Source organism: Paenibacillus melissococcoides, from assembly GCA_944800085.1.
Classification (GTDB): Bacteria; Bacillota; Bacilli; order Paenibacillales; family Paenibacillaceae; genus Paenibacillus_B; species Paenibacillus_B melissococcoides.
Map to the genome: position 1 here is coordinate 875,687 of CALYLO010000001.1, position 461,373 is coordinate 1,337,059.

Annotated in this window: 407 protein-coding genes, 1 tRNA gene, 26 pseudogenes, 3 CRISPR repeat arrays, 7 riboswitches and 1 other annotated feature (1 of these 445 running past the window's edge); of the genes and pseudogenes, 369 read left to right on the forward strand and 65 right to left on the reverse strand. The window is 54.5% G+C overall.

Annotated elements, in window-relative coordinates; genetic code table 11:
* The 3 genes from OCY70_RS03965 to OCY70_RS03975 form a co-directional block, all read left to right on the forward strand.
* Positions 1-3,196, forward strand: the final stretch of a protein-coding gene (locus OCY70_RS03965; protein WP_261944651.1) for a non-ribosomal peptide synthetase. It extends 16,055 nt beyond the left edge of the window; 3,196 of the gene's 19,251 nt are visible here — the last part of the coding sequence; the start codon falls outside the window, past its left edge; it ends in the stop codon at positions 3,194-3,196.
* A 237-nt stretch (positions 3,197-3,433) separates the two neighbouring features.
* Positions 3,434-4,333 (forward strand): chitosanase, encoded by a 900-nt coding sequence (locus OCY70_RS03970; RefSeq protein ID WP_213428904.1) that lies wholly within the window; start codon positions 3,434-3,436, stop codon positions 4,331-4,333.
* Positions 4,334-4,765: 432 nt separating this feature from the next.
* Positions 4,766-5,893, forward strand: a complete 1,128-nt coding sequence (locus OCY70_RS03975) for a DUF6155 family protein (RefSeq protein ID WP_213428905.1) — start codon at positions 4,766-4,768, stop codon at positions 5,891-5,893.
* Positions 5,894-6,065: 172 nt separating this feature from the next.
* On the opposite strand, the gene OCY70_RS03980 is transcribed toward OCY70_RS03975, so the two are convergent.
* Positions 6,066-6,659 (reverse strand): TetR/AcrR family transcriptional regulator, encoded by a 594-nt coding sequence (locus OCY70_RS03980; RefSeq protein ID WP_213428925.1) that lies wholly within the window; start codon positions 6,657-6,659, stop codon positions 6,066-6,068.
* Positions 6,660-6,952: 293 nt separating this feature from the next.
* Between OCY70_RS03980 and OCY70_RS03985 the strand changes: the two genes are divergently transcribed.
* Together OCY70_RS03985 and OCY70_RS03990 are read left to right on the forward strand one after the other, a co-directional pair.
* Positions 6,953-7,324 (forward strand): helix-turn-helix domain-containing protein, encoded by a 372-nt coding sequence (locus OCY70_RS03985; protein ID WP_213428906.1) that lies wholly within the window; start codon positions 6,953-6,955, stop codon positions 7,322-7,324.
* Between the two features lie 184 nt (positions 7,325-7,508).
* Positions 7,509-7,706, forward strand: coding sequence for an aspartyl-phosphate phosphatase Spo0E family protein (locus OCY70_RS03990; RefSeq protein ID WP_261944588.1), 198 nt, complete (start codon positions 7,509-7,511; stop codon positions 7,704-7,706).
* Between the two features lie 667 nt (positions 7,707-8,373).
* Here OCY70_RS03990 and OCY70_RS03995 read toward each other — a convergent pair.
* Together OCY70_RS03995 and OCY70_RS04000 are read right to left on the reverse strand one after the other, a co-directional pair.
* On the reverse strand, positions 8,374-8,979 hold the full coding sequence (locus tag OCY70_RS03995) for a hypothetical protein (protein ID WP_213428907.1): 606 nt from the start codon (positions 8,977-8,979) through the stop codon (positions 8,374-8,376).
* Complete coding sequence (locus OCY70_RS04000) at positions 8,972-9,580, reverse strand: hypothetical protein (protein ID WP_213428908.1); 609 nt, start codon at positions 9,578-9,580, stop codon at positions 8,972-8,974. The genes OCY70_RS03995 and OCY70_RS04000 overlap by 8 nt, the downstream gene beginning before the upstream one ends.
* A 197-nt stretch (positions 9,581-9,777) precedes the next feature.
* Between OCY70_RS04000 and OCY70_RS04005 the strand changes: the two genes are divergently transcribed.
* From OCY70_RS04005 to OCY70_RS04105, 21 genes and pseudogenes are all read left to right on the forward strand, one after another.
* Positions 9,778-10,848 carry a Wadjet anti-phage system protein JetD domain-containing protein gene (locus tag OCY70_RS04005; protein WP_213428909.1) on the forward strand — a complete coding sequence of 357 codons (1,071 nt, stop codon included), beginning with the start codon at positions 9,778-9,780 and terminating at the stop codon, positions 10,846-10,848.
* Positions 10,809-12,350: a replicative DNA helicase gene (locus OCY70_RS04010; RefSeq protein ID WP_261944589.1), complete on the forward strand. Its 1,542-nt coding sequence runs from the start codon at positions 10,809-10,811 to the stop codon at positions 12,348-12,350. The genes OCY70_RS04005 and OCY70_RS04010 overlap by 40 nt, the downstream gene beginning before the upstream one ends.
* Complete coding sequence (locus OCY70_RS04015) at positions 12,334-13,113, forward strand: DUF6063 family protein (RefSeq protein ID WP_213428910.1); 780 nt, start codon at positions 12,334-12,336, stop codon at positions 13,111-13,113. Before OCY70_RS04010 ends, OCY70_RS04015 begins: the two co-directional genes overlap by 17 nt.
* Positions 13,091-15,469: a hypothetical protein gene (locus tag OCY70_RS04020; RefSeq protein WP_261944590.1), complete on the forward strand. Its 2,379-nt coding sequence runs from the start codon at positions 13,091-13,093 to the stop codon at positions 15,467-15,469. The genes OCY70_RS04015 and OCY70_RS04020 overlap by 23 nt, the downstream gene beginning before the upstream one ends.
* Positions 15,470-15,493: 24 nt before the next feature.
* A pseudogene (locus OCY70_RS04025) lies at positions 15,494-16,191 on the forward strand (IS5 family transposase); the annotation flags it as partial.
* 115 nt (positions 16,192-16,306) lie between these two features.
* Complete coding sequence (locus OCY70_RS04030) at positions 16,307-18,373, forward strand: hypothetical protein (RefSeq protein ID WP_261944591.1); 2,067 nt, start codon at positions 16,307-16,309, stop codon at positions 18,371-18,373.
* Positions 18,374-18,669: 296 nt separating this feature from the next.
* A complete protein-coding gene (gene pxpB / locus OCY70_RS04035) occupies positions 18,670-19,353 on the forward strand; it encodes a 5-oxoprolinase subunit PxpB (RefSeq protein WP_213428912.1) in 684 nt (227 codons plus the stop codon).
* Positions 19,350-20,327, forward strand: coding sequence for a 5-oxoprolinase subunit C family protein (locus OCY70_RS04040; protein ID WP_283776762.1), 978 nt, complete (start codon positions 19,350-19,352; stop codon positions 20,325-20,327). Before pxpB ends, OCY70_RS04040 begins: the two co-directional genes overlap by 4 nt.
* Before the next feature lie 10 nt (positions 20,328-20,337).
* On the forward strand, positions 20,338-21,093 hold the full coding sequence (locus tag OCY70_RS04045; RefSeq protein WP_261944592.1) for a LamB/YcsF family protein: 756 nt from the start codon (positions 20,338-20,340) through the stop codon (positions 21,091-21,093).
* 292 nt (positions 21,094-21,385) lie between these two features.
* Positions 21,386-21,682: direct repeats of the CRISPR family, unit length 32 nt; unit sequence GTCGCATCCTACGCGGATGCGTGGATTGAAAT.
* 208 nt (positions 21,683-21,890) lie between these two features.
* Entirely contained in the window at positions 21,891-22,397 is a 507-nt protein-coding gene (locus OCY70_RS04050; RefSeq protein WP_213428914.1) for a PH domain-containing protein, read from the forward strand.
* 210 nt (positions 22,398-22,607) lie between these two features.
* On the forward strand, positions 22,608-23,696 hold the full coding sequence (locus OCY70_RS04055) for a PH domain-containing protein (protein WP_213428916.1): 1,089 nt from the start codon (positions 22,608-22,610) through the stop codon (positions 23,694-23,696).
* A 99-nt stretch (positions 23,697-23,795) separates the two neighbouring features.
* On the forward strand, positions 23,796-24,752 hold the full coding sequence (locus tag OCY70_RS04060) for a helix-turn-helix transcriptional regulator (RefSeq protein WP_213428917.1): 957 nt from the start codon (positions 23,796-23,798) through the stop codon (positions 24,750-24,752).
* Between the two features lie 79 nt (positions 24,753-24,831).
* Positions 24,832-27,310, forward strand: a pseudogene (gene cas3, locus OCY70_RS04065) (CRISPR-associated helicase Cas3').
* A gap of 248 nt (positions 27,311-27,558) precedes the next feature.
* Positions 27,559-28,278, forward strand: a complete 720-nt coding sequence (gene cas5c / locus OCY70_RS04070; protein WP_213428928.1) for a type I-C CRISPR-associated protein Cas5c — start codon at positions 27,559-27,561, stop codon at positions 28,276-28,278.
* Positions 28,275-30,230 carry a type I-C CRISPR-associated protein Cas8c/Csd1 gene (cas8c, locus tag OCY70_RS04075; RefSeq protein ID WP_213428918.1) on the forward strand — a complete coding sequence of 652 codons (1,956 nt, stop codon included), beginning with the start codon at positions 28,275-28,277 and terminating at the stop codon, positions 30,228-30,230. The genes cas5c and cas8c overlap by 4 nt, the downstream gene beginning before the upstream one ends.
* On the forward strand, positions 30,227-31,090 hold the full coding sequence (gene cas7c / locus OCY70_RS04080; RefSeq protein ID WP_213428919.1) for a type I-C CRISPR-associated protein Cas7/Csd2: 864 nt from the start codon (positions 30,227-30,229) through the stop codon (positions 31,088-31,090). Before cas8c ends, cas7c begins: the two co-directional genes overlap by 4 nt.
* On the forward strand, positions 31,080-31,751 hold the full coding sequence (gene cas4, locus OCY70_RS04085) for a CRISPR-associated protein Cas4 (RefSeq protein WP_213428929.1): 672 nt from the start codon (positions 31,080-31,082) through the stop codon (positions 31,749-31,751). The genes cas7c and cas4 overlap by 11 nt, the downstream gene beginning before the upstream one ends.
* Entirely contained in the window at positions 31,735-32,766 is a 1,032-nt protein-coding gene (cas1c, locus tag OCY70_RS04090; protein ID WP_213428920.1) for a type I-C CRISPR-associated endonuclease Cas1c, read from the forward strand. Before cas4 ends, cas1c begins: the two co-directional genes overlap by 17 nt.
* A gap of 9 nt (positions 32,767-32,775) precedes the next feature.
* Complete coding sequence (gene cas2 / locus OCY70_RS04095; RefSeq protein WP_213428921.1) at positions 32,776-33,066, forward strand: CRISPR-associated endonuclease Cas2; 291 nt, start codon at positions 32,776-32,778, stop codon at positions 33,064-33,066.
* A gap of 188 nt (positions 33,067-33,254) precedes the next feature.
* Positions 33,255-33,683: a CRISPR direct-repeat array (repeat unit 32 nt; unit sequence GTCGCATCCTACGCGGATGCGTGGATTGAAAT).
* A 314-nt stretch (positions 33,684-33,997) separates the two neighbouring features.
* Positions 33,998-34,723, forward strand: coding sequence for a restriction endonuclease (locus tag OCY70_RS04100; RefSeq protein WP_213428922.1), 726 nt, complete (start codon positions 33,998-34,000; stop codon positions 34,721-34,723).
* 415 nt (positions 34,724-35,138) lie between these two features.
* Positions 35,139-35,384, forward strand: a complete 246-nt coding sequence (locus OCY70_RS04105; RefSeq protein ID WP_213428923.1) for a hypothetical protein — start codon at positions 35,139-35,141, stop codon at positions 35,382-35,384.
* 456 nt (positions 35,385-35,840) lie between these two features.
* Here the strand turns inward: OCY70_RS04105 and OCY70_RS04110 are convergent.
* Positions 35,841-37,458 (reverse strand): annotated as a pseudogene (locus tag OCY70_RS04110) (transposase).
* 168 nt (positions 37,459-37,626) lie between these two features.
* Here OCY70_RS04110 and OCY70_RS04115 point away from each other — a divergent pair.
* From OCY70_RS04115 to OCY70_RS04125, 3 pseudogenes are all read left to right on the forward strand, one after another.
* Positions 37,627-37,758: pseudogene (locus OCY70_RS04115) on the forward strand (subtype I-C CRISPR-associated endonuclease Cas1); the annotation flags it as partial.
* Positions 37,759-37,767: 9 nt separating this feature from the next.
* Positions 37,768-37,940: pseudogene (gene cas2, locus OCY70_RS04120) on the forward strand (CRISPR-associated endonuclease Cas2); the annotation flags it as partial.
* Between the two features lie 209 nt (positions 37,941-38,149).
* A CRISPR array of direct repeats spans positions 38,150-39,110; the repeat unit is 32 nt; unit sequence GTCGCATCCTACGCGGATGCGTGGATTGAAAT.
* 446 nt (positions 39,111-39,556) lie between these two features.
* Positions 39,557-39,988, forward strand: a pseudogene (locus tag OCY70_RS04125) (sigma-70 family RNA polymerase sigma factor); the annotation flags it as partial.
* 26 nt (positions 39,989-40,014) lie between these two features.
* Here OCY70_RS04125 and OCY70_RS04130 read toward each other — a convergent pair.
* Both OCY70_RS04130 and OCY70_RS04135 read right to left on the reverse strand, forming a co-directional pair.
* Positions 40,015-41,580, reverse strand: a complete 1,566-nt coding sequence (locus OCY70_RS04130; protein WP_249725237.1) for a recombinase family protein — start codon at positions 41,578-41,580, stop codon at positions 40,015-40,017.
* Between the two features lie 13 nt (positions 41,581-41,593).
* The gene (locus tag OCY70_RS04135) at positions 41,594-42,217 is read right to left on the reverse strand and encodes a LexA family protein (RefSeq protein WP_261944593.1); all 624 of its coding nucleotides are present in this window, start codon (positions 42,215-42,217) and stop codon (positions 41,594-41,596) included.
* A gap of 407 nt (positions 42,218-42,624) precedes the next feature.
* Here OCY70_RS04135 and OCY70_RS04140 point away from each other — a divergent pair, with 407 nt between their 5' ends.
* From OCY70_RS04140 to OCY70_RS04160, 5 genes are all read left to right on the forward strand, one after another.
* Positions 42,625-43,869 (forward strand): IS110 family transposase, encoded by a 1,245-nt coding sequence (locus OCY70_RS04140; protein ID WP_261944499.1) that lies wholly within the window; start codon positions 42,625-42,627, stop codon positions 43,867-43,869.
* Between the two features lie 310 nt (positions 43,870-44,179).
* Entirely contained in the window at positions 44,180-44,434 is a 255-nt protein-coding gene (locus OCY70_RS04145) for a helix-turn-helix domain-containing protein (protein ID WP_213431535.1), read from the forward strand.
* Between the two features lie 82 nt (positions 44,435-44,516).
* Entirely contained in the window at positions 44,517-44,705 is a 189-nt protein-coding gene (locus tag OCY70_RS04150; RefSeq protein ID WP_213431534.1) for a hypothetical protein, read from the forward strand.
* A gap of 49 nt (positions 44,706-44,754) precedes the next feature.
* Positions 44,755-45,132, forward strand: coding sequence for a hypothetical protein (locus tag OCY70_RS04155; RefSeq protein WP_261944594.1), 378 nt, complete (start codon positions 44,755-44,757; stop codon positions 45,130-45,132).
* Positions 45,133-45,134: 2 nt separating this feature from the next.
* Entirely contained in the window at positions 45,135-45,341 is a 207-nt protein-coding gene (locus OCY70_RS04160; protein ID WP_213431553.1) for a hypothetical protein, read from the forward strand.
* Here the strand turns inward: OCY70_RS04160 and OCY70_RS04165 are convergent.
* Complete coding sequence (locus tag OCY70_RS04165; RefSeq protein WP_213431555.1) at positions 45,338-45,577, reverse strand: DUF1883 domain-containing protein; 240 nt, start codon at positions 45,575-45,577, stop codon at positions 45,338-45,340. The genes OCY70_RS04160 and OCY70_RS04165 overlap by 4 nt on opposite strands.
* 357 nt (positions 45,578-45,934) lie before the next feature.
* On the opposite strand from OCY70_RS04165, the gene OCY70_RS04170 reads away from it, so the two are divergent.
* Positions 45,935-46,222: a hypothetical protein gene (locus OCY70_RS04170; RefSeq protein ID WP_213431585.1), complete on the forward strand. Its 288-nt coding sequence runs from the start codon at positions 45,935-45,937 to the stop codon at positions 46,220-46,222.
* A gap of 119 nt (positions 46,223-46,341) precedes the next feature.
* On the opposite strand, the gene OCY70_RS04175 is transcribed toward OCY70_RS04170, so the two are convergent.
* A complete protein-coding gene (locus tag OCY70_RS04175; protein WP_213431425.1) occupies positions 46,342-46,518 on the reverse strand; it encodes a hypothetical protein in 177 nt (58 codons plus the stop codon).
* 104 nt (positions 46,519-46,622) lie between these two features.
* Here OCY70_RS04175 and OCY70_RS04180 point away from each other — a divergent pair, with 104 nt between their 5' ends.
* The 32 genes from OCY70_RS04180 to OCY70_RS04335 all read left to right on the forward strand — a co-directional run bounded on the left by OCY70_RS04180 (position 46,623) and on the right by OCY70_RS04335 (position 70,133).
* Positions 46,623-46,814 (forward strand): hypothetical protein, encoded by a 192-nt coding sequence (locus tag OCY70_RS04180; RefSeq protein WP_213431587.1) that lies wholly within the window; start codon positions 46,623-46,625, stop codon positions 46,812-46,814.
* Positions 46,801-46,929, forward strand: coding sequence for a hypothetical protein (locus tag OCY70_RS04185; protein ID WP_261944595.1), 129 nt, complete (start codon positions 46,801-46,803; stop codon positions 46,927-46,929). Before OCY70_RS04180 ends, OCY70_RS04185 begins: the two co-directional genes overlap by 14 nt.
* A gap of 14 nt (positions 46,930-46,943) precedes the next feature.
* Positions 46,944-47,663, forward strand: a complete 720-nt coding sequence (locus OCY70_RS04190; RefSeq protein WP_261944596.1) for a hypothetical protein — start codon at positions 46,944-46,946, stop codon at positions 47,661-47,663.
* Positions 47,660-47,785, forward strand: a complete 126-nt coding sequence (locus OCY70_RS04195; protein WP_261944597.1) for a hypothetical protein — start codon at positions 47,660-47,662, stop codon at positions 47,783-47,785. Before OCY70_RS04190 ends, OCY70_RS04195 begins: the two co-directional genes overlap by 4 nt.
* 86 nt (positions 47,786-47,871) lie before the next feature.
* Positions 47,872-48,162, forward strand: coding sequence for an AbrB/MazE/SpoVT family DNA-binding domain-containing protein (locus tag OCY70_RS04200; protein ID WP_261944598.1), 291 nt, complete (start codon positions 47,872-47,874; stop codon positions 48,160-48,162).
* Positions 48,163-48,164: 2 nt separating this feature from the next.
* Positions 48,165-49,076, forward strand: a complete 912-nt coding sequence (locus tag OCY70_RS04205; RefSeq protein WP_261944599.1) for a PD-(D/E)XK nuclease family protein — start codon at positions 48,165-48,167, stop codon at positions 49,074-49,076.
* Positions 49,060-49,785 carry an ATP-binding protein gene (locus tag OCY70_RS04210; RefSeq protein WP_213431356.1) on the forward strand — a complete coding sequence of 242 codons (726 nt, stop codon included), beginning with the start codon at positions 49,060-49,062 and terminating at the stop codon, positions 49,783-49,785. The genes OCY70_RS04205 and OCY70_RS04210 overlap by 17 nt, the downstream gene beginning before the upstream one ends.
* Positions 49,775-50,338: a DUF669 domain-containing protein gene (locus OCY70_RS04215; RefSeq protein ID WP_213431357.1), complete on the forward strand. Its 564-nt coding sequence runs from the start codon at positions 49,775-49,777 to the stop codon at positions 50,336-50,338. Before OCY70_RS04210 ends, OCY70_RS04215 begins: the two co-directional genes overlap by 11 nt.
* Positions 50,339-50,354: 16 nt before the next feature.
* Complete coding sequence (locus tag OCY70_RS04220) at positions 50,355-52,262, forward strand: ATP-dependent helicase (RefSeq protein WP_261944600.1); 1,908 nt, start codon at positions 50,355-50,357, stop codon at positions 52,260-52,262.
* An 18-nt stretch (positions 52,263-52,280) separates the two neighbouring features.
* Positions 52,281-53,174: a DUF4373 domain-containing protein gene (locus tag OCY70_RS04225; RefSeq protein WP_261944601.1), complete on the forward strand. Its 894-nt coding sequence runs from the start codon at positions 52,281-52,283 to the stop codon at positions 53,172-53,174.
* Positions 53,174-54,592, forward strand: coding sequence for a replicative DNA helicase (gene dnaB / locus OCY70_RS04230; protein ID WP_261944602.1), 1,419 nt, complete (start codon positions 53,174-53,176; stop codon positions 54,590-54,592). Before OCY70_RS04225 ends, dnaB begins: the two co-directional genes overlap by 1 nt.
* 285 nt (positions 54,593-54,877) lie before the next feature.
* On the forward strand, positions 54,878-55,378 hold the full coding sequence (locus OCY70_RS04235; RefSeq protein ID WP_261948745.1) for a putative metallopeptidase: 501 nt from the start codon (positions 54,878-54,880) through the stop codon (positions 55,376-55,378).
* Positions 55,379-55,384: 6 nt separating this feature from the next.
* Positions 55,385-55,792, forward strand: coding sequence for a RusA family crossover junction endodeoxyribonuclease (locus tag OCY70_RS04240; protein WP_261944603.1), 408 nt, complete (start codon positions 55,385-55,387; stop codon positions 55,790-55,792).
* Between the two features lie 13 nt (positions 55,793-55,805).
* A complete protein-coding gene (locus OCY70_RS04245) occupies positions 55,806-56,846 on the forward strand; it encodes a sigma-70 family RNA polymerase sigma factor (RefSeq protein ID WP_261944604.1) in 1,041 nt (346 codons plus the stop codon).
* A gap of 173 nt (positions 56,847-57,019) precedes the next feature.
* Positions 57,020-57,898 (forward strand): DUF3310 domain-containing protein, encoded by an 879-nt coding sequence (locus tag OCY70_RS04250; protein ID WP_249725701.1) that lies wholly within the window; start codon positions 57,020-57,022, stop codon positions 57,896-57,898.
* A complete protein-coding gene (locus OCY70_RS04255) occupies positions 57,879-58,295 on the forward strand; it encodes a hypothetical protein (protein ID WP_261944605.1) in 417 nt (138 codons plus the stop codon). Before OCY70_RS04250 ends, OCY70_RS04255 begins: the two co-directional genes overlap by 20 nt.
* Positions 58,288-58,578 (forward strand): hypothetical protein, encoded by a 291-nt coding sequence (locus tag OCY70_RS04260; protein ID WP_261944606.1) that lies wholly within the window; start codon positions 58,288-58,290, stop codon positions 58,576-58,578. Before OCY70_RS04255 ends, OCY70_RS04260 begins: the two co-directional genes overlap by 8 nt.
* Positions 58,579-58,596: 18 nt before the next feature.
* Entirely contained in the window at positions 58,597-59,214 is a 618-nt protein-coding gene (locus OCY70_RS04265; RefSeq protein WP_261944607.1) for a helix-turn-helix domain-containing protein, read from the forward strand.
* 197 nt (positions 59,215-59,411) lie between these two features.
* A tRNA-Pro gene (locus OCY70_RS04270) sits at positions 59,412-59,485 on the forward strand.
* 134 nt (positions 59,486-59,619) lie between these two features.
* Entirely contained in the window at positions 59,620-59,841 is a 222-nt protein-coding gene (locus tag OCY70_RS04275) for a hypothetical protein (RefSeq protein ID WP_261948746.1), read from the forward strand.
* A 253-nt stretch (positions 59,842-60,094) separates the two neighbouring features.
* Positions 60,095-60,619 carry a hypothetical protein gene (locus OCY70_RS04280; RefSeq protein WP_261944608.1) on the forward strand — a complete coding sequence of 175 codons (525 nt, stop codon included), beginning with the start codon at positions 60,095-60,097 and terminating at the stop codon, positions 60,617-60,619.
* The gene (locus tag OCY70_RS04285; RefSeq protein WP_249725666.1) at positions 60,597-62,444 is read left to right on the forward strand and encodes a phage terminase large subunit family protein; all 1,848 of its coding nucleotides are present in this window, start codon (positions 60,597-60,599) and stop codon (positions 62,442-62,444) included. Before OCY70_RS04280 ends, OCY70_RS04285 begins: the two co-directional genes overlap by 23 nt.
* Before the next feature lie 6 nt (positions 62,445-62,450).
* Positions 62,451-62,672 (forward strand): hypothetical protein, encoded by a 222-nt coding sequence (locus OCY70_RS04290; protein ID WP_213431638.1) that lies wholly within the window; start codon positions 62,451-62,453, stop codon positions 62,670-62,672.
* An 8-nt stretch (positions 62,673-62,680) separates the two neighbouring features.
* A complete protein-coding gene (locus OCY70_RS04295; protein ID WP_261948747.1) occupies positions 62,681-64,141 on the forward strand; it encodes a phage portal protein in 1,461 nt (486 codons plus the stop codon).
* Positions 64,107-66,170 (forward strand): prohead protease/major capsid protein fusion protein, encoded by a 2,064-nt coding sequence (locus OCY70_RS04300; protein WP_261944735.1) that lies wholly within the window; start codon positions 64,107-64,109, stop codon positions 66,168-66,170. The genes OCY70_RS04295 and OCY70_RS04300 overlap by 35 nt, the downstream gene beginning before the upstream one ends.
* A 14-nt stretch (positions 66,171-66,184) precedes the next feature.
* Positions 66,185-66,478 (forward strand): hypothetical protein, encoded by a 294-nt coding sequence (locus tag OCY70_RS04305; protein WP_213431463.1) that lies wholly within the window; start codon positions 66,185-66,187, stop codon positions 66,476-66,478.
* On the forward strand, positions 66,475-66,822 hold the full coding sequence (locus OCY70_RS04310; RefSeq protein WP_213431576.1) for a hypothetical protein: 348 nt from the start codon (positions 66,475-66,477) through the stop codon (positions 66,820-66,822). The genes OCY70_RS04305 and OCY70_RS04310 overlap by 4 nt, the downstream gene beginning before the upstream one ends.
* Positions 66,809-67,372 (forward strand): phage tail protein, encoded by a 564-nt coding sequence (locus tag OCY70_RS04315; protein WP_261944734.1) that lies wholly within the window; start codon positions 66,809-66,811, stop codon positions 67,370-67,372. Before OCY70_RS04310 ends, OCY70_RS04315 begins: the two co-directional genes overlap by 14 nt.
* Positions 67,369-67,881, forward strand: coding sequence for a hypothetical protein (locus tag OCY70_RS04320; protein WP_261944733.1), 513 nt, complete (start codon positions 67,369-67,371; stop codon positions 67,879-67,881). The genes OCY70_RS04315 and OCY70_RS04320 overlap by 4 nt, the downstream gene beginning before the upstream one ends.
* Positions 67,874-69,280 (forward strand): phage tail sheath subtilisin-like domain-containing protein, encoded by a 1,407-nt coding sequence (locus OCY70_RS04325; protein WP_261944732.1) that lies wholly within the window; start codon positions 67,874-67,876, stop codon positions 69,278-69,280. The genes OCY70_RS04320 and OCY70_RS04325 overlap by 8 nt, the downstream gene beginning before the upstream one ends.
* A gap of 16 nt (positions 69,281-69,296) precedes the next feature.
* On the forward strand, positions 69,297-69,821 hold the full coding sequence (locus OCY70_RS04330; protein ID WP_213431420.1) for a phage major tail tube protein: 525 nt from the start codon (positions 69,297-69,299) through the stop codon (positions 69,819-69,821).
* A 15-nt stretch (positions 69,822-69,836) separates the two neighbouring features.
* Entirely contained in the window at positions 69,837-70,133 is a 297-nt protein-coding gene (locus tag OCY70_RS04335; RefSeq protein ID WP_213431421.1) for a phage tail assembly protein, read from the forward strand.
* A 14-nt stretch (positions 70,134-70,147) separates the two neighbouring features.
* On the opposite strand, the gene OCY70_RS04340 is transcribed toward OCY70_RS04335, so the two are convergent.
* Complete coding sequence (locus tag OCY70_RS04340) at positions 70,148-70,294, reverse strand: hypothetical protein (protein ID WP_213431422.1); 147 nt, start codon at positions 70,292-70,294, stop codon at positions 70,148-70,150.
* Here OCY70_RS04340 and OCY70_RS04345 point away from each other — a divergent pair.
* From OCY70_RS04345 to OCY70_RS04405, 13 genes are all read left to right on the forward strand, one after another.
* A complete protein-coding gene (locus OCY70_RS04345) occupies positions 70,285-72,810 on the forward strand; it encodes a phage tail tape measure protein (RefSeq protein ID WP_261944731.1) in 2,526 nt (841 codons plus the stop codon). The two genes, OCY70_RS04340 and OCY70_RS04345, sit on opposite strands and share 10 nt — an antisense overlap.
* A gap of 3 nt (positions 72,811-72,813) precedes the next feature.
* Positions 72,814-73,197 carry a hypothetical protein gene (locus OCY70_RS04350; protein WP_261944730.1) on the forward strand — a complete coding sequence of 128 codons (384 nt, stop codon included), beginning with the start codon at positions 72,814-72,816 and terminating at the stop codon, positions 73,195-73,197.
* On the forward strand, positions 73,190-73,402 hold the full coding sequence (locus OCY70_RS04355; RefSeq protein ID WP_213431552.1) for a tail protein X: 213 nt from the start codon (positions 73,190-73,192) through the stop codon (positions 73,400-73,402). The genes OCY70_RS04350 and OCY70_RS04355 overlap by 8 nt, the downstream gene beginning before the upstream one ends.
* On the forward strand, positions 73,399-74,412 hold the full coding sequence (locus OCY70_RS04360) for a phage late control D family protein (RefSeq protein ID WP_261944729.1): 1,014 nt from the start codon (positions 73,399-73,401) through the stop codon (positions 74,410-74,412). The genes OCY70_RS04355 and OCY70_RS04360 overlap by 4 nt, the downstream gene beginning before the upstream one ends.
* A gap of 1 nt (position 74,413) precedes the next feature.
* Positions 74,414-74,896 carry a hypothetical protein gene (locus OCY70_RS04365; RefSeq protein ID WP_261944728.1) on the forward strand — a complete coding sequence of 161 codons (483 nt, stop codon included), beginning with the start codon at positions 74,414-74,416 and terminating at the stop codon, positions 74,894-74,896.
* Positions 74,893-75,285, forward strand: coding sequence for a phage tail protein (locus OCY70_RS04370; RefSeq protein ID WP_133379726.1), 393 nt, complete (start codon positions 74,893-74,895; stop codon positions 75,283-75,285). Before OCY70_RS04365 ends, OCY70_RS04370 begins: the two co-directional genes overlap by 4 nt.
* Positions 75,282-75,587 carry a GPW/gp25 family protein gene (locus tag OCY70_RS04375; RefSeq protein ID WP_261944727.1) on the forward strand — a complete coding sequence of 102 codons (306 nt, stop codon included), beginning with the start codon at positions 75,282-75,284 and terminating at the stop codon, positions 75,585-75,587. The genes OCY70_RS04370 and OCY70_RS04375 overlap by 4 nt, the downstream gene beginning before the upstream one ends.
* Complete coding sequence (locus OCY70_RS04380; RefSeq protein WP_261944726.1) at positions 75,574-76,692, forward strand: baseplate assembly protein; 1,119 nt, start codon at positions 75,574-75,576, stop codon at positions 76,690-76,692. The genes OCY70_RS04375 and OCY70_RS04380 overlap by 14 nt, the downstream gene beginning before the upstream one ends.
* On the forward strand, positions 76,685-77,239 hold the full coding sequence (locus OCY70_RS04385; protein ID WP_213426659.1) for a phage tail protein I: 555 nt from the start codon (positions 76,685-76,687) through the stop codon (positions 77,237-77,239). The genes OCY70_RS04380 and OCY70_RS04385 overlap by 8 nt, the downstream gene beginning before the upstream one ends.
* 16 nt (positions 77,240-77,255) lie before the next feature.
* Entirely contained in the window at positions 77,256-78,800 is a 1,545-nt protein-coding gene (locus tag OCY70_RS04390; RefSeq protein WP_213426660.1) for a phage tail-collar fiber domain-containing protein, read from the forward strand.
* A 12-nt stretch (positions 78,801-78,812) separates the two neighbouring features.
* Positions 78,813-79,154: a hypothetical protein gene (locus OCY70_RS04395; protein ID WP_213426661.1), complete on the forward strand. Its 342-nt coding sequence runs from the start codon at positions 78,813-78,815 to the stop codon at positions 79,152-79,154.
* Positions 79,155-79,371: 217 nt separating this feature from the next.
* The gene (locus OCY70_RS04400; RefSeq protein ID WP_213426662.1) at positions 79,372-79,833 is read left to right on the forward strand and encodes a phage holin family protein; all 462 of its coding nucleotides are present in this window, start codon (positions 79,372-79,374) and stop codon (positions 79,831-79,833) included.
* Positions 79,817-80,584 carry an N-acetylmuramoyl-L-alanine amidase gene (locus OCY70_RS04405; RefSeq protein ID WP_213426663.1) on the forward strand — a complete coding sequence of 256 codons (768 nt, stop codon included), beginning with the start codon at positions 79,817-79,819 and terminating at the stop codon, positions 80,582-80,584. The genes OCY70_RS04400 and OCY70_RS04405 overlap by 17 nt, the downstream gene beginning before the upstream one ends.
* Positions 80,585-80,708: 124 nt before the next feature.
* Here the strand turns inward: OCY70_RS04405 and OCY70_RS04410 are convergent, their stop codons facing one another.
* The 4 genes from OCY70_RS04410 to OCY70_RS04425 are packed head-to-tail and all read right to left on the reverse strand — an operon-like array spanning position 80,709 to position 83,183.
* Positions 80,709-81,779 carry a hypothetical protein gene (locus OCY70_RS04410; RefSeq protein ID WP_213426664.1) on the reverse strand — a complete coding sequence of 357 codons (1,071 nt, stop codon included), beginning with the start codon at positions 81,777-81,779 and terminating at the stop codon, positions 80,709-80,711.
* A gap of 56 nt (positions 81,780-81,835) precedes the next feature.
* Positions 81,836-82,294 (reverse strand): helix-turn-helix domain-containing protein, encoded by a 459-nt coding sequence (locus OCY70_RS04415; RefSeq protein WP_213426665.1) that lies wholly within the window; start codon positions 82,292-82,294, stop codon positions 81,836-81,838.
* A gap of 1 nt (position 82,295) precedes the next feature.
* Positions 82,296-82,595, reverse strand: a complete 300-nt coding sequence (locus OCY70_RS04420; protein ID WP_213426666.1) for a hypothetical protein — start codon at positions 82,593-82,595, stop codon at positions 82,296-82,298.
* 21 nt (positions 82,596-82,616) lie between these two features.
* Positions 82,617-83,183 carry a hypothetical protein gene (locus OCY70_RS04425; RefSeq protein WP_213426667.1) on the reverse strand — a complete coding sequence of 189 codons (567 nt, stop codon included), beginning with the start codon at positions 83,181-83,183 and terminating at the stop codon, positions 82,617-82,619.
* Positions 83,184-83,349: 166 nt separating this feature from the next.
* On the opposite strand from OCY70_RS04425, the gene OCY70_RS04430 reads away from it, so the two are divergent.
* From OCY70_RS04430 to OCY70_RS04440, 3 genes are all read left to right on the forward strand, one after another.
* Positions 83,350-83,550 carry a hypothetical protein gene (locus OCY70_RS04430; RefSeq protein WP_213426668.1) on the forward strand — a complete coding sequence of 67 codons (201 nt, stop codon included), beginning with the start codon at positions 83,350-83,352 and terminating at the stop codon, positions 83,548-83,550.
* The gene (locus OCY70_RS04435; RefSeq protein WP_249724559.1) at positions 83,547-83,879 is read left to right on the forward strand and encodes a YolD-like family protein; all 333 of its coding nucleotides are present in this window, start codon (positions 83,547-83,549) and stop codon (positions 83,877-83,879) included. The genes OCY70_RS04430 and OCY70_RS04435 overlap by 4 nt, the downstream gene beginning before the upstream one ends.
* Before the next feature lie 373 nt (positions 83,880-84,252).
* On the forward strand, positions 84,253-84,447 hold the full coding sequence (locus tag OCY70_RS04440; RefSeq protein WP_213426669.1) for a hypothetical protein: 195 nt from the start codon (positions 84,253-84,255) through the stop codon (positions 84,445-84,447).
* A 36-nt stretch (positions 84,448-84,483) separates the two neighbouring features.
* Here OCY70_RS04440 and OCY70_RS04445 read toward each other — a convergent pair whose 3' ends face one another.
* A complete protein-coding gene (locus OCY70_RS04445; RefSeq protein WP_213426670.1) occupies positions 84,484-84,711 on the reverse strand; it encodes a hypothetical protein in 228 nt (75 codons plus the stop codon).
* Between the two features lie 201 nt (positions 84,712-84,912).
* Here OCY70_RS04445 and OCY70_RS04450 point away from each other — a divergent pair, with 201 nt between their 5' ends.
* From OCY70_RS04450 to OCY70_RS04570, 24 genes and pseudogenes are all read left to right on the forward strand, one after another.
* Complete coding sequence (locus OCY70_RS04450; RefSeq protein WP_249724562.1) at positions 84,913-85,302, forward strand: helix-turn-helix domain-containing protein; 390 nt, start codon at positions 84,913-84,915, stop codon at positions 85,300-85,302.
* Positions 85,303-85,395: 93 nt separating this feature from the next.
* A pseudogene (locus OCY70_RS04455) lies at positions 85,396-85,602 on the forward strand (manganese catalase family protein); the annotation flags it as partial.
* 769 nt (positions 85,603-86,371) lie between these two features.
* Positions 86,372-86,904, forward strand: a pseudogene (locus OCY70_RS36520) (RNA polymerase sigma factor).
* On the forward strand, positions 86,861-87,928 hold the full coding sequence (locus OCY70_RS04470; protein WP_213426705.1) for a hypothetical protein: 1,068 nt from the start codon (positions 86,861-86,863) through the stop codon (positions 87,926-87,928). Before OCY70_RS36520 ends, OCY70_RS04470 begins: the two are co-directional and overlap by 44 nt.
* Positions 87,929-87,965: 37 nt before the next feature.
* Entirely contained in the window at positions 87,966-88,178 is a 213-nt protein-coding gene (locus OCY70_RS04475) for a hypothetical protein (protein ID WP_213426671.1), read from the forward strand.
* Positions 88,179-88,705: 527 nt separating this feature from the next.
* Positions 88,706-89,731, forward strand: a complete 1,026-nt coding sequence (locus OCY70_RS04480) for a hypothetical protein (protein ID WP_213426672.1) — start codon at positions 88,706-88,708, stop codon at positions 89,729-89,731.
* A gap of 43 nt (positions 89,732-89,774) precedes the next feature.
* A complete protein-coding gene (locus OCY70_RS04485; protein ID WP_261948748.1) occupies positions 89,775-94,238 on the forward strand; it encodes an amino acid adenylation domain-containing protein in 4,464 nt (1,487 codons plus the stop codon).
* A gap of 17 nt (positions 94,239-94,255) precedes the next feature.
* Positions 94,256-95,785, forward strand: coding sequence for a serine hydrolase domain-containing protein (locus OCY70_RS04490; protein WP_213426701.1), 1,530 nt, complete (start codon positions 94,256-94,258; stop codon positions 95,783-95,785).
* Positions 95,786-96,523: a thioesterase II family protein gene (locus OCY70_RS04495; protein ID WP_213426674.1), complete on the forward strand. Its 738-nt coding sequence runs from the start codon at positions 95,786-95,788 to the stop codon at positions 96,521-96,523.
* Positions 96,520-97,374: a 3-hydroxyacyl-CoA dehydrogenase family protein gene (locus OCY70_RS04500; protein WP_213426675.1), complete on the forward strand. Its 855-nt coding sequence runs from the start codon at positions 96,520-96,522 to the stop codon at positions 97,372-97,374. The genes OCY70_RS04495 and OCY70_RS04500 overlap by 4 nt, the downstream gene beginning before the upstream one ends.
* A 13-nt stretch (positions 97,375-97,387) precedes the next feature.
* Positions 97,388-98,452 (forward strand): HAD-IIIC family phosphatase, encoded by a 1,065-nt coding sequence (locus tag OCY70_RS04505; RefSeq protein ID WP_213426676.1) that lies wholly within the window; start codon positions 97,388-97,390, stop codon positions 98,450-98,452.
* 5 nt (positions 98,453-98,457) lie between these two features.
* Positions 98,458-98,709, forward strand: coding sequence for an acyl carrier protein (locus tag OCY70_RS04510; protein WP_006675303.1), 252 nt, complete (start codon positions 98,458-98,460; stop codon positions 98,707-98,709).
* Positions 98,710-98,712: 3 nt separating this feature from the next.
* Positions 98,713-99,894, forward strand: coding sequence for an acyl-CoA dehydrogenase family protein (locus OCY70_RS04515; RefSeq protein WP_213426677.1), 1,182 nt, complete (start codon positions 98,713-98,715; stop codon positions 99,892-99,894).
* Positions 99,895-99,898: 4 nt separating this feature from the next.
* On the forward strand, positions 99,899-109,108 hold the full coding sequence (locus tag OCY70_RS04520) for a non-ribosomal peptide synthetase/type I polyketide synthase (RefSeq protein ID WP_213426678.1): 9,210 nt from the start codon (positions 99,899-99,901) through the stop codon (positions 109,106-109,108).
* A gap of 32 nt (positions 109,109-109,140) precedes the next feature.
* Positions 109,141-111,765 (forward strand): non-ribosomal peptide synthetase, encoded by a 2,625-nt coding sequence (locus OCY70_RS04525; protein WP_213426679.1) that lies wholly within the window; start codon positions 109,141-109,143, stop codon positions 111,763-111,765.
* Positions 111,758-116,446: a type I polyketide synthase gene (locus tag OCY70_RS04530; RefSeq protein WP_261944725.1), complete on the forward strand. Its 4,689-nt coding sequence runs from the start codon at positions 111,758-111,760 to the stop codon at positions 116,444-116,446. The genes OCY70_RS04525 and OCY70_RS04530 overlap by 8 nt, the downstream gene beginning before the upstream one ends.
* Before the next feature lie 13 nt (positions 116,447-116,459).
* Positions 116,460-124,292: a type I polyketide synthase gene (locus tag OCY70_RS04535; protein WP_249724572.1), complete on the forward strand. Its 7,833-nt coding sequence runs from the start codon at positions 116,460-116,462 to the stop codon at positions 124,290-124,292.
* The gene (locus tag OCY70_RS04540; RefSeq protein WP_213426681.1) at positions 124,289-130,765 is read left to right on the forward strand and encodes a type I polyketide synthase; all 6,477 of its coding nucleotides are present in this window, start codon (positions 124,289-124,291) and stop codon (positions 130,763-130,765) included. The genes OCY70_RS04535 and OCY70_RS04540 overlap by 4 nt, the downstream gene beginning before the upstream one ends.
* Positions 130,766-130,930: 165 nt before the next feature.
* Positions 130,931-132,100, forward strand: a complete 1,170-nt coding sequence (locus tag OCY70_RS04545; protein ID WP_213426682.1) for a bis-aminopropyl spermidine synthase family protein — start codon at positions 130,931-130,933, stop codon at positions 132,098-132,100.
* Between the two features lie 26 nt (positions 132,101-132,126).
* Entirely contained in the window at positions 132,127-132,585 is a 459-nt protein-coding gene (locus tag OCY70_RS04550) for a GNAT family N-acetyltransferase (RefSeq protein ID WP_213426683.1), read from the forward strand.
* Positions 132,578-133,603: an HAD-IIIC family phosphatase gene (locus OCY70_RS04555; RefSeq protein WP_249724584.1), complete on the forward strand. Its 1,026-nt coding sequence runs from the start codon at positions 132,578-132,580 to the stop codon at positions 133,601-133,603. Before OCY70_RS04550 ends, OCY70_RS04555 begins: the two co-directional genes overlap by 8 nt.
* A gap of 3 nt (positions 133,604-133,606) precedes the next feature.
* Positions 133,607-133,861 (forward strand): acyl carrier protein, encoded by a 255-nt coding sequence (locus OCY70_RS04560; RefSeq protein WP_213426685.1) that lies wholly within the window; start codon positions 133,607-133,609, stop codon positions 133,859-133,861.
* A 339-nt stretch (positions 133,862-134,200) separates the two neighbouring features.
* Positions 134,201-136,504 (forward strand): N,N-dimethylformamidase beta subunit family domain-containing protein, encoded by a 2,304-nt coding sequence (locus tag OCY70_RS04565; protein WP_213426686.1) that lies wholly within the window; start codon positions 134,201-134,203, stop codon positions 136,502-136,504.
* A gap of 174 nt (positions 136,505-136,678) precedes the next feature.
* Positions 136,679-137,865 (forward strand): annotated as a pseudogene (locus tag OCY70_RS04570) (alkaline phosphatase).
* Positions 137,866-138,295: 430 nt separating this feature from the next.
* Here OCY70_RS04570 and hmpA read toward each other — a convergent pair.
* Positions 138,296-139,516: an NO-inducible flavohemoprotein gene (hmpA, locus tag OCY70_RS04575; protein ID WP_213426687.1), complete on the reverse strand. Its 1,221-nt coding sequence runs from the start codon at positions 139,514-139,516 to the stop codon at positions 138,296-138,298.
* 540 nt (positions 139,517-140,056) lie between these two features.
* Here hmpA and OCY70_RS04580 point away from each other — a divergent pair.
* The 3 genes from OCY70_RS04580 to OCY70_RS04590 all read left to right on the forward strand — a co-directional run bounded on the left by OCY70_RS04580 (position 140,057) and on the right by OCY70_RS04590 (position 141,666).
* The gene (locus OCY70_RS04580) at positions 140,057-140,716 is read left to right on the forward strand and encodes a YitT family protein (RefSeq protein WP_249724574.1); all 660 of its coding nucleotides are present in this window, start codon (positions 140,057-140,059) and stop codon (positions 140,714-140,716) included.
* Positions 140,717-140,855: 139 nt separating this feature from the next.
* A complete protein-coding gene (locus OCY70_RS04585; protein ID WP_249724576.1) occupies positions 140,856-141,425 on the forward strand; it encodes a hypothetical protein in 570 nt (189 codons plus the stop codon).
* Positions 141,412-141,666: a hypothetical protein gene (locus OCY70_RS04590; protein ID WP_249724578.1), complete on the forward strand. Its 255-nt coding sequence runs from the start codon at positions 141,412-141,414 to the stop codon at positions 141,664-141,666. Before OCY70_RS04585 ends, OCY70_RS04590 begins: the two co-directional genes overlap by 14 nt.
* A 15-nt stretch (positions 141,667-141,681) precedes the next feature.
* Here OCY70_RS04590 and OCY70_RS04595 read toward each other — a convergent pair whose 3' ends face one another.
* Entirely contained in the window at positions 141,682-141,894 is a 213-nt protein-coding gene (locus OCY70_RS04595) for a DUF2905 domain-containing protein (protein ID WP_213426688.1), read from the reverse strand.
* A 212-nt stretch (positions 141,895-142,106) separates the two neighbouring features.
* Here OCY70_RS04595 and OCY70_RS04600 point away from each other — a divergent pair, with 212 nt between their 5' ends.
* Together OCY70_RS04600 and OCY70_RS04605 are read left to right on the forward strand one after the other, a co-directional pair.
* Positions 142,107-142,355, forward strand: coding sequence for a hydrogenase maturation factor (locus tag OCY70_RS04600; protein ID WP_197258751.1), 249 nt, complete (start codon positions 142,107-142,109; stop codon positions 142,353-142,355).
* 130 nt (positions 142,356-142,485) lie between these two features.
* On the forward strand, positions 142,486-142,602 hold the full coding sequence (locus tag OCY70_RS04605) for a sporulation protein YjcZ (protein ID WP_213426689.1): 117 nt from the start codon (positions 142,486-142,488) through the stop codon (positions 142,600-142,602).
* Positions 142,603-142,869: 267 nt separating this feature from the next.
* On the opposite strand, the gene OCY70_RS04610 is transcribed toward OCY70_RS04605, so the two are convergent.
* Together OCY70_RS04610 and sleB (OCY70_RS04615) are read right to left on the reverse strand one after the other, a co-directional pair.
* Positions 142,870-143,208, reverse strand: a complete 339-nt coding sequence (locus tag OCY70_RS04610; RefSeq protein WP_213426690.1) for a L,D-transpeptidase — start codon at positions 143,206-143,208, stop codon at positions 142,870-142,872.
* A 567-nt stretch (positions 143,209-143,775) separates the two neighbouring features.
* Positions 143,776-144,411, reverse strand: a complete 636-nt coding sequence (gene sleB / locus OCY70_RS04615) for a spore cortex-lytic enzyme (protein ID WP_213426691.1) — start codon at positions 144,409-144,411, stop codon at positions 143,776-143,778.
* Positions 144,412-144,692: 281 nt separating this feature from the next.
* Between sleB (OCY70_RS04615) and OCY70_RS04620 the strand changes: the two genes are divergently transcribed.
* From OCY70_RS04620 to OCY70_RS04660, 9 genes are all read left to right on the forward strand, one after another.
* Entirely contained in the window at positions 144,693-145,658 is a 966-nt protein-coding gene (locus OCY70_RS04620; protein WP_213426692.1) for an ArsR/SmtB family transcription factor, read from the forward strand.
* 14 nt (positions 145,659-145,672) lie between these two features.
* Complete coding sequence (locus tag OCY70_RS04625; RefSeq protein ID WP_213426693.1) at positions 145,673-146,944, forward strand: ABC transporter substrate-binding protein; 1,272 nt, start codon at positions 145,673-145,675, stop codon at positions 146,942-146,944.
* A gap of 112 nt (positions 146,945-147,056) precedes the next feature.
* Positions 147,057-147,947 (forward strand): carbohydrate ABC transporter permease, encoded by an 891-nt coding sequence (locus OCY70_RS04630; protein ID WP_213426694.1) that lies wholly within the window; start codon positions 147,057-147,059, stop codon positions 147,945-147,947.
* A 16-nt stretch (positions 147,948-147,963) separates the two neighbouring features.
* Positions 147,964-148,788 (forward strand): carbohydrate ABC transporter permease, encoded by an 825-nt coding sequence (locus tag OCY70_RS04635; protein ID WP_249724580.1) that lies wholly within the window; start codon positions 147,964-147,966, stop codon positions 148,786-148,788.
* Positions 148,789-148,810: 22 nt separating this feature from the next.
* Positions 148,811-150,610, forward strand: a complete 1,800-nt coding sequence (locus OCY70_RS04640; RefSeq protein WP_213426696.1) for a glycoside hydrolase family 2 protein — start codon at positions 148,811-148,813, stop codon at positions 150,608-150,610.
* 25 nt (positions 150,611-150,635) lie between these two features.
* Positions 150,636-151,577: a glycoside hydrolase family 43 protein gene (locus OCY70_RS04645; RefSeq protein WP_213426697.1), complete on the forward strand. Its 942-nt coding sequence runs from the start codon at positions 150,636-150,638 to the stop codon at positions 151,575-151,577.
* Positions 151,578-151,700: 123 nt separating this feature from the next.
* Entirely contained in the window at positions 151,701-151,802 is a 102-nt protein-coding gene (locus OCY70_RS04650; RefSeq protein WP_006675335.1) for a hypothetical protein, read from the forward strand.
* Positions 151,803-152,009: 207 nt separating this feature from the next.
* Complete coding sequence (locus OCY70_RS04655; protein WP_213426698.1) at positions 152,010-152,405, forward strand: hypothetical protein; 396 nt, start codon at positions 152,010-152,012, stop codon at positions 152,403-152,405.
* A 240-nt stretch (positions 152,406-152,645) separates the two neighbouring features.
* On the forward strand, positions 152,646-154,187 hold the full coding sequence (locus OCY70_RS04660) for a flavocytochrome c (RefSeq protein ID WP_213426704.1): 1,542 nt from the start codon (positions 152,646-152,648) through the stop codon (positions 154,185-154,187).
* A 442-nt stretch (positions 154,188-154,629) separates the two neighbouring features.
* Here OCY70_RS04660 and OCY70_RS04665 read toward each other — a convergent pair whose 3' ends face one another.
* Positions 154,630-155,820, reverse strand: coding sequence for an IS4 family transposase (locus OCY70_RS04665; protein ID WP_261944552.1), 1,191 nt, complete (start codon positions 155,818-155,820; stop codon positions 154,630-154,632).
* A 939-nt stretch (positions 155,821-156,759) separates the two neighbouring features.
* On the opposite strand from OCY70_RS04665, the gene rsmD reads away from it, so the two are divergent.
* On the forward strand, positions 156,760-157,329 hold the full coding sequence (rsmD, locus tag OCY70_RS04670; protein ID WP_213429786.1) for a 16S rRNA (guanine(966)-N(2))-methyltransferase RsmD: 570 nt from the start codon (positions 156,760-156,762) through the stop codon (positions 157,327-157,329).
* A 91-nt stretch (positions 157,330-157,420) separates the two neighbouring features.
* Entirely contained in the window at positions 157,421-157,930 is a 510-nt protein-coding gene (gene coaD, locus OCY70_RS04675) for a pantetheine-phosphate adenylyltransferase (RefSeq protein ID WP_213429785.1), read from the forward strand.
* A gap of 25 nt (positions 157,931-157,955) precedes the next feature.
* On the opposite strand, the gene OCY70_RS04680 is transcribed toward coaD, so the two are convergent.
* Positions 157,956-159,203: a nucleoside recognition domain-containing protein gene (locus tag OCY70_RS04680; RefSeq protein WP_261944724.1), complete on the reverse strand. Its 1,248-nt coding sequence runs from the start codon at positions 159,201-159,203 to the stop codon at positions 157,956-157,958.
* Positions 159,204-159,333: 130 nt separating this feature from the next.
* Here OCY70_RS04680 and OCY70_RS04685 point away from each other — a divergent pair, with 130 nt between their 5' ends.
* Positions 159,334-160,395: a YlbL family protein gene (locus tag OCY70_RS04685; RefSeq protein ID WP_213429783.1), complete on the forward strand. Its 1,062-nt coding sequence runs from the start codon at positions 159,334-159,336 to the stop codon at positions 160,393-160,395.
* A 79-nt stretch (positions 160,396-160,474) separates the two neighbouring features.
* Here OCY70_RS04685 and OCY70_RS04690 read toward each other — a convergent pair whose 3' ends face one another.
* Entirely contained in the window at positions 160,475-161,746 is a 1,272-nt protein-coding gene (locus OCY70_RS04690; RefSeq protein ID WP_213429782.1) for a nucleotidyltransferase, read from the reverse strand.
* Positions 161,747-162,007: 261 nt separating this feature from the next.
* On the opposite strand from OCY70_RS04690, the gene OCY70_RS04695 reads away from it, so the two are divergent.
* From OCY70_RS04695 to OCY70_RS04765, 15 genes and pseudogenes are all read left to right on the forward strand, one after another.
* Positions 162,008-162,523, forward strand: coding sequence for a YceD family protein (locus tag OCY70_RS04695; protein WP_197257617.1), 516 nt, complete (start codon positions 162,008-162,010; stop codon positions 162,521-162,523).
* Positions 162,524-162,620: 97 nt separating this feature from the next.
* On the forward strand, positions 162,621-162,794 hold the full coding sequence (rpmF, locus tag OCY70_RS04700) for a 50S ribosomal protein L32 (protein WP_005551879.1): 174 nt from the start codon (positions 162,621-162,623) through the stop codon (positions 162,792-162,794).
* A gap of 262 nt (positions 162,795-163,056) precedes the next feature.
* Positions 163,057-163,653: a transcription factor FapR gene (gene fapR, locus OCY70_RS04705; protein ID WP_197257615.1), complete on the forward strand. Its 597-nt coding sequence runs from the start codon at positions 163,057-163,059 to the stop codon at positions 163,651-163,653.
* Complete coding sequence (gene plsX / locus OCY70_RS04710) at positions 163,637-164,635, forward strand: phosphate acyltransferase PlsX (protein ID WP_213429781.1); 999 nt, start codon at positions 163,637-163,639, stop codon at positions 164,633-164,635. The genes fapR and plsX overlap by 17 nt, the downstream gene beginning before the upstream one ends.
* Before the next feature lie 11 nt (positions 164,636-164,646).
* A complete protein-coding gene (locus OCY70_RS04715) occupies positions 164,647-165,633 on the forward strand; it encodes a beta-ketoacyl-ACP synthase III (protein WP_213429780.1) in 987 nt (328 codons plus the stop codon).
* 90 nt (positions 165,634-165,723) lie between these two features.
* Positions 165,724-166,647, forward strand: a complete 924-nt coding sequence (gene fabD / locus OCY70_RS04720) for an ACP S-malonyltransferase (RefSeq protein ID WP_213429779.1) — start codon at positions 165,724-165,726, stop codon at positions 166,645-166,647.
* 129 nt (positions 166,648-166,776) lie between these two features.
* Positions 166,777-167,523: a 3-oxoacyl-[acyl-carrier-protein] reductase gene (gene fabG / locus OCY70_RS04725; RefSeq protein WP_213429778.1), complete on the forward strand. Its 747-nt coding sequence runs from the start codon at positions 166,777-166,779 to the stop codon at positions 167,521-167,523.
* Between the two features lie 108 nt (positions 167,524-167,631).
* A complete protein-coding gene (acpP, locus tag OCY70_RS04730) occupies positions 167,632-167,868 on the forward strand; it encodes an acyl carrier protein (protein WP_006676625.1) in 237 nt (78 codons plus the stop codon).
* Between the two features lie 126 nt (positions 167,869-167,994).
* On the forward strand, positions 167,995-169,230 hold the full coding sequence (gene fabF / locus OCY70_RS04735; protein ID WP_213429777.1) for a beta-ketoacyl-ACP synthase II: 1,236 nt from the start codon (positions 167,995-167,997) through the stop codon (positions 169,228-169,230).
* Positions 169,231-169,242: 12 nt separating this feature from the next.
* A complete protein-coding gene (gene rnc, locus OCY70_RS04740; RefSeq protein ID WP_168182731.1) occupies positions 169,243-169,941 on the forward strand; it encodes a ribonuclease III in 699 nt (232 codons plus the stop codon).
* 215 nt (positions 169,942-170,156) lie between these two features.
* Positions 170,157-173,726 (forward strand): chromosome segregation protein SMC, encoded by a 3,570-nt coding sequence (gene smc / locus OCY70_RS04745; protein ID WP_213429776.1) that lies wholly within the window; start codon positions 170,157-170,159, stop codon positions 173,724-173,726.
* Between the two features lie 14 nt (positions 173,727-173,740).
* Entirely contained in the window at positions 173,741-174,751 is a 1,011-nt protein-coding gene (gene ftsY / locus OCY70_RS04750; protein ID WP_213429775.1) for a signal recognition particle-docking protein FtsY, read from the forward strand.
* Between the two features lie 1,657 nt (positions 174,752-176,408).
* Positions 176,409-176,801 (forward strand): hypothetical protein, encoded by a 393-nt coding sequence (locus OCY70_RS04755; RefSeq protein ID WP_213429774.1) that lies wholly within the window; start codon positions 176,409-176,411, stop codon positions 176,799-176,801.
* Between the two features lie 61 nt (positions 176,802-176,862).
* Positions 176,863-177,927, forward strand: a complete 1,065-nt coding sequence (locus OCY70_RS04760; RefSeq protein WP_213429773.1) for a DNA translocase FtsK — start codon at positions 176,863-176,865, stop codon at positions 177,925-177,927.
* A gap of 181 nt (positions 177,928-178,108) precedes the next feature.
* A pseudogene (locus tag OCY70_RS04765) lies at positions 178,109-178,966 on the forward strand (bis-aminopropyl spermidine synthase family protein); the annotation flags it as partial.
* 70 nt (positions 178,967-179,036) lie between these two features.
* Here OCY70_RS04765 and OCY70_RS04770 read toward each other — a convergent pair.
* From OCY70_RS04770 to OCY70_RS04785, 4 genes are all read right to left on the reverse strand, one after another.
* Complete coding sequence (locus OCY70_RS04770; protein WP_213429772.1) at positions 179,037-180,803, reverse strand: SulP family inorganic anion transporter; 1,767 nt, start codon at positions 180,801-180,803, stop codon at positions 179,037-179,039.
* A gap of 155 nt (positions 180,804-180,958) precedes the next feature.
* Positions 180,959-181,294 carry an ArsR/SmtB family transcription factor gene (locus OCY70_RS04775; protein WP_213429771.1) on the reverse strand — a complete coding sequence of 112 codons (336 nt, stop codon included), beginning with the start codon at positions 181,292-181,294 and terminating at the stop codon, positions 180,959-180,961.
* A 102-nt stretch (positions 181,295-181,396) separates the two neighbouring features.
* The gene (locus OCY70_RS04780) at positions 181,397-182,629 is read right to left on the reverse strand and encodes an MFS transporter (RefSeq protein WP_213429770.1); all 1,233 of its coding nucleotides are present in this window, start codon (positions 182,627-182,629) and stop codon (positions 181,397-181,399) included.
* A gap of 274 nt (positions 182,630-182,903) precedes the next feature.
* Positions 182,904-183,667 (reverse strand): IS5 family transposase gene (locus OCY70_RS04785; RefSeq protein WP_390905211.1). Its coding sequence is split into 2 segments (ribosomal slippage): positions 182,904-183,331 and positions 183,331-183,667, totalling 765 coding nucleotides; the frame shifts between segments, so codons are not numbered across the junction.
* A gap of 118 nt (positions 183,668-183,785) precedes the next feature.
* Here OCY70_RS04785 and OCY70_RS04790 point away from each other — a divergent pair.
* The 5 genes from OCY70_RS04790 to trhA all read left to right on the forward strand — a co-directional run bounded on the left by OCY70_RS04790 (position 183,786) and on the right by trhA (position 189,734).
* Positions 183,786-185,201, forward strand: a complete 1,416-nt coding sequence (locus tag OCY70_RS04790; RefSeq protein WP_213430730.1) for an FAD-binding oxidoreductase — start codon at positions 183,786-183,788, stop codon at positions 185,199-185,201.
* Positions 185,202-185,272: 71 nt separating this feature from the next.
* On the forward strand, positions 185,273-186,664 hold the full coding sequence (locus tag OCY70_RS04795; RefSeq protein ID WP_261944723.1) for a (Fe-S)-binding protein: 1,392 nt from the start codon (positions 185,273-185,275) through the stop codon (positions 186,662-186,664).
* 28 nt (positions 186,665-186,692) lie between these two features.
* Positions 186,693-187,670 (forward strand): GNAT family N-acetyltransferase, encoded by a 978-nt coding sequence (locus OCY70_RS04800; protein WP_213430732.1) that lies wholly within the window; start codon positions 186,693-186,695, stop codon positions 187,668-187,670.
* A gap of 360 nt (positions 187,671-188,030) precedes the next feature.
* Complete coding sequence (locus OCY70_RS04805; RefSeq protein WP_213430733.1) at positions 188,031-188,900, forward strand: MurR/RpiR family transcriptional regulator; 870 nt, start codon at positions 188,031-188,033, stop codon at positions 188,898-188,900.
* A 237-nt stretch (positions 188,901-189,137) separates the two neighbouring features.
* Positions 189,138-189,734 (forward strand): PAQR family membrane homeostasis protein TrhA, encoded by a 597-nt coding sequence (gene trhA / locus OCY70_RS04810; protein WP_213430734.1) that lies wholly within the window; start codon positions 189,138-189,140, stop codon positions 189,732-189,734.
* A 62-nt stretch (positions 189,735-189,796) separates the two neighbouring features.
* On the opposite strand, the gene OCY70_RS04815 is transcribed toward trhA, so the two are convergent.
* A complete protein-coding gene (locus tag OCY70_RS04815) occupies positions 189,797-190,558 on the reverse strand; it encodes a MerR family transcriptional regulator (protein ID WP_213430735.1) in 762 nt (253 codons plus the stop codon).
* Between the two features lie 365 nt (positions 190,559-190,923).
* Here OCY70_RS04815 and OCY70_RS04820 point away from each other — a divergent pair, with 365 nt between their 5' ends.
* From OCY70_RS04820 to OCY70_RS35985, 11 genes and pseudogenes are all read left to right on the forward strand, one after another.
* Positions 190,924-191,283 carry a putative DNA-binding protein gene (locus tag OCY70_RS04820; protein ID WP_087443022.1) on the forward strand — a complete coding sequence of 120 codons (360 nt, stop codon included), beginning with the start codon at positions 190,924-190,926 and terminating at the stop codon, positions 191,281-191,283.
* A 19-nt stretch (positions 191,284-191,302) separates the two neighbouring features.
* Positions 191,303-192,674, forward strand: a pseudogene (ffh, locus tag OCY70_RS04825) (signal recognition particle protein).
* A 54-nt stretch (positions 192,675-192,728) separates the two neighbouring features.
* On the forward strand, positions 192,729-193,001 hold the full coding sequence (gene rpsP, locus OCY70_RS04830; protein ID WP_006676643.1) for a 30S ribosomal protein S16: 273 nt from the start codon (positions 192,729-192,731) through the stop codon (positions 192,999-193,001).
* Positions 193,002-193,024: 23 nt separating this feature from the next.
* Positions 193,025-193,255 (forward strand): KH domain-containing protein, encoded by a 231-nt coding sequence (locus tag OCY70_RS04835; RefSeq protein ID WP_168182982.1) that lies wholly within the window; start codon positions 193,025-193,027, stop codon positions 193,253-193,255.
* Between the two features lie 126 nt (positions 193,256-193,381).
* Entirely contained in the window at positions 193,382-193,900 is a 519-nt protein-coding gene (gene rimM, locus OCY70_RS04840; protein ID WP_213430737.1) for a ribosome maturation factor RimM, read from the forward strand.
* On the forward strand, positions 193,900-194,766 hold the full coding sequence (gene trmD / locus OCY70_RS04845; RefSeq protein ID WP_213430738.1) for a tRNA (guanosine(37)-N1)-methyltransferase TrmD: 867 nt from the start codon (positions 193,900-193,902) through the stop codon (positions 194,764-194,766). Before rimM ends, trmD begins: the two co-directional genes overlap by 1 nt.
* Positions 194,767-195,463: 697 nt before the next feature.
* Complete coding sequence (locus OCY70_RS04850; protein ID WP_261944722.1) at positions 195,464-195,595, forward strand: hypothetical protein; 132 nt, start codon at positions 195,464-195,466, stop codon at positions 195,593-195,595.
* A 28-nt stretch (positions 195,596-195,623) separates the two neighbouring features.
* On the forward strand, positions 195,624-195,971 hold the full coding sequence (locus OCY70_RS04855; RefSeq protein WP_249725563.1) for a DUF5412 domain-containing protein: 348 nt from the start codon (positions 195,624-195,626) through the stop codon (positions 195,969-195,971).
* 127 nt (positions 195,972-196,098) lie between these two features.
* A complete protein-coding gene (locus OCY70_RS35980) occupies positions 196,099-196,326 on the forward strand; it encodes a DUF5412 family protein (protein ID WP_373871527.1) in 228 nt (75 codons plus the stop codon).
* 253 nt (positions 196,327-196,579) lie between these two features.
* Positions 196,580-197,739: pseudogene (locus tag OCY70_RS04860) on the forward strand (IS110 family transposase).
* Positions 197,740-197,860: 121 nt separating this feature from the next.
* Complete coding sequence (locus tag OCY70_RS35985) at positions 197,861-198,040, forward strand: DUF5412 family protein (protein ID WP_373871524.1); 180 nt, start codon at positions 197,861-197,863, stop codon at positions 198,038-198,040.
* A 56-nt stretch (positions 198,041-198,096) separates the two neighbouring features.
* Here the strand turns inward: OCY70_RS35985 and OCY70_RS04865 are convergent, their stop codons facing one another.
* The gene (locus OCY70_RS04865; RefSeq protein WP_213430610.1) at positions 198,097-199,377 is read right to left on the reverse strand and encodes an alpha-L-fucosidase; all 1,281 of its coding nucleotides are present in this window, start codon (positions 199,375-199,377) and stop codon (positions 198,097-198,099) included.
* 119 nt (positions 199,378-199,496) lie between these two features.
* On the opposite strand from OCY70_RS04865, the gene OCY70_RS04870 reads away from it, so the two are divergent.
* From OCY70_RS04870 to OCY70_RS04920, 11 genes are all read left to right on the forward strand, one after another.
* Positions 199,497-200,333, forward strand: coding sequence for a helix-turn-helix domain-containing protein (locus OCY70_RS04870; protein ID WP_213430609.1), 837 nt, complete (start codon positions 199,497-199,499; stop codon positions 200,331-200,333).
* 4 nt (positions 200,334-200,337) lie between these two features.
* Positions 200,338-200,928 (forward strand): RNA 2',3'-cyclic phosphodiesterase, encoded by a 591-nt coding sequence (thpR, locus tag OCY70_RS04875; protein WP_213430608.1) that lies wholly within the window; start codon positions 200,338-200,340, stop codon positions 200,926-200,928.
* 288 nt (positions 200,929-201,216) lie between these two features.
* The gene (locus OCY70_RS04880; RefSeq protein WP_261944721.1) at positions 201,217-203,058 is read left to right on the forward strand and encodes a hypothetical protein; all 1,842 of its coding nucleotides are present in this window, start codon (positions 201,217-201,219) and stop codon (positions 203,056-203,058) included.
* Between the two features lie 325 nt (positions 203,059-203,383).
* Positions 203,384-203,536 carry a hypothetical protein gene (locus tag OCY70_RS04885; protein ID WP_213430606.1) on the forward strand — a complete coding sequence of 51 codons (153 nt, stop codon included), beginning with the start codon at positions 203,384-203,386 and terminating at the stop codon, positions 203,534-203,536.
* Between the two features lie 444 nt (positions 203,537-203,980).
* A complete protein-coding gene (gene rplS, locus OCY70_RS04890) occupies positions 203,981-204,322 on the forward strand; it encodes a 50S ribosomal protein L19 (RefSeq protein WP_006676652.1) in 342 nt (113 codons plus the stop codon).
* A gap of 137 nt (positions 204,323-204,459) precedes the next feature.
* Positions 204,460-205,083 (forward strand): signal peptidase I, encoded by a 624-nt coding sequence (lepB, locus tag OCY70_RS04895; RefSeq protein ID WP_213430605.1) that lies wholly within the window; start codon positions 204,460-204,462, stop codon positions 205,081-205,083.
* Between the two features lie 36 nt (positions 205,084-205,119).
* Positions 205,120-206,010 carry a ribosome biogenesis GTPase YlqF gene (ylqF, locus tag OCY70_RS04900; protein ID WP_213430604.1) on the forward strand — a complete coding sequence of 297 codons (891 nt, stop codon included), beginning with the start codon at positions 205,120-205,122 and terminating at the stop codon, positions 206,008-206,010.
* Positions 206,011-206,754: 744 nt separating this feature from the next.
* Positions 206,755-207,417, forward strand: coding sequence for a ribonuclease HII (locus OCY70_RS04905; protein WP_213430603.1), 663 nt, complete (start codon positions 206,755-206,757; stop codon positions 207,415-207,417).
* A gap of 97 nt (positions 207,418-207,514) precedes the next feature.
* Entirely contained in the window at positions 207,515-209,464 is a 1,950-nt protein-coding gene (locus tag OCY70_RS04910; protein ID WP_213430602.1) for a DNA ligase, read from the forward strand.
* The gene (locus OCY70_RS04915) at positions 209,461-209,781 is read left to right on the forward strand and encodes an EscU/YscU/HrcU family type III secretion system export apparatus switch protein (protein WP_213430601.1); all 321 of its coding nucleotides are present in this window, start codon (positions 209,461-209,463) and stop codon (positions 209,779-209,781) included. The genes OCY70_RS04910 and OCY70_RS04915 overlap by 4 nt, the downstream gene beginning before the upstream one ends.
* Positions 209,774-210,208 (forward strand): YraN family protein, encoded by a 435-nt coding sequence (locus OCY70_RS04920; RefSeq protein ID WP_213430600.1) that lies wholly within the window; start codon positions 209,774-209,776, stop codon positions 210,206-210,208. Before OCY70_RS04915 ends, OCY70_RS04920 begins: the two co-directional genes overlap by 8 nt.
* Positions 210,209-210,460: 252 nt before the next feature.
* Here OCY70_RS04920 and OCY70_RS36525 read toward each other — a convergent pair.
* Positions 210,461-211,062: pseudogene (locus OCY70_RS36525) on the reverse strand (ISNCY family transposase); the annotation flags it as partial.
* 984 nt (positions 211,063-212,046) lie between these two features.
* On the opposite strand from OCY70_RS36525, the gene OCY70_RS04930 reads away from it, so the two are divergent.
* The 3 genes from OCY70_RS04930 to OCY70_RS04940 all read left to right on the forward strand — a co-directional run bounded on the left by OCY70_RS04930 (position 212,047) and on the right by OCY70_RS04940 (position 214,484).
* Entirely contained in the window at positions 212,047-212,460 is a 414-nt protein-coding gene (locus OCY70_RS04930; protein WP_213430599.1) for a hypothetical protein, read from the forward strand.
* A 66-nt stretch (positions 212,461-212,526) separates the two neighbouring features.
* Positions 212,527-214,008 (forward strand): IS5 family transposase, encoded by a 1,482-nt coding sequence (locus OCY70_RS04935; protein ID WP_261944494.1) that lies wholly within the window; start codon positions 212,527-212,529, stop codon positions 214,006-214,008.
* A gap of 8 nt (positions 214,009-214,016) precedes the next feature.
* The gene (locus tag OCY70_RS04940) at positions 214,017-214,484 is read left to right on the forward strand and encodes a hypothetical protein (protein WP_261944720.1); all 468 of its coding nucleotides are present in this window, start codon (positions 214,017-214,019) and stop codon (positions 214,482-214,484) included.
* A 116-nt stretch (positions 214,485-214,600) separates the two neighbouring features.
* Here OCY70_RS04940 and OCY70_RS04945 read toward each other — a convergent pair whose 3' ends face one another.
* The gene (locus tag OCY70_RS04945) at positions 214,601-216,139 is read right to left on the reverse strand and encodes a YifB family Mg chelatase-like AAA ATPase (RefSeq protein WP_213431277.1); all 1,539 of its coding nucleotides are present in this window, start codon (positions 216,137-216,139) and stop codon (positions 214,601-214,603) included.
* 416 nt (positions 216,140-216,555) lie between these two features.
* Between OCY70_RS04945 and sucC the strand changes: the two genes are divergently transcribed.
* The 43 genes from sucC (at position 216,556) to OCY70_RS05160 (ending at position 259,820) form a co-directional block, all read left to right on the forward strand.
* On the forward strand, positions 216,556-217,716 hold the full coding sequence (gene sucC / locus OCY70_RS04950) for an ADP-forming succinate--CoA ligase subunit beta (protein ID WP_261944719.1): 1,161 nt from the start codon (positions 216,556-216,558) through the stop codon (positions 217,714-217,716).
* 27 nt (positions 217,717-217,743) lie between these two features.
* On the forward strand, positions 217,744-218,688 hold the full coding sequence (gene sucD, locus OCY70_RS04955; RefSeq protein ID WP_213431275.1) for a succinate--CoA ligase subunit alpha: 945 nt from the start codon (positions 217,744-217,746) through the stop codon (positions 218,686-218,688).
* Between the two features lie 435 nt (positions 218,689-219,123).
* Positions 219,124-220,314, forward strand: coding sequence for an IS4 family transposase (locus OCY70_RS04960; RefSeq protein ID WP_261944587.1), 1,191 nt, complete (start codon positions 219,124-219,126; stop codon positions 220,312-220,314).
* Between the two features lie 524 nt (positions 220,315-220,838).
* Positions 220,839-221,957 (forward strand): DNA-processing protein DprA, encoded by a 1,119-nt coding sequence (gene dprA, locus OCY70_RS04965; protein ID WP_213431184.1) that lies wholly within the window; start codon positions 220,839-220,841, stop codon positions 221,955-221,957.
* A gap of 28 nt (positions 221,958-221,985) precedes the next feature.
* A complete protein-coding gene (topA, locus tag OCY70_RS04970; RefSeq protein WP_213431183.1) occupies positions 221,986-224,076 on the forward strand; it encodes a type I DNA topoisomerase in 2,091 nt (696 codons plus the stop codon).
* Between the two features lie 42 nt (positions 224,077-224,118).
* Positions 224,119-225,474, forward strand: a complete 1,356-nt coding sequence (gene trmFO / locus OCY70_RS04975; RefSeq protein WP_261944718.1) for an FADH(2)-oxidizing methylenetetrahydrofolate--tRNA-(uracil(54)-C(5))-methyltransferase TrmFO — start codon at positions 224,119-224,121, stop codon at positions 225,472-225,474.
* A gap of 123 nt (positions 225,475-225,597) precedes the next feature.
* Positions 225,598-226,140 carry an ATP-dependent protease subunit HslV gene (hslV, locus tag OCY70_RS04980; RefSeq protein ID WP_006286690.1) on the forward strand — a complete coding sequence of 181 codons (543 nt, stop codon included), beginning with the start codon at positions 225,598-225,600 and terminating at the stop codon, positions 226,138-226,140.
* Between the two features lie 40 nt (positions 226,141-226,180).
* Positions 226,181-227,578, forward strand: coding sequence for an ATP-dependent protease ATPase subunit HslU (gene hslU / locus OCY70_RS04985; RefSeq protein WP_213431181.1), 1,398 nt, complete (start codon positions 226,181-226,183; stop codon positions 227,576-227,578).
* A gap of 173 nt (positions 227,579-227,751) precedes the next feature.
* Positions 227,752-228,942 carry an IS4 family transposase gene (locus tag OCY70_RS04990; protein WP_261944552.1) on the forward strand — a complete coding sequence of 397 codons (1,191 nt, stop codon included), beginning with the start codon at positions 227,752-227,754 and terminating at the stop codon, positions 228,940-228,942.
* Positions 228,943-229,455: 513 nt separating this feature from the next.
* Complete coding sequence (gene flgB / locus OCY70_RS04995; protein ID WP_213429466.1) at positions 229,456-229,860, forward strand: flagellar basal body rod protein FlgB; 405 nt, start codon at positions 229,456-229,458, stop codon at positions 229,858-229,860.
* A 3-nt stretch (positions 229,861-229,863) separates the two neighbouring features.
* A complete protein-coding gene (gene flgC, locus OCY70_RS05000) occupies positions 229,864-230,319 on the forward strand; it encodes a flagellar basal body rod protein FlgC (protein WP_261944717.1) in 456 nt (151 codons plus the stop codon).
* A 51-nt stretch (positions 230,320-230,370) separates the two neighbouring features.
* Positions 230,371-230,688, forward strand: coding sequence for a flagellar hook-basal body complex protein FliE (fliE, locus tag OCY70_RS05005; RefSeq protein WP_213429468.1), 318 nt, complete (start codon positions 230,371-230,373; stop codon positions 230,686-230,688).
* A gap of 40 nt (positions 230,689-230,728) precedes the next feature.
* On the forward strand, positions 230,729-232,315 hold the full coding sequence (fliF, locus tag OCY70_RS05010) for a flagellar basal-body MS-ring/collar protein FliF (RefSeq protein ID WP_213429469.1): 1,587 nt from the start codon (positions 230,729-230,731) through the stop codon (positions 232,313-232,315).
* A gap of 5 nt (positions 232,316-232,320) precedes the next feature.
* Positions 232,321-233,334: a flagellar motor switch protein FliG gene (fliG, locus tag OCY70_RS05015; RefSeq protein ID WP_213429470.1), complete on the forward strand. Its 1,014-nt coding sequence runs from the start codon at positions 232,321-232,323 to the stop codon at positions 233,332-233,334.
* Positions 233,327-234,172 (forward strand): FliH/SctL family protein, encoded by an 846-nt coding sequence (locus OCY70_RS05020; protein ID WP_213429471.1) that lies wholly within the window; start codon positions 233,327-233,329, stop codon positions 234,170-234,172. Before fliG ends, OCY70_RS05020 begins: the two co-directional genes overlap by 8 nt.
* A complete protein-coding gene (fliI, locus tag OCY70_RS05025; protein ID WP_249725383.1) occupies positions 234,162-235,490 on the forward strand; it encodes a flagellar protein export ATPase FliI in 1,329 nt (442 codons plus the stop codon). The genes OCY70_RS05020 and fliI overlap by 11 nt, the downstream gene beginning before the upstream one ends.
* A 7-nt stretch (positions 235,491-235,497) precedes the next feature.
* Positions 235,498-235,944, forward strand: coding sequence for a flagellar export protein FliJ (gene fliJ / locus OCY70_RS05030; protein WP_213429472.1), 447 nt, complete (start codon positions 235,498-235,500; stop codon positions 235,942-235,944).
* A 48-nt stretch (positions 235,945-235,992) separates the two neighbouring features.
* On the forward strand, positions 235,993-236,928 hold the full coding sequence (locus OCY70_RS05035) for a MotE family protein (RefSeq protein ID WP_249725386.1): 936 nt from the start codon (positions 235,993-235,995) through the stop codon (positions 236,926-236,928).
* Between the two features lie 43 nt (positions 236,929-236,971).
* Positions 236,972-238,408: a flagellar hook-length control protein FliK gene (locus OCY70_RS05040; protein ID WP_213429474.1), complete on the forward strand. Its 1,437-nt coding sequence runs from the start codon at positions 236,972-236,974 to the stop codon at positions 238,406-238,408.
* Positions 238,409-238,443: 35 nt separating this feature from the next.
* On the forward strand, positions 238,444-239,025 hold the full coding sequence (locus tag OCY70_RS05045; protein WP_213429475.1) for a flagellar hook capping FlgD N-terminal domain-containing protein: 582 nt from the start codon (positions 238,444-238,446) through the stop codon (positions 239,023-239,025).
* The gene (locus OCY70_RS05050) at positions 239,022-239,426 is read left to right on the forward strand and encodes a TIGR02530 family flagellar biosynthesis protein (protein WP_213429476.1); all 405 of its coding nucleotides are present in this window, start codon (positions 239,022-239,024) and stop codon (positions 239,424-239,426) included. The genes OCY70_RS05045 and OCY70_RS05050 overlap by 4 nt, the downstream gene beginning before the upstream one ends.
* 134 nt (positions 239,427-239,560) lie before the next feature.
* Complete coding sequence (flgG, locus tag OCY70_RS05055) at positions 239,561-240,379, forward strand: flagellar basal body rod protein FlgG (protein WP_213429477.1); 819 nt, start codon at positions 239,561-239,563, stop codon at positions 240,377-240,379.
* A gap of 87 nt (positions 240,380-240,466) precedes the next feature.
* Entirely contained in the window at positions 240,467-240,691 is a 225-nt protein-coding gene (locus OCY70_RS05060) for a flagellar FlbD family protein (RefSeq protein ID WP_111155421.1), read from the forward strand.
* The gene (locus tag OCY70_RS05065) at positions 240,688-241,143 is read left to right on the forward strand and encodes a flagellar basal body-associated FliL family protein (RefSeq protein WP_168177911.1); all 456 of its coding nucleotides are present in this window, start codon (positions 240,688-240,690) and stop codon (positions 241,141-241,143) included. The genes OCY70_RS05060 and OCY70_RS05065 overlap by 4 nt, the downstream gene beginning before the upstream one ends.
* Before the next feature lie 50 nt (positions 241,144-241,193).
* The gene (gene fliM / locus OCY70_RS05070) at positions 241,194-242,192 is read left to right on the forward strand and encodes a flagellar motor switch protein FliM (protein ID WP_213429478.1); all 999 of its coding nucleotides are present in this window, start codon (positions 241,194-241,196) and stop codon (positions 242,190-242,192) included.
* Positions 242,182-243,474 carry a flagellar motor switch phosphatase FliY gene (gene fliY, locus OCY70_RS05075; protein ID WP_213429479.1) on the forward strand — a complete coding sequence of 431 codons (1,293 nt, stop codon included), beginning with the start codon at positions 242,182-242,184 and terminating at the stop codon, positions 243,472-243,474. Before fliM ends, fliY begins: the two co-directional genes overlap by 11 nt.
* A 22-nt stretch (positions 243,475-243,496) precedes the next feature.
* Positions 243,497-243,859, forward strand: a complete 363-nt coding sequence (locus OCY70_RS05080; RefSeq protein ID WP_111155418.1) for a response regulator — start codon at positions 243,497-243,499, stop codon at positions 243,857-243,859.
* 3 nt (positions 243,860-243,862) lie between these two features.
* Entirely contained in the window at positions 243,863-244,402 is a 540-nt protein-coding gene (locus tag OCY70_RS05085; RefSeq protein ID WP_213429480.1) for a flagellar biosynthetic protein FliO, read from the forward strand.
* An 8-nt stretch (positions 244,403-244,410) separates the two neighbouring features.
* Positions 244,411-245,166: a flagellar type III secretion system pore protein FliP gene (gene fliP, locus OCY70_RS05090; protein WP_213429481.1), complete on the forward strand. Its 756-nt coding sequence runs from the start codon at positions 244,411-244,413 to the stop codon at positions 245,164-245,166.
* Between the two features lie 37 nt (positions 245,167-245,203).
* A complete protein-coding gene (gene fliQ, locus OCY70_RS05095) occupies positions 245,204-245,473 on the forward strand; it encodes a flagellar biosynthesis protein FliQ (RefSeq protein WP_213429482.1) in 270 nt (89 codons plus the stop codon).
* A gap of 11 nt (positions 245,474-245,484) precedes the next feature.
* Complete coding sequence (fliR, locus tag OCY70_RS05100) at positions 245,485-246,273, forward strand: flagellar biosynthetic protein FliR (RefSeq protein WP_213429483.1); 789 nt, start codon at positions 245,485-245,487, stop codon at positions 246,271-246,273.
* 2 nt (positions 246,274-246,275) lie between these two features.
* Complete coding sequence (flhB, locus tag OCY70_RS05105) at positions 246,276-247,412, forward strand: flagellar biosynthesis protein FlhB (protein WP_213429484.1); 1,137 nt, start codon at positions 246,276-246,278, stop codon at positions 247,410-247,412.
* A gap of 26 nt (positions 247,413-247,438) precedes the next feature.
* Positions 247,439-249,472, forward strand: coding sequence for a flagellar biosynthesis protein FlhA (gene flhA / locus OCY70_RS05110; protein WP_213429485.1), 2,034 nt, complete (start codon positions 247,439-247,441; stop codon positions 249,470-249,472).
* Positions 249,469-250,830: a flagellar biosynthesis protein FlhF gene (gene flhF / locus OCY70_RS05115; RefSeq protein WP_261944716.1), complete on the forward strand. Its 1,362-nt coding sequence runs from the start codon at positions 249,469-249,471 to the stop codon at positions 250,828-250,830. The genes flhA and flhF overlap by 4 nt, the downstream gene beginning before the upstream one ends.
* Before the next feature lie 4 nt (positions 250,831-250,834).
* A complete protein-coding gene (locus OCY70_RS05120) occupies positions 250,835-251,743 on the forward strand; it encodes a MinD/ParA family protein (protein WP_261944715.1) in 909 nt (302 codons plus the stop codon).
* 129 nt (positions 251,744-251,872) lie between these two features.
* On the forward strand, positions 251,873-253,207 hold the full coding sequence (locus tag OCY70_RS05125) for a protein-glutamate methylesterase/protein-glutamine glutaminase (protein ID WP_213429488.1): 1,335 nt from the start codon (positions 251,873-251,875) through the stop codon (positions 253,205-253,207).
* 199 nt (positions 253,208-253,406) lie between these two features.
* The gene (locus OCY70_RS05130; RefSeq protein WP_213429489.1) at positions 253,407-255,503 is read left to right on the forward strand and encodes a chemotaxis protein CheA; all 2,097 of its coding nucleotides are present in this window, start codon (positions 253,407-253,409) and stop codon (positions 255,501-255,503) included.
* A 33-nt stretch (positions 255,504-255,536) separates the two neighbouring features.
* The gene (locus OCY70_RS05135; protein WP_213429490.1) at positions 255,537-255,998 is read left to right on the forward strand and encodes a chemotaxis protein CheW; all 462 of its coding nucleotides are present in this window, start codon (positions 255,537-255,539) and stop codon (positions 255,996-255,998) included.
* A gap of 37 nt (positions 255,999-256,035) precedes the next feature.
* Complete coding sequence (locus tag OCY70_RS05140) at positions 256,036-256,626, forward strand: chemotaxis protein CheC (protein WP_213429495.1); 591 nt, start codon at positions 256,036-256,038, stop codon at positions 256,624-256,626.
* A complete protein-coding gene (locus OCY70_RS05145) occupies positions 256,619-257,113 on the forward strand; it encodes a chemotaxis protein CheD (RefSeq protein ID WP_213429491.1) in 495 nt (164 codons plus the stop codon). Before OCY70_RS05140 ends, OCY70_RS05145 begins: the two co-directional genes overlap by 8 nt.
* The gene (locus OCY70_RS05150; RefSeq protein ID WP_213429492.1) at positions 257,110-257,556 is read left to right on the forward strand and encodes a hypothetical protein; all 447 of its coding nucleotides are present in this window, start codon (positions 257,110-257,112) and stop codon (positions 257,554-257,556) included. The genes OCY70_RS05145 and OCY70_RS05150 overlap by 4 nt, the downstream gene beginning before the upstream one ends.
* 15 nt (positions 257,557-257,571) lie before the next feature.
* Positions 257,572-258,357, forward strand: coding sequence for a FliA/WhiG family RNA polymerase sigma factor (locus OCY70_RS05155; protein ID WP_168180990.1), 786 nt, complete (start codon positions 257,572-257,574; stop codon positions 258,355-258,357).
* 56 nt (positions 258,358-258,413) lie between these two features.
* Positions 258,414-259,820 (forward strand): DUF342 domain-containing protein, encoded by a 1,407-nt coding sequence (locus tag OCY70_RS05160; protein WP_213429493.1) that lies wholly within the window; start codon positions 258,414-258,416, stop codon positions 259,818-259,820.
* A 447-nt stretch (positions 259,821-260,267) separates the two neighbouring features.
* Here the strand turns inward: OCY70_RS05160 and OCY70_RS05165 are convergent, their stop codons facing one another.
* Positions 260,268-261,458, reverse strand: a complete 1,191-nt coding sequence (locus tag OCY70_RS05165; RefSeq protein WP_261944862.1) for an IS4 family transposase — start codon at positions 261,456-261,458, stop codon at positions 260,268-260,270.
* Between the two features lie 471 nt (positions 261,459-261,929).
* Between OCY70_RS05165 and OCY70_RS05170 the strand changes: the two genes are divergently transcribed.
* The 60 genes from OCY70_RS05170 to OCY70_RS05465 all read left to right on the forward strand — a co-directional run bounded on the left by OCY70_RS05170 (position 261,930) and on the right by OCY70_RS05465 (position 326,906).
* Positions 261,930-262,259: a hypothetical protein gene (locus OCY70_RS05170; protein ID WP_213426542.1), complete on the forward strand. Its 330-nt coding sequence runs from the start codon at positions 261,930-261,932 to the stop codon at positions 262,257-262,259.
* A 156-nt stretch (positions 262,260-262,415) separates the two neighbouring features.
* Positions 262,416-263,024, forward strand: a complete 609-nt coding sequence (locus tag OCY70_RS05175) for a hypothetical protein (protein ID WP_213426543.1) — start codon at positions 262,416-262,418, stop codon at positions 263,022-263,024.
* Positions 263,017-263,574, forward strand: coding sequence for an endolytic transglycosylase MltG (locus OCY70_RS05180; protein WP_213426544.1), 558 nt, complete (start codon positions 263,017-263,019; stop codon positions 263,572-263,574). Before OCY70_RS05175 ends, OCY70_RS05180 begins: the two co-directional genes overlap by 8 nt.
* A gap of 167 nt (positions 263,575-263,741) precedes the next feature.
* The gene (rpsB, locus tag OCY70_RS05185) at positions 263,742-264,440 is read left to right on the forward strand and encodes a 30S ribosomal protein S2 (protein ID WP_168180995.1); all 699 of its coding nucleotides are present in this window, start codon (positions 263,742-263,744) and stop codon (positions 264,438-264,440) included.
* A 143-nt stretch (positions 264,441-264,583) separates the two neighbouring features.
* Positions 264,584-265,237: a translation elongation factor Ts gene (tsf, locus tag OCY70_RS05190; RefSeq protein WP_213426545.1), complete on the forward strand. Its 654-nt coding sequence runs from the start codon at positions 264,584-264,586 to the stop codon at positions 265,235-265,237.
* Between the two features lie 118 nt (positions 265,238-265,355).
* Positions 265,356-266,084, forward strand: a complete 729-nt coding sequence (pyrH, locus tag OCY70_RS05195; protein ID WP_006286753.1) for a UMP kinase — start codon at positions 265,356-265,358, stop codon at positions 266,082-266,084.
* Positions 266,084-266,638, forward strand: a complete 555-nt coding sequence (gene frr, locus OCY70_RS05200; RefSeq protein WP_213426546.1) for a ribosome recycling factor — start codon at positions 266,084-266,086, stop codon at positions 266,636-266,638. Before pyrH ends, frr begins: the two co-directional genes overlap by 1 nt.
* 103 nt (positions 266,639-266,741) lie before the next feature.
* Positions 266,742-267,509, forward strand: a complete 768-nt coding sequence (locus OCY70_RS05205) for an isoprenyl transferase (RefSeq protein WP_213426547.1) — start codon at positions 266,742-266,744, stop codon at positions 267,507-267,509.
* Between the two features lie 18 nt (positions 267,510-267,527).
* A complete protein-coding gene (locus OCY70_RS05210) occupies positions 267,528-268,325 on the forward strand; it encodes a phosphatidate cytidylyltransferase (RefSeq protein ID WP_213426548.1) in 798 nt (265 codons plus the stop codon).
* A gap of 66 nt (positions 268,326-268,391) precedes the next feature.
* A complete protein-coding gene (locus OCY70_RS05215; protein WP_213426549.1) occupies positions 268,392-269,540 on the forward strand; it encodes a 1-deoxy-D-xylulose-5-phosphate reductoisomerase in 1,149 nt (382 codons plus the stop codon).
* Positions 269,541-269,703: 163 nt separating this feature from the next.
* A complete protein-coding gene (gene rseP, locus OCY70_RS05220) occupies positions 269,704-270,978 on the forward strand; it encodes an RIP metalloprotease RseP (protein WP_213426550.1) in 1,275 nt (424 codons plus the stop codon).
* A gap of 70 nt (positions 270,979-271,048) precedes the next feature.
* Entirely contained in the window at positions 271,049-272,497 is a 1,449-nt protein-coding gene (gene proS, locus OCY70_RS05225; RefSeq protein WP_261944714.1) for a proline--tRNA ligase, read from the forward strand.
* Between the two features lie 276 nt (positions 272,498-272,773).
* Entirely contained in the window at positions 272,774-277,084 is a 4,311-nt protein-coding gene (locus tag OCY70_RS05230; RefSeq protein ID WP_373871413.1) for a PolC-type DNA polymerase III, read from the forward strand.
* 211 nt (positions 277,085-277,295) lie between these two features.
* Entirely contained in the window at positions 277,296-277,757 is a 462-nt protein-coding gene (gene rimP, locus OCY70_RS05235; protein WP_213426552.1) for a ribosome maturation factor RimP, read from the forward strand.
* Between the two features lie 119 nt (positions 277,758-277,876).
* Positions 277,877-278,977 carry a transcription termination factor NusA gene (gene nusA, locus OCY70_RS05240; RefSeq protein ID WP_213426553.1) on the forward strand — a complete coding sequence of 367 codons (1,101 nt, stop codon included), beginning with the start codon at positions 277,877-277,879 and terminating at the stop codon, positions 278,975-278,977.
* An 81-nt stretch (positions 278,978-279,058) separates the two neighbouring features.
* The gene (gene rnpM, locus OCY70_RS05245) at positions 279,059-279,370 is read left to right on the forward strand and encodes an RNase P modulator RnpM (RefSeq protein ID WP_168181005.1); all 312 of its coding nucleotides are present in this window, start codon (positions 279,059-279,061) and stop codon (positions 279,368-279,370) included.
* A complete protein-coding gene (locus OCY70_RS05250) occupies positions 279,363-279,686 on the forward strand; it encodes a L7Ae/L30e/S12e/Gadd45 family ribosomal protein (protein WP_213426554.1) in 324 nt (107 codons plus the stop codon). The genes rnpM and OCY70_RS05250 overlap by 8 nt, the downstream gene beginning before the upstream one ends.
* Complete coding sequence (gene infB, locus OCY70_RS05255; protein ID WP_213426555.1) at positions 279,679-282,246, forward strand: translation initiation factor IF-2; 2,568 nt, start codon at positions 279,679-279,681, stop codon at positions 282,244-282,246. The genes OCY70_RS05250 and infB overlap by 8 nt, the downstream gene beginning before the upstream one ends.
* Before the next feature lie 60 nt (positions 282,247-282,306).
* Positions 282,307-282,663: a 30S ribosome-binding factor RbfA gene (gene rbfA, locus OCY70_RS05260; protein WP_213426556.1), complete on the forward strand. Its 357-nt coding sequence runs from the start codon at positions 282,307-282,309 to the stop codon at positions 282,661-282,663.
* A gap of 70 nt (positions 282,664-282,733) precedes the next feature.
* Positions 282,734-283,729, forward strand: a complete 996-nt coding sequence (locus OCY70_RS05265; RefSeq protein WP_213426557.1) for a DHH family phosphoesterase — start codon at positions 282,734-282,736, stop codon at positions 283,727-283,729.
* Positions 283,726-284,640 (forward strand): tRNA pseudouridine(55) synthase TruB, encoded by a 915-nt coding sequence (gene truB, locus OCY70_RS05270; RefSeq protein ID WP_261948749.1) that lies wholly within the window; start codon positions 283,726-283,728, stop codon positions 284,638-284,640. The genes OCY70_RS05265 and truB overlap by 4 nt, the downstream gene beginning before the upstream one ends.
* Before the next feature lie 172 nt (positions 284,641-284,812).
* Complete coding sequence (locus OCY70_RS05275; RefSeq protein WP_213426559.1) at positions 284,813-285,790, forward strand: bifunctional riboflavin kinase/FAD synthetase; 978 nt, start codon at positions 284,813-284,815, stop codon at positions 285,788-285,790.
* A gap of 172 nt (positions 285,791-285,962) precedes the next feature.
* Entirely contained in the window at positions 285,963-286,232 is a 270-nt protein-coding gene (gene rpsO / locus OCY70_RS05280; protein ID WP_213426560.1) for a 30S ribosomal protein S15, read from the forward strand.
* A 310-nt stretch (positions 286,233-286,542) separates the two neighbouring features.
* Positions 286,543-288,744, forward strand: a complete 2,202-nt coding sequence (gene pnp, locus OCY70_RS05285) for a polyribonucleotide nucleotidyltransferase (RefSeq protein ID WP_213426561.1) — start codon at positions 286,543-286,545, stop codon at positions 288,742-288,744.
* Positions 288,745-288,899: 155 nt separating this feature from the next.
* Positions 288,900-289,913: a polysaccharide deacetylase family protein gene (locus OCY70_RS05290; RefSeq protein WP_249724541.1), complete on the forward strand. Its 1,014-nt coding sequence runs from the start codon at positions 288,900-288,902 to the stop codon at positions 289,911-289,913.
* 59 nt (positions 289,914-289,972) lie between these two features.
* The gene (locus OCY70_RS05295) at positions 289,973-291,247 is read left to right on the forward strand and encodes a M16 family metallopeptidase (RefSeq protein ID WP_213426563.1); all 1,275 of its coding nucleotides are present in this window, start codon (positions 289,973-289,975) and stop codon (positions 291,245-291,247) included.
* Positions 291,216-291,674 carry a dUTP diphosphatase gene (dut, locus tag OCY70_RS05300; protein WP_213426564.1) on the forward strand — a complete coding sequence of 153 codons (459 nt, stop codon included), beginning with the start codon at positions 291,216-291,218 and terminating at the stop codon, positions 291,672-291,674. The genes OCY70_RS05295 and dut overlap by 32 nt, the downstream gene beginning before the upstream one ends.
* Before the next feature lie 185 nt (positions 291,675-291,859).
* Complete coding sequence (dpsA, locus tag OCY70_RS05305; RefSeq protein WP_213426565.1) at positions 291,860-292,762, forward strand: dipicolinate synthase subunit DpsA; 903 nt, start codon at positions 291,860-291,862, stop codon at positions 292,760-292,762.
* A complete protein-coding gene (locus OCY70_RS05310; RefSeq protein WP_213426566.1) occupies positions 292,759-293,349 on the forward strand; it encodes a dipicolinate synthase subunit B in 591 nt (196 codons plus the stop codon). The genes dpsA and OCY70_RS05310 overlap by 4 nt, the downstream gene beginning before the upstream one ends.
* 88 nt (positions 293,350-293,437) lie before the next feature.
* A complete protein-coding gene (locus OCY70_RS05315) occupies positions 293,438-294,478 on the forward strand; it encodes an aspartate-semialdehyde dehydrogenase (protein ID WP_213426567.1) in 1,041 nt (346 codons plus the stop codon).
* Between the two features lie 75 nt (positions 294,479-294,553).
* A complete protein-coding gene (gene dapG, locus OCY70_RS05320; protein ID WP_213426568.1) occupies positions 294,554-295,771 on the forward strand; it encodes an aspartate kinase in 1,218 nt (405 codons plus the stop codon).
* Positions 295,772-295,824: 53 nt separating this feature from the next.
* Positions 295,825-296,697 carry a 4-hydroxy-tetrahydrodipicolinate synthase gene (gene dapA, locus OCY70_RS05325; RefSeq protein ID WP_213426569.1) on the forward strand — a complete coding sequence of 291 codons (873 nt, stop codon included), beginning with the start codon at positions 295,825-295,827 and terminating at the stop codon, positions 296,695-296,697.
* Between the two features lie 221 nt (positions 296,698-296,918).
* Positions 296,919-298,595 carry a ribonuclease J gene (locus OCY70_RS05330; protein ID WP_168181021.1) on the forward strand — a complete coding sequence of 559 codons (1,677 nt, stop codon included), beginning with the start codon at positions 296,919-296,921 and terminating at the stop codon, positions 298,593-298,595.
* Between the two features lie 185 nt (positions 298,596-298,780).
* Positions 298,781-299,605: a ClpP family protease gene (locus OCY70_RS05335; protein WP_213426570.1), complete on the forward strand. Its 825-nt coding sequence runs from the start codon at positions 298,781-298,783 to the stop codon at positions 299,603-299,605.
* On the forward strand, positions 299,605-299,814 hold the full coding sequence (locus tag OCY70_RS05340) for a YlzJ-like family protein (protein WP_213426571.1): 210 nt from the start codon (positions 299,605-299,607) through the stop codon (positions 299,812-299,814). Before OCY70_RS05335 ends, OCY70_RS05340 begins: the two co-directional genes overlap by 1 nt.
* A 174-nt stretch (positions 299,815-299,988) precedes the next feature.
* Entirely contained in the window at positions 299,989-302,592 is a 2,604-nt protein-coding gene (locus OCY70_RS05345; RefSeq protein ID WP_213426572.1) for an FtsK/SpoIIIE family DNA translocase, read from the forward strand.
* Positions 302,593-302,780: 188 nt separating this feature from the next.
* Entirely contained in the window at positions 302,781-303,545 is a 765-nt protein-coding gene (sleB, locus tag OCY70_RS05350; protein WP_213426573.1) for a spore cortex-lytic enzyme, read from the forward strand.
* Positions 303,546-303,814: 269 nt separating this feature from the next.
* Entirely contained in the window at positions 303,815-305,098 is a 1,284-nt protein-coding gene (yfmF, locus tag OCY70_RS05355; protein WP_213426574.1) for an EF-P 5-aminopentanol modification-associated protein YfmF, read from the forward strand.
* 3 nt (positions 305,099-305,101) lie between these two features.
* Positions 305,102-306,385 carry an EF-P 5-aminopentanol modification-associated protein YfmH gene (gene yfmH / locus OCY70_RS05360; RefSeq protein WP_213426575.1) on the forward strand — a complete coding sequence of 428 codons (1,284 nt, stop codon included), beginning with the start codon at positions 305,102-305,104 and terminating at the stop codon, positions 306,383-306,385.
* Between the two features lie 116 nt (positions 306,386-306,501).
* A complete protein-coding gene (gene ymfI, locus OCY70_RS05365) occupies positions 306,502-307,248 on the forward strand; it encodes an elongation factor P 5-aminopentanone reductase (protein WP_213426576.1) in 747 nt (248 codons plus the stop codon).
* A 101-nt stretch (positions 307,249-307,349) separates the two neighbouring features.
* Positions 307,350-307,604 (forward strand): DUF3243 domain-containing protein, encoded by a 255-nt coding sequence (locus OCY70_RS05370; protein ID WP_197257081.1) that lies wholly within the window; start codon positions 307,350-307,352, stop codon positions 307,602-307,604.
* A 238-nt stretch (positions 307,605-307,842) separates the two neighbouring features.
* Positions 307,843-308,607 (forward strand): DUF3388 domain-containing protein, encoded by a 765-nt coding sequence (locus OCY70_RS05375; protein WP_213426577.1) that lies wholly within the window; start codon positions 307,843-307,845, stop codon positions 308,605-308,607.
* Positions 308,608-308,657: 50 nt separating this feature from the next.
* On the forward strand, positions 308,658-309,569 hold the full coding sequence (locus OCY70_RS05380; protein WP_213426578.1) for a helix-turn-helix domain-containing protein: 912 nt from the start codon (positions 308,658-308,660) through the stop codon (positions 309,567-309,569).
* Positions 309,570-309,719: 150 nt separating this feature from the next.
* Positions 309,720-309,884 carry a hypothetical protein gene (locus OCY70_RS05385; RefSeq protein WP_213426579.1) on the forward strand — a complete coding sequence of 55 codons (165 nt, stop codon included), beginning with the start codon at positions 309,720-309,722 and terminating at the stop codon, positions 309,882-309,884.
* A gap of 114 nt (positions 309,885-309,998) precedes the next feature.
* Positions 309,999-310,487: a YajQ family cyclic di-GMP-binding protein gene (locus OCY70_RS05390; protein WP_213426580.1), complete on the forward strand. Its 489-nt coding sequence runs from the start codon at positions 309,999-310,001 to the stop codon at positions 310,485-310,487.
* A 269-nt stretch (positions 310,488-310,756) separates the two neighbouring features.
* A complete protein-coding gene (gene rimO / locus OCY70_RS05395; RefSeq protein ID WP_213426581.1) occupies positions 310,757-312,085 on the forward strand; it encodes a 30S ribosomal protein S12 methylthiotransferase RimO in 1,329 nt (442 codons plus the stop codon).
* Positions 312,082-312,660, forward strand: a complete 579-nt coding sequence (gene pgsA, locus OCY70_RS05400; RefSeq protein ID WP_168181034.1) for a CDP-diacylglycerol--glycerol-3-phosphate 3-phosphatidyltransferase — start codon at positions 312,082-312,084, stop codon at positions 312,658-312,660. The genes rimO and pgsA overlap by 4 nt, the downstream gene beginning before the upstream one ends.
* 129 nt (positions 312,661-312,789) lie before the next feature.
* Entirely contained in the window at positions 312,790-314,046 is a 1,257-nt protein-coding gene (locus OCY70_RS05405) for a competence/damage-inducible protein A (RefSeq protein WP_213426582.1), read from the forward strand.
* Between the two features lie 2 nt (positions 314,047-314,048).
* Entirely contained in the window at positions 314,049-314,255 is a 207-nt protein-coding gene (locus tag OCY70_RS05410; protein WP_261944713.1) for a hypothetical protein, read from the forward strand.
* A 34-nt stretch (positions 314,256-314,289) separates the two neighbouring features.
* Positions 314,290-315,348 (forward strand): recombinase RecA, encoded by a 1,059-nt coding sequence (gene recA, locus OCY70_RS05415; RefSeq protein ID WP_197257068.1) that lies wholly within the window; start codon positions 314,290-314,292, stop codon positions 315,346-315,348.
* Positions 315,349-315,504: 156 nt separating this feature from the next.
* The gene (locus tag OCY70_RS05420) at positions 315,505-316,167 is read left to right on the forward strand and encodes a regulatory protein RecX (RefSeq protein ID WP_213426583.1); all 663 of its coding nucleotides are present in this window, start codon (positions 315,505-315,507) and stop codon (positions 316,165-316,167) included.
* A 326-nt stretch (positions 316,168-316,493) separates the two neighbouring features.
* The gene (gene rny / locus OCY70_RS05425; RefSeq protein WP_213426584.1) at positions 316,494-318,041 is read left to right on the forward strand and encodes a ribonuclease Y; all 1,548 of its coding nucleotides are present in this window, start codon (positions 316,494-316,496) and stop codon (positions 318,039-318,041) included.
* Positions 318,042-318,112: 71 nt separating this feature from the next.
* On the forward strand, positions 318,113-318,907 hold the full coding sequence (locus tag OCY70_RS05430) for a TIGR00282 family metallophosphoesterase (protein ID WP_213426585.1): 795 nt from the start codon (positions 318,113-318,115) through the stop codon (positions 318,905-318,907).
* Between the two features lie 285 nt (positions 318,908-319,192).
* Complete coding sequence (locus OCY70_RS05435; protein WP_006286829.1) at positions 319,193-319,453, forward strand: stage V sporulation protein S; 261 nt, start codon at positions 319,193-319,195, stop codon at positions 319,451-319,453.
* Positions 319,454-319,562: 109 nt separating this feature from the next.
* On the forward strand, positions 319,563-320,522 hold the full coding sequence (locus OCY70_RS05440; protein WP_213426586.1) for a dipeptidase: 960 nt from the start codon (positions 319,563-319,565) through the stop codon (positions 320,520-320,522).
* A gap of 209 nt (positions 320,523-320,731) precedes the next feature.
* Positions 320,732-322,465 carry a 2-oxoacid:acceptor oxidoreductase subunit alpha gene (locus tag OCY70_RS05445; protein WP_213426587.1) on the forward strand — a complete coding sequence of 578 codons (1,734 nt, stop codon included), beginning with the start codon at positions 320,732-320,734 and terminating at the stop codon, positions 322,463-322,465.
* 2 nt (positions 322,466-322,467) lie between these two features.
* Positions 322,468-323,334, forward strand: a complete 867-nt coding sequence (locus OCY70_RS05450) for a 2-oxoacid:ferredoxin oxidoreductase subunit beta (RefSeq protein WP_213426588.1) — start codon at positions 322,468-322,470, stop codon at positions 323,332-323,334.
* A 607-nt stretch (positions 323,335-323,941) separates the two neighbouring features.
* Positions 323,942-324,511, forward strand: coding sequence for a phosphate propanoyltransferase (locus OCY70_RS05455; protein WP_197257050.1), 570 nt, complete (start codon positions 323,942-323,944; stop codon positions 324,509-324,511).
* Positions 324,512-324,778: 267 nt separating this feature from the next.
* Entirely contained in the window at positions 324,779-326,332 is a 1,554-nt protein-coding gene (gene miaB / locus OCY70_RS05460) for a tRNA (N6-isopentenyl adenosine(37)-C2)-methylthiotransferase MiaB (protein WP_213426589.1), read from the forward strand.
* 157 nt (positions 326,333-326,489) lie between these two features.
* Positions 326,490-326,906 carry a RicAFT regulatory complex protein RicA family protein gene (locus OCY70_RS05465; protein WP_213426600.1) on the forward strand — a complete coding sequence of 139 codons (417 nt, stop codon included), beginning with the start codon at positions 326,490-326,492 and terminating at the stop codon, positions 326,904-326,906.
* 102 nt (positions 326,907-327,008) lie between these two features.
* On the opposite strand, the gene OCY70_RS05470 is transcribed toward OCY70_RS05465, so the two are convergent.
* Positions 327,009-328,007 carry an electron transfer flavoprotein subunit alpha/FixB family protein gene (locus OCY70_RS05470; protein WP_213426590.1) on the reverse strand — a complete coding sequence of 333 codons (999 nt, stop codon included), beginning with the start codon at positions 328,005-328,007 and terminating at the stop codon, positions 327,009-327,011.
* Between the two features lie 696 nt (positions 328,008-328,703).
* On the opposite strand from OCY70_RS05470, the gene OCY70_RS05475 reads away from it, so the two are divergent.
* The 5 genes from OCY70_RS05475 (at position 328,704) to OCY70_RS05495 (ending at position 334,447) form a co-directional block, all read left to right on the forward strand.
* Positions 328,704-330,425, forward strand: coding sequence for a long-chain-fatty-acid--CoA ligase (locus tag OCY70_RS05475; RefSeq protein WP_261948750.1), 1,722 nt, complete (start codon positions 328,704-328,706; stop codon positions 330,423-330,425).
* A gap of 146 nt (positions 330,426-330,571) precedes the next feature.
* Positions 330,572-330,991 carry a PaaI family thioesterase gene (locus tag OCY70_RS05480; RefSeq protein ID WP_213426592.1) on the forward strand — a complete coding sequence of 140 codons (420 nt, stop codon included), beginning with the start codon at positions 330,572-330,574 and terminating at the stop codon, positions 330,989-330,991.
* An 88-nt stretch (positions 330,992-331,079) separates the two neighbouring features.
* Positions 331,080-331,622: a cysteine hydrolase family protein gene (locus tag OCY70_RS05485; protein WP_213426593.1), complete on the forward strand. Its 543-nt coding sequence runs from the start codon at positions 331,080-331,082 to the stop codon at positions 331,620-331,622.
* 57 nt (positions 331,623-331,679) lie between these two features.
* Entirely contained in the window at positions 331,680-333,188 is a 1,509-nt protein-coding gene (locus tag OCY70_RS05490; protein ID WP_213426594.1) for a nicotinate phosphoribosyltransferase, read from the forward strand.
* A gap of 404 nt (positions 333,189-333,592) precedes the next feature.
* Positions 333,593-334,447: an SMP-30/gluconolactonase/LRE family protein gene (locus tag OCY70_RS05495; RefSeq protein WP_213426595.1), complete on the forward strand. Its 855-nt coding sequence runs from the start codon at positions 333,593-333,595 to the stop codon at positions 334,445-334,447.
* Between the two features lie 498 nt (positions 334,448-334,945).
* Here the strand turns inward: OCY70_RS05495 and OCY70_RS05500 are convergent.
* Positions 334,946-335,189 (reverse strand): annotated as a pseudogene (locus tag OCY70_RS05500) (carbon-nitrogen hydrolase family protein); the annotation flags it as partial.
* A 205-nt stretch (positions 335,190-335,394) separates the two neighbouring features.
* On the opposite strand from OCY70_RS05500, the pseudogene OCY70_RS05505 reads away from it, so the two are divergent.
* Positions 335,395-336,379 (forward strand): annotated as a pseudogene (locus OCY70_RS05505) (P1 family peptidase).
* Between the two features lie 41 nt (positions 336,380-336,420).
* Here OCY70_RS05505 and OCY70_RS05510 read toward each other — a convergent pair.
* On the reverse strand, positions 336,421-337,374 hold the full coding sequence (locus OCY70_RS05510) for an L-lactate dehydrogenase (RefSeq protein WP_213426596.1): 954 nt from the start codon (positions 337,372-337,374) through the stop codon (positions 336,421-336,423).
* Between the two features lie 258 nt (positions 337,375-337,632).
* On the opposite strand from OCY70_RS05510, the gene OCY70_RS05515 reads away from it, so the two are divergent.
* The 4 genes from OCY70_RS05515 to OCY70_RS05530 all read left to right on the forward strand — a co-directional run bounded on the left by OCY70_RS05515 (position 337,633) and on the right by OCY70_RS05530 (position 341,121).
* Positions 337,633-337,959, forward strand: a complete 327-nt coding sequence (locus OCY70_RS05515) for a metal-sensitive transcriptional regulator (protein ID WP_213426601.1) — start codon at positions 337,633-337,635, stop codon at positions 337,957-337,959.
* A gap of 66 nt (positions 337,960-338,025) precedes the next feature.
* Positions 338,026-338,229, forward strand: a complete 204-nt coding sequence (locus tag OCY70_RS05520; RefSeq protein ID WP_213426597.1) for a cation transporter — start codon at positions 338,026-338,028, stop codon at positions 338,227-338,229.
* A 121-nt stretch (positions 338,230-338,350) separates the two neighbouring features.
* Entirely contained in the window at positions 338,351-340,753 is a 2,403-nt protein-coding gene (locus OCY70_RS05525; RefSeq protein WP_213426598.1) for a heavy metal translocating P-type ATPase, read from the forward strand.
* A 77-nt stretch (positions 340,754-340,830) separates the two neighbouring features.
* Complete coding sequence (locus OCY70_RS05530) at positions 340,831-341,121, forward strand: HesB/YadR/YfhF family protein (RefSeq protein WP_168179659.1); 291 nt, start codon at positions 340,831-340,833, stop codon at positions 341,119-341,121.
* Positions 341,122-341,232: 111 nt separating this feature from the next.
* On the opposite strand, the gene OCY70_RS05535 is transcribed toward OCY70_RS05530, so the two are convergent.
* Positions 341,233-342,561, reverse strand: a complete 1,329-nt coding sequence (locus tag OCY70_RS05535) for an ISNCY family transposase (RefSeq protein WP_261944557.1) — start codon at positions 342,559-342,561, stop codon at positions 341,233-341,235.
* Between the two features lie 165 nt (positions 342,562-342,726).
* Positions 342,727-342,916, forward strand: a riboswitch (cobalamin riboswitch).
* Positions 342,917-343,241: 325 nt separating this feature from the next.
* On the opposite strand from OCY70_RS05535, the gene metE reads away from it, so the two are divergent.
* Complete coding sequence (gene metE / locus OCY70_RS05540; protein WP_213429285.1) at positions 343,242-345,560, forward strand: 5-methyltetrahydropteroyltriglutamate--homocysteine S-methyltransferase; 2,319 nt, start codon at positions 343,242-343,244, stop codon at positions 345,558-345,560.
* Positions 345,561-345,752: 192 nt separating this feature from the next.
* Here metE and OCY70_RS05545 read toward each other — a convergent pair.
* A pseudogene (locus tag OCY70_RS05545) lies at positions 345,753-346,100 on the reverse strand (SDR family oxidoreductase); the annotation flags it as partial.
* 158 nt (positions 346,101-346,258) lie between these two features.
* Between OCY70_RS05545 and OCY70_RS05550 the strand changes: the two are divergent.
* The 5 genes from OCY70_RS05550 to OCY70_RS05570 all read left to right on the forward strand — a co-directional run bounded on the left by OCY70_RS05550 (position 346,259) and on the right by OCY70_RS05570 (position 349,725).
* Positions 346,259-346,732, forward strand: a complete 474-nt coding sequence (locus OCY70_RS05550) for a DUF3939 domain-containing protein (RefSeq protein ID WP_373871485.1) — start codon at positions 346,259-346,261, stop codon at positions 346,730-346,732.
* Between the two features lie 2 nt (positions 346,733-346,734).
* On the forward strand, positions 346,735-347,754 hold the full coding sequence (locus OCY70_RS05555; RefSeq protein WP_249725345.1) for an alpha/beta fold hydrolase: 1,020 nt from the start codon (positions 346,735-346,737) through the stop codon (positions 347,752-347,754).
* A gap of 11 nt (positions 347,755-347,765) precedes the next feature.
* On the forward strand, positions 347,766-348,158 hold the full coding sequence (locus OCY70_RS05560) for a DnaJ family domain-containing protein (RefSeq protein ID WP_213429286.1): 393 nt from the start codon (positions 347,766-347,768) through the stop codon (positions 348,156-348,158).
* Between the two features lie 120 nt (positions 348,159-348,278).
* A complete protein-coding gene (gene glsA / locus OCY70_RS05565; protein WP_373871486.1) occupies positions 348,279-349,220 on the forward strand; it encodes a glutaminase A in 942 nt (313 codons plus the stop codon).
* 112 nt (positions 349,221-349,332) lie between these two features.
* Positions 349,333-349,725, forward strand: a complete 393-nt coding sequence (locus tag OCY70_RS05570) for a hypothetical protein (RefSeq protein WP_213429287.1) — start codon at positions 349,333-349,335, stop codon at positions 349,723-349,725.
* Positions 349,726-349,845: 120 nt separating this feature from the next.
* Here the strand turns inward: OCY70_RS05570 and OCY70_RS05575 are convergent, their stop codons facing one another.
* A complete protein-coding gene (locus OCY70_RS05575) occupies positions 349,846-350,493 on the reverse strand; it encodes a nitroreductase family protein (protein ID WP_213429288.1) in 648 nt (215 codons plus the stop codon).
* A gap of 310 nt (positions 350,494-350,803) precedes the next feature.
* Here OCY70_RS05575 and OCY70_RS05580 point away from each other — a divergent pair, with 310 nt between their 5' ends.
* The 4 genes and pseudogenes from OCY70_RS05580 (at position 350,804) to OCY70_RS05595 (ending at position 354,365) form a co-directional block, all read left to right on the forward strand.
* Positions 350,804-351,820, forward strand: coding sequence for an NAD-dependent epimerase/dehydratase family protein (locus OCY70_RS05580; protein ID WP_213429311.1), 1,017 nt, complete (start codon positions 350,804-350,806; stop codon positions 351,818-351,820).
* Between the two features lies 1 nt (position 351,821).
* Positions 351,822-352,878, forward strand: a pseudogene (locus OCY70_RS05585) (dihydrodipicolinate synthase family protein).
* Between the two features lie 74 nt (positions 352,879-352,952).
* The gene (locus OCY70_RS05590; protein ID WP_213429289.1) at positions 352,953-353,846 is read left to right on the forward strand and encodes a DUF72 domain-containing protein; all 894 of its coding nucleotides are present in this window, start codon (positions 352,953-352,955) and stop codon (positions 353,844-353,846) included.
* 186 nt (positions 353,847-354,032) lie between these two features.
* On the forward strand, positions 354,033-354,365 hold the full coding sequence (locus OCY70_RS05595; RefSeq protein WP_213429290.1) for a four-helix bundle copper-binding protein: 333 nt from the start codon (positions 354,033-354,035) through the stop codon (positions 354,363-354,365).
* 98 nt (positions 354,366-354,463) lie between these two features.
* On the opposite strand, the gene OCY70_RS05600 is transcribed toward OCY70_RS05595, so the two are convergent.
* A complete protein-coding gene (locus OCY70_RS05600) occupies positions 354,464-354,673 on the reverse strand; it encodes a hypothetical protein (protein WP_213429291.1) in 210 nt (69 codons plus the stop codon).
* A gap of 110 nt (positions 354,674-354,783) precedes the next feature.
* Here OCY70_RS05600 and OCY70_RS05605 point away from each other — a divergent pair, with 110 nt between their 5' ends.
* Positions 354,784-355,011 (forward strand): hypothetical protein, encoded by a 228-nt coding sequence (locus tag OCY70_RS05605; protein ID WP_261944711.1) that lies wholly within the window; start codon positions 354,784-354,786, stop codon positions 355,009-355,011.
* A 410-nt stretch (positions 355,012-355,421) separates the two neighbouring features.
* Here OCY70_RS05605 and OCY70_RS05610 read toward each other — a convergent pair whose 3' ends face one another.
* Complete coding sequence (locus OCY70_RS05610) at positions 355,422-356,063, reverse strand: NAD(P)-dependent oxidoreductase (RefSeq protein WP_213429293.1); 642 nt, start codon at positions 356,061-356,063, stop codon at positions 355,422-355,424.
* Positions 356,064-356,427: 364 nt separating this feature from the next.
* A riboswitch (purine riboswitch) is annotated at positions 356,428-356,528 on the forward strand.
* Between the two features lie 204 nt (positions 356,529-356,732).
* Between OCY70_RS05610 and OCY70_RS05615 the strand changes: the two genes are divergently transcribed.
* Positions 356,733-357,329 carry a xanthine phosphoribosyltransferase gene (locus tag OCY70_RS05615; RefSeq protein ID WP_213429294.1) on the forward strand — a complete coding sequence of 199 codons (597 nt, stop codon included), beginning with the start codon at positions 356,733-356,735 and terminating at the stop codon, positions 357,327-357,329.
* Positions 357,326-358,675, forward strand: a complete 1,350-nt coding sequence (locus tag OCY70_RS05620; protein ID WP_213429295.1) for a nucleobase:cation symporter-2 family protein — start codon at positions 357,326-357,328, stop codon at positions 358,673-358,675. The genes OCY70_RS05615 and OCY70_RS05620 overlap by 4 nt, the downstream gene beginning before the upstream one ends.
* Positions 358,676-358,738: 63 nt before the next feature.
* Here the strand turns inward: OCY70_RS05620 and OCY70_RS05625 are convergent, their stop codons facing one another.
* Positions 358,739-359,614 (reverse strand): DegV family protein, encoded by an 876-nt coding sequence (locus tag OCY70_RS05625; protein ID WP_261944710.1) that lies wholly within the window; start codon positions 359,612-359,614, stop codon positions 358,739-358,741.
* A gap of 182 nt (positions 359,615-359,796) precedes the next feature.
* Here OCY70_RS05625 and OCY70_RS05630 point away from each other — a divergent pair, with 182 nt between their 5' ends.
* A complete protein-coding gene (locus OCY70_RS05630) occupies positions 359,797-359,985 on the forward strand; it encodes a hypothetical protein (protein ID WP_213429297.1) in 189 nt (62 codons plus the stop codon).
* A gap of 231 nt (positions 359,986-360,216) precedes the next feature.
* Here the strand turns inward: OCY70_RS05630 and OCY70_RS05635 are convergent, their stop codons facing one another.
* The 3 genes and pseudogenes from OCY70_RS05635 to OCY70_RS05645 all read right to left on the reverse strand — a co-directional run bounded on the left by OCY70_RS05635 (position 360,217) and on the right by OCY70_RS05645 (position 362,973).
* Positions 360,217-360,474 (reverse strand): hypothetical protein, encoded by a 258-nt coding sequence (locus OCY70_RS05635; protein WP_261944709.1) that lies wholly within the window; start codon positions 360,472-360,474, stop codon positions 360,217-360,219.
* A gap of 76 nt (positions 360,475-360,550) precedes the next feature.
* Positions 360,551-361,189: an NAD(P)-dependent oxidoreductase gene (locus OCY70_RS05640; RefSeq protein WP_213429298.1), complete on the reverse strand. Its 639-nt coding sequence runs from the start codon at positions 361,187-361,189 to the stop codon at positions 360,551-360,553.
* Positions 361,190-361,644: 455 nt separating this feature from the next.
* Positions 361,645-362,973: pseudogene (locus OCY70_RS05645) on the reverse strand (ISNCY family transposase).
* 140 nt (positions 362,974-363,113) lie between these two features.
* Positions 363,114-363,369 (forward strand) — a binding site (T-box leader).
* A 50-nt stretch (positions 363,370-363,419) separates the two neighbouring features.
* Here OCY70_RS05645 and argS point away from each other — a divergent pair.
* Positions 363,420-365,132 (forward strand): annotated as a pseudogene (argS, locus tag OCY70_RS05650) (arginine--tRNA ligase).
* A 76-nt stretch (positions 365,133-365,208) separates the two neighbouring features.
* On the opposite strand, the gene OCY70_RS05660 reads toward argS, so the two are convergent.
* Positions 365,209-365,541 (reverse strand): hypothetical protein, encoded by a 333-nt coding sequence (locus tag OCY70_RS05660; RefSeq protein ID WP_213429300.1) that lies wholly within the window; start codon positions 365,539-365,541, stop codon positions 365,209-365,211.
* A gap of 202 nt (positions 365,542-365,743) precedes the next feature.
* Here OCY70_RS05660 and OCY70_RS05665 point away from each other — a divergent pair, with 202 nt between their 5' ends.
* The 10 genes from OCY70_RS05665 to OCY70_RS05710 all read left to right on the forward strand — a co-directional run bounded on the left by OCY70_RS05665 (position 365,744) and on the right by OCY70_RS05710 (position 374,721).
* Positions 365,744-366,742: a Gfo/Idh/MocA family protein gene (locus OCY70_RS05665; protein ID WP_373871487.1), complete on the forward strand. Its 999-nt coding sequence runs from the start codon at positions 365,744-365,746 to the stop codon at positions 366,740-366,742.
* A gap of 23 nt (positions 366,743-366,765) precedes the next feature.
* Complete coding sequence (locus OCY70_RS05670; protein WP_213429301.1) at positions 366,766-367,692, forward strand: aldo/keto reductase; 927 nt, start codon at positions 366,766-366,768, stop codon at positions 367,690-367,692.
* 328 nt (positions 367,693-368,020) lie between these two features.
* Positions 368,021-368,599, forward strand: a complete 579-nt coding sequence (locus OCY70_RS05675; RefSeq protein WP_213429302.1) for a TetR/AcrR family transcriptional regulator — start codon at positions 368,021-368,023, stop codon at positions 368,597-368,599.
* 60 nt (positions 368,600-368,659) lie between these two features.
* A complete protein-coding gene (locus tag OCY70_RS05680; protein ID WP_283776771.1) occupies positions 368,660-369,001 on the forward strand; it encodes a DMT family transporter in 342 nt (113 codons plus the stop codon).
* Positions 369,002-369,316 carry a DMT family transporter gene (locus OCY70_RS05685; protein WP_213429303.1) on the forward strand — a complete coding sequence of 105 codons (315 nt, stop codon included), beginning with the start codon at positions 369,002-369,004 and terminating at the stop codon, positions 369,314-369,316.
* A gap of 832 nt (positions 369,317-370,148) precedes the next feature.
* A complete protein-coding gene (locus tag OCY70_RS05690; protein ID WP_213429304.1) occupies positions 370,149-370,604 on the forward strand; it encodes a hypothetical protein in 456 nt (151 codons plus the stop codon).
* Between the two features lie 189 nt (positions 370,605-370,793).
* Entirely contained in the window at positions 370,794-371,804 is a 1,011-nt protein-coding gene (locus OCY70_RS05695) for a hypothetical protein (protein ID WP_213429305.1), read from the forward strand.
* Between the two features lie 113 nt (positions 371,805-371,917).
* Entirely contained in the window at positions 371,918-372,397 is a 480-nt protein-coding gene (locus OCY70_RS05700) for an RNA polymerase sigma factor (protein ID WP_249725349.1), read from the forward strand.
* A 236-nt stretch (positions 372,398-372,633) separates the two neighbouring features.
* A complete protein-coding gene (locus OCY70_RS05705; RefSeq protein WP_213429306.1) occupies positions 372,634-373,263 on the forward strand; it encodes a hypothetical protein in 630 nt (209 codons plus the stop codon).
* A gap of 411 nt (positions 373,264-373,674) precedes the next feature.
* Positions 373,675-374,721 (forward strand): permease, encoded by a 1,047-nt coding sequence (locus OCY70_RS05710; RefSeq protein ID WP_213429307.1) that lies wholly within the window; start codon positions 373,675-373,677, stop codon positions 374,719-374,721.
* A 215-nt stretch (positions 374,722-374,936) separates the two neighbouring features.
* Here OCY70_RS05710 and OCY70_RS05715 read toward each other — a convergent pair whose 3' ends face one another.
* Entirely contained in the window at positions 374,937-376,181 is a 1,245-nt protein-coding gene (locus OCY70_RS05715; protein WP_261944707.1) for an IS110 family transposase, read from the reverse strand.
* A 407-nt stretch (positions 376,182-376,588) separates the two neighbouring features.
* Between OCY70_RS05715 and OCY70_RS05720 the strand changes: the two genes are divergently transcribed.
* From OCY70_RS05720 to OCY70_RS05765, 10 genes and pseudogenes are all read left to right on the forward strand, one after another.
* The gene (locus OCY70_RS05720; RefSeq protein ID WP_261944706.1) at positions 376,589-377,647 is read left to right on the forward strand and encodes a TIGR03943 family putative permease subunit; all 1,059 of its coding nucleotides are present in this window, start codon (positions 376,589-376,591) and stop codon (positions 377,645-377,647) included.
* A 145-nt stretch (positions 377,648-377,792) separates the two neighbouring features.
* Positions 377,793-378,125 (forward strand): rhodanese-like domain-containing protein, encoded by a 333-nt coding sequence (locus OCY70_RS05725; RefSeq protein ID WP_213429069.1) that lies wholly within the window; start codon positions 377,793-377,795, stop codon positions 378,123-378,125.
* Between the two features lie 55 nt (positions 378,126-378,180).
* On the forward strand, positions 378,181-379,860 hold the full coding sequence (locus OCY70_RS05730; RefSeq protein ID WP_213429099.1) for a CoA-disulfide reductase: 1,680 nt from the start codon (positions 378,181-378,183) through the stop codon (positions 379,858-379,860).
* Between the two features lie 541 nt (positions 379,861-380,401).
* A complete protein-coding gene (locus OCY70_RS05735) occupies positions 380,402-381,331 on the forward strand; it encodes a dihydrodipicolinate synthase family protein (protein ID WP_213429071.1) in 930 nt (309 codons plus the stop codon).
* Between the two features lie 392 nt (positions 381,332-381,723).
* Positions 381,724-382,866, forward strand: coding sequence for a sensor histidine kinase (locus OCY70_RS05740; protein ID WP_213429072.1), 1,143 nt, complete (start codon positions 381,724-381,726; stop codon positions 382,864-382,866).
* 123 nt (positions 382,867-382,989) lie between these two features.
* Positions 382,990-384,051, forward strand: coding sequence for a mechanosensitive ion channel family protein (locus OCY70_RS05745; RefSeq protein WP_249725285.1), 1,062 nt, complete (start codon positions 382,990-382,992; stop codon positions 384,049-384,051).
* Positions 384,052-384,191: 140 nt separating this feature from the next.
* Positions 384,192-384,705: pseudogene (locus OCY70_RS05750) on the forward strand (GrpB family protein).
* Positions 384,706-385,178: 473 nt separating this feature from the next.
* The gene (locus tag OCY70_RS05755; protein ID WP_213429075.1) at positions 385,179-386,315 is read left to right on the forward strand and encodes a response regulator; all 1,137 of its coding nucleotides are present in this window, start codon (positions 385,179-385,181) and stop codon (positions 386,313-386,315) included.
* A gap of 187 nt (positions 386,316-386,502) precedes the next feature.
* Entirely contained in the window at positions 386,503-387,159 is a 657-nt protein-coding gene (locus tag OCY70_RS05760; protein ID WP_213429076.1) for a GGDEF domain-containing protein, read from the forward strand.
* Between the two features lie 13 nt (positions 387,160-387,172).
* Positions 387,173-390,286: a hybrid sensor histidine kinase/response regulator gene (locus OCY70_RS05765; RefSeq protein ID WP_213429077.1), complete on the forward strand. Its 3,114-nt coding sequence runs from the start codon at positions 387,173-387,175 to the stop codon at positions 390,284-390,286.
* Between the two features lie 56 nt (positions 390,287-390,342).
* Here the strand turns inward: OCY70_RS05765 and OCY70_RS05770 are convergent, their stop codons facing one another.
* The gene (locus OCY70_RS05770; protein WP_213429078.1) at positions 390,343-390,522 is read right to left on the reverse strand and encodes a hypothetical protein; all 180 of its coding nucleotides are present in this window, start codon (positions 390,520-390,522) and stop codon (positions 390,343-390,345) included.
* A 366-nt stretch (positions 390,523-390,888) separates the two neighbouring features.
* Here OCY70_RS05770 and OCY70_RS05775 point away from each other — a divergent pair, with 366 nt between their 5' ends.
* Complete coding sequence (locus OCY70_RS05775; protein WP_213429079.1) at positions 390,889-393,708, forward strand: endo-beta-N-acetylglucosaminidase; 2,820 nt, start codon at positions 390,889-390,891, stop codon at positions 393,706-393,708.
* Between the two features lie 272 nt (positions 393,709-393,980).
* On the opposite strand, the gene OCY70_RS05780 is transcribed toward OCY70_RS05775, so the two are convergent.
* A complete protein-coding gene (locus tag OCY70_RS05780) occupies positions 393,981-394,898 on the reverse strand; it encodes a transposase (protein WP_213429100.1) in 918 nt (305 codons plus the stop codon).
* A gap of 697 nt (positions 394,899-395,595) precedes the next feature.
* On the opposite strand from OCY70_RS05780, the pseudogene ureE reads away from it, so the two are divergent.
* The 11 genes and pseudogenes from ureE to OCY70_RS05835 all read left to right on the forward strand — a co-directional run.
* Positions 395,596-395,757: pseudogene (gene ureE / locus OCY70_RS05785) on the forward strand (urease accessory protein UreE); the annotation flags it as partial.
* A 47-nt stretch (positions 395,758-395,804) separates the two neighbouring features.
* On the forward strand, positions 395,805-396,407 hold the full coding sequence (gene ureG, locus OCY70_RS05790) for an urease accessory protein UreG (RefSeq protein ID WP_261944752.1): 603 nt from the start codon (positions 395,805-395,807) through the stop codon (positions 396,405-396,407).
* 185 nt (positions 396,408-396,592) lie between these two features.
* Positions 396,593-397,231: an urease accessory protein UreD gene (locus OCY70_RS05795; protein WP_249725289.1), complete on the forward strand. Its 639-nt coding sequence runs from the start codon at positions 396,593-396,595 to the stop codon at positions 397,229-397,231.
* 127 nt (positions 397,232-397,358) lie between these two features.
* Positions 397,359-397,622 (forward strand): hypothetical protein, encoded by a 264-nt coding sequence (locus OCY70_RS05800; protein ID WP_213429081.1) that lies wholly within the window; start codon positions 397,359-397,361, stop codon positions 397,620-397,622.
* Positions 397,623-398,098: 476 nt separating this feature from the next.
* Positions 398,099-398,395 carry an antibiotic biosynthesis monooxygenase family protein gene (locus OCY70_RS05805; protein ID WP_213429082.1) on the forward strand — a complete coding sequence of 99 codons (297 nt, stop codon included), beginning with the start codon at positions 398,099-398,101 and terminating at the stop codon, positions 398,393-398,395.
* A gap of 116 nt (positions 398,396-398,511) precedes the next feature.
* Positions 398,512-400,206, forward strand: a complete 1,695-nt coding sequence (locus OCY70_RS05810; protein ID WP_213429083.1) for a M3 family oligoendopeptidase — start codon at positions 398,512-398,514, stop codon at positions 400,204-400,206.
* A 187-nt stretch (positions 400,207-400,393) separates the two neighbouring features.
* Positions 400,394-400,843 carry a tRNA (N6-threonylcarbamoyladenosine(37)-N6)-methyltransferase TrmO gene (gene tsaA, locus OCY70_RS05815; protein ID WP_213429084.1) on the forward strand — a complete coding sequence of 150 codons (450 nt, stop codon included), beginning with the start codon at positions 400,394-400,396 and terminating at the stop codon, positions 400,841-400,843.
* Positions 400,844-400,936: 93 nt separating this feature from the next.
* Positions 400,937-401,688 (forward strand): annotated as a pseudogene (locus OCY70_RS05820) (lipid II flippase family protein).
* Positions 401,689-401,824: 136 nt separating this feature from the next.
* Positions 401,825-402,751, forward strand: a complete 927-nt coding sequence (locus OCY70_RS05825; protein ID WP_213429085.1) for a ChbG/HpnK family deacetylase — start codon at positions 401,825-401,827, stop codon at positions 402,749-402,751.
* A gap of 233 nt (positions 402,752-402,984) precedes the next feature.
* On the forward strand, positions 402,985-403,806 hold the full coding sequence (locus tag OCY70_RS05830; RefSeq protein WP_306433950.1) for an NAD-dependent dehydratase: 822 nt from the start codon (positions 402,985-402,987) through the stop codon (positions 403,804-403,806).
* Positions 403,807-403,831: 25 nt separating this feature from the next.
* On the forward strand, positions 403,832-404,260 hold the full coding sequence (locus tag OCY70_RS05835) for a GNAT family N-acetyltransferase (RefSeq protein WP_213429086.1): 429 nt from the start codon (positions 403,832-403,834) through the stop codon (positions 404,258-404,260).
* Between the two features lie 68 nt (positions 404,261-404,328).
* Here the strand turns inward: OCY70_RS05835 and OCY70_RS05840 are convergent, their stop codons facing one another.
* On the reverse strand, positions 404,329-404,556 hold the full coding sequence (locus OCY70_RS05840; RefSeq protein WP_213429087.1) for a DUF3951 domain-containing protein: 228 nt from the start codon (positions 404,554-404,556) through the stop codon (positions 404,329-404,331).
* 438 nt (positions 404,557-404,994) lie between these two features.
* Here OCY70_RS05840 and OCY70_RS05845 point away from each other — a divergent pair, with 438 nt between their 5' ends.
* Positions 404,995-405,309: a hypothetical protein gene (locus tag OCY70_RS05845; RefSeq protein WP_213429088.1), complete on the forward strand. Its 315-nt coding sequence runs from the start codon at positions 404,995-404,997 to the stop codon at positions 405,307-405,309.
* Between the two features lie 39 nt (positions 405,310-405,348).
* On the opposite strand, the gene OCY70_RS35990 is transcribed toward OCY70_RS05845, so the two are convergent.
* Positions 405,349-405,672 carry a stalk domain-containing protein gene (locus OCY70_RS35990; protein ID WP_213429089.1) on the reverse strand — a complete coding sequence of 108 codons (324 nt, stop codon included), beginning with the start codon at positions 405,670-405,672 and terminating at the stop codon, positions 405,349-405,351.
* Between OCY70_RS35990 and OCY70_RS05850 the strand changes: the two genes are divergently transcribed.
* The 6 genes and pseudogenes from OCY70_RS05850 (at position 405,652) to OCY70_RS05875 (ending at position 408,921) form a co-directional block, all read left to right on the forward strand.
* Complete coding sequence (locus OCY70_RS05850) at positions 405,652-405,804, forward strand: hypothetical protein (protein ID WP_213429090.1); 153 nt, start codon at positions 405,652-405,654, stop codon at positions 405,802-405,804. The genes OCY70_RS35990 and OCY70_RS05850 overlap by 21 nt on opposite strands.
* Positions 405,805-405,859: 55 nt before the next feature.
* Positions 405,860-406,629 (forward strand): annotated as a pseudogene (locus tag OCY70_RS05855) (class I SAM-dependent methyltransferase).
* Positions 406,630-406,653: 24 nt separating this feature from the next.
* Positions 406,654-407,181: a hypothetical protein gene (locus OCY70_RS05860; RefSeq protein ID WP_261944751.1), complete on the forward strand. Its 528-nt coding sequence runs from the start codon at positions 406,654-406,656 to the stop codon at positions 407,179-407,181.
* 9 nt (positions 407,182-407,190) lie between these two features.
* Positions 407,191-407,532, forward strand: a complete 342-nt coding sequence (locus OCY70_RS05865; RefSeq protein ID WP_213429092.1) for a VOC family protein — start codon at positions 407,191-407,193, stop codon at positions 407,530-407,532.
* 113 nt (positions 407,533-407,645) lie between these two features.
* Positions 407,646-408,236, forward strand: coding sequence for a hypothetical protein (locus tag OCY70_RS05870; RefSeq protein WP_213429093.1), 591 nt, complete (start codon positions 407,646-407,648; stop codon positions 408,234-408,236).
* Positions 408,237-408,282: 46 nt separating this feature from the next.
* Entirely contained in the window at positions 408,283-408,921 is a 639-nt protein-coding gene (locus OCY70_RS05875; protein ID WP_213429094.1) for a histidine phosphatase family protein, read from the forward strand.
* 22 nt (positions 408,922-408,943) lie between these two features.
* Here the strand turns inward: OCY70_RS05875 and OCY70_RS05880 are convergent, their stop codons facing one another.
* On the reverse strand, positions 408,944-409,219 hold the full coding sequence (locus tag OCY70_RS05880) for a hypothetical protein (RefSeq protein WP_213429095.1): 276 nt from the start codon (positions 409,217-409,219) through the stop codon (positions 408,944-408,946).
* A 294-nt stretch (positions 409,220-409,513) separates the two neighbouring features.
* Positions 409,514-409,645, forward strand: a riboswitch (cyclic di-AMP (ydaO/yuaA leader).
* A gap of 5 nt (positions 409,646-409,650) precedes the next feature.
* On the opposite strand from OCY70_RS05880, the gene OCY70_RS05885 reads away from it, so the two are divergent.
* From OCY70_RS05885 to OCY70_RS05955, 15 genes are all read left to right on the forward strand, one after another.
* Positions 409,651-410,409, forward strand: coding sequence for a CAP domain-containing protein (locus OCY70_RS05885; protein ID WP_213429096.1), 759 nt, complete (start codon positions 409,651-409,653; stop codon positions 410,407-410,409).
* A gap of 193 nt (positions 410,410-410,602) precedes the next feature.
* Entirely contained in the window at positions 410,603-411,484 is an 882-nt protein-coding gene (locus tag OCY70_RS05890) for a BsuPI-related putative proteinase inhibitor (RefSeq protein ID WP_213429097.1), read from the forward strand.
* Positions 411,485-411,687: 203 nt separating this feature from the next.
* Positions 411,688-412,731, forward strand: coding sequence for an FUSC family protein (locus tag OCY70_RS05895; protein ID WP_213429098.1), 1,044 nt, complete (start codon positions 411,688-411,690; stop codon positions 412,729-412,731).
* Between the two features lie 561 nt (positions 412,732-413,292).
* Entirely contained in the window at positions 413,293-414,651 is a 1,359-nt protein-coding gene (locus OCY70_RS05900; RefSeq protein WP_261944512.1) for an IS1182 family transposase, read from the forward strand.
* 416 nt (positions 414,652-415,067) lie between these two features.
* Positions 415,068-415,469 carry a TetR/AcrR family transcriptional regulator gene (locus OCY70_RS05905; protein ID WP_213431096.1) on the forward strand — a complete coding sequence of 134 codons (402 nt, stop codon included), beginning with the start codon at positions 415,068-415,070 and terminating at the stop codon, positions 415,467-415,469.
* A gap of 142 nt (positions 415,470-415,611) precedes the next feature.
* Positions 415,612-415,734 carry a hypothetical protein gene (locus tag OCY70_RS05910; RefSeq protein WP_261944704.1) on the forward strand — a complete coding sequence of 41 codons (123 nt, stop codon included), beginning with the start codon at positions 415,612-415,614 and terminating at the stop codon, positions 415,732-415,734.
* Positions 415,735-415,804: 70 nt separating this feature from the next.
* The gene (locus OCY70_RS05915; protein WP_213431097.1) at positions 415,805-416,668 is read left to right on the forward strand and encodes an alpha/beta fold hydrolase; all 864 of its coding nucleotides are present in this window, start codon (positions 415,805-415,807) and stop codon (positions 416,666-416,668) included.
* A gap of 176 nt (positions 416,669-416,844) precedes the next feature.
* Positions 416,845-417,060, forward strand: a complete 216-nt coding sequence (locus OCY70_RS05920; RefSeq protein WP_213431098.1) for a histidine phosphatase family protein — start codon at positions 416,845-416,847, stop codon at positions 417,058-417,060.
* Between the two features lie 114 nt (positions 417,061-417,174).
* Complete coding sequence (locus tag OCY70_RS05925) at positions 417,175-417,444, forward strand: hypothetical protein (protein WP_213431099.1); 270 nt, start codon at positions 417,175-417,177, stop codon at positions 417,442-417,444.
* 354 nt (positions 417,445-417,798) lie between these two features.
* The gene (locus tag OCY70_RS05930; RefSeq protein ID WP_213431100.1) at positions 417,799-419,574 is read left to right on the forward strand and encodes an ABC transporter substrate-binding protein; all 1,776 of its coding nucleotides are present in this window, start codon (positions 417,799-417,801) and stop codon (positions 419,572-419,574) included.
* A 729-nt stretch (positions 419,575-420,303) separates the two neighbouring features.
* Positions 420,304-420,504 carry a type II toxin-antitoxin system HicB family antitoxin gene (locus OCY70_RS05935; protein WP_213431101.1) on the forward strand — a complete coding sequence of 67 codons (201 nt, stop codon included), beginning with the start codon at positions 420,304-420,306 and terminating at the stop codon, positions 420,502-420,504.
* A gap of 455 nt (positions 420,505-420,959) precedes the next feature.
* Complete coding sequence (locus tag OCY70_RS05940; protein WP_249725626.1) at positions 420,960-421,133, forward strand: hypothetical protein; 174 nt, start codon at positions 420,960-420,962, stop codon at positions 421,131-421,133.
* 179 nt (positions 421,134-421,312) lie between these two features.
* Positions 421,313-421,729, forward strand: coding sequence for a hypothetical protein (locus OCY70_RS05945; protein ID WP_249725627.1), 417 nt, complete (start codon positions 421,313-421,315; stop codon positions 421,727-421,729).
* A gap of 82 nt (positions 421,730-421,811) precedes the next feature.
* Positions 421,812-422,051, forward strand: coding sequence for a hypothetical protein (locus OCY70_RS05950; protein ID WP_249725628.1), 240 nt, complete (start codon positions 421,812-421,814; stop codon positions 422,049-422,051).
* Between the two features lie 909 nt (positions 422,052-422,960).
* Complete coding sequence (locus OCY70_RS05955; protein ID WP_261944552.1) at positions 422,961-424,151, forward strand: IS4 family transposase; 1,191 nt, start codon at positions 422,961-422,963, stop codon at positions 424,149-424,151.
* A 311-nt stretch (positions 424,152-424,462) separates the two neighbouring features.
* Here the strand turns inward: OCY70_RS05955 and OCY70_RS05960 are convergent, their stop codons facing one another.
* Positions 424,463-426,046, reverse strand: coding sequence for an IS5 family transposase (locus OCY70_RS05960; protein ID WP_390905198.1), 1,584 nt, complete (start codon positions 426,044-426,046; stop codon positions 424,463-424,465).
* A gap of 633 nt (positions 426,047-426,679) precedes the next feature.
* On the opposite strand from OCY70_RS05960, the gene OCY70_RS05965 reads away from it, so the two are divergent.
* Positions 426,680-426,871 (forward strand): hypothetical protein, encoded by a 192-nt coding sequence (locus OCY70_RS05965; RefSeq protein WP_213429871.1) that lies wholly within the window; start codon positions 426,680-426,682, stop codon positions 426,869-426,871.
* Here the strand turns inward: OCY70_RS05965 and OCY70_RS05970 are convergent.
* Entirely contained in the window at positions 426,787-427,020 is a 234-nt protein-coding gene (locus tag OCY70_RS05970; protein ID WP_213429892.1) for an ImmA/IrrE family metallo-endopeptidase, read from the reverse strand. The two genes, OCY70_RS05965 and OCY70_RS05970, sit on opposite strands and share 85 nt — an antisense overlap.
* A 257-nt stretch (positions 427,021-427,277) precedes the next feature.
* Here OCY70_RS05970 and OCY70_RS05975 point away from each other — a divergent pair, with 257 nt between their 5' ends.
* Positions 427,278-427,736, forward strand: coding sequence for a hypothetical protein (locus tag OCY70_RS05975; RefSeq protein ID WP_213429872.1), 459 nt, complete (start codon positions 427,278-427,280; stop codon positions 427,734-427,736).
* Between the two features lie 404 nt (positions 427,737-428,140).
* Here the strand turns inward: OCY70_RS05975 and OCY70_RS05980 are convergent, their stop codons facing one another.
* Positions 428,141-428,590 (reverse strand): hypothetical protein, encoded by a 450-nt coding sequence (locus OCY70_RS05980; RefSeq protein ID WP_213429873.1) that lies wholly within the window; start codon positions 428,588-428,590, stop codon positions 428,141-428,143.
* Positions 428,591-428,832: 242 nt separating this feature from the next.
* Here OCY70_RS05980 and OCY70_RS05985 point away from each other — a divergent pair, with 242 nt between their 5' ends.
* The 4 genes and pseudogenes from OCY70_RS05985 to OCY70_RS05995 all read left to right on the forward strand — a co-directional run.
* Positions 428,833-429,033: a hypothetical protein gene (locus OCY70_RS05985; RefSeq protein ID WP_213429874.1), complete on the forward strand. Its 201-nt coding sequence runs from the start codon at positions 428,833-428,835 to the stop codon at positions 429,031-429,033.
* 307 nt (positions 429,034-429,340) lie between these two features.
* Positions 429,341-429,481, forward strand: coding sequence for a hypothetical protein (locus OCY70_RS05990; protein ID WP_213429875.1), 141 nt, complete (start codon positions 429,341-429,343; stop codon positions 429,479-429,481).
* Positions 429,482-429,891: 410 nt separating this feature from the next.
* On the forward strand, positions 429,892-430,080 hold the full coding sequence (locus OCY70_RS35995) for a hypothetical protein (RefSeq protein ID WP_373871499.1): 189 nt from the start codon (positions 429,892-429,894) through the stop codon (positions 430,078-430,080).
* Positions 430,065-430,445, forward strand: a pseudogene (locus OCY70_RS05995) (transposase); the annotation flags it as partial. The gene OCY70_RS35995 and the pseudogene OCY70_RS05995, both read left to right, overlap by 16 nt.
* 102 nt (positions 430,446-430,547) lie before the next feature.
* Here OCY70_RS05995 and OCY70_RS06000 read toward each other — a convergent pair.
* The 3 genes and pseudogenes from OCY70_RS06000 to OCY70_RS06010 form a co-directional block, all read right to left on the reverse strand.
* Entirely contained in the window at positions 430,548-431,387 is an 840-nt protein-coding gene (locus OCY70_RS06000; RefSeq protein WP_213429878.1) for an arylamine N-acetyltransferase family protein, read from the reverse strand.
* A gap of 69 nt (positions 431,388-431,456) precedes the next feature.
* Positions 431,457-431,618, reverse strand: a complete 162-nt coding sequence (locus tag OCY70_RS06005) for a hypothetical protein (protein ID WP_213429879.1) — start codon at positions 431,616-431,618, stop codon at positions 431,457-431,459.
* 445 nt (positions 431,619-432,063) lie between these two features.
* Positions 432,064-432,291 (reverse strand): annotated as a pseudogene (locus OCY70_RS06010) (bacterial surface protein); the annotation flags it as partial.
* A gap of 1,333 nt (positions 432,292-433,624) precedes the next feature.
* Here OCY70_RS06010 and OCY70_RS06015 point away from each other — a divergent pair.
* The 4 genes from OCY70_RS06015 to OCY70_RS06030 all read left to right on the forward strand — a co-directional run bounded on the left by OCY70_RS06015 (position 433,625) and on the right by OCY70_RS06030 (position 438,708).
* Positions 433,625-435,400 carry an ABC transporter substrate-binding protein gene (locus OCY70_RS06015; protein ID WP_213429880.1) on the forward strand — a complete coding sequence of 592 codons (1,776 nt, stop codon included), beginning with the start codon at positions 433,625-433,627 and terminating at the stop codon, positions 435,398-435,400.
* Positions 435,401-435,592: 192 nt separating this feature from the next.
* A complete protein-coding gene (gene arcC / locus OCY70_RS06020; RefSeq protein ID WP_261944750.1) occupies positions 435,593-436,549 on the forward strand; it encodes a carbamate kinase in 957 nt (318 codons plus the stop codon).
* 66 nt (positions 436,550-436,615) lie between these two features.
* Positions 436,616-436,777, forward strand: coding sequence for a hypothetical protein (locus OCY70_RS06025; protein ID WP_213429882.1), 162 nt, complete (start codon positions 436,616-436,618; stop codon positions 436,775-436,777).
* Positions 436,778-437,109: 332 nt separating this feature from the next.
* The gene (locus OCY70_RS06030) at positions 437,110-438,708 is read left to right on the forward strand and encodes a PASTA domain-containing protein (protein ID WP_213429883.1); all 1,599 of its coding nucleotides are present in this window, start codon (positions 437,110-437,112) and stop codon (positions 438,706-438,708) included.
* A gap of 123 nt (positions 438,709-438,831) precedes the next feature.
* Here the strand turns inward: OCY70_RS06030 and gcvPB are convergent, their stop codons facing one another.
* Genes gcvPB through gcvT form a run of 3 tightly spaced genes read right to left on the reverse strand, consistent with a single transcriptional unit; the run spans position 438,832 to position 442,765 of the window.
* Positions 438,832-440,289, reverse strand: a complete 1,458-nt coding sequence (gcvPB, locus tag OCY70_RS06035; protein WP_213429884.1) for an aminomethyl-transferring glycine dehydrogenase subunit GcvPB — start codon at positions 440,287-440,289, stop codon at positions 438,832-438,834.
* Entirely contained in the window at positions 440,286-441,644 is a 1,359-nt protein-coding gene (gene gcvPA, locus OCY70_RS06040) for an aminomethyl-transferring glycine dehydrogenase subunit GcvPA (protein WP_213429885.1), read from the reverse strand. The genes gcvPB and gcvPA overlap by 4 nt, the downstream gene beginning before the upstream one ends.
* Complete coding sequence (gcvT, locus tag OCY70_RS06045) at positions 441,641-442,765, reverse strand: glycine cleavage system aminomethyltransferase GcvT (protein ID WP_261944703.1); 1,125 nt, start codon at positions 442,763-442,765, stop codon at positions 441,641-441,643. The genes gcvPA and gcvT overlap by 4 nt, the downstream gene beginning before the upstream one ends.
* 89 nt (positions 442,766-442,854) lie before the next feature.
* Positions 442,855-442,965, reverse strand: a riboswitch (glycine riboswitch).
* A gap of 3 nt (positions 442,966-442,968) precedes the next feature.
* Positions 442,969-443,064: riboswitch (glycine riboswitch) on the reverse strand.
* A gap of 160 nt (positions 443,065-443,224) precedes the next feature.
* A riboswitch (glycine riboswitch) is annotated at positions 443,225-443,331 on the forward strand.
* A gap of 4 nt (positions 443,332-443,335) precedes the next feature.
* Positions 443,336-443,419: riboswitch (glycine riboswitch) on the forward strand.
* An 81-nt stretch (positions 443,420-443,500) separates the two neighbouring features.
* Here gcvT and gcvH point away from each other — a divergent pair.
* Both gcvH and OCY70_RS06055 read left to right on the forward strand, forming a co-directional pair.
* Positions 443,501-443,890, forward strand: a complete 390-nt coding sequence (gcvH, locus tag OCY70_RS06050) for a glycine cleavage system protein GcvH (RefSeq protein WP_213429887.1) — start codon at positions 443,501-443,503, stop codon at positions 443,888-443,890.
* Between the two features lie 138 nt (positions 443,891-444,028).
* Positions 444,029-444,199, forward strand: a complete 171-nt coding sequence (locus OCY70_RS06055) for a hypothetical protein (protein WP_213429888.1) — start codon at positions 444,029-444,031, stop codon at positions 444,197-444,199.
* A 51-nt stretch (positions 444,200-444,250) separates the two neighbouring features.
* Here the strand turns inward: OCY70_RS06055 and OCY70_RS06060 are convergent, their stop codons facing one another.
* Together OCY70_RS06060 and OCY70_RS35710 are read right to left on the reverse strand one after the other, a co-directional pair.
* On the reverse strand, positions 444,251-445,075 hold the full coding sequence (locus tag OCY70_RS06060; RefSeq protein ID WP_213429889.1) for a DUF2935 domain-containing protein: 825 nt from the start codon (positions 445,073-445,075) through the stop codon (positions 444,251-444,253).
* A 166-nt stretch (positions 445,076-445,241) separates the two neighbouring features.
* Complete coding sequence (locus tag OCY70_RS35710; protein ID WP_213429890.1) at positions 445,242-449,792, reverse strand: S8 family serine peptidase; 4,551 nt, start codon at positions 449,790-449,792, stop codon at positions 445,242-445,244.
* A 467-nt stretch (positions 449,793-450,259) separates the two neighbouring features.
* On the opposite strand from OCY70_RS35710, the pseudogene OCY70_RS06080 reads away from it, so the two are divergent.
* Positions 450,260-450,723 (forward strand): annotated as a pseudogene (locus OCY70_RS06080) (MBL fold metallo-hydrolase); the annotation flags it as partial.
* A 35-nt stretch (positions 450,724-450,758) separates the two neighbouring features.
* On the opposite strand, the gene OCY70_RS06085 reads toward OCY70_RS06080, so the two are convergent.
* A complete protein-coding gene (locus OCY70_RS06085; RefSeq protein ID WP_213429891.1) occupies positions 450,759-451,730 on the reverse strand; it encodes an aldo/keto reductase in 972 nt (323 codons plus the stop codon).
* Positions 451,731-452,100: 370 nt separating this feature from the next.
* Positions 452,101-453,345, reverse strand: a complete 1,245-nt coding sequence (locus OCY70_RS06090; protein ID WP_261944499.1) for an IS110 family transposase — start codon at positions 453,343-453,345, stop codon at positions 452,101-452,103.
* 408 nt (positions 453,346-453,753) lie between these two features.
* On the opposite strand from OCY70_RS06090, the gene OCY70_RS06095 reads away from it, so the two are divergent.
* The 3 genes from OCY70_RS06095 to OCY70_RS06105 all read left to right on the forward strand — a co-directional run bounded on the left by OCY70_RS06095 (position 453,754) and on the right by OCY70_RS06105 (position 455,822).
* A complete protein-coding gene (locus OCY70_RS06095; protein ID WP_213431150.1) occupies positions 453,754-454,632 on the forward strand; it encodes an SDR family oxidoreductase in 879 nt (292 codons plus the stop codon).
* Positions 454,584-454,844 carry a hypothetical protein gene (locus tag OCY70_RS06100; protein ID WP_213431149.1) on the forward strand — a complete coding sequence of 87 codons (261 nt, stop codon included), beginning with the start codon at positions 454,584-454,586 and terminating at the stop codon, positions 454,842-454,844. Before OCY70_RS06095 ends, OCY70_RS06100 begins: the two co-directional genes overlap by 49 nt.
* Before the next feature lie 264 nt (positions 454,845-455,108).
* Complete coding sequence (locus tag OCY70_RS06105) at positions 455,109-455,822, forward strand: DUF1232 domain-containing protein (protein ID WP_213431148.1); 714 nt, start codon at positions 455,109-455,111, stop codon at positions 455,820-455,822.
* 94 nt (positions 455,823-455,916) lie between these two features.
* Here OCY70_RS06105 and OCY70_RS06110 read toward each other — a convergent pair whose 3' ends face one another.
* From OCY70_RS06110 to OCY70_RS06120, 3 genes are read right to left on the reverse strand one after another with little or no spacing between them, the layout of a single operon-like run.
* Complete coding sequence (locus tag OCY70_RS06110; RefSeq protein WP_213431147.1) at positions 455,917-457,326, reverse strand: nucleoside recognition domain-containing protein; 1,410 nt, start codon at positions 457,324-457,326, stop codon at positions 455,917-455,919.
* Positions 457,304-458,035: a FeoB small GTPase domain-containing protein gene (locus OCY70_RS06115; protein ID WP_213431146.1), complete on the reverse strand. Its 732-nt coding sequence runs from the start codon at positions 458,033-458,035 to the stop codon at positions 457,304-457,306. Before OCY70_RS06115 ends, OCY70_RS06110 begins: the two co-directional genes overlap by 23 nt.
* A complete protein-coding gene (locus OCY70_RS06120) occupies positions 458,032-458,286 on the reverse strand; it encodes a FeoA family protein (protein WP_197254230.1) in 255 nt (84 codons plus the stop codon). Before OCY70_RS06120 ends, OCY70_RS06115 begins: the two co-directional genes overlap by 4 nt.
* Positions 458,287-458,933: 647 nt before the next feature.
* Between OCY70_RS06120 and OCY70_RS06125 the strand changes: the two genes are divergently transcribed.
* Positions 458,934-459,653: a DsbA family protein gene (locus OCY70_RS06125; protein ID WP_213431145.1), complete on the forward strand. Its 720-nt coding sequence runs from the start codon at positions 458,934-458,936 to the stop codon at positions 459,651-459,653.
* Between the two features lie 224 nt (positions 459,654-459,877).
* Complete coding sequence (locus OCY70_RS06130; RefSeq protein ID WP_213431144.1) at positions 459,878-461,011, forward strand: FtsW/RodA/SpoVE family cell cycle protein; 1,134 nt, start codon at positions 459,878-459,880, stop codon at positions 461,009-461,011.
* Positions 461,012-461,373 lie beyond the last annotated feature (362 nt).

Sequence of the window (461,373 nt, forward strand, 5' to 3'; positions counted from 1 at the left end):
GCCGGCAAGAAGTTTTGCCGGAGGCAGGGTGCACTTGGAATTGGACTCCAGTCTTACCCGAAAAATGGCCAAGCTGGCACAGCGGACAGGGACCACCTTGTATATGCTGCTGTTGGCGGCGTACAGCACGATGCTGTCGCGTCTCAGCGGTCAGGACGATATCATTATCGGCTCGCCGACTGCCGGCAGATCGCATGCAGATCTTGCCGATATGCTGGGCATGTTCGCCAATACGCTGGCGCTGCGCACAAACCCGGCCGGCGAAAAAGAATTTGCAAGCTATTTGCTGGAAGTCAAAGAGTGCGCGCTTGATGCGTTCGTCCATCAAGATTATCCATTCGAAGATCTGGTGGAGAAGGCCGTCAGCCGACGGGACATGAGCCGCAGTCCTCTCTTTGATGTCATGCTCGTCCTGCAAAATACAGAGCAGGGGCAAATGGAGCTGGAGCATGTCCGGTTGTCTGCTTATCCGTACGAAGAGCACGCGGCAAAGTTCGATCTCACCCTAACCGTCATCGAGCATGAACAAGGCATGAGCCTCACTTTCGGATACGCTGCGGATCTGTTTGCCCGCGCAACGATTGAACAATGGGCCGGCTATTTCAAAGTGCTGTTGGAGTCGGTAGTCTCGGATCCAAAGCAGCGGCTCGCGGATCTGCCTTTGTTGAACGAAGAGGAACGGCAGCGGATGCAAGCCTATTCGCAGGGCGCATTTCTGGATATTTGTGCCGGGCGGACGCGCACTTTGGATCGATGGTACGAGGAGCAGGCTGGCAGAACGCCTGATCGATACGCTGTCGTCTCCGGGGAGCGACGATTGACTTACAGGGAGTTGAATGAACAATCAGAACGTCTCGCCGAGTTGTTGCGAGACAGAGGCGTAGGCCCGGATCGGATCGTCGGACTCTTCCTGCCGCCATCTCCGGAAATGATTGTCGCGATGCTGGCGATATGGAAAGCCGGAGGCGCCTATCTTCCGATCGATCCCGACACGAATGCGGATCGGATGACTTACATGCTGGAGAATTCGGAAGCTGTGCTGCTGTTGACGATGAGCGAATGGGAATCCCGGCTGCATCTTCCGGTGGAGTGCCTGAGCCTGGATCGGCTTCCAGCAAGATCATCGGATGTCGGCACGGGTCGGATGGAAGCAAGCCGCAGCCTGGACAATTTGGCTTACGTGATTTATACATCGGGAAGCACCGGGAAGCCTAAGGGCGTCAAAGTCATGCATCGCAATGTGGCAGCCTATGCGGAATGGTTCATCGAAGAAGCTGCCATTGTGGAGGAAGATCGCACGGCCCTTGTTTCCTCCTTCGCCTTTGACCTGGGATATACGGCCGTCTTTTCGGCGTTATTGTCCGGTGCGGCGCTGTACTTGCCGGGCAAAGATACCTACATGGATCCGGAAAATATGCTGGAGTATCTTATCCGGGAAAGAATCACTTATGTCAAGATGACGCCGTCCCTGTTCGGCCTTCTTGTGAGAAGCCCGGGCTTTGCCGAGCATCCAGCCAACGGCTGTCTCCGGTTGGTCGTGCTCGGCGGGGAAGCAATCAATTGCGCGGATGTGGAGCTTTACTTTGCCAAGTATGAGCGTTCCCAAGTGATGCAGCATTATGGGCCGACGGAGACGACGATCGGATCCATTGCCATCAGGATGGATCTCGAACAGTTCCGATTCTTCCGGAACCGACCGGTATTAGGACGGCCGATAGCGGGAGAAGAGGTTTATATCGTCGACTCTGCAGCAAGACCGGTTCCGATGGGCGTTGTGGGAGAAATCGCGATTGGCGGACACGGCGTGAGCCGGGGCTATGTGAACCGGCCGAATGAGACGGAGGAGAGGTTCACGAGCCATCCGCTTGATTCCAACCGGAGGTTGTACTTGACAAGTGATCGGGGCCGCGTTCTTGCGGATGGAACGATAGAGTACTTGGGTCGCAACGATCATCAAGTGAAGATTCGGGGTTACCGGGTTGAACTGGGAGAGATCGAATCGCGGTTGAGGCAGATGAACAAGATCGTGGATGCTGCTGTATTGGCCATGCCGGACGCCGAGGGCGTACTGGATTTGCGCGCTTTTGTCGCAGTCGAGGGGCACATGGATATGGCAGGGTTGCGGGAACAATTGCGTTTGCAACTGCCAGCCTATATGATTCCATCCCGCTTCCATCAGCTTGAAAAGCTGCCGCTGACGGCCAACGGCAAGGTTGATCGCGCGACGCTGGCAAAGCAGCAGATAACGATGCCTGTTCAACAAGCTAGTTATGCGGCTCCTAGGAATGCGTTGGAGCAAGCGCTGGCCGACCTATGGCAGGAGGTGTTGGGCGTTGAGCGCGTTGGGATAGAGGATGATTTCTTCGAGATCGGCGGGCAGTCGTTGAAGTTGATTCAGGTGATCGGGAAGATTCGGCGAAAATTGAAGCTGGACATTTCCCTTCGCGATGCTTTTGCCTATACGACGGTATCGGAATTGGCGCAATTTTTTGAGGCCCGGGGAAGCAAGCGTGAAGACAATGAAGTATCCATGTGGAATCCGGACAACGGATTATCCTTGTTCTGCTTCCCGCCGATTGTAGGGTATGGGCAAGTGTTCATGAGAATGGCGGAGGAGCTGCAAGAGACTGCCGCGATTTACGCTTTCGACTTTATCGGAGCGGAAGACGTGATCCGGCATTATACGAACCGAATCCAGACTCTGCAGCCTGAAGGAGCGCTCCATCTGTTGGGTTACTCGGCAGGAGGAAATTTGGCGTTCGAAGTAGCGAAACAGCTTGAGAGCGAAGGGCGGGAAGTAGCTCATCTCATTCTGCTGGACTCTTATCCGAGAAAGACCGCGCTCCAAGCTGCGGATCAGGCAGCATATGCAGAGTCGCTGCAGGACGAAATCTCGCGCTTTATCGCTCATGTGCCCGAAGCGGATGTAGAGGAAGTGTTCCGGAATATTACCAGATATAAGTCATGGGTTGACGGTGTGGCGACAGATGGGCGAATTCAGGCCTGCATTCATTTGATTCAATCGGAAGATGCAGAAGAGCATCCGGAGCAATGTTACTGGAAGCCATGGACTGCCGGAGAGCAAATACTGTACCAAGGCAGCGGAAAGCACGAACAGATGCTGGAAGGCGAAGAGGCAAGAAAGAACGGGTCTGTTGTCAGAGCTATATTCCATGGAGAGGCGCAGTCAAAATGAACATGAAGCATACATTCCTGAATTCGGGTTCTTAGTTCATAACGCCGGGGAAGCCGGGAGATTATTTTCTCCCGGTATTTCACAAAATAAGAATTAATTCCATCGTAGTTTCATAATATTCAGGGTGGCATGCCAAAACGCTTAACTGCAGTTAAGATTCATATTGCATCATTTGACTGTCTAGGCGGTAAGAGATGAAGCTTCGCAATAACCCCATTTTTTAGGAGGTCTTCTGGTATGACAAATGCTAAACCAGCCAAAAAAATGAAAAAACTATTGGCAGTTCTGCTCTCATTTTCTTTTCTTGTTTCCTTGTCCGGAATAAGTGCTCTGCTTCCGTCGAAGGCTTATGCCGCAAACTCTCACGACGAAAATTTCTCACCGGAGACGCTCAAGTTCCTTCGTGCCAATACGGGGCTCGATGGCGAGCAGTGGGACAATATTATGAAGCTCATCAACAAACCCGAGCAGGACTCGCTCGATTGGACCAAGTACTATGGTTACTGCGAGGACATTGGCGATGACCGAGGGTATACGATCGGCATATTCGGAGCCACTACAGGGGGATCCAACGACAAGCATCCGGATGGTCCGACTCTGTTCAAGGAATTCGACGCTGCCAGCGGAGCGGCCAATCCTTCGGTCGAAGGCGGTCTGGCACGCATTGGCGTTAACGGGTCGATGAAAGGTTCGATTTTAAAGATAAAGGATAGCGAAAAAGTGTTTTGCGGCAAAATCAAAAAATTGCAAAACAATGACGCTTGGAGAGAGGCGATCTGGCAAACTTTCTACAAAGTATACATCAAATACAGCGTCGAGCAAGCGCGCAAACGCGGCTTCAACTCCGCTCTGACCATCGGCTCCTTTGTCGATACGGCATTGAATCAGGGCGCTACCGGTGATTCCGGAACGCTCGAGGGTATTCTGTCTCGCTCAGGAAAAAGTAGCGACGAGAAGACTTTTATGAAGAAATTTTATGCCGAGCGCACATTAGTCGTAGATACCAATGACTATAACCAACCGCCCAATGGCAAGAATCGCGTGAAGCAATGGAGCCAACTTTGGGATATGGGGAAGGCGGATCTGAAGAACGCCGACGACGCGATTATCAAAGTCACCAGTTGGAAAATGAAGTGAGTCATGGTTCCCGCGTCCAGCATTGCATCGGACGCGGGATTTTCTGTATCTGAAAGGGTCAAGTGAAGCAAATTCCTCGATTTAATGAGAATATGGAATATTATAAAATGCGATACACGGATGCAGGATCATTATAGAGAAGTATTTTATATTTTGTCGTCGCCAAGGCAAAAGTGAAGTCGATAATTACGGCGATATCCGTGCGAAGTGACGGTATGGTCGCCAATGACATAATCGATGGGGTCTTCCGGTTCCGGAGATAGGGCTGGAGATTGGGCACCACCGAACCGAACCGGAACAGAGCGCTGCCGCAGGATAACGATGCGTTCTGGGGAAAATGGACGTTCCTTCTGTTATAATGGAGCTACTTATTTTCATCTGCTACCACGATATCCCTACAATTTGCGACAAAATCCAAGGAGGAACGGTTCGATGCTGTACACATGCCAGATTGAACTAAATGATATCACCCCGAAAATATGGCGTCAGTTTCAGTTTCATGCAGATGTCACGTTTGACCAATTGCACAACATCATTCAAATCGTTATGGGCTGGGAAGATGAACATTTCTATGAGTTCCGTATCGGGCGAAAGGTCATCGGCCTGCCGGATCCGTTTTTTTTGGAGGAAAGGGAACAGTTGTATGCCCAAGAAGAGAAGGTTGGCAAGCACGTGAATCAGGAGAAGATGACTTTTTCTTATTTGTATGATTTTGGAGATAGCTGGGAACATACGATTACGGTCATGCGCATCCAAGCAGAAGAGGCGGACGGCTTGACTCCGGTCTGTCTGGGGGGAGAGCGCTGTTGTCCGCCTGAAGACGTGGGCGGCGTGCCGGGGTACTGCCTGATGGTGGAGGCGCTGTCCGATCCCCGTCATGAAGAGCATAACGCGTTCGATAACTGGTTAGGGCCCTGGGATATTGAACATTTTTCCTGTGATGAGGTGAATGCGGAACTGCGGAAGCAGGAGAGCGAACTGACTCCGCCCAAGCGCCGGAAGACGCCGAAAGGCACTAAGAAGGTCAAGTTAACGAAGGCCGGATTGAATAAGCATTTGAAGCAGTTGAGTCGGGAAGAACTGGTTGATCTGCTGAAGGACGGCTATAGCGCGAGCACAGATATGCAGCGGTTCCTTGCTGCCCGCTTGATCGGGGAAGAGGCGGTGGAGTCGCTTTTCCATGAGTACCGTCATAAGATCGAACAGGAATTTTTCCCTAAGCGCGGCCAGGCGAAGTTGAGGCTGCAGGAAGCCAAGGACGCGATCGCCGAGTTCGAAAAATTGACCGAAAGCGTCAAGTATACGCTGGAGTTGAACCTCGCCTATGTGGACTTGGCCGTCTCGTTCTCGAAAACGTATGGCGACATCGATGCGCGGTTTTATGACTATCTGATATCGATGTACGAAGATGTCATCGATATCTTGAATGAGGAGGAGACCAGCGAGCTGTTCGATGAATATAAGGATCAGATAGAGGCCGCGGCATGGAACGCAGCGGGCTTGGGCTGGGGCGTTCATGAAGTGATGATGGATCTGTATGACGACATAAGATGGAAATAATCGAATCAGGAAGCAAGACAGGGCCCGCCTCGCTCGTGAAGAGGGATGGCGGGCTTATTTGTCCGCTCGGATATCAGTCTGCATGGGACGGAATTGAGAAATAACCGGCAGATAGGGAGCCATCAATAACCCCGCTCTCTGGCAGCGCTTGAGAAAGCGGGATTGATGCGGTTCAAGGTGTGCATAGCCCTTGCAAATGCTGGTCGATAATCGCCTCGATCCGTTCCGCGGGCAGCCGTTCGGGACGCATCATGCGGTGCATGGCCAGGCCGTCGACGAGGGCGTACAGCTTCTCCGCTTCCATATCGGCGTCCAGTCCGGGCTTGGCCAGTTTCTTCTCCAGCAGCGTGCTGACAACGAATGCCGCTGCCGTGTATATGCCGTCATGCATTTTGTCGCTCAATGCCCGAAGCTCGGGATAAATCAACGCTTTGGCCCGAAATGAAAGCCATACCTCCATTTCCATCGTTCTCTCTTCGTCCACGGGCAAAAACTGAAGAAGCAGACGCTTCAAATTGATCAGCACCGGCCCCTCGCCATCCATCGCTTCAATCCGCTTCTCGACCCGTTCGATAAACAAATTCATGCAGAAGGCAAACAACTCCGCCTGAGTGGAGAAATAGTGACGCATCGAGCCGACAGACAGTCCGGCTTCCCCGGCGATATTGCGGACGGAGGCATGCTCCAATCCGGAGCGGCGGATGACTCTCAGGGCCGCCTCGGCAACAATATGTCTTTGTTTTTCATGATCCACGATTTTTGGCAAAATCATGAGTTGAGGCAGTATGCCGTTATCTTTCAAGTGACGGTGACCCTGTTCGTGCTGATTATATCGGTATTGCGACCTTGGAAAAAGAAAAGGGCGGGTCGTTCGAAAGCGGAAGATCCTTTAAGGGGATAAATCGCTTAGAGATTTATCATATATCAATGGTTCAAGTATGATAACAGGTGAAAAGAAGCCAAAAGACATCAATGGGAACATACATGTTCTCTTGATGTCTTTTTCTCTAAGGGATGGTAAAATATTGATGTATTGTTTCTTGAAAGGATGGTGCGAATATGAAGGATGTCCTGTACCACACGGTCGGAGAACTAGTTCACAAATATAGGAGAGACGCTGGTATGACCTTATCGAAATTATCGGAACTGAGCGGCATTCCTAAGGGAACGATATCAAGAATTGAAAATGGAAATGTGAAAAGGCCGGAATTCCAAACGGTTGGCCCGTTAGCTGCGACACTAGGAATTCCATTCGAAGACGTCGTTGATCGGTACATATATATTGAGAAGAGAGCGGATCCTCTGTTCATGATATTACAATCCGTGATTCCGAACGGTAACATGGAGCTTATTGAGAAAGTCGCTTTAAGGTTTCTCGAATCCCCAAATGGAGATAGTTGTGATCTGGTCGCAGAACATATAGTGACTTGAATTCCTGCTTCGATGCATCCGCTGCATGGCATGCTTTGATTGTGGTGATTTTTGTATAATTGAGTCGAAAGTTACATTACTAACAAAATAATGGATATAAGGAAACCTGGCATATAATGGGTACAACAATAATCGACAATCTTGTTGAGATGTCATCCATGGGCGAAAAGCGAGGTGATTCACGTTGTGCCTGTACTACAGCGCGTCTAATGCAAGATTATTCCAAAAAATTCAACAGCTTAGACAGCAACTCGTAACGATAGTGAATAGGAAGAAAAATTTCACGGACGATGAGGTAGTGAGTGTCAGTCAGGAGCTGGATTATTATCTCGTCGAATTTCTCAGAGGAAAATGCTTCATGAACAAGGGGACAGGTAATTAATCAGAGGAATGGAGTCGATTCCAGATCAGCATCGCGGCCATACTGGACATCGACTCTGTGTGTGGATTAACGTGAATCGAAATCGACAAGAACTACCTGTGTAATTACCATTCGTCAAGCCATGGATAATTCCCGTAGGCCTCGCGAATTCGATCAGTTCCCGTGCTTGCTGCAAGGATATTCGGACAACTCCAAATGCGGGGTATCGGCTCGCCATTCGGGATGATACGCATATAGTCTCGAATTCGGCTCCTGCAGGCTGACGAACCTGGTCGTGGACAGACAGGCGGAAAGCCAATTGTCATGGGGATAGCTTTTTCCATCCAATAGGCAGGAGAGCCTGGCATAGCTCCCTTACGATTGTGGCGCAATGCAGGCTTGTGGCAATGATATCGCCGCGCTTGAGCAGGTGCCGCATCCAATCGAGCGTAAGCTGGAGGTCCAGATACTTGTCCTTGATGGCGTCTATGGAATTTTGAAGATACGAAGCGGATAACCGGGCTATCATGTCTTGAAAGCGAGAGCCGCTGTCATGAACCGGAATGGCCTGCTTCAATAACTCTTTCGCTCATTCATGTCGTTCATCGATATACCTTCTCTCCGCTGGTAGTAGGTAAGCATGATTTGTTGATTGTGGCCCAAAAATAAAGCCCCTGAAACAGGAGCTTTATTTCGAGGAGATAACCTGGATAGCTAGTGTAGCTACAGCGACAACGGTAGCCAAAAGACCAAAAATGGTTGTTATAACAAGTATTTGCGTATTTTTTTTCATCGAGTCGATTTTATCAACCGCCCGGTAAATCTCCTGCCGCAAATGGCTGTTGGATTCCTTAAACTCCGAACGCAACTCCTTTATATCTTCTGAGATGCGGGAAAATAACTTTTCGTTCCGTTCTTCAATTGCTTTCATTTCTTCTCTGTATCGTTTATCTTGTTCGATCATTTGCTGGTGCAGCCTTGACTCTCGTTCAGCAGCGTCCTTAGAAAGACGTTGTTCACGCTCTCTGAGGTCGCTGTCCAGTCTGTCGACATATCTTCCCAAGTCGTTGCTCATGCCATCACCATCTTTCTGATCATGCTCGGTTGAAACGATTTGTGAATACCCGGCTACAATTTCATGAAACGGATGATCTCTAATGTTTCCAATTGCTTGCTGGTCAATTTGATCATACTTGAAATCTAACTTTTTTGGCAATGAGGGAATAACGGGAATAGTGCCGTTTTGATAAACTTTTAACTGTTTTCTTGCTGAGGCACGGCCAAAGCTATTCATGATCATCACCTGTGGCAAATGTTTTTAATTGATTAGCCAAGGTTTCTATTTGCTTTCGTTTCCTGTCATCAAAGTCTGATTTGTCAAAATAGGATTCAAGGTAGATACTAATATTCATCATTACAGAAATGATATTATTCTCATTTATTTCAACATCAAAATACTGTCCATCGGCTCTAGAGATTCTTACAATTTTAGAATTATTTGAAGCAGGGGCAAATTTGGTCAGTGAGAAAGGTGAACCGCCAAGAGATGCTGCATAGCAAGTAAAATCGAAATAAAAACTGTTCTTCAATGCTATAAAGTATTCGCGATTGTCAGTTAGATATTCATCATAATTTGAATTGCGATCAGCTAGTAAGCTAGCTATGGTTTGCCCGGTATGTTCCCCGAATATGTCTTCAATATATTCATTGATGTCTTTATCGGCTACTGTAGCTTTCCTTTGGAAAAACATTGCTAGTGACTTCCAAAGAACCTCTTTCAGATATGGATTCTGTTTAAACAAGTTGTTAAGCTTCTGGAAGCCTAATTTAATGTTTTCTTCATAAAGTTCGATATCTCGTTCCGCAACGATTTCAGTGTTTGCAGTTGTAGTCATGCGAATAACCTCCTACTTTTCATTGCGCCGGACCCTTATGCGTCTATTTTACCATAGTAAAATTAAGGAAGGTGTAGGATAAAGACGGAAAATGTCGAAACCTCAAAAAATATTTGCGCTTACGAGGACTTGGCGCACGTATTCGTCTTATAATGTATGCATACCACCAATCTACAAAACAGGAACAGGAGTCGACAATGATAGACATGAAGGAGATGCTTGTTGAATATATACGCAGCTTGAGAAGGGCAACCGTGTATGCGGAGCAATTGGAGCGCGTGACAGAAGGCGTCCCGCTCACTTACGAGGATTTTGCGGCAGCTATCCTGGATCTGGAACAGTCCGGGCTGCTGGAAGCGATCCGATCGGCCGGTAGAAACCCCAGGCCGCCGCATCTCGCCTACCGCTATCGAATTCATGCGGCCCGGTTGCGATCCGGCTTGCAGCAGCGGCTCCATCAGCTGCGGCTGGAGCTTCATCCTTCGATCTCGCTTGATCGTTATTTCATGCTGGGGGAATCTGTTCTCGATTCTGATCTGCCCTTTATTATGAAAATCGATGACTATTTGCAGACCTGCGGTCTGCCAGCGGACAGCGCCGCTGCGCCAGAGAGAAGCTTCGCGCTAGTCGGTGACGAGAAGTGGATTATTGAGAAGAACGGCAAAGCCTTGCTAGAACGGATTGGGCTGCTTGACAAGCTGAAGCTTGACTCATCCCCGGATCCGGTGATGTTCGCCGTGAATCCATCCCGAGGACTTCACCCGGGCCAGGAAGAGCCGCACATCCATCTTGTCGTGGAGAACAAGACGACCTTCCTGGCGCTGCTTCCTGCCCTGTCCGAGACGATCTTCCACACGCTTATTTATGGCTGCGGGAACAAAATCGTCGGCAATATCGACATGTTCGAGCAGCAGTATCCTGCTGCTTCGGGAGCGCACCGCTTTTACTATTTCGGCGATATCGATTATGCGGGTATCCTGATTTGGGGCAATCTGTCCCGGAAGATTCCGATGATTCCTGCTCTTCCTTTTTATAGAGCCTGTCTGGAGAAGCCGGCCGTGCCAGGGAAGACCAATCAACGGCCTGCCGAATCGGCCTTGCATCAATTCGGCATGTTCTTCGATCCAGCCGAGCGGGAACGAATGGCAAGGAGTCTGGCGAGCGGGCATTATTACCCGCAAGAGACATTATCCGCTCAACAACTGCAGCAGATCGGAAAGGAGTCCATATGGGAACCGTGGAAACCGTTGACGCAACTCAGATCGTAGCCGGCTTTCAGGAACGAATGGCGAAGCTGGCTTTGTTCGATCCGCTCTTCGAATTGCAGCGGCAGAGAAAATCCGATCGCACCGGGGAACCGATTGAGATGATGGAGATGGGGCTGCTGACGCTGCTGTTCTTCTTCGAACAGAAGCTGATGCGTAATCCGAAAGCAGGCGTGAAAGATTTGGCGAAGTTTTTGCAAATGACGGCAGCCGATACGGTCAAGCTGGATGATGCAGAATTCGAAGAATTGGCCAGAACGATCATTCAAGTGTTTCGGCCATCTTCAGGGAAGAGACGTTCTTTCACTTACTTTAATTGGGAAACGCGGCAACAGGATACGGCCTATACTTCCATCTTGAAGGCCAGTTCCTTCGACAGCAAGACAAGTACGCAATATTATGCGCTGGATGACGATGGGCTGGAGCTTGTATTTGCAACCAAAGAATTCTATATGGAGTTCCAGCTCTCCATTCATCAGCTTGTGCTGCGCAAGCAATTGGAGAAGGGGGAGTTCCAGGGGGCGCTGCGGCAGATCAATGAAATGCGCGTCGACGTGGAATCGCTCCAAGAACGCATGATCAAGCTGCGGCATGAGATTAAGCGAAGTATCGTATCGGAAGACACATTGAAAAAATACGGCGCTCTTCTCGAGGATATTTATTCTCGCCTGCAGCGTGAAAATGAAGAATTCGAAGAGCTTCGCAGCTTCGTCAAGGAGACGAAGGAACGAATCTATTCCGATACGCTGCATATGAGGGAGCATCATGCGTACGAATATATTTTGCGGATATCCGCGGAATTGGAGAAGGTTCATACGGAGCACACCTTATTGCTGCAGCAAAGCATTGAATTGAAGAATGGCGCGCTGCATGCCGCCAAAGAGTCTCTTTATTACACGGGAATGGATTCGTTCAATTTCGATCAGGATATCGTGAATCTCCTGCTGGGGACTCCATTGCCCTTGGAAGCGGCAAGAGGCGTGCTTTCGCCGTTTCTTGGTCTGGAGCAGCGCGCATGCTGGTCGCCTCTGACCGTATTTGCGGAGCAGAACATTACGGCGGACGGGGAAGAGGAGCATCGCGAGGAAGGATTTCTGGAGCTGGCCGAGGGTCAGGAAGCGGGAGCGTTCATTCACTGGCGCGGCCGCCTCTTCAAGTCCATTATGGAAGATCTGCTGGTCCGGCTGAAGGAAGGGCAGACGATTCGGCTGTCGGAAGTGATTGAAGCATGCCAGCAGCGGGAAGAGAGGGACGATTGGCTTTCTATGCGCGCATTTTATGATTTCTGGCTGATTCTGCATCAGCGGAGTCCGGTTCAAGCGGGACGGGAGGATCTGGATGAGTCCAGGCCGACCGGGATGGAGGAAGCGATCCGGCTGTTGGGCAAGCATACGCTTATCGTGAAGGAAGCGGGACAGGTTATACAGGTCAATGAGCGCTTCTCGATTCAGGAGATGGATCTGACGTTGACGTTAGGAGGAGGAGACGATGCAGTACGAGAATGAGGTTGTCATGCGGGCATTCCGGCTGTATGCCGAGTTGGCCCGGAGCGGCATGGTGGAGCGGGAAGGATTGCAGCAGTATTTGGCCGATGACGAGGTAAGGGGACTCGTTGATCAGTTCGCGAGAGAGGTCGACTGCTTGACCTTGACGGCAGGCGATCAGTTGTTCCTCATACCGCTCGTTCGCTTGTCTCCCTTCCATGTGTCCAATGACTATTTGAAGAGAACGTACCTGCGAGGTCAAGCCGTCAACGCGGATCTATACCTGATGTATGTGGCGATCATCGTGTTTGTCGGGGCGTTCTATAACAGCTATCTTAGCATGGAGCCGACAAGAGATTTTATCCGGGTGGAAGATTGGCTGTTGCTTGTTCAGGAGCGGATAGACGGGTTGAAGGAGCATAATCCGGAGCAATTGAGGGAGTACGAGAAGCAATTCTCCTATAATTGGACGGCCATTATCGAGAAATGGGATGCCATGGACGATATTAAGGAGACGGCCAAGCGCCAAAGCGGAAATACGATCAGCCGCTTCAGCTTCATGGATACGGTGAAGCGATTTCTGCTGGCGGAGAAGCTTGCCGAGGAAGTCGGGGAGAATGAACTGGCGATGACGGAGAAGACCCGAATTATCGTTCAGCGCTATTTCATGGAGCTGCAGTATAATCGGGGCATTTTGCAGTTTCTATATCGGTTTGAAGAAGAACGTCAGGCCCATATCGCTCGGGAGGAGGAGAGAACCGGTGCCATCCATAGCGAAGATTAGATTTACGCATGTCCTGTACGAAGGCGGGAATAAGCGATATAACGATGTTACGTTCCAGTTCCATGGCCATAACGGCGCGGTTGTATTGGAAAATGGCGGCGGAAAGACGGTATTTATCCAGACCGCGATCCAGGCGGTGCTTCCCCATGAGGATCTCGCCGGACGCAAGGTGAAGGATACGCTGCAGCTGGACAGCGGTCCCGCGCATATCGCGATCGAATGGATTTTGACGGACAAGCCGTACCGCAGATATTTGGTCACATGCGTCACCCTGTTCCAGTCCGGCAACGGCATTGATTCCTACCGCTATGTGTATGAATATGGCGAGCATGATGAACATCGGCTGGAGAACATCCCGTTCGCGAAGGTCCATATGGGGAAGTCCCGTCCGGCGGACAAGGGAGAGATCCACGACTATTACCAGACGATGACGCATCGGCACCCGCTTCATGCCAAGACGTTCCCTACGATCAAGGAGTATAAGGCATATCTGGAGCGGCAATATCAGATTATTACGGGCGAGTGGGAAGCCATCGCGAAGATTAACGATTCAGAGGGCGGCATCGAGCAGTTTTTCGATGAATGCAAGACGACGAAGCAATTATTTGATCGTTTGCTTATTCCGGCCGTGGAGCAGTCAATCGAAGGATATGAACAGGGGACATTTGCCCGCATATTCGAGAAGCACCGGGAAGGGTTCAAAAGATATAAGCAGTTAACCGAACAGATCGAAGAGAATCGGCGAATTCAGCAAGAATTGAACAACTACGTCACGCTGTTTGAACGTCTGGATCGGGAAGAGAGGCAGTATCAAGAAGCGCGGCAAGAGGCGAAGGCGTATTGGCAATCCACTGTCGAGCTGCGGGAGGCGGCCGACAAGGAACGCCTTCAGCTTCAACTTCAGGCCGAGGAGCTTGGGGAGCGAAGCAAGCTTCTGCGGCGCAAGCAGAAATCATACCTCATCGCGCGGGAGATTCAGGAGCAGGAAGCCATTGCGGCGAAGCTGGATCTGGTCGAGGAAGAAGCAGAGCAGATCAGGGAGCGATTGCATGATGCCGAGCATCAATATTATTCCCTGCAGTATGCCGAGAGCCGCGACAGATGCCTGGCTGCCGAGGCGAAGGTTGTTCAACTGTGCGCGCAGTTGGAACGGTTAACCCTTACCGAAGATGAACGCAAGCTGGAAGAGCATTGGGAACGCAACAGCGGCCAGCTCCGCTATTTGTACGACGAGAAGGAACAGTGGCTTGAGGAACAGCGCAGCTTGTTCGAGCGCCGTCACAGGCAGCTCATGGAACAGGCAGAGACGATCCGGGGGAGTCTGCGCCAGCTGGCTGAGGAGCGCTTGCAAGGGGAGAGATCCATCGCGGAGAAGACAGCCGGGATTCAAGCGAAGCGGGATCATCAGAAGGATATCGCGAACAGCTTGCTGTCGAATCCTCAACTGGAAAAGGTGGAACAGCTGCTTCCGCTGTGGATGGAGGAAGAGCGGCAGCTGGATCAGAGCCGGATGACTCAATTGCAGGAGATGAAGCGGCTGGAAGAGGAAGCGGCTTATAAGGAACGGAAGCGCAGAGAAGTGAGCGAGGATAGCCGCCGCTTGGGCGAAGAGTTGGCGAAGCTGACGGCGCAGCATGAACGCCACCAATCCGATCTGGAGGAGTTGAAGCAAGAGCTCTGCCGCCTCCGTCCCGCATGGGACAAATATTCATCCTTATATGAAAAGGAATCCTCCATTCGGGAGCAGCTGGCGGAAGGCATCGAGCGCTGCCGGCAGCAGAAGCAGCGGCTGCTGATGCAGGAGCGTCTGGCTTACCGCTTTGTCGATGATCATGGTGAGCAGCCGTTATTTTTTGCCGATGCCGTCGTGGCCAAATTATGCGAGCAATGGAGTCATCATTATTCGCTGCTGCAGTTAGGAACGGATTATATCCGCGGGCTGCCCGAAGAGAGTAAGGGAGAGCGGGCCAGCCGTGCGGATCAGCTGTGGTCCGTCACGCTGATCACGACAATGCATGAGAAGGAATCATTGCAGCAGCGCCTCCGGCAGGCGAGCGGGAGCTTCGCATTCCCGATCCGCGTGCTCGGCGCACAGGAGGCGGCGGACATGCTTCAAGGACATAGGGAGCCGCCAGCGCCTCCCTCATGCTGGATCGTGCCGCAGCATTGGTTGAGCAATGAGGAGGCGGACGTCTATGAAGCGTGGAAGGCCGAGCTTGCCCGGCAGGCGGAGGAAGCGAAGCGGGAACGGGAACGATCGGAGCATTCGTTGCATGAATGGCAGTCGGCGCAGACGCGGTTCCAGGCTTTCTTCGCGAAATATCCGCTAGGGCGTGTACGCAAACTATCGAAATAGCCAAATATCTGGTAAACTTATCCTATGAGAAGACGATATGAGATACGAGATGACCAATGGGAACGACTCAAAGACCTCTTGCCACCGGAACGGAAACCACAGGGTGGACGTCCGGCAATCGATAACCGAAAAATGTTCAATGCCATGCTTTGGGTGATTCGTTCTGGTGCGCCTTGGCGAGACTTGCCAGAGCATTATGGCTCCTGGAGCAGTGTCTACAGTCGTTTCCGCCGCTGGGAGAAAGCAGGCATCTTTGATCGAATGCTAGAGGTTCTGGCTGCCAATCCCGATGACGAAAGTGTTATGCTCGATGCTTCCATCGTTCGTGTTCACCAACACGGCGCGGGGGCAAAAGGGGGCAGCAATTCCAAGCCATCGGACGATCACGCGGAGGCTTAACCAGCAAGATTCATGCCGTTGTAGACGGCCTTGGCAATCCGCTACGCTTCGAAGTAACCGCAGGCAACATCAATGATTGTGTAACGGGTTATGAGATCCTGCAAACCCAAGACATACAAGGTAAACATGTTTTGGCGGATCGCGGATACGATACCGATAAAATCATTGCGCTTTTGGAAGAGAAACTGGCCCATTCCGTCATTCCCAGTAAGAAGAATCGCACGATCCAACGTACAACCGACTGGTGGTTGTATAAAGAGCGTCATCTGGTCGAATGCCTGTTCAACAAACTCAAACATAATCGTCGGCTGGCAACTCGGTACGATAAATTGGCCTGTACTTTTGTTGCCTTCTTAAAGCTGGCCTCTTCCATGATCTGGTTGGCTTAAGGTTTGCATACACGCCCTAGCGGCTCAGCAGGAAGCGGAACAGAGAAGATTGACGCTCCAGGAGCTGAAGCTGGAACGGGCGCGTGAGCTTGAGCGGCTCGAGCATGAACTGGAGGTCAATCGCCGAACTGCAGAGCAGCGGCGCCGAGCGCTCGAAGAACTAGGGAGCAGAATTCAGCAATTGCAGTACCAGCTCCAGCAGGGGCATCGGTATACGCTGCTTGGCAATGAAGCAAGCAAGCTGGAAGAGGAGCTTATTCCTGTCCGGAATCAGCTTGAATTATTGGGCAAGCAGCGGGAGCAGGAAGAGAGAGCGGAACGGCTGCTGCTAGAAGAGCTGCAGACGATTCAGGATCAACAGCGGGAGATGGGCCTCCGCCTTCAAGTGCTGAAGCAAGACGACGATTATCGGGAAGTGAGGGAGTATGCCGCGCTGTCCTGCGAAGCTGCGATCGAGGAACTGAAGGCGGAACGGAAGCGGCTGGAGCTGGAGCGTCACCGGATTATGCAGGAGCAGACGCAGCTCGAATCGGCGCTTGCCAGCGAGCGGGAGCGGGTGGCGGAATGTCATCGGCTGATGGAGCAGCTGCGTATTGAGCATCCGGGCATCGCCGTGGATATGCAGCTTCCGCTGGATGTCATTGAGCGTCAACGCCAGCTTTGGTCCCGAATTGAAGAGCTGCGTCATCAACTGCAGCGGATCGAGGGGGAATATGGCCGGACGCGCGGCGATCTGCAGGCGAAGCAGGGGGCATGCCTCAAGCTTCGGCAGCAGTTCGCAGAAGAGTTCCCGGATGCCGAGCCGGAACGGTTCACCGAACCGCTCCATTCGGTTCAGAATAAGTTGCGGGACGAGGAGCAGCGGTTGACGGATGAAGCGGAGCAGATCGCTCGTCATCAAGAGCTCAACCGCAAGCGTCTGGATGAGATGGAGCGGGTGCTGAATGTCTGGAACAAGCACCTGATGGTGTTCGCTCTGGAAGATGTGCGGCTGCCGCCCGCGATCATCGGGGAAGCGGATCGCACGGAGTTCCCGTATAAGCCGTCTCATTATGCCAATCTCTGCATCGAGAAGCTGAAGGACAGGCAGGCGCGCGTGGAGAAGGAACAATTGTCGGTCAAAAATGGCCGAACCCGGATGAAGGATTATTGCATTCACGCTGTCCAAGATACGAAGCTGCGCTATATGACGATTCAAGGCATTGAATCGAAGGAGCATTTCACGGAGCTCGTGGAATTCCAGCAGACGATGGAGAAGGGCATTCGGACGGCCATTCACATCATGGAACAGAATCTGCAGACGTATGATCAGGAACTGCAGCAGTTCATCGTGCATATTCATTCCCATCTGAAGCTTATCGTTCAGGAGCTGAAGGAGATTCCGAAGAAGACCCGGGTCAAATCGGCGGAGGGATGGAAGGAGATCTACAGCTTCACGTTGGCGGAATGGGACGAGCAGGACGGCAAGGAACGCATCCGCAAATATATGGATTGGATCATTACGAAGCTGGAGCGTTATGCTGAGGAGCAAGATCAGGCAGACTGGCAGGAGCAGCAAGCGCTGATTCGCAAAGACCTTGAGAAGTGGCTGGACTCGCGCCAGCTGCTTCAGATCGTCATGCAGGGCGAAGGGATGAAGGTGGCCTGCCGCAAAGTAACGAATGATCAGCAGATTACGCGTGCCGCCTTCTCATGGGAGCAGTCCAACCGCTGGTCGGGCGGCGAGAAATGGAGCAAGAACATGACTTTGTTCCTGGGGCTGCTCAATTATATCGCGGAACGCAAGCAGTACATTCAGGCGCAGATGAAGCGGCATCGCACGGTGATTCTGGACAATCCGTTCGGCAAGGCTTCCAGCGATCATGTATTAAGCCCGGTATTCTTCATCGCCGAGCAGCTTGGCTTCCAGATTATCGCCTTGACCGCTCATGTGGAAGGGAAGTTCCTGCAAGACTATTTCCCGATTGTCTATAGCTGCCGTCTGCGTCATGCGGCAGATTCCGGCAAGCAGATCATTGAGGCGGCGCAGACGATCCAGACGGCCTATTTCCGGGATAACGACCCGGGCGTGCTCGAACGGATTGATTCACACGTCACGCAGATGGAATTGTTCTGAGCGCGGGGGCCCTGCCCCGTAGAGACAGGGGAATGTTCCGTTAAGGAGACGATTCGATTCGGCGCATCGGCCCCTGCAGGCCGATAGCTGCAGGAATATGGATTTACTATCGAACATATCGTGTTGGAATTCGAGAAGCTGCTTGGGGAAAGCAAGAAAAATTGATCTGTTATAGAAATGACGAAGGTCTTACGCAAATTGCGCCTTCGTCTTTTTTTTGGTATGACATAGTTGAGAGGTGTGATCGGGGATTCCTGAGGGATCAAATATACACATTGTATGGAGGGAGCAGGGAGATGCATCTTTATCCGCTCGGAGATGCCGCGGTTGTGGTGGAATTCGATACGGTCATCGGACCGGCATCTCATGAGCAAGTCCGATTGTTGTCGCTATATCTCGATCATCATCCGATTCCCGGAATGATTGAATATGTCCCCGCTTTTACCACGGTGACGGTATTTTACGATCCACTGGTGCTTCAATATGATGAGGCGAAAGCCAAGCTGGAGATGGCAGTAGCACAGACGACGGATATGCGGCTGGACAAGATAGCGCGCACCGTCGAAATTCCGGTATGCTACGGCGGCGAATTCGGTCCCGATCTGGAGGAGGTCGCCGCGTATAACCGGCTGACGGCGGATGAGGTTGTGCGCATTCATAGCAGCGCCGAGTATCGGGTATACATGATCGGGTTTGCTCCCGGTTTTCCGTATCTCGGCGGTATGCCGGAGAGAATTGCGACACCGAGGCGTTCTTCCCCGCGCCTGGCGATTCCCGCGGGATCGGTCGGGATTGCCGGGATGCAGACGGGAGTCTATCCCATTGTCACGCCAGGCGGCTGGCAGTTGATCGGCCGGACGCCGGTTGCGCTATTTCGCCCGGAAATGACCCCTCCGACCTTGTTAAAAGCGGGGGATACGATACGCTTCGTCCCGATAACCAAGAAGGAATACGAGAGCTGGGAGGGGCATGCGACATGAGCATCCGGGTTGAGACGGCAGGTCTGCTTACGACGGTACAGGATAGCGGGCGCTTTGGATTTCAGAAATACGGCGTGCTGGCCAGCGGCGCCATGGATACGGTGGCGCTCAGACTGGCCAATCTTCTGGCAGGCAATCAGGAAGGGGCGGCGGCTCTGGAGATTACGCTATTAGGGCCCAAGCTTGTATTCGAGAAGTCGGCAGTGATTGCCCTGGCGGGCGGGAATTTGTCCCCAGCCGTGGACGGTGTGTCCCTTCCGCTATGGTGGCCTGTCTATATACCTGCCGGCAAGACGCTCACCTTCGGCAGGGCGGTGTCCGGCTGCCGCATCTATCTTGCGGTCGCAGGCGGGATTCATGTTCCCGAGGTGATGGGCAGCCGCAGCACGTATTTGCGGGCCGGCATGGGCGGGTTCCGCGGGCGGGCGCTTCAGGCTGGCGATGTGCTGGAGACGGGAGTGTCAAATGCATGGCGGGACATGGCTTCTGACGAACCCGTCGTGCTTCCGTGGGGGGCCAGTCATGAGCTTCGCCCGGCCTATCAGGACGATCCGGTGCTGCGCGTGGTGCGCGGACCGGAATATCATCGCTTCGATGAAGAGAGCAGACGGAAGCTATGGACGGAGAGATTCCGCGTCACGCCTCAATCTGACCGGATGGGATACCGGCTGGAAGGCGTGCCGTTGGCATTGGCCGAGCCGCTGGACATGGTCTCGTCAGCCGTTGGCGCGGGCACGATTCAGGTGCCGCCGGAAGGCAACCCGATCGTGCTGCTGGCCGACCGGCAGACGGCTGGCGGCTATCCGCGCATCGCGCACGTGACTAGCGTCGATCTTCCGCTGATTGCCCAGGTGAAGCCGGGCGGACAGATACGCTTCGAAGAGGTTTCACTGGAGGAAGCGCAGGAGTTATACGTAATGCGGGAGCACAGCATCGCTCAATTCAGGCAGGGACTGGTTCTGCAAGCGCGTTAGGAGGATTCATATGTACAAGATAGACATCAACTGCGACATGGGAGAAAGCTTCGGCGCTTACCGGATGGGGACGGATGAGGAAATTTTGCCGTTCGTCACCTCGGCGAATATCGCCTGCGGCTTTCATGCCGGCGATCCGTCGGTCATGAGGAATACGGTGGCCATGGCACTTGCGCACGGGGCCGCCATCGGGGCGCATCCGGGACTGCCTGATCTGGCGGGCTTCGGCCGCCGCAATCTCGACATCACTCCGGAGGAAGCCTACGACATTGTCGTGTATCAGGTTGGGGCTTTATACGGATTCGTCAAGGCGGCAGGCGGGAGCATGCGGCATGTCAAGCCGCACGGCGCCTTGTACAACATGGCCGCTGCCCGTCGGTCGTTAGCCGATGCGATCGCCCGCGCGGTCTATGACATTGACCCGGAGCTCATCCTGTTCGGCCTGTCGGGCAGCGAAATAGTCCGGGCGGGGGAAGCCATAGGGCTCCGAACCGCGCATGAAGTATTTGCCGACCGGACGTATCAGGCGGACGGGTCATTGACCTCCCGCCGGGAAGCCCATGCGCTGATTACGGACAGAGAGCACGCGGTGGAGCAGGTTGTTCGCATGGTGCGAGAAGGCGTTGTCCGCTCTGTGCAGGGCCATGACGTGGCGATTCAGACCGATACGGTCTGCATTCACGGCGACGGCGCTCATGCGTTGGCCTTTGCCCGCAGCCTCCGTGAGCGGTTGGAGCAGGCGGGTATTGCGGTAGAGCCTGTTTAGTAGAGAGGGAGCATAATTGGATAGGGGAGTTGACCTCATTCTATACTATGAACAGTAAAATGTGGTAACCTGTAGATGTGAATTTAAACATAGATAAGCCCATCTATGCTCTGGTGCGAATGTATAGTGCACATGAAATTCCCGGGGGATTCGCACCATTATTTTTCTAAAATATGGATTTTCTCGGTGTGCTATATTTGTAATGGATGTAAAATTGGATTTTATTAGTCACATAATTGACATTTTTAATCATTTCCAAGTTATGAATTGATTAAAAATGTCAATTTCCGCTGTCGCATCCTACGCGGATGCGTGGATTGAAATGCAAATGGCGCGAACGGCAAAGGAGGCGTTGCGTGTCGCATCCTACGCGGATGCGTGGATTGAAATATTTCGTGCTCATCATTACCGCTAATCTCTCGTAGTCGCATCCTACGCGGATGCGTGGATTGAAATCACTCATGAGCATGGCTGCAACGAAATCAGAACCGTCGCATCCTACGCGGATGCGTGGATTGAAATGGCAACGTCACATATCCCCGGCCTGTGAATCTACAGTCGCATCCTACGCGGATGCGTGGATTGAAATCTTGGATGTGGAGCTGATGCACGATAAAAATAGGCCGCATCCTCCATGGTACAAAAAAAAGCATCTCAGCCCGTATCAAAAATGACGCGGGGGGAGGATGCTTGTCTTTTTTTCTCGAACGTATGTTCCCTGACAGCCTGTTGTCACTCACTACAACCATAATAGAATCTAAAGTACGATACGAAGGAAGGTGAGGATGTACGTAACTATGAATACGACAGTCAGCGAGCAACAATTACATCCGAATGTGGTACCTTATTGGCGAATATATCGCCTCTTATGTGCACTGAAGCGGACAGCGCTGGCAAGCATCCCGATTATTGTTTATTTGATGTGGCTTCCCCAATGGAAGTGGATTATATATGTTTCCGCTGCCTATCTCTTTATTCATTGGAGCAAGGACTTATTTTATATCATATATGGAGTTCGCTTCAGTTATGTCCGAAGAAGTTACGTCCTAACAACGGATGAGATCGTTATTCGGTGGGGGAGCATATGGGCCGTCAATTCATCAGTTATTCCGCTTAGCCGTGTTCAGCATGTAGATATCGAACAGGATGTCATCCAGAAAAAGTTGGGCATATCTGAAGTCGTCATCGTAACGGCAGGAGATGCGAATGGCATCGTCGGTTTATTGGAAGATGATGCGAATAGACTGCGGCGGCAGGTCATTGAACTGGCGAAGATAGGTGAGAGTGATGCGTACAATCCATAGACAGCATCCGATCAAGATTGTCGTACATTTGTACCGAACGATCCGCTATATGCTTATCCCCTATACGCTTTTGTTATTCAAGGAGATCAAGGCCGGCACAGGTCAACAGCCTTATTGGGTGTATGGGGGACCTGGACCGATCGAGTAGTAGGTTCGGCTACGACAGAATTGCACACTTCAGATTCGAATGAAGAGGCGGATGCCAGGTTCGTGTTGACGCAAGGCAACGCAGACATGCTCCTTGCCAGAATTAATCGGCCGATGTCGCGTGTCTCGAATCAAGCGAAGCCGAATTGGGTCCTTCAACCCAAGGATATTTTGATGAGGGCGATTAGTTCCAATTCGTTCTTGTTGGGGGTTCCCCTATGTCTCACTATCGTAACGTATGTATGGGATTGGGTTGAACCAAGCACGGAAGAAGAAGTAAGCGTGGTCCGTTTTTTTCAAGATGAAAGATGGAAAGAATTATTGACGACGGAGCTTATACCCGTTCTGCTTGCGCTTCTTGGAATTATTGCCTTGTGCGTATTCACGTCCTGGTTGTTGTCTTTGGTCATGATGCAAATTCGCTATCATAAATGGTCCGTTATCCGAGACAGTGCCTATATTCATATCCAGTACGGATGGTATGAGAGGAAATCAACCTCCATCCATACTTCGAAGATTCAATCGATCCGGGTGAAGGAACAGCTGATCAGTCGTTTTTTTGGTTATGTGTCTATCTGGATGGATTGCGTAGGATATGCAGGGGAGAAGAAGGTGAGGCTGCTGTTGCCCGCGATCCGCAGGTCAGACATGCATGCTGCATTGGAACTGTTATTGCCCGAATTTACACTCGTGAAGCCGAAGCGTCATTTACCTGCGGGCAAGGCGATGTATTTTGTGTGGCTGCCAGTCATTGCCGTAGGCCTTGTCATCTTATTTGTCGCTATTTTTTCTCCGTGGGCATGGTTGATGATCCCGCTCGCGGCAGCGATATATTGGCGGGGGATCCGAATATACACGGGAACGCTATGGGAAGTTCATGGCAATCAATGTGTGCTAGCGAAGCCAGGTCTTACGCGAACCACAGTCTATGTGCAGCGGCAAGCGATCCAATCAATAACCTATCGTCAAACCTGGATTCAATGCATATTCGGCATTTTCCAGATTGAACTTGTAATAGATTCGCCATCGAAAGCGAAGGAATACGTATTTACCGGCGCATCCCAAGAGAATGTACAGCAGCTATTAAAATGGTATAAAAATACAGACAATTCCAAGTGCCCATATACTGTGAACAAGGAAGAGGTTATTTAGTCCGATTTTTTTGCAGGAGTAGGCAGGTAGACCTATAGATGGTGTCGAATATCCAATATTTATAGGATATTATGAGAGCATCTGGAGGAGAGTTCAACGATGTCAGATAAAATGATACGGCTGCTGAAAATGGTCATAGCCATACAGGCGAACCCTGGGATATCGGCGCAGGAGTTGGCCGACAAATGCGAGGCTTCCGAGCGAACCATATATCGGGATTTGCGAACGCTAGACCTTGCAGTGCCCATAACGAATGATGGATATGGAACAGGATATCGCTTTATAGGCAACTTCGCGATGTATCCGCTTAATTTTACAGAAGAAGAGGAGATGGTCTTCTCCGTCCTCCCTTCCATGTTAGATAAGAGCAAGCTGTCGCCCCTATTCGATTCGGCTTACGACAAAGTTATGGCAACACATATCAAGGAGAAGCAAAAACGCAGGGAGGCAATAGAGAACTTCACGAATCTAATTCAGATGGGGACACCTGCATACAAGTCAGATAGTGATGGTCCAAATTACTTGCTTCCCGTTATGGAAGCGATTATAGGGCAGAAGACACTCCTTGCAGTATATCATACACAAAGCCGCAATACCGTGACAGAACGAGAAATCGATCCGTATTGTCTTGTGCCTCGCGAGCAGCGCTTCTACCTAATCGGGTACTGTCATCGGAAGCAGGATGTCTTGATGTTCCGCATGAGCCGGTTTCATCACGTCGAAATGACGACTAAAAGCTTCGACAAAGGCGACTTTGACATCCATCAATATATGAAGCATACCTGGTCGGTACATCGGGGCGAATCGCTTATTACGTTCAAGGTCAAATTTCAGCCGGATGTGGCCAGATACATTAAGGAAGAGGAAATGTTCGTGCGTCCCAAAATGACGGACTTGCCCGATGGAAGCTTATTGTTCGAGGCGACAGTCAACCATGAGCAAGGCTTCCTGAATTGGCTCGCTCAGTATGGCCCGTCTGCCGAAATTCTGGAACCGCTATCGGTAAGGAAACAGTTCATCGAGCGATTACGGCGTTGGCTGGAGGTGTATAACTAATGCATCAATCGAAATACCGCAGTTGTGTCACGATGGGCGCGGTACAGTACATACGAGCGGTATAGAAAGGGGTACTGAAATGCAATCAATTGCTCATATTCGCATGAGCGATGAGAAGGTGCAGACCGTAGAACAGCATTTGCTGGAAGTGAAGACGCTGGCGGAGAAGTATGGCGCGAAGCTGAATATTCCCCATGTGGCAGGACTGGCCGGCATGCTGCATGATATGGGAAAATATACGGAGAAGTTCAGGACATACATATTGGCGGCTGTGAGCGGAGCCGAGGATCAGCTGCGCCGGGGAGATGTTGATCATTCTACGGCCGGAGGACGGTTGCTTTATAATCGTTTTCATGCGGACGCAAAAGCGCCTTATAAAGCGATTTTGGCTGAGGTTGTAGGCAATGCGATTATTTCGCATCATTCCTATTTGCATGATTTTCTGGACCCGGATTTGGAATCTCCTTACTTGAGACGGGTTGCTTGCAAAAAGTTGGAGGAGTTTGATCAGAGCGTTGAAGCCTTTTTTACATACGTCATGAGCGAGCAGGAATTCCAACAATATGTGGAGCTGGCAGCTGCGGAAATAGAGCAGTATCTAGCCAGAGCACCTGCAAAAAGCATGGAACTGAAGCTGATGTTCCTCACCAAATTCGTGTTCAGCGCATTAATTGATGCCGATCGAACGAACACGAGATGGTTTGAAATGAGTGAGCCTGACGAGCCGGTACGGAACACAAAGAAATTGTTTGCAAGCTATTATGAAAAGTTGATGGAAAAAATTCATTCCTTTAAGAAAAAGAAGCACGCCCATACGCCGATTGTACTGTTGCGAAGCGAAATGTCCGAGCTATGCGAACGTTTTGCCGCGAAGCCGTCTTCTATTTATACGTTGTCGATTCCAACCGGGGGCGGGAAGACGCTGGCCAGCTTGAGATATGCCTTGAAACATGCGTTAACCTTTGACAAAAAACGGATTATTTATGTCGTCCCTATTTACGACGATTATTGAGCAGAATGCAGCTGAGGTTCGAAAAATATTGCAAGATGAAGCGAATATCCTGGAGCATCATTCTAACGTAGCAGAAGTGGAAGATGACGATGATGAGCGGGATGGGCTGGCGGTGACCCCGCGGCAAAAGGCTAACCTGGCTAAGGACAACTGGGATGCGCCGATTATATTTACGACCATGGTACAATTTCTGAACGTGTTCTTCGCCCATGGAAGCCGAAATATACGGAGACTCCATAACTTGTGTGAAGCCGTGATCATATTTGACGAAGTGCAGAAGGTGCCTACGCATTGCATTTCTCTATTTAACCAGGCACTGAACTTCTTGAAGGAGTACGGAGGCTCCAGTATCGTGCTGTGCACGGCGACGCAACCGGCGCTGCAGTTCGTGGAGCAGAAGCTGGAAATTGCAAAGGATGCTGAGATGATAAGTAATATCGATCAGGTGATAGATGCGTTCAAGCGTGTTGATTTGATTGATAAAGCTACCGAGAGAGCCTGGAGTACGGAAGAATTGGCATGCTTTGTCCAGGACACCATTCAGGAAGCAGGCAATATTCTGGTCATCTTGAATACGAAGTCGGCCGTTAAGTCGTTGTATGAGCGGTTGCAGGCGATGCGGGAACAACATAAGCTCGGCGAGGACGAGGCAATCTTTTTGTATCATTTGAGTACGTCGATGTGTGCCGCTCACCGGTTTGCCATTTTAGAAAAAGTAAGAGCGCATCTTGAAGCAGAGGAAAAAGTGATTTGCGTCAGCACGCAGTTGATTGAAGCGGGCGTAGATGTCAGCTTCGACTGCGTCATACGGTCTCTGGCCGGCTTGGACTCGATCGCGCAAGCGGCGGGACGATGCAACCGGCACGGGAAGGATGCGGTCCGGAACGTCTACATTATCGATCATGCCGAAGAGAATCTGAAGCATTTGAAGGAGATTCAAATCGGCAAGGAACTGACACGCGCTATGCTTGTCGACATGAAGCGGGATGCGGCAGCGCATGGGGGTCAGTTATTGTCGCAGCAGGCGATGGAGTATTATTTCCAACGATTTTATATGAGGCTGGAAGCGGATTTGAATTATTTTGTCTCCAAGCTTCGCAAAGATATGACGGTCTTGTTGTATGCCGGCCGGATGGAAGCGGACAGCTATTTCCAGGCTTATCACCAGGACAGGAAAAAGAAAGGGGAGAAAGACACATGGTTGCCGCTGTTCCTCGCCAACAGCTACGGCACGGCTGCGCAACACTTTCACGTCATAGACGATCATACACGGTCTGTCATTGTTCCATATGGAGAGGGAGGCAAAGAAGTGATTGCCGACCTGAACGGGGGCGGTACCATTGATGATTTGACGCGCCTGCTGAAACGGGCGCAGCAGTTCACAGTCAATGTGTATGAACACGATCTCCGTCAGTTGGATCACAGCGGCGGGCTGGAGAGTTGTCTGGACGGAAAGGTGCTCGTATTGAAAGAGGGAGCCTACAGCGAGCATTTTGGAGTTGAGCTGAATAGCGACAGCGCCATGGGATTTTTGGGTTGCTTCTAGAGGAGTGAAGCCTATCTTTTACAGATAGGCTCCTAATAAAATACTATATTTTTCAATCCGCGCTATTCTAGCGACAACATAAGTTATTATAGCACAATTAAGGTATATGATGATCCGGACAGGTTTTATGTTCAGGTCTGAAACAAAAAGTTCATATAATATTTTATTAGAAAATAATTGAATTTGTCCGTAAGAGAGTATAGTATAAAAGGTGTCAGAAAAATATGGAAAGGAGGCGGGGGCATTTGATACGAAACAGCATCGAGTTCGAGGTGTTCGGGAATTATGCGCTGTTTACAGACCCGTTAACGAAGTTGGGCGGGGAAAAGATGTCTTATCCTGTCCCAACCTATCAAGCATTGAAGGGGATCGTAGAGTCGATCTACTGGAAACCTACTATTCTCTTCATTGTGGATGCCGTTCGCGTCATGAACCCGATTCGAATGGAGTCCAAAGGGGTTCGCCCGCTTGACTACGGTGGCGGCAATACGCTTGCATACTATTCCTACTTGAAGGATGTTCGTTACCAATGCCGGGCTCATTTCGTGTTCAACCCGAACCGGCCGGATCTGGAGTATGATCGCAACGAACATAAACATCACAATATATTGAAGCGCTCATTGAGGGCGGGAGGACGCCGGGATATTTTCCTGGGAGCAAGAGAATGCCAAGGTTATGTTGAACCATGCGAGTTTGGCGCAGGAAAGGGCTTCTATGACGATTATGGCGATCTCCACTTTGGCACGATGGTACACGGCATCAATTATCCCGATGAGACAGGAAAACAGCAGATGGAGACACGGCTATGGAATCCGGTTATGAAAAATGGTGTCATTGAATTTATCACACCGGAACAATGTACGCTCGTTCGTCCCGTGGCGCAGATGGAACCAAAGCGGTTCGCGGCCGGGGAGATCGAGTCTGTTGAGGAACTGGAGGTCCGGCTGGAAGCGGAGGGAAGCCGATGAGCTGGTTGCAGCAATTATATGAGACATATGAGTCGAACCTGGATCGGGTCGGGGTTGTCGAAAAGAAACATAACGGGCAGGAATTTACGCTGCTTCCGATTTCTCATACGACACAGACGGCGCATATTGAAGTTCGCGTCACGGAAGACGGAGATTTCCATTCAGCCATCGTCGTTGACAAGAGCGATGCCAGTACATTGATTCCATGCACGGAGGATTCCTCCAGCCGCTCAGGAACCGCCGTATTTCCTTATCCGCTGCATGATAAGTTAAGCTATGTGGCTGGAGACTACATTGGCTATGGCGGACAAGCCAAGAAAGCGGATCAGTTCAAAGCCTATATCGAACAGTTAGAAGAATGGGCCTTATCCCCATTTCGCCATCCTCATGTTGTCAGTATTTTTAAGTACCTCAATAAAAAGCGGCTCGTTCGCGATCTGGTTGAAAAAGAGAACCTGTTGTTTCTTGATGGGAACGGTTGTCTGCTTGGCAAATGGGATAAAAAATACGGTGACGAGAAACCGCCGTTGTTTGGCGTGCTGAATGGCGAACAAGAAAGCGCATTCATTCGTTTTACGGTCTACTCCCCGGCGCGGCCTCTCAAGGAAGTGTGGAAAGATCCGGAGGTCTATGATTCGTTCATCCGCTACTATAACAGCAAGCTGGGGAACAGCAAGCTGTGTTATGTGACGGGGAAATTGCTGCCCGGTACGGACAAGCATGCGAATAAAATACGAAATCCGGCAGACAAAGCGAAGTTGATCTCGGCCAGCGATACAAGCGGCTTTACGTTCCGCGGCCGGTTCAGCAGCAGTCATGAAGCGGCGGGCATTAGCTATGAGGTATCGCAAAAAGCCCATAATGCCCTCAAATGGCTAATTAACCGGCAAGGAAAAATAATTGATCAGCGCGTATTTCTCGTATGGTCGAACGATGCGGTAGACGTGCCGGCTCCCGGAGAGGATACCTTCGCTTTATTTCCAGAACAGAGCGCCGCTCACAAAAGGGAATCTTTTACGAACGAAGGGTTGGCTCGGGACATTGGGAGTTATCTGGCTGGGTATGGAACAGGAAAAGAGCTGTCGGTTACAAATCCCGCTGTAAACCTGTTGATTCTTGATTCTGCCACGACTGGACGCATGGCGGTGCTCTATTATCGTAATTTGGATAAGAAGCATTACTTTAAAAAGCTGGTGGAATGGCATTCCAGTTGCGTATGGCTGCACCGTTACCGAAAAGATGAAAATGGCGACTATGTCCTATTCTTCGGTGCGCCGGCAACTAAAGATATTGCATATGCTGCTTATGGATCTACGGCAAGCGATAAAGTCGTAAAAGGGCTGATGGAACGCATGCTGCCATGTATGGTAGACGGCGTCAAAATTCCCGCGGATATTGTTAGCAGCGTCGTTCGCCGCACATCTAACCCGGTAGCGATGGAAAAGTGGGAGTGGGAGAAGACGCTGAGCATTGCTTGCGCGTTAGTCAATAAAGTTTATGAGAAGGAGGGATTCCAGGTGGCCCTGGACAAGGAGAATACGGACCGAAGCTATTTGTTTGGGAGATTGCTGGCGGTGGCTGACGTATTAGAACGGAGGATTCTGGACGAAGAGGCGAGACGTTCAGGCAAATCTGGAACGGGGCATGCAAGAGTCAGCAATGCCATTCGTTACATGAATTCCTTTGCGCAACACCCTGCGAGAACTTGGAAAACGATTCAAGGCAGTTTGCAACCCTATCAAATGCGGTTAGGTTCTAAGGGATATTATTTATCGAGTTTAATTGATGAGATAGCCTCGAAGTTCAATTTTGAGGATATGAACAACAAGCCATTATCTGATAAATACTTGCTTGGCTTTTATAGTCAAAGGCACGAGCTTTATCAAAAAAAGGATAAAAATCATGAGTCAACCGAACCTAATCAATCAAACGAAGGAGTGAACGAACAATGACAATTCTCGATCATAAAATTGATTTTGCTGTCGTATTTTCGGTAACGAAAGCCAATCCGAACGGCGATCCGTTAAACGGCAACCGGCCGCGTCAAAACTATGACGGCCATGGTGAAGTGTCAGATGTGGCGCTGAAGCGGAAAATTAGAAACCGGCTGCAGGATATCGGCGAGCCTATTTTTGTCCAATCTAATGATAGAAGTGATGATCAGTTCAAAAGCTTGCGTGAGCGCGCGGAAGCAAACGAGGCATTGGCGAAAATAGTAAATCAAAAAGACAGTTCCGGCGAAGAATTTGCGAAAATCGCTTGCGAGCAGTGGATCGATGTCCGGAGCTTCGGCCAAGTGTTTGCCTTCAAGGGTAGCGGAGGTAAAGGGGTATCTGTAGGCGTACGCGGCCCGGTGTCGATACATACGGCAACGAGCGTCGATCCGATTGATATTACGAGCATGCAGATTACGAAGAGCGTCAATTCGGAGCCGGGCGAGAAAAGAGGCTCGGATACGATGGGCATGAAGCATCGGGTAGACTTCGGCGTATATGTATTCTATGGCAGCATCAATACGCAGTTGGCGGAAAAGACGGGATTCACCATGGAAGATGCTGAGAAAATCAAACAAGCGCTTGTGACGCTGTTCGAAAATGACGCGTCTTCCGCCAGACCGGAGGGAAGCATGGAAGTGCACAAGGTGTATTGGTGGGAGCATGGTTCCAAACTGGGTCAATACTCATCCGCCAAGGTGCACCGCTCCTTGCACGTCAGCAAAAACAAGGAAGAACCAAAATCCTTCGAAGAAGACTATGACGTTACACTGAACGAACTGGAAGGTCTGAAGGTTGAGATTATTGATGGCCTATAATGATGAAGACAACTACTTATTGCTGTCTGGCATCCAGCATTTTCAATTCTGCAAGCGGCAATGGGCGTTGATTCACATCGAACAGCAATGGGAAGAGAATGTGAAAACGATCGAAGGGCAGCATCTCCATCGCAATGCGGATCAACCGTTCACGAGGGAAAAGCGCGGCGACAAGCTTGTCGTCCGCGCTATGTCTGTCAAGTCGCATGAATTGAAGTTGACAGGCATTTGTGATGTGGTAGAGTTCGTGCAAGATAGCCGCGGAGTGCGGATTAACGGGTCTGAGGGCAAATATATGGCTTATCCGGTGGAGTATAAGCGGGGTAAGCCGAAAACCGATGAATCGGATATGCTGCAACTAGCGGCGCAGGCGATCTGTCTGGAAGAAATGCTGTTATGCGATGTGCAGACCGGATATATTTTCTATCAGGAATTGAAGCGCCGTATCGAAGTGCCGCTTACAGATGAGGTGAAGCGAAGGGTCAGAGCGGTGGCGGCGGAGATGCAAGACTATTTTAAGCGCAGCTTTACGCCGAAAGTAAAAACCGGACCCTATTGCAAAAGCTGTTCGCTGCAATCGATCTGTCTGCCGGCACTGATGAACAAACGGACGGTCAAAAGTTATATTGAGGGGAAGATCCGGGATGAAGCGTCTTCTTAACACCTTATACGTAAACCAAGCAGACGTGTATATGGCATTAGACGGGGACAATATCGTGCTGTTGAAGGGAGAAGAGAAGCTGGGCCGTCTTCCGCTGCACAATCTGGAGTCCATTGTCGCTTTTGGGTATACAGGCGCCAGCCCTGCGTTAATGGGGTATTGCGCGGAACGGAATATTGCGATTACATTTATGACGGTGACCGGGCGATATCTCGCCAGGGTCATTGGGCAGAGCAGAGGCAATGTAGTGCTGCGAAAAAAGCAATATCTTGTCTCTGATAATGAGGGCTTGTCTGCGCAAATTGCACGTAACTTTATTGTCGGTAAAATTTATAACCACAAATGGATGATTGAGCGGATGACACGAGACTACCCGCTGCGGATCGATATCGATCAGTTCAAGGAGATTTCCGTGCAGTTATCGTCTCTCATGCTGGAAGTCCGGGCTTGTGAAGATTTGGAGCGTCTAAGAGGATTAGAAGGACAAGCTGCGGTCAGTTACAATAAGGCTTTTGGTCAAATGATTCTGCAACAGACAGACGATTTTTACTTTCATTTCCGTTCACGCAGGCCGCCGTTGGACAATGTAAATGCGATGTTGTCGCTTGCTTATACGCTGCTGGCGAATGATATGGCATCCGCATTGGAGGCAGTCGGGCTGGATGCGTATGTAGGATTTTTGCATCGCGATCGTCCGGGGCGGGCTTCACTTGCCCTGGACGTTATGGAAGAGCTGCGGGGGATCTATGCGGACAGATTTGTTCTCACCTTGATTAATAAAAAGATTGTGAACAAGGATGATTTTTACAAGAAGGAAAACGGCGCTGTCTTGATGACAGATGAGGCGAGAAAAAGATTTTTGCAGGCATGGCAAGATAAGAAACAAGAAAAGATTGTGCATCCCTATCTGGGAGAGAAAATCAGTTGGGGACTTGTCCCGCATGCCCAGGCCCTGTTGCTAGCTCGTCATTTGCGTGATGATCTAGATGAATACCCTCCATTTCTCTGGAAGTAGGTGGTATAATTGTTGGTACTAATCACTTATGATGTCAGCACAACCAGCATTGCCGGGCAGCGCAGGTTACGTAAAGTCGCAAAGTTATGCCAAAATTATGGTCAGAGAGTGCAAAACTCTGTTTTTGAATGCAATGTAGACGCAGCTCAGTTCGCCAGCTTGAAGATTCAACTTATCGATATGATTGATGAAAAGGAAGACAGCCTGCGATTTTATCAATTAGGAAACAACTACAAAAACAAGGTGGAGCATATTGGCGTGAAGGCATCGATCGATATGGAAGGGACGCTAATCTTCTAGTGCGAATGTGTAGTGCACATGAAATCCCCGGGGGATTCGCACCATGATTTTTCTATATTATGGATAAAAACCATTTTATCGTTCGTTACAGGAGTGAGAAATGACCTAGTTTAGAATGATTCTAGAGCTAATTTGATTAATTGAATCATAGTAAGAACGAAAAATGATTGTAACAATCATTTTTCGCTGTCGCATCCTACGCGGATGCGTGGATTGAAATTCTACCTGCATCAAGGCTATAGAGGCCATCCCGGCGTCGCATCCTACGCGGATGCGTGGATTGAAATAGCCACCGTTTCGGCTCGATTGATATTGGCGTGTAGTCGCATCCTACGCGGATGCGTGGATTGAAATCCCCTTAAAGTATTTACCCACATTGGGCCTAACGGTCGCATCCTACGCGGATGCGTGGATTGAAATCCCCTTAAAGTATTTACTCACATTGGGCCTAACGGTCGCATCCTACGCGGATGTGTGGATTGAAATCAAGAGCTGCCCAAAACGTCTACGATCATATGAGTCGCATCCTACGCGGATGCGTGGATTGAAATGTCTTCTCGCTGGCCCGATCGTCCAACTGGCCAAGTCGCATCCTACGCGGATACGTGGATTGAAATCTCATACAAAGTCGTTCATAGTTAGTTCCCCTTGAAAAAATCAGGGGTTGCAAACAAAATAAAATGGAATTCAAACACTCAAAGCGGAAATTGTTATTGTCAAGATAACAATTAAGAGGAAAGGGGAGGGGGATCTTCCGGTTCTGATTCCCCTCGATTCTATTGGTAAATTATCCATTTATCAGTAGAATTAATGGATCTTGGGACCTACGCTGAACTCGATAATATAGGATTTCCAAATTTAGGTTGACGTAGATGGATTGATGAATACAATATAATATGTGCACATATTTAAAAGCGAGGAGGTTATATGGTTGTTGAAAAAAAAGTTTAACGTCACAGGCCTACTTGCATTTCTTTCACTAGCATTAGTTTTTTTAACTTCAGTTTCTGCTAGCGCGAATACTCGTTTTGTATCCTCAGAGGTGCCGACATACTTTGCATGCGAAGACATCAAAGGTGAAGTTAGTTATGAAAAAGATGAAAATGGTAAAATTGTAAAAAAAGTTATTAAAGTTAGTGATGTCGAAGGATACGCAAAGCAATTTGGAATCACTCTCCCTTCTCCAGATGCAGAAATATATCATATCAGTCCTGTCACCGAGATGATGAATATAACTAATGAACCGACACCAACAAGCACCTATCAGCCTCTTTGGGTAGGAGAACTTTATATCAAGAACATTGAAGGACCTAGAGAAGCATGTGGCAGTCAAGTAATTAGACTTTCCTACTTTGATTATCCAGGCGGCACAATGAGTGTTACGGAAAGCGTGCAGGCCTCATATGGAGGAAGTGTCTCTGTAAGTGCTGAACTCGTTTCTGCTGCAGTCAATTTCAATGTTACAAATACTTTTACAGTTTCAGATACACAAAATATACAGGTACCGTATGGAAAAAGAGCCAAGGTTACAGCATATCCAACAAGTCAAGTCTACCAGTATGATGTATACAAAAAAGGCATACTCTCTGATTCTTATGAAGGGTACGGATATGCAGAAAAACCAGTAGGAGTTTGTTTTAACGTTATTATTTATTAATAATAATTCTATAAAATGGGCTGTTCTAATGGCGGGGTGGACTCCGTCAAGTAGACAGTAAAAAGCCTTAGTTTGAACTTCCACTGAACTAAGGCTTTTTACTTTTACATGTAGGCGTTCGTAATTGTAAAAATAATTGAAATCTTCAATACCTGATGCATGACATTCTCTGTGTCACAGCGTAGGCTTCTAATCGTCTCTTAAAGCCCCACGAAGGATAATGAGCGGTATCATAGAATCGTTAGTAAATAAATCTTTTGAGTTGATGACTGGAGGGTGAGGAACATGATACTAAAATTAATTCGCGAATAAAATAAATTGATTGAGAATAGAATTTGAAAATGGTAAAGTAAAGTTAAATTTGTTGGTTTTAGAATATACCAGTTAAGGAGAAAATATTTAAGGAGGGAGCAAGTTGGATAATAATAAAGATATCATCTTTAGATTACTTTCTATAGTATGCGTGGTAATGGGTGCTTATTTTTTATTAAATAGCACAAATTTAGGCGATAATCAAGCAAGCAATTATGTAATGATGATGGGGGGAAGTGTAAATACTGAAGCCTTGATGGTTCATTTTAAAGCGTATTCAGAAACCTATCGTATATTTGGTGGTATATTGTTAGCTGTAGGATTAATTCGTCTCTTGAAAAAATACTGAAGGTGCTTGAAGGAACGAAAGCTGACACTTATGGCTGTCGGAGGATTTGGCGAACAAGTTCGCAACGGACGGATCGCCCCCGAAGGAGGGAGCGCGGTATCCAGTTGATGAGAGTTATGGCTGTCCCTATTCCAAGCGAACACCGCGTGAGTGCTGACTCGAAATGAAGGATTTTATTCATCGGAACAAAAAATCCAATTTATTATATGGATTGAAATAGCGATCTATATTTTCCCCTCTATCCTCATGCTTACCGATTACATCCCAACTCCCTCCAGACCAAAATACAACGACAGCGTTCCAGATCCAGAGGTTTCGCATGAGTAAGCTTCTTCCGGCAAAGAGGCAATTCAAACTTGCGCGAGAATGCATCGCTCTGAGCGAGATTTCTCGGTCGAGACAACTCTGACTGAAGGAAATGTCATTTTACTTACTTAGGGCTTGCTGAACGAGTCTTTATCTGAAATTCAGAGCTAGGCGCCAGCGAGACAGCAACGCGAAAATAAGGCAAAAAGAACGCGGAGCCTGCGCTCCAGGTTCATCACCAGAAGTTGCAGCGTACTCACCGATTCGCTTGTCTTTGCGAGGCGTGCACGAATACATCCCAGCCCGTACTTGCGCTTGCCTTCTCCAAACTTGCCTTCTATGGCGTTTCGTTCGCCGGTATCCTGTCTGACGATCTGCTATTCTTCACTTGTCGGTCCGTTTTTAGACTTGCGTCCCAGTGCCGGTCCGCTAAGCCGAATGCCATGGTGCTTGCAGAAACCCCGGTTCTCGCGCGTGCGGTAGATTTGATCCGCTTGAACGACAGCCGGGTAGCACCCTACGCGCTCGCGGTACTTCTCGATCACATCAATCAGCACCGTGCTCTCATTGAAGTTGTCCCAAGACAGACGCTCCAGGCATGCATAGCCGCTTACCATGCTCACCGCGATCTTGGCTCCGAACTCGACGCGCGCTCTGGCTTTCCCCCGCACAATTGGCCGGACATGCGGCTGATGAATGCTGACGATCCGGTCTTCCGTCTGGTGAGAATGCTCGCCCCACCTATGAAGCTGCTGACGGTACAGTTCCTGAATCACCAGCAGGTCGAGATAGGCTTTGCGGCTAAGCAGCGTCAGCTGTTGCGCCTTTGCTTGCCCGGCGATGATCGAGAGGTCCCGTCCCATGTAACCAAGATGCCGGATGATCGCTGTACGGATCACTTTGGGTCCCGGCCTGCGTTGCTTGGACACCGCAAGAAACTGCTTGCGCGCTTTTTTTCGGTAGGTACGCGGATTCGCCACTTTGCCGATCACCGGCTCATGCAGCGCATCGATGATCGCTCTCGAGCTTCTCGCGCGCTTCATTCAACAAATTCAGATCGGTCGGATACGCCACATCCGCTGGCGCGAAGGTGGCTTCCACCAGCATCGTCCCTTGATTGGGCAGCGTAGGTGTTTCCGATTCTGCGGTCGATACCGGGTGCCCTTCAGAAGCAGACGCGGTCGCTTCAAGAGGCTTTGGCATCGCAACCGTCTGCTCTACGGGAGATGTTGCTGCCGACGACTCGAATGATGATTCCGCGAACAGCGTTTGCTGCTCGGCTTCAGCAACAGGAGGGCGCTTCGGGACCGCTTCCCTTTGCCACCGCCGTTGCTTGCGTCGTTGTTATCGTCGTTGTCTTTCGTTTCCTTCGCTCCTGCGCTGGCGACGATCTCGTTCAGTTCAGCCAGCACATCCGTCAGACATTTCCGAAAATGCGTCATCATCGAGTGATGAAACGGTGGCTTCATCATGAATCCGGGCAGACTGATGAAGTATTGGATGTATGGATTTTCGCTGATCGATTCTAACGTTTCTCTGTCGGTCAACTGCATTCTCTCTTGAATGATGAGCGCGCCCAGTCCCATCCGCATGGCCGCGGAAGGTGTCTTTGAAAAAACGAACTGTATTTTTTCTCGGCCTCTGCCCACGGCACAAGCCGGGCCAACTGAACCCAACGATTTTCTTCGTCCAGCTTTCCATCGAAGGGCAGAAAGAAATCGCCAGGCAGGATCAATTGATTTTCAAGATGCCCGGTTGGTTTGAACACTTTCATCACTCCATCTGCAAGGATTTTGGTCCGTTCTCCATGCGTTCCTTTGCACATGATTTCGACATAAAGAGTCTAAAGTCCTTGGTATTATTCGGTTTTCTGCCTTTTTTCACTAGTAAGCCCTAATTAAGTATAGCTACCAACATACGTGCCCTGGATTTTCACATAAAAAAGATTGTGCATCTCTATCTGGGAGAGAAAATCAGTTTGGAGCTTGTCCCACATGCCCAGACCCTGCTGCTAGCTCGTCATTTGCGTGATGATCTCAGTGAATACCCTCCATTTCTGTGGAGGTAGGTGGTATAATTGTTGGTATGTATCACTTATGATGTCAGCAGGACCACCATTGCCGGGCAGCGCAGGTTACGTAAAGTCGCAAAGTTATTCCAAAATTATGGACAGAGAGTGCGAAACTCTGTTTTTACTGCAATGTAGACGCAGCACAATTTGCCAGCTTGAAGATCCAACTTATCGATATGGAAGGGACCCTAATCTTCTAGTGCGAATGTGTAGTGCACATGAAATCCCCGGGGGATTCGCACCATGATTTTTCTATATTCTGGATATAAACCATTTTATGGTTCGTTGCAGGAGTGAGAAATGACCTAGTGTAGATTGATTCTAGAGCTAATTTGATTAATTGAATCATAGTAAGAACGAAAAATGATTGTAACAATCATTTTTCGCTGTCGCATCCTACGCGGATGCGTGGATTGAAATAAACTGGATGAAAAGGAAACGTGGCGCCGCGTAGAGTCGCATCCTACGCGGATGCGTGGATTGAAATCTTCCCATCGCGGCTCTTTTTGTTACCTGCATTACGTCGCATCCTACGCGGATGCGTGGATTGAAATAGCACGGATACGTACGATGCAACAGGCGGCGAGGTCGCATCCTACGCGGATGCGTGGATTGAAATCTTTGTTGGAAATTGAAATTGTGGCGGTTTTCCGTGTCGCATCCTACGCGGATGCGTGGATTGAAATTCGTAGGTACGATGGTATCCGCGACCGGTCTGCTGTCGCATCCTACGCGGATGCGTGGATTGAAATCGAGGTTATCAGGGCTAAGGTATGGGACTGGTATGTCGCATCCTACGCGGATGCGTGGATTGAAATTCGCGAAAGTAAATCGGATTCGAGTCCATGTCGAGTCGCATCCTACGCGGATGCGTGGATTGAAATCCAAGTAATCATATATTCATTCTCCTGCTCGTCAAGTCGCATCCTACGCGGATGCGTGGATTGAAATCGATTGGAACGGATCCTGTCTTGGCAGCCGGCGGGGTCGCATCCTACGCGGATGCGTGGATTGAAATCGGTCACGGCTCCCTTCGTAACCGTTCCAATACCGTCGCATCCTACGCGGATGCGTGGATTGAAATTCCCTGCATGAAGCCATAAGAAGAACGTCCTCAAGTCGCATCCTACGCGGATGCGTGGATTGAAATAGCATCTGCATGACTCATGCCAAGTACCTCAGTTGTCGCATCCTACGCGGATGCGTGGATTGAAATGTTTTGACTGAATTGACGGCAAAAATGATGAAAAGTCGCATCCTACGCGGATGCGTGGATTGAAATCGTCTGTCATGCAAGTTGCTAATGTCATCGTAAACGTCGCATCCTACGCGGATGCATGGATTGAAATAGCAACCGCCCGAACATGGGCATATGCAGTGTTGCCTTCACACCCTCCATGAATTCGTGGATTGCAATATCACGTCGGCACGCACAACATGCGCATGACGTTTGTCGATTCTAATGCGGATCCAAGAAGAAAAACGTCCACGCTTGCAGAAAAATTGACTCCCAACGACAGCGGGCCGCAGGCCCATCATTGCCACATCAGAAACAGCCCCTCCTTCCTTCATAACTACGCACCTGCCGCAGACTTTCCCTCTATCCTCATGCTTACCGATTACATCCCAACTCCCTCCAGCCAAAAATACAACGACAGCTTTCCCCGTACATGCACTTCTGGGCCATCGCCTACATACAATGTATCACTGCGCCGGGATTCGGCTTGCTGCGAAGAGATACCGCTAGGCGCAAGTCGCAGAATAGAACGTTGTCAGACTCCTGGAGGTGGCTAGCATGACGGGTTTATTTGCTGCAATCGCCGTGTTCATCAAGCAATTGACGCTGCTTGTATCCTACGTCAAGAACAATGCGTTTCCGCAGCCGTTGGCGGAAGAGGATGAGATGAAGCATTTGCAGCGGATGGCGGAAGGCAATGCACAGTCGCGGAATACGCTCATTGAGCACAATCTCCGCCTGGTTGCGCACATTGTGAAGAAATTCGACAACACCGGAGAAGACTTGGAGGACTTGATTTCCATCGGCACGATCGGACTCATCAAAGCGATTGAGAGCTTCCAGCCGAACAAGGGAACGAAGCTGGCGACCTTCGCCGCCCGCTGCATCGAGAACGAGATCTTGATGCATCTGCGCTCCTTGAAAAAGACGCGCAAAGATGTCTCGCTTCATGATCCAATCGGAACGGACAAGGAAGGCAACGAGATGACATCAGGTGTTTATCCGTAAAGGCATAGCTAACCCAGTCGCGGGGATATATCGAGAGTGAACTCGTCATTTCTTTGGGTCCGTTCCTTGTTATATGTTGCGTACGCAATCACAGACTTTAGCAATGCGTTTTTTTCTGCGGCATTTGCCTTGGGGTATAACTGTATCACACGCTTTATCTTAGGAATGAAGTTCTTGTGAGCTTCGTTTTTTTTTGTTATACGTTCTAATTCTAATTGTGATTCTTCGATACAAACCTTTATTTCTTCAATCCTTTTTGAAACCTCCCTTGACCTCATTAAAAAAGTATCGTCATCGTACGTCCCCCGCTCAAGCAGATCAAACAACCTATTTTTTTGTGACTCGAGTTCGCGCAGTTCGTTCAATTGATTGTTTAAGGTGCTTTGAGTAAAACGTATGGCGTCATCTTCAATGTTGGTATCTGTACTGTATTGCTGCCACTCCGCCTCATACTCATCCAGCCAACTAGTCAAAGAGACGACAAGCGCACGCTCGACATATTCAAAACGACTGCTCTTATTAACACAACCTTTTTTATAACACTTTAAGTGAGCTGGCTGACTGGTATATGGTCGGTAGACCATCGATGAACCGCATTTTGCACATCTAATCAATCCAGCAAGTGGATTTGTTATTCCATTCACCAACTGATATGGGACATGATATTTGCTTTTTAGTATTTCTTGAGCAAGTAAATATGTCTCTTTACTAATTAGTGGCGTGTGTCTCCCCTCAACGTTGATCCATTCTTCCCTCGGACGAGAACTTGTTTTACGACGTTTTCCTGCTACTTTAGATTTTTCATGCTTTTTTTTGCCCCATTGTATTCTTCCTGTGTAGACCTCATTTTTAAGTATTGTTAATACTGACGAACTATCCCAAGGCTTGGTGCCTGTATATGTTGGAATGCCGCGATTATTTAATTCGTTAGCAATTTTATTGGAACCAAGTCGTTGTTCAGGGTCTTTGTGCGTATACCAATAAAAGATTTGTCGGACAACATCAGCTTGCTCGGGGTGCGGTATTAATGTTCGACCCAGCTTATCCTTATGAATCAAGTATCCATATGGTGGTCGGGTACCTAAATAGTTTCGGTCTTGCTGGACGGATCGAATTCTCCCTCCTTGAAGTCGTTTGGTCGTTTGTTTAAGTTCAATTCGAGCTAAGAAGGTGCGCATCTCAACGTTGAATTCACCATTCTCATCGTTCATATCAAACGTCCCGGACGGAGTTACGATTAGGGTCGAAGTTTCCTTGAAAGTACGCTCTATTATTCCCTGATCTATTTTATCGCCACGACCGAGACGATCGATATCCATTACGAGAACGCCAGCAGGTGGATTTTCTTCCATGTATTTTAAAATTTTAACCATTTCCGGTCTGTGCAATATACTTTCCCCTGATTCTACTTCGGGATAAATACGAGTAATTGTTAAATTATTTTCTTTGGCGAAACGCAATAGGGCTTTTCGATGTTTAGCAAGTGTTTCTCCTTCGCCTCGTGCTTCTGCTTCGATATCTGCTCTTGATTTTCGAAGATACATCCAATATTCACCGTCAGGAAATATAAACATATAGCATATCCTCCTAGAAGTTTACAATAAGTTTTTTTACTTTCCCAACAATTTTGATATCGCTGTATTTTTTTACCCTTGGGGGGAATGTAGGGTTTTCCGATTGTATAATAACTGTTTCCCCATCTTTATAGAGACGAGTTAAAATAATTTCGTCATCAATAAGGATTGCGACAATGTCGCCTTCGTTGATTCCTTCTTTTATAATTTGTATTAGGACTAAATCGCCTTCATGTATCCGGGCGTTACTCATCGCTTTATTTTGAACGCGGAAATAAAAGCATTCCTCCCCCTGTAGCCATTCCTCGGGCGTAGGTTCATACCCATTTATTTTTTCGAGAGTAAATACACCGTTCTCCCAAGACATTTTTTCTACAACGGGAAGATTTATTTGACGGCCATAAGAAACAATCTTTTCCGTACTATTCTCTTCGAATAACGTGCTTTTAGGTACATTAAAATACATCGCAATTTTTTCTATGCTTCCTGCATTAGGTAATTTCTTTGCTGATTCCCATTGTGATATAGTCGTTTTCCCTAACCCTAACTCTTCACCAAGTTGGAGTTGAGTCAAGCCCCTGCTGTTTCTTAACCTTAAAATATTCTTAGCAAAAATATTTTTAACATCGTTTTCCACGGTAGAACCTCCTCGTATAGTATTTCCTAAAGGCAGTTTTGAGTCTTTTTCCAGTCCTTTATAGGAACATAGAATGCCTTCAAAATTTCCAGCTTGCACATTGAAAATTAATATGGGGACTGGACTTTCCGGAATGTCTCTGGACAATGGAACTTAGGGTTCCATTCGGGGAAATTCGTCTCCCTCCTGTAGTCCAATCTACTTTTTAAGTCTGTTTCTCCGGTACTCGCTTGCACTTCTTACCCGCTGGCTGTTCCCTTCGGCAACTCATGCCCGACTGTAGCAGCGTCGGGGCAGCTCGTGAACCGAAGCGTGTTCTCATATGCGAGGGTGATTGATCGGCGAGTGCGCCGGAGACAGTCCGGAGAGTCCGTTCCCTGAATCCCTTATAGAAAGGAGGAATTCTCTTGAAGCTTTTTGTCGGTATTGACGTCAGTTCCGAAGAACTGGAAGCCTGTTTGATGAAATCGGATGGCGACACCCTGGAGACCTTCAAGACCACCAACAATCTGCACGGCGCCTCTTACTTGCGGGATCGCATCATTTCTGCTGCGGTCAAGACAGCCTGCTCTGAGGTTCATATCGGGCTTGAAGCCACATCCGTCTACAGCTGGCATCCAGCCATGTACTTGCATGAGGATGAGGCCCTTCAACAATTGAATGCCAAGGTGTTCACCATTAATCCGAAGCTGATTAACAAATTCAAAGACGCTTATGCCGACCTGGACAAAACCGATCGCATCGATGCCTGGATCATTGCAGACCGCCTGCGTTTTGGCAGACTCACGACGACTATCGTGATGCAGGAACAGTACATCGCCTTGCAGCGGCTCACTCGCATGCGATTCCATCTCGTACACAACCTTACCCGCGAGAAGCAATACTTTTTGCAAAATCTGTTCTACAAGTGCAATGCTTTTCGCGCGGAGGTGGACAGTTCCGTGTTCGGCCATGCCATCATGGAAATGCTCTCGGAAAAGTATAGTCTGGATGAGATGGCGAATATGGATGTCGCCCGTTTGGCTGACTATCTCAAGGACAAGGGGAGAAATCGTTTCCCCGATCCCGAACACGTCGCCCGCTGTATTCAAAAGGCGGCTCGGGCCTCGTACCGTCTCTCGAAGGTTGTCGAGGATTCCATTGATTTGGTGCTGGGCACCTCAATTCAGTCGATCCGGAGCATCCAGAGTCAGCTTAAAGAGCTCGACAAGGCGATTGAGCGCATTTTAGACGGCATTTCCAGCAGCCAGTGCCTCCGTTCCATTCCGGGCATTGATCGGGTCTATGCCGCAGGCATCCTGGCCGAGATCGGCGACATCGACCGCTTCACGGATCAAGCCGCCTTGGCCAAGTATGCGGGTCTGACGTGGCGCAAGCACCAATCCGGCTCCTTCGAGGCGGAAGATACAAAGCGCATTCGTTCCGGCAACCGATTCCTTCGCTACTACCTTGTTGAAGCTGCCAACTCGGTAAAAAACCGCGACCCGGAATTCGGGGAGTACTACCGGAAGAAATTCAATGAAGTCCCTAAGCATCAACACAAACGTGCCCTCGTCTTAACGGCAAGAAAACTTGTGCGTCTGGTCGATGTGCTGCTACGCAACGACCAACTCTATACGCCCAGAAGGAAGGTGAAGCCGACAGAGCAATAATGCCTTGGCTCATGAATTTTCTTCTCTAATTCCCAGTTAAATTATGGTATTTTACTTAATTTTCGACTGGGTCTAGTTTGGTGATGCCTTTTTTGGGATTGATCCTGCTGCACGCCAAGGAAATTTTCCAATTCTCATCAATCAGGGACTTGACATCATACCGCTGGACTTAGAATCACTTCATATATAGTATACCTAAAAGAGAACTTTAACAATACCTAACGGAAAAAAGTTTCCCAAAAGAAACACAAAATCATTGACAGTACACTAAAAGAGACTTAGAATAATGGTCAAGGAAGGAGGTGGGAGAATGAACGACATACCAGTGCAATTCAAAGAAACACTCCGTTCCTTACGGATAAAGTTAGGTTTTAACCAGAAAGAAGCTGCTACGATGATCGGCGTCACAACAAAGACTCTTCGTTCATGGGAAAAGGATTCTCAACACTTGCCTTATTCTGCGATAAAGAAAATTGAGAAAGCATACGGAGTTAGTCAAGACTATATTTTTTTTGGCAGCGAGGTCGCTTTTAGTGAACTTTTCAGAAAAAGACTTGTCTCTTAGTTCATTTGTGAATTGAGGTGAAAAAACAATGCCAGTCCCAAGTGTTCCAGCGCATACATTGCTTTTAAGGAGGGGGCGGCATATGGATGTCCACAAAATCCAACATGAAGGCAACATAGTGCAGACTAACAGAGTGGGTGGGGCGATCGTCAATATACGTGATGACTGCTTCGCCCAAAATGAACAAGAGAAAGAACACGTCCTGGCAGAATACCATGCCGTCGGGTGGGCGATCGCCAGGAGAATATTTGCTGAAGGAGGTACTATTTAGCGACTCAGCAGAGTCGCCTTATAGGACAAGCCCCTGAAAGGAGAATGACATGAACCAATTAGATGAACAACGTATTAGGGAGATCGTGCGGGAGGAATTGAAGAAAGAAGCCCCTGCTGGAACAGAGGCTGAAGAGTACACACAATGCTTTCCCGGTGGAACAAAAGCGAAGATTAATCTATCTATCGAATTCGCCGACTTAGCACCGGGAGATTACCAAGAAATCCTAAGTTTTATTTCCATGAGTGCTCGTCAGTTTTACTTGTCAGTTGGTAGCAAAATCAATAATAAGACTTCAGAGGCTGAAGAGTTTATCACTGTCGAGGGTAAACACAAGATTGATGCGAGCTTGCTAGAAAACGCTGAACCCGTTGATTTGAGAAAAACGCAGGGGCGCCTGAACCGATCGCAATGGAAGGAGATATGAAGATGGAAACTAAAAAAATTTTTACTGAAGGTGTAAAAAAGCAAGTTGTGAGTGCTGTTTTGAAACTTGCGGAAGAACATCAATTAACGATTTCCATGATGGAAGAACTCAATGAATGCGTGAAGAAGCACATGTTGGATAATGCGACTTTAGAGAAAGAGTCTAGCCCGAAGGGCGTTGCCCAAAAGAACCAGACTCTAACAAATTAGTAGAATCGGTATTTGTACTGTCCGCTTCCGCGAACAATAAGATACCATCTTCCAGCATCATTTACTGAAATGGTTACCGGTGTTCGAGTATAGTGCCCGCCATAGTATTTGAAGCTTTGACCGGATGTGTATTTTTGGTAGTTAGTGCGATCTACAAGAAATACATCTGCGGCGTGTTGTAATTCAACTTCAACAGTTAATGGCCCATTGGTATCAGCATATGGGATTCGTGCCATATAATCACCTCCTTTCTTCATAGAATGACAAGCTGGACACTTTCCATTCTAGCAGAAAGGGAAATTATTGAAAGGAGAATGACATGAACCAAGTTGAATTGCTGACCGGCCGCCTTGTCGTAGAGGATGGAAAAGTATCACTGCAACATGACGACGGCAGCATAACGGAATTAAGCAAAGATGATCGCATCGAGGTCCTGAATGCCGGTAAGTTCGAGCATGCCCCATTCAAGCGGATTTTAGATAAGACAGATATATACGGATGGTCCATATACGCCGGGCTGCATGCTTCAGTAGAGAGGCGAAGTAGGAGCGAACCTCCAACTCTCAGGCAAATTGCTCACAAGCATATTCAGCTTGGCGGAAAAGGGCAGGACGCCGGAAGAGCTTGCGACAATTGGTATGGATTTTGCGAACTTTGCCGCAAATATTTATGGAGGATGGGAAGATACATCCGGACTAGAAAAAGCAGCTCCTGAAGAAGAGCTGCACAAGATGAATAACTTTTTAGCTGCCCGCCAGCTCTATTACATGGTAGAAGATGGGCGGACGTGGGATGAACTAATTGAAATTGGTAGGCTGATTACAGAGTATGCGGAGAGCGAAACTCCTTCTTCAATCGAACCAATTAAGAAAGGGGAATGAACTAATGAAGCAACAGGGAAGCGAAGGGATACATTTGGAACCGGGTGCAATTGTTGTTATTGGTGAGAAGGAAAAGGCCGCCCAAGATGAGCGACCAGTGTTGCTAGGTAGTACTTACACTATTTGTCTTCAATAGCTGAAAGAAGCTTTGTTAATTTCTCAACGTTATCAGCCATTTCCTGAAGATCTGGCATTTTGATAGTGCCTTTGAAATTCGGGTTCGAAAATATCGTCGAAGACGATCTCATGAACTCGGAATAAAGTTCAACAGCTAGTTCTTTGTTTGTTTTAGACATAGTTTCACCTCCCTTCAATGGTGTCTGGACAACTCTATTGTAATAGGGAAGGTTGAGAGATTACAGCCAAAATAAGGAAATCTGGAAAGGGGAAATGAAGCCAGATGAGCACTAAAGAAGTCATCGACCACTGCCCGGTATGCGGGCGGGAAATCTATATCGGCCAGGTAGCTTGGAAAGTAGGATCTGACCTGTGTTGCTCGGTGGAGCACATGCTAAAGCAGGCCAAGGTAGTTATCGTGATTGCTGGCAAGGAGATTGATGTTGGGGGAGGCGAGCCTGATGCCGATTCCTGACGAGCTCCTGGACCATCTGGCCGAGCGCTACAAGCTGGAATACATCGACCCAAGCAAATGCCCGTTCCAGACCTGGGCGGCCATGCAAGCCGAGCAACTGGGCTATCAAATATGAGGGAGGAAACAAACGTGGAAAATAAATACGAGTTCACAGGCGAGACGTCAAACCGTATCGCCGCAAACCGTATCGCCGCGGGTGCCACGCTTCACCGTATTCGGGCCGTGCGGGACTTTGGGGACGTAAAGGCTGGGGACCTGGGCGGATGGGTTGAATCCGAGGACAATCTCAGCCATGAAGGGAAATGCTGGGTTTACGATGATTCGGCGGTATTCGGGCGTGGTCGAGTCTGGCACGATGCGAAGGTCATGAACAATTCGAGTGTATACGATAACGGCCAGGTTACCGATGACGCCATCATTGATAATTCCGATGTCTTCGGCAGTGCAAAAGTGGCATATCACGCCCGTATAGAGGATCAAAGTCGGGCATACCAACATGCTCGTATAGTGGGATCACATGTTTGCAGATCGGAGATCGGGGACTTCGCTTACATCTGGAACAGTATGGTAAAAGAAGCTGAAATCAGGGTGCCGTGTTACATCTCTTGCGGATACATAGAATCTAGTCGGGACTTGGTTACAGTCGGCCCAATTGGCTCCGAAGATGGGATTTTGACAGCATATCGAGGTCATGACGGAATTATGGTTACTCGCGGCTGTTTCTCTGGGACAATAAAAAATTTCTTAAGGGCCGTGGAGCGAACACATGGAAACAACGAATATGGCCGTTCCTATGCCGCCCTGATTGAGTTTCTGAAGCTACACTTCGGCGAGGAGGTGAAGCGATGACGAAGGAACAGCGCATCAATATATGCGACAACTTGCACGAGCTGCTGAAGACAACCGAATGCGGTCGCACCCAGATGATGTATTTCCGGCAATACTGCCAGGCAATATGTCGCCTGAAATGAAAAACAGCTCCTTGCGGGGTAGGAGCCGCGCGGAGCTAATCAATCCATATTCAAAGCCAGTTTAGCACTGGCGGAAGGAGAAATCAATGAAAGCAACTGGTATTGTACGTAATCTTGATAGCCTTGGCCGTGTCGTCATTCCGATGGAGCTGCGCCGAACAATGGGCATCGGTGAACAGGAGCCAATGGAAATCTATACGGATGGTGATCGGATTGTGCTTAAACGGTACTTTTCTGGCTGCAGCCTTTGCGGCTCGACGGAAAAGAGCCTAAAAAGGTACACGCGCGACAGAAGCATATGCGTCGGGTGTATCAAACTCATTGCCGATCGCCAGCAGCAACTGCTTGAGCAGCCGGACGCTAGAGAGAGGGAATGAGCATGGAAGTTTTGACACATACCCGGCTGCAAACTCGGAAGAACTGCCCGAAAATGGACTACTGGCGCAACATTCGCGGGCTTGTCCCCATCCGGAAAAAGCAATCGCTCAACATCGGCGGTGCCTTTCATATTGGAATGGAGACGCGATCGGTTGAAAAGGCGGTCATGTACATGAGGAACAGTTCCGTTCCGGCCAACCAGGAAGAAGCGGAGGAACTGGAGCTCGCGGTTGCCATTGTAGAAGGCATGATTACGGGTGCCCTCCAGCGCTGGCCTCGCCTGGGCATCGAGAATTATCCGGAACAAAAATTCGAGGTTCCGATTTTCAACCCCGCAACCGGTTCCGCGTCAAAGTCATTCCGCCTCGGCGGGAAGACCGATGAACTACTGCGCCTGGAGGATGGCACATGGTGGCTGATGGAGTACAAAACAGCATCCCAAATAGGCCAGGCGTACATTGAGCGGCTGGATCTGGATAGTCAAATTACGACGTATATTCACGGCCTGCAGCTCAAGTATCCGGAGATAGTCATAAGCGGTGTTTTCTACCGCATTGCGAAAAAGCCGTCTATCCGGCAGACGAAAAAGGAGACATTCGAAGAGTTCCGGCAGCGCGTGATACGCGATTACCAGGAGCGCCCGGACTTCTATTTTTTCGAACAACAGCTCTATCGGTCGCAGAAGGATCTGCAGGAGTTTCGCGAGGAGCTATGGGGATTCACGCAGGAATACCTCTTCGCCAAGCGGAGCGGCATCCACTATAAAAATACGAGCCGCTGCACAGAATACGGCCGCTGCCCTTATATCGACTTGTGTCGGGGCGTAGAGGGAGCAGAGCATATGTTCCGGACTGCCGTACAAAACGAGGAATTACTGGATGAAGGGGATGAACAAGATGGCACAGCAAGTTAAATCGGCAGCATCGTCATTCTTGCCGACAGCACCAACGCCGAAAAAGGTACGCCTTGAGGATCAAAACATCCTCCTCTATGGGCCGCCGAAAATCGGAAAGTCTTCTTTTGCCGCTCAACTTGATATGCCGATTTTTGCAGCAACGGAAGACGGATTGCATGGCCTTGAAGTGTATCAAAAGCCGATCGGGGACTGGCTCACTTTTCTCCAGTTCTGCGCGGAAATAACCAAGGGGGAACATCCCTTCAAAAATATCGTCATCGACACAGCTGACAACTTGTTTAAATACTGCTCGCAGCATATGCGGGCGAAGCTCGGCATTATGCACGAATCAGATATGGAATGGGGGAAAGGTTGGTCGATCGTCAAGGATGAGTTTATGCGCGTCATTACTAAACTTGCCTCTCTCCCATATGGCTTGTTTTTGATAAGCCATGCAGAAGTTAAAGAGATTAAGACCCGGACTGAAAAATATGACAAATGGATGCCGACCATGCCCAAGCAGGGGTGGGAAGTAATCTATCCGTTCCTAGATATTATTCTTTTTGCCAACGTAGAGGAGACGGATGAGGGAGAACAGCGAGTGGTCCGGACCCGGGCGGGCAAGTATTGGGAAGCTGGTTGCCGGTTTGCGGTTCCGGAAGTTATGCCACTAGATTTCATTCAATTCAAAACACAATTCGAGGAGGCCGTTCAACATGACAACTAACTGGGAATCTCTACTCGCAACATTTGACCAACAATGGCAGGAAATCGAAGTCGATCCATCCGGGAATGTCCGCCTGCCAGACGGCAATTATCAAGTTTCTTTAGATTCGACGCTGATCGAGAAGAGCAAGGATGGCAGTAAGGTATTGTGGAAAATCACGTTCAAGGTGCTGACTGGTTCACAAAATGCTGGCAAGTTGATTTTTTACACTAGCGTGCTCAACGATGCGGAGCGGCTCCAATACATCAAACAGGACTGCTACCGACTAGGCTTCCCGATTGCCAAACTTTCCGACCTGCCGAAACAATTCGAGCGGATGCTTGACATAAAGGTAGAAGTCCAACTCAAAACTAAGGGAGAATACCAAAACTGCTACATTCAGAAGCGTCTGGGCGACGTAGAGAGTGGAGCGCAGCACCAGCCGAATCATGGCACGCGCAGCCAGGGAGCCCGCAGCGGACGGCCGACGCCGCCGAACGTGTCCAGACAGGGAGATCCATTTGCTGACGATGGCAGACCTATCAATATATCCGAAGATGACATCCCGTTTTAAAAGGGGGGGCTGAACTGTGAACCTGGAAGGCATGAACCCGGCACAGATTGAGGCAACGACTCATGTTGATGGTCCGTGCTGTGTGATTGCGGGGGCAGGCTCGGGAAAAACCCGAGTCCTAACCCACCGCATAGGCTACCTGATTGAGCAGGGCATACCGTCGGAAAGCATTCTAGCCTGTACATTCACGAAAAAGGCAGCTGGCGAGATGGCAGAGCGCCTGGAACCGCTGGTAGGGCCTGAAGCTGATCTGCTTAACCTGGGGACTATCCATTCCATGTGTTACCGCATTCTTCGCGAAGAGTGGCGACACACAGGGGAATCATACGAGCTCCTCAACGATTACTGGCAGAAACGATTTATCAAGGACATCCTGGCCCCCGCCGGCCCGAAGAATCCAGACGGTATGAATTGGGGATACGATGTCAGCGCCGCCCTGAGCTTCATCGGCGGCCGGAAAAATGAGCTTGTGACTCCCGAGATGTTCCGGAAGTCCATCAATTACGAAGTCGAGGATGCGGCTCGCCTGGCTCGGCTCTATGAGCTCTACGAAGCCCGAAAGGAACGAGAAGGACGCATTGACTTCGATGATATGCTAACCCGCTGCTACTACCTTCTGGCCGAGAATCCGGCGATTCTGACCAAGTACCAGCAGCGTTACAAATATATCCTGGTTGACGAGTTTCAAGACACGAACCGAGCGCAATGGGAGATTATCCGAATGCTGGCCGCGCCAGAAAATAATCTGTTCGTCGTCGGCGATGACTGGCAATCGATATACGGCTTCCGTGGCGCGCGGCCGGAATATATCGTCCACTTTGAAAAGTGGTATCCGGATGCGAAGATCGTCGTCCTGGACACAAATTATCGCTGTAATGAGCAGATTATCAGCATTAGCAATGCAGTTATCCAGCACAACACCGACCAATACCCGAAGACGGTCCTGGCACATCGAGGAGCCGGCCAGCTCCCTACGATGTTCAATGCGTCAGATGAGGAGCACGAGGCTGATCTAGTCATCCGCGAGATGCAAGCGCTGATGGCTGCCGGTAAGAAGCCGGGGGAAATTGCGGTCCTGTACCGGACCAATGCGCAGAGCCGCGCCTATGAGGATAAGCTTGTTCGCGCGAATATCCCGTATACCATCATCGGGAGCGCGGGTTTCTACAGCCGCAAAGAGGTTAGAGACATGATCTCCTACCTGCAGGTTATAAACAATCCTGCAGCGTCTGATGAGGCAATCAAGCGCGTCCTGAACGTCCCTAGCCGCTTCCTGGGTCGCGCACTCATAAACGATGTCGAGACCTACTCCATTCAGCACGGGTTGAGCTTCTGGGAGGCACTACAGACGGCCCCAGGGCTCCGGCCGTACCAGCGGAAGGGTATCAGCGAGTTTGTGGACGTCATCCAGTATGCGGGCCGTTATGGCTCGTCGCCAGCGGAGCTTATCCAACTGATTCGGGAAGCCACGGAATACGACGACTGGATCCGGCGTGAGGACGGTGACGATGACGGTGAGAGTGCACGGATTGAGAACCTGAATGAGCTTCAATCCGCCGCTTCTCGGTATCGTGAGCTGGACGAGTTTTTGAACTTTGTTGAAATGATGTGCAGCCGCTCAGCAACGACGGACGACGATCCGGACCGTGTGCAGCTCATGACGATTCACAGGTCAAAGGGACTGGAGTTCCCGGCGGTCTTTCTGGTGGGCCTTAATAATGGCCTGCTGCCGCATAAAAAATCGATTGAATATGCGGATGGCCTTGTTATCCCGTCTTCTTGCGCGGAGGAACGCCGGCTATGCTACGTCGGCATGACTCGGGCGAAGGATCTACTTTACCTTAGCCACATGGAGAGCTACCAGGGGCGCAGTATGGACCCGTCAATCTTCCTAGAGGAAATGCACCAACGTAAAGCGATATAGGCGGGGAGGTTGGATTGATTGAAAGAAGCCTATTATTTTTCGCATGATTCCAATGCTCGCCAGGATCCTAAAATCCTAGCCATGCGAAGCGTCTACAGCTCGGAAGGATATGGTTGGTATTGGATCATTATCGAGATGTTACGAGAACAGGCTGATTACCGGATTGAGCTTACAAAGTACGTATGGAATGCGTTAGCAATGCAAATGCAATGCGATAGCACTACGGCGAAAAACTTTGTAGATGAATGCATAAATGAGTTTCATTTACTGCATTCGGACGGTCAATTTTTTTGGAGTGAGTCTCTAATTCGGCGGATGGGCGCGAAGGAAGAAAAATCGGAAAAAGCCAAGAAAGCAGCTCAAGCAAGATGGGCAAAAACCGCGTCAAATCAAGGCCCGATGCAATCGCAATGCGAACGCAATGCAGATGCAATGCAAGTATCCGAAGGCAGCAATGCCATAAAGGAAAGGAAAGAAGAAGAAAGGAAAGTAAAGAAAAAGAAAGGAGAGGAAAAGAAAGAGGAGCATGAGGCATCGCCGCCCTCTTCTCCTCCCTCCTCCCACTCTCTCTTTGAAGAGGAGCAACTTGTTTCGGACTACTATCGCGACATTATCGCCGAACTGCACAAAGTAAAAGGCTACCCAGCAGACTTGCAGAAAGATGTCGAGTTTATCCAGGCCTTGGAGGAAGGATACCCGACCGTTGAGTTGCTTGCGGAAGCGCGCAAGTGGAGAATATACAAGCTCGAAAAGCCGCTGGAGGCAAAGAGCAACGCGCGCTCGCAATTTAGGACCTGGGTAAGCAAAGCAGCGCAATGGCAGAAAGAACGCGATCAGAAGCGAGAGGAGCAAGAGGCGGACTATACCCCACCGTATTGGCAAAAGTGGCAGCCTGATGAGGAGGGGCAATGATGACCGAACGAATTCCGCATGACATGGATGCCGAGCAAAGTGTGATCGGGATCCTGATTTCTGAGATTGCCGAAGGCAAGACCGAGCTGGTTTACGACACGGCGGATCAACTTCAGCCGGAGGATTTTTATGTGCCGGCTCACAAAGTGATCTTTGAAAATCTCATAGAGCTTGTAGAATCCGGGCAGCCCGCCGACTTTGTTACGCTGGCGACTCGAGTCGGTGAGGACAAGGCATTTTCAGGAGAAAGGCCGATCGCATACCTGACCGACCTTTCCCGCTCCGTTGCGAGCGTCCGCACGCTGCCGCAACATATCCAGCGAGTCCGCGACGAGTCGGCCCGCCGGCGCATGATATCCCTGGGGAATTATTTGATTCGCAAGGCAACGGAACAAGGGGTTCCGCTTGCGGAAGTGCTTGATCAGGCCGAACGGAAGGTCATGACACTCTCCCAGGGGCTTGTCACGGAAAAGAAGTCGTTGGAGTCCATCGCGGATTCGGCGCAGGAGCGTTGGGACTACCTGTACAAGACCAAGGACGATCCGAACGTCCTGGGCGTTGAAACGGGATTCGTGGACTTGGATCGCATGCTCGGCGGAGTCATGCCGGAATATATCTTGTTGGCGGCGCGGCCGTCGATGGGAAAGACGGCCTTCAGCCTGCAAGTAGCGGAGAATGTCGCTCGGCTGGGCCGTGGAGCTGTTGGATACTGCAGCCTGGAGATGGCGACGGCATCGCTGGTGGACCGCTCCATATCGGCGCAGAGCCATATTGACCAGGTCCGGATCCGTCGGCGCGAGCTGTCCGAGGAAGAATGGGAGCGCGGCGCGCAGGCGGTTACGCATATCGCTGAGCTGCAGTTGTACATCGACGATGCGGTTACGACGACGAATGAAATCCGATCCTTCGCCCGCCGGCTGAAACGGGAATACGGGCTGGCGATGATCGTTATCGACTACCTGCAGCTTATCGCCGACAAGCCGGAGCGCGGCCAGAACAGTCAAAACGATATTGTTTCGGCAATAAGCCGCCGACTCAAGCAGCTGACAAAGGAATTAGGCTGCCCCTTCGTCGTCCTCTCCCAGTTGAACCGCTCAACGGAAAAGCGCGGCGACCATCGGCCTATGCTCTCTGACTTGCGGGACAGCGGATCCTTGGAACAGGACGCCGATCAGGTCTGGTTTATTCACAGGCCGGACTATTACAATCCCCGCGATAAGCCGGGCACAGCAGAATTGATTATCGCTAAAAACCGTAACGGCCCGGTAGGAACCGTTGAGCTGGCCTTCGTTCGTCAATATGCCAAGTTCGGCAACCTGGCACAACCGGAGGAAGGGGGATCGCGTGGTCAACAGCAGCAGCGGCCGCAGCAGTACCGCAAGCAGCAATCCAAGCGGCGACGCTGGGAGCAGGAATGAACTGCGCGGAACATGGTACCCGACTGATATCGTTTCCCGCGTCCGGATTCCCTTCCTGGCGACAGAAGCGAATTTTCAAAATCGGGGTCTGTATCCGGTCAGGATTGGCATCGGAAGTAAACAGCATTTATTCGGGGAAGCTGCCCCGCATTATCAAGAAATCGAGTTGCAGCCTGGCGAGGTTGTCCGGCAGTTCAAGCTGCAGCAGCCGGGCTGCGACTTTTGGATAAAAGCTTCAAAGCGTGTATCTCGAATTTATTTTTTACTCATAGGAGCGTGATTGAAATGGCAGCATCATTTCAAGATTCGCCAGACGTGGAACAGCTGGTGAAAAAGCTGATTGAGAAAAACAAAGAGTTCAAACACCTGCAGGGTGCCAAAATCATTGGCCGCTTTCGCTTCGGCACATGGAATTCGAAGGGCAAGATTACGCTGGGCCAGGCCAAAGTATTAACGCCATTTGAACGCTACGAAATCGACGCGGAGCTGGCCGTTATCGTCAACGGAGAGGTATGGGAGCACTTGGACAATAAACAGCGTGAAGCGCTCGTATATCACGAGCTATGCCACTTTGAAGAAATGACAGATGCCAATGGCTCGCCGAAGATGGACGACAACAAGCGGCCAATGTTCAAGATTGCTGGCCACGACCTGGAAGAGTTCTCTTCCGTTGTCCGCAAGTATGGGCTTTGGATGCCGGATACGCGTAAATTAGTCCAGGCGGCGAAAGGAAGGCGAGCAGCTGGAAATAGACTTCGAAAAGCCAACGCTTCATGCAGTGGGTGAATGACCATGATCCGGATTGTCGTTCCGGGCCGCCCGCTTTCAAAGTCAAATTTCCGGACACACAACCCGAAGACGGGCAAACGGTATGCCCCGGGAGCCTTTGAAAAGTATGATGCCTACGAGCAGGCCATAGCTTGGGCATGCGTTGCTGCTTACCGTGGCCCGCAGATCCAGGAGCTGACGATCACGGTGCTTCGTTTCTTCCTCCAGGATCGGCGGGCGCTTCCGGACATAAACAACCTCCCGAAGTCCATCTGTGACGGGATTGAGAAATCCGGAATCATCCAAAACGATAAGCTGCTTCGCCCTATGGTCCTGGATGGATATTACTTCGATAAGGCGAAGCCGAGGGTTGAGATAGAGCTATACCCGGCGAGCCGGTACGAATTAGTGTATTCGGTGAGAGAACGATAGGGGAGGTGATCCCTTGGAAGTCTATAACCCTCATCTTGGTTATGAAGCAGACGTGATTCAAAATAACATGGGCCTGGTCCACAGTGTTGCGAATAAATTCCGCGGAGTGCTTGGGAACGGACTGGACTATGAGGATCTCGTGTCCGTCGGAACCTTGGGGCTCATCATGGCCTTTCGGAACTTTGACGGTAGGGTAAACGCGTTTTCAACCTATGCAATCCCTATGATTAGGTGGGAGATTCAGAGATTTTTACGTGATAAGCGTTACTCTGTTCGGGTTCCAAGGAAAATTCAAGAGTGTCTATCCAGCATTCGTAAGCAAGGATGGGCCAATGATTCAATCGAGGATATCACTAGAAAGAGCGAATGGCATCCGGAAGAAATATCCGAAGCGTTGAAGCTTGTCAATGGTTGGTCTGTGGTGTCACTGAATCAAATGGTACCGACAACTGAAAATGAACTGACCCTGTTGGATATGTTGCCGACCATGGAAGACTTTTCGAGAATCGACGTGAATGAATTTTTGTCACAACTGACCGCCAGTGAAAGAACCGTAATTGAATTGCGGATGGAAGGTCACTCACAGCAACAGATTGCAGAGAAAATAAACAAATACCAAGTTGTAGTTTCACGGATATTAAAACGAATACGGGAAAAATTCGCGCAGTTTCAAGCTGGAACATTATCCAAGGAGGAAACGGCTATGAGAGAAACGTCTGCTGCCATTGAATGGTTTGTGGATGAAAAGGCAATGAGCAATCCGACGATCGGGCTGAACAAAACAGGGATTTATTTCAATCGCCGAGCAGCTCACATGCTGGGGTGCAAAATTGGTCAATGTGTACGCGTTGGGTTCGATGGATCGAAGAAACGGCTAATTATCCAGGTTGGAGACAACGGGCTCAAACTCCGAAAGGGGAATGATAGCGGCGGCCTTGCGATCGTCAATGAACGGCTTGTCAACTGGCTGGAACAGAAAAAAATAGCTCGGAAGCGTTACGTTCTTCATCGAGGCACAGACGCTTACTACATCGAGTTGGAACGCCATGCGTGACCCTATCTTTGACGACATCCCTTGGGACATCATCACGGATGAGGCTGGACGAGTGATAGGCACCGTTTATATATTGCTGCCGGATCCGCCACCGAGGCGGCGACAGAAGGAGCGGCGGGGACGCATCACGCCATCAAACCGAACGTATATTCGAGAAAATGGAGGTATGCAGTATGGGAACACCAATTCCAAACCGGGAAAATGAGGTTAAGTCAGCCGGACACGGGCCAGTTGTTCCGTACACGCTTCCGCCGGAGGAGCTGGAACGGTATCGGGCCATGCCAGCTCCGGACGGAAAGGATAAAATGTCGGTGGGGGCACGAATCGCTAAAGCCAACGAAGAGCGAAAGAATAAAGCAGTTCAGGAAACAAAAGAAGCGAAAGTGAGCAAGGAAGAATATTTAAAGCTACGGGCCCAGGGGAAGACGCATGATGAGATTGAGCGAACGCTGGGCCTGAGCAAAGGCACTTTGTCAGCCTACTGGCTGCGCAAGTGGGACTTGAAGGGGATTACTCCGGAGAAGGCCAGGCTACTGCTTGAGAAGGCGGAAGGCCGAACACCTACCCCCATCGTCGGTGGAGAGCCTCAAGCAGATCCGCTGGATGTGTTCCTAGAGGCGAACAATGACCTGCAGTCCTGGAAGCAACTGTGTGACAGCCAGGCTGAGTGCATTCTTGAGCAAAGTAATCGAATCATGGACTATGAAAGCGAGCTCGCACGCTGGGTGCAGGTAGACGCGGACAATCGGCAGCGCATCGCCGAGCTGGAAGAGCTGAATCAGCGGCTGAAGAAGAACGCGGCCCCTATGGCTCAAAATCCGGAGCATGACCCAGTGGTGCGGCCATCCCATTACACCGTCGGCGGTATCGAGACGATCGAGATTATCCGGGCCAAGCTAACGGCGGAGGAATTCCGCGGTTATTGCAAGGGTAACGTACTCAAATACGTTTGCCGGGAGCGCTGGAAGGGCGGCGACGAAGACTTGCGGAAAACCCAGAAATATATCGAGTTTGTGTTGGGAGAACGGGAGGATGAAGACGATGAAAATTGAAAACGGGATTGTCTGTGTGCGTGGGGACGAAATGGAAGAGTTTATGAAATGGGCAAAAGAACAGCTTGATTACGAGGCCATGAGTTTTAAGCAAGCGGTCGAAAAGTTTCTGGCGGAACAGGCGGAGCAAGAACAAACAATGAGCGACTTGCGGTTCTGTTACAGAATCAGCGAAGAGGCTAAAATGGCACATGATGAATACGGGAATCCCGCTGAATGCTTTTCACAAATAAAGCTTAGCGATTGCAAGAATCCTCCTGAAGACTATAATGCAGCACATAAGAAAATGGGTGTCTCATTGGCGAAGGAGATAGGCATAAGTCCCGAATGGGTTATTCCAATCAGTGAAGAAGAGTACGACGCTGAAATGGACGAGGAGGGCGAAGAGGATGAATGACCTCGGCGAGCGATTCGAGCGACTGGAAGAGGTCCTACGGCGTCCGCTGACAAAATTGGAGCGGAGTAAGCTGGAACAACTAGAGCGTCCTGCCCTACAGGACAGCGGAGTCGTGGATAACTTGCTAGGGGATATGCTGGCGGCGATTGAACGGATTCATTCCCAATTGGCGGATGTGACATTTATGGTTTTCGTCGCCCATGATTATTTGCAAGTTGGTCAAGCACGAGCAGCGGCAGCGCTTGCCGAGCTTCGGAGGGCAATGGATCGCGTACAGGAATAATCATGCTGGAGGTGTGCCATGAAACATGTAGAACAGCAAGTCATTGAGCAACTGACCGGGTACCGGGACATTGTGGGCCGCCTCCGCGTCCTGGAGACGTACAGCGTGGGGAACGGGATCACCGTGTCCCGGCTCAACGAAGATGACCACCTGCAGGAGCTGCACCGCAAGCTGAGAGGGTTACCTTCGTACATGTACCTCACAGCGCGAGAACAGCGCCTAGAATCAATTGCACATGCCTATCTGACAGATTACCCTGCCGGAACCAGAAAACAGCGTCAGGCGGTCTCTGAGTGCTTCTCAAGCGACGTGGAGGATCGGAGGCTCTTGAAAGAGTTGCAGAAGAAGATTCAAAAAGTCATCGAGGCGCGGACCGGAACGCCGGAGGGTTATGAGGCGATTCTGGCGCAACTGAGCGAGTATCAGGACTTGGTGGCGGAAAAGCGGAGGATCGATACGGTGCTGGATGCGATGAAGGGGCAGCAACCTCACTATGCCGAACTTCTCCGACTGAGATATATTAAGGGGCTGCCGGCAATAGAGGTTGCCGAGGAATTAGGGATCGTAAGGCGTACATTTGACCGATGGAGACAACGGGCCATTGATAAATACAGCAAGTTAAGCGGCATTTCCTAAACATGTCGCATTCGTGTCGCATTTATGTCGCATTTGTGTCGCATCAATGTCCCACATAGACCAAACTTGACATGCTAAAATGATATCGTCGGAAGAATTAGAGATGTGGTCGCGGCCCTACTTTCAGTCACATTAGGCGGCCGCATCTCTTTCCGGCAATATGCCGGTGTAGCTCAGTGGCAGCGCCGGTACAATGCACGGGTGTGGTGCAGTTTGGTAGCACGCTTGCCTTGGGAGCAAGAGGCCGCAGGTTCGAGTCCTGCCATTCGTATTAGCAGACAAGTCGCTGATTATTCAGCGGCTTTTTATTTTTCAAAGGAGAGTGGGAAAGCAGTGAATTGCAAGTGCAACAAATGCAAGTATGAATTTGATATAGACATTTAAAGCCGCGTCCTTTACGAAGACGTGGAAGAGATGTATTTCACTTGCCCTAGCTGTTCGGAGCATTACAGCATTACGGTTTCCGATACTAATATTCGCAAAAAGATAAAGCAGATCCAGAAGGCTACAGCCCGTGGTGATGTAAACCGTATGAAGAAGCTCAAGCGCCAAGTGGATAAGATGGTTGCGGATCTTAAAGAAGAGGTTCAGCGCTGGCGTGAAGAAAGGGAGGCGAAAGTAAGGTGATTCTACCGAAGCATGACGAGATGTTTATGGTTCCTGGCGCGTATCGGACATCTCACAACGCGGAGCTGAAGCGTCGGCGAGACATGGAACGCAGGATTCGGGCATCCTTCTTGGGAGGGTGAATTTGGTAGAAATTGGTAAACGGGTCCTTCCGGAGGGGGTGGGGGGTATGCGGGTACTCGCGACCCCGAAATCCGGCCGAGTATGAAATTTTTAAATCCTTGTGCATGTGCATGTTAGGAGGTGTATTGCGTTGGATGTTTCCAAGCTATTTAAAGTTATAGATGGAAAAGTATGTATTTCGTCGGCTGGCATTAAAACGGTTTTGGGGATTCACCGGAATACGCTTCAAAACTACGTAAAGCAAGGATTGGAGCGAGAACAAATTGGATGGTATCAACTCCTATCGGTGATTCAGTTCATGGCCGAAAAAAAAGGAGCTTCAGCAGGTGACGGTGAAGAGTCGCTTGCACAAATGAAGCTCAGGTACGAGGCACTGCTCAAAAAGGAACAGTCCGAGGCGGCTACATTGAAAAATGAGGTTGAACGAGGCGAGTACATCCGGCGGACTGATGCCGTAGGTGATATGCAACGCTTTTTTGTTACGTTGCGTCGAAGTTTGACCGGAGTCAGCCGGAAAATAGCGACGGAGGTTGCGCCATACGTAACACCGGAGCAAGCCCGGCAGATCGAACAAAATATAGCGGATGTCGTACATGGGGTATTGCTCCAGATGTCCGTCAGGGGGGTATACGATGCGAAAAAAGCAAGTAAATGAAGTAGTAGAAGACGTTGCGCGGTGGATAATCGAAGCCGCCGCTGTCCTTCGACCGCCCGAAAAGCTTACCGTGTCCGAGTGGGCAGATCGGCATCGTGTATTGGATAGCAAGACATCCGCCGAGCCCGGCCAGTGGAGTACAGACCGCACGCCGTACTTGCGCGGTATCATGGACGCGCTGAACGATTACCGCGTCGAGGAGATCGTTTTTGTCAAGCCAACGCAGGTAGGCGGAACGGAGACGTTAAACAATATGCTCGGCTACATCGTTGCGCAGGATCCGGATCCGGTACTGATCGTCTATCCTACTCTGGAGTTGGCCGAATACACGTCAAAAAACCGGCTGGTCCCAATGATCCAGCTTAGCCCGGCGACCGCCGAAAAGTACCGGGCGGACGACAGTAAGATCCTTGAGCTACAGTTGGACGGCATGTATGCAGTCTTAGCCGGCGCGAACAGCCCGGCTTCGCTCGCCTCCCGACCGATTCGGTATTTGCTCATGGATGAAGTGGACAAATTCCCGAAAAACGCCGGCAAAGAAGCGGATCCGCGCGCGTTGGCGCGGGAACGGACGCGGACGTTTAACTTCAACCGGAAAATCATCCAGACATCGACGCCGACGGTCCGATCCGGACCCATTTGGAGCGCTCATGAAGGATGCGCGGTCAAGCTGGAATATTACGTCCCTTGCCCTCATTGCGGCCATTACCAGACGTTCGTTTTCAAACGGCGGGAAACTGGCGGCGGGATTGTCTACGACAATTCAAAGACACCAGATGAGGTCCGGCTGACCGCCTATTACGAGTGTGAGGAGTGCCAGGGCATTATCCAGGATCGACACAAGCCGGCTATGCTACGGGCGGGCGAATGGCGGGACGAAAACGGCAAGTTTACGCTGGCCGGCAAGACATCGTTCCGGCTCAACGCCATTTACAGCCCGTGGCTGCGCTTCGGGGATATTGCCTATGAGTTCCTGACCAGTAAGAGCGAGCCGGAACTGCTGCAGAACTTTATTAACAGTTGGCTTGCGGAGCCTTGGGAACAAACGACAGTACGGATGAACAGCTCCGAGCTGACCAAGCGCTCCAGCGGTTATGACGATGGCATTGTACCGCCGGGCGCGCTGCTGCTGACTGGCGGCGTGGATGTGCAGAAAGACCGGTTTTACTACACTATCCGCGCCTGGGGCGAGCGCATGACGTCTTGGAATGTCCGGCACGGTTTCTGCGAGACCTGGGACGAGATCGAGGAGGTGATGAATCTCCCGTACTACACACCGGACGGAGTAGAGTTTTTTGTCGCCCTGTGCGGTATCGACTCAGGTTACAACGCGGATGACACTTATAGCTTCTGCGCGCTCAACAGCGAGTGGGCCGTGGCGGTCAAAGGGGCGTCTGGCGCTGTTAAAGGAAAATTCAGCTTGACCACACTTGATCGGATCGAACGTAATCTGTTCGGGATCCGGCTTTTTATGTTGGACACGGGCTACTACAAGGACTTTATTTCCAACCGCATCAACCGGCCAACGGAACAGCCGGGGGCCTGGCTTGTATATGAGGGGTGCGACGAGGCTTACACCGCCCAAGTGACGGCGGAACACAAGGTCAAGAAGAAGGCCGGGAACAAGACGATCGAAGTTTGGGAGAAAAAGACGACAAGCGCTGATAACCACTATCTGGACTGTGAGGTTTACGCGGCGTTCGCGGCCGATTACCTGGGAGTTCGGTACCTAAAGCGGATGCCTTCCCCGCCTTCCCCGCCTGAATTGGCAGTGCAGACTGCCCGGCCGCCGGTCCATAAAAGCAGTTGGATACGAGGAGGGTGACGACCAATGAATGACGAGAAAAAGCAGCTTCTCCGGGAGCGACTGAAACGGATCAACGAGGCGATCGACGCTATCATGTTCGGCGGCCAGGAATACACGATCGATAATCGCCGGCTGCGCCGGGCGGACTTGGGAACACTTCTCGTTGAGCGCGATCGCATCGAGCGCGAGCTGGCGATTGTCGAAAATGACGGCATCTTTACGGCCGCGGTCTTTTGGAGGAGGTGATAATGAACATGAATCGACTAGATAGGGCCATTGCCGCCGTGTCCCCGCGCTGGGCATACAAGCGCGCTGCCTGGCGGCGGGGAATGGCCGTATTTGATTCCGGGAGTGTCGATCGGCTCTCGCTCAACTGGAACCCGGCCACGGGCTGGGATGAGCAGCGCGTGAGGATGGAGCGCGAGCGGATCCGGGCCCGCGCGCAAGACATGGAGCGGAACAGCGACATCGGCAAGGCCATCCTTGCGGCTTTCCAGCGCGGAGTCATCGGCGAAGGCCTGGCGCTGCAATCAAAGGCGGAGGGCGGCGCGGCCGAAACGATTACGCGCCTGTGGAAAGAGTGGACGAAAGCTGAAAATTGTGATGTCACAGCCTCCCAGGACTTTACGGAGCAGTTGGAGACTATTCTTACCCGCCGGATTGTGGATGGCGGGATTTTTATTGTCAAGGTGTACACCGAGGATAAAAGATTTCCGTTTAAGCTGCAGCTACGCACCGTGGATGAGCTTGACACCACGAGCGGCACGTTCGGCATCGAATCGACGAATAAAAACGAGATCATTGACGGTGTTGAGATCGACTCATATGGCAAACATGTCGCCTACCACTTCAAAAAGTACAAGGGGACGTTACAGGTTCAAGGGGAGTCTGTCCGGATAAAGGCGGAAGACGTAATTTTCTGGCACCACAAGTCAGATCCGCGTCAGGTCCGGGAGATTTCCGAGCTGGCGACGGCCCTGAACCGGGTTAAGGACGTGAACGAATTTTTGGAGGCCGTGAATATAAAGGAGCGTGTACTTGCTTGTCTCGGTGTCTTCATCAAGAAGGCCCTTCCGGCGGGACCGGCTGGCCGTCTGAACAACATGATCAAGCCAGTCGAGGGGAGATATGACGGCATGTCGCTTGAGCCCGGCATGATTGGTGAGCTCAACCCGGGGGATGAGGTCCAGACGGTCATACCGTCCGGACAGTCCTCAAATACCGCGCAGCACGTCACGACCATGTTGCGCCTCATTGGGGCCAGTGTTGGGCTGAGCTATGAGGCAGTCAGCCGCGACCTGGGCAATGTGACATACTCCAGTGCACGTCAAGGTGTCGTAGAGGATCGCAAGACGTACAAGCGATATATCCGATCTTTGGTAAACCGGGTTCTGACACCGATTTTTCACGAATTTATTGCGTCGCAGATCCTTGTCGGTGCATTGCCGGCACCGCCGAAAGCGGATATTGAGTCGATCGCCAAGCATGTATGGATTCCGTCGGGCTCCGCATGGATAGATCCGATGCGGGAAGTCGCGGCGAACAAAATCGCGCTTGAGACCAGTCAAACCACCTTGGCGCGCATCTGCGCAGAAAACGGGGAGGACTGGCGGGAAGTCATCGAGCAGCGCGCTGCCGAGCGGCTGCTTGAACAGGAAATGATGAAAGGAGGAACTGAAGGTGTCAAAAAATCGAATTCCGGCGGTGCTGCATAGAAACGGGCTGAAAACAGGAGAACTGACACGCGCATGGAGCATCGACGGATCGACGATCAACGAAGAGGAACGCACCGTCGAACTGTCTTTCAGCTCTGAAGAGCCTTACCGGCGATGGTTCGGCAATGAGATTCTGAGCCATGACGCGGGCGCTGTAGATTTGTCCAGGCTCCAGGAGGTCGGCGTTCTTCTCTTTTCCCACGGCCGTGATGCCCGATATGGCCGAATGCCGATCGGGACCATAGAAAAGGCCTGGACAGACTCAAATACACGAAAAGCCCGCGCCCTTGTGCGCTTTGACGATGATGAGGATTCGGAAAAAGTCTTTCGGAAAGTCGTCAAAGGCGTCATTAAGGGCGTTTCTGTTGGTTACAACGTGACCAACTGGGAGGAAGTAAAGGCGGGCGCGACATCCGCGAACGGCCGCCACCAGGGACCGGCATACGTCGCCCTGAAGTGGCAGCCATTTGAAATCAGTATCGAGCCAACGCCCGCCGATCCTACGGTTGGTGTGGGTAGAAGCGCTGAGCCAACGCCAGCACCACAAATAAACGAAGGAGATGACATGAATATGCCAGGATTGAAACATGTTGCCCTTGCGGCACAAGGACTTGCACATGCACCAGATACAGGAGGAGCGCCAGGCACAACGTCAGGGCCTGCCCCAGCTACTGAGCCAGTAGCTCGTTCAACGGAGCCGGATGCGGCCGCACTTGCCCGCGCAGCGGAGGCAGAACGGGCCCGAACGACGGAGATCATGGACTTGTGCCGCACCTTTTCCGTCGAGCCGGACGAGTATATCCGGAGCGGTGCACAGGTATCCGCCGTAAAAGATGCGATTTTAGAGCAGCTACGCGCTGCCAGACAGCCGCAAACGCCTGCCTTGGGCACGATTCATGTGACAGCTGAGGAGACTGACAAAATCCGCGCAGCGGCTTCTGACGGTTTGCTGCTTCGCGCTGGCGTAGCTGTAGCGCAGCCGGCACCAGGTGCGAACGAATTCCGAGGCATGAGCCTTCGTGACATTGCGATCGACTGCGCTACCCGAGCTGGCGTGGTAAATGCGCACCGTATGGACGACAGGGAACTGCTCAAGACGGTGCTGCAGCGTGATGGAGATAAAATGTTCCCCGATAGCACGTTTCAGGGTATCATGTCCAACGCCGTAGATAAATCGCTGTCGAATGCGTATCAAGAGGTACCGACCACGTTCCAGGCATGGACGTCGAAAGGGTCGAACAGCGACTTCAAGGCCGCCGAGCACTACCGCATTTCGGAGGCTGGCGAGCTGGAGATCACAAAACAGAATGAATCGATCCCGTATGACGAAGCGATGAAAGATGAAAAGGTTACAAAGTCGGTGCTGACATATTCCAAGCGCTGGGGATTCACAAGGGAGGCCTTCATAAATGACGATTTGTCCATGCTCAACCGCGTACCGCGCGCCTATGTCACAGCGGCCAAACGCGGGCTGAATCGTCTTGTGTACAAGATGCTGGCAACCAATCCGGTCATTTTTGACGGCAAGCCGCTGTTTGACGCAGCGCATAAAAACCTGGGAACCATCCTGGACGTGCCGAACGAAAAGACGATGAGCGAGGCGCGCACCGCGATGCGCCTCCAAAAGGCCATTCGAGGCCTGGCTACGCTGAACTTGACGCCGAAGTACATGCTGGTACCTGCCGCGTTGGAAACGGAGGCGATGAAGTTCATCTATTCGCCAACTGACATGACGCAAGGCAACAGCGCAGTAATCAACGTGTTCCGCAATGCAACTACGTTGATAGTTGATGCAGAGCTGGATGCGTACAGCCCATCGGCTTGGTATCTGTCGGCTGATCCGAGCACAGTAGACACAATCGAGGTCACTTACTTACGGGGCCGTGAAGAGCCGACACTTGAGACGCACGTTGCCTTTGACCGCCTCGGTATGGAGTTCCGCATTTACTTTGATTATGGTGTGACCGTCCTGGATTCCCGTGGCTTGTACAAAAACCCAGGTAAGGCAACCAGCGGCGACGGCCAATAAGGAGGAACGATATCATGGCAAAAAAAATGATTGCAAAGACACCGATCGGCTACGCCGGTCATCTGCTTTCCCCTGGTGACAATGTTCGCGAGTATATCCACGATCAATCATTCATTTCCTTGCTTTTGGAAAAGGGCCACGCGGCGGAAGTGGACGAGGAGTCGGCCGCCCCTGCCCCAGCAGAGGCACAGGAGCAGCCGGAAGAAGAGGCCCCGTCAGCAGACAAGCAGCCGGAGGAAGCTCCTACAGCAGAAACTCCGGAGAGAAAGCCGGAAGCACCGGCAACGGGCCGGAAGCGTGGCAAATGAAGAGCTTCAACGACTATTTGGCCGATGACTTGAGCATCTTCATCAATCCGGACGAGATGGGAGAAATGGCCGTTGTCGACGGAATGGAGTTGCGCGTGACTATCACGCACAACTCCATTGATGAGCGCAAGCGCCTAATCTCCAGAGGCGGCTATGACGGTCAACCGCAAGGCCTGTATCACGTCACGTTGACGATGTACGTCCGCCTGTCTGACCTGGGCTATGTCCCGGTGCGGGGCGATCTGATGGTCATCAATGGGCGGGAATATACCGTCATTGGGGCGGGCGAGGAAAAGGGCCTTGTCACGGTCCGATTGGAGCGAAACGGAAATGATTACATCTGATTCAAAGAATTTTAAAGAGGCTGCGATTGCCGTAAAAAAGCTGGCTCAAAATGCGCCAAAGGCAATCAACCGCGCTTTCGCACGAACCGGGCAGAGGGTGCAGACGGTAGCCGTGCAGGAAGTCCGGAAAGAATACATCATTCGCGCTGGTGATGTAAAAAAATACGGAAACCTGAAACTGACACAGCGAAATGACGAGATTGAGTTCAGGTCACGCGGCCGGAATATCCGGCTCATCCAATTCAAGACAACTCCGTCGCGGGTTGTCCAGCGCCGGCCGAAAGTGTTAAGGGCTGCGGTCAAGCGCGATGGCGGCAAGAAGCAGATTTCCGGCGCATTTGTACAGCATATGCGAAACGGAAGCCTAGGCGTTTTCCGCCGGAGAGGCAAACAGCGGTTACCAATCGAGCAGCTTTACGGTCCCGGTGTGCCGATCATGCTCAACTCGGCCAAGATCCGGGACAAGTTGCAGGATGAAATGACGAAGAAGCTCGAACAGCGTCTTGAACACGAGATGAATAGAGCTATGAAGGGGGCGGGGTTTAAATGACAGTTTCGCTTTTGGTTCACGCCCTGGCTGAGCACCTGCGCAGCCTCCTGGCGACGTACCACACGGCCCAGGGAGCGAAGGCGGGCGATATAGACGGCGAGTATAAGCCGGTGAATGTGTATGAATGGTACGTTCCCCTGCCGGATCAAAAGCGGAGGCAGTCGGACTATCCGTTTATTGAGATCCGGCCATACCACGGCAAGCGTACCGGTATTGATCGTCATGCGCTTGTTGAGCTGACTTTCGGCGTGTTTTCCCGGGCCGAAGAGGAGCCAGACGGATCAAAGAATGTGGGTGCAGGTGCGTATGCTCTCATGAACCTGATGGAGTACGTCGAGATTGAGTTGTTCCGGCAGCCGATCATCGGTGGCCGGTACCGGATCCGTCCGGATTACGAATGGACCATTCCGGAGGAACAACCCTATCCGTATTTCCTCAGCACGGCAATTACGGCGTGGGATCTCCCAAACATCATTAACGAAAAAGGAGCGATACAAGCATATGGCTGAATTTTTCCACGGCTCGCGGGTACGCGAGAAAGCGACACCAGTAACAGGCACGACGGCAAATACGTCGTTGCCTGTTTTTTTTGGTACGGCACCGATCGGCTCTGTAAATGAACCGGTTCGTGTGTCGTCAAAGGCGGAAGCTGCTGCTATATTCGGCTATTCGACCGACTTTGAGAGCTATACATTACATGAGGCGATGGAGAGTCATTTTACGCTGTACAAGCAGCGTGAGGCCATCCTGGTTAACGTGATGGATGTTTCCGAGGCCAAAAAGAGCAACACGGCGACGATTGACTTGTCTAAGTCAGTCACGGAGACATCGATCCTCTACCCTATCCTGGAGTCAGTCACATTGAAAGGCGCGGCTGAGCTTGAGAAAGGAAAGGATTACGAAGTCGAGCTGGACAACGAAGGCTACCTCGTGATTACGATTCCGGAAGGCTCGGCGGTGAAGCTACCGGCAACCGGCCTGACGCTCACCTGCGACATGCCTGACGTGAGCAAGGTCAAGCCGGCGGACATCATCGGCGGTATCCAGGGCGACACCCGGACGGGCTTAGAGCTCCTCGATGCTATGATGCCGCTGCTGGGTGACATACCTAAGCTTGTCCTGGCACCGAAGTTTAGCGCCGATCCGACGGTGGCCGACGCGATGGCCGCCAAAGCTCAAGGCATCAATGGCATTTTCAAGGCTGTTACGCTTGTTGACATCGACACCACGGCGGCGAAGACGATCGCGGCAGCGATCGACGGGAAAAAGGCGAACGACCCGGGCGTATATGTGTGCTGGCCGAAGGTGGTCCGCAATGGCCTGCAGTACCACATGAGCACGCACGTCGCGGGCATCATTGGTCAAATGGACTCGGACAATGGCGGTATTCCTACGGCGTCGCCGTCGAATCGCCAGATGGTGGCGGACGGCTGCGTATTGGCAGATGGCACGCCAATGCTTTTGGGGTTCGAGCAGGCCAACAAGCTCAATGCCCAGGGCATCGCGACGGCGATGCGTTTTGTTAACGGCTTCGTGTTGTGGGGTAATCGGACATCGGCTTACCCGGACAACAAAGACATGAAGGATAACATGCTCGCATCGAAACGAACCATGTTTTGGATAAACAACTTCGTGATCACTGACACCTTCCAGGACATCGATCGCCAGGTCAACCGGAATTTTATCCAGATGATCATTGATAAAATCAGCCTGAAATTTAATGGGCTTGTTTCCGCTGGCGCCATCCTGGGTGGTCGAATTGAGTACGACCCGGGGGAAAACCCTGAAGAGGACTTAATGAACGGCATTGTCAGATTCAAGCTCTTTGTCGGTTTGACACCGATCGCGGAAGCTATCGAGTTCACGCTGCAATTCGATACCAATTACCTCAAGGCATTGGCGTCCTAAAAAGGAGGGAAACAACATGCGCAATCAAATTGACGAAAAGCTGATTGAGTATAGCGTATTTAAAGATTCGGATCTGTATTTGGGGAGTGCTACGGTACAGCTGCCGAATATGCAGGGGATCACGACGCAGATCAAAGGCGCGGGTATCGGCGGGGAATTTGAGAGCATCACGCCTGGCTATTTCAGCTCCATGACAATGAGTCTCAAATGGCGCACCGCGCCGGAACCGGCATCGGTCATCCTCATGGAGCCCGTAGCGCACCTGATCACTTTCCGGGGCGTGATTCAGAGATTCGATAAAGCGGCAATTAATTACTTTGATGTTGGCAAAAAAATTACGGTCAAAGCGTTCACAAAGAACTTTGACATGGGTCAGGCAGACAATCTGGCAACGATGGATGCAAGCACAGAGCTTGAAGTCCTCTATATCAAGTCTGAAGAGGACGGAAAAGTGCTGTTTGAGGTTGACAAGTTGAATAATATATACGTCGTCAACGGCAAGGACTGGAGCGAGAACCGCCGCCGGATGCTGGGGCTGTAAGGGAGGTAATGAACGATGGCACAAGTATACAAGCTGAAAAAGCCCGTCACGTTTGAGGGAAAAGAATATACCGAATTGAATCTCGATTTTGACTCTTTAACAGGTCGAGACCTGATCAACGCAGAGCGGCAATATGTTCGTTCGGCACAGGGAAACGAACTCGCAAACCTAAAAGAGATCATGAAAGAAATGCAGGTCTACATTGCGGCTTTCGCCGCAAAATGCCCGCCTGAGCTGATCCTTTCCTTGGGGCTCAAAGACGTTGCGGAAATCACGCGGTTGGTACAGGTTTTTATCTTGGGGGACGAGTAGGGGATCAAGTGAACTTAACGCGGCTGCTCCGGGAACGGGCGGCCATACTTTCGATCCGCTTCCGTACCCCAATACCCTACTGGCTCGAACTGCCGCTCGACGAGCTGCTGGAGTGGATAGACATAGGCGAGGAAATAGGCGGTGAAAACCGATGAAAACATATGAAATAGCGTACCGATTAGGAGGCCAACTACAGGCCTCCTTTTTACGTTCTATGAGCGGTGCCGGTGCCGAGCTGGAGAAGGTTTACAACCAGTCAACGAAGCTCGACAAACGACTACGTAATAATAGCGCCGCCTTTGATAATCTCAAATCCAAGATGGCTAAGACAGTGGCCGGACTCGGCGTTGGGGCCTTTGCGATGTCCAGTTTTAAAAAGGCGATAGACTTCGAGCAGCAAATTTCCAGCATCCAGGCTGTCAGCGGGATTGCCAAGGACGCGATGGGTGAAATTGAGCAGTTGGCTTTGGACATGGGGGCGAAAACGAAATATTCCGCCCTTGAAGCTGCCCAGGGTATCGAAGAGTTGGTCAAGGCCGGCCTTTCCACCGAAAAAATCAAAGGCGGCGGCATCGAGGCGGCATTGAACTTGGCAGCAGCCGGGGGCCTTGAGCTTGCAGACGCGGCCGAGATTATGTCCACGGCCATGAACGCATTCCGGGGCGATGCAATGGAAGCGTCGCATGCTGCTGACATGCTGGCCGGAACCGCCAACGCTTCAGCGACGAACGTGATGGAATTGAAGATGGCACTTTCCCAGGCTTCCGCTGTCGCTTCGGGGGTAGGCTTGTCATTTGACGATACGAATGCCGCGCTGGGGCTATTTGCAAACAATGGCCTGAAAGGTAGCGATGCTGGTACATCGTTAAAAACGATGCTGCTGAACCTTACGCCGGTTACTGCCGACGCAATCGGCGAGTTCGAACGGCTTGGCTTGATGACATTCGACGCAACCAAAGCCTTGCAGTTCTTGCAATCTCAAGGCGTCAAGCCGGCATCTACAGCAACGCGCGATGTCGTCGATGCGATGATGACCTACAGCGCCAAAATAGCAGGCGCGAAGGTCGGAAGCGATAAGGCTAATAAGGCATTCCGTGAGATGGCGTTCAACGCCGGCGCTATGAGCAGCGTATTCTACGACGCCAAGGGCAATATGCAGAACCTTGAAGTCATTTCAGGAGAGCTTAACAAAGCACTCAAAGACCTAACATCTCAGCAACGCCAGGTTGCGCTCAAGACGATGTTCGGGACGGACGCCGTTCGGGCCGCGAACATCTTGTACAAAGAAGGGGCAGAGGGCGTTCGGAACTTCTACGCGGAGGCAAGCCGGGTCACAGCCTTGGAGGTTGCGACCACGCGCCTGGACAATGCGAAGGGGTCGGTTGAACTGTTCAGGTCCGCAGTGGAAACATTGCAGATCACGGCCATGAAGACTCTTTCTCCGTCGCTCAAAAAGGTAGCCGACTTGGGTACTGAAATCGCGTCTAAACACGGGAAGGCCGTCATGGTCCTCGGCGGAATGGCTGCAGCAGCCTACCCGATCACAAAGGTTACACGCGGCGTGATAGGACTTACCCGGGCTATCGGCGGCGCGGGTGTGGCTCTGCGGCTGCTGAGTGGACCGGTAGGCTGGGCGATTACGGCAGCCGGGGCCGTGGCTGGTGGGATCTATATGATATCGACCCGGAGCCGGCGAGCCAAAGAAGACCTGATTCAGCTTGGAAAGAAAATGGAAACCGCGTTAGGGAACTACAAGGCGGCTGACGGCCAGTTGAAGAAAATGGACGAGCTTTTAACTGAATATGACCGCCTGAAACGGAAAATCGACGAGGCAAAGGCACCGGCGGAGGAATTAGCGAATGCCCGGGCAAAGTTACAAAAAGTTGAGCAGCAGTTAATCGACATGAACCCGAATATACTGAAGTCTGAGGGTGCCAAAACCGAAATATCTCGCGAGCAGGCTGAAATAGAACGTGATAAATTGAAGATGAAACAGCAGGCTGCAAAATTAGATTTACAAGCTGCGGTAATCGAAGCTGAATCGGAAATGCCTGAACAAAAGAAGCTGTATCAGGAAGCCGTAGAGGAACAAAAAAAGTGGGAAAACGAGTATCGCACAGGAATAGAAAGAGCACAAAAGTTAATTAAGTTTAGGGTGCGGGCCCAGAAAATACAATCAGATAGAGAGCATGGAATAATAAATTCTAAGAAAGAAGACGAGCTTTTGCGGCAACTCGCAAAGGAAGTAATCGAAGAAACCGGAATATCATCTGGCGGCGTTTCAACAACGACGGAAGCCCTACAAAAAAGTCTGGATGAAGTTATCGAAAAATATAATGAAGCCAATCAAAAAAAGGAAGAAGCTGAACAAAACGTCAAGGAACTTTCGGACGCAGCAGTGACGGCCTTCAACAATTTTAAAAAACTCGCTGAAATCGAAGCTGGTCTTGAGATTCCAATAGAAGAAGCTGCGAAAAAGTATAACGAGCTAACGACAGATCAGAAGGCAAACACCGAGGCAGTAATCAAAAAAATTCACGAGTTTGCTCGAAATCTTGCCGGGTTGCCAGATGAGAAGAAAATAGAAATAAAAACCCTATTTACCCAAGTTGGCTTAGGGCCGCCTTCCCTTGAAAAACTGGTTTCTGGTATCGAAGCTTTTGGGAAACCCAAATAGAAAGTGGAAGCCTATGAAGACGGTGGAATCGGAACCAAGCCACATATGGGGATCTTCGCTGAGAAAGGTCCGGAAGCCTATATCCCATTGGCAGCTAACAAGCGAAGCCGCGCATTGTCTCTGTATGACAAGGTTGGAAAGGCCTTGGGCGTCCGGGACTACAGTACAGGTGGGCTTAGAGCGAAATTGGAAAGCGGAAATTTATCAGCAGCTCCAGCAGCGAACGCCGGAAATATTACGTTCGGAGATATCAATATCACCATCCAGGGCAACGCCGACGATAAAGCGATCGGGGAGCTCCGCCGCGAGCTAGAGGGGTACAAACGGAACATTCTTTCGGCTGTACAGGAAGCTACCCGCCAGAAAGGACGTGTCAGCCTTGCGTAGATACATTACCACCCAGGGCGACACCTGGGACATCATAGCGCTGCAGCAGATGGGAAGCGAGATGCAAATGACCGTATTGATGGACGTCAATCCCGACTACATCGATACGGTCATTTTTGGTTCCGGCGTCGAGCTGCACATTCCAGAGCCGCAACAGGAGGCGGACGCCGACCTGCCGCCGTGGAGGGAGGATGACGAAGATTGAGAAAGACGACCGTACACGTCACATACAACGGCAAGAAGGTAACCAAAACCTTCACGGGAAAGATCGTTTCAGCTACCTACTCCGACGGCGCAAGCGGAGAACTGGACGATCTTTCTTTGGTTGTCGAGGACCGCGCCGGCCAGTGGATCAACTCCTGGTCCCCGCGCGAAGGGGACAAAATCCATCTTGCTATTGAGACGGCCGACCAGGTTAAGCCTGGCGTCGTCAAAAAGTTCAATCTGGGCACGTTTTTTGTTGATGAACTGGAAGTGACGGGACCGCCGTCGCTCGTTACCATCCGGGCGACTTCACATCCAGCCGCAGCGGAGATCAAGCAGACCAAGCGGACGAAGGTCTGGGAAAAGGTCACCCTAAAGCGTATTGCGGAAGACGTGGCAAAGCGCGGCGACCTGAAGCTGGTATACGACGTCAAGTTCAATCCGTCCTATGACCGCATCGACCAGACCGAGCAAACGGATACCGCCTTTTTGTTCGCGCAGGCAGCAAGGGAGGGCGTCGGGATCAAGGTTGCAAACGGGAAACTCGTCCTTTTTGATGAGTCGATCTACGAGCAAAAGGAGCCGAAGGTCACAATCGACTTGGCTGCCGGCCAGGTTGTCGAGTACACGTTCCGATGGGCGTCGAGCAACACCCGGTATGTCGCGTGCCGGTTGTCCTACACGACGCCCCAAAAAAAGAAGACCATTTCCGCGACGTACCGGGCCCCAGGAGCGCCGAAGAGCGGCCCTATTCTAAAGCTGAATCAGCAGGTTGATTCCGAGGCGGAAGGGCTGCGCGTAGCCCGGAACGCGCTCCGAGAAAAGAACAAGGAGGCAGGCCGCGCAAGGCTGACCGTAGTCGGCGATCCTCGGTTGATGACGGCCACCACAATCAAGATCTTGAATGTCGGCCGGTTTTCGGGGACGTACATCATTGATTCGGCGACGCATCAGATCGATTCTGGTGGATATACGACGAGGTTGGAAATACGGAGAACATTGGGGTGGTGAAATGACGAACCAGCGAACAATCAAAAATGGAACGGTTACATCGGTAATGCCGGAGATCGGCGCGGTGCGAGTGTCGTTTTTTGATGAAGACGACGCGGTTTCTGCCCAGCTCCCCGTCATCATGCCGACAGGCGTGACCATCATGCCGAAGGTAAAGGATACCGTTGTCTGTGTGTTTCTTTCGGCGGCCAGGAATCACGGCTTTTGCCTGGGCGGATGCTACTACATCCAGGGTGAGCAATTACCGGCTGCAGCCCCGGCCGCCGTCCATGTAGCCAAAGTGAGCGGTACGGCCGCCAGCGTCCCATATCCGGACGGTTGGAAGGCGGAGGATACATTCATTCTCGGCTTGAAAGGGACGGTCAAAGGGCAGCCGCAGCAGATCACCGGCTACAAGGCGGTATTCACCGGCAGCGGCATCGACATCGAGGCTCCGCCGGATAGTGCGCTTACGGCTGTGATGTTGGGGAGGGCTGTCACATGATTGGTAGCCTTGGACCTATAAACTTTCTGGTGACGTCGGCCAAGATACGGACATTCGACAACTTCACACGTTCGGGGGAGTATCGCTTTGCTGAAATTGAGGTGCTAAACAAAAGTCCCGTCCTCCAGGCGATCGGTCCAGGGCTCGATGAGGCGCGGTTGACAATACGACTTGACTACCTTTTCGGAATCAATGTCCGTTATGAAGTCAGCCAGTTGACAAAACTACATCGTGCCGGCAAGCCGCATGCTCTGACAATAGGAGGTTCGCCTGTCGGACGTTACCGCTGGGTGATTACCCACCTTGAGCAGGCTTGGGAGCGCATCGATGCAAAGGGCATGCTGCTCACGGCCGATATCGACATACAGCTTAAGGAGTACCTGAAATGAAAATAAACTTTCATCCGGCCACACGGGCCGAAGAGATCGATCAGAATGTCCGCTGCATTGTGGACACCGTGGCCGGCACCGTGCCACTTGACCGGGCTTTCGGTCTCGACGTCCCGCAGGACGTGCCGGCTCCATTTCTTGAGTCTCAACTTACGATGCGGGTAATTGAGGCGGTCCAGGAGTATGAACCGCGCGTGGAGGTTACCGGCGTCACGGTAGAGCCTGGGGAGGGTGGGAAAGTATACCCTCGTGTGGCTTACAACTTGATTGAGGAGGAGGCGGAGGACGTTGGCGCTGATTGATCTTCCTGACATACAGTTTGTAGACATTGACGTAAACAAGACCGTCCAAAATATGATTACGAGTTATGAGGCGTTATCTGGTCGCAAGCTGTATCCAGCGGACCCGGTTCGCCTCTTTTTATTGTCCATTGCTCAGCTCATCGTACAGCAGCGCGTGGTGATAAATCATACGGCCAAGCAAAACCTGCTCCGCTATGCAACTGGTGACTATCTGGACCACCTCGGCGCGATGGTCGAGACGGAGCGGCTGCAGGCGGAGCCCGCGAAGACAACGGTACGATTCCACCTGTCTGCACCGCGGCCGGAAGCGGTGCTCATCCCGGCGGGCATCCGGGTGAGTCCAGGCGGAGAGCTGTTCTTTGCGACCGTCACAGTCGGTGAGGTCAAGCCGGGCGCGTTGCATGTCGATGTGCCGTGCGAATGTCTGGCGCCGGGACTGACGGGCAACGGCTTTATCCCCGGCCAGATCAATACGCTGGTGGATCCGCTGCCGTGGGTTGACCGGGTGGAAAACCTGACGGAGAGCAGCGGCGGAACAGACCGGGAAGACGATGACCGATACCGAGAGCGGATCTATACGTCGCCGGAACGCTTTTCCGTCGCGGGGCCAACCGGCGCATACGAGTATTGGGCCCGCAGCGCCCACAAGGATATCATGGATGTCCTGGTATGGTCCCCGGCTCCCGTAGAAGTGGAAATCCGCGTGTTGATGCAGGGCGGGGAACTGCCAACCCAGGACGTGCTCAATGCCGTGCATGCGACCTGTAACAGCGACCGTATCCGGCCGCTGACGGACAAGGTGACGGTGATCGCACCGGATGCCGTTAGCTATGACATCGATTTTACGTACTGGATCGATTCGCGCAATGCGACGGACGCGGCCAATATTCAGGCGCGCGTGCATCAGGCAGTAGAATCATACATCCGCTGGCAAAAAGGACGGATTGGCCGGGACATCAATCCATCGGAGATGATCCGCTTGGTCATGAATGCAGGAGCCCGCCGTGTGGCCGTCAAGGAACCGGCGCACACCATCATTGATAAAACGCAAGTCGCCATCGCTGGCGTGCCGAAGGTGACGTATGGAGGGCTTGAGGATGATTGACATCGGACGGATCCGGTTGATTGACTTGATCCCCCCGAACCTCCGGGAGGATGAGAACGTTAAGGCCGCGGCCGAAGCGATCGACACCGAGCTGCGAGCAGTGACAGAGCTCATGCCCTCCGTTGCGATACTCCACCACATCGACACACTAGATGAGGAGTGGGTAGACGAGCTGGCATGGCAGGTTCACGTCGATTTTTACGATCCCTCGCTGCCGAACGAGCAGAAGCGGGAGCTAGTCAAAAACTCGCTTGCCTGGCACCGTCGAAAGGGTACGCCGTCGGCGGTTGCGGAGCTTATCACGACGATATTCGGGTCAGGACAGGTGAGCGAGTGGTATGAGTATGGCGGGCAACCAGGTTACTTCCGCGTGACCACATCGGACCCTTCTGCCACAAACGAGCGCGCTCAAGAGTTTTACCGGGCGGTCGAATCGGTCAAGCGCTTATCCGCGAAGCTTGAACAAGTCATACTTGAATCAACCGAGAAGATGCAGCTATATCACGGTTCGGCCGTTCTTGTAAGTGAAAATATCTTAATAACTTAATAAAGTAGGTGATTCAATGTCATCGTTCGGTGCCAGAGGATTGACGAATAAAGGGATATCCTTGCAGGCAAAGGCGCAAGCCGGGGCAGAATTGAAATACACAAAATTCGTCCTTGGTGATGGCTACCTTGGAGGGCAGTCGATTGCCGCGCTTACAAATGTAATAAGTCCCAAAAAGACCGCAGATATTGCCCGTCTGAAAATGACCCCTCCTAATCAGGCGAAAATTGGGTTCGTTTTATCCAATCAAGACATCTCGACCGGGTTTTACTTTCGGGAACTTGGACTTTATGCTATCGACCCGGACGAAGGGGAGATCTTGTATTGGTACGGGAATGCTGGTGAGACGGCAGATTATATTCCTCCCAAGGGCGGAAGCGATATTATCGCCAAGAATTTCGATGTACTTGTTTTGGTGGGCCAAGCCACCAATGTGACGGCAATCATCAACGAGTCGCTAGTATATGCAACTCACGATGATGTAGCAGAATCGGAAGCGAGGGCTAAGGCATACACCGATCAGAAAGTGGATGATATTGACCTATCTAATATCACGCCCGAATCTATCGGAGCCGCCAAGCAGGCAGACCTGGACGCACACGCGACTGACGCGGTGAAGCATATTACGGCGGCGGAGCGGACGTCATGGAATGCAAAGGAAACTACTGAAGGGGCCCAGGAAAAAGCAAACCAAGCCGAGGCAAACGCCAAAAATGCCAGCCTGCCGCGCTCAGGTGGCACGATCGCGGGCGGCCTAGCCGTAAACGGTGAGCTGACAGTCCAATCGCGCAATATCATAAAGGAGCTCGATTCGGTAAAGCAAGCTGGCGTTGAGAGGAAAGCGGAAATCGCGGGTGCCATCAACGCCAAGGGCGTACCGGCATCCGCGTCAGATGATTGGTCTACATTGGCCAATAAAATCGGACTCATCCAAACAGAGAAGGGCACGACCAATCTTGCACAGAATTTTTGGAGTTCGGTATATAGAAATACTGTATCTGGCAAGTTTTGCTTTATGGACGGAAAGATTATATCTGCTTACTCAAAACAAGTTGACACAACAACTCGGTTCGGACGGCGGGAAGTTGATTACAATGGAACAATCCTGAACGAACGGGAATTTGTGAATGAATCTTATAACCCAGGTGGTTTACTGCGTGGGGTAATAGCATCTCCTGGAATGGTAGCGAGATATGATTCTAAAAATAAACAAATAGAAGTCTATAACGATATAGGCACATTGCTATACCGTATACCTTATGATTCAGGAAGTGTGGTTTCAGATATCATCTTGGCGAGGGGAGGCCTGTTCTTTTATAATGCTAGAAATGGTAAATTGTATGATAGTGTAGGTAATATCTTAGTATCGCTGTTTGAGGAAACATTTTATGATGCAAACCAATATGCTGCCTATTTTGTGGATGTTAACACATTAGTTGTTGACACCGCCGGAATGAGCGCGACTATTAGATGGTATAACGGTGCATGGCGAGTAGATTCAACGTCAAACAACTCAAATTCTTATGCGGCAATGTATTTAGCTGCATTGGCAGCGAGATAAGGAGAGGTGGACATGCAAGGATTAAAACTTAAAAACGTGAAACCTGAACAAGGCGGAGACTGCGACTATAAAGGACTCGATTTAAAAAAGTTTGTGCCTGGCTCACAGGTGTATCCCACAGGAACGCGAGACTGTTATGTAATTACAAAAGAACAGGATATCCCGGAACACGAGGATATTTTGCTCATCACAACTGAAGAATATGAGGCAGTTTATGAAGCTGAACGGGTTAAGCAGAGTGAACCCGGACCCATTGAGAGATTGCAAACTGAAAACGAAGAATTACGCAAACAGATCGACGCAATGCAACTAGCCCTCATGGGTATGATGGAAGCAGGAGGTGGTACACAATGAGAAGCCCGTTCTATGCTTTTCTTGTTGACTGCTGGAAGAAAGGTTTCGCGGACGAGGCGAAGTTGCAGTCCTATGTGCCGAAGTACATTTCGGCTGAAGAGTGTCAAGAAATCATAAAAACCAAGGATACGAATCAATAAGCGCCTGCCCTATGGTATGGCGCTATATTTATGCCCTCGGGATACCCGGGGGCTATTTCATTTGAGGGGGAAATGACGTGGAAAAATTAATATTGGCGTTAAGTCAGATCGTAGGAGACTACGCGCCTAAGCAGCTGGCAGCCGGTGGAGCGGCCAGCTTATTTGGCGTTGTTATTGCGCACGCGTTCGGCGGCTGGCCGTCTTTACTTACGGTATTGCTGATTGTAGTGGCGATTGATTATGTCACGGGCGTAATGGCGGCTGGAGCCGAAGGCAAGCTGAAAAGTAGCATCGGCCTTATCGGCATCGCGCGAAAGGCGTTCATTTTTTTGGTGGTGGCCGTGGGGCACCAGGTGGACAGCGTGCTAGGGGATCAGCATTTGTTCCGCGACGCGACGATTTTTTTCTATTTGGCTAATGAAGTGTTATCCATCATTGAGAACGGCGGGCGATTAGGCATGCCGCTCCCGCCCGGTATTAAGCAGGCGGTCGAAGTGCTGAAGGGCAAAGGGGGAGTTAACGATGACCATCGAAATTAAGCAACGGCTGCTACCCGACGGCCGGCCGAATAAGCCGAGCCGGCAGATGAAGCCGCAGTATATTACAATCCATAACACGGATAACCTGACCGGCACCGCTGAATCACACTCGCGGTATATTTTAAACGGCAGCGGTGGCCGGGAGGCGAGCTGGCATTATACCGTTGACGATCGCGAGATCTACCAGCACCTGCGGGATAATGAGCAGGGCTGGCACGCGGGTGACGGTAGCGGGGCTGGAAATGCGTCCAGTATTGGGATCGAGGTCTGCATGTACCTTGGAATGAATACGGAGCAGTGTTGGGAGAATGCCGCTTGGCTTGTAGCGCGATTGCTGGACAAGCACAACCTTGACGTGTCCCGGGTAGTGCCGCATCAAAAATGGTCAGGCAAGAAATGCCCTTCTCAGTTGCTGCCGTACTGGGATCGATTTCTTACCATGGTCAAGCAGGAGCTCCGCAAATTGCAGCAACCGGCCGATAAAGCTGTAATCGAGATTAACGGCAAAAAGGTTGCCGAGGGTCCGAACATTAACGGTTCAGTATTTGCTCCGGTCCGGGCCGTAGGCGAAGCCCTTGGCTGCCTGGTAGGTTGGGAACAGAAGACAAAAACGGCAACAATCAATGGCATGCCCGTGCCTGGAGAGTTGATCGGCGGCAGCGCATATGCCCATGTTCGGGCAGTTGCGGAGGCGGCCGGTTGCAAGGTAAAATGGGACGCAAAAAATAGAAAGGTAAGTATTGACAAGTAATAGGGGAACTATTATGATTTAAATATGTCGCCCCAAATAGGGGCGTGGATTGAAAGATATAGTATTTTATTAGCAAGCAAAAAGAGCCGCAGGGATTCCTTCCCATAGCGGCTCTTTTTGTGTGTTATTGCCAAATGGGTGAACCCTCAGGCAGTTCCTTAAGTCTAGATAAAGCATTCTTCCCTACGAACCCATAGACAGATTCCTTGTCTTTGGTTCCTAGTAGGATGGTTCCATACGCCTCCCACGCGACGATGGAGTCATCGTACATAGTCGCCCCTTCCTGTATACGGTATAGTTCCTCATTGATGGCCTCAAGTAAATACTCATCAATGAAAGAGTCGTCAACTGGTCTCCAGTCACCGACTTTACACCGATAATAGATGCCAGATTGGTTTGAAAAGTGCGCTTCCGCGAGGAGCGCCACAGCACATCCCCACCCACAACCATTATTAATTGTTATGGACATTTCCAAATCCCCTGAAGGAGTACGATAAACTTCCATTTCATTGTCGCACCCTTTAGTAATCGTAACCCTATCGGTATCCGCGGTTACCGAAAATGATCTATAGCTACGTTTGTAAGATTCTTCTTCTTCCCGACGCCATTTCTCAAATGACTCCCGGTCTCCACCTTCAAGAAAGGCGTAAATTGTCTCAAATGAAGGGTTTCCTCCATGTATTGGCATAATCAAACTCGTGCGCTGGGCACACTCATAAAACCATTTATTAAACGGGAACTTAACTGTCTCAATAACACGGTCTCGTTTCCATGCGTCCTCTTCATCAACGAAGATATGCTCTTCTTCGAACTCCACGCTATTATCGTGGATGTCAATCGTTGCATGCCCTCTTGGAATTATGGTCTCTCCAGATGGAAGACCTAATTCAACAAACTCGGATTGGTCATTATCCAAAATCACTTCCACTCTATTAGCGTCCTTGTGCTCTTGTAAGCGGAACGCGATATAACAAGCGAGGCTGTCTTTGGAGTTGGCGACCGCCAACACTCTGAGACTGTCGTTGTTCGTGGCACTAATGGGCATGGTTATCCGAACACCATCATGTTGTCCTACACGCCAATTTGTACCGATGGTGTCATTTATGGATGTCATGATACCATTAATGGCCTCGGTTACCGGCAGCGCGGCCACATACTCACGAATTGATTCCTTAATGCTTGCAATAGTTTTCATTTCTTTTTCTCCTTTCGTGCCTCATCCGGTATCTCCGGCTTATTGGTCCCGTTGTTTCACTTCTGGCGCGGATTGGGTTGGTTCTTCTCTATCGCCCAATCCCGTCCTATTTTTCTTGCCAACACTTTACCACTGAGACAGTAGTTTTTGACCGTGCCGGGGGCTAATCCCCACAGCTCCGCGGCTTCTTCCACGCTCATGATACCGTCGAGAGCGTGTTGCTGAGCGTGAAACGGATGCAAATACCGTGCTGCTAGTGGATCGTTGTTATACTCAGATTCCTCCATCTCTCCCACGATTTCATCCAACATATCCATCAACATCAACTCATGCGCCCCGAATTTGTGGGCGTACTGCATAACATCGTTATGAGCCCGTACCAACGTGTCCATTGGTTTTTGTCCCAAGCGACTGAGAGATGTCCATGCTGGAAGTGGCTTTCCTTTTTCGAATACCCGCGACGCCATCACATTGAGGATGGCGAATGCTCGTCCAAATTTTTGTTCTCTTTCCATGTTAGTTAACCTCGCTTTCTTCTGCTGGCTGGAGGACAACTCCACCGTTGCGAGTGCTCCGCAACAACGGCAGACCATCACTCCGTTCAATGTGGCAGTGGAATCCTTCGGCGTCGTAGACGTGAAGACCCGCGCCCACCGATTCATGGACTTCGTACCCTTCCGGCAAGGCGTAGGCCCTGCCATTGTCGCAATCTACAAAGCCATATCTGCCGCAGTAGTCCAACGAAAAGCCTTCTTCTACGTCCCAGGACTCTACAGCCTGGAGATTGCGCCACTTGAAAAGCGTGATAGTATTCATATTTCATCATCCTTTCTTTTTTTAGGCCGTGCAGTCGCCGTAGCAGTAGCTACTGCAGCGAGGGCACATGCCGTTTTTGATTTCTTCTTTGCGCTTTTGTTCAGCGCGTTTGCGAGCCGATTCAATCTTAGCCGCCTTGGCTGCTTCGGCAGCATCGTAGGCGCCCCATACCGCTTGGTTGACATCGTGCGGTAGTGGCGCTGTTGCTTTGTACTTCCGGCCCTGATGTACTACTACATCGCCAGTATCCAGCATTGCTTCGCCGTTAACGAATACACGGCTCACTCGGTCTCCGAGATATGTTTTACCGTTGATGACGAGTTTGTGAATCATTACGAAATTAACTTCCTTCGTCATCTCCTGGCCCCAGTCTGTCACCCATGTTTGCTGGGTGATGTGCTCGGCATGAAGTTCAACAACAGAGCCTTTAGCGGTCGTCCACTTATGTACTTGCATTGTCTTCGCTCCTTTCTTTTCGGCCCACGCCATGCGGAGCGCTGCGGCGAAGTACTCCTTCGCGCTGCCGCCGAATCTTTTCGCTCCTGTCTTGGCAATCTCCCAGGCTCCCGTCATGACGTGTTTTTTCATGGTCAATTCCTCCTTTGTTCTTGATGCGCTAGCGCATCTCTTGTTTATAATATACCATGTGCGCTAGCGCATGTCAACCATATGATCCCATATTTATTTCGTTGAATTATGGGAACGTTAGTTCTATAATGGTTACAAACAAATGTTCTATATGGAGATGGTGACAATGAGGCTGGATCAATGTATCGGCCGGACAATCGAAGTCATATATGAGGACCGGAACGGAGCCATTACGCAGCGCAAAATTGTCGTCCGCAGCATCCGGGACGGCGTGCTACATGCTACATGCCTGACAGCGGGGGCGTGGCGCCCGTTTCGCCTGGAGCGTATCCTTTCATGGCAGCTGGTTAGGGGGCGAACAGCGTGAGCAAGAAACTTTCCGGCAACGGCCTTTGGGAATCCAGCCGTATGATGCTGCCGCAGCATAAGGAAGCACTGCTCCGGCACCAACACGAGCAGCATCGCCAGGAACGGCCGTGCCTGGACGATCAGGTGGTTGAAGAGTTTTCGCGGCGCCTTCAATGGTCTATGGAAAACAGTGAGCCCGTTACCTTGCAGCTCCATGACCCGTTCGAACGCCGTGAAGTGTCCGGCATCGTCGTGGACATTGACATGATTGGTCAGCGTGTCAGGCTGCGGGAAGGGGATGAAAGGCGTTGGATACGAGTAGAGGATATATTGGGGGTGATGAGTTGATGAGAGACTGGAGAGAGGAATTACAGCGGGCAGAGAAGCCGGCAGCAGCTAAGACGAAGGATGAATCATTGTGCCAGTGTATGGCCGCCATGAAAGGGAAATGGGTCGACGGCGTGTATACCTGCATCAGATGCGGTCGACCCGTGTATGACGTGTTTGGAAAAAGATAAGCCCCGGGATGTCCGGGGGCTCTTCGTTACATTTAATACCATTTTACTTTACATAACCGTATGTTTTGGGTGGATTACTTTACATCGAAAAATGTAAAGTAAACCCCTTGACAAATCCTTGTTGCAACCGTCTTACCCAAAACCGTGTTTTTTTGCAACCTCTTATGCAATAATGCATATATAACTATTTGTGGGGTGAGAAAATGATTGGCGAAAGCAGCAGATTAAAGAAATTATCTATTAATGATCAGATTAATATAAGGAATCACGTTATCGGCATGTTTGAAGGTTTTTTATTAGGGGCAAATGAATTGACTGATTTTAATAAAGAAATAATTGAGGAGATAAAAAAAGAAATAAGGAAATATCACCAAAATGAGAGAACGAAATTTAACTAACGAGAAAGCCTTGGAATCATTCCAAGGCTTTTAACTTTAATTAAGTTGAGACGGATCTACGCCTCTTAATTTTTCATATGCCCTATGATAGGCAAATAAGATTGTCCTCATCTGAGGCACAGCTTCTTTGGCGTCTGTGCCCAGTCTATCGACCGCAATCAGAGAGCCCTCAAGCAGCCCCAAAACATAACTCATAAGAGATTCTATATCACCTTCTGATTGCTTTAGCATTTTGTCGGTTAATTCTTGAATTGATAAGTTCATACGTCCTCCTTGAATCCGTGTGAAGTAGCTATATTATATCATTGAATCAATAATGAAGAAAATTTATAAATAAAAAGAATGTGAATAAATGAACATACATTCATTACCATATTTTACATTTTAAATTAATATTGATTGATGATCCATAATATAGTAACTTGGTCTTATAAGGGAATGTTATTAAGTAAAAGGGGGATGCTCATGGCGATGGAGAAGAAAGACGTTTGCCTTGAAAAAAGAAAGAAGTTGTTGGAAGAAAAGCGCGCTAAACAAAAAGAACTTGAGCTACTACATAATATATTCCATGACGAAATTAGATACGTGAACTCCGATATTGCGGATGCTCTATTGGAAATGGAAGAAAAAAAGAGAGAGTTCAACCTAATGTATTCAATAAATAAGTTAAATTTCAAAGATATCCGGGAAAACTGTCAATTGACTATTGATGAGGTTGCGGCAGCTACCGGTTTACATAGACGTACCATTGAAAAAGCTGAAGAAGACTGCGGCAATGTTCACGTCGGCGTCCTTATGCTTTTATGTGATCATTATGACATTTCTCCCAATCACATATCCTTGGGAAAGGGGTAAGACGATACAGGAAAAACTTTTTTCTCGCTACCCCAAGCCTTCTCAGTTACGATCAATAATAAGAGCGCTCAATTTGTTTCTTAAGGTACAATTGGCGATCCGATCGCCGATCTGTACGAGGATATCGCCGCCGAGGAGAAGGCGCGCGCGACGTATCAATGGCTGATCGATATGACGGATGACGTGGATTTGCAGGACGGTCTGAAATTTTTGCGGGAACGGGAAGTCGTCCACTCGCTCCGGTTCCGGGAAGCGGTGGAGATTTTGAAGGAGGGTCGGGAGAATAAGAAGTTTTTTTGAGGGAATGGAAGTCAAGAGGATAACAAGATTAATATCAAAAAGAGACGTCCAGCAACGAACGTCTCTTTTTGATACGCAGTTAGAACAAAAACTGTTCAGAATGTAAGGCATTAAATGAGCTGGTGAAGAAACGTTACTCATTCTCCACCTCCAGAAGCTTGATTTTGGCCTCAGCGCGTCTTAATTTCTCCTCGAGTGAAATCTCCTTACTAGAGGGTCTTCCAGAGCTGCCTTTGCCTCGCCGCTCCTCAAGAAGACCTGCTTCGCCATGAACGGCGTAAATAGCTCGCCAACGCTTCAAGAGTAAAAGATTAGATGTATCCCCTCAGATTTATCCCCCCCCTTTTTTTGGAAGAACGATTCATCCTCACTTTTAAAGCGCGGCGACTCGGAAAGTTCTTTGACGGGTCAATAGAATTGCTGGTAGTATGATTGTTCATAATCCATAATTCAACAGAATTATTGAAAGCGATGCCGGGGACTTAACGGCCGAGATCGCCGATGCCGGAGCGATCCCTGCGGGGAGCGACAAATGGTAAGGCAGTCCAGGCAGAAGTACCCCGGGCTGAATTTTCCGGTGGTAGACGCTTGCTGTTACCGGACAGATGCCCCCCTTAGGTAATCCGTTTCTAAGGGGGGCTTTTTTGCATTTGTAGATCCGGATGTCACAAAAAGAACTTTATCGGTGTTATAGAAGTGAAAATTGAGGAGGTGAACTTATTTGGACAGGCAGCACCCTGGATTCAAACTAGATCCAGAACAAATAGAAATGCTGGTCAGGAGAACAAAATGTGGGGATAAAGAGGCTTTTGCTGAAATTATTCAACGTTTTGAGAAACCGATTTATATCTACTGTTATCATATTCTCAAAAGCAGGGAAGAGGCAGAAGATGCTCTCCAAGAAATATTCATTAAAGCCTATGAACAGATCCATCGGTATCGTCCCACCGTTTCCTTTTCAGCCTGGGTGTATAAGATTGCTTATCATTACAGCCTGAATCAGGCCGAGGCAAAAAGCGATGGTATCGGTTTTTAGAGCGGTATAAGCATGATCGTCCCCCTTTTCAGAATAATGAGAATAAAGTCTTTCTGAAAGACCTGCTTAATTCGCTGACAACCGAAGAAAAACATATATTGCTGCTTCGGGCTATTCATCAGTACAACTTTAATGAAATTAGCGAAATCATGAGCCTGAAACCGGCAACCGTCCGCAAAAAGTACGAACGTCTTCGCAAAAAGTTATCGGAAGAGGATATGAATGAAGGAGGAACGGCCAATGCGGCACTTGCAAACTCTACCTAAAAAGCTGGATCTTAACCGGGTGGAACAAATGATTCGGGAAACAGAAACGCCGGAGTATAGCTTCAGCAAACTAATCATAAGTCGAATTGATGTACAGAGAAAGCGCTCGGGTAAACTCGGTATCATAAGAAGAACAGGGATTGCCGCAGCCTCTGCAGCGATACTGGCCGCAGGTCTTCTTGTTAGCGGTTATTTATCTCCGGTAATGGCTGAAACGATGAGGAAAATCCCGTTGATCAACCACATCATCATGTTCGCGAATGAACTGGGAAGTCAGACTGCGGGCAATGGCGCCGGGCCTGAGCACGTTATTTTGGACAACGATGGAAAAGTCGCTTTTCTTTCTCACGATCTGAGCTACAAGGAAATTGAGGATGAAGACTTCAGGAGTCAGTTGGCTGCGGCCTGGGATGAAGTTTTTCCAAACGATAGCGATAAACCGGAAAATGTTAATATATGGTATTTTGAACATTATAGTGTTCTCAGAGCGGGTAATGAAACGAAAACAATATACATTGTGAATGGCAAATTGGATTACGCGGTTCAGCGGATTAAAGAAAACGATGTTCCGGACTCCATTAAGAAAACAGCCGATCGGCTTTTTGGGAAAATAGGAAATTTCAAGAACAGCACCCGTACCGAAATGACCTTAAAGCCGAAGCAAAAGCCGGTATACAACTTTGTGTATAAAACGGATGATGGAGAGGTCTGGGTCGATGTCGAAAAAGATACCAATCGCATTACCCGAGTTTTTGCGGATCCGTTGTCGGATCAACTCTATAAGTTAACAAGTAAAGAAGAAGATCGTTCCATAGCCGAAAAAACGAAAGCACATGAGATGAAAAAGCTTCTAAAAACCGCTGTGGAACAAGCAAATGAATGGATGAACTTGGATTTATCGGGTTATAACGCCGTTAGACACAGCGTACGGGATGACACTCTTATTTTTACTAAAGAGGGTGCCCCGAGCGTTACCGGTATGTTCAATTCCAAAGGAACTTTCTATTACTTTATGATCCAGTAATTTCCTTTATCGAACCTAAAAAGAAGGAAGCGATGGAATGAAGACTATAACCAAAAAACTGGGCGTTGTACTATTAGCCGTCCTGATTACAGGCCTAAGCCCGACTGTCAGTTTGCAGGCTATGTCCACCAAAGCGGATGACATCCAAGAAGTTGATATTGCCGATGTAGACAAAAAGGCAGTCGATGCCGCTCAAGCCAAAATCAAAGAATATACCGGAAATACTTATCCCCTCGGCACCGCCCTTTAAGGCAATGACGGAACGGTTATGTTCACACTGAAAAAAAGCAAAGCCGATCAAATTATTGTAAACCCGAAAGGGACAGTCGATTCATTGTCTCTGCTTACGGTCGGCGAACAGGGATGATTGCTGCAATCGGCCGAGGGACCGGTACCCCGAACTGCCCGTTCATCGCCTTATCGAACAACAGACGGAAATAACGCCGACGGGAAGTCGTCCACTCGCTCCGGTTCCGGAAGCGATGGAGATTTTGAAGGAACAGCGGGATGCGCAGAAGATATTTTAACATGTCAAGGTGAAGCCGGTGCCGCCAAGGACGCCGGCTTTTTGTTTCTCGCAAATGGACACAATAACGTCAAGAGATGATGTGAAATAAATGTTAAAATATTCAGTCCATATTGACAAGAATAAACATCTATGGGAATATTGTTTCTGCGAATGACAAAAAGTAGAAAACAGACGATATTGAAGAAAATTATATTATGTTTCATGTTTTTACATAATATTCAATTTAACCAGAGAGGTGGCTTGCCGGTTTGGGTGTCAAGCAACTGGAGATCGTCATTCCGCCCATTATTGGGTATCAGTATGTGGCCTATCCCCTATGCACGGCGCTCGCCCGCGAAGAGGCGCTGCCGTGGTTCTACAGCAATTTCATTCACCTTTATTGCCATCACGATCTGGAAGGAGAACGCGCTTCCCGCTCCGTGCCGCTCACATTTTACGGCGAGGATTTCATGCGGTGTCCGTGGCTGATTACACAAAAACTGGAGCGGGAATTCGTGCTTGATTCACAGCCGGGAATTGTCGAATTTTTGGTAAATAGTATCAATTCGGGTTATACGATTTCTCTCTATGTCGACGAGTTCTATATCCCACGCAGACGCGTGTACCGCCAGATGCACTATGCCCACGATATTCTGGTGTACGGTTACGATGACGGCAAGAGGGTGTTCTTCGTGCTCGGCTATGACGAGGAGATGCAGTTCCGCAAGACGCTCGTGCCGTTTCATGAAATGGAGCAAGGCTTCCAGCATCTCGAATGGACGGACCGCTACGAAGAACAAATCTATTTGTACAAATTCAATAAAGCGGGAAGCTACAGCCTCGATCCCGCATTCATCCAAGAATCGCTGGACCAATATCTTTCCGGCTGCGATGTCTCCCGGCCCCGCCGGGGAACGGCCGATCCATTGGATCTGGCATTCGGCATCAACGTATATCCGGCATTAATCCGCAATATACCGGCGCTGGTGCGCAAACGCGATATCCGGCCCATCCACATTTTGTGGGAGCATAAAAAAACGATGGGGATGCGCATCGATTATTTATGCGGGCGCCAGCTTCTTTCGCCGGCATTTACGGGGTGCTTCCGGCCGATAGAGGAGCAAGCCTTTGCTCTGCGGCATGTGCTGATGAAGTACGCCTTGACCGGAGACGATGCCATTCTGGACCAAGGAATCGACGAGATGACTTCTCTTATGGACAGCGAAAAGCAGATCCTGGAGTCCGTCGCGGAAGCGCTGGGACACCGCATTGCTCCTCAACCATCCGTAACTTAACCGATTGGAGGTCATTTGTCTGGAAGCGTCCAAGCTGTACCCGTTGACACATCCGCAAAAGCGAATTTGGTATGTGGAAAACATATACCCGGGCACGAGCATTCACAACATCGGAGGACTCATCAAAATCTACGGCCCTGTTGATTTTCAGTTGCTCGAGGAATCCATCAATCTGTTCATCAAGCACAACGACGCTATCCGCATCCGGCTCATCGAACGGGACGAGGCGGTGCGGCAGACCGTGACAGCGTATCGAAGAAGAACGTTTCCGTTCATCGACTTTACGGCCCGTTCCTCGGATACCGATGTCGATGCCTGGGTCAGCGCGGAGTTTGCCACGCCGCTGCCGCTGGACGGGGAATTTCTGTATGAGTTTGCGCTCGTAAAAATTAGCGAGACGGAAAGCGCATATCTGACGAAAGTCCATCATATGATTTCCGACGGATGGTCTTTTCAATTGATGACCACGCATATCAACCAAATTTATACGCAGTTGATGCAGGGACAGACGGTTGAGCAGGAAGACCGGCCCAGCTATTTAGACTACATCGAACAAGAGCATGCCTATTTGTCGTCTTCCCGCTTCGAGAAAAATAAACACTACTGGCAAAACAAATTCGAGAACGTCCATGACGTTGCCTTGCAAGCGACGGCAAGCGGCACGGCAGGCAAACGTCAAAAATTTCGAATCAGCCCGCACACTTCAGAAGCCATTCGCTCCTTCGTACATACGCATCGAATTTCGCTGAACACCTTTTTTATCGCAACGATGCTCATTTACCTCCACAAAGCAACGCATCAAGACCGCATCATGATAGGCACGCCTGTATTGAATCGCACCGGAGTCAAGGAAAAAAACACATTCGGCATGTTTACCAGCACGATGCCGTTCCTGGCTGACATCGAGGGCGATACATCATTCTCCACGTTCCTACATAACATCAATCATGAACTCATTCAATGTTATTTCCATCAGAAATATCCTTACAACTTGCTCGTGCAGGACCTTCAGCTTCACAAACGGGGATTGGATCAATTATTTCAGGTATGCGTGAACTATTACAATACCGCATTCGATCAGAGCTTCGGCCCCGGATGGAAAATGCAGCAAATCGAAGCGCATAACGGCAACCAATTGTATCCCTTGCAGATCATCGTCACCGAATGGTCGCCGAATGAAGGGCTGGAGCTGTATTTCGATTATAAAACAGGCGATTATACAGATTCGCACATCGATGAGATGAACCGCCGCCTGCATTATATAGCGGATCAAGCCGTAAGCCGTCCGGAGGCCGCCATCCGCGATGTGCAGCTGCTGCTGCCGGGGGAGCGCGCGGAGCTGCTGTACGCCTGCAACCGGACGGAGCGTGAATATCCCGCGACCGCAACGATATTGCAGCTGTTCGAAGCACAGGTCGAACGGACGCCGGACCGCGTCGCCGTCGCCTGCGGCCGGCAAGCGCTCACGTATCGCGAACTGAACGATCGGGCGAACCGGCTGGCCCGCACGCTGCTGAAGAGCGGAATTGGCCCGCATACGCCCGCGGCCGTCATGGGGCGGCACTCGCTCTCGATCGTGGTCGGGATATGGGCGGTCATCAAGGCGGGAGCCGCGTATCTTCCGATTGACCCCGATTACCCGCAGGAACGGATCGAATATATATTGCGGGACAGCGGGGCTTCGCATCTGCTGACGCACGGCAGCGAATGGGAGCGCTTGTCGTATGACGGCGTCGTTATCGACCTCGATGACGAACGGATATACGAAGCCGACGGGAGCAATCTGCCGGCCAAGGGAGCGCCAGACGATTTGGTCTATATCATTTATACCTCGGGTTCCACGGGGAACCCGAAAGGGACGATGATCGAGCACCGCGGCTTGGTGAACTATATTTGGTGGGCCAGCAAGACGTATCTTCGCGCCCCCGACGAAGTTTTTGCCCTGTATTCTTCGATTGCATTCGATTTGACGGTGACTTCCATCTTCACGCCGTTAATTAGCGGCCATCGGATCGAGATCTATGAGGATGACGGGAACGAGTTCATTATTCATCGCATTTTACGCGACAACAAGGCAACGGTTATCAAGCTGACCCCGGCGCATCTGGCGCTGATCAAAGACATTGATTTGAGCGTTTCCGCCGTCCGGACATTTATCGTGGGCGGCGAGGATTTGAAGTGCGCGCTTGCCCGTCACATTCATGAGCGGGCCTGCGGCGGAATTGACATCTACAACGAGTACGGACCGACCGAGACGGTGGTCGGATGCATGATTTACCAGTTCGATCCGGAACGGGACAAGGGATCATCGGTGCCGATCGGGCAGCCGATTGACAATGTGCAAATTTATTTGCTCGATCAGAGGCTGGAGCCGGTCCCGAATGGAACGATTGGCGAACTCTATATTTCCGGGGACGGCGTCGCCCGCGGCTACTTGCATAGACCGGAACTGACGCGGGAGCGTTTTGTGGACAGCCCGTTCCTGCCCGGCAAGAGAATGTACCGGACCGGCGACTTGGCGATGCGCCATCATCATGGCGACATCGTGTATCTCGGGCGAATCGATCACCAGGTCAAAATCAAAGGGTACCGGATTGAAATGGGGGAAATCGAGCATCGACTGCTTGCGCTGGCCCCGATTGAAGAAGCGGTCGTGGTGGATTGGACCGGGGAGGACGGGCAGCAGCATCTCGCCGCTTATCTCGTGGCGGCGGGGCGGATCGCCGATCTCGAACTGCGGATGAAGCTGGCGGAGGTGCTGCCTTCCTACATGATTCCGGCCTATTTTGTCCGGCTCGATCAACTGCCGCTTACGCCGAACGGCAAAGTCGATCGCCGGCTTTTGCCCGCTCCGGAACAGGCCCCTGAACAGAACGATGCGGAGACATCCGGTCAGATTGCGGCCTTATTGACGAATATTTTCAAGGACGTGCTGCAGGCGGAGAACATCGGAGCGCGCGACAATTTTTATCACATGGGCGGCGATTCGATCAAAGCGATCCAGATTGCGTCGCGGGTGACCGCGGCCGGCTACAGGCTAAAGGTTCAACAGATTTTGAGCTACCCGGTTATCCATGAGCTGGCGGCGCTGATCGAAATGAATCATTTTGAACCGATTGCGCAAGGCCCGTGCACAGGGGCGGTCCAACCGCTGCCGATCACGTCCTGGTTTTTCCGCCAACCATGGAGCAATCCGCACTACTATGCCCAATCGGTTCTCGTGCGCTTCAAGCAGGCGGTCACGGCGGCGCAGCTGCAAGAAGCGTTATACAGGCTCATCCAGCATCATGACGCCTTGAGGCTGCAGGTTGACGAAGCGGCCGGAAGCCTGGAATACCGGCCTGTCGAGCGGGATGACGTGGAGATTGCCTGCTGCGATCTAACCTGCCATTCGGAGGAGGAACGGTCCGCGGAGTTGAAGAATCGCGCCGAGTCGTTCAAAGCGAGTATGCGGCTTGGACAAGGTTTGCTGTTTAAATCGCTTTTATTCGAGGAAGGCGGACAGGGACAGCGCCTTTTGCTGACGGCGCATCATTTGGTCATCGATGGGGTATCTTGGCGTATTTTGCTCGAAGACCTCGACCGGCTGCTGCAATCGATGCTGGGCGGCCCAAGCTTGCCATTGCCGGGCAAAACGCATTCCGTCCAGGCTTGGGCGGATGCGATCGAAGCGTACAGCCGCGATCGGGCGCTCGAACATTTGGCATACTGGCAGTCGGTCTCCGCCGAGGCGGAAGACAGCTTGCCAGCCGACTTCCCCGCAGCAGACGATCGGCATGCCGTATGCGGCACGCTGGTCAGGGAACTGTCCAAGGAAGAGACGCGCAGGCTCCTGCGGGAGGCGAATGCCCCGTTCCGCACGCAGACAAGCGATCTGCTGGTCGCTGCTCTGGCCATGGCGCTTGGCGGCTTCACCGGCAAGGAGAATATCACGATCGAGCTGGAGGGGCATGGACGCGAGGAGTTGTTCGACAACATGGACGTGTCCAGAACGGTCGGCTGGTTTACTTCGATGTATCCGGTCAACCTCCGCCTGCCTGGCACAGAGCCTGCCGGCGTCATCAAGAGCGTCAAGGAACAGCTTCGCTCTATTCCGAACAAGGGGATTGATTATGGCATCTTGTCATACATCTCCGGCCGCATCCCGGAGACGGGCAGGAGCTTGCTTCGCTTCAATTATATGGGGGAGATCGACAATCATCTGCAGAGCCCCGTGCTGGAAATTGCGGATGAGGACACGGGAAGCGACATCGGTCCGAGCAACCGGCTGTCTTGCTTGGCCGATGTCGTGGCCATCGTGATTGACAAGAAGCTCCAAATCCGGATGTCCTACAGTACGGCCAAGTTCAAGCGGAAGTCGATGGAGGCGTTCATGGATGCTTTGATGCAGCGGCTGATCGGAGTCATTAACCTGTGCGCGGAGACGGGGCAATCCGACTTTACGCCATCCGACTTCGAGACGGTGAAGCTCACCCAAGACGAACTGGACGTTCTCTTCAAATCATGAGGGGGAGAAGAAACGTGATGAAGAAGCTTGCCGTTTATCTGTTTACCGCGGCGCTGCTTATCAGTCCGACAGCGCTGGCCGCGGAAGAGGGAGCCCCTCCCCCGCAAGGACGGCCGGATGTAGACGCCGCCGCCATCGAACGGTTCGTGCAGGCCGAGCTGGACAAGGCGCAAAGTCCCGGCGCCGCGGTAGTCGTCGTGAGCGGAGATCGGGTGGTCTATGCCAAGGGCTTCGGGCTGGCCGATCGGGAGGCTGGAATTCCGGCAACAAGCTCCACCTTGTTTCAATTGGGCTCGACCTCCAAAGCGTTTACCGGCTTGGCCTTGCTGGAGCTGGAGCAGCAGGGAGCGCTTCGTCTCGACGACCCGGTCGCCCGCTACCTTCCGTGGCTTCAACTGAATTATGAAGGGCAGGCGGCCAAGGTGACGCTCGCCCATCTGCTGCACCATACGAGCGGGGTGCCGTTCGCCTCGATCGCGTCGATTCCGGAGGATTCGGGAGAGCAGGCGTTGGAACGCACGGTGCGGGCTCTGTCGGGAGCAGAGCTGGATACCGTTCCGGGAAGCAAGTATCAATATGCCACCATTAATTATGACGTGCTGGGCCTGGTTATCCAGGAAGTATCGGGCATGTCCTACGAGGCTTATATGTCCCGAATGCTGCAGCGCCTGGGACTGCATGACACCATGCCGATGGCGCAGCTGAACGAGCGGCAGCGGCTGGCCGCAGGCTACAAGATCGGGTTCGGTTCGCCGCGGCTGTATCAGGCTCCCGGTTACAGGGGGAACACGCCGGCCGGCTACTTGCTCTCCAATGCGGACGATATCGGGCGGTGGCTGCTGCTTCAGTTGGGAGCGGCCGGCATGTCCGCAAGCGACCGGGCGATAATCGAACGCTCGCACCAGCCCGATACGGCCGTGGGGCCGGACGAGAACGGCGCTTACTATGCCGCGGGGTGGTTTGTGTCAGCCGACGGGAAGGAAATATTGCACCAAGGCTCCAACCCCAATTTCTCGTCGTATATCATCGTCCGGCCGCAGGAGCGGCTTGGCGTAGGCGTGCTCGCCAATATCAATTCCGCGTACACGTTTCACATCGGCGCCGGCTTGATAAGCCTGCTGCGGGACCGGGAGCCGCCGCCTGCCCAGGCCGACTTCTACCCGCAGCTCGACCGGATGGCGATGGCGGGGCTGGCGATCATTGCCGTCAGCCTGATCGTGCCGGCGGCGGCCGCGATTCGCATCCCGCTCCAATTGCGCCGCAAGCGGCGCGCCTTCGTCCCGCCAAGGGGAAGGCGGCTTGTTGTCCTCGGCGCCGCTATTCTTATGGCGGGCGCATGCTTCTGGGGAATCGGGAAGCTGCTTGACAAGGTTTTGGCGGGCTTGCCGCTCGATGTGGCCGCGGTATGGTGTCCCGTCAGCGTCATCTGGTTCATCTATGCGTTCTGCTTTGCCGCAGGAATCGCCTTCCTGTTCTTTGTCGCGGTCTGGCTGTTCCCTAAGGTGAGGCGTCCGCCCCTGCCCATTCCCGCTGAGGAGGTAAAGTAAATGAAATGCAAGCTGTTTTGCCTGCCCCATGCCGGCGGCTCCGCTACCATCTACATGCGGTGGAAACGTTACCTGCGCGACGGCATTGAGTTGCATCCCCTGGAGCCGGCCGGCCGGGGCAAAAGGCTGGGTGAGCCCCATTACGAGAGCCTGGATGAAATGATCGACGATTTATGCGGATGCCTGGAGCGGCAGTTGGACGGTTCCGACTTCGCTTTGTTCGGCCACAGCATGGGAGCGCTTGCCGCTTACGAGCTGACGCATGCCATCAAGCGGAGAATGGGGCGGGAGCCGATTCATCTTTTCGTATCGGGAACCTATCCTCCCCATGCCAAGAAGATCAACATCCTCCATTCGCTGTCCGATGACAGGCTGCGCGAGGAAATCAAGCGGTTGGGAGGAACCGAGGGCGAGCTCCTTGAGCGGGAAGATCTGCTGCGGCTGTTTTTGCCGGTGCTGCGCAGAGATTTGCAGTTGGTCGAGACGCACCGCTTTGAGGAGAAGCCAGACCGGATTCACTGCGATTTGTCTGTCCTGAGCGGGAAAGAAGATAGGGCCACCGCCGGCTACGACCTGTCGGAGTGGTCCGGATATGGCAGCCGGGCTTGTCGTTTTTATGAATTCGAGGGAGGCCACTTTTTTATTAATGAACATGTCGTTCAGGTGGTGTCGCTCATCAATGAGGCATTAGGCAGTCCCCTATTTCAGATGTCCGCAAAAAGGAGCCGTGAACCATGATACAAACCGTTGGAGTCGTCGGAGCAGGCGTAATGGGAAGCGATGTCGCCTTGGATCTCGCTTGCTACGGATACGAAGTGGTGCTGAAAGATATCAGTGAAGACGCCGTGCGGCGGGCGAAGGAGAAGATTCGAACCGATTTTCGGCTGTTGAAAATGGTCAAGCCGCGGGCGAAGCAGCTTGCCTTGGAAGACGTGCTCGACCGGATTACGTTTACGACGAGCTATGACGATTTCGGGCGCGTCGAGTTCGTCATCGAGAACATCACGGAAGACTGGGAGCGGAAGAAGGCGGTGTACACGGAGCTGTCGGAGGTATGCGGCATCGATACGTATTACGCCGTCAATACGAGCTGCATCTCCATTACGAAGGTAGGCGCATTGATGCCCAGACCGGACAAGGTCATCGGCATGCATTTCATGAACCCGGTGCCGATGAAGGAGCTCGTGGAAGTCATCCGGGGAGAGCATACGTCGGATGAGACCGTGGCTTGCGGAGAACAGTTTTTGCGATCGTTCGATAAAGTCCCCGTCGTCGTCAACGATTTTCCCGGCTTCGTGACCAACCGCGTCCTTATGCTGACGATTAACGAATGTGTATGGGCCGTCCAGGACGGGGTAGCAGAACCGCAGGACGTGGATAAAATTTTCCGCCTTGGCTTCGGTCACAAAATGGGGCCGCTTGCCACCTGCGATCTGATTGGCCTGGATACGATCCTGAACTCGCTGCTCGTGCTGTATGACAGCTACAAGGATCCGAAGTTCCGGCCTTGCCCGCTGCTCGTGAAGATGGTGGATGCCGGATATTTGGGCAAAAAATCGGGAAAAGGCTTTTTCGATTACGACAAGTAGGGAGGAAAAGGCGATGGACAAGGCTGCGGAAAAGGTCAAGGAAGTGAAGTGCGTCGTATGGGATCTGGACCATACGATGTGGGACGGCATTTTGCTGGAGTCGGGCGAGGTCGCGCTGAAGCCGGGCATCCGGGAGATTCTGGCGGAACTGGACTCGCGGGGGATCCTGCATTCGATTGCGAGCAGGAACGATGGAGAGCACGCGATGAGCAAGCTGCGGGAATTCGGCATTGAATCGTATTTCCTCTATCCCGAAATCAACTGGAATGCCAAGTCGGCATCGATAGAGAAAATATGCGGCAACTTGAACATCGGCAAGGACACGATTCTGTTCATTGACGATCAGCCCTTCGAACGCGACGAGGTGCAAAGCGTCCATCCGGAGGTGGCCTGCATGGATGCGGCCGGCTACGGCACGCTGCTTGAGCATCCGCGTCTCAACCCCCGCTTTATCACGGAAGACTCGAAGCGCCGCCGCGCCATGTATATCGAGGACATGCAGCGCAAACAGGAGGAAGAGGCCTTTTCCGGGCCCCAGGAATCGTTCCTGAAATCGCTCGGGATGCGCTTCGTCATCAGCGAGGCCAGGGAGGAGGACTTGAAGCGGGCGGAGGAACTGACCGTCCGCACCAATCAGCTGAATGCGACGGGCTATACCTACAGCTACGAGGAGCTGGACCGGATCAGACAGTCTGAGGACTATATGCTGCTGGTGTGCGAGCTGACGGATAAATACGGATCCTACGGCAAAATCGGCCTCGCTCTCATCGAGTTGAAGGAGAACTGCTGGCATTTGAAGCTGCTGCTTATGTCCTGCCGGGTGATGTCGCGCGGCGTGGGCACCGTGATGCTGACCTATATTATGCAGCAGGCCAAAATGGAAGGGAAAACGCTGCTGGCTGACTTCAAACAGACGGATCGCAACAAGATGATGTACGTCACGTACCGGTTCGCCAATTTTGTCGAAATCTCCAACGACGGCCAGGGAAATATTTTGTTCAAAAATGAGTTGAATCAAATTCAACCGTTCCCGCCTTATATTGAGGTGAAGGTGACGGTGGCGGGGAGAAAGGGGTAAACGCGATGGAAATCAAGCAAAAAATTCGCGATTTCATTGAAAGCAATCTGGTTGTATTCGAGGATGAAGCCGTGTTCTCCGACGACGATCATATTTTTCAAATGGGCTTTGTCAATTCTTTATTCGCAATGAAGCTGCTTGGCTACATCGAGCAGGAGTTCGGGATTACGGTCGGGAACGAGGATTTGGATATCGCCAATTTCAGCACGCTCAACAATATCGTCCGGCTCATCGAAAAGCATATGCAGGAGGTATAAAGGATGAATGCTCACACATGCTCTTCTGCCGCTCAAATCGTGGAGGAGGCCAGACAGTTCGCTGCCCGGGAGATTCGGCCGCTGGCCGGAGAGATCGACGCCAACGGGGAGCTCCCCCGCAGCCTGATCGCCAAAATGGGCGAGCGCGGGTATTTGGCGGCCAGTTGGCCGGAGGAGTACGGCGGCTTGGGGCTGGATCCGGTGGCATATGGACTCCTTACCGAGCAGATCGGAAAAGCGTGCAGCAACACGAGGGCGCTGCTGACCGTGCAAACCTCGCTGCTGGGAGAGACGATGCTGAGGTTCGGGACCGAGGCGCAAAAACGGCTCTGGCTGCCGCAGATGGCGCGGGCGGAGAAGCTGGGGGCGTTTGCCCTGTCCGAGCCGCAAGTGGGCTCGGATGCCAAAAGCGTGCAGACGACTTACCGGAAAGAAGGCGCGCGGTACATATTGAACGGCAGCAAGAAATGGATATCGTTTGCGGCAATCGCCGATTTTTTTGTCGTCATCGCCGCAGATGCGGCCGGACACATCACGTCATTCCTCGTCGAGCGCGATCGCGAGGGGGTGCGCACCGTCCCGATGGGCGGCATGCTTGGCAACCGCGGGGTCCATATCGCCGAGCTTCACTTCGATGAGGTGGAGGTTCCGGCTGAAAACGTGCTCGGCAACGCAGGGGGAGGCTTTACCTATATCGTCTCCACAGCTCTTGATCATGGCCGTTACAGCATTGCATGGGCGGGGGCGGCTATCGCGGCGGAAGCGCTGGAGGCGATGGTGACGTATGCGCGGTCGCGGTCGCAATTCGGCGAGAAACTGCACCATTTCCAGTTGGTCAAAGGGATGATCGGGGATGCGGTCACCAAGGTTCATGCCGCACGCTCGCTCTGTCTCAGCGCAGGGGAACTGCGCCGTAGCGGGGCGGAGGACGCAATCACCCAAACGACGATCGCCAAGTATTTTACATCGAAAGTCGCGGTGGAAGTGACGAACGATACCGTGCAAATCCATGGCGGCAACGGCTGCCGCAGCGACTACCCGGCGGAGCGGTTGTTCCGGGAAGCCAAGGTGCTTGAGATTATCGAGGGCACGAGCCAGATTCAACAACAGGTCATTGCCCAATACGGCCTGCGGAAGTACGCGGTGAAGAAGCAGGGGGCAGTTCAAGCGGGAAGGGAGGCGTGACGGCGTGCAGGAGCCGCAAAAACTGGATAAAAGCAATGTTGAAGATATTATGGCCTTAACCCCGATGCAGTCAGGGATGCTGCTCCAATATTTGAAGGACCCGGATACGACGCAGTATGTAGAGCTGATTGAATTGGGCATCAGCGGCGATATCGACATCTCGCTGTTCGAACAATCGTGGGCATGCGTCGTTCAGGCGAACGAGGCGCTGCGTACCTTGTTCCGGTGGGAAGAGGTGAATCAGCCCGTACAAATTGTGCTGAAGCAGCACCGGCCCGTCATTCGTTACGAGAATGATTCCGAACTGGACGAGGAGGCCCGGGCGCGCCGGATCGCGGCGCGGGTTGCCGCCGACAAACAGGAGAAGTTCAGGCTGGATCAGGTGCCATTCCGGCTGACGCTGTGCAAGCAGACCGAACGAAACCATACGCTGCTTATCAGCTTCCACCATATTTTGTTGGACGGATGGAGCACCGGCATTCTGTTGAAGGAGTGGCTGAACGCCTATCGCATGCTGGCGCAAGGGAAGAAGCCGGAGCTGCGGCGCAAGCCGCCGTTCAAGCAGTTCGTCGCGTCGCTGCAGCAGCAGGACAAGAAGAAGCAAGAGAGCTACTGGAGCCGGTATTTGCATGAGCTGCAGACCAAGCCGATTCCGGTATCCCGAGGCGGGGCAAGCGGGGAAAAGGTGTCTATCGCCGTGCATACGGAAAAGCGCAGCGGGACCTTTGTGGCGGATCTGCACCGGTTTGTGCGGACAGCGCAAGTGACGCAAGCGGCCCTTTTCTATGCCGCCTGGGGCATTTTGCTCCAGCATTATACGAATAACGACGACGTATTGTTCGGGATTACCGTATCCGGGCGCAGCACAAGCATTCCCGGCATGGAGGACATGGTCGGCTTGTTCATCAACACGCTGCCGCTCCGCATGAAGGCGGGTCCCGAACATGGCCTGCCCGATCTCCTGGCCGATGTGAACCGTTCCATCCAAGCGCATGAGGAGCATGCGGGCAGTTCCTTGACGAACATTAAGGGATACGGCGGGATGCGGGCGGAAGGCGTTCCGTTCGATTCGCTGCTGGTGGTGGAGAACTATCCTTTGGATAAGGCGGTCACCAGCGCCGAGGGGCCGCTTGCGATTGCTTCCCACCATATCGAGGAAGAGACCGAGTTCGATCTGACGGTCCGCATTACGGCGGCCGATGAACTGGAGATGACCTTCGCTTATAACGAGCGGGCCCATCGTTCGGTGGCCAAGCTGGCTAGTCATTATCTCTACATCATCGAGCAAATCATTCAAACCTCTACTCAGGTTACGGCCTACCACGAAACGAGACTGCAGGATATCGGCATCCTTACCGCGGAGGAGCGGGAACAAATTCGGCATTTCAATCTGACAACCGCCAGCTATCCCCGTGAGAAGACCATTCACGAATTGTTCGAGGAACAGGTCCGGCTAGCGCCTGAAGGCACGGCCGTCACGGATGAACAGAGATCCTGCACCTACCGGGAGCTGAATGAACAAGCCAACCGGATTGCCCGCGCGCTGCGGGCGGATGGATTGGAACGCGGCCAGATTGTCGGATTGTTGGCGAATCGCTCCGCCGACATGATCGCCGGCATTTTCGGGATTCTCAAAGCGGGGGGCGTCTATTTGCCGCTTGACTCTGCTCATCCTGCCGAACGGATCGCCTATATGCTGAAAGACGGGAAGGTAGGCACAGTACTGGCTTCGGCCGGTCTTGAGCCGCTTGTGCCGGAACAGATGAAGGTATGGCTGTTGAATGAAGCGCTGCTTGACTGCGGCGAAGCAACCGACATGCCGTCGGTGAACGGGCCGGAGCATCCGGCCTACGTGATGTACACCTCGGGGTCGACCGGTACGCCCAAGGGCGTGGAGGTCGGCCACCGCAATGTCGTGCGGCTAGTCCGCAATACGAGCTATGTGCAGGTGGAAGCGGGAGATTGCATGCTTCAGGCAGGGGCCATCGGCTTCGACGCTCTCACGTTCGAGGTGTTCGGGGCGCTGCTGAATGGGGCAAGCCTGCACATTGCCGACAAGCACACACTGCTTGACGGCGCCAGACTGGATGCCTTTTTGCGGTCGCGGAACATCTCGGTCGCCCTGCTGACGCCGGCGCTCTTCAACCAGTTGGCGCAGCAGCGGCCGCAGATGTTTGCCGGCATGCGGCATCTTATTGTCGGCGGCGATGTCTTATCGCCGAAGCACATCGAGGCCGTCCGGCAGGCATGCCCGGGGCTCGCGATGTGGAACGCGTACGGTCCGACCGAGAATACGGTCATTTCGACCTGCTTCCGAATCGATCGAGAATATGCCGAGCATATTCCGATTGGTCCGCCGATCAGCAATTCCACGGCCTATATTGTGGACCGCCACGATAACCTGCTGCCGATAGGCGTTCCCGGCGAATTGGTCGTGGGCGGGGACGGAGTGGCGCTCGGCTACTTGAACCAGCCCGGGGTGACAGCGGAGAAATTCCTGCCGGATCCGTTCCGTCCCGGGGGCATGATGTACCGGACGGGGGATATGGCCTGTTGGCAGGAGGACGGAAGCCTTGAATATATGGGGCGGATCGATCAGCAGGTCAAGATTCGCGGCCACCGCATCGAGATCGGTGAAATCGAGACGATGCTTCTTCGGCATCCATTGATTCAGGAAGCGGCGGTAACGGCGCTGCGGCGGGGCGGTCACACGGAATTATGCGCGTATGTGGTTGCTTCCGGGCAGGCGCCGGTATCCGAGCTGCGGGACTATCTGGCCGCCAAATTGCCGGATTACATGATCCCGTCCCATTTCGTTCCGCTGGAGCATATTCCGCTGACGCCGAATGGCAAGCTTGACCGCAGGGCGCTGCCCGCTCCTGCGGAGCGCGCCCGCTCTGCCGGGGAGGCGGCGTTGCCGCGGACAGAGCTGGAGCGGCTCATTGCCGAAGCGTGGCAGGCCGTGCTTGAGCTGGAGAGCGTAAGCATCCACGATAAATACTTTGAAGTCGGAGGCAACTCCATCAATCTGATTCAGCTCCAGAGCAAGCTGCAAAGGCAGTTGAAGCGTGAAGTGCCTATCGTCACGCTGTTCCAATACCCGACCGTGCATGAGTTGGCGGCCCATTTGGCGGGGGAAGCGGACGGCGGGGCGAGGGGCCGGGCCAACGATCAGGCAGCGGCCAGCCGTGAGAGCGACCCGCAGCCCCAACGATCCCAGCCGATCGCCGGATCGGCAAGGCCAGGGAATGAAGGCAGCCGCGACATCGCGGTCATCGGAATGGCCGGCAGATTTCCCGGCGCGCGCAGCATCGCCGAATTCTGGAGCAACCTGGAGCAGGGACAGGAGTCAATCTCGTTCTTTACGGATGACGAGCTGGCCGAGTACGGCTTTGACCGCGATCTTTTGCAGCGGCCGGAATTCGTCAAGGCGAAAGGCGTGCTGGATGAGATGGATCGCTTCGATCCTGCCTTCTTCGGCTACACTCCCGATCAGGCCGCCATTATGGATCCGCAGGTCCGGCTGCTGCATGAATGCGCTTGGCATGCCCTGGAAGACGCGGGCTGCGATCCGGAACGCTTCGGCGGGTCGATCGGCCTGTTTGCCGGCGTGACGAACAACTTCCATTGGTTGTCGCAGCTGTCCGAGCGGCTGCACGGGAACTTGTCGGACATGTTCGAGGTGGATTCGCTCAACGATACCTATACGGTCAGCACTCGCATTTCCCACAAGCTGAATTTGAAAGGGCCCGCGATCAGCTTGCAAACGGCTTGCTCCACCTCGCTGGTGGCCGTTCATGTGGCATGCCAGTCCATCCTCAGCGGCGATTGCGATCTGGCCCTGGCCGGCGGCGCGTCCATCGTGCTTCCTCATAAATCGGGATACCTCTATCAGGAAGGCATGGTCAAGTCGCCGGATGGACACTGCCGCACCTTCGACGCCAAGGCGAAAGGCACAATAGGCGGAGACGGCGTCGGCTTCGTCGCGCTCAAGCCGCTGGAGGCCGCGAAGAAGGACGGAGACCGGATCTACGCGGTCATCAAAGGATCGGCCATCAACAATGACGGCAGCCGCAAGGTCGGTTATACGGCGCCGAGCGTGGAGGGCCAGATGGATGTCATTAAGAGAGCGCTGGCAGCGGCGCAAATTCCGGCGGACAGCATCACGTACGTGGAGGCGCACGGATCGGGAACGCCGCTGGGCGATCCGATCGAGATCGAAGCGCTGACGAAGGCGTTCCAGTCGGATAGAACCGGCTTTTGCCGCATCGGATCCGTCAAAACGAACATCGGCCATCTCGACGCCGCGGCGGGCGTGGCCGGCTTGATGAAGACGGCATTGGCGCTTCATCATAAGCGGATTCCGCCCAGCCTTCATTTTGAGACGCCGAATCCGAACATCGATTTCGCCAACAGCCCGTTCGTCGTGAATACGGCGCTCGCCGAATGGCGGAACGAGGCGGGGCCGCTGCGGGCCGGAGTGAGCTCCTTCGGCATCGGCGGGACGAATGCCCACGTCATTTTGGAGGAGGCTCCCGCGCGCGAAGCGTCAGGGGCGGGGCGGCCGAGCCAACTGCTGGCGCTGTCGGCCCATACGCCGGCTGCGCTGGATGCGATGACGGCCAATCTGGGCGCCTATCTTCAGGAGCATCGCGAGCTCAGCCTCGCGGATGTCGCGTACACGCTGCAGCGCGGCCGCCGGCATTTCAAATATCGGCGCATCCTGTCCTGCGGCACGATCGAGGAAGCGATTGAGGCGTTGACGCCGGCTGAAGGCAGAAACAGCTTCGATGAACGGAAAGTTATCACCTTCGCCGCGGAGGACGGGGGCAGCGCCGTCGTGTTCATGTTCTCCGGGCAAGGCTCGCAATACGTCAATATGGGAGCGGACTTGTACCGGAACGAGCCGGTGTTCCGCGCGGAGATGGATCGCTGCTTCCGTCTGTACCGCGACATTGCCGCCCGCGAGATGAAGGACATCTTGTACCCGTCCGGGGACGCGGAAGCGGCAGCCCTTCAATTGAATCAGACGAAGCATATTCAACCGGTCATGTTCATGTTTGAATATGCGCTGGCCCGGCTTGTCATGGCGTGGGGAGTGAAGCCGGAAGCGATGATCGGCTACAGCTTCGGCGAATTTACGGCCGCCTGCCTCGCGGATGTCCTGTCTCTCGAAGATGCGATGCGGCTCATCATCTTGCGCGGGGAGCTGATGCAGCAGGCGCCGGCGGGGGCGATGCTCAGCGTGCCGCTGCCCGAGCAGGCGTTGAGGCTGCATCTCAACGGCACCTTGTCGGTGGCCGTCGTGAACGGACCGTCATGCATTGTGTCGGGCTCGGAGGAAGATATCGCCGCGTTCGAGCATAGCATGAAGGCGGAGAAAATCATGTGCATGAGATTGCCGGTGGCGACGGCAGGGCATTCTTCGCTGCTGCACGAGGTGAAGGAACCGTTCGCCGCCGCCGTGCGCCAAGTGCGCTTGCATCCCCCTTCCATACCGTATGTCTCCACGACCACGGGCACCTGGATCACCGCGGAAGAAGCGGCTGACCCGGATTATTGGATTCGGCACATGACGGATACGGTCCGCTTTGCCGACGGCATGGCGCTGCTGGTTCAAGAACCGCGCAGCCTGTTCGTCGAGATCGGTCCCGGCCAGGATTTAACGCTGCTCGCGCGCCGCCACCTCGGCGGCGGCCGCGAACAACAGGCTCTCAACCTTGTTCGTCCGGCGCAGCGCGGCGGATCGGACAGCGCCTTGCTGGTCAACCGGATCGGCAGGCTGTGGCTGCACGGCCAATCCATCGATTGGCAAGCGTTCCACGGAGAAGCCCGCGCCATTGTCTCCTTGCCGTCCTATCCGTTCGCCCGGGAGCGCTATTGGCCTCAAGCTTCCGGGGGCGCGCTGGCGGCGCCGGGAACGGGCCAGGGCAAGGGCCGCCCATCAAGCGGAAAAATGGGCAAACAGGCCGACATGGCCGACTGGTTCTATGTGCCGACCTGGAAAAAGGCGCCTTCCGCCGCCGCAAGCTTGAAGGGAGACACTGCCGGCAACTGGCTTGTCTTCGCCGACGGCGCGGGATTGGCCGCGGATATCGCCAAGCATCTCTCCGAACGGGGAGCCTGTGTCGTCACGGTACGGGCAGGAGAGCGGTTTGAGCAAGAAGGAGCGATGGAATATACGATTCACCCCCGGAACGAGGGGCATTACGCGAAGCTGTTCTCGGAACTGCAAGCAGACGGGCGGCTGCCGAACCGGATACTGCATGCCTGGGGCGTATCTGGCCCATCCGGTTCGGACCTGACAACGATACGGGCTGCGCAGGATCTCGGGTTCTACAGCGTGCTGTATACGGCCAAAGCGTTGAAGCGGCAGCAGGTCCGGGAAGAAATGCGCATGTGGGTGTTCACCGACAGCGTGCATGCCATCGCGGGCGAGCCGGTCCTGCATCCGGAGAAGGCGACGGTGCTCGGCCCGTGCCGGGTCATTCCGCAGGAGCTTCCGCACATGCAGTGCCGCAGCATCGACATCGTCTTGCCGGAAGCGGGGAGCTGGCAGCGGGAAAGGCTGATCGGCCGCCTGCTGGAGGAATTCGGCGCTGCCGGAACCGAATTGGCGATAGCCTATCGCGACAATGCGCGGTGGGTGCTCGACTATGAGCCGTTCAAAATAAGCGAGCCCGAAGCACAGACGCCGGGGCTGCGTCCAGGCGGCGTCTATTTGATTACGGGCGGGCTAGGATACATCGGCCATACGCTTGGCGGTTATCTCGCCAGAAGCGTCCAGGCGAAGCTGGCGCTCACCAGCCGCTCCCCGTTCCCGCCCCGCGAGGAATGGGATGCTTGGGTGTCTGCCCATGGGAAGGAAGAGGCCGTCAGCGTCCAGATTGGCAAGCTGCGCCAGCTCGAAGCCCAGGGGGCGGAAGTGCTCGTGCTGTCCGCGGACGCCGCCGATCAAGGACAAATGGAAGCGGCCATCCGGCAAGCCGAGGCGGCGTTCGGCCCCTTGAACGGGGTGATTCACGCGGCCGGGATGACGGGAGATGCCGCCTTCCGGATGCTGGAGGAGACGGACGAGCCGTTATGCGAGCAGCATTTCCGGGCGAAAATGTATGGCCTGCTCGTCCTGGAGCGGGTCCTGGCAGGCAAAGATCTGGATTTCTGCCTGCTCGCGTCGTCATTATCTCCGATGCTCGGCGGCTTGGGCTTTTCCGCCTACGCGGCGGCGAACCATTTCATGGACGCCTTTGTGCATGATCGCAACCGCCGCCAGCCGGTGCCGTGGACGAGCGTCAACTGGGACGGCTGGCAGCTCGAGACGGATCAGACGATTCGCGGGCAAGCGGGCGCTTCGATTTCCGAGCTGCTCATTGCGCCCGCCGAGGGCGTCGAGCTGCTGCGGCGCTTGCTGCCGGTGCGGGACATGAGCCAGATCGTCATCTCGACCGGCGATCTGGGCGCGCGGATCGACAAGTGGGTAAGACGGGAGGGGCAGCAAGAGGAGCCGGAAGCATTCCGGCAAGGAGACGGCTCCTACTACTCCCGGCCGGCGCTCTCCGGCGAATATGCGGCTCCTGCCACGGAGACGGAGCGGAAGCTGTGCGCAATGTGGGAGCAGTTTTTCCGCATCGACCGGATCGGCGTGCAGGACGACTTTTTCGAGCTGGGCGGCGACTCGCTCAAAGCGATAACGGTCGTCTCCGCGATTCACAAAGAGCTGAGCGTCGAGATTGGCCTGCCCGTTTTTTTCAATATGCCGACGATTCAGCAGTTATCCGCTTATATCGACGGGGCGGAACGGAGCGCTTATCACGATATCGAACCGGCCGAAGCGAGGGACTATTACGAGCTGTCCTCGGCGCAGAAGCGTCTCTATTTGATTCAGCAGATGGAGCAGGGGCATACGGGGTACAACGAAATCGTCGCGGGCGTCTTGGAAGGGCGGCTCGACCGGACGCGGCTGGAAGCGGCGCTGCGGCAGCTGGTGGAGCGCCATGAAAGCTTGCGCACATCGTTCGAGATCGTGAACGGGAAGCCGATGCAGAAAATCAACGAAGCCGTCGCGATCGAGCTGGAATACGAGGACTACAGCGCCGCCGTCACGCCGATCGGCAGCCTTGACAGCGAGGAGAAGACGGATGACCGAATTCGTGCCGCAGTGACGACATTCGTGCGTTCCTTTGACTTGACCCGGGCGCCGCTGATGCGCGCCGGACTGATCAAGCTCGGGGAAGAGCGGCATGTGTTGATGGTGGATATGCACCATATCGTCTCCGACGGCTTGTCGCAGGACATTTTCGTCAACGACTTTCTGGCTCTGTATGCCGGGCGCGAATTGCCCGAGCTTCCGCTGCAATACAAAGATTTTTCCGAATGGCAAAACCGGATGATGGACACGGACGAGATGAAACGGCAGGGGGCGTTCTGGCTGGAGCGGCTGAAGGACGCTCCGCGGCTGTCCTTGCGCACGGACTATCCTCGTCCGGACACGAGAAGCTTCGCCGGCAGCCTCGTTCCGTTCGAGCTGGATGCAGAGCGGACCCAAGCCTTGAAGTCGCTCTGCCTGCAGGAAGACGTGACGTTGTTCATGGCCCTGCTCGCCATCTTCAACCTGCTGCTGGCCAAAGTGTGCGGACAGGACGACATCGTGGTCGGGACCCCGGTTGTCGGCCGCAAGCAGCAAGCGCTGCAGCTTATTATCGGAAAGTTCGTCAACATGCTTCCGCTGCGCAACCGGCTGCAGGAAGAGATGAGCTTCCGCGATCTGCTTCAAGCCGTGCGGTCGACGACATTGGACGCGTTCGCTCATCAGGATTTCCAATTCGAGGAAATGGTGCGGCAGGCGGGAAGGGAACGCGAACTGGGGCGCAATCCGATTTTCGATGTCGTGTTTGCCTTGCAGAACATGCAGAATCCGGAGACGAGCGTTCCCGGCTTGATGCTGAAGCCATTCCCGTTCATTCATGACGCCTCCCATTTCGACTTGTCGCTCATCGCGGAAGAGGACGGAGACCGGTTGGCGTTCAAGTTCGAATACAGCACCCGCTTGTTTCAGCGCGACACGATCGAGCGTTTTGCCGCATACCTGCAGGATATCGTGTCTGACGTGCTGGCCCATCCGGACAAGAAGGTCAGGGAGATAGAGATTGCGCATCATCTGGCCGAGCCGGAAGCGGTATTCCTCGCCGGCGCCCAGGGGGAATTCGGATTATGAACGGATTACGCGAAAATAAGGGAGGTATGGCGATGGGGTTGGCAAATCGATTGGACAGATTGGCGGTGGCCGCTTCCCAAAAAAGCAAGGAGCGGGAATATTGGCTGGCCGCCTTATCCGGAGAATACGACAAGAGCGGCTTTCCTTGCGACGATGCGCGCGGAACCGGAATGCAGGCGGAAGACGCCCCGTTGTGCCTGCCGCCGGAGCTGACGGCCCGCTTGCTGCAAGTAAGCAACGGTTCGGATTCGAAGCTGCATGTCGTGTTATCCGCCGCGCTCGCGGCCTTGCTGGCCAAATTGGCGAACCGGAGCGACGTCGTCATCGGGACTCCGATTTACAGGCAGCGGGAGGAAGCCGAATTCATCAATGCCGTGCTTCCGCTGCGGGCGAAGCTGGATGGCTCCTTCTCGTTCAGGCAATGTCTGCTTCAAATGCAGGAGACGATAGTGGGAGCCGTTGAGCATCAGAGCTATCCGATGGAGCTCGCAGCCTGGCAATTGGGCCTTCCGGCTGACGATCCGCTCGCCCATCCGCTGTTCGAGACGGCCTTGCTGCTGGACAATATTCACGATGAACGGTATTTCCGGGACGTGAAATGGAAGACATTGTTCCGCTTCCGCAGGACGGAGGACGGGATTGACGGCGCAATCCAATATAATGCGCGGCTATACCGCAGCGGCACCATGGCAAGCCTCGCTTCCCGTTACACGCTCCTGCTGCGGGAGGCGCTGGCGAATCCCGATCAGCCGCTGCGGAGCATCCCTGTTCTGCTGCCGGGGGAGGAGGAGCGGCTTCTCGGCCCATTGGCCGGAGGCTCGTCCGACTATCCGCGGGAACAGGCCGCGCACCGCTTGTTCGAGGAACAGGCGGCGCGCACGCCGGACGCTCCGGCCGTCGTCAGCCAGGAAGAACGGCTGACGTATGGCGAGCTGAACGCAAAGGCCAACCAATTGGCGCGGAGGCTGCGGGCGGCCGGAGTGGAGGCGGGCGAGATCGTCGGCCTGCTGCTCGCCCCTTCCGCCGACATGATGGTCGGCATGCTGGCCGCATTGAAGGCCGGAGGCGCTTTTTTGCCGATAGATCCGGATTACCCCGACGAGCGCATCGCCTTCATGCTGGAGGACAGCGGCGCGCGCGTGGTGCTGACGCAGCGGCCTTTGGCCGGAAGAACGGCCAGCCGCGAAGCGCTGTGCCTCGATGAGGCGGAGCTGTTCGCCGGGGAGACGGAGAACGGGACGGCGGCCGATCCCGAAGCGCTGGCTTACGTCATCTACACGTCAGGCTCAACCGGACAGCCGAAGGGCGTCATGATCGAGCATCGCTCGCTCGTCAATCTGGCGTGCTGGCATAATCGCGCCTTCGGGGTGACGCCATCCGACCGCAGCATCAAATACGCCGGATTCGGCTTCGACGCTTCGGTATGGGAGGTGTTCCCGTATCTGTTGGCGGGAGCGGCCATTCATATCGTGCCTGCGGACATCCGGCTGGATGCGCGCAAGCTGAACGGCTTTTTTGCGGAGCAGGGCATTACGATCGCCTTCCTGCCGACCATGATGTGCGAGCAGTTCATGGAACTGCCGGATCGGAGAGCGGAGACGCTGCGGATATTGTTAACGGGCGGAGACCGTTTGAAGCGATACGCGCCGGGGAGCTTCCGGCTCTTCAACAATTACGGGCCGACCGAGAATACGGTGGTGACCACATTCGCCGAAATCAAGACGGAAGAAGGCGGCATCCCGATCGGACGGCCGATCGACAATACGCGAGTGTATGTGCTCGATCGCGACCTTCAACTGCTCCCGCCGGGCGTGCCGGGCGAAATATGCGTCGCGGGCGCAGGCTTGGCCCGCGGCTATCTCGGCCGGCCGGAGCTGACGGCGGAGAGGTTCGTGCCCCATCCGTTCGTTCCCGGGGAGCGTCTGTACCGGACGGGCGATCTGGGGCGCTGGCTCCCCGGCGGCATGCTGGAGTACTGCGGCCGCCAGGATGATCAGGTGAAGGTGCGGGGGTACCGCATCGAGCCCGGGGAGATCGAAATGCTGCTTCGCGCGCACGAGGAGGTCCGCGAGGCGGCGATCCGGGTCCGGGAGGACGAGAACGGCCAAAACATGCTTTGCGCGTACTATACCGGCCCGGCCGGCTTGTCCGCGGCCGAGCTGCGGGACTATTTGGCCCCGCAGCTGCCGGCTTATATGATTCCGTCCTATTTTGTCCGCCTGGAGCGGCTCCCCGTGACGGCGAACGGGAAACTGGATGCCAAGGCTTTGCCCAACCCGAAGGAGCTCGTTCATACCGGCAAGGAATATGTCGCGCCGCGCGGCGACATCGAGAACATGCTGGTCCGAATCTGGGCCGAAGTATTGTCCATTCGCGAGGACAAGGCCGGGGTACAGGATACCTTTTTCGATCTGGGCGGGAACTCGTTCCAACTCGTGCAGGTGGTCAACAAGCTGACAGAAGCGTTCGGCCGGGAAATCCCCGTGCCCGTGATGTTCCAGTACACGACGATTGCGGCGCTCGGCGGTTATCTGCAGCGGTTGGACAGCGGCGAAGCGCAAAGGCCGGAAGATATGGCGGACAACGAGGAAATAGATGCGGGATTTGCAACGATGGAGCAGACGCTGCTCATTTTGGAGGGGGCGCACGATGACTAAGAGCCAACAGACCCAAGCGGCGACCGGACTCGAAATTGCCGTGATCGGCATGGCGGGGCGATTTCCCGGCGCGCGGAATATAGAGGAATATTGGGACAATCTGAAAAGCGGGAAAGAGTCGGTCCGCTTCTTTTCCGATGAAGAGCTTGAGGCGGCCGGTGTCGATTCCGAGCTGATCCGCCACCCGCGATATGTGAAAGCGAAGGCGGTTGTGCCTGATGCGGAATGGTTTGATTCCGACTTTTTCGATTATTCGCCGCGCGAGGCGGAGGTCATCGATCCGCAGCTTCGCATCTTCCATGAATGCGCTTGGGAGGCGCTGGAGCATGCAGGCTGCGATCCCGAGCAGACGAACGGCGCCATCGGGCTGTTCGCCGGCGCTTCGGCCAGCATTTACTGGCAGCTGGTGGCCATGCTGTCGCGCAGCGAGAGCACGGCCGAGCAATTCGCGGCGCTGGCTTTATCGGACAAAGATTTTTTGAGCACGCGAATTTCTCACAAGCTGAATTTGAAAGGCCCGAGCGTGAACGTCGATTCCGCCTGCTCCACTTCGCTGCTGGCGATCCATATGGCCTGCCGGGCGCTGCTGACGGGCGAGTGCAGAATGGCGTTGGCCGGCGGAGTGACCGTGACGGTTCCCCGCACGGAAGGCTATCTGTATGAAGAAGGGATGGTCAGTTCGCCGGACGGGCATTGCCGGGCGTTTGACGCCAAAGCGAAGGGGACTGTCGGCGGAGAAGGGGCGGGAATCGTCGTGCTCAAGCCGCTGAAGCAGGCCATCGCCGACGGCGACTGCATCTATGCGGTCATCAAGGGCTCGGCGTCCAACAATGACGGCACGCGCAAGGTGGGATTCTCCGCTCCCAGCATCGAGGGCCAGGCGGAGGTTATTCGGGCGGCGCAGCGCATGGGCCGGATCGCGCCGGAGAGCATCAGCTATGTGGAAGCTCACGGCACGGGCACCGCGCTCGGCGATCCGGTCGAGATCGAGGCGTTGAAGCTGGCTTTTCAGACGGAGAAAACAGGGTTTTGCCGCATCGGATCCGTCAAGACGAACATCGGCCATTTGAACAGCGCCGCCGGTGTCGCGGCGTTCATCAAGACCGTGCTGGCCCTGCATCACAAGCAGCTTCCGCCGAGCCTGCATTTCGAGACGCCCAATCCCAAAATCGATTTTGCGAACAGCCCGTTCATCGTCAATACGGAGCTGATTCCGTGGACGAACGAGCTCTATCCGCTGCGGGCCGGCGTCAGCTCATTCGGCATCGGCGGAACCAATATCCATGTCGTGCTTGAGGAAGCCCCGCCGCAGCCGGACGGAGACGAGGGGAGAGCGGCGCAGCTCGTGCTGTTGTCCGCCAAGACGGAATCCGGACTGGAGCAAGCCACGGCCCGCCTGTGCGCCCATTTGCGGGAGCATCCGGGCCTCCCGCTGTCCGATGTGGCCTACACGCTGCAGATCGGCCGGCGGGCGTTCCGGCATCGGCGCATGTTCGTCTGCTCCTCCGCGGAGGAAGCGAGGGAATTGCTGGAGACCTTGCCCCCGGAGCGGGTTCACAGCCGGAGCTGCGACAACGACCAGGCCCGGCTGGTGTTCATGTTTCCCGGTCAAGGCGCGCAGTACGTCAACATGGGGCTTGACCTCTATAAGCGGGAGCCGGACTTCCGCGAGGCGGTGGACCGGTGCTGCGATATCGTCCGTCCGCTGCTGGACGCGGATCTGAAGGAATTGCTGTATCCGGCCGGGAATGATGCGGCCGCCGGGTGCGCCGAGCGCATGAAGCAGACCGACGTGACCCAGCCGATCCTATTTATTTTCTCCTATGCGTTGGCGCAGCTCCTGATGAAATGGGGCTTGAAGCCGAGCGCCTTGATCGGCCATAGCGCCGGCGAATATGTGGCCGCGTGCCTGGCGGGAGTGATGACGCTGGAAGAAGCGCTGGAGCTGGTCGCGCTGCGGGGGAGACTGATGCACGGCATGCCGCCGGGAGCGATGCTCAGCGTGCCGTTGCCGGAGCAAGAGCTGAAGCCGCTTCTCGCTGACGGCGTCTCGATCGCGGCGGTGAACGGAGCGGCGCTGTGCGTCGCATCGGGACCGCATGACGAGATTGACCGGCTGGAACGGCAGCTTGCCGAAGCGGGGCATGCCTGCTCGAGGCTGCACACCTCCCATGCCTTTCATTCGGCGATGATGGAGCCGATCATGGAGCCGTTCCGCCGGAAGGTCAGGGAAATGACGCTCCGTGCGCCGGCCATTCCTTATATTTCAAATGTAAGCGGAACCTGGATCACGGCGGAGGAAGCCGTCGAGCCGGAGTATTGGGTCCGGCATTTGCGCGGCACCGTCCGTTTTGCGGACGGTCTCCGCGAGCTGCTCCGGGACGGCAAGGCCGTGTTCGTGGAAGCGGGTCCGGGCAACGCGCTAAGCGCATTCGTGCGCCGGCATCCCGACAAGCCCCCGCGCCACGCGGCCGTCAATCTCGTCCGGCATCCGAAGGAGCAAGCGCGCGACGACGAATATTTGCTGCAGCAGGTGGGACGGCTGTGGCTGGAAGGAGCCCGGCCGGATTGGAGAGCGTTCCATGCGGGAGAGCGGCGCAAGCGGACGGCTCTGCCGACCTATCCGTTCGAACGCCGCCGTTATTGGGTCGATCCGCCGTTCGAGATCGATGTTCTGAAGCAGGGGCTCACGCGCAAGCGGAACCCGGATTCGCGCCCGCAGGACAGCGCCGGGTTCGCCAAACGGAACACGGTCCGCGAGTGGCTGTACGCTCCGGTGTGGGAACGATCGTTTTTACAGGAAGAGACGGGCTCTGAGCGTTCAGGAAGCCTCTGGGTCGTCTTCTCGCCGGAGGACGGGATCATCCCGCGGTTGATTGACCGCATGCGGGAAGCCGGCCGCAATGTCGTCGCCGTGCACCCTTCGGATTCATTCTCGCCATTGAATGACTGGGCATACCGGATTGATCCCGGGGAACCGGAGCATTATGAGCGTCTGCTGCGGACGCTGACGGAAGCCGGGAGACCGCCTGGCCGAATCATTCACGCGTGGCTCGCGGCGGAGGCCGGGGAAGCGGATGCGCCGATTCCTTCCGATGAAGACCGGGCGTTGGATAGAGGTTATTACAGTCTCCTCGCGCTCGCGCGGGCCATTGGATCTTGCGGAATTCAAGAGGAGCTGCACCTTGCGGTCGTGACCTCCCATATGCAGGAAGTGACAGGCGACGAGCGGCTGCAGCCGGAACAAGCGGCGGCGATTGGCGCTTGCCTGGTCATTCCGCAAGAGTACGGCCATGTGTGCTGCCGCAGCATCGATATCGCGGATTCGCTCCGGCAGAGCGAGCCGGAGCGGCAGCAAGCCCTGGTCGAGCGCTTGCACGCGGAGATTGCCGCCCCTTCCGACGACCTGTTCGTCGCTTACCGCGGGGCGCACCGCTGGGTGCAAAAATACGCCCGGCTGCCGGCGCCCGCAGCCGATACCGGCCTGCGGAAGCACGGGGTGTACTTGATCACGGGAGGGCTTGGCGGCATTGGCTTGACGTTGGCGGAACATTTGGCCAAGACAGTGCAGGCGAAGCTGATTCTGGTGGGCCGTTCGGGACTGGACGGCGAAGGAGCGGCCAAGCGCGGCGCACTGGATGAACTCGAGAGGTACGGCTCCGAGGTGCTTGTCTGCAAGTCGGATGTGTGCGACGAGGCGCGGATGGAGCAGGTCGCAGCCGAGGCCGTAGCCCGCTTCGGCGCGATTCATGGCGTGATCCACGCGGCGGGAGTATCCGACGGAGCGCTGATTCAACGGCGGACGCGGGAGATGGATGAACGCGCCCTGGCAGCCAAGGTGAACGGCACGCGGGTGCTGGATCGGGTGCTCGAACGGGTGCTGGGGCTGGCCGGCATGCGGCTTGATTTCCTGGTGCTGTGCTCTTCTCTGACCGCCGCGCTGGGCGGCGTCGGGCAAGCCGGCTATTGCGCGGCCAATGCGTATCTCGACGCGTACGCATGCCGCAAGCGGGCGCAGGGCGGCACGCCTGTCGTCGCCATTGCTTGGGACGGCTGGCAGACCGTCGGCATGGCCGCGGCAGCCGAGCAAGAGATCGCGGCGATTACGGCGCAGGCGGGCGTGCGGGCTCAGGGTCCGGATAAGCTGACGCGGCTGATGCCGGAAGAAGGAGTGGAGGTCTTCCGGCAAGCGTTGGCATGCCGCCGGCCGCAAGTGCTGGTCTCGACGACGGATTTGCCGCTGCGGGTGCATACCGCGCGCGCATCGTCACTGCACTCGCTGATGGATAAGCAGCGGGACGGAACCGGCCCGCAAGCCGCCCGTCCCGAGGTCGGCACGGCATATGCTCCGCCGGAGGACGAGCTGGAACAGACGATGGCGGACCTGTGGCGGAATTATCTTGGCCTCGATCAGGTCGGCCTGCACGACAACTTTTTTGAGCTCGGCGCTACTTCCCTCGATATCATTCAAATGAATACGAAGCTGCAGCGCGCGCTGGGACGGGAAGTGGCGGTCGTTGACATGTTCAGCCATCCGACCATTTATTCATTGGCAGAATCGCTTCGGCGGGCGGCGCACAAGGAGACGGTGCCGCCGGAAGAGACGGCGGATCGTTCCGAGCGGATACATGACGGCAAAAATCGGTTGAAGCAGCGGCTTCAAAAGCGGGAGAGAACGTGAAAGGGGCGGTAAGATGAGTGCTGCGAACGGAATGTACGAAGGAACCGGCCTGGAAATCGCCGTGATCGGCATGGCAGGACGATTCCCCGGAGCCAAGAACCTGGCCGAATTTTGGGCCAACTTGCGCGACGGCGTGGAATCGGTCACTTTCTTTACGGATGAAGAGTTAAGGGAGGCGGGGATCGGGCCCGAGCTGCTCGAGCATCCTCAATACGTAAAGGCAAAGGCGATGCTGGAGGATGTGGAATCCTTCGATGCGCCGTTTTTTAACTATTCGCCGCGGGAGGCGGAGCTGGTCGACCCTCAGTTCCGGCTCTTCCATGAATGCTCGTGGGAGGCGCTGGAGGACGCGGGGTATACGCCCGACACTGACGGAAAATTAATCGGCGTGTATGCGGGGGCTTCGCCCAACACCTATTGGGTCGCCAACCAGATTATGAGCGCCGCCCATGCCAGCGATCATTTTCAAATCCTGCAATTGAACAATCCGTCGTTCACGACGCGGATTTCCTATAAGTTGAATTTGAAAGGCCCCAGCGTGAGCGTGCAAACGGCCTGCTCCACCTCGCTCGTGTCCATTCACCTCGCCTGTCAGGGCTTGCTGGGGGGCGAATGCGATCTTGCGCTGGCCGGAGGCGTCTCGATCAATTTGCCGCGCATCACCGGATACATGTATCAGGAAGGGATGATCCAGTCCCCGGACGGCCATTGCCGGCCCTTTGACGAAGGAGCCAACGGCACCTTGTTCGGAGACGGCATCGGGATCGTCGTGCTGAAGCGGCTGGCTGACGCCCTCGCGGACGGCGACACGATCCATGCCATCATCAAAGGGTCGGCGATCAACAATGACGGCAGCCGGAAGGTCGGCTATACGGCGCCAAGCACGAACGGCCAAGTCGAGGTCATTCGGGCCGCCCATCACATGGCCGAGGTGGATCCGGAGAGCATCGGCTATATCGAGGCGCACGGCACGGGGACGGCGCTCGGCGATCCGATCGAGGTGGAGGCGCTGCAGCTTGCCTTCAACACGGAGAGAGCCGGTTTTTGCAAAATCGGATCGCTCAAATCCAATATCGGCCATCTCGATGCCGCCGCCGGAGTCGCCGGCTTCATCAAAGCCGTGCTGGCGCTCAAGCATAAGCAGATCCCGCCGAGCCTTCACGTTCAGCGCCCGAACTCGAAAATCGATTTTGCCCGTTCCCCCTTCGCCGTCAACACGGAGCTGACCCGCTGGGACAGAGCGGGCGGTCCGCTGCGGGCCGGAGTGAGCTCCTTCGGCATCGGGGGGACGAACGCGCACGTCGTCCTGGAGGAAGCGCCGCCAACGCCTGCGGGCTCCTCGGGACGGGACATGAAGCTGCTCGTGCTCTCCGCCGAGACGGAGGACGGCTTGGAGCGCGCGGCCCGCAATCTGAGCGAGTTCCTGCGCGGCCGCCCCGAGACCGCATTGGCGGATGCGGCGTACACGCTGCAGACGGGGCGCAAGCGGTTCCGGTTCCGCCGCGCGCTCGTCTGCTCCGACGTGGGGGAAGCGATCGCATGTCTGGAAGAGCCTGCGAACGGCAAGGTACATACGGGCGAATCGGAGATCGATCGGGCCCGGGTCATCTTTCTCTTCCCGGGGCAAGGCTCGCAGTATGTGAACATGGGGCTGGATTTGTACCGGAAGGAGCCGCTGTTCCGCGCGGAAATGGACCGCTGCTGCGAGATCATCGCCGCGGCGGGCGGTCCCGATCCAAGGGAGCTGCTGTATCCGGAGGAAGACCGTGCGGCAAGCCCGTCCGCGGCGGATCGCATCAACCGGACGGAAGCGGCGCAGCCGGCCTTGTTCGCCTTCGAATATGCGCTGGCCAAGCTGCTGATGTCGTGGGGTATCCAGCCGCACGCAATGATTGGCCACAGCATCGGCGAATATACGGCGGCATGCCTGTCCGGGGTGCTCTCGCTTCAGGACGCGCTGGAGCTGGTCACGCTGCGCGGCAAGCTGATGCAGAGCCTGCCGCCCGGAGAGATGCTGAGCGTCTCGCTGTCCGAGGAGAGCTTGAGCGCGCTGCTTCCGCCGGAATTGGCGCTGGCGGCCGTCAACGGGCCGGAGCAGTGCGTCGTGTCGGGTCCGCCCGCGGCGATCGCTTCGTTCGCGGCGGCGCTGGCCGAACGGCAAGTGGCGCACCGGAAGCTTCATACTTCGCATGCGTTCCATTCGGCGATGATGGAGCCGATATTGGCGCCGTATGCGGACAAGGTGAAGCGGATCGCGCTGTCCGCGCCGGCCATCCCGTACATGTCCAATGTGACGGGAACCTGGATGACGGCGGAGGACGCCGCCGATCCGGCATACTGGACGCGGCACGCGCGGGGGGCGGTGCGGTTCGCCGACGGCGCGGCCAAGCTGCTCCAGGAGAAGCAGGCCGTATTTATCGAAGTCGGCCCCGGCAATGCGCTCAGCGGCTTCATCCGCAAGATGCAGGCGCAGGCCGAAGCGGGCGGCGGGCACGTGGCGTATCATCTCGTCCGCCATCCCCAGGAGCAAGCCGCGGATGATGCCTATCTGCTGGAGAAAATAGGAAAACTGTGGATTGCGGGCGTGCGGATCGATTGGAAGGGATATTATGGGTCGGAACGCCGCCGCCGGATTCCTTTGCCGACCTATCCGTTCGAGCGCCGCCGCTATTCCGTGGACGGGATTCGCCTGGCGGCTGCGGGCGCCTTGCGGCGGGCAGCCGCCGTGCGGGAAGGAGCGCTGCCGGAAGCGGGGAGCGGGCGCGAGGCCGCCGCGCGGGGCGGCGCAGCGGTCCGCCCGGTGTCGGCATCGTCCATCGAGCGCCTGATTGCGGATACGGTGCAGCGCCACTTCGGCTTTGCGGACCTCGGCATGAACGATAACTTTTTTGATATCGGAGCGAGCTCGCTGGATATTTCCCAGTTGGCCGACAAGCTGGCAAGGGCGTTCGGAAGGGACATTCCCGTGGTCGCGCTGTATTCGTATCCGACCGTCCGCACGCTGGCGTCGTTTCTGCGGGAAGACGGGCTGCACACGCCGGCGGAGGAGGCGGAGGTGCAGAATGAAGAGCGCCGACGCGCCATGGAAGAGGGACTGGCGCGGACGGAGCGGATGAGGTCAACGTCGCTTCAGGAACGAATGCCTGCGGAGCGTGGCGAACGCCGGGAAAGCGGATCCTCCGCCTCCGGGGAGAACGGGCTCGACATTGCCGTCATCGGCATGGCCGCCCGCTTCCCGGGCGCGGATAATCTCGACCAGTTCTGGCGCAATCTGCGGGACGGGGTCGAGTCGATTACGTTCTTCACCGACGAGGAGCTGCTGCAGGAGGGCGTTGATCCGGCGCTTGTCTCCCATCCGTCCTATGTGAAAGCCAAGGGCATCCTGAATGGAATCGACCAGTTCGATGCCGCCTTTTTCGGTTATTCGCCGCGGGAAGCCCAGCTTATGGACCCGCAGCTGCGGCTGTTCCATGAGTGCGCGTGGGAAGCGCTGGAAGCGGCCGGGTACAACCCGGATGCCTATCCCGGACTCATCGGCGTCTATGCGGGCGCGACCCCGAATTTGGAATGGGTTTCCCGCTTTGCCGGAGGCCTGGGCGGAACGGAGCGCTTCAGCGCCATGCTGCTCAACGATCGGGAATTTTTCAGCACGCAGCTATCCTATAAGCTCAATCTGCGCGGACCGAGCATTTCCATGCAGACCGCCTGCTCGACTTCGCTGGTCAACATCGCGCTCGCCGCCCAGGGGCTATTGGCGGGGGCATGCGATATCGCCTTGGCGGGCGGGGCCACCGTCAGCGTGCCCCACAAGCAAGGATATCTCTACGAAGACGGCATGATTCTGTCGCCGGACGGGCACTGCCGCGCCTTCGACGAGCAGGCGGCGGGAACCGTCTTCGGAGACGGCGTCGGCGTCGTCATCCTGAAGCGGCTGCGCGACGCCATCGCGGACGGAGACGTCATCCACGCCGTCATCAAAGGCTTCGGCCTGAACAATGACGGCATGCGCAAGGTCGGCTTCACCGCCCCGAGCACGAAGGGGCAGGCCGAGGTAATCCGTGCGGCTCATCTGATGGCCGGCGTGGAGCCGGAGAGCATCACTTATGTCGAGGCGCACGGAACGGGCACCAATATGGGGGACCCGATCGAGATCGAGGCGTTGAAGGAGGCGTTCCGCACCGGGGAGACGGGCTTTTGCCGCATCGGGTCGGTGAAGACCAACGTCGGGCATCTCAACAGCGCGGCCGGCGCGGCCGGCTTCATCAAGACGGTGCTGGCGATGAAGGCGCGGCAAATTCCGCCGAGCCTGCACTTTGAACGGGAAAATCCAAAGATTGATTTCGCCAACAGCCCGTTTGTCGTCAACACCGATCTGACGCCTTGGGAGAGCGGCCGCTATCCGCTGCGCTCCGGGGTCAGCTCGTTCGGCATCGGGGGCACCAATGCGCACGTCGTCCTGGAGGAAGCCCCTGTCCTGGAGCCATCGGGCGAAGGCCGAACCGATAAATTGCTGCTCTTGTCGGCGAGAACGGCGACGGCTCTGGCGGAGGCGAAAACGCGCTTGGCCAAGTTCCTGACGGGACGCCCGGACATCAATCTGGCGGATGCGGCGTATACGCTGCAAGCCGGCCGGAAGGCCTTCGAATGGAGAGCCGCGTTCGTCTGCAGGACAGCGGAGGAAGCGGCCGCCATGCTGGCATCGCCCGAGCCTGACCGGATCGCGGCGGCCGAGACGGGAACGCAAGCCCGTTCCGTCGTGCTCCTGTTCCCGGGGCAAGGCTCCCAATATGTCAATATGGGCCGCGGACTGTACCGCGATGAGCCTGATTTCCGGGAGGAGGTGGACCGGTGTCTCGCACTCATTCAACCGCATATGGCGCTTGACTTGAAGGCCGTGCTGTATCCGGACGAGGCCGGCCGCGGAGCCCGTGAGGACGAGCTTATGCTGCGGACGGATATCGCGCAGCCCCTGCTGTTCATCGTCGAATATGCGCTGGCCAAGCTGCTGATGCGGTGGGGCGTTCGTCCGGAGGCGATGATGGGGCACAGCATCGGCGAGTATGTCGCCGCGTGCCTGGCGGGGGTATTTACGCTGGACGAAGCGCTGCAGCTCGTCGCGCTTCGCGGACGGCTCATGCAGGGCATGCCTGCCGGAGCGATGCTCAGCGTAGCGCTGCCCGAGCCTGAATTGCGCGGCATGCTGCCGGATCGGCTTGCGTTGGCTGCCGTCAACAGCACGTCCTTATGCGTCGTCGCAGGGGAGTCGGCCGACATTGACGAATTTGCCCGGCGGCTTGAAGCCGCGGGCTGCGCGTGCCGTCGTCTGCATACCTCCCATGCGTTCCATTCGCACATGATGGATCCGATCTTGCCGGAATTTGCGGAGCGGGTGCGCTCGATCCGGCTGAAGGAGCCGGCGATGCCTTTTGTATCCAATGTGTCCGGCACGTGGATTACGCAGGAAGAAGCCACGGATCCCGAATACTGGGTCGGACATCTGCGGTCGGCCGTGCGCTTCGCGGATGGGCTGGACGAACTGTTGAGCAATCCGCGCGCCGTGTTCATCGAGGCGGGCCCGGGCAATGCGCTCAGCACGTTCGTGCGCAAGCATCTCGCGGCTTCGCGGGACCGGGCCGCCGTCAATCTGCTGCGGCACCCTCAGGAAGCGGATTCGGATTCCGCTTATTTGCTTCACAAAATCGGACGCCTCTGGCTGGCCGGCATCGATATCGATTGGGGGGGCTTCTATGCGCATGAGCGCCGGAGACGCGTGGAACTGCCAACCTATCCGATGGAGCGGCAGCGCTATTGGCTGGATGAGGCGCAGCAGCCGCTGTCGCCGGAACGTCCAGCCGGGCCGCGGGGCCGGGGCAAAAACCCGAACATGGCCGACTGGTTCTACTATCCTTCGTGGGAACGGACGGTACTGCAGGAGGTCCCGGACAAGCCGGACGGGGACGGGCGGCATGACTGGCTTATCTTCGCGGACGGCTGCGGCCTCGCGGACGAACTGGCCGCCCTCGCGCGCCAGGAGGGGCATCGGGCCGTCATGGTGGAGGCCGGTACCGCGTTCGCCAAGCGCGATCCCGATACGTTCACGCTGGCCCCTGCTGTGGCCGAGCAGTACGCGCTGCTGTTGGAGGAACTGCGCGCCCGGGAGTTCACGCCGGACCGGGTCGTCCATTTATGGAATGTCTCCGCCGCCGAGGAGGAAGTGCCGGATTGGGATGGTTCCGGAGCGAAGGCGCAGGCGGAGTCCGAACGGCGCCAGCAAGAACTCGGGTATTACAGCTTGATCTTCCTCGCTCAAGCGCTTCGCAGACAGAAGGAGAACGCGGACGTCCGCATTGCGGTCGTGTCGACCGATATGCAGGAGGTAACGGGTCTGGAACGGCTGTCTCCGGGCAAAATGACGCTGCTTGGCCCAAGCCTCGTTATCCAGCAGGAATACAGCGGAATGACATGCGTAAGCATCGATATCGACGCGCCTGATGCGAACGGACGCCATCGGCGAACCGTCGAACGCATCGCATCGGAGCTGTCGGTCCCGGCATCGGATCGCCTGATCGCTTATCGCGGCCCATACCGCTGGGTGCAGCAGTACAAGCCGCTCGCCCTGCGACAGGCGGATCCTCCGGCGGCGCCATTCCGGGAACGCGGGGTCTACCTGATCACCGGCGGGCTCGGTGGAATCGGCATGCTGACGGCGGAGTATTTGGCGCGGCATTACCGGGCGCGGCTCATTCTTACCGGGCGTTCTTCCTTCCCCGCCCGGGAGGAGTACGGCCATTGGCTGGCCGAACACGGCGAAGCGCATCCGATCTCCCGCAAAATCAAGCGGGTGCAGCAGTTGGAAGCGTTGGGGGCCGAGGTGACTTACATCCAGGCCGATCTGTCCGACGAAGCGCAGATGAGCCGCGTATTCGAATCTATTGACGCCGCATACGGCTGCGTGAACGGGGTCGTGCAGGCAGCCGGGCTTCCCGGCGCGGAATCGTTCCGCGCGATCGAAAATATCGGCGGGGGCCAGGCCGACGAGCAGTTCCGGGCCAAAGTCCAAGGGCTGCAGACGCTGTCGAAGCTGCTTGCCGGGAGAGAGGCCGATGTGTGCATTCTGTTCTCCTCGATCGCCAGCGTGCTGGGCGGACTCGGCTTCAGCGCCTACTCGGCCGCGAACCTGTACATGGATGCCTTCGCCCGCAGACAGAACCGGGCAGGGGGGACGAAGTGGCTGTGCGTCAATTGGGACGCATGGGAGTTCTGGGAGGAGCACAGCTCGGCCATTGGGGAATCGCTCGTCGAGCTGGCGATATTGCCTGCCGAAGCGCCGGATCTGTTCCGGTACGTCTACAACCGTTGCGGCAGCAACCAGATTATCGTGTCCACCGGAGATCTGGACACGCGCATCGATCAATGGATTCGGCACGCGGGCAAGAAGAAGGAAGAACCGGCGGGAAGCGGGACCACATTCGGCAGGCCGAATCTGACCAACCCGTACGTCGCGCCGCGCAACCGGATCGAGAAGACGATCGCCGACGTGTGGAAGCAATTTTTCCGTATGGATGAAGTGGGCATCCATGATAACTTTTTTGACCTCGGGGCGAGTTCCCTCGATATGATCCAATTGACCGGCAAATTAAACGAAGCGTTGGGCGAAAGCATCGCCGTCGTCGATTTGTTCACCTATCCCAGCATCCATGCGCTCGCTCAGCGCCTGACCCGGAACGGACAGGACGAGGCGGAGGAAGCGGAGATGGAGCAGCAGTTGATCGGTTCGGTGGTCAAAGGAAAGAAACGGCAGCAGCAGCAAAAAGAAAAAAGACGCAAAGGAGAGGTCTTGCAATGAGCGTATCGAGCGGAAGAGAGTACACCGGATCCGAAATCGCCGTCATCGGCATGTCGGGAAGGTTCCCGGGAGCCAAAAACTTGCGGGAATATTGGGACAACCTCTGCAACGCCAAAGAGAGCATTTCCTTTTTCAGCGAAGAGGAACTGCTGGAGGCCGGGATCGATCCGGAAACGTTGCGCCATCCGAATTTTGTGAAGGCCAAAGGAATGCTGGATGACATCGAGTACTTCGATCCCGAGTTTTTCGATTATACCCCGCGCGAAGCGGAGGTGATGGATCCGCAATTCCGCCTTCTGCACGAATGCTCCTGGGAAGCTCTTGAACAAGCAGGCTACGATCCGAAGACGTATCGCGGGTCCATCGGGCTCTATACCGGGGCAGCCTTCAATTCCCACTGGTTCATGCGGGCGTTCAAAGGGCTGGGTACGGCGGAGGAATCCGCGACGCTGGAGACGGCGATGCTGAACCTTCGCGATTATATGGCGACGCTCGTCTCGTACAAGTTGAATTTGAAGGGGCCGAGCTTCACGGTGCAGACGGCCTGCTCCACATCGCTCGTCGCCGTGCATCTGGCCTGCCAAGGCTTGCTCAGCGGCGAGTGCAGCATGGCGCTGGCCGGCGGGGTGTCGATTCAACTGCCGCAGAAAAACGGTTATTTCTATCAAGAAGGCATGATCAATTCGCCTGACGGGCACTGCCGCGCCTTCGACGAACGGGCGGCTGGCACCGTCTTTGGGGACGGCGCGGGCATCGTCCTCCTGAAGCCGCTGGAGGATGCGCTCGCGGACGGCGACTATATCTTCGCCGTCATTAAAGGCTCGGCAATCAATAATGACGGGAACCGGAAAGTGGGATATACCGCGCCCAGCACGCAGGGACAAGTGTCCGTCATCCGAGCCGCCCATCACGTGGCGGAAGTGGAGCCGGAAAGCATCAGCTACATTGAGGCGCACGGCACGGGAACGACGCTGGGCGATCCGATCGAGATCGAAGCGTTGAAAACCGCATTTCAGACGGAAAAGAAAGGGTATTGCGGCATCGGCTCATCCAAATCCAACATCGGACATTTGAACAACGCCGCGGGGGTGGCCGGCTTCATCAAGACCGTGCTCGCGCTGGCGAACAAACAATTGCCGCCGACGCTTCACTATGAACGTCCGAACCCGAAGATCGACTTCGAGAACAGCCCGTTCTATGTCAACGACCGCTTGAGGGAGTGGACGAACGGCGGCGGGCCGCTGCGTGCCGGAGTCAGCTCGTTCGGCATCGGCGGAACGAACGCGCATGTCGTGCTGGAGGAGGCGCCGCCCGCGGCAGCCTCCTCCCCGGGCAGAGCGGCGCAGCTCATCGCCTTGTCGGCCAAGACGGAGGCCTCGCTTGAACGGCTGACCGAGCGAATGGCGCGGCATTTACAAGAGCATCCGGACGTATGCTTGGCCGATATGGCCTATACGCTGCACGTGGGGCGGGCGGCGTTCCCGCATCGGCGCACGCTCGTCTGCTCCAGCGCGGAAGAAGCGGCCGCCCGGCTGGCTCAGCCGGACTGTGCCGATGTCCAGAGCGGGACGGCCGCGGCAGATGACAAGCCCATCGTATTCATGTTCTCCGGCCAAGGCTCGCAATACGCCGGCATGGGCAGAGAGCTGTACGAGCGGGAACCGGTGTTCCGCACCGAGGCGGACCGCTGCTTCGAGCTGATGCCGGACGAAGTCGGCAAGCAGGCGAAGCGGGTTCTGTACCCGTCCGGCGATGAGGCTGACGCGTCCGCGTCCGGTCTCATCAACCGGACAGATATCGCGCAGCCGGTCATCTTCACGGTCGAGTATGCGCTTGCCAAGCTGTTGATGGACTGGGGCGTGCGTCCGCAGGCGATGATCGGGCACAGCATTGGCGAATATGCCGCCGCATGCCTCGCCGGCGTCTTCCCGCTCGAGGACGCTATCCGGCTCGTCACGCTGCGGGGACAATTGATGCAGAGTCTGCCCGGCGGCGTCATGCTGAGTGTGCCTCTGAGCGAGCATGAGCTGCTGCCGCTGCTGTCCGGCGGCTTGTCGCTGGCCGCGGTGAACGCGCCTTCCATGTGCGTTGTCTCGGGAACGCGGGAAGCGGTCGACGCGCTGGCTGCTCAACTGGAGGAGAGAGGGCATGCCTGCCGGCGGCTGCATACGTCCCATGCGTTCCATTCCGCCATGATGGACCCTATCCTGGAGCGCTATGAGCAGGAGGTGGGAAGGCTGACGCTGCATCCTCCGCGCATCCCGTTCATTTCGAACGTGACGGGGACATGGATTCGGGACGAGGAAGCGGTAAGCCCGGCATACTGGGCGCGTCATCTGCGCGGCACGGTGCGGTTCGCCGACGGACTCGCGACACTGTTCGCCGAGATCGATCCCGCGTTTGCGGAGGTTGGCGGAGGCAACGCGCTGACCGCATTCGCAAGGCGGCACACGGAGGCAACGGGGGAGCGCGTCGTGGTGAACCTGATGCGGCATCCGCAGCAGAGCGCGTCGGATGTGGCGCATCTCCTCCTTCAGGTCGGACGGCTGTGGAACGCCGGCGTGTCATTCGATTGGGCCCGTTTCTACAGAGAGGAGCAACGAAACCGCATTCCGCTGCCCACCTATCCGTTCGACCGCCGGCGCTTCTGGATCGAGGAGGAAGAAATCCGCATCGTCCACTCCGGCTCCGCTGCCGAGAGCGCGGGGCAATCCGGCGAAGCGGCGCCGGCGTCCCGGCGGGAGACAATGCCTGGAACAGCCGCGCCCCGGAATCCGCTGGAAGAGACGTTGGCCGGCATCTGGCGGAATCTGTTCGGTATCGAGGAAATCGGGATTCACGATGATTTCTTCGAATTGGGCGGCCACTCCTTGAAGGCGACCAGCCTTATCGCCAAGATTCATAAGGAGCTCGACGCGGAGCTGGCCTTATCGGATATTTTCAACATGCCGACGATCAGCGCGCTGGCCCGGCACATCGAACAGATGGAGAAAAATCAATATTTCGCCATCTCGCCGGCGGAGCCGAAACCGTATTATCGGGTGTCTTCCGCCCAGAAACGGACGTTCCTCATCCATCAGCAAATCGGCGACGTAACGACCTACAACATGCCGATGGCTTTATTGGTTCATGGCAAAGCCGATGCGGAGCGGTTCGAGCAAACGTTCATCAAATTGATTCACCGCCATGAAAATATGCGGACCTCGTTCCATCTGGTGGACGGAGAGCCGATGCAGAAAATCCATGAAACCTTCTCGTTTGCGGTCGAGCGCCTCGAAGCGGACGAGCAGGATATGAACAAAATCGTGCGCAAGTTCATCAAACCGTTCGATCTGGGCCAAGCCCCGCTGATTCGCGCCTCTTTCGTCAAGCTTGGGCCAGAGAAGCATGTGCTGCTCATGGATATGCACAATATCGTGTCGGACGGCGCATCCATGAATGTGTTCATCAAGGAGTTCAGCGATCTGTATGCCGGCAAGGATCTCCCGCCGCTGCGGATTCAGTATAAGGATTACGCGGAATGGCAGCACCGCCTGCTGGAAGGCGATATGATCCGGAAGCAAGAGGAATACTGGATGAGCCAGTTCCGGCACAGCATCCCGGCGCTGAATATGCCGACCGACTTCGAGCGGCCCGAATTCCAATCCTTCATCGGCCGAGCGCACAAGCTCACTCTGCCCAAGGAGACGGCAGAGCGGTTGAACGCTCTGGCCAAGTCCCGCAACGTCACGATCAACGTGCTGTTGTTCCACCTGTACACGCTTGTGCTCCACCAGTATACCGGCCAGCGCGACATGACGGTCGGATCGCTGGTCGCAGGCCGTCGGCATGCCGACGTGGAGCCGTTGATCGGCATGTTCACCAACTTTTTGCCGATACGGGTCAGCTTCGAGGAGAACCGCACCATCCTCGATCAACTGCTCGCGCTGAATGACACGATGATCAACGCGTACGAAAATCAAGATTTCCCGTTCGATCGGATGGTGGAGAAATTATCGGCGAAGCTGCCGCGCGGCCGCAATCCGCTGTTCGACACGATGATGATTTTCCATAACGAATTTGACGGGAATCCGGTGCTGAAGGCCGAAGGGCTCACCTTCGAGAACTACGACATTACGAAGGGGATCTCCAAGCTCGACTTCAAGCTCGATATCGGCTTTGCAGATGACGGCGGGCTGCTCTGCGTCATGCAGTATAACACGGCCCTGTTCGTCGAAGATACGATAGCGGGGCTGATGCGGCACTTTATCGAGTTGATTGACAGCGTGCTGGCCGATCCGGAGCGGAAGCTGGGGGAGATCCGGCTGCTCTCCGAGGCGGAGCAGAGCGAACTGGCCGCCAAAAGACGCCATCCGGAGCCGGAACGCGCCTTCGCCGTGGCCGCTGCCTCCACCTTCACGGCGGACCCGATCCGTCCGTATATCAAATGGTGGGGCGAGCAATTCGGATGGCGGATCGACGTTCATTTTGCGCCATACCATCAAGTGTTCCAGGAGCTTTTGAATCCGGACAGCGCGCTCTCCTCCGAGGGCGATGCGGGATTGCTCCTCGTGCGGTTCGAGGATTGGCTGCGGGATGATCGATCGCCGGAGGAGCAGCAAATTAAGAAGCTGGAGCGGGCATTCTCCGATCTGGCCCAAGCTTTGTCTATGACGAAGAGCGCACGGCAGCTGTTCGCCGGCGTGTTTCCGGTGTCGGCTTCCTTTGGGGCTTCACCGGTCATGACGAGCTATTTGGAGGAGCTGACGAACCGGTGGAAGCGGGCGCTGGAAGCGAAGGAGCATGTCCATGTCATCGACTTCAGAGAGGTTGGCGGGATGTTCGGCGTGGAGCAAATCGATGATGCGGCCGCCGATCAAGCGGGTCACATGCCGTTCACCCCGGAATATTACGCCGCCATCGGGACGTTCACGGCGCGCCGTCTGTTGGCTTGGCATGGACACCCGTTCAAGGTCATCGCGGTCGACTGTGACCATACGCTGTGGAATGGAGTATGCGGCGAAGATGGAGCCGAAGGAGTCACGGTTACGGAGCCTTGCCGCGATTTGCAGCGGTTTCTGCTGGAGAAGCAGCGCGAAGGCATGCTGCTTGTCCTGGTCAGCAAGAACAACGACAGGGACGTGTGGGATGTATTTGACAAACATCCGGACATGCTGCTGACGAAAGAGGACTTCGCCGGCTGGCGCATCAACTGGAGCCCGAAATCGGAAAATCTGCGCGCGCTGGCGGAGGAGCTCCGGTTGGGACTGGACAGCTTCATTTTCCTCGATGACAGTTCGCTGGAATGCTCGGAGGTTCGCTCGAATTGCCCGGAAGTGCTTGCGCTGCAGCTCCCTGAAGAACGGCAAAGGCCGGCATTTCTGCGGCATATGTGGGCGCTGGATCGCATCCGCGTGACGGAAGACGACAAGCGAAGAACCGAAAGGTATAGAACGGAGCGCAAGCGCGGCGAAGTTCGCGCATCCGCTTCATCGCTGCAGGCCTTTCTCCATGATTTGGAGATCGTGATGAGCATCCATGAGGCGAATGCCGGGCAATTGCCGCGCATCGCCCAGCTTATGCAGCGGACCAATCAATTCACGCTGAATGCGGACCGCAGCATGGCAGACGGCTTGCCGTCCATCCTCTCGCAGCCGGATACGGCATGCTGGGCTATCGAAGCCGCGGACCGATTCGGAAGCTACGGTCTGGTCGGGGCCGTCGTTACCCGATGCGCGGACGGCATCGTGCATCTGGATTCTTTCCTCTTAAGCTGCCGTATTCTCGGAAGAGGACTCGAAGCGGCCGTTATCAGCGCATTGAAGCCGTACTGTCTTGAACGGCATGCCGATAATATCGAAGCCGTATGCACGCTCACCGGGAAGAACGAACCGATGCTCGCCTTTTTGCAATCGGGCGGCTGGAGTGTCATGGAGGAGACGGACCGGACCGTACGCTTCCGGCATGCGGTGGAGGTTATCCCGGACTCCATCGATTATATCGAATGTGTCCGCAACGCGCCTCTTCCTGGCAGCGAAGCGCCGCAGCATGCAGGGAACGGCACGCCGCGCGAGTCCGCAACCGCCGCTGCGGCCGGGGGAAGCTTCGAGCAGCCGTCGTGGGACATGGTTCTCGATGAGCGTTATCCGCAACTGCATCGGCATCAGTTGCTCCCGCTGCAATATTATAATGCGGCCCGGCTTCTCCAATTGCCGGTGCAGATCATAGAGGAAGGAGCGCCGATGAGATCAGCCTACCGCGCTCCGACCAACGAGGTGGAAGCGGCGATGGTGCAAATCTGGGAACGAGTGCTCGGCATCGGCGGCATCGGCATCGACGACGACTTTTTCCGGCTGGGCGGCACATCCCTTCATGCCGTTCGGGTTGAGGTGGAGATGGAAAAGCAGGGTCTGTTCGCGGATGGGCCGCAATTATTCAAATACCGGACGATCCATCAATTGTGCCCGCTCATTCGCGTTTCCGTCATGGATTGAACCGGAGCGTCTTATTTTCTCTCAAGGCATCGGCTGCAGATTTGCGGCAGGTGCCTTGCTTTTGTATGGGAAATATAGGATAATGATTGCGTCGCAGGCATCCAGAATCATACATAAAGTCATATTGATGGGATTGGTAATGATAAAGGAGATAGAAGAAAAAATATGAATAAAGAAGCGATCGATTCAATTTATTCCCAAGTGTCCATTAAGGATGGAAAAAAAGCGATTGAAAACATTCTTCTGGATATTTACTTCAAGCCGGGCATCTCTACCAAGGAGATCGCGAGAAAGACGCTGCTGCCTCTGCCGATTGTGGCGGCCATCAAGAAAGAGTTCATCAAGGCGGGACTGATCGAACAAAGCCGGGGAGTCAACTGCACGCCGAGAGGGATGCGGTTCGTCGAGCATACGATGGGTTACGGGCATTTGAACCGGACCTTGTATCAGCGGCTGAAGCAGGAGCAGTGGCATCCGGACGATCTGCATGACATGATGTCGAAGCTGGAAGGTGTCTTTGAGAACCGTCCCCAGGTCGATGTCACGATCGACCAATCCCGCTGCACGCTGGAGACGAGCATGAAGCGGGCCGTGCTGGCGCTTCAGCACGAAGTTCTTATCGGGCGGGATATCGTCTGTCTGGGGGATGATGATCTTGTCAGCGTGTCGTTGGCGTTTCTCCTTAAGCAGTTGTTTCGGCAAAACGCGCATACATCCAATACCCGCATTCACGTGTTCGAGATTGACAAACGTATTATCAGCTACGTGAACTATGTTGCGGAATCCGAAAATTTACCGGTTGTCTGCTATGAAATGGATTTTCGCGAACAGCTTCCGTCTGAATTTTTGCGCCGTTTTGATTGCGTTTTCACCGATCCACCCTATACGCTGCAGGGCCTGTCTTTATTCGTATCGCGAGGTATCCAGTTGCTGAAGCCGGAAATCGGGCTGCCCATTTTTCTATCGTTCGCCCACAAATCGCCTGACTTCGCTTTGGAGATGCAGCGCGAATTTTCCCGGATGGGCTTGCTTGTCACGAGTGTGCTTCCGCGCTTCAATCAATATCTCGGGGCGGAAATTATAGGTAACACGAGCCAGATGATTGTGTTACAATCTACGGAAGAGACGAAGGAGAGCATTGCGCGTGATTACCGGGACGCCCTCTATACGGGAGAAGTGAGGCGCACGATTCGCGCCTATGAATGCAAACGGTGCAGCCTTGTGACCGAGGTTGGCTTTCAAATGCAATGGCAAACGATTGAACAACTGAAACAAAAGGGCTGCCCGAGCTGCCATCATGACTCCTTCGAGCTTATTCAAAAAAAGAACGCATAACAACGCAGAAATGGAGTCATAGCAAGATGCCGATTAGACAGATCGAGCCGGATGATATTGCGGTTATCGCTCAATTTGAAACGGACATTTCCGTTATTTCATTCGGAGAGGATGCGATTACCGATCCTCGCTTTCATGTCAGGAAGCTGGAAAAAGCGCTTCACGATGAAAAAAAAGGAATGTTCGTGCTGGAAGTTGACGGGAATGTCGCAGGCTGGATGTGGATAACGCCGCGCGAAAACTCGGTCACGAAACAGATGTACGCGAATTTCAAAAGCTTTTATATCGCAGAGCCCTACCGTGGCACCGCTTATGTGGACGAGCTGTTCGATGCGGGCATGACGTATTGCAAGAGGGAAGGAAGCGAGCGCATCATCGGCAAGGTGCATGTAAGCAATTTGCCGATGAGGCTGCTATACAAGAAGTACGGCTTCAAGCCCACGCATCTGACGATGGAATGGTTTTCCGGTGAAGCAGATGATTAAATGTATCGTATGGGATTTGGACGATACGCTGTGGGAAGGAACGCTGAGGGAAGACGAGGCCGGCATCAAGCTGCTGCCGGAGATGGCGAGCGTCCTTGAGACGCTGGACCGGCGCGGGATTCTGCACAGCATCGCCAGCCGCAACCGTTGGGAGCAAGTGAAGGCCAAGCTCGAGCAGTTGGGCATCGCCCATTATTTCTTGTCCCCGCAATGCCATTTCGATTCTAAGGCAGCGAGCATCGAGCGGATTGCCCAGGAACTGAACATCGGCTTGGATGCGATAGCCTTTATCGATAATGATCCGTTCGAGCGCTTCGAAGTGAACTTCTATGTGCCGCAGGTGCGCACTTATGACGCCCGGCAATATCGGGAGCTTCCCGGATATCCCGAATTTCAGGCAGGCCCGTTGACCGAAGAAGCGGCCAACCGGCGGCAGTATATGCAGGCGCGCCACCTGCGGGAGGAAGCTCGCAAAGCGCATAAGGGCAGCCGCGAGCAATTTTTGAAGGAATGCGGAATGAAGCTGCGGATCCGTATGGCGCGGGAGGAAGATTACCCGCGGGTGGTCGAATTGTCTCGCCGCACGAACCAGATGAACAGCCTGCTGGAGCGGGTTGATTTTCCTTTCGTCGAATCGTACTGCGCTCAGGAGAACCATTACTTATATGTGGCCAGGCTGGAGGACCGGTTCGGCGCGCACGGGCTGATCGGAACCTGCTTCGCGAGCGCCGCCGATGACAGGATCGATATCGATCTGTTTTGCATTTCCTGCCGGATTGAAGGCCGGGGCATCGCCGCCGCCTTTTTGTACACCGTTCTGGAACGGCTGGAACGACAATTGCCGCAGGCGGCCGCGGCGCGCTGCCGGCTAGTCAGCAAGCAGCGGAATTTGCCGGCGAGACTGCTGCTGGAGATGCTGGGCTTCAAGAAAACGACTACAGAGAACGAGCAATCCGTCTATATGCTGCAGCTGCCGCTCCCGCGGAAGGCATTCGATTGGCTCGAGATAGGAGAATAAGCGATGAACCGCGATGCGATCGAACATGAAATTGCCGGGATCCTTCAGAACATGCTCAAGCTGCCTTTCGTCGATGCGGATACCGTCTTGATTGGCGAGACCGGAATTTTGGACTCGATGACCGTAATGAGACTGCTTGCGGAAATAGAAAGGCGGTTTGACTTTACGTTGGACGAAGACGATTTGACGCTGGATTCGATTAGCAGCGTCAAGCGCCTTACGGATTGGGTCATTCACAGCAAACAGGCAGGTCAATAAGTTGGCCTAATGCAATAAGTTAGGAAGCTCATTGAGCTTGGATATCGCGCTCTGGCAGGAATGGCTCCTGCGCAGAGCGCGTTTTTATTTGCGCAAGAAGCTCGCTTCGAGAACATAGGCGGGATGCATCGGATGCAAAAAAATAGATTCTATTGAAAAACTTAGCATGCTATAATTATTTTGAAATATATGACATCATGAGAAAAATTGTTACAAAAATATCGAAATTTGCCAGAAAGGGGTGAGCTCCAGCATCGAGGCCCGGCGTCAATCTATTGCAGCCACGACGGAACAGATTCAAGGCGAATAAGAAAATTCTGAACCAACGGAGGAATTTCAATGAAGCCGAATGAACAGGGAGCAGCAAGCGTGACCGATGCAAAGACGCAGGATGCCGTAACCGTTGTCGGGTACGCGGATCGATTCAGCGTCCAGCCCGGACAAGCACTGAATTTTATGATCGACACGGCGAGTTCGAGTTATGCCGCCAGCGTGGTGCGGTTATGCGGCGGGATGCCGGATCCGGACCATTCGCCCTATTTGCCGACGGAACCGGTACCCGCGGATTGCGCCGGCGAATATCCGGGACGGCGGCAGACCACCGCGATTGGCTCCTATGCCGAGCTGCCGCTGCCGGAGGAATGGATGCAAGCCGGGGAATTCTCGCTTCAGATGTGGGTATACCCGACGATTCCGCAATATGGCAAGGCTCAGACGATCTGGTCTGCCCAATCTGCCGACGGTTCATCCGGGGCGGATGTGACGCTGGACAAGGACGGATATGTAACGTTTTCCTTGATTGGCGGGTGCGGTTATTCCGTTGCCGTGCGCGCCGAAGCGCCGTTGAACGGCCATGAGTGGCACTTCGTCGCCGTTCAATATTCCGGCAGCCGCGAAGAGGCCATGCTCTTCGTGAGCCAACGGGCCGGCTGGAGGCCTGATGAGGGCACGCAAGTCTGCAAGGCGGGCGTGAAGCTGGACTACAGTCAAGCGGTCATCTCCAGCGTGCTGCTGGCTGCGGATTCGGACTCTGCGGCTCCGGGCGGCGTGTCCCGCCACTATAACGGAAAAATCGGAAACCCGCGTTTTTTCCAACATTATTTTACCGAGACCGAGCTGCATGACATGGCGCGCGGCACGAACACGGAGCCCGATGGCGCGCTTCTCATCGCCGATTACGATTTCAGCGTCGGCATATCGTCGACCCGCCTCTCCGATCGGTCGGCTGGAGGGCATCACGGGATTTTGCGCCAAGGCGGAACCCGCGCCGTGACAAGCCACAATTGGACCGGGGAGCAGACAGACTACCGGCTGGCCCCGGAACAATACGCGGCCATTCATTTTCATGATAACGACATCGTGGATGCCGGTTGGGAAGCCGACATCACGTGGTGGATCCCGGAGGACCTGCGAAGCGGCATCTATGCGCTGAAGCTGGAGGCCGAAGGCAGCGTCGATTACATTCCGTTTTTTGTGCGGCCGACGCAGGGGACGGCAACCGCTCCCGTCCTGTTCCTGGCGCCGACCAATACGTATCTCGCTTATGGCAACGAGCGGCTGTTCAAGTACGCCAAAGACTATTTGGGCGAGGATTATGTTCTTCCGGCGCAGGATGTTTATTTGGACGAGCATCCGGAAATGGGCAGCTCCATTTATGACCTGCACAACGACGGCAGCGGGGTCCAATATTCTTCCCGGCTCCGCCCGCTCCTGAATATTCGGCCTCATTACCGGAACTGGCGGGCTGTGCGCCATTTCTCCGCCGATCTGTACATTACCGGCTGGCTGGAGCGGCGGGGGCAGAGCCATGACATCGCGACGGACGAAGACTTGCACCATGAAGGCGCCGATTTGCTGGGCCGTTACAAGGTAGTGATTACCGGCAGCCATCCCGAATATTGGACGCGCCCGATGATGAAAGCACTGGAGCAATATTTGGCGGAGGGCGGCCGCTTAATGTATCTGGGAGGCAATGGATTTTATTGGGTCACGAGTCTGGATCCGGAGCGGCCCCATCTATTGGAAGTGCGTCGCGGCAACGCCGGCTCGCGCTCCTCGGATTCTCCGCCGGGCGAACTGTTTCACAGCACGACAGGCGAACCGGGAGGCATATGGCGCCATTTCGGTTACGTGCCTCAGCGGCTTGTCGGGGTAGGCGTAACTGCTTTGGGCGGCGGCTCGGCATGCGGTTACCGCCGATTGAAGGACAGCTTCCATCCGTCGGCGCGCTTTATTTTTGAAGGCATCGGCGATGACGAGATCATTGGCGACTTCGGATACGCGGCCGGCGACGAGATTGATCGCTACGATCTCAAATTCGGCACGCCTCCGCATACGCTGTGGCTGGCCACGTCAACTGGATTTGATAATAATTACCAATTTGTGCATGAAGATCAATTAAATACGGCACCCGGCCAAGGGGGATGCGATAATCCGCTTGTAAGGGCGGATATGACCTATTTCGATATCCACGGCGGGGGCGCCGTATTCTCCGTCGGTTCGATCAACTGGGCCGGGAGTCTTGCTTGGAACGACTATGACAACAATGTCGCCCGCATTAGCGACAACGTCCTGAAGCGGTTGTTGGCGGAGCACGACAGTCCTGCGGCCTCATCGGCCGGGGCGAGTTCAGGGCAGTCTTGATTTGTCCGGGACAGCAAGGGGACCATTAGAGAATGAGCTTGATGATGGGGGAAATGAAGGATGAAACGAAAGCTTGCCGCGACAGTCTTGGCAACCGTGCTGGCCTGTTTTCTTGTTGGCTTTCCGGCCAACTCGGCAGACGCGGCCCCGGCGAAGGCGAGAAACGTTATTTTTATGGTTCCGGACGGCTTTTCGCCCGCCTATGCCGCCAGCTACCGCTTATACAAAGGCGAGTTATCCGCAATGGACTCGATGCTTGCAGGGATGGTGAGGACGTACTCGGCCAATTCCGCGTTAACCGATTCCGCCGCTGCCGCGACGGCGATGGCGACGGGGCACAAGACGAACAACGGGATGATTGGGACGACTCCGGACGGAAAACAGCGCCGGACGATTCTTGAGGCGGCGCGGGAACAAGGCAAGTCAACCGGTCTGGTCGCCTCTTCGAGCATTACCGATGCGACGCCGGCCGCTTTTTCGTCGCATATCGCCTCCCGCGACGAAGAAAGCGATATCGCGCCGCAGCAGTTGGAAGATGCCGATGTCCTGCTGGGAGGGGGCAAGACCTTCTTTCTGCCCGAGTCGCTGGGGGCAAACAAAAGTCACGCAATCTTGTGGAGGAAGCAAGGCGCAGCGGTTACACCATCGTGGAGGACCGCACTCAACTGCAAGCCGCAAGCGGCGGCAAGCTGCTCGGGTTGTTCGCGGGCGGGGACATGGCGCCCGAACTTGATCGGGAGCATACGAATGAACCCAGCTTGAAGGAAATGACCGCCAAAGCGATCGACGTTCTCCGTCAAAACAAAGCCGGCTTTTTCCTGCTGGTGGAAGGGAGCCAGATCGATTCGGCCGGGCATTACAATGATTCCGCATGGGCCATGAAAGACACGCAGGCTTTCGAAGAGGCGGTCGCGCTGGCGGTCGACTTCGCCAAAAAGGACGGCAACACGTTAGTCGTTGTCGTCAGCGATCACGATACAGGAGGGATGTCGGTCGGCGGATACGGCCAAACGGATGCCAAGCTTGAAGTGCTGCATCGTGTCAAAGCATCCGGACTCTATATGGCCGACAAGCTGAAGGCGGACAGAAGCAATGCCGCAGAAGTGCTTAAAACGCATGCGGGCATCGACGCGACCGCTGCGGAAGCAGCCACGATCAAGAACGCCGAAGATGCGGTCCATGCCATTAACGGCGTCATTAGCGAACGTGCCCTGATATCCTGGACAACCTATTTGCACACCGGCGTGGACGTGCAAATCTATGCATTCGGTCCGGGATCGGATTTGTTCCGGGGACTGCACGACAATACGGATTTGCCGCATCTCGTCGCGCAAGTGCTGCATATCGATTTTGAGCGGTAACCGTCAGATGAAGTGAAGCTGGCCGGGAAAAGAAGGGGCTGTCCCACAGTGAGACAGCCCCCCTTATTCTCAAAGCTCGACTTGCCGCAAAACTGCAAAACTGCAGCTTTCTTATATGAGGTGTACTCCGTTACAGGGAATCCTGCAAAACTACATCAATTTCCGCCTGTTCAATGGTAATCAAACAAAAAAACGCCGAAAATAATGTCTTTTTGCATCAATTCAATAAAATAGTAGATTAAATACTATGAATTCCTGCATCAACGCAGGATTTCATTGCCTCATCCATCATCTGCCGTTTTTCTCACCGCCGTCTTCTCTGTTGTTCCGTCTTGCCCCGCATCCTTATGCGCCGCCAATTGGGACAGCCTCGATTTTGGCCCGATCGTCCCCGTTTTTTGGCGCACCGTGCCCGCAGGGCAGCTTGCCGTTACGCTTCCTCCAATACTCCGGCCGGCCCGAAAAACTCGTAGTGAATCCGCTCGGGTGCAACGCCAAGTCCGGTCAGAGCCCGATAGACGGCCTTCATGAACGGCACCGGCCCGCAGAAGTACGTATCCGCCCGCTGCCACACCTCGGCCGGCAAGGCGGAAGCCAGCCATGCCTTGTCAATGAATCCTTGGCGGTCGCAAGCGTCGCCCGCCTCGGGGCGCTCGTAGCAGACGAAGCTCCGAATGCGTTCATTCGCTTCCGTCAGGGCGCGAACCTCGTCTTGGAACGCATGCACCTGGCGACTCCGCGCGGAATGAACGAAATAAACGTCCCGTTCCGGCTCGTGCTTCGCCAACGCTTGCAGCATACTCATCATGGGAGTAATGCCTACGCCGCCGCTGAGGAGCACGACCGGTGAAGGTGTGCCTGTACGCAGCGTGAAGTCGCCGGCAGGCGCCGTCAGCTCCAGCCGATCGCCTTCCTGCACAACGTCATGCAGATAGCAGGAGACGATGCCGGCGGGGGAATGATCATCGCCGCTCTCGCGCTTGACAGTGATGCGGTATGTGTCTCCCCCTGGAGCCTGGGACAGGCTGTAATGTCGCAAATGCGTATTCTCCGACCCCTGCGGCTTCACCCGCACCGTAATATATTGTCCCGGAACATACGAAGAGATGGGGCCGCCGTCTTCCGGCTGAAGATAGAACGACGTAATGACATCGGATTCCGGCGCCTTGCGGACGACGCGGAAGCTGCGGAAGCCTTCCCAGCCGCCTTCCGCCTCGGCCGCCGCCTGGTACATATCCCGCTCGACCTGGATGAAAATATCGGCGATGACGCCGTACGCCTCCGCCCAGGCTTCCAGAATATCATCGGTCGCCGCATCCCCAAGCACATCCTTGATGGCCATCAGCAGATGCTTCCCTACAATCGGGTAATGCTCCGGCTGAATATGGAGGGCGCGGTGCTTGTGGCCGATCTGCTTCACGACCGGCATAATGTCCTCCAGGCGGTCGATATTCGCCGCCGCGGCGTAAATGGCCTGGGCGAGCGCCTGCGACTGGCGGCCCTGCCGCTGGTTCGCGTGATTGAAAACATTGAGCAGCTCGGGATGGTTCGAGAACATCAATTCATAGAACCGCTTCGTAATTTGTTGACCATGCGCTTCCAGAACGGGCACGGTCGCTTTCACAATCTCAATGGTGCGCGGCTTCAGCATGTTAGCTCATCCTTTCATAAGTGAAATTCCGCAACGGAATGATTTCAGTCTAACGAAGTGATATAGATCACTATGTGATCTTGCGCACAGCAAACGTGAGATATTCGTGAACGACGGAGCATTTTCGAGAGAAACCGGGAGGGAGCCGTTCAAACATGGAGCGGAGCAAGCCAGACACGGGGACAATGCGATTAAAACAGAACGGAGGCGATATTCGGAGCATAGGTAGGGTAGGGCCGGAATATACATTATGATATAATACAGGTATAGCAACATGTTGCAACCCGGTATTGGTTCAAAATGCCAAATCAAAAAAAGAAAGGATCAGGATACCAATGTGTCCCCGAAGGATGCTTCCCCAAAGGACAGTCTGGAAACGTTATGATCTTTCTTACATCTAGCTTCCTCTCGCAGAGAACCGTCACTCTGATGTAGACTGACTGCGAAGGAAGCGTGAAATGATGCGAAGGACCTGCTCCTCTATCTGGCTTCCCGCCGTCGGTCGAAGGACGAATTCACGAACGACGAGAGGGAACCAAGATGAGGAAAAACGAACAATTACGTCATATTGTATGGATGTTGTTAGGCTCAATGCTGTTGGCTTTCAGCTATTATCACATTAATTTTCAGAATCACCTGGCTGAAGGCGGATTTGTCGGTCTCGCGCTGATCGGAAAATATACATTCGACTGGTCACCCGCGCTGACCGTCCTGATGCTCGATATCCCAGTATTCGTCGCCGCTTGGTTCTTCCAGGGGCGAAGGTTCATTATGAATACCGCGCTGGCGACGGGAGTGTTCTCCCTGACTTACGAGCTCTGCGAGCGCTACTCGCCGTGGGTGATGAATTTCGGCAGCAATATGGTGCTGGCGGCGGTCGTATCCGGAGTGCTGACCGGCTTCGCTGCGGGAATCGTGCTCCGTCACGGAGGCGCGACGGGCGGCGACGATATCGTAGCCTTACTCATCAGCCGCTTGACGATGATAAGCGTCGGCACGGTGTTTATGCTGATCGACATTGCGGTGCTACTGGTCTCCTTGTTCTATTTGCCGCTGTGGGATACGCTGTATACGATTCTGGCGGTAAGCATTGCGGGCAAGGTCATTACTTGGACCGTACAGGCAGGCGTGCTGCGGCGTGCCGTACCGGTGCGTTCGCAGGCGGCTGTTCACCATCAGCATGGTTCATATACAACATGAGCGAAGGCCCGTCCGATCTCTTCCCGCGGGGGAGGGACCGGACGGGTCTTTTTTTTGCGCGATATCGGGGGCGGAATGCATGTTCGTCCAATTTTTTTCATAGGCTTGTGTCAAAGGCATAATGCAGGGAGGACGACGCATGGAAGGGTTAATGAAGTCAATGTTGGATAAGCTGCCTCCGTGGGCGTATCAAGTTTTCGCGGTCGTCATTGCCGCAGGCATGATTTTTTATTTCGTGAAGACGCTCTACATCAATAAAAAGCTTAGCGATATGATCGCCGACGTCATGCGCCGCGACGATCGGATGCAGGATATTCAGCTGCGGATGGATGAATTGCGGAGCGCCCAGATGCTGCATGAGCATACCGCCCAGCAGACGCTGTCGGCGCTGCGCGACGTCAAGCCGTTCATGGATGCGCTGAACGATATTCGGGCGATCGCGGATCCGTATGCCGTCCTGACGGAAGCGTCCTTTCTGCTCCAGCGGATGCTGGATATACTGGCCGTCGATATGAAGCTGAAGGCGGGGGGGGCATCATCGCTGCGGCATCTGGCTGCATGCGGATCAGATGCTGACGCTGCGCTTCGCCTCGGCGGGCTTCCCGAAGCATTATGTCGGCGAGCGCCAGCTCCATGTCGATCGCTCCGTCGCCGGAAGATCCTACCGCAAGAAGGCGATCGTACAGATCGCGGACGTGACGAAGGATGAGGATTGGGAGCGGAATACAGACTCCAAAAGTCCCTACCAGGCATTGATGTGTTTGCCGCTCGGCAGTTACGGGGTGCTCACCATCGACGGGCTGGAGCCGTTCCATGACTCCGGCCGGGCCATCGGAGAAGTATATGCGTCGCTCTCGACCGGAATCATTGCGGAATATATCGCGGCCTACCGGAGATGGTCGCAGACCGATCACGGGAGCGCCAGCTTCGGGACCTACGGAGTCATGTAGGGAGCGTTGCGTTTTTTATTTGCGAAAAAGCGCCAGCAGCAGCGATCCGACGATACTGATAATGATGCAGGTGACGATCGGAAAATAAAAAGTAGAGCCGCCGTTTTTGATCACGATATCGCCCGGCAGGCGGCCGAACGGAATCCAGCGGCCCAATCCGGCCCATAATAATCCGACGACGATTAGGACAATCCCTGCCCCGATCAGCAGCTTCGGCATGGAAGGCATCGCGCGCACTCCTTTCTTCCGGACAGGCCCGGCAAGCCGGGGCCAGCCTGTTTCTATTCTATAGTATACCCGCATCCGCAACCGATGCGCATGCGAGCGCAGGGGCGAATTTATAAAATTCTCCTAAAATCGGGTGCCAAATGGTTACAAATCGGGCAACCTTGGGTATACTAAGAAGGAAAGGCATACCCATCACAAGGAGGGGATAGAGCATGGAGCAATTCACGATCAATCTCAACCAAATTGGTGGCGCTTATCAGCAGGGCGATTGGGAGCACATCGACGCCATTTACAGCCGGGCTCGAGCGCGAATTACCCAGGGCAGCCCTGTCGTCCTCTATCGGGACACGGCGAACGGTTCATCCATTACCGTGCGTGTCTATGAGCAATTAAGCGAGCTGGAGGAATGGATTCAACATATGGAAGAAGAGTACGGTCTGACAGAACCCTATCTGTTATAACTGTGCTGTCAATAGAGAGCCGCCGGGCAACGGCGGCTTTTTTGTATGCAGAGTTAGGCGTTTAACGGAGTCCGATCGGGGAGGCCGATAATACATTACATTGTATCTTCGATGAAAAGGAGGATAACAAATGAGCGATGTAGTTGAAGATCGCGGTTATGGCGTTGGCGGTCTCTGGACTTCGACAGGTGTCATTCTCGTTCTCTTTATTTTGCTGGTTATCGTATCCCGCGGGTTTATATACTAATTAAGGGTAAGCTCCGGCCAATTCGTCCGGGGCTGGATGTGGGATGAGTGAATGCATCCGGGCGCGCCGGGAACAGGCGCGCTTTTTTTTTGTGCTTTTTCCAGGCAGGCAGCGCTGTCTATGTTGAACGAGCCGATTCGTGAGGGCAGTGGCGGCGGTGATTCGCGATCGTCTGCTGATAAAGCGGGATCTCTAGCGTAATGGAGCCGAAGATCGTCTCTTCGGCTCTGCCGTTCGGGCGGGGGGAGAGGCCACAGGATCCCGGGATCACGGCCGTATCGTGACGCGGGTATTAACGGGAACATAGGAAGACAACTGCAGGACATCGGCATTATGCATCCGGATGCACCCCCGGGATACTTCTCTGCCGATGGAAGACGGATCGTTGGTTCCGTGTATGCCGTAATGCGGCTTGGACAGGCCCATCCATAAGGCGCCGTAAGGTCCGCCGGGATTAGACTGCTTGTTGATAATCGTAAATTCTCCCGTCGGCGTGCGGGTGACCATCTTGCCGATGCCGATGGGGTAGCCGCGCACGACACGGTTTCCGTCCAGCAAGTACAGCATGCGATCCGACAAATCGACAATGATGCGGTAAGACGGCAACTATATTCCCTCCTTTCCTCTACTGTATGCGCTCAGCCGGCGTCATGAGCATGACGGCGGGCAAAGTGGGCGGAGGTAAAAATAAGGCGGGCGGATCCGCGTCTGTGGGGCGATTGCGATCATGCGAACCGGCTCTTTCGATAGGACAAGGACATGGTCGATGCCAGATAGGCGGTCACCAGCGAGACGACAACAGGGGGTGTCCCAAAAGTAGCATTTAACTACAGTGAGATCGCCCCCCTGATTCTCAAAGCTCGACTCGCCGAAAACTGCAAAACGGCAGCTTTCCTTTATGGCGTGTACTCCGTTACAGGGAATAATGCAAAACGGCATCAATTTCTGACTATCCAATCGATAAAAGACAAAAATCGATGAACATCATGTAATTTTGCAGGAACTTCATCAAATCGCGGCTTAAAGAGCAGAAATTGATGCATCCACGCAGCATTTCACTGCTTCATCCATCTTCCACCAGTTTGCGCCGCCGTTTTTCCCGGATCCACATTCTCTGTTAACTCGTCATCTCCATCATTTTGCAGTGCCTGTGAGACACCCCCTGCCTCGAGCTTAGATGGCAAAAATATGATTGCCGATTTTGCCGGTCTGCTGGCGCGACCAGATCCACTTGGACGTGGCGGTGGCCGGATTGAAATAATAAAGCGCCCCGTTCGTCGGGTCCCATCCCCGCACCGCTTCCCAAGCGGCCGCATAAGCCGTACTGTCCGGCTCCAGCCAATATTGGCCGTCATCCACGGCCGTGAACGCTTGCGGCTGGAAGATGACGCCCGCTACCGTATTCGGAAAGTGCGGCGATTGCAGACGGTTCATCACGACAGCCGCCACCGCGACTTGTCCGGTGTACGGCTCGCCGCGGGCTTCGCTATAGACCGTGCGGGCGAGCATCTTCAATTCGTCGGCATTGACGGAGACCCGCTTCAACGCTTGCCACGTATTCGGGCCGGCGATGCCGTCCGCCTTCAGACCATAGTCCTGTTGAAAACGGCGCACGGCCTGGGCTGTATGAGAACCGAATACTCCGTCCAAAGGCTGTCGGTAGTAATCCAGTATTTGCAGACGAAATTGCAAATCCCACACATCCCCGCTGTAGCTTCCTTGCTGGAGTGTAGGTGCGGCCGATGCCGCGGGAATGAAGGACGACAGACAAAGGATAACCGCCAAAAAAGGCAAAATCAGTTTCTTCATGCTTTTCCTCCCTTCTCCTGCATTATATAAACCGGGGAGGGCAGGCTCAATGCCAGGATATTGGAAATAAAACGTTTAAGTTCCAAGGGCCATACGCAATGAAACGGAGAGGGCAAGATTTTATATTGCAAAATAAGTTGAAATCCGTTATGATGAAATGGCTTTCAAACAATATTTATTGAGGTAAATAAGATCCCGGGTGTATCATATTAATTAAATATAAAATGATTGCTCTACGGGAACCTCATTAAACTACATAAATGAATTGAGGTCTGAAAAAGATGAGTATTGAAGTGGATTTTACCGATCACACGAAATTAAACCGAATATTAACAACAAATATTGATGATTTTATCCACATTGCGAAAGCGCTTTCGACCGAGTTGAGAATCGAAATGTTTAAAAGCTTGCTCGCCAGGCCAATGAACGTCGGGGAAATATCCGAGAAGTTCAATATTCCCGCATCGACCGCCGCCGTAAACATCAAAAAATTGGAGGATGCGGGATTGATCAAGACGGAAATGGTTCCGGGAACGAGAGGGACCCAAAAAGTTTGCGCCGCCGTCTTCAGCCGGATTGTCGTCGATTTTGCGTATTTCAACCCGGCGCCATCCGAGTCTTGCGCCATCGTTGCGGTACCGATTGGCCATTACGTCGATTCCGATGTGCAGCCGACATGCGGCATGTTGAGCGAAAAATCGATTATCGGCGAAATGGACGAGCCGCGGTCGTTTTTTGAACCGGAGCGTATCGATGCTCAGCTGATCTGGTTTAAAAAAGGATATTTGGAATACCGCTTTCCGAATCGTGCCCCGCGAGGCACGAAGATTCTGCGTTTGGAACTGACGATGGAGGTTTGTTCGGAAGCGCCGCTCCATAACCTGGATTGGCCTTCAGATATAACTTTATGGATTAACGGAAAGGAGTTGGGGACCTGGACAAGTCCCGGCGATTTCGGCGGAGAACGCGGACTGCTTACTCCGTATTGGTGGGGCAGCGAAAATACGCAGTACGGCCTGCTCAAGACGTGGAGCACGAATGGGGACGGGTCGTTCATCGACGGAAGAAAAATTTCCGAAGTGCAGATCAAGGATCTGGAAGCGGACGACACGCCTTATATTACGGTCCGTGTCGGCGTCAAGCCGGATGCTGAAAATGACGGCGGGATCAATTTGTTCGGCAAAAAGTTCGGAAACTATGAAACCGATTTGCAGATGAGAATTTACTACGAGAATCAGTTTGAATGAAGGGGTGGTTATCGATGAAAAAAATGAAATGGTTGAGTGCGCTTCTCATTCTAGCGGTCATCACGGCTGGTTGCGGTGAGGCCGGCAAGGATGGCGAGTCTTCCGGAGCGAACGGCAGGACGACCATTACGTTCCTTAACGGATTTACGGGCGGGGACGGAGGTTACATGAAAAAAATTACGGACGGCTTCAACAGCTCCCAAGATAAATATTTCATTAAAGAGATGCAGGAGAAGGACCATTATACGAAGTTCAAATCCGGCAATTATGATTTGGTTGTCATCCATGCGAATAATTTGCAAACGTACAAAATGGACGGCATGATTCAGGATATCACGCCGGTCATGGAGAAGGCGGGCCTGCAAGAAAGCGACTTCCATCCGGCCGCTGCGGACTTGGCGCGGCTGGACGGCAAAATGTACGGTCTTCCGCTCGATATCCATCCGCTTACGATGTTCTACAACAAGGAGCTTGTCTCGGAGGTGCCGCAAACCTACGCCGATTTGGCGGCGCTCAACGAGGAATTGCAAGCGAAAGATAAAAATTTATTTGCGACCGGCGTTCCGTCCAGCGGGATTGTCGAATTTTATATCATGACGATCGCCGCGCAGAACGGCATTCAATTGCAGCAGGATAATTATTTGAACTTTAACCAGCCTGCATTTGCCGACGCTCTCCTGACATTCCATGACATGATATGGAAGGACAAGCTCTCCCCGGCGGGACTTGGACTGGACGGAGAGTTCCAGGCCTTCATGAAGGAAGCGCAGGACGCGAATGCGTCCGTCCAGACTGCCGTCGCGATGACGGGCCCTTGGTTCTACGGCGCGGCCAACGATAAATTCGGCGACAAGCTGGGGATCGGCCCGGTGCCACAGTTGGGGGCACAACAAGCGGTCTATGGCAACGGCCATATTATCGCTTTGCCTGCCGGCGTCAAGGACGACAACGTCCTCGACGGGATCGCGGAATATTTGAAGTACATGTTCACGACGGAAAATGTAATCCATTGGGCGGAAGCGGGACAAGCTCCGGCGCATGCGGCAACGATGAAATACATCGAAGAGAATCAAGACAAATATCCATTGTCCTATGCGAACCAGCAGCAATTCGAAACCTATGTCAAAGCTCCGCAAGTATACCAATTCGGAGAACAAATGCGCTACATGAACGAAAAAGTATTCAGTAAAGTCGTGCTTACCGAAAACCTAAGCAAAGACGAACTCATGCAGGAACTCGACACGGCAACGGAAAATGCGAAGCAAATCGCGGCCACGCAGCCGTAAGGCCGAGCCGTTCCCGGCGATATAAGGAAATGATTATGCGGCTCTGCCTGTTCCCGCTCCGGATGGCAACGGGGGGCAGAGCCCTCAATATCGCAATGATAAGGAGGAACCTATGTACTACTCCGTGAAATCCAGACGATGGGCTCTCCTGTTTGTGCTGCCGTTTGTATTATGCTTCATTCTTTTCTGGCTGGCGCCGCTCGTATACGGCATCTTTATCAGTTTGTTCAAATGGAACATCGCCAGCGGCAACAATGGGTTCGTCGGCTTGGACAACTACAAGGCGATTCTTACTTCAGGCACGATTTACAACAAGCTGTTTATCAATGGGCTGAAGAATACATTCATTTTCGTCCTGCTAAGCGTTCCGCCATTAGTATTGGTGAGCTTGGGGCTCGCTTTAATCATTAATTACTTGCCGAACCGCTGGAAGACCGTTTATCGGACCGTGTTTTTCATGTCCTATTCCGTCTCGGTAACCGCCGTCTCCGCGATCTTTTTATGGCTGTTCAACGGCAACGGCGGGTTCGTCAATAATGTGCTCATGTCGGCCGGAATGGACCAGCCGATATTATGGCTCAACTCGCAGCCGTACGCCTGGATCACGATTTTGATTACAACGATATGGTGGACGATAGGCTTTAACATGATGCTGTTCCTGAATGCGATTGACGAAGTGGACGAGCAGCTCTATGAAGCGGCTGGCTTGGACGGGGCCGGAGCATTCAAAAAGTTCTGGTACGTCACGTTTCCCGAAATCCGCAATATTAGCATCTTTATTATGATTACCACGGTCATCGCTTCGTTCAACCTGTACGGGCAGACGAAGCTGATTACGGCCGGCGGTCCGGAGCAATCGACAAGCTCTCTCATCATGAACATTCAACAGACGGTATTCGATATGAACCAGCTTGGCATCGGATCGGCGATGGCCATCCTGATGGGATTGATTATGATGTTCGTGACCGGGGCGCAGTACTGGCTGTCCTATCGGAATCAATGAGCAAGGGGTGGGCCTCGTGAAAAAAAAGGGGAAAATCATCAATTTTATCGCCGCTACCATATTAGGACTATTATTTTTGCTACCCATTCTGTGGATGATCTTCACTTCCTTCAAAACACTCGGGGAAGCGATGTCCAGCTCCGCCCTGCTGCCCAAGCAATGGACGGCGGAAAACTATGCAGGGATTATGAGCGATGCGCAAAATTCGCCGATGCTGCTGTGGATTTTGAATACGGCTATCGTCACACTCGCCGGCACCTTGCTGGTCGTATTCGTCGATGTGCTGGCTGCCTATTCCTTGGCAAGATTGCAGTTTCCCGGCAAGAAATTGTTGTTGGCCGCGGTTGTCGGCGCATTGACGATTCCCGGAATCGTCACGCTGTTCCCGGCGTTCTACTTATTTAAATCGTTTCATTTGCTCGATACATTCGTACCCCTCATTTTCCCTTATTCAGCCGGTACGATGGGCGTTTTTCTCGTTTATAATTTCTTGCTGCCGTTTCCTAAAGAGCTGGAAGAGGCCGCGTTTCTCGATGGCGCTTCGCAATGGAAAATATTAACCAACGTTATTTTTCCGGCCATTCGCCCGGTTGTAACGACGTTGTCGGTCATTACCTTTTTGGGAATTTATAACGACTATTTATGGCCCTCGCTCGTGGTCAGCTCCACCGAGATGAAAACGATTACGGTCGGGATAGCGAGCTTGATTCAAGGCTCCAATTTCGTGAATCCGGCCAAGATGATGGCATCGACCGTCATCGCCACGCTGCCGGCGATCCTGATCTTCGTGTTCACCAATAAATACTTCGTCAAGGGCGTTACCAACTCAGGGATAAAATAAAGAGAACGGGAGTGGAGTTATTATGGCATATCGAACCGAGTATCCAAGACCGCAATTTGTGCGAAAAGAATGGGAAAATCTGAACGGAACATGGCAGTTCGCGTTCGACGATGAAAATGTGGGCACCGCCCAGCAATGGTACAATAACGAGCAATTTTTTAACCGGGAGATCGAGGTTCCGTTTGCCTATCAGACCCAGTTAAGAGGCATACACGATCCTTCGTTCCACGATGTCGTATGGTACCGCAGAACATTTACGGTTGACGAGGCCTGGCAGGGCAAGCGCGTTTTGCTGCATTTCGGAGCCGTCGACTATCGCGCCTGGGTCTATGTCAACGGCCAATACGTAGGGATGCATGAGGGCGGCAGCGTTCCTTTTCACTTCGATATTACCGATGAATTGACTTGGGGAACGGAAGAGGTGACGGTTCGGGTCGAAGATCCGTCCGCCGACGAGACGATCCCCCGCGGGAAGCAGTACTGGCTGGAGCGCCCGGACGCGATCTGGTATACGCGCACGACGGGAATCTGGCAGACCGTATGGCTTGAAGCCGTTCATGCGACAAGAATCGGAACGGTGAAATATCACCCGAATGTCGATCAAGGAGAGGTAACGCTGGAATGGGAAGTGGAGGGCGATTACCGGGGAAAAACAGTTGACCTCCGGATCTCGTTCAAAGGCGAGCTGATCGCGGCGGATCGCATCCAGCTGCAATCCGCTTATACGAAGAGAGCGATTGATTTATTCAACCGTCATATTTTCAGAACGCCATTTCATCACATGGGCTGGACCTGGACGCCGGAAACGCCGAATCTGTTCGACGTTACCTTCGAACTGAAGCAGGGTGACGATGTGCTCGATCGCGTGGAATCTTACTTTGGCATGAGAAAAGTTCATACCGAAAACGGTATGGTTTATTTGAATAACAAGCCTTATTACCAGAAGCTGGTGCTCGATCAAGGGTATTGGCCGCAGGGATTATTGACGGCGCCGAGCGACGACGATTTGAAGAAGGATATCGAATTGGCGAAGCAAATGGGCTTCAACGGCTGCCGCAAGCATCAAAAAGTGGAGGATCCGCGCTTCTTGTATTGGGCGGATGTATTGGGATTTATCGTGTGGGGCGAATGCGCCGCGGCGGCCTCCTTCAGCGAGAGCGCGGTAGCCCGATTAACTCGAGAATGGATCGGCATCGTGGACAGAGACTATAACCATCCTTCCATCATCGCCTGGGTGCCGATCAATGAGAGCTGGGGAATTCCGATGGTCCAGAGCTGTGAACAGCAGCAGCATCACAGCTTGGCGATGTATCATTTGCTTCATTCTTTGGATACGACGCGGCTCGTCATTTCGAATGACGGTTGGGAGCAGACGACAACCGATATTTGCGCGATTCATAACTATTCTCATGGCGGGCAGGAGGAACCGGAGAAATACGAGTATTACAAACAATCCCTTGCCGCCAAAGAACAAATTTTGCAGGCTCAGTCGGCCAAGCGCCGAATCTATGCGAACGGCTTTGCCCATCAAGGCGAACCGATCCTGTTGACGGAGTTCGGGGGAATTGCCTACAAGATTGGCGCCGGCGAGGGGTGGGGCTATACTTCCGTGAGCAATGAGCGGGACTTCGTGCAGGAATACCGGAGAGTGATCGAGGCCGTCTACGCTTCCCGCGTGATCCATGGCTTCTGCTATACGCAGCTGACGGACGTGGAGCAGGAGATCAACGGGCTGTTAACCTATGACCGGAAGCCCAAATGCGATTTGAACGAAATCCGGAAAATCCATGAGATGTGGAATCAAGAGATTGTCGAGCAATAAGGGGGAAGGAGAGCTGATCGATACGATGGAAAAGGGATTTCGGACGATAAAAACGGTAACAACGGATCAGATTCATGTTAGGGACCCGTTTGTCTTTCCTTATCAGAGGGAGGGGAAATATTATTTGTTCGGCACGACGTTCGCCGATGGCTGCGGGGATATCGATCCTGTGTTTGAAGTCTATGAAAGCAGCGATTTGCGGCATTGGACAGGTCCTTATATTGCGTTTCAACCGCCAAAAGGATTCTGGGGAGTGCGCCATTATTGGGCTCCGGAAGTGTTCGAGGTGGACGGGAAATATTATATGTTCGCCACGTGCAAGGGCGGCATCGGCGAACACCGGGGGACCGGCATACTTGTAGCCGATCATCCTGCCGGACCATACCGGCCGCATAGCGACGGCCCCGTGACGCCCCGCGATTGGGAATGCTTGGACGGAACCTACTACGAGGATGGAGAGGGACAGCGCTGGATCGTCTTTTGTCACGAGTGGACAGAACTTTATGAAGGCAAAATCAAGGCGATTCGTCTTACAAAAGACTTAACCTCCTCTTATGGAGAAACGGTAACGATTCTAAACGCCGCCGACATGGAATGGATTCGTCTGTTCGACGATCCGCGCATCGAGAAGCAAGGATACTTGACCGATGCGCCGTTCATGTATCAGGCCCGTAACGGCGAACTGATAATGCTGTGGTCCAGCTACTCGGTGGCGGGCTACGGCGACAAAGGCTTCGGCGGATATACGGTCGCGGTTGCGCGTTCCGCAACCGGTTCAATGGAGGGCCCGTGGAGTCACGACAAGGAGCTGCTGATGGATCGCAATGCCGGGCACTCCAGTCTTTTCCGCGATTTTAACAACCAATTATGGATTTGCACGCACTACCCGGATACGCCGCATGGCAATGAAAGAGCCTTATTCGTCCAGGTTGAGGAGCTCGAGAACGGATTGAAGATAGTCCAATAAACATGAACACCTCTGACCCAACTCCGGCAGGCGCAGCCTAATTTTGTTGATCTGGGGGATAGCCAAGTCAAACGGGCCGTCCTTCCAATATCATGGAGTATCAAATGAAAGGAGGTTGTTCGAATGAGCGGAGTAGGTGGAGTTGGGGGTCTCTGGACTTCAACAGGTGTAATCTTGGTTCTCTTTATTTTGCTCGTTATCGTTTCCAAAGCCTTTATTTACTAATAACATGGCTGTATCCTCCGATTGTGCTCATGGTTACCTTTCATATCGGCCCTGCTCATTCTGCAGGGCTGTTCCACTTGAATCCGGCGTATACTGTATATACCACCCCGGCAATCGGGAAAGGGCCGCTAAGCACCATCGGAGGATTTTTCCGATCCGCCGTTCGCTGTCCGTGCATCCATATTATTCATTCTAGGAGTGAAACGAATGAACGACAAAGAATTAAGAGAAAAAATAGCAGCTTCCTGCCGGCAATATGACAGCTTGTATGGAAAACTGGTCGCCCCGATTAATGACATGCTGATTGAAATGGAGGCGGACATTTCAGAAAAAACAGCCAATCAAATTATAGAAAACCTTACATTGTTTCACGAAGGGGAAAAATACATAGCGGACTGCCATCTGGACGAGAGCAACAATTTTATGGAGGACGGCATCCAACAACTCAAAAGAGGAAATCTCGCTGACGGGGCGCTGCAGATATTTGGCGCGGGGTTAAATTTCGCCAGCTTCGCGGCCAAAGCCGCTTCATCCAAAAATATAAATCCGCATGAGATGCTTTATGAACGCTTCAAATGGTTAAAGGACGAACTGGAATCATAAATACCGGATTCCCATGGAGAAACCGAAGATGTGCCCATAGATTTCGGAGCGATGAGGATTGGCTTCACCAAGCGTGAACCGCCGAGATCAAAGACGATGTAAATAACAAAAGCCCCGGGAGAGATAACCGGGGCTTTTCGCCGTCGCGAAGCATATTACAAGCGGAAATTGACATCCTATATGTGAGTAACCGCAAGACTCTTTCTTTCATGCAAAAGCTTCAACATTGGAGGTTACATGATGCCAAAAAATACAAAAATAGCCCTGATTCTCGTCATCTCCATCCTGCTAATGATGACAGGGTGCGGAAGAAGCACGAAACCAGATCCGAATGCGGGCAAGGACAACACGGCACAAGAAGAAAAGGATAAAGGAAAAAAAGATGCTGCGTCGGGTGCATCCATGGCGAAGTATACTCCGCTTGAGGAGCTAAAAGACAGCTACGACATCGTGATCGTCGGCGCGGGCGGCGCAGGCATGAGTGCCGCGCTTGAAGCCAAAGCAGCGGGCATGAATCCGGTCATTTTCGAGAAAATGCCGGTTGCAGGCGGCAATACAAGCAAAGCGTCTTCGGGCATGAACGCCTCGGAAACGAAGTTCCAAAAGGAGCAAGGCATTTCGGATAGTAATGAGTTATTTTATGAAGAAACATTAAAAGGCGGACATAACACCAACAATACGGACATGCTCCGCTTTTTCGTCGACCATTCAGCCGATGCCATCGATTGGCTGGATTCCATCGGCATTACATTGAATAATATCACGATCACGGGCGGCATGAGCGAGAAACGCACTCATCGTCCCCAAGACGGATCGGCTGTGGGCCAGTATCTCGTGACCGGCTTGCTGAAAAATGTACAAGAACAGGGGATTCCGATTTTTGTCAATGCCAATGTCAAAGAAATTACGAAACAAGACGGAAAAGCAAATGGGGTTAAAGTTCTCTTCACGCAAAATGGAGAAAAAACGATCGCTGCGAAATCCGTCGTGATTACGGCTGGCGGCTTTGGCGCCAACATGGATATCATCGCCCAGGTTCGGCCGGATCTGGAAGGCTATGTGACGACGAACCAGGAAGGAAGCACCGGCGACGGCATTAGTATGATCGAAAAAATGGGAGGCACCACGGTCGATATGGAAGAGATCCAGGTTCACCCGACGGTGCAGCAGGAAAACTCCTACCTCATCGGTGAAGTAGTACGCGGTGAAGGCGCAATTCTCATCAACAGCAAAGGCGAACGGTTCATCAACGAAATGGCTGCTCGCGATAGCGTAACGGCGGCGATCAATAAGCTGCCGGAGAAAAACGCTTTTCTTGTGTTCGATTCCGGCGTCAGATCGCGCGCCACAGCGGTTGAACAGTATGTAAAAATGGGCTTTGTGAAGACAAAGGACACGATCGAGGCGCTGGCTGGTGATATCGGCGTACCGGCAGATCAATTGCAAAAGACGCTTGATACCTGGAACAGTGCGGTAAAAAATAAGAAAGACGCCGAGTTCGGCAGAAAGACGGGAATGGACCACGACTTGTCCGCTGCGCCGTACTATGCGATCAGAATCGGACCAGGAATTCACTACACTATGGGCGGCGTGAGAATCAATACGAACACGGAAGTATTGGACCAAAACGGTAAGCCGATCCCGGGTCTCTTTGCCGCTGGTGAAGTTACCGGAGGTCTGCACGGCGAGAACCGAATCGGCGGAAATTCCGTAGCGGAAATCATCATATTCGGCCGCCAAGCCGGGATAAAATCGTCTGAATACGCCAAAACACAAAAATAAGCGACAGATCTCGCAGCACTAGTGCAGGATGCAAACAGTGAGTCGGACAACAAGTGATCTCGCAGTGGGAAAAAATATATAGCTGATTAGATGGGGCTGTCTCAAAAGTAGTATTTCACTACAGTGAGACAGCCCCCCTGATTCTCAAAGCTCGACTCGCAGAAAAACTGCAAAACTACAGCTTTGCTTTATGACGTGTATTCCGTTACAGGGAATCCTGCAAAACGGCATCAATTTCTGACTACCCAATCGATAAAGACAAAAATCGATGCACATCATCACTAGCGTTGCATCGAGCGGTTAGTTCATAATCTAATTTCAATTAACATCAATATATGATATATATTTACATTTGCGATGTCCGCGCTAAGTCTAAAAAAGTCGAGCTGGAAACAGACCCTACGCGTTATCCATTATATGTAAAAATCGTTTTCGTTTGTCATTACGTCACAATCAGTCTCGGTTTCATCGACTTTGTTGCCTTTTTCGGACGTCTCCCATTTCGCTTTGGTCGACCTCTAGATGTTCGAGTCGGCTTGCGGTTGAGTGCAGCGATCAAATTTTCCCATGGTTTTTCCGCATAGATGCGAATCAACTGGAGGAGGTCCCATGTCGACTTTTTACAGTCCAGTGTTAATTTAATCAGCAAACAGAGAGCATACGCGATTAAAGCAATATACATTTGGTTCCAAATCGCTTCGGCCGTATAACCGTGGGGTTTTACCAATCGAATATGCTGCTTGACCCATTTAAAAAACAACTCAATATGCCAGCGATTTCGATAAATCTCGGCAATTTGATGTGCGGATAAGTCAAATCGATTCGTTACAATTCGATAGGTACGCCCTTGGTCATCCTTAAACTCAATCAAACGCAGAACCGCTGGCAGCTCCGGCATCGTCACATCAGCATCAAGGATAAACCCATTCTGCCTTTTGGGGAGGTCTCTTTTTCTGATGATCGTTAACCGGCTCTTTTGCTTGACGCGGCAAACAAATTTAATCTTATCCTCTACCCATTTCTGAAAATGGTCGTATACCTGGTATCCTCGGTCCATCACGTAGGTCGCATCTTTATCCACTGTAAATTCCAACACGACTTCATGATCGGCTACATCTTTGGTTGAAGCGACGATCTTGTCTGGATACATCGTTTTGGAGTCCGCAACGACCAAGGAGGTGTGCATCTTCACGCCATGGCTACTTTTGGAACAATAGGACCATTTCGCGAGAATGGGAGGTAGTGTAATTCCCGATGAATCGATTAGCTTGAGTTTACCAATACCAGGCGTAATGCCGCGTTTCCCTTTTGTAAGTTGCTTGATTCGATCAATGAGCGAGAAAAAGAGCGTCTGAAGATACTCCATAGGCAGCCGTTTCAGCTTCCGCGATAGTTGAGAAGCGCTTATGCTCTTGAGACCCAGAAGATCTTGAAATTCAGGATTAGCCGCTACATGCTCTGACATGACTTTGTATGAGTCTCGTTGCTGAAGCTGTGCCTCTACAAATAAGAGTGTCGAAGAGCCGACAAACAGCTTTTGGGCCCGGTAATCCAATGACTCGTGTCGAGTAGAATGGACATGTAACCATTTTAGGCATTGACAAATGACGTTATGATTCGGTACGTTATCCATAAGAAATCTCCTTTGTTGAGGCGTTTTATGGATAACGTTAGGGTAACTCAACAATAGGAGATTTCTTTATTTTTGTCCATGAATATAGTTCAATAAGTTACAAATATAGAGACTTATGGGATAGAAATTTTCGTAAAAAGATTGATGCAACGCTAGTGGCACATCATGTACTATTGCAGGAATTTCATCAAATAGCGGCTTAAAGAGCAGAAATGGATGCATCCACGCAGCATTTCACTGCTTCATCCATCTTTCACCCGTTTGCCCGCCACCGTTTTTCCCGCATCCACATACTATGTAAACGGGTCATCTCCATCACTTTGCAGTGCCTGTGAGACCCCCCTTTTTTGTGTTCCGGTGTCCTGTAAAAGGTAAAGTATCGTGATAATAAGGCAGTCTTAATAAGAGCGAAAGGCGAGCAGTACCAGCTTAGTTCCGGGGTTTTTTGTTTTTGATATATAAGGATCCTGATTATAGGGAATATATCAGCTTCCCATCACGACTAAAGTGTATGGGAAAATTCAGGATCCGAATTGAAGGGTGCAAGCGCCAATTGGTCCCCAACTACTAAGAAAAATGAATTAGAACCGATTTCAGAATCCATGCAATCCTCGTCATGACAAGGTTTTCTTGAAAAATAAATTGGGCGCCCCTTGCGGGACGCCCTCATGGGAGAGGAGAAACCGGACGAAGAGCTTATGGGGAAACGTAAGTCTTCTCCGCGGTTGTCTACGACATTCAATGATGTCGATACTTTAAGGATTGCCAGCCGGACGAAATATATACATCCCCCGGATAAGTTTTTTTCTTTTTGCGCGATGTCAGCTTCACGATGCGGATTTCATTTTTCAAAAATGGGAAATGTATGTTACGATTAACGACGAATATGCGGCAGAATCGCTGCATGGAAGTTGGCGGAAAGAAGAGAAGGTGAGACAACTGAGAGTAATATCGGGAACGGCCAAAGGCCGTACGCTGAAGCCTGTGCCCGGCATGGGGACAAGGCCGACGACGGATAAAGTGAAGGAAGCGCTGTTCAGCATGATCGGCCCTTATTTCGAGGGGGGACGTGCGCTCGATCTGTTCGCCGGAACGGGCGGCTTGGGAATTGAAGCCTTGAGCCGGGGAGCGGAATGGGCGGTCTTCATCGATAAGGATGCGAGAGCGATCGAGATCGTGCGCGGCAATCTCTCGGCCACGGGGCTGGCCGGCAAGGCCGAAGTGTACCGCAACGATGCGAGACGGGCGCTCAAGGCGCTCGCCAAGCGGAATCTTTCCTTTCATTATGTCTTTCTCGATCCCCCGTACCGGTTGAAGGATGCGGACGAACTGCTGATGGAGATGTGGGATAACGGCCTGCTGAGCGAGGACGCCGTCATTGTCGTCGAGCATGACGCATCCCATTCGTATTCCGAGCGCATTGGTCCGCTCGCGATATGGAAGAAGGCGGATTATGGGGATATCGCGGTATCGATATACCTCGTGGAAGCGGCAGCTTCCGCAGAATAAGGAAGCGATTCTGTTGCAGCCGAACAGAACAACGAGGCGCCTGCCTATGCTTCGATAGGGGCCAAGCGCCTTTGAAGGAGGCTTACGATTTATGACAAATCAATACGAGCATGCATGCCGGTCCCGGACTGCCGTATATCCAGGCAGCTTCGATCCGGTGACGCTCGGACACCTGGATATTATCCAGCGGGCGGCGAAGCAATTCGATAAGCTGATTGTCGCCGTGCTGAACAATTCGAGCAAGAAGCCGCTCTTCTCCATTGAAGAACGGCTTGAATTGCTGCGCACGGTGACGAAGCCGTGGCCCAATGTCGAGGTGGACAGCTTCAGCGATCTGACCGTTAATTATATGGACGCGAAGAACGGCGATGTCATTGTCCGCGGCATTCGGTCGGTCAGTGATTTCGAATACGAGCTGCAGCTGGCATCGACGAATCGGAAGCTCAACCCCCGGGTAGAGACGATTTTCATGATGACGAATCCGAAGTATTCCTATCTCAGCTCCAGCATCGTGAAGGAAATCGCGCGCTATGGCGGCGATATTAGCGAGCTGGTCGCCCCGGAGGTCGAGGCGGCGCTGCGGGATAAATATAAGCGCTGACCAGCGAATCGTGCCGGGACGGCGCTCAGATGCGCTTCCATCGTCCAATCAAGAGCGAGATCGCCATACCGATGAGCAGGAGGATACATAGAACCGGGACAAGCGCCAACGATTGCAGCCATCCTGGCGCCGAAGCGAGCCCGGCAATGGACTGAATCCAGGAGGATGGCTCCTGCGTGAGCCCGTTCTCGGCATCCAGCAGCCGGAACGCCGTCTGCTCCGGCGGCGCAAGCCGCAAAAGGCGGTGAAGCGGGTGCCACAGGACGAAGGTGAGCAGGAAGGCAGACCCGGCATGGAGAAGCCGCATCAGGAAAAAGCGGCTGTACCGCAAATCGGTTCCCCGGGTCAAGCTGTGGACCTGCAGATGCGCGCTGACTCCGCTCCATGCAATGACGGCGCCGATCAGGGCGGTCTGGACAAGCGGGGAGCGGAAGGCGGCCGAGCCGAGCGAATACGCGCCAAGATTCACCTCGAACAGGCCGTTCAGCAGGTAAGCGCCGAATTCCTGGGGGATGGCAAGCCGCAGGACTCGGACAATGACCGAGAACATCATGATATACCCGCCGATCATCATGAGCGTCTGGACGGAAGAAGTGACGGCATCGCCGAGCAGCCGGCCGAACGCGCGTCCGTCCCGGCGATGAGACTGCTCCATCGCCTGCAGCATCCGTTTCCATAGCGGCTTGGGAGCGGCGGCCGCCGTTCGTCGTATCGGAATGCGCTCGGCAGCGGGATGAAAAGCTCCCGCCCAACGCACAATAAGCATCATGAAAAGGGAAGAAACCCAGTGCACGACAGCGATAACGAGCCCCAATTCAGCCTGCTGCAGGAAGCCGACTCCGACGACGGCGATCATGAAAATCGGGCTGGCTGCATGGGTCAGGCCGAGAAGCCGCTCCGCTTCCAGACGTGACAACTCATTGTCTTTCCGCATGCGGACCACGGCTTCGGCGCCGGCAGGATACCCTGCCGTCCAACCGACGGACCAGGCCCAGCCGCCGATTCCGGGAAGCCGGAACAGCGTCCGCATGAACGGATCCAGCAGTACGCCGATGCCATGGACCCAGCCGTAGGCCTTCAACATTTCGGACAGAATGAGGAACGGCAGCAGGGCCGGGAATATAATGGTCCACCATACCTTCAGCCCTTGCAAAGAGGCTTGAAACGATTTATCCGGATAAGCGATGATGCACAGCACCAACAGTACCGCAGAGCCCCCCATGATGAGCGTGGACAGCCGCTGGGAAGCGGGCGATGTGCGGAACGAGAACATGGCGGTCACCCCTTTGGCCGTAAATGAAGAAGCCAGGCTTCAAGCGCATTACGATCTCATGTGTACGTAACAGGGACGGGCTTTAGACCAAATATCGCCGGGCGATCCGAGGGCATAGGGAGGTAGGAGAATGGAAAAGGAGTTCAGATCGTACGGGCGGCCGCGGAATTCTCCCCGCTTCCGGAGTTGGAAGTGGATCTTCGCGGCGATCGTGTTGTTCTATGTCGTTGTATATATGCCGACGCCGTATGTCATTTATACGCCGGGAAGCGCCGAGGAAGTGAAGCCGTTCATCAATGTGGAGGGCGGAGACGAGACGGAGGAGGGCACGTTCCTTCTGACGACGGTGAGAAGAACATATGCCAATCTGGCGCTGATCGCGTGGCGGGCCTTCGATCCGAATGCCGAATTCGGCAAGAAGGAAGATGCGCTTCAAGGCAGAACCGAGCAGGAATATATCAATGAACAGCTCTTCAATATGAGCAACTCGCAGATGGCAGCGATATTGGCCGCCTACAATCAGGTCGGCATTCCGTACGAGATCGAGTCCGAAGGCATTTATGTTCTATTTAACAATAAGCAATTGGCGGATAATGAATTCATTACGAACGACCGGATCATGGAAGTGGAAGGCCAGAAGGTGAACGGCTTCGACGATTTGCAGGCTGCTTTGAAAGGGCGGGCCGCCGGGGAGACGATTCACGCTGTCGTCAAGCGGGAAGGCAAGGTCGTGCAGGTCAAGGCGAAGCTTGTCGAGCTGCCGGATCAGACCGGCAGCGGCAAGAAGCGGATTGGCTTCGGTCTGGCTTACGGGGAGAAAAAGAAGGTCGTGCCCGCGGATAACAAACATAACGTCACCTTCCACGAGTCCGACATCGGCGGGCCTTCGGCGGGCTTGATGTTCACGCTGGAGCTGATCAACCGCCTGACGACGGGGGATCTGACGAAGGGCTACCGGATCGCGGGCACCGGCACGATCGATCCGTCGGGGAAGGTCGGCCCGATCGGCGGCGTGAAGCATAAGGTCGTGGCCGCAGACCGGGAAGGGGCGGTCTTGTTCCTGGTCCCTTCCGGCAACTACGAGGAAGCGAAGGCGAAGATGGACAAGATGAATACGAAGATGAAGCTGGTGAAGGTCGATACGCTGCAGGACGCGCTGGAGGCGGTGAAGCAGTTCCAGCCGGCATCGTAGCATCATATTGGCTTCGGAACCGCCGGATTCCGGGCGGACAACGGTTGGCGCATGCCAGCCGTTGTCGGCGTTATGGGGATTAGAACCGGCGGGGCGGCTCATAATAGTCACGAAAGGCGGCTCTCGCTTCCCAGCCGCGGAACGCGTTGGCATAGACGGCGGTGGCGCGGGCGTCCGCTTCGAGGCCGGCGCGGCCGCCCAAGTGGCTGTTGCCGCGCGTCATGTTGAGGACGACGGGAAGCTCCGCGCAGCGCTTCATCCGCTTCAGCAGATGGCGTCCGCGCTCGGTGAAGCCCAGCACCCGCACGTAAGCGGGACCCGCGGCGAGGGCGTCCGGGCCGAAATGGAATTTATCATGCTGCAGCAAGATATGCGTCAAGGTCCGCATCAATTTGGTCCGCGTATATCGCTTCGTCTTCAGCTTGGCGATCAGCGGCTCGATGCCGGGCTCCTCCAGCGTCTGAAGCGCCTGCTTGATGCGGTGCTCCAGCCCTTCGGTCACCTCCAGAAACCGCGCCAGATCCTCGGGCGGGAGCAGGTAGAGGCGGTAGAACAGCTCGCGGCGGAACGCTTCCCAATCGAGCGGAGCCCAGCCGGAAGCATGCTCGCGCTCCAGGATGCGAAGCGTGCTCTCCGGCACATAACGGGCCGCCGCAGCCAGCTCCCCGGAGCCGGACCAGAGGCGCCGGACCGCGGTGGCGCTGGCGATCGTGCCTTCCGGCGCCTCCGCATCGTGGTAGCCGGCTTCGCGGCGGGGAATCGTCAGCGGCTTCATGTCGCTGTTCAGCCGCCGCATCGCCAGCAAATAGTGCAGCCCGAGCGAATTGTTCGGCTGCGTCAGCCAGTGCGCCGCCGCGCCGGGCTCCGCATGGCTGCCGGCGGCCGCCTCGCCGCCGTCCAGCACCGGCCCGGCCGCGGCGGCGTAGGCGGCCGGATAGCTGCGCCCGGCCTTCAGCTCGGCGCGCAGCCGGCCGGCGAATCCGTCCGGCTCCCGCGCCAGCGCCTTGGCGGCCCCGCGCAGCCGCTTCAGGTCGCCGGATTCGCTGCCGAAGCACAGCGCGTCCACGACGCCGGTCGCCTGCAGCGTCGCTACCGCGCCGTAGGCGAACCATTCGGCCGGCTGGACGGCGTACGCGACCGGCAGCTCCAGCACGAGGTCGACGCCGGCGGCCAGCGCCATATCCGTGCGCGCCCATTTGTCGGCGAGCGCCGGCTCGCCCCGCTGGAGGAAATGGCCGCTCATGACCGCGACGGCGGCTTCCGCCCCGGCCGCCAGCTTCGATTGCTCCAAATGATACAGATGCCCGTTGTGCAGCGGGTTATATTCAACAACGATTCCGACCGTTTTCATATCACTCTTCCTTTCGATCACAGAATAAGGTAAGATGGTGATTCATGGACAGAAAGGTACACAGGCTGCCGCCCGTCCGGAGGGCCGTCGGGCCCGCCGCGGCGCTCCTGAATTTCCCATCCGATCATACCATGAACCGGGAACGATCGGCGAATTTTTGGCGGAGAGGCAGAGGATGTCCCGGCAATCTGTCAAACGAATTTGGTTGACAAAGCATGACGTTAATCGCTATAATTAATTTTGTTTGTTTGGAGTGATGTTATGAACATTCATTTTCGGGACATTGCCGCAAAAGGACAGGAAACACGCATTCAATCGGCATTTTCCGCTAACGATGTGGTTCGGGACCGCAAAGATATTTCCATCCCCGACCCGGTGACCGTGGATTTGACGGCCAGGGCGGAGGGCGAAGGACAGATTGGCGTGCATGGCCAGCTGACCGCGCGGTTGGAATTGGTATGTTCGCGTTGTTTGACGTCGTTTACCGAGACATACGTCATTCCGTTCGATGAGCAATTCAAGCTGACAGACTCTACTGATCTTTCCCCGGAGGAAGAGGAGGACGACGTCATTGCGGTGACGGAAGACCTTATCGACCTGCAGCCTTATGTGGAAGTAGCGCTTCTGCTGGCCTTGCCGTTCGCGCCGCTGTGCGGCGAAGCGTGCAAGGGGTTGTGCCCGACCTGCGGCACGAACCGCAACGAGCAGTCCTGCGGCTGTTCGAACGAGCGCATTGACCCGAGACTGGCGGGGTTACAAGATTTCTTCAAGAAATAAATAGCGACAGTAGAAGTATTCTGTCCAGGAAGAGCGCTGGCCGCGCTTTTTGGACAGCCCTGGAAGAGCACGTAACTTGGGTAAGGAGGTGTAGAACATGGCAGTACCTCAAAGAAGAACGTCGAAGACTCGTCGTGACAAGCGCCGTACGCACTTTAAATTGTCTGTGCCTGGCATGGTGAAGTGCGCACAATGCGGAGAGTTGAAATTGGCTCACCATGTATGCAAAGTGTGCGGAACATACAAAGCAAGAGAGATCATCAAACAATAATGACTCATAAGAAAAGGCAGTGCTTCGCCAATGGTGGGGCGCTGTTTTTTTATAAATCCGGGCGGATTTCATAACTTCTGCTTTTCTTTGCCGGCGATTTTATATATACTGGATTAGTACCAGGTTCTAATGGCTCCTATCAACGGCCTCTTCATTTATGAAGATGAGATAAAGTAATTATTCCGATTATATTCCGAGGCTCCGAAGTCGATGTGACGATCCGGACAACAGGACAAGAAGGTGGTGCGGGGTCATCCAACGTTTGCCGAAGCGACAGCGTCAACAACAGTTGGCGAAAATCATAGAGGAAAATCCGTTTGTAACCGATCAGGAACTGACCCGCATGCTGAAGGTCAGTATCCAGACCATTCGCCTCGACCGGATGGAGCTGGCCATCCCGGAGCTCCGGGAGCGCCTGAAGATGATGGCGGAGCAGACCTACGATCAGGTGCGGTCGCTGCCGCTGCATGAAGTGGTCGGAGATATTGTCGATCTGCAGCTGGATCATAGCGGCATCTCTTATTTCGAGATCCGCGAGGAGCATGTCTTCTCGCGGACGCATATCGCGCGGGGCCATCATTTGTTCGCGCAGGCGAACTCGCTCGCCGTGGCCGTCATCAACGATGAGATCGCGCTGACGGCCACGGCGGACATCCGCTTCATCCGGCCGGTCCGCCTCGGGGAGAAATGCATCGCCAAGGCGTATGTCCGATCCGGCTCGGGGGCACGGAGCAAGGCGAAGGTGGAAGTATTCAGCTATGTCGGCGAGGAGCTGGTGTTCCAGGGCAACTTTATCATATTCCGTTCAGGCGCGATGAACGGCACCGAAGGAGGAGACGAGCATGAGAATCGCCATTGACGCCATGGGCGGAGACCACGCCCCGGAATGCAATGTGCAAGGGGTTCTGGCCGCGGCGCAAGCCTGGTCTGATATCGAGCTGATGCTGGTGGGGGACGAGGCGAGGCTGGAGCCGATGCTGACATCCCGTCCCGCGAATGTCCGCATCGTTCATGCGGCGAGCACGATCGAAGCGGATGACGAGCCTGTCAAGGCGGTCAGACGCAAGAAGGACGCTTCGATGGTTGTCGCCGGACGAATGGTGCGGGAAGGGGAAGCGGACTGCATGATCTCGGCCGGGAACACCGGCGCGCTCATGACGACGGGATTGCTGGTCGTCGGCCGGATGCCCGGCGTCGAGCGGCCGGCGCTGTCGCCGATGATTCCGACGATGGACGGGCGCGGCGTGCTGGCGCTCGATCTGGGGGCGAACATGGATGCGAAGCCGGAGCATCTCGTCCAGTACGCGCTGATGGGGAGCATTTACCGGGAGAAGGTGCACGGCATTCCGAAGCCCCGCGTCGGGCTGCTCAACGTCGGCACGGAAGCGATGAAGGGCAACGATCTGACGAAGCAGGTATATCCGATGCTGGAACAGCTGCCGATTCATTTCGTCGGCAATGTGGAGGCTCGCGATGTGCTGGAAGGCAGCTGCGACGTGCTCGTATGCGACGGGTTCGTCGGCAATGTGCTTCTCAAGTCGCTGGAAGGCACGGCCGGCTCCTTGTTCAGCGTGCTGAAGCAGGAATTTACCCGTTCCTGGTATACGAAGCTGGCAGCCGCGGTGCTGATGCCGGGCTTGAAGCGTCTGAAGAAAATGATGGATTACAAGGAGCACGGCGGCGCGCCGCTGCTCGGGCTGAACGGGCTGGTGCTGAAAGCCCACGGTTCTTCGGACGCGCGGGCGATCGAGAATGCGGTCCGCCAAGCGCGCACGGCGCTGCAGCATGATCTTATCCATACGATTGCAACGGAAATCGGAGGGACTACAAGCGGGAAGTGAGTGGTGCGATAATGAATTTGCGTTCGGTAGGCATTATCGGTACGGGGAAGTACGTACCCGAACGGGTATTGACCAATGAAGACTTGGAAAAGATGGTCGATACAAGTGACGAATGGATTGTAACCCGGACCGGGATTAAAGAGCGGCGGATTGCGGCCGGGCATGAAGCGACGTCGGATTTGGCGTATCATGCCGCCCAGGAGGCGCTGAAGGCGGCCGGAATCACGGCCGAGCAGTTGGATCTGATCGTTGTCACGACGGTTACGCCGGACATGACATTCCCGTCCACGGCCTGTCTGCTTCAGGAACGGCTCGGCGCCAAGCGCGCCGCGGCGTTCGACCTGTCGGCGGCCTGTGCGGGCTTCATTTACGGGCTGGCGAATGCGAGCAACTTCATCGCGATGGGCACCTATCAATATGCGCTCGTCGTCGGGGCGGAATGCTTGTCCCGGATTACGGATTATACGGACCGGAACACATGCATCCTGTTCGGTGACGGCGCCGGGGCCGCCGTGCTCGGTCCGGTTGCGGAAGGACGCGGCTTCCAGTCGTTCGAGCTGGGCGCGGACGGCAGCGGCAAGGAGCTGCTGAAGCTGGAAGGCGGAGGTTCCCGCCACCCGGCATCGCATCAGACGGTGGACGACAAGCTCCATTATATTTATATGAACGGCAGGGAAGTATTCAAGTTCGCGGTGCGCGTCATGGGCAATGCCGCCGACGAAGCGCTCAAAAAGGCGGGCAAGACCAAAGAAGACATCGATCTGCTCATCCCGCATCAAGCGAATACCCGGATTATTCATGCCGCGATTGAGCGCTTGAATCTGCCGGAGGAGAAATGCGTCATCAATCTGCCGAAGTATGCGAACACGTCGGCGGCATCGATACCGCTCGCCTTGGCGGAAGCGGTGGAGGAAGGCCGCGTGAAGGAAGGCGACACGCTTCTTCTCGTCGGCTTCGGCGGAGGCTTGACTTGGTCGGCCTCAGTTATTCAATGGTAATCCGGCGCGATCGCAGCGAAAAATCGCATCCAATCACGGCGCCTTGCCGTAATACGTTATAGACATCAGTCATTGGAAGGAGTGTGCCCTATGGGCAAATTGGCATTTGTCTTTCCTGGACAAGGCTCGCAAGAGATCGGCATGGGCAAGGACGTGTATGATGCCGTGCCGGCGGCGCGGGAAGCGTTCGAGACCGCCGACCGGGTATTGGGATTCCCGTTGACCGAGATGATATTCCAAGGTCCGGAGAGCGACTTGAAGCAGACGTCGAACACGCAGCCGGCGCTGCTGGCGACGAGTTGGGCGCTCTATCAGGCGCTGGAGCGCCATCATATCCGGCCGGATTATGTGGCCGGCCACAGCCTGGGCGAGTATGGAGCGCTCGTGGCCGCGGGCGTGCTCCGCTTCGAGGACGCGATCGCCATCGTGCGCCAGCGCGGCCGGTTCATGGAGCAGGCGGTTCCGAACGGCCAGGGCGCCATGGCGGCGGTGCTCGGCGCCGAACGCGAGCGGCTGGGCGCCCTGTGCGACGATATCTCCGCCGCCGGGACTCCGGTCGAGATGGCGAATCTGAACTGTCCGGGCCAGATCGTCGTGTCCGGATCCCGCGAAGGGATCGATGCGGTGGTCGAGCGCGGCAAGGAAGCCGGAGCGAAGCGGGTCATTCCGCTGGAAGTAAGCGGACCGTTCCATTCCGCGATGATGAAGCCGGCGGCCGAGCGGCTCGGCGAGGCGCTGCGGGCCATCGAGATGCAGGATGCGCGCATTCCTGTCATCGCGAATGTGACCGCCCGTCCGGTCACCGAGGCCGAGCAGATTCGCGGCTTGCTGGTTGAACAGGTATTTTCGCCTGTCCTCTGGGAGGACAGCGTCCGCTATTTGATCGATCAAGGCGTGGATACCTTCGTCGAGATTGGATCGGGCAAGGTGCTGTCCGGTCTCATCAAAAAAATCGACCGATCGGCGCGCATCGTCTCCATCAACAGTCTCGAGGCGATCGAAGCGTACGAATGACCGCTCGGACGGCTGCGGCGATGCGGTAAGCGCATAGAAGGCGCACTGCCCGTCTGACATCATCTCGTGTCCAAGCCGATAGAGCATACAGACGACTTGAATCGAAGATTTTGTGAAGGGGGAATACCGATGTCCAACTTGGAAGGAAAAACGGCGCTTGTCACAGGAGCGTCCCGCGGTATCGGCCGGGCGATTGCCATTCATTTGGCGGAAGCCGGCGCCGATGTCGTCGTCAATTATGCCGGCAGTGAAGCGGCGGCGGCCGAGACGGCGGCAGCGATTGCGGCCCTTGGACGCAAGGCTGTCACGGTGAAGGCCAACGTCGGCAAGATGGAGGAAGCCGAGCAACTTGTGAAGACTGCATTGGAACAATTCGGAAAAATTGACATTTTGGTGAATAATGCCGGCATTACAAGAGATAATTTAATTATGCGGATGAAAGAAGAAGAGTTCGATCAGGTGATTGAGACGAACCTGAAGGGCGTCTTCAACTGCATCAAAGCCGTGACGCGCCCGATGATGAAGCAGCGTTCCGGCCGCATTATCAACATCTCGTCCGTCGTCGGCGTGCTGGGCAATCCCGGACAAGCCAACTACGTGGCGGCCAAGGCGGGCGTCATCGGCTTGACGAAGGCGTCGGCCCGCGAGCTCGCTTCCCGGGGCATTACCGTCAACTGCGTCGCGCCGGGATTCATCGAGACCGATATGACCGACGTGCTGCCGGAAGACATGAAAGCGCAGCTGCTCGGCCAGATTCCGCTGGGCAAGCTTGGCCAGCCGGCGCATATCGCCAAGGCGGTTCGCTTCCTCGCTTCGGAGGATGCGGAGTACATGACCGGCCAGACGATTCACGTCGATGGCGGCATGTATATGTAGGGCTTTTCAGTCTATGAATCCATGGACTTTAAGCATTATTTTGTAAGAGGTTTTGATATGGTAATTTAAAATGTTTTTTCGTATAATACCAAGGAGGAGGTGAACCGGATGTCAGCAGAAGTGTTTGAGCGAGTGAAGCGCATCATCGTTGAGCGCCTTGGCGTAGATGAAGCGGAAGTAACACTGGAAGCATCTTTTAAAGATGATCTTGGCGCTGATTCCCTCGATGTTGTGGAATTGGTCATGGAATTGGAAGATGAGTTTGATATGGAAATCTCTGATGAAGACGCAGAGAAGATTACTTCGGTAGGAGAAGTAGTGAATTACATACAATCTCATAAGTAAGCAGGTAGTGAGTCCCGTTCAAGCAGTAACGGGACTTCTCCTCATTTACGTTGTATGTAGCGCGTTGTCTACCTAGGGATGCGCTTGATGTATAGAACTCGGAACTGATAATAGAGGTGATACGCGTTGAAACAGAGGGTTGTAGTGACCGGGATGGGAGTGGTAACGGCTCTCGGCTCGGACCTCGATACGTTGTGGAGGAGCCTGATGGAAGGCAAGTCAGGCATTTCGCAGATCGAGGCGTTCGATACGACTGATTACCCGACGAAGATCGCTGCTTCCGTGAAGGATTTCAATCCGGAAGACTATATAGATAAGAAGGAAGCGCGCCGTATGGACCGCTTCGTTCAATTCGGCATCGCCGCGAGCAAGAAGGCGCTGGACGACGCCAAGCTGGACATGGACCGGACGAATCGGGATCGGGTCGGCGTCATCGTCGGTTCGGGCATCGGCGGACTGGGAACTTGGGAAGATCAGCACCGCGTTTTGATGGAAAAAGGGGTTAAGCGAGTCAGTCCCTTCTTCATTCCGATGATGATCGCGAACATGGCGTCAGGCCATATCTCGATGATGATCGGCGCGCGCGGCCCGAATACGGCTGCCGTATCCGCATGCGCGACCGGGACCCACTCGATCGGCGATGCGTTCAAGATCATCCAGCGCGGCGATGCCGACGTCATGATCTGCGGCGGTGCGGAAGCGACGATCCGTCCGATCGGCATGGCCGGATTCTGCGCGATGCGCGCCATGTCCACGCGCAATGACGAGCCGGAACGCGCGAGCCGGCCGTTCGATATCGACCGCGACGGCTTCGTGATGGGCGAGGGCGCCGGCGTGCTCGTTCTCGAGTCGCTGGAGCACGCGCTGCAGCGCGGAGCCCGCATCTATGCGGAGGTAGCCGGCTACGGCATGAGCGCGGAAGCGCATCATATTACGGAGCCGGATCCGGAAGGTCCTGCGCTCTGCATGACGAGAGCGATTCAGGATGCGGGATTCGAGCCGGAGCGGATCGATTATATTAACGCGCACGGAACGTCGACCCCGGTCGGGGACAAATCGGAAACCCGGGCCATCAAGGCCGCATTGGGTGACCATGCAAGGAATGTAGCGATTAGTTCTACGAAGTCGATGACAGGACACTTGCTTGGTGCAGCCGGCGGAGTAGAAGCCGTCATCTGCGCATTGACGCTGCAGCATGGCATGATTCCGCCAACAATCAACTTAGAGAATCAGGATCCGGAATGCGACCTGGATTACGTGCCGAATGTGCCGCGCAAGGCGGACGTCCGCACGGCCATGTCGAACTCATTCGGCTTCGGAGGGCATAACGCGACCGTTGTATTAACGAAATACGAAGCGTAAGGAGTCAGACTGTTGAGTGTAGAATTGAAGCAGTTACAGCAGAAACTGAACATTCATTTCCGAAACAGGCAGCTGTTAAAGCAGGCGTTTACCCATGCTTCCTACGTAAACGAACATCGCTTCGGTCAGCACCAAGACAATGAACGCCTGGAATTTTTGGGCGATGCTGTGTTGGAGCTGACAGTGTCCGAATTTTTGTTCCATCAATGTCCGACACGGCCCGAAGGAGAACTGACCAAGATGCGCGCATCGATCGTCTGCGAGCCTTCCCTCGTCAAATTCGCCAATCAGCTGCAATTCGGCAAGTATGTGCTGCTCGGCAAAGGCGAGGAGCTGACCGGAGGGCGGACACGCCCAGCGCTGCTGGCCGATGTGTTCGAATCGTTCATCGGTGCATTGTATCTCGATCAAGGGCTGGAGCCTGTGCGGGAGTTTTTGCGGAATCATATTTTTCCGCAGATCTCGCTTGACGGCAAGCTGCAGACGAATGATTACAAGACGCAGCTGCAGGAGCTCACGCAGCACCACAACCTGGGGGCGCTTGAGTATCGTATCGTAGAGGAACGCGGACCTGCGCATGAACGGGAGTTCGTGTCCGAGGTTCACATGGGAGAGACCTGTCTGGGCCGCGGAGTCGGCCGCTCCAAGAAAGAAGCGGAGCAGCAGGCTGCGGCTGAAGCCCTCGAGCATTTGGTTATTCCGAAATCATAAGGTACTGTTAGGCCGGCGGGACGCTGCCGGCCGGTTTCGCAGAAAGAGCAAAGAGCAGCGCGCGAGACGGAACGGATGCCATTCCGTGACAGGCTGGTTTTTGCTCTTTCTTTGTCCAGAGCGGGGGCTTGGCCAGGCAGCATGGACAACCGGATGGAGAGGGCTGATTCGGGATCGCGATATGGTACAATAAATATTGAGGTGAATGAGGAACGATGTTCTTAAAACGGTTAGAACTGGCGGGCTTTAAGTCGTTCGCGGACCGAACGGAGTTGGAGTTCGTTCAGGGAATTACCGGTGTCGTCGGCCCGAACGGCAGCGGCAAAAGCAATATATCAGACGCCATCCGCTGGGTGCTCGGCGAACAGAGCGCCAAATCGCTGCGGGGCGGCAAGATGGAGGACATTATCTTTGCGGGCAGCGATGCGCGGAAGGCGGTGAACTTCGGGGAAGTCTCGCTGACGTTGGACAATAGCGACGAGACGCTCGGTCTGGACTTCCATGAAGTGACGGTCACCCGGCGTGTTCACCGCTCGGGGGACAGCGAATATTTTATCAACAAGCAGCCCTGCCGCTTGAAGGATATTACCGAATTGTTCATGGATACGGGCATCGGCAAGGAAGCCTATTCCATTATCGGACAAGGCCGGATCGAAGAGATTCTGAGTACGCGTTCCGAAGATCGGCGCGGTATTTTCGAGGAAGCGTCCGGCATTGTGAAGTACAAGTCCCGCAAGCGGGATGCGAAGAAGAAGTTGGATGACACGGAGCAGAATCTGCTGCGCATTCACGATCTGGTCGTGGAGCTGGAGGATCAGATTGGACCGCTCAAGGAGCAGGCCGAGAAGGCGCGCCATTTCAAGCAGCTCAAGGAATTGCTGAAGACGAAGGAAATCGCCGTCTACGTTCATCAGATCGAGCAATTGCACGCTTCCTGGCAGCAGGCCAATGCGAAGCTGTCCGAACTGAAGGAACGGGAGCTGGCGTTGTCCACGGTCGTAAGCGAGCATGATTCGAAGCTGGAAGTGCACCGGGTCGAGCTGCGGAAGCTGGAGGAAGAACTGGAGCGGCTGCAGGCGACGCTGCTGCATTACAGCGAGGAGTATGAGAAGTGCGAGGGCCAGGGCGAGGTGCTCCGCGAGCGCAAGCGCAACCTGGTCGCGAATGAGCAGCAGATGCGGGCCAGCCTGGCGACAACATCGGAGCGGATGCGGACGAAGCAGCTGGAGGTTCAGGCCGTCCGCGAGAAGCTGCTGTCGCTGGAGAGCGAGCTCGTCGAGACGAAGGGGCTCATCCATGCGGAGGAGGCGCGGCTTGTCGGCGTAACCGGCGGGACGAGCTCCGATGCGGAAGAGAGCTTGAAGGGCGAACTGCTCGACATTATGAACCAGATGGCCCAGCAGCGCAACGATATCCGCTATTACGATCAGCAGAAGGAATCGCTGGACAAGCGGCTGCACAAGATGAAGCAGGGCCGTACGAAGCGGGAGCAGGAGCAGGCCGATCTGCGCAAGCGGATGGAAGATGCGAAGCGGCGCATGGAGACCATGGCCGAGGATCTCGCGTACATACGGAACCGGTATTTGCAGGAGAGCGAGCAGCTGAAGAAGGACGAAGCGCTGCTTGGCGAGACCGAGCAAGCGGCTCGCAAATGGCAGCAGCAAGCCGATGCGCTCGTGTCGCGCCGCGATACGATGAAGGAGCTGGCGAATGACTACGACGGCTTCATGCTCGGGGTCCGTGAGGTCCTCAAGGCGGCCCGGCGCAACAGCCTTCAGGGCGTTCACGGGGCGGTAGCCGAGCTGATTCGGGTGCCGGAAGAGCTGGAGACCGCGGTCGAGACCGCGCTTGGCGCGGCGCTGCAGCACATCGTCATGGAAAATGAAGCCGTATCCCGGGCCGCCATTACGTTCCTGAAGCAGCGGCAGCTGGGACGGGCCACGTTCCTCCCGCTCGATGTCATCCGGAGCCGGACGATGAATGAGTCGGATCGCCGGGCTGTGGAAGGCGCCGCAGGATATATCGGCATCGCTGCCGATCTGGTGCGCAGCGACAAAGCCTATGCGAATGTGGTCGGAAGCCTGCTCGGCAATGTCGTGCTGGCGGAGACGCTGGAGGATGCGAACCGGATTGCGGCCCGCCTGCAATACCGCTACCGTATCGTGACCCGCGAGGGCGACGTTGTCAACGCGGGCGGTTCCATGACCGGGGGCAGTCTGAACAAGAAGAATGCCAACCTGCTCGGTCGTCAGCGCCAGCTCGAACAGCTCGACGCCGATATCAAAGCGACGGACAAGCAGTTAGCGAAGCTCAATGAATCGGTTGCCGAGTTGAAGAAGCGAACGACCGCGGCCGTCAAGCGGCTGGATGATCTGCGCGAGCAGGGCGAGAGCAAGCGCATCAGCGAGCAGCAGCTGGCAAGCGAGCTGACCCAACTGGAGAAGGAAGAGCGGCAGCTCGCTGAATTGCTGGAGATGGAAGGCCAGGAGCTGGCCCATGCCGCCGAGGAAATGGCGACCCTGGAGTCCGGGCGCAGAACGGCGGAGCTGCGGCTCTCTGAGCTGAAAATCGAGGAGGATCGTCTCCACGTCGCCATCGAGAGGGCCGAATCGGCGCGCAAGGCGAACGAATCGGCCAAGGAGGAACTGCAAACCCAACTGACCGACATGAAGGTTCGCCAGGGCAAGCTGGAGCAGGAGACGTTCTCTCTTCAGGAGCGCTTGAAGCGGGTAGAGGAAGAGGCTCATGGCTATGAGCAGGAATATACGCAGCTCACCCAGAGCTTGATTCAAGTGCAAATCGATCTCGAGACGGCAGAGCGCGAAGCGATGAAGCAGACGGAGGATCTGAATCATTTCGGCGTGAAGAAGCAGGAGACCGGGCAGCAGATCGAGTTCAAGCGCGCGGATCGCGCCGCTTCCCTGGAACGGCTGGAGCTTGCCGAGAGCGATACGAAGGAGCAGCGCACCGAGTTGAAGCAGGTGGAAGAGGCAATGCGCCAGACCGAGATCCAGGCGAACCGGTTGGATGTCGAGCTCGACAATCTGCTGCGCAAGCTGAGCGACGAATACGAGATTAGCTTCGAGCTGGCGAAGCACCGCTATGCGGTGCCGGACGATATTGAGGCCGCCCAGCAGGAAGTGCGTGACCTGAAGCGCCAGATCTCTGCGCTCGGAGAAGTCAATCTCGGAGCTATTGAAGAATTCGAACGAATCAATGAAAGATATCAATATTTGAGCGAGCAAAAAGACGATCTGATCGAAGCGAAAACGGCGCTGTATCAAGTCATCCGCGAAATGGAAGACGAGATGTCGAAGCGGTTCAAAGCGACCTTCGATGAGATCCGCCAGCGGTTCGTCGTCGTCTTCGCCAAGCTGTTCGGCGGCGGACGTGCCGATCTGGTGCTGCTTGAGCCGGATAACATTCTGGAGACCGGCATCGATATCGTAGCGCAGCCTCACGGCAAGAAGCTGCAAAATCTGCAGCTATTGTCCGGCGGGGAACGCGCGCTGACGGCCATGGCGCTATTATTCGCCATTCTCCATGTGAAGCCGGTGCCGTTCTGCGTGCTGGATGAGGTGGAGGCGGCACTGGATGAAGCCAATGTGGCGCGGTTCGCCCAGTATTTGCGCGAATTCGCGGAGGTGACGCAGTTCATCGTCGTTACCCACCGCAAAGGCACGATGGAAGAAGCGGATGTGCTGTACGGCGTGACGATGGAGGAAGGCGGCGTATCCAAGCTGGTCTCCGTCAAGCTGGAAGATGAAGAAGCTATCATTGTATAAGGAGCGGGGGAGCTATGAGTTTTTTCAAAAAATTGAAGGAAAGCATCGCATCCAAGACCGAATCGGTTACGAACAAGTTCAAGGAAGGCTTGGAGAAAACGCGCAAAGGATTGGTCGAGAAAGTCTCGGATCTTATTACGCGGCGCAAAAAGATTGATGAAGCGTTCTATGAAGAGCTGGAAGAGATTCTGATCGGCGCGGACGTAGGCGTCACGACCGTCATGAACCTGATTGACGATCTGCGCCTCGAAGTGCGTCAGCGCAAAATCGAGGACGCGGCGGAACTGCAGCCCGTGCTGTCGGAAAAGCTGATCGAGCTGCTGCGCGGCGACGAATCGAACAAGCTGAACATGAATCCGAACGGAATGACCGTCATTCTGTTCGTCGGCGTGAACGGCGTCGGCAAGACGACGACGATCGGGAAGCTGGCTTACCGCTTCAAGCAGGAAGGCAAGTCCGTGCTGCTTGCGGCCGGTGATACGTTCCGCGCCGGAGCGATTGAGCAGCTGGAAGTGTGGGGACAGCGCGTCGGCGTAGATGTCATCAAGCAGCAGGCCGGTTCGGACCCGGCTGCGGTCATGTATGACGCCGTGCAGGCCGCCAAGCAGCGCAATGTCGATGTGCTGCTGTGCGATACCGCCGGCCGACTGCAGAACAAGACGAACCTGATGGAAGAGCTGAACAAAATTTTCCGCGTCATCCGCCGCGAGATTCCGGATGCGCCGCATGAAGTGCTTATGGTCCTCGATGCGACGACAGGCCAGAACGCGCTCAGCCAGGCGAAGCTGTTCGGCGAGAAGAGCGGCGTGACCGGCCTCGTGCTCACGAAGCTGGACGGAACCGCCAAGGGCGGCATCGTCATCGCGATCCGCCAGGAGCTAAGCCTCCCGGTCAAGTTCGTCGGCTTGGGCGAGAAGATGGAGGACCTGCAGGAATTCGATTCCGAGCAGTTCGTTCACGCCCTGTTCGCCGGACTCATCCAGGAGGCAGAAGAGCAAGAGGCGCAGGAACAGCAATCATCATGATGCGAGCAACATGCGTCTGGTTTAAAATAAATTGACCCAGAAGACGTCCCGGTAAGGGGCGTCTTATTTTGTGCCACAGCTACAGGCGACCGTACAGGTGTCAACCCGCATGTAACTACGCTCTCGCCACATGTGCCCATACTCCCACTTGGTCATGAGCGGTCTATGTATTACGCCACTTATGCGCACTCTCCCACTCGGTCAGGAGCGGTCTATGTGTTACGCCGCTTACATGCATTCTCCCATTCGGTCAGGAGCGGTCTATGCGTTGCGTCCCTTACGTGCAGTCTTCCACTCGGTCAGGACCGGTATATCGTGTTACGCTGATTACATGCACTGTCCCACTCGGTCAGGACCGGTATATCGTGTTACGCTGATTACGTGCACTGTCCCACTCCGTCAGGAATGGGATATGTGTAGCGCCGCATATATGCACTCTCCCATTCGGTCAGAAGTGGTCTATGCGTTTCGCCGCATACATGCACTCTCCCGATCGGTCAGGAGTGGTCCATGTGTTATGCCACTTATGCGGACTCTCCCACTTGGTCAGAATCGGTCCATGTGTTACGCCACCTATGCGCACTCTCCCACTCCGTCAGGAGAGGTAAATGTGTCATGCTGTTTACGTGTACACTCCCATTTAATCAGGAAAGGTATGCTTTTCAGCGCTAACGAGCCTCTCCCAATTCCCCCTCAAAGTGACATGAGTAGCCGTGAACGGAAATCTGAGCTGTGGGGATATTGCTTCAATAACTATCCGAATGGGGCTGACCTGACTCGATGGGAGAATGATGAAAAGAGCCAACAAAAGGCAGGAACCGCTCAGACGACAGAAGGCTGAAATGAGTAGCCGTGAACGGAAATCTGATCCGAGGGGACATTGCTTCAATGACTATCCGAATGGAGCTGACCTGACTCGATGGGAGAATGATGAAAAGAGCCAACAAAAGGCAGGAACTGCTCAGACGACAGAAGGCTGAAATGAGAAGCCGTGAACGGAAATCTGATCCGAGGGGACATTGCTTCAATGACTATCCGAATGGAGCTGACCTGACTCGATGGGAGAATGATGAAAAGAGCCAACAAAAGGCAGGAACTGCTCAGACGACAGAAGGCTGAAATGAGAAGCCGTGAACGGAAATCTGATCCGAGGGGACATTGCTTCAATGACTATCCGAATGGAGCTGACCTGACTCGATGGGAGAATGATGAAAAGAGCCAACAAAAGGCAGGAACTGCTCAGACGACAGAAGGCTGAAATGAGAAGCCGTGAACGGAAATCTGATCCGAGGGGACATTGCTTCAATGACTATCCGAGTGGGGCTGACCTGACTCGATGGGAGAATGATGAAAAGAGCCAACAAAAGGCAGGAACTGCTCAGACGACAGAAGGCTGAAATGAGAAGCCGTGAACGGAAATCTGATCCGAGGGGACATTGCTTCAATGACTATCCGAGTGGGGCTGACCTGACTCGATGGGAGAATGATGAAAAGAGCAACAAAGGCAGGAACCGCTCAGACGACACGAGGTTAAAAAGCACAATGGACGGATGGTATCTGAGCCGAAGGGAGAGTACCCTGAAGGGCGGGTCGTTGGGGAGAAATGCTGGAAATTTGCCAGATTGGTTGGACGTGAAGTGGAATAGGTTGTGTTATGATGAGGGGGGAGAACGATGGAAAGCTGGTGCTGCATTTGAGGATTTTTCGTGGTCTAGTCTATCTTATTATTCTGTTTGTACTTTGGGCGATCCTGATCAATATTTGGGAGCCTGCTGCTTATATTTTTGTGCCATTGCTTGCATTTGTGCTGTTTTCCGGATTGAAGAACAGAGCAGTGTCGGGCGACGAAGCAGGCCGATACAATGAGCAGCCGGAAACCCGGAATGAATGGGACGAGCGTGACAATGATGAAGATGAGTACGATGAAGATGAGTACGATGAATATGATGAGCATGAAGGGGATGTAGAAGAAGAGGACGAGGACGAAGAAGACGAGGAGTACGACGAACTCGTCGAGGATGCGGCCGTCATCGTAGCCCAGGCAGGTTGATGCTTCTTGTGAACTGCTGGAGGCCAAGCTTGAAATCGAAAGGGAAGACGCCGAGTACATAATGAATGAATTGGAGGAGTATGGAATTGTCGATGAGGCTTCAAGCGACAGTTCCATACGCAAGGTGCTCTTGACGCCGGCGGGTGTAAAGGCACTCGTGAACTCATGGCATGAGTATGAAGATGATGAAGAGGAATACGACGGAGACGACGAGGACGAGGCTGTTTGGCATAGCCTGGGAGATGAACGGGTAAAAAATGCCGCAGCAATCGTGGTGAATTCGGGCTATGCCTCGGCGGATCTGCTGCAGTCTCACCTTGCTGTGGACAGGGATAGGGCAGTCGAATTGCTTCATGTTTTGGAAGCTTGCCATATCGTTGGTTCCGCAGAGGGACATCGCACCGAACGAAGCGTGCTAGTGACACCTGCGTGGCTGGATAGAGTAATCCGGGAACTGTTTGAGGAAAAAGTAGCTATGAATGGGCTAGAAGGGTTGCTTCAGCAACTGGACGCTCTTCATGGCATGGAGGCGGCCAAGCAGCATGTCCGAAAACTGGTTCATGTGCTGTCAGAGATGAACGGGCGGGAGGACCTCGGGTTCGATACCTATGAACTGCGGATGAATATGATTTTTGCCGGCCTGCCGGGCATGGGACAGATGACAATCGCGCGTATTCTCGGCAAATTATTATATGAGTTGGATGTTCTCTACGAAGGGGAGGTTGTGGAGATTTCTTTCTGCGAACTGCTAGGGTCAGATTCGTTCGCAACCTCCACAAAGGTCAACGATGCTCTTGACGATGCTTCCGGCAATGTTGTCGTCATTGCGGATTTATACCGGCTGGCTGAGCCGGGAGCGCCGGAGCAAGGCAGTGAGGCGATCCATTCGCTGTTAAGCTATCTCGATCAGTCCAACGGGGATATCGTTGTCATTTTGGCCGGGCCGCCGAATAAGTTAAATAGCTTACTCGATAATTATATCGGAATCCGGACCTTTTTCCCGTATTTGATTCCCTTCTTGCGAACGGCGACGATAGCCGACGGGAACATTCCGGATGAGGCGACAGATCGTTTTCATCAGTCAAACGATCTTCCTTCCCTCCGGAACAAATTGTGCCCGAAATAACGCCCGTAGTCTCACCGCCACGGGAGCATGCGGGAACGAAGTCTGTTGCTCGGCAAACCGAACCGGTTCAGCAGAACGAGGATAGTCTTGAGCAGGGCGTAGTTCGGCAGAGAGAGGATAGAAGTGAGGAGGATGTAGTTCGGCAGAGCTGGGATAGAACTGAGAAGGATTTAATTCAGAACGAGGACAGGCGGACGTGCAGATCGATCAGTCGAAATGCACGATGGAGACGAGTCTGAAGCGGTCGATGCTGTGCTTGCGCCAGCACGCGCTCATCGGCAAGCGGGTGCTCTGCATCGGCGACGACGATCTGGTCAGCATCTCGCTCGGCCTGCTGCTGAAGCGGCTGTTCCCGGGGAAAATCAGCCTGAGGACCGAGATTCATGTCGTCGATTTCGACGAGCGCTTTCTGCAATATATTCGCGATGTCGCGGAGCGGGAGCAGCTGCCGATTCTGTGCCGCCATGCCGATCTCCGTCACCCGCTGCCGGAAGCGCTGCACGGCCGCTTCGATTGCTTTTTTACGGATCCGCCGTACACGATGCAGGGCATGAGCTTGTTCCTGTCCAGGGGCATCAGCGCCCTCAAGCGGAGCAAAGGGCTCCCCATATTTCTGTCGTTCGCGCACAAGCCGCCCGGCTTCACGCTGGCGATGCAGCAGGAGTTCATCCGCATGGGATTGATGGTGCAGGAGATGATCCCGCATTTCAATGAATATGAAGGCGCGCAAATGATCGGCGGACGCGGGCAAATGATTGTGCTGAAGTCGACGGAGCAGACCGTTCCGGGATTCGAGGAACGCTGTGAAGGGGCGATCTACACCGGTGAAATCAGGCGGACGGAGCGCCTGTACCGCTGCAAGCAATGCAACGGCACGGTCAGGGTCGGCCAGGACTTGGAGATTGGCACGATTGAACAGTTGAAGCAGCGCGGCTGCTCGCGCTGTGGGGGCTTCACCTTCGAGCTAGTGGAAAAAAAGCAGAGCGGCAAAACGGAGGAATCCGCACCGTTCGCGGCTCATCAGCGGCAACAAGAATAGTTGAACGCGGTGGAAAGAAATAAACACCGTTCTGCCCGGAGGAAGGGCGGAACGGTGTTCCCTATGCGGCTCACGCGCGGATAGTCTCCCGTGTCCGGACAGAGCAGGGTTGGTCCGGCGACGAGCCGGCGCCGGACAAGGCGCCGCACTCCCGGAACGCGAAATGCCTGCACCCTTGACAGCGTGCCATACTGATGCGCGTCAAGGCATAGTCGATGGCGGCGCCCGTCCGATCGAAGAAATGGTCGGCCCCGATGCGATCGGCCAGTCCGGTCCGGGACAGCAGCGTCCGCGGCTGGTCATGGATGCCGGTCACGAGCACGATGCCGCCTTGATCCTGCACGCGGCCGACGAGAGCCGACAGATTCGATTCGGCGGTCGTATCCATGTACGGGACACGGCCCATGCGCAGAATCAGTACGAGCGGAGTGTCTGCGGACTGATCGGCGAGCGACTGCTCGAATGACTGGGCCGCTCCGAAGAATAGCGGCCCTTCGACCGTGAACATGCTGATTTGCGGGCAATGCCGTCCGTCTTTCACGATTCGGGAAGAGACCTTGGCCTTCCGGTCGGCCGGATCGGGCAGCACTTTGGCGACCTTGACGCCTTCGCTCATCCGCTTCACGAACAGAACGACGGCCAGCACGAGCCCGGCCTGCACCGCCACCGTCAGATTGAAGAAGACGGTCAGCAGGAAGGTGACGGCCAAAATGAGCGAATCGGCGGTCCGTGTCCGCAAAATATGAACAAAAGCTTTGCGCTCGCTCATGTTCCAGGCGACGACCATCAGAATCGGCGCCATGGCGGCGAGCGGAATATTCGAGGCGTACGGCGCGAAGAACAGCAGCACCAGCAGCACGACAAGCGCATGCACGGCGCCTGACACGGGAGATACGGCACCGTTCCGGATATTGGTCGCCGTCCGGGCGATAGCACCGGTCGCGGGGATGCCGCCGAATAGCGGCGCGATCATGTTGGCGATTCCCTGGCCCACGAGCTCGCGGTTGCTGTTGTGCCGATCGCCCGTCATGCCGTCGGCGACGACAGCCGACAGAAGCGATTCGATGCCGCCGAGCATGGCGATCACGAAGGCGGGCTGCAGCAGATGGACGATGCGATCCCAACTGACCGCCGGCACCCGGAATTCGGGCAAGCCAGCTGGAATGTCGCCGAAGGTCGAGCCGATCGTGGCGACTTGGCCCGGGAAGAACCAGGCGGCAGCCAAGCTGGAGATGAGCAGCCCGATCAGCGATCCGGGAATGCGGGGCAGCCATCTCGGCGTGATCAGCAGGACGGCAAGACAGAGAGCGGCGGTCAATACGCTATATAAATTGAGGGACGGCAGCTGCAGGACAAGGGTCCGCAGGTCGGCGACGAAGCCGCCCTGCTTGTCAACGTGCACGCCGAGGAAATCGGCGATCTGCCCCGTAAAGATGATGACTGCGATCCCGGAGGTGAAGCCGATCGTGACCGGCCGCGGGATGAATCGGATGACGGCTCCGAAGCGGAGCAGCCCCATCAGCACGAGCATGAGCCCAGCCATGAAGCCGGCGATGAGCAGGTTTTCGTAGCCATACTGCAGGACAATGGCGAACAAAATCGGAATGAACGCCCCCGTCGGCCCCCCGATCTGGAAGCGCGAACCGCCCAGCAGCGAAATAATCAGACCCGCCACGATCGTCGTATAGAGTCCGTACTCCGGCTTGACGCCCGAAGCAATGGCAAACGCCATCCCTAACGGAATGGCGACAATGCCGACAATGCTTCCGGAAATCAAATCTTTCTTTAGTGACTGCACGGTATATCCGGCATAACGTCCGCGCAACAACGGTTTCATTCACTTCCCCACCATTTCTAAATATCTGATTATTTGAATATATAAAAAATCATATATTTCATTTCCGCTTCTGTCAAAGCCGGTGTAGCGCCGTGTATGGCGTCCAGAAAGGGAAAAGAGAGGAAACTCGAGTCCGTTACTCGAATCCCTCTCTTTTATGAAGATTCTTGCTTTTTGATGTTTTGCAGCATCGAAATCGAGTTGACAAGATGATTGTCGAAGATGCGCTTCGCCGCCTGGAGCAGATCCTTAATCATCGGATCGCGCAGAGAATAAATAACCGAGGTTCCGTCCTTGACGCCGTAGACGACGTTCTTGCCGCGCAGGACGGCCAATTGCTGCGAGACGGCCGATCCTTCGATGCCGAGGATCGACTGGATTTCGTTCACCGTCTTGTCGCCCTCGCATAGAACCTCCAATATTTTAATTCTCAAGGGGTGTGCCAGCGCTTTGAAAAACTCGGCTTTGAACTGTTGAATGTCCGGATACATGGCGTACTCCCTTTGTCATGGAAAGAGTAGATATAGAATAGTGTACCACAAAACGGACGCTTCTGGAAAAGAAGCATGAAGACCGATGATGCCGCGGTCTCATCAGGATGAGAGCGGCGGGGAATCATGGCCCTCTGCCGCCGCGTGCTTCTTCTTCAAAATAAATCCGGTGCTCGCCGAGAGCAAGTACATCGTCCCTCCAACGATATATACCGCCTGCGGTCCCCACCTATCGGCCACCGTTCCGGCGAACAGCATAGACACCCCGAACAGGACATAGTTGATCGTGCTCTGCGCCGCGAATACATTCGGCTGCTCGGCGAGCGGAGTGTATTGCTGGACATACGTCCGCTGGGCGATATCGCGCAGCTGGTAGAACGGGCCCATCAGCAGGACAATGGCCAGGGCGATGAAGGCCTGCGTAGTGAATGCGTAGCCGTAAGCGAACAGGCTCACGCCGAAGGAACCGATAATAATGGCGCTTACGAGATGGCGGTGGATCAGGGCGGATAGCTTGAGCGTAATCAGCCCGCCGATAATGGTGCCTGCATAGTAGGCGGCGTTGATATAGCCCCACCACGCTTCATCCTTCTGCAGCACTTCCTGCGCGAAGACGAGGGTGACGCCGCCAATCCAGATGCCGCCCGCGATTCCTTCGACGATATCCATCCACGTTATGATCCGCATCTGCGGATGCGTGAACAGAAAGGTCCAGCCGGCCAGCATGGAGCGGGAGCCTTTGGCCTTCCGTTCGATCTGTTCCTGATGGGACAGGCGGACGAGGAAAAGGCAGCCGAGGAGCAGCAGCCCGGAAGACAACTGCAGCACGATCGAGTGGCCGAGCTTGGCGACGAGTATGCCGCCGGCGGTCCAGCCGAGCAGCGACAGCATCTGCATGCTGGTGAAGACGAGGCTGTTGGCCTGCACGCGCTTGTCCTCTTCGACAAGGCGCGGATAGAGCGCATTGGCCGCGGCGGAGGCGCAGCCTTCGACATAGCCGATTAGCACGATGCCGCCGAACGCATACCCGAGAAACGCGGACGCAGGCAGCATCGCGGACAGGGGCGCCAGAGAGAAGGCGACAAGAGCGGACAGCGCGCATTGGAGCACCAGAAATAGCCGCGTCACGTTGGCGACCGTCAGCTTCGTGTACCAGAACGGGAGCGAGAAGCTGCTCGACAGCACGGCGATGGAGCGGACGAAGGAGACCGCTCCGGCGAAGGCCGCCGACCCGGTCAATTGGTATACGGCGGCGATCAACGTCATCATATAGAGCGATCCGGCCAGATTGGCGAACGATCGGCTCGATAATAGCGAGTAAAAGGAACGATTCAAGCAAACACCTCATTGCATCGGCGGTTCGCGCGGAAGGCGTGGAGCCGGCATTGGCGAAAGCCGTCTCGAAAGTAATTTTTTCCTATTATAACAAGTTGGGAAAATCATGCTACTTATTTTTAGTAATAATTATTCTACTTTATTACACGGCATCAGCTTTTTTCTTTGAACTGTCTTTCCTTTATTCGATGTCCCTGATATATTAAATCGTAAATCATAATATATTTTTGAAAAAAAATTTCAGAATGCAATTGCTAGGGCGTGTATGCAAACCTTAAGCCAACCAGATCATGGAAGAGGCCAGCTTTAAGAAGGCAACAAAAGTACAGGCCAATTTATCGTACCGAGTTGCCAGCCGACGATTATGTTTGAGTTTGTTGAACAGGCATTCGACCAGATGACGCTCTTTATACAACCACCAGTCGGTTGTACGTTGGATCGTGCGATTCTTCTTACTGGGAATGACGGAATGGGCCAGTTTCTCTTCCAAAAGCGCAATGATTTTATCGGTATCGTATCCGCGATCCGCCAAAACATGTTTACCTTGTATGTCTTGGGTTTGCAGGATCTCATAACCCGTTACACAATCATTGATGTTGCCTGCGGTTACTTCGAAGCGTAGCGGATTGCCAAGGCCGTCTACAACGGCATGAATCTTGCTGGTTAATCCTCCGCGTGATCGTCCGATGGCTTGGAATTGCTGCCCCCTTTTGCCCCCGCGCCGTGTTGGTGAACACGAACGATGGAAGCATCGAGCATAACACTTTCGTCATCGGGATTGGCAGCCAGAACGTCTAGCATTCGATCAAAGATGCCTGCTTTCTCCCAGCGGCGGAAACGACTGTAGACACTGCTCCAGGAGCCATAATGCTCTGGCAAGTCTCGCCAAGGCGCACCAGAACGAATCACCCAAAGCATGGCATTGAACATTTTTCGGTTATCGATTGCCGGACGTCCACCCTGTGGTTTCCGTTCCGGTGGCAAGAGGTCTTTGAGTCGTTCCCATTGGTCATCTCGTATCTCATATCGTCTTCTCATAGGATAAGTTTACCAGATATTTGGCTATTTCGATAGTTTGCGTACACGCCCTAGAAAGTGATCAGATCATCTGAACAGTATGCCTGCTCGAGGACATCACCAACAGGAGGGAAATACGATGATATTGAACGAAGTGCGGCAGGAGCTGCTTCGGCTGCTTGGCCCGGAGCGCTTCCGCGACGATATGGAAGCGCTTATCACGCATTCGTATGATGCCACACCGATGCTTCAGACGATGCCGGATGCGGTCGTCTACCCGGAATCGACGCAGGACGTGCAGCATATTCTCCGTCTGGCGAATGAGCACCGCATTCCGATTGTCCCGCGGGGAGCGGCCAGCAATCTATGCGGCGGCACGGTGCCGATATCCGGGGGCATCGTCGTGGCGATGACCCGCATGAACAAGCTGCTCGAACTGGATGCCGACAATCTGACGGCCACGTTCCAGCCGGGGCTGAATACGAAGCAGTTCCACCGCGAGGTTGAGAAGAAGGGGCTGTTCTATCCGCCCGATCCGAGCAGCATGGTGATCTCGACCTTGGGCGGCAACATTATGGAGGGCGCCGGCGGCTTGCGCGGCTTGAAGTACGGCACGACCAAGGATTATGTCATCGGTCTGGAGGCGGTTCTTCCTTCGGGCGAGGTCATCCGGACGGGCGGCAAGCTGTACAAGGACGTCGCCGGTTACGACTTGACGAAGCTGCTTGTCGGGTCCGAAGGGACGCTCGCCATCGTAACGGAGGCGACGGTGAAGCTCATCCCTGCACCACAAGTGAGACAGGCGATGCTGGTTGCTTTTGAGGATATTTACGCGGCTGCCCGCTCCGTCTCGCGGATTGTGGGCGCCGGCATCATTCCCGCGACGCTGGAGTTCATGGATCAGCCGACGATACGGGTCGTGGAGGAATACAATCATATCGGCCTGCCGACGGATATGGAAGCGGTGCTCTTGATTGAGCAGGACGGGCAGGAGCCGCTTGGCGCCGGGAAGGATATGGAGGCGATCGCTTCGATATGCCGGGAGGAAGGGGCGGCCCGCATCGATATGGCGCGGGATGAGCATGAGGCGGAGCAGCTGATGAAGGCGAGGCGCAGCGCGCTGTCGACCTTGGCGCGCATCCGGCCGACGACGATATTGGAGGATGCGACGGTGCCCCGCTCCCGCATCGCGGATATGGTCTTGGCCATTAACCGGATCGCGGCGCAGTACGAGTTGAATATTTGCACGTTCGGTCATGCCGGGGACGGGAATCTGCATCCGACCTGCACGACAGATGCGAGAGACAGCGCCGAGATCGAACGGGTGGAGCAGGCGTTCGCCGATATTTTCGAGGAGGCGATCCGGCTCGGCGGCACGATCACCGGCGAGCACGGCGTCGGCACGGTCAAGGCGCCTTATCTGGAATGGAAGGTCGGAGAGGCCGGCATTGCCGTCATGAAAGGCATCAAGCAGGCGTTCGATCCGAACGGCATCATGAATCCGGGCAAAATCTTCGCCAAGCCCGCGCGCAAAAGGCTGGTGATTACGCGATGAGCAGCGGCAGCATGACCAACAGCGTGAACAGTAGTTTGAATAACAGTATGAATAGCAGCATGCATAACAGTATGAGCAGCAGCCCGAACGGCATGCAGGACAAAGGAAGCGGGCAACGCCCGGCGGGCGCTCTGCAGCACCAGCTGGTCCACGCGCTGGATTACGAGCAGCTTATGAATTGCATGCGCTGCGGATTTTGCCAGCCGTCCTGCCCGACGTTCCGGGAGACCGGCCTGGAAGCCGCTTCTCCGCGCGGGCGCATCGCCCTGATGAAGGCGGTGGCGGACGGGCTGATGGAGCCGGACGCCCCGTTCAAGCAGCAGATGGATCTGTGCCTGGGCTGCCGTGCCTGCGAGCCGGTATGTCCTTCCGACGTCAAATATGGCCAGCTGCTGGAGCAGACGCGGGAAGTCTTGTTCGAGCATACGGAGCCCCAGCCCGGAGCGGTGCCGCTCCGCCGGCTGCATAAGCTGGCGAAGCCGATTTTCAAGCGTCACCGCCGCTTGCGGCTGATGAGCACGATACTGCAAGCGTACCAGCGCTCCGGTCTGCAGCGGCTGGCGCGGCGGGGCCGGATGTTGCGCTGGCTTCCGCAGCATATGCAGACGATGGAGCGGATTATGCCTCAAGCCGACAGCGGCGGCGTCGTGAAGCGGGCCGGCGGGCATCGGTTCCCTGCGAAGGGGGAGCGCATCGGCACGGTCGGGCTGTTCCGAGGCTGCATTATGGATGTGCTGTTCACGGAGACGAATGTCAATACGGTGCGTCTGTTGACGGAGGCCGGCTATGACGTCGTCATTCCGGAGGAGCAGTCCTGCTGCGGCGCCTTGTTCTCCCATAGCGGCGACCGGACAACGGCGCTGGAGTTCGCCGTGCAGAATGTGAGGGCGTTCCGGGAAGCGGACGTGGATTACATCGCAACCAATGCGGGCGGCTGCGGGGCGACGCTGATCGAATATGATCATCTGTTGGCGGAGGAAGCGGAATGGGCCGAGCCGGCGCGGCGTTTTTCCAAGCAAGTGAAGGATATTAGTAAGCTGCTGCTGCGCTCGGGCCGTTGGAACGATCTGGCGGATCCGGCCAAGCCATCTCCGGCTGAGGATTCGTGCTCCTCGGTCACGGTTACGTATCAGGATTCATGCCATCTCCGCAATGTGATGCGGGCCGGAGACAGTCCGCGCCGCTTGCTGCGCATGATGCCGGACACGAAGTTCGTGGAGCTGGAAGGGGCGGAGATCTGCTGCGCTTCGGCAGGCATTTATAATCTGGTCCAGCCGCAGATGGCGAACGCGATTCTCGACGCCAGAATGTACGCGGTGGAAGCTACGAAGGCTTCCGTTATCTTGACGAGCAATCCGGGCTACCTGCTTCAGATGAAGGCGGGAGTGGAACGGGAGCAAGCGCATGACCGGATTCAGGTTATGCATATCGTTGAATATTTTGCAGAAAAAGTGTTGAAATAATATTTCATATTAAATATAGGCGGGAGGAATGCACGTGAAGGTCATTCCATTGCAGGCCGACTGGCTGGTTCCGATGCTTGACTTATGGAACCGCGAGTTGGGCGAGCATTTTCCGATGCGGGAAGAGCTGCTTCGGCAAAATACGTTTGAAGATGTCAATGTTTATGCTCCGGGTTCATGGCTGGCGCATGACCCGGATGGAACGCTGCTCGGCTTTGTCGTAGCGAAGACGTGGCAGGAAGAAAATCGCGGCATGAAGCTGGGGGAAGGCGGGGGCTGGATTCAGGCGCTGGTCGTCCGTTCCGAGGCGAGGGGCCGCGGGCTGGGAAGCCGGCTGCTGGCGCTGGCGGAAGAAGCGTTGCAAGCGGCCGGGGCGGATAAGGTGTTTATGGGACGGGATCCGTGGCATTATTTCCCCGGAGTTCCGGCAGCGCTCGCATCGGCCCGCCCATGGCTGGAGCGGAGAGGCTACCGCTATTTATATGAAGTGCATGATTTGCATGCCCGCGTCAAGGATGAACCGGCCGTTCGGCCGGCCTACTCCGGCGGCGTCAAGGCGAGGCTGTTGGAAGGCAGCGATCGGGAGGAAATGCTGCGCTTTTTCCGCAGATGCTCCCCCGGGCGCTGGTATTATGAGGCGCAGTGCTATTGGGAACGCGGAGGAAAAGGCAGGGAATTCCTGGGTCTGTTCACGGAGAGCGGGGAGATGATCGGCTTCTGCCGCGTCAACGACGAAGCTTCCCCGTACATCGCCCAGAATACGTACTGGGCTCCGCTCGTTCCGGATCCGCTCGGCGGAATCGGTCCGCTCGGCGTGGACAGCCGCTTTCGCGGCAAAGGCTACGGGCTTGCCTTGGTAGAAGAAGGCATCGCGGAATTGCAGGAGCGCGGGATGAAGCATCTCGTCATCGACTGGACGGAGCTTGTCGATTTTTACGCCAAGCTAGGCTTTCAGCCATGGAAAAGCTATGATCTGATGGCGAAGTCGTGGAGCGAGGATCCGTAGGGCCAGGCGCTTCTGGTGGAACAGGAAGCAGCTGTGGTCAACAAGTGTGCGCCCCAGGCGCTGGAGGAGGGAATGCCTAGGCCACTCCAGCATGCTTGGGCTGTGGCGGACGGGCAGGCCCGCGGGCAGCCCGTCCATTTGCCGGCCGCACTATGAGATTATTTTCACTTGAATCTTATCCGCGGCGGACCTCATCTCGATTGCGCGCGCGGCCTTCGATCGCCGCAGCCTGCGCTCTGCCAAACAGATACGAATGGCGTTCAACCGTCCCGCACGGTAAGATACAAGACAACAGGATGCGATATTTGGAGCGGACAAGCATCCGAGTTAGTGTCCGCGGAACGAAAGGGGGAACCAACCATGTTTGCTTCACCGACGAAAGGCGGCCTGATTATGCTGTCCGATATGCTGGGCAAGCTGCCTCCGTCCGAGAGGAAAATCGCGTCGTATATTTTGACGCATCCCGAAGAGGCGATCTCGCTGACCGCTTCCGAGCTGGGAGAGAAATGCAATGCCAGCAGCGCTGCCGTCATCCGCTTATGCAAATCGCTGAAGTTAAAGGGCTTTCAGGAATTGAAGCTGCGCATCGTCGGAGATTTGAATAAGTCGGAGAGCGAAGGGTACCGCGACATCAAGCCGAACGAGCAGGTCGACACGGTATTGGCGACCATGACGAATAACAGCATTCAGGCGCTGCGGGAGACATCGGAGATTGTCAATCTTCACGATATGGCCGCGGTGGCCGAGCTGTTCATCCGGGCGCGCAGCATCCATTTCTTCGGCGTGGGTGCCTCGTCGATTATCGGCATGGATGCGCAGCAAAAATTTCTCCGGGTCAACAAGCCGGCCACTGCATTTACGGATCTGCATGTGGCCGCGATGAATATTGCGAACATGACGGAAGAGGATGTCGTGTTCGGCATTTCCTATTCCGGAGAGACCTTGGAAGTGGTCGACCTGCTGAAGCTGGCCAATGCGAAGGGCTGCCAGACGGTCAGCCTGACCCATTACGGGGATTCGCCGGTGGCCGCGGAAGCGCGCATCAACCTGTACATTTCGGCGACGAAGGAAGCGACGTTCCGCAGCGCCGCGACGTCCTCCCGGCTTGCCCAGCTTCACATTATCGATGTGCTGTTCATGTGCGTCGCCTCCCGCCAATATGACGAGACCGTGCAGTATTTGGATGAGACGCGGGAAGCGATTCGCTTCATCAAGGAGCGGCACGGTTAATCGTTAGCGACAACCCGATAGTTTCGGGCGACTGCCCCTCCCGTGGACTCCATGCCGCGGGAGGGGCTGCGCGATCCGAGGCTTCCGCACCGCCGCCGACCGCCTGCATATAATGTACTCCGCCCAGATGATGCGGGCGGCAGGCAGAACACGGCAAGGAGGGAACCCGAATGATGGATCGGCCGGCACGGATGAAGCGAAGAGACGAAAGGGCGAGCGCTTATACACGGCATCGGAATGGTATGCAGCCTTGGCGCGTTGGCTCTGTTGGCGGATGCGGGAATAAGTCATGGGACGGTATGGCATATCGTCAGCGCGAGCGTGTATGGGCTGACGCTCGTGATGATGTTCGCCATATCGACGATCATGCACAGCGCCCCTGAAGGAGAACGAAAAACATGGCTGACGATGGCGGATCATATGTCCATTTATGTATTCATTGGCGGGAACTACACGCCGTTTCTGCTTGTGTATATGCGGAATGATTTCGGCTGGAAGCTGCTGGGGGCCATCTGGGGAACGGCGGTTGCCGGCATTATATTGAAGCGATACAATACGGGGCGGTACATGTGGATTTCGACGCTCGGTTATCTCGCGATGGGTTGGCTCATCTTCGCGGCCTGGCCGGAGCTGTCCGCCGTGCTGCCGCCGGCAGGTCTTGTCCTGCTCGTATGCGGAGGCATCAGCTATACGGCGGGCATTGTCTTTTTTGTCTGGGAAAAGCTTCCGTATCACCATGCGATCTGGCATCTGTTCGTGCTGGCGGGGGCGGGACTGCATTTCGCATGCATTTACCGCTATGTTCTGCTTGGATGGATGCTTGCGGCCTATTGATAGAAAGGAAGCCATGCCGGCCGCATTTCTGCGAGGCATGGCGTCTCTTGGCATGGCGAATTCTATAGATGACGCTCGGCATAAATGCGCATGGCGTCGCGCAGCGTCTCCGCCAAAGCAGGGTGGAAGCGGTCGTACAGCTTGCGGAAATCGGCGTGATCCACGTACAATTCGCCCAAGCCTGCATAGACCTCGCGCGTCGGGGTGTAGAAGCGGCTCACCCATTGGAAGTGCTCGGCGATAACCTCCTGAATCGGATCGCTATCCGGCGGACAGCCCTCGCGAATGAGGGCGGCGATGCGTTCGTGAATGCGTTCAGACTCCTCCTGCACATCCTGCCATTCGCTGCGGGACCAGGCCTTGGTTCGCTCCTCGCTCTCCCGGATATGGCGCTCCGCGCCCGCCCCGTATCTTTCCTTCAATTCCTCTACATACTTCTCCTGCTTGCTGCGGTCAAATCCGTCGAACCATTGCTCTGCGTTCATGGCTTGATCTCCTTCCGTGTCTTGTATCGTCCGATCCAGCGTGGCCACCAGCCGCTGCAGCCGCTCGATTCGCTCGGTCAACAACTGGCGGTGCTGCTGGAGAGCGGCCTTCTGGTCGAAGGTATCCGATTGCATCAAGGCCTGAATGTCCGTCAACGGGAGATCCAGCTCCCGAAAAAACAAAATATGCTGAAGCCGCCGAAGCTGATCGTCTTCATAATAGCGGTATCCGTTCTCCCCGACATAGGCCGGCTTCAGCAGTCCGATCTGGTCGTAATACCGCAATGTCCGGATCGTGACGCCGGACAGCTTCGCTACTTCATTTACGGTGCAGGCCATCGCTTCATCGCCCCCTTCATGCCTTACTATTAGAGGTAGTTCAAAAAGGCAACTTTTGATCACGAAGCAGGACGGAAAGTAGATTCGACATCGAATCTTGCATTCACTCTTGAAGTCCTCTGCTCATGTAGTCTCGCCTACATTCCGCTGCTCCTTCTTCGAGTTCAAGCAACCTTCTTGGTGCTGAAAACCCGCCTTTTTGAACACGCCCATTATAAAGGGTGACGTAACGTTACAGTCAATATGCAAAAAAAGAAATGTGCGAATGTTAAGGTTGATCCCTTGACATGGCTGCCGGATTCGGATATGATTAGGAACGTTGATGGGCTGTAAAGGTTTTTTCCTTGACGAAAGGAGTGGCCCGGATGAACGAGGAACATGTTCTGGAGAAGACGAACCGCGTCAACATGCTGTTCGATTTCTACGAACCTCTCTTGACGGAGAAGCAGCAGACGTTCCTGAAATGTTATTTTCAAGACGATTTTTCATTAGGCGAGATCGCCGCTGAATTCGGCATTAGCCGCCAGGCGGTGTATGAACATATTAAGCGGGCGGAGCAGACGCTCGGCTCGTATGAGAGCAAGCTCGGATTGGTAGCGAAGTATGAACGCCGGAAGCAGCTGCTGGATGCGCTGCGCGACGAATTGAATGAGATAATGGGTATGCCCGACCCGCAGCGTGCGGAACTGCAGAAGATTATCCGTGAACTGCAGGCGTTGGATTAAGGGAACGGGGTGAATAGGAATGGCATTTGAAGGACTAACGAGCCGGCTGCAGAATGTGTTCGGCAAGCTGCGCGGCAAGGGAAAAGTAACCGAAGACGACGTCAACGAAGCGATGCGCGAGGTGCGTCTCGCGCTGCTGGAGGCCGATGTCAACTTCAAGGTCGTCAAGGAATTCATCAATAAGGTGAAGGAGAAGGCGGTCGGCCAGGAAGTGATGAAGAGCTTCACGCCGGGCATGGTCATCGTTGACATCGTCAACAAGGAACTGACCGAGCTGATGGGCGGAACGGCCGCCAAGCTGGCCAAGGCGAACAAGCCGCCGACGGTCATCATGATGGCCGGCTTGCAAGGCGCCGGGAAGACGACTACGTCCGGGAAGCTGGCGAAGCTGCTGCAGAAGCAGAACCATAAGCCGCTGCTGGTCGCGGCCGACATATATCGGCCAGCCGCCATCAAGCAGCTGGAGGTGCTCGGCGCGCAGATTAATGTGCCGGTCTTCTCCCTGGGCGATCAGGTCAGCCCGGTAGAGATTGCGCGCCAGGCGATGGAGCATGCGCGCGCCAACCACCTCGACTATGTTATCGTCGATACGGCGGGCCGCTTGCATATCGATGAAGCGCTGATGGAGGAACTGAAGCTGATTCACGAGACGGTGAATCCGGACGAAGTTCTGCTCGTCGTCGATGCGATGACCGGTCAGGATGCGGTCAATGTCGCGGAGAGCTTCAACCAGCAATTGGCGCTTACCGGCGTCGTGCTGACGAAGCTGGACGGCGATACGCGCGGCGGCGCGGCGCTGTCGGTCAAGGCCGTGACAGGCTGTCCGATCAAGTTCGCCGCTCTCGGCGAGAAGATCGATGCGCTTGAGCCGTTCCATCCGGAGCGGATGGCGTCCCGGATTCTCGGCATGGGGGACATGCTGTCGCTCATCGAGAAGGCGCAGGCGAACATCGATGCGGACAAGGCGAAGGAAATGGAGATGAAAATGCGCAACGCCGCATTTACGTTCGACGATTTCCTGGAGCAGATGCAGCAGGTGAAGAAGCTCGGGCCAATCGATCAGATTTTGGATATGATTCCGGGCATGAACAAGATGAAGCAGACGGCCAATCTGAAGGTGGATGAACGCCAGATGGGCCGAATCGAGGCGATTGTGCGCTCGATGACGAATGAAGAGCGGCAAGATCCCGATATTATCAATCACAGCCGCCGCAAGCGTATCGCTGCCGGCAGCGGAACGTCGCTGGCCGACGTCAACCGGCTGATTAAGCAATTTGACGAGATGCGCCGGATGATGAAGCAGTTCACCGATGATGGGGCCGAAAGGTCCGAAGATGATGAAGAATTTGAAGAGCAAGGCCGGCAAGGGAATGAGATTTCCTTTCCGCTGATGCATAGGGCCGGTTCCCCATAACGAACCGAATTCCGTTAAGGAGGTGAAAGTCGTGGCAGTACGTATCCGTCTGAAACGTATCGGTGCTCACAAAGCTCCGTTCTATCGTGTCGTTGTATCTGACTCCCGCTCTCCGCGTGATGGTCGATTCATCGAAGAAATCGGTTACTACAATCCGGTAGCTCAACCGGCAGTCGTTAACATCGACGAAGAAAAAGCGTTGAAATGGCTGCAAACAGGGGCACAAGCTTCTGACACCGTTCGCAACTTGCTTAGCCAAGCTGGCGTCATGAAGAAGTTCCATGAGCAAAAATACCAGAAGTAATCTAACCGTTCGGAGGGTCGCGAATGGAAGAGTTAGTGTATGTTATCGCACGCGCTTTGGTCGATCATCCGGAGGAGGTCCGTGTGAAGGCCGTGGAGAAAGACCATATCATCGTGTATGAGCTTCACGTCCATCCTGACGATGTCGGGAAGGTGATCGGGAAGCAAGGTCGCATTGCCAAGGCGCTTCGCACGGTCGTCACATCGGCAGCCGTTACGCTTCCAAAAAGGGTTGCCGTAGACATTATTTCTTAATCATGACGAATCGGGTTAGGATGAGATCCTAACCCTTTTTCGTATAGAGGAAGAAATTGTGATACACTTATAAGTGCTTGTTGAACTACCTTTAGGCAGACGTAATAGCAGGAGGATCGAGACGTGATGTCTGAACAATTGTATACCGTCGGCAAGCTGGTCAATACCCACGGTATTCGCGGCGATGTCAAAATATTGGCGAGCACCGACTTCCCGGAGGAGCGCTTCGCCTCGGGCAGCGAGCTGATTTTGCTGCACCCGGAGACGAAGGAGTCGTTCACCGTCACCGTGGAACGCGCGCGGCCGCAGAAAAATGTCTATATTGTCAAATTCAAAAATTTCGACAACATCAATGACGTGGAGCGCTATAAGGGCTGGAGTCTCTATGTTACCGCCGATCAGCAGAAGGAGCTGCCGGAGAACGAATACTACTATCATGAGATTATCGGCTGCCGCGTCGTAACCGATGAGGAGAAAGAGCTGGGCGTGATTAGCGAAATTCTGGCGCCGGGCGCGAATGATGTCTGGGTCGTCAAGCCTGCAAAGGGTAAGCCGATTCTGCTTCCGGCCATTCCGGATGTCATCCTCGACGTCGATATTCCCGGCAAGCTGGTGAAGGTCCATCTGATGGAGGGACTTCTGTAATGCGCATCGATGTATTGACGATCTTTCCGGAAATGTGCGAGGGCGTGTTCCGATCTAGCATTTTGGGGAAAGCGCAGGAAAAAGGGCTCGTCACCTTGCATGCGGTCAACTTCCGGGACTATTCCGGGAACAAGCATCAGACCGTGGACGATTATCCGTACGGCGGGGGCGGGGGCATGGTGCTGAAGCCGGAGCCGATATTCGCGGCTGTCGAAGCGGTAATCGCGCAGGCGGAGCAGGCGCGGCTTCCTAAGGAAGGGGAAGCCCCGGAGGCGGACGATTCGCATGTCCCGAATGTTCGAAGTGATTCGGACGGACCGAATGGCCCGAACCGCCCGGAACGGAAGCGGCCGCGGGTCATCTTGATGTGTCCGCAGGGCGAGCCGTTCACCCAGGCGAAGGCGGAGGAGCTGGCGCAGGAATCGCATCTGATCTTGATCTGCGGCCATTATGAAGGCTACGATGAACGGATCCGCGAGCATCTCGTTACCGACGAGCTGTCGATCGGCGATTATGTGCTGACCGGCGGCGAGTTGCCGGCAATGGTCGTCACCGATTCCGTCGTGCGCCTTCTGCCGGGCGTGCTGGGCAATGAATCTTCGGCGGTGACGGATTCATTCAGCACCGGCCTGCTGGAATATCCGCATTATACGCGGCCGGCTGATTTCCGCGGCTGGACGGTGCCGGATGTGCTGTTGAGCGGTCACCACGCGAACGTGGAGCAGTGGCGCAAAGAGCAGTCCCTGCGGCGCACCGTGGAACGGCGTCCGGATCTGCTCGAGTCCATCGAACTGGGCGAAGCGGATCAGAAGCTGCTGGAACGCATCATCGCGGAACGGCAGGCGAATGAAGCAAATCAGGAATAGCGCAAAAGAGCACTTCCCCGGGATGTGCTCTTTTTTGCGGCATTTGGGATTCTCTGGCTCGTCAGAATGCAAGGAAAGCCCATGAACCAAGGCGAATATGCCATAGTTCATGGGCTACTAGGGTGTGGGAGTAAATTGCAGATCGTCCGACTTAAGCGACGAACTTCTGCAGCAGATCAATCAATGGAGGAATAACCGCCCCAAGGAATTCCAATACTGCGATGAAGATTGTCATATCAATCACTCCCTGATAATTTCCAAGAAACTGTAGCGTTCCTTGTAATTACTATATCGGCAAACTGTCTCTATTTTTGAACAATTGTTACGGGAAAAATGAAAAAAAGTGCGTGGCGGATATACACATGGAGTACCACGGGATGTTGGTGGAATGTAAGTCCTTCGTTTCGTTGCCTTCCTGCATAGCCTTATCTTTGATTTCATAGACGCGCACATTATTTACTTTGGATTCAAAGTATCCGTGCTTGCCCAATCCCCGTGTCTTGATGCCTATGTGAAGTTTTCGAAGACTGTGCATGGAGACAAGACTACCGCATAGCCCAAAGCGTGAAAAAGATATAAAACTAAATAGGGATATAATTACATAAATTAATATATTTACTTATTCTAAAGAGCTGTGGAAATAAACTAGAAAATCTAGTAATTTAAAATAAAATAGAGAGGAGGAATATTTTGCGATTTGGCAGGTGGCGGCTTTGCCGCATTTGTTTCTGGGACACAAGAGTGGGATAATATCAGTGGGTATTTTGATGGTATTGAGGATACTAAAGCGATCAAGGATGGTTTTGCTCTATACGATAGCGGCTACTAATCTGATAACTCCGGGACGTGGCTCATAAATGAAAAAGAAAAGAAGATGGGGCTTGTGGATCACTTTACTTATCGTAAGTCTCATTGTTATCTACGTCTATTTGAAAGGCTTTACTCTCTTATTGCTTCCAAAAGGCGAGTTAATTGCCACTTCGGATTCCCCCGATAATACGTATACACTGAACGTTTACCTGGTAAATGCAGGTGGCGCTACCGGAGGCTTTGCCATTCGGGGGGAGTTGCTAAACAATAAGAAGGGAACTCATAAAAATATATACTGGCAATATCGAGAGGAAAAAGCAAAGGTTGAATGGATTGATGAAAGCAATCTAATCATTAATGGAAAGAAGTTAAATGTTAGAGCAGGACATCTATGATTACAGATATGACGAGAAGCAATAGCTACCGAGATTTGATGAACTGAAGTTCGAAGGATGAAAAACAGATTTTCTTTGTACGAATAGAGGTTGCGAATAAATTGATCAATGAGGACCACAAATCATGATGAAAAGAAGATGGGGCCTGTGGATCACTTTACTTGTCGTATGCCTCATAGCTATTCACCTATACCTGAGCAGTTTTACTTTATTGCTATTACCGAAAGGTGATTTCATTGCCACCTCCACCTCGCCTGACAATACGTATACAGTGAACGCCTATCTCGTCAATGCGGGAGGGGCGACTGGGGGCTTTGTTGTTCGCGGAGAACTGTTAAACAATAAACATTCATGAACTCTCGTTCGCAAACCTAGCATGAAAATAGCGAGGGTTTAGTGGTCGGACCTATTTCCCATACTGCTACTACATGACGCGAAACACGTTCTTTTTAATGGTGGTGTAACCCCGACAAATAAACTGTTGAGGATGAGTTCTGTGTACAAACCTGTGCTGGCTCTGTATGCCCAATCAGAGAACCGCGAACAGAAAAATGCTCAAGCTCGAATTCATCCGCCGTCATGTATTTCAGTTATGGAGGGAAGCCAAGATGGAAGTATTGCTTGAACGCTGTGCTGGAATGGACGTTCACCAAGAGACAATCGTCGTTTGTGTGATGACCACAGATGCTGCGGGGGAGGCCCACAGCGAGATCCGAACCTTTGGAACGATGACCAAACATCTTTTCGAACTGCTTAAGTACCTGGAGTCCCAAGGCGTTACACACATCGCAATGGAGAGCACGGGAATCTATTGGAAACCTGTCTACAACATCCTTGAAGGCTACTTCACCGTCGTACTGGCGAATGCGCAGCGCATTAAGAATGTTCCTGGCCGCAAGACGGATGTTTGTGATGCCGAATGGATCGCGAAGCTGCTTCGAGTCGGTCTAATTGAGCCCAGCTTTGTGCCATCCGAGGACTTAAGGGAGCTACGGGACCTCTGCCGACTTCGAAAAAAACGAATCGGCTCCCTAACAGCGGAGAAAAACCGAATCCAGAAGTATCTTGAAGCAGGTAACGTCAAGCTAGGCAGTGTCATCTCAGACGTATTCGGTGTATCCGGGCGCAGTTTGTTGCAACGCTTAATCGAAAAAGGTTACGTTGACGCGGAAGATGTTGAAGCGAGCGTCAAGGGTTCGATCAAGAACAAAAAAAGTGAAGTTACTGACTCTCTTTTTGGCACGATGACCCCGCATCAAATTCGATTGATTAAAGATTGTTGGGAGCATATCGAATACTTAGAGAAGTCCATTGCTCGGTTGGAAGCCGAAATTAACGATCACTTGGAGCCCTATCGGACGGAGTACGAACTGCTTCAGACCATTCCAGGTGTTAGCGAACGAACAGCTGCAGCACTCCTTGCAGAAATCGGGGCCGATATGGAGCAATTTCCATCCGCAGATCACCTTGCCTCTTGGGCTGGCGTAGCACCCGGCAACCACGAGAGTGCAGGCAAAAAAAAAGTACAAAAAGCGTAAAAGGCAATCCTCATGCAAAAGTGACACTATGCGAAGCGTCTTGGGCAATCGCTCGCTCACGAAACACGGTCTTGGCAACAAAGTTCTGGAAGATTGCTTCACGACGAGGAAAGAAAAAAGCTTGCATTGCCATTTCACGTAAGATACTTATCATTGCTTACCACATGCTGAAGAACAAACAAATTTACATCGAAGGTGGACCACAAGCACCACTCATGCAGATCAACTAACCTTACAGCATTGACGAAACATAGCGATTTTAAACAAGGCCCCTTCAAAGAAGGTGGACCGGGCATCTTATGGTCATTTCTCAGAAAATTGCTGCTTTTTAAAGACGATAATCGTTCATGAGTGCGTTTGGATTTTCACAGAAAAAAAGGAACCCGCAAAAATATTTATTGGGATTATCACATCGATAAGGCAAAGATGGAATGGCTCGATGACACTCATCTTGTCATCAACGGGAAGACGTTGAATGTCGAAAAAGAAACCTACGATTTCAGGAAATACAGAAATCGAACTCCCGAGTAGTTACATAACGCAGAACAAAAGACAGACCGCTGGAGAACGCCTCCAGCGGTCTTCTCTTACTCAGCATCCATGAGCGTCAGCTCGATGACGGTATCGATGTCGTCCGGGAGCTGGGCCGTCGGAATATTGATGAATAGATAATCCGGATAGTCGACCGCATTCCACGGCGTCTGAATGTTGATCTCGGCTCCGTCCGCCAGCAAGCGCGCTTCCTTCACGCGGCCATTCAAGCCCTGCAGCGCGATCGGCCCGATTCCCCGATCCAAAATATGGGCGTACAGCTTTTTGCCTTTTTGCGTGTACCGTCCCCACTCCGGCTTGCTCTGGGCTGCCGCCCCGCAGCCGTAGACGCTGTCGCCGTTCGCCCGCATCCAGGCTCCGACTTCGGCCAGCACGTCAAGCGATAGCTGCGGAATCTCGCCCTTCGCATTCGGCCCGACATTCAGCAGCATGTTCCCGTTCTTGCTCACGCATTCGACGAGGCCGCGAACCACCTGCTTCGGCGTCTTGTAGTCGCGGTCATGCGCGTGATAGCCCCAATGATGATTCAGCGTGATGCACGCCTCCCACGGAATCGGCTTCCCGTCTTCGTTGACGATGCCATGCGGCGGCAGGAGCTGCTCCGGCGAAGCGAAGTCGCCCGCATAGATTTCCGGCTCGCGGGCCTTGATGTTGCCGCCCAACCGGTTGTCGATCAACACGTTCGGCTGCAGCTCGCGAATCATCCTCACCAGCTCGGTCGCCTTCCATTTTTCCCCCGTCATATCCTCGTAAGAGAAATCGAACCAGAGCACGTCGATCGTCCCGTAGTTGGTCAGCAGCTCCTTCACCTGGCCGTGCATATAGTCAAGATAGCGGTTGAAGTCCTGCGGGCGATCCTTGAACTCCGCGTTGTCCCGCATCGGATGCTGGCGATCGCCATAGGCCGGATAGTCCGGATGGTGCCAGTCGATAATCGAGTAATAGAAGCCGACCTTGATCCCTTCGGCCCGGAAAGCGTCTGCATATTCGCGAATCAGATCCCTGCCCGCCGGCGTATTCGTCGCTTTATAATCCGTCAGAGCGCTGTCGAACAGACAGAAGCCGTCATGATGCTTGGTCGTCATGACCGCATATTTCATGCCTGCGGCTTTGGCGGCCTTGGCCCACGCTTTCGGATCATAATTCACCGGATTGAAGCTATTGAAGTATTTCTCATAATCCTCGATAGAAATGCGCTCGAAGCTGCAAACCCATTCGCCTCGGGCGGGAATCGCATATAATCCCCAATGGATAAACATGCCGAAGCGATCGTGATTGAACCATTGTATACGCTGCTCGCGTGCGGTTAACGTCATCGTTGCTCTCTCCTTTGCCCTTATTTGTCCCCATTGTACGATGGAGCGGTTATAATGAAGATAGAGAGAATTCATTCGTTTTTGGACAAAATTAAGATTATGGAATGGAGCATGCAAGCATGGGAAAGCCGGAGCTGCTGCAGCGTTATCTGGCCAATGTGCGGCTGAGCGTGACCGATGCGTACTACACGAAATGCAATCCCGGCTGGCGCGAAACCGACTTTGTGCCGGAGTTCAACCGGATGTATTTGATACGAAGCGGAGAAGGGCGAATCGAGATCGACGGAACGGCCTATTATCCCGGGTCTGGCCACATGGTGATCATGCCTGCCCGCGTCATCCAGTCCTATGGAACGATTAGCGCCGATACCTACGAGAAATATTGGTGCCACTTCACGGCCCTGATCGGCGAGCGCCATTTGTTCCAGTCGATGCGGATTCCGTACTGCCTTACGCTGCCGGACGACGTGTTCCGGGAGGCGGAGAGCCATTTCCAGCGGCTCATCCGATGCCATGCAGGCGGAGACTGGACGGCGGAGCTGAACAAGCAGGCGATGCTGATCGAGCTGCTCAGCCTGTACTTCCGGACGGCGGGGCTGGAACGCATCGATCTGCCTTCGTCCCAGGCGCTGGACAAGCTGAATGTGGCCCTGCAGATGATGAACGAGCATCTGTCGGAGCGGCTGAATGTGCAGCAGTTGGCGGAACGGGTCCATTTTCACCCGAATTACTTCATTACCTTATTCCGGGAGCATATGGGAGAATCGCCGGTTCAATATATGAACCGGATGAAAATCGAGCGCGCGAAGCAACTGCTGCTGACGACGGCGTTGACGGTGACCGAAGTGGCCGATGCGGTCGGATTGGATGTATATTATTTCTCGCGCCTGTTCAAAAATAGTACCGGATTCAATCCAACGTCGTTCAAAGCGGCGCATAAGACGGAGGCGAAGTGAGCAGATGATGGCGGATACGGAAAACAAGATGCGGCTGTTTATCGGCGTGCCGCTGGGCGAGCCTGCCACCGCCGCCCTCGATAACTGGGCGAAGCAAGCGCGGCGCCAGTGGGCTTTTTCCCGTTGGGTTCATCCTGCGGACTACCATATCACGCTGCAATTTCTCGGCGACACTCCGGAGTCGAAGCTGGCGCCCCTGCTGGAAGGGTTGAAGCGGACGGCGGCCCGCAGCTCGCCGTTCCGGCTGGCCTTGGGCGGATGGGGCACATTCGGCCTCCCTGAGTCGCCGCGGGTGCTATGGGCAGCCGTCGCCGGAGATATCGATAGGCTTCATGAACTGCATCATCAGGTTCTGGAGACTACCTCTCCGCTTGGCTTCCTGCCGGAAGCGAGGCCGTACCGGCCCCATATTACGATGGCCCGCAAGCATAAGGGCACTGCGCCATGGGACCCGGCCATGCTGGAGGCGGATACGAACGGCGCGGCGGCGGAATGGACGGCGGATCGGTTCTGTCTGTTCCGGACGCATATGCAGGCGACGCCGATGTACGAGCGGCTGGGGGAGTTCCGGTTATCCGGTACTTCCGGTTCATAAAAAAGGGCTTGTTTTCACCCGCAGGACGTCCGGGGAAAACGGGCCCTTTTTCACATATATTTACGGGTTTGCCACCTTTATAATAAAAAAGACCTGTCCAATCGGCATTTTTCGCCATGAACAGGCCTTTAATGTCTTCGTTTTCGAGGACAGTACCAGACAGGAGGGGATGAGACACATTTTGAACAAGCGCATACACGCCGTTAACTGTCGGGAAAAGCTGTTATCGAACTATGACGATGCTGCGCCCTGCCGCCGTGAGTACTGGAAGGAATGGAGGAGAGACGAATGAACAGACTCGCATCCCGGGCCGGTCTGCTGCTGCTCATCGTATCTGCCGCCCTGATGGCCGGCTTCACGCAGGCGGACGAACCGCAGCGGGCGACATGGGTATGGCAGGCCGAGCGCATCGTTTCGGATCCGGAGCAATTGTTGTCTTTTGCCAAAAAGAATCAGATTGATGTAATGTACTTGCATATCCACCCGGATGTTCCGGGATCGGCATACCGCCAATTCGTGCGGCAGGCCGACAAGGAAGGCATTGAAGTGCATGCGCTGGCGGGCGATCCGACATGGGCGCTGCCGGAGTACCGCGGGCGGATGATGGATTTTCTTCACAAAATCCAACATTATAATGCTCAGGCAGCGGAAGATGAGCGGTTCCGGGGAATCCATCTTGACATCGAGCCGTATGTGCTTCCGCAATGGGAGGAAGACGCGAATGAGATTGCTCATGCGTGGATGGACAATCTCGATGTCTTCCTGGAGGCAGGACGGAAGGAAGGCAGCCTCGAGTTCGGCGTGGACATCCCGGTATGGTTCGACGGCTACGCCGGAACCGACCCGTCGGATGCTTCTTTGACGGAATCGGTCATGAAGCGCTTTGATTACACGACGCTGATGGCATATCGTCACGAGCTGGAAGGGGACAATGGCATCCTGGCCCTGATTCGCGAGGAGATGGCTATCGGGGACCGGCTTGGCACGAAGGTATTGGTCGGGATTAACGCCAAGCCGATGCCGGGAGAAGAGCATACGACCTTCGCCAATCAGGGCGCCGCGGCCATGAACGACGTTTTGAAGCAGATCGGCGCTTCTTTGGCGGGGCACTCATCCTATGGAGGAACCGCCGTTCACGATTACCGCTATTGGAATGACCTGCTGGCGCAGCAGCCGAATGTGCCCGATCCGGCGGAGCCGGAACCGAAGCCGGATCCACAGCCCGATCCAGGCCCGAAGCCTGATCCGGAACCGAACCACGACCCGGGTAAGCCTGAACCTGCTCCGGATCCCGACTGGGTCCCGGACGCTTCACCGATTGAACGCGTCAAGCCGATTGTCGGCACCTATATTTGGCGGGCCGAGCTGGCGATTCACCAGCCGGATGAGATTATCGCCTTTGCCCGGGACAAAGGCGTCAATCTGCTTTACGTCCGGTTGGATCTGGAGCAGCCGTACGAAGTCTACCGCTCGCTCGTGAAGAAGGCGTATGAGGCGGGCATCGAGATGCACGCCATGGGCGGCCATCCCGGCTGGGCCCTGAAGGATAATGCGCCGCGCATTCGCAGGCTGATCGACTACGTGAAGAAGTATAACCGCGCGGCGGAAGCGGATGAGCGGTTCCATGGCATCCATCTGGATATCGAGCCGTACGTGCTTCCGGATTGGTCGAGCCGCAAGGACGAGGTGCTGCGCCAATGGACAGCCAACATGAAGATGTTCGTGGAGGAGACGAAGCGGAATTCGAATCTGGAGACGAGCATCGATTTGGCCGTGTGGCTCGATCGGACGCTCCTGCCTGACGAGCCGGAGCTGTCGGTCAGCGAGTGGATGATCCGGACGATGGATCATGTGTCGATGATGGCGTTCCGCAACACAGCAGACGGCTCGAACGGCATTGCGGCCGTTGTCGACGATGAGATGCGCATGGCCGACCGGCATGGGAAGCCGCTCATCGTCACCGTCGAGATGAAGCAGAGCCCGGAAGGCGGCCATATCTCCTTCTTCGAAAAAGGCAGCGCCGAGATGAAGAAGCAGCTCTCTCTTCTCCCTGAACTATTGGGCGACTTCACCGCCTATATCGGCAATGCGGTGCATGCCTATGATTATTGGAAGGAAGCGAAGCCTTGATGCGGCTGGAGTTAGGCGTGTCTGACCGTTAATCCGGCCAAACGAGACCACTTTCCCTTCAGGGTATGGTATCCTTGATGGAGAAAGTGGTCTTTTGTATTTGCGGACCGAAGCCGCGTTTAGGCTCTCGTGAATGCTGGGCGGCCTGTGTACGCCTTATTGTCCGCATGCCCTAATTCGGGATGGTATAGGAGGATACGAATGCCATGATATAAATCGATTCGCAGATTCGCCGAACTCCTTCGCTCTATCAAATTGACCATGCAGTGAGAAAGAGATAGCAAGAGAACGGATAGAAGGCGTGCTGGAGGACTGCATTGAATTTTTGAGTGATATCGGTTACGGGGACGGGGCCTATTTTCATTTTTATGGCGGCCTGGTTGAAGTGGATGAGATTTATGACGCTTTATATGATGAGGACGAGCATACAGAACTGCAGCATGTGCTGTTGTTCGGAGACAATGGTTGCGGGCGATGAGGTAGGCTTCCTGGCGACGGACGGCTGGGAGCTTATCGAAATATGGCATGATGATAACCTGTCGCTTCATTGACCGCGAGGAACAAAGCTTTGAGGAATCCGTGCGCCGGCTGTTCGATCCGAACCAATAAGCGCAAATTGCCCGGCACCACGCTCAATCGCTTGCTTCCAGGCGCAGAGCATCACAAAAGCAATGGAGCGCCTGTTTTATTTACGGGAAAACGGATCATACTGAATAATGACGCTATGCGCTCGACAAGACCGTTTGCGCGGACAGACTGAAAATACGCTGAATACATAAATTATTTTCTTGTAATCGGTTCGACGGTATGCTAGAATTATTTCTGTTGTTTGGAATACGGTGGTCCTCTATATTCGATGAGGTCGAGCGCATGGAGCGCTCCCGAGATGTATGAACACCTGTGTGGAAGGAGGGAGTCCAAGATGAATATCGTTCAAGCAATTACGCAAGACCAGCTTCGCAAGGATATTCCTAGCTTTCGTCCCGGCGATACTTTGAAAGTATATGTAAAAGTTATCGAGGGATCCCGCGAGCGTATCCAGTTGTTCGAAGGTGTGGTCATTAAGCGTCGTGGCGGCGGAATCAGCGAAACATTCACCGTTCGTAAGATTTCTTACGGCGTAGGTGTTGAGCGTACGTTCCCGCTTCATACGCCTAAAATCGATAGAATCGAAGTGGCTCGCCGTGGTAAAGTGCGTCGTGCGAAGCTTTATTATCTTCGCAATCTTCGCGGTAAAGCAGCGAGAATCAAAGAAATCCGTTAAGGAACCGGGGGCTTGCTTAGCTGCAAGTCCCTTTTGCTATTTTATTCCACGTAAGTGGCCGAAACTTGCATGTTTGCCTACCGATAGCGTATGATATGACTGCATAGCAGCAATTCGAGGAAAGCGGGGCACTGCCGATGGATCAACACGACCAAATGATGCAACCGAATGCGGCGGAAGAGCCGCCAACCAAAAAGACGCAAACGAAAAACGAGCTTCTGGAGTGGGTGAAAGCGATTGCGATCGCCGTGGTGCTCGTCGTCATCGTGCGATGGCTGTTATTTGCTCCGTTTATCGTAGACGGCCCTTCCATGGAACCGAATTTTTGGACGGGCGAGCGACTTATTGTGAATAAAGTCTTGTATGATTTCCGTGAGCCGAAGCGCGGGGAAGTGGTCGTCTTCCACGTACCGGAGGAGAATCGCGATTTGATTAAGCGGGTTATCGGCGTGGCCGGGGATACGATTGACTACCGCGGCGACGATCTGTACGTCAATGGCAATAAGGTTGAAGAACCTTACATACAAGAAGCGCTGGACGAAGCTCACAAAAACGGCGAGCTGTACAATGACCGCGATTTCCCGAATGATCTGATTCAAAAGAACACCGTGCCGGAAGGGTATATTTTCGTGATGGGAGATCACCGGAACAACAGCACGGACAGCCGCATGCTTGGATTTATTTCGTTGAAGGACGTCATCGGAAGAGCGGATGTTATTTTCTGGCCGCTGTCGCATGCGAAGTTTGTACAACACCACTAGGCAGGCAGAGACTGAATCACCAGGAGGTGGATGCCGATGACTATCCAATGGTTCCCCGGGCATATGACGCGCGCCCGGCGGCAGATCCAGGAGAAGCTCAAGCTCATTGATGTCGCCATCGAACTATTGGACGCGCGGTTGCCCATGTCCAGCCGCAATCCGATGATTGGCGACATTTTGCAAAATAAGCCGCGGCTCATTTTATTGAACAAGGCGGATCTCGCCGATCCGGAAATGAATGCGCGTTGGCTGCAGGCGTTCCGCGGCGAAGGGCATGCGGCGCTCGCGATCGACGCCTCGACAGGCACGAACGTCGCCCAGATCCCTGGCGAAGCCCGGAAGCTGCTGGAAGAGAAAATTCAGCGCCAGCTCGCCAAGGGGATGAAGCCGCGCCCGGTGCGCGCGCTTATTGTCGGCATACCGAATGTCGGCAAATCGACGCTCATCAACAAGCTGGCTGGCCGCAGCGTGGCCGCGACCGGCGATCGCCCAGGGGTCACCAAGGGGCAGCAGTGGATCAAGGTCGGGTCTGAGATGGAGCTGCTCGATACGCCGGGCATTTTGTGGCCCAAGTTCGAGGACCAGGAAGTCGGCTACCGGCTCGCGGCGACCGGAGCGATCAAGGATGAGATATTGAATGTCGAAGATATCGCGTTCTACACAATCAAGCAGTTGGCCGACCAGTATCGGGAGCGGCTCAATGAACGCTACGGCCTCGATATTCCGCCGGAAGGCGGGCGGGAACAGGATGAGATTGTCGAGATCATGGAATCGATCGGCCGCAAGCGCGGATGTCTGATGGCTGGCGGACGCGTCAATCTGGAGAAAGCGTCAAGCCTCATCCTGCGCGATATGCGCGGAGGCAAGCTGGGCCGGATAACGCTCGAGGAGCCGTATTCCTTCCTCGTCAATGAGAACGGGAATTGAACGGGAAAGCGCCGTATGCGCCGATTCATCGGACGCGCGGCGTTTTTTTGATCCACGTCCCAAAATTTTCAGCGCTCGCTCCATTTCCCTTGGCGGTCAACCCGCATATGAAGCCGCAGCATGGCACAGGAGCCATTTTCCACTCCGCAAGGGAGAACTGGAACTCCATATGTGAAGGTTCTTATGAGCACTCTCCCATCGCGTCAGGGAATGGGTATGCGTGTAGGATCTTACGGGTACTCTCCCGTCGAGTCAGGGAATGGGTATGGATGGAGGAGCTTATGACTATTCTCCCATCGGGTCAGGAATGCATGCATACTACCTACAACCAATATACCCTGAGCTCAGAAAGCAGTGCTTGCGTTACCATTTCCAGCCTGATTTTGGCTTATTGTCTATGAATATATGAAAGCAGCGCTTTATATAAACTGACGGAAAGGGATAATGGGTGAAAAGGATGGGGAAGGGAAGGTCAACCTGACTAAAAGGGAGACTGGTGAAAAGAGCCGGGATGATGGCTTATCACCAACACATGTAAGGCCGCCATCCGCATGAAAAAACGAGCGAATCCGAATTCGGCAAGGTTTGGCATATTATTCCACTAGCAGAACATATGTCGTTATTTGGCGTATAGATAGTAGATATGAGGTACCCGATCGTAACGGGATGCTCTGCCAACCGGGGCGGATGATGGACAAGTTGAGGAGAAAACAGGCGAGTGAAGTGCAGGAAAGGGGATAGATTATGGGTCAGCGCAAGATAGCGGATCCGGAAGCGGAAGCGATCGATCTGACCGCATGGGAGAAGCGGTTATGGGAGGAAGGGCTTCAGTATGTGGCCGGCATTGATGAGGTCGGGCGGGGCTGCCTGTTCGGCGATGTGGTCGCGGCGGCTGTCATACTGCCCGCGGGCGTCGTGATTGAGGGGATAAATGATTCAAAGAAGTTGTCGGCGAAAAAGCGCGAAGCGCTCTATGAAGAGATAATGGAATGCGCGATCGCTTGGTCTGTGGCCCAGGTCGATGCGTCAACCATTGATCGCATCAACATTAAGCAGGCTTCGCGCCTGGCCATGAAGCAGGCTGTCGAGGGGCTCGGCGTCCGCCCTGACATGCTGCTAATCGATGCGGAGCGGATTGATTGCCCGCTGCCGCAGGAAGCGATTGTGAAGGGGGACGCGAACAGTCAATCTATCGCGGCGGCCTCGATTGTCGCCAAGGTAACGCGCGATCGGCTGTGCGCGGGCTTGTGGGACGAGCTCTACCCTGATTATGGCATTGCCGTACATAAAGGATATGCAACGAAGCAGCATCGCGAGCAGTTGGAGCGGCTTGGTCCGACGCCGATGCACCGCAAATCGTTCCTCAAGTCGCTCTTCCCGGAGGAGGAGCAGTTGAGCCTGTTCTAGGGGTGTGCGGTCCTATGGGCCTCTGGTCCGGCTTATATTCCGGCCTCCGTTTGCCGATATAGAAGTATATTTGTTTTTAAGGAACGGGGGTTGGCTTGTGAATATTTCGCAGATGGTGCGCGGCTTGGTTGGGGAGGCGAGACCCGGCGAGCAGCGGACGTTGGAATTGAAAAGCGGCCAGGTGGTGCGCGGCACCGTCTCCAGCGTGGCCGAGAACGGACGCGAGGCTGTCATTCAGATCAACGGGGTGCCGGTGCGTGCTGTCCTGGATACGCCGATGCGCCCGGGACAGACGGCTTGGCTTCAGGTGCAGGGCCAGCAGGCGGACGGCATGATTATGCTGAAGGCGGCTGACGGTCCGGCGTTCGCTCAGCTCCCTTCGATAGAGGAAGCGTTGAAGCAATCCGGTCTTCCGGACGAGGGTTGGGCTCGAAGACTGCTGCACGAACTGCAAAAGGGCGGTCTGCCGCTGACGAAGGAGCTTGCCTCGCGGTTGGCGCAGGCATTGGCGGCCAAGCCGCAAGGCGTTCCGGCCGAGCAATGGATGCAGGCAGCCGGTCTTGCATTGCGCCGCCAGCTGCCGTTGAGCGGCGAGACGCTCCGCGGCCTGCAGCAGGCGATGTTCGGCAAGCCGCTCAATGATCTGCTTGCCGGCTTTCAGCGTGCGGGCGAGGCTGCGCTTGCCCGAAGCGCGGGAGGATCGGCGGGCGGGGCAGCTCCTTGGGCTGCGCCGCTTCGGGAAGCGCAGGCGCTGGTTCGCGACATTATGGCGTCGCTGCCGCGCATGAATTCCGCTCCCAGCGCCGGGACGAGCAGCCAAGCGTCAGCTCCGGCCGCCGCGGGAGGGAGCCCGGCGTCGACGGCCGCGGCTTCGGCTGCGGAGCAATCCGCGGCAGGCGGCTCGCCAGCAGGGAATGCTGCCACGCACGCGGGCAGCGGCCCCGCTGCCGGGTCAGCCGCAGGCGCTCCGCCAGCGGCCTCTGGAGCGGCTGGGCTTGCGGCCTCAATGGCCGCTGCTGCGGACGGTGAAGGCGCTCCCGGCGGGACTGCGCCTGCCGCCACCGCGCCCGCCGCGGGCGGAGGCGCCTGGATTGGGCGCCTGCTGCAGCTGCTCGGCGTGCCGCATGAGCAGCAGGTGCACCGCGCGGCCGTCCTGGAGATGACGGCCGCAGGCAGCGGGACGCCGCAAGGCGAAGGCGTCCCGGGACGCGGCGCGGCGGCGGAGAGCACCGCCGTCCGGCCGCAGCCCGGCCAAGCCGCGACGCCAGCGGCTGGCGCGGCTTCAAGCGCAGCGGCGCAGGCCCCGGCGATGCCGGGAAGGCCTGCACCGCCAGAGGCGGCAGCGCGCCCTCAAGCGCTGCAAGCGCCCGCGCCGGGCGGCACGCCGGAGCAGGCTCCGGCCGCCGAGCCCGGAGCCGCAGCGCGTGCCGCCGCCGCCACAGCGCCGGAAGCGGCTCAGGCGCAGCCGCAGCAGAGCGCGGCGCAGGCGACCGCCGCGCCGGCGGAGTCGCTGAAGAGCGCGCTGCTTCAGCTCCTCCAGAGCGAGACGCTGCCGCCGGCAGTTCGCGAGGCGGCGCAGCAGCTGGTCCATCAGATTACCGGCCAGCAGCTGCTGTTGACAAGCGACCGGCAAGCGCCGTTCACGCATGTCACCCTGTTCGTGCCGCTTGTGACGCCGGACGGCCAGCAGACGGCCGCCGTCCATATCCAATCGCGGCAGAGCCGCCGGGGCGAGCTGGAGTCGGACAACTGCCGCCTCTGGTTCGATCTGAACATGAAGGCGCTGGGCCGGACGCTCGTCGACGTTCAGGTCGTGGAGCGGGCCGTGGCGCTTCATATTCATCAGGCGGATGAGGACATCGGCGAATGGCTGGGCGGGTTCCGCGGCGAGGTGGAGGAAGCGATGAACCGAATCGGTTATCAGTTATCGGCGTTCCGCATTTTGCCGATGCCAGAGACGAAGGCGGATGAGCCAAAGAACCGGACCGGGATTGATATGGACGATTATGCGCTTCAGCCGTACAAAGGGGTAGATATAAAAATATGAAAGACCCGGAAGCAGCATCCCGGACAACCGGGCGATATCAACGGAAGACGGCGGTCGCGCTGTCCTATAAGCCGGACCAGCATGAGGCGCCGGTTGTCGTCGCCAAAGGGCAGGGACAGCTGGCCGAACAAATATTGGAGAAGGCGAAGGAGAGCGGCGTGCCAATCCAGGAGGACGCGTCTTTGGTGGAGGTGCTCTCCAAGCTGGACATCGACCAGCAGATTCCGGCCGAGCTGTATCATCTGGTCGCGGAAGTGCTGACCTTCATCTACCGGACCGATCAACGGGCCGAGAAAGGATGGAATCGTCATGAATGAGTTCCGCAGCGGCGCGGAGAGCTTCATGCAGGATAAGCGGACAGAGAAAAAACGGAGCGGCGGTCTCAAGCGGAAGGAGAAGGGGGCTGTCGCGGAACGGCTGGCAGCCGAGCGGCTTCAAGTGACCGGCTATCGCATTATTCACAGGAATTGGCGCTGCCGCACAGGCGAGATTGACATCGTCGCACGCGACGGAAACTGCTGGGTTTTCGTCGAGGTGCGCAGCCGGTACGGCGCCGCTGGGGCGGAGGAGGCGGCCGAAGCGATTGACTGGCGGAAACAGCGAAAGGTAAGAGCCGTGGCCGAAGTGTACGTGAACCGTTACCGGCTCCATGAAGCGGAGATCCGCTTCGACGCTGTCGCGGTTGCCCTGGACGCCGACTCTTCTCTTCCCCCGGGCATTACGGTGTACCGCAATGCATTTTGAAGTTTAACTGAGAATGATCTCGTATGTTGCTTGGACAAGTACCGGATCATTTTGCAACGCTTTGGTGGGGAGGCCGGAATTGTAGACGTTACCGATTTAACAGTTTAACCGGAGTTGCTGCGTCATCATTAAGCTCTGAATTAGTCAAGCACTGAGTGGCGATTTATACATGAAAAAAGTGTGTCAATCGTTTGTGAAAATGTCACTTTAACTGTGCTATGAAAATGTCACTTGTGTGATCAGAGGTCAGCCTTACCAGGTGACCTCTGCATAGCTATTATGCTGTGAATACATTGCAACTTGGAACGAACTGCTTTTTGTGGTACGTTTATTTCTAGTTTTATCATAGGTGGTTTTCCACGGATGATTCTGGGCGGGTTTGCGTGGCGACGCAGAACTCGCCTTTTTTGATGCAGCCGGTTTGCGCTGAGGCTTCTGCGTTTCTTTCAGTGCTCAAGGCTGTCCCTGGTGCGACAACAATACGTCCCCTGTTAACGTCTCCCGCACTTCAACCGTCGTTTTGGCATCCAGACGTAGCGAAGCAGGCTGGGCAAGGGTATAGTACTTTCCGTTGTACGAAAGGGTGTTTCCGGTCCCGCGTTAGCTTCTTACAGCGTCTGAATGCCAAGAAGCCGCAGTTCGATCACCAAGCGGTCCAGAAACGTTTGCCAAAGCCGCTCTACCCGTCCCTTGGCTTGCGGCATAACCGCCTTAATGTGCTCAATATGCAAGGCAGCCATCGCTTTGCCGAAGTGGGAGAGCTGCTTCTCCTCAGCGAGCTTTTGCTCGAGCGTCAGCTTTTCGTTAGGCGATCGGAAAATCGTATGCCGATCACTGTAAGGCCCCAGGGGAATGACTTGGCGTTCTGATAAACCAAGCGCTCCCGCTCCCTACCTATTCCTCATCCGCCCATCTCTTATTTTCTCCACAACGAGTACCTTCTCCATTTCTGCTTTCGTCAATGTTATTATTTCCTGTCCCATACTGACATTATCACGGACGGATGACAATACATGAAAATGTTTACTTTTAAGGGGATTTAATTTATAATTCACTTAAAAGGATTATAGTGGAATATTTTTGATACATATTCATTCGGTGAAGTGCAGATATGGCAACAGTTTAATCCGATCAAAAAAACGTCATCTTATTGCTTATTTCCTCTATTAGTTTTTTTACTACGGTATTACACCCCCATTAAAATTTCACATAATCACAGTACTAACTAAAATGGTTGTATGCTAGCTGTCTGCTCATGTATGTCTACAATAGCTGAAAAATTCCGGTAATAAGCTGAAAAATTCCGTTGTCTGAATGGAGGTAACCGGATGTGAAAAAACATATATTGGTTAGAGCGCTGTTATTCGGTATATTTGCATATACATTGAGGTTTTTATTTGATGGTGTTTTTGATGTAAGGGATGTAATAGCTCCAATAATTTTTATTCTTCTCTGTGTAAATGAGTACTACTACAAAAAAAAGAAAACTCAAAAAAAATGAAGTGACATATAATGTGCTTATTTAATATCACTTATATGGGAAATTAAATTGGGAGGGGATGATATCGATACGTAGATATGACAAGTAGTCTAGGAAGGTGGTAATGCCTATATTTAGAGCATTTGCAAGATGCAATCGAACTGATAAATTATAGTTTCCGGTAACTAAATAGGGATCCCAAATCTTTGAATCAAATCTGCATCTAGATACACCTCTGGCATACATTTCACATATGGAAAGTAATTCAAAAAAGATTGTCTTCTTACAATACTAAGACTGACTGACTTTTGATATTAGTTAGAGAGAATGCTCTTAATTAAAAAATAGAGGTGTCTATATGTGGTTTTTAAGATTAAAGTCTAAGGTAATGATTTCTATTGTATTCATTTTTTCGATGATGTTTTCAACGACCTTTATTTACGCAGATAGTCAGCTTGTTTTGCCTAATAAGCCTCCTAATGCACCTAGTGCTAAAGTGAGTTTTAATGATATTGTTACATTAAATAAAAATATTGGGTTAAATAAAAATCAGGTTCGTAAAATTAGAGATGTTAAGGTTGTTGAAAATATAGAGAAGCGAATTTCTAACAATTCTGAGCTTCAAGCTTTTACTGGGTTGAATAAAGATGAGTTGAAAAAAAACTTAAATCAAGTAATCTACCTTGGTAAATCACAAGAACTATATTCGACTTACTTAGGGCTTGCTGAACAATCATTTTTCAAAGGTTTTACAAGGATTTCTGGACTCTAACTCGAAATAAAATGCAAGGAGAATGCGAATTTCTTGCAAAAAATCGTGCACGTGGAGTGAGCCGACATGTATCGTAGAACCGAAAGCCAGCTTCAGTTGTTCGAAGATTTCTACTTGCCGTTTGGCGGTAAATTAAATAAGGAGAACCGTTGGGTTCAACTGGCCGCTATCATCCCGTGGTGGCGGGCAGAAGAACTCTACGCGAAGTCGTTCAAGAAATCAATGCGCGGTCAGATCCCTTTGTCTGTTCGTATGGCTTTGGGAGCGCTGTACATTCAGGAACGTATGCAGCTCGATGATCGAGAGACGGTCCAGCAGATCGCCGAAAATCCGTACTACCAGTACTTCCTTGGGCTGCCGGCGTTCCAAGATAAGCCTCCGTTCCATCACTCGCTGTTGACCCATTTCCGCAAGCGATTGGGTGCGGATGTCATTGAACGAATCAACGATTGGATTTTGGAAGAGGACGCAGAGCGAAAGAAGCAGGAACAAAACAAGAGCGATCCTCAAGATCCTCCAGGCAGCGGCCATGGCTCTGATGGAACATCCGTTAATGAAGACGGCAAAAGCAAAGAGAAACCATGCAACAAAGGCACCTTGATGCTCGACGCGACCTGCGCACCGGCCGACATCTCGTATCCGACCGATTTGAAATTATTGAACGAGGCGCGGGAAAAACTCGAAGCGATCATCGATGTTCTGCACGAGCCTTTCGTCGGGAAGGCCAAGAAACCGAGAACGTATCGTCAAACCGCCCGCAAACGCTACCTCGAGATCGCCAAGAAACGGCGAACGGGTGCCAAAGCCATCCGGAAAGCGGTTGGCAAACAGCTTCGTTATGTTTCGCGTAATCTTCGCATCATCGAAATGCTGGCAGCGAAAAGCAGCTTGAATCAACTGGGTTCGCAGCAGTATCGGCAATTGCTCGTCATTTCCGAGCTGTATCGTCAACAGCAAGAGATGTACGACAAACGGACACACTCGGTGGAAGATCGAATCGTCAGTCTTTCCCAACCGCATGTACGGCCGATTGTCCGCGGGAAAGTGAATGCTCCCGTCGAGTTTGGAGCAAAGCTGGCGATCAGTCTGGTGGACGGTTACGCTCGAATGGAGAAGCTGTCCTGGGATAACTTCAACGAAAGCATGACACTGAAAGCTTCCGTGGAGTCGTTCGTCCAGCGATATGGGTGTTATCCGGAAGCCATTCTAGCCGACCAAATCTACCGAAATCGGGAGAACCTTCGCTATTGTAAGGAGCACGGCATCCGTTTGAGTGGTCCAAACTTAGGGCGTCCGAAGAAAGAAGCGGAACCCGATCGGAACCAGGCCAGACAGGATGCTTCAATGCGTAACGCAATCGAAGGAAAATTCGGAGAAGGCAAACGCTCCTACGGACTGGGGCGTATTCGAGCACGCCTTCGAGAGACAAGCGAAACGGTCATTGCCCTGCAACTGCTTGTTATGAATCTCGAACGCAAGCTGCGCGTTCTCTTTTTGCCGATTTTCAGACTGCTGCTGAATCTGTGCCGTCAGCCTCTGTGGGCCTAAAAGGCAATATGTTCAGCAAGCCCTACTTAATAACATTTGAATCCTCCACTAATTCATGGACAGTTTTATCAATATATGATGCTGATAGAGACTTACTAATTGATTCTTTGAATTTTACACATGCCGCAAATGATCTCTGGAGAATAGACAGCAGGAATGTTGGAATTGTATTTGAAGGAACAAAAGCAGATGTCGAAATACTCAAAAGTGGAAACAAACAAGATAGAGAGAGACTTAAAAAGGACTTTCAAAAAAAATACAACGTTAATATTCAGGAGAAATCAGGCAAAACCTTTCTAAGTGATGCATTTTCGTTGTTAGTCACACCTACAGTATCTGCACTGGATTGTAATGCCAGTAGCGAAACATGTTCATGGGTTTCAATACCATACTGTGCAGCTGCAGGTCTTGCAGGGTTTTGGCCTAGTGTGGCGTGTAGTGTCGTTATGCAATTGGTATGCAGTAAATGCGATTAAGCACTTGTGTTCAAAGAGTTTTTCGCCGCTCGCTCCCCTTGAGGGGATGAGAGCGGCGTTTTTTTTTCAGCGCCCCACGCGGAAGGCGGCATAGTGAGGGAAAGTTGCGTTAGAAGTTACCCCTCCTTGCGCCGATCGAGCGAGCGGTATTGAATCGCTTCCGCGACATGGGAGGCTCCGATCGAATCCTGTTCCTCCAGATCGGCAATCGTCCGCGCAAGCTTCAAGAGCCGATCATGCGCCCGCAGGCTTAGGCCCAATTGATCATAGGCCTGCTGCAGAAGTTGCTCCGCCTCCGGCGTTATCACGCAGTGCCGGCGCAGCAGCGAGCCGGAGAGCTCGCTGTTGAAGCGCAGCTTCAAGCCTGTGTAGCGCCGGGCTTGACGCCGGTGAGCCTGAAGCACCATGGAACGCATCTCGGCCGAAGAGAGAGACGGGCCTTTCCATTCCGTGACCGGAGAGCGGGGTACCTCGACCTGCATATCGATCCGGTCGAGCAGCGGCCCGGACAATTTGGCCCGGTATTGCGCCAGCCGTACCGGAGTGCAGCGGCAGTCGCCCTCGGAGGATGAGCTGTACCCGCAAGGACACGGGTTCATGGAGGCGGCCAGCATGAAATGGGCGGGAAAACGGTACACCGCCCGCGCCCGTCCGATCGTGACATGCCGATCCTCCAGCGGCTGCCGCAGCACCTCCAAGGCTTGCCGGGGGAATTCGGGGAGCTCGTCGAGGAAGAGCACGCCATGATGAGCCAGACTTACCTCGCCCGGCTTCGGAATCGATCCTCCGCCGATGAGACCGGCGGAGGAGATGGAGTGATGCGGCGCCCGGAAGGGGCGATCCCGCATCAGCCCGCCGCCCGCCCGGACCCATTTGCCGGACACGCTGTACAGCTTCGACACTTCCAATGCCTCGTCGTCGCTGAGCGGCGGCAGGATCGTCGGAAGGCGGCGGATGAGCATCGTCTTCCCGGTGCCCGGAGGCCCCGACAGAATTATATTGTGCATGCCGGCCGCAGCCACGATGAGGGCGCGCTTCGCATGGAGCTGTCCGTAGACATCGGCATAGTCTTCCGGCCGATTGGATATTGCGCATTCTCCCTGTCCCTGGCGCGGCGCGACCGAATCAGTCCCGGCAGACCAAGGAGCGAGCTCCTCCAGCCGGAGCAGCTCATGCAGATGCCGCAGCGGATAAATGTCCAGCCCCTCCACGAGAGCCGCTTCCTCCGCATTGTCGCAGGGGACGAGCATCCGCTTGAAGCCCTGCTTGCGCGCTTCGTCGGCCAGAGACAATATGCCGGGAACCGGCCGGGTCGAACCGTCCAACGCAAGCTCCCCGACCAGCAGCATGTCCTGCAGCGGTTCCGCAGGCAGTTGCCCGCTCGTACACAGCAGCCCCGCCGCGATCGCCATATCGAAGGATGTTCCTTCCTTGCGCACGTCGGCCGGCGCAAGATTGACCGTGATTCGCGCAAGCGGGAACTTCCAGCCGCTGTTGCGGACGGCTGCTCGCACCCGCTCGACCGATTCGCGGACGGCCGCATCGGGCAGACCGACGAGATTCACGTTCGGCAAGCCTGGCGAGATGTCGATTTCGACCTGGATAAGCCGGCCGTCGACGCCGCATACCGATGCGCTCCACAATTTCCCATACATGTAAAAACACCTCTCCTTCCTTCATCGTGGCCGCACAGGCCGATGCAGGGGAAAGGTGCTTCCTTATCGTCCCTAAATATATTAATATTATAGGAGTATGACAGCTCCTCCGTCAATGGATATGAGATTCATCTCATTAATAGATGATAATGATATCAAAAAAATGTACTTTCTGCTCGAAATAGAGAGGAAAGCGTTTTTAAAACATGATACAATATTGGAGGACTGTATATATTTTCCGCGGAAGAACGCGTTTTTTTGAAGCGATGGAAGCGGTTCCGCGTTCACGGCCGCGCCAGGAGACGGAGCACGGCAGATTCTGTCTGTAACGGATACGGTCTATCATGCTACCGGCTCCAATGGCTACGCGTCGCTACACGGCCTAAGAGGCTAACGATGGGTTAGGGGGATGCACAATGAATATTCATGAGTACCAAGGCAAGGAAGTATTGAAGCAATACGGCGTTGCGGTTCCGAACGGCAAGGTTGCTTTTACGGCAGATGAAGCCGTTGAAGCGGCGAAGGAGCTCGGAACGTCCGTTGTCGTGGTGAAAGCTCAGATTCATGCTGGCGGCCGAGGCAAGGCGGGCGGCGTCAAGATTGCGAAAAACCTGGACGAGGTGCGCGCATACGCGTCGGAACTGCTCGGCAAAGTGTTGGTAACGCATCAGACAGGCCCGGAAGACAAGGAAATCAAGCGCTTGCTCATCGAGCAAGGCTGTGACATCAAGAAAGAAAATTATGTCGGCGTCGTCGTGGATCGCGCAACCGGCCGCGTCGTGATGATGGCTTCGGAGGAAGGCGGCACCGAGATCGAGGAAGTGGCAGCGAAGACCCCGGAGAAAATTTTCAAGGAAGTTATCGACCCGGCTGTCGGCCTGCAAGTGTTCCAGGCGCGCCGCCTCGCTTATGCGATCAACATCCCGGCAGAATTGGTCAACAAAGCGGTCAAATTCATGCTGGCTCTCTATCAGGCGTTCGTTGACAAGGATTGCTCCATCGCGGAGATCAATCCGCTGGTCGTGACCGGCGACGGACAAGTGATGGCGCTTGACGCAAAGCTGAACTTCGACTCTAACGCGCTGTTCCGCCACAAGGACATTCAGGAGCTGCGCGATCTCGACGAAGAGGACGAGAAGGAAATTCAAGCGTCGAAATTCGACCTGAGCTACATCGCGTTGGACGGCAATATCGGCTGCATGGTGAACGGCGCCGGACTGGCGATGGCGACGATGGATATTATCAAATATTACGGCGGAGAACCGGCCAACTTCCTTGATGTGGGCGGCGGAGCCACGACAGAGAAGGTAACGGAAGCATTCAAGATCATCTTGTCGGATGACCAAGTAAAAGGAATCTTCGTCAACATCTTCGGCGGCATTATGCGCTGCGACGTCATTGCGAACGGCGTCGTGGAAGCTGCGAAGCAAATCGGACTGGATCGTCCGCTCGTCGTCCGTCTGGAAGGGACGAACGTCGAACTCGGCAAGCGCATCCTGAACGAGTCGGGATTGAACATTGTCGCGGCGGATTCGATGGCGGATGGAGCGCAGAAAATTGTCGCTTTGGTTCAATAATTTTGTCGACGAGGAGATGAATGAGCGATGAGCATCTTAATTAATAAAGATACGAAGGTTATTACGCAAGGGATTACGGGCTCAACGGGAATGTTCCACACGAAGGGAGCCTTGGAATACGGCACCAATATGGTGGGCGGCGTAACGCCGGGCAAAGGCGGAACAAAGATCGACATCGAACTCGACAACGGGCAAACTGTCTCTCTGCCGATCTTCAATTCGGTCATCCAAGCGAAGCGCGAGACCGGCGCGACGGTCAGTGTCATTTACGTGCCGCCGGCGTTCGCGGCCGATTCGATTATGGAAGCCGTCGATGCGGACCTTGATCTGGTTATTTGCATCACGGAAGGCATTCCGGTACTCGATATGGTCAAAGTGAAGCGCTACATGGAGGGCAAGCGCACCCGCCTCGTCGGTCCGAACTGTCCGGGCGTCATTACGCCGGGCGAATGCAAGATCGGCATCATGCCGGGTTACATCCATACACCGGGTCATGTCGGGGTCGTCTCCCGGAGCGGAACATTGACGTATGAAGCCGTTCATCAATTGACGACGCGCGGCATCGGCCAATCGACAGCCGTCGGTATCGGCGGAGACCCGGTCAAAGGCTCGGAATTCATCGATGTGCTCCATATGTTCAATGAAGATCCGGATACGTATGCCGTCATCATGATCGGCGAGATCGGCGGCACGGCAGAGGAGGAAGCTGCCGAGTGGATCCAGGCCAATATGAAGAAGCCGGTTGTCGGCTTCATCGGAGGAGCTACTGCGCCTCCAGGGAAGCGGATGGGTCATGCCGGCGCGATTATTTCGGGAGGCAAGGGCACGGCTGCCGAGAAGACGGCCAAGCTGGAAGCCTGCGGCATCAAGGTGGCGCCGACGCCGGCGGAAATGGGCAGCACGCTCGTATCCGTACTGGAAGAACGCGGCCTGCTTGAGCAATGCACGGCACAGCCGCAGACCAAAGCTTAACTCTCACCTAAAACACACATACATTTATCCATATATATTGTAGCGATAGGTAAGCAACCTTTCTGTCAGCTCGGAGTTTTCGAGCGGGGAAGGTTGCTTTTTTTATCCTCGGAGGATTAGTTATAAATTTGGCTGTCAGGAGATGAGCCGCGGTACCTAAAATCCTGCGAAACTGCATTATTTTCATGTGCGTGTCTACGGCGTTATCGGATTCCTGCAAAAATGCAGGAATTCTAGCATGATTCGATAAAAACGTGAAATAATTAGGGAAAAAGACACTAGCGTTGCATCAATCTTTTTACGAAAATTTCTATCCCATAAGTCTCTATATTTGTAACTTATTGAACTATATTCGTGGACAAAAATAAAGAAATCTCCTATTGTTGAGTTACCCAAAGCGTTATCCATAAAAACGCCTCAACAAAGGAGATTTCTATGGATAACGTACCGAATCAAAACGTCATTTGTCAATGCCTAAAATGGCTACATGTTCATTCTACTCGACACGAGTCATTGGATTACCGGGCCCAAAAGCTGTTTGTCGGCGCTTCGACACTCTTATTTGTAGAGGCACAGCTTCAGCAACGAGACTCATACAAAGTCATGTCAGAGCATGTAGCCGCTAATCCTGAATTTCAAGAACTGCTTGGACTCAAGAGCATAAGCGCTTCCCAACTATCGCGGAAGCTGAAACGGCTGCCTATGGAGTATCTTCAGACGCTCTTTTTCTCGCTCATTGATCGAATCAAGCAACTTACAAAAGGGAAACGAGGCATTACGCCTGGTATTGGGAAACTCAAGCTAATCGATTCATCGGGAATTACACTACCTCCCATTCTCGCGAAATGGTCCTATTGTTCCAAAAGTAGCCATGGCGTGAAGATGCACACCTCCTTGGTCGTTGCGGACTCCAAAACGATGTATCCAGACAAGATCGTCGCTTCAACCAAAGATGTAGCCGATCATGAAGTCGTGTTGGAATTTACAGTGGATAAAGATGCGACCTACGTGATGGACCGAGGATACCAGGTGTACGACCATTTTCAGAAATGGGTAGAGGATAAGATTAAATTTGTTTGCCGCGTCAAGCAAAAGAGCCGGTTAACGATCATCAGAAAAAGAGACCTCCCCAAAAGGCAGAATGGGTTTATCCTTGATGCTGATGTGACGATGCCTGAGCTGCCAGCGGTTCTGCGTTTGATTGAGTTTAACGATGACCAAGGGCGTACCTATCGAATTGTAACGAATCGATTTGACTTATCCGCACATCAAATTGCCGAGATTTATCGAAATCGCTGGCATATTGAGTTGTTTTTTAAATGGGTCAAGCAGCATATTCGATTGGTAAAACCCCACGGTTATACGGCCGAAGCGATTTGGAACCAAATGTATATTGCTTTAATCGCGTATGCTCTCTGTTTGCTGATTAAATTAACACTGGACTGTAAAAAGTCGACATGGGACCTCCTCCAGTTGATTCGCATCTATGCGGAAAAACCATGGGAAAATTTGATCGCTGCACTCAACCGCAAGCCGACTCGAACATCTAGAGGTCGACCAAAGCGAAATGGGAGACGTCCGAAAAAGGCAACAAAGTCGATGAAACCGAGACTGATTGTGACGTAATGACAAACGAAAACGATTTTTACATATAATGGATAACGCGTAGGGTCTGTTTCCAGCTCGACTTTTTTAGACTTAGCGCGGACATCGCAAATGTAAATATATATCATATATTGATGTTAATTGAAATTAGATTATGAACTAACCGCTCAATGCAACGCTAGTGGGAAAAAGATGCTTTTTTACAGCAATTTGACCAAATATAAGGCCAAATGTCGGAAATTGATGTAGATTTGCAGGATTTCAACTCGAAGTGGGCTGATTGAGCGAATTGCGCCAACTGGACATGATTGTGCGGACTGCGCCGCTTGTATGAACCCCATAAAAGGGCGGACTGGTTAAGGCGTACATGCGACTCCCGGACACACGACTCGAAGCTGGCATTGGCGCGATTGAATTACTTAATAATATCTTTTTACCCAATTATTGAAAAGTAAGCGTAGTTCATGCTTGCATTCTGATCTTATCTCAAGCAAAATAAGGGAAGCGGACGCACGCTTCCCGGAAAGTGAAGGAGAGTTGCTGAAATGGGCAATTGGACGGAACGGGAGCTCGTGTTTGCGTTACATGAAATCAACGGTATCGGGTGGCATACGATTCGCGCGATAGGGGAGCGCATCGGATTCGGCGGATTGGCGGATTGGCTGAACCGTCCGGCATCGGATTGGGCAGAATTAGGAATGAAGCCCTCGATGGCGAGGAAGCTTGCGGCAGGCTTACGGGGAGACAGGCTGGAGGAGAGGCTGGAACTGGCCATGAATGCCGGGATTGAATGGATTACCCGCTGGGATGAAGGTTATCCTCCGCTGCTGCAGGAGATTCCGCAGCCGCCGTGGATTTTGTACGGGAAGGGAGATTGGACCGCGCTGTCCTCCGATGCGATTGCCATCGTGGGAACGCGCAATCCTACCGTTTATGGCAAGAAGGTTGCCCTTCAATTGGCCGAGCAGTTGGGATGCGCCGGGTTCCTTATCGTCAGCGGACTGGCGAGAGGCATCGATGCTTGCAGTCATGAAGGCGCTCTCATCCAGGGGCGGACCGCCGCGGTGATGGGCACGGCCTTCGATCGCATTTATCCGTATGAGAATGCGAATTTGGCGAGACGGATCACTGAATCTGGCATCGTCCTCACGGAGTATCCGCTTGGAACCCCGTCCCATCCGGGCTTGTTCCCCCAGCGCAATCGAATTATTGCCGGCCTGACGCTCGGAACCGTCGTCGTGGAGGCCGCTATGGGCAGCGGCGCGCTCATCACCGCCGATTTTGCGACGGAAACGTTCAGGGAGGTTTTTGTCGTCCCCGGGCCCGTTACGTCGCCCAAATCGGCAGGGCCGTTATTTCTTATGAGGAACGGGGCCAGACCGATTGCGCATGCCGAAGATATAATGGAAGAATTGAAGGCGCGGTTGACAACAGTCACTTTGCCGTACAATAATGGAACGGTCGGCCTCACCGAGAGCGAATCGCTCACCGAGGAGGAGCGCCGGATATGCGAATTGATTCGCCTGGAAGGCAGTACATTTGAGGAACTGCTCCTTGCGAGCGGCCTCCCATTTGCGGAGCTGCATCGAATTTTGTTATCCTTACAATTAAAACAGAGAGTTCGGGAGGCCCAGGGAGCCGTATACCATTCGATATGGATATGAAGAGGAGATTGGAGAGGAGGGTGCGCCTATGGCGGATTCATTAGTCATTGTCGAGTCGCCTGCGAAGGCGAAGACAATCGGGAAATATTTAGGCAGCAAATATATCGTCAAAGCGTCTATGGGACATGTGCGTGATTTGCCCAAGAGCCAGATCGGCGTTGAAATAGAGCAAGATTTCGCCCCGAAGTACATCACGATTCGCGGTAAGGGCGGCGTGCTCAAAGAATTGAAAGATGCAAGAAAGAAAGTGAAAAAAGTGTACCTCGCGGCCGACCCCGACCGCGAAGGAGAAGCGATCGCTTGGCATTTGGCGCATGCGCTCGAATTGGATGAGACGGAAGCCTGCCGCGTCGTCTTCAATGAGATTACGAAGCAGGCCGTGAAGGATGCGTTCAAATCGCCGCGTCAAATCAATATGGACCTCGTTCACGCCCAGCAAGCGCGGCGCATTCTCGACCGGCTGGTCGGGTACAAGATCAGCCCTCTTTTGTGGAAGAAGGTGAAGAAAGGGCTGTCAGCGGGGCGGGTGCAGTCGGTATCCGTGAAGCTGATTATTGACCGGGAGAATGAAATCAACGCCTTCATCCCTGAAGAGTATTGGACGATAACCGCCAAGCTTGAAGCGGGCAAGTCCAGGTTCGAAGCCAAGTTCTACGGCATGAATGGCGTGAAGAAGGAGCTGGCGAACGAGGCCGAAGTGAATGAAGTGCTGGCCGCGCTGCAGAAGCAGGCCTTTGTCGTCTCCGAGGTGAAGGAGAAAGAGCGGCTTCGCCATCCGTCCGCTCCCTTTACGACGAGCTCGCTGCAGCAGGAAGCGGCACGGAAGCTGAATTTCCGGGCGGCCAAGACGATGTCCGTCGCGCAGCAGCTGTATGAAGGGGTGGACCTGGGCAAGGAAGGCACGGTTGGTCTCATCACCTATATGCGTACAGACTCGACGCGGATATCGCCGACGGCACAGGAGGAAGCGAAGGAATATATCGGCTCCCAGTTCGGAGCGGAATATGTGCCGGAGACGCCGCGGCAGTATGCCAAGAAGGCGGCGAATGCACAGGATGCGCACGAGGCGATACGCCCCACGTCCGTGCTGCGCAGCCCGGAACAGATGAAGCCGTTCCTCAGCCGCGACCAGCATCGCCTCTACAAGCTGGTATGGGAACGGTTCGTGTCGAGCCAGATGACGTCCGCCATCATGGATACGATGACGGTCGATCTGCAGGCGGGAGACGTTACGTTCCGCGCCAACGGCTCGAAGGTGCGTTTTCCGGGGTTCATGAAGGTCTATGTCGAAGGGAACGATGACGGCACCGTCGAGGATGACAAACTGCTTCCTCCGCTCAAGAAGGGCGACAAGCTGAAGCAGGAAGCGATCGAACCGAAGCAGCATTTCACCCAGCCGCCGCCGCGGTATACCGAGGCGAGACTGGTGAAGACGCTGGAGGAGCTGGGCATCGGCAGACCGAGCACCTATGCGCCGACGCTGGAGACGATCCAGAAGCGCGGCTATGTGGCCATCGAGGACAAGAAATTCGTTCCGACCGAGCTGGGCGAACTGGTCATTCAGCAGATGGAGGAGTTTTTCCCCGAGATTCTGGATGTGGAATTCACGGCTCATATGGAGGAAGATCTCGACCATGTGGAAGAGGGCCAGCAGGACTGGGTGAAGGTGCTCAACGATTTCTATGAATCGTTCGAGAAGCGGCTCCAGGTCGCCGAGGAAGAAATGAAGGAAGTCGAAATCGAGGACGAAGTGTCCGATGAAATATGCGAGAAGTGCGGACGCCATTTTGTGTACAAGATGGGCCGCTTCGGCAAATTCTTGGCCTGCTCCGGATTCCCGGATTGCCGCAACACACGTCCGATTGTGAAGGATACGGGCGTAGCCTGTCCGAAGTGCAAGGAAGGCAAGCTGGTGGAGCGGCGCAGCAAGAAGGGACGCGTCTTTTACGGGTGCGACCGTTATCCGGACTGCGATTATGTGATGTGGGACCGGCCATCGGTCAAGCCATGCCCGTCTTGCGGCAGCTTGATGGTCGAGAAGCGGAGCAAGCAAGGAACGAAGCTGCAGTGTACGCAGTGCGATCATAATGAAATGTTGCAGGACAACGAGGATGATTAAGCGCGGGCAAGCTTACGATGAAATAAAGGGATACTGCAGCAGGTGCAGGCAACCGAGGGGGATGTAAGACAGATGGATAAGCCAAGAGTAACCGTTATCGGTGCGGGCTTGGCCGGCAGCGAGGCGGCATGGCAGGCTGCGCAGCAGGGAGTTGCCGTAACGCTCTATGAGATGCGGCCGGTGAAGCAGACGCCGGCCCACCATACGGGCCAGTTCGCGGAGCTGGTATGCAGCAACTCTTTGCGGGCGAACGGGCTAAGCAACGCGGTTGGCGTATTAAAGGAAGAAATGCGGCTTATGAATTCGCTTATTATGCAAGCGGCGGATAAGCATGCGGTTCCGGCCGGAGGTGCCTTGGCCGTCGATCGGGACGGATTTTCCGGGGAGATTACGCGCCGGCTGAGCGAGCATCCGCTCGTCGAAGTCCGCCATGAGGAAGTGACGGAGATTCCGGAGGACGGCATTACCGTCATCGCTACCGGGCCGTTGACGTCGCCGGCTTTGTCCGACCAGATTAAGACGCTGATGGATGAGGAATATTTCTATTTTTACGATGCGGCCGCGCCGATCGTGGAGAAGGATTCCATCGACATGAGTAAGGTATTCCTGGCTTCCCGCTATGACAAGGGAGAAGCGGCGTATTTGAACTGCCCGATGAACGAGGAAGAGTTCAATGCGTTTTACGAGGCGCTTATTACGGCCGAGACGGCGGAATTGAAGGAGTTCGAGAAAGAGATTTATTTCGAGGGCTGCATGCCGATCGAGGTCATGATGCGCCGCGGGAAGCAGACGGCGCTGTTCGGGCCGATGAAGCCCGTCGGGTTGACGGATCCGCGCACCGGCAAGACGCCTTATGCGGTCATCCAGCTTCGCCAGGATAACGCCGCGGGTACGCTCTATAATATGGTAGGGTTCCAGACCCATCTCAAATGGGGCGAGCAGAAACGGGTGTTCCGGATGATTCCGGGGCTGGAGAATGCGGAATTCGTCCGCTACGGCGTCATGCACCGCAACACCTTCATCAATTCCCCGAAGCTGCTGGAAGCGACCTATCAATTCAAGGGCCGCCCGTCGCTCTTCTTCGCAGGGCAGATGACCGGGGTGGAGGGCTATGTCGAATCGGCCGCTTCGGGACTGCTGGCCGGCTTGAACGCGGCTCGTTACGCCAAAGGGAGCGAACCGGTCCTGCTTCCGGAGGATACGGCGCTCGGAAGCATGGCGCGTTATATTACGACCGCCGATTTCAAGCATTTCCAGCCGATGAATGCCAATTTTGGCCTCTTCCCGCCGCTTGGGCAGCGGATCCGCAACAAAAAAGAGAAGAACGAAGCGCTGGCCCATCGCGCTCTCCATTCTTTGAAGGCGTACCGGGACGAAGCGGGTCTGTTCAACACATAACAGCTTGTGCAGCGGAAAGGAAGCGGCTCGCCACGGAACGGTGCCGTTTCCTTTTCGTTTTCATTTACATTTAATGATTCTTTAGTCCTAGTCGATGAATAATAGACAGGAGGTTGAGCTTCGGTGGAATATCAATTTCATGCCACGACCATCTGCGCGGTAAGACATAACGGGCAGGCCGCCATTGCGGGAGACGGTCAAGTAACCTTTGGGAACAACATGATTATGAAGCAGCATGCGCGCAAGGTGCGGCGGCTGTATCGCGGCCAGGTGCTGGCGGGATTCGCCGGATCGGTCGCGGATGCGATTACGCTGTTCGAGAAGTTCGAAGGCAAGCTGGAGGAGCATCATGGCAACCTGCAGCGCGCGGCTGTCGAGTTGGCGAAGGATTGGCGCCAGGATAAGGTGCTTCGCAAGCTGGAGGCGCTTATGATCGTGATGGACGCGCAGCATGTGCTGCTTATTTCGGGCGGCGGAGAAATCATCGAGCCGGATGACGAAGTGATCGCCATCGGCTCCGGCGGATCGTTCGCGTTGGCGGCGGCTCGCGCCCTCAAGCGGCATTCGACGCATCTGTCCGCACGTGAAATGGCTGAAGCCGCCTTGCATATCGCGGCGGAAATTTGCGTCTTTACGAATGATAATCTCGTTGTCGAAGAGCTATAACGGCATAAGGGAGCAACCAAGATACGAGTGGAGGGATAAGATGAATCAACAAGCATGGACACCGCGGCAGATTGTCACGGAACTGGATAAGTATATCGTCGGACAGAAAATGGCCAAACGGGCCGTCGCTGTCGCGCTTCGCAACCGTTACCGGCGCAGCCTGCTGGATGAGTCGATCCAGGATGAGATCGTCCCTAAAAACATTCTCATGATCGGACCGACGGGCGTCGGGAAGACCGAGATTGCCCGCCGTCTGGCGAAGCTCGTCAATGCGCCGTTCGTGAAAGTGGAAGCGACCAAGTTTACGGAAGTGGGCTATGTCGGCCGCGATGTCGAATCGATGGTCCGCGATCTGGTGGAGACGGCGATTCGCATGGTGAAGCTGGAGCGCACCGAGAAGGTCAAGGATAAAGCGGAAGAGATGGCGAACGAGCGAATCGTAGAAATATTGGCCCCAAGCTCCAAGGAGAGCAAAGCGCAGCGCAATCCGTTCGAGATGCTCTTCGGCCAAAACCAGTCGCATGCGCAGCAGGCGGAGAAGGAGCCGGAGCCCGGGTTGCAGGAAAAGCGGAGAAAGGTGCGGTTCGATCTGCTGTCAGGCAATTTGGAGAACGACATCATCGAGATCGATGTCGAAGACGCGGCCCCGAACATGCTCGATTTCCTGTCCGGCCCGGGCAATGAGCAGATGGGCATGAATATGCAGGAAATGTTCGGCAGCCTCATTCCGAAGCGGATGAAGAAGCGCAAGCTCACGATCAAGGAAGCCAGGAAGGTGCTGACGCAGGAAGAGGCCGCGAAGCTGATCGACATGGATGACGTCATTCAGGAATCGATTCGCCGGGCCGAGCAGTCTGGCATCATCTTTATCGATGAGATCGACAAGATTGCCTCCAGCGGGCGCGGTTCGGGGCCTGATGTGTCCCGTGAGGGCGTGCAGCGCGATATTTTGCCGATTGTAGAGGGGTCAACCATCATGACCAAGTACGGGCCCGTGAAGACGGACTACGTGCTCTTCATCGCTGCGGGAGCGTTCCATATCGCGAAGCCGTCCGATCTCATTCCCGAGCTGCAGGGACGTTTCCCGATTCGTGTCGAATTAACAAGTTTGTTGCTGAATGATTTTGTCTCGATCCTGACGGAACCGAAGAATGCGATTACGAAGCAGTATGTCGAATTGTTGAAGACGGAAAATATCCAGATCGAGTTCACTGATGAAGCGATACGGGAAATTGCCCGCATTGCGGCCGATGTCAATCAAAACACCGAAAATATCGGAGCCCGGCGCCTGCATACCATTATGGAGAAGCTGCTGGAGGATCTGTCGTTCGAAGCGCCGGAGCTGACGCTCGATCAATTCCGGATTACGCCCGAATATGTGCGGGAGAAGCTGGCCGACATCGCGCAAAACCGGGATCTAAGCCAATATATCCTATAAAATCATGCGAAATTTCACTAGCGTTGCATCAATCTTTTTACGAAAATTTCTATCCCATAAGTCTCTATATTTGTAACTTATTGAACTATATTCATGGACAAAAATAAAGAAATCTCCTATTGTTGAGTTACCCTAACGTTATCCATAAAACGCCTCAACAAAGGAGATTTCTTATGGATAACGTACCGAATCATAACGTCATTTGTCAATGCCTAAAATGGTTACATGTCCATTCTACTCGACACGAGTCATTGGATTACCGGGCCCAAAAGCTGTTTGTCGGCTCTTCGACACTCTTATTTGTAGAGGCACAGCTTCAGCAACGAGACTCATACAAAGTCATGTCAGAGCATGTAGCGGCTAATCCTGAATTTCAAGATCTTCTGGGTCTCAAGAGCATAAGCGCTTCTCAACTATCGCGGAAGCTGAAACGGCTGCCTATGGAGTATCTTCAGACGCTCTTTTTCTCGCTCATTGATCGAATCAAGCAACTTACAAAAGGGAAACGCGGCATTACGCCTGGTATTGGGAAACTCAAGCTAATCGATTCATCGGGAATTACACTACCTCCCATTCTCGCGAAATGGTCCTATTGTTCCAAAAGTAGCCATGGCGTGAAGATGCACACCTCCTTGGTCGTTGCGGACTCCAAAACGATGTATCCAGACAAGATCGTCGCTTCAACCAAAGATGTAGCCGATCATGAAGTCGTGTTGGAATTTACAGTGGATAAAGATGCGACCTACGTGATGGACCGAGGATACCAGGTATACGACCATTTTCAGAAATGGGTAGAGGATAAGATTAAATTTGTTTGCCGCGTCAAGCAAAAGAGCCGGTTAACGATCATCAGAAAAAGAGACCTCCCCAAAAGGCAGAATGGGTTTATCCTTGATGCTGATGTGACGATGCCGGAGCTGCCAGCGGTTCTGCGTTTGATTGAGTTTAAGGATGACCAAGGGCGTACCTATCGAATTGTAACGAATCGATTTGACTTATCCGCACATCAAATTGCCGAGATTTATCGAAATCGCTGGCATATTGAGTTGTTTTTTAAATGGGTCAAGCAGCATATTCGATTGGTAAAACCCCACGGTTATACGGCCGAAGCGATTTGGAACCAAATGTATATTGCTTTAATCGCGTATGCTCTCTGTTTGCTGATTAAATTAACACTGGACTGTAAAAAGTCGACATGGGACCTCCTCCAGTTGATTCGCATCTATGCGGAAAAACCATGGGAAAATTTGATCGCTGCACTCAACCGCAAGCCGACTCGAACATCTAGAGGTCGACCAAAGCGAAATGGGAGACGTCCGAAAAAGGCAACAAAGTCGATGAAACCGAGACTGATTGTGACGTAATGACAAACGAAAACGATTTTTACATATAATGGATAACGCGTAGGGTCTGTTTCCAGCTCGACTTTTTTAGACTTAGCGCGGACATCGCAAATGTAAATATATATCATATATTGATGTTAATTGAAATTAGATTATGAACTAACCGCTCGATGCAACGCTAGTGGCGAAATTTCCCCTTTTTGGGACTACAGCCAACGAGGGGATCCATTCGACAAAGTATTTGAAAAAAGCCCTGACTTTTAGTCCAAAGATAGGGCTTTTTTCTTATTGTGTTATAACCCAAAGTTTAAGATGATAAGTATGGCGTTAATTATCTTCTTCTGTCAAAAAATGATGATTACTCAACATTTTCATTGAATAATCAGCTAGATTTATTGGATTATGGAAATCCCCTCCCATAGTTCGACACGATCATGCAAAAGAACTAAGTTTTTTGTCGAAAGAGAAGGAGAAACGTCGCAAGCTAGAGAATATATGTTCATATGAATTTTTAACTAATCAGGAGGGATGATTGTGAACTTGTTGAGCGGCGTACATATGCAGCGGCTGGAGGGGGCGATGCAAGCTTCCACGGCTCGACAGAATGTGATCAACGCGAACGTGGCGAATGTCGATACGCCGTACTATAAACGCTCCGAAGTGCAGTTCGAGTCGCTGCTTCGTGATCAGATGACCGGCGGAACTCTTGTCGGCCGCCGCACTGATCCGCGGCATTTCTATATCGGACCTTCGAACGGGGTGCCGGCTCCGCAGATCGTCCAGGATGAGAGCACGGTGATGGGGAACAACCGCAACAATGTCGACATTGACCGGGAAATGGCGCTTCAGGCCGAGAATCAATTGAAATATTATACGCTTATACAGCAGTTGAACCATAACATCAACATGCTTAGAACCGGTATGGATGTAAGGAGGTAACGTATGAATATTTCTAACAGCTTCAGCATCAGCTCGTCCGGACTCACGGCCCAGCGCCTGAGAATGGACGTCATCTCCTCGAATATCGCGAATATGGAATCGACGCGCGCGCAATACGTCAACGGGAAGTTCGTTCCGTATACACGCAAGGTCGTCGTCATGTCGCCGATGGAGTCTTCCTTCCAGCAGTCTTTGCAAGAAGCGATGCAGGGTCAGCGCAATGCCAAGGGAGTCAAGGTGGCCCAGATTAAGGAAGATACCTCAACACCGTATAAAATCGTCTACAATCCGTCCCACCCGGACGCGGACGAGCAAGGAAATGTCTACATGCCAAATGTCGACATCATGAAGGAAATTGTCGACATGATCTCTGCCACCCGCTCGTACGAAGCGAACGTAACGGCGCTGAATGCGTCCAAATCCATGATTATGAAGGCATTGGAGATTGGCAAAGGCTAGACCAAGCCTGCTTGCTAACAAGAGCCGTTCATTGCCACAGGGGGAAAACAAATGATACAAAATACGATGATTCCATTGAGCATGACATCTCCGGCGACATTACCGGCGGCGATATCTCCAACGACGAAAGCCGACACACCGGCCGAAGTAACCAAAACATTCAGCCAATTTCTTACGAATGCACTTCAGCAAGTTGATGCACAAGAGAAGCAAGTCCATGAAATGAGCGACAAGTTTATCCTGGGCGAAGTTGATGTCGATCAGCTTCAAATTGCCTCCGAACGTGCGCTGCTCAGTCTGCAATTGACGACGCAAATACGCAACAAGGTCATCGAAGCGTATCAAGATATTATGCGCATGCAAATGTAACAGCGGTAGTGTCTTACATCGTTCTGGAGGGTGACGTGAAGTGAATGAAACCATCGGCCGGTATCGGGATCGAATAACCCAATACTGGAATCAGTTCAGTAAAAAGCAGAAAATCCTTCTGCTGTCCACAATCGCATTTGTAATATTGGCTGCTGTCATTTTAACGGCACAGTTGACAAAGACAGAGTATGAGCTTGCTTTTGAGAATCTTAACGCCAATGATGCTGCCGGCATCATTGAATATTTGAATTCGAACCGCATCCCGTACGAGCTCAGCGGCGACGGCAGCAAAATATCCGTACCCAGCGCATCTGCGGCGAAAGTTAAAGTCGACATCGGAGCCCAGGGCATCGTCAAGAACGGTTCGATTGGCTTCGAATCGTTCGGCGCCGACGGGTTGATGGGCGGAATGACGGACAACGTGTTCGATGTCCGCTACAAGAACGCCCTGAACGGCGAAATCGAAAGATTGCTGCGTCTGATGAACGGTGTTCAAGATGCCAAGGCCATCATTAATCTCCCGAAGGAGACGGTCTTCGCAACACCGGAGCAGGAACAGGCGTCGGCTTCTATTGTGTTGAAATTTAAGCCTGGATATCAGCCGAATCAGGCGGCGGTTGACGGATACTTCAATCTGGTCAAGACCGCGGTTCCCAATTTGGCGGTTGACGATATTACCATCTCGAGCGATGAAGGTCCCATGTTCGCTTCCGACTCGCAAGGCGGCGCATCCAAGAGCATCTTCGGCGAGGTGGATGAGCAGCTCAAAATTCAGCGCAAGTATGAGAACGATATCCGCATGAAAATACAAGAGTTCCTTGGCGCCTATGTGCCGGCGGACAAAGTAAGCGTGCTGGTGTCCGCGAAGCTGAATTTCGATAAAGTTCAAAAACAGGAAGATCTTGTCACTCCGGTCAATACGGAGGAGATGAAAGGGATCGAAATCAGCGTCCAGGAGCTGCAGGAATCCTACAGCGGCAAAGGCGCGCAAACCGGCGGCGTCGCAGGCGTCGGAGACGGCGAAGTGCCGAACTATCCTTCCGCTTCGGGAAGCGGGGATACGACGTCCGAGAAAAGCCAACGGACGATCAATTATGATGTGAACCGCATCAAAAATCTGATCGAGTCCAGTCCGTATGCCGTGACAGATCTGACCATACACGCAGCGGTTGACGCAAACAACATGGAGCCTGCCCAAATCGATGCGATTGAAAAAGTGCTCCGTTCGATCGTCGCTGCGCAGTTAAAAGATTCAGGTGCTACATATACAGACGAAGAATTGACACAAAAAGTTTCAGTTATGACCCAAAATGGTGCTAAAGATGGGGGAACAGCCACTGCCAGCACGTTTCCGAACTGGGTATGGTATGGCGCGGGTGCGCTTGCATTACTAGTTGTCGTAGGCGGAATTGCCTATGCGGTCGTTCGCCGCCGCAGACGGGCGGAAGAAGAAGTATATACGGACGAGCTGTCTCCGCTGCCTACTCATGTTGAGCTTCCATCCATTGATTTAGAGAATCTGACGGGCGAGCATCAGGTGCGCAAGCAATTGGAAATGCTGGCGAAGAAAAAGCCGGAAGAGTTTGTGAAATTGCTGCGTACATGGCTTGTTGATGAATCGAGGTGAGCAACGTGACAAAAGGAAGCGGAGCATTGACCGGCAGACAGAAAGCGGCGATTTTGCTCATCACGCTCGGACCTGAGGTGTCAGCCCAAATCTTTAAGCACTTGCGGGATGAGGAAATCGAACAATTAACGTTGGAAATTGCGAATGTGCGCAAGGTGGACGCGGCGGAAAAAGAGTCGGTCATGAGCGAGTTCCACCAAATCTGCCTGGCGCAGGAGTACATATCCCAGGGCGGCATCAGTTACGCCAAGGAGATTCTCGAGAAGGCGTTGGGCTCGCAGAAGGCGGTCGATATTATCAACCGCCTGACCGCTACGCTGCAGGTCAGACCGTTCGACTTTGCGCGCAAGGCGGAAGCGTCGCAGATTTTCAACTTTATTCAGAATGAAAATGCCCAAACGATCGCCCTTGTGCTCTCTTACCTGGAGACAGAGCAGGCATCGACGATCCTGTCTTCCCTTCCGCAGGAGAAGCAGGCGGAGGTGGCGCGCAGAGTCGCTTTGATGGACAGCACGTCCCCGGAAGTGATCAGCCAGGTCGAGCGCGTGCTGGAACAGAAGCTGTCGTCGACCGTGACGCAGGATTACACAAGCGCGGGCGGCATCGAGTCCGTCGTCAAGATTTTGAACGGCGTCGACCGCGGTACCGAACGCACGATTCTGGATTCCCTGGAGATTCAGGATCCGGAACTGGCGGAAGAAATCAAGAAGAGAATGTTCGTATTCGAAGATATCGTCAATATCGACAACCGTTCGATCCAACGTATCATTCGCGATATTGACAATGCCGACTTGCAGCTTGCGCTCAAAGTGGCAAGCGAGGAAGTTCGCGAAGCGATCTTCCGCAACATGTCCAAGCGGATGGCCGATACGTTCAAGGAAGAAATGGAGTTTATGGGACCGGTTCGGCTGCGCGACGTGGAAGAGGCGCAGACGCGGATCGTGTCGACGATACGCCGCTTAGAAGAGTCGGGTGAGATTATCATCGCACGCGGCGGAGGAGATGATATCGTTGTCTAATGTCATCAAATCGACTCAATATGTTCCGCTGGAGCAGATGAGATTGATTGAAGCGGTTCGGCGTCACCAGCAGCGGAGCGAGGAGGAGGCTGCGGCAGCGCCGGAGCCGCTGACCGAGGAAACCTTGCTGAATCAGGATGAACAGCTCGCCGAGCTGAGGCAGTCGATTCTCGATGATGCGCGGTCGTTCGCCGAGGAGCATCTGCGGCAGGCGACCGAAGAAGCGGAGCGGATGAAGGAAGAAGCGCAGAGCCAGATCGACGCCTGGTGGGAAGAACGGCGCCGGCAGGACGAGCAGTTGATCGAATCTACCCGGAGCGAGAGCTATGAGAGCGGCTATCGGGAAGGCATGGCGCGCGCGGAGCAGGAGATTAAGGAAGCGTACGAACGCAAAATCGCGGAAGCCGAGGCGGTGCTGCGCCAAGCCTATCAGGCGAAGGAGCAGTTAATCCAGGAGGCGGAGCCGTTCGTTGTCTCTCTTAGCTGCGCGGTCGCGGAGAAGATTATTCAGAAGCAGCTCTCCGTCGAACCGGAGATCGCGCTGGAACTGGCCCGCAAGACGCTGGCGCGGAAGCGGGAGAGCGGAACGATCACGCTGTGTGTCTCGCCCGAGCAATTCGCCTACGTGCATGCGGCAAGGGAAGAGCTCAGTCTGGCCGTCGATTCGCAGGCAGAACTGCAAATTATACCGGACTCCAGCGTGAACGACGGAGGCTGCGTCGTCCGCTCTGCGCTTGGCAGCATCGATGCGCGGATCGACACGCAGCTGACGGAGATCAAAAAAGCGCTGATGCAGGTAGCGATGCAGCATGAGGAGCAGAGTGGCCATGACGCATGAGGTGAAATGGAACGCGGAGAAATATGTCGACTACTTGTCCCAGATCGACCCGGTCCGCGTCAATGGCAAAGTGACGCAGGTCATCGGTCTGACGGTGGAGTCGGAAGGGCCTGACGCGAGCGTAGGAGAAGTTTGCTATATTTATCCGACCAAGGGGAGCAAGCCGCTGATGGCGGAAGTTGTCGGATTCCGCGACAACAAGGTGCTTCTGATGCCGCTCGGCGAGCTGCAGGCGATAGGTCCGGGCTGCGATGTCGTGGGCACCGGGAAACCGTTGACCGTTCCGGTCGGATCAGAGCTGCTCGGCAAAGTGCTGGACGGATTGGGGCAGCCGCTCGACGGCTCCTTCCTCCCGACGAGGATGTCCAGCTATTCCACGACAGCCGTTCCGTCCAACCCGCTGGCCCGGCCGCGGGTGCTCGATCCGATCGGCGTCGGCGTACGGACGATCGACGGCCTGCTTACGATCGGCAACGGGCAGCGCGTCGGCATATTTGCCGGCTCCGGGGTAGGGAAGAGCACCCTGCTCGGCATGATCGCGCGCAATACGGCGGCCGATGTGAACGTGATTGCGCTCATCGGCGAGCGCGGGCGCGAGGTGCTCGAGTTCATTGAGCGCGATCTCGGCCCGGAAGGGCTGGCGCGGTCGGTCGTTGTCGTCGCGACTTCGGATCAGCCGGCGCTGGTCCGCATCAAGGGCGCGCTGATCGCGACCACGATCGCGGAATATTTCCGGGACCGCGGCATGAACGTGATGCTTATGATGGATTCGGTGACCCGTTACGCGATGGCGATGCGTGAAGTCGGACTGGCGATCGGCGAGCCTCCTGCGACCCGGGGATATACGCCTTCTGTCTTCGCCAGCCTGCCGAAGCTGCTGGAGCGCTCCGGAACAGGCCCGTCCGGCTCGATTACGGCCTTCTATACGGTGCTCGTCGACGGAGACGACATGAACGAGCCGATTGCCGATGCCGTGCGCGGGATTTTGGATGGTCATATCGTCCTGAACCGGAATATCGCGAACAAGGGGCATTTTCCCGCGATCGACATTCTGGCCAGCGTGAGCCGGGTGATGAAGGACATCGTGCCCCGCGAACATCAATTGGCGGCGGAGCAGTTGAAGCGGCTTCTCGCTGTGTACCGTGAATCTGAGGATTTGATTAATATCGGCGCATATCAGCGGGGGAGCAACCCCGCCATAGACGAAGCACTTGAATTTATCGATGACATTCATGCGTTTACGAAGCAGAGAATCGATGAGAGTGCTCCTTACAACGAGACGATCGAACGATTATTAATGCAATTTCCAGGAGGTTGAGTGACCGGTGCGTGGCTTTCAATACGTTTTGCAAAAAGTGCTTGACTTGAAGACCAACGAGAAAAAGCAGGCGGAATGGATATTATCCGAAGCCGTGGGCGATCTGATGACGAAGGAGAGCCAGCTTCAGCAGTGCACGGCAGATCTCCTGCACGCTCGCGAAGAACTCCAGCGTCAGGTGGATGCCCGCGCCTCTGCCTCCAGCCTTCAGGCCTGGCAGCAATATATCGCCTACATGGAATCGCAGGTTGACTTGGCGAACGAGCGGGTCAGCGCCGCGGAAGCCAACGTTCAGAACAAGCAGGGAGAGCTGGCCGTGCGGATGACTGACGAAAAAGTGTGGACCAAAGCCAGGGAAAAGGCGGAAGCGCAGTTCAAACAGCGGCTCGCTGCGTGGGAACAGAATGAATTGGACGAACTGGCGACCGTCCGCTACCATATGGCGGCCCGCTAGAAGACAGGTCAGGCGCGGCAGTTCGGTCCCGCCGCTTCAGCAGGAGGGATGAGAGTGGCAGAGATGAATCAGGAATCAGTAGAAAAGGAAAGTGGATATTCGGGCTTTGAACGGTTTTTGTTCTTTGCGACCCCAATTTTGTTTACGATCATTTTGTTAGCCGTGCTGCTTACGCTGTTCAATGCGAACTGGCGCAATCAAATGATAGCCTTGGCGGAAAATATCCCGCTCGTAAATCAATGGATTTCTTCCGATAAGGATAAAGCCGATGGCAAGGAACCCGGCAACGCGAAGAAGGAGAACAAAAACATTCAAAAGGAACAGGAAGAGCAGATTGCCGAACTGAAGGCGCTGTTGGCTTCCAAGGACGCTGACCTCCGCAATCTGGCCGATGCGCGCAAGAAGCTTGAAGAGCAGGTTGCGAATCTGAACAAGGAAATCAAGGACTTGCGGGCCGAACGGCATGAAGAGCAGGTGACGGAAGAGCAGTATGCGCAGCAGGTGAAGGATCTCGCGAATCTGTACGCCAAGATGATGCCAAGCAAATCGGCTCCGATTCTGGAGAACTTGGCGACGGAGGAGCTCGTCCTTGTGCTGGATGCGATGAAGCAGGAGGATCGCGCGAAGATCCTGGAAAAGATGAACCCGAAGGTGGCCGCTGACGCGTCGATCCGGCTCAAGGACGTGAAGCCGGCGGACAACCTGGAGGTCCGCGCGCTGCAGGCGCGCCTCAAAAAGAATGAGGCGTCGAAGGAAGCGCATAATGGCCTTGATCAGACGCAGCTCAGCCAGACCTTCTCGAGCATGACGCCGAAGAGCGCGGCCAGCATTTTGCTCGAAACGGCGAAAATCAGTCCGGAAAAGGCGCTTAACGTGCTGAATACGGTCGATGACGCGACCCGATCCCGCTTGCTGAATGCGATGACGGAGGAGGACAAGGAAGCGACGGCCAAGCTCGTCTCGAAGCTGCTTCCAAGCAAATGATCAAGATCGTCCAAATAAGATTGCTTGAAAGGAGGTGAAAAAAATGGCAGGAACGATTATGAATATTTCGGCCGGAAGCGCAGCCCCGGTCATGGGCGGCACGCAGGCCAAGGGGGGAGCTCCTGGCGGCGGAGCCGGATTCTTGACCGTGCTCTCGCAATGCATGGATACATCGGGCGAGGCGCCGGCATGGGCGGGCGGCTTGGCATCGCTGTTGACCTTGGGCGAAGGCATGGGCAATATGCCGGCCTTGCCGGAGGAAGCGGCCGAGGCCGTTGAAGCGTTGCTTCAACCGCTGCTCGATTCGCTGCAATCGCCTGACGAGGAATTGGAGAGCAATCCGGAGCTGTTCGCCGCGCTGCAGCAATGGGTCATGCAAGCCCAGCAGTGGCTGAACGAACAGCAGCCGAATGCGGAGCATCCCGATGCGGCGGCCCAGAGTTCGGCCGTCCTGATCGAGCAGCCGTCCACGATTACGATCGCGGTGCGCGATGTGCTCGCTCAACTGGCGGGTCTGTTGGAAGCGAAGCAAGCGGATGCTTCGGTGATGGGGCAGCTTGCCGGGAACGGACAAGCGGCGGCCGCGGTGGAGACGGCGGTTGTCATGCAGAGCCAGGCGCAGGCAGGCGCCGAGCGGCAGGCGCAAGGCGCAGGCTCGGAGCTTCCCCATGCGGCAGCAAGCGCCAAAGGGGAACAGGCGCAGCCAGCCGAGGCGCTGCGGTGGATCGCGCGGCTCGCTGACATGATGAAGCAGGAAGGCGCGGTCAACGCCCCGGCGGCTTCGGCATCCGCGAATGCGGGACGGGCTGCAGCGGCGCAAGCCCAGTCCGTGACGCAGGCGGATATCATGCCGGCGGCAGCGGCCGGAGCGAAGCCTGCGGCGGAAGCGGCGAGCGGTCCGGACCATGCGCAGCCGGAGCCGCAGATTGGACAAGTCATGCAGGCAGGCCAGTGGGCGCTTCGCCAGGAAGGCCTTAACTCGACAAAGCCGCTGCCTGTTATCCATGCGGATCGCTTCGCGGATGAGATGGCCGGCTTCATGGTGAAGCAGCTAAGATTCAGCCGCATCGGAACGATGTCGGAAGCGAAGATTTCCCTGTATCCGGAGCATCTGGGACAGGTAGAGATTCGACTGACGATTCAGAACGGCCAATTGACGGCCCGCTTCATGACGGAGCATCTGATGGCGAAGGATATGCTGGAGCAGCAAATGTCCATGCTGCGCGGCGCACTGCAATCGCAAGGAATTCAAGTGGAGAAGATCGAAGTATCCCAGCAATCATCGAATGCGTTGAATTCTTCTCTGTTCCAGGAGGAGCGGAGACAGCAGGATACCCACCGTCAGCAATCGTCGGAGCGGGGATCGAAGCAGGGCAAGCCGCTGACTTTGGATGAGCTTGCCGGGGCTTTGGAGACCGAAGAGGAACTGCGGGCAGCGCAGCTGCTTGGCGGGAATTCCACCTTCAGCGCAAGCGTGTAAGTAATTGGTAGATAACAATCAAGGAGGTTGCGGCCATGGCATCAGATGCAGCAGTCGGCAAAATCGTCACCTGGCCGAACTACAGCAAGGAGAATGTGGCGCAGGCCAGCAAGAAGGACGGTCAGACGCTAGGAAAAGATGAATTTTTGAAAATTTTGGTTACGCAGCTGCAAAATCAGGATCCGATGCAGCCGATGCAGGACCGGGACTTCATCGCGCAGATGGCCCAATTCAGTTCCGTCGAGCAGTTGATGAACATTCAGACTCAGCTCGGAAGCCTGCACCAGGCGCTCGGCATGTCTTCCAGCCTCATCGGCAAAGAGATCACATGGTACGGCAAGTCCGAGGATAAGGAATATAAGGTGGGGAAAGACGGTAAGGACGACACGAATCCGATACTAAGAACCGGCATCGTCGAGTCAATGATTATTCGCGAGGGCAAATCGTACGCCAAGGTCGGGGAGCATGAAGTCGACTTGAGCACGATCACGGAAATTCGCGAACCGGGAGAAGCGCCTGGCACGGACGAGCCGGAACAACCCGAACAACCGGAGCAGCCTGGATCTGAGACGCCTGAAGAAGAGTCTCCTGCACCGGGAACGGAAGGCCAATCATGAATATCGGTGGCCCAATCGGGCATTTAGGCCCAACCGCGCCGATACAGGCCGTCCAGCAGCCTGAACGGCTGAAGCCGGCCCGGCAAAGCGAGAGCAAGGCAAGCTTCCAGCAGCTCTTTCAACAGGAGCTGCAGCGCACGAACGATGTCCGCTTCAGCCATCATGCGAGGACCCGCATGACAGAGCGCGGCATGAACCTGACCCCGGAGCTCGTGGCCAAGATGAATCAGGCGATGAAGCAGGCCGAGGAGAAGGGGGCGCGGCAATCGCTCGTCATTATGAACAACCAGGCCTTCATCGTCAATGTGCCGTCGCGTACCGTCATTACGGCATTGGATGAAGCGGCACGGCAAAATCATGTTTTTACGCAGATCGACAGCGCCATTCTCCTCAATGATTGAGGCATGGCGGGACCATAGGCTGGACCGCAAGGAGGCCTCGGCTCATGGAACGACCGAAGTGAGCCCTTTATTTAGAGGATGTTCAAAAATCGGCCCTTTTGAACTCTTACCATTAAGACATTGGAGGTATTACGATGATTCGATCGATGTATTCCGGCGTATCCGGCATGCGCGGCTTTCAGACGAAACTGGACGTCATCGGCAACAACATTGCCAACGTCAATACCGTTGGCTTCAAAGGGAGCCGCGTCATGTTCAAGGACATTATGAGCCAGACGATTGACGGCACGACAGCGCCGAACGATAACAGCGGCGGGGTGAACGCCAAGCAGATCGGGCTCGGCGTCTCCCTCGCTTCCATCGATACCGTGCATACGCCGGGAAGCGCGATGACGACGAACCGCCCGCTCGACTTTCGCATCGACGGCGACGGCTTCTTCGCTGTCTCGTTAGGCGATGATCAGGAGGTTCCGTTCCTGACGCGCGCAGGCGACTTCCATCTGGATGCAACCCGGACGCTGGTCACCTCGGACGGCTTGAATGTGCTCGATTCCGGCGGCGGGGTGATCCAGTTGGATGAGGATATCGTCTCCTTCTCCATCTCGCAGACCGGCGAGATTATCGCGAAACGGGATGACGGCTCGACGGAACCGACGGGCGTGCAGCTCGGCGTAATCAAGGTCGTCAACCCGGAAGGCCTCGAGAAAATCGGGGGCAACCTGTACCGCTTGACCCCGAACGCGGTCGAGGACGGTGAAGCCGAGATCGTCACCGCGAATGACCCGGAGGCAGGCACCGGCGCGATTATCGCCGGCCAGCTCGAAATGTCGAACGTCGACCTGACGGGCGAGTTCACTGAAATGATCGTGGCCCAGCGCGGCTTCCAGGCGAACTCGCGCATCATTACGACATCCGATGAAGTATTGCAGGAAGTCGTCAATCTGAAGCGATAATGCGGCAGTAATCCGTTCCAAGCCCTGATGCCGCGCCCGTGAACGGCCGGCATCGGGGCCTGGAATGAAGAGCAAAGGAGGATTTGGATGATATCCGTCACGCGATTGAACGGTTCTCCCATGTGGGTGAACGCCCTTCTCATCGAGACCGTTGAAGAGACGCCCGACACCTACATCACATTGACGACGGGGAAGAAGTTCATCGTACTGGAGAAGGGGCCGGAAGTGATTGAACGGATCGAACAATATGTTCGCTCCGTCGGTATCATCGCCGGAACGAAGAAGACAGAACCATCGGAGGGACAACCATGAAACGAATGATGCCGTGGATGATCACACTCCTGCTTGCGCTGACCCTGATCGCCCTTGTCGTGATTATGATGATCAATACGAATGGCAAAGGCAATGCGCCTGGAGCACAGCAAGTGCACACTGTAAGATTATCGGCCGAAGAAATCGTGGAGATGACGTCAACCATGACCGACATCAAGACGAATCTGGCGGACCGCGACTATGTCGTCTTCACCGGCTTCGCATTCCAACTGGACACGAAGAAGACGAAGGAGCAATTCGACAAGATCAAAGACGTTCGAATCAAGCCTCTCATTCTCAGAACCTTGGCTGATATGAAACCGGAAGACTTGCAAGGTATGAAGGGTCAGGATCAGCTGTGTGCCAAGTTGCTCGAACTGATTAATAAGCAATTGCCGGAAGGCAAGGTCGTTCAAGTGGACTTGACGGACTTTATACTTACGCCGATTTGACGGCAGATTGACACACATGTTCAGCTGATTCCTGTAAGGGGGTGAAACGATTGGTAGACGTGCTATCGCAGAACGAGATTGACGCATTGCTCGCGGCGCTGTCCTCGGGGGAAATGGATGCGGAAGAGCTAAAAAAAGAGGAAACACAGCGTAAAATCCGTTCGTACGATTTCAAGCGTGCCGTTCGTTTTTCTAAAGACCACATTCGAAGTTTGACACGCATCCATGAAAATTTCGCCAGATTTTTGACGACATATTTTTCCGCGCAATTGCGTACTTTTGTGCAAATCAATGTCGTCCAGGTCGAGCAGTTGCCGTATGACGAGTTCATCCGCTCGATACCGAAAATGACCATATTGAATATTTTTGAGGCCGAGCCGCTCAAAGGCCGGATGGTTCTCGAGGTCAACCCGAACGTTGCCTTTGCCATGCTTGACCGCATGCTGGGCGGCGCCGGAGCAGCTCCTTCGAAGATCAACTCGCTGACCGAGATTGAGACGACGGTGATGGAGCGCATATTCAGCCGGGCGTTCGAGAGCCTCCAGGAGGCGTGGAAGAGCGTGCTCGATATCCGGCCGCGGCTGGAAGCACTCGAGACGAATCCTCAATTTATGCAAATTGTCTCCCCGAATGAGACGATTGCGCTCATTTCATTGAGCACCAAAATCGGGGACACGACGGGGATGATCAACTTATGTATCCCCCACGTCGTCATCGAGCCGATTATGCCGAAGCTGTCCGTGCATCATTGGTTCGTATCTGAGAAAAAAACGCGGGAACCGATTGAGATCGAAAAATTGCGCCAACGGGTTAGCAAGGCGAAGCTTCCGATCGCCGTTGAACTTGGCACATCACAGATTTCGGTACAGGAGTTAATGCAGTTATCAATCGGCGATGTCATCGCCTTGAACAAGCCGGTTGACAGCGGTTTGACGATTCGGGTTGGTGACCGCATGAAATATATTGGCACGCCGGGTGTAGTCAAGGATCGCGTAGCGGTACAAATCGAGCAAGTCGTGGAAGAAGGAGTGGAAGAGCATGACGAGTAAAGATTACTTGTCGCAGGAGGAAATTGACGCCCTGTTGAAAAAATCGAGCGGCGATTCGCCGGAAGGCGAAGCGGAATCCCCTTCAATCGATTCCTACTTGGATCCGATCGAAGTCGATGCCCTTGGTGAGATTGGCAATATTACGTTTGGCAGTGCGGCCACGGCGCTATCCACCCTGCTGGGCAAAAAGGTGGACATTACGACGCCCCGCATCAAGCTGCTGAAGCGCGAGAATCTGGAGGAGGAATTCCCGAAACCGCATGTCGCGGTGCATGTGCAGTATGTTGAAGGCTTCGAAGGGGTCAACTCCCTCGTCATCAAGACGTCGGATGCGCAGGTCATCGCGGATTTGATGCTTGGCGGCGACGGCACGAACCTGAGCGGCGAGCTGAACGATATTCACGTCAGCGCCGTGCAGGAAGCGATGAACCAGATGATGGGCTCGTCCGCGACGTCCATGTCCACGATTTTTAATCGGTTGGTGAACATTTCTCCGCCGGGCATCGGCATCTTGAACATGTCGGATGGACAGGGGATTGACACGCTGCCCGACGCGAATGTGCTGGTCAAAATTTCATTCCGCCTCACGATCGGCGATTTGATCGATTCGACGATAATGCAAATCTTGACGGTGCCGTTCGCGAAGGAGATGGTCCGGATTTTGATGGGGACGGCGGAATCGATGTCGACGGGTGCGGAGACCGCGCCGGAGGCTCCTGCGGCGGAAGAAGCGCCATATGCGCCGCCGGCTCAGCACGCTGCCCAGCAGCCGATGGCTGGATACGATCAGCAGCCTATGGCGGGGTATGAGCAGCAGCCGATGCCGGGAGGACAAGCGCCTCAGCAGCCGTACGGACAGCCTTACGCGCAGCCTCCATACGGCTCTCAGCCGATGCCGGCGGCTCACCTTGATCCGCAGAGCGGAGCGGCTTCCGCATTCGGCAATGTGCCGAACCGGAACGTCAATGTCCAGCCGGTGCAATTTGCGAGTTTTCAACCCGGATCTTATGCGCAGCATGATGAATCCAATCTAAATTTATTGTTGGACATCCCGCTCAAAGTCACAGTAGAATTAGGGAGGACACACAAACAAATCAAGGACATTCTAGAGCTCTCTCAAGGTTCCATTATTGAGCTGGACAAGCTGGCTGGCGAACCGGTCGACATTCTGGTCAACAACAAACTCATAGCCAAAGGCGAGGTTGTCGTCATTGACGAGAATTTTGGCGTTCGCGTCACCGATATTATCAACCAGTGGGATCGAATTCAAAAACTACAATAAGATTTAGGGAGGATTCAGAACGATGGCTAACCGTATTTTGATCGTAGACGATGCAGCGTTCATGCGAATGATGATTCGCGACATTTTGACTAAGAATGGATACGATGTCGTGGGAGAAGCATCAGATGGCGCTCAGGCGATCGAAAAGTACAAGGAACATAAACCAGACCTGATTACGATGGACATCACGATGCCAGAGATGGACGGCATCACCGCATTGAAAGAGATTCGCAAGCTGGATCCGAACGCCAAAGTCATCATGTGCTCGGCAATGGGCCAGCAGGCGATGGTTATCGACGCGATTCAGGCAGGGGCGAAAGACTTCATCGTCAAGCCGTTCCAGGCAGACCGGGTTATCGAAGCGATTAAGAAAACAATGGGATAAGCCATGCCTGACAACGGTCAAATTCAAACGCCCGGTGCCGGAGATTACATAGGCAGCTTATTGACCGTGCTGCTGTCGCTCGCAGTCATTATCGTACTTATCGTACTGCTTATTAAATGGTTGAACCGGAAAAACCGCATGTGGCAAATGAATCAAAGCATTCGCACGCTCGGCGGCACCGGGCTCGGACCGAACAAGTCCTTGCAGATTATTGAAGTTGGCGATGCCGTCTACATCCTGGGCATCGGTGAGGATATTACCTTGATCGACAAAATAACCGACCCGGAGCAAGCGGCGCGCTTGATGGCATCATTGGAGCGCGCGCCGTCCAAGCCCGGGACGGCATGGCCAACCTCTTGGTCTGACCTGACAAGCCGTATGCGAAGACGATTCAAGACTGCGGAGACAGACTCGGAAGCGAGAGACGCGGACCCGTCTTCCGTGTCTTTTCATGAAGTGTTTCATGCAAAACTTGAACAAATGCCCAAACGCGCACAACAAGTGGAGCACTTGTTCAAAGAAGATTCCAATGAAGATCGGTAGATGGATTGATGAATAAAAAATTGCTGCTAGCTGTGACAGCCGTCCTGTTGTTGTCCGGTCTTACCGCTCATTGGGCGTCGGCGTCGCCTGTCATTCCCGACATCGACATCAAGATTGGAGACGGCGGCGGGCAGCCGGGGACATCCTCGTTGTCCTTGCTGCTGCTGATTACCGTGCTCAGCATCGCTCCGGCCATTCTCGTCCTGATGACCTCCTTCACGCGCATCGTCGTCGTGCTGGGCTTCGTCCGGACCTCGCTTGGAACGCAGCAGATGCCGCCCAACCAGGTGCTAATCGGACTTGCGCTCTTTCTTACTTTGTTTGTGATGTCCCCAACGATTGGCGAAATCAATCAGGCCGCGCTGCAGCCATACTTGAAGGGCGAGCTGAATCAGACCCAGGCGTTGGAGCAAGCCTCGATACCTATGAAGAAGTTCATGTTCTCGCATACCCGCGAGAAAGATTTGCTCTTATTTATGAAGTACACGAAGACCGAGAAGCCGAAGACGTACCAAGACGTGCCGCTCACCGTGCTTGTTCCCGCATATGCCATCAGTGAGCTGAAGACCGCCTTTCAGATGGGATTTATGATATTCATTCCATTCTTGGTCATTGACATGGTCGTAGCCAGCACATTGATGGCGATGGGGATGATGATGCTGCCTCCGGTGATGATCTCGCTTCCTTTTAAAATACTTCTGTTCGTGCTCGTAGACGGCTGGTATCTTGTCGTGAAGTCGTTGCTGATGAGTTTCAATACGTAAGCGGGAACGAATCTGACGAACGGGAGGAATACAGGAAATGAGTGCTGAGTTTATTATCGGCTTGGCGGGGCAGGCGGTGTTCGCCGTACTGAAGGTGGCCGCCCCGATGCTTGCCATTGCGCTGATCGTCGGACTTGTCATCAGTATTTTCCAGGCGACGACGCAGATCCAGGAGCAGACCTTGGCCTTCGTGCCCAAAATTATCGCCGTCATGGTGGCCGTGCTCGTATTCGGTCCCTGGATTTTAACGACATTGGTCGATTTTGCTTTTAATATTTTAAATAATTTGCACCTTTACATCGGTTAGGCAGTGAAGAGATGGAAATCCTCGTTCAGGCTTTCCCTGTTTTTTTGCTCACGCTATGTCGAATCACGGCGTTCTTTGTCACCGTCCCTGTCATATCTTCGCGGGGCGTGCCGAATCATTTTCGAGTCGGACTCGCGTTCTTTGTGAGCGTGATCGCGTATTTGTTGTTCGGCATCGGCAAAACCGTGCCGGCAGACGGCATGTTTGTCATTTTCATTATACGAGAAGTTTTAATTGGCTTATTAATCGGATTTTTGGCCCAACTGTTCTTCACCGCCGTGCAGACGGCCGGCTCGTTCATCGACATCCAGATCGGCTTCGGGATTGCGAATGTCATCGATCCGTTGACAGGCGCCACCTCGCCGGTCATGGGGAACTTCAAGTACGTCTTTGTCGTGCTGCTGTTTCTCGGGATGAACGGCCACCATTACTTTATCGACGGAATTATGCGAAGTTTTGAGTGGCTGCCGCTGGACGGGAACACCTTCTTTGAACAGATAGCGAACGGACTCGTCTCCGAATTTCTGGTGCAGTCCTTCGTTCAGGCGTTTATCATCGCGTTCCAGATTTCGGCGCCCCTCATCGTGGCGCTGTTCCTGACCGATGTGGCGCTTGGCTTTCTGGCGCGGTCGGCCCCGCAATTCAATATCTTTGTCGTGGGCATCCCGCTCAAGTTGATTATCGGATTAGCCATGCTGCTACTGACCGTACCTAGTCTTATTTACGTGCTGCAGCAGTTGTTCTCCTCGTTGTTCGAGGCGCTTGACCAGCTGTTACGCATGATGCAGGGGGCGGGATAATAATGACACGTACGCGCCGCGGGCAGACGGTATCGTTTGCGGCCCGCGAATACCAACTGAGACACCGTCTGAATCTCCAGCTTTTCTCGCAAGAGAAGACGGAAAAGGCGACCCCGAAAAAGAGGCAGGAGTCCCGCAAAAAGGGGCAGGTTGCCAAGAGCTCCGATTTGTCCGGAGCGTCCATCCTGCTTGCATGCTTCTTCTGCCTGCTTATGTTCGGCGGCTTCTATAAGGAGAGAGTGCTCGATTTATTCGCGGATTCCTTGCAGCACCGCCTGACGATGGAAGTCACGGTAGGCAATGTGACCGACTATTTCGCCCAGGTGTTTCTGAAAGGACTCATCGTGTTAGCCCCCGTGTTTCTTGCGGCGTTTCTGATGGGCCTCATCGTGAATTACGCGCAGATTGGATTTTTGTTCACGGGCGAGCCCATGAAAATGAAGCTGAGCAAAATCGATCCGATTCAAGGGTTCAAACGGATTTTCTCGCTTCGCTCCGTGGTGGAGTTTTTGAAGTCGATTTTGAAGCTGGCGGCGATTGCTGCCATCGTCTACTTGTCGCTGTGGGGGGAACGGGATCGCATTGTACAGATGTCGCATGTGCCCCTCAGTGAAATATTGAGCTATACCGCGCAAATTACGCTGTCTCTCGGATTGAAGATCGGCGCCGCCTTGTTCGCGCTCGCCGTGATGGACTACATGTACCAACGATATGAGCATGAGAAAAGCATGCGCATGTCCAAGCAAGACATTAAGGACGAGTACAAAAAAACCGAGGGTGACCCCCTTGTCAAAGGTAAAATCAAAGAACGACAACGCCGCATGGCGATGATGCGGATGATGCAGGAAGTGCCGAAGGCGGACGTGATCATCACGAACCCGACTCACTTCGCCGTCGCGCTGAAGTATGACGGTTCCGAGATGGAGGCCCCGCAAGTGATTGCGAAGGGGCAGGACTACGTCGCCCTGCGCATTAAGCAGATCGCCAAGGAGAATGGCGTACTGACCATGGAAAACAAGCCGCTCGCCCGGGCTTTATTCGAGAGGACCGAGATTGGCGAAGCCATTCCAGCCGACTTGTTCCAGGCCGTGGCGGAAGTTCTGGCTTATGTATACAAATTGAAAGGCAAAGTCAATTGAGCTAACAAGTTTGGGGGAAGCAATCCGTGAAAACGCGAGATTTATTCGTCTTGGTCGGCATCATCGGCATCGTGCTCATGATGGTCCTGCCGATACCGTTATGGCTATTGGACATCCTGCTGGTGATCAACATCTCATTGGCGCTGATGATTCTTCTGATTGCCATGAATTCGAAGGAAGCTCTACAGTTTTCGATATTTCCGGCAATGCTGCTCATCACGACGTTATTCCGGCTTGCGCTCAACATCTCGACGACCAAGCAGATTTTGGCGAATGGAGAAGCGGGCGATGTCGTCGCCACATTCGGCCAGTGGATAACGCAGGGCAATATCGCCGTCGGCATGGTTGTATTCCTCATTCTCGTCATCGTGCAATTCATTGTCATCACGAAGGGGTCCGAGCGGGTCGCTGAAGTCGCTGCGCGGTTTACGCTCGACGCGATGCCCGGGAAGCAGATGGCGATCGATGCGGATCTGAATGCCGGGCTTATCAATGAACACCAGGCGCGCGAGCGCCGGGAGAAAATCGAGAAAGAGGCCGATTTCTACGGAGCGATGGACGGTGCCAGCAAATTCGTCAAAGGGGACGCCATCGCCAGCATCATCATCCTGCTCATCAACCTGATCGGCGGCTTCGTCATCGGAATCGCGATGCACGGCATGGCCTTCGACGAAGCGGCACAGACCTATTCGATCCTGTCGATCGGGGACGGCCTCGTCAGCCAGATTCCGGCCTTGCTGATTTCGACCGCGGCGGGTCTTATCGTCACCCGGGCGGCTTCCAAAGGAAATCTGGCCGAGGATATGAGCACGCAGATGCTCGCTTATCCGAAGCTGCTCTATATCGTTGCCGGGACGATTGGGCTGCTCGGCTTGCTGACGCCGATCGGACTGAAGCCGACCGTGCCGTTCGCGGCCGTGCTGGCCATCGCCGGCTACCGGATGCAGAAGACGATGGACGAGCGCCAGGTTCAGGAGGAGCAGCTCGAAGAGGAGCAGCAGATCGAGGAGGTCCGCAGTCCGGAGAGCGTCATCAACCTGCTGCAGGTCGATCCGATCGAGTTCGAATTCGGCTACGGGCTGATTCCGCTCGCGGACGCCCAACAGGGCGGCGACCTGCTGGACCGCATCATCATGATCCGAAGGCAATGCGCGCTTGAGCTCGGTCTTGTCGTTCCCGTCATTCGGATCCGGGACAATATCCAGTTGAAGCCGAATGAATATGTCATCAAAATCAAGGGCAATGCCGTAGCCCAGGGAGAGCTGCTGCTCAATCACTATTTGGCGATGAACCCGGGCTATGAGGATGATTCCGTCTCCGGCATCGAGACGACGGAGCCGGCCTTCGGCCTTCCGGCCCTGTGGGTCGACGAGACGATGAAGGAGCGGGCGGAGCTGGCCGGATATACGGTCGTCGATCCGCCGTCCGTCGTCGCGACGCATCTGACCGAGATCATCAAGCGGCATGCGCATGAGCTGGTCGGCCGCCAGGAGACGAAGGCGCTTGTGGAGACCGTCAAGGAGCAGTACCCGGCGCTGGCCGACGATCTAATCCCAAACGTGCTCTCGATCGGAGAAGTGCAGAAGGTGCTGGCGAAGCTGCTGCGTGAAAAGATATCGATTCGCGACCTGGTCACGATCTTCGAGACGCTGGCCGATTACGGAACCTATACGAAGGATCCGGATGTGCTTACGGAGTATGTCCGCCAGGCGCTCGCCCGCCAGATCACCCAGCAGTACGTCACTCCGGGAGAGACGCTTCGCGTCATTACGGTCGGTCCTGCGCTGGAGAAGAAAATCGCGGACAGCGTAACGCAGAACGAGCACGGATCTTATCTTGTGATGGATCCGGGCACGACGCAGCAGGTGTACCAGCGGATAAGCGATCAGGTGCAGCGTCTCCTGCAATCGGGACATTCGCCGGTCCTGCTCGCGTCCCCGTCCATTCGCATGTATTTGCGGCAGCTGCTGGAGCGCGCCATGCAGGATATCCCGGTACTCTCTTACAATGAGCTTGAGCCTAGCGTAGAAATTCAAAGTGTCGGAGTGGTGAATGTATGAGAGTAAAAAAGTACATTGTGGAGACGATGCCCGAAGCGATGAGCCAAATCCGTCAAGAATTGGGGCAGGATGCGGTTATCATCAGCACGAAGGAAGTCCGTGCCGGCGGCTTCCTCGGGATGTTCAGCCGCAAGGCGATCGAGGTGGTCGCGGCTGTGGATGACCAAGCGCAGCCGGCCCGGCCGTCCGGCCCCGCCACCAGGGCAGCGGCTCCCGCCGAACCTCCGGCGCGGGTCTACGTCTCGCCGACGGCGGCACGCAGCGCTTATGGCGGCGCCCCGGCCGAGCCGCGGCCTCCCGCTCCGCAGGCGAAGGAAGCGGCTCCCGGCTGCGCTGCGCCGCGGCCGACGAGACCGGAGGAGGCTCCGGGCGCCGCAGCCGAAGAGCGGACGCGGCCGGCTCAGCGGGAGGAGACCGGAACGCCGGCCGCTGCGCCGCTGGCGTTCGCTTCCGAGCTGGAGGCGGCCGTCTCCCAAGCATCCCGGCGGCCGCTGCTGGACGCGGACTGGCAGATCGAGATGGCCGAGATGAAGCAGATGATGCACAAGGTGATGCAGCGCGTCTACCAGGAGAGCTGGCCGGAACCGTTCAAGGAGATGGAACGGCATCTGCTCCGGCAGGGCGTCGGCAGCGAGCTGGTCTGCCGCTTCATCGAGGCGGCCGCCGAGCAATGCCCGCGCCCGCAGGAGGCGGAGGCTGCGGAAGCGAAGCGGCTCGTGGCGGAGCAGGTGAGCGGGCAGCTGCTGAATTGGCAGGGGGACGGCATTACGAAGGCTACCCGCATCGTCTACTTCGTCGGCCCGACGGGCGTCGGGAAGACGACGACGATTGCCAAGCTGGCCGCGGATCAGATTTTACACCATGGCCGTAAAGTCGGGTTTATTACCGCAGATACATATCGGATCTCGGCCGTGGAGCAGCTGCGGACATATGCTTCGATCCTAAACGTCCCGCTGGAGGTCGTCACTTCGCCGGGCGATACGGAACGGGCGTTGAACGCGCTTGAAGCATGCGACCTCATTTTGATGGACACGGCCGGCCGCAATTTCCGCAATGACATGTACGTCAACGAACTGAACACGATGCTCAAGCCGCTGCCGTTCAGCATGACCTTCCTCGTGATGAGTCTGACGTCGAAGACCGAAGACATGCTGGCCATCTGGGAACGGTTCGAGAATCAGCGCATCGACAGTCTGATTCTGACCAAGGCGGATGAGACCGCAACGTACGGAACGATATTGAACTTGGCGTCCCGGGTGAAGATTCCCTGCAGCTATATGACGACAGGGCAGAACGTACCCGATGATATACAGCCTTTTCAAACGAATGACGCGGTGCGATGGATAATGGGAGATTGACCTCATGATGAATGACCAAGCTCAAGCGCTGCGCAGACTTGTCAGCAGGAAGCTTCAGAGCGGGCCGCCTGATGCGGCGGAGCCGGGCCAGGCGCGAACGGCCCGCATCATTACCGTCACGAGCGGCAAGGTGGGCGTCGGCAAATCGAATGTGACCTTGAACTTCGCCTTGTCGCTGCAGCAGCTCGGCTGCCGGACGCTCGTATTCGATGCCGATATCGGGATGGCGAATATCGATGTGCTGATCGGATCGCCGTCGCACTATAATCTCGCCCATGTGCTGCACGGGACGAAGACGCTGCGGGACATTATCCAGATCGGCCCAGGCGGCCTTCATTACGTGCCGGGGGGATCCGGGCTGCAGGCTCTGCTCGACATGCCCGTGGAGCAGATAGACAGCTTCCTGACCGAGATGGATGCGATGTCGGAGCAGTATGACGTGATTCTGTTCGACACGGGAGCCGGATTGAGCAAAGAGACCCTGCGCTTCATCATGGCGGCAGACGAGACCTGGATTGTGACGACGCCGGAGCCGACGGCGATCGCGGATGCGTACGCCGTGCTCAAGCTGGTGTCGGGCTTGGGCCACAGCTCTCCGCTCCGGCTTATCGTGAACCGGGCCTCCGACTGGAAGGAAGGGACGCAGACGGCCGAACGGCTTATCTCGGTCAGCGAGCGCTTCCTGAACCGGAGCCTGCCGGTTCTCGGGTACATCTATGACGATCCGCATGTCATGCAGGCCGTGAAGAAGCAGGAGCCCTTCACCCTCCTCTATCCGCAATGCAGGGCATCGTCGCAGATCCGGGAGCTGGCGCGGGTATATACCCAGGGCATCAAGCAGACGGAAGCCGGGGGGGCGCCAGGGGGAGTCAAGGAATTCGTGCGGAAATGGCTGCGCCGCTGGTCGACCTGAGCCGTGCCGAACGGGCGCTGGACGCACGCGCATCATGTTCGCCAACAATGCGAGCTCGCATGCCAGCGATCCTCAAAAGCGTACTTTTTGAACAACCTCGATAAGCTCGATAAGGGAGCGTGATGGAATGTGACAACCAAGAAAATACTTGTCGTAGACGATTCGGCCTTCATGCGCGCCATCATATCGGATTTGATTTCACGCGAATCGACCTTTGAGGTGACAGGCACAGCCCGCGATGGAGAAGAAGCTGTGCGCAAGGTGAAGGAGCTTCAGCCGGACGCGGTTACGCTGGACGTCGAGATGCCCGTTCAAAATGGCTTGCAGGCCCTTCAGCAAATTATGGCTCAGTGTCCGACGCCGGTCATCATGCTCTCCAGCTCGACCGAAGACGGGCGTTCCGAGACGCTGACGGCTCTGGAATTGGGTGCGATCGACTTCGTGTGCAAGCCGTCTCCCACGGGCGGAGCGGGCACGATCGAAGAAGTGGGACAGATGCTGGTAGACAAGCTTCATGCAGCTGTCGCCTCTGCGGAGCGCAGACGGCAGATGGAACGGCTGAAGCTTCTAATCGGTTCTGGCGATGACAGCCCGGACACTCGCCGGACGGCGAATCCGGCCGCTTCGCCGCCGGTCCGGGATCACCGCTCTGGGGATCCGGTGCGGCGCGGGCACACGAGCGGCACGCCGCCTGCGGCGGACGGCAAGCCAATGCGGCGAAGAGGGGAATCGCCGCCGCTGCCGTCCGCGGCACCGCCCGCGGCCGAGAGAGGCAGCCGGCCGAAGCCGGCTCCTCCCGCCGAGGCGCCGGGCAGAGCGGCCGGCAGCCCATCCGCTCGCGGCGCGGATTCCGCCAAGGCGGCAGATTCGGAACGGGCTGCGCGGTTCCGGCATATCGTCGCCATCGGGACCTCCACAGGCGGACCCCGGGCGCTGAAGACGCTGCTGTCCGCGCTGCCGCAGCATCTGCCGGCGCCCGTGCTCATCGTCCAGCATATGCCGCCGAACTTCACCCGTTCGCTGGCGGAACGGCTGGACAGCTACAGCGAGCTGAAGGTGAAGGAAGCCGAGGATGGAGAGGTGCTTGTGAGCGGAACGGCTTATATCGCGCCCGGCGGCCTCCACATGACGGCCGTCGCCCGTCCGGACGGCACATACGCCATTGCCTTGAACCGGACGGACCCGGTATCCGGGCACCGGCCTTCCGTGGATCGGCTGTTCGAGTCACTGCTCCCTTTGCGGCAGCTCAAGCGCCATGCCGTGCTCTTGACCGGAATGGGCAGCGACGGGGCCAAAATGATGCAGCGCCTGGCCGAGGACGGCGCCGCCTCGACCTTCGCGGAAAGTGAAGAGAGCTGTGTCGTATTCGGAATGCCGCGCGCAGCGATCGAACTCGGATGTGTATCCCAGGTCATTCCATTGCAAGACATGGCTGGCGCTATCGTAACGGCTACGTCAGGGTAGCGTGAAGCTATGTATGAGTGTTTGTTCAATAAGGCCGATGTTCAGCGCCGTGAAGGCGGCTTGAACTCGGAGCGGTTGCCTGCGTCATGCGCAGCGGATTTTGCGGGCGCACAACTCGCAAGAAGCGGCGGGGTGCAGGCGGGACAGCGAGAGCAGCGGACTTTTTGAACGACCTCTATATCGGAAAGGGGGGGCGAACATGGATCTGAATCAATATTTATCCATGTTTATTGATGAAGCGAACGACCATTTGCAAGCATTGAACGAGAACATGCTGGAACTGGAGAACAATCCGGACGATATCGGCATCGTCCAGATCATTTTCCGCTCCGCACACACCTTGAAAGGCATGTCGGCAACGATGGGGTTTGAAGATCTCGCGTCGTTGACCCACCAGATGGAAAATGTGCTGGATATGATTCGCAACCATCAACTGAAAATGGACGAATTCATATTCGATACGCTGTTCCGCAGTCTTGATTCGCTGGAAGCGATGGTGGCGGACATTACCCAAGGCGGCGAAGGAAAAGCAGATGTGACGCAAATACTGGCCGCCTTGAAGTCGATCGAGACGGGCGAATACCGCACCGCATCATCGCGGGAGAAGGAGGAAGCGGGCGCCGGCGAGGAGCCGTCCGGCGAGACGCTGGATGAATTCCAGCGCAGCATCCTGGAGCAATCGCTGGAATCGGGGATGAATGTGTATCATCTTCGCGTCCGCCTGCGGGACGATTGCGTGTTGAAGGCGGTACGCGCCTATATGGTGTTCCAGGTGCTCGGCCAGCATGGGGAAGTGGTCAAGTCCACTCCGCCGGCACAGGATATCGAGCAGGACAAATTCGACTCCGAGTTCACCGTATTTTTCGTCAGCACGACCGATCAGGGCGAACTGGAGCGCGAAATCAACCAAGTATCCGAGCTCGAATCCGTCACGGTCGTCTCGATGAGCGCCGAAGATGTCCGCGATTGGAACCGGAATGTGGTAGGCGTCATGAAGGCGGCCCGGGAGACGGCAGCCGCTGCAGCCGCTCCGGAGGCGGCTCAACCGAGCCCGGCCCCGGCCCAAGAAGCGCCGAAGCCGGCTCCGGCCAAGCCGCGGGAGGCGGCCCGCGCGGGTGCGGGGAATGGGGCCAAGCCGGTGCAGAGCCGGACGATTCGCGTAGATATCGACCGTCTCGATGTCCTGATGAATCTGTTGAGCGAGATGCTCATCGACCGGGTGCGCCTGGAACAAATCGCGGGAGAGTTGAAGAAATCGGAATTGACGGAGACGGTCGAGCATCTGGTTCGGGTCAGCTCCGACCTGCAGAACATCGTCCTCAAGATGCGCATGGTTCCGGTCGATACCGTATTCAGCCGCTTCCCGCGCATGGTGCGCGACTTGGCCAAATCGCTGGATAAGAAGATCGATTTCATCATAACCGGTGCGGAAACCGAGCTCGATCGTACCGTCATTGATGAAATCGGAGACCCGCTCGTCCACTTGCTCCGGAACGCGGTCGACCATGGCGTCGAACCGGTGGCCGAGCGCTTGGAGAAGGGCAAGCCGGAGACGGGCACGGTACATCTTCGCGCCTATCACAGCGGCAACCATGTCTTCATCGAGATCGAGGAGGACGGGCATGGCATTGACCGGGACAAGGTGCTGAACAAAGCGATCAAGAACGGGGTCGTCACCCAGGACAAGGCCGCCTCGATGACCGACGAGCAGGTGTACCAGCTGCTGTTCTCCTCGGGCTTCAGCACGGCAGAGAAGATCTCGGACGTATCGGGACGCGGGGTCGGACTCGATGTCGTGAAGTCCAAGATTACGGCGCTCGGCGGCCATGTCGTCGTCGAATCGCAATTGGGGCAAGGCACGAAGTTCATCGTCCAGCTTCCGCTTACGCTGTCCATCATGTCAGCGATGTTGTTCCGGCTGGGCGACGAGAAATACGCGATTCCGCTGACATCCATTGTGGAGACCGGTCTCGTCACGAAGGACAAAATCCGGCGCGTGCACGGCGGCATCCGAATGATCGATTACCGGGACAGCGTCATCCCGCTGTTGTCGCTAAGCGCCCTGTTCGATTGCAAAGGGTACTCTGATTTCGATGAAGACGAAGTAGAGATCATCATCATCAGCAAGGGCGATCGCCTCGCCGCGCTCGCCGTCCAGGAATTCATCGGCCAGAGCGAGATTGTGCTCAAGCCGCTCGGCAATTATTTGAAGAACATCCCGGGCATCTCGGGCGCGACCATCCTCGGCGATGGCCAGGTGGCGCTCATTATCGATACGAATGCGTTGCTGAAATAACCGCTACATATCAAGTTATGAGGAGGAACGGTCATGGCAGAGGATATGAAAGTCGTGGTCTTTATGTTGGGGACGGAAGAATATGGCGTCGAAGTGGAGAAAGTGAAGACGATTGAGCGGATGATGCCGATTACCCGCGTGCCGAAAACCTATGATTTCATCAAAGGAGTCATCAATCTGCGCGGGGTCGTCATTCCGGTCATCGATCTGCGCGGCCGCTTCGGCTTGCCGGAGGCGGAAGCGACCGATCAGACACGGATTATCATTGTGGCGCACAGCGATCTGGAAGTTGGCTTCATCGTCGACAATGCGAGCGACGTCATCGACATCAATGAGGAACACATTGAGCCGGCACCGGAAGTCGTGGGCGGCATTCAAGCGAAATATTTGCGCGGCGTAGCGAAAATCGGGGAGGACCGCCTTCTCATCATGCTCAATCTGGCCGAAGTGCTCAACAAAAGCGAAATTATCAAGCTTGAGCAGCTAGAGGCATAGCCCCGTGCATCTGTATGAACGTCTGGGCGCCTTCAAGATGGATGTCCTGAAGGAAGTGGGGAATATCGGCGCCGGCAATGCCGCCACGGCGCTGTCCCGCTTGCTGAACCGCACCATCGATATGAAGGTGCCTCAAGTGCGCCTGATGCCGTTTGATTGCATCGCCGACGAGGTCGGCGGGCCGGAGCAGGTGGTTATCGCGATTTATTTCCGGGTTGAGGGCGATGCGCCCGGCCATCTTTTCTTCATGTTCGATCCGGAGGCGGCGAAGATGCTGCTCTCCTATCTGGCAGCGGTGCCGTTGGAGGAAGGCGAATGGTTTTCGGAGATGGAGCTGTCGGCCTTGGGCGAGATCGGCAATATTTTGGCCGGTTCGTACTTGTCCTCGCTGGCGGACTTCACCCGCATGACGATGTCTCCGACGGTACCTCAGCTTGCGATTGATATGGCGGGAGCGGTGTTGAATTACGGCATACTTCAATACGGGGAAATGGGAGAAAGCGCGCTGCTCATCGATACGAAGTTTTTGGAAGGCTGCGACGAAGTGCAGGGCACCTTTTTCCTGATTCCCGATCCGGACTCTTTTTCGAAAATATTTGCCGCCTTGGGAGTGCCTTTACATGATTGAAGAGTCCACGATTGTCAAAGTAGGTATGGCCGATTTGAATGTATGCCGCATCGGAGCCATACGCACGACCGGGCTAGGTTCCTGTGTCGGATTTACGTTGTACGACCCCGTCGCCAAGATTGCGGGCATGGCTCATATTATGCTGCCCTCCTCGGCTATCGCGCGGGAAGGTACGGTCAATATCGCCAAATATGCCGATACGGCCGTGCCCGAACTGCTGCGGCGCATGGAAGCCGAAGGGGCCAGGCAGGCGAGACTGCAGGCCAAAATGGCGGGCGGAGCCCAGATGTTCGCTTTTGCCTCCAACAATGAAATGATGCGAATCGGTCCGCGCAATGTGGAAATTTGCAAACAGCTGCTGGAGCAATACGGCATTCCGTTGTTGGCGGAGGATACGGGCGGATCATACGGGCGAACGATTGAATTGCGCTGTGATGACGGCGTGCTCCATATTCGAAGCGTACAACAGGGAGTAAAGGAATTATGACGATGAGAGGAACGATTCGTTGGAATTTCATAGTCGGTATCGTCGGATTTGTCATCACTTTATTACTTTCTTGGAGCAGCAATTTGTGGACAACCAGTCTGATTCGCGCGGCGATCGCGTTTGCCGCCTGGTTCGCGCTTGGCTTCGCGATCCGCTTCGCGGCGGGCGTGCTGGGCATGCCTGACGCCCAGGCGGCTCCGGCGGCGCCGGTGCCGCCGGACGGGGAGGACAAAGGGAATCTGGTCGATATGACGACGCCGGATGAGAGCGATATGCTCCACGACATGCTGCGAACGATGTCCAACGAGGAGAAGCCAACCGAGCGGGAAGACGATGACGGAACAGCATTTCAACCGTTAAACCCGCCCAAGCTCGTGACCAAAGAACCGCTGCCGGATGCGGGGCAATTGGCACAAGCTGTTCGTCACCTGACACAAAAGTAAGGAGGCTGACTGTCGGTGAGCGTTCAGAAAATCAAACCGTGCTCTCATTATGAGCTTTGGGAACAGTGGAAGGATAATGGGGATGTCGAGGCGAAGAAACAACTTATCGAAATTCACTTGCCCATCGTCGAATTCGTAGCCAACAAGCTCGCCGCCGGGCTGCCCCGCAACGTCAGCAAGGACGATCTATCCAGCCACGGCGTCATGGGCCTGATCGACGCGATCGAGAAGTTCGACTACCAGCGCGGCCTCCAGTTCGAGACATACGCCTCCTGGCGCGTGCGCGGAGCTATTCTGGACGGTCTGCGTCAGGGCGATTGGGTGCCGCGTTCGGTGCGGGAGAAGGCGAAGAAAATCGAGGAAGCCTACCAGCAGCTGGAGCAGCGGTATTTGCGGTCCGTATCGGACAGTGAAATGAGTGAATATTTGAATGTAACCGAGCAAGAATTCCAGGGGATGCTGCATGACGTGAACATTATGTCCGTCTGCTCATTGGAGGACCCGATCCGCGAGGATGAATCCGAGACGCGCCTGTCCTTATTGGTGGATGAAAAGGCGAAGAACCCGGAAAGCAAAGTGAACGAGCACTACTTGAAGGAATCGCTTATCTATGGAATCGAGAAGCTGACCGAGAAGGAGCGGATGGTCATCTCGCTCTTCTATTACGAGGATCTGTCTCTGAGCGAGATCGCCGAAGTGATGTCGCTGTCTCCTTCCCGGATTTCCCAGCTTCATTCCAAAGCGATATTGCGTCTTCGAACGGCATTGGAAAAGCATAAGAGCATGCTGCTGGAAGCGTAAAATGACAACTAGAGGGGCACGAAGGCAAACCGATAAAACCGAAAGGGGGATTTTTCGTGAGTACGGCAGTGGCTTTGGAAGACTATGTAGAAGTTACGATTTCTGAAGACAAGCTATATGGCTATATTCAATTTGCCAAATTCGAGCCCGCGTTTCAATGCACTGCGGAACAACTGGAGACGTTGCTGCACAGCAATAACATACGTTTCGGCATTCAAACGCGGGTACTGCAGGAGATTGCTTCGAATCCGCAAGCCTTTGCGCGCGGCGCAACGATGATTGCTCATGGGAAGGCACCCGTAGACGGTGAAGACGGCTCAGTTCGTCTCCTGGTACGCACGGGCAAGCAGGATCACAAGCCGATTGAGCAGGAGGACGGAACGGTTAATCTGAAGGAAGTCAAGCAGCTTGATAATGTAAGAAAAGGACAGATGATTGCCCAGCGCATTCCGCCAACCGACGGCATCCCCGGCATCTCCGTGACGGGGGAGCCGATCAAGTCGAAGCGAGGACGCGACGCGAGATTCAAAATCGGGAAGAACGTCGTCGTCGATCCGGAAGAAAGAGCAATGTATTCCGCGATTGACGGCCTCGTCTCGCTCACGGACCGGGACAAGCTGAACGTCTTCCCGGTCTATGAAGTGAACGGGGATGTCGACTACCGGACAGGGAACATCGATTTTATCGGCACCATCGTGATTCGGGGCAATGTCCTGACCGGCTTTCGCGTCAAAGCGTCAGGCGATATCCGCGTGTACGGCGGCGTGGAAGGGGCCCAGATCGAGGCCGACGGCTGCGTCGAGATCAGCGGAGGCATCATTGCGGGGAATAAAGGCTGCGTCAAGGCGGGCACTCATGTAAAATGCACCTTCATCCAGGAAGCGAACGTCTATGCGGCGACTGATGTGATGGTCACGCAGAGCATAATGCATGCCACGATACGGGCAGGCAAGCAGGTCATCTGCCAAGGCACGAAAGGACTTATCGTCGGTGGCCTGATTCAAGCGGGAGAAAAGGTCATCGCCCGCACAATCGGCAACTCGATGTCCACCGCGACGACGATCGAGGTGGGCGTGCAGCCGGAGCTGCGGAACGAGCTGATGGAGCTTCGCCACAAATTCAAAATCAGCCTGGAAAATTTAGAGAAAACGGAGAAAGCGCTTCGCATATTGGATCAGATGGCGTCTGCAGGCCAACTGACGGGCGATAAATTGGCGATGCGGATCAAGCTGACTTCCACCAAGAAGCAGGCCGTGGAGCAGCAAGCGGAGATGCGGGAGCGCATGTTCGAGATTGAGAAGATGCTGGAAGACACCGCTTCGGCTTCGGTCGATGTGTTCAATGTGATATATGGCGGGGCCAAAATCGTAATCGGCCGCAACACGCGGTATGTGAAGGATGCCGCGAAGAGGGTCTCCTTCCGGATGCTTGACGGCGACATTACGATGTCTTCATATTTATAAGGGGTTAGCTCGGGAGCGTGTGACGCGGAGGCTTCGTCACTTGCGGTTCGTCTCGTCTTGCTCGCGGCCGCTCATGGCTGGCGTGATGACTGGTGTGATGACTGGTGTGATGACTGGCGTCGTGACTAGGGCCAAAATCCTGTCGAGCGAGAAGTCAATCCTGCATTTGTACAGCAATTTACGCCGATGAAACGGAGTTTCGAAGAAATTGCTGCTATTTTACATCTTTTTTACTCAAATTCTCTAGTTTATAAGCGATACGGTGAGAATTCCTGCATTTTTGCCACTAGCGTTGCATCGAGCGGTTAGTTCATAATCTAATTTCAATTAACATCAATATATGATATATATTTACATTTGCGATGTCCGCGCTAAGTCTAAAAAAGTCGAGCTGGAAACAGACCCTACGCGTTATCCATTATATGTAAAAATCGTTTTCGTTTGTCATTACGTCACAATCAGTCTCGGTTTCATCGACTTTGTTGCCTTTTTCGGACGTCTCCCATTTCGCTTTGGTCGACCTCTAGATGTTCGAGTCGGCTTGCGGTTGAGTGCAGCGATCAAATTTTCCCATGGTTTTTCCGCATAGATGCGAATCAACTGGAGGAGGTCCCATGTCGACTTTTTACAGTCCAGTGTTAATTTAATCAGCAAACAGAGAGCATACGCGATTAAAGCAATATACATTTGGTTCCAAATCGCTTCGGCCGTATAACCGTGGGGTTTTACCAATCGAATATGCTGCTTGACCCATTTAAAAAACAACTCAATATGCCAGCGATTTCGATAAATCTCGGCAATTTGATGTGCGGATAAGTCAAATCGATTCGTTACAATTCGATAGGTACGCCCTTGGTCATCCTTAAACTCAATCAAACGCAGAACCGCTGGCAGCTCCGGCATCGTCACATCAGCATCAAGGATAAACCCATTCTGCCTTTTGGGGAGGTCTCTTTTTCTGATGATCGTTAACCGGCTCTTTTGCTTGACGCGGCAAACAAATTTAATCTTATCCTCTACCCATTTCTGAAAATGGTCGTATACCTGGTATCCTCGGTCCATCACGTAGGTCGCATCTTTATCCACTGTAAATTCCAACACGACTTCATGATCGGCTACATCTTTGGTTGAAGCGACGATCTTGTCTGGATACATCGTTTTGGAGTCCGCAACGACCAAGGAGGTGTGCATCTTCACGCCATGGCTACTTTTGGAACAATAGGACCATTTCGCGAGAATGGGAGGTAGTGTAATTCCCGATGAATCGATTAGCTTGAGTTTCCCAATACCAGGCGTAATGCCGCGTTTCCCTTTTGTAAGTTGCTTGATTCGATCAATGAGCGAGAAAAAGAGCGTCTGAAGATACTCCATAGGCAGCCGTTTCAGCTTCCGCGATAGTTGAGAAGCGCTTATGCTCTTGAGACCCAGAAGATCTTGAAATTCAGGATTAGCCGCTACATGCTCTGACATGACTTTGTATGAGTCTCGTTGCTGAAGCTGTGCCTCTACAAATAAGAGTGTCGAAGAGCCGACAAACAGCTTTTGGGCCCGGTACTCCAATGACTCGTGTCGAGTAGAATGGACATGTAACCATTTTAGGCATTGACAAATGACGTTATGATTCGGTACGTTATCCATAAGAAATCTCCTTTGTTGAGGCGTTTTATGGATAACGTTAGGGTAACTCAACAATAGGAGATTTCTTTATTTTTGTCCATGAATATAGTTCAATAAGTTACAAATATAGAGACTTATGGGATAGAAATTTTCGTAAAAAGATTGATGCAACGCTAGTGCATTTTTGCAGGAATCCCGGCGCACTGTCAATGCGTTCCCCAATAAACTGCAGTTTTGCAGGATTTTTGAGCGACCCAGAGCGGCGCACGGCAGCGTATAGCCTCATATGGAGGCGAATGGCAGCCGTACGGCAACATATAGCGGCGTACAACAAACGCAAGGCAGCCTACGGCAGGGTATTGCTGCGTACGGCAGCGTATAGCGGCGTAAACCAGAGAGCGCCCAAAGTCGGGGGCTTCACAACCTCACTGTAAGTGCAAGTTCGTGTTGAGATGCGTTCCACGTCTATAGGGGGAAGGCTGGGGTGATGAGATGAATGTAAAGCCGGTAGAACTGCAAATCGCACTGACCCGGACGCAAGAGGCATCGGCGGTTCATCAACAGCAGCAGCAGCGGCCTGCTACCGAACAACTGCTCTTGAACGAGCAAGCGGAGAAGATGACGAAAAAGCGGCGCGAGCGCAACGAGCAAGTAGAAACTGCGCAGGAAGCCCGGATCCGGGATGAGGGCAAGCGCGACCAATCGCGCGCGGATGGCCCCGGCCCCGAGCCGGACCCGGCAGAGGAGGAGGCGGCAGCTCCTCCTGCGGCTGTTCCCGCAGAGCACCCTTACAAAGGAAAGCATATTGATTTCACGTGCTGAACCGGTAACGCTGACCGCCTTGTCGCACAAGGTGCCGCGTTGCCTTTTTTGCCGTGTTGGCGGCTATGGCGGGTGCGGGCGGAACAAGAGATGGACGCCCCGCATTCGCACGGGGCCGCGAACAGACTGAACGCAGCCGAAAAGGAGGTGCCCGCGATGGGGCCTTGGATCTATGTAGCGCTGCTGGGGGCGGTCCTTGTCGTGCTTGGCCTGCTCAGGCCGAGAACAGGGAACGACAGCACCGAGCTTCGGCGCAATATGGAGGAGACGCTTGAGCATTATATGCGAGAGCTGGAAACCGATAATGAGAAATTAATCAGCATGATTGAGCGGATGAAAAAAGAGGGGCAGATGACGGACGAGGCGCTGAGGAAGCGAATTGACCAGCTTGAGCAAAGATGGAGCCGAAGCGAGGAACGGCATGCGGCTCTGGAAGCGCGTGTGGCGGAGCAGCAGGCCGTCCGCTTGTGGAACGGACAGGATCCCGCGCCGCGGATGGAGGAAGCGGCGATGGCGGCAGCGCAGCATTCCATGCCGGCGGAAGCATCTATCCTTCCTCCGGAGGCGGAGCCCGTCCCGGATGCGGAAGCGCAAGCGGAATCCGGGACGCCGGAGCCTCCTTCGATCCGCAGCCGGTACCCGGAACTGTTCGCCCTGGCCGATGAGCGGGTGCCGGCGGGCCAGATTGCCGAGCGGCTGTCCATGCCGGTAGGCGAAGTTCAGCTTATTATCCAGCTTGGCATACAGGAGGGCGGCCGTGTTTAAAGATCGTCGGTTTCTTATCGGACTTGGCGCAGGGATAATTTGCGGCAGCGTGCTGCTTCAGCTGACGCTGATCGGCGAGCGTGCCGCCGATCCGCTGTCGGAGCCGGAACTGCGCAGACAGGCGGAACGGGCCGGTTATGAACTGATTCCGCGCGGCGCGATGGCGGACGGAACGGCTGAAGGCGGCGGCGCGGAACTGCCGCCAACGCCTGCAAGCAGCGGAACGCAACGTCAGGAGGAAGGCGCGGGGAAGAAGGCGGCCGGCGGCGACTCGGCGGCGAAGCCGGATTCATCCGCAGCGAAGAAGCAGGCACCTCCCCCTGCGGAGGTGAAGCAGGAGGCGAAGGTTAAGGTGGCCTACGGCAGCGGTTCCCGGGATATCGCCAAGCAGCTGGCCGAAGCGGGAATTGTGGAGAGCGCGGAGGAGTTCGAACGCTATGTAGCCAAGCAGCAGAAGCAAGGGAAGCTGCGGACGGGCACGTTCCGGTTCCCGGTTCCCTCCACGATGGAGGAAGCGCTGCGCATCCTGACGAGCAAGCCGAACGGCTAGCCTGCCAAAAGTGGTTGCAACTCATGGGTCATTATGGTATATTAGTTGACGGTGTTAAGAACACACGTCGATCAATTTCTGCAAGGGTGCTCTGTCTCATCGGCGGAGTCTTGGAGGAAGATGACATCGGCGGAGGACAAATAACCATATTGGGAGGTGCAGTGAAGATGGCAGTTATCTCCATGAAGCAGCTTTTGGAAGCTGGGGTACACTTCGGTCACCAGACTCGTCGTTGGAACCCGAAAATGGACAAATATATCTTCACCGAACGTAACGGCATTTACATTATTGACCTGCAAAAGACAGTGAAAAAAGTCGAGGAAGCTTACAACTTCGTAAAATCCCTCGCTGCTGAGAACGGGACAATCCTGTTCGTCGGCACGAAGAAGCAAGCTCAAGATTCCGTCAAGGAAGAAGCAGAGCGCTGCGGAATGTTCTACATCAACCAACGCTGGTTGGGCGGCACGCTCACGAACTTCCAGACGATTCAGAAGCGCATCGATCGCCTGAAGCAGCTGGAAGCGATGGAGCAAGACGGCACATTCGAAGTGCTTCCTAAGAAAGAAGTTATCTTGCTCCGCAAAGAGCAAGAGCGTCTGGAGAAATTCCTGGGCGGCATCAAAAACATGAAGGGCTTGCCAAGCGCTTTGTTCGTCATTGATCCTCGCAAAGAGCGCATCGCGGTGGCGGAAGCTCGCAAATTGGGCATCCCAATCGTAGGTATCGTTGACACGAACTGCGATCCGGACGAGATCGATTACGTTATCCCTGGTAACGATGATGCGATCCGCGCAGTCAAGCTGCTCACTTCGAAAATGGCGGACGCTATTGTCGAAGCGCATCAAGGCGAAGAAACATCCGCGTAATACAGCGTCTTACATTTGGATGAACAAATAAGGGTGGTTGGCAGGTGATTCACCTCTCACCGCCCTTTTTTTAAGCGGTACGATAAGCTTGAATCCGCCCGGCTTTACGCTGGGAGATATCTCATTGATGGAGGGAATTAGACATGGCAGTTAGTGCAGGTGCAGTTAAAGAATTGCGTGAAAAAACAGGCGCAGGCATGCTTGATTGCAAAAAAGCATTGGAGGAAGCAAACGGCGACCTGGAAAAAGCGGCTGAATTGCTTCGCGAGAAAGGCTTGGCGGCAGCAGCGAAAAAAGCGGGCCGCGTAGCTACGGAAGGCGTCGTTGAATCCTACATCCACGCTGGCGGACGCATCGGCGTGTTGGTAGAGATCAACTGTGAGACGGACTTCGTCGCGAAGACGGATCAATTCAAGGAATTCGCGCGCGACATCGCGATGCAAATCGCGGCGGCTTCGCCGAAATTCGTTCGCCGCGAAGAAGTTCCTCAGGAAGAGATCGAGAAAGAAAAAGAAATTTTGAAGGCGCAAGCGCTGAACGAAGGCAAGCCTGAAAAAATCGTTGAAAAAATGGTTGAAGGCCGCATCAACAAATACTTCGAAGAGTTCTGCTTGATGGAACAATCCTTCATCAAGGATCCGGACAAGACAATCGAGACGCTGCTGAACGAAAAAATCGCAGCGATCGGCGAGAACATTTCGATCCGCCGCTTTGTTCGTTATGAGCTGGGCGAAGGCTTGGAGAAAAAAGAAGATAACTTTGTTGAAGAAGTAATGGCGCAAGCGAACTTGAAGTAATCCTGGCCACAGGGCGCTTCCGTTCATAAGCTGCTAGCAATCAACAGACGCGCTGGAAAAGATGGAACACATAGTGTTCCTTCTTTTTTAGCACGTTGTCAAAAGTGGAGGGTAAACATTGAAAGAACCGGTTTTTAAACGCATCGTGCTAAAAGTAAGCGGGGAATCGCTGGCAGGTCAGGCAGGCTACGGGATCGAATCCGGTGTCATCAATTCCATTGCAGAACAGGTGAAGGAAGTTGTGGATCTTGGCGTTGAGGTTGCCATCGTATGCGGCGGGGGCAATATTTGGCGCGGCATCGCAGGCAGCGAAAAAGGGATTGACCGCGGCACGGCTGACTATATGGGGATGCTTGCCACGGTAATGAACGCACTTGCTTTGCAGGATGCGCTCGAGCAAATCGGCGTGCCGACGCGCGTGCAGACTTCGATTGCCATGCAGCAGATCGCTGAACCTTATATCCGGCGCCGGGCCATCCGCCACTTGGAGAAAGGGCGCGTCGTCATTTTTGCGGCAGGAACCGGGAATCCGTTCTTCTCGACGGATACGACCGCAGCTTTGCGTGCGGCAGAGATTGAAGCCGATGTCATCCTTATGGCGAAGAACAAGGTGGATGGCGTGTACTCTGCCGATCCGTTCAAAGACGAGACGGCGGAGAAATTCGAGCAATTGACTTACATGGAAGTGCTGAACCGCAATCTGGGCGTCATGGACTCGACCGCTTCTTCACTTTGCATGGATAACAACATTCCACTCATTGTGTTTGCGATGACTGAGAACGGCAACATCAAGCGAGTCGTGCTCGGTGAGAAGATTGGAACCATTGTAAAAGGGAGTGTAGACTAGTGCCACAATCGGTAAAGAAACACGCAGAAGAACGTATGGAAAAGGCAATTGCGGCTTTGAAGCGCGATCTGGCTACGCTGCGCGCCGGACGCGCATCCGCAGCGCTGCTTGACCGCATTCAAGTCGAATATTACGGCGCGATGACGCCAATCAATCAATTGGCGAACATCAGCACGCCGGATCCGCGCACGCTGGTGATCCAGCCTTGGGACAAGAGCTCGCTCGGAGAGATCGAGCGCGCGATCATGAAGTCGGATCTCGGCTTGACGCCGGCCAATGACGGCTCTATCATCCGCATCTCCATTCCGGCATTGACGCAGGAGCGCCGTGCGGAGCTTGTGAAGCAGACGAAGAAATTCGGCGAAGACGCGAAGGTCGCGATCCGCAACATCCGCCGCGACGCGAACGATGACATCAAGAAGCTGGAAAAAACCGATATTTCGGAAGATGAATCCCGCCGTCATCAGGAAGATATCCAGAAGACGACGGACAAATATATCGCGGAAGTCGATAAAGTATTGGCAGCAAAAGAAAAAGACATTATGGAAGTCTAATGAAGGCGCACCGCAATGTGCGACATCTTTATGCCCCTCCGCACGGTGGGGTTTATTGTCTTTTTCCGGTGCCGGTTCTTATCAACAGGTTGGAGGAGACCGAATGATTAAGCGATTCCAAGCGTGGATGCAGCGCAGGAAGGATAGACTGGGGCCTGAGCTGCTGCCGGACAATATCCCACAGCATGTGGCGATCATTATGGACGGCAACGGACGTTGGGCGAAGAACCGCGGATTGCCGCGTGTCGCAGGACACCATACGGGGATGAAAGCGGTGAAGCGCGCCACCATCGCTGCCAATGACATCGGAATCAAAATACTGACCCTGTACGCTTTTTCCACAGAGAACTGGGTGCGCCCGAAAGAAGAAGTGGACTTTCTGATGAAGCTTCCCCAAGAGTTCCTCGCCATTGAGCTCGACGAACTGGTGGAGAAGAACGTGCAAGTGCGCATGATGGGCTATCGGGACCGCCTTCCCAATCATACGCTTGCGGCGATGGAAGAAGCCGTGGAGAGAACGAAGAATAACACGGGACTCATTCTCAATTTTGCGTTGAATTACGGCGGAAAGCGGGAATTAATCGAAGGCTTCCGCGAGATTGCCCGGGACGTGGCTGCGGGCGCGGTACTGCCGGATGATATCGATGAGGAGCTGATCCATCATCATCTGTTGTCCAGCAGCTTGCCGGATCCGGATCTGCTGATTCGCACCAGCGGGGAACTGCGGCTGAGCAATTTCATGCTGTGGCAGCTGGCTTACAGCGAGCTGTGGTTTACCGATTTGTACTGGCCCGAGTTCACGGAACGGGATTTGAGGGAAGCCGTGCTGGAGTATCAGCGCCGAACCCGGAGATATGGCGGATTACAATAAGTTGGAGGAACATTCGTTATGAAACAGCGTATCGTTACGGGGCTTGCAGCCGGTATCGTATTCGGCGGACTGTGCGTCATGGGCGGCATGCCGTATGAACTGCTTCTTCTCGCATTGGCCCTGATTGGCTACTACGAGTATGCCCGCATGCATCATTCCCGGCCCTTCGATCTCACATCCATCATCGGCTATGCTGCGCTGCTTGCTGTGGCTGTGCCTTGGCAGCGCTGGTCCATCTCATGGCCGGTCTCGTTCGAGACGCTTCTATGGTTCAGCATGTTCATCCTGCTGTGCATGACCGTATTGACCAAAAACCGGGTGCCGATCGAGAATGCCGCCCAAATGTGGCTTGGGGCTTTCTATATCGGCATCGGATTCAAATATATGATGCTGACCCGAACTTCGATGGAGGAGGGCCTGTTCTGGACGCTGCTGCTCTTCGCGGCCATCTGGTCCTCCGATATCGGGGCTTATTTCACGGGACGAGCCCTAGGAAAGCATAAGCTGTGGCCCGCCATCAGTCCGAACAAGACGGTGGAAGGGGCGCTCGGCGGGATTGCGGCATCGATTATCGTGTCGTTCTTGTTCATACTCGCGCGTCCGGATCTTCTCGATTGGCGCACGGCGCTTGCGATCGGCGCTTCGGCGGCGGTCATCGGGCAGCTTGGCGATCTGATCCAGTCGGCCTACAAGCGGGTGCGCGGGGTGAAGGATTCAGGCACGATTCTGCCAGGGCACGGCGGCATCCTGGATCGCTGCGACAGCTGGATCGTCGTATTCCCGTTCGTTCATCTGATCGGGCTGCTGACTCTATAGCGCGGATGGCCGTACAGTCCGGGCAACGAGCCGAACATAAAAATTGATTGTAGATGAGGTGCAGGAATGAAACGGATTGCAGTGCTTGGATCGACAGGCTCGATCGGTACACAGACGCTGGACGTTGTCCGCCATCATGCGGAAGAGTTCACGGTTGAAGCCTTGGCGGCGGGGCGGAATGCGGAGTTAGTCGTTCAGCAGGCGAAGGAATTCCGGCCTCGCAAAATATCCGTTCAAGACCGGGAGACGGCGGAACGGATTCGCCACGATCTTCCCGCCGGAACGGAGCTCTATTACGGAGACGAGGGCCTGATTGAAGCGGCGGCTGCTTCGGAAGCCGATACCGTCATTACGGCGGTTGTCGGCAGCGTCGGGCTGGAGTCGACCTTGGCCGCGATCGCGGAAGGGAAGAGCATCGGCTTGGCGAACAAGGAGACGCTGGTGTCCGCCGGTCATCTGGTGACCGAGCTGGCTGATGAGAAGGGCGTGAGCATCCTGCCCGTGGACAGCGAGCATTCCGCCATCTTCCAGTGCTTGAACGGAGAACAGGCCGCGGATGTGCATTCGATTACGGTCACGGCCTCCGGCGGCAGCTTCCGCGATTATTCGCGGGACGATCTGGAGAACGTGACGCTGGAGCAGGCGTTGAACCATCCGAACTGGTCGATGGGCGCGAAGCTGACCGTCGACTCGGCGACGATGGCCAACAAGGGCCTGGAGGTGATCGAGGCGCATTGGCTGTTCCGAATGCCGTATGACCGCATTCATGTCCTGATTCATCCGGAAAGCATCATTCATTCCTTCGTGGAATATGTGGACGGCAGCATTATTGCCCAGTTGGGCGTGCCCGACATGCGAGTCCCGATCCAATACGCGCTGACGTATCCGCAGCGTCTGGACTGCCCTGTGGCCCGCCTTAATTTGGCGGAGATCGGCAAGCTTCATTTCCGTGACATGGATTTCGAACGCTTTCCGATGATGCGTTGGGCCTATGATTGCGGACGAGCCGGCGGAACGGCGACAACCGTGTTCAACGCCGCGAATGAAGTGGCCGTGGCTCGCTTCCGGGAAGGCGAGATCAAGTTCCTCGATATCGAGCGCATCGTGTACGAGGTGATTTCCGGACATGACCGCATCCCGCATCCTTCGCTTGAGGAGATTAAGGAAGCCGATCGGCGGGCGCGCGCGGAAGCGCGGCAAATTTTACGGCCTTGAGCGGCATCCGGTGGATTCTCTTGTGCGGGATCGGAGAATAATGATAATCTATAAGAGGTTGTTCAAAACGTCCGTTCTTCGAGTTCGGTGCCGAGAGCCGGTCTTTTTGAACATACGTTATAGGACAAGACCGCGACCCGAAACGTAAAGGAGGATGCATCGCGTGCAGATGGTACAGATTGTGATATTAACGATACTTGTCTTCTTCATCATCGTGACGATTCACGAGTGGGGACATTTTATCTTTGCAAAACGTGCGGGCATTCTCGTTCGAGAGTTCGCTATCGGGTTTGGTCCGAAAGTGTTCTCCCATACGCGCGGAGAGACCCGTTATACGCTCCGGCTGCTGCCGGTCGGCGGCTTCGTGCGGATGGCGGGGGAGGATCCGGACCTGGTGCAGATACAGCCCGGACAGATGATTGCCGTCCGGCTGAAGGACAATCAAGTCGTGAAGCTGTACCTCGATCAGCTCGATATGCGCAAGCAAGTCGTGCGCGGCGAAGTGAAGGAGATCGACCTGGAGCATGCGCTGAAGCTTACGATGGACGTGGAAGGGGAAGAAGTGACCTATGACGTTCATCCGCAAGCGAAAATGATCGTCAAAGGCGACGACACGCAAATTGCGCCTTATAACCGCCAGTTCGGCAGCAAGACGGTCGGGCAGCGCGCGCTCGCGATTTTCGCCGGGCCTTTCATGAACTTCGTTCTGGCGTTTATTCTGTTCGGAGCCTACATACAGATGGTCGGCATGCCGGTCGAGAACCCGTCTTATGTCAAGATTGGCGACGTGACACCGAATATGCCTGCGGCGGAAGCGAATTTGCAGAAGGGCGATATTATTGAAAAGGTGAACGATTTCGCCGTCGGCGGCAACCGGGACAAGATGATCGAGATCATCGAGAAATCGGAAGGCAAGCCGGTGGAGATGACGATTGTCCGGGGAGAAGAACGGTTCACCATCCGGCTGACGCCGGTGAAGGTGGAAGGCCAGGAAGGCGGCAAGGTTGGCATCGTGCCGGTATTCCCGACACGCAGCGCCACCATCGGGGAGACGTTCAAATATGCGGGCATATCCATGGTCGATACGACAGAGCGTATCTTTGAGGGCTTCCGCATGCTTATTTTTGGCCAGTTCAGTCTGGATGATCTGGGCGGACCGGTGCGCACGTTCGAAGTGACGGGACAGTTCGCGAAGCAGGGGATTGGCCAGCTCACCTTATGGACCGCTATACTTAGCCTGTATCTGGGCATATTCAACCTGCTGCCCATTCCGGCATTGGACGGAAGCCGCCTCATCTTTCTCGGCATCGAAGGACTTCGCGGCAAGCCCGTCGATCCGAACCGGGAGAGCATGGTCCACTTCGTCGGCTTCGCCATGCTGATGCTGCTGATGCTGGCGGTGACCTACAACGATATTTTGCGATTAGTAAAAGGTTGACTATCGGCACGATCATTGTTCGCAACATCATGGGCGATGGGGTTGTGTCTTCGGGAGGATTTTAACGGTTATGTCGAAACAGAAACAGTTCGTTACGGAAATTACGCCCCAGCAGGAGGATTTTTCCCGTTGGTATATTGACGTTATCAAAAAAGCGGAGCTGATGGACTACTCGCCAGTGCGCGGCTGCATCGTCTTCCGTCCGGACGGCTTTGAGATATGGGAGCATATCAAGGACGAGCTGGATCGCCGCTTCAAGGAGACGGGACACCGCAACGCGTACTTCCCGCTCTTCATTCCCGAGAGCTTTTTCCAGAAGGAGAAGGAGCATGTCGAAGGGTTCAACCCGGAGCTTCCATGGGTAACGGAAGCAGGCGGCGAGCAGCTGGAAGAGAAGCTGGCCATCCGTCCGACGTCCGAGACGATGATCGGGCATATGTATGCGAAGTGGATCCAATCGTACCGCGATCTCCCGGTGCTCATTAACCAATGGGCCAACGTCGTCCGCTGGGAGAAAAGAACGCTCCCGTTTTTGCGTACGAGCGAATTTCTGTGGCAGGAAGGCCATACGGCGCATGAGACCGAAGCGGAAGCGCGCGAAGAGACGATGCGCATGCTTACGATCTACCGCGAATTCGTCGAGGATTACTTGGCGATTCCGGTAATCGAAGGCCAGAAGACGCCATCCGAGAAATTTGCCGGCGCGGTGGATACCTTCTCCATCGAAGCGATGATGAAGGATGGGCGCGCCGTTCAGGCAGGGACATCCCACTATCTGGGGACGAACTTCTCCGTCGCGTTCGATATCCAATTCCTGGGGCGGGAGAACGAGCTTGAATATGCACATACGACATCGTGGGGCGTAAGCACCCGGCTTATCGGGTCGCTCATTATGGTGCATGGGGACGATCGGGGACTCGTCCTGCCGCCGAAGGTCGCCCCGACCCAAGTCATCATGATCCCGATCGGACCGGCGAAGCTGCGCGATCAAGTCGTCGGCCGCGCCGACGAGCTGTTCGCGGAATTGAAGCGGGCCGGCATCCGCGTCCGGATGGACGACCGCAGCGACATCAGCCCGGGCTGGAAGTTCAACGAGTATGAGATGCGCGGCGTTCCGGTCCGGCTTGAGATCGGACCGCGGGATATGGAGAACGGCGTGTGCGTGCTCGTGTCGCGCGTATCCGGCGAGAAGCGGATCGTGGAGCAGAGCAAGCTTGCCGAAGAAGTGAAGCGGATGCTGGACGACGTCCATCAGGAGATGTACGAGCGTGCGCTCCAGTTCCGGGACGACCACTTCTATTCGGTCGACACGATCGACGAGATGAAGACGCTGATGGAAGAGAAGCGCGGCTTCACGCTCGCCGGCTGGTGCGGCTCGGAAGCATGCGAGAAGCATGTCAAGGACGAGACCGGCGCCACAAGCCGCAATATCCCGTTCGCGGCGCAAGAGAGCAAGAAGACCTGCCTCGTATGCGGAGAAGAGGCGAAGCACACTGTCGTGTTCGCCCGCGCGTATTAAGCAGCGACAGATCCGTTCGCCGCAGCCTTTGCCACCCGGCGGGGCCAGGCGGACGGCCGTGCCCGGCCGAACGGGCTGCGGGATGAATGACAAGGAAGCTTCCTCCGCGGGAACATCCAACGGAACACCGGACGATGGCTCGAGTGCAGGAAGCTTTTCTTTTTCCAAGGTAGTTCAACAAGTCCGCTTGTGATCGTCAAGTGATACAGGCAGTTCTATATTCAGCAAGATTACGAACCGATACGAACCGGTTGTCATGGGGGTGGAATAATCGGCATGTCGGATAACAGAATGCGATTCGAGTTGTTAATGAAGCAGGCGGGCATTCCTGCGGAGCTGGCGGAAGGAAGCTATCATGACGCCAGGATCGAGCGGGTGGAATGCAGCCGTTCCAATCGGGAGTGGACCATTCATATCGGGAAGGCGTCGGTCGCGCCGGCGGAGGCGTACCGCACCTTTTGTCTCCGCGTGCAGGAGAAGCTGTCCCATATCGCCAAGATCCGAATTATTTTTCATTATGACGAAAATGTGAGCAACGCGGAGATCGTCGATGCCTATTGGGGGCTGTTCGTCGAATGGGTCAAGCGGGAAGTCGCCTCCGTCAACGGTTGGCTGCATCGCGCCAAGCTCGATGTGGAAGGCGATCTGGTCAAGCTGACGCTGGCCGAAGCGACGACATTGGAGCTTGCCAAGAAGAAACAGATCGACCGTTATGCCGTTCAATTTTTCGAGACGTATTTCTCCCGCTCCCTGCGCTTCACGATGCAGAAAGGCAGCTTCGATGCGGACGCTTATGAGGCCTTCCAGGCGAAGCTTATTGAGGAAGAGCGGCAGGTCGTCCAGCAGATGATGGTCGAAGCCGAGCGCGAGGCGGCGGAGGCGGCCGCTCCCGGGGAAGCGCCGGAACGTCTCCACGTCGGCTACGATATCAAGGACGATGCGACGCCGATTATGGATATTCAGGATGAGGAGAAGCGGATCACGATCCAGGGAGCCGTCTTCGGGCTGGAAATGAAGGAGCTGCGGAACGGCAGCACGCTGTTCACCTTCAATGTGACGGACTTCTCCGATTCGCTCATGATGAAGATGTTCGCGAAGACGAAAGAGGATCTTGCCATGCTCAGCCTCATCGCCAACGGCAAATGGGTGAAGGCGCGCGGACGCGTGGAGTACGATCGCTTCATGATGGTGCCCGAGCTTGTGATGATTCCTTCGGACCTGAACGAGATCACGCCGCCTGCGGAGCGGCAGGATACGGCAGAGGAGAAACGGGTCGAATTCCATCTTCATTCCACGATGAGCACGATGGATGCGGTGGCGCCGATTGACGCCTATATCAAGCAGGCGGCCAAATGGGGCCACAAAGCGATTGCGGTCACGGATCACGCCAACGTGCAATGCTATCCGGAGGCGGCCAAGGCAGCCAAGAAGCATGGCTTGAAAATGATCTACGGCCTGGAAGCGAACGTCATTAACGACGATCTGGAAGTGGTCATGAACGCCGAGCCGCGCAATTTGAAGGAAGCCACGTATGTAGTATTCGATATCGAGACGACCGGTCTGTCGGTCACGAATACGAAGATGACGGAGATCGCCGGCGTCAAAATGCAGGACGGCAAGGAGATTGATCGGTACGCCAGCTTCGTCAATCCGCATGAGCCGATTCCGTACCATATTCAGCAGCTGACGAATATTACGGATGAGATGGTGAAGGATGCTCCCGAAATCGATCAGGTGCTGCGCGAGTTCACGGAATTCGTCGGCGACGCGATCTTGGTCGCGCACAACGCGAGATTCGATGTCGGGTATGTGCAGTACAATCTGAAGAAGCTGGGCATGCCCGAGCTGACCAATCCGGTCATCGATACGCTGGAGCTGGCCCGGCTGATCCATCCGACGCTGAAAAACCACCGCCTGAATACATTGGCGGACAAATATAAGGTGTCGCTGGAAAACCATCACCGCGCCATTGACGACACGATTGCGCTCTTCGGCATTTTGAACGGTTTGCTGAAGGACGCGCAGGCGATCTACGGCATTGAGATGCTCGACCGCCTGAATGATTATGTCGGCCAGAATCTGAAGAACGCGCGGCCGTTCCACTGCAATATTTACGCGTTGAACAGCGTCGGCAAGAAAAATTTGTACAAGCTTGTCTCGCTGTCGCATACCGAATACTTCAATCGCGTCGCCTGCATTCCGAAGAGCAAGCTTGTGGAGATGCAGGAAGGGCTGCTGCTCATGTCGGGCTGCGAGAAGGGCGAGTTTTTCGAGACGGTGCTCAACAAATCGATCGAAGAGGCCGAGCAGGTGGCCGAGTTCTACGACGTGCTGGAGATTCAACCGCTGACGATGTATATGCATCTGGTGGAAAAGGGACTTGTCGCCTCCAAGCAGCATATCGAGGAGGCGCTCCGCAAAATTGTCGAGATCGGGGAAAAACTGAACAAGCCGGTCGTCGCCACGGGCAACGCGCACTATCTCCATCCAAGGGACAAGCTGTTCCGCGATATTACGATTCACGGCATCACGGGCTTCAGCCCGCTCAAAGATATGCGGAAGCCGGATGCCCATTTCCGCACGACGACGGAAATGCTGCAGGAATTCGAGTTCCTCGGCAAAGAGACGGCCTACGATGTCGTCGTCCGCAATACGAACGAGCTCGCGGATCGGTTCGAGGAATTGGTCCTGTTCCCGGACAAGCTGTTCACCCCGATTATCGAAGGGGCAGACGAAGAGATTCGGACGACCTGCTACCGGACAGCCGAAGAAATCTACGGCACTCCGCTGCCGGACATCGTGGTCAAGCGGCTTGAAAAGGAGCTGGAGCCGATTATCAAATACGGCTTCTCCGCGAACTATCTGATCTCCGAGCGGCTCGTCAAAAAATCGAATGAAGACGGCTATCTCGTCGGATCGCGGGGCTCCGTCGGATCATCGGTCGTCGCGACCTTCCTCGGCATATCCGAGGTTAACCCGCTGCCTCCGCATTATATATGCAAGAATCCGGAATGCAAGCACAGCGAGTGGATTACGGACGGAAGCGTGCCGAGCGGCTTCGACCTTCCGGACAAGACGTGCCCGCAATGCGGGCAAATGCTGAAGGGCGAGGGCCAGGACATCCCGTTCGAGACGTTCCTCGGCTTCAAGGGCGACAAAGTTCCCGATATCGACTTGAACTTCTCGGGGGAGTATCAGCCGCATGCGCATAACTTCACGAAGATCATGTTCGGCGAGAAGAGCGTATTCCGCGCGGGGACGATCGGAACGGTGGCGGAGAAGACGGCGTTCGGCTTCGCCAAAAAATATGAGGAAGCGCACGGGAAGTCCTGGCGCGGCGCCGAGCTGAACCGGCTCGCTGCCGGCTGTACCGGGGTGAAGCGGAGCACCGGCCAGCATCCGGGCGGGATCGTCGTCGTACCGGATTACATGGAAGTCGAGGATATAACGCCGGTCCAATACCCGGCGGACGATACGTCGGCCGAGTGGAAGACGACGCATTTCGATTACCACGCCTTCGATGCGAATCTGCTCAAGCTCGATATTCTCGGACACGATGATCCGACGATGATGCGGATGTTGCAGGATCTGACCGGCGTCGATCCGACGACGATTCCGATGAACGATCCGAAGGTGATGAGCTTGTTCAATTCGACGGACGCGCTGGGCGTCACGCCGGAGCAGATACGCACGCCGGTCGCCACCTACGGAATTCCCGAGATGGGAACGCGCTTCGTCAGGCAGATGCTCGTGGAAGCACAGCCTTCCTCGTTCGCGGATTTGCTGCAAATCTCGGGCTTGTCCCACGGGACGGGCGTATGGCTCGGCAATGCGCAGGAGCTCATCAAAAACGGGGTCTGCACGATCAAGACCGTCATCGGCTGCCGGGACGAGATTATGCTGTACTTAATCTACAAGGCGGGAATGGATGCCGGCCTTGCCTTCAAAATCACCGAGAGCGTGCGGAAAGGGAAAGGGCTCACCCCGGAATGGATCGAAGAGATGAAGCGGTGCAACGTGCCGCAATGGTATATTGATTCCTGTCTCAAGATCCAGTACATGTTCCCGAAGGCCCACGCCGCGGCGTACGTTATCTCGGCGGTGCGGACCGCGTACTTCAAGCTCTACCATCCGATTGAATTCTATGCGACGTACTTCACGGTGCGGGCGGAAGATTTCGATATCGAGCTGTGCTGCCAGGGCTATGATGCGATTAACAAAAAAATCAGCGAGATCGAAGCGAAGGGATTCCAGGCGACGACGAAGGAGAAAAGCATGGTGTCGATTCTGGAGATGGCGCTCGAAATGACCGCCCGCGGGTTCACGTTCAAGCCGATCGATCTGTACCGGTCCGACGCGACCCGCTTCCAGGTGGACGATGGCGCGCTCATCCCTCCATTCTCCGCCGTACAGGGCATCGGGGAGAACGCGGCCCGCAATATCGCGGCTTCCCGCGAGGCGGGAGAATTCCTGTCCGTGGAAGACTTCCAGAACCGCTCCAAGGCGACGAAAACGATCGTGGAGCTGCTGAGCCAGATGGGCTGCTTCCGCGGACTGCCCGAGAGCAATCAGCTATCGCTGTTCTGACCGGGCGCTTCGAGTGCCGGCGGGGCACATTTCCGGAAGGCAGAGGTTGGGATTGCCCTTGCCATTCCGTATAGGGCTATGATATAATTTTTTTGGTAATCATGTGGATAAATCCGTTGCGCAAAGAGTGGGGAAACCCACTCTTTCATATTTGCGTGCGGATTCTGAAATATACAGCAACTATTTCCAACTAAGCAGGAGGTCCTTGAATTTGAGTTCACCGAACATTAAATCGGTAGTCGAGAGCATGATCACGCCATATTTGGAGGAGAACGGTTTCGAACTGGTTGACATCGAGTATGTCAAAGAAGGCAGCAGCTGGTATTTGCGCATCTTTGTCGACAAAGAGGGCGGCATCGATATCGAGGACTGCGGGCGCATCAGCGAGTACGTAAGCCAGAAGCTGGATGAGGCCGATCCGATCGAGGACGCTTATTTCTTGGAGGTATCGTCTCCGGGGGCGGAACGCCCGTTGAAAAAACCGCAGGATGTGGCCAAGTCGGTAGGCAAGCATGTATTTGTCACTACATACGAGCCGATCGGCGGATTGAAGGAGTTCGAGGGAGAGCTGGTGTCGTTCGACGGCGAGACGATGGTTGTCCAGGTTGGCGGCACAGACCGCGCCATCCCGTATAATAAAGTAGCCAGCGCGCGGCTTGCGATTGTCTTTTAACATTCAGCACGCGTTCAAATAGGCCGGTTTTCAGCGCCGGCCGGACTGTATGAATTTGATCCTTTTTGAACTGAACAGGAATCAGGCCGTGACCGGTCGAAAGGGGGAGCTAACCAATCATGAGTATGGATTTTATTGAAGCGTTGACCGAAATTGAACGAGAAAAAGGAATTAGCAAAGATGTATTGATTGAGGCGATTGAAGCAGCTCTTATTTCCAGCTACAAGCGCAATTTCAATACCGCGCAAAACGTGCGGGTCGACGTGAACCGCGCGACGGGCGTCATCAAAGTATTCGCCCGCAAGACGGTCGTGGACGAGGTTCTCGACCCTCGCCTCGAAATCTCGCTTCACGCCGCCCGCGAGATGAATCCGAATTATCAGCTGGATGACATTTGCGAAATCGAAGTGACGCCGCGCGATTTCGGCCGCATCGCCGCCCAGACAGCGAAGCAGGTCGTGACCCAGCGCATTCGCGAGGCGGAGCGCGGCCTTATTTATAACGCGTTTATCGACAAGGCGGAAGATATCGTAACCGGTATCGTGCAGCGTCAAGATATGCGCAACGTCTTCGTCGATCTGGGCAAGGTAGAAGCGGTTCTGCCGCTGAATGAGCTGATGCCGAACGAGAAGTTCAAGCACGGGGATCGGGTGAAGGCATACATCACGAAGGTGGAAAATACGACAAAAGGGCCGCAAATCGTGCTGTCCCGGACGCATCCGGGACTGCTGAAGCGCCTGTTCGAGCTGGAAGTGCCCGAAATCTTCGACGGGGTCGTCGAAATTAAGTCGGTCGCGCGCGAAGCGGGGCAGCGCTCCAAAATCGCGGTCCACTCCCGGAACGAAGAGGTGGATCCGGTAGGGTCCTGCGTCGGACCGAAAGGAATGCGGGTGCAGACGATTGTCAATGAGCTGCGCGGCGAGAAAATCGATATCGTCCGCTGGTCGGACGATGTGAAGGAGTATGTCGCCAATGCGCTCAGCCCTTCCAAAGTCGTCGATGTCGCCGTGTATGAATCCGAGAAGATGGCACGGGTTATCGTGCCGGATTATCAATTGTCGCTCGCAATCGGCATCAAAGGCCAGAACGCGCGCCTTGCCGCCAAGCTGACCGGATGGAAGATTGATATCAAGAGCGAGTCCCAGGCCGAGCAGGAGCCTGTTCAGGAAGAGAGCGGCATAGCGGAAGACACAGACAGCTTCGATAGCTTCGAAGAATAACATCGAAGGCGCGACCATCGCCATATGTTACGGTCGCAGCCTCCGCCGGAAGCTCGATCGGATCGTAAGGGGGAATGAGTCATGAGAACAAGGAAGGTTCCGCTGCGCAAATGCGTCGCCTGTCAAGAAATGATGCCGAAAAAAGAACTGATTCGCGTCGTCCGGACGCCGGAAGACGAAGTCCTCATCGATCTGACCGGCAAGAAATCGGGCCGCGGCGCTTACTTGTGCGGGAAGCTGTCCTGCTTCAAGCTGGCGCATAAATCGCGGGCGTTGGACAGAGCGTTGAAGCATCAGGTGCAGCCTGAAATCTATGAGCAGCTTGCGCAAGATTTCATCAAGGTGGAAGATGAATTCAATGCCATGAAGGAACAGGTGGACGATGATGAGTAAGCTGATGTCCCAGCTCGGCCTTGCTCAACGGGCGGGCAAGCTGGTGACGGGCGACGAGATTGTCCTCAAGGCGATCCGCGGCACCCAGGCTCAGCTTGTCATCGTAGCGGGGGATGCATCCGAGAACACGAAGAAGAAGTTTCGGGATAAGTGCAAATCGTACGGTATTCCGTTGGCCATCGGATTTGACAGAGACAGGCTGGGAGGAAGCATCGGCAAGCCGGAGCGGGTCGTGCTGGCCGTAGTGGACAGCGGATTTGCGGCCATGATGCGGAACGGACTGAAAACTATGTCGGAGGTGGAGTATATTGAGTAAACAAGAGAAGGACAATAAAGATAAATTGAGAGTTTACGAATATGCCAAATCGCTCAATATGAGCAGCAAGGAAATTATTACGATACTAAAGCGTTTGAACATTCCAGTCAACAACCATATGAGCGTAATGGAGAATGATGCCGTGAAGAAGGTCGAACAGTTTTTCCGTGATGTAAAAGCAAATGCGCAAGCCAAGCGAGAAGGAGGGCAACCTTCGAAGCCGCAAGCGCAGACGAGCCAAGCGGGAACGAAGCAGACCGAAGCGGCGAAAAAGCCGGAACAGCACAAAGAAGCGAACGACAGAACGCAAGGCCAACGCGGATCGCGCGACGGCCAGCGCCAACCGCAGCGCGGCGAGCAGCAGCGTGAAGGCAATCGCGGGCAAGCGGGACGCAATTCCGATCGCAATGCGCAGCGCGGCGGTCAACGAGATCAACAAAGACAGGGCGAGAAGCAAACGACAATGAATACAAGACCGAACCAAACCAACAACAGAACGGGCGGACAGGATTCCACACAACGCAAGACTCAGGGCGGACCAGCGAACAATTCGAACCGCGGCGGCGGACAGGGCGGCCAAGGACAACGGCAAGGGAAGCCGGGCAATGCGCCAGCTTCGAACCGTTCCAATCCGCCGCGCCGCTTCGAAGATTCCAACCAGAAGGACGGCAAGCGGAACAATAAGCCAGGCAACCGCCGCTTCGACGACAACAACAAGTTCGGCGGTTCCCGGGGCGGACAAGGCCGCGGCCGGAACAAAGGCAAGAACAACCATCAGCAGCAGGAGCGCCGCGAAAAAATCGACAACACGCCGAAGAAAATCATCGTTCGCGGCACGATGACGGTGGGAGAACTGGCGAAGCTGCTTCATAAGGACGCTTCCGAGGTGATCAAGAAGCTGTTGTTCCTCGGGGTCATGGCGACCATCAACCAGGAAGTCGATCTGGACACGATCCAGCTGATTGCCGACGAGTTCAAGGTCGAAGTCGATCTGAAGCTTCCGGAGATCGAAGATCCGTTCGAAGCAGAGGAAGAAGTGGACGATGAGGCCGATCTGATGGAGCGTCCGCCGGTCGTTACCATTATGGGGCACGTCGACCACGGGAAGACGACGCTGCTCGACGCCATCCGCAAGACGAACGTCACAAGCGGCGAGGCAGGCGGCATTACCCAGCATATCGGCGCATATCAAGTTGAGTTCAATCAGAAAAAGATTACGTTCCTGGATACCCCGGGCCACGAAGCGTTCACGCTGATGCGGGCGCGCGGCGCGCAGGTAACGGACATTACGATTATCGTCGTCGCAGCGGATGACGGCGTGATGCCGCAGACGGTAGAGGCGATCAGCCATGCGAAGGCGGCGAACGTTCCGATCATCGTCGCTGTCAACAAAATTGACAAGCCTGAGGCGAATCCGGATCGCGTCAAGCAGGAGCTGACCGAGTATGAGCTCGTTCCGGAGGAGTGGGGCGGAGACACCATCTTCGTCAACGTATCGGCGAAGCAGCGCATGGGTCTGGAAGAGCTGCTTGAAATGATTCTGCTCGTGGCCGAGGTCAATGAATTCAAAGCGAATCCGGACAAACGGGCCCGCGGCACGGTCATTGAAGCCGAGCTCGACAAGGGACGCGGCCCGGTTGCGCGCGTTCTCGTGCAGCACGGCACCTTGCGCGTCGGTGACGCGTTCGTCGCAGGCACCTGCTTCGGCCGGGTGCGCGCCATGGTCAATGACAAGGGACGCCGTCTCAAGGAGGCAGGCCCTTCGACCCCGGTCGAGATTACCGGTCTGACGGACGTTCCGCAAGCGGGCGATCCGTTCATGGCGTTCGAGGAAGAGCGCAAAGCCCGCTCCATCGCCGAGAAGCGCGCGACGACGCTTCGGGAAAGCCAGTGGGGCGCGAACTCCCGCGTCACCTTGGATGATCTGTTCAAGCATATTAAGGAAGGCGAGATGAAGGAACTGAACGTCATCATCAAGGCGGATGTTCAGGGTTCCGTAGAAGCGCTGCGCGGATCGCTCGAGAAGATCGATGTCGAGGGCGTGCGCGTGAAGATCATTCATTCCGGCGCCGGGGCGATTACCGAATCGGATATTATTCTCGCAACGGCATCCAACGCAATTGTAGTCGGCTTCAACGTGCGTCCGGACGCGCAAGCGAAAGCGACGGCTGAGCAAGAGAAGGTGGATATCCGCCTGCATCGCGTCATCTATTCTATCGTCGAAGAGATCGAACAGGCGATGAAGGGGATGCTCGATCCGGAGTACAAGGAAGTCGTCATCGGACACGCGGAAGTGCGCCATACGTTCAAGGTCGGCAAGGTCGGAACGATCGCCGGCTGCATGGTTACGCAGGGCAAGATTTCGCGTTCGGCCGATGCTCGCCTGATTCGCGACGGCATCGTCGTGTTCGACGGCAAGATCGACTCCTTGAAGCGCTTCAAGGACGATGCCAAGGAAGTGGCGCAAGGCTACGAATGCGGAATTATGCTGGAGAAGTTCAATGACATCAAGGAAGGCGACATTATCGAGGCGTTCGTCATGGAAGCCGTGGAACGATAAGTGCCCGGCATGATCTTGCCGGCATATTGATGAACCAAATAACGAAATGAGGTGTATCCCATGGCAAACTTCCGATCCGGACGGGTTGGCGAACAGATGAAGAAGGAGCTGAGCCAGCTCATCCAATTGGAATTAAAAGATCCTCGAATCGGGTTTGTCACGGTGACGGGCGTCGATGTGACGAATGACCTGTCGCTGGCCAGAGTCTATCTCAGTGTGATGGGGACGGAAGAAGAGAAGGAAGATACGATCAAAGCACTGGAAAAGGCCAGCGGCTTTCTCCGCTCCGAGATCGGCAAGCGAATTCGTCTGCGCCATACGCCCGAGCTGTCGTTCAAGATCGATGCTTCGATTGAATACGGCAGCCGGATCGAAAAGCTGCTTGACGATATTCGCGACGATCGCAAGACGACATAAATGTGCAATGAAGGACTGAACAGGCAAATCGAGCTTCCGGCTCGATTTGCCTGTCTTCACGGAGGTGCCTATGGCAGAAATGTTATCCGACCGCTACGCGGAAGATATCGAACGGGCATGCGAGTTCCTGCGATCATGCGACGATGCGCTCGTCGTGTCGCATGTGCAGCCGGACGGGGATGCGATCAGCTCCACGCTCGTCATCGGCTGGCTGCTGGACAAATGGAACAAAACCTATCGGCTGGTCAACGAGAATGGCGTGCCGGGCCGGCTGAGGGACTTGCCGATGGCCGATCAGATTGGCAGTTACGCGGATGAAGACGCGCCGGAGAAGAAATATGAGACGGTCATATGCGTGGATTGCGCCGACTATGCCCGGATCGGCAAGATAGCGAACTGGATTGCGCCGGATGCCCGCATTCTGAATATCGATCATCATCCGACGAATGACCGTTATGGCGAGGCGGCGCTGATCCGCCACAATGCCGCGGCGACGGCGGAGATTCTGTACGATCTGCTGCTGGCAGCGGGCGTCGAGCTGGACGAACAGGTCGGGACGATGCTCTATACGGGGCTGCTGACCGATACGGGCGGCTTCCGCTACAGCAATACGACTCCGCATGTGATGAGCGTGGCTTCCGAGCTGCTGAAGCTGGGGGTCGAAGGGAACACCATCGCCGAACGGCTGCTGGAGACGATGTCGATGGCGCAGTTGAAGCTCATCCAGCGCGGATTGTCCCGCCTCACCTTTACGCCGGATCAGCGAATCGGCTGGCTCTTCATCACGCCGGAAGATATGCGGGAGACGGGGGCGGTCAATGAAGATCTGGAAGGTCTCGTCAATTATGCCCGCAATGTCGAAGGCGTCGACGTCGGGCTGCTGTTCAAGCAAATCGATGAACAGAGCGTCAAGGTGAGCATGCGTTCTTCGGAGCGCGTCGATGTCTCCGCGATTGCGCAATCGTTCGGAGGCGGAGGACATGTCCGGGCCGCCGGGTGCAAAGTATCCGGTGCGCTGGATGATATCATTAGACAAGTAGTGGAACGGGTGAAACAAGAGTTATGACAGAGCTTCATGGTGTTCTTCCGGTATGGAAGCCGGCAGGCTGGACGTCGCACGATGTCGTGGCCAAAGTCCGCCGGCTCATTCGGGAAAAGAGAATCGGGCACACGGGCACGCTCGACCCTCAAGTCGTGGGGGTCCTGCCGCTATGCGTCGGCAGAGCGACCCGGCTGGTCGAATATTTGCAGGAAATGCCGAAGGAGTATGTAGCGACGCTGCGGCTTGGCGTATCGACCGATACGGAGGATATGTCAGGCGAAGTGACGGAACGCGCCGATGCCTCTCATGTGACCGAAGCGATGGTCAAGGAAGCGCTGCTGTCATTCCTCGGGCCCATCGAACAGGTTCCTCCGATGTATTCCGCCGTCAAGGTCAACGGCAAGCGGCTGTACGAGCTGGCGCGGGAAGGCAAGACCGTGGAACGCAAGCCGCGGCAAGTGACGATCCATCACATTGAGCTGATCGGAATGACGCTTGGCGGCGCGGAACCGGAGGTGCGGTTCCGCGTGCAATGCTCTAAGGGGACGTACATTCGCACCCTGTGCGTCGACGTCGGACGCAAGCTGGGGATGCCGGCCGCCATGGCGGAATTGATCCGGACCCGCTCCGCCAACTTCGGGCAAGAGGACAGCTTCACCTTCGCCCAGATCGAAGAAGCGATGGAGGCCGGCACGCTGGCGAAGCTGCTGATTCCGATAGATCGGGCCGTCTCGCATTTTCCCGAGCTCCGGGTCGCTCCCGCCTTCGCGCGGCACGCGGTTCAAGGGAAGGGGATACCGGAACGGGGCCTGAGCGCTCCGCCTTTGACGAATCGCATCTATCGGTTGTATGATGAAGAAGGAACTTTTTTCGGCTTGTATCATAAGCCGGACACGGAGCAGGTGCTGCATCCGATCAAGGTCTTCGTGCCTTAATCGTTCTGCGCAAGGAGGGGAGACCCTTTTTGCGCTGTCCTTTGCCCTGTTTTGTGAAACAGATAACATACCGAAAATGTATGCTTGAACCGGATTTGCGGGAACAACTACCAAGATGGGAACGGCGGTTGTGCGGCAACCGGAAATACGAATGCAGGGGCTCTGATTACAAATGGAAAAGATAGTGCTACATGCAACAGACGGACATGCGGACTGGATGGCGTGGCAGCAGCCGCAAGTGGTGATCCTGGGTCATTTCGACGGCATACACGCCGGCCATGTGAAGGTGATTGAGCGGGGGCTGCAGTATGGGCGGGAGCATGGCCTGCCTGTCGCCCTGATGACCTTTCACCCCCATCCGAAGGCGGTATTCGGGGATGAACGGTATACAAGATACTTGACTCCGCCGAAGGAGAAGGAACGGATTCTGGACCAGCTCGGCATCGACCGCTTATATATCATAGACTTTAATTTAAGCTTTGCGCAGGTGAAGGCCCGCACGTTCGCGGACTGCCTGTGCGCTCTCGGCGTGAAGCATGCCGTCGTCGGCTTCGACAACCGGTTCGGCCATCGCGGCGAAGGCTCGGCCGAGCTGCTGGCCGAATGGGGAGAAGGCTGCTTCACCGTCGATATTGTGCCGGCCCACAACGAAGACGACGCGAAGGTAAGCAGCACTCGCATCCGTCAGTCCCTTGCCGAAGGCGATATCGCGAAAGCCAATCAATTGCTTGCCCGCCCATACCTGCTTCGCGGTACGGTCATCCACGGCGATGCCCGCGGGCGCACGATCGGCTTCCCGACCGCGAACGTGGACCCGGACGAGCCGTATGTCATTCCGAGGAACGGCGTCTATGCCGTCAAGGTGAAGGTTGGCGGGAAGTGGCATGACGGCGTGATGAACATCGGCCTGAAGCCGACGTTCAAGAGCGGGGAGACGAGACCTTCGATCGAGGCGCATCTGTTCGATTTCGACGCGGACATTTACGGCGAGGAAGTCACGGTGGCCGTCATGGATTTCCTGAGAGCCGAGCAGAAGTTCGACGGCATCGCGGCGCTTGTCGCCCAGATTACGGCGGATGCGGAGGAAGCCCGGCGGCGGCTGGCATCCATCGAGGGCGAGCCGGCATTGGAGAGCGTGTTCCAGGGGTAGCACCGGCTGCTGCCGACAGACATCGAGAATCTGCGTTTACTTTTCAATCTGATAGTGATATACTAGTAACGTTGTCGTGAATACGCGGCAATAGCCATAGCTTGGTTGCTCGATCTCACCGACGGCAACGAGGCTATCGGCTGAATTGATAACATATTGGGAGGTGAATAGGATGGCATTGACTCAAGAGCGCAAGCAACAGCTCATTGACATGCACAAGACGCACGAATCGGATACTGGATCTCCGGAAGTGCAGATCGCTATCCTTACTGAGAACATCGTTAATTTGACGGATCACTTGCGGACACATAAGAAAGACCATCATTCCCGCCGCGGATTGTTGAAAATGGTCGGTCAACGCCGTAAGCTTCTTGCTTACTTGAAGAAGAAGGATGTTAATCGTTACAGCGCATTGATCGAGAAGCTCGGACTGCGCCGTTAATAGCAAGAACCTCTAGCAGCCTGGTTGTTCATCCCGCCTGACAGTGCGGCATGCAGCCGGGTTGCTTTTTAACGATGAGGCGAATTTTGACCTGTGGAGATGATATCAGGCGCAAGGCTGGACGAGCCCCGGCCCGCAGTCTGTTGATACATAATCCTATTATTATGCAAGTTCATGAACCGCTTCTAATATCTGATCTGCGGATTGTTTCCGGGCTCGCGCATCCCTCCTTGTTTTTTAAGCCGGGATGCAGGAGATAATGGTAGGTGTAACGAAGATAACATATGCGTAGAACTTAAGGAGGGATCCGATGAACCGCATCGAGATGGAACTTGGCGGAAGACCGCTTGTACTCGAGACGGGACGATTGGCGAAGCAAGCCAACGGCGCCGTCAAGGTTCAATACGGTGACACGGTCGTCTTATGTACCGTGACCGCTTCGAAGGAACCAAAAGATTTAGACTTTTTTCCGCTAACCGTAAATTATGAAGAGCGTCTGTATTCCGTGGGCAAGATTCCCGGGGGATTCATCAAGCGGGAAGGGCGTCCGAGCGAGAAGGCGATCCTGGCAAGCCGTCTCATTGACCGTCCGATTCGTCCGCTGTTCCCGGAAGGCTTCCGCAATGACGTTCAGATTGTCGATCTCGTCATGAGCGTCGATCAGGATTGCTCGCCGGAGATAGCGGCCATGATTGGAACGTCCGCTGCGCTCTCGCTCTCCGATGTGCCGTTCAACGGCCCTATCGGAGGGGTTATCGTCGGCCGGATTGACGGTCAATTCATCATTAACCCTACCGTGGAACAGGAAGAGAAGACCGATATTCACGTCACGGTCGCAGGCACGAAGGATGCGATCATGATGGTCGAAGCGGAAGCGAACGAAGTGCCGGAAGAAGTGATGCTGGAAGCGATCATGTTCGGCCACGAAGAGATTCGCAAGATTGTCGACGTGATCGAGCGCTTTACCGAGACGGCCGGAACGGCGAAGATGGAGGTCAAGCTCCATGCGGTTGACTCTGACGTCAATGCCGCGGTGCGCGCATTTGCGCAGGCGCGCCTGGTGGAAGCGATCCGGATTCCGGAGAAGCATGCGCGCCAGGATGCGATCGACGCCATCAACCAGGAAGCGGTCGAACATTTTGAAGCGCAGTATATCGAGTCGCCTGAGCTGATGGATGATGTGAAGGAGACGCTGTACGACATTGTCAAGGAAGAAGTGCGCCGCTTGATTACGCATGAGAAAGTGCGCCCGGACGGCCGCAAGCTGGATGAGATTCGCCCGATCGAGTGCGATACGAGCCTGCTGCCGCGCACGCACGGATCAGGCCTGTTCACGCGGGGCCAGACGCAGGCGTTGAGCATCTGTACGCTGGGCGCGCTGGGCGATGTGCAGATTCTGGACGGCATCTCGCTGGAAGAATCGAAGCGCTTCATGCATCATTATAATTTCCCGCCGTTCTCCGTAGGGGAAGCTCGTCCATTGCGGGCTCCAGGCCGCCGCGAGATTGGACATGGCGCTCTCGGCGAACGCGCGCTGTCCAAGGTCATTCCGCCGGAGTCGGATTTCCCGTACACGATTCGTCTCGTATCCGAGGTGCTGGAATCGAACGGCTCCACCTCCCAGGCCAGCATCTGCGCGAGCACGCTGGCGATGATGGATGCGGGCGTCCCGATCAAAGCCCCGGTCGCCGGGATTGCGATGGGACTTATCAAGGACGGAGAGCATTTCTCGATCCTGTCCGATATTCAAGGGATGGAAGACCATCTCGGAGATATGGACTTCAAAGTGGCAGGGACCGCCGAAGGGGTTACCGCCATCCAGATGGATATCAAAATCGACGGCATTGACCGCAGCATATTGACGCAAGCCTTGGCGCAAGCCCGTGAAGGGCGCCTGTTCATACTGGACAAGATGCTTCAGGTCATCGACAAGCCGCGCGAGACGCTGTCTCCATATGCGCCTAAGATTTTGATCATGCAGATCAATCCGGACAAAATCCGCGACGTCATCGGGGCGGGCGGCAAGGTGGTCAACAAGATCATCGACGAGACCGGCGTCAAGATCGATATCGAGCAGGATGGACGCATCTTCATCGCATCGCCGAATGAAGAGTCCAATATCCGCGCCCGCGATATGATCGAAGCGATCGTCAAGGAAGTCGTCGTCGGCGAAGTATATACCGGAACGGTGAAGCGCATCGAGAAGTTCGGCGCGTTCGTGGAGATTCTTCCTGGCAAGGAAGGGCTCGTTCATATTTCGCAAATGGCGGCCGAACGCATCGCGAAGGTCGAGGATGTCGCTTCCATCGGCGATAAGATCGAAGTCAAGGTTGTCGAGATTGATCAACAAGGCCGCATCAATCTGTCGCGCCGCGTCCTGCTTGAGCCGGCACAGCCGGAAGGGACGGCGAATGCAGACGGAAGCGGTTCGGAGCGTCCGCGCAGCGGAGGACGCCCGCCGCATGGAGGATCGCGTCCAAGAGGGCCGCGTCCGCCACGGCCGCAATCGTAATAAGGAAAAACAGCATAGAGACAAGGAAAGAGGCAGACTGGTTTCTGGCTCTTTTTTTGCGCTTATGTTTTTAATTGGTCCGTGTCAGCCTCGCCTTCCGCCGCATAACTAAGTCCGATTTGGCATAGAATCAGAAGGACAAACTGTGGAAAGGAATGGACTCAATGCGGCGAGTTACGCGAAAATGGATGTTTATCATCGCTTCTTTCATCGGGGTGCTATATATCGGAACGGGAACGGAGGCCGGCTCCTTCATTAAAGAGCGCAAAGCCGTGCTCGCCATCGGCGAGGCGTACCGGGCGAATGAGGCGGAAGCGCTGGAGCAGCTCCCGCTGCGGGAACGGATTGCGGAGGAAGCCAAGAGCAAATATATCGCGCCGATCGACGCGCGGATCGACCGGATCTGGAAAGCCATTCCGGGGTATAACGGGCTGGAGGCGGATCTAGAGCGAACGTACGAAGCCAATAAATCAAAGCCGGCGGGCGCCGAAATTACATGGGTTATGCGAGAAATTCCGCCGCGGGTGACGCTCGAGCAATTGGGGCCGCAGCCGATCTACCGCGGCAATCCGAACAAGAAGATGGCCGCGCTGATGATTAATGTCGCTTGGGGGAACGAGTATATCGAACCGATGCTGGCGACGCTGAAGGAAGAAAAAGTGAAGGCGACGTTTTTCTTTGACGGAAGCTGGCTGAAAAAAAATCCGGAGATGGCGAAGCGGATTCAGGAGGAAGGGCATGAGCTTGAGAATCATGCTTACTCCCACCCGAATATGAGCGAACTGAGCGCGGGCTTGCAGGCCCAGCAAATCGAGAAAACGAAGCGCCTGCTGGAGACGACCCTCCAAGTGAAGAACAAATGGTTCGCGCCTCCATCCGGCGACTTCAACGCGCTAACGGTTCAAACCGCGCATGCCTACGGCTTGAAGACCGTCCTCTGGACAGTGGATACCGTCGATTGGAGACATCCGAATCCTTCCGACGTCATTCGCAAAATCGACGCGAAGGTCGAGCCCGGCTCTCTTATCCTGATGCATCCTACGCCTGCCTCCAAGGCCGCGCTGCAAGGAATCATCCTCACGATTCGCCACAAAGGCATTTTGCCCGGAACGGTCAGCGAGACGCTGTCCGAGAAGCGGCTTGACCTGGGGTCGGTTGAGCCGCGTTAAGTTTTTTGGTAGGATTATAGGGGCAACAAGGATTGAACTTCGGATGAGGAGGATTGCCGGTGGAGAAAGTGCAGTTAAGTAACGGCCTGCGGGTCGTTATGGAAAAAATACCAACCTGCCGTTCCGTATCATTCGGCATTTGGGTGAAGACCGGTTCACGCAATGAGAATGAGTCGACCAACGGTATTTCTCATTTTATTGAGCACATGATGTTTAAAGGTACGGAACGGTTCGATGCCAAGGCGATCGCGGATTCGTTCGACGCAATCGGAGGGAATGTGAACGCATTTACTTCGAAGGAATATACGTGCTATTATGCCAAGGTGCTGGATGAGCATCTCCCGATAGCCGTCGATGTGTTGTCGGACATGTTTTTCCGTTCGGCTCTCCAGGCCGAAGAGCTGAGCAAGGAAAAGAACGTCATACTCGAAGAAATCGCGATGTATGAAGACACGCCCGACGATACGGTGCACGATCTCGTAACGCGTGCCGCTTTTGGCAGCCACCCGCTCGCGTATCCGATTCTCGGGACGAAGGATCGTCTGGAGCCGATGGGGTCTGCCGACTTGCGCCAATACATGCAGGGGCATTACACGATTGAAAATACGGTGATCGCTGTGGCGGGCAATTTCGATGCCTCTCTGTTGGAGCTGCTGGAGAAGCATTTCGGACATTTCCGCAATTCCCGCCCGTCCCAAGAGGTGTCTGCTCCGATATTCGGCGGGAGCTTGATCTTCCATCAGAAGAAGACCGAGCAGAATCATATTTGCTTGAGCTTGCCAGGCTGCTCCATGACCGATCCGCGGCTCTATGCCATGATCTTATTGAATAACGTTATCGGAGGCGGCATGAGCTCTCGCCTGTTCCAGGAGATCCGCGAGAAGCGGGGCTTGGCCTATGCGGTCTATTCCTATCATTCGTCTCATGCCGATTGCGGACTGTTCACCATTTATGCGGGCACGGCGCCGAAGCAGACGGAAGACGTGCTGGGCATAACGCTTGAGGTGCTTAGCAATCTCGCAGCGCACGGTCTGACGCAGGATGAATTGAAGAAGGGCAAGGAGCAGTTGAAAGGAAGCTTGATTCTGGGGCTGGAAAGCACCGGCGCCCGGATGAACCGGTTGGGCAAGAACGAGTTGATGCTCGGCCGGCACTATACATTGGATGAAATCATTGCGCGCATCGATGCGATTACGATGGATGACATTACATATGTTTTATCCCGCATGCTGTCCGAGCCGTTTGCCGCGGCTATGGTTGGAGCGAACGATCGCGCAATTTCTGCTTTCAGGAGGGATTACTTTGCTACAGCAAGTCCATCAGGTTCAAATTAAAAAATTGCCCGGCAATGAAGATATTCCGCTGCCGCAGAAGATGTCCGATCTGGCGGCCGGCTTCGATCTGTATGCGGCGGTAGAGGAGCCGCTGACGCTGGCGCCCGGCCACCGCGCCTTGGTACCCGCCGGATTCGCGATGGCGATGCCGCCTTATCTGGAAGCGCAGATTCGCCCCCGCAGCGGCCTCGCCTTCAAGCATGGCATCACCTGCCTCAATTCCCCGGGCACGATTGATGCGGATTACCGCGGCGAGGTGAAGGTGCTGCTTGTCAATCTCGGACAGCAGCATTTTACGATTGAGCGCAAGGAGCGGATTGCGCAGATGGTGTTCCAGTCCGTGCCGCAGATTGAACTTGCGGAAGTGGATGAGCTGTCCGACACCGTTCGCGGCGAAGGCGGCTTCGGCCACACCGGAACGAAATAGGTTGCCCATGCAGTCACTCTTACCGGGGTGGCTGCTTTTTTGATCGCCCGGATCTAGCCGTCCGGCCGCCTCCAGTTGGACCGTCAGCGGCAGGACATTCCTTCTTCCGTCTGCCCGGTTCACCTTTTTTGGGCTCGCGAATAAGATGTTCTATACACTGCGGGGATAAGGAGTGAACGGCAAGCATGTTAACGGGAGTTCAAGTGGTGTTCATCGGCGGCGACGCCCGGCAGCTTGAGATTATTCAGAAGCTGTCCGAGTTGGACGCCAGCGTTATTCTTGTGGGCTATGAACAGCTGCAAAATCCGTTCCACGGCGTCCAACGCCAGCCGTTGACGCCGGAGCTGCTGAGAAAGGCCGATGCGGTCGTCCTGCCGGCGGTAGGGACGGATGACAAAGGCAAGGTTCATGCCATATTCACGTCGGAAGAGCTGGTGCTCGCGGAGGAGCATGTGGCCGCTTTGCCGGAGCATGCCGTGCTGTTTACCGGAATGGCGAAGCCGTACTTAAGCAAGCTGTGCACGAAATACCGGCTGAAGCTGTTCGAGCTGTTCGACAGGGATGACGTGGCGATATATAATTCAATCCCGACGGCCGAGGGCGCCCTGATGATGGCGATTCAGCATACGGACATTACGCTGCACGGCTCCGAGTCGGTCGTGCTCGGCATGGGAAGGACCGGATTTACGATGGCGCGGACGCTGCTCGGCGTCGGGGCCCGGGTGCGGATCGGGGTAAGGCGGAACGAGCATTTCGCCAGGGCGACGGAGATGGGGTTCAACCCTTTCTATATAAGGGATTTGGCGCGGGAAGTGTCGAACATCGACTTGCTTTTTAATACGATACCGACTATGATAGTCACAGCGCAGGTCATTGCCCAAATACCCCATCGCGCGGTCATTATCGACCTGGCCTCGATGCCTGGAGGCGTCGACTTCCGGTTCGCCGAGAAGCGCGGAATCAAGGCGATGCTGGCCCCGGGATTGCCGGGGATCGTCGCGCCGAAGACGGCGGGACGCATCTTGGCGCAGAGCATCTCACAGCTGCTGCAGGAGTCCATGGTGGAACGGGGGATTATAGGGCAATGAATTATAAGGGAATCACGGTAGGTTACGCGCTGACGGGATCTCACTGCACGTTCGAGGAAGTGATGCCCCAGATTCGGCGGTTCGTCGATGCGGGAGCGCGGGTCATTCCTATCGCTTCGAATACGGTAATGACGACGGACACCCGGTTCGGAACATCCGAAGGGTGGCAAAAGCAGTTGAAAGAAATAACGGGGAATGATATTATTTCTACAATTGTGGAGGCGGAGCCGCTTGGCCCGTCCAAGCTGTTGGACGTCATGGTTATCGCTCCTTGCACGGGCAATACGACGAGCAAGCTGGCGAACGCGATGACAGACAGCCCCGTCCTGATGGCCGCGAAGGCCCAAATGCGCAATCAGCGTCCGCTCGTCCTGGCCATCTCCACGAATGACGGCCTGGGGTTGAACGCGGCCAATATCGCCAAGCTGCTAGTGGCGAAGAACATATACTTCGTTCCATTCGGGCAGGACAATCCGGTTCAGAAGCCGAATTCGCTGGTCGCCCGCATGGATCTCGTGCCCGAGACCTGTCTGGCGGCGCTGGAGGGAAGACAGCTTCAGCCGGTGCTGTTGGAACGTTACCAATGAACATAATGTAGTGGATCATCTGTCGAGGGGCTCGCAAGCATCCCTCGACAGGTTGATATAGACGATGGCAAGAGGGGAGAAACGACATATGACCAATCAGAAGCGGTATAACGTTGCAGTAGTCGGCGCAACCGGCGCCGTAGGGGAACAGATTATCAAATTGCTGGAACAACGTCAATTTCCCATTGAGACGCTGACATTGCTGTCCTCCGCCCGTTCCGCCGGAACGAAGATTGCATTTAACGGCAAGGAGATTACGGTGCAGGAAGCGAAGCCGGAGAGCTTCGAGGGAATAGATATCGCCTTGTTCAGCGCAGGCGGCGACGTGTCGAAGGCGCTTGCTCCGGAAGCGATTAAGCGGGGAGCGGTATGCATTGACAATACGAACGCCTTCCGCATGGATCCGAACACGCCGCTCGTCGTTCCTGAAGTGAATATGGACAAAGCGGCAGAGAATCAGGGCCTCATTGCCAATCCGAATTGCTCTACGATCCAGATGGTTGTCGCGTTGAAGCCGCTTTATGACCGGTATGGCATCTCCAAAGTCATCGTCTCGACTTACCAAGCCGTCTCCGGAGCGGGAAGCCGGGCGATCGACGAGCTGCAGCGCCAGACGAAGGAAGCGCTGGAGGGCCGGGACGTGAATCCGGATATTCTTCCGGTGGGCTCATTGCCGGTGAAGCACCAGATTGCCTTCAATGCGATTCCGCAAATCGATAAATTCCAAGACAACGGCTTTACGCTCGAAGAAATGAAGATGATCCGGGAAACGAAGAAAATAATGGGGGACGAAGACATACAGGTTACGGCGACATGCGTGCGGATCCCTGTCGTATACGGTCATTCCGAGTCCGTTTATGTCGAGTTGAAAGAAGACTTCCAGCTTGATGAAGTCAAAGAGCTGCTGGCCAACGCCCCCGGCATTACATTGGTGGACGATCCGGAGGCTCAACAATACCCGCTGGCGACCGAATGCGCCGGGAAGCCAGACGTATTTGTAGGCCGGCTGCGCAGAGACTTGAACGAACCGCGCGCTCTCAACATGTGGATTGTATCCGATAACTTAATGAAAGGCGCTGCATGGAACGCGGTTCAAATTGCTGAACATCTCGCGTCGGAGCGGCCATAACGGCAGGCTGCTCCTGCCTTTTTTGTCTATCGGCACGTTATCTGGCAGTCAGTCTTCATGGTTGGAGGAAACGCTATGCGTATATTAGTACAGAAATTCGGCGGCACTTCTTTGTCAACCGCCGAGGCAAGAGAAAAAGTAGTTCATCATATACGGCGGGAGCTGGATCAAGGCTACCGCCTTGCCGTCGTCGTCTCCGCGATGGGAAGACGGGGAGAGCCTTACGCGACAGACACTCTGCTTGATTGGATGCAAGAGAACGGCAGCGAGCTGCCTCCGCGGGAGCGGGATTTATTGCTGTGCTGCGGTGAAATCATATCGGCCACCACTTTATGCGGCCTGCTCCGCCGTAACGGCATCTCTGCAACCGTGCTGACGGGAGCCCAGGCCGGCTTCCGGACGGACCGCCAGTTCGGCAATGCCCGCATTCTGGACGTATGTCCCGAGCGGGTTGTCGAGGGCTGGAACCATGCCGATGTCGTCATCGTCACCGGCTTCCAGGGGCAGACCGATGAGGGAGATATCACGACCCTTGGCCGGGGGGGAAGCGACACGTCCGCCACGGCGCTGGGTGCGGCGCTGCATGCGGAAATTGTCGATATTTATACCGATGTGAACGGCATATTGACCGCAGATCCGCGCTTGGTGGAGGATGCGAAGCCGCTCTCGGTCGTAAGCTATACGGAGATGTGCAATCTGGCCAATCACGGGGCCAAAGTCATTCATCCGCGCGCGGTCGAGATCGCGATGCAGGCTCAGGTGCCTGTCCGCGTCCGCTCCACCTTCAGCGAAGACGAGGGAACGCTCGTCACTCATCCGGAAGGCTTTCATGCGGTGGAGACGGCTTTCGTCGATCGCTATGTGACAGGAATCGCTTACGTGAGCAACGTCACGCAAATCTCGGTGGAAGCGGAGGCCGGAATCTATGATTTGCAGCTCAAAGTTTTCAAAGCGATGGCCCAAAATCATATTAGCGTAGACTTTATTAATGTTACCCCGTCAGGCGCCGTTTATACGGTATTCGATACCGATGCCCCGAGAGCGCGGGAGGTGCTGGAGGAGATGGGCTTTTCGCCCAAATTCCTGTCCGGCTGCGCCAAAGTGTCGGTTATCGGCGGCGGGATCAACGGCGTGCCGGGAATTATGGCCACGATCGTGGAAGCATTGACGGAGCAGGAGATACAGATACTGCAATCCGCCGATTCGAATACGACGATATGGGTTCTCGTCAGGAAGGAAGATATGGTTCGGGCGTTGCGGGCGCTGCATTCCAAATTCCATCTGGAGCGGTGATGCAGGATGCCTTCCAGGCGTTGATCTGAAGTTGCAAGAGGAGGAGTCTAACAGTGGAGTTCGGAAGATTGATAACCGCCATGGTGACCCCGTTCGATGCCAATGAACGGATTCATTGGTCTGAAGTGGAACGTCTGATTCATGATTTGATTGAGGTGCAGCGGAACGACAGTCTGGTCATATGCGGAACGACGGGGGAATCCCCGACCTTGACCGATGATGAGAAGGTGGCGCTGTTCAAGTTCGCTGTGGAAAAGGCCGCTGGACGCGCCCGGATCATTGCCGGAACAGGCAGCAACAATACGGCCCACTCGATTCATCTGACGAAGCTGGCCGAGGAAGCCGGCGTCGACGGCGTTCTATTGGTCGCTCCTTACTATAACAGACCGAATCAGGAAGGCTTGTACCGCCATTTCAAGGCGATTGCCGAATCGACGAAGCTTCCGGTCATCTTGTATAACGTCCCGGGGCGGACCGCCGTAAGCCTGTCTGTCGAGACGACGCTTCGGCTGACGGAGATACCGAATATCGTCGCGACGAAGGAATGCGCTTCGCTGGAGCAAATGACGCTGATCGTCGATGGCGCGCCGGAAGGGTTCTGCGTTTACAGCGGCGACGACCCTCTGACGCTGCCGCTCCTGGCCGTGGGCGGCCACGGCATCATTAGCGTAGCGAGCCATCTCGTGGGCGCGGAGATGAAGACGATGATCGAAGCGTATCTGAACGGGGATAATGCGGAAGCGGCCCGGCTGCATCGCCGCCTGTACCCGGTCTTCAAGGGGCTGTTCCATTGTCCGAACCCCGTTGCCGTCAAGTATGCGCTTCAGCTCCGTGGCTATCATGTCGGCGGGGTGCGTCTGCCGCTCGTGGAGCCGTCCGAGAGCGAGGCCGCCTTTATACGCGAGCTGGTTCAGTCGCTCGATTGACATTTATTTTTTAATAAAAATATTTGAACGGTTAGAGGACCGATGCCTTGCGGGGCATCGGTTTTTGTTTTTCGGAGACAATCAGGTGGATAATCGCTGACTTGTGTTTTTCACTTTTGTTCATGTATAATGAAAATCAAGTGACTGGGTGCGGTATAATTGAAATGAAGGATGTTCATTGGTTGACGGCCAACTGAATATAGTAGGAGGTTAAGATCCATTTGTCGAAGAAAAACACCGCTGATAAATTATCTATCTTCGCATTGGGCGGCGTGGGCGAAATCGGGAAAAATATGTACGTCGTCCAATACGGAAACGATATCGTCGTCATCGATGCAGGGTTGAAGTTCCCGGAAGAAGATATGCTCGGAATTGATATTGTCATTCCGGATATTTCATATTTGACCGATAATCGTGACAAAGTAAGAGGAATCCTCATTACGCACGGACACGAGGACCACATCGGTGGTCTTCCCTACGTACTGAAGCATCTCAATGTGCCTGTCTACGGCACGCGGTTGACGCTCGGCTTGATTGAGAGCAAGCTGCGCGAAGCCAATCTGCTGGGCGAGACGAAGCGCGTCCTGATTACGGCGGATTCCGAAGTGCAGCTCGGAACGATCCGGGCGACATTCTTCAAGACGAACCACTCGATACCGGACTCGGTGGGGGTATGTCTGGAGACGCCGGAAGGCAATGTCGTCCATACGGGGGATTTCAAGTTCGATCATACGCCGGTTAACGGGCAATATGCCGATCTGCAGCGCATGGCCGAGATCGGGAGCAAGGGCGTGCTTGCCCTGTTGTCTGACAGCACGAATGCAGAGCGTCCAGGCTATACGCCTTCGGAGAGCAGCGTCGGCGTCGTGCTGGAGGAAATTTTCCGCAGCGCTCAACAGCGCGTCGTCGTTGCGACGTTCGCTTCCAACATTCACCGGATACAGCAGGTGATTGAGGCAGCGCATGCGACGAACCGGAAGCTCACCGTGGTAGGGCGCAGCATGGTCAATGTCGTTACGATCGCTTCGGAGCTCGGATATTTATATATTCCGGACGGCATGCTGATCGAACCGGATGAAGTGAACAAGATGGCTGCTGACCGGGTAGTCATTCTATCGACCGGCTCCCAAGGCGAGCCGATGTCGGCCCTGACGCGGATGGCGCGTTCGACGCACCGCAAGGTTGATATTTTGCCGGGAGACACGGTCGTCATTGCCGCCACTCCGATTCCGGGGAACGAGAAGTATGTCGGACGAACTATCGATGAATTGTCCCGCTTGGGTGCGCATGTCATCTATAGCGGCATGAGAGCCGGCGTGCACGTATCCGGACACGGCAGCCAGGAAGAACTCAAGCTGATGCTCAACCTGATGCGGCCCAAATATTTCATTCCGATTCACGGCGAATACCGGATGCTGAGACATCACGCTCAGCTTGCGGAGTCGGTCGGAATTGAGAAAGAAAATATTTTCATTACGGATATCGGAGATACCGTCGAGATTCAGAATGGCGTCGCCCGGCGCGGATCGAAGGTCCAATCGGGATACGTGCTCATTGACGGACTCGGCGTCGGCGATGTCGGCAATATCGTATTGCGCGATCGCAAATTGCTCTCCCAAGACGGCATTTTGGTCGTCGTGGTCACCTTGAGCAAGCAGGATGGAACGATTCTGTCCGGTCCGGATATCATTTCTCGCGGATTCGTCTATGTCCGTGAATCGGAAGGCCTACTGGACGAAGCCAATCGCATCGTCACCTCGACGCTTCATAAGCTGATGAACGAGAATGTGAACGAGTGGGCTTCGCTCAAGACGAATGTGAAGGATGCGCTGGGCCGGTTCCTGTATGAGCAGACCCGCCGCCGTCCGATGATTCTGCCTATTATTATGGAAGTATGATAAGTAGGGGACGAGAATCCCAGTCACCAGTTATTCTCGTCCCGCTTATTTCAAGGAAAGCTGACATCCCTGTTTCGGCGGGGCTGTCAGCTTTTTTGCCTTCCGGGGAGGGGATCAGGGCATAACGTCGGAATGAGTTGCGCAACCTATGACGGCACCCACTAGATCAAATGGAGGGAATACAGATGCCTGATCCGAACATACATCTTTATCAGCCGTCACTGCATCAGAACGAGGCGCCGCCCGACGGAACCAACCCCGCCGGTGCGAACACTCCCCCCCCTGTCGAGAATATCCAGCAGTTGGGCACCGCTTCCACTCCGTCGCCTGGAGAATCGAATATTTATTGCCTGAATATTATCGGGCAGATTGAAGGACATATCGTGCTGCCGCCTCAAAATAAAACGACGAAATATGAGCATGTCATTCCGCAGCTGGTCGCCGCGGAGCAGAATCCGAAAATCGAGGGCGTCCTGATTATATTGAATACGGTGGGAGGAGACGTCGAAGCGGGCTTGGCGATCGCGGAAATGATCGCATCGATGTCGAAGCCGACCGTCACGCTCGTGCTGGGCGGAGGACACAGTATCGGCGTGCCGATAGCCGTTGCCTCGCAGATGAGCTTTATCGCAGAGACGGCCACGATGACGATTCATCCGATTCGGCTGACCGGGCTTGTCATCGGCGTCCCGCAAACGTTTGAATATTTGGATAAAATGCAGGAGCGGGTCGTCAGATTCGTCACATCCCATTCCCGCGTATCCGAGCATAAATTCAAGGAATTGATGTTCACGACGGGAGAGCTGACCCGGGATATCGGCACGACGGTTATCGGGCACGATGCGGTGCGTTACGGGCTTATCGATGAGGTGGGCGGAGTCGGAGCGGCTCTGCGTCATCTCAATCGTCTGATTGACGACCGTAAATTGAATAAAAACACGGCGCCTGGCAACGGAGCAACGATACCGCCTCAAGCCCAGCAGCCGCCATTCGAGGGGGGCACGGTCTGATGCTCCATTCGATCATTCCGATGGAAGAAATATGGAGAGGCTATGAGAAGCAACCCCGCTTCTTCGAGATGAAGCGGAACGGACGGACACTGCTTGTCGAAGCGGTCGATTCCAGAACGGTCCGAGTCGAACGGCTGCTGCAGGAGCAGGATATCCAAGATTTCCTTCAACCCGAATATATGCCGGGCACGATGATCTCTCTCGGATGAGACGGCATCGGGGACGGAAGCTGACAAGCACGCTTCAGGATTGGAGCGTGCTTGCGCCTGTTCTGAGGCATCCCAGCCATCCAAAAAACAGATTCATCCGGGGCAGCTCCTCTTCAATCCCGATAGTAAGAACGGTTGTTCTGTGATATAATGGATCGATGGAGGTGAGCGCATTTGCCACGGAGGAAGAAAAAAAAGGCGTCCTTCAGCAAGAGTCTGAAATATGAAATCTACGGTATTTTACTGATAACATGTTCGGTCATTGCCCTTGCGGGCGGCGCGGCATTCGGCCGCTCCTTGTCCAAGATTGCGGGCATGCTGCTGGGGAAATGGTACTTCATTATACCGCTTGTGTTCATATATATCGGACTTGCCGTCATGATCAAGCGCCAGTGGCCTTCCGGCTGGAATCCGCGGAAGACGGGGCTGCTCTGCATCATACTGGCTCTGACGATGATAAGCACGATCAATACAGTGGAGCAGCGGATACTTCCCGGCGCCGAAGAGGTTCGCGCGGGCATCATTTTTCAAGACATACATAACGCGTTGAAAGTGGAACTGCTGCAGTCAACGGACACGGGCACGGCAGGGACGATGCTGAAAAAGGACATCAGCGGCGGATATATCGGTGCGGCGTTATATTGCGCCCTGTTCGTGCTGTTCGGCAGTCTGGGCACGAAGCTGTTGACGATCGTGCTGCTGTTCATCGGCTTCATGCTCGCGACCCAATTATCCTATGTCGAGCTGGTGCGGTTAATACGAACCCAGATCAAGAAATGGGCGGCCATTATCAACAAGAAGCGCAAAGCGCGGCTCAATGAGCGCAGGGTGGCCGAGAGCAAGAGCCGGACAGCCGGGAAGACGAAGCGCTCGCGCGATCGCATTCCGGATCCGGTGGAAGAAGAGGACGAGGATGAAGACGGTCCTCCGCGCCGGAAAAAGGTTCCTGTCTTCGTTCAATTGTTCGGCGGCAAGCGGCGAAACGATATGGAGGACGAAGAATATGCCGAGGATCCGGCTGTATTCACGGCTGGCGCGCCGAGCTCGATTCCGGTGCACCAGGAGACGGAAGAGCCGTCCGCTGCCGCTGGCGCCGGCGCGGAGGAAGCCGCGCCGCTGTTCCGCGATTTCACCGCCCAGCAGACATCGGATGCGGCCGGCTGGCACAATGACGAAGCCGATGAGGAGGGCATCCATGAGCTTGACCCTGTCCATCCGCAGAGCGGAGAGCATACGGGCGGGGAAGCTCCGGCTGCTTCCGATTCCGCGCCGGCCGATGACGGACAGGAAGCCGTGGACGGAGATGAACCGGATGCGGCGGGAGCCCCGCCTGCGCCGGTCAAGAAGCCGGCGAAGCCGTACCGGCTCCCTTCCTTCTCGCTGCTGGCGAAGCAGCAGAGCGCCGGGAAGGGCGGCGAGCATTCCGACTTCATGCAGACGGCACGCAAGCTGGAGGCGACGCTGGAGAGCTTCGGGGTCCGCGCCAAAGTATTGGAGGTGGTGCGCGGACCTGCCGTTACACGCTACGAGATTCAGCCGGATATCGGCGTCAAGGTGAGCCGCATCGTCAGCTTGTCTGATGATATCGCCCTCGCCCTGGCGGCGAAGGATATCCGTATGGAGGCGCCGATCCCGGGGAAATCGGCCATCGGCATTGAAGTGCCGAATAATGAAGTGTCGGTCGTAACGATGCGGGAAGTGATGGAGACGCCAACCTTTACCGAAGCGCCTTCCCGGTTGTCCATCGCCCTCGGCCGCGATATTTCCGGGATGCCGATCGTCGGGAATCTGGCGAGGATGCCCCATCTGCTCGTCGCGGGCGCGACCGGCTCAGGAAAGTCGGTCTGCATTAACGGCATTATTACGAGCATTCTGTACAAGGCGAAGCCGGATGAGGTCAAGTTCCTCATGGTCGATCCCAAGATGGTCGAGCTGAATGTATATAACGGCATTCCGCATTTGCTTGCTCCGGTCGTCACCGATCCGAAGCGGGCGTCGCTTGCCCTCAAAAAAATCGTTGTCGAGATGGAGAAGCGCTATGAGCTGTTCTCCAAATCCGGAACGCGCAATATTGAAGGCTACAATAAGCTGATGGCGGAGCAGCCGGAGATGCTGCTGCCGTACATCGTCGTCATCGTGGACGAGCTGGCCGATCTGATGATGGTCGCCGCGAACGATGTAGAGGACGCGATCTGCCGCCTCGCCCAGATGGCGCGGGCAGCGGGGATCCATCTTATTATCGCGACCCAGCGGCCATCGGTTGATGTCATCACCGGGCTTATCAAGGCCAACATTCCTTCCCGGATTGCCTTCGGCGTGTCGTCGCAGGTCGACTCGCGAACGATTCTCGATTCGGCCGGAGCGGAGAAGCTGCTCGGACGGGGAGATATGCTGTTCCTGCCGGTAGGCGCTTCGAAGCCGGTTCGCGTCCAGGGCGCCTTCTTGTCCGATCAGGAGGTAGAGGCGGTTGTCACGTATGTGAGCAGCCAGGGAGAAGCGGAGTACAACGAAGAGCTTGTTCCCGAACTGGATGAGAACGGGATGGCTTCGGATGAGCCGGTCGATGAATTGTATGACCAGGCCCTGCAGATTGTGCTGGAGGCTCAGCAAGCATCGGCCTCGCTGCTGCAGCGGCGGATGCGCATTGGCTATAATCGCGCGAGCCGATTGATCGATTATATGCATATGCAGGGAATTATCGGGCCGCATGAAGGAAGCCGCCCGCGCGAAGTGCTCATGACGCTGGAGCAATTTGAACAGAGCAAGCTGTCCTCTTAAGGCGGATGGCAGCAAGATTCCCCTTCATTACAAGACGCTGCGGCGTCTTTTTTTTTGCAGCCGGGAAGTCCAGAAGCATGTCCTCCGCGGCACCGCCGAAGCGGCAAGGTGAATAGAAAATGCTTGGTTTTCTCATAATAAAGTTGCCAATCCTGTCAAATTCACAAGAGAGAGGTAGACGTTATGCCATGAGAAAACACATGATTTGGATTACGATGTGTATGGTATTCGTTCTGTTCGGCGCTTACCAATACAAGCATATGACGGAAAACGCGGCCACCTTCAGCGGCGCGACGCTAACGTACGGTTCCCAGGGAGAAGACGTAAGGGAGCTTCAGGGACGCCTGAAATTTCTCGGCTTCTATTACGGCAAGGTTGATGGCATCTTCGGCAGCAAGACTCAGGGCTCCGTCAAATGGTTCCAATCGGAATTCGGCATGACGGTGGACGGCGTTGTCGGATCGAAAACGAGAAACATGCTGGTCAAGGCGACGAAGGACTGGAAGCCGGAGAAGGCGCCGGGCGCCGCAGCCGGCGGCGGAGGCAAGCCCGCCGGCGGCAAGCCGAGCAATATAAGCGGTTCGAATGCGCTGGGATTGTCAGAGAACGATCTGAAGCTGATGGCCAATGCGGTGTACGGGGAAGCCCGGGGGGAGCCGTATGAAGGCCAGGTGGCGGTTGCCGCGGTTATTTTGAATCGCGTCAAATCCCCTAGCTTCCCGAATACCGCATCCGGCGTCATTTTCCAACCGGGAGCCTTCACCGCCGTAGCAGACGGACAGATCTGGCTTGAACCGAATGAGCGGGCGCGTCAGGCGGTTCAGGATGCAATCAACGGCTGGGATCCTTCCGGAGGATGCTTATACTACTTCAATCCGGAGACCGCGACGTCCAAATGGATCTGGACACGGCCGCAGGTGAAGACGATTGGAAAACATATCTTCTGTATGTAATCCATGACGAAGAAGAAATGGTCTGATTGGCCGTTTGCTTCTTTTGTTCAAATATAAGCAAGTACGGGATCCTAGCTCGGCTTGGCTTGTTATTCACCCAGAAACGCTTTCCGTCCTTGGAGGAACGAAGGCGTTTCTGCTTGTCTCGCCGTGGCCGGCTAATTATTATGGGACATGCTCATGTAAAACAGGTATACATCGGGTACGTAGCGAATATAACATGCATGACATCAGCCGTGCATCGTACACGGAAGAAAAGGGGTAAGTACATGGAGAAGCAACCGACGTTCGAACGAGGAACGGTCAACGGGATTCGCATTCACGTCATGCCGACGAAGCGGTTCAAGACCTATGCGATCGCCGTCTACATGGGCGCGCCGCTGCAGGAAGACACGGTTACACCGCTGGCGCTGACGCCATTCGTGCTGCGGCGGGGAACGCAAGCGTATCCGGAGACGATCCGGTTCCGCGAGAGATTGGATGAACTGTATGGAGCCGGATTCGGCTTCGATATCTATAAGCGCGGCGATTATCAAATTGTGCAGTTCCGCATGGATGTCATCAACGACGCTTTTGTGCAAGCGGCCGAATCGTTGCTGGAAAAGGCCTTTGAATTTTTGGGAGGATGCATCACAGCGCCGGTGACCCAAGACGGCGTCTTCCGCTCGAAATATGTAAAGGAAGAAAAAGAAACGCTGACGCAGCGGATTGAAGCGATCGTGAATGACAAAATCCGTTACGCCGCGGAGCGCTGCATCGAAGAAATGTGCAAGGAGGAGCCGTACCGTCTTCATGCTCTGGGGAACCGACGCGACCTGGAGGGCATCGATGCCGGCTCGCTCTACCGGCATTACCAGGAATGGCTGGAACACTCGGCCATCGACGTGTATGTGATCGGGGATACGAGCCTTGAGGAGGTCGAACGGCTGGTCAAGGATTCCTTCCGCATCAACCGCGCAGGGGAGACGCCTTATGCCCGTTCGATTCCGGTGCCGCGCACGGGAGAACCGAACACGGTCGTTGAGAGGCTGGAAGTGACCCAGGGCAAGCTCAATCTCGGGCTCCGCTCCACGATAACCTACGCCGATGACGCGTACCCTGCCGCCCTGCTGTTCAACGGCGTGCTTGGCGGATACCCGCATTCGAAGCTGTTCATTAATGTCAGAGAAAAGAACAGTCTGGCTTACTACGCATCGTCGCGGCTGGATGGGCATAAAGGGATCTGCGCCATCCAATCGGGAATTGAATTCCAGAATTATGAGAAAGCGAAGCAGATCATTCTGGAGCAGATCGAAGCGATGAAGGCGGGACGCATCGACGATAAGGAACTGCAGCAGACGAAGGCGATGATTGCCAATCAATTGCGGGAAATCGGGGATTCCGCCTTCGAAATGATCGGGTTCGATTTCAACCGCGTGCTGTCGGGCAAGGAGCGGACGACATCGCAATTGATCGCCGCTACGGAGCAGATGGAGGCCTCAGCCATCCAAGCCGCCGCCGAAACGTTTCATGTCGACACGATTTATTTCTTGCGCAACCGGGAGGAGGTATAAGGCATGGAACAACGCCGTTATTCCCAACTACAAGAAACGCTCTATTACGAGCGGATGGACAATGGGCTGGACGTCTATGTGCTGCCGAAGCCGGGCTTCCAGAAGACGTACGCGTCCTTTTCAACCAAGTACGGCTCGATCGACAATCACTTTCGGGTAGTGGGACAGGAGGCCGTCAAGGTTCCGGATGGGATTGCCCATTTCCTGGAGCATAAAATGTTCGAAGAACCGGAAGGCGACATCTTCGCCACCTTTGCGGAGCAGGGAGCTTCGGCCAATGCGTTCACGACATTCGATCGGACCGTCTATTTATTCTCATCCACCAGCGATATTGAGAAAAATGTCGAAACGCTTGTCGATTTCGTGCAGCGTCCTTATTTTACCGATGAAAATGTGGAGAAAGAAAAGGGAATTATCGCTCAGGAAATCAATATGTACCGCGATAATCCAACCTGGCGCGTCTACTTCGGGCTCATTGAGGCGATGTATCAGGTTCATCCCGTCCATATCGACATCGCCGGCACGGTAGAATCGATCGGCACCATAACGAAAGAAACGCTCTATACATGCTACCATACGTTCTATCACCCGACCAATATGCTGCTCTTTATCGTCGGTGGCGTCGATCCGGAGCGGATGATGGCCTTAATACGCGAGAACCAGGCCCGCAAATCATTCGAGCCGCAGGGCAAAATCGAACGTATTTTTGACATGGAGCCGGAGACGGTGCGCGAGCCCCGCATAGTAGCGAAGCTGCCGGTCTCGCTGCCGCGCTGCTACTTCGGCTGCAAGGAGCCGAAGCCCGGCTTGAACGGGCGTGCGCTGCTGGAATACGAAATCGCGACGCGGATCATGATGGATCTGCTCCTTGGATCCAGCTCGGCCATGAACCAGATTTTATACGAGGAAGGGCTGACGACGGATTCCTTCGGAAGCGAGTTCAACTGCAGCCCGGATTACGCCTTCTCGGTAATGGGAGGCGAGACGAAGGATCCGGATCGTCTGGTGGAGCGGGTCCGCGAACTGGTGGACGATGCGAAGATGACGGGGTTTGAGCCGGCTTCCTTCGAGCGCATCCGCAGCAAAGCGATCGGCGCCTACTTGCGAATGCTGAATTCGCCAGAGACCATTGCGAATGAATTCACGAAGTTTAAGTTCCGGGATGCGGATTTATTTGATATACTTTCCGTATACGAATCGCTGACACTGGAACAGATTCACCAACGGCTGCAGGATCATTTCGATTGGAACCGTCTGGCGATCTCGATCGTCGAGAAGCCGGATTGAAGCATGAATATACTTCGAAAGGCGTTGCTCTTCGAAGGTGAAGGAGGAAGGCGTGCCTGGCGGGCGCGCCTTCTGTTCTGATTGCCGGTCGGCGGGAACAAAGGAGTGCATGACAGATGAAAGCATTGGCAGACACCTCGGTGCTCATTACCGGAGCAAGCCGCGGCATTGGCGCCGCGATTGCGCACAGGTTCGCCTCCGTCGGAATGAAGGTTATCATCCATTACTTGAACTCGCATGAAGCCGCCAACGAAGTCGCGAGAACCTGTCTTGCATACGGCAGTGAGGCCATTACGATTCGCGCCGATCTGCGTTCGGCCGAACAGATCGACCGCATGAAGTCCAAGCTGGACGAGCTGGGGTTTACGCCCGACATTTTGGTGAACAATGCGGGAACCGCCTATTACGGTCTGTTCACCGATGTGACGGAGGAGGAGTGGGACGATTGCATGAACATCAATCTGAAGGGCATGTTCCTCTGCACCCAGCGTTTCGCCCCGCATATGATTTCGCAAAAGTACGGACGCATTATCAACGTTTCCTCGGTATGGGGTATTACGGGCGCTTCATGCGAAGTGATGTATTCCACGGCCAAAGGAGGCGTCAATGCCTTCACGAAATCATTGGCCAAGGAGCTGGCTCCGTCCGGCGTCACCGTGAATGCCGTCGCTCCCGGGGCCGTGGATACCGATATGATGAAGCATTTGGATACGTCGGAACGGAGCGCTCTGGAGGAAGATATTCCTGCTGGCCGGTTAGGCACGCCGGATGAAATTGCTTCGCTCGTTTATTTTCTGGCTCTGCCGGAATCCGGCTACATTACCGGGCAAATCATCAGTCCGAACGGGGGCTGGCAGACGTAACCCGCCAGGCAGCCAGCTTGCTCCATGCATAATTCATGCTCCGGAGGACCATATTACGACTGTTGACGCATTATTTTAATTAGCCACAAGGAGGCGTTCTCATGTCATCTGTACTGAAAAATTTCGACACGTGGAAAAAGTTTCTCGGCGAGCGCGTCAAGCAGGCAAAAGGACTGGGAATGAGTGAGGACACCATCTCTAACCTGGCCTATGAAATCGGTTCTTTCCTGGAGGAAAAGGTCGACCCGCAAAGTCAGGAAAACCGGGCGTTGAAGGAATTGTGGGAAGTCGGGACCGAGCAGGAGCGGAAGGTGCTGGCAAGCTTGATGGTCAAATTGGCGGAACGCCATAGTTAAAAAGCACTGTTGAATAAAGGAAGGAAGTTCTGAAAAGAGCTTTCTTTCTTTTCATCTCAAAAAAATATGATCGGGAATACATGTCACATAAGCTGACAATCTGCTATAATGGATATGTCCGCCAAGCGGTAATTTTGTGACCGCTTTTTCTTATTTGTTCGGTGAAGCCAGGTGGAATTTGCGTGCCGAGTATTGTAGAATGAAAACGGCGGAACTGTAACCGCGGACGAGGTGCGTCATGGAGTACAAACAGTGGTATATGGAATATAAAATACATAAAAACCGCCCGGGATTGCTGGGAGACATCGCATCGCTGCTAGGGATGCTGGAGGTCAACATTTTGACCATTAACGGGGTTGAAGATAAGACCAGAGGCATGCTTCTACAGACCGATGACGACGAGAAAATCGAAGTCATGGGCAAGATGTTGAAAAAAGTAGACAACATTACGGTGTCCGCGCTGCGGCAGCCTCGGCTGGTCGATATTTTGGCCGTGCGCCACGGCCGCTATATCGAGCGGGATTCGGACGATCGGAAGACGTTCCGCTTTACCCGGGACGAACTTGGCTTGCTCGTTGACTTCCTCGGCGAAATATTCAAGCGCGACGGCCATCAGGTGATTGGCGTTCGCGGCATGCCGCGGGTAGGCAAGACCGAGTCCATCATTGCGGGAAGCGTCTGTTCCATGAAGCGCTGGTCCTTCGTCTCCTCGACGCTTCTGCGCCAGACGGTGCGGAGCCAGATGTCCGAGGACGAGATGAACGTCAACAATATTTTCATTATAGACGGGATCGTGAGCACCATTCGGTCCAATGAGCGCCACGCGGCCTTGCTGCAGGAAATACTCGGGATGCCATCGACGAAGGTTATCGAGCATCCGGATATATTCATGAAGGAAACCCGCTACGATTATGATTTCTTCGATTATATTATTGAACTGCGGAACAGCCCGGACGAAGAGATTACATATGAATCTTTTACGGCGAATTATTATGATTTTTGAATAGGATGAAAGCACCAACCGGAGAGAGATTTTGCGCAGGAGGTGAAAATGTGTCGGAATTGGGGCAGTTGTTAAAAAAGGCCAGGCTGGAGAAGGGCCTCACGCTGGATGACGTGCAAGAAGCGACCAAAATCCGGAAACGTTATCTGGAAGCGATAGAAGAAGGGGATTACAAAGTGCTGCCGGGCTCGTTCTACGTGCGCGCCTTCATCAAGACGTACGCAGAGACGGTGGGCTTGAATCCGGATGAGCTCCTGCAATTTTATCGCAATGATATTCCTGCTCCGGAAGTGGAGACCACGGTGGAGCCGATGATTCGGAAGAAGCGCCGTGCGGTTCATTCGGACAAATTCGGGCGTTGGGCGACGACCATTCTGATGTGGTCGTTTTTGGCCCTGATCATTGTGATTATTTATTTTTATGTGGTGAACAACAAGACGCCGGATAATCAGACATCTGACAATTCGGGGATTATAAGCGGCACTCCGGGGCAGACCACACCGGGCAGCGGGACACAGACTCCATCCCCGGGCAGCGGCGGCGGAACCAAGGAACCGGAGACGACGGAGCCGCCGGTTGAGCCGGAGAAGGAGCCTATCGTCGCGCGCACGTCGGCGAACGGATACGAATATGCCGTCGCGTCGCCGGAAGGCGGCAAGGCGGAAGCCGAGATTGCCGCTACGGGCCGAAGCTGGATCTCGGTGCGGGAAGGAAGCGGCCAAGGCAAGATCTTGTTCGAGAACACGGTTGACGCGGATTTCAAGCAGACCTTCGAAATCCCGGAAGCGGGATTGTATTTCCGATCCGGTAGAACGGACAATACATCCATTACGGTCTTTGGCCAGACGCTGGATGACGGTAATTCCGCCAATAACCCAACCAATGTCATCGTCAAGGTCGTCTCCTATGAAGAAGCGGAGAAGCTGGCGGCAGAGGGCGGAGACGCTTCCGGAGACCAATAAAGAAATCGTAACCCGCTTGGAATCGAAGCCTGTTTGAAGTCAAGCGCGATAATGCCCAGGGCTGCATCCACTATCGCATAATCGCATCTGAACGGGAGAGAATAATTGTAGCGGCGTGCGTTTAATCTCTCCGGAAGCGAGGTGTTGAACATGGCAGTAAGTTGGATCGTTACAGGCGCGGGTGTCATTGTGACCTTGTTGGGTTATTACTTGACTCCGGGCGCATGGGGTTACGGAATTTTGGGATTCGGGCTGGCACATATTGTGCTTGGCGTGCTGGATATGTTCCGGGCGCCTTCACGCAGCCGTTATTGAATGCCGTTAACGGCACAGGCATTCCTTTATGCTGACCAGCGGAGGAGTGCCTTTGTGCTGTACATATTCAAGTAGAGATTGTTCATGCACTTTGAGGGAAAGGGAGAGATGAACATGGCCGAGTACTCATTTGATATCGTATCGAAGATGGATATGCAGGAGCTGAATAACGCTGTCCAGCAAGCGATGAAGGAGATCGGGGGACGGTATGATTTCAAGGGCAGCCAAAGCGACATTTCGCTGGACAAAAATGAAATGGTTGTCTTGTCCGACGACGAATATAAGCTGAAGAGCGTGCTCGATATTTTGCAGTCGAAAATGATCAAACGGGGATTGTCTCCCAAAAACATGCAGTATGGAAAAATCGAGCCGGCTTCGGGCGGTACGGTTCGTCAACGCATCCAGCTCAAGCAAGGCATCGACCAGGACATTGCCAAAAAAATCAACATCTTGATTCGAGACTCCAAGCTGAAGGTGAAAAGTCAAATTCAGGGCGATCAGCTTCGGGTAAGCGGAAAAAACAAAGATGATTTGCAGGCCGTTATGCAATTGCTGAGAGAGGCCGATATTCCATTGGATTTGCAATTTACGAATTATCGTTAAAGCTAAGCCCATCATCCCTGTCTATAGGAGAGAGATGCTGGGCTTCTCCTGTTTTTTTGACGAGGAATGAAGCGTGTATTATACTGATGAGATAGAAAAGGCGTTTAAATATCGCCTCTTATTGCTAGAATAAATATAAATGGACAGGTTATAAAGATACGTAACATCTATAATCGTTCTTGAACCGCCATACAATTTCATTGCTTATTCAAGAGCCTTTTTATACGGCCTTTATTATTGCTGCTGCAGATGGGTTGGGGGATGTATACATGACAGAACAAATCAAAATCGTAACGCTGGGCTGCGACAAAAACTTGGTGGATTCCGAGATTATGTCCGGAATAATGGATCAGTACGGGCATGAACTGGTAGAGAATGCGGAGGATGCAACCGTCATTATTGTCAATACTTGCGGGTTCATCGATGCAGCGAAGGAAGAATCGGTCAATACGATTTTGGAACTGGCAGACTTGAAGGAGACCGCCCGCCTGAAGGCGCTCATCGTCTCCGGATGTCTGACGCAGCGATACAAGGAGCAATTATTGGAGGAAATGCCGGAAATCGACGGCATCGTCGGCACGGGGGACTTCCATAAAATTAACGATATCGTCGCTGAAGCGCTCCAAGGCAAGAAGCCGGTCCGCGTCGGCAATCCGGTATTCAACTATGAACAGATCTTGCCGCGCAAAGTCGCGACGCCTCGCTACACCGCTTATGTCAAAATCGCGGAGGGCTGCGATAACAATTGCACCTTCTGCAGCATTCCGATTATGCGCGGCAAATTCCGCAGCCGCTCGATGGAATCGATTCTGGCCGAGGCGAAGCAGCTTGCGGAGCAAGGCGTGAAGGAGATCAGCCTGATCGCCCAAGACTCCACCAACTACGGCGTCGATCTGTACGACGGCTTCAAGCTGCCGGAATTAATGAACAAAGTAAGCGAGGTGCCTGGCGTCGAGTGGGTTCGTCTGCATTATGCGTATCCGGGATTTTTCACGGAAGAGCTGATCGACACGATCGCCATGAATCCGAAGATCTGCAAGTATGTCGATATGCCGCTGCAGCATAGCGAAGACACGGTTCTGAAGCGGATGCGCCGGCCAGGCCGCCAGCGCGATTCCCGCGAGCTGGTTCGCAAAATCCGGGCGCGGATTCCGGAAGTGGCCCTCCGCACCTCGATTATCGTTGGTTTTCCGGGCGAGACGGACGAAGATTTTGAAAATTTGGCTTCCTTCGTGCGCGAGATGAAATTCGATCGCCTCGGCGTCTTCACTTATTCGCCGGAAGAAGGCACGGCGGCAACGCGCCTTCCGGATCATGTGCCGGATGAAGTGAAGGAATGGCGCGCGAATACCCTGATGGAGATCCAGCGCGAAGTGTCGAAGAACGTGAACGAGCGCCACATCGGCCGCACGCTGGACGTGCTGGTTGAGCGTTATGACGGCCGCAACGACGTATATATCGGACGTTCGCAGTACGATGCGCCGGAGATAGACGGTGAGGTGTTCATCTCGAACTGCAATGTTAACATCGGGGAGATCGCCAAAGTCAAAATTACGCACGCACTCGAATTTGATTTGGCCGGGGAGGGTGTCTTGTGAATCTGGCGAACAAGATCACGTTAACTCGCATATTTCTTGTGCCGATCATGATGTTCTTCTTGCTGGTGAATTTTGATTATTTGCCGCCGATTCAGATAGAAGACTTCTATATTACGTACAACCAGATTATCGCGGCCCTTATCTTCATTATTGCGGCCAGCACCGATGGCGTGGACGGGTATATCGCCCGCAAGCGCAAAATGGTGACGAATCTGGGCAAGCTGCTTGATCCGTTGGCAGACAAGCTGCTGGTAGCCGCCGTGCTCATTTCGCTGGTCGAGATGGGCAAATGCGACGCTCTGATCGCGATCGTCATCATTAGCCGCGAGTTCGCCGTCACGGGGCTTCGCCAGGTAGCTCTGCTGGAAGGAACGGTCATGGCCGCGAGCAAATGGGGGAAATGGAAAACGGCTACCCAAATTACCGCTATCGTCGCGATGCTGCTGAACAATTTTCCGTTTGTTCTCGTGGGCATTCCGTTCGACGTGATCTCTACCTGGATCGCTGCTATCATTACGATCTATTCGGGTATTGATTATTTTGTCAAAAATAAAAGTGTGCTTCATTTTTCGTAGCCTGTCTGCAGGACAATAGGCGCTTTTTCCCGTCTGGACCAGTGTGGAAAAAGGCCTATTTTTTCTTGGATGGAGCACGGTATCATTCGAAACGTGCACTTATGCTGAACAGAAAAGGGATGATGTAGGATGAACGCGGAAATCATTGCCGTTGGCACCGAGCTGCTGCTCGGCGAAATCGTAAACACGAATGCGCAGTTTATTTCGCAGCAATTGGCGCTGCTTGGCATCGATGTTTATTTTCAGACGGTGGTCGGAGATAATCCGCATCGGCTTCGCCATGTGCTGGAGACAGCGAGAACCCGCTCTCGAATCATTATTTTGACCGGCGGCCTCGGGCCGACGATGGATGATATTACGAAGGATATCGTCGCCGAACTGGCGGGACGCCGGACCTTCCTGGACGAAGCGGCGGTAGCCAAAATGGAGCAAATGTTCTCCCGCCGGGGAACGCCTATGGTGGAGAGCAACAAGCGCCAGGCGATGGTTATCGAGGGCGCCGCGATTCTGCCGAATGAGACGGGGCTTGCGCTCGGCAACGCGCTGCTGGCGGACGGCACGGCCTTCATCCTGCTGCCGGGACCGCCGCGCGAGATGAAGCCGATGTTCGAGCAGGAAGTCATTCCGTGGCTGCACGGCAGCGGACTGCTGGATGAGTCGGTGCTGCATACGCGGAAGCTCAAATTCGCGGGAATCGGCGAGTCGAAGCTGGAGGATATGCTCCGCGACCTGATTGAGGCGCAGGAGCATACGACGATCGCCACCTATGCGAAGGAAGGGGAAGTGCTGGTCCGTCTCGCGACGAAGACGGCGGATGAACAGGAAGCGGCGCAGCGTCTGGCAGAGACGGAGTCGGCCATTATAAGCCGCATCGGAGACCATCTGTTCGCGGCGGAGGATATCTCTCTGCCCGAGGCGCTGCTTCAACTGATGAGCGAACGGAAGCTTACGCTGTCGGCGGCCGAGAGCTGCACCGGCGGATTGTTCGCCGAGATGATTACGTCCGTGCCGGGAAGCTCGGAGGTGTTCCAGGGAGGCGCCGTCACCTACTCGAACGAGATGAAGGAGCGAATCCTCGGCGTTCCGCACGAGCTTCTTGAAGGGGAGCAGGCCCCTGGAGCCGTCAGCGCCGAGACGGCGAAGGCGATGGCGGAAGGAATGCAGGACATCGCGGATACCGATTTCGCGATCGCGATAACGGGCGTCGCCGGACCGGGCCATTCCGAACGGAAGCCGGTCGGCCTCGTCTATATCGCCATCGCCGAGAAGGGGAGAGACACGCAGGTCGAGGAGCTTCGCTTGACAGGAGACCGTTCGACGATTCGTCTGAGAACCGCGAATGCGGTCATGTACCGGCTGTGGGCCCGTGCCCGGCAGCATGGCTAAGCTTGACTGCTTTGGCGGAAGCCGCTACAATTGAATGGACGGAAGAACCGCAGCAAGGCGCAAGCCTTTTGTTGCGGTTTTTTTTGCGTATCGGGGGAGGAGGGGCCTTAGAACGTTCCTTTTATGGAATTTTAAGAGAAATGACACTGCGAAAAAAACGAATGTATGTTCGAAAAAAAGCTTGGCAAACGGATCGAAAGACGGTATGATAGAGGTATCAAATGGAACAAAGGAAGTGAGTGTGTGTCAGATCGCCGCGCTGCATTAGAAATGGCATTGCGCCAAATCGAGAAACAATTCGGTAAAGGTTCGATCATGAAACTTGGCGAGTCCAACCATATGCAGGTTGAGATTGTGCCGAGCGGATCGTTGGCACTTGATATAGCTCTTGGAATCGGCGGATTGCCAAGAGGACGGATTATTGAAGTATACGGACCGGAATCTTCCGGTAAGACGACGGTTGCGCTTCACGCGATTGCTGAAGTGCAGAAGGTTGGCGGACAAGCTGCGTTCATCGACGCGGAGCACGCGCTCGATCCTACATACGCGAGCAAGCTTGGCGTCAACATTGACGAGCTGCTTCTGTCCCAGCCGGATACAGGGGAGCAGGCGCTCGAGATTGCCGAAGCGCTTGTGCGCAGCGGCGCGGTGGACATTATCGTCATCGACTCCGTCGCGGCTCTCGTGCCGAAGGCGGAGATTGAAGGCGAGATGGGAGATTCCCACGTCGGTTTGCAAGCCCGCCTCATGTCCCAGGCGCTTCGCAAATTGTCCGGAGCGATCAGCAAGTCCAAGACGATCGCGATCTTCATCAACCAGCTTCGCGAGAAGGTCGGCGTCATGTTCGGGAACCCGGAGACGACGCCGGGCGGCCGCGCATTGAAGTTCTATTCCACGATCCGGCTGGATGTCCGGCGGGTGGAGACGATCAAGCAGGGCAACGACATGATCGGGAACCGGACACGCATCAAGGTCGTGAAGAACAAGGTCGCGCCTCCATTCAAGCAGGCAGACATCGATATTATGTACGGCGAAGGGATTTCCCGCGAAGGAAGCATCGTAGATATCGGCACGGAGATGGACATTATTCAGAAGAGCGGGGCCTGGTATTCGTACGAGGGCGAGCGTCTGGGCCAAGGCCGTGAGAATGCGAAGCAGTTCCTGAAGGAAAATCCGGAGATTGCTCTGACGATCGAGAACAAGGTTCGTGAAGCAAGCAATTTGTCGACGGTGGTCCGGAACCATTCCGAGCATGATGCTGAAGAGGCCGAGGATGCTCTGGAGCTGGAGCTTGAATCGTAAGCCTGTTTCTGGAACAAGCGCCTTCCTGTGAGGGCGCTTGTTTTGTCATGTCCGTGTACATAAGGATGCGGGGAACGCGAAAATCATGCGCGGATGCGGGGAAGCCAACGAATGATGGCTTTGCCGGACGATGGCGCACTTAGGAGGAGCAGACGGATGAGCAAGCAGGAACGCATCGTGACGATCATGCGGGTGGAGCAGGATCGAACCCAGCGGGGGCGCTATGTCCTGCATTTCGACAGCGGCGAGTCTCTCAACGTGCATGAGGATGTCATGATCAAGTACCGTCTTCTGAAAGGAGCGGACATCGCTATCGACGCGATTGACGATATATTGCGGGCCGATGAAGGGAACAAGGCCTATGTGCAGGCCTTGCGCCATCTGCAGCGCAAGCCGAGAACGAGGATGGAGATCATCCGCCATCTGAGCCAGAAAGGCTATGAAGAAGGAATTGTGCGGGAAGCCGTCTCGCGTCTGGAGGAAGAGCGTCTGGTGGACGATCGGGCGTACGCCGAGCAGTGGGCATACGAGCGCACGTCGATGCATGCGAAGGGCCGCCGCTTCATTGAGCAGGAGCTGAAGCAGAAGGGCGTGCCGGAGCAGCATATCGCTGCCGCCCTTACTTCTATTGATCCGGAGGAGGAGCGGGACGGGGCGCAGCGCGCTGCCGTCAAGAAATGGCGCCAGACGCAGGGCGAGCCGCATATGCGGAAGCAAAAAGTGATTGCATTCCTGCTCCGGCGCGGCTATCCGATGGATCTGGCCCGCCGCGCTGCCGAGGAGGCGGCGCAGGAAGCCAATGCGGAGGAAGAGTTCTAAGCGGGCGGCTCCGGTCAAAGATATCGCTCTTCGCCGTCATTTGCTTGACAATATCTTTTCATGAATAATAAAATGAACATGTATCTTTATTATCGCGAAATCAGTTTCCACTTCCAGAAATTGATTTCTACATGATTCATTTCGCCAATATCATGATTTCCGATTGGCCGCTTTCGGGCGGCGCACGCCTTCGCGCGTGCACTTCGCCGGCGCTCATGCGTCGGTCCATGATACGAACCTGAATTTTGTAATGAAACACGTGAACAACTGAACAAATGAAACCTGTCCCAAGCAGTGCTTGGAGCAACCAACGGGGAGGTGAGGCAATGGAGATGAACATTTGGCTCGCGCTCGCTCTCGTTGTGGCCGCATTGATCTTGGGGTTTGGAATCGGGTACCTGATTCGCAAATCGCTTGCTGAAGCGAAGATAACGAGTGCCGAGCATGCCGCAGAGCAGATTATGGACAGCGCGCGCAAGGAAGCGGAGGCACTGAAGAAGGAAACGGTGCTCGAAGCGAAGGACGACATCCATAAACTGCGCACGGAAGCGGAGAAATACATTCGCGAGCGCCGAAATGAAGTTCAACGTCTGGAAAGACGCGTTGTACAAAAAGAAGAGTCATTGGATAAAAAGCTGGAGTCGCTGGAGCGCAAAGAAGAACAAATCACGAGCAGAGAAAAGCGCATCGAAGAGACCCAGCAGCAGGTTGAACGGACGCTGCAGCAGCAAGTTGCGGAGTTGGAACGGATCTCGAATCTGACGATGGAAGATGCGCGGAGCATTATCCTGTCCAATGTGGAGCAGGAGGTACGGCACGAGACCGCGCAGATGATCAAAGATATCGAGCAGCAGGCACGCGAAGAGGCGGACAAGCGCTCACGCGAGATTATTACGCTTGCTATCCAGCGCTGCGCCGCCGATCACGTAGCAGAGACGACGGTCTCTGTCGTGGCATTGCCGAACGAAGAGATGAAGGGCCGGATTATCGGCCGCGAAGGCCGGAATATCCGTGCGCTTGAGACACTGACAGGAATCGATCTGATCATCGACGATACGCCGGAAGCGGTCATTCTGTCCGGATTCGATCCGATACGGCGGGAGATCGCGCGGACCGCCTTGGAGAAGCTGGTCGCCGACGGGCGTATCCACCCGGCTCGAATCGAGGAAATGGTGGAGAAGTCCCGCAAGGAAGTCGACGAGCGCATCCGCGAATACGGAGAGCAAGCGACGTTCGAGGTCGGAGTGCATGGCTTGCATCCGGATCTGATCAAGATTCTGGGACGTCTGAAGTTCCGTACGAGCTACGGTCAGAATGTGCTCAAGCATTCCATGGAAGTAGCATATCTCACCGGCTTGATGGCGGGAGAGCTGGGCGAAGATGTAACCTTGGCACGCCGTGCCGGGCTGTTGCATGATATCGGAAAAGCGCTGGATCACGAGGTGGAAGGATCCCACGTCGAGATTGGCGTAGAGTTGGCGAAAAAGTATAAAGAACACCCTGTAGTCATTAACAGCATCGCATCCCATCACGGGGATTGCGAAGCGACATCGGTTATCGCAATGCTGGTGGCAGCGGCGGATGCGCTGTCTGCGGCCAGACCGGGAGCGCGTCGTGAGACGCTCGAAACCTATATCAAACGGCTGGAGAAGCTGGAAGACATTTCCGAGTCGTTCGAAGGGGTGGAGAAATCGTATGCCATCCAGGCTGGACGCGAAGTTCGCGTCATGGTCCAGCCGGAAAAGATTGACGATGCGGAAGCGTACCGACTCGCTCGGGAGATTACGAAGAAAATCGAGAGCGAGCTGGACTATCCGGGTCATATCAAGGTGACGGTAATCCGCGAGACCCGTGCGGTAGAATATGCGAAATAAGCAAAAGCTATAGCGTAACTGCGAGAAGTGGCCTTCTGGGCCACTTCTCCTGATTTAAGGAGGACCCAGTCATGAAAGTCTTGTTTATCGGCGATATTGTGGGCAATACGGGACGCAAGGCCGTGAAGCAGCTGCTGCCGGAGCTCAAGCAGAAATATAACCCGCATATCATTATCGCCAATGCGGAGAACGCCGCCGGAGGTCGGGGCGTCACGGCCGCGATCGTGAAGGAGTTCCTTGATCTGGGCATTCACGGCTTTACGATGGGGAACCATACGTGGGACAACAAAGATATTTTCGAGTGGATTGACGAGGAGCCGCGGATGGCGCGTCCCGCCAACTTCCCGGAAGGAACGCCCGGCAGAGGGCATGCCGTCATCAAAGCCAACGGCAAGGAGCTTGTCATTATCAATTTGCAGGGGCGGACGTTCCTCCCGGCCATTGATTGCCCCTTCCAAAAGGCGGACGAAATTTTGGAAGGCCTCGGCAAAAAGCCGCGTGCCATTCTCGTCGATTTCCATGCCGAAGCGACATCCGAGAAGATTGCAATGGGCTGGCATCTGGACGGCCGCGCTTCGCTGGTCGTAGGGACGCATACGCATGTCCAGACGAATGACGATACGATACTTCCTAACGGCACGGCCTATTTGACCGATGTCGGCATGGTCGGTTCGCGGGAAGGCGTGCTTGGCATGGAGCGGGAAGCGGTGCTGCGCAAGTTCAGGACGCAGCTTCCGGTAAGGTTCGTCGTCGATGAAGGCAAATGGCAGTTCCACGCGCTGGTCGTTGACATTGATGAAGCGACCGGCAAAGCGACGAAGCTGGATAAAATCCGTATTCGCGAAGGCGAGTGGATGATGAGCTAGGGCAGGTTGGAACCCGGCACCGGCCATGGCGGCGAACGGGCGGGCTACGCTAACTGACCCGGTATGGGTGCCGCCGCCCGGCTATTGCGTGAACAGGAACGGATGAGCCTGGCCGCCGCCCGGCTTTTCGCATGAATAAAAACAGATCAGCCCGGTCGCTGGCCGGAAAAAGGCCGACCACCGCACCTCCTCTTCACAGGGACTGAAGATGACAGGAATTTTTGGCCCGCTTGTGAATAGATTGTAATAGTGGAGTCAACCATCATTCCCGAGGAGGTACTTTCCATGGAAGTATTAAAGGTGTCAGCTAAATCCAACCCGAATTCCGTCGCGGGCGCATTGGCAGGGGTGCTGCGTGAACGCGGAGCGGCCGAACTTCAAGCGATCGGAGCGGGCGCATTGAATCAGGCGATTAAAGCAGTTGCGATTGCACGAGGATTCGTCGCACCAAGCGGGGTTGATCTGATTTGCATTCCTGCATTCACGGATATTGTCATTGACGGCGAAGACCGTACGGCAATTAAATTAATTGTCGAGCCCAGATAAAAAACGCATACATGGAAATGACCGGGGAACCTTACTCTGCCTGTTTACGACGTAAGCAGGTTTTTTGCTTTCCATGATGGGACACGCCACGGAGAAAGGATGATGCCAAATGAACGCTCGTGTTATCGATTTTCATTGCGATGTATTGTACAAGATGCTGTATCACGGCGTTGGCCGCTTCGAGCAGGAAGAGGATTTTGATGTCACATTGCCGCGCCTGAGGCAAGGGGGAGTCGGCATGCAGGTGTTTGCGGTTTTCCTGGAGGACTCCGCGCTGGCCGGCCCGCCGAAGTTTGCTCAGGTGCTGCGTAGCATCGATCTGCTGCGCGAGCGCATCAATACGCTACCCGGTATGCGTCTCATCCGTTGGCGGGACGATCTCGATCGGTGGCAGCGGCAGCCGGACCAAATCGGAACGCTGCTGTCCCTGGAAGGCGTAGACGCGCTGGAAGGAGATTTCGTGTATCTCCGCACCGCTTACGAACTAGGGGTCCGCTTCATCGGACTGACCTGGAATCATGCCAACTGGGCGGTGGACGGAACGTTGGAGGAGCGGCAGGCCGGCTTTACTGCGCTGGGCCGAAGCCTAATTAGGGAATGCGATCGCTTGGGACTTGTCATTGACGTGTCGCATTTGAACCGGACGGCATTTTGGGAGCTGCTTGAGCTGACAGGGCGGCCGATCTTCGCCTCTCATTCCAATGCGGCGGCCGTGCTTGAGCATCCGCGCAATCTGACGGACCAGCAGATCCGGGCCATTATCGCTCGCGACGGAAGAATCGGCGTTACATTCGTGCCGCATTTCATCCATGAAGGGGACAAGGCTTCCATTGATCATTTGCTCCGCCATATCGAGCATATCGCCGCATTGGGCGGCGAGCGGCATCTAATGTTCGGATCAGACTTCGACGGCATCGACAAGAAGGTAGAGAAGTTGGAGCATGCGGGGCAGTATACGAACTTATTAAATGAACTGCATAAAAGATACAGTCCGGATTTCGTAGAGCGGATTTCTTCCGCCAATGCATTATCGTTTCTCGCGGCCCATCTTCCCGAGCGCGAGCAATAACATGGATATTCATCTCGACCGCGTATCATATCCATCGAAACTCGCTATCGTGGGGGAGGCAGAAAACGCTTGCTTTTTCAAGTACCCGGACATAGAATGAGAGTGACTCAACCATTTTCTAATATTTTACTTGTTATATTATTTGGAAAATATTTATTTCGCGGCAGTGAATATGGATGCGAGTCACTTTGCAAAAGGAGTGGGCGAGCTTGATTAGTCAATTATCTTGGAAAATCGGGGGTCAACAAGGAGAGGGTGTAGAAAGTACAGATCGTATCTTCTCAACGGCTTTGAATCGTCTAGGCTATTATCTATACGGCTATCGACACTTTTCTTCCCGAATCAAGGGTGGACATACGAATAACAAAATACGAATCAGCACAGCGCCAATCCGTGCGATATCGGATGACCTGGACATTCTCGTCGCTTTCGATCAAGAGACAATCGATCTGAACGCGCATGAATTGCGGCCGGGAGGGGTTATCGTTGCCGATGCGAAGTTCGCGCCAGTCGTGCCGGAAGGAATCGATGCACGGCTATTTGCTGTTCCATTCACCGCAATCGCGGACGAACTGGGCGCATCTTTGATGAAAAACATGGTTGCTTCCGGGGCATCCTGGGCCCTGCTTGGATTGCCGCTGGACGTGTTCAATAAGGCGTTGGAAGAAGAATTCGGGCGCAAAGGGCAGGCAGTCGTCGAGAAGAACGTCGAGGCCTCCCGCCGCGGGGCGGAATTCATCCTGGAGCAGGCCGGCGGCCCGCTGACCGAGTTCCAGCTTGAACCGGCGGACGGGAAGCAGAAGCTCTTCATGATCGGGAACGATGCGATTGGCTTGGGCGCGATCGCCGCCGGCTGCCGTTTGATGGCGGCTTATCCGATTACGCCGGCATCGGAGATTATGGAATACTTAATTAAGCGGCTGCCGAAGTTCGGCGGTACAGTCATTCAGACCGAGGACGAGATTGCCGCAGTTACGTTGGCCATCGGGGCCAATTACGGCGGAGTCCGGGCAATGACCGCATCCGCGGGACCGGGGTTGTCGCTCAAAGCGGAAGCGATCGGGCTGGCCGGCATGACGGAGACGCCGGTCGTCATCGTCAATACGCAGCGCGGCGGTCCGAGCACCGGCCTGCCGACGAAGCAGGAGCAGAGCGACCTGAATGCGATGGTCTACGGCACCCATGGCGAGATTCCGAAGATCGTCATGGCGCCGAGCTCTATCGAAGAGTGCTTCTACGATACGATCGAGGCATTTAACCTCGCGGAAAAATACCAATGCCCGGTCATCGTCATGACCGATCTGCAGCTATCGCTGGGCAAACAGTCATGCGAGCTGCTCGATTACGACCGCATCGTCATCGATCGCGGCAAGCTGACATCCGATCTGCCGCCTCTGGAGCCGCACGGCCAATTCAAACGTTACGAATGGACGGAGGACGGCATCTCCCCGCGCGTTATCCCTGGGGAGAAGGGCGGTCTGCATCATGTGACCGGCGTAGAGCACAATGAGGTTGGGCGCCCGTCCGAGAGCGCGGCGAACCGGAAGAAGATGATGGATAAACGGCTGCGGAAGATCAAGGGCCTGCAAATAACAAATGCGATACATGCGGATACGCCGCACGAGGAACCGGATCTGCTGTTCGTCGGCATGGGCTCTATCGGCGGAACGATAGACGAGGCGCGCCGCAGACTGGAAGCGGAAGGAATCAAGACGAACCATATCACCGTTCGGCAGATTCACCCGTTCCCGACGGAGCTGCTTAAGCCGCATGCGGAGCAGGCCCGTCAAGTGGTCGTCATCGAGAACAACGCTACCGGACAATTGGCGGATCAGATTCAACTGCATGTCGGCTTCAGAGAGAAGCTGCGCCGCGTGAACAAATACGACGGCACTCCGTTCCTGCCGTCCGAATTGTACAATCATAGCAAGGAGCTGGTCTAAGAATGGCTACGTTTAAAGAATTCCGCAACAATGTGAAGCCGAACTGGTGCCCGGGCTGCGGTGATTTCTCGATACAGGCGGCCATTCAACGGGCGGCAGCCAATGTCGGACTTGAGCCGGAGCAGTTGGCGGTCGTATCCGGAATTGGCTGCTCGGGCAGAATTTCCGGTTACATTAACGCGTACGGCTTCCACGGCATCCACGGGCGCGCCCTGCCGATTGCGCAGGGGTTGAAGCTGGCGAACCGGGATCTGACCGTTATCGCCTCCGGGGGAGACGGCGACGGCTTCGCGATCGGGATGGGGCACACGGTCCACGCCATTCGCCGGAACGTCAATATTACGTACATCGTGATGGACAACCAGATTTACGGTCTGACGAAGGGACAGACCTCTCCGCGAAGCGCCGTCGGCTTCAAGACGAAGAGCACTCCGGAAGGCGCGATCGAATCAACCTTGTCGCCGCTGGAGATTGCGCTCGCGTCCGGAGCGACATTCGTCGCGCAGTCTTTCTCGAGCGATCTGAAGCAGTTGACCGCACTGATCGAAGCAGGCATACAGCACGAAGGCTTTTCGCTTATCAACGTGTTCAGCCCGTGCGTGACGTTCAACAAAATCAACACGTACGACTGGTTCAAGGAGCACATCATTAATCTTGACACCGTCGAGAATTATGACCCGTCGAACCGCGTGATGGCGATGACGAAGCTGATGGAGACCGGCGGTATGATAACGGGACTGATCTATCAGGATGCTTCCCGCCGCTCCTACGAGAATCTCGTCCCGGGCTTCCGGGAAGAGCCGCTCGCCCATCAAGATTTGCGGATAACGCCTGAGCAATTTGACCAATTGGTAGCGGAATTCAAATAACCAATCCCATTAAGGCATGCGTCGAATGCGCGTGCCTTATTTTATGAATATAAGAAAAGATGACCCGCCATCGCTGCCCCTGGAACTCGGCAACTCCTCCATCTTCATTCTTATACTCGCTATCCCATAGGAGCAGGAAAGTTGCAATAAAGTGAAAGTTCACCAAATGTTCAGTATCGAGGTCGTAAAGGGAATGAGAGTCCAGTCTGCGTTCTTATGCTTGCTATCCCAATGGGGCAGGAAAGTCGCCAGAAAAGCGGTAACTACATAATGACCAGACAAGTGTCACCCATATTGGCTCGAATCTCCCTGACGGTATGGGATATTGAGCAAAAGGCAGGGTACACGCCTGAGAGTATGGGATATTGAACAAAAGGTGGTGTAGACGCCGCCTGACCGCATGGGATATTAAGCAAAAGGCCGGCGTACGCCGATAGGGAACTACGCGTGTTCGCTAGGTACTCCTTACTCCTCTGCGCGTATGCTGTTGGAGTTGCAAGAAGGGGAGAAGGGGGTTAGGGCGAAAAGTCGACTTTTTGCGCGGGCGGGAGTATAATATGGAGTGGTACAAGATAGAGAGATCACAACAACGTGAGGTGGATGAGAAATGAAAACTGTACCCGTCGGCGTATCAGGACGTCATATTCATTTAACACAGCAAGATATTGAGACTCTGTTCGGAGCAGGCTATCAACTGACCGAGTTCAAGCCGCTGTCCCAGCCAGGGCAATTCGCGGCCAATGAGACGGTTGAAGTTATCGGTCCGAAAGGTTCGTTCAAGAAGGTCCGCATTTTGGGCCCTGCGCGCCCGGCTTCCCAATTGGAAGTGTCGCGCACGGACGCGTTTACGCTCGGAGTCAACCCGCCAGTCCGGGAATCGGGCAATATCGAAGGGACGCCAGGTATTCAAATTAAAGGGCCTGCAGGTGAAGTAGAACTGAAGCAAGGGGTTATTGTGGCGGCCCGCCATATTCACTTCCATACTTCGGATGCCGAGAAGTGGGGTATTCAGGACAAAGCGAAGCTTCGGGTTCGCGTTGGAGGAGAGCGCGGCGTTATCTTTGAAAATGTGATTGCGCGCGTCCATGACAATTTCGCCTTGGACATGCATATTGATACGGATGAAGCGAATGCAGCCGGAGTAAAGAATGGAGACACGGCTGAAATCGTTGATTAATAGAAGCGGGAACGTCGAATGCAGCTGCTCGGTAGGGCGGCTGCATTTTTGCTGTGTTCCTTTCTCGGATGCCGACCATTAGCAAGGGCAAGGCACTACCTTGTGCGTAAGAGCGTTCGGTTCTGCTTGGACGCCGTCAGAAGTTTTTCTTGGCTTGGCTCCGCACGCGGAATAATGATATAATTTGTTGTAATGCTTTTTTTGGAATAGACATCAATCATTCACCGCAAACCTATGACATTACGATATGAAGGAGTGACCGACATCATGAGCAAAGAGTCGAAGGATTACTCCAAATATTTTGATTTCTCGAACGCAAAAGTGATTTCGGAGGATGAACACGGTAAGCGCATTCGTATCAATGGTCGCGAAATCAACATTATTTCGGAGCCTAATCAACGAGCAGAGAAGCAGCGGGGGAAGCAGGACATCGTTGTCCATTATGAAGAGGCGGTTCCCGCAGAGCTGCAGCAGTTAGGTACTGGCAAGCATTATCTCATCTATACGTTTGGATGCCAGATGAACGAGCATGACTCCGAGACGATGAGCGGGCTGCTCGAACAGATGGGATACCGGAAGACGGAAGATCGCCAGATGGCGGACATCATTCTTCTCAATACATGTGCGATCCGGGAAAATGCCGAGGATAAGGTGTTCGGCGAGCTGGGCCATCTGAAGACGCTCAAGCTCGAGCGGCCGGGTCTGCTGCTTGGGGTATGCGGCTGCATGTCCCAGGAAGAAACCGTGGTCAACCGGATTATGCAGAAGCATCCGTTCGTCGATCTCGTCTTCGGAACGCATAATATTCACCGCCTGCCTTATCTGGTCCGCGATGCTCTGTTCAACAAAGAGATGGTTATCGAAGTATGGTCGAAGGAAGGAGACATCATCGAGAACCTGCCGAAGAAGCGGGAAGGGATGCGCGCCTGGGTGAATATCATGTATGGCTGCGACAAGTTCTGCACCTATTGCATCGTGCCTTATACGCGCGGCAAGGAGCGGAGCCGTCTTCCGGAGGATGTTATCGCGGAAGTGCGCGAGCTGGCGCGGCAAGGCTTCAAGGAGATTACGCTGCTCGGGCAAAATGTCAACGCCTACGGCAAAGACTTCACGGACCGAAAATATTCGTTCGGCGATCTGATGGATGATATCCGCAAAATCGATATCCCACGCGTCCGCTTCACGACATCTCATCCGCGCGATTTCGATGATCGGCTCGTGGAAGTGCTCGCGAAGCGCGGCAATCTGGTGGAGCATATCCATCTGCCGGTGCAGTCGGGCAGCAGCGAGATATTGAAAAAGATGAGCCGGAAGTATGATCGCGCCCGCTTCCTCGAGCTGGCTGGCAAGATTAAGCAGGCGATTCCGGATGTCGTGCTGACGACGGACATTATCGTCGGGTTCCCGGGCGAGACCGACGAGCAGTTCGAGGAGACGATGAGCTTGGTGAAGGAGGTCCAATTCGATTCCGCCTTTACCTTCATCTACTCGCCGCGCGAGGGCACGCCTGCCGCTCAGATGGAAGATAATGTTCCAGTCGAGGTGAAGAAAGCGCGCCTCCACCGTCTGAACGAACTGATGACGGATCTGAGCCGCAAGAGCAATGAGAAGCTGATCGGCACGACCGTTGAGGTGCTGGTGGAAGGCGTAAGCAAAAACAACGCCAATATTTTGTCCGGCCGCACGCGCACGAACAAGCTGGTTCATTTTCCAGGTTCGGAAGAGCTGATCGGCCGCTTCGTTCACGTGCGCATCGACGATGCCCTGTCCTACTATATCAAGGGCGAAATGGTGCCGGAGCCGGTGCAAATCAGCTCCTAGCCGGCGTGAGCTTTCGGCATGATCCGGCGCGGAGGCGCGACGCGGGTGACGCGGAAGCCCTGCACCTTATTTTGCAACAATACGATAATCCAGATGGGAGAGGTTCGCATTGACGCAACATTCACATGATTCGTCCAAGGTTTCACCGTGCAGCAGCATGCCTTCCTATAATACGCGTGATCTGCTGGTCCGCGACGATATTATGGCGAAGGCGAAGCAGCTCGCCAAGATGATTTGCACGACGGATGAAGTCATTCATTACCAAAAGGCGGAAAAGCTTGTCCAGAGGCATGAGCGGGTGCAGGAGCTTATCTCGGCCATGAAGAAGAAGCAGAAGGAAATTGTCGCCTTCGAGTCGTTCCAGAATCAGGCCATGGTGGACAAAATCGAGAAGGAAATCGAAGAGCTGCAGCAGGAGCTCGACAATATTCCGCTCGTCGTGGAATTCCAGCAGAGCCAGACCGATGTGAACTACTTGCTGCAACTCGTTATGTCCGTCATTCGGGATACGGTGGCCGAGAAGATTGATGTCGAGGCGGCGACCCCGGAAGACCCGGAGACGTGCAGCGATTAAGCTGAGAACGAAGCGATATGATAGATAGAGCCGAAGCGGGCTTCCGTCCCTGATTTTACAAGGGAAGGAAGCCTGTTTGTTTATGATCGGGGGAGGGGCTTATTAGGAGAGCAGCTTGCGGAATTCGGCGGTAAGCAGCGGGACGATCTCGAACAGATCGCCGATGATTCCGTAATCCGCCACTTGAAAAATCGGGGCTTCCGGATCGGTATTAATCGCAACGATAACGCGCGATTGATTTATGCCGGCCAAATGCTGAATCGACCCGCTGATGCCGCAGGCAAAATAGACCTCCGGGGTCACCACCTTGCCGGTCTGCCCGATCTGCAGCGCATAATCGCAATAGCCGGCGTCGCAGGCGCCGCGGCTGGCGCCGACCGCTCCGTTCAGGACGAGAGCGAGCTGCTGCAGCGGCTTGAACCCGTCCGCGCTCTTCACGCCGCGGCCGCCGGAGACGATGATTTTCGCCTTTGTCAGATCGATGGAGCCGATCATTTTCGTGGCGACATCCCGCACGATAGAGCGCAGCGTAGGCGGAGGATCGGGGAGGAAGCGGCGTTCCGGCACGGCTGCCGTACCCGGAAGCAGCGCTCCCGCCTGCCCGCCCGGCGGGAAAATGTTGGGCCGGATGGTGAGAACCCAGCACCTCGATGCTTGGGTGAACCGCTTCGTCTCGAACGCCTTGCCGGCATAAATCGGTCGATGGAAGGCGAAACCGTCCTCATACGCTTCGATAGAAATAACGTCGGAGATTTGACCGGACTGCAAATGGCAGGCCAGCATCGGGGCCAGTTCCCGGCCCATCGCCGTGTGCCCGAGCAGGACGATATCGGGCTGCTCCTGATCGGCGAAGGTGCGGGCAGCGGCAAAATACGTTTCTGCCTCATAATATTGATATCGATCATTGTCCGCCGCAACGATCGCGTGGATGCCGGGAAGTGACAGCGCGTCTACGGCCTTCCCGATGGCATATCCGATAACCAGCACGATGACGCGATCCTCAACTTTCGCCATTTGCGCGACAGCACCAAGCGCTTCCCATGTCACTTGTCTCACTTGATTGCCGCGCATTTCCGCGATAACGGCAAATGTGCGTCCCATGCGGACTCACTCCTTTCGTTCATTCTGTTCATCATTTCAATATAATGGCAGCTAGCTGATGCCGGACAGTACGCAATGCTTTATGCATTCACTTTCTCCCTTGGCAGGCGGATTACCTGCCGCTTATTCCGGCAGCAAGGATGCGAGCCGGAAGAATGCGCTTATTTATAAGGCCGCCGAGCCTAATATTTGCCATTGAACTCCTTCTTCCGACTGCTCTCCGCCTTGAATGACGATGTTCTCTTTCCCTATCGAATGTCTGCTTGATCAGGACAAACATGTTCATGGACTCACCTCAGTGTCGGATCGCTGCTATCCATCATATGGCTCGGACGTGAAAGTTATTGCAATTTTTCGGCGCGCAAGGGGAGGCAGCCATGTCAATTTACCATCGGTCTACATAGGCCTGGCATTGCATTTTTTAAGCCCGAAAGACATATCCATCAAGCAGGAGGAACACAAAGCGAAATTCTGGTTTCAGCGTTCATTTTCAGCGATGGCAATCGGGACGGAAATGAGGAGAAGAAGCTTTGAACAAGGGAGGAAACGGACTTTTATGGCAGAGTCAGGGAGGCAAATACAGGCTGCGGACGAAGCGCAATATCGCCGCTCGGGTCATCGAGAGCGAACGATCCACCGTCGTCGAGCCGGGCACCGCAAACGAGATGAATCCCGCAAGAAGAAGGGGAGGGTGTCATGCATGTCGTAGAGAACGGCGAACGCCCCTGGGTTCGCCATTACCCTGAAGAAGTGGCACCGGCTGCCGATTATCCGAAGCACAATGTGGCGCAATTGCTGATTCAAGCGGCCGTTCAGTATCCGAACCGGACAGCCGTCCATTTTATGGGGGCGAACCTGTCGTATCAGCAGCTGCTGGACGCAGCCTATCGCTTCGCGAACGGCCTGCACGCCCTCGGCATCAAATCCGGGGATCGGGTGGCGCTGATGCTGCCGAACTGCCCGCACATGGTCATCGCCTATTACGGGAGCCTGCTGGCCGGCGCCGTGGTCGTCATGACCAATCCGCTCTATATGGAGGGAGAGTTGATCCACCAGCTCAATGATGTTGGGGCGAAGGTGATCGTTACCCTCGATATGCTGCTCCCGCGTGTCAGGCAGGTCAAGCGGAGCACGCCGCTGACGTATCTGATTTGCGGCTCGCTGCGCGACTATTTGCCGCTCCCGCTACGGTTCTTGTATCCGCTGAAGGCGAAGAAGGAGGGCCATTCGCTACATATCCCGAATGAGCCTGGCCTTTTCCGCTTCAAATCATGGCTGAAAAGCAGTACGCCCCAGCCTGTGCTCTGTCCGGTCGATGCGGAGAATGACATCGCGATGCTGCAATATACGGGCGGCACGACAGGCACGGCCAAAGGCGTCATGCTGACGCATTACAATCTCGTCGCGAACACGGTTCAGACCGCGAATTGGTGCTACAAGGCGAACAGGGGAGAGGAGAGGTTCCTGGCGGTGCTCCCTTGCTTCCATGTGTTCGGATTGACCGTGCTGCTCAATCAGGCGATGCATCTGGCAGGGGAGCTCGTCCTGCTGCCCCGGTTCGATACGCTGCAGGTGTTGGCCGCGATTCAGAAGAAGAAGATCACGGTTTTTCCCGGCGCCCCTACGATGTATATTGCCATCAACCACCATAAGGAAGTACAGCGCTTCGACCTGTCCTCCGTCAAAGTGTGCGTGAGCGGATCGGCGGCTCTGCCGTTGGAGGTGCAGGAGCGGTTCGAGGCGCTGACAGGCGGCCGCCTGATCGAAGGCTACGGGCTGACGGAGGCTTCGCCGGTCACGCATGCGAACCCGATCTGGGGACTGCGCAAGACCGGGACGATCGGAATCCCGTTCCCGGACACGGACGCGAAAGTGGTCCACCCCGAGCCGCTTCCGCCCGGAGAGATTGGAGAGCTGGCGGTGAAGGGGCCGCAGGTGATGAAGGGCTATTGGAACCGGCCGGAGGATACGGCAGCCGTCCTGAAGGATGGATGGCTTTTGACCGGGGACATGGCGAAGATGGATGAAGACGGTTACTTCATGATCGTCGATCGGAAAAAAGACATGATCAACGCCAGCGGCTTCAAAGTATATCCGCGCGACGTGGAGGAAATGCTGTTCGAGCATCCCGCCGTGAAGGAGGCTGTCGTCATCGGGGTGCCGGATCCGTACCGCGGGGAGACCGTGAAGGCGTTCATCGTCCGGGCGGAAGGGGCCGGGACGACGGCAGAGGAGCTGGAAGCGTGGTGCCGGGAGCGGCTTGCCGCCTACAAAGTTCCGCGGCTGTATGAGTTCCGCGAGGAGCTGCCGAAGACGATGGTCGGCAAAGTGCTGCGCCGCCGGCTGGCGGAAGACGAGAGGCAGCGGCAGGCCGGGGGCGGCCAGGCGGAACCGCCCGGATCCGGCAAGCAGGAGTAGCGCGGCGTTCGGCTGACGTGCCGGTTCAGGGGGAGCCGGCCCGTCCGGCGGACGCGGCCGGGCCGCGCTTTCCGCATGCGCCAGATGGCTGGCCGCGCAGGATCAACCGGGCCTAGGACATTTTTTTAGCGAGAGGAGCAAGGCCGATGAGCGGAACGGGCGGGGACGCGATGCAGCGCTGGGCAAAGCTGGAGGAGCTGGCCGCGACGTCATTCTGGGGCTATCTGGGCTGTGAGCTGGTCCGCGTCGGCGAACGGGAAACGATTGTGCGGCTGCAGGCACGGGAGCGCCATTTGAATATGACGGGAACCGTCCATGGCGGGGTGCTTGCCTCTCTGTTGGATAGTACGATGGGCATTGCCGCGGCGGCGAACCGGCCCGATGATCAGGTCGTCACGACCAATTTGAACGTTCATTACGTTCATCCGCTGCGGGCGGGCCTGCTGGAAGTCCGGGCTCACGTCGTTCATTCCACGAACCGGATGATGACGGTATACGGGAGCGTAACGGGGGAAGACGGCCGATTAGGGACGATTGGAACGGGTTCCTTCCGGGTCAAAGGGTAATTGGCGAGTTGAACATTTGACATCAATTTGTCATAATGACGATAAGCTTATCATTACCCTTACTGGGCTGGAGAGGAGACGATTCGCCATGAAAGCGTTAGTCGTCATTGATTACACGCATGATTTTGTCATCGGCCGGCTTCCGTGCGGACAGCCGGCTATTGACATTGAACGCCGGATTGCGGAGCTGACCGAGCAATTCGCCGCCCAAGGCGAATTCGTGGTCATGGCCGTGGACGTTCACGACGAGCAGGACCCGTATCATCCGGAGACCGCGCTGTTCCCGCCGCACAATATTCGCGGGACGGAAGGCCGTGAGCTCTATGGCGCGCTGCGGGAGGTGCATGAACGCCATGCCTCGGCGATATACTGGATGGACAAAACCCGGTACAGCTCCTTTTGCGGCACCGATCTCGACATGCGGCTGCGGGCGCGCGGGGTGAAGGAAGTCCACCTGGTTGGGGTTTGCACGGATATTTGCGTGCTGCATACGGCGATTGAAGCGTATAATCTCGGTTATCGCATCGTCGTGCATGAGGATGCGGTCGCTTCATTCAATGCCGACGCGCATCGCTGGGCGCTGGAGCATGTCCGCAATACGCTGGGCGCGCAAGTCGTCAGCGGATATTGATGGATCAGCGGCTTCAGCCGAGGAAAGGCAAAGGACGTCAGAAAGAAGGATGAATACATGAATGCATCAATGGCATTGCATACCGACAAATATCAGATCAATATGATGTATGCGCATTGGAAGCATGGCACGCACAATCAGAAAACGGTGTTCGAAGCGTTTTTCCGGAAGCTGCCCTTCCATAACGGGTACGCCGTGTTCGCCGGCCTGGAGCGGATTATCGAGTATATGGAACAGCTCCGCTTCACGGAGGAGGACATCGCGTATTTGCGCGAACAGGAGGAGGAGTACGAGGAAGCGTTTCTGCAGGAGCTGCGCAACTTCCGCTTCACCGGCAACATCGATGCGGCGCGGGAAGGAACGCTCGTGTTCGCGAATGAACCGCTTATTCGCGTGGAAGGGCGCATCTTCGAGACGCAGCTGATCGAGACGGCACTACTTAATTTCATGAATTTCCAGACCTTGATCGCGACGAAGGCATCCCGGATCAAGTATGTGGCAGGCAATGACATTTTGATGGAATTCGGAACGAGACGGGCGCAGGAAGCGGATGCCGCCCTCTGGGGAGCGCGGGCCGCTTATTTGGCGGGCTTCCATGCGACCTCCAACATGCTGGCGGGCCGCCGCTTCGGGATCCCGACGAAGGGAACGCACGCGCATGCCTGGGTGCAGAGCTTCGAGAACGAGCAGGAGGCGTTCCAGGCATTCGCCGAGGCGCTCCCGAACCAGGTGACGCTGCTGGTGGACACCTATGATACACTGCACAGCGGCATTCCGAACGCGATCCAGATCGGCAAGGAATTGGAGAAGCGAGGCAAGAAGCTGCAGGCGATCCGCCTCGACAGCGGCGATTTGGCCTATTTGTCGATCGAAGCCCGCCGGATGCTGGATGAGGCCGGCTTGAACGAGGTTCAGATCGTCGCTTCCAACGATTTGGACGAGTACACGATCTCGGATCTGAAGCTGCAGGGCGCGCGCATAGATATGTGGGGCGTGGGCACGCAGCTGATTACCGCCGCGGATCAGCCGTCTCTCGGCGGGGTGTACAAGCTGGTATCCCGCGAGGTCGACGGGGTGATGCAGCCAACGATCAAAATCTCGGCCAATCCGGAAAAAGTGACGACGCCGGGCAAGAAGGACGTTTATCGCATCATCCATAAGAAAAAGAAAAAAGCGATCGCCGATTACATCTGCCTTACGGAAGAGGATGACGTCGAGCGCCGCGTCAAGATCAAGCTGTTCGATCCGATACATCCATATCTCCATAAATATGTCGAGCATTACGACGCCGAGAAGCTGCTGCATCCGATCTACCGGGACGGGAAGCTGGTGTATGAACGGCCGCCGCTGGACGAGATTCGCGAATATCACCGCGAGCAGCTGCAGTTGTTCTGGCCGGAATACTTGCGCAAGACGAATCCGGAGCGCTACCATGTCGACATCAGCACGAAGGCATGGCAGCTGAAGCATGACATGATCGAGTCTTACGTACAGGAGCAAGAGCAGTGGACGCGTATTTTGCGGGAGAACGGGGACGACGGCGCCAACGGCCATTCAGGCGAATAGAAGGCCGAAGCGGCAATGTGAAGCCTGCTGGGAGCCTGCCCCGGAGTGCTTGCCTGGAGGTTTCGGTACCTCTTTCCATAGCCGCCTGTGAATTCGCTTCGGTTGGCCGATAAGGTGATGAAATTCACATGCAAAAGCGGGAAGCTAGCGTGTTCCGGGATGTCATGAATGGCATGAGAACCGATAGCGTTACAATCCTATTTTTCGATAGCGTAACAATGTATTTATACTGGATTAGCGTAACAACTCTGTGGTAATTCCTCGGGGAAAAGGTTTGTATTATCGATAATGCAGCATCAGGCAACGACAGTGGAACTCAAATCAGCGGACGGGATGTTCGATAGAGACCGACGAGACAGCGCAGACAGCCGAACTTCTCTCGTCCGGAACGGGGAGAGAGGACGATGAGTGTGAAGGACCTGGGGCGAGGACGGCGCAGCGAGCAGTTCACCCCGCCGAACGGATTTACCGGCGGCGTCGAGGGGCCGGCCTGCGACAAGGATGGCAATCTGTATGCCGTGAATTACGAACGGGAGGGGACGATCGGAAAGGTTACGCCGGAAGGCGTCAGCAGCGTTTTTCTGGAGCTCCCGGAAGGAAGCATTGCGAACGGGATCCGGTTCAATCGGGCCGGCGATATGTTCATGGCCGATTATACAAGGCACCGCATTTACCGCTATTCCTGGCAAGAGCGGCGGCTGGACGTGCTGGCGGAGGAGCCGGCGATGAATCAGCCGAATGACATCGCGATCTCATCGCGGGATGTTCTGTTCGCCAGCGATCCGAACTGGGCAGACGACACCGGGCAGCTGTGGCGGATCGATCCCGACGGGAAGACGACCCGCCTGGAAGCGGGAATGGGAACGACGAACGGAATCGAGGTCAGCCCCGACGACCGTCTGCTGTATGTGAACGAGTCGGTGCAGCGCCGGATCTGGGTCTATGATCTGGCGGGGGACGGGAACGTATCCAATAAGCGCTTATTCCATGAGTTCCCGGATTACGGTCTTGACGGCATGCGCTGCGATGTCGAGGGATATCTGTACGTAACCCGGTTCGGCAAAGGAACCGTAGTCATCTTGTCGCCGGCAGGAGAATTGGTCGAAGAGGTTCAACTGCTGGGCAAGGAGTGCACGAACCTGACGTTCGGGGGCGAGGACGGGCGGACCGTATATGTCACGATCAAGGATAAGGGCAATATCGAACGCTTCGTTGCCGATCGTCCCGGCCGCTGCCGCAGATTGTTCGGGCTTGTCTAGCAGCCGTTGGGCGGGGCGGCGCCGTGCTGTTAGACCGGACCGTGCCCGGACAACCAGGGGAGAATAAGAAGCCAAGCGAATAAACGGCAAAGAGGCGCCACGGGTCGTGGGGCCTCTTCCAGACTGTCGACAAAGTCCTGTCGACAGTCTTTTTTCTTAGGAAGGGCGGGGCCGGGGAAGGCAGGTCAGGTAGGTTAGGGTAAGCTGGTCCCCGCATGAAATTGCTGCACAGGCGCAGCATTTTTCACCTCAAGAGACTAAATTCCGAGAAAATCCTGCAAAATTACATTATTTCGCCATTTTGAACGCTATCTATGCCTTGCCGTAGGGTAATTGCTGTATGTTTGCAGCAATCCTATTATCGCATACTCGTGTCAGTGAAATTGCTGCATTCTTGCAGTATTGGTGGAGCAGACGACTAGAGTGGTGGGAGATAATGCAGCTAGTGGAGCAGATGAATAGAGTGGCGGGAGATACTGCAGCTTTGTGGAGTGGATTGGCCAAGCGGGTGAATAGCTCAAGGTAGGCTTCGGTATAGCCCGGAAGCTCGCCGATCGCGAGCGCCTCGCGCTCTTCGGCTCCAAATCGACATGAGCTGAGCCGTCATGAACTCGGGAAAGAGCAGAAATTCCGCCTCGAATTCCGCTGCGGTCCGGATATAGTGCTCTACCTGTCTCGCGAACTCATCAAAGGATGCGATCGTATGCAGATGGTACTGGACGGCAGATACGCGCATTTTCATAGGAACACCTCCAACAAGGAAAAAATAAAGATCTCTCTCAAAGGGGGACACAGAGCCGATCTCGTTCCGAAAAAAAGGAGGGGGCGGCCGCTATCGCGAAGCTACAGAGAAGCTATAGAGAAGCTATAGAGAGGATCATTTCGACAGGCGGAAGGGGAAGTTCATACATGACATACAATACGGACATCATGAATCGCAGCAGGCGCTGCCATATCCCGGCAGCATCACGGATGTGCCGGGCATTCGGCTCGGCCATGCGCAGGACGAGGCTGCGCTGACAGGCTGCACGGTAATCATGGCGGAGGAGGGCGCGGTATGCGGCGTCGATGTGCGCGGGTCCGCTCCCGGCACGCGCGAGACCGAGCTGCTTCAGCCTACCGCGATGGTGCCGCATGTCCATGCGATCTGCCTGAGCGGGGGCACGCGTTCGGGCTCGAAGCCGCTCACGGCGTCATGCGGTATTTGCAGGAGCGCGGCATCGGGCTGGATGTCGGGGTAGGGAGGGTCCCTATCGTGCCGGGCGCGATATTGTTCGATCTCGCCATCGGCCGGCCCGATGTGACGCCGACGGCCGCCATGGGCTATACCGCAGCGGCTTCGGCCGCTTCTTCGCCTCCGGCGCAAGGCAATGCCGGCGCGGGCATGGGAGCGACCGTCGGCAAGTATGCGGGGGCCGGAACGGGCCATGAAGGGCGGCTTCGGCACCGCTTCCGTCAAGCTGCCCAGCGGGCTTGTCATCGGAGCGGCGGTTGCCGTGAACGCGGTGGGCGAGATCCGGCATCCGGGCCGTGGCGGGACGGCGGCGGGAGCGCGGGGCGACGAGCCAGGCAGCTTCCTCGAGCCGCTTCGCTATCTTCCCGGCTTGGACAATCCTTTTGCCGCGGTGAAGCCGGTCACCAATACGACGATCGCCCGTCGCCTGCAACGCCAATCTGACGAAGACGGAGATGAACAAGGTGGCGGAGATGGCGCATAACGGGCTCGCGAGAACGATTTTCCCGGTGCACACGATGTTCGACGGCGAGACGGTGTTCGCCATGACGACAAGGGGCGTGGACGCTTCGGTCGATCTCGCCGGCATGTGGGCCGCGGAGACGCTGGCTTACGCCATTATCAATGCGGTGACGGCCGCCGAATCGGCGGGAGCGGTTCCGGCGGCGCGCGACTGGACGGCACCGCCGTCCCAATAAAGCGCCGAAGCGCGCCGGACAGATTGCCGGCGCGCTCAGGCTTAGGACGGGAAGATGGAGGCGATGGCTTGCTTCAGCACGGAAGCGGAGTGATGGAGCTTCTCCTTCTCCTCCTCGGTGAGATGAAGCTCGTACAAATCGCGGATGCCCTGGCGGTTGACGACCGCCGGAACGCCGAGATAGACATCCTCCAGCCCGTATTCTCCGGTCAGCAGCGTCGAGACCGAGAGCACGGAATTCTCGTTCTTCAGGATGGCCTTCGTGAGGCGGGCCAATCCCATGGCGATGCCGTAGTAGGTGGCGCCTTTGCGTTCGATGATGTGATAGGCCGCGTCGCGGACATTGATGAAGATGCGGTTCAGCTCCTCATCGGTCGGCTGGCCGTGCGTCTTGCGGTAGTCGGCGAGCGGCTGGCCGCCGATGCTGACGTTGCTCCATACCGGAAGCTCCGTGTCGCCATGCTCGCCCATAATATAGGCGTGCACGTTGCGCGGGTCGACCTCCAGACGCTCGCCGAGCAGATAGCGCAGCCGGGCGGTGTCCAGAATCGTGCCGGACCCGATAACGCGGCTTGCCGGCAGGCCGGAATATTTCCAGGTCGCATACGTTAGCACATCGACCGGATTCGTCGCGACAAGGAAGAGGCCATTGAATCCGCTCTCCATGACCGATTGGACGATCGATTGGAAGATTTTCGCGTTTTTCCCGATCAGATCGAGTCTTGTCTCTCCGGGAGCCTGATTGGCCCCTGCGGTGATAACGACCAGATCAGCGTCTTTGCAATCGCTGTAATCGCCGGCCCAAATGCGCATATTGGACGCAAACGGCAGCCCGTGATTCAAATCCATGGCGTCTCCCTCGGCCTTCGCCCGGTTGGCGTCGATGATAACCAGCTCGGCGGCCAGCCCTTGGTTGAACAGGGCAAAGGCGTAGCTCGAACCGACGAAGCCGGATCCGACGAGCGCTACGCGTGATACTTTCGTGAATTCACTCATGCTGATGGTGCCTCCTTATGTACATGTGTACGTATATAAATTCAAGCATATACAGGGCCGTATGCAACGAATCGGCAGTCATGCTGATACTTTAAATTGTAAACAATTTGCGGGTAATAATTCAAATTCAATTGAAAATAAATCCGAAAGCAGGCATTGCATAGGGTAGGGGGGTATGTTATGATGAAGGCAAGAGGTGGTGATAAGATGAGTTCCCGGAAAGACGCGCTTATCAGCAACGATGAATCAGCCAATGGCATGGAGGCTGCGGCACAGACGGACTGCCATCGTCCGGAGGCAGCGGGCGAACGCAAGAGCCATCATTCGGCCGAGATGAAGAAGAAGCTGATTCACCGTCTGAACCGCATCGAAGGGCAGGTGCGCGGCGTCAAGTCGATGATCGATAAGGATACGTATTGCGATGATGTGCTGCATCAGATCGCGTCGATTCAATCGGCGTTGTATTCCGTCGGACGGCTCCTGCTCGAAGGCCATATGAAGAGCTGCGTCGTCGAACGGCTTCAGGAAGGCGATGATGAAGTCATTGACGAGCTGCTGGTTACGATACACAAATTATTGAAATAATAGGGCGTGTTCAAAAAGGTCGGACCTTTTGCACAGCCTCTAATCCAACTTGAGGAGGAATTGAGAATGACTGAAGTAACTTGGAAAGTGGAAGGCATGACATGCGGACATTGCAAGCAGGCGGTCGAGAAGGCGGTTCGGGAGGCCGGCGGCGAGGCGCAGGTCGATCTCGGCTCCAAGCAGGTGAAGATTACGTACGATGCGGCGCAGGTTCAGCCGGAGACAATTCGGGAAGCGATCGAGGATCAAGGCTACGACGTCGTCTCCTAAGCCGGCGAACCGGAATTGGCGGCTGGCATCATCCGTTATACAGGAACTCCTTGCGGGGAGTTTTCTTTTTCGATTGTAATATAGGGTATAGGGGTATAATGAACAAAGGGAGTGAGACAGAATGGCATCCAAGCAGCAGACCGTCAAAATCGAAGGGATGACCTGCGCCGCTTGCGCCACCCGGATCGAAAAGGGTCTGAGCCGGATGGACGGCGTCGTGAAGGCGAATGTCAATTTGGCGGCAGAGCAAGCGACGGTAGAATATGACGATGGACAGCTCTCGCTTCAGCAGGTAACGGACAAGATCGAGAAGCTGGGCTACAAGGTTCCGGCGGAGACGCTCGATGTGAGCATCGAAGGGATGACCTGCGCGGCGTGCGCGACCCGGATTGAGAAAGGGCTCAATCGCCTACCGGGGGTCGAGACCGCCAATGTCAATCTCGCCGCCGAATCGGCCCGCATTACCTTCACCGGCTTGCGCCCGGAAGATATATTGGGGAAGATCGAGCAGCTCGGCTATAAGGGCAAGGTGAAGACGGGCGAAGCGGGCGCGGAGGCGGCGCCGAACCGGACCGCGGTGCGGCTGCGCAATTCGTTCATCGTCTCCGCTATCCTGTCGGCGCCGCTGCTCTGGTCGATGGCAGGGCATTTCTCGTTCACCTCGTGGATCTGGGTGCCGGAATGGTTCATGAATCCATGGGTGCAGATGATATTGGCCGCGCCCGTCCAGTTCCTTATCGGCGCCCGCTTCTACAGCGGAGCCTACAAGGCGCTGCGCAACGGCAGCGCAAATATGGACGTGCTCGTGGCGCTCGGGACGTCGGCGGCCTATTTCTACAGCGTCTATCTCGTATGGGAATGGGTATGGGGAGGATCTCATCATCCGGACATGTACTTCGAGACGAGCGCGGTGCTGATTACGCTTATCCTGCTCGGAAAATGGTTCGAAGCGGCGGCCAAGGGCCGTTCTTCGCAAGCGATACGCTCCTTGATCGGCCTGCGTGCGAAGACGGCCGCCGTCATCCGCGACGGCATCGAGCAAGAGGTGCCTGTCGATGACGTACAGGTGGGCGATCGCGTCATCGTGCGGCCCGGTTCGAAGATACCGGTAGACGGCATCGTGATCGACGGTACGTCCACCGTCGATGAATCGATGCTGACCGGCGAGAGCGTCCCGGTCGAGAAGCAGCCGGGCGACCGCGTGTATGGCGCGACGGTGAACGCGCAGGGCGCCTTCACGATGGAAGCGACGCAGGTCGGCGCCGAGACCGCGCTGGCGCAAATTATCCGCATCGTCGAGGAAGCGCAAGGCTCGAAGGCGCCGATACAGCGCATTGCCGACAAAATATCCGGCGTCTTCGTTCCCATCGTCGTCGGTATCGCCGTCATCGTCTTCGGCCTGTGGTACTTCGCCATTGCGCCAGGCAATTTCGGGGAGGCGCTGGAGAAGCTGATTGCCGTGCTCGTCATCGCTTGTCCTTGCGCGTTGGGCCTGGCTACGCCGACCTCGATTATGGCGGGGACGGGGCGTGCCGCGGAATACGGCATTCTGTTCCGCGGGGGCGAGCAGTTGGAAGGAGCGTACCGTGTGCAGACGGTCGTGCTTGACAAGACGGGCACGGTAACCGAGGGCGAGCCTTCCTTGACCGATTTTATCGCGAATAATCCGGAACGCGAGCAAGAGCTGGCGCTCTGGGTGGCCGCCGCCGAACGGCGGTCCGAGCACCCGCTCGCCCAGGCGATCGTGAAGGGCCTTGACGCCCGCGGCCTGCCAGCAATCACGCCGGAATCGTTCCAAGCGGAGCCCGGCTTCGGCATTATGGCCCGGGTTGACGGGCATGATATCGTCATCGGCACGCGGAACCTGCTGCGCAAGCAGGGCATTGATGCGGAGGCAGCCGAAGCGGAGCTGCAGCGGTTGGAGCTCGAAGGCAAGACAGCGATGCTCGTCGCGGTTAACGGACGCTGGGAAGGCATCGTCGCGGTAGCGGATCAGGTGAAGGCATCCTCGAAGGCCGCAATCAGCCGCCTTCACGGCATGGGCATCCGCGTCGTCATGATGACGGGGGACAATGAGCGAACGGCCCGCGCTATCGCCGCTCAGGTCGGGCTGGACGACGTGTTCGCCGAGGTCCTTCCCGAACAGAAGGCGCAGCATGTCCGCGAGCTGCAGCAGAACGGCGCCGTCGTCGCCATGGTAGGCGACGGCATCAACGACGCGCCGGCGCTCGCGGCGGCGGATATCGGGTTCGCCATCGGCACGGGCACGGATGTGGCGATGGAGACGGCCGGCGTGACGCTGATGCGGGGAGACTTGAACGGCATCGCCGACGCGATGGAGATGAGCCGGCGGACGATGCGGAACATCAAGCAAAATCTGTTCTGGGCGCTCGTCTACAACAGTCTCGGCATCCCGGTGGCGGCGGCCGGCCTGCTGGCTCCTTGGCTTGCGGGAGCGGCGATGGCCTTCAGCTCCGTATCGGTCGTGCTCAATGCGCTCCGGCTGCAGCGCGTCAGGCTTTAACCGGAAAGTCTAGGTTTTCAACGCCGGGCCCGCATGGTATGATCGGATTACGGTCATTAGAATGAGGGGGAACGAGCATGCACTTACGGGTGACAGCGGAAGCGATTCAACGCTTTCAATCAGATTGGGGCTATTCAGCAGGGGATACCGTGCGCATCTTCGTACGATACAGCGGATTCAGCGCATCCGGTCCCTATTCCTTCGGGATTATGAAGGATCAGCCGCGGCATCCGGCGGTGTCGGAGACCGTAGAGGGAATTACGTTCTTCATGGAGGAGAATGATCTGTGGTTCCTGGACAACCGCGAGCTGGTGCTGGATGCGAACGGCGAGGACATCGTCATCGTCCATGACGGAATGACGATCTGACGGCTGCGTCCGCCAACAGGGAACCGTTGGCAAAAAGAACTGTCAATCGTCTGTGAAAATGTCACTTTAACTGTGCTATGAAAATGTCACTTGTGTGATCAGAGGTCAGCCTTACCAGGTGACCTCTGCATAGCTATTATGTTGCGAATACATTGCATCTTGGAACGAACTGTTTTTTGTGGTACGCTTATTTTTAGTGTTATCATACGTGGTTTTCCACGGATGATTCTGGGCGGGTTTGCGTGGCGACGCAGAACTCGCCTTTTTTGATCCAGACGTCTTGCGCTGTGGCTTCTGAGTTTCTTTGAGTGCCCAGGGCTGGCCTTGGTGCCACAACAATACATCCCCTGTTAACGTCTCCCGCACTTCAACCGTCGTTTTTGCATCCAGACGAAGGGAAGCAGGCTGGGCAAGGGTATAGCACTTTCCGTTGTACGAGAGGGTGTTTCCGGTCCCGAGTTGCCGATAATTGCGAAGCGTGAACACATGATTTAAATCGATAGACGGATCAAGCTTCAGGTAAGCCGAATCGGTCATTTTTGGCTCTATGGCAAATTTGTGATTGTGCTTCTGCAATAGGCTGGGCAGAGCCGCGTTCGCCTCTTCCAGCGTCTTGATGCCAAGAAGCCGCAGTTCGATCACCAAGCGATCCTGAAATGTTTGCCAGAGGCGTTCTACCCGTCCCTTGGCTTGCGGTGTAATTGCCTTGATGTGCTCAATATGCAAGTCAGCCATCGCTTTGCCGAAGTGGGAGAGCGGTTTGGTCTCCCCAGCGAGCTCTTGCTCGAGCGTCAGCTTTTCGTTAGGCGACCGGAAAATCGTATGCCGATCACTGTAAAGCCCAAGGGGAACCCCGTATTTTTCTATCCCTTGCTGCATGACTAGAGAGTAGGCCTCCCGGCATTCGTTCGGACGAAAGACGGCACCGACAACGGTACCTGTTGCATCGTCAATCGCAGCATGCAGCGTAAAGGATGAAGCCCGATCCTCCAACCATGCATAAGGAGTTGCGTCAATCTGCCACAGCATGCCGGCTTGCGGTTTGCGTTCCCGTGGCGGATGGGCTTTACTGCGACGCCGCTGCTTGGCTTGCTTGAGCCCACTAGCCAGAAGGATACGTCTCACGCTGGAAGCGCTCAGTGTCAACGATTCATGCTCCTCAAGAAGCTCTGCGAAGTGGCAGCAATTGCTTCCGTAATACTTGGCTGTGTACAGCTCAACGATTCGTTCCTTCACTTCATTGGGAAGGGCGTGATGAGGCTGTTTCCCCCGATTCTTGTGTATAAGTTCTTGTGCTCCTTTTCCGGATTGGTATTTCTTCTTTAGCCGAATGACTTGGCGTTCTGATAAACCCAGCGCTGCCGCTCCCTCCCTATTGGTCATCCGCCCATCTATGATTTTCTCCACAACGAGTACCTTCTTCATTTCTGCTTTCGTCAATGTCAATATCTCCTGTCCCATAGTGACATTATCTCAGAACAGTTATAGGGTGACATTATCACAGAAGAACAACACCGTTGGCAAAAAGAACTTGTCATTACGCGCGCTTGCGTATATAATCATTCTCAATCGGATTGCGGCCTGTGCTGAGACGCAGTCCGATTGAGCCACATAAGGGGAACAGGTGCTTTGTGTAACGGCAAAGCTTAATAGGGAAGCCGGTTCGAAGCCGGCGCGGTCCCGCCACTGTAACAGACGAGGTGCGGCCTGGGGAGGCCACTGGTCGAACGACCGGGAAGGCTGCCGCCACCGATGACGCTGAAGCCAGGAGACCTGCCTGTTCTGACAGCACTGTTTGTACCTACGGGAGATAGGGAAGTGTTCGTAGACTGGATAGCTCGGTTCGCATGCACGCATGTGCGCGGTCGGGTCTTATTCATAGCTCCGTTACGGACGTTTGCGGGACATCTCTATGCCTGGGGCAGGGATGTCCTTTTTTGCGCATAGGGATGGCGGCCATGTGCGTCCAGATCGACGGGAGAGAGCCGGTCCCGAAGGAGCGCGAAGACCTGCGGCAGGGTGTATTGCGATTTTAATTCCTTGTTAACGGATAAGAATTATTGATTTTATGTTCCCTGTACTCCCGGTAGGAAGTTCCGCATAAGGAGAGGAGACGCGACATGGCGAAAGGGCAAGTGATGACGAGTGTGTCCGGGTATCCGCGCATCGGATACGACCGGGAGTGGAAGAAGGCGTTGGAGCAGTATTGGGCAGGCAAGCTGACGCGAGCCGAGCTGGAAGCGGAGATGGAGCGGATCGAGCTGCTTCGTCTCGCGAAGCTGAAGGAGGAAGGCATCGACTATATTCCCGTCAATGATTTCTCCTGGTACGATCATGTTCTCGACATGACGGTCATGTTCGGACTGATCCCGGAGCGGTTCGGCTATGAGGGCGGCCCGGTTACGGCGGATCTGATGTTCGCGCTCGCGCGCGGCACGGAGAAGGCCGTCGCCTGCGAGATGACCAAATGGTTCAACACGAACTATCACTATATCGTTCCGGAGTGGGAAGGGAAGCGTCCGGTGCTGACCGAGAACCGGCCGCTCGCCTCGTACCGGAGAGCGAAGGAGAAGCTGGGCATCGAAGGGAAGCCGGTCCTGGTCGGCCCGTACACCTATGTCCGCTTTATCAAGGGCATCCCGCAAGGCGAACGCCGGCAAGTGCTTGATCAGTTCGCCGAGGTGTATGGCCGGATCTTGCATGAGCTGGAGGCGGAAGCGGTCTCCTGCGTGCAGCTCGATGAGCCGGCCTTCGTGAAGCCGATGACGGCGGACGATTGGCAGGCGGCCCAAGCCGTGTACGATCGGCTCCGCCAAGCGGCGCCAGGGTTGACCCTCTGGGTGCAGACGTACTTCGATTCGGTCTCGGGATTCGATTCGTTCTTGCAGCTCCCGGTTGATGTCTACGGCCTCGACTTCGTCCACGGAAAGGAGCGGAACGAAGCGGCGCTTCGCCAGACCGGGGTTCCGGCCGGGAAGCGCATCGCCCTCGGTGTCATCGACGGGCGCAATATTTGGCGGACCGATCTGCTTGCCGCGGCAACCTGGCTGGAGTCGATCGAGCCGATCGTGCCGCGCTCGCACTGGATCGTGCAGCCGTCCTGCAGTCTGCTGCATGTGCCGTTGACGGCAGAGCGGGAGCACGATCTGCCGGGGTATATTCGCGGGGCGCTCGCGTTCGCGGACGAGAAGGTGGCCGAGACGGCGCGGCTGGCCACCCATCTGTCCCAGCCGACGGCGGAGAGCGCGGCGCTGCTGGCAGCGAGCGCGGCCAACGTGCTCGCCTGGCGCGAGGAGCCGGCGCGGAAGCGTCCGCATGCCGTCGAGGCGGTGGAGCGCCTGATCCGGGAGGCGGAGGCCGCTGGCGGGCGCCGGGCGCCGTATGAGCAGCGGCGTGAAGCGCAGCGCCGCCGTTGGCCGGAGCTGCCGCTGCTGCCGACGACGACGATCGGCAGTCTTCCGCAGACGGCGGAGATTCGCAAGGCGCGGCTCCGCTTCCGCAAGGGCGAATGGAGCGCCGAGGCGTATGAGACATTCCTGCGCCAAGAAATCGAGCGTTGGCTGCGCATTCAGGAAGAGATTGGCCTGGATGTGCTCGTGCACGGAGAATTTGAACGGACGGATATGGTCGAATATTTCGGGGAGAAGCTGGACGGCTTCGTATTCACGAAGTTCGGGTGGGTGCAGTCGTATGGATCCCGCTGCGTCAAGCCGCCGATTCTGTATGGCGATGTCGCCTTCCGCGAGGCGATGACCGTAGCGGAGACGGCATATGCCCAATCATTGACGAAGCGGCCGGTGAAGGGAATGCTCACCGGGCCGGTCACGATTCTCAACTGGTCCTTCGTGCGCGACGACGTTCCGCGCGAGCAGTGCGCTTATCAGCTTGCTTACGCGCTGCGCCAGGAGATTCGGGAGCTGGAGCAGGCGGGCATCGGCATGATTCAGGTCGATGAGCCGGCCGTGAAGGAAGGGATGCCTCTGAAGCCCGAGGATGCGGCACGCTACCGGGAATGGGCGGTGCTCGCGTTCCTGCTGGCGACGAACGGAGCCGGACCGGATACGCAGATTCATACGCATATGTGCTACTGCGACTTCTCCGATATGGTGGAGACGATTCGCCGCATGGATGCGGATGTCATCTCGCTGGAAACGGCGCGCAGCGGCGGAGACATGGTCGACACGCTGCGGAAGGAGCGGTATGAGCTCGGCATTGGCCTGGGCGTCTATGATATTCACAGCCCGCGCGTTCCGTCAGTCGAGGAGATCGAGCGGTTCATCGAGACCGCGCTGACGGTGCTGCCGGCCGAATCGTTCTGGATTAACCCGGATTGCGGGCTCAAGACGCGCAATGAGCCTGAGACCGTCGCCGCGCTCAAGCATATGGTGGAAGCGACGGTAGCGGTGCGCCAGGCCCGTTCCGCGTCGGCGAAGCGGTAAGCGGGGCGCGAGCCGGTCACGGGCAGGGCGGCCGCGGGCGAGGCGGGCTGCGGCTGGCGGCTTAAGGCAGCCATCAAGCCGCGATGGGGATAGCCCGCCCTTGCCTGGCCGGCCTGCACTTCCTGCCATCGCACTTCCTGCCATCGCGCTTCCGCCTCCGCGGCTATCTGCGGCGGCCGGGAGGCCCGCTGCCTACAGGAGCGACTCCGCTCCGTCGATGACGATCTGGGCGCCCGTAATATGGCTGGAGGCGTCCGATACGAGGAACGCCACCAGATCGGCGACCTGCTCGGGCTTTCCGGGCCCATGCGCCAGCGGCTGGCTGCCCTGGGGATACTTGACCGGAATCGAGATGCTGTCCACGGACGGTCTGCGGTCCGTATTCTCGCCGATCTGGGTCTCGATGGCTCCGGGGCAGATGACATTCACGCGAATCCGATAGCGGGCCAGTTCAAGCGCCGCCATCTTGGCGAAGGCGACCTGGCCCGCTTTGGATGTGCTGTAGGCGCTCATCCCGAACCCGGAAAACTTGCGCCTGCCGCGATCGGGCCCCCGCTTCGCATTGCTACCTATTACCTCTGTAAATAGGTCCGAAAACAGAGGAAAGCAAGGGCGTTCCATGTTATAATGGAACTGTAAGCGAATACAATATACTGGCTTCCTGAATGCTGTACAGGAACGGGAGAAAGGTGGGTTCGATGATGCGGTGGTTCAAGCGACGCAAGCCTTCTGCCCCCCGGCACGAAGCGGTTCATGTCACGTTGGACGAGGTGAAGCGGGCGGTGCTCCAGTATGAGCAGGATATGCAGGAGCAAATTCCCCGAACCACGCTGCTCCGTCCCGACCAAAGCATTGATTTGTCCCGATTGAAGCGTTACCTCGGCGGAATTTCGGATCAGCGCTTTTATATGTCCCGTATGACCTATGAGATTTTTGAGGAACAAGACAAGCATATCCCGCTGTCCCTTGACCTCGTGCAGGCGGCAGTTGACGATTATTTGGAGAATCACGATGATTTGCCGGTCATTCCGGGCACCCGGAATCGCCAAGTTCATTACGACAAGCTGATCGAACGGCATTATTTAAAACAGAAGCCGCCGATTCCACTCTATTTGACGACAGAGCAGTTCATGGTGACCCATGAGCCGGACTGGCCGGGGCGGCTGCATTAACCTTGGCGCAGGGCAGCAGCGCGGCGATAGCCGGAACAAGCGGCGCCTGCCGCTCACTGTGTCAAGACCAGCAGGAGACCGGAGTTCCCGCGACGGGAGCTTCGGTTTTTTATGGCGGCATGACGGCTTGTCATATCATCCGGTCAGGCCGGATGGATCAGAACGAATGGAGTGATAACTTGGTGTGGACCGCAGAAATGCTGGAGACGGACAGAGGCGTATTCGAGATTTTTACGCAAGGCCAAGGCGATCCGTTATGCATTGCGCATTTGTACAGCGAATTTAATGTGCGGGGCTACTATTTTGCAGACCGGTTCACGGATGAGTTTCGGGTGTATCTAATCAATTTAAAAGAGGCGGGCAATTCGTGTAAAATAAAATCCGAGCATGAGCTCAGCATGGCCGAAACATGCAAAGATTTAGAAGCGGTCAGGGAAGCGTTAGCGCTGGAACAATGGAGCTATGCCGGTCATTCGACAGGCGGAATGCTTGGACTGATGTATGCGATCCACTACCCGGGTTCGTTGACGAAAATGCTGGTTGGCGGCGCAGCGGCCTCGAACCGGTATATGGAGCATGAAGGCAGCATGTACTGCCCGGGAAGCCCGCTGAATGACAGACTGCGCGAGTTATTCTCGATCATGCAATCCGCGGAGTCTACCAGAGAAGAGCGGTCCCAGGCCGGGAGGGAATGGACGGAAATGTCGCTCTACAAGCCGGAACATTTCGATCATTATTTCGCTGAACCGAGCAGCGGGCGAGTCGTTCACCGCAGGCTGGATTATTATTCGTATGTCGAGCTGCCGAATTATGATATTACCGGCTTGCTGCCTGCCGTTCTCACGCCGTCGATTATTTATTGCGGCGAACATGATACCCAGTGCCCCTTGTCTTGCTCTCAGGAAATAGCTGAACATCTGCCGAACTCGAAACTGGTGGTGTTCCATGACAGCAGCCATGTCCCTTATTTGGAAGAGAAGGCTCTCTTTGTGGAGATGGTCAAGGAATTCAAAAATCGATAGGAGGAAGCCGGATGAGCATACTGAGTTGGATTGCCGAGCGCAAAATCGAAGAGGCGATGGAAGAGGGCGTTTTCGACGATCTGCAGGGCAAGGGCAAGCCGTTGAAGCTGCAGGATCTGTCGCATGTGCCGGAGCATCTGCGCGCGGGGTATTTGCTGCTGGATAATGCGGGTCTGCTGCCGGAGCGGCAGAAGCTGCGCCAAGAGATTGTCCGGCTGGAGCAATTGCTCGCTGCTGGCACGGATGCGGAAGCCCGCGCCGGCATCCGCCGGCGTCTGACCGAGCGCCAGGTGCGCCTGGCCAAGATGTCGGAAGATCGCGGCTGGGCGGCGAATGAAGCTTACTGCCGGTATGAGAGCCGCATTCGCGACAAGCTGTCCGGATCCGGCACGGAGAAGCGTTAGGGGGAAGGCGGATTTCCCCGGCTCGAATGGCGTGAGCGGCGCGTATGGAGCGTATGGAATGCCGCCTGCCTAGACACGCTATGGACATCAATGCGTGAAGCAAGGGAAGGATGACGCGGTGTGATAGAAGCACATTGGAACGAATTGGAACGGGAGCTGCCGCAGTGGCTGGAGGAGAGCCGGCGGATGGCGGCTGCCGGCAAAGTGGCTACCTATATTCCGGGTCTCGCCGAGGCAATGCCGGATGCGCTCGGCATTTCGCTGTGCGGGATAGGGGGAGAGCGGGTGAAGGCCGGCGAGACGGAGGAGCCGTTCACGATGCAGAGCGTGTCGAAGGTATTTTCGCTGCTGCTCGCGCTCCTGGACAGCGGCGAGGCCGGGGTCTTCGCCAAGGTGGGCAAGGAGCCGACCGGCGATGATTTTAATTCGATTTTGAAGCTGGAGCTGGTCGATCCCGGGAAGCCGTTCAACCCGTTCATCAATGCGGGAGCGATCGCGATCGCCTCGTTGATCGAAGGACGGACTCCGGAGGAGAAGTCGGAGCGGCTGCTGGAGTTCATCCGGATGCTCGCGGATGATCCCGGCATCACCTGGAACCGGCGAATCTACGAGAGCGAACGGGAGACCGCTTACCGGAACCGTTCGCTGGCTTATTATTTGAAGGACAACGGCATTTTGGAGGGGGACGTGGAGGCTACGCTCGACGTCTATTTCCGGCAATGCGCCATCGAAGTCCGGACATGCCAGCTGGCGCGCATGGCGCTCGTGCTGGCGAACCGGGGATGCGACCCGGCTACGGGACGTTGCTATATTCCGAGGAGATACGTTCAGATCGCGACCTCGTTCATGACGACGTGCGGGATGTACAACGCATCGGGCGAATTTGCGCTCGAAGCCGGAATTCCGGCGAAGAGCGGCGTATCCGGGGGCATCATGGCGCTCATTCCGGGTCAATTGGGCATCGGCGTCTATGGCCCGGCGCTCAATGAGAAGGGGAACAGCGTAGCCGGCGTGCACATTCTGTCTAAGCTGTCCGAGCAATTTGAATGGAGCATTTTCTAATCGGCCATGGGTGACCGCGGTCTGACGAGGCGCCGTCTGGCCATCGTTCCGCACGGCCCTGCCGCCTGGCGCATAGGCTGGTGTATCCCAATCTATGGAAGGAGTGTCCGCCATGGCGCCTTATGTGCCCGGACCCCGTTATCCATCCGCCCCCGGAAGCGCGGCAGCGAGCGGAACCTCGCCGATCTCCAGGCCCGATCCCTATCCGCCGGTGAAGCCGGATAAGTTCGTCGCCTCCGCCTCGACATCGAAGCAGTTGTCCCGGCAGGCGATTGAGCTGCTGTCTGGCATCGAGAGGGATCGAAGGCTGGCCGCCTCGGTTATGGACGCGGCCCAGCGCGGCCACGAGCAGGAGATGCTGCGGCTGCTCCGCTCAACGGGGATCTCGGTCCCGATCGCGGTCAAAGTGAATCCGGCCGGCATCCAGATCGCGCTGCGGCCCGATACCGACCCGAACGATTGCTGCGAGTTGGATGTGAAGATGCGGTGGAGCGAACCGGTGTGAACTTGAGTGAATCGGAGTGACGCATGAGCTCCGGTGTTCCGCATGCCGGCATGTTGTCATACGCGAAGAAGCGCCGGTGCCCTGTCAAGGGTGCCGGCGCTTCGTTATGCGCAAGAGAGATTAAGGCTGTTCCGGGAACCGTTCCCGAATGACGGTCTGTTCCAGCGGGAAGCGCCCGGTCGGATGGGCGGGCGCAGCCGCCTGTCCGATCGTGACGAGCATGACCGGGACATACCGCTCCGGAATGCGGAACGTCTTGATCAGTTCGTCGCGGCGGAAGCCGCCGATCGGGCAGGAGGCGTAGCCTGCGGCGGTTGCCGCGAGCATTAGCTGCATGGCGGCGAGGGAGCCATTGCGGATCGCTTCCTCCACGCCGACTTGAGGCGATGACGCATAGGCCCGGTTAATGTTCCCGACCAGCGTGTCATGCACTTGCTGCGTAATCGATCCGGCCGCCAGTTGGGCGCCGTAGATGTCGGCAGCGACCAAGTTCGCCTGCGTGTCGCCGAGAACGGCGACGACGGCGGAGCAGTCGACAATCTGCTGCTGATTGTTCGCGATCGGCAGCAGGGCCCGCTTGTTCTCCTCTTCCTCGACCACGAGAAAGCGCCAATGCTGCAAATTCCATGAGGACGGGGCCGTTCCGGCCAAGCGCAGCATTTCATTCATGTCTGCTTCCGGAATGCGCACGCCCGGAACATATTTGCGCACCGAATGCCGGGAGCGCATCGTCTCGGCGGCCGTGGCCGCAGGGTGCTGCTGGTTCATACTGATCATCATCCTTCCTATTGTCTACTTGAGTAGCATGAGCTGAGACAGCCCGGATTAATCCATTTGCTCAATACTAACTATAATATAGTAACATATGTAATGTAATTACGCTATGGCTGGGGAGCAGCTGTGCTGTCGTTTGTGCTTCCTTCATTGTGTCCGATTCTGTCACGGAGCCATTTATAGACGATTTAAAGATTTGTTTTCCTTCACGGGCCGCCCGTATGATTGATGTAGCAGCAATGATTATGAACCTGCTCATCGGAGGGAGGAATTACCCGTGTCGATTCAAGCGGAGCAACCGTTGATTCATTCGGAAGAACAATTGGAACAAATGCTGTCTGCTCCATCCCGGCGACTGATCGAGGATGTGCGCCGTCTGGACGGCGATATTATGCTGCTTGGAGCGGGAGGGAAAATGAGCCCCACGCTGGCGAAGCTGGCTGCCGAGGCGATGCGCGCGGCCGGCGTGGAGAAAAAGGTGTATGCCGTATCCCGTTTCAGGGAAGCGGGTCTGATGGATAAGCTGGCTGAGAGCGGGGTAGAGGCGATCTCCTGCGATCTGCTCGATGACGATGCGCTGCAAGCGCTTCCTGATGTGCCGAATGTCATCTTCATGGCCGGCACGAAGTTCGGAACGACCGGGAAGGAGCATCTGACGTGGGCGATGAGTACGTACTTGCCGGGACGGGTCGCCCAGAAGTTCAGGTCGTCGCGCATCGTCGTCTTCTCGACCGGCAATGTGTATCCGCTCACGCCGGTGAAGCAGGGGGGAGCTTCCGAGAGCCAGTCCCCGGCTCCGGTCGGAAAATACGGACAATCCTGCCTCGGCCGTGAACGGATGTTCGAGCATTTTTCGACACAGTACGGAACGCCGATCTGCATTTACCGGCTGAATTATGCGATCGATTTGCGCTATGGGGTGCTGCTGGAAATCGCGAAGTCGGTAGCGTCCGGACAGCCGATCGATCTGACGATGGGGCATTTCAACTGCATTTGGCAGGGGGATGCCAATGAGATTGCGATCCGGGCGCTGCTCGCTTGCGATACGCCGCCGGCCGTCTATAACGTAACCGGTCCGGAGACGGTGCCGGTCCGTTATGCGGCCGAAGAGTTGGGAAGACGGCTCGGCAAGCAGCCGATCTATACGTCCGATGAGTCCTCCGAGGCGCTGCTCAGCAACGCGTCAGCGGCCATGCAGCGGTTCGGGTATCCGTCCGTAGCTCTGCAGACGCTGTTCGACTGGACGGCGGCATGGGTGAAGCAGGACGGCAAGACGATAGACAAGCCGACGCATTTTCAGGAACGGGAGGGGAAATTCTGATATGGCCGCGAACTGGACAGAAGAGCTGGCGCGGGCGCTGCACGACGGCCTGTGCATTCCGGCTCATCCGTTGGCTCTGAACGAACGCAGGGAGCTGGATGAGCGCTATCAGCGGGCGTTGACCCGCTATTATGCGGCTTCGGGCGCCGGCGGCATCGCTATCGGCGTGCATTCGACGCAGTTCGAAATCCGCGATCCGAAGCACTCTCTCTATGAGAAGGTGCTGGCCTTGGCCGCGGAGGAGGTCGAGCGGGCCCGGCTCGCGAGGCCGTTCCTGATGGTCGCCGGACTATGCGGGCGGACGGAGCAGGCGGTCCAGGAAGCCGAGACGGCGCGCGGTCTGGGCTACCATGCCGGTCTGCTGAGCATGGGCGGGCTGTCCGGCTATACCGAGGAGGAACTTCTGGAGCGGACGAGACGGGTTGCCGCGGTCATGCCGGTGTTCGGCTTTTATTTGCAGCCGTCGGTGGGCGGCCGGGTGTTCAGCTATTCGTTCTGGAGAGCGTTCGCCGACATTCCCGGCGTCGTCGCCATCAAGATGGCGCCCTTCAACCGGTACCAGACAATCGACGTCGTGCGCGCGGTATGCGAGTCGCCGCGGCGCGACGAGATTGCGCTCTACACCGGCAACGACGACATCAATGATCTGCTGACGGTGTTCCGGTTCCAGGTGAACGGAGAGACGGTGGAGAAGCGCATCGTCGGCGGGCTGCTCGGCCATTGGGCCGTCTGGACGCGCAAGGCGGCCGAGCGGATGGCTTCGATTAAGTCGGCGCGGGGCTTCCGGCACGATCGCTACCGAATGGTTGACCCGCAATATCGAGGTGACCGAGTGCAACGCGGTGCTGTTCGATGCGGCCCATCAGTTCGCCGGCTGCATTCCCGGCATTCATGAGGTGCTGCGCCGGCAGGGTCTGCTGCCGGGCATATGGTGCCTCAATCCGGAGGAGACGCTATCTCCCGGCCAGGCGGAGGAGATTGACCGCATCCAGCGGGATTATCCGGATTGGAGCGATGATGCGTTCGTGAAGGCGCATCTGCAGCAATGGCTGTCCTGAATGCGATTATGATATGATACGGGTATCTGCATGATGCGGACAACAACTTCAGTGAATGAGTGGGGTCGATAGCTATGCCGGACATGACCGGACAACCCGTATCGGATCGCATTCAGATTGGACTGGCCGGCTGGGGGGATCATGAGATTTACCCGCCGGGAACGAAGGGGACGGAGAAGCTGGCGGAGTACGCCAAGCGGTTCCCTGTCGTCGAGATGGACAGCTCCTTCTACGCGATCCCGTCGCCGGAGCGGATGGAGAGCTGGGCGGCCCAGACTCCGGACGGATTCCGCTTCGTCGTCAAGGCGTACCAAGGGATGACGGGCCATACGCGGGGCCAGATCCCGTACGATAATGCGCAAGCGATGTTCCAGGCCTGCCGGGAGGCGGTCGAGGTGCTCCATGCCGCCGGGAAGCTGCATTCCGTGCTGTTCCAGTACCCGCCCTGGTTCCACTGCGTGCGCAAGCATGTCGACATCCTGCGCCGCACCCGGCAGTGGATGGGCTCGCTGCCGGTCACGCTTGAGTTCCGGCATCAGAGCTGGTTCGCGCCGGAGATGCGCGAGCGGACGTTGGCGTTCATGCGCGAGGAAGGCTGGATTCACAGCGTCTGCGACGAGCCGCAAGCCGGAGAAGGCTCGATTCCGATTGTACCGGTGCCGACAGACAAAGGGCAGACGCTGATTCGCCTGCACGGCCGGAACGCGTCCGGCTGGCAAGCGCAAGGCCAGGCGAACTGGCGGGATGTCCGCTATTTGTACCGCTACAACGAGCAGGAGCTGCTGGAATGGAAGGAGCGGCTGCTGGCGATGCTGGCCGAGACGGAGCAGTGCTGCGTTATTTTCAACAATAACTCCGGCGGGGACGCCGCTCCGAATGCGCTCCAACTGATGCGTCTGCTCGGTATGGAACCTCCATCCATCGGACCGGAGTGGGAGCAGATGAGCCTGTTCGGGGATACGCCGTAACCGAAGCGGCGGCAGCGATCCGCAACATTAGGGAAGGGATGGTCTGAGGGCCGTCCCTTTGCTGCGTGGCCAGAATTGCGGGATGGGGGAGGTTTCATTTCCGGATGGATGGTGTAAAAAGGACATAGGCACGATGACGAAGCCGCACCGCGGAATGAGACAGCCATGAACAGGAGGCCAAGCCATATGACGACCGAACAGATGATGACATGCATCCGGGAATGCCTTGAATGCATGAAGAAATGCAACCAATGCTATGATGCATGCCTGCAGGAGGAAGAGGTGAATCCGATGACCGCCTGCATCCGGCTGACGCGGGATTGCGCGGACGCCTGCGTCCTGGCGGCCCAATTCATGACGCGGAACAGCGAGCATTTGAAGGAGGCCTGCGCGCTGTGCGCCGATATTTGCGAGCGATGCGCGGAGGAATGCCGGAACCATGCTTATGAACATTGCCAGGCCTGTGACGAGGCCTGCGAGGCTTGCGCGAAGAAATGCCGCGAGATGGCGGCCGCATAGGCGAAATGGTGTTAGGGATGCGGACAGTTGCAAGTCTGCAGCCCCGGCTCACCAGAACTCGAACTTCCAGGTCTCCACTTCCTCCGCGCCGTAACGATTCAAGCAGTGACGCCGGAACCGGTCCCACGAGAAGGCACCAGTGGTTGATCGATTGCGGCGGACTGACGCAGCTTGCCTTGTAGAACACCTACTTGCCCGGATCGGCCCGTCAGCAAGGAAGGCATGAAGCCCAGTTCCACGAAGGGCTTGAGGCCGCCGGACAGCGAGAAGTCGAACAGTTGATCCGGGAAGCCGAACAACTGGTCCACGAACCGGAAATGAAACCTGGGCCGCCCGCCTCGTCCTCATCGCAGACCATCATCTCCTCGTCGAAGATGCCATGAAATCGCAAATAGCGGAAGGGGTACCCTCGCTGCACATGCCGCAGTTGATCCTGAACATCGACATGAATACCTTCCTTGGCTTTGCCGATCGTGATCTACTGCTTCCACGTATGCCGGATCGACTCGACAGGGACGGGCAGGTCCATACCGCAGGCGGTCTCTCCCCCCTCGCAATATCATCATCCGCTGCACCAAGCGATTGGCTGCGCTGCAAAAACGGATTGATCATCCTCAGCACGCTGGATGGATTGAACGCCAAATAGTTGGCCGATGTCTTTTTCATCTGCTCCACCAAAGCTGCAACATCTCTCGCACCTCCGGTCATCTGCTCCACCAATACTGCAAGAATGCAGCATTTTCATTGACACGAGTATGAAAAAATAGGATTGCTGAAAAAATACAGCAATTCCCCTACCGCAATGCGTAGATACCGTTCAAAGTGGCGAAATGATGCAGTTTTGCAGGATTTTCTCGGAATTTCGCCTCTTCAGGCTAAAAATGCTGCGCCTGTGCAGCAATTTCATGCGCGGACCAGCCTGCTGCATGCGGGGACCCGCTTGCCCTAACCTTTTCTGCTTTCCCGGCCCGGCCCTTCCTAAGAAAAAGACGGCCGACAGGACTTTGTCGACCGTCTGGAACAAGAGGGGCTTGCCGCCCCCCTTGTCTATGTTTGTTATTTGGATTCCGATCCGACGGTGAACCGCTGCTTCAGATGGCGAGGCTGCTCGATCTCGTCCACGACGGCGATTGCATAGTCGGCATAGCTCACATAGCTTTGTCCCGCCGCATTAATGAGAAGCTGATCTTTGCCGGTTACATACTTGCCTGTGCGCGGTCCTTCCGGATCGAAGAAGGCGGAAGGGCTGATGAACGTCCAATTGATGGAGCTGGCGCGCAGATCCTCCAGGTTCTGTCCTTGATTTTTGGCGGTTGGAAGGTATTCCGCCGGGAAGTCCGGCGTATCCATGACACGGACCGTTCCTTGCTCATCGGCGAACAGGCTGCCCGCTCCGCCCACGACGATCAATCTGGTGTTCGGGGCATCCTTCAGCGCTTCGATCAGCACCTGTCCGGCTTCGACATGAAGATGCTCGCTGCCCGGCGCAGCCCCGAACGCATTGACGACGACGTCGAAGGGCTGCAGGTCGTTTGCGGTAAGCTGGAACACGTCCTTCTCCAATACGCGCGGGGTGGACAGATCCGCGAGCTTCGACGCGTCTCTTACGATCGCCGTTACTTGATGTCCACGCTCCAATGCTTCTGCCATAATGCGTCTGCCGGCTTTGCCGGTCGCTCCGATAATTCCGATGTTCATGGAAATCGCTCCTTTTCTTGTCCGTTAATCATTAAGCTACCTATGTTGTAACCCATTCAGGTACAACATATTCACAAAAATCACTTTGCATCAGGCCTATGAAAGTCTTTTGTTGTAACTATTATAGTTACAACTCGTCGCGGCTGTCAAGCTTCATTTTTCATTGATTTCCTCGACTGCGGAGCAGTGGCGGATGCAGGCCAGCCCCGGTTCGGACTCGCGGCAAGAGCGCCTTATGCAGGCGCGCTTGATTTTCAGAAATTTTCTCTTCCCATTCCAGCGAACTTGTTGTATACTTCTCGACATATTCATTCGACACAATGCGCCTTCCTTTGCCGATGCCAGGCAGGGAAGACGCCTATTATTAGCAGCGACTCTTTATTCTCGTATATGTGCAGGAATCGGCCTGCATGTTTCTACCCGATCACCGGAAATGATTGGACTACGGGAACCCGATTCGACAGCTTGCCGCGAGGGGCGTCCGCGCCGCTTGGCCGGCTTGCTGCCGTTGTCGATCATGCCGCAGGCCGGCGTGATGCGGCCGGTTCCCTAAGCCTGTGCCTCTCATTTCCTTGCGGAATGCGTGGCGCGGGCTTTTTTGTCATTGCAGGGTGTATCGAATGCGGAAAAGACGGACAGGCTGCAAATATCGAAGGGGGAACATGATAAGTGAAACGGCTTCAGGACAAAGTGCTGCAAGAGGGATTGGTGCTAAGCGACCGCGTGCTCAAGGTGGATTCTTTCTTGAACCATCAGATGGATCCGGTGCTTATGAAGGAAATCGGGGAAGAATTCGTGAAGCGCTACGACGGCGAACGGATTACGAAGGTGCTGACGATCGAATCGTCCGGCATCGCGCCCGGCTTAATGACGGCGCTGGTGCTCAATGTGCCGCTCATCTTCGCGAGAAAGCAGAAGTCGCTGACGCTGCGCGACGATATTTTTGTCGAGAAGGTATATTCCTTCACGAAGCAAGAGACGAATGAAGTGACCGTATCCAAAAAATTTCTCTCGCCGGACGATCGCGTCCTCATCATTGATGATTTCCTCGCGAACGGCGAAGCGGCCTCCGGTCTGGCCCGCATCGTCGAGCAAGCCGGGGCGGCTGTCGTCGGCTTCGGCATCGTGATCGAGAAGTCGTTCCAGCCTGGCCGCGATCATTTGCTGGCTGCCGGCTACCGCGTCGAATCGCTGGTCCGCGTCGCCTCGCTTGAGGCCGGTGCCGTGACCTTCGTCGATGAGGCGCAGGAGGTGGCCGCCGAATGAGCATGGTGGACAACAAGGTGTTCCAAAGGCACCGCCACCCGCTGAAGACCTTCTCGCTCGGTCTCCAGCATGTGCTGGCGATGTACGCCGGCGCGGTGATCGTGCCGCTGATCGTCAGCAGCCAGCTCGGCTTCACCCAGGAACAGACCACCTACCTCGTCGCGATCGATCTGCTCATGTGCGGCATCGCGACGCTGCTGCAGGTCTTTACGAACCGCTTCTTCGGGATTGGCCTGCCGGTCGTCCTCGGCTGCGCCTTCCAGGCGGTGATGCCGATGATCGCCATCGGCTCGGAGTACGGCATACCGTATATTTACGGGTCGATATTGGCGATGGGGCTGTTCGTCATTCTGTTCGGCGGATGGTTCGGGAAGATGATTCGCTTCTTCCCGCCGGTCGTGACCGGGTCGGTCGTCACCATCATCGGCATTACGCTCATCCCGGTCGCCTTCGGCAATCTGGGCGGGGGACAGGGAAGTCCGGACTTCGGCAGCCCGGACAATCTGCTGCTCGGGTTCGGCGTGCTTATTTTTATCGTGCTGCTTAATAAATTTTCGCAAGGCTTCATGCGCGCGATCTCGGTCTTGATCGGACTGCTGATCGGGACGCTGGCCGCAGCGCTGATGGGCAAGGTCGATATTGCCCCTGTGCTGGACGCAAGCTGGTTCCATGCCGTGCAGCCCTTCTATTTCGGGACGCCCAAGTTTAATCCGACCGCGATTTTGACGATGATTATCGTCGCGATGGTCGGCATCGCCGAGTCCACCGGGGTATTTATGGCCCTGAGCAAGATCGTGGACCGCGATCTCGATTCGCAAGATTTGGCCCGCGGCTATCGGGCCGAAGGGCTGGCCATCTTCATCGGCGGATTGTTCAATGCGTTCCCGTACACGACCTTCTCGCAAAATGTCGGCCTCATCCAGATGAGCCGCGTCAAGACGCGGGACGTCATCGTCGTCGCGGGCGGCCTGCTCATGCTGCTCGGCTTCGTGCCGAAAATCGCGGCGCTCACGCTGCTCATTCCCGATTCGGTGCTGGGCGGGGCGATGGTCGCGATGTTCGGCATGGTCATCTCCAGCGGTCTGCGCATGATCGGTTCCCAAGTCGACCTGAACCGTCACGAGAACCTGTTCGTCATCGCCTGTTCGGTCGGGATGGGGCTTGGCGTCACGGTAGCGCCCGGCATCTTCGACAGTTTGCCTGACACGGTGCGGATTCTCACCGACAACGGTATCGTCGCAGGGACGTTCACCGCGCTCGTCATGAATCTGCTGTTCAACGGCGTGAAGCCGCAGCCGGCGGAGACGAAGACGGAGGAGTCCGAAGAGGAGACCATTGTCGCCTGAAGTTGAAAAATAAAGCAAAGCCCCGCATCCTTCTTCCGGAGCGGGGCTTCTGTTATTGCCGGATTATTCGGCTTCCGTATAGGCGCGGTTGCGGAAGAACAGGGCGAGCGTGCCCGGGCCGGAATGGGCGCCGATCGCGCAGCCGATCGAGCCGGTCATGATGTTATGCATGCCGAACCGTTCGTTAATGATTTGCTTCAGCATCTCCATCGCTTCCGTATCGTCGCCGTGGGCGATGCCGATAAGCTGATCCTTGTCATCCAGATTGGCGCGCTGCTCCATCAGGTCGGCCAACCGCTGGATCGATTTCTTTCTTCCTCTGACCTTGTCCACAGGGATAAGCTTGCCCTCCTCCACATGCAGCACCGGCTTAATGTTCAGCAAGCCGCCGATCACGGCGGAAGATTTGCTTACCCGTCCCCCGCGGTACAAGTATTCCAGATCATCCACGGTGAAGACATGCTCCAGCCCTGCGGCCAAGGCTCGGACCTTGGACGCGAGACGCTCGCGGGACATGCCTTCGGCCGCCCAGCGCGCCGCTTGCTCGACGACGAGGCCGAAGCCCATGGAGGCGCATTTGGAATCGATGATATCTATCGCCGCGTCAGGATAATCCTCCTTCACCATATCGAGCATCATCCGCGAGGATGCGTATGTACCCGATAGCTCGGAAGAGAACGCAATGTAGATCGCTTCTTCGCCCGATTCCGCGATGGCCGCGAAGGTCTGCTGGAACCGTTCCATCGGAACTTGGGATGTTTTGTACACGAGCCCCTGGCGCATGCCGTCGAACATTTGCTTCGGTTGTATCGTAACGCCGTCCTCGTATTGATTCTGATCGAGGGTTACGATGATCGGCAGCACCGTGATGTTCAGTTCCTCGAGGACGGACCGGGGAAGATCGATCGCGCTGTCTGTAAGGATTCGAACTTGATTCATGAGGATACCTCTCCTTAACAAGCTTTTTCTTTTATCATACCATGTCTTGGCCAGATTCGATGCGAAAAATGCGTGCCGGCGAAATCCCGCGTCATATTTGGCGCTCCTGCCTCATACCCGTAAACGAACCGGTTGCGGGGGTATCCTCGCGCGGAGCATGAGGAAGGAGAGTGAGAGGGAGCATGGCGAAAAACAAACGGGGAAAATCGCTGTGGAAGGTGCCGGCGCGCGGGAGAGGAACCTGTCCCGTCTGTTCGAGCACGCGAATCAAGCTGCTGTACAGCCGGACGAAGTCCGACGGCAAGGAATTGAAGGTATGCAAGAAATGCTATCAGGCCGTCCAGGAACGGATTGACGCCTGTACCGGCTGAAGGCTGAGGGCCGGCACCGATGCGGGGCCAGGGGCTGAGTATGCTGGTAGACGATCACGAAGCTTTTTTTCTGCCGGAAAAGGCTAATGCCCGCGCTTTGCGTCATTCTCCCTTCAGCTCAGTCTCGTGCAGCGGCTGAGGGAAGGGGGGGAGAGAGACGGGAGATGATTCTGCTTCGGGCTCCTTCCGAGCCCGAAGCGGGTCCCCCTTATTGGGGGACTGTATCAGTTCCTACACCATTCGATTACTGTGCCGCTTTGGCAATCGAACGGAAGGCGAGGAGCGTCTCATATTCATTTTCCAAAAACTTCGGATCTGTGCTCGTCTTGACGATGCGACTCCAGCTTGCTGGTCGACATAAATATACTGCCCCCAAATGCCGATGGCGCTGAATTCCGTGCCGTCGCTTCCGAGCGGAACCCACCATTGATATTGATAACCGAATTCTGGTGACGCAATTCCGGGCTCAAGCTGCTTACGGTCCGGCATGACCAATTCTTTTATATACGAAGGTATTACTAAAATGTAAAGTCCCATACAGGCAGACCGCCCCGTCCGAGGCTCATTAATGCGAGATGAATGGCGCTTGTCTTATCCATGCGGGATCCTCTAGCTCGCGGATGAGAAAAGCTGCAATATCGGAGTTCGTTATCGACAATCCGGGCATATCATGCAGATCGACTTTGATATTGCCTTTGCAGGGTCCTTCCTTGACGAACGGCAAGCGAATAAGCGACCAATCGATATTCCGGTTCTGCAGGAGGATATCCAGCTCTTTGCGCTTATCCGACATCAACTGGGGAAAAAGCAGATCGAACGCCCGGGCTCCGATCCGGTTGGCAAGGCGCTTCTTGTCTCCCGGAACGTCAAGCGAGCCCCCGCTGACTCCGATGTAGCGCCGTATCCCGTATTCCTGCATCACTTGAAGAAGCTGCGAAGTAACGATGCTGTAGATCGGGACGGCCCTAACGGGCTGCCCCAATGTATTGATGACGGCATGACAGTCTTGCAGCAGATCGCGAACCGACTGAATGTCCTGCGCGTCTCCCTGCCTGATTTCGATTTGTTTATCCGCTGAAAGCATGTTTGCAGCCTGTCTTGTCAGCATCCGTACATGATACCCTTTTTCGGCCGCAGTGCGCGCAATATGGCGCCCGACCGTTCCGTTGCCGCCGATCAATGCGATGCTTCGAATCTGTTCCATAATTCCTCCCTTCTGGACTCTGTGCGACGTGCTAAGTCCGGCCGAAAATGATGACAACGTCGATAGTAGTTTACATAATGGTAGATTACGTATTGGCTAGATTACGTCTATGGTAGATAGGTACGATCCTGCAGGAGGAAGGTTCCGGTAATTTTCTGCGGGCGCTATGTCGGGAGCCGGCAGCGTCGTCCATCCCTTAATGGTTTACAGTCAACGGATAAGCGCCACATAGAGTTGTAGCTTGGTGAAACGGCTGCCCTGACCTGACGGGATAGTATGACTGAGCGGGATAGTGAACGTATGGCTGACCAAATGGGATAATGAACAGAAGGAGGAAGGCGACAGAGAAGAGGCGCTGAATCAAAGCGGACACTCGTTTTTTTGTGTCAATCGTCTGTGAAAATGTCACTTTAACTGTGCTATGAAAATGTCACTTGTGTGATCAGAGGTCAGCTTTACCAGGTGACCTCTGCATAGCTATTATGTTGTGAATACATTGCATCTTGGAACGAACTGTTTTTTGTGGTACGCTTATTTTTAGTGGTATCATACGTGGTTTTCCACGGATGATTCTGGGCGGGTTTGCGCGGGGACGCAGAACTCGCCTTTTTTGATCAGGACTTCTTGCGCTGTGGCTTGTTAGTTTCTTTCCGTGCCCAGGGCTGGCCTTGGTGCCACAATAATACGTCCCCTGTTAACGTCTCCCGCACTTCAACCGTCGTTTTTGCATCTAGACGAAGGGAAGCAGGCTGGGCAAGGGTATAGCACTTTCCGTTGTACGATAGGGTGTTTCCGGTCCCGAGTTGCCGATAATTGCGAAGCGTGAACACATGATTTAAATCGATAGATGGATCAAGTTTCAGGTAAGCCGAATCGGTCATTTTAGGCTCTATAGCAAATTTGTGATTGTGCTTCTGCAATAGGCTAGGCAGAGCCGCGTTCGCCTCTTCCAGCGTCTTGATGCCAAGAAGCCGCAGTTCGATCACCAAGCGATCCTGGAAGGTTTGCCAGAGACGCTCTACCCGTCCCTTGGCTTGCGGTGTAATTGCCTTGATGTGCTCAATATGCAAGTCAGCCATCGCTTTGCCGAAGTGGGAGAGCGGTTTGGTCTCCCCAGCGAGCTCTTGCTCGAGCGTCAGCTTTTCGTTAGGCGACCGGAAAATCGTATGCCGATCACTGTAGAGCCCAAGGGGAATCCCGTATTTTTCTATTCCTTGCTGCATGACAAGGGAATAGGCCTCCCGGCATTCGTTCGGACGAAAGACGGCACCGACAACCGTACCTGTTGCATCGTCAATCGCAGCATGCAGCGTAAAGGACGGAGCCCGATCCTCCAACCATGCATAAGGAGTTGCGTCAATCTGCCACAGCATGCCGGCTTGCGGTTTGCGTTCCCGTGGCGGATGGGCTTTACTGCGGCGCCGTTGCTTGGCCTGCTTAAGCCCACTAGCCAGAAGGATACGTCTCACGCTGGAAGCGCTCAGTGTCAACGATTCACGCTCCTGCAGAAGCTCTGCGAAGTGACAGCAATTGCTTCCGTAATACTTGGCTGTGTACAACTCAATGACTCGTTCCTTCACTTCATTGGGTAGGGCGTGGCGTGGCCGTTTCCCCCGATTCTTGTGTATAAGTTCTTGTGCCCCTTTTCCGGATTGGTATTTCTTCTTCAGCCGAATGACTTGGCGTTCTGATAAACCAAGCGCTGCCGCTCCCTCCCTATTGGTCATCCGCCCATCTATGATTTTCTCCACAACGGGTACCTTCTTCATTTTTGCTTTCGTCAATGTCATTATCTCCTGTCCCATAGTGACATTATCTCAGAACAGTTATAGGGTGACATTATCACAGAAGAACAACAAGAATGGAACGGAAATGTTGATTTCTCGGCTCGCGCACGATATAATGAACGACATTAACCGCATATCAAAAGACGATGATCGGGAGAGTACCGTACGTGGAGCCGTCAGCAGAGAGCCGGAACAGGTGGAAGCCGGCACGGCAGCGTCAGGGAAGCGGACCCGGGAGTTGAATGCCTGAACCGAAGCCGCCGCGCAACCTGGGGGAGGGGCGGGAAGTAGGGCATTCCGGCGCAGCCGTTATTCGGGAATAAGGGGAACCAGGCATCAGCATGCCCGGTTCAATGAGAGTGGTACCACGGATCCAATGCCTCCGTCTCTTTGCAGACGGGGGCTTTTTCTATTTTCATGAACTTGTAATGGAGGTTGTTGTCATGTTAAAACACGCTGCAGCCGAGCTGCTGCAACCATTCGTGCAATTGCCGATGGAGGAGCTGCTGCGCAGTCTGGAGCTGCCGCCGAAGCCGGAGCTGGGCGATTATGCGTATCCTTGCTTCCCGCTGGCGAAGCAGCGGAGACAGGGCCCGCCTCAGATTGCGGCCGAGATCGCCGCGCAGGTGAACGAGCGGGGCCGGGACGGCGTCCGCGCCGAAGCGGCCGACGGATACGTCAATCTGTTCTTCGCTCCGGCCATCCAGGCGCCGAAGCTGCTAGAGCGCATGCTCCAGCCCGATTATGGACGCTTGCAGACCGGAGCCGGCAAGCGGGTCGTCATTGACATGTCGTCCCCGAATATCGCGAAGCCGTTCGGCATCGGGCATTTGCGCTCCACGGTCATCGGCAATGCGCTGGCCAATCTGTACAGACAGGCCGGGTATGAGGTGGAGAAGGTGAATCATCTTGGCGATTGGGGCACCCAATTCGGCAAGCTGATCGCCGCTTACAAGCATTGGGGCGATGAAGAGGCGCTGCGCCGCCAGCCTATAGAAGAGAGTCTGAAGCTATATGTGAAGTTCCATGAGGAATCGGAGCGGCAGCCGAAGCTGGAGGACGAGGCGCGCGAATGGTTCCGCAAGCTGGAGCAGGGCGATGCGGAGACGCTCTCCTTATGGTCGTATTTCGTCGATGTGAGCATGGAGGAATTCAACCGGGTGTATGAGCGGCTGGGCGTTCAGTTCGATCATGTGCTTGGCGAGAGCTTCTACAACGACAAGATGGGGGCGGTCGTGGAGCGGCTGACCGAACTTGGCCTGCTGGAAGAGAGTGATGGCGCCATGGTCGTCCGTCTCGATGAGGAAGGCATGCCGCCTTGTCTCATCCTGAAATCGAACGGCACGACAATCTATCCGACGCGCGATCTGGCTACGGCGATCTACCGGAAGTAAGTGATGGGCGCCGACAAGCTGCTGTATGTGGTCGGCGCGGAGCAGCAGCTTCATTTCCGCCAAGTGTACGCGGTGCTTCGCAAGATGGGGTATGCCTGGGCGGAGGATTGCGAGCATGTCGCCTTCGGCTTGATGACCTTCAACGGCAAGAAAATGTCGACGCGAAGAGGCAAGGTCGTCTTTTTGGATGAGGTGCTGAATGAGGCGGTCGGCAAAGCGATGGCGATTGTCGAGGAGAAAAACCCGCAGTCTCCGGACAAGGAGAGCATTGCGGAGGCAATCGGGGTCGGGGCAATCGTGTTCGGCGATGTGAAGAACAGCCGGATGCTGAGCGTGGACTTCCAGCTGGACGAGGCGCTGCGCTTTGAAGGGGAGACGGCCCCTTATATGCAGTACACGTACGCGCGCACACTGCGTCTGTTGGAGAAGGGGCAGGAGATCGCTACGGGCGCACAGGACGATGCCGCAGCAGCCGCTGCGCCGCTTCCGGGCCTGCATTTGTCCGGCCCGGAAGCATGGGCTTGCGTGAAGACATTGTCCCAGTTCGAGGAGACGGTCGCCGCCGCCGTCCAACACAACGAGCCTTCGCTGTTCGTGCGCATGCTGTTGGAAGTGGCGAAGCAGTTCAACCGCTTCTATCACCATGAGCCGATTCTGGTGGACGATCCGGAAGCGAGAAGAGCGAAGCTGGCGCTGACGTCCGCCGTCTCGAGCGTGCTGCGCCAAGGGCTGCACATTATCGGAATTCAGACGCCCGCATGAATATAGCGTTTGGGACGTTACGGATTACGGGCCGCTGCCTCACCGAGGAGCGGCCCGATACATGCGGGGAATAGCATTAGTAAGCGCGATTCGTATAGGAGCTCGCCCCGTAGGACGGCTGAACATAGCTAAGGTTGGCGGCGCTTTGCATCGAGTGCTCCATTTGCTGGCAGAGCTGGGTTACTTGCTGCATTTGCTGCATCGCCGTCTGATGGCCTTGCAGCGCCGTCTGGATAACTTGCACCGCTTGGCGCTCGCGCTGAGCCAGCTCTTCCAGACGGGAAGCGTTTTGCTGCTCCTGCTGCATCAATTGCTGGTACATTTGCGATGCTTGTTGCGTTTGGCGCATCATTTGGGTAATGATTTGCTCGCACTGATTGATTTGGGAAGAGATAGATGCATTGTACATCGTGTGTGCCTCCTAAGTGTTGTTGGTAGTTGCATACTTGGTTAGTGTTGCGCATGCATGAGAAATTATGCATAAATCAATTTTTTTACCGCTTCAAATCGTTACATGCATATGAAAACGCTTTTATAGATTTTGGTCAGACCGTTTTCTATAATAGAGTCATATGATTTCATAACGATGACATATGGATGGAGGAGTGGCAATGATGACCCACAAACTGCGCTGGGGCATACTCGGGTGCGCCAGCATTGCGATGCGCGCCGTCATCCCTGGCATCCGGGCTTCCGAGACGGGGGAAGTGGCGGCAATCGCTAGCCGCGAGCTGCTCAGAGCGGAGGAGACGGCCCGGAAGCTCAACATTCCGCAGGCGTACGGCAGCTACGAGGAGCTGCTCGCCAATCCGGGCATCGACGCCGTCTATATTCCGCTTCCGAATCATCTTCATATGGAATGGACGATCCGGGCGGCGGAGGCGGGCAAGCATGTGTTGTGCGAGAAGCCGATTGCGCTGACGGCCGGCGAGGCGAAGCGGATGGCCGCGGCTTGCCGGGAGGCGAACGTGCTGCTGGCGGAAGCGTTCATGTACCGCCACCATCCCCGCTATGCCCGCATTCGCGACATTATCGGGTCGGGGGAGATAGGTGAGGTGCGCGGCATTCACGGCGCGTTCACCTTCAATAATGCCGGCGATGCCGGCAATGTGCGGTACAAGAAGGAATGGGGCGGCGGATCGATTTATGATGTCGGCTGTTATCCGATCAGCGCCGCCCGGTATGTGCTCGGCACGGAGCCGGTCGCTGCCGCGGCGCAGGCGTTCTTCTCCCCGGATCACGGGGATGTGGACATGATGGCGTCCGGGCTGCTGGAATTCCCGAACGGGGTGGGCTTGACGTTCGATTGCGCCATGTGGGCAGCCTCCCGCAACACGCTGGAGATTCTCGGAGCCGACGGGCGGATCGTGCTGCCCTCGGCCTTCGTCGGCAATCCCGCGTTTACTGTACACGGCGTGAACGGAACGCGGGAAGAAACGCCGCCGGAGCTGAATACCTATGCGCTCCAGGCCGACAATTTGGCGCGGGCCGTCTGGGGCGAGGAGAGCCTGCTGTTCGAGCCGGAGGATGCCGTGCTCAATATGAAGGCGATCGAAGCCTGCTTGGCCTCCGCCCGGGAGCGGCGGCGAGTCGTCATCCATGATAGGTGATGGACAGGGGAGGAGGATACCGAATGAAGATGCTGGACATCCAAGGGCTGGAGCAGCCAGTATCCCGCTTAATCATGGGCTCGGACTTTTTTACGCCGGAGACGTATGATCATGTGGCCCAGGTTCTTGATGAGTTCACGGAGCTGGGCGGCAATACGACGGCCTACATTTATTGCGGAGGCAAGAGCGAGCAGGCAATCGGCATGTGGCTGGAGGAGCGGCGGAACCGGAAGGACATCCGGATCTGGACGAAGGGGGCCCATCCGAATCAGCATGGCAAGCAGGTGAACCGGCAGGCGATTCGCGATCAACTGGAGCAGAGTCTGGAACGGCTGCACACCGATTATGTCGATCTATACGCGCTGCATCGGGACGACCCGGACGTGGAAGTGGCCGTCATTCTCGATATCTTGAATGAGCTGGTAGAGGAAGGCAAAGTCCAGGCTTTCGGGGGCTCGAATTGGACCTGGCACCGGCTGGAGGAGGCGAACCGGTATGCGGAAGCCAATGGTCTGCGCGGGTTCTCGTTCAGCAGCCCGAACTTGAGTCTGGCCAAAGCGAAGGAACCGTATTGGCCGGACTGTATCAGCGCGGAAGCGGAGACCATCGGCTGGCACCGCCGTACGGGGCTCCCGCTTTTGTCCTGGTCCTCCCAGGCGCGAGGATTTTTCACGGGCCGCTATACGAGAGAGGATTGCCCAGACCCGGATCTTATGCGTGTCTTCTACAATGACGCGAACTGGGAACGATATGATCGGGCCAGCAAGCTCGCCGCGAGCAAAGGAGTCGAGACGATTCAGATTGCCCTGGCTTATGTCCTTCATCAGCCGTTCCCGACGGGAGCCATTATCGGCGCCCGGAACCGCGAGGAGCTAGAGTCCTGCTTCGCGGCCGCACGGCTGTCGCTAACCGAACAGGAAATCGCCTGGCTTGATTTACAGCCCGCCTAAGTTTGCAACCTTAAGAATCACCCGTTGTCCCGTCAGGGAGGGCGGGTGATTTGTCGTATGTAGGCGAGGCGGAAGATGGGACAGCGTATGACGAGGCCCGTAAAAATCGGTCTCCTGCGAGGAATCGACAAGCAAAACGGGACAAACCCTTCATGCAGCAGCTGCTTCTCCACACTGGCGAAGGCCGTCTTTTTCATCGAAAAGGGAAAGATAAACTGATGCAATGCGTATGTAAAGTTTTCTCCTCTAACAAACCCTTGACAATCAATCGCGAATGTGAAAAAATCTAACTAACGTTAGTTAGGTACAAGGAATGGGGGAATGGCGCATGACGGCCAACCGTATTTTGGAAGCTGCGTTGGAGCATTTCGCCGCGAGCGGATACGAAGGAGCCGCTCTGTCCGATATCGCCCGCCAAGTCGGTATTCGAACGCCATCGATTTACGCGCATTTCAAGAACAAGGATGATCTATTCTTGAGTGTCATCGACAAGGCGGTCGCGGATCAATTGGAGCGGCTGGCGGATTATTTCGCTCAGCAGGGGGAGCAGAAGGCAATTGATGATCAGCTGTATGGCCTGATTGTCGATTACGAGGAACGGTATCAGAGCGACAGCAATGTGAAGTTCCTGCTTCGCATGATGTTCTTTCCGCCGCCGCCGCTGCTGGGCCCGGTCATTGATCGGGTTAATGGCTATCTGGACGAAATGGAACGAATGCTGGCCGGAGTATGCGAACAGGGAATGACGAGAGGACAACTGGCCAAGCTCGAGCTGAACACCGTTATCGCCGCCTTCATGTGCTTGCTGGACGGGGTGCTGGTGGAAATGCTGCTGGGGGGGCCGGTGCGCTTCAAGAAGAGGCTGGATGCGTCATGGACGATGTTCCGGCGCAGCATCGCCCCGTAATCGGGCGGCGATAGATAAGCCATACTACGTAGAGAGCCGGGCAACAGGAGAGGTGAGACGATGAATATTCATTGGGTCAAAGTATTTATCGCTGCATTTTTTGAAGTGTTTTGGGTCATTGGCTTGAAGCATGCCAGCAATGTATGGGAATGGATAGGCACAATAATCGCCATCCTCATCAGCTTCTACGTCTTGATCATGGCGGGGAAGAAGCTGCCGGTAGGCACCGTATATGCGGTGTTCGTCGGTCTGGGGACCGCCGGAACGGTGTTCTCCGACATTGTTTTCTTCGGCGAACCGTTCAGCGTCTCGAAGGTTCTCCTTATTCTCTTGCTCCTGGGCGGAGTTATCGGCCTGAAAATGGTTACGAAGGAGAAGGACAAGGAAGGAGCTGAGGCATAGATGGCTTGGATCTCGCTGCTGCTGGCAGGGATATGCGAAATGGTTGGGGTAACGATGATTAACAAATTCCATGCGGAAAAAACATGGCAGTCCGTCATATATATGATGATTGGTTTCGGAGCGAGCTTCGCCTTCTTGGCTTATGCAATGGAGACGCTTCCGATGGGGACCGCCTATGCGATCTGGACCGGTATCGGCGCATCGGGCGGCGCCATTGCCGGCATGCTGGCCTACGGCGAATCGAAGGATTGGAAGCGGATTGTCTTTATATGCATGGTGCTGGGAGCAGCCATCGGTTTGAAGCTTGTATCTTGATCTAATGTGATATTGTCAATTCAGCGCCAGCGTGCGTTGCGGGTAATCCCGGTCTATGTGGCCGGGATTTTTTTTGTTGGTCGGGGGGCGGATGGGGTGTTGCGCTGCTCTTTAATCCACTCTCCCTTCCAATCAGCAGCCAGGATTTATCACGTTACATGGAAAAAGCCAAAAAAGGGATAATCGTATCTTCTTGGTTTGTCGAATGGGTCGGGTACTCTGTAAGCACGCTTATGCTCATTCTCCCCTTGACTCAGAAGCATGCATGAAAAGCGGAGATGAGGATTCAATTAGGCGGCCGCGCGCGCTGTTTTTCAATAGACCAGAAGACACAGCCTTCCCCCATGGGGGCTCCTGTTCCTTAACTTTGAAGGATCAGGATAGTCTGTGCTGATGGAACGGGATACCTATGCAAAGGCTGCTGACGGAACGGGAGAGTGATGCAAAGGCCTGCTGATGGAATGGGATAGTGGAGCAAAGGCTTGATGAAGAAATGGGGGAGCGATACAAACGGCCGTGCTGACGGAGATGGATAGCGATGCTTTGGCTAGCTGACGGTAGGGGATAGCGGCAAAAAGGCCGGAAACGAGAACGTACGAGAACATAGTGTGAACAGGATGAGAACGTAAGAAGGAATGCGAAGAAAAATTTGGTTACCAGCAAACTTTTTCCTCGTCCAATGAATCTATTAAGTAGGTACATAAATGAGGAGGAAATTATACTATGGCATCCTATCGAAAAATGAGTGCCATGCTGGCCGTATTATGCATGCTGGTCATGACATTGCCGGCGGGCCGCTTTCCTGTCGGACGAGGAAGGGAATCAGGCGCAGGTGAAGGGCGAGACCGGGGAAGTATCGATGGCGGTCCTGCATATGAAGGGGGAGCAAGTCGGAGAGGCATTGAGGTCGGCTGCTGTCAAGGCCGTGAAGGAGCTGGAGCCGGCATGGAAGAACGTCACATTCAATCATGCGCAGCGTACTTATCACACAGACCGTGAAGTATATACTTCCTTGAGCGGGGATTCGTTCTCGGTAACTTTTGATGGCGGCGATGTATCGAGTATTCAATTGACGTATTCCTATGCGAATATGCCCCAGGCGGTAAAAGCAGGAGCAGAGCATTTGCTGAAAGTATTGGGTAACCAGTCTTTTTCCGTCAAAAAAGCGGTGATGTACTCTTCGCAGAATAAGCTGGAGTGGAGGCTCGAGGCAAGGAATAACAGCACCAAAAAAAGTGTTCTTATCTCGATCAGCGCCGTTGCCGGGGAAGTGGCCAGCTCTCGCTAGCTCTCAAAGTCGGTCGAGTGTTCAGGATAAGCCGCAGCACGCGGACAAAGAGAAGCGGCAAACGATGGAGTGGGCGACAAAAGGAAGGCAAGGCCACGGCCGCACCAAAACAGGCGAGCTCTGACATTCAATATGGACATATAAGAAAATAGGGCATGCATTTGCTTTCCGGCGGGTGCGTGCTTTTTTATGAAAAAACTTGAGTTATCCGGCATAATGCTTGCCGCACTTGGACCAGTTGGGGCACCGGCAGAGACTAACGCGCCAGCCAACGGATCGAAGAAGACGGCACAGAAGCAATCGCAGGCAGGGAACACCATTTCGGAATTGGACGCGAAGCTGCTGGAAACCGCTCAGAAAACGATGCGCCAACTGGCGGGCAAGGATGTAAAATTGGCGAGCGCCACGGAGTTGAACGGCACATGGTTCATTTACCCGGACGGGGGAGTGCAGTCGGGACAAGTCGTTATGAACGGGAAGACAGGCAATGTAACAAGCGCCCGTGCTGAGTTGTCGTTTGGGGATTGGAGTGCTACGATGCAGAAGCAGGCAATGGATGCGCTGAAAAATATTGATCCGGCCAGAACGTTCACGTTGGACAAGGTACAGCGTAACATATCATTCTTCGGCACTGAGGATGATGGCATTATCCATACTTATGTCAGAGGCAAGGATGCCAATGTTCAGTTTGCCAACGACAAGCAGACGTATGCCAGCGTCGCTTATGACCCGGGGGCCGTCGATGAGAAAGTGCGTCAGACCGCTGAACGCGCAGTCCAGGTTGGCGGACGAGCGTTCGAGGCGAAGCGGGTATCGCGTACGCAAGGCGAAGGCCGGGATGTATGGCGATTCGACAGCGAAGCCACAAGCAAAGGCTCGATTTCGGTAACGATGGGCGCAAAAACGGGGAAGGTATGGGGCATTTTTAATTCCTATGATTCGACTCCGATGGATGCGAAAGTGAATAAGCAATTCCTGCACAATGTGAAGGAAAAGGATGCGGTATCCGCGGCAGCCTCCGTCTCGAAAAAAGTGTTCGGCATCGATGTGCAAGGCTACGCGGTCAAGCGTGATATAGAGCTTGCGAATGTGTTCCATTTCACGAAGCAGGGATCTCCTTCCATTGAAGTCGGGCTGAATATGAGCAAACAGGCGACGCTGTTCCGAGTCACGCCAGTCAAAGCCAGCAGGATGAACTAGCGTAAAAGCCCGGCGTTCGGCGTGATGTGATGCGAACCGTATAAAAATTTTTTTGCTTCAAAACTATTTGTGGCCTCCGCGCATCTAAGTGATGACCCGAAGGAGGAGGAATTATGGATCAGAAGATGCTGATTATCCGTGCGCAGCAAGGCGATTCGGACAGCTTCGCGCTCGCGGTTCAGCAAATTCAAGACCGATCGTTTCGCATCGCATACAGTTATTTGCATGATGAGGGAGCCAGTATGGATGCGGTGTGCGATGCCGTAGAGAAGGCGCTTATCAATATCAAAAAATTGCGAGATCCGGATAAATTCAATACATGGTTTACGCGAATCGTGATTAATCAATGCAAGCTGCACCTGCGGAGAACGAAGTCTATCGTCTATACCGAGGATGAAGTGGTGATGGGCTGCGCGGCTAGCCCGCTCACGGATGGAATGCTGGATCTGCACGCGTTGTTGCACAAGCAGCCGCCATTGACGCGCATGCTTATCCAGATGAAATACGTGCAAGGATATACGCTGGAAGAAATCGCAGAGATGACAGAAATGCCGATCGGCACCGTAAAGACGAAAATCTACAATAACGATTAAATTTTTCAAGCAGCAAATGGTTCCTGAAATAAAGGAGGCAAGATGCTAATGGAGTACAGGGACGAGGAGATTGAAAAGATGCTGGAAAACTTGCCGGAAGTTCCTGTACCTGCTGAATTGTCACGGCGGATTACGGAGCGCATAGACAAGACGGTGCGCCGCCGCAGCAGAACGAAAGTGTTGCGCCGCAGTATGGGAGCGGTCGCTGCCGGCTGGGGAACGAGCTGGAAAGTTATATGGCGACACTTCCGGAGTTGGACAAAGTGCATTTCTCGGACGGCAGTACCAGTTCGACGACGTACCCGGTCGATACGGCGGAGGAGATGAACAAGCGGGGACAGCAATCGGATGATGTGGTTACGCGGACGTATGACAAGCCGCTCTCTCCGGAGTTCGTGGAACAGTTAAAGCAGGGCAGCGAAAATTTGACCGTTCGGCTGACGAAGGTGCGGCGGAACGAAGAGTACAAGGTCGTCGAGTCGGAATCGGAAGACATTCAGGTTCCTTTAGGGATCGAAAATATAAAGCCGACCCAACGTGGTCAGGGAAAATTTGATTTTGCGGGACGAGAGGGGCAAAGTATACCCGATTCGTCAATCCGGCAATCTGCGGGAGTTGGTGAACGGCGTCAGCCGCAGCAGATGACGCTGGAATTGAAAAGATTATATGTCACCGATGCCAAAGCAACAAGCGCGTTCCGCGTCCGTCCGGACGGGAAATTCCCGCAGAAGGTTCCGTATGAAGGCAAGGATATTACGATATTGGGCGCCGATTATGACGACAAAGGGGTGCTTCATCTGAAGGTGCAGCCGGACGAGGCGGGGAACAATCCTTGGCGCAGCGCTTTCCTGACTTTTGAGCCCTAAATAGAAAAAGGTTAGAAGGGCTGGCCTGTAAGCACGCTGCTTATAGGTCAGCTTTTTCGTTGTCATAGACCTATTTCTGTCACTATCCGCGTATACGCGAACATAAATAATAGAGAGGAGTATCCGAGGAGCGGATTTCGGCGCCGGCAGGCTGCAGGCCTCGACGCCTCCAGCAAGGCGCAGCGATGGGAGGGTGCTTGATGATTGGCTTTTTGATCTGGGTGCTGAGTTGGGTATGCTTGTTCTGGATAAAAAAACGACATGCGCTTGACGGAGCGGCCGGAGCGTGATACGCTGGCTTTGTTTTTATTAATCGTAATAATTACTAAATAACTGGAATAGTATAGGACAAGCTCTCCATTCGGCCTTCGTCGTCCCGGAGAGAAGCGGGAAAAGAGGAGGTAACTAGTTATGAACGTCCTGTTCCGTTACGGAACATATGCGGTGACGGTGGTCTGCGCAGCCATGCTGTATCTTGTATTCACGAATCAGAGCCTGGCTGGCGTATCTGTTCCGGTCGATCCGGATTTTCTGAGCGGCGTAACGACAATCGGCATCAGTCTGGTCATCGAGGCGCTGCCTTTTCTTATGCTGGGCGTCGCGGTGTCGGCCATTTTGCATGAATTCGTGCCGGAAGGGGTCATTGCGCGCTGGATTCCGCGTCATCCGCTGGCCGGAGTCGTGGCGGCGTCTCTAATCGGAGTGCTCCTGCCTCTGTGCGAATGCGGGATGGTGCCGGTCGTGCGGCGGCTCATTCAAAAAGGAATGCCCGTCTACATCGGGGTAACGTACATATTGGCTTCGCCGATTATCAACCCGATCGTGTTCGCCTCGACGTCGATGGCTTTCCGCAGCCAGCCCGAAATGGCTTATTATCGGATGGGGCTGGCGTTCGTCATCGCGGTCGTGATCGGTCTCGCGCTGTATGCGACCGTTAAGCGGAATCCGCTTAAGGATGCGGCGGGGGAACAAGAATATGCGGGAGGCTGCCGGCATGGGGGACATGAGCCGCATCAAGCCGAACATCAGCTTCCGGCGAAGGCCCCGCTGCGAAGGAAGCTGCAAGCGAGCGTCTATCACATGGGGGACGAGTTCCTCGATATGGGCAAATATTTGTTAATGGGCGCGTTCATCACGGCATTCATCCAGAACGGCATCGGGCGGGATTGGCTGGCTTCGGCAGTGCCGGAAGGAGTTGGCTCTCATCTGTTCATGATGGGATTCGCGTATCTTATCTCGCTCTGCTCGACATCGGATGCGTTCATTGCGGCCTCGTTCAGTTCCTTGTTGGCGCCAGGAGCGCTGCTGACCTTCCTCGTCTTCGGACCGATGCTGGATCTGAAGACGTCGCTCATGCTGGCCGGCGTCTTCCGCGCCCGGTTCGTCGCCGGACTCAGTCTCCTGATCGCGGTCACGGTGCTGGCCTGCTCGCTTCTATGGCAAGCTCTGTTCCTGTAAAATCCCGCTGATGCCTGGCGGGGAGCCCTTTATTTTATCCCGATAAGTCCAGCGGTATGATGTCAAGTCCCTGATTTATGAGAATTGGAAAATTTCCTTGGCGTGCAGCAGGATCAATCCCAAAAAAGGCATCACCAAACTAGACCCAGTCGAAAATTAAGTAAAATACCATAATTTAACTGGGAATTAGAGAAGAAAATTCTTGAGCCAAGGCATTATTGCTCTGTCGGCTTCACCTTCCTTCTGGGCGTATAGAGTTGGTCGTTGCGTAGCAGCACATCGACCAGACGCACAAGTTTTCTTGCCGTTAAGACGAGGGCACGTTTGTGTTGATGCTTAGGGACTTCATTGAATTTCTTCCGGTAGTACTCCCCGAATTCCGGGTCGCGGTTTTTTACCGAGTTGGCAGCTTCAACAAGGTAGTAGCGAAGGAATCGGTTGCCGGAACGAATGCGCTTTGTATCTTCCGCCTCGAAGGAGCCGGATTGGTGCTTGCGCCACGTCAGACCCGCATACTTGGCCAAGGCGGCTTGATCCGTGAAGCGGTCGATGTCGCCGATCTCGGCCAGGATGCCTGCGGCATAGACCCGATCAATGCCCGGAATGGAACGGAGGCACTGGCTGCTGGAAATGCCGTCTAAAATGCGCTCAATCGCCTTGTCGAGCTCTTTAAGCTGACGCTGGATGCTCCGGATCGACTGAATTGAGGTGCCCAGCACCAAATCAATGGAATCCTCGACAACCTTCGAGAGGCGGTACGAGGCCCGAGCCGCCTTTTGAATACAGCGGGCGACGTGTTCGGGATCGGGGAAACGATTTCTCCCCTTGTCCTTTAGATAGTCAGCCAAATGGGCGACATCCATATTCCCCATCTCATCCAGGCTATACTTTTCCGAGAGCATTTCCATGATGGCATGGCCGAACACGGAACTGTCCACTTCCGCGCGAAAAGCATTGCACTTATAGAACAGATTTTGCAAAAAGTATTGCTTCTCGCGGGTGAGGTTGTGTACGAGATGGAATCGCATGCGAGTGAGCCGCTGCAAGGCGATGTACTGTTCCTGCATCACGATAGTCGTCGTGAGTCTGCCAAAACGCAGGCGGTCTGCAATGATCCAGGCATCGATGCGATCGGTTTTGTCCAGGTCGGCATAAGCGTCTTTGAATTTGTTAATCAGCTTCGGATTAATGGTGAACACCTTGGCATTCAATTGTTGAAGGGCCTCATCCTCATGCAAGTACATGGCTGGATGCCAGCTGTAGACGGATGTGGCTTCAAGCCCGATATGAACCTCAGAGCAGGCTGTCTTGACCGCAGCAGAAATGATGCGATCCCGCAAGTAAGAGGCGCCGTGCAGATTGTTGGTGGTCTTGAAGGTCTCCAGGGTGTCGCCATCCGATTTCATCAAACAGGCTTCCAGTTCTTCGGAACTGACGTCAATACCGACAAAAAGCTTCAAGAGAATTCCTCCTTTCTATAAGGGATTCAGGGAACGGACTCTCCGGACTGTCTCCGGCGGACTCGCCGATCAATCACCCTCGCATATGAGAACACGCTTCGGTTCATGAGCTGCCCCGACGCTGCTACAGTCGGGCATGAGTTGCCGAAGGGAACAGCCAGCGGGTAAGAAGTGCAAGCGAGTACCGGAGAAACAGACTTAAAAAGTAGATTGGACTACAGGAGTGAAACGAATTTCCCCGAATGGAACCCTAAGTTCCATTGTCCGGAGACATTCCGGAAAGTCCAGTCCCCATATTAATTTTCAATGTGCAAGCTGGAAATTTTGAAGGCATTCTATGTTCCTATAAAGGACTGGAAAAAGACTCAAAACTGCCTTTAGGAAATACTATACGAGGAGTAATTCGCATGTCCCTACGGAAGCGCCCATGGCGGCAGGCGCTGGTCTATTTGCTGCAGTCGGTCATTATGTTCGCCTGGTCCTTATTCATCTTGTCTCTGTTCTGGCAGGACAAGGTGCAGTATTATATCGCCCCCCGCATGGAAATCTGGGTGCAGTGGGGAACCGCTGCCCTCTATGTGCTGGCCGCTTTCCAGCTCTATCGGGCGCTGATCCTGTTCTTCTCGCCGGAGGAGGAGGCCGGGCATGCGGATTGCGGCTGCGATCATCACCCGGGCGGCTTCCGCATCGGAAGGCAGGCGGGCTGGTCCCTTGTGTTTGTGCTTCCGCTGGCGGCGGCCGCGCTGCTGCCGGTCTCCCCGCTTGGCAGCGCGATGGCGGAGAAGAAGGGCGTGCAGTATTCCATCGCCCAGGAGCGGACAGGCGGCCCGGAGCGGGTTCGGATGCCGGGCACGGCGGGACGGTCCTCCGGAGCCCTCGCGGAAGGAATGTCTTCGCCGGAGCTTCCGCTTGTGATGGTGGATGAGCCCGGGGCGACGCCGCAGGAAGCGGGGGAGCCGGAGGCTGGCGGGCAGGCCGCGGAGCAGGAGGAAGAGATGCTGTGGGACGGCCGGTTCCCTTATGACCGGTACACGCTGATCTATGCAAATCACGCGGCCAAGCTTATTGACGAGCAGGAGATCAAGATTCCGGAAAAGCTGTTCATCGAGACGATTACGACGCTTGATCTATATAAGGAACAGTTCCAAGGGAAAAAGATTACGCTGCGGGGCTTCGTTCACCGGGACGAGGGGATGGGACAGAACCGGTTCGCCGTCGTGCGCTTCGCCCTGGAATGCTGCGCGGCCGATGCGTTCCCGTACGGCATCATGACCGAAGTGCCCGCTGCGGCACGGTTCGCCGATGACAGTTGGGTTGAAGTGACCGGCACGCTCTCGAAGCTGAAGCTGGACGAGGATACGGAAGTGATGAAGCTCGAAGCGGAGAACGGCGGCATTCGGCTCATCGAAGCGCCGCCGGATCCTTATGTATATATGAACGCGGACTTTTATTTCGATAAAAAATAAAGCGGGGGCGGGCCGGATGAAGGCCCGCCTGAAGCCGTTTGTCTCTGGGCCGGGGGACAGGCTGGGCTTCCGCATTGACGCAGCGAGGGAATGATGGTAATATACCCATAGGGGTATACAGCGAAATGATAAAGGAGGAGCTGCGATGTTTGGATGGCTCTTCAAGTCCCGGGCGAACAAGCCTTCTTCGATTACGGCGCAGCAGCTGGAAGCGCTGCTGCCGCTGCAGGACGCGGTCATCGTGGATGTGCGCGAACCTTGGGAGTATGCCCAAGGCCATATTCCGTCCGCGTTGAACCGGCCTCTGTCCGGGCTTGCCGCCAAGGTGAGCGGCATCCCGCAGGGGAAGAAGCTGTACGTCATCTGCCAGAGCGGGATGCGAAGCGCCCGGGCGGCAGGATTGCTGCGGCGGCATGGTTATGCGGATGTCGTCAATGTGCGCGGCGGCATGAACCGGTGGACGGGACCGCAGAAATAATCTCTTTTTTTACATTATTATATACCCTATAGGGTAACTGGGGAGTGGATGGATGATGAAACAGCGCAAAATTGTGATTGTCGGCGGAGTGGCGGGCGGCGCGACGGCGGCTGCCCGGCTGCGTCGTCTGGATGAGCACGCGGAGATCATCATATTCGAGCGAGGGGAGCATATTTCGTACGCGAACTGCGGGCTTCCGTACTATATTGGAGGCGTCATTCCGAAGCGGCAGTCTCTGCTCGTGCAGACCGCCCAAGGCATGTCGAAGCGGTTCCGGCTCGATATTCGGACAGAGCAGGAAGTGACGGCCATCGATCGCGAGCGCCATATGGTCTCCGTTCGGAACGTCAAGACGGGGGAGCAGTACGGGGAGTCGTATGACACGCTGATTCTGTCTCCTGGGGCGAAGCCTATCGTGCCGCCGATCGAAGGGTTGAATGAGGCGAAGCAGACATTTACGCTGCGAAGCATCCCGGATACGGACCGGATTAAACGGCATGTGGACGAGACATCGCCGGAGCGGGCCGTCATTGTCGGCGGGGGCTTCATCGGCCTGGAGATGGCGGACAATCTGGCCCATCGCGGCATCGCGGTGACCGTCGTAGAAATGGCTGATCAAGTCATGGCACCGCTCGATCCGGAAATGGCGGCCATCGTGCATCATCATCTGCGGGACAAAGGAATTGAGCTTATATTGGGGGACGGGGTCAGCGCGTTCCGGGACGAGGGGCATTCCATCGTTCTCGCCAGCGGGCGCGTGCTGCCGACGGATATGACCATCCTGTCGATCGGTGTCCGGCCGGAAAATGATCTTGCTTGTTCGGCGGGACTGGCGCTCGGCGAGAGAGGCGGCATTCTCGTCGATGAATATTTGCGCACGGAGGATCCCGATATTTGGGCCATCGGCGACGCCATTGAAGTGAAGGATTATATTCACGGCACGCCGGCGATGGTGCCGCTCGCTTGGCCGGCGAACCGTCAGGGCAGACTGGTGGCGGATAACATCTACGGGAAGGGACAGACGTACCGGGGCACGCTCGGGACCGCGGTGGCGAAGGTGTTCGATCTGACGGTTGCGGTGGCGGGCAGCAATGCGAAGACGCTGCAAAAGCTGGGCGTTCCGTATGAATCCGTCCATATTCATCCGGCTTCCCATGCCGGATACTACCCTGGCGGGTCTCCCATCTCGCTCAAGCTGACCTTCCATCCGGAGACCGGCGCCATTTATGGGATTCAGGGCGTCGGCAAGCAGGGCGTGGACAAGCGGATCGACGTGGTGGCCACCGCCATCAAGGGCAATCTGACCGTGCATGACCTGCCCGATCTTGAACTGGCCTATGCGCCGCCATATTCGTCGGCGAAGGATCCGGTCAATATGCTCGGCTATGTCGCCTCCCATATTGTCGACGGCGATGTGAAGGTCGTCCACTACGACCAGATTGACCGGATGGTCCGCGAGGGCGCCTGCCTCATTGATGTACGGGAGTCCGCCGAGCGGGAAGCGGGCTATATCGAAGGCTCGATCCATATTCCGCTGGGCGATCTCCGCAGCCGGCTGGACGAGCTGCCGCGGGATCGGCCGATTGTCGTCAGCTGCCAGGTCGGGCTGCGCGGTTATCTGGCAACCCGCATCCTGGACCAGCACGGCTTCGAGAGCATGAATCTGAGCGGCGGGTATAAGACGTACGCGGCCTATTATGAGGGCCGGAATCCGGCAACCGCCTGCGCGAAGTAAGCGGGAGGCATAATCGTCCGGGCAATCACAGAGTATCGCATAGGGACAGGGGCGTGATGGCTGATCACGCCCCTGCCCGCGTTGCAGGAAAAGACGGGACGAACGCTGGCAATCTGTGGTAGGATGTGGAAAAGGGGAGGCGGAGGAATTGTGATGACAGCGGAACTGTTATATGACCCCAGTGCGAGGCCCGATAGCGGCGAAGGCTCGAGGCTCGCTCGGCCAGCCGGGCGGGAAGCTCCTCCGGGCCGCGGCGGCGCGTCGAATGTCATCAGATGTCCTTAATGTAGCCTGGCATCGCTCCGGCCGCTATGCTAGAGTTACAGTAGAAGGGACAGATGTCGGCCTGGACGCCGACGCGCAGGCTCCCGGCTTATGGGGATTTTGTGCGGACGCGAGATGCCTGAGCGGGATGGAGAGTTTCTTTTTGGCGAAAATTGTTACCGATAACTCCGTCCCGGCTTAGATGTTCATTCCTTATTCCGGCTGCCTCGTCCCGGCCAGCTACGCAGATCTACAGCAGATGAAGGAGCGAATAGACATGAAGCAGCACAGTGCATTGCAGGGCATTATTCCGCCGGTCATTACGGTATTCGATGAACACGGTCAGCTCGATACCGCAGGCATGGGGCGGATGATTGACTTTTTGACGGAAGCCGGAGTTCACGGCTTGTTTTTTCTTGGCTCGGCGGGTGAATTCTTTCACATGTCGGCTGAACAGCGCAAGCAAGCCGCTGAATTCACGATCCGTCATACGGATGGGCGCCTTCCGGTTCTCATCGGAACCGGATCGAGCCGCACGGACGAAGCGATCGAGCTCAGCCGCCACGCCGAGTCGGCCGGCGCAGATGCGGTCGTCGTCCTCAACCCGTACGCCGCGAAGCTGAGCGACGATCAGCTCTACCGTCATTATGCCGACATCGCTGAATCGGTGTCGTTGCCGATATACATTTACAATTATCCGGGACTGACCGGGCAAGAAGTGAAGCCGTCCGTCGTGGCGGCCTTGGCCGCGGCCTATCCGAACATTGCCGGAGTCAAGCAGACGGTCCAGCAGATCGAGCCGATTTTGGAGGTGATCCGCGATGTGAAAGGGCAGCGTCCGGAGTTCGCGGTGTTCGCCGGCTACGATCATCTTTTGCTGGACACGCTGATCGCGGGAGGCGACGGCGCGGTTCCGGCGAGCGCGAACTTCGCGCCGCATCTGACATGCGGGCTGTACGAGGCATACCGGCGCAGCGATCTGGCGGCCATCGCCGATATTCAGCGCAAGCTGTTCCGAATCGTGACGGAGGTGTACCCGTTGGACGCCCCGTTCTTCCATACGATTAAGGAAGCGGTCCGCGCCTCCGGCGTTGATATACCGGCCCATGTCATGCCGCCGGCCCGGCCCCTGGCCCCGGAACTGCGGCGTGAGCTGCGGCGGCTGTTGGATCGCCATAAGCTGCTGCGTATCCGTCAAGGAAGCTGAATGAAGAGCGGCTTCCCGACAGCCAGGGAGCGGCTTGAGAACGAGCCGGGTCCCGTGCTGCGGCCATGAATCCGGCCGAAATGCTGAAATGCGGCGAGCCCTTGTCCACTCCCGTTGGACCAGGAGAGCGGCTTTTCTGGCGTTCAGGGAAGGAAGGCGTTCCTTCCGCCTATCACAATTGTTAAGCTCTTCTTCATCTTTTCTTCATGAAATGTTAGCAGGCTGTTCATCAGCGGCAGCTATACTGGTAGTCATATTCAAGCTGCTGAAGGGGATTGGTCTTGTTCGGAGCGAGCAATGAAGAAAGGGAGGAGCTTATGAATCGAAGTGTACGCAGTCGGATATGGGATCGTCAGCCTCGAGAAGCCCGGGAAGCACGGGAAGCCAGCCGCATGGCAGAGAGGCGAGGGGGAGCCCATCCAGACGCGGCCCGCTTCCTGTGGAAGCTGTTGTATATCGTTGGCATTTGCTTATGCGGCGCTTTTGCGCTCACCATGTGTGGGTTGGCCGCCTTGCGATTCATTATGCATACGATCGAAATTCCGCCGCTGTGGAAGCTTTACCGGTTATTGTCTTCAATCATGGGTTTGGAAGGAATGGCGCTGCTGGCGACGGGGGTGTTGTTCATCGCGGGCCTTCTGTGGCTGCTCGGCGCCGAAGCGGTCTATTACGGGCAGATCAAGGACAGCCTCGTCCGGCTCGCCGATGGGGAAGAAGCGAGGCCGCTTCCCGTCAAGCGATCGGCGGCGGAGCTGGGCGAAGCGGCGGATGCCGTCAACCGGCTGTCGCAGCAGATGTCTGCGGCCCGGGAGAACGAGCAGGCTGCGGCCGAGCGCATGAACGCGCTGATGACCGAACTGTCGCATGATGTGCGCACGCCGCTGACTTCGATTCTGGGGTATTTGCAGCTTATCGCGGAAGATGGCTACCGGGATGAAGTAGAGCTGCGCCACTATATACAGGTTGCGCGCGACAAGGCGCTGCGCTTGAGCCGGGCGGTCGATCGGCGGTTCGAGCTAGCGAGACTGCCGCAGGTTCCCGAACGGGAAACGTGGCATCCCGTCGATGTGCGCCGGCTGCTGCTGCAGCTCGCGGAAGAGTACCGGTCCCGCCCGCAGCAGCCGGGGCTCGCGATCGCGCTGAACTGCGCAGAACTCGGCGGGCAGCCGATGATGATATACGGGGACGGGACTCGGCTCATGGAAGCGTTCGAGATTTTGATGGCCGAAGCGGCGCGTGGGGGCCGGCCTTCCGGGCCGATCCGAATCGGCCTGTTCGGGGCTGAGGAGGAGGCCGTCGTGCATATTCGGAACGACGGCGTTCCCGAGGCGGAGGCGCCGCGCCGCGAGAAGGGCATGCGCCGGCCGGCTGACCGACCGCCTGCGCAGGATGAACGGTTTGGCGGCGGTTGGGCTGACGTCCGGGGTATCGTGGCCTCGCATGGCGGAACGGTTGCCGTATTCGGCTATTATCCGCGCGCCGCCTATGAGGTCCGCCTTCCTTTGCTGCGTACCGGGGATGCCGCCGAGGCTTGACTTGGCCGGCCCGTGAAGCGCCGGCGGATTGCCTTTTCCCATCCAAGAGGTCAATGTTATAATGGAACCCAACTTAAGATAATGAGGTGAATCACCCAATTGCTTAATGAATGGATTCCTGCCATGTTAGAGTCTACGGATTGGAGCCGGTGGCTTAGCGCCGCCGGAGTATTGCTGCTGTTTTTGCTGTTCCGCAAGCTGTTCACGAACTATCTGTTCGCCTTGCTGATGCGCGGATTGTCGCGATCGAAGGGGGCCACGCATTTCTTGAGGGCGTTCGAGAAGCCGATGCAATGTTTTTTCGTCCTGATCGGCATCTATCTGGCCTGCAAAATGGTCCTTCCTCCAGGCGGAGCCTTGCCGCTCGCCATCGACAAAATATACCGCAACGCCTTCATCGTCCTCATCGCTTGGGGACTCTACCATATGGCGGCCCGGTCATCCAGCATGTTCACCGGGCTGTCTGCGCGGCTCGGGCTCGATGAGTCGAGCATGCTGATTCCTTTTTTGTCCAAGGTGCTGCGCTTCCTCGTGATCGTCATTGCCATTACGATGATTGCCTCGGAGTGGGGCTACAGCATTAACGGCGTCGTCGCGGGGCTTGGCCTGGGCAGTCTGGCGATCGCGCTGGCCGCGCAGGACACGCTCAGCAATTTTCTGGGCGGCATCGTCATTATTACGGAGAAGCCCTTCTCCAAGGGCGATTGGATTATGACCCCGAGCGTGGAAGGGACAGTCGAAGATATTACGTTCCGCAGCTCGAAAATCCGCACCTTCGCCCATTCGCTCGTCACGGTGCCGAATGCGACGCTGGCGGGCCAGGCGATTACGAATTGGAGCCGGATGGGCAAGCGGCGGGTTACGTTCACCTTGGGCGTCGCGCTCGACTCGGATCGCGAACGGCTGCGGGCGGCCATCGCCAAAATGGACGCCCGCCTCCGGGAGAATGAGGCGGTCGATCCGGACGTCATCATGGTCCGGTTCAGCGAGTTCAACGAGAGCAGTCTGGGCATCTTTTTCTATTACTTCACCAAGACGACGGTATGGGCCGAATATTTGAAGCATAAGGAGCAGATCAATCTGATGATTATGGAGGTGCTGGAGGAAGAGGGAATCTCGCTCGCGCTGCCGAGCCAGCGGGTTTATGTGGAAGCGGCCCCTTCACCGCAGCGTTTTCCGCTTTAGGGCTATTAGGTCCGGCCATTTGCCCAGCATGGAAGTGCCGGAGTGCGTCAATGAGAGAATGATTCGGTTCTTGGAAGCTTGAGAGGATGCAGGGACATAGCGAATCGCAATCATGGATGGAAAAGGGGGACAACGCAATGATGGAAATAGTTGTCATCGCGGACTATGACCCGGGCTGGGCACGCGACTACGAGCAGGAGAAGCGGGCTATCGAGGAGGCGCTCCCGGATATCGTCGTAGCGGTGGAGCATATCGGCAGCACCTCGGTTCCCGGACTGGGCGCGAAGCCGATCATTGATATGATGGCTGGCGTTCATCGACTGGAGGCGTTGACCGAGGGGCATATCGATCGCCTGGCCGCGATTGGCTACGAGTATGTGCCGAAGCCGGATTGGCCGGAGTCCCGATTTTTCCGGCGCGGCCCCTGGCGGGCGGGTACGCATCATTTGCATTTTTACCGGCAGCTGGGAAGCGCACTTGCTGTTCCGCGATTATTTAAGGTCCCACCCGGATGTCCGGGAGCAATATAGGCAGTTGAAGCTTGAGCTGGCGAGCCAGCATCGGCATGATCGCGTCGAGTATACGCGGCGGAAGGCGCCATTTATCGAGCGCGTGCTGCGCCTGGCGCGCGAAGAAGACCGAAGCCCGTCCTGAACCGGACGGGCTTCGTCGTGAGCGGCGTTCCTGCCCGGCTCGCGGGTAGGGCTGGGAGTGTCGGCCGGGGATAACGGAATGTGCCGGCGCTCCCTGATATCATCCCCTTGATCGCGCGGTTGGAGGCAGCTCTCCGAGGCGATTTTTTTGATTATCCCTTTTGTTCAGTTATTGTTTAGTATATTTGACTAAGATGAAAGCGTTCGTGCCTTTCGAATTAGGTCTCAGGTCTGAAGCAAAAGGCGCAGGTTGTTTCTTTTTCTCCCCCGTCCCTTTATAGTGAAGATGACCGTATGGTCGCGTGGCGAGATCCATGGAGGGAGCAGCAGGCTGCGTAAGGCGCTTCGGCATTATCGATGCGGAGACAGGAAGGGACGAGCCTGGCCGTTCCGCCAGGGGGACATGCATGATTCCGGCGTGTCTGATGGATGAGGGGGTGGCCGCTGCGGTCAAGATTGCAAGGGGGAAGGAATATGAAAGCGATCCTTGTCGATGATGAAATGCTAGCGCTGCGACGTATGGAAAAACTATTGAAGGAGCAGGATGGAAAGGAAGTGCCTATTGAAATTGTCGGTTCATTTCAAAATCCGCATCTGGCATTGAAAGCGGCGGAGCGGGAGACGATTCATCTTGTCTTCCTGGATATCGAGATGCCGGAAATGGATGGAATGGAGCTGGCAGAATGTCTGTTGCGCATTCAACCCCACCTACATATTGTATTTGTGACGGCATATAACGAATATGCGGTTGAGGCATTCGAGCTGAATGCGTTAGACTATTTATTGAAGCCGGTGCAGCGGACCCGGATCGAGAAGACGCTGAAGCGGCTGGCCAAGCCGGCGCAAGCCAACGATGCAGGGAAGCACAGTCAGCTTGAGGGGATGCTGTGCACATTGTCCTATCTGCATTATATTACTCCCCAACAGGAACTGAAGACGTTTCATTGGCGGACGGTCAAAGCGCAGGAGCTATTCGCCTATCTGCTTCACCATCGGGAGCAGACGCTTCGCAAAGATACGATTCTGGATTTGCTGTGGCCGAATTACCGCATTGAAAAGTCATCAGCCCATTTACATACGACGATTTACCAGATTAGGCAGGTCATTAAGCAGAGGGCATTACGAATCCACATCAAATATATGGATGAGGGGTACCGGCTCGAATTGGGCGGCATGAAGCTGGACAAGGAGGAATGGGAGAAGGCGATGCGTCTGGCCCCGCAGGTGTCTCCCGAGACGATCCAGGAGCATCAGAAGCTGCTGAACGCCTATCGGGGCGATTATTTGGCGGAGCATCAATATTTGTGGGCGGAAGGCGAGCAGGAGAGGCTTCGGTTAATCTGGTTCAATCATGCGAAGCAGGTGGCCGAATGCTTGATGCGGATGAACGCATACACGGAAGCGATGCCCCTTTACAAGCAGATCCAGGAGAAGTATCCGTATACCGAGGACAGCTATTTCGGACTGATGAAAATTCATGCGCAGTTGGGCAACTACGGGGAAGTCATCAAGCAATTTCAACTGCTAAGCCACAATTTAAAAGGAGAATTAGGCATTGAACCTAGCAGGGAAGTATTTGCTTGGTACATGGAATGGAAAAACAGCATTTAATCGCGCCGACCGTCGTGGATTCTGCTTCCGCGGCGGTTATTTTTCTTGGGAAGACGATTCAGTATTTGTTCAGTAGGCCATCATAGAATAGTCGATGTTTATGAGAAAAAGTCGAAATTTTAGGTAAAAAATCCAAATCATGTGGGAGTGAAAACCAATCAACATGAAATATACGGGCAGAATAATAATGACTGCCATGACGCTGTGCGGATGGGCCGTGCTCATCGCATACCTCATGTCGGCAAAAATGATGAATCCGATGTTGGCCGTGCTCACCATTATGATGCTTGGCGTATCCTGGCGATGCGGCAAACGGTATGATGTCGTGAAGTATGAATCGGAGATCGCCCCCCTGACATTGGCGTATAACCGCAGAAGTGCCGATGTAATATTTCAGAGGCTGGCTGGCAAGCACCGCAAAAATGGACAAAAAACCGCCGTCTTTTTCTTCGACGTGGATCGGTTCAAGGAAATTAATGACACGTATGGCCACAATGCGGGGGATCGGGTGCTGCGGCTCATCTCGACCGTGCTGCTGAATAGCTGCGGCAGCGAGACCGCGCTCGTCCGGTGGGGAGGCGATGAATTTCTGTTCATGGTGCCCTGCTCCGACCGGCGCGATCTGCGCAGCATCCGCAGCCGCACCATGAACAAGCTGGCCTTGACCGCACAGCAGGCCGCGGTTCCTTTTGCGGTATCTTATGGCTATGCGTTATATCCGGAGGAGGGAACATTATTAAGCGATATTGTGGAGATGGCGGACAGTCATATGATGCGAATCAAACGAAGCAAGCTCCGCTGCGGCTCTCAGGATACCGCCAAAATGCAGCTTTCACTACAGTAGGGAGATTGGGCAAATGGCAAAACGATATGTTGTTCGACTCGTTTTTGCACTCGTGACCATTCTGTATGTTGTGTTGGCCGGCGGTTTTTTTCGGGAATGCGGGGCGTTACCGAAGCCGGTGCAGGGGGTGCTCGATCTGCGCGGCAGCGGATGGGAACATGCGGGCCTCGTCAAATTGAAGGGGGAATGGGAATTTTATCCGGACAGGCTATTTTCGAACGCTTCCCAGATCGAGTCCCTCGGCGCCAAGCCCGTCTTCATCCAAGTGCCGTGCCCCTGGAGAATCGACAGCGCATGGACGGGACCCCGGCCTTTCTCTACATACGGCACGTACCGATTGCGAATTATGCTTGACAACAGCTCGGAACAGATATTTTCATTTTATGTAAAATCCATTATGAGTTCCCACAGCATGATCGTCAATGGCCTGCGCATTGGCAGCAGCGGGCCCTCCCCGGACGATTTCCATTCAAATACGCCATACAACACCTCCTATGTTGCCTATGCACATACGAAGAGCAATGTTATCGATTTGATGATCCAGATCGACAGGCCAGACTCCGTCTGGCAAGGGGCTATCACCCGGCCGATATCGTTTGGACTGCCGCAGCAAGTGAACTTGGAACGAAACCTTGAGCTCATGCTGGAAATGGGCATTCTGCTGACCATATTGCTGGGCGCTTTTCATACGATACTTATCTATCTGTTCCGATTGCCGCAGCCCGGGTGGCAATATTTTGTTCTTTTTTGCTTGTCCGCGATACTGTTCGTTCTCATTTTCGGAGAAAGATGGGGAGCGATGCTGTTGCCGATGCTATCCTTATATTGGCGCTACAAGCTGATGACATTGGCGTCGATCGGCATGAATCTGTTCCTGCTGCTGTACGCGTCGCGAAGGCGGCAATGCTATGTTCATCCGCAGATCGCCCGATTCGCGGCATACGTCTCGATGCTGGGAAGCGTCGCCGTGTTGCTGGTGAAGAATACGCGCGGCATCATTGCCGTATCTGCGGTAACGCATGGAATATTTCTGGCCTTATATCTCTATCTTTTCTATAGGCTGGTGCGCCGTTCGATGGTTGCCGGAAAGTCGTATCCCTTTCTGCTGACAATCGCCTTCGCGGCGGGAGGGTTTGCGGTATACGGTGGAGTATTTGGCTTACATGAGTCGCTTCGGCTGAGGTACTTCAACTTTATCATCTTTATTTGCGTGCTCGTCTTCCTCCAGGCAAGACAGCATTACATTGTCTATCGCAGAGAGAAGGAATTGGCTAAAGCCTTGTCGAACCATAGGCGCTCGAATGAAGAATTTATGGCAGCGACAGCCAAGGAATTGAAGACGCCGCTGCTTGCGATTACGAATTTGGCGCAATCTCTGCTCGAAGGCAATCGCGGCAACCTGTCGGTCAAGCAAGAGGAAGATTTGCATATCGTTGTATTTGTCGCCAAGCATACGACCAGATTGGTTAGCGATCTTCAGGATTGGTCAGAATTGAAGGAAGGAAGGATGCTCATCCATGTGAAAGAACTTGATCTGAGGAGAACCGTCACCGCTGTGATAGAGATTACCCGCTATATTACAATGCCTCGCGACATTGAAATACGCAACAAGCTGGATGACGATCTGCCGCCGGTGCTGGCTGATGAGCAGCGCTTGATGCAGATCATGTCTCAGTTGCTGCATAATGCGGTGAAGAATACGAAGAAGGGAACAGTGACGGTATCGGCCCTGGCATTGGAGGAAGCAGTGGAGGTTCGTATCTCGGATTCGGGAGGCGGAATGACGCAAGCGGAGATGGAGGGCATCTTCGATGCATATGAGCAGGATGTGCCGCATCGTTCTTCTTTTTTTGACAGAAGGCTCGGTCTGAATGTCACGAAGCGGCTGGTGGAGCTTCATGGCGGAACCATTGGCGTGACTTCAGCCATAGGCCGCGGCTCAACGTTCTATTTCCGTCTGCCAATCGCTGAACAACAGCAGGGGGATGAGGGGGAACTTATGAGGAAGGAGGACGGCAAGGCGGCGGTTCCCGTGGGGATGCCGCTGGAATATGAGGAGCAGTTCGGCTGGGAGATTGCGGAAGAGATCGTGTTCGACGCCCCTTCTCCTTCTTTTACGGTAGACGAGATTGGGGAGGCCTGCATTCTTATCGTAGACGATGATCCGATTCATCAGAAGGTCTTGGAAAATCTGCTCTCCCCTGATCGCTTCCGGCTTACCTCGGTGTCCAGCGGGGAAGAGGCGTTATTGCAGATTCGGCACTTCCGGAACTGGGATCTGGTCTTGCTTAATCTGATGATCTCCGGCATGTCGGGCTTGGAGGTATGCCGGCGCATACGGGAGATGCATTCCTTGTTCGAGCTGCCGGTTCTGATGCTGACGGGACGGGGACGGACCGATGATGCGCTCGCCGCTTATTCGGCGGGGGCGAATGACTTTGTGGCGAAGCCGATAGACTCCGCCGAGCTGCGGGCCCGCGTGCGGACGCTGCTCCTGATGAAGCATTCGGCGAATGAGCGCTTCCGTATGGAAATGGCTTTTTTGCAGGCGCAAATCAAGCCCCATTTTATTTTCAACACGTTGAATTCGCTTGTCTCGCTCAGTGAAGACGATCCGGAGCAGATGCGCGAGCTGCTTGTCGAATTCAGCAATTATTTGCGGCAGAGCTTCCGCTTCGATAATGTGGAGCCATTGGTCCCGCTCGAACGAGAGCTTCAACTGGTACGTTCTTACTTATACATAGAAAAGATCAGGTTCGGGGACCGGTTGCAATTTACGATTGATCTGCCTGAATCGCATCGGCTGCGTATCCCGCCGCTATCTATTCAGCCGATCGTGGAGAACGCCGTGCACCACGGAATTATGAAACGAATGGGCGGCGGCACGATCCATATTCGCGTCTATATGGAGGACCAACATTACTGCATCGAGGTCTGCGATGACGGGGTCGGCATCTCGGCCGAGCGGCAGGAGCAACTGCTGGCGAAGAGCGCGACCAGCGGAATCGGGCTCAAAAATATTGACTACCGATTGCGGCAGCTGTTCGGCACGGGCATCTCGGTTCGAAGCGCCCCGATGGAGGGGACCTGCGTCAAATTTTGCGTTCCGTGCGAGACAGAGAACTAAGCAGGGGGCTGACGACGAGGTCATATTGACCTTAAGGCAGCCCCCTAGCTGTTTTATCAACCCAATTGAACGATTCGCTCAAGGTCAGGAGTTACAGAGATATCATCATTTTTCTTTTTTTGTGCCGCCCGTCTCTTTTGATGATAATGGCGCTTGCACAAATTTTTCGCATAGTGACGTTCCTTGCAGCCTTCTTCGCTGCACAGTCGTTGTGTTGCCATTCTAGGTCTGCCCATGAGTACCTCCCCTTGTGACTATGTATTTATACCTAATTGTAGATGTTAAGAATGAACAATTTCTGAACCAAATAAGCCAAAAGATACTGGAAAACATAAAAAAAGGATTTAATTGAATAAAAATATAAACTTTTTTTGATATCGTTAACTACAATAATAAGATTTTGTGTTGTCATTTTACAAGGAGTAAATAAAAAGTTGTGGTTCGAAGGTCTCTGGAAACGGGTGTTCCCAATATATGCCTTTCCTCTTGGATCGGGAGGTTCGATTCGAGGTTCCCCCGGGGCGCAATTTCTGATAGGATAGTCGGTGGAAGCCTTTCCATATAAATATTAAAGGCGATGGATGAAAGAGAGGTGCAGTGCGATGAGTGCAGATAATTCATCACGCAGCAGCAATGACAAGCAGCATGTAGGGGAAGATTGGTCAGCGGCCCGGGAGACCCCGAGAGGGCCGGGACAGCCATACCTCCACGGCTACAATGCCAAGGAATTGAAAGCGTGGTCACCCGACACGGATCCGTATGCCCGCTTTTTTCGCTCACGGGTGCCGCTCGCGAAGCGGATCGCGCCGTTCGCCCCGACCCAAGCGCATTCTGCGCTGACGTATCAGGCGAAGGTGATGAACTTGTCCGCCGATTACGACAAGGAGGAATGGTTCGGAGCCTGCCGCTATAATGACAGCTTCAGCAGGAATGTCCTGAAGTTCTGGCAGTACCAAGATATTTATGCGGCATGGCATGGGCTGCCGGTATATGGTTCACCGGAGGATAAGCGGCAATACGGCGTCGTGAATCTTCCGAATCCGGCGTATACCGACGCCGCGCACCGCAACGGTGTCATCAGCCTGGGCGGCTGGTTCTGGCCGCGCGACACCGATTTCGGCGAGCTGGTCGAGGAGACGGAAGACGGACGCTTCCCGGTCGCCGACAAAATGATCGAGATGGCGGCGTATTTCGGGTTCGACGGCTACTTCGTCAACCAGGAGGCGAGCATCAGTGAAGAACATGCCGCTCAATTGATGAAGATGCTGAAATATATGCGCGAGAGCGGGCTGTACTTGAGCTGGTACGACAGTCTGGCGCCGAATGGCGAACTTCAATATATCAATTTCTTCAATGAGATGAATGCGCCATGGGTTCTGGATCAGCGGGACGGCCGCCAGCCGAACGACAGCATATTCATTAACTACGCGTATACGCCGGAGCGGCTGGAGAACAGCTATGCATATGCGAAGAAGATTGGACTGGACCCGTACGAAGCGCTCTATGCCGGAGTGGAAAATGACAAGTTCCGCTTCGAGCGCGGCAATGAGCTGAAATCGATTTTCCGTGATGACGAGGCGCGCACTCCGCGCACCAGCGTGGCGTTGTTCGGCACCGATATGGTATGGTACCGCGGACCGAATCCGTCGGATCCGAAGATGCAGCAATATATCGAGCACCGCGAGCGCATATACTGGTCCGGCGCCAAGGGCAATCCGGCACAAAGCGGACGCGGCATCGGCTCGGAAGGAGAGAGCTGGGACGGGCTGGCTCATTTTATACCGGAGCGCTCAGTTATCGGTTCGTATCCGTTTGTCACGCGTTTCAACAACGGGCACGGGCTCGCCTTCTTCTTGAACGGAGAGGTGGCCAGCCGCAAAGGCTGGAACAACGTAAGCGCCCAAGAATTGCTTCCGACCTGGCAATGGTGGGTTGATTCCGAAGGGAATCCGCTTGCCGTAGATTATGATTACAGCACAGCCTGGAACGGCGGCTCGTCCATCAAAGCGGAAGGACTGCTGGAACCGGGAAGCAGCACAGACATTCGTCTGTTCAAGACGGATTTGCCAACAGATACGGACGTGTTGTTATCGCTAACCTGCAAGCTTGACTGGTCGTATGCCGGGAATCCTTCGCAGGATGACAAGCGGGACTCCGCTCTGCTGCAACTGCAAATGCTTTTATACTATCAGGACCAGCCGGAGACGCCGGAGGTTCGGTCTTTCGATGCGGTACCTGGCACAGAATGGACGACGCTAGCGATGCATCTTGCAGGCAGAACGAAGCGCCGGATCGCCGCTATCGGCATCCGCATCTCATCCGAAGCGGAGAAGAGCGTCGGGGTCAAGGTGAGCTTGGGTGAATTGAAGCTGATCGAGGAAGCGGTGCCGATGCCTGTTCCGGCTGCCCCATCCGGCTTCCAAGTAGAACATGCATACTTCAGTGAGGAGCAAGCTTCTCTCATATTGTCTTGGCGATTGGCCGATGATGGTGTTATCGATAACTTATGGTATTATGACTTGTATCGAGTGAAGGATGGGAAGCGGGAAGCGATAGGCAGAATCTTCGATGACGTGTTCTATGTCAAATCCGTCGAGCGGCTCGGAGAGACCGAGCTTACCCTCGAAGCGGTAGCCGTGAATAAGGAAGGAGTTGCAGGACCGCCGGCCGTCGCCGTATGGTCGTGGGGAGACGGCGAAGCCGTCGATGCCCAAGCTGGGCCATACCCGGCTGAGAACCTGCAGCCACAATTCAACACGGAAGAGGATATTGTGCTTGAGCCAAGCTGGAGCCGGTATTTGAATATCCGCGTCGAGCCGGCGTGGGCGGATAATCTGTCACTGACATGGACCTCCAGCAATGAACGCGCCGTGACCGTCAATGAGCGTGGCCAGATTACGGCCGTGGCACCGGGCGAGGCGATCGTCACTGCGGCTACAGGCAAGCTGGCAGGCCAAGAAGGCCCATCGCTGGAGATAAAAGTGAGTGTCGTCGCGCCAGAGGCGGCCCCGGAAGGCGGCGTCACGCTCGAAGCGGAGCACTACGACCGTTCGAACGGACTGTTTGTCCCAGGCACATATGTGCATGTGCGCGATTTGCATTTCGCCAACTGGATGGCGTTCGATGATGTCGACTTCGGTGCGCAAGGCGTGACCCGCATTACCGTTCGCGCTGCCGTATTGACGGAAGAGACACGAATGCTCATTCATATCGGCGATGCGGAAGGCCCGCTGGTTGCGGATATGGAGCTGCCATTGAAGGACGGCAAGCTGGCGCCGTTCTATCATAATTATTCAATGGAGCTGGCACAGCCGCTTACCGGACGCCAGACACTGTATATCACCTTCCAAAACCCAAATATCCGCCGTTGGCAAATCCGGGATACGGGGATTGCGGACATCGATTGGATCCACTTTTCATAAGATTACTATAGGCTGCCGACCCTGGGCATAAATCCGGGGGTGGCGGCTTTTTTATATCAAAGGGAGAGCATGCCCGCAAACTAAAGTAATTCGCAGGATTGCAAAATACAACAAGCGCATGCTCGTGTGACCCTATGTAAAGTCGAAATAGCGAGCTCGGTCATATTAGCGCGCAAATTATACAGCAAGTTCATATTACCGAGTTAGCAGGTTCGGATGACTATGCAAGAGTAAAAAATATATCCGTCCAAAAGACCAGCAAGCTCGGAAAATTAAGCGGCTTTCCGGTTGTAAGAACGACTGCGAGGAGAACGTATGGAAGCGCCGAGAAGGAGTGGCCGAATCGCTATCGACATGCACAGCTGAAGCAGCCGCTGCATAGTGCATTCGTGCTCAACGAGTGCATTATAACGAAAGCTAAATTCATCCAAATAAGCCTGCAAATATTTTGAGCCAATACCGTGAAATGTATTGTTCATCCAGCGCCAGGCTTTACGGAAGGTCTGATATAGGCGGCTATTTCGGCGTACTTGGATGTGGAATCGGTTGATGTAGGTTTCGTCTGGATTTTCCGTATGCCACGCTGCAAAATGGTCACAGCCGCTTGGCAGCAAAAGTTTTTTGCTGCAATGTTTTGGGTCAACTTTCTTCATCTTTAATAAGCCAGTATGTGCAGATGTACCCGTCACGGATTCCGCAATAATCAATGGACATTCTTTCGGATGAAGCTCGATGGGGGACCGAATGGAACGTCCGTAGAACGCCACAATGCCCTGAATAATGCCGGGTAGAGGGTGATTGGCGTCACGATGGCTGATTGCAGCTCTAATCTTATGCAGGATTAACCATGCTGTCTTGTAGGTGACTTGAATGATCGATTGCAGTTGGACGGCATTAATTCCTTTATCTGAACGGGAGACGAGCCACAGCGCGATAAGCCACTTCCGAAGGGAAGTACGGCTTCCCTCCATGACCGTTCCCGCTGTTATGGAGGCTTGATATCCGCAGGCGCTGCATTGATGGAGAGGGAGTCGGCGACTCTTGATGAGATAAGCATGGCTATGACTGCAGCGTGGGCAGACGAAGCCCTGCGGCCATTTCAGTTGAGTAAGAAATGCAGCACAGTCCGATTCTGTAGGAAACTGATGCTCCAATTGTTCCACACTGTCGATATCCTCCCAATTCACCATCATGACAACCTCCATATATTTCTGAAATATAGGATCGAGAACAAATGTTCTTTATGATTTTGATTATACCAAACATTTGTTCTTATGTCTAGCGTAAGAAGGTAATTCAAGGAAAATATCATTTCTATCCATCGTGCGGGTATCCTTAATGAACATATATCTTCACTATCCCCTTAAGACAGAAAGCAGGTTAAATTCACGGCAAAATTTTAAAACTTTTACCCTAGATAGAATAAGGAAGTGGTATAAGCCTAGGACTGAGGACAGGAAAGCCAGGATGATAGTGGAGACGCAATAGGAGCCGAGATGTTGGGGAAGAGCGTAGGTAGAACTGAGACGATGGGATAACGACCATAAGAGCTTAAGATGGTGAACAATCAACCCCAGCTATGTTGAACTGATTTGATGGGATAGTGAAGATAAGGGTGTAAAGATGATTGGTAGAGAGGCAGTAGGTGCTGAATCGATGGGATAGTGACAATATGGAGCGTCCAGGTGATGGAGCCAACGACAGTTAGAGCTGAACCGACGGGATAGCGACCAAAAGAGTGCTGGGACCAATGGGGAGTAGGCGGGATTGGGTTGGGCGTTTTTTGGCGTTTTTTGTTTTATTTCATGGGAAATTTTTTTCTGCGATGGGAATTGGTTTACTTAAAAAGTTTGCTTAAATGGATGAAAAAAAGCGCGCTCGATCCGGGAGATGGGCAATCGCCATTTGCCGGCGCAGTTCGAGGGGGACGCGATGGTCGTTCAGTACGACTATCTGGTGGAAGAACAGTTGACGCAGGACGGAATTCCCTTTGCCCGCGAGAACAAGAAAATGAAGCAAGCGTTTCGCCATGTCGGACATAAGCACTAGCTCGCTGCTTACGCTGCTGCAGTGGTGCGACTCACTGCTCATGCCTCATCTGGGCGCATTCCAGACGCCCTGTGGGTGCAGGCAAAACGATGCTGGTCGAAAAGATTACCCGCAGAATGCACGGCAAATATAGCATGGCTGTCATCACGAATGACATTTATACGAAGGAGGACGCGAAGATTCTGATGCGCATCGGCGTTCTGCCCGAGGACCGCATTGTCGGCGTGGAGACGGGCGGCTGCCCGCATACCGCGATTCGGGAGGATGCATCGATGAATTTCGCGGCGATCGATGAGCTTGTATCCCGCCACCCGGATCTGGAGATCATCTTCGTAGAGAGCGGCGGCGACAATCTGGCCGCGACGTTCAGCCCCGAGCTCGTCGACTTCTCCATCTATATTATCGACGTGGCCCAGGGGGAGAAGATTCCGCGCAAAGGCGGACAAGGCATGATCAAATCCGATTTGTTCATTATTAACAAGACGGACCTGGCTCCTTATGTCGGCGCGGATTTGAAGGTGATGGAGGCGGACACGCTGACGTTCCGCGGCAATAAGCCGTATATTTTCACGAATCTGAAGGATGAGCAGGGGCTCGATGAAGTCGTCGACTGGATTGAAAAAAATGTCCTGCTATCCGGCTTGGAGTAAGATAGCGTCTGGACAGGCCAACTGGACCTGAAGGTTGAGCAACGGGGCGGCCGTTCGGCCGCTTTCCGCCAATATCACCAGGGGGCATACAAAATCGCCCGCCCCATCTATCCGGACGGAAGCGGGCAGGTGCATTATTACGTCATGAATCTGGGGGCGGATACGTCGGCGGCGACCGGTACCGGATGGAGCTCGAGCTGGGGGAAGGCGCGTCTTCGCTGATAACGACGCAGTCTTCCACCAAAATTTATCGCACGCCGAAGGAGCCGGTATTCCAATGGACGCGCATCGCGCTGGAGGCAGGAAGCTATCTGGAGTGGCTGCCCGATTCGGTTATTGCCTACCGCGGCTCCAGGTATCGGCAGCAGACCGACATCCGGATGGACCGAAGCGGCGCGCTTATTCTGGGGGAAATCGTAACCCCTGGCTGGTCCCCGGATGGAGAGCATTTCTCGTACGATGAGATTGCGCTGAAGACGATGATTGAGATGGACGGGGCGCCTGTGCTGTTCGATCATCTAAGGCTCCGTCCCGGCGAGCAGCCGATTCGCGGACTTGGCCGCATGGACGGACATACGCATGTCGGATCGCTGTTCGTCATCGGCGCGCTTGCGACCCGCGCGTTCATCGAGGAGTTGGCCGAGACGCTCGATCTGAGCCGGGTGGAAGGCTGCATCGGGCTGTCGGATCTCCTTATTCCCGGCTTCGGCGTGCGCATGCTGGGCGATTCGACGCAGGCCATCGAGTCGCTATTCGGACGAATCGCCAATGCGGTGCGGGAGCGCTGGTTCGGTTGGGGACCGATTTCTCTGCGCAAATATTGATTCCTATTCCAGGCTGTTCCATGTACAATGTACAGAGGAGCAGCCTTCTGCGTGTTGAGATCATCCGTCTGATCAGGTGATTCTCTTCACATGGAAAGGATACATAGAGAAAGGTGGTACTGCTTCCATGAAGCCATTGATTTGTACATCATGTCAGAAACCGTTGAATGCGTCGCAATGGAGCAGCGACGGAAAATATAAGTCTTGCCCGAGCTGCAGCACGCGCAACGGAACGGAACACGTATTCTTCCCTTATCCCGACAGTTTCGGCACGACGCCAAAACGGGCTACGGCCGCCCACCCCGAAGGGCCGCAAAGCCACTGCACAAGCTGCCGCGGAACCGGGTCTTCCGCAGGCTTGCCGATTCTGTGCAGCGCCGTTGAGCGCTAGGGTGGTTCAAGCTCGCCGGTCGATAGACCGGCTCTGCTGCCGCCGCCATCGGCGATGCTCCTATTGGCCTTCTGCGACTGGATTTCTGCTCCGGTCCACACGCAGAAGGCCGTATGATGCGGGCCATGTCCCGCTCCTCTACCTCTTTTGAACCACTCTTATAGCAAGACCCGTCCAATTATCCCGTACTGCCAACTAATCAGATACTGGAAAGCCAGTGCCGCAACCTTGCAGGCAAGGGAGTAGCGGCGCTTTGTTTTTTGCCAGCCTGCATTTTATTGGACATATATGGTACTGTATAGGGGGATGAAGCAAGTAGAATTAGGATGAAAGCGATAAAAAATACAGTCTATCCCAACTTGCTTGCATCAAAGAAATTCACGTTCCCGCGATGACAGATTTGAACGCTTGACATCAAAGGCGTGTCGTGTACCGGCGCAGCGGCGCATATTGAACAATAAAGAAGGGGTGAGACGATGATTGTGCATATGACGACGTTCTATATCAAGCCGGGAACGGCAAACGACTTCGAGAGCAGCTTTCGCGAGGCGTCGGCGATTCTGGCGGAACGACCGGGATATATGAAGCACGAGCTGCATAAATGCGTGGAGGTCGCAGATAAGTACATGATGATCGTCCAGTGGAACTCGTTCAAGGATCATATGCCGGGCTTTACGGCATCGGAATCCTACCTCGAGTGGGGCGTTCTGCTGCAGCCTTTTTTCGAGCGCCCTCCCGTCTCGGAGCATTATGTCAGCATTAGATTAAAATGAGAGAAACGGCGGTTGGCGCGCCTGCAAAAGATTTCCTTCAATAGGCGTAGTAATCGGGACAGGTTGTTCAGTATAATGGAGGAGTAAGACTACCTTTTGAAAGGTTGTGTAATTGCATGACATTTAGCGAGTATCGTTACGAGCGACCCGATATCGCAGCGATCGGCAAGCAGTTCAAGGAGCATCTGCAGGCATTCAATGCGGCGGAGAGCTTTGAAGAGCAAAATCGGTCCATGGAGGCCATCAACAAGCTGCGCAGCGTGTTCGATACCCAGAGTCAGCTCGTCGCCATTCGCCACTCCATCGACACGAATGATGAGTTCTACAAGGCGGAGCAGGATTATATGGACGAGATTACGCCGATGTTCCAGGAATACATAACCGATTACTACAAGGCATTGATCGGCTCGAAATTCCGGGTCGAGCTGGAACAGAAATGGGGCCGCCAACTGTTCCGATTGGCGGAGTTGTCGGTGAAGACGTTCCATCCGGACATCATTGAAGATCTGCAGCAGGAGAACAAGCTGGCGACGGAGTATAACAAGCTGATCGCGTCGGCGAAAATTCCATTCGAGGGCGAGGAGCGCACGCTGGCGCAATTGATGCCGTTCGAGCAGTCGCCGGATCGGGACATGAGACGGCGCGCGTCCGAAGCGCGTTATCAGTTCATGGCCGAGCATGAGGCGGAGTTAGATCGAATCTATGACGAGCTGGTGAAGGTGCGCACGAAGATGGCGAGAAAGCTGGGCTTCTCCAACTTCGTGGAGCTTGGTTATGCGCGGATGTGCCGCACCGATTATAACGCCGAGATGGTCGCTAACTTCCGCAAGCAGGTGCTGGATGAGATCGTGCCGATAGCGACCAAGCTGCGTGAGCGCCAACGCAACCGGATCGGCGTCGACACGCTTCGTTTCTATGACGAAGGCCTCAGCTTCAAGACGGGCAATGCGACGCCGAAGGGCGGCCCGGACTGGATTATCGCGAACGGCAAGAAGATGTATGCGGAATTGTCGCCGGAGATGAACGAATTCTTTACGTTCATGGTCGATAACGGGCTGATGGATCTGGTCAGCAAAAAGGGCAAACAGAGCGGAGGCTACTGTACCTATTTGAGTGAATACGGGGCTCCGTTCATTTTCTCCAACTTCAATGGCACTTCGGGCGACATCGATGTGTTGACTCATGAAGCCGGGCATGCGTTCCAAGTCTATGAGAGCAGGCATTTAAAAGTACCGGAATACCATTTCCCAACATTTGAAGCGGCCGAGATTCATTCCATGAGCATGGAGTTTTTCACTTGGCCGTGGATGAACCTGTTCTTCGAAGAGGAGACGGAGAAGTATAAATTCGATCATTTGTCATCGGGACTGCTCTTCCTGCCGTATGGCGTATCGGTGGATGAGTTCCAGCATTTCGTCTACGAAAATCCGGACGCGACGCCGGCGGAGCGGAAGGCGGCTTGGCGCGATATCGAGCGCAAATATTTGCCTCACCGCAATTACGAAGGCATTGATTACCTGGAGCGCGGCGGGTTCTGGCATAAGCAAGGACATATTTTCCAGATGCCGTTCTACTATATTGATTACACGCTGGCCCAAATCTGCGCCTTCCAGTTCTGGAAGCGCATGAATGAAGATTACAAGGCGGCATGGGCCGATTATTTGAAGCTATGCCAAACTGGCGGCAGCCAGTCCTTCACCGGGCTCGTCGCCGTAGCCGGCCTTATCTCACCGTTCGAGGACGGATGCGTGGCTTCAGTCATCGGCGTTATCGAGCAATGGCTGAACGAAGTGGACGATACGAAGCTGTAAACCCGGGATAATGGAAGATCCGCGGGTACGGAAGACCACATGTGCGAAGGGCGCATGTGGTCTTTGCATGTTTTGCATGTTATAGGAGGGGAGCAGCTGGAACTGCCGCAATGGTGTCGATTTGAACAATGGTATATAATGTGATCGATTCTTAGTGTAAATAAGGCGATTGCAGGGAGGTCGTGAAATGAAGATCGAGCCGATAGGCACCGTTCATTCCGCTGTGAAGGAAGGGGTAGATGAGAACTGGGGGCAAGTGGCTTCCGAGATTCATCTGGGCCCCGAATATGCGGATGGGCTCATTGGACTGCAGGAATTTTCCCATATCCTAGTCGTATATTATATGGATCGATCCACCTTCGATGCCGCCTGCGATCTGGTCCGCAGACCGCAGGGCCGATCCGATATGCCGGACATCGGCATTTTTGCGCAGCGGGCGAAGCACCGGCCGAATCCGATTGGCATTACGTGCGCAAAGCTGGTTGACATTGAAGGAGCGGTCATCCGGGTGCAGGGGCTAGACGCGATAGACCATACGCCGGTGCTTGATGTGAAGCCGCATTTCCCGGTCTTTGACTCGCCCGCGAATCCGCAGGTGCCCGCCTGGGTGAATAAGCTGATGGCGAATTATTTTTGATGAGCGATGTATGTATTTATCCTTATTGTTCGTTCGGAGTGATGCCGTTGAGGTATACGCTAGTAATTGTGTTTATACTTACTTTGCTTATTCATGCGTCCGAAACGCTATCTTACTCTATCCGCTTCGCGGGCGTCCGGATCGGCAAGCTCCCCGGTCGCGTTGTCCCTGACCGGTATCGTCGTGCTCGTGGCGCGCACGGCCAACCTGATTCAAGCGCCGTTCACCGCCAATTTCATTGATTACGCCAATCACCATCCGGAGTTCGATCCGCTGCCCTACCTGAGGTTCACGCTGGTGGCGGCTTCGGCCGGGACGCTGCTCGCGATCGCGGTGTTCCCGACCTTCATACACTGTTCACGCGGATTATCGCTCGTCTGGAGGTGGCAGGCTCGATCCCGAAGCTGCTGGCCGGGGTTACGATCGGACAGTTGAAGCGGACGAAGAGCTATATCCGCAGACCGACCTGGTCTATGCTGGTCAGTCTCCGGTATTTGGGAATTCCGAAGCGGTTCATCCTGTTGAATATCGCGGTTACCGCGATCTATACGGTAGGCGTGCTCGCATCGCTGTATGCCGCCTATCTCGTTCCGGAGTTTAGCACGACCGCTTCGCAATCATCGGGGCTCATTAACGGGATGGCGACCATCCTGCTGACCATTTTCATTGATCCGCAGCTCGGATTGATTACGGATAAAGCGCTTCAGCATCCCGAAGAGCGCGGCGGGCTGGGCCGAATCTACGCGGTGCTTATGTTTTCGCGCTTCTTCGGCACCTTGCTTGCGCAGCTGCTGCTGGTCCCTGCGGCCTATTGGATCGCCACCATCGTCCGGCTCATCAGTTGAGATCGCGGCAAGGACTTCGTAATTTTTCCAAGGAAAAGCTATCGTAGTGCAGGAAACGAAAGGCAGTCTCCTGCGTATGACATGATGACAGGCGATCCGCCGCGTCACTAAGCCAACAAAAGGGGATACATAGAACATGTTAAGCATTCAGGGATATTCATCCGAGGACCGGGTTCTGATTATACAAGCGGATGATGCGGGCCAATCTGCCGAAGCGAACGAGGCGGCGTTCGAGCTGCTGGAGAGCGGAGCGGTGACTTCCGCCTCGCTGATTACGGTCGCCGAGCACAGTCTGGCTGCCGCGAAGCGGGCCGTCGCCGGACAAGCCGCATCGATTGGCATTCATCTGACGCTGACGGGAGGCTACCGGCCGCGCTCGGCGCCGGATCGGATTCCGACGCTGCTGGATAACGGCCGCTTCCCCGACAGTGTGTCGCAGTTGGAGAAGCAGGCCGACCCGTACGAGGTTCGGCACGAACTGGCCAATCAGATCGAGTGGGCCTTGAAGCAAGGGCTGAAGCCCACCCATCTTGACAGTCACCAAGGCAGCGTGTTAGGGCTGTTCACCGGCAATGATTTCCTCGATGTCGTATTCGATCTGTGCGATACGTATGAGCTGCCTTTTTTGCTCCCGCGGAGCATCGTGCAGCAGTCCTTCCTGACCCAGGCCCAACGCAGAAGGTTCGAATATATGATTCATGAGGCCGGGGAGCGGAACATTGCGCTGATCGACGATCTGCTCCCTGATGCTTACGGGCTGGGGGAGGAAGAAACCTATGAGAGCTACCGTGAGGGAATTGTGCGCGCTTTGGCGGAATTGAAGCCGGGGATTACCCAATGGACGCTGCATCCGGAAGTGTTCTCCGATCCTGCGCTTCTCCGGAAGCATCAATTGAAGCGGGAAATGGAATACCGGATCGCGGCCGACCCGGCCGTTCGGGGCGTGCTGGCCAAGGAAGGAATCAAATTGATGTCCTGGCAGCCGCTGCAGCAATGGCAGCACGAGCAGGCGGCGGCAGCGAGCAGACGCTCCCGCCGGGGGAAGATACTGCGGTTCGGCTGAGGCCGGGAGCCGGACGCATAACGGGTACGAACCGATATATCCCAATGTCAGGCATTCTATCGACGGCAAGCCGCTTCAGCCTGTGCACGGGGGCAAGCCCTAGGCATATCTTCGTAGACCGTGTATGATAGGAAGGCATATGCCGGAATGGACCAACAATCATAGGGCAACGGGGGGGGATAAGGTGAAAATATTAGTGCTAGGCGGAACAAGATTTTTCGGCAAAAAGCTGGTTGTACAAGCTGCTGGACAGCGGAGCCGAGGTAACGATTGCCACCCGCGGCGGAACACCGGATCCGTTCGGCGAGCGGGTCGTTCGTGTCCGGGCGGATCGCAAGGACCTCGAGTCGCTGCGGGCGGCGGTCGGTGATCAGGTCTGGGATGCGGTCTATGACAACATCTGCTATACGCCGCAGGAAGCCTTGATGGCCTGCGATCTTTTCGCGGGGAAAGCGAAGAAGTATATTTTCACCTCGACGCTGTCGGTATACGGGTGCGCTTCCGATGCTCATCCGGAATCGGATTTCGATCCGTATTCGCACCCGTTCGAGACGGATGCGGGGGCCGAGAAGGATTACGGCGAAGGAAAGCGGCAGGCGGAGGCCGTGTTCTTCCAGCGGGCCGGCTTCCCCGTGCATGCGGTCCGCTTCCCGATTGTGCTGGGGGAGGACGATTATACGCGGCGGCTTCATTTCCATGTGGACCGAATCCGGCAGGGGGAGACGATTGGCATCCCGAACCGGGAGGCGAAGATGTCGTTCATCAGCTCGGATGAAGCGGCTTCGTTCTTATACTGGCTGAAGGATCGGAACGGTGCGGGACCGATCAATGCCTGCTCCAACGGAGAACTGTCGCTTGATCGCATCCTTGCCATCGTGGAAGAGGCCGTCGGCAGAAAGGCGATCGTGGAGCCGCCGGCGGAGGGGAACCGTTCGCCATTCGGCGTCCCGGATCATTGGTTCATGGATAACCGCCGGGCGCGGGAAGCCGGATTCAAGTTCCCGGAAGTGACGGATTGGTTCATTCCGCTCGTGCGCAAGCTGGCGCGGAATTGACTAGGATAGCAGGAGGAATGAAAGGATGTTCATCAATGTGAAGCCGCGGCTGCGGGAGGCGGCTATTCGCGAGCTTGTCGAGCTGTCAGTATTCCCCGACCCGGACAAGGTGGAGGCTGTATTGAAGCGGTATGAGCAGCATCCCGACCACGAGCTGTGGGGATATGAGAGCGAGGGCGAGGTTGCAGGCATCATCGGCTTCCGGAAGCAGGGGAAGGAGATCGAGATTCTTCATCTCGCCGTCCATCCGGAGCTGCGGGGCGCAGGGTTCGGCAGGGGCATGATCTTGGAGCTCATTCATCAAGAGCAGCCGGATGTCCTCAAGGCGGAGACCGATGAGGAAGCGGTTGATTTTTACCGGAATATCGGATTTAGGATTGAGAGCCGGGGCGAAATCTACCCGGGGGCGGAACGGTTCACTTGCACATACGAGACTGATCCGGAGGAGCAATAGGCTCTCTGTTCCGGGGCAGAAGAGAGACGCACACGATGTGCTCTCTCTTTTTGGCGCTCTTTTTATGGTTATAGGTTACGTCTATTCTTCTCCTTATCATCTCCCAGGTCGTCATCTTCTTCCTTCTCTTGCTTCTCCTCGTGGAATTCCACCTCAGATTGTCCTGTAATATTATCGAACGGCGTATAGTTACTGTCGGGCAGCGCTTTGCCGGCGATGATCTTGGCAGAGATGATGCCCAGGAGGGCCAGAACCGGGACGATCAGAGAGAGCAGCATAATCGCACCGGCGTCCATAATATCCATCCTTTGCGTTTCATTTAAAAAACTAGTACGCATCGTTGAAGGATAAGTTTCACATTTTTTATTTTTCAAAACCCATCACATCGGCGATGATCGGAAAGCCCGCCTTCTGATCGGAACAAACCAGACTGGCGTCAATAGGGCAAAATACGCGACGGGAACGCAATGTCCCGGTCTCGGGGAACGAAATGTCCCTGTCTCGCGCTATATCCCTGGCGGGATTTGCATAGTTCTTAGGAACGGTTTGATCGGCTGGGGTACTTGGAAAGAGATAACCGTTTGGATAAAATATCCTCTGTATGAATACCAAAAACGAAGGACAGGTGAATTATGTTCCATGCCGTGCACAAGCGCGGCATTTTTTCTGTCTTTTCTTGCCGTGCTGGCGGTGTTTCCAGACATTCCTTGACTTTCCACCCGGATTTGCGGAGTATGGAGGTAGGCATAGTCACGGTGTACATACCGCGGGCGCTGCACCCGGTATTGACGGGTGATGATTACGAGGACAAAGGAGATATGACTGACATGATTGCATGCTCCCATCCGAACGGTTCCTTCCTGCTCAGAGTGGCGGGAGTGCTGATTGATAACGGGAAGGTGCTGATGCAGCGCAACAAATCAGGGGATGCATGGGTCCTCCCCGGGCTTGCACGAATTCGGGGTATATTGAAGTCCATGCTTGCCCGGATGTACCGATTGATATTCCGGACGGCGAATTCATCGGGAAGGAAGCGGAGCCTGTCCTGACCTTCCGGTGGATCGATCTGGATGAGGTTCCGGATACGGTCATTTACCCGGCGGCCTTGAAGCAATGGCTTCGATCGAACGGCGACTTCCGGCATATCGTGAACGATGATCTGAAGGCATACGGTCGTGAGCCTCGCGGAAGAAGGACAAGGGGACCATCAGCTTCCCTTTAGCAATAATCATTGGGACAGCGAGTTTAACCTTTTTGCCGTCGGCTTGAATGTTCTTCTCGTTATGCTTAATCGGGACGATGACCTGACGTTCATCCTCTGTAATATGAATGGATTTATCTTTGACGGAATAGGAGATGCCGATAGGAACGACGCACAGTGAGGTGCGGAAATGAACAGAACGATATTGCATGAAGCCAAAGAGGTGGCGGTGAGCGCGGCGCAAGCGGCCGGGGCGATTATCAAACGGCGCTTCGACACGAAGCCGGTGAACAGTGGCTGGAGCTGGTGCGGCAAGGAACGCAGACTGGAGCATGAGGCATAGCGGCACTGAAGCGCCATGCCAGAGCAGGCATGATTCTAAGTGAAGGGGTGGATTGATGACCATGATGGATTGGGACTTATCCGAATATGAGGATCCGAACTTATATGATCTCGAAAATCAGGGCAATCCTGAGCTGCCGCTCCTTCTCGAATGGACCAAGAAACTGGAAATAAAGGGGGAGCCGCTGCTCGATCTGGCATGCGGGACGGGACGAACCGCCCTTCCGCTGGCGGAGGCGGGGTATTCCGTCATTGGAGTGGATCTCCATGCGGGCATGCTGGAGCAGGCCCGCCGCAAGACACCGGCCGGGGCGGATATCCGCTGGGTACAGCAGGATCTGACGCAGCGCAGCTTGCGGGATGATCGCCGCTGGCTTATATGGCCGGCACTGCATTTCAGCATTTTCTTACCAATGAATTGCAGAACCGCTTGCTTCAATCTATCCGCAGCGTATTGACGGCGGACGGCATCCTGCTGTTCGACACCAGATTCCCGGCAGCCGAGGAGCTTCTTCAGCCGCCCGTGGAGGAATATTGGCGTACGATTGAGATCGCGCCAGAGCATCGCTGCGATGTCTATACGATCGCAACGTATGATCCGGTAGCCCAAGTTCAGCATTACACGACGATCCGGCGCTTTATCGAACGGGAGCATCTGCGCGAAGAGCGCAAGACGACGATCGATTTACGATATACGTATCCGCAGGAGCTGGCCCGCACGCTGGAAGCGAACGGCTTTGAACTGCTGCATCTGTACGAAGACTGGTCCGGCGCCTCCCTGCAGCCTGCTTCTCTGTCGATGGTGGCGGTGTGCCAGAGAGCGTAAAGGGGGGCGGATAGTTTGGCTCTGATGTTGGCGTTCCTGCTTGGCATCGCCCTGCTATTTGTCGCGGGAGCAGACGGCTTGCTCTATTGGTTGAAAACAGGGGATCCGCTGCTAATGCTCTTGGTTGGCTTGGCCGGAGGCGGAGCGGCGGGGATGATCAAGCTGCTCCGATATGTCAGGGGCATATATCATCTGAAGCTTGGCTTGCCCCTTGATAGCGAGCAAGTGAAATGCAAGGCAATGAACTGGCCCGTATATCATGTCCGCTCCCCGCATTTTCCGATGGAAGGAGACTCGCGCGGTTCCTTGGTGATGCTGGATGGGGAATGGTATATCAGCATCCGGTTGCTGTCAGGTTATGTGTCGAGTCGGGATTACAGGTATACATTCCGCTTCCCGGGAAGAGATGATGTTGTATTAAGCAGTTCCGCCCAGTACTTGCCCGGTATCAGTATGTTCGATCTGGATGACACCGCATTCGTCCGGCTATCCGTTCTCGATTACGTGCTGCGGTTCGATGAGAATATCGCCTATATTGTGGACGCGTTCTAGCGCAATATTTTGGAAGGCAAGCTGCTGTGTGTCGGGAGGCGGCTGGCTTACTTCGATTGCCATGGCTTGTGGATTGCGCTGAATCAGGAGGATGTCGAGCGCTCCGGGCAGGCGGTTACCTATACGCATAATGCGTTCAGCATTGATGAAAAGGATTATGAGCCGGTGCGCCAGAAGCTGCTGGACTATGGAGTTACGGTACTTGCTGGCCGGGAAAGGTCACGGGAAGACAGACAGTCGATTTATTTTCTCGATCCCGATCATCATTGCTTCGAATTCCATACGGGGACGCTCGGCGATCGGCTTCAATACTATCGTGCCAGCAAGCCCCATATTCAGTTTTTTGATTGATACCCAGAAAAATGGAGGCAGAGGCGCATGCGACAACTTGAGACTATGCCCTATGCCGAGGACTGGAAAGCCGGCGTTGAGCGGCTATGTGCCAGAATATGGGAACCGGAGTGATGTCAGTCCCGGTATGGGGGAGATATGGACGCTCATTTCTGAGCAAGCATGGCTTCCTGGAGATACGGCGGACCTATGAGACAAGCTTTGCCGTCACACATGCTGCCGGGATGGAACAATGCGATGATTCCCTTTCCCGGGAAGGCGCCGCCCTTATCGCGTACGACCGGCTTGACGCTGGAGAGCGGCAGGCGCTGGCGCTATTGTCCCGGCAATGCTATGCCGAGACCCACACGGTTAACCCGTTGGGCCAGATCGACGTTAGTCGATGGGCTGAGCTTATCGAGTCGGATGTGATGGCGGAGGGTTCGTTTGCCGTGATGAAGAATCATGCCGTGATCGCTTATGCGCGTATGCATCCGCGCGAGGCGGGGGCGGCCGAACTGGGGTGGCGCGGAGTATACGGCGGGGAACGAGAACGTTCGAGGCACTGGATCACGAAATTAACGAAGCGGCAAGTGCGCTATGCGCAGCAACTCGCCTTGGAGCGGCTGTACGCCGAGATTGATACGACAGACCCATGGGCTTTGCCGATGCTTGATTTTTTCCCGTTCGAGCCCGTTCCCGCTTCGGTTACTTATCAGCGTTGAGAGTTGTCAGGACATGCCTTTGAATGAGGCAGAGAGGAGAATAACTATGAAACCGACCACGATTTATCTTGTGCGCCACGGACAGACGGAGTGGAATCTGGAGCATCGAATGCAGGGGCACCAGGACTCTCCCTTGACCGAGCTGGGTGTCCAACAAGCGATCTGGCTGGGTGAGGCGCTGCGGCATGAGCTTCTTGATGCGATATATGCCAGTTCCAGCGGAAGAGCGTACCGGACCGCAGAGCTCATTCGAATGGAGCGGGATCTGCCGATTCAGGCCTGCGAGGATCTGAAGGAGATTCATCTTGGCGCGTGGGAAGGACAGACGCAGGCGGCGGTGCAGGAGCGGGATCCGGAGCAGTTCGAATTATTTTGGAAAAATCCGGGCCAATTCCAGGTTGAAGGCGGAGAGACCTTCCATGAGGTGCAAGAGCGGGCTCTGGGGCGGCTATTGAGCATCGTGGGCGACCATCCCGGCCAATCCGTCTTGATGGTGACCCATACGGTCGTGGTCAAGCTATTGATGGCTTACGCGGAGCCGCGCCCTCTTCACCTTCTGTGGGAGCTTCCCTACATTCATCCGGCATGTCTGTGCAAGCTGGAGTTCGCGGATGGGAAACCTCGTATTCTACTGCATGGCGACACGTCCCATTACCAGGATGACCATGAAGCGAAAGCTTGGTAGCCGGGTATCGGGCTAGGAAATCTTAGCGGTACACGAGGAGGTACAGCATCAGCGAAGTGAGCAGGCTCGGCGTGCCGAGCAGCCATAGCGTAGCGACGAAGCCTATGCCTTTACTGGCGCTGTGCTCTCTGTTGTACTCCGGTTGGCTAAGGCCGTCGGACATCCTGCCGGCGAATCCCCACAGCCCGAGACCAATCCAACCTGTAATATTGAACAATTGATACAGATCATCTTCAATGAGCGCATACAGTCCTGCAATAGCAACGATGAGCAGCCCCAAACTAATCCGAATAATCATAGGCACCTCTTATATCATCTTTTCGAACGATCTGAAATTTACTATAATACAATTTGGGGATATATGGAATATGGGACTGTAAGGCAGAATGATTTTTTTGTACAACTGAGGGTGGACAGAACGCCCGAAGATCGCGGAGCAGCAGGTTATTCGCAACGTCATGGGCTTGGCGAACGAAGCGCTTGCAAACCTAGTTCGAGGTGTCAAAAAGGTTACAAAAGGTAACAAAATCTTAATCAAATGCCATATATTATAGCATGATCTCTCCTATTATTCGTGTTACGATGTGTACGAATTCGAATCAAGCCGAAGCTCGGAAGAGCGCGGGGGAACCAACTTTTGGGGTGAAGGCGCATACTTGCGTCAGGGGTGACCTCTTTGACCCGAACCCGACAGCTAACCTCGTAGGCTGCAAAGGGAGAGATGATTGAATGAAGAATACACTTAAAAAAGTCGCAGTGACCAGCGCTATCGCGCTAGCTCCGGTTCTGGCGGCCGGCTCCGCCTTCGCGGCGCCGCAGGCCGATGCGGTGCAGGCGCAAAGCCCGAATTGTTATATGGTGAAAGTAAACGGCGCAGATGTGAAAGCCGTCATTCCGGATCCGGCAAAATCCGCCGACTGGCAAGCTTGGTTGGACAACCTGGTGAAGGAATGGAAGAATCAAGCCAATAACGGCAGCACACAGCAGCAGCCTGTCGTAAAGCAGCCGTCGGTTGAAAATCCAGGCAATGTCGTTAACAAGCCGGAATCCAAGCCAACGCGTACTCCAACGAAGCCGGCACAGCCAGCGCCAAGCACGGAGAATGGCACGGCCGCGGATAAGTCTGACTATGCGAGTCAAGTGGTTGATTTGGTCAACAAGGAACGGGCCAAAGCCGGCTTGAACCCGCTTCAATCGGATGAGAAGCTGACGAAGGTAGCGATGATTAAGGCGCAAGATATGTATAACAACAACTATTTTGACCATCAATCGCCGACGCTTGGTTCGCCGTTCGATCTGATGAAGGCGCAGGGCGTCCAATACCGCACTGCCGGCGAAAACATCGCCAAAGGACAGCGTACGCCGGAAGAGGTCATGAACGCATGGATGAACAGCGAAGGTCATCGCCAAAACATTCTGAATCCCAACTATACAGCGATTGGCGTCGCCTACTACAATGGCGAATGGGTTCAAGAGTTCACTGGCTAACAAGTAAATATTACATCATTGCAGCGGCACCGGGGGATGGTGCCGCTGTTTTGCTGCGCATCCGGTTGCCGCCGACTCCGAAAGGGAATCCTATTTCAGATCCTGCAACATCCCGCGCCTCAAGATCGTCAGGTAAAATATAGGAGGATGCGTTCATGCATTCATTCCGAATTCGCGAAGGGAGAAGATTGAGATGAAGCAGATAAACAGGCTTGGCTGCGGATTGGTTCTTGCCGGCATGATGGCGGCGCTTCCGGCAGGAACACAGGCGGAACCGCGGGCCATAGAGCCCGTCAACATGGCCATAGAAATGAACGAGTTGAGCCGGGCTGATCTGGCGGTCCTGCTGGCCGAGCTCTTCGGACTCGAGACAAAGAAGACGAGCACGGCATTCGCGGATGCGGCCGATCACTGGGCGACAACCCAAGGGGCCATTCCCGCCGTCACCGAAGCAGGACTCATGAAGGGAACGGATGCCGATCATTTCCGGCCGGATCGAAGCGTAACCTATCAGGAGATGATCGCTGCGCTTGTGCGAGGGTACCAGCTTGACGAGATGGCCGCGCCGGCGCCCGAACAGGCGAAGTCAGAGCCATACAAGAGCTCGGCCTGGGCGGCCCGTTATATTCACACGGCCGTATCCCTGTCGCTTGTGACAGACGATCTTGATTTCCGTAAGCCGATCCCCGAGCTAGCGGCCAAGAAGCTGGCCGAACAGTTCCAGGATGCAGCCCGGATCTCGCCGCTGGAGTCGAAGCTGGAGGTCGGCCGCACCAAGCAAGGAGAGACGCTGCTGACGTTCACCGTAACCAACGTATCGCATGAAGAGCTGGTTCTTCCGTTCGGCTCCTCGCAGCGCTATGATTTCAAGGTGACGGACTCGGCGGGCACCGTGGTATATCAGGCCTCCAAGGACAAAGTTTATTTAACCGTATTGGGAGAGGAGACCGTGCTCCCCGGGAAATCGCTGACATACCGCGAGACTGTGAATCTGAAGCGGGGTCAAACCTATACGGTAGAGTTCTGGCTCGTGACCGAGCATAAGGCGCACTTGAAGCAGCAGATCCAATTATAAACGCAAGAACGCAGATTGAGCCTTCTGTCCGGACATCCGGCATGAAGGCTTTTTGTCGTTGTCTAAGCCTAACGGTTCGAAGCATATTGCCGCCTTTGGGACTTGCTTTTACAATAAGATCAGATAAAATAAAACCTTGTCCATACAAGGAATATGACGGAGATCTGTCCATATGGATAGGATAGGAGGAAGGAGGGAGGGCCATGGCTTTTGGCGCCCGGGTGTTGAAGACGGGGATCGCCGTTACGCTCGCCTTATACATCAGTCAATATTTTCAATTCAAAACGCCGGTGATTGCCGCAGTGGCGGCCATCTTCGCCATGCAGCCGTCCATCTACCGGTCATGGCGTTATTTTCTCGATCAACTGCAGACGAATACACTGGGGGCCGCGATCGCCCTGCTGGCCGGGATGGCGTTCTCGAACGAGCCGATCGCGGTCGGGATTGTGTGCATCGTGGTCATCATTATCTGTCTTAAGATGAAAATGGAAGAGACGGTCGGGCTAACGCTGGTCACGGTCATCTCGGTCATGGAAGCATCGGGGCAATGGGACTTTGCGCTCGGGCGGTTCGCGCTGACGCTGATAGGCATCGGTTCGGCATTTTTAATCAATATTTTGTTCTTCCCCCCGAATCCGCAGGCGCAATTTATCGGCCAGATCCAGAATGTATTCAGCCGCATGTCGCTTTTGCTTCGCACCGCCATTTCGGATGAGATGAAGGAGAGCGCGTTCCGCGTCGAGAAGCAGGGGCTGGAGGATTCATTGAAATCGATCTCGGATAAGTACAAGCTGTTCGAAGAGGAGACGAGGAAGCTGAAGCGGGCCAAATACCGGCATACGCGCCGCATCGTCGTGTACAAGCAGCTGCTGAACACGCTTCGCAAAGGCATCGAGGTGCTCAATATCATCGAGGAGCATTATTTCCAGTCGGCCCGTACGGAGGAATCCGATCTGTTCTTCGATCGCCATCTGGAGCTGCTCATTAAATGCCATGAGCATGTCCTGCTCAAGTTCGAAGATAAGGTCAAGCCCGACAGCGGCGAGATCGCCACTCTCGAGCGGGAGAACGAACGCTTCATGACCCAGGCGCTGCAGTACGGCACGGATGGACCGGAAGGAGATTTGCGGCTATCGATCGTGGCTGCGTCGTTATATGAATACGGCCATCAGATCAGCCGGCTCGACCGCCTGGTCGGGCATGTGGATAAGGAAGAAGATAAGGGGCTGCTGCAAAGCTTGCTGTAGAAAGAGAAGAGAAAAAGCAAGAACGGACCTCGCCCGACAATGGTGCAGCAATTTCTGGCTTCCTTTAAGACGCCTTACTTTGTGCTCCTTGCGCTTGTATTTACCATGTCATTTGGCCTGCAAAATTTCGAATCTAATATTCGGGTTGTACTTCGACGGCAAGCTCGGCTTCACTCCGAAGCAAATCTCGCTAATTATTACGTTCGGGGCATTGATTGGGGTAATCGTGCAGGCGGTTCTCATCGATCGGTTCCTGCGTCGGGCCTTCCATTGCCGGCATCTTATATGACGTGAATGGGGGTGTCTCACAGGCACTGCAAAATGATGGAGATGACGAGGTAACAGAGAATGTGGATGCGGGAAAAACGGCGGCGCAACTGGTGGAATATGGATGAAGCAGTGAAATGCTGCGTGGATGCATCAATTTCTGCTCTTAAAGCCGCGATTTGATGAAATTCCTGCAAAAGTCAGAGTGTTGAGAAAGTCTATGTTAATTACCCATTCACCGCGTTAATTTGGTATAATGTTCTTATCATAATCCATGGAAAGCGCGGTGTTTGTATGCTTTACACGAATGATCCCAACCCACAACTGGACTATGAACTGGTTTGTCTTGAGCATATGGTTGCCCCTGATCACTTGCTTCGTCATATCGATAAACATATTGATTTTACCTTTATTTTGGACCTTGTGCGTCCTTACTACAGCGAGTCGAACGGCCGACCATCTGTGGATCCCATTGTGTTCTTTAAAATGCTGCTGATCGGCTACTTGTATAACATTCGCTCAGAGCGAGAACTGGAGCGAGTCGTCAACGATTCCCTGGCTTTTCGGTGGTTCTTACGGCTCGGGCTTTCCGGCAAAGCGCCTGACCATTCGATCTTTAGCTGGAACCGGAAAAATCGGTTTAAGGATACTACCGTCTTCCAAGATATCTTCGATAATATCGTTCAGCAGGCGATTCAGCACAACATGGTGGGAGGGCGGCTGCTCTTTACCGACTCCACGCATATCAAGGCAAATGCCAATAACGGACGGTACGAGAAACGAGAAGTCACTTGTACGCCTTATGAATATCTCCAAGAGCTGGAGCAAGCCGTGAATGAGGATCGGGTCGCTTTTGGAAAAAAGCCACTGCCTCCCAAAGAGGAGGCCGAAACCAAGGAACAAAAAGTTAGCTTAACAGATCCGGATAGCGGAAACCTGAATCGGGATGGAAAACCGGAAGGGTTTCATTATTTAGATCACCGCACCGTAGATCATAAATACAACGTGATTACGGACTGCTACGTTACGCCTGGAAATGTGAATGATTCGGTTGTTTATGTGGATCGTCTACTACATCAAATAGAGAAGTTTGGCTGGGAAAAGTCGCTGGAGGCCGTTGCACTCGACTCTGGTTACATGACGGCCTATGTTTGTTACCGTACGAACAAATTAAACATCACGGCAGTTATTCCAGAGCGTTCGACCCGTGAACACGGTGTATTTCCCAAAGAGAAATTTCATTATGATGCAGAAAAGAATGTTTTTATCTGTCCAAACCAGCAAGAACTCACGTACCGCACCACAACACGAAAAGGATTCAGAGATTATAAATCCGATCCCAAACAATGCGCTGCCTGTCCATTATTGAGCAAGTGTAACGAGAACAAAAATAAACAACGCACCATACAACGGCATATCTGGGAAGAACACAAAGAGAAAGTAGTTCAAAACTTCCAGAGTGAGAGCGGAAAAGCCGTTTATGCCCTACGCGCCCAAACCATTGAGCGAAGTTTCGCGGATGCCAAAGTGCTCCATGGACTTCGCTATTGCCGGTTTCGGGGAAGAGACAAGGTGCAGGAGCAAGTGCTGATGACAGCCACTGCACAGAACATAAAAAAGATAGCCACACATCTCGCCAGAAGGGTGGGGTAAAGCAAAGACCCCATCCCCCCTCCATTCTCTCTCACCAAACACCACTTTTTCCCAGCAAAATGATATTACATTGATATTACTTCGTAAAAAACAGGGGTTTTCCAACAGCCTGAAAAGTACATGATGTTCATCGATTTTTGTCTTTTATCGATTGGATAGTCAGAAATTGATGCCGTTTTGCAGGATTCCCTGTAACGGAGTACACGCCATAAAGGAAAGCTGCAGTTTTGCAGTTTTCGGCGAGTCGAGCTTTGAGAATCAGGGGGCTGTCTCACAACTGGAAGCGAACCGGGAAGGGGGAGGTACAATCCTCCACGGCGTCCATGTGAGAGGACGGATTGCAATCGGGGGCTTTTTCGTTAAGAAAAGTCATATTCGCATGCGCGGAACAGTTTTTACAGGGGGCATTCATCGTTATGGAGGAGCGTTCGGCAGCTAAAAAGAAGCATATTTTGCAGTCGGCGATGAAGCTGTTTGCCACGCAGGGTTATATGCAGACGACGATGCAGGAGATAGCCCAATATTGCAAAATGTCCAAAGGCAGCGTATATCAGCACTATGCGTCCAAAGAAGAACTGTTGTTGAACATTTTCAAATATTATTACCGGCTGCTCTATGATCGCCTACAGATCATTGAACGGGATCCGTTATTGACGCCCCGCGAACGGGTGAAGAAAAAGATCGAAGTCCATATGGTGATGCTGTCCGAATATCCCGAGTACACCACGATGCAAATGCGGGAAAATGCCTGGTTCGCCAATAAAGAGATCCATCAGCAGCAGGTCAGTCTGGATAACACCCCGGAGCATCATGAATGATTTGACGGATATGTACGGGAACGCCATCTCGCCTTACAAGCTCGATTTGACCTTGCTGCTGAGCGGAATCAGCCGGCTGAGCCTGCCGCCCGAATGATTCCAGGATGCCATTGATTCGCTCGCCGTACTGGAGCAGGAGCTGATGGAGATTCAGCCGCGGCGGGTCATCGTGCTCGGGATGCTCGCCAATCTGAACCGGGTGGAGACGCTGCGCCCTCTCTGCGTTCAACTGGAGACGGCCGTGCAGCACTTGAATCGGCTGTAAGCCCAAGAATAAACATGGTACTTACAGGGCACCCTGAGCCTAACTACATCTGATAAGAGAGGTGACCGGGGTGCCGATTGCCCGCTTGAACGGTGTCAGCCTGCACTATCATGTCCGAGGCAAAGGGGTGCCCATCATCTGGATCCATCCGCCATTGCTGACATCGGAAAATTTCAATTACCAGATGGCCCAATTGTCCGACAGCTTCCGGGTCATCACGTTCGATATTCGGGGCCACGGCTACAGCGGCCCGTCTGAAGAGCCGATCACATACCGGCTCATCGTCGAGGATATGCTCGCCCTTATGGATAAGCTGGGCGTGAAGCAAGCGTATGTCGGCGGTTACTCTACCGGAGGATCGATCGCCCTGCATGCGCTCTTATCCGCCCCGGAGAGGTTTCTCGGCGGCATCATGATCAGCGCGATGTCCGAAGCGAGCGATTGGTGGCTGCGCGGCCGCATCCGCGCGGCGGCAGCCTTCACGCGCTGGAAGGCCAAGTCGCTCATGTCGTGGGCAGTCACATGGGGGAACGCCGACAGCCGCCTGACCTATAAGAATCTTCACCGAGCGGCCAGGAGAGGAAATAATGCCAACTGGAGGCAATATTACCAGTACAGCTTGACTTACAATTGCACGGATCGGCTGCAGGATATCAAGGCGCCGGTGCTGCTCATCTACGGGCAGAGCGACAGAAGCTTCCACAAATATGCGCTTATCCTGCATCATGGCTTACCGAACAGCCAATTGTACTGGATCCCGAAGGCGAAGCATCAAATTCCGACTAAAAATGCATTGGAGATGAATTGGCTGATCGAGCAGTGGGTGAAGAACCGCTGCAAGACGCTGCCTGAGGAGCGGGAGGAAGCGTTGGAACGGTTAGGGCATTTGTACGGTGCCGATAGGGATGCTCCGGAAGAACAGATTCAGCATTGACGTTCGTGTTTTTGTTTAACATGCGGAACAGGGCCTCTACGGAGGCCTTTTTTGTGATCGGGACTTTCTTGCATGATGAATAAAAGCAAAGCATAAGCAGGGAAATGGCGCTGCAGCAGCGAATTGTTTTATGTTAGCGTGTTAACTGCGAATCACGTTAACAGGAGAAGATGTCAATGAACATGGAGAATGATCCCCGCGATACCGTCGTTATTTTTATCCGGCATGCGGAGTCGGAATACGCGGCAGGCCGCGAACGGGAACGGGAATTGACCGAGCGGGGAATGAAGGACGCCCGCCGTGTCAGCCAGGCGCTAGCCATGGAGCCGATTGATCATGTTTATTCCAAGTCCGTACGCCCGGGCCATCCTGACGGTTCAAGCGCTGGCTGACGCGAGAGGATTGACGGTGAGCACGGTGGAGGAACTTCATGAACGCCGTATCGCCGGCGGCGATCACCCGCTGACTGCGAATCAGTTCATGGCGGCGAAGCGGCGGTACCGACGATGCCGCATACGATGATCGTCGAGGCTTTGGCCCAATTGGGCGCGTTGGCGTCGATGGGACATGGCGGCAGTCTCGGCTTTCTGTCATCCATCAAGGGAGCGGAATTCTGCGGTCATGCCTCACCGGGGGACTGCCTGGATCTCGAGTACACGCATATTAAGGCAAGGCGGGGCTTTATCATTGGCAGCGGCCAGGCTGCGGTCAACGGCAAAGTGATTGTGAAAGTGGATGAGATTATGGTATATGTGGAAAGCGATAATAAACAATAGCCTTTTATTCTTTATATACAAAAAAATACCTTAATATGCATATTATAATTGAATATTTATTCATCCCTCTCCAGCCTATGGGGAGGGATTTTTTACTCCCTGCCACAAATCGCTCTTTTGCTATGTGACAACAGGAGGCAACAAAAATTTTACACTGGGGATTTACAAAACGTTCATAGGCAAGTATTATATCTTTAACTACCTGGCTTACGCAGAAACAACCAGAATCCTGCATAATTATTTGACCAAAGTTCGAAAAGTTTTCCAGCGTTTCCCGCTTGCCGGCAAACCATTAACTTCGTTACTGCTTAGTGTCAACATAAATTATTTTATGAATGTAGGGGGAGTTGTATAGTGAAGAAAAGTTGGGTTATTTTTCTATGCTTGCTGTTGTCGCTAACGCTGGTGCTGTCGGCATGCGGCGGTGGCGGCAATGCCGCGGATCCGTCTAAAGAACCGGCTCAAGAGCAGCAGGGCAATGAGCCGGAGAAGAAGGAGGATGGAGAGCAGGCTTCGGAACCGGAGGAATCCGGGAGCGTCAACGAAGGGATTGTGAAGGCGTCCGAACCGAGCAAGTCGCCCGCTACGGCCACATCCCGGACAGATACCCTCATTATCGGCATGACCGCGCCGGCTGGAATCTTTCATCCTCTCTATGCAGAGACGGCTTATGATCAGTACGTTACGAGAACGTTGTTCAAGGCGATGCTCGAGGTGCAGAAGGACGGGACGTATGCCCCTGTGCTGGCGGAAAAATACGAAGTATCTCCGGATTATCTGACTCACACGTACAAGCTGAAGGAAGGCTTGAAGTTCAGCGACGGTTCGCCGTTGACGGCGGAAGACGTCGCCTTCACGATTACCGTGCTGCATGACAAATCGTATGACGGTCCTAGCGACATCCTCAGAGACGCCAAAATCAAAGGCGGTCAGGAATACTTCGACGGCAAAGCAACCTCCATTGAAGGCATCAAGGTTATCGATCCTCTCACCATTGAATTCACAACGATTGAACCTAGCGCCCTGGCGCAGTCCGCAATCGGCGCGACAGGCATTCTCCCGAAAGCCTATTACGGAAAAGATTACAAGCAGGGCAATTTGAGTTATATGAATGAGCTGTTCACGAAGCCGCTTGGCAACGGGCCATACAAGCTGGAGAAATTCCAGGCTGGCCAAGATGTATCCTTTGTTGCCAATGAGCACTACTTCAAAGGCGCACCGAAAATTCCGAAGCTGATCTACAAGTTCACGACGGACGAGACAAACGCCCAGTTGCTGCAGACCGGGGAGACGGATATGGACTTCATCTCCGCGAACCGTGATAACTTCGAACTTCTGCAATCGATGGGCTTCCTCGATATATCCTTGTTCCCGACGAATGGTTACGGTTACATCGCCTTCAACCATAACCGGGCGAAGTTCCAGGATGTGAAGGTCCGTCAGGCATTGGCGATCGGCCTCGACCGCGAGCAAATCGTGGAAGCCGTATACCAAGGCTATGCCGATGTCATCAACGTGCCGCAATCGAAGCTGTCCTGGTCTTATACCGATGAAGTAAACAAGTACGAGTTCAACCTGGAAATAGCGAAGCAACTGCTCGAAGAGGCGGGCTGGAAGGTCGGCGCGGATGGCATACGTGAAAAAGACGGCGAGAAATTCAAGATCAATTTCGCGGCTACCTCGCCGAACGTGGTGAATGACGCGATTATTCCGGTAGCGCAAGCGAACTACAAGGAATTGGGCATCGAATTCGTTGCCGAGCAAATGGACTTCAACGCAGTTATCGAGAAGCGGAAAAAGGGCGATTTCGATATGCTGTTCATGGCTTGGGGCCTCAGTCCAGATCCGCAAGGAGCACAAAATATCTTTATTACCGGAGGATCGCAGAACGAAATCGGCTACTCCAATAAAAAAGTCGACGAGCTGTTCGAAAAGGGCGGCAAAACGCTGGATATTGAGGAGCGGAAAGCGATCTACAAGGAGTTGTATCAGGAGCTTAATGAAGATCTGCCATACATCTTCATGTACCAGCGGCGCGATATGTGGGGCAATAATGCGCGCTTTACCGGGCTTGATATGACGCCTTACCGCGACTTCTCTTATGGTGTAGATTCATTGATGATTAATTAATCCAATCTTGCCGAACCCTCTCCCGTCATGACGGGGGAGGGTTTTTGCGACAGGAGGGAGTTGGAATATATGCTCGACCCGCAGACAAACAGAAAACAATATTTCTAAACAGTGATTTTGCAATCGAGTCGATAAAACGTTCCAAGGAGCGGGCCTTGGCAATCGTTAAATTCGTTGACCAGATGATAAAAGTGTATCGGATTCTGTGTGAGTCATCGGGCCGGCGGAGGACTTGAGGCGGTATGACACCTTAACGACGCTGTTTTTCGGGGGCGATGGAGTTTGGCAGTCATGCGATTAAGTCGCCACTGACGACGTGTTTTACCCGTGGTATTATGGTAGTGTGAAAAAATATAGATGTGGTCGCGGTGAACGGTCGACCACATCTTTTGCCATTCGGTACAGTTAGGCATATCGCCTTTGTTCAAGAGCTCAAAAGGTTGAACGTTTAATCTATTTTTTATTTTCCTCCTAATGTGTCGCTTCTGTTTGGGCAGTTGATGATCTTTTATACCTTTATCAGATATATTTGTGTTTTGTTCGTAGGTTTTATTTTGAGCTTCTTTTAACACAAATAAATGGCTTTGCATTGGGTCTTGAACGATCATTTTTGAGCTACACTCAATGAATAGAAACAGCAGGAAAAGAATAAGAGCAATTATGGTAAATCCAAACACGTTCAGAACTTGATGTCACAGCCATGGGGATACACCTACAGAGGCATTCGCGATGATCAGTGACGCAATGGAAGGCTATTTTGAGGTAATGCTGGAGAATGGCTGCGACATCCCGGAGCCGGCTGCACATGATGCGTACAGTGGCAGGTTCAATGTGCGTCTGCCCAAGACCCTTCACCGGCAGCTGGCGGAGCAGGCAGAACGGGAAGGTGTATCCTTAAATCAATACGTGCTTTACAAATTGAGTCGCTGATTATTCAGCGGCTTTTTATTTTGCCACAAAGGATGGTGAAAGAGGATGAATCTATTGAAATGGCTGATTAGGGTAACGGCATATAGGGAAAAGGCCGCACCAAGGTACCGGAGTGAATGCAGTCTAAATGATATTACATAAAAACAGTTGCCAAAGGGCAACTGTTATAAGTTATAGGCGAGCCAATGTTATTACTACCTCAATTACAACGTCAATTAATACTTCTAACAGGTCTTTTGCCAATCGTTCTAAACGTTCCATCGTACCACCTCCTGTTGTTATGTAGTAATAAGTAATACGCAGGAATATCTTTCTGGTTTTCGAAAAATTCACTAAAACGGTCCAGCGTATGTGTGAAGATGGAAGGCTAAGAGCCAAATGTGTACATGGAGTATGGTTAATAGATCATCCTTAACAGGGTGCATTTTCTTATTTCACGGAGAGGGGCTGATAACATGGCAGGAGAACGGAAAAATAAGTACCATTCACATGTTGAACCCAAGCTCCTGCTTATAGAAGCACGGGCGAGGGACGGGACAATAGACGAGGATACAGCCAAGAAATTAGGCGTTGCTTACTCGACATTCAGAGAGTATGTCGAGAAGTACCCGGCATTATCGGCAGCCTGAAAAAGGGGCAAGGAAGTAGCTGGCATTGAGGTCGAGAATGCCCTATTCAGGCGTACAATCGGCTATTAGTAAGACGAAGTGACCCGGGAAGCTGATTCGCTGATGGTTGACCTGGAGACAATCAAACGATATGCCCTAATCGAGCTCGCATCCCGCGAGTTTTTTACTTTTGCCAGGCAATGGCGCCGGACTTCTACCGGGATGATCGGACATACCTAGTCGAGCTGTGCGGCGAGATGCAGGACTTTTACGAGTCCGACGACGACATTCTCATAATTAACCTCCCGCCTCGGCACGGCAAGTCCAGGACGGCCTCCATGTTCGCCCAATGGGTATACGGCAAGAACCAGCAGGAGAAGGTCATGACCGGCTCGTATAACGAGACATTGTCCACGACGTTCTCCAAGGCTGTCCGCGACGGTATCAGCAGGGTCAAGGCTGACGAGAAGAAGATCGTATACAGCGACATCTTCCCGGGCGTCCGTATCAAACGCGGCGACGGGGCAATGACCTGTGGAGCCTGGAGGGTGGATATAACAACTACCTGGCGACGTCTCCGACTGGTACGGCGACCGGCTTCGGGGCCACTATTTTGATGATTGACGACCTTATCAAGAATCCGAGGAGGCCGCTAACGAGAATACGCTGGAGAAACATTGGGATTGCTTTACGAATACGATGCTGTCCCGCTTAGAGGAAGGCGGCAAGATCATCATTATCATGACCCGCTGGGCGACCGGCGACCTGGCCGGGCGAGCCCTGGAGCACTTCAAAGAGGAACGCAAGAAGGTCCGGCTGCTGACCATGAAGGCGCTCCAGGATGACGGCTCGATGCTGTGCCCGGATATCCTTTCCCGTAAGAGTTATGACATGAAGGTTCGGGCCATGGGCGAGGATATCGCCAGTGCGAACTATTAGCAGATTCCGATCGACATCAAAGGGAAGCTGTACAGCAGCTTCAAGACATACGAACGGCTGCCGGTTGATGCTAACGGCAATTCGCTGTTTACTGGCATTTACGCTTACTGTGACTCCGCCGATGTGCAACATCATCTGGGGCGTGTACAATAAAGAGGCGTATATCCTGGATGTCATCTATACAAAAGTAGCCAATGGAGATTTCAGAGCCCGCCGTCGCGAAGGCTCTTTTTGAGTTACAGGTGAACAAGGCTCGAATCAACAACGGCGGCCGGGCGTTCGCTCGGAACGTGAAGCGGGTCCTGGAGGAAGAACACCGGAGTAACCGAACGGACGTGAGTTGGTTCCATGCTAATGACAGATGATCGTGAAGACTTACGCATCTATGAACATCCCGAAAACTTTATTACCCTGACCGTTAATTTAGATGGTAATGGGTATGTAGACAATCTGACTGTTGGAGATCTGAACGCTTTTATCATGGGAAAACAGGAGCAAGCCCCGGCATTATGCGAGGGCTTTTTTATGTGTTATGCAGACTGGGGACGGTGGGGACAAAATGGGGACAGACTCAACGTCTCGACTCAGAATAGACTCCATTAAACTACAAAAACAAAAGAAAAAAGGGGGTGTCTCACAGGCACTGCAAAATGATGGAGATGACGAGGTAACAGAGAATGTGGATGCGGGAAAAACGGCGGCGCGCAAACCGGTGAAAGATGGATGAAGCAGTGAAATGCTGCGTGGATGCCACTAGCGTTGCATCAATCTTTTTACGAAAATTTCTATCCCATAAGTCTCTATATTTGTAACTTATTGAACTATATTCATGGACAAAAATAAAGAAATCTCCTATTGTTGAGTTACCCTAACGTTATCCATAAAACGCCTCAACAAAGGAGATTTCTTATGGATAACGTACCGAATCATAACGTCATTTGTCAATGCCTAAAATGGTTACATGTCCATTCTACTCGACACGAGTCATTGGATTACCGGGCCCAAAAGCTGTTTGTCGGCTCTTCGACACTCTTATTTGTAGAGGCACAGCTTCAGCAACGAGACTCATACAAAGTCATGTCAGAGCATGTAGCGGCTAATCCTGAATTTCAAGATCTTCTGGGTCTCAAGAGCATAAGCGCTTCTCAACTATCGCGGAAGCTGAAACGGCTGCCTATGGAGTATCTTCAGACGCTCTTTTTCTCGCTCATTGATCGAATCAAGCAACTTACAAAAGGGAAACGCGGCATTACGCCTGGTATTGGTAAACTCAAGCTAATCGATTCATCGGGAATTACACTACCTCCCATTCTCGCGAAATGGTCCTATTGTTCCAAAAGTAGCCATGGCGTGAAGATGCACACCTCCTTGGTCGTTGCGGACTCCAAAACGATGTATCCAGACAAGATCGTCGCTTCAACCAAAGATGTAGCCGATCATGAAGTCGTGTTGGAATTTACAGTGGATAAAGATGCGACCTACGTGATGGACCGAGGATACCAGGTATACGACCATTTTCAGAAATGGGTAGAGGATAAGATTAAATTTGTTTGCCGCGTCAAGCAAAAGAGCCGGTTAACGATCATCAGAAAAAGAGACCTCCCCAAAAGGCAGAATGGGTTTATCCTTGATGCTGATGTGACGATGCCGGAGCTGCCAGCGGTTCTGCGTTTGATTGAGTTTAAGGATGACCAAGGGCGTACCTATCGAATTGTAACGAATCGATTTGACTTATCCGCACATCAAATTGCCGAGATTTATCGAAATCGCTGGCATATTGAGTTGTTTTTTAAATGGGTCAAGCAGCATATTCGATTGGTAAAACCCCACGGTTATACGGCCGAAGCGATTTGGAACCAAATGTATATTGCTTTAATCGCGTATGCTCTCTGTTTGCTGATTAAATTAACACTGGACTGTAAAAAGTCGACATGGGACCTCCTCCAGTTGATTCGCATCTATGCGGAAAAACCATGGGAAAATTTGATCGCTGCACTCAACCGCAAGCCGACTCGAACATCTAGAGGTCGACCAAAGCGAAATGGGAGACGTCCGAAAAAGGCAACAAAGTCGATGAAACCGAGACTGATTGTGACGTAATGACAAACGAAAACGATTTTTACATATAATGGATAACGCGTAGGGTCTGTTTCCAGCTCGACTTTTTTAGACTTAGCGCGGACATCGCAAATGTAAATATATATCATATATTGATGTTAATTGAAATTAGATTATGAACTAACCGCTCGATGCAACGCTAGTGCAAAAGTACATGATGTTCATCGATTTTTGTCTTTTAACGATTGGATAGTCAGAAATTGATGCCGTTTTGCAGGATTCCCTGTCACGGAGTACACATCATAAAGGAAAAGTGTAGTTTTGCAGTTTTTCGGCGAGTCGAGCTTTGAGAATCAGGGGGCTGTCTCACTGTAGTGAAATACTACTTTTGGGACACCCCCTTTTCGGAATAGACTCCACCAGATTCTATATAGGGCTTGCTGAACATATTGCCTTTTAGGCCACAGAGGCTGACGGCACAGATTCAGCAGCAGTCTGAAAATCGGCAAAAAGAGAACGCGCAGCTTGCGTTCGAGATTCATAACAAGCAGTTGCAGAGCAATGACCGTTTCGCTTGTCTCTCGAAGGCGTGCTCGAATACGCCCCAGTCCGTAGGAGCGTTTGCCTTCTCCGAATTTTCCTTCGATCGCGTTACGCGTTGAAGCATCCTGTCTGGCCTGGTTCCGATCGGGTTCCGCTTCTTTCTTCGGACGTCCTAAGTTTGGACCACTCAGACGAATGCCGTGCTCCTTACAATAGCGAAGGTTCTCCCGGTTTCGGTAGATTTGGTCGGCTAGAATGGCTTCCGGATAACACCCATATCGCTGGACGAACGACTCCACGGAAGCTTTCAGTGTCATGCTTTCGTTGAAGTTATCCCAGGACAGCTTCTCCATCCGAGCGTAACCATCCACCAGACTGATCGCCAGCTTTGCTCCAAACTCGACGGGAGCATTCACTTTCCCGCGGACAATCGGCCGTACATGCGGTTGGGAAAGACTGACGATTCGATCTTCCACCGAGTGTGTCCGTTTGTCGTACATCTCTTGCTGTTGACGATACAGCTCGGAAATGACGAGCAATTGCCGATACTGCTGCGAACCCAGTTGATTCAAGCTGCTTTTCGCTGCCAGCATTTCGATGATGCCAAGATTACGCGAAACATAACGAAGCTGTTTGCCAACCGCTTTCCGGATGGCTTTGGCACCCGTTCGCCGTTTCTTGGCGATCTCGAGGTAGCGTTTGCGGGCGGTTTGACGATACGTTCTCGGTTTCTTGGCCTTCCCGACGAAAGGCTCGTGCAGAACATCGATGATCGCTTCGAGTTTTTCCCGCGCCTCGTTCAATAATTTCAAATCGGTCGGATACGAGATGTCGGCCGGTGCGCAGGTCGCGTCGAGCATCAAGGTGCCTTTGTTGCATGGTTTCTCTTTGCTTTTGCCGTCTTCATTAACGGATGTTCCATCAGAGCCATGGCCGCTGCCTGGAGGATCTTGAGGATCGCTCTTGTTTTGTTCCTGCTTCTTTCGCTCTGCGTCCTCTTCCAAAATCCAATCGTTGATTCGTTCAATGACATCCGCACCCAATCGCTTGCGGAAATGGGTCAACAGCGAGTGATGGAACGGAGGCTTATCTTGGAACGCCGGCAGCCCAAGGAAGTACTGGTAGTACGGATTTTCGGCGATCTGCTGGACCGTCTCTCGATCATCGAGCTGCATACGTTCCTGAATGTACAGCGCTCCCAAAGCCATACGAACAGACAAAGGGATCTGACCGCGCATTGATTTCTTGAACGACTTCGCGTAGAGTTCTTCTGCCCGCCACCACGGGATGATAGCGGCCAGTTGCACCCAACGGTTCTCCTTATTTAATTTACCGCCAAACGGCAAGTAGAAATCTTCGAACAACTGAAGCTGGCTTTCGGTTCTACGATACATGTCGGCTCACTCCACGTGCACGATTTTTTGCAAGAAATTCGCATTCTCCTTGCATTTTATTTCGAGTTAGAGTCCAGAAATCCTTGTAAAACCTTTGAAAAATGATTGTTCAGCAAGCCCTATATAGATTTCAATCCTAGGGAAGTAGAAAAATACGATCGCATAAACTGGAGAAAACACCGATATATCGCGATTTTAGGGGAGTGAGTAGCCGTCTCTTTTTCGTTTTGGGGGCGAAATGGGGGCGAACCAACTATATATCATCTGTTGAACGCGAATGATGTGCGAAGCCGTCAAACTCAGAAGCTGCTCGCTCCGCCATTGCTTTAGTGACATGGCTGTATGTGGTCTGCAATGTGCGCACGTCTGAGCGCCCCAAGGGTTCCGCTACAGCCTTTGTTGTGAGCCCTTGTTCAAGTAAGAACGTTTAAGAACGTCGCCGAAGTGTTGGCAGGCCATGCAGTTTTATATGCCGAAAACCGTTCTTTTTTAAAAAGAGTCTCCACCAAACTGTTGGGGTATTTGGGTGGAACGGAATGCCGTGAGCTTCCGGCATTTTAAGGTGTGTCTTGAAGTCAACGACATGTTCGTCTTGATTGCGTTTAAATGCATCGATCCAAAGGGGGGCAAGATATGATTTTTCCAAGTGTTCCTCAAATAATCAATGATGACGCAGACAGATTGTCAGGATCGGATGCGTATTTCGGTCGCCAGTGCTTGTTTCACAAAATCCTGGAAAGTTATTTTCTCGGTCTGGACATAACTTTCAGACAATACCTCCTGCTTGAAAAGCGCAAGCTGGCGGTTCCGTTTGCCATTTGGTAGGGAAGCTGGTCGCCATAGGTTAGCAAACAAACCGCAAATTTGTCGTCTTGGCCCTCGAGTCTTCCGACATAAAAGAAGGAATGCTCGTCCCGCCTAAAGTGACTGAGACCTGAATGGAGAATGTTATGTCCAAGCTCGTGTGCGCATATAAGGCGCTGCCATCACCTTTCAATAATTAAATTATTATCACAATAATATCCATATTCATCGAGTTGGGAAATTATGCTGATGTATACTTTACAGCCGTTCCTTCGGGGGCGGCACTATTAATTAGATTAAACCACCTAAATACAGTAATTATGTGGAAAAAAACTACAAGAATCCATATACTTCACAAGTAAGATAATGGTATTATCTAGGTGGGAGTTGGAAAACGGCTCTACTACATATATAAAGGTGAGATAATATGAAGAAGTTTTTATCAACGCTTTTGGTATTCGCAGTAATGTTGGTATTTTCAACGAGTGCATTTGCAGCTAAGGGGATTGGTGACACAAGGGACAGTGCAACTGAATTGTATCCAGAAGGCCTACTTGACTTTTATCCAGGAAGCCCAGTTCACCTGTCTATTGAAAACAGCACAGATGAAGATTGGTTTAAATGGACGAATAACACGAGAAAAATGAAGGGTATTACGACTTTATTCATTGGGACAGAAGATTATGAAAATTTCAGATTAGGATATATTATTAAGTACAAAAACGGTGACGAATCAGACCTATTGTACGCTCAACGTTTTGGCCAGTATCAAGCTTTTCAAACCAAGGATATACCAGACGGTGCTACGGTGTACTTTGTGGTCAAAAAAATAAGTGATGGTACAGCACAGTACCAGTTCGGTTTTTATATTGATGATAACTTTTAAGTAGCCATTTTAGGTCGCTGATTATTCAGCGGCTTTTTATTGGAGGAAAACCTTTCCTTTTGCCGAAATGACGATTGGGGGGCGATGAGTTGAGAAGTCCAATAGATTATACAGCGAGGAAATTTGCTAGGCATATGGCTAATGCAGCAGCTAATGGAGGGAAAAGCCTAATCAAAAACCGGGGAACGGTTTTGGCTGCGTATAGGGCAGTGTGACACGGCGCATTGAAGTTATCGACGCAAAGGAAGGGCCATTCGGCGTAGATATCCCAGTACGTGACAAAATGGGCAATTTGGATGCTGGACGGAAATGGATGAGGATATATCGCTATGCTGATCTGATTCGATGTAAATATAAAATCATCCAATTAGGCATTTGCTAACGGAGGATTGCAGTTTCAAATTTTATTTAACGTAATCGTAATAAACAAAACCATTACCTTTTATCCCAGTTAAACCATATGTTTCTTGTTCAATATAAACATGATAAGTACCTGGATCAATGTTTTTAGTATATTTAGTAGTGTAGTCTCTATCTCCTATTTCAGAGAAAATTAATGTTTTGTACTGAAAAACAGTTCTTCCGTTTTCTGTTTCGAGTCGAAATTTTACTCTTTCAGGGAATTCAACCCTATAAGCGTCGTCTAAGACGGCACCAAAGTGTACATTTTTTGCTGGTTTATCAAATGTAATTTTGAATTTACGTCCTTTTGAATTTTCTGCATAACCGTCCTCAGAGATACTGAATTCGAAGTTTTCACTTGCTTTTGCGAAACTTGTTTGTGGCGTAAAGAGCACCACTGTAAATGCTAGAACTAAGAAAGCTGCTAATGAATTACGAAGAACTTTTTTCATACGGTAAAATTCCCTTCTGATGTAATATATTGGGAGTATACCACGTAGAGAGGTATCTGTGTGTAAGAAAATGGTATTTACGCTTATTAAACCAAAGGTTTAAACAATGGCGATACCTTTGATGTTTATGTTGTCGGATGGGAGAACGTTACGATCGACGATCATATCCTTGACGAGTATATTAGTCGTGCCGAAGAAGCAGTCTGCTATGGCCCAATTCTTAAGTCGACGAGCTGGTGCCCATGGCACATGATGAACAGAGAGCGCTTGAGCCGATTGAGTTTATTCAGATGCTGCATGCAGTCGATGACTTTTATGGGCATCCTTTCATTCTCTTGGACTGGCAGCGCGAGATCATACGGGATGTCTACGGCACCGTAAATGATAAGGGGTATCGACAATACCGTTATGCTTATCGGGCAGATATACTGCTGCGCAGCTGACCGGGGACAGGCCGAGTAAGTTTACAAAGCAGCTTGCGGCATGATTGAACAAGAGCCAGAGTTTGAAGGCATTTTGAAAGTCTTTGACAGCCGCAAGGAACCGACCCTTGGAATAGCCGGATGCTATCTCAGCGGCTCATACGCGGGGGCGTCGATGTAGTGGAAATTCCTCAAGACATGAAGAACATGAGTCCAGCAATGAAACTAATTGAGCAGCTTATGAAGCGAGGATTGATGACACACGGGGTAAATCCCGTCGCGCTGTGCTGGGGGAATGGAGTTGGATGGAAAGGAGAACCTCAAACCGATGAAGAACAAATCAAAGGAACGCATCGACTTGATCGTAGCCATGTTTAACGCCATGGCCACGGCCATGCTTTATGAAGAAATAGACATGAACTTCGAAGAGTTCGCGGATCAAAAATTCTGGGATAAGTTGTGGGGGTAGCATTATGAAAAACCTGTTTTATGTTCTTCGAGACTTCGCAGAGGACATTTTTATTCTGCCGGATTGGTGGTTGTGAACGTACCGACATTTCAATTACACCTAACGGCCGGGCTATTTTGTTTGGGCGCCACGCTCATGGCTGTTGGATTTGCGATTGCCCGTCATCCTCCAAGAAAGGAGTGATCAATAAATGTTTTTTAGGCGAGCGCTACCCGTTACAGAAAAACGCGAACGCGAAACAATAGAGCTCAACGTGAATGATCGACGTTTACTTGAAGTTCTAGGTATCGATATTGCCGATGTGAACGAGAGGGAAAAATGCTCTAAAGATCGATACGGTGTATGCCTGCATCCGCATGCAGACACGGCACCCAGCATATCAATTGCTTAGATTGCGGCCGAACCCGTATATGAGTGCTTATGATTTTTGGAAATGCATCGAGGCGCAAAATCCGATGTTTGGTAATGCGGATGCCTCTATCGAATTTGACAGCCGCGGGCGTATCTTTGGATTATGGCCGATGGATGCGACACGCGTCAGGATAGTGGTTGACAATGATACGAGCGCAAGCACATCGAATGACCAACTTACGCATTAGCAGCTGCTGACGAAGAAAAGCAAAGAGAATTTGTCGAAAAAACCTTTCCAGGGTTAAAAAATTACGATAATGGCGAAATTGATTATTTATTGTTTGAAGATGAAAGTATGATTCGTGATTATCAAGCCTTGCAGCGGACTTGGTTTGCCAAAGGTCAACAGCGCATTATTCAAACAACAGGTAAGCATCGCGGCGTAAAATCGCTATCCACGATAGACTATCCGACGGGCAAGATCGTTTGGCTCGAAGACGAGGAGTACACTGCTGAAACGTTTTTAACATATCCTACCGGTAAAATCGTGATCATTTTCGATAATGCCCGCATCCATCATGCCAAACTGATGCACCCCTTTTTGGAAGAGAATACTCGCTTACTCTTTCATGCTCGATCCTATGAAGATCATTGATCGACTCTGCATTCGGATGGAATCGGGACGATTAGTAAATCATTAGTTCAACTTATATAGTCATTTTCTAAAATTTTTATCGAGGTATTTATTCGGAACAATATCAAATACTTCAGTAAGAATCTGATAATACTCTTCTTCGTTTATAGTTCGTTTTCTTTTTTGACCTTTTTTGGTTTCTGTAAAACTTCGTTTAGTAAGTGAAATATGCCCGCCTTCAATTAATTTACAGATAATATATCCTTTGTTAAAGGGAGATTCTGGGTGATGTGCAATAATATTTTGTATTATATTTACTTTGTCTGTATCTATTTCATCTAATGTAAATGCATATCCAATGCACCATGTATTTGTAGGTTCAGAATCAAGGAATTGAGCGCTCTCCCCATCTTCCCCTTTTTTCATTTCTAGTAGATAGGTTCCTTTTTCAGTATTTTGTTTACGAATACGGTATTTTCCTGTTTGAGATGAGATGACTTCCCCGCTAAATGGGACTGGATATAAAGGAAGATGTGAGGCAAATCCCCCGTCTATAATATATTTCTGATCATTATGATTTAAAATAATAATCACATGCCCATTATCAGGCTTCCAATTATCACCACCTAAATCGTAGACCGTACCAGCTACTCGATAGACATCAAATCCACAATCAATTAAAAAATAATATAATAAGGAATTAAGCTCGTAACATAGTCCTCCGCGATGGGTTAATAGTAATTTTTCTTGAACATTCTCTCTAGAAATTTTTCGGATATTCTTGTCCATAACGTCTAAATTTTCATAGGGTAGTACATATCCCATTCGCAGAAAAATTCCATGTAAATCTTCAAAGGTTACATCTTCTTTTGGAGATATCTGTAACCGAGAGAAAAAATTTTTTTGTAATTCAGTTAACATTTTATATCACCTTCCATATATAGATAAATCATCCATCAATTACAATGTTACACCAATTAAAATATATAATCAAGTATTAAAAATATTCCGGAACGGAAAGCTGATGGTTCCCTGCAGCTCCACACTCGCGACATGCGCCGCTCGCAGATGCCTGGTTACCCGCAGGCGGTTCTTGTTCGGACGGCTGCAGCCGTAATTCCCTCTAATCCGAATGGCCTGCTCCTGTTTCATCTACAGCTCCACCTGCGACGCGGCTCGGTCGCCCGGCGCAATTGGATTTCCTTTATGTAGGACTGCATTATATGCACTGTGAAAGTCCTCATGCCAATCTTCTTCCCAAATAACTCAACCCTTATCGATATCAAGAACTTCAACTTTCACATTCACAAATAATCTCCCCTTTATAACTATCCTTTGATGTTATTTAGTTTTTGCTGAAGAGTTTCTTAGTAATAAGAAATATATAGAAAAAAAGAAAAATTCTCCGATAGAAGTACTGGATATACTCTTATCAATTATCACTATAAGCAAACGTGGACACATGAAAACGGCAAACTAAGTATTGAACGGTGGATTGAGCCAGAAGGGGTTAGCGGATGCTTACCAGCCTAATTCAAGCAGCTTGAAATTGAAAGGGAAAATAGCCGTTAGGAAAGAATCCCACGGCTCTTTTGAATTATTTGATCGAGTATTCATTTACTTCAAACGTTAAAATCTTGTCGTATATCACGTAGTCTTTACGGCTGCTGAATGGACCTTTGTTATTGTTGTGCTTATCTATGGCATAGGATGCTGTTCCAGTGCCGGCTTGCTTGTTTTCGTACCAGTTGATGAAGGCATTAACCTCATCCATGCTGAGGTCGAATTCCTTTTCTAATCCTGTGGTCATTGTAACGACAAGTATTGTAACTTTTGTATTCTGTTTCATTAGAAAAAGTAAATTCTTTTTTTCCACCAACCAGCTTCCCAGCCAGTTATTTCTCCTCTTGCGTCGTTCAGATCCATCCCAACCCTCAAATGTCCAGTACTTCGGCGATTCAGTTTTATAATCAATATGATTTCCACGTGCTTGCAATGTGTATTTATTTACAACTACTGGCTCTTCAAATTCATACGAAACCCAACCATATGGGAATCCATGAGCTGTAGCCCATCCATAGTCAGAATCCGAACGGTTAAACACTTGAAATGGCTGATGATTGGTACTCCAAATACTACTCGCACTTGCGATTCCCGAAGGAGAGTTATTTAGAAGTCATTATCGGGAATAAGGTTCTCAGAAGATTCCGCATAAGTATTATAATGATAATGAAATTCAATTTTGATTTCAGCTTATTTCCATTGATAATCGAACGTGCATTCGGCAGCAGCAAAGCAGAAGGATGAATCTCTGTGTAGCTGCATGGCCAACATGAAAGGAAGATGGCTCTCGAGGAGCGTATACCTGCCTCAGATGCGGGCGCCCCGTGCACGACGCATTTGGGAAAAGATGAGCCACATTATCCCAGGGCTTTTCCTATTCACATCTATACGCAAACTAATCAATGGGGGCGGTGGGGACGAAATGGGGCGAATGAACGTCTTTCCTAGGAATAGACTATACTAGACACCAAAACAAAAAGAAAAAAAGGGGGTGTCTCACAGGCGCTGCAAAATGATGGAGAAGACGAGTTAACAGAGAATGCGGATGCGGGAAAAACGGCGGCGCAAACTGGTGGAAGATGGATGAAGAAGTAAAATGCTGCGTGGATGCATCAATTTCTGCTCTTTAAGCCGCTATTTGATGAAATTCCTGCAAAATTACATGATGTTCATCGATTTTTGTCTTTTATCGATATGAATAGTCAGAAATTGATTCCGTTTTGCAGGATTCCCTGTAACGGAGTACACGTCATAAAGGAAAAGTGTAGTTTTGCAGTTTTTCGGCGAGTCGAGCTTTGCGAATCAGGGGGGCTGTCTCACTGTAGTGAAATACTACTTTTGGGACACTCCCTGTTCAGAATAGACACCATCATATTCTATTCCAATTTCAATCCTAGGGATTTACAAAACATTGATAGGCAAGTATTATATTCTATAACTGCCTGGCTTATACACAAACAACAAGATTCCTGCATAATTATTTGACCAAAGTTCGAAAAGTTGGTTTCATCGTTTGCCGCTTGCTGGCAGACCAATAACTTTGTTACTGCTTAGTGTCAACATAATTATTATATGAATGTAGGGGGAGTTGTGAAGTGAAGAAAAGTTGGGTTATTTTTCTGTGCTTGCTGCTGTCGCTTGCGCTGATGCTGTCGGCATGCGGCGGTGGCGGCGATGCCGCGGAACCGTCCAAGGAACCGGGTCAAGAACAGCAGGGCAATGAGCCGAAGAAGAAGGGGGATGGAGAACAGGCTGCCGACCCGGAAGAAGCCGAGTTCGTCAACGAAGGGATTGTAAAGGCTTCCGATCCGAGCAAATCGCCGGCTAACGCCACGGCCCGGACAGACACGCTGATCATCGGCATGCAGGCTCCGGCTGGAATTTTCCATCCGCTTTACGCGGAAACGGTTTATGATAATTACGTGACGAAAACATTGTTCAGGGCGATGCTGGAAGTGCAGAAGGACGGGACGTATGCGCCGTTGCTGGCGGAGAAGTACGAAGTTTCCCCGGATAATTTGACCCACACCTACAAGCTGAAGGAAGGCCTGAAGTTCAGCGACGGTTCGCCGCTGACGGCGGAAGACGTCGCCTTTACGATTACCGTCCTGCATGACAAGTCGTATGACGGTCCAATGGATATCCTCCGGGAGGCCAAAATCAAAGGCGGCAGGGAATACTTTGACGGCAAAGCAACCTCCATTGAAGGCATCAAGGTTATCGATCCTCTCACCATTGAGTTTACAACGATTGAGCCGAGCGCCTTGGCGCAGTCCTCTATCGGCGCGACTGGCATTCTCTCCAAAGCTTATTACGGAAAAGATTACAAGCAAGGCAATTTGAGCTACATGAACGACCTGTTCACGAAGCCGCTTGGCAACGGGCCATACAAGCTGGATAAATTCCAGGCCGGCCAGGACGTATCCTTTGTCGCCAATGAGAACTATTTCAATGGCGCACCGAAGATCCCGAAGCTGATCTACAAGTTCACGACCGACGAGACGAACGCGCAGCTGCTGCAGACCGGGGATACGGATATGGACTTCATCTCCGCGAACCTTGACAACTTCGAGCTGCTTAAATCAATGGGCTTCCTCGATATTTCCTTGTTCCCGACCAATGGCTATGGCTACATCGCCTTTAACCATAACCGGGCAAAGTTCCAGGATGTGAAGGTACGGCAGGCATTGGCGTACGGCCTGGACCGCGAGCAAATCGTGGAAGCCGTATACCAGGGGTATGCCGAGGTCATCAACGTACCGCAATCGAAGCTGTCCTGGGCCTATACCGATGAAGTGAACAAATACGAGTTCAACCTGGAAAAAGCGAAGCAACTGCTTGAAGAGGCGGGCTGGAAGGTTGGCGCGGATGGCATACGTGAGAAAGACGGCGAGAAATTCAAGATCAACTTTACCGCTACATCGCCGAATGTGGTGAATGACGCGATTATTCCGGTAGCGCAAGCGAACTACAAGGAATTGGGCATCGAATTCGTTGCCGAACAAATGGACTTCAACGCCGTCGTTGAGAAGCGGAAGAAGGGCGATTTTGATATGCTGTTCATGGCTTGGCGCCTTGATCCGGATCCGCAAGGAGCACAAAATATCTTCGTTACCGGAGGATCCTGGAACGAAATCGGCTACTCCAACAACAAAGTCGACGAGCTGTTCGAAAAAGGCGGAAAAACACTGGATATGGAGGAACGCAAAGCGATCTACAAAGAGCTGTATCAAGAAATCAATGAGGATTTGCCATACATCTTTATGTACCAGCGCCGCGATATGTGGGGCAATAATGCACGCTTCACGGGGCTCGATATGAGTCCTTACCGCGACTTCTCTTATGGCGTAGATGCATTGATGATTAATTAATCCACTGTTGCCGAACCCTCCCCCGTTCTGACGGGAGAGGGTTTTTTGTGACAGGAAAAGGTCTTGATAATATTTGCCATCTGTCCTATGATTCTATGATAGCCTTGATCCAATCGTTTACAGCGTCATATCCATCAATCACGGAAGGAGCGGATTCGTCTGACTGTACATAGACCGACAGAGCAGCTTACCATTCTTGCCGCATTGGGCGGGAATGCCATTCTGCAGCCAGGGCAGGAGGCCACCTATGCGAATCAATTGGCGAACGTGCGGCGAAGCTGCAGCGTGTTGGCCCGATTGGCCGGGCAAGGACACCGGCTCGTCATTACGCATGGCAATGGACCACAGGTCGGCAATCTGCTGCGCCAGCAGGAAGAAGCGCAGGCGGAAGTGCCGCCGCTGCCCCTCGATGTATGCACGGCCCAGAGCCAAGGCTTCATCGGCTTTATGATTCAGCAATTATTGCGCAATGAGCTGGCAAAGGGCGGCCACGGCCATTCGGTTGTCAGCTTGATTACGAGAGTGGAGGTGGCGGCGGACGATCCGGCCTTCGGCAATCCGAGCAAGCCGATCGGCAGCTTCTACACGGAGGAGGAAGCGAAGCGGCTTATGACCGCCAAAGGCTGGCAGTTGAAGCCGGATGCGAACCGGGGCTGGCGGCGTGTTGTCCCGTCTCCGCGGCCTCAAGCGATTGTGGAAGCAGACGTCGTAAGGCAACTGCTCGAATTGAACCAGATTGTCATTGCCTGCGGGGGAGGCGGGATTCCGGTTGTCCGGCAGGAAGACGGCAGCTATACAGGCATTGAGGCCGTAATTGACAAAGATTTCAGCAGCTTCAGGCTCGCTCGCGAGATACAAGCCGATGTGCTGCTTATTCTGACTGACGTCGAGCACGTCTATGCCGACTATGGCCGTCCGGAGCAGCGGCCTCTGACCAGCCTGACCCCATCCGGTGCGGCTGAATATATGGAAGCGGGGCATTTCAGCCAAGGCAGTATGCGCCCGAAGGTGGAGGCTGCCGCGTCCTTCGCCGCACGCGGGGGAACCGCGATAATTTGCTCGCTCGATCGGGCGGATCTCGCGCTGTCCGGTCTGGCAGGCACGCGCATTGTTCCAGAGACCGCCGAAGCGGCGAGTTATCATCAATAGGGCACATAGATACGCGGCTTGACAGGAACAATAAGAGAGAGCCTATGGTGAAAGGAATGTCTATTGATGAACGATAAGCAGAAGAAGCAATCCGGGCCGACCTTCGCGCCTGGCATGGAGCTGGATAATTTGAAAGAAAAGGCGACTCCGGAAGAAATTGAACGCGGCGACTCGACTTCCGTTACCAATCTCATTCTGGATCGGACCGGCGACGACAACCAAGGTTAACGAGCCGGAGCCATGAGCCGTTCTGCGATGCCGAAACGCATGCAGGACGGCTCTTATTTATAATAGAAGAAAGCCGTCATCGAAAATGGGCATGGCTAACGAAAGCAAGAATACGGAAAATAATGACACCCCAGGTCAGTAATGAATATCTATGGAACTATGCTATACTGAAGACCGTAATAGTATATGTGTCTGACTCGTTTTGCTTGGGGGCGCAACCGAACGGCGGATTGGACCGTCTAATGTAGGGGAGCTTTGCAAAACGGCGGCTGATGCCTCATAATGACACAAGGGGGCTCAACGTCCCTTACCATGGAAAAAGGAGTTACTGTATGAGCACTTACATAGCAGAACGTTATCAGCTGAATTCCGTCATCTTTCACTTGGGCGGCGGCATTCTCTATGAAGCCGTCGATATGTCTTTGCAGCGGGACGTATTTATTTATGTGGTCGAAAATACCGATTCGGGCCGCGCAGAGGAATACCGCAACGCATTCGGGAATGTATCGCATTTTTCCAATAACCGATTTTTCCATATGCTGAATGCGGGCATGTCCGGACAGGACTTCTACGTGGTGTTTATGGCGTACAGCGGCATGCCGTTAGTGAAATATGCGCAGCGGCACGCCTTGAGCTCGGAGAAGGTGCTGTCCATGATCTACGAGCTGGGCACCAGCATCCAGGAAGCGCTGGAGGAAGGGGTCAGCCGATTCCCGGTCACGATTGATAATGTGTGGGTGACGGCGGATAATCAACTGATTATTATGAACTACTGGACCCAGGCGGAGGAAGGGGAGCACGGCACCACCGCCTTGTACCGGCTGCTGTATCAGCTCTGCACGCTTCATCCGCATGTCCCTTCGCAATTCGATGTCGTCGAGACTCGCTTGTACGGCGCATTGAAGGACTTGAATGATGTGCAGAGAGATTTGGTTCTGAAGCTGATGAGGAAGGTGCACACGGGAGATGCCTCACTGTTCACCTTCATGGTCGGGCTGCGGGAGATTCTCGAGCAGCCGGACGCGCCGATGCAGGCCAGCCGCGAGGTGGCGACGCCCGTATTCACGGCCCCTCCTCCGCTTGAGGAATTGCCGCCCCGGCGTCCTCTTGACGAAGCGGAGCCGGATGATGCGGAAGAAGACGAGGAGCTGGCCGAAGAAGAGGATGACGATGATTACGAGCGCAAGGAAGCCGCTTCCTTCAACGGAAGCAAGATGCTGCTTATCGTTGCCTGCGTGTGCGTCTTTTTCGCTGTCCTGGGCGGAGCCGTTATCTGGGCCAATTCGCTCTCCAAAGACAATGAGCCGGTGGCGGTGACCGAGCCGGGGCAAGAAGGCGGCTCCGACGCGGCGGCGGAACAGCCGGGCGGCAGCGGCGACAATGCCGATAATGGCGCTGTCGTTCCGGATGGCGGCGATAACGGTTCCGTTGCCGATCCGGATACGTCCGTCAGCTCGGACGGAGGCTCCTCAAGTTCGAACGGGGGCTCATCGAGCTCGAGCATCGATAGCGGCAGCAGTGCCGGCCAAGGATCGCAGCAGCCGGATACGAATACGGGAACGCCAACGCAGCCGGATACGCAGCAGCCGGGCACAACCGAGCCTGGAACGACAGATCCAGGGACGACTACGCCGGGAACCGGGACGCCAGACACGGGAACGCCGGCCGATCCGGCGAATCCGGGGACGGAGACGCCTCCTGCTGAAGCGGGACAGCCGGGCGAAGGAGAAGTGGAGGTTCCGAGCCTGATCGGTCTGACGCTGGAGCAGGCTGAGGAGCAAGTCAAGGCTGCGGGCCTTCGCTGGCAGTATTTCAAGGAGAACAGCGATGAGCAGCCGGCTGGCCAGATCTTCAAGCAGGAGCCGGAAGCAGGCGCACCGATCAAGAAGGGCGACCGAGTCACTTTCTATATTAGCCGGGAACAGAAATAAGCTTAGGAAGAGAAGGAGAACTGCCGATGAAGGGGCAGTTCTCCTTTTTGCTTGCTGCAGGAAAAAGAAGCCCCCGCTCCCAGACGCGCCATTCAAGCGCAGGGGCGAGGGCTTCTTTATTCGTTAGTTGCAAGCGCAATTCAAGACCGGCTTGCGCGCGGCCAGCGTCTCGTCCAGCCTTCTCACATCGGTGCGATGCGGCGCGTTAAGCAGCAGATCCGGCTGTTCTTCCGCTTCCTTCGCAATCTGAATCATCGTGTCGATGAAAGCGTCGAGCGTCTCCTTGCTCTCGGTCTCGGTCGGCTCAATCATCATGCATTCCTCGACATTAAGCGGGAAGTAGATGGTCGGCGGATGGAATCCGAAGTCAAGCAGACGCTTGGCGACGTCCAGCGTGCGAACGCCATATTGCTTCAAGCCGCTGCCGGAGATGACGAATTCATGCTTGCATACGCCCGGATACGGTACCTCGAAGTACGGCGCCAGCCGGTGCATCATGTAGTTCGCGTTCAGCACCGCGCATTCGGATACGCGGCGAAGACCGTCCGGCCCGTAGGTGCGCATATAGGTGTACGCGCGCACGAGAATGCCGAAGTTGCCAAGGTATGCTTTGACCCTGCCGATCGAGGTTGGCCGTTCTTCCTCGAATCCGTAACTGCCGTCTTCCTTCTTCACAATGAGCGGCTTCGGCAAGTATGGCGCCAGTATGCTCTTGACGCCGACCGGGCCGGCCCCGGGACCGCCGCCGCCATGCGGCGTGCTCATCGTCTTGTGCAGATTCAAATGCACGACATCGAAGCCCATGTCTCCCGGACGGGTGATGCCCATAATGGCGTTGGAATTCGCGCCGTCATAGTACAGCAGGCCGCCGGCTTCGTGGACGATATCGGCAATCGCGAGGATATGCTCCTCGAACAAGCCGAGCGTGCTCGGATTGGTAAGCATGAGCGCCGCCGTATCCGGACCGACTGCCGCCCGCAGCGCCTCAAGATCGACCAGCCCCCGTTCATCCGAGGGGATCGTAATCGTATCCAGTCCGGCCGCCGTCGCGCTCGCCGGGTTCGTGCCGTGAGACGAGTCAGGGACGATAACCTTGGTCCGGTGCTCGCCCTTGCTCTCATGGTAGGCCCGGATCATCATCAGGCCCGTCCATTCCCCGTGAGCGCCTGCCGCCGGCTGTAGCGTAACCTCGTCCATCCCCGTCAGCGCGGCCAGATCCTGCTGGAGGGTATACAACATTTCCAGTGCGCCTTGAATGCTCTCCGCCGGCTGATACGGGTGAATTTTGGCGAAGCCCGCCAAGCGGGCGGCATCTTCATTAATCTTCGGATTGTACTTCATCGTGCAGGAGCCGAGCGGGTAGAAGCCGTTGTCGATGCCGAAGTTGCGGCGCGACAGCTCGGTGTAATGGCGGATAACATCGACTTCATACACTTCCGGCAATTCCGCCGGCTGCTGGCGGAGCATCGCCGCCGGTATCATTTCTTCGATATCCCGCTGGGGAACATCGCATTCTGGCAGCGAATAAGCGGTTCGCCCCGGCTTGCTCAGCTCGAAGATCAGCTTTTTCTCCGGTCTCATACAGCATCCTCCAATCGTGCGGCAAATTGGTCGATTTCCGCCTTCGTCCGGCGTTCCGTCACGGCGATCAGCATATGGCCCGCCAGCTCCGGATAGTAACGGGATACATCCAGTCCGCCGATGAATCCTTCCTTCATCAGGGCGGCGTTCAAGGCCGCCGGGCAGACGCCATCCGGCAGCTTGACCAGGAATTCATTGAAGAACGGCGAGGTGAATGGAAGGGACAGGGCCTTCGATTGCGTTATCCGATCGGCGGCGTAATGCGCCTTTTGGATGTTCAGATTCGCGACCTCGCGGATGCCGGCTTTGCCCATCACGGACAAATAGACGGAAGCGCTCAAAGCCAGCAGCGCCTGGTTCGAGCAAATGTTGGACGTCGCCTTCTCGCGGCGGATATGCTGCTCGCGGGCTTGCAGCGTCAGCACGAAGCCCCGCTTGCCGTCGCGATCCTTGGTCTGGCCCACGATCCGGCCAGGTATGCGGCGCATCAGCGGCTCGGATACGGCGAAGTAGCCGCAGGTCGGACCGCCCAGCGAGGAAGCGATGCCGAACGGCTGGGCGTCTCCGACGACGACGTCGGCGCCGAGCTGTCCCGGGCTCTCCAGCAGGCCGAGCGACAGCGGATTGGCACTCATAATAAGCAATCCTTTGCGCCCGTGAATCATCGGTTCGATGGCGCGCACATCCTCGATGCAGCCGAAGAAGTTAGGCGATTGCACGATGACCGCAGCCGTGTCGTCCGTCATGAGCGCCTCCAGCTTCTCCAGATCGGTCACTCCATTCGCATCGGGCGCCTCCACAATGTCCATGCCGAGTCCGCGGGCGCTCGTATGCAGGATCTGCCGCGCTTCCGGATGCACGGTACGGGAGACAACGATCCGCTTCCTCTTCGTAACGGCGCTTGCCAGCACCCCGGCTTCCGCCAGCGCGGTCGCCCCGTCATACATGCTCGCATTGGCCACCTTCATGCCGGTCAATTCGCATATATAGGATTGGAATTCGAATATGGCCTGCAGTTCTCCCTGGCTGATTTCCGGCTGATATGGCGTATAGGCGGTATAGAACTCGGAACGAGAGATTACGTGATTGATGACGACCGGAATATGATGGTCATAGATCCCCGCCCCAAGAAAGCTCGCATATTGATCGAGGTTGGCGTTGCGGGCGGCCAGTTCCTGCATATGGCGCAGCAGGGCCGCTTCGTCCAGCGCCTCGGATATCGGAAGCCGGCCCTTGTAGCGGACCGCTTCCGGAATGTCGCGGAACAGCTCGGCGATCGATGCCGCGCCGATCGCCGCGAGCATGTCCCGCTCGTCCTGCTCGGTCATCGGAATATAGCGATGTGTCTTGGTCATGTAGGCGAACCTCCCTTGGTTGTAGTAGGGCGTTGATAGAATGGGGCGGCGACGACGCGGGCCTTGAGCCGCTTGCCGCGAATCTCTACTTCCAGTTCCGTGTCCAGTTCGGCATATGGCGATTCAATGAGCGCCAGGCCGAGATTCCGCTTCAAGGTAGGGGATTGCGTGCCGGACGTCACTTCTCCGATAAGCTTATCGCCCGCGTAGACGGGATAATGGGTCCGCGGGATGCCGCGATCGATCATTTCGATGCCGGCCAAGCGGCGGGGAACTCCTTCTTCCTTCTGCTTGGCGATCGCTTCTCTGCCGATGAACTCTCCTTTGTTCAGCTTCACGCACCAGCCAAGCCCCGCTTCCAGCGGCGTAATCTGCTCGGACAGCTCCTGGCCGTACAGGGGCAGCTTCGCTTCGAAGCGAAGCGTGTCTCTGGCCCCCAAGCCTGCCGGAACGAGCCCGAACGGTTCGCCGATCCGCAGCAGCTCCGACCACAGATGGGGCGCATCGTCCGCCGCGATATAGAGCTCGAAGCCATCCTCGCCCGTGTAGCCTGTGCGCGAGACGAGAGCCCGAACGCCGCACACCTGGACATCGGACAAGAAGTGAAACGATTTCAAATTGCCGACAGCCGCTTCGGTGGCCTGCGTCATAATGGACAGCGCCTGCGGTCCTTGCAGCGCCAGCAGGGCAGTGCGGGAAGACGCGTTGTCGATATGGACGCCCTTCTCTGCATGGTCCTGCACCCATTGGACAACCTTGTCCGTATTGGACGCATTGACGACCAGCATATAGCGATCTTCCGCAAGACGGTAGACGAGCAGGTCGTCAACGACGCCACCGTGCGGATAACAGAGCAGGGAGTACTGCGCCTTGCCGTCCTCCAGCTTGGACAGATCATTCGTCGTCATCTTTTGCAAAAAGGAGAATGCGGCAGAACCGCTCACGAATAGCTCGCCCATGTGCGATACATCGAACAGGCCGGCCTGCTGCCGTACGGCCTCGTGCTCCCGCTGGATGCCGCTGAATTGCACCGGGAGCTCCCAGCCGCCGAAATCGATGCAGCGGACGGAAGGATGTTCGGCATACTTCGGAAATAGGGGCGTGCGTTGTAACGTGGACATGACATCACCTCGATATGCATAATGAATGGAACTCAAAAAAAGGACAGGCGAAAAAAGGCCGATCCGCTTCCGGCGGATGCCTTCTTACGCTCTGTCCTGTGTACCTGAGAGTTACCTCATGATCATCCGGCTTCCGTCTGCCGAAGCCGGCTCATAAGTTTCCCCTTGGGTGACCTGCTTGCGGCGGGTGCTCTCCAGAGGCGCGTCCGGTAAACGTCCTTTTGCCTGAGAGATTCACCCGTGGCGGGCTTACTCCTTCGGCGTTACTGTCTCGCAGTACTCTCTCCCTTTACCATCATTCGCAATGTGCAATTGTCATACCTTCATTATTACTCGAACCTTCCTGACATTGTCAATCCATTTCTGCGAACTTCCGCGAAAATGATTCTCATATTGACATGGAGGGGAAGCTGAACTACGCTATAGATGTAAAATTGGAACAAGATCACATACCGCGAATGAAGACGAGCGGGAGAGACCGGGCTTCAAGTCCCGGCACCGAAGGAGCAAGCCGCCGAACCGCCGTTCGGCGAGGAATCTCTCAGGTAGAAGCACCGTCGTCCGACGCACCTCTGGAGAGAGCGTACAGCCGCCCAAGGGGAATACCGGCCTGCCGCGGGCAGCCGGGCAAACTCTCAGGCACCCGGGACAGAGAAGAGGCAAACGAGTCTTTGATCTGTCTTTTTTGCTGTGCCGGCGAATTGCGATAATAATGAGAGAGGAATGAGCGTGAACATGAGCGAAGTAAAAGAGAATCTGTTGTACAGCGAGGAGCATGAATGGGTCGCCGTCGTCGAAGGGCGGACCGTGCGCATCGGGATATCCGATCATGCGCAGGCGGAATTGGGAGATATCGTCTTCATCGAGTTCCCCGAGGTTGGAACCGCTTTATCGGCGGGCGACAGCATGGGGTCGATCGAGTCGGTCAAGACGGTATCGGAGCTGTACTGCCCGGTATCGGGAACGGTGACCAAGGTCAACACCGACCTGGAGGATAGCCCCGAGAAGGTGAACAGCGAACCGTATGAGGGCGGCTGGATTGCCGAGGTGGAACTGGAGGGCGATCCGGAGGAAGCGATGAAGCATCTGCTCACCGCAGAGGGATACCGGAAGCATATCGAGTAGGGAATGGTCTGCAATTCCGCCCGCGGTACGATGCGGATACATGAACATGAGAATAACGGAACATCTATGAATAAAGCGGCTCTCCTTCCTGCATACTAACGGTGTACATCAATATATGCGAAATGGAGAGCTGCCGAAATGAACAACCAAGAACAAAACCGCGACCAAGCGACGAAGGCGGAAGTGCAGACGACGAAGCTGAACAGAATACCGGATATCGAAGGACGAGAAGCCGAGTTCGGAGCGGATCTGGAAGGCGCTCAGCAGGGGCAAGCCGCACGCGATGCGGATACGAAGCTGTCCGAGTAATACGCGTCCATGCACCGCAAGCCCCCCAGTTCCCGGAACTGGGGGGCTTCTTCAGCCTTGAACCCGCGGCGTGGTCGGATCGCATCCCGGGGAAGGAACGGCGCCGGCCTGGGCCAATTTGATCAGGTAGTAGCATTCCTCCCGCGCCATATGATCCGGCATCAGCGGACTGATAATATCGAGCGTCTCCGCGTTTAACTCCATTTCCTCCAGCTCCAGCAGGAACTTCGTGAACAGCTTAATCTCCAGGTTCACATCGCGGTGGAACCGCTCCAGCGCCGGGAAGCGGCGGAGCTGGGTCCGCAAGTAGCCGACCATTTCGACCGCCTTCTTGTAATAATCATCGAAATGCTTCTCGAATTCGCGGCTCTTCTCGATCAACCTCCTCTCCACCGCATCCAGATTGGACGCGATCGCCGAAGCATGGCCGGAAGCGTCCGACAGCCACACCAGATCATAATGAAGCGCCTCGAACAGCGGCACCGGCTTGCCGGCCCGGACAGCATCGAGAATATAGACATACTCTTGCAGCTCATTGAGCATATGATTGAAAAAGGTAGGCGGAAGAAATACGGTAACTTGGCCGAGCAGCAATCGGCGCAGCAGATCAAGCTTGAAATTCTTCAATTCCATCGTCGCGGCATGCGCTTCGGCGGCGATGGCAAGGGCTTGGGACTCCGAGGAGGCCTGGCGGGCTTGATTCAGGAGCTCATCGAACCGCCGGATGAACTGATCCGCCTGACGAATATCCTTCGCTTCCCGCGGCGACAGGGCGTCCAGTATGAAGCGGGAATGATCTCCCAATATTTGCAGCCAGAAGCGGTGCTCGAACAAGAGCGAACCCGCCGGAGCCGCCTGGGGCTGATGACTATACATGTACATTCTCCTTTGCAGATGATGGATGACGAGCCAAAATCCGTTCTATTGTCATCGTATGTGGTACGGATTGTCTCGCATGCCATATCTCTGTGCAGCCGTCCCGACATGCAACAACCGCTGCCCCGAAGGACAGCGGTTGGGTCTTGGCCGCGTCAGGCCGATATTACGAATTCGATTGCATATCGATCAGCACGCGGGCGAGGACCGCGGCCGCTTGGGCGCGGGTCGACGTTCCCTCTGGAGAGAACTTGTTGCCGCCCATGCCTTGAATATAGCCGCGGCTCACGGCGGCCGCGACAGCGGCACGGGCATCCGCTCCGATCTTCGCCTGGTCGGCGAAGCCGAGCGCCGGAGCGTCATCCGTGTTCAACTGCAGCGCCTGCACCAGCATGACGACCATTTTCTCGCGCGTCAGCGGGTCACGCGCTCCCGGCTCGGCAATCCGGTCTTTCCATGTCTTGCCGGAACCGGTAAGACGGTCAAGCAGCGAGGCGAACTCCGCTTGGGTGACCAGATCGTTCGGCTTGAACATATTCAAGCTGCCCTTGCCTTCGATTAACTGGTGAGCGGCTGCGACCTCGACCTTATCTTTGGACCAGTGGGTGTGAATATCATCGAACGTCTTGGACGATTCCTGCGCCGTATAGGATCCGAGCGACGCCGTAGTGAAGCGGACGCCGTCCTTATCCCAGCGAACGCCAGGAGCGTAGTACGTCCACGCCTCCTTCGCATCCTTGCCGTAGACGCCAACCTTGCGGGCATCCTTCACGGCGGAGGAGCTCCATTTCAGACCGACACGGATCGGCTTGGTGACCGTCTCCTTCTCGCCTTGAATGGTCAATCCCGGAGCGACCTGTCTCAGTGCGGACGCTTGCCCGCCTTCCGTCAGCGGCGCCAGCGCCAGGCGTACGGTCAGATCGCCATTTTTCCCGATAAAGTCAGCGAGCGACTCGGCAGGAATGAGCACTTCGAAATCTTTCCCGGACAGCAGCAGCGTTTTGCCGGAAGCGGTAAGCTGCTCCGCCAGCGTGCGGGTGATCCGGATATCCGTCAGATTGACGTCGTTCCAGGCGATATCCGCGATATCCAGCTTCACTTCAGCCGCTTCCTTGTCGCTTAGCTGCGAGCTAATAGCTGTCGAAGATACAAGCAGCAATCCCTGCTTCTTGCCGTCCTTCTCGGTTACCGTGAAGGTACCCGCCTTCAAGGTCTTCCCGGCAGGCTGCGACGGAGCGGAGGAGTAGGAGCTGCTGGAAGACGATCCGCCTGAGCTTGGGCCAGGTTCCGGTTTTGGTTCTGGCTTTGGTTCAGGTTCTGGGTCTGGCGGCTTCGGTGCGTCCAAGATCTCAATCCAGTCCGGCGCTCCGTATACAAGTTTTACGGGCTCAACGGTTTCCAGCTCCAAATCAAGCAGCCAGAATTTGTAGGCTCCTGGCTCCTTGCTGGAGAATACGACGGTGCCAAAAGTGCCATCTCCCGAATACGCCGCAGATGGCGGCATGCTGGTAGTCACCAGGAGGGTCTTCAAATTACCTTCTACTTTAAGATCCTTTGTAAAACTTAATTCGACATCCGGATGATTTTTTTGCAAATATGTTGCAAAGGTAACGCTCGGCTCGACGCGAACATCTGTTAATGAAGCATCATAAACCAATGCATAGGATGCAGAGTATACTGCTTCAGTGACAGAGAAGCCGATATCTACCTTGAACTCTTCTCCGGTAAACGCTTGTTTTTTCTCTGTCTTCACATTGGCATAGACTGCATTCGGATCAAAGTCGAATGAAACCGTCCGGGACGGGGTCTCATATCCGTTCTTGACATAATCCCATGCATAAATGTCAAATTCATTAAGTCCGTCCTTCAGATGCGGGATGTCGATGGTGAAGCTACCGTATGAATTAATGTTGACCTTATATTCTTCATTTGTATCCTTGTCGACGGCCTTCATCTCAATGAGATCCTGAATCGGAGAATTCACATATTCCAAAATTGTGTCGTAGACAGTCCCTGTAATTTTTCCTTTGCGTTCCTGCGGGTTATCAACCCGAATCACCGGCTCATCAATCTTGACTTGAGGAGGCGTACTGTCGATTAGGAAAAGAGTGCGTAGATCATCCAAACGTTTGCCGTTAACAACAGGAACCATAGAATATAAACCGTCTTTCGGAGTGACAGAATTGTCCCCAACCAGACTTCCGTCCCAATCGACAGGCAAAATGCCAGGGTTTTGTTCGGCTGTAGTTACGTGCGCATCCCCGATTTCTTTGCCATTCAAATCCAGGACAGTTAATTTGAAATCTGTGATTTTCTTGTTGACCTGGATGCTTACCTTTGTCGTATTATGCTCAGGATGCCCGTTCGGCGCCAAGATGTTGGGACTGACCTCAATCTCCCCAATAGCAGGCACTTCAAATTGTTTGCCGACATACACGCTCACAGGAAGCCTGATCTCATGGCCGCCATCGCCTGTCAGAACGACATGCCCTTCGTAATTCCCATTGGCGTTCGGCGGTATTTGCAAGGTGACATCGAACGTTTGTCCTGGGCTTACTGTTTCCTCACTCGACGTTAAGGTTCCGCCATCAGCAGGCCAATCGATGGAGACCGAATATTGCTGACTCGTATTGGAGATGCCCTTCAGCAGCACCGTTTTCTTAAACGTATTATCCGGAGAAACTGCTCCGAATGAGAGGCTGCCCGTTTCATATTCGAACGGTGCCCCCGGTTTATCTTTTACCGCGACGTTCGCGGTCTCTTGCACCAAGGCGATCGCCGGAGCCTCGACGCTGCGCTTCAGGTCAATCCGTCCAGCTCCTTGTTCGGTCAATTTATACCGTTCCCCCGTACGATCCTTGAGATCTACTGCATTATTCATCATCAGCGCTTTGATTTCATCCGGGGTTAGATCAAGGTTATTCTTGCGGGAATACTCCACGAGCAATGCGGCAGCTCCCGCGATATGCGGCGAGGCCATGCTCGTGCCTTGCGAGCTTCCGTACGCGTTCTCGTAATTGCCGTCCCAGGCCGGAACGGATGAAGTAATCCCGACGCCCGGCGCGGCAATGTCCGGCTTAATCGTATAGTCCGGCAGCGCAGGACCGCGGGCACTGAAGGAGCCGAGCATATCTTGCTCCTCGACATCGGTGCGGACAAGCTTCTTCACGGAGCCGGAAGTAATATAATTTTTCAGGATAAGTCCGTCGGCTTGCGAAATGGTATAAGTAGGAACGAATTCATCGACTTCCCCTTCGCCAAGGGTGGCGGCCAGTTCGCCAGCCTCATTGTTGAAAATGATGAGTGCGTCGGCTCCGGCCTTTTTGGCGTTTCTCGATTTGTCGCCGAAGCTGATCTCGCCGCGAGAGACAACCACGAGTTTCCCTTTGACGGCTTTGTTTTTATAATCATCAGGATTTCCGAATCCGGCAAAGACCGCATCAAGCGGTTTATCTATGTCCAGTACGGGAGATGAAGTAGCTAGCTGCGAGAAAAACTTTTTGTCCAGGCCTTCAGCTTCAAACACCGGAGTCAGGACAGGAGGATAAGAGGCAGCAACGGAAATGGCTGCATGGGCTCCTCCCGGACTTCCCAGCGTGAGCGGCTTCGGTCCCGCATTGCCGGCAGCGACGGCCACGACGACACCGGCCTTGGTCGCATTGTCCAGTGCAACCGAATGCGCGGTGTACTGGAAGTTGTAATCGGCGCCGAGCGACAGATTGATAACATCTACTTTATCTTCATAGACGGCGCGCTCGATGCCGCGCACAATATTCTCCGACGATCCACTGCCATATGGCCCGAGAACGCGATAAGCATACAGATCTGCCTCTGGAGCGACGCCGCGTACTCTGCCGCTGTCGCCGGGATTATCATAATTTCCTCTGCCGGCTATCGTTCCCGCGACATGGGTGCCGTGGGTCGTATGATACTCTTTTCCATCGATTATTGGCTTCGAATCATCAGGTCTTGTCTCCATTGGATCATCGTTATTATCGACGAAATTATAGCCGCCCTTATAGGCGCCTTTTAGACTTGGATGGTTGTAATCGACACCGGTGTCAAGCACCCCGACTTTGATGCCTTTTCCCTCTAAGCCGAGATCCTCCCACAAGTGCTTTGCTCCAATATGGGGCGCGCTTTTATGCATATAGGTGCTGTCGCCATGAACGCTTGGTTCGTTCGGAATCGCTTGGATGTCCACGTTCGGGAAAACAGCTTTTACGCCAGGAATCGTCAACAAATCATCGACTTTATTGGCTGGGATACTGACCGAAAATCCATTGAAAACATTGCTGAACTCGTAACGGATTGAGGCTTGCAGTTGATTAAGCGCGGTGCGGAATTGTTTATGCTCTTGCCGGATATCGCTTTCGGCGCCGTTGGCGAAAAAGGAGTATGTATTCGCGGCCTGAGCTTCTGTTACTTTCAACGGTTCGTTTTGCAGTTCTACAATTACGGTTATTATGTCGCTGCTGTCAGAAGGCGGTACAAAGTTTTGCGGTGTGATGCCAGATAAGTTCTGTTCGGAGATGCGGGGGAGTTGCAGCTTGGTTGCGAGCTGATCCTTGATTTGGCTCTGGAGTTGCTGCTTCGTCTCGGATGCGGACCAGTCCATTTTTTCGGTCGCGCCCGATACTCCCGGGAAGAGCATGCCGGCAAGCAGCAAGGCGCTAAGGACCAAAGACATGAGTTTGCGGAATGAATGCAGTCTCAAACGTAAGCCTCCTTTACTAGTTTACTGTCCGGTTGAACCTTGATGAAGGAAAAAATGCGGCCTCAGCCTCCTTTCTTGCGGCAGGTATTAAAAAGCGGCGTCTGTCTATGATGTCGATCACATAATTCAAGTTTACATATATTTCATATTCAGGGTAAGGGTACTATTAACTATATTCCAATTCTATTCCCTGACGGATAATGTTGAAAGATTACTAATTTTGTAAAATCAATAGAACACGTTCGCAGAGAGGGTGGGTCGTTAGACCTATTTCAGGAATCAAGTAGAGCGTGAGAGGAGAAAAAATAAAGCATTTACCCAGTTCTGAAGCGGCTTCTATTACGAACGCCGGTAAATTAGCTTCATAAAAGAAGCGTCCTGGCAACAGGATGGGCTTGACGCCCCGCTTGGGCGAATCATACACAGCATTCATCGGAGAGAGGGATTATGAATGGCTTGGCAGGACAGAGGCGATCCAGCTTGGAGACCGGGTCCAACCGCTGCCCGATGATGGCCGCGTTCCGCATCTGCCGGATTGGCGGGTGATTCCGACGCCGGGGCATACTCCCGGTCATGTTTCCTTATACCGGGAATCGGATCGGACGTTGATTGCGGGGGATGCCTTCATCACCGTGAAGCAGGAATCGGCTCTCCATGTGATAGGGCAAGCCAAAGAAATCCATGGCCCGCCGGCCTACTTCACTCCCGATTGGGATGAGGCGTGGCGCTCGGTGAAGCGGCTGAAGAGCTGCGGCCGCAGCTGGCCGTGACCGGTCATGGCTTGCCGATGGAAGGGGAGGAGCTGACGGTTCAATTGCAGCGGCTGGCCCGGGAATTCGACAAGCTGGCTATCCCGGCGCAAGGGCGCTATGTTCCATCGGGGAATCGAACCGGCGCGCATGAGAAAAAGGGCGATTCGGCAAGCCGTTAGCGGCCTGCCGGATCGCCCTTCTTATGTGTGTTATATTACGGCAGCGCTCGGCCTCTTGAGCTGACGTAGAGGGAATACCATTCTTCCCGCGTCAGGGTGATGTTCGCCGCTTCGCCGCATGCGCGGATTCGCTCCGGATTGGCCGTGCCGATTACCGGCTGAATTCCGGCCGGGTGGCGCATCAGCCAGGCGAGGATAATCGCTTCCCGCGTTGTGCCCTTCTCATGGGCCATCGCCTGCACGAGCTCGGCCGTCTCGCGGATCGAAGCCGGCTGATCGGAGTGATCCCGGCCCGAGAAGACCCCTTGCGCGAGCGGTCCCCAAGCTTGAATTTGAATATTTTCCAGACGGCAGTACTCCAGTGTGCCTTCCGGGAATATATCTTCTTTGGCAGCATCTTGGTTCACGTGAACGCCTTGATCGAGCCAGCCGATTTTGGCCAGACTCATCTCCAGCTGATTGACGATGAATGGCTCCTTGCTGTATGCCTGGAGCAGCCGTATCTGGCCGGCGCTCATGTTCGAGACGCCGAAGGCCCGCACTTTCCCCGCAGACTTCAATGCCGCTATCGCTTCCGCGACCTCTTCCGGCTCCATCAACGGATCGGGACGGTGGAAGAGCAAGATGTCGAGATATTCGACGCCGAGCCGCTTCAAGCTACCGTCGACGCTGCGCAAAATATGCTCCTTCGAAAAATCATAGCGTCCAGGAATGCCATTTTCCGCAAAGCGAATACCGCACTTGGATTGCAGCACGATGCGTTCTCTCAATTCCGGCCGTTCCTTCAGCACCTGCCCGAAGACTTGTTCCGCCTTGCCTCTTGTATAAATGTCGGCATGGTCGAACATATTGATGCCCGCCGCGAGGGCGGCATCCACCGCAGCGTGCGCCGCTGCGAGATGCTGGTCCGTTATCGGCTCGTCATTCCAGCCCCCTCCCAGCCCCATGCATCCGAGCACAAGCCGGCTGGCCGCGAGTCCGCGCCGTTGAATCGGGATCTTATTCATGTTGAATCACTCCAGTGGATGTAGAATGCGAAGCTTGTCTCGTCCAGTGTACTATAGGTGCAGGTGTATATCCAGATGCGCAGGGGGAGGAAGCGGAGATCCGTTCTTTGCCGGACGGTCCGGCGAGCCGTGTCCAGAAGGAAAAGGGAAGGCCGCAGCCGAATATACCAGAAGGCGCCGAAAAAAAAGCTTCATGGACAAGTCCAGCGGTATGATGTCAAGTCCCTGATTGATGAGAATTGGAAAATTTCCTTGGCGTGCAGCAGGATCAATCCCAAAAAAGGCATCACCAAACTAGACCCAGTCGAAAATTAAGTAAAATACCATAATTTAACTGGGAATTAGAGAAGAAAATTCATGAGCCAAGGCATTATTGCTCTGTCGGCTTCACCTTCCTTCTGGGCGTATAGAGTTGGTCGTTGCGTAGCAGCACATCGACCAGACGCACAAGTTTTCTTGCCGTTAAGACGAGGGCACGTTTGTGTTGATGCTTAGGGACTTCATTGAATTTCTTCCGGTAGTACTCCCCGAATTCCGGGTCGCGGTTTTTTACCGAGTTGGCAGCTTCAACAAGGTAGTAGCGAAGGAATCGGTTGCCGGAACGAATGCGCTTTGTATCTTCCGCCTCGAAGGAGCCGGATTGGTGCTTGCGCCACGTCAGACCCGCATACTTGGCCAAGGCGGCTTGATCCGTGAAGCGGTCGATGTCGCCGATCTCGGCCAGGATGCCTGCGGCATAGACCCGATCAATGCCCGGAATGGAACGGAGGCACTGGCTGCTGGAAATGCCGTCTAAAATGCGCTCAATCGCCTTGTCGAGCTCTTTAAGCTGACTCTGGATGCTCCGGATCGACTGAATTGAGGTGCCCAGCACCAAATCAATGGAATCCTCGACAACCTTCGAGAGACGGTACGAGGCCCGAGCCGCCTTTTGAATACAGCGGGCGACGTGTTCGGGATCGGGGAAACGATTTCTCCCCTTGTCCTTGAGATAGTCAGCCAAACGGGCGACATCCATATTCGCCATCTCATCCAGACTATACTTTTCCGAGAGCATTTCCATGATGGCATGGCCGAACACGGAACTGTCCACCTCCGCGCGAAAAGCATTGCACTTGTAGAACAGATTTTGCAAAAAGTATTGCTTCTCGCGGGTAAGGTTGTGTACGAGATGGAATCGCATGCGAGTGAGCCGCTGCAAGGCGATGTACTGTTCCTGCATCACGATAGTCGTCGTGAGTCTGCCAAAACGCAGGCGGTCTGCAATGATCCAGGCATCGATGCGATCGGTTTTGTCCAGGTCGGCATAAGCGTCTTTGAATTTGTTAATCAGCTTCGGATTAATGGTGAACACCTTGGCATTCAATTGTTGAAGGGCCTCATCCTCATGCAAGTACATGGCTGGATGCCAACTGTAGACGGATGTGGCTTCAAGCCCGATATGAACCTCAGAGCAGGCTGTCTTGACCGCAGCAGAAATGATGCGATCCCGCAAGTAAGAAGCGCCGTGCAGATTGTTGGTGGTCTTGAAGGTCTCCAGGGTGTCGCCATCCGATTTCATCAAACAGGCTTCCAGTTCTTCGGAACTGACGTCAATACCGACAAAAAGCTTCAAGAGAATTCCTCCTTTCTATAAGGGATTCAGGGAACGGACTCTCCGGACTGTCTCCGGCGCACTCGCCGATCAATCACCCTCGCATATGAGAACACGCTTCGGTTCATGAGCTGCCCCGACGCTGCTACAGTCGGGCATGAGTTGCCGAAGGGAACAGCCAGCGGGTAAGAAGTGCAAGCGAGTACCGGAGAAACAGACTTAAAAAGTAGATTGGACTACAGGAGGGAGACGAATTTCCCCGAATGGAACCCTAAGTTCCATTGTCCAGAGACATTCCGGAAAGTCCAGTCCCCATATTAATTTTCAATGTGCAAGCTGGAAATTTTGAAGGCATTCTATGTTACTATAAAGGACTGGAAAAAGACTCAAAACTGCCTTTAGGAAATACTATACGAGGGAGGGGACGAAATGAAGGAACGGGTAATGATCGTAACCGGAGCGAACTCGGGCATGGGACTGGCAACCAGTGTGGCCTTGGCCAGACAGGGAATCCATGTTATCATGCTGTGCCGGCATGAAGCGAGGGGGAGGCGGGCGCTGGAGGAAGCGGTTCGCCGCAGCGGATCGAACCGCATCGGGCTCATGCTCTGCGATCTGGGATCGCTGCGCAGCATTCGCGCCTGCGCGGCAGCGCTCCTGAACTATCCGGCGCTGGACGGGCTGATTAACAACGCGGGGGTTGTCTCGCTTCGCCGCCAGACGACAAGCGACGGCTTCGAGCAGAATATCGGCGTCAACCATCTCGGACATTTTCTGTTGACCAATCTTCTGCTGGGAGCCCTGCGGCGAGCGCCGCAGGGACGGATTATCAATGTGTCGTCCGGCGCTCACAAGATAGGCCGCATTCATTTCGATGACCTGCATCTGACGAGGGGGTATAATGCGGTCACGGCTTATGCGCAGTCGAAGCTGGCCAACCTATTGTTCACCTCCGCGCTCGCCCGCCGGCTGGAGGGGACGAAGGTGACGGCCAACAGCCTTCATCCCGGGGCGGTCGCCACCAATATCGGCGTCGATCGCGGCACCGGATTCGGCAAAACCATCATGGCGATGCTGCGCCCGTTCTTCCTGACGCCGGAGGAGGGGGCGGCTACCGCCATTTACTTGGCGACCAGCCCGGATGTAGCTGGAGTGTCGGGCGCTTATTTCTACCGTCAGCGTCAGGTACCGGCGTCTCGCCGCGCGCAGGATGCGCAGCTGGCGGAGCGGCTGTGGGCCGTGAGTGCGGCGGAAGTGGGATGGAATATGGCGGAGAGCGCCACGCCAAGAATGACGGCTTCTCCATAGCCGATGCAGCCGGACTGGTCGGCATCCGCGATCCCGGGATGCCGGAGCATGTCGGTCAGCTTATTCCGCGAGGGAGAAGCTTCGGCTCCGCCATTGCTGCGGCCGGCTGGCTCTTGCGGCGGGGCACCATGAGCAGAACGATGCGGATCCCGATGATGAAAACACGAAGGCCCCAAGAAGCACAGGCAGAATGCCAGGCAAGATTGCGCTAATCCACTGCCCGAACTGAATCCCGCCCCAACTGAACAAAAAGCAAGACGGCAATGATCGAATTGGAGATCCACGGGATTCGCATCCCGCGCCAATTCACGGGAAAACACTCCTTCGGTCAGCAGTGCAGGAATGGATTCGGTACAGATTACGGATATATTGAGGAATTATGCGTGTCCGCTACATATATTGTTGAGAGATCATCAAATCGCGTTGCTGCGCCTTCATGGCCTCAATGCTCTCGTTAAAGACGAGGAGGGGATAGGATGAATCAGACGGATAACGTGCCGCAATTCGGCCAGCAGTTGAAAGCATTGCTCAAGGAGCGCTCCTTGTCCATGCGCAAATTAAGCGAGCAGACCGGAATTGATCCGGCCACCATCTCCCGGATGGCCAACGGGAAGCAGGCGGTCAAGCCGGAATACATTCATCGCATCGCGTCGGTTCTCGCCATTCCGGCCGAGCGGCTGTACCGGGCAGCGGGCTATTCCGTCGGGGCAGAGCCGAGCGGAAGGACGGATATGCACGCTTCCGTCGATGCGATTCAGCAAGTGCTGGGGCATTCGAAGCTATATGAGCCGGAGTTCAGCACCGAAGGGGTGCGGCAGGAACTGATGAAGTGCGAGAGGTATGCCCGTACCGAGGAAGGCAAGCGGCTGATTCATCAAGATTTCGAGGAAAAAGTGAGCAAGGTGAGCGGAGAAGGCCCGTTCATTGAGCAAATGCGCGACATGTATGCTTGCTTTTGCGATCCGGCGGTATCGGAGGAGGAAAAAGCGGTGCTCGGCAGCGCTCTGCTTTATTTCATCCTGTCTGTCGACATTATCCCGGATTATGTGTTTCCGATCGGTTACCTTGATGATGCGATTGCGGTTAATATGGCGCTCGAACGGCTGCGAGGCATGGCCGGCGCAGCGCAAACGCAGAGAAATGCGACCGGACGCGATCCGGCCGCCGAGGCACCGGATGAAGGCGAATAGGCGGCGGGGAGAAGCGGTATGTCCCGCATACGAAGGCAGCACGAGCCAGAAGCACCGGCTCGTGCTGCCAACAGGCATGTTCTCTTGTTATACCCTATACCCAGCCGAACGCTCTTGCCAATTGAGCCGTGGCAAAGGTGACGGCAATCGCGATGGCAAGGGGGATGAGCGCGGACAGTGCGGTCCACTTCACGCTCTTCGTCTCTTTGTAAATATTGAACAGCGTCGTGCCGCATGGATAATGGAGCAGGGAGAACAGCATCATATTGAGTGCTGTCAGCCATGTCCAGCCATGGTTCAGAAAGATGTTCTTGATGTTGTCCATGCCGTCGGCATCGACCAACGCGCCGGTGGACAAGTATCCCATCAGCAGAATCGGAAGCACAATCTCATTCGCAGGAAGGCCGAGAATGAAGGCCATCAGGATGAAGCCGTCCAGTCCGATCGCATGGGCGAACGGGTCGAAAAAGCCGGCCATATGATTAAGCACGCTGTCCCCGCCGATGAAAATATTGCCCAGGATCCAGGTGATGATCCCGGCAGGCGCGGCCACGATGATGGCACGCGTCAACACATTGAGCGATTTGTCCCGCGACGCGAGCAGAATCGTCTTCGCGAACTGCGGCTTCCGGTACGGAGGCAGCTCCAGCGTATAATGAGTCGGCACCCCGCGCAGGGCGGTCTTGGACAAGACCCACGATACGGTAAACGTGACGGCGATGCCGATCATGACCATGCCCATGACGACCGAGGCCGTAACGAGCGTCTGCATGCCGGAACCGAGACCCGCCGACACCATGAAGAGGGAAGACAGCAGAATCAGGGTTGGCCAGCGTCCGTTGCAGGGCACGAAGTTGTTCGTCAAGATGGCAAGCATCCGCTCACGCGGCGATTCGATAATGCGGGTAGACAAAATCGCTGCGGCATTGCAGCCGAAGCCCATCGACATCGTCAGCGCCTGCTTGCCATGCCCGCCCGATTTCTTGAACAGGCGGTCCATGTTGAAGGCGACGCGCGGCAAGTAGCCGAAGTTCTCCAGCAGGGCGAATACCGGGAAAAAGATGGCCATTGGCGGCAGCATGACGCTGACGACCCAGGCCGTGCCGCGGAAGAATCCGAGAATGAGCACGCCATGCAGCCAAGCGGGCGCATGAAGCGCTTCGAAGCCGGCGGTCAAATAGCTTTCAATTGTATTAAACAAGTCAAAGAGCAGGGCGGAAGGCACATTCGCCCCCGCAATCGTAATCCAGAAGACCGCACCCAGTATCGCCAGCATAATCGGGAATCCCCAAATCGGGGAGGTGACGATTTTGTCAAGCCGGTATGTGCTCTCCAGCTTCTTCTTATCTTCGTAGCGGACCGCTTCGCGGCAAATGCTGTGCGTTGTCTTATAAATATCCCCGACGATGTCGTCCCGAACCTCGCTGCCGTTGGTCAGGTTCTTGGCCTTCGCTAATAGCGAATCGAGCGAGTCGGGGGAATTAGTGGCAAGCGGTGTAGCCATATTGTACCGTCTCCTTCATTGTCGCCGTCTGGTCTTCCGTCATCCGCTTCTTCATCGTCTGAAGCAGCTTCTCGTCATTATCGAGCAACCGCAAGGCGATCCAGCGGGCGGGATAACGGTCGCCAAGCTGCTCGCGTATCGCCGGCTCCAGTTCGGCAATCTTGCGTTCGATATGATCGCTGTATTGAATCTGCAGCGGCTGAGGCACGAGCTTGCCCGAGGCGACCTGCTCGATCTTGTCGAGCAGCTGGGGAATGCCAATCCGGCTGCGCGCCGAGATGGCGACTACAGGCACGCCCAGCTTGCGGGAAATCGCATTGATATCGATGCGGACGCCCAGGCGCTTCGCTTCGTCAATCAAGTTGATGCAGAGGACGACGCGGTTCGTCATCTCCATGACCTGCAGGGCCAGATTCAAGTTCCGCTCCAGCGATGTCGCGTCGAGCACGACGACCGTCACGTCCGGATTCTCAAATATGATATAGTCCCGGGCGACTTCCTCATCCGCCGAGTTCGAATAGAGAGAGTAGGTGCCCGGAAGATCGATGATGCGGAACGGCGTGCCTTGATGCTCGAATTCTCCTTCCGTCATCATGACGGTCTTGCCTGCCCAGTTCCCGGTATGCTGGCGCATCCCTGTCAAGGTATTGAACAACGTGCTCTTGCCTGTATTCGGGTTACCGGCGAGGGCAATTCGATATCCGCTCATTCATCCTCACCTCCAATTATCTCCCCGTATATGCGCGTGCTCTCTTCTCGGCGAAGCGCGATGGTCGTATTGTTCACGCGGAACGCGACCGGATCCCCGAGCGGGCTGCGCTGCAGCACTTCGACCGTATTGCCCGGCACGAAGCCGAGATCGAGAAGCCGCCGGCGCAGCACTCCTTCCACTTCGATGCGGGAGAGACGCAGCCGGCTGCCTGTATCCGCTTCTGCCAAAGATCTGTCTGTTGTCGACATCTATGATGTTCCTCCTCCCCATGTCCGAACCTCGCGAGCGGATCGGGAACCGTATGTCCCCGGTTCCCCCGCTCTTGTTATTATTAGTATAGGACAAAAGTATTGAGTTGCCAACAATAATTTTCATTAGGGCAACATTTTTAGGGAGGGGGAATTGTTGGCAAGAGCGGGCTTGGCGTCCCGTTGACATTGGCGCAGGGGCAAGCACTATACTAGAAATGCTTGCCCATAACAGAATGGCAGAATCGGCGGAAGTGGGAAACATCGGCACGATCGCCTCGCGGCGGGGACGGGGATACGGAGCGAAAATAACGGCGAACTGGCCCGGAGGGCTGCCCGGCTGACCTCTTACGTTCTGCTGGAAGTGTTCAATGACAACGAGCCCGCTATCCGGCTCTATCGCTCCCTTGGCTTCGAACAGGCGAACCAGCTCTATATGACGAGCTTCCGCTTGCCTGTCTTGGCGGAACGCGCTTGACGGACCGGCAATCTTTTCGTCCGGCATGGCGGCAGCGGCCGGAACCGGAGACCCTATGATCTAATGCACTGAGGACAGACAGACAATGGGATATACTGGCGTCGGCTCGGCCTGGTTCGCCCCGGCCGTGACCGGTGATTCTTTTCCGATGAAAAGGAGATGAGGCCCATTGCAGAACAAATCCTCCATGAACAAGGGAATCCTGCTGGCCGGCGCCATCGTGCTTGCGCTGCTGGTCATATGGCTGGCGGCAAGTCTGGCCGGGACAGCCGTCCGCGAGGAAGGACAGCCGTCCGCATCGTCCGCCTCCCAGGCAATTCCGGAAGAGGAGTTGAATTATGACCTCCAACCGGTGATGGGAGATCGGAACGCTCCGATCCGTATCGTCGAATTCGGCGATTACAAATGCCCGGCCTGCAAGCGCTGGACCGAGCTCGTGCTGTCGCAGCTGCATGAGGAATTTATCGCGGACGGCACCGCCGCCTTCTACTATATCCATTATCCATTTCTGGCTCCGGATTCGGAGCTCGCGGCCGTAGCGGGAGAGATATTATACCATATGGACGAATCCGCGTTCTGGACCTACCATAAGCGGATCAACGAGCTTCAGGGCGAGAAGGACGAAGCTTGGGCGAACGAATCGTTCCTGACCCGTCTGGTAGAGCGGGATATTCCGTCAATCGATGCCGAACAGTTCCGAGCCGAGCTGAAGGAGCTGAAGCATCTCGATACGGTAAAGGCCGATATGGAGATTGCGCGCAAGTTCAAGATTGGCGGCACGCCGACGGTATTGGTGAACGGGCAAGAGGTCGAGGATATTTCTTATGAGGGGATACGGGAAGCGATCTTGTCGGAGCTGAGCCGGCAGCAAGCTCAGGCAGCCAAATAGAAACGCGGGAAACAGCGGGTTTGCCTGGAGGCGGCCCGTTTTTTGCGCCGAAATAACGGAATGATCCTGTGCAGCCGGCAGTCTGCGCTCGCGGTTGACAACGGCAGGGGGATGGGGTAGTATTCACGTGACAAGATCTTCCTGTCCCCGCGCCCTTCGGCTAGCTGAAGGGTTTGTTTGTCATGCGGGGCAGATGGTTCAATACATAGAAGAGGTACAACGTAATGCTGCGAAAATGGAAGCGGCTCGATCCGCTGCTGCTCTGGCTGGTGCTGTGCTTCATGGCGATTAGCACCATCGTCGTGTATAGCGCGACGGTGAATACCAAATATGAAGGCATGCACATGGACAACACCAAGCTGTACGTTGTTCTGTTCATCCCGCTGCTTGTTACCGCCTGGTTCGATTACCGCATCGTCGTCCGGTATTTATCCGTCATCCTTTACGTTATCGGTATCGGATTGCTTCTGCTGGTCATGTTCAAAGGGGTCAACATCAACGGCTCCACGCGTTGGATCGAGATCGGAAGCCAGCAATTCCAGCCGTCCGAGTTCATGAAGCTGTTCATTATCATGCTCCTGGCCCGCTTGCTGGGGCGAAGGGATGGCGAGACGCTTAGTCTGACCCGGGATATTGTGCCGCTTGGCCTTGTCGTGGCGGTTCCGATGTACCTGATTTACAAGCAACCGGATTTGGGCACGACCATCGTATTCGTATCGATTTTTGTCGCCATGCTCTGGATTGCGAATGCGCGGCTCTCCCATATGATCGTCGGTCTATCCGCAGCCTCCGCCGCTGTCGGAACGATCCTGGTGCTGTACTATCACAATCGCGACTTATTGATTAAGCTGATTAAGCCGCATCAGTTTTCCCGCATCGAGGCATTTCTGGATCCGGCGAGCAACCCGGATGGAGGCTGGCATGTCATGAATTCGATTCGGGCCATCGGGTCGGGGAATTTTTCGGGAGACGGCTTTCTCAAAGGGTTTTTCGTGCATAACGGTTATATTCCGTACAGCTATTCGGATTCGATCTTTGTCGTCATCGGCGAGGAGTTCGGTTTCCTCGGCTCGGCCTGCCTGATCCTGCTGTACTTCGCGCTTATTTACCGGATGGTGCTCATTGCCGGCGCATGCAAAGATTTGGAAGGCGCCTACCTCATCATCGGCATTATTGCGATGTTCACGCTGCAAATATTCGAAAACATCGCGATGCATATCGGCCTGATGCCGCTTACGGGCTTGTCGCTGCCGTTCATCAGCTACGGCGGGAGCTCGCTGCTCACCAATATGATATCGATCGGTCTCGTGATGAGCGTCAAAATCCACCAGGAGGAACCGAACCTGCTGGAGCTGTGAACGTAATCAATCGAAGAAAAATCTGCCGCAAGGCAGTTTTTTTTAATGATCGCGCGCCTAGCCAAGCTAGGCACAACTAGCCGGTGTGAGTCCGGTCGAGGTAAGAGCCAAGTCGCCTCGTAGCTGAGAGGCAACTGGTGGAGAGACCCTAAGGTTGAAGCCCTGTGACAAAGTAACTCTCAAGAGAGTGCGAGCAAATCAGCAGGCCGTAACATGAAGTGAATCCTGCCGCATCGTCAAAAAGAACCTGCAAAGGACAAGAGAGAGCCGAGCCTCGGAACATTGGGCGAAGGCCATGGAACGCGTGAAGCTCTTGGAAATGCAGCGCGGAAGAACTCTCCGGTGTATGGGGAACGGCATGT

Excerpts from the sequence above, each read along its gene's own strand:
- OCY70_RS05895 (WP_213429098.1), top strand. The coding sequence starts at position 411,688 with ATGGCTTTTGGCGCCCGGGTGTTGAAGACGGGGATCGCCGTTACGCTC.
- gcvPA (WP_213429885.1), bottom strand. The coding sequence starts at position 441,644 with ATGACCAAGACACATCGCTATATTCCGATGACCGAGCAGGACGAGCGG.
- OCY70_RS04775 (WP_213429771.1), bottom strand. The coding sequence starts at position 181,294 with ATGTATCCGGACATTCAACAGTTCAAAGCCGAGTTTTTCAAAGCGCTG.
- OCY70_RS05490 (WP_213426594.1), top strand. The coding sequence starts at position 331,680 with ATGAATGCATCAATGGCATTGCATACCGACAAATATCAGATCAATATG.
- OCY70_RS04565 (WP_213426686.1), top strand. The coding sequence starts at position 134,201 with ATGAAGCCGAATGAACAGGGAGCAGCAAGCGTGACCGATGCAAAGACG.
- OCY70_RS05530 (WP_168179659.1), top strand. The coding sequence starts at position 340,831 with ATGCACTTACGGGTGACAGCGGAAGCGATTCAACGCTTTCAATCAGAT.
- hslU (WP_213431181.1), top strand. The coding sequence starts at position 226,181 with ATGAATCAACAAGCATGGACACCGCGGCAGATTGTCACGGAACTGGAT.
- OCY70_RS04685 (WP_213429783.1), top strand. The coding sequence starts at position 159,334 with ATGGAAAAGGAGTTCAGATCGTACGGGCGGCCGCGGAATTCTCCCCGC.
- OCY70_RS04450 (WP_249724562.1), top strand. The coding sequence starts at position 84,913 with ATGGCGATGGAGAAGAAAGACGTTTGCCTTGAAAAAAGAAAGAAGTTG.
- OCY70_RS05665 (WP_373871487.1), top strand. The coding sequence starts at position 365,744 with ATGATGACCCACAAACTGCGCTGGGGCATACTCGGGTGCGCCAGCATT.
- OCY70_RS05495 (WP_213426595.1), top strand. The coding sequence starts at position 333,593 with ATGAGTGTGAAGGACCTGGGGCGAGGACGGCGCAGCGAGCAGTTCACC.
- OCY70_RS04600 (WP_197258751.1), top strand. The coding sequence starts at position 142,107 with ATGGAGCAATTCACGATCAATCTCAACCAAATTGGTGGCGCTTATCAG.
- OCY70_RS04815 (WP_213430735.1), bottom strand. The coding sequence starts at position 190,558 with ATGGCCTGCACCGTAAATGAAGTAGCGAAGCTGTCCGGCGTCACGATC.
- fliP (WP_213429481.1), top strand. The coding sequence starts at position 244,411 with ATGAATAAAAAATTGCTGCTAGCTGTGACAGCCGTCCTGTTGTTGTCC.
- OCY70_RS04515 (WP_213426677.1), top strand. The coding sequence starts at position 98,713 with ATGAATGCTCACACATGCTCTTCTGCCGCTCAAATCGTGGAGGAGGCC.
- OCY70_RS03995 (WP_213428907.1), bottom strand. The coding sequence starts at position 8,979 with ATGAATAGCTTTGGCCGTGCCTCAGCAAGAAAACAGTTAAAAGTTTAT.
- smc (WP_213429776.1), top strand. The coding sequence starts at position 170,157 with ATGTTCTTAAAACGGTTAGAACTGGCGGGCTTTAAGTCGTTCGCGGAC.
- OCY70_RS05215 (WP_213426549.1), top strand. The coding sequence starts at position 268,392 with ATGAAACGGATTGCAGTGCTTGGATCGACAGGCTCGATCGGTACACAG.
- OCY70_RS06120 (WP_197254230.1), bottom strand. The coding sequence starts at position 458,286 with ATGTCGACAACAGACAGATCTTTGGCAGAAGCGGATACAGGCAGCCGG.
- topA (WP_213431183.1), top strand. The coding sequence starts at position 221,986 with ATGGCGGATTCATTAGTCATTGTCGAGTCGCCTGCGAAGGCGAAGACA.
- OCY70_RS04930 (WP_213430599.1), top strand. The coding sequence starts at position 212,047 with ATGTGGTTTTTAAGATTAAAGTCTAAGGTAATGATTTCTATTGTATTC.
- OCY70_RS05975 (WP_213429872.1), top strand. The coding sequence starts at position 427,278 with ATGAAGAAGTTTTTATCAACGCTTTTGGTATTCGCAGTAATGTTGGTA.
- fabD (WP_213429779.1), top strand. The coding sequence starts at position 165,724 with ATGGGCAAATTGGCATTTGTCTTTCCTGGACAAGGCTCGCAAGAGATC.
- rnpM (WP_168181005.1), top strand. The coding sequence starts at position 279,059 with ATGAGAACAAGGAAGGTTCCGCTGCGCAAATGCGTCGCCTGTCAAGAA.
- OCY70_RS05435 (WP_006286829.1), top strand. The coding sequence starts at position 319,193 with ATGGAAGTATTAAAGGTGTCAGCTAAATCCAACCCGAATTCCGTCGCG.
- OCY70_RS04160 (WP_213431553.1), top strand. The coding sequence starts at position 45,135 with ATGGAAACTAAAAAAATTTTTACTGAAGGTGTAAAAAAGCAAGTTGTG.
- OCY70_RS04715 (WP_213429780.1), top strand. The coding sequence starts at position 164,647 with ATGAATTTGCGTTCGGTAGGCATTATCGGTACGGGGAAGTACGTACCC.
- OCY70_RS04595 (WP_213426688.1), bottom strand. The coding sequence starts at position 141,894 with ATGCCTTCCATGCCGAAGCTGCTGATCGGGGCAGGGATTGTCCTAATC.
- OCY70_RS04680 (WP_261944724.1), bottom strand. The coding sequence starts at position 159,203 with ATGTTCTCGTTCCGCACATCGCCCGCTTCCCAGCGGCTGTCCACGCTC.
- OCY70_RS04285 (WP_249725666.1), top strand. The coding sequence starts at position 60,597 with ATGCGAAAAAAGCAAGTAAATGAAGTAGTAGAAGACGTTGCGCGGTGG.
- OCY70_RS04505 (WP_213426676.1), top strand. The coding sequence starts at position 97,388 with ATGGACAAGGCTGCGGAAAAGGTCAAGGAAGTGAAGTGCGTCGTATGG.
- OCY70_RS04580 (WP_249724574.1), top strand. The coding sequence starts at position 140,057 with ATGAGGAAAAACGAACAATTACGTCATATTGTATGGATGTTGTTAGGC.
- OCY70_RS05550 (WP_373871485.1), top strand. The coding sequence starts at position 346,259 with ATGATGCGGTGGTTCAAGCGACGCAAGCCTTCTGCCCCCCGGCACGAA.
- fliY (WP_213429479.1), top strand. The coding sequence starts at position 242,182 with ATGACGAGTAAAGATTACTTGTCGCAGGAGGAAATTGACGCCCTGTTG.
- OCY70_RS05140 (WP_213429495.1), top strand. The coding sequence starts at position 256,036 with ATGGATGTCCTGAAGGAAGTGGGGAATATCGGCGCCGGCAATGCCGCC.
- OCY70_RS04585 (WP_249724576.1), top strand. The coding sequence starts at position 140,856 with ATGGAAGGGTTAATGAAGTCAATGTTGGATAAGCTGCCTCCGTGGGCG.
- flhB (WP_213429484.1), top strand. The coding sequence starts at position 246,276 with ATGACACGTACGCGCCGCGGGCAGACGGTATCGTTTGCGGCCCGCGAA.
- OCY70_RS05680 (WP_283776771.1), top strand. The coding sequence starts at position 368,660 with ATGAATATTCATTGGGTCAAAGTATTTATCGCTGCATTTTTTGAAGTG.
- OCY70_RS05980 (WP_213429873.1), bottom strand. The coding sequence starts at position 428,590 with ATGAAAAAAGTTCTTCGTAATTCATTAGCAGCTTTCTTAGTTCTAGCA.
- coaD (WP_213429785.1), top strand. The coding sequence starts at position 157,421 with ATGACAAATCAATACGAGCATGCATGCCGGTCCCGGACTGCCGTATAT.
- OCY70_RS04050 (WP_213428914.1), top strand. The coding sequence starts at position 21,891 with ATGAATACGACAGTCAGCGAGCAACAATTACATCCGAATGTGGTACCT.
- OCY70_RS05860 (WP_261944751.1), top strand. The coding sequence starts at position 406,654 with ATGTTGGCGTTCCTGCTTGGCATCGCCCTGCTATTTGTCGCGGGAGCA.
- OCY70_RS03985 (WP_213428906.1), top strand. The coding sequence starts at position 6,953 with ATGAAGGATGTCCTGTACCACACGGTCGGAGAACTAGTTCACAAATAT.
- OCY70_RS04205 (WP_261944599.1), top strand. The coding sequence starts at position 48,165 with ATGGAAGTTTTGACACATACCCGGCTGCAAACTCGGAAGAACTGCCCG.
- OCY70_RS04130 (WP_249725237.1), bottom strand. The coding sequence starts at position 41,580 with ATGTTTATATTTCCTGACGGTGAATATTGGATGTATCTTCGAAAATCA.
- OCY70_RS05605 (WP_261944711.1), top strand. The coding sequence starts at position 354,784 with ATGCCGCAGTTGATCCTGAACATCGACATGAATACCTTCCTTGGCTTT.
- OCY70_RS04335 (WP_213431421.1), top strand. The coding sequence starts at position 69,837 with ATGGCACAAGTATACAAGCTGAAAAAGCCCGTCACGTTTGAGGGAAAA.
- OCY70_RS05370 (WP_197257081.1), top strand. The coding sequence starts at position 307,350 with ATGTCATCTGTACTGAAAAATTTCGACACGTGGAAAAAGTTTCTCGGC.
- OCY70_RS04920 (WP_213430600.1), top strand. The coding sequence starts at position 209,774 with ATGAATGAGTTCCGCAGCGGCGCGGAGAGCTTCATGCAGGATAAGCGG.
- OCY70_RS04325 (WP_261944732.1), top strand. The coding sequence starts at position 67,874 with ATGGCTGAATTTTTCCACGGCTCGCGGGTACGCGAGAAAGCGACACCA.
- OCY70_RS05985 (WP_213429874.1), top strand. The coding sequence starts at position 428,833 with ATGGCACATGATGAACAGAGAGCGCTTGAGCCGATTGAGTTTATTCAG.
- OCY70_RS05840 (WP_213429087.1), bottom strand. The coding sequence starts at position 404,556 with ATGGACGCCGGTGCGATTATGCTGCTCTCTCTGATCGTCCCGGTTCTG.
- gcvPB (WP_213429884.1), bottom strand. The coding sequence starts at position 440,289 with ATGAGACCGGAGAAAAAGCTGATCTTCGAGCTGAGCAAGCCGGGGCGA.
- OCY70_RS04510 (WP_006675303.1), top strand. The coding sequence starts at position 98,458 with ATGGAAATCAAGCAAAAAATTCGCGATTTCATTGAAAGCAATCTGGTT.
- trhA (WP_213430734.1), top strand. The coding sequence starts at position 189,138 with ATGGTATGCAGCCTTGGCGCGTTGGCTCTGTTGGCGGATGCGGGAATA.
- OCY70_RS06110 (WP_213431147.1), bottom strand. The coding sequence starts at position 457,326 with ATGGCTACACCGCTTGCCACTAATTCCCCCGACTCGCTCGATTCGCTA.
- OCY70_RS05510 (WP_213426596.1), bottom strand. The coding sequence starts at position 337,374 with ATGAGTGAATTCACGAAAGTATCACGCGTAGCGCTCGTCGGATCCGGC.
- OCY70_RS05595 (WP_213429290.1), top strand. The coding sequence starts at position 354,033 with ATGACGACCGAACAGATGATGACATGCATCCGGGAATGCCTTGAATGC.
- OCY70_RS05065 (WP_168177911.1), top strand. The coding sequence starts at position 240,688 with ATGAAACGAATGATGCCGTGGATGATCACACTCCTGCTTGCGCTGACC.
- trmD (WP_213430738.1), top strand. The coding sequence starts at position 193,900 with ATGCGCATCGATGTATTGACGATCTTTCCGGAAATGTGCGAGGGCGTG.
- OCY70_RS04770 (WP_213429772.1), bottom strand. The coding sequence starts at position 180,803 with ATGAAACCGTTGTTGCGCGGACGTTATGCCGGATATACCGTGCAGTCA.
- OCY70_RS04555 (WP_249724584.1), top strand. The coding sequence starts at position 132,578 with ATGATTAAATGTATCGTATGGGATTTGGACGATACGCTGTGGGAAGGA.
- OCY70_RS35995 (WP_373871499.1), top strand. The coding sequence starts at position 429,892 with ATGAGTGCTTATGATTTTTGGAAATGCATCGAGGCGCAAAATCCGATG.
- OCY70_RS05440 (WP_213426586.1), top strand. The coding sequence starts at position 319,563 with ATGAACGCTCGTGTTATCGATTTTCATTGCGATGTATTGTACAAGATG.
- OCY70_RS05780 (WP_213429100.1), bottom strand. The coding sequence starts at position 394,898 with ATGGTGAATTGGGAGGATATCGACAGTGTGGAACAATTGGAGCATCAG.
- rimO (WP_213426581.1), top strand. The coding sequence starts at position 310,757 with ATGACAGAACAAATCAAAATCGTAACGCTGGGCTGCGACAAAAACTTG.
- OCY70_RS05950 (WP_249725628.1), top strand. The coding sequence starts at position 421,812 with ATGCTGTCCCGCTTAGAGGAAGGCGGCAAGATCATCATTATCATGACC.
- rimM (WP_213430737.1), top strand. The coding sequence starts at position 193,382 with ATGTCTGAACAATTGTATACCGTCGGCAAGCTGGTCAATACCCACGGT.
- OCY70_RS04790 (WP_213430730.1), top strand. The coding sequence starts at position 183,786 with ATGATATTGAACGAAGTGCGGCAGGAGCTGCTTCGGCTGCTTGGCCCG.
- OCY70_RS05515 (WP_213426601.1), top strand. The coding sequence starts at position 337,633 with ATGGAGGCTGCGGCACAGACGGACTGCCATCGTCCGGAGGCAGCGGGC.
- OCY70_RS05960 (WP_390905198.1), bottom strand. The coding sequence starts at position 426,046 with ATGTATCGTAGAACCGAAAGCCAGCTTCAGTTGTTCGAAGATTTCTAC.
- OCY70_RS04665 (WP_261944552.1), bottom strand. The coding sequence starts at position 155,820 with ATGGATAACGTACCGAATCATAACGTCATTTGTCAATGCCTAAAATGG.
- OCY70_RS05725 (WP_213429069.1), top strand. The coding sequence starts at position 377,793 with ATGTTTGGATGGCTCTTCAAGTCCCGGGCGAACAAGCCTTCTTCGATT.
- OCY70_RS04390 (WP_213426660.1), top strand. The coding sequence starts at position 77,256 with ATGTCATCGTTCGGTGCCAGAGGATTGACGAATAAAGGGATATCCTTG.
- OCY70_RS05210 (WP_213426548.1), top strand. The coding sequence starts at position 267,528 with ATGAAACAGCGTATCGTTACGGGGCTTGCAGCCGGTATCGTATTCGGC.
- OCY70_RS05485 (WP_213426593.1), top strand. The coding sequence starts at position 331,080 with ATGAAAGCGTTAGTCGTCATTGATTACACGCATGATTTTGTCATCGGC.
- OCY70_RS04960 (WP_261944587.1), top strand. The coding sequence starts at position 219,124 with ATGGATAACGTACCGAATCAAAACGTCATTTGTCAATGCCTAAAATGG.
- OCY70_RS05955 (WP_261944552.1), top strand. The coding sequence starts at position 422,961 with ATGGATAACGTACCGAATCATAACGTCATTTGTCAATGCCTAAAATGG.
- OCY70_RS04620 (WP_213426692.1), top strand. The coding sequence starts at position 144,693 with ATGAGTATTGAAGTGGATTTTACCGATCACACGAAATTAAACCGAATA.
- OCY70_RS04905 (WP_213430603.1), top strand. The coding sequence starts at position 206,755 with ATGGGTCAGCGCAAGATAGCGGATCCGGAAGCGGAAGCGATCGATCTG.
- OCY70_RS04855 (WP_249725563.1), top strand. The coding sequence starts at position 195,624 with ATGAAAAAGAAAAGAAGATGGGGCTTGTGGATCACTTTACTTATCGTA.
- OCY70_RS04835 (WP_168182982.1), top strand. The coding sequence starts at position 193,025 with ATGGAAGAGTTAGTGTATGTTATCGCACGCGCTTTGGTCGATCATCCG.
- plsX (WP_213429781.1), top strand. The coding sequence starts at position 163,637 with ATGAGAATCGCCATTGACGCCATGGGCGGAGACCACGCCCCGGAATGC.
- OCY70_RS04210 (WP_213431356.1), top strand. The coding sequence starts at position 49,060 with ATGGCACAGCAAGTTAAATCGGCAGCATCGTCATTCTTGCCGACAGCA.
- OCY70_RS04375 (WP_261944727.1), top strand. The coding sequence starts at position 75,282 with ATGAAAATAAACTTTCATCCGGCCACACGGGCCGAAGAGATCGATCAG.
- OCY70_RS04150 (WP_213431534.1), top strand. The coding sequence starts at position 44,517 with ATGGATGTCCACAAAATCCAACATGAAGGCAACATAGTGCAGACTAAC.
- OCY70_RS04215 (WP_213431357.1), top strand. The coding sequence starts at position 49,775 with ATGACAACTAACTGGGAATCTCTACTCGCAACATTTGACCAACAATGG.
- OCY70_RS05740 (WP_213429072.1), top strand. The coding sequence starts at position 381,724 with ATGGCAGAGAGGCGAGGGGGAGCCCATCCAGACGCGGCCCGCTTCCTG.
- OCY70_RS04045 (WP_261944592.1), top strand. The coding sequence starts at position 20,338 with ATGTACAAGATAGACATCAACTGCGACATGGGAGAAAGCTTCGGCGCT.
- cas4 (WP_213428929.1), top strand. The coding sequence starts at position 31,080 with ATGGCCTATAATGATGAAGACAACTACTTATTGCTGTCTGGCATCCAG.
- pnp (WP_213426561.1), top strand. The coding sequence starts at position 286,543 with ATGAACCGCATCGAGATGGAACTTGGCGGAAGACCGCTTGTACTCGAG.
- OCY70_RS05905 (WP_213431096.1), top strand. The coding sequence starts at position 415,068 with ATGGAGGAGCGTTCGGCAGCTAAAAAGAAGCATATTTTGCAGTCGGCG.
- OCY70_RS05900 (WP_261944512.1), top strand. The coding sequence starts at position 413,293 with ATGCTTTACACGAATGATCCCAACCCACAACTGGACTATGAACTGGTT.
- OCY70_RS04340 (WP_213431422.1), bottom strand. The coding sequence starts at position 70,294 with ATGTTTTCATCGGTTTTCACCGCCTATTTCCTCGCCTATGTCTATCCA.
- thpR (WP_213430608.1), top strand. The coding sequence starts at position 200,338 with ATGATGGCGGATACGGAAAACAAGATGCGGCTGTTTATCGGCGTGCCG.
- ftsY (WP_213429775.1), top strand. The coding sequence starts at position 173,741 with ATGAGTTTTTTCAAAAAATTGAAGGAAAGCATCGCATCCAAGACCGAA.
- OCY70_RS05045 (WP_213429475.1), top strand. The coding sequence starts at position 238,444 with ATGGCATCAGATGCAGCAGTCGGCAAAATCGTCACCTGGCCGAACTAC.
- OCY70_RS05120 (WP_261944715.1), top strand. The coding sequence starts at position 250,835 with ATGATGAATGACCAAGCTCAAGCGCTGCGCAGACTTGTCAGCAGGAAG.
- OCY70_RS04060 (WP_213428917.1), top strand. The coding sequence starts at position 23,796 with ATGTCAGATAAAATGATACGGCTGCTGAAAATGGTCATAGCCATACAG.
- OCY70_RS05455 (WP_197257050.1), top strand. The coding sequence starts at position 323,942 with ATGAAAACTGTACCCGTCGGCGTATCAGGACGTCATATTCATTTAACA.
- OCY70_RS05570 (WP_213429287.1), top strand. The coding sequence starts at position 349,333 with ATGGCGCCTTATGTGCCCGGACCCCGTTATCCATCCGCCCCCGGAAGC.
- OCY70_RS04315 (WP_261944734.1), top strand. The coding sequence starts at position 66,809 with ATGATTACATCTGATTCAAAGAATTTTAAAGAGGCTGCGATTGCCGTA.
- OCY70_RS04545 (WP_213426682.1), top strand. The coding sequence starts at position 130,931 with ATGAATAAAGAAGCGATCGATTCAATTTATTCCCAAGTGTCCATTAAG.
- OCY70_RS05940 (WP_249725626.1), top strand. The coding sequence starts at position 420,960 with ATGGCAGGAGAACGGAAAAATAAGTACCATTCACATGTTGAACCCAAG.
- OCY70_RS04185 (WP_261944595.1), top strand. The coding sequence starts at position 46,801 with ATGCCGATTCCTGACGAGCTCCTGGACCATCTGGCCGAGCGCTACAAG.
- OCY70_RS04935 (WP_261944494.1), top strand. The coding sequence starts at position 212,527 with ATGTATCGTAGAACCGAAAGCCAGCTTCAGTTGTTCGAAGATTTCTAC.
- OCY70_RS03975 (WP_213428905.1), top strand. The coding sequence starts at position 4,766 with ATGCTGTACACATGCCAGATTGAACTAAATGATATCACCCCGAAAATA.
- OCY70_RS04405 (WP_213426663.1), top strand. The coding sequence starts at position 79,817 with ATGACCATCGAAATTAAGCAACGGCTGCTACCCGACGGCCGGCCGAAT.
- OCY70_RS05040 (WP_213429474.1), top strand. The coding sequence starts at position 236,972 with ATGGCAGGAACGATTATGAATATTTCGGCCGGAAGCGCAGCCCCGGTC.
- OCY70_RS05935 (WP_213431101.1), top strand. The coding sequence starts at position 420,304 with ATGATCAGTGACGCAATGGAAGGCTATTTTGAGGTAATGCTGGAGAAT.
- OCY70_RS04180 (WP_213431587.1), top strand. The coding sequence starts at position 46,623 with ATGAGCACTAAAGAAGTCATCGACCACTGCCCGGTATGCGGGCGGGAA.
- OCY70_RS06025 (WP_213429882.1), top strand. The coding sequence starts at position 436,616 with ATGAACGATAAGCAGAAGAAGCAATCCGGGCCGACCTTCGCGCCTGGC.
- OCY70_RS04640 (WP_213426696.1), top strand. The coding sequence starts at position 148,811 with ATGGCATATCGAACCGAGTATCCAAGACCGCAATTTGTGCGAAAAGAA.
- OCY70_RS04760 (WP_213429773.1), top strand. The coding sequence starts at position 176,863 with ATGAATGAATTGGAGGAGTATGGAATTGTCGATGAGGCTTCAAGCGAC.
- OCY70_RS05880 (WP_213429095.1), bottom strand. The coding sequence starts at position 409,219 with ATGATTATTCGGATTAGTTTGGGGCTGCTCATCGTTGCTATTGCAGGA.
- OCY70_RS04145 (WP_213431535.1), top strand. The coding sequence starts at position 44,180 with ATGAACGACATACCAGTGCAATTCAAAGAAACACTCCGTTCCTTACGG.
- OCY70_RS04495 (WP_213426674.1), top strand. The coding sequence starts at position 95,786 with ATGAAATGCAAGCTGTTTTGCCTGCCCCATGCCGGCGGCTCCGCTACC.
- OCY70_RS05845 (WP_213429088.1), top strand. The coding sequence starts at position 404,995 with ATGGAGGTAGGCATAGTCACGGTGTACATACCGCGGGCGCTGCACCCG.
- OCY70_RS05130 (WP_213429489.1), top strand. The coding sequence starts at position 253,407 with ATGGATCTGAATCAATATTTATCCATGTTTATTGATGAAGCGAACGAC.
- OCY70_RS35990 (WP_213429089.1), bottom strand. The coding sequence starts at position 405,672 with ATGCAATATCGTTCTGTTCATTTCCGCACCTCACTGTGCGTCGTTCCT.
- OCY70_RS05035 (WP_249725386.1), top strand. The coding sequence starts at position 235,993 with ATGAGAGTGGCAGAGATGAATCAGGAATCAGTAGAAAAGGAAAGTGGA.
- OCY70_RS04320 (WP_261944733.1), top strand. The coding sequence starts at position 67,369 with ATGACAGTTTCGCTTTTGGTTCACGCCCTGGCTGAGCACCTGCGCAGC.
- OCY70_RS04650 (WP_006675335.1), top strand. The coding sequence starts at position 151,701 with ATGAGCGGAGTAGGTGGAGTTGGGGGTCTCTGGACTTCAACAGGTGTA.
- OCY70_RS05835 (WP_213429086.1), top strand. The coding sequence starts at position 403,832 with ATGTTCATCAATGTGAAGCCGCGGCTGCGGGAGGCGGCTATTCGCGAG.
- OCY70_RS06115 (WP_213431146.1), bottom strand. The coding sequence starts at position 458,035 with ATGAGCGGATATCGAATTGCCCTCGCCGGTAACCCGAATACAGGCAAG.
- OCY70_RS05635 (WP_261944709.1), bottom strand. The coding sequence starts at position 360,474 with ATGCCGGACCGTAAGCAGCTTGAGCCCGGAATTGCGTCACCAGAATTC.
- OCY70_RS05525 (WP_213426598.1), top strand. The coding sequence starts at position 338,351 with ATGGCATCCAAGCAGCAGACCGTCAAAATCGAAGGGATGACCTGCGCC.
- OCY70_RS05890 (WP_213429097.1), top strand. The coding sequence starts at position 410,603 with ATGAAGCAGATAAACAGGCTTGGCTGCGGATTGGTTCTTGCCGGCATG.
- OCY70_RS05620 (WP_213429295.1), top strand. The coding sequence starts at position 357,326 with ATGAGCATGGTGGACAACAAGGTGTTCCAAAGGCACCGCCACCCGCTG.
- OCY70_RS05825 (WP_213429085.1), top strand. The coding sequence starts at position 401,825 with ATGTTAAGCATTCAGGGATATTCATCCGAGGACCGGGTTCTGATTATA.
- OCY70_RS05145 (WP_213429491.1), top strand. The coding sequence starts at position 256,619 with ATGATTGAAGAGTCCACGATTGTCAAAGTAGGTATGGCCGATTTGAAT.
- OCY70_RS05990 (WP_213429875.1), top strand. The coding sequence starts at position 429,341 with ATGAAGAACAAATCAAAGGAACGCATCGACTTGATCGTAGCCATGTTT.
- OCY70_RS05735 (WP_213429071.1), top strand. The coding sequence starts at position 380,402 with ATGAAGCAGCACAGTGCATTGCAGGGCATTATTCCGCCGGTCATTACG.
- OCY70_RS05250 (WP_213426554.1), top strand. The coding sequence starts at position 279,363 with ATGAGTAAGCTGATGTCCCAGCTCGGCCTTGCTCAACGGGCGGGCAAG.
- OCY70_RS05765 (WP_213429077.1), top strand. The coding sequence starts at position 387,173 with ATGGCAAAACGATATGTTGTTCGACTCGTTTTTGCACTCGTGACCATT.
- rny (WP_213426584.1), top strand. The coding sequence starts at position 316,494 with ATGGAGATGAACATTTGGCTCGCGCTCGCTCTCGTTGTGGCCGCATTG.
- OCY70_RS05050 (WP_213429476.1), top strand. The coding sequence starts at position 239,022 with ATGAATATCGGTGGCCCAATCGGGCATTTAGGCCCAACCGCGCCGATA.
- OCY70_RS04240 (WP_261944603.1), top strand. The coding sequence starts at position 55,385 with ATGATCCGGATTGTCGTTCCGGGCCGCCCGCTTTCAAAGTCAAATTTC.
- OCY70_RS05945 (WP_249725627.1), top strand. The coding sequence starts at position 421,313 with ATGGCGCCGGACTTCTACCGGGATGATCGGACATACCTAGTCGAGCTG.
- fliI (WP_249725383.1), top strand. The coding sequence starts at position 234,162 with ATGACGCATGAGGTGAAATGGAACGCGGAGAAATATGTCGACTACTTG.
- OCY70_RS05805 (WP_213429082.1), top strand. The coding sequence starts at position 398,099 with ATGATTGTGCATATGACGACGTTCTATATCAAGCCGGGAACGGCAAAC.
- OCY70_RS05730 (WP_213429099.1), top strand. The coding sequence starts at position 378,181 with ATGAAACAGCGCAAAATTGTGATTGTCGGCGGAGTGGCGGGCGGCGCG.
- OCY70_RS05640 (WP_213429298.1), bottom strand. The coding sequence starts at position 361,189 with ATGGAACAGATTCGAAGCATCGCATTGATCGGCGGCAACGGAACGGTC.
- OCY70_RS05520 (WP_213426597.1), top strand. The coding sequence starts at position 338,026 with ATGACTGAAGTAACTTGGAAAGTGGAAGGCATGACATGCGGACATTGC.
- OCY70_RS05630 (WP_213429297.1), top strand. The coding sequence starts at position 359,797 with ATGGCGAAAAACAAACGGGGAAAATCGCTGTGGAAGGTGCCGGCGCGC.
- OCY70_RS05610 (WP_213429293.1), bottom strand. The coding sequence starts at position 356,063 with ATGAACATCGGAATTATCGGAGCGACCGGCAAAGCCGGCAGACGCATT.
- miaB (WP_213426589.1), top strand. The coding sequence starts at position 324,779 with ATGAGCAAAGAGTCGAAGGATTACTCCAAATATTTTGATTTCTCGAAC.
- OCY70_RS04370 (WP_133379726.1), top strand. The coding sequence starts at position 74,893 with ATGATTGGTAGCCTTGGACCTATAAACTTTCTGGTGACGTCGGCCAAG.
- OCY70_RS04820 (WP_087443022.1), top strand. The coding sequence starts at position 190,924 with ATGAACGAGGAACATGTTCTGGAGAAGACGAACCGCGTCAACATGCTG.
- OCY70_RS05205 (WP_213426547.1), top strand. The coding sequence starts at position 266,742 with ATGATTAAGCGATTCCAAGCGTGGATGCAGCGCAGGAAGGATAGACTG.
- OCY70_RS04695 (WP_197257617.1), top strand. The coding sequence starts at position 162,008 with ATGAACATTCATTTTCGGGACATTGCCGCAAAAGGACAGGAAACACGC.
- OCY70_RS05710 (WP_213429307.1), top strand. The coding sequence starts at position 373,675 with ATGAACGTCCTGTTCCGTTACGGAACATATGCGGTGACGGTGGTCTGC.
- OCY70_RS05265 (WP_213426557.1), top strand. The coding sequence starts at position 282,734 with ATGGCAGAAATGTTATCCGACCGCTACGCGGAAGATATCGAACGGGCA.
- OCY70_RS05465 (WP_213426600.1), top strand. The coding sequence starts at position 326,490 with ATGCCTTCCTATAATACGCGTGATCTGCTGGTCCGCGACGATATTATG.
- OCY70_RS04005 (WP_213428909.1), top strand. The coding sequence starts at position 9,778 with ATGATAGACATGAAGGAGATGCTTGTTGAATATATACGCAGCTTGAGA.
- OCY70_RS05175 (WP_213426543.1), top strand. The coding sequence starts at position 262,416 with ATGGGGCCTTGGATCTATGTAGCGCTGCTGGGGGCGGTCCTTGTCGTG.
- OCY70_RS04915 (WP_213430601.1), top strand. The coding sequence starts at position 209,461 with ATGAAAGACCCGGAAGCAGCATCCCGGACAACCGGGCGATATCAACGG.
- cas8c (WP_213428918.1), top strand. The coding sequence starts at position 28,275 with ATGAGCTGGTTGCAGCAATTATATGAGACATATGAGTCGAACCTGGAT.
- OCY70_RS04880 (WP_261944721.1), top strand. The coding sequence starts at position 201,217 with ATGAACAGACTCGCATCCCGGGCCGGTCTGCTGCTGCTCATCGTATCT.
- OCY70_RS04870 (WP_213430609.1), top strand. The coding sequence starts at position 199,497 with ATGGGAAAGCCGGAGCTGCTGCAGCGTTATCTGGCCAATGTGCGGCTG.
- OCY70_RS05875 (WP_213429094.1), top strand. The coding sequence starts at position 408,283 with ATGAAACCGACCACGATTTATCTTGTGCGCCACGGACAGACGGAGTGG.
- OCY70_RS05310 (WP_213426566.1), top strand. The coding sequence starts at position 292,759 with ATGAATTATAAGGGAATCACGGTAGGTTACGCGCTGACGGGATCTCAC.
- OCY70_RS05575 (WP_213429288.1), bottom strand. The coding sequence starts at position 350,493 with ATGAACCAGCAGCACCCTGCGGCCACGGCCGCCGAGACGATGCGCTCC.
- OCY70_RS05795 (WP_249725289.1), top strand. The coding sequence starts at position 396,593 with ATGGAGCTCGAGCTGGGGGAAGGCGCGTCTTCGCTGATAACGACGCAG.
- gcvH (WP_213429887.1), top strand. The coding sequence starts at position 443,501 with ATGAGCGAAGTAAAAGAGAATCTGTTGTACAGCGAGGAGCATGAATGG.
- OCY70_RS05150 (WP_213429492.1), top strand. The coding sequence starts at position 257,110 with ATGACGATGAGAGGAACGATTCGTTGGAATTTCATAGTCGGTATCGTC.
- OCY70_RS05475 (WP_261948750.1), top strand. The coding sequence starts at position 328,704 with ATGCATGTCGTAGAGAACGGCGAACGCCCCTGGGTTCGCCATTACCCT.
- OCY70_RS05170 (WP_213426542.1), top strand. The coding sequence starts at position 261,930 with ATGAATGTAAAGCCGGTAGAACTGCAAATCGCACTGACCCGGACGCAA.
- cas7c (WP_213428919.1), top strand. The coding sequence starts at position 30,227 with ATGACAATTCTCGATCATAAAATTGATTTTGCTGTCGTATTTTCGGTA.
- gcvT (WP_261944703.1), bottom strand. The coding sequence starts at position 442,765 with ATGTCCACGTTACAACGCACGCCCCTATTTCCGAAGTATGCCGAACAT.
- OCY70_RS05080 (WP_111155418.1), top strand. The coding sequence starts at position 243,497 with ATGGCTAACCGTATTTTGATCGTAGACGATGCAGCGTTCATGCGAATG.
- OCY70_RS06105 (WP_213431148.1), top strand. The coding sequence starts at position 455,109 with ATGAATCAGACGGATAACGTGCCGCAATTCGGCCAGCAGTTGAAAGCA.
- hmpA (WP_213426687.1), bottom strand. The coding sequence starts at position 139,516 with ATGCTGAAGCCGCGCACCATTGAGATTGTGAAAGCGACCGTGCCCGTT.
- fliQ (WP_213429482.1), top strand. The coding sequence starts at position 245,204 with ATGAGTGCTGAGTTTATTATCGGCTTGGCGGGGCAGGCGGTGTTCGCC.
- OCY70_RS04330 (WP_213431420.1), top strand. The coding sequence starts at position 69,297 with ATGCGCAATCAAATTGACGAAAAGCTGATTGAGTATAGCGTATTTAAA.
- OCY70_RS04805 (WP_213430733.1), top strand. The coding sequence starts at position 188,031 with ATGTTTGCTTCACCGACGAAAGGCGGCCTGATTATGCTGTCCGATATG.
- OCY70_RS05720 (WP_261944706.1), top strand. The coding sequence starts at position 376,589 with ATGTCCCTACGGAAGCGCCCATGGCGGCAGGCGCTGGTCTATTTGCTG.
- OCY70_RS05275 (WP_213426559.1), top strand. The coding sequence starts at position 284,813 with ATGGAAAAGATAGTGCTACATGCAACAGACGGACATGCGGACTGGATG.
- OCY70_RS04540 (WP_213426681.1), top strand. The coding sequence starts at position 124,289 with ATGAGCGTATCGAGCGGAAGAGAGTACACCGGATCCGAAATCGCCGTC.
- OCY70_RS04430 (WP_213426668.1), top strand. The coding sequence starts at position 83,350 with ATGAGGCTGGATCAATGTATCGGCCGGACAATCGAAGTCATATATGAG.
- OCY70_RS04445 (WP_213426670.1), bottom strand. The coding sequence starts at position 84,711 with ATGAACTTATCAATTCAAGAATTAACCGACAAAATGCTAAAGCAATCA.
- proS (WP_261944714.1), top strand. The coding sequence starts at position 271,049 with ATGTCGAAACAGAAACAGTTCGTTACGGAAATTACGCCCCAGCAGGAG.
- dapG (WP_213426568.1), top strand. The coding sequence starts at position 294,554 with ATGCGTATATTAGTACAGAAATTCGGCGGCACTTCTTTGTCAACCGCC.
- rpsO (WP_213426560.1), top strand. The coding sequence starts at position 285,963 with ATGGCATTGACTCAAGAGCGCAAGCAACAGCTCATTGACATGCACAAG.
- OCY70_RS05420 (WP_213426583.1), top strand. The coding sequence starts at position 315,505 with ATGAGCAAGCAGGAACGCATCGTGACGATCATGCGGGTGGAGCAGGAT.
- OCY70_RS04530 (WP_261944725.1), top strand. The coding sequence starts at position 111,758 with ATGACTAAGAGCCAACAGACCCAAGCGGCGACCGGACTCGAAATTGCC.
- OCY70_RS04165 (WP_213431555.1), bottom strand. The coding sequence starts at position 45,577 with ATGGCACGAATCCCATATGCTGATACCAATGGGCCATTAACTGTTGAA.
- OCY70_RS05870 (WP_213429093.1), top strand. The coding sequence starts at position 407,646 with ATGTCAGTCCCGGTATGGGGGAGATATGGACGCTCATTTCTGAGCAAG.
- OCY70_RS05315 (WP_213426567.1), top strand. The coding sequence starts at position 293,438 with ATGACCAATCAGAAGCGGTATAACGTTGCAGTAGTCGGCGCAACCGGC.
- OCY70_RS06005 (WP_213429879.1), bottom strand. The coding sequence starts at position 431,618 with ATGAAACAGGAGCAGGCCATTCGGATTAGAGGGAATTACGGCTGCAGC.
- OCY70_RS04290 (WP_213431638.1), top strand. The coding sequence starts at position 62,451 with ATGAATGACGAGAAAAAGCAGCTTCTCCGGGAGCGACTGAAACGGATC.
- OCY70_RS05625 (WP_261944710.1), bottom strand. The coding sequence starts at position 359,614 with ATGAATCAAGTTCGAATCCTTACAGACAGCGCGATCGATCTTCCCCGG.
- OCY70_RS05135 (WP_213429490.1), top strand. The coding sequence starts at position 255,537 with ATGGCAGAGGATATGAAAGTCGTGGTCTTTATGTTGGGGACGGAAGAA.
- OCY70_RS04000 (WP_213428908.1), bottom strand. The coding sequence starts at position 9,580 with ATGACTACAACTGCAAACACTGAAATCGTTGCGGAACGAGATATCGAA.
- ylqF (WP_213430604.1), top strand. The coding sequence starts at position 205,120 with ATGACTATCCAATGGTTCCCCGGGCATATGACGCGCGCCCGGCGGCAG.
- OCY70_RS04155 (WP_261944594.1), top strand. The coding sequence starts at position 44,755 with ATGAACCAATTAGATGAACAACGTATTAGGGAGATCGTGCGGGAGGAA.
- OCY70_RS05965 (WP_213429871.1), top strand. The coding sequence starts at position 426,680 with ATGATTTTTCCAAGTGTTCCTCAAATAATCAATGATGACGCAGACAGA.
- OCY70_RS06030 (WP_213429883.1), top strand. The coding sequence starts at position 437,110 with ATGAGCACTTACATAGCAGAACGTTATCAGCTGAATTCCGTCATCTTT.
- OCY70_RS04690 (WP_213429782.1), bottom strand. The coding sequence starts at position 161,746 with ATGAAAACGGTCGGAATCGTTGTTGAATATAACCCGCTGCACAACGGG.
- OCY70_RS04490 (WP_213426701.1), top strand. The coding sequence starts at position 94,256 with ATGAAGAAGCTTGCCGTTTATCTGTTTACCGCGGCGCTGCTTATCAGT.
- OCY70_RS04560 (WP_213426685.1), top strand. The coding sequence starts at position 133,607 with ATGAACCGCGATGCGATCGAACATGAAATTGCCGGGATCCTTCAGAAC.
- OCY70_RS04345 (WP_261944731.1), top strand. The coding sequence starts at position 70,285 with ATGAAAACATATGAAATAGCGTACCGATTAGGAGGCCAACTACAGGCC.
- OCY70_RS05340 (WP_213426571.1), top strand. The coding sequence starts at position 299,605 with ATGCTCCATTCGATCATTCCGATGGAAGAAATATGGAGAGGCTATGAG.
- OCY70_RS04630 (WP_213426694.1), top strand. The coding sequence starts at position 147,057 with ATGTACTACTCCGTGAAATCCAGACGATGGGCTCTCCTGTTTGTGCTG.
- OCY70_RS05800 (WP_213429081.1), top strand. The coding sequence starts at position 397,359 with ATGAAGCCATTGATTTGTACATCATGTCAGAAACCGTTGAATGCGTCG.
- OCY70_RS05675 (WP_213429302.1), top strand. The coding sequence starts at position 368,021 with ATGACGGCCAACCGTATTTTGGAAGCTGCGTTGGAGCATTTCGCCGCG.
- acpP (WP_006676625.1), top strand. The coding sequence starts at position 167,632 with ATGTCAGCAGAAGTGTTTGAGCGAGTGAAGCGCATCATCGTTGAGCGC.
- OCY70_RS04040 (WP_283776762.1), top strand. The coding sequence starts at position 19,350 with ATGAGCATCCGGGTTGAGACGGCAGGTCTGCTTACGACGGTACAGGAT.
- OCY70_RS06060 (WP_213429889.1), bottom strand. The coding sequence starts at position 445,075 with ATGTATAGTCATCAGCCCCAGGCGGCTCCGGCGGGTTCGCTCTTGTTC.
- OCY70_RS05060 (WP_111155421.1), top strand. The coding sequence starts at position 240,467 with ATGATATCCGTCACGCGATTGAACGGTTCTCCCATGTGGGTGAACGCC.
- OCY70_RS05760 (WP_213429076.1), top strand. The coding sequence starts at position 386,503 with ATGACTGCCATGACGCTGTGCGGATGGGCCGTGCTCATCGCATACCTC.
- yfmH (WP_213426575.1), top strand. The coding sequence starts at position 305,102 with ATGGAACAACGCCGTTATTCCCAACTACAAGAAACGCTCTATTACGAG.
- OCY70_RS05405 (WP_213426582.1), top strand. The coding sequence starts at position 312,790 with ATGAACGCGGAAATCATTGCCGTTGGCACCGAGCTGCTGCTCGGCGAA.
- OCY70_RS05590 (WP_213429289.1), top strand. The coding sequence starts at position 352,953 with ATGCCGGACATGACCGGACAACCCGTATCGGATCGCATTCAGATTGGA.
- rpmF (WP_005551879.1), top strand. The coding sequence starts at position 162,621 with ATGGCAGTACCTCAAAGAAGAACGTCGAAGACTCGTCGTGACAAGCGC.
- OCY70_RS04800 (WP_213430732.1), top strand. The coding sequence starts at position 186,693 with ATGCACGTGAAGGTCATTCCATTGCAGGCCGACTGGCTGGTTCCGATG.
- OCY70_RS04195 (WP_261944597.1), top strand. The coding sequence starts at position 47,660 with ATGACGAAGGAACAGCGCATCAATATATGCGACAACTTGCACGAGCTG.
- OCY70_RS05230 (WP_373871413.1), top strand. The coding sequence starts at position 272,774 with ATGTCGGATAACAGAATGCGATTCGAGTTGTTAATGAAGCAGGCGGGC.
- pxpB (WP_213428912.1), top strand. The coding sequence starts at position 18,670 with ATGCATCTTTATCCGCTCGGAGATGCCGCGGTTGTGGTGGAATTCGAT.
- OCY70_RS06095 (WP_213431150.1), top strand. The coding sequence starts at position 453,754 with ATGAAGGAACGGGTAATGATCGTAACCGGAGCGAACTCGGGCATGGGA.
- lepB (WP_213430605.1), top strand. The coding sequence starts at position 204,460 with ATGGATCAACACGACCAAATGATGCAACCGAATGCGGCGGAAGAGCCG.
- OCY70_RS05670 (WP_213429301.1), top strand. The coding sequence starts at position 366,766 with ATGAAGATGCTGGACATCCAAGGGCTGGAGCAGCCAGTATCCCGCTTA.
- OCY70_RS04475 (WP_213426671.1), top strand. The coding sequence starts at position 87,966 with ATGAAGACTATAACCAAAAAACTGGGCGTTGTACTATTAGCCGTCCTG.
- OCY70_RS04385 (WP_213426659.1), top strand. The coding sequence starts at position 76,685 with ATGATTGACATCGGACGGATCCGGTTGATTGACTTGATCCCCCCGAAC.
- tsaA (WP_213429084.1), top strand. The coding sequence starts at position 400,394 with ATGAAGATCGAGCCGATAGGCACCGTTCATTCCGCTGTGAAGGAAGGG.
- OCY70_RS04425 (WP_213426667.1), bottom strand. The coding sequence starts at position 83,183 with ATGAAAAAACACGTCATGACGGGAGCCTGGGAGATTGCCAAGACAGGA.
- OCY70_RS04440 (WP_213426669.1), top strand. The coding sequence starts at position 84,253 with ATGATTGGCGAAAGCAGCAGATTAAAGAAATTATCTATTAATGATCAG.
- OCY70_RS05695 (WP_213429305.1), top strand. The coding sequence starts at position 370,794 with ATGAAAAAACTTGAGTTATCCGGCATAATGCTTGCCGCACTTGGACCA.
- OCY70_RS05450 (WP_213426588.1), top strand. The coding sequence starts at position 322,468 with ATGGCTACGTTTAAAGAATTCCGCAACAATGTGAAGCCGAACTGGTGC.
- OCY70_RS04655 (WP_213426698.1), top strand. The coding sequence starts at position 152,010 with ATGAACGACAAAGAATTAAGAGAAAAAATAGCAGCTTCCTGCCGGCAA.
- OCY70_RS04500 (WP_213426675.1), top strand. The coding sequence starts at position 96,520 with ATGATACAAACCGTTGGAGTCGTCGGAGCAGGCGTAATGGGAAGCGAT.
- OCY70_RS04990 (WP_261944552.1), top strand. The coding sequence starts at position 227,752 with ATGGATAACGTACCGAATCATAACGTCATTTGTCAATGCCTAAAATGG.
- OCY70_RS04395 (WP_213426661.1), top strand. The coding sequence starts at position 78,813 with ATGCAAGGATTAAAACTTAAAAACGTGAAACCTGAACAAGGCGGAGAC.
- OCY70_RS04795 (WP_261944723.1), top strand. The coding sequence starts at position 185,273 with ATGAGCAGCAGCCCGAACGGCATGCAGGACAAAGGAAGCGGGCAACGC.
- rplS (WP_006676652.1), top strand. The coding sequence starts at position 203,981 with ATGAATATCGTTCAAGCAATTACGCAAGACCAGCTTCGCAAGGATATT.
- OCY70_RS04305 (WP_213431463.1), top strand. The coding sequence starts at position 66,185 with ATGGCAAAAAAAATGATTGCAAAGACACCGATCGGCTACGCCGGTCAT.
- OCY70_RS05480 (WP_213426592.1), top strand. The coding sequence starts at position 330,572 with ATGAGCGGAACGGGCGGGGACGCGATGCAGCGCTGGGCAAAGCTGGAG.
- OCY70_RS04645 (WP_213426697.1), top strand. The coding sequence starts at position 150,636 with ATGGAAAAGGGATTTCGGACGATAAAAACGGTAACAACGGATCAGATT.
- OCY70_RS05085 (WP_213429480.1), top strand. The coding sequence starts at position 243,863 with ATGCCTGACAACGGTCAAATTCAAACGCCCGGTGCCGGAGATTACATA.
- OCY70_RS05375 (WP_213426577.1), top strand. The coding sequence starts at position 307,843 with ATGGAGTACAAACAGTGGTATATGGAATATAAAATACATAAAAACCGC.
- metE (WP_213429285.1), top strand. The coding sequence starts at position 343,242 with ATGGCGAAAGGGCAAGTGATGACGAGTGTGTCCGGGTATCCGCGCATC.
- OCY70_RS06100 (WP_213431149.1), top strand. The coding sequence starts at position 454,584 with ATGGAATATGGCGGAGAGCGCCACGCCAAGAATGACGGCTTCTCCATA.
- OCY70_RS04310 (WP_213431576.1), top strand. The coding sequence starts at position 66,475 with ATGAAGAGCTTCAACGACTATTTGGCCGATGACTTGAGCATCTTCATC.
- OCY70_RS04625 (WP_213426693.1), top strand. The coding sequence starts at position 145,673 with ATGAAAAAAATGAAATGGTTGAGTGCGCTTCTCATTCTAGCGGTCATC.
- OCY70_RS05755 (WP_213429075.1), top strand. The coding sequence starts at position 385,179 with ATGAAAGCGATCCTTGTCGATGATGAAATGCTAGCGCTGCGACGTATG.
- OCY70_RS04010 (WP_261944589.1), top strand. The coding sequence starts at position 10,809 with ATGGGAACCGTGGAAACCGTTGACGCAACTCAGATCGTAGCCGGCTTT.
- fliE (WP_213429468.1), top strand. The coding sequence starts at position 230,371 with ATGATACAAAATACGATGATTCCATTGAGCATGACATCTCCGGCGACA.
- sucD (WP_213431275.1), top strand. The coding sequence starts at position 217,744 with ATGAGCATCTTAATTAATAAAGATACGAAGGTTATTACGCAAGGGATT.
- OCY70_RS05660 (WP_213429300.1), bottom strand. The coding sequence starts at position 365,541 with ATGTACAATGCATCTATCTCTTCCCAAATCAATCAGTGCGAGCAAATC.
- OCY70_RS05775 (WP_213429079.1), top strand. The coding sequence starts at position 390,889 with ATGAGTGCAGATAATTCATCACGCAGCAGCAATGACAAGCAGCATGTA.
- OCY70_RS05290 (WP_249724541.1), top strand. The coding sequence starts at position 288,900 with ATGGACTCAATGCGGCGAGTTACGCGAAAATGGATGTTTATCATCGCT.
- flgG (WP_213429477.1), top strand. The coding sequence starts at position 239,561 with ATGATTCGATCGATGTATTCCGGCGTATCCGGCATGCGCGGCTTTCAG.
- OCY70_RS04250 (WP_249725701.1), top strand. The coding sequence starts at position 57,020 with ATGGGAACACCAATTCCAAACCGGGAAAATGAGGTTAAGTCAGCCGGA.
- OCY70_RS05685 (WP_213429303.1), top strand. The coding sequence starts at position 369,002 with ATGGCTTGGATCTCGCTGCTGCTGGCAGGGATATGCGAAATGGTTGGG.
- flgC (WP_261944717.1), top strand. The coding sequence starts at position 229,864 with ATGAATATTTCTAACAGCTTCAGCATCAGCTCGTCCGGACTCACGGCC.
- yfmF (WP_213426574.1), top strand. The coding sequence starts at position 303,815 with ATGGAGAAGCAACCGACGTTCGAACGAGGAACGGTCAACGGGATTCGC.
- OCY70_RS05920 (WP_213431098.1), top strand. The coding sequence starts at position 416,845 with ATGAACATGGAGAATGATCCCCGCGATACCGTCGTTATTTTTATCCGG.
- OCY70_RS04260 (WP_261944606.1), top strand. The coding sequence starts at position 58,288 with ATGAATGACCTCGGCGAGCGATTCGAGCGACTGGAAGAGGTCCTACGG.
- OCY70_RS04660 (WP_213426704.1), top strand. The coding sequence starts at position 152,646 with ATGCCAAAAAATACAAAAATAGCCCTGATTCTCGTCATCTCCATCCTG.
- flhF (WP_261944716.1), top strand. The coding sequence starts at position 249,469 with ATGAGAGTAAAAAAGTACATTGTGGAGACGATGCCCGAAGCGATGAGC.
- dnaB (WP_261944602.1), top strand. The coding sequence starts at position 53,174 with ATGACCGAACGAATTCCGCATGACATGGATGCCGAGCAAAGTGTGATC.
- OCY70_RS04940 (WP_261944720.1), top strand. The coding sequence starts at position 214,017 with ATGTTCAGCAAGCCCTACTTAATAACATTTGAATCCTCCACTAATTCA.
- OCY70_RS04865 (WP_213430610.1), bottom strand. The coding sequence starts at position 199,377 with ATGACGTTAACCGCACGCGAGCAGCGTATACAATGGTTCAATCACGAT.
- OCY70_RS06000 (WP_213429878.1), bottom strand. The coding sequence starts at position 431,387 with ATGTTAACTGAATTACAAAAAAATTTTTTCTCTCGGTTACAGATATCT.
- OCY70_RS05770 (WP_213429078.1), bottom strand. The coding sequence starts at position 390,522 with ATGGGCAGACCTAGAATGGCAACACAACGACTGTGCAGCGAAGAAGGC.
- dpsA (WP_213426565.1), top strand. The coding sequence starts at position 291,860 with ATGTTAACGGGAGTTCAAGTGGTGTTCATCGGCGGCGACGCCCGGCAG.
- OCY70_RS05705 (WP_213429306.1), top strand. The coding sequence starts at position 372,634 with ATGGCGACACTTCCGGAGTTGGACAAAGTGCATTTCTCGGACGGCAGT.
- dprA (WP_213431184.1), top strand. The coding sequence starts at position 220,839 with ATGGGCAATTGGACGGAACGGGAGCTCGTGTTTGCGTTACATGAAATC.
- sucC (WP_261944719.1), top strand. The coding sequence starts at position 216,556 with ATGAATATTCATGAGTACCAAGGCAAGGAAGTATTGAAGCAATACGGC.
- OCY70_RS04535 (WP_249724572.1), top strand. The coding sequence starts at position 116,460 with ATGAGTGCTGCGAACGGAATGTACGAAGGAACCGGCCTGGAAATCGCC.
- OCY70_RS05335 (WP_213426570.1), top strand. The coding sequence starts at position 298,781 with ATGCCTGATCCGAACATACATCTTTATCAGCCGTCACTGCATCAGAAC.
- cas1c (WP_213428920.1), top strand. The coding sequence starts at position 31,735 with ATGAAGCGTCTTCTTAACACCTTATACGTAAACCAAGCAGACGTGTAT.
- nusA (WP_213426553.1), top strand. The coding sequence starts at position 277,877 with ATGAGTATGGATTTTATTGAAGCGTTGACCGAAATTGAACGAGAAAAA.
- OCY70_RS05700 (WP_249725349.1), top strand. The coding sequence starts at position 371,918 with ATGGATCAGAAGATGCTGATTATCCGTGCGCAGCAAGGCGATTCGGAC.
- OCY70_RS04175 (WP_213431425.1), bottom strand. The coding sequence starts at position 46,518 with ATGTCTAAAACAAACAAAGAACTAGCTGTTGAACTTTATTCCGAGTTC.
- fliR (WP_213429483.1), top strand. The coding sequence starts at position 245,485 with ATGGAAATCCTCGTTCAGGCTTTCCCTGTTTTTTTGCTCACGCTATGT.
- OCY70_RS04200 (WP_261944598.1), top strand. The coding sequence starts at position 47,872 with ATGAAAGCAACTGGTATTGTACGTAATCTTGATAGCCTTGGCCGTGTC.
- OCY70_RS05910 (WP_261944704.1), top strand. The coding sequence starts at position 415,612 with ATGGAGATTCAGCCGCGGCGGGTCATCGTGCTCGGGATGCTCGCCAAT.
- OCY70_RS03970 (WP_213428904.1), top strand. The coding sequence starts at position 3,434 with ATGACAAATGCTAAACCAGCCAAAAAAATGAAAAAACTATTGGCAGTT.
- OCY70_RS05850 (WP_213429090.1), top strand. The coding sequence starts at position 405,652 with ATGAACAGAACGATATTGCATGAAGCCAAAGAGGTGGCGGTGAGCGCG.
- rpsB (WP_168180995.1), top strand. The coding sequence starts at position 263,742 with ATGGCAGTTATCTCCATGAAGCAGCTTTTGGAAGCTGGGGTACACTTC.
- sleB (WP_213426691.1), bottom strand. The coding sequence starts at position 144,411 with ATGAAGAAACTGATTTTGCCTTTTTTGGCGGTTATCCTTTGTCTGTCG.
- OCY70_RS04755 (WP_213429774.1), top strand. The coding sequence starts at position 176,409 with ATGAGGGGGGAGAACGATGGAAAGCTGGTGCTGCATTTGAGGATTTTT.
- OCY70_RS05745 (WP_249725285.1), top strand. The coding sequence starts at position 382,990 with ATGTTAGAGTCTACGGATTGGAGCCGGTGGCTTAGCGCCGCCGGAGTA.
- OCY70_RS06085 (WP_213429891.1), bottom strand. The coding sequence starts at position 451,730 with ATGAATAAGATCCCGATTCAACGGCGCGGACTCGCGGCCAGCCGGCTT.
- OCY70_RS05470 (WP_213426590.1), bottom strand. The coding sequence starts at position 328,007 with ATGGGACGCACATTTGCCGTTATCGCGGAAATGCGCGGCAATCAAGTG.
- OCY70_RS06055 (WP_213429888.1), top strand. The coding sequence starts at position 444,029 with ATGAACAACCAAGAACAAAACCGCGACCAAGCGACGAAGGCGGAAGTG.
- rbfA (WP_213426556.1), top strand. The coding sequence starts at position 282,307 with ATGGCAAACTTCCGATCCGGACGGGTTGGCGAACAGATGAAGAAGGAG.
- OCY70_RS35980 (WP_373871527.1), top strand. The coding sequence starts at position 196,099 with ATGAAAAGAAGATGGGGCCTGTGGATCACTTTACTTGTCGTATGCCTC.
- OCY70_RS04265 (WP_261944607.1), top strand. The coding sequence starts at position 58,597 with ATGAAACATGTAGAACAGCAAGTCATTGAGCAACTGACCGGGTACCGG.
- OCY70_RS04410 (WP_213426664.1), bottom strand. The coding sequence starts at position 81,779 with ATGAAAACTATTGCAAGCATTAAGGAATCAATTCGTGAGTATGTGGCC.
- OCY70_RS04420 (WP_213426666.1), bottom strand. The coding sequence starts at position 82,595 with ATGAATACTATCACGCTTTTCAAGTGGCGCAATCTCCAGGCTGTAGAG.
- OCY70_RS04365 (WP_261944728.1), top strand. The coding sequence starts at position 74,414 with ATGACGAACCAGCGAACAATCAAAAATGGAACGGTTACATCGGTAATG.
- OCY70_RS04945 (WP_213431277.1), bottom strand. The coding sequence starts at position 216,139 with ATGTATGGGAAATTGTGGAGCGCATCGGTATGCGGCGTCGACGGCCGG.
- ymfI (WP_213426576.1), top strand. The coding sequence starts at position 306,502 with ATGAAAGCATTGGCAGACACCTCGGTGCTCATTACCGGAGCAAGCCGC.
- sleB (WP_213426573.1), top strand. The coding sequence starts at position 302,781 with ATGAGAAAACACATGATTTGGATTACGATGTGTATGGTATTCGTTCTG.
- OCY70_RS05165 (WP_261944862.1), bottom strand. The coding sequence starts at position 261,458 with ATGGATAACGTACCGAATCATAACGTCATTTGTCAATGCCTAAAATGG.
- OCY70_RS05810 (WP_213429083.1), top strand. The coding sequence starts at position 398,512 with ATGACATTTAGCGAGTATCGTTACGAGCGACCCGATATCGCAGCGATC.
- tsf (WP_213426545.1), top strand. The coding sequence starts at position 264,584 with ATGGCAGTTAGTGCAGGTGCAGTTAAAGAATTGCGTGAAAAAACAGGC.
- OCY70_RS05385 (WP_213426579.1), top strand. The coding sequence starts at position 309,720 with ATGGCAGTAAGTTGGATCGTTACAGGCGCGGGTGTCATTGTGACCTTG.
- OCY70_RS05390 (WP_213426580.1), top strand. The coding sequence starts at position 309,999 with ATGGCCGAGTACTCATTTGATATCGTATCGAAGATGGATATGCAGGAG.
- OCY70_RS04550 (WP_213426683.1), top strand. The coding sequence starts at position 132,127 with ATGCCGATTAGACAGATCGAGCCGGATGATATTGCGGTTATCGCTCAA.
- OCY70_RS04235 (WP_261948745.1), top strand. The coding sequence starts at position 54,878 with ATGGCAGCATCATTTCAAGATTCGCCAGACGTGGAACAGCTGGTGAAA.
- OCY70_RS06130 (WP_213431144.1), top strand. The coding sequence starts at position 459,878 with ATGCTGCGAAAATGGAAGCGGCTCGATCCGCTGCTGCTCTGGCTGGTG.
- truB (WP_261948749.1), top strand. The coding sequence starts at position 283,726 with ATGACAGAGCTTCATGGTGTTCTTCCGGTATGGAAGCCGGCAGGCTGG.
- OCY70_RS04525 (WP_213426679.1), top strand. The coding sequence starts at position 109,141 with ATGGGGTTGGCAAATCGATTGGACAGATTGGCGGTGGCCGCTTCCCAA.
- OCY70_RS04015 (WP_213428910.1), top strand. The coding sequence starts at position 12,334 with ATGCAGTACGAGAATGAGGTTGTCATGCGGGCATTCCGGCTGTATGCC.
- OCY70_RS04470 (WP_213426705.1), top strand. The coding sequence starts at position 86,861 with ATGAAGGAGGAACGGCCAATGCGGCACTTGCAAACTCTACCTAAAAAG.
- OCY70_RS05430 (WP_213426585.1), top strand. The coding sequence starts at position 318,113 with ATGAAAGTCTTGTTTATCGGCGATATTGTGGGCAATACGGGACGCAAG.
- OCY70_RS04295 (WP_261948747.1), top strand. The coding sequence starts at position 62,681 with ATGAATCGACTAGATAGGGCCATTGCCGCCGTGTCCCCGCGCTGGGCA.
- OCY70_RS05925 (WP_213431099.1), top strand. The coding sequence starts at position 417,175 with ATGCCGCATACGATGATCGTCGAGGCTTTGGCCCAATTGGGCGCGTTG.
- OCY70_RS04255 (WP_261944605.1), top strand. The coding sequence starts at position 57,879 with ATGAAGACGATGAAAATTGAAAACGGGATTGTCTGTGTGCGTGGGGAC.
- OCY70_RS04605 (WP_213426689.1), top strand. The coding sequence starts at position 142,486 with ATGAGCGATGTAGTTGAAGATCGCGGTTATGGCGTTGGCGGTCTCTGG.
- OCY70_RS05560 (WP_213429286.1), top strand. The coding sequence starts at position 347,766 with ATGAGCATACTGAGTTGGATTGCCGAGCGCAAAATCGAAGAGGCGATG.
- OCY70_RS04415 (WP_213426665.1), bottom strand. The coding sequence starts at position 82,294 with ATGGAAAGAGAACAAAAATTTGGACGAGCATTCGCCATCCTCAATGTG.
- fabG (WP_213429778.1), top strand. The coding sequence starts at position 166,777 with ATGTCCAACTTGGAAGGAAAAACGGCGCTTGTCACAGGAGCGTCCCGC.
- OCY70_RS05885 (WP_213429096.1), top strand. The coding sequence starts at position 409,651 with ATGAAGAATACACTTAAAAAAGTCGCAGTGACCAGCGCTATCGCGCTA.